We start from the raw sequence: 452,504 nt of genomic DNA, 5'->3' as shown, positions 1-452,504 counted from the left end.
CCGATCAGGCCGTCGTCGATCGCTTTGCGCGCGGTCTGCACGCCGGTGCCCAGGACAGTATCCGGCGCACAGCCGACGACGACGCCAGCGGCACGCGCCGACTCCAGCACCGCCCGCGCTTCAGCAGTGGTGGCCGCCAGCGGCTTTTCCCCGTAGACGCTCTTTCCCGCGGCGATTGCCTTCAGGGCGACGTCCGCGTGGGCAGCCGGAATTGTCAGGTTCAGGACGAGGTCCACGTCGGCGGCAGCCAGGAGGCGGTCCACGCTGAGCGCCCGGACGCCGTCGTAAGTATCTGCCACTGCCTGGGCGCGGGCGGAATCAAGGTCCGCCACAGCCACCAGCCGGACGGCGGCCAGCTTCCGGAAGCTGGCCAGGTACTGGGCGATGATGGCACCGCACCCGATGACCCCGATATTCAGCGGCTGGCCCACAGCAGGCCCCTTTCGATCATGGTGCTGACGTTGGTGTCCTCAAGGACCTTCACGTTATGCCCGGGGGTGCAGACGAAGATCCGGCCCTGGCCCCACTGTCGGGTCCAGACAGCCGGGGAGGTGACCTCGCGGTTCCACGGATCCCACGGGCGCACTTTCTGGGTGGTGGTGGCCAGAACGTCGATGTAGTTGTCCGAGAGCACCCAGTACTGCTCCGTCACGAGGTCAAAGTCACTGATGCCGCGCGTGATGGGATGTTCTGCCGCGGCGGGAAGCATATTGACCGTGTACGGCACGTAGTTGTCCGACTGCCCTCCGGCGCACTCGTCCGGATGCTTGCCCGGGTGGCACGCGAACTGGCCGCCGATCAGGTGCAGGTAGTCCGAGGTGTTGCGGTAGGAATCGGCGATTCCGCCGTGCCAGCCAGCCAGCCCCGTGCCGTTTTCGACGGCGGTGCGCAACCCCTCGAATTCGTCCCGCTCGATGGTGGACATGGTCATGCACTGCATGATCAGGTCCACGCCCGTCATATAGTCGGCGTCGGCGTAGATCTTGGGGGACTCCTCCACCCGGACGCCGTAGCCGTTGTCCTTGAGGAAGGGGATGAAACGGTCAGTAGCCTCCACCGGCTGGTGCCCGTCCCACCCGCCGCGGACCACCAGGGCGGTTTTCCTGCCTGTCATGAAATTCCTCTGTTGGGTTGTTATGCGTTCAAACTTCTTGCCAGCGGCTGGCGGAGGCGGCGCTCGCCTCCACCGCGGCCAGCACACGCTGGACCTGGAGAGCATCGGCGAACGACGGCTCCGGCTGGCGCCGTTCCGCGACGGCGTTCACCAGGTCCACCACCTGGTGAGTGAAGCCGTGTTCGTAGCCGAGGCCGTGGCCGGTGGGCCACCAACTGCCCACGTACGGGTGCTCGGGCTCGGTGACCATGATCCGCCGGAAGCCGGCGTCGGGACCCTCGGCGGCGTCGTAGAAGGAGAGGACGTTCATGTCTTCGAAGTCGAAGGCCAGCGAGCCCTTGGTGCCGTTGACCTCCAGCCGCATCGCGTTCTTCCGGCCCAGGGCGTACCGGGTGGCTTCGAACACGCCGATCGGACTGGAGGAGTTGGCGCCGGCGGAAGCAGTACCGCTGTCGAACCTTGCGGTGAAGATGGCCGCGTCGTCCACGGTGACCGCTGCCCGAGGGGCGTTACCGGTAGCGTCTCCGTGGCCGCCGAGGCCCACGAGGTCGCCTGCAAGGGGCCGCTCAGGGACGAAGGTCTCGAGCAGGGCGGAGACGCCGCTGATCTTCCTGCCGGTGACCCATTGGGCGGCGTCGATGCTGTGGGCGCCGATGTCACCGAGGGATCCGGATCCGGACTTTGACTTGTCCAGGCGCCAGGTCATGGGGGCGTTTTCGTCGCTGAGCCAGTCCTGCAGGTACTGCGCGCGGACGTGCCGGATGCTGCCCAGGCGGCCCTGCTCCACCATCCGTTTGGCCAGCGACAGCGCCGGCGTGCGGCGGTAGGTGAAGCCGCACATCGAGAACACGCCGTTCTTGGCTGCTGCGTCAGCTGCCTCCGTCATGCGCTCGGCCTCGGACACGGAGTTGGCCAGGGGCTTCTCGCAGAGTACGTGCTTGCCGGCATCCAAAGCGGCGATTGCGATCTCCGCATGGGTGTCGCCAGGGGTGCAAATGTCGATCAGGTCGATGTCGTCGCGTTCAATCAGCCGCCGCCAGTCCGTCTCCGACGACGCCCAGCCCAGCTTGCGGGCCGCCGCCTGGACACCGCTGGCGTTGCGGCCTGCCACTGCAGTGAGCTGGGGCTCCAGCGGCAGGTCGAAGAACCGCGGAGCCGTGCGCCAGGCATGGGAGTGTGCGGCACCCATAAATGCGTAGCCGATCATGCCGATACGCAGCGGTTGGGGGGTGGTCATTGTTTATCCTCTTGATGCCAGGATTTCTCGAAATATTTCGGGCATAGCTTCCGCCAGTGGGATAAAATCTAATGTGGCAACCGCAACCGGTCAAGGGCTTCAGCCAAACGCATCGGAACGAAATATTTCGAAGAACAAGGAGCCGGCATGACGGTCAAAGACCAAGCCAGGCTGACGTTGGCCGCCGTCGCCCGGGAGGCCGGAGTGTCCGCACCGACCGTTTCCAAAGTCATCAACGGCCGCAGGGACGTCTCGGCGGAGACCCGGGCCAGGGTGCTGGCCGTGCTGGCGCGCACAGGCTACAAATCTCCGCTTCAGCAGCGCCGGACCCTGGCGGAAAAGCCTTCAGTGGAGGTGGTCCTGGATTCCCTCAACTCCGCCTACAGCGTTGAGGTGCTCAACGGCATCCTGGAGTGCGCGGAACTCTCCGGCGTCGAAGTCCTGCTTTATGTCTCTGGAATCCGGGGCGCCTCACCGCTGAATCCGGAGCAGCGCGCCCAGCGGATCGTGGACGAGGGCCGCTGCGGCATGATCGTTGTGACGTCGGCCTTTGGTGACGCCTCCCTTGACGCCTTCCACCGCCGGGGCATTCCGGTGGTGGTCATCGATCCCCTCAACCCGCCGTCGGAAGAGGTGGTAAGCATCGGAGCCACGGACTGGGCCGGAGGAAAGGACGCCACGGCGCACCTCCTGGAGCTGGGGCACCGAAGGATCGCGTACCTGGGCGGCCCTGACACCGTTGAGTGCAACCAGGCGCGGCTGCACGGCTACCTCGCCGCCCTCCGGTCACACGGAGTCCCGGTGGAGGACCAGTACATCCTCGCAGGTGCATTCCAGGCGGACCACGGTGCCCGCGGCCTGAACGCCCTGTTCCAACTCGACGCGCGGCCGACGGCAATATTCGCGGCGAATGACAGCATCGCCCTTGGCGTGCTGGCCGAGGCCCGGCGGCAGAATATCCGAATTCCGCAGGACCTGAGCGTGGTGGGCTTCGACGGGACCAGCCTGGCCGCAGAGGCGGTGCCCGCCCTCACGTCGGTAGCGCAGCCACTCCGGGAGATCGGCCGGGCTGCCCTGCGGATCGTGCTGCGGCAGCTGCGCGGCGAGGTTCCGGATTCCCGCCGGGTGGAGCTTGCCACCCACCTGGTGGTCCGGGAATCGACGGCCCCTCCCCTCTGACGTGGGATCAGTTGAGCTTGCCCGCCAGGCGCTCGCGCATCTGGATGCTGGCTGAGTTCAGCCCGATCAGCTCCACTGCCCGTCCGTGCCGGCGATACTTCTCCGTGACGGCGTCCAGGACAGCGATGGTGGAGGCGTCCCACAGGTGCGAGGCATGCAGGTCCACCACTACGTGGCTGATGTCCGGCTCGGCGTCAAGGGCGTATTCGAACTGCGTGTAGAGGTCGTTGGAGGAGGCGAAGAACAGCTCGCCGTCCACGGTGTAGGTGGCCACGTTCTGGCCGTTGAGCTCCACCACGGTGCGCTCCACGGTGACAAAGTGGGCCACCCGCCGCGCGAACATGGCCATCGCGGCCAGGACTCCCGCGCCCACGCCGATGGCCAGGTTGTGCGTGGCCGACACCACGCCCACCGTGATCAGCATGACGGCGGTCTCTGACCTGGGCATCCGACGCAGGGTCCGGGGAGCAATGGAGTGCCAGTCGAAGGTGATGGCGGAGACGAAGATCATCACTGCCACCAGGGCTGCCATGGGGATGAGGCCCACGACGTCGCCCAGCACCACAACGAGCACCAGCAGGAAGACGCCGGCCAGGAAGGTGGACACGCGGCTCCGCGCGCCGGACCCCTTGACGTTGATCATCGTCTGGCCGATCACCGCGCAGCCGCCCATGCCCCCAAAGAAACCGGTGACGATATTCGCCACGCCCTGGCCCCAGGATTCGCGGGTCTTGTTGGAGCGGGTGTCCGTAATGTCGTCCACCAGCTTGGCTGTCATGAGCGATTCCAGCAGCCCCACCAACGCCATCGACAGCGAGAACGGCGCCAGGACCTGGAAGGTCTCCCAGGTCAGCGGCACGTTGGGGAAAAACAGTGACGGAAGGCTTTCCGGCAGCTGGCCCTTGTCCTGGACCGTGGGCACGTCCACCCCGGCCAGCACGGCAAAAAGGGTGAGCACCACAATGGCCACCAGCGGTGAGGGAACCGCCGTGGTAAGCCTGGGCAGGAGCACCACAATGACCAGGCCAATGGCCACGAGCGGATAGACCATCCACGGCACGCCGATCAGCTCGGGAATCTGTGCCATGAACACCAGGATGGCCAGGGCATTAACGAAGCCCACCATCACCGAGCGGGGAATGAAGCGCATCAGCCTGGTGACACCCAGGACGGCCAGGAGGATCTGGAAGACCCCTGCCAGGATCACGGCCGCGATCAGGTGGTCCAGGCCGTGGCTCCGCATCAGCGGGGCGATGACCAGCGCCACGGCGCCCGTCGCCGCGGAGATCATGGCGGGCCGGCCGCCCACAAAGGAGATTGTGACGGCCATGGTGAAGGAGGCAAAGAGTCCGATCCGCGGATCAACGCCGGCAATCACCGAGAAGGCGATGGCCTCCGGAATCAGCGCCAGTGCAACCACCAGTCCTGCAAGGGCTTCAGTTTTGAGCCGGCGGGGTGAGCGGAGGGTGGCCCGGACGGACTGGAGCTGCAGGGGCTGCATGGAACCTATTTCTTGGTCTGGCGGTAGCGCTCGATCTGTTTCAGCCGCCGGAGGAGGCTGTCGCGCCGCGGATGCGGAACGGCGTCGGGCGCCTCGGCGGTGAGGTCAATGTGTTTGGGGCCGTACTGCCACAGCAGGAGGTCGTCCAGCAGGCGGTCCGGGCCGGGGGAGTAGCGGTGGTCCAGCGCCTTGCGGACCTCGGTAATCCGGTTGGCACTGAGCAGGCCGGCCAGCTGGACGGTCTGGTTGAGGCCGTGCGCCGCCATGAGCTCGGCGGCCCAGCCCCAGTCATCATCCACTTTACGGTCCACGTGCGGAAGCAGCGTACGCCAGACGTCGCGGATCCGGTTGGGGGTCAGCTGTGCCGCGCCCTCCCCGTCCATGTCCCAGTAGCTGCGGACTTCCTCGTAGCGTTCGTGCAGGTCCGCGAAGGCACCTTCCACGGTCTCCAGCATGGCGGCCGTAGCGGTGAACTGCCGGTCGAAGTGTGGTGTCCAGGCGCGCGGGTCCTCGGCCTTGAACCGGATATCGTGCTCAATCTCGCTCCACGCGTGGGCGAACACCGTGCGGATCTGGCATTCGAAAAAGTAGCTGCCGTTGGGCTGGACGTCCGGATTGAAGACCCGCTGGTACTCCTTGACCGCCTCGTTCTGAATGGTGCGCAGGATGAGGTGCCGGCTCGAGTAGCCGTACGTGCCGGATTCGATGGAGCCAATGTCCTTCTCCCGGTCCCCGCGGCAGTCAAAGACCTGGCGCTGGCGCTTGATCAGGTTGGCCACGGACGCGTTCTCTGCGGGCAGCTTGGTGATGACGCGCACGCCCACCATGTCATTGAGGGTGCGGAAGGGGTCCGGGAATTTCAGCGCGGGCGGTCCGCCCGGCTCCAGCGGATCCTCGATGCGGGAAATCTTCTCCCGGAACGACTCCACGGACTTGGTGCGGCCCGTGACAAACAGCGGAGTGACCTCGGTGTCCTTCAGCATGTCGCGGAGGATATAGAGAACGTCCTTGGTGACCAGCTTCAGGGCAGGTCGGACGCGCTCGTAGAGCTCCACGTTCTCCTGTACGGATTCCCGGAGGCTGGCGTCCAGGCTGTCCCAGTTACTCGGCATGGCTCCAGCTTACGGTGGGGCTCTGACAGCGGCGGGTAACACCAGTGCGGGGTAAGCAGGAGAAGGCCAGCGCCGCCGCTAAAGTCACCGCCCCTTCAACAGTTCAACGGACAGGAGGTCTCCGGTCCGGAGGCCCGGCAGCGCATGGACGGAGAATTCGAGCTGGCCGCCGTCGGAGCTGCGCATCCCGTCAGTAACCGGAAACTCGTGTACCTCGGCTCCGGCGGTGTGCAATTCGGTCGGCTCCACGAGCTCAGTTCCGTTGACGCGCAGGATGTGACCCCGGCCCGATGCCGGACGGAAACGGACCCGCAGCAGGGTTCCTTCGCGGGCAGGATCCTTGAGGACATACGAGAACCAGCCGGTCGCGCTGCGCCAATGCAGACCGTCCGCACCGTCCGCGCGTGTCCCGTCCCCGGCGAAGAAATGGTCGGATTCGGGCTGCTGTTCACCCGCCGTCACCTCGTCGATAACCAGCTCTGCGCCCTCCGATTCCGCGTCCAGTGCCGCCAGTTCGGCGCGCCTCTGCTCTGCCGACGCCCCGCTGGGCCAGTAGACGGTGTAGCGCTCGTTGTGGATGCCAGAGAAGGGCTCCAGGGGGATGCTGAGCTGTTCGCCCTCCAGCCGGGCAGCCAGTTCGGCGGTGAGCGCCTTCCGGTCAAGAAGTACGACGGCGTCCGCCGGGTTGGGTGCCGTCACCACCGGAGTGGAGGCCAAGGGAAGGGTGGGACCCGAGGCGACGTGCCCCATGCGTTCGTCCGGCGCTTCGAATGAGGGAACGCCGTAGCGGCCTCCGCGGGACGCAAGGACTACCGGGCCGTAGAGGAACGAGACCCACGGCGAGCCGTCCGGCAAAGTTTCGGCCCGGACCGCGGCCGCCAGGCGCACAGTGACCACAGTGGTGCCCTCCCAGCTGCGGTGGATGGCCATGTCCTTGCCCGCGCCGGAAGGTGACGCTGTGTCCGCAGGCTGCCCGTCGACGTCGGCCTCCATGCCCGTGGCCCAGCCGGGACGGCGGAGCCGGAGCGTGAACTCGGTGGGCGTGGCCGCAGTGATGTGCAGGGTGGCGGTGTCCGAGCGGGGGAAGTCTGTTTCCAGCCGGACCCGCACACCCCGCTCGTCCCAGTCCAGTTCGGAGGCGATGTAGAGGTTGACCAGAAGGTCGTCCGGGGTGTGGCTGTAGATGAGTTCGCCGTAGCGGGCGTGGTTCTCCAGGCCGGAGCCCACGCAGCACCACATGGATTCCTGCGCCTTGGAGTAGACGCGGTAGTGGCCGGGGCGCATGGGGGTGAAGTAGACAAAGCCGCAGCGCCCCGGGTGCTGGGAGGACAGGATGTGGTTGTAGGTGGCCCGCTCGTAGAAGTCCACCGCGGCCGGGTCCGAGGTCCGTTCGAAGCGGAGCTTGGCGAGTTTGAGCATGTTGTAGGTGTTGCAGGTTTCCGGGCCCTGGGCGTCTTCGATCATGGGGGTGAAGTCGTTGGCGGGGTGGAAGTGTTCGCGGACGCTGTTCCCGCCGATCGACACAGTCCGACGGGTCAGGACCGTCTCCCAGAAGAAGTCCGAAGCCCGGGTGTACTGTTCTTCGCCGGTGGCGGCGGCACACCGCTCGTAGCCCACGACCTTGGGGATCTGGGTGTTGGCGTGCAGCCCGTCCAGTTCATCCCGCTTGCCGGCCAGGGGGTCCAGGATGGCGCGGTGGGAGAAGCGGCGGGCCTCGCGGAGATACTCAGCCCGGCCGGTGAGCTGCGCCAGCGCGGCGAAGGTGTCGTTCAGGCCGCCGAACTCGGTGTGCAGGATCGCCTCGAAAACCTCGTCCGTCAGCCTGGCGGAGATGCCCAGCCACCAGTCGGCCAAGGATGTCAGCATGGGAAGCGCGTGCCCGGCGCCGGCGTAGGCATAGGCGTCGAGCAGCCCGGCGAAGGTCTTGTGCAGGTTGTACAGGGGCACCCAGCGGCCGTTGAGGGTGAACAGGTCGGCGTCCACCGTGCCTGCGGCGAGTTCCTCGCCGAGCCGGCGGCCGCCGGGAACTCCGCCCAGATAGCCCGTGCCGGCTGCGGCCTGGCATTCCGCCAGGATCCCCAGCGCGTAATCCAGGCATGTGCCCAGGCGCGGGTCGCCCGTGGCGGCGAAAAGCTGCGCGCAGGCAGAAAGATAGTGGCCGCCGATGTGGCCATCCAGGCCGTCGGTTTCCCAGCCGCCGTAGCCAGGGGCCGGCGTCGGAAGTCCCGCTTCCCGGCGGAACGGCGCGAACAGCCGGTCAGCGTCCAGGCTGAGAACGTACCGGACGTCGGCGTCCTGGGCATTCTTGAAATCGCTGTCCAGCAGCCGGACGCTGGACAGGGAAAAGGACGACGGCGGTGTGGTTGCCTCGGCCGTGGAGGTTGTGTTCACCATGGGGCTTTCTGTTTGTATGGGGGGCGGTGCTGTGGTTTCGGGCCTTGGCCCTCAGCCCGCCGCCGCGGGACTGGAGATGGATCCGTGGCCTTCCGGAGCATGTGCGGCCGGGACCATCCTGATCCTAGCCGGGGGCGTCGGGGGACCGGAGATGCCGACGTCGGCGGACAGTATCAGGCCGTCACAGTCCCCCGGAGTGGGGAGGCCGATGCTTGCCGTCGTAACCACCAGCGTGGACATGGTGTCGCCGGCAAAACAGATACTCGTGGGCTGTTCCGCGGGAACGTGGAGAATCCGTTCAAGGCTGCCGTCGGGGCGGTACCGGTGGATCCGTCCGGCGCCCCAGATCGCAACCCACAGGTGATCTTCGGTGTCGACGGTCATGCCGTCCGGACTTCCTTTGGAGACGGTGGCGAAAGCGTGTTGTGGTCCCAGCGTCCCGTCAGCAGGCTCAACAGCAAAGCGGGTGATGGTGCCTGCCGCGCTGTCGGCCAGGTACATCACGGATCCGTCAAAGGTGAAGGCAGGGCCGTTCGGGATGGTCAGGCCGGTCAGTACGGTGCTGATGCTTCCGTCAATGTTGACGCGGTGCAGGGTGCCCGCCCCAGGAGACGCGTCCAGAGCCATCGTTCCGGCCCAGAACCTGCCCGCCGGATCGCAGACAGCATCGTTCATCCGGACGGCAGTCCCGGACGGGTCGGCTGAAGAGAGCGCGCTGTTGCCTTCCGGCCGGGCCAGCCAGGTGACCGTTCCGCCGTCGAGCACTGCGATACCATCACCGGCAGCCGCAAGCAGGGCGGTTTCGGATCCCGAAATCGGTGCGACAGCGCCGAGCGGAACGGGAAGTTGCTGTAGAAGTACAGTCTGTCCCGGGGACGCCAGATCAACCTGCCAGAGCTGTCCGCGCAGGATGTCGACGGCAACGACGCGTCCGTCCGGCAGCATCCGCGGCCCTTCGCCGAGTTCCAGGGGCGTGCGGTTGCATGCTTTCCACTGCGGGTGGTGGTGTGTCTGGTGGTCTTCAGGTGTGGGCGTCATGGGCTCCTGCTTCATTATCGGAGTGCCGTGCCGTTTCCGGCATTCAGCAATGCCAGTTCTGACAGTGTGGGGAGGCCTTCCCAATCGCCCTTCGAGGCGACCGCGAAGGCACCCATGGTGTTGGCCAGGTGCAGCCGTTCATCCGCGGTGCGGCCCGTCAGCAGCCCGGAAATGTAACCGGCCGTGAACGCGTCGCCTGCGCCCACACTGTCGACGGCGGTGACCTCCCGGGCGGGTGAGTGGACCGTCCCGCCTGCGTCATGGAGCCGGGCACCGTCCGCGCCGAGCTTGATCACCACTTCACGTACTCCGTGGCCGATGAGCGCCTTGGCTGCGGCTGAAGAGCCGGGCTGTTCGTCCGTGAGGAGGGTCAGTTCGTCTTCGGAGCCGATGACGACGTCGACGAAGGGGATGAGCGCGCGGAGGGTCGCTGCGGCTTCATCCCGGCTCCACAGTTTGGCGCGGTAGTTCACATCGAAAGTGACTGTTGCACCCGCCGCATGCGCGGCGGCTGCGGCCTGCAGCACCGTGTCCGCCGCGCCCGCGCCCAGGGCGGGGGTGATTCCGGTGATGTGCAGGATGCGCGGGCTCCCGGACAGGGCCGCGGAAAAGTCATTGATGCCCAGCGCGGAGCCCGCCGAGTTCTGACGGAAGTAGCCGACGCGGGTCAGGTCCGGCAGTCGCTCCTCAAAAATCAGGATCCCGGTTGGCCGGTGGGGGTCGGTGGTCACATAGTACTGCCCGACTGACTCTGCCCGCAGCGTGCGGCGGATCAGCTCGCCTCCGGTGTCATCACCCACCCGCCCGGCCCACTGGACATCGTGGCCAAGACGCGCCAGCCCTATGGCAACGTTGGATTCCGCTCCGGCAATGGTGGCGCTGATGTTCGGATTCAGGGCCAGCGGGCGGTCAGCCCTCAGCGCGATCATGGTCTCGCCGAAAGTCAGGACATCCACTGGCGCGCACCTCCTGCGCGGTGGCCTTCTGCCGAGCCATCCTGTGCGAGCCTGACGAACTTCCGGGCACGGTCACCGAGTTCGGACAGGCTGCCGCCGCGGGGTGCGTCACCTGTCAGCGGGCTGCCCGCCCCAACGGCGAGGGCCCCGGCCTGCAGGTAATCCGTCACAGATTCAGCGCTCACACCTCCGACCGGGATGAAGCCGATGTCAGGGAACGGGTCCCTCAGGGCCTTCAGGTAGGCGGGGCCGCCGACGCTTGCCGGGAACAGTTTCACCGCGGTGGCCCCTTCGCGCGCCGCAGCGTAAACCTCGGCCGGGGTGAGGGCGCCCACCAGCACGGGAAGTCCAAGGTTGAAGGCGGCGTCGGTGCTGGGTGCCAGGCACGGCGTCACGATGAACTGCGCGCCGGCCTCCTGGGCCTCACGCACCTGCCCGGGAGTGAGGACGGTGCCGGCACCGATGACCGCCCGGCCCCGGGACGCCTCGGCGACCCGCCTGATCACGGTGAGCGCGCCCTGCGTGGTGAGGGAGACCTCAAGAATGGTGATGCCGGCCCCGATCAGCGTCATGGCAGTGTCGAAGCAGGCGTCCGGGTTGTTCCCTCGGATGATGGCCAGCAGCCGGTTCGCCCGCAGGTTGGTCAGGAGGTCAGAACTCGCGTCTTCCAATGGCTAATCCTCTGTACGGTCAGTCGGGGGCGGCAGGGTTGCCGGGTTGAACATCAGGCAGTGTGTAGCGGGCCGTCCCTCCCCGGCATCCGGCAGCGGTTCCGGGTCCGGTGCGGTGTCGCTGGAGTTGAAGCCAAGGTCCCTGATCGTTTCGGTCAGGTCCCACCTGTCTGCGGCTCCCGCGGACATTCCCAGGTACGCCCCGTAGTGGACCGGAACCGTCAGCGCCGCCTGGAGCAGCTGGGCGAAGTCCCTTGGGCCGAGCCACTGGGAAGCGAGGTCCGCCGTGGCAGGGGGGAAGCCCACCAGGCCAAGCCGCAGGCAGACAACGGAGATGGGCGTCCGTTCGGTCAGGATTTCCAGCAGGTTCTCCGAGAAAACCTTGGCCGCGCCGTATTCGCAACACGGGCGCGGAGCCCACTGCCGGCTGATGGGGTAATGCCCGTGCCTGTGGTGCAGGCCCATGGTGTGGATGGAGCTCGCGAACACGATCCTCTTGAGGTCCGAGCCGGCGGCCGCCGCCGCCAGATGTGCGGTGAGCATGGCCCCGCCCTCGAAGGCGGTCTTTGCATCGATTTCCGGATGGGCGTTTCCGGCCAAATGGACGACGGCGTGGGCGGACTCGATCGCTTTGTCCCAGGCGCTGCTGTGACTGAGATCCAGTGCCAGGCGCTCGGGCCCGTCCTCCGCCTCCCGCAGTTCTTCGGCAGGCCACTCCCGATCGACCAGTCTGAGCCTGTAGCGCCCTGAGAGGGCTTGGGAGGTGAGCCTCCCGACTCTCCCGGCGGCGCCGGTGACAACAACCAGCGGACGCGGTGTTTTTTCGCCTGAGCGTGAGTCCATGCCTGATCTTTTCACCAGTTGGTGAAGGATCCGTCGAGGCGGCGCAACTGGGGCATGGGAGGCGGTTCCATCTGGTGGGCCCGGGCGGCCTCAAGGTCCACCTCCAGTCCCAGGCCCGGCGCCTCGGGGCGGCGCATCCATTCCCCGTCCATGGTGGCCTGGACCGGGAACACGTCATTGGCCTGAGTGCCTGGAAGCTGGTACTGCTCCTGGATTCCAAACGTGGGCAGAGTCATGTTCAAGTGCAGGGACGCCGCGGTGGCGATGGGGCCCAGCGGGTTGTGGGTGGCAGTGCGGATATGGTGGGACTCGCACCAGCCGGCTATCTTCTTGGCCTCGGTGAACCCGCCGACGATGCAGATGTCGAAGCGTGCATAGTCGATCAGGTCCTGTTCGATCAGGGGCCGGATTTCCCATTTGGATGCGGCCTGCTCACCTGCGGCCAACGGCACGGAGGTGCGCTGGCGCAGTGTGCGGTAGATGTCCGGATTCTCCCAGCGCAGCGGATCTTCGATGAAATACATGTTGGCCCCCTCCAGTTCGCGGCACAGCGTTGTTGCTTCCGGAAGCTCCAACCGTGTGTGAACGTCCAGTATCAGCTCGAATTCACTGCCGAGCTCATCCCGGACCGCAGCCACTTCCGCCAGGGCATGGCGGGTCGCGGCGCGGGGTTCCAGCAGGTCCCCTTCGGACGGCACCGAGAGGCGCCCTACGGTCCACCCCTCTTCAAGGGCCCGTCGCGCGTTGTCTACGAGCTCGGCGTGGTCTGCACCCCCGATGTGCCGGTAGCACTTAACCCGGTCGCGGACCGCCCCGCCGAGCAGCTCGTACACCGGGACGTCCAGCGCCTTGCCCTTCAGATCCCACAGGGCAATGTCCACTGCTGAGATGGCCGAGGCGAGTACCCGGTCCGCGGGGTAGAAGCCGGACCGGGACATGACCTGCCACAGATGTTCGGTGCGGAAGGGGTCGTTGCCGACGAGGAGGGGCCTGAAGTGTTCCAGGGCTCCCCGGACGGCCAGCTGGCGCGAGCGGAGCCCCACTTCGCCAACGCCGAAGATCCCTTCGTCGGTGTGCACAACAACCATCATCAGTGCGCCGCCGTCGTTGATGGTGAGGATTTCGAGGTCCGTAATTTTCAAGAGTCAGCCTTTCAGGCATGAGACACCGTCTATTTCATGCCTGAGGTGGCAAACCCGCGGACGTAGGACCGCTGGACGAAAAAGAACATGATGAGCACGGGGACGACGTAGAGTACGGCGCCGGCCGCCAGGAGATTGTTTACCGGGAACCCGGCGCTGTTGACGTAGCCGGTGGTGATGGCCACCGCCAAGGTGGTGTTGTCCTGGTTCAGCAGGAGCTGCGGGGCAATGAAGTCGCCCCACACCCCGTTGAAAGAGAGGACGAAGGCTGTGATGATGACGGGCTTGGAGAGCGGCAGGAAGATTTGCACAAAGATGCGCAGCCGTCCGCAGCCGTCGAGGATGGCGGCCTCCTCAAGTTCCCGGGGCAGTTGGGCGAAGAACTGGCGGTAGAGGAAAATGAGGTAGGGGGCACCTGCCATGCCCCAGAGCACCCACGGCCAGTACGTTCCGACCAGTCCGACCTTCGCGAACAGCAGGTAGGTGGGGATAAGGGTGATGATGGGGGGCGTCATCATCATGGCTATAAGAATCCCGAAGAGAACCTTCTTTCCTTTGCCATTGAGGCGGGCGAACCCGTAGCCAACAACGGCCGAACTGATGGTTGTCAGCAGACCACAGACGGTGGAAAGGAACAGCGAGTTGGCGGCATATGCCCAGAACGGCAGGGCTGTTGTGGCACTGATGAAGTTCTGCACTTGGGGCGGGATGGGAATCCAGGTGATGGGGTCGGAACCCATCTGCTGCGGAGACTTCAGCGCCGTCAATAAGAGCCAAAGGACCGGCAGGAAGAGAATGGCGCAGACAACCAGCAGGATCACGAACGCCACCCGGTTCTTGCGCTCCGGGATGTGGCGGATGGGGATTTCGGGCGGGGCGTCCGAATCCGTTCCCTTCCGGTGAGCGATGAGAGTCATTTCTGCTTCCCTTCTTCGGAGAGGTCGACGGCGTAGAACACTGTTCGCCCGCCGATCTTGAACGTGATGATGGTGACCACCAGGATGGCCAGGAAGAAGAGCCAAAGCATCGCGGAGGCGTACCCGTACCTGGAGTATGCGAAGTACTGCGCGTAGACGTCCACCATGAAGATCCGGTTAGCTTCAGGTACCGCGGTGATGGCCGCCGGTCCGTTGGCCGGTGAGAGCAGCAGCGCCGGGACAAACGTCTGCAGGACGCCGATGGTCGTGGTGATCACTTGGAAAAGAAGTACCGGCGAGATGCTCGGCAGGGTGACGTGCCAGAACGCCGAGAAGGCGTTGGCCCCGTCCAGCCGTGCGGCTTCATGGAGCTCTGCAGGAACATCCTGCAGGGCGGCGAGGTTGATCAGCACGCCAGCGCCGATGCCCCACAGCATGACCACCATCAGGACAATGAACACCGTGTTTCCGGACATCCAGCTCACTGCATCGGCGCCGAAGATCGCAAGGAAACCATTGATTGCCCCGCTGTCGCGGTCGAACAGCAGCTTCCAGGTCAGCGTTGCTGCGACGGGCGGAACGATGGCCGGCAGGTAGACGAGCATGCGTAAGCCCGATCGCCAATGGACCTTTTCGTTCAGCAGTAGCGCGAGCCCCAGCCCTCCGCAGATGGTCACGGGCACGATAACGATGGCCAGCAGGCCAGTGCGTTGCAGGCTGGCCCACATTTGCGGTTCAGCCAAGGCATCGGTGTAGTTCTCCAATCCGATCCAGTTCTGGCTGGGGGAAATTCCGTCCCAGTTGGTGAAGCTGATCCACAGGGCGTAGCCCAAAGGGAAAAGCGTGAGGAGTACCGTTCCTATCAGCCACGGTGAAATAAAGGCGTAGAAAGCCCCCGAACCGCCGTTAACTCCTCGCCGGCGCTTGCGGCGAGCATCCCCAACCAGAGCCTGTGTCCCCGCCTGTGCACTCACCCTGATCAGCCTTTCTTGCCGGCAAGTTCCATGCCCTGCTTGAGAAGTTCGTTGACGGCTGTGGTGGCCTGGTCTGCGAACTGCGCTGTGGACAGGCTCCCGTCCACAGCGCGCGGGAAGAGGTTCGCAACTGCTGCGCTGACCGCGGTGGCCTGCGCGTAGGGGCTGAACGACATGATCTGGAGGTACTGCTCTTCATTCTTCTGGACGGCCAAAGCCTCAGCCTGGTAGGGCTGGCTCTGCGGAAGTTCCGAGGTCAAGGAGGTGACTGCGGGGAGTCCCCAGCCGGACTGTGCCCTCGTCTTTGCCTGATCGCCTGCGACGTACCATTCCAGGAACGCAAATGCTTCGTCCTTCATGTTCGATTTGGCTGAGATCCAGTGGCCGGTGGCCGAAGTTGAGGGGCTGACACGCTCGGTGCCCATCATCGGTGCAGGCGCAAGGCGGGCAAATTCAGCGGTCTTGGGGTTCCCGGCGACGGCGCCACCGAACCAGTAGCCGGCAGCCGCCATGGCAATCCTCTTGGCATCAAACGGCGGCCAGTCCCAGCCATCCGGATTGGGATCCGCGAGCGTGTAACCCACCTTGGCCTTGGCCACATCGACATGCCACTGCAGCGCCCGCATGGCCTCCGGGCTGGTGAAGTCGACTTTGGTCAGATCGTCATTGAACGCACGCGCGCCGCTGGTGGCCAGCATGGATGAGATCGCCTCGATAGTGGGCGCCGTGGTGAACAATCCGTACTGATCGACCTTGCCTGCGCTTCGCTTGGTCATTAGGGCCGCGTATTCGAGCAACTGGTCGTAGGTGAACGGCTTGTCCGCGGTGGGGAGGGGAACACCGGCCGCGGCGAAGGCCTCAGTGTTGTACCAGAACATGGCGTCCTGGGACCAGTCCTTGACGAGGCCGAAGCGGGCTCCCTCGCCCTGCCGGGTTCCGTCCCAGCGCCAGACATCGTTGATCTTGGCCAGTTCGCCGTCCTTCAGGACGGTGGACTTCGAGACGTACGGGTCCAGGTCCAGCGCGAGTCCGCGGCTGGCGATATTGGCTGTGCTGGTGGCCCCCAGACTGCGGACCACGTCCGGCGGAGTTCCTGCCGCGAGCATCGCATTGAGCCGGGTTGGATCATCCTCGATCAGGGTGATGGGCACATCGGGGTGCTCCGCGACCCACGCATCGATGACCTCCTTTTTGATTTCCCCGCCTTTGCTCATGATCGTCAGGCCGCCCGACTTCTGAGCCGCCCCTCCTGATCCGCTCGCCGAGCATCCGGTCAGACCGGCCGCCGCGAAACCTGCAAGCAAGGCGGCGCCGCCCAGAACGCTCCGGCGGGAAATGTGTTTGTGTGTGTTCATTTGACGTACCTTCATCGCTACGGCCCTCAAAGGGCAAGGTGTGTAATGTCATGGACGAATCTCCGACTTATTGTGAGCGGTCTCACGAGAGTGTGTCAAGACTCTTTACGCAAACTCTTTCCTTACCCTGCACTGTCAGACATAATGAGGGAGTGAATTCCCCTCGAACCGGTGGATCCCTCCGCCATCTGCGACAATCCAACTCCCTCCATGTCTTGGACCTGCTGGCCAGCCAAGGTCCCATGCACCGGGCGGAGATGGCCAGGCGTGCCAATATTTCGCGCACTACCGTCACCACAATCACGCGCGACCTGATGGAGCGCGGCGTCCTGGTGGAACTGTCCGAGCGGGCCGACGGCGGCCACGAAGTGGACGGCCGGGCAGGAGACCAGCTCGCCTTCAATCCGGATGCGGGATGGATCGCAGGCATGAGCCAGGTGCTCGACAGGATCTGTGTCCGGATAACAGACCTGATGGGTCAGGAAGTGGGGTCAGCCGATGGGCCCGTCGGGGCCAAGGATGACTGGACCGTCCGCGCAGCGGCGGCGGTGGAACTGCTGGACCGTGCGCTCAGCAATGCCGGCGGAGAGCGAAGCGATCTGCTCGGCGTTGGCATCGGCCTGCCCGGGCAGATCAACCCGGTGGACGGCATTGTGCATGGCGCGTTGGCGGATCAGCCGTGGCATGGCATTAATGCACGGGAGGAAATGGGGCGCCGCCTCGGCGTTCCTGTTTTCATCGAGAACAATGTGCGTCTCGAAACGATAGCTGAAGCGAAATGGGGTGCCGGGCGGGGGATCAGGGACCTCATGTATGTCAACATGTCCAGCGGTATCGCTACGGGGTTTCTCTTTGGAGGTGAACTCTACCGGGGGTCCGTCGGTGGGGCCGGGGAGCTGGGCCATGTCTCCATTGACGTCAATGGCCCCGCCTGCCGGTGCGGCAACCGGGGATGCCTGGTTCTGGTCGCGGGGGCGCCGGCCATCCTGAGCCGGCTTGTGCCTACGTTGGGTCCATCGGCCACCATGAACGACGTTCTCGCTGCAAACGCCGCCGGAGACAGGCCTGCACAGAACGTCCTGGCCGAGGCCGGAACCATGGTGGGGCGCCTTCTGGCCAGCATGTGCAACCTGCTCAACCCGCAGCGCATTGTGGTGGGTGGCCAGACGTCATTGGCCGGGGCTGTGGTCCTGGACCCTCTCCGCGAGAGCATCACACGCTACGCCCTCACCCCCTCCGCCGCACTGGAAGTCGTGGCCTCGGACCTTGGCGGCGGCCCCGAGGCCGGCGCTGCCGGCGGCACCGCCCTGGCGCTGTCCAAGCTGACCACCTCACCCGAAATGCTGAGCCGTCTCCTCGGGGGACCGGCCGCCGCGCCAAGATCCGGCCGCCGCCCGGCACCAGTCGCGAACTAGGGGACCTGCCGCCGTCGCCCGACCTTCGCACTGTAGGCTCGGCACATGGCTGATGTACGGCGTCGGACGTTTACGTCCCGGAGGATGCAGTGAAGCGGCACAGGTACCACTACGGCGAGGATGCCAGTCAGTGGGGCGAGCTTTTCCTGCCGGAGCTGCCCGCGCTCCCCGCTGGAGGGATGCACCGTGGCGTGGTGGTGGTGATCCACGGGGGCTACTGGCGCTCGCAGTACGGCGCGGAGCTGGGGGAACCGATCGCCAGGGACCTGGCCGCGCACGGGATGGCCGCTTGGAACCTGGAGTACCGCCGGGCGGGCAATGGCGGCGGCTGGCCGCACACCTTTGAGGACGTGCTGGCAGGAATCGACAAGCTGGCGGACATCGCCGCCAGCCATGCCTTGGAACTCGGTCCAGTGGTGGCGCTGGGCCACTCAGCCGGCGGTCACCTGGCGGCCTGGGCCGCAGGCCGAAGCAAACTGGCACAGCTGGGACTGCCGGACGCGGACCGCCAGATCCGGCGGAAGGCAGACGCCGATGCTGTCCACCTGACCGGCGTGGTAAGCCAGTCAGGGCTGCTCAACCTTGCTGAGGCGGAGAAGCTGGACCTCAGCAGTGGTGCGGTCAGCAACCTGCTGGGCGGATCGTCGTCGAAATATCCCCTGCGCCACAAGTACGCGGACCCGAGATCCACCATCCCGCTGCATCTTCCCGTCTACGCCGTCCATGCCGTGGCGGACGGGGATGTTCCGTTGAGCCAGTCGGAGGCGTATGTGGCCGCCGGGAGGAAGGCGCAATCGCCCCCACAGCTGGTCAAGGTCCCGGGTGACCACTACTCGCTCATTGATCCCAAATCGGTTGCGTACAAGAAATGCCGCGAGCTGGTGCAGGTGATGATGGGGCAGCCCACGCGTGTGTCCCCCGCCCGCTTCTCTGGCAGAGTATGACCCATGCTTTCCGTTATCGGTGAGGGCCTGGTTGACGTTGTCCAGCGCGCCTCCGGAATCGAAGCCCACGTGGGCGGCAGCCCTCTCAATGTTGCGGTGGGGCTGGCCCGCCTTGACCATCCGGTGCAGTTCATCGGCCGCTATGGCCGCGACGCTTACGGGGATTCGGTGGCGGCCCACCTGCGCGCCAGTTCCGTGATGCTGCCGCTGGGTCCGGACGAGCTGCCAACCAGCATTGCCACCGCCCTGATCGACGACGACGGCGCCGCCAACTACACGTTCGACCTCACCTGGGAACTTCCCGGCCTGGCGGAGCGGCTGGCCTTTATGCTGCAGGGAACCACCCTGCTGCACACCGGTTCCATCGCCACCATGCTGGCTCCGGGCGCCGTGGACGTCCTGGCCGCCGTCGAGTACGCCCACCCCTCCTCCACCATCAGTTTCGACCCCAACTGCCGGCCCAGCATCATCCCCGATGTGGACTACGCGCGCCGCCAGGCGGAAAAGTTCGTCACCCTGGCGGATGTGGTCAAGGCCTCCGATGAAGACCTCGAATGGCTTTACCCCGGCAAGGACGTGCTGGATTCGGCCCGCCGCTGGCTGACCCTGGGGGGCTCACAAGGACCGGCCATGGTGGTGGTCACACGCGGTGCTGCCGGCCCCTGGGGTGCCACTGCCGCCGGTGAGGCCGAGTGTGCCGCGCCCCGGGTGGACGTGGCGGACACGGTGGGAGCCGGCGATTCCTTCATGGCCGCGCTGCTGTCCGGGATAGTGGACCGCGGCCTGGACGGTGCGCAGAACCGGAAGGACCTCCGGGAATTACCTGCCGAAGGATTGGCAGAACTCCTGGCCCACGCGTCCCGGGCCGCGGCGGTCACCGTCTCCCGGCCAGGCGCCAACCCGCCCACCCGCGCGGAACTGAACGCCGTCCCAGGCGAGTGAACGGGGCCGGGCGGTGGCCTTAGTCCGCCGCTACCTTCTGGCCGTGTCCCGGCTGGGAAACGGCGCCGCAGCCCGCTGCTGGTCCGGATAGTACTTGTTGTCGAAGCGGTCGCGGGCGATGCGTCCCAACCTTTCGACGGTGTGCCAGCTGATGACTGCCAGCAGCAGGGTCAGCAGGATTGCCGACACAGCCACCAGCGGCGGCAGGTCGGCTGTGGATCCGTCATTGAGCCAGAGAATGACGATGTAGTTCCAGAGGTACGCGGCGTAGGAAACCGTGCCCAGTGCCTGCAACGCGCGCGTCCACGTTGGCATCACACTGCTGCGGGACGCGGCCAGCATCACCAGGACGCCCGCGGCAGCCATGGCCAGCGGGCCTCCAACGAAGAAGAAAGCCGGTGTTTCATTGGCCTTGGGGAAGAAGACCAGCGCTGCCAGGACAACGGTCGAGCCGAGCCCGGCCGCCAGCCTGAGCCGGTGGCCGGAGAACCAGCTGGTCACGTGGACCCTGTACAGGCACAGCGCTGAACCGACGATCAGCCCGAGACCCCACGTCGTCGGCAGCGCATAGACCAGGGAGTGGAGCTCCGGAGCAAGGATCAGCATCGCCAGCACACTCGCCGTCATGAGGGAAAGGACGACGGCGGCAGACCAGCCAACCAGCCGGCCCTGACGGTTGCTGCGCAGGGCGAACACCAACAGTGCCGGCCAGATCAGATAGAACTGTTCTTCCACCGCGAGGGTCCAGAGCGGTCCGATGGCGAGGCTGACATCAAAAGGCAGGGGTAAGTCTTTGAGGTAGCCGAAACCGGCGAGGAGGGTGTAACCGATGATTCCCTTGGACCGGTCACCGAGGACGTCCGCCGTCAATTCAACGATGGCGTACACGCCAAGGAAGGCGCTGAGCGCCGGCAGCAGCCGGAAGGCCCGATGCGCATAAAAACGGCCGTAGCGGATCTTGCGATGCCGTTCGACGTCCCTGAGCAGCACGCCTGTGATCAGGTAACCGCTCAACACAAAGAAGACGATGACACCGACGATGCCGGCACCTTGGAAGATCCCGGGCCAGGAATGTCCCAGCAGAACGGCACCTACGGCAGCACCGCGAAGAACGTCCAGGCCGTCCAGCCTTGGGCGCACTTTTGTTTGCCGGGCGGCCGTCCTGACCGGTCCACCAACTAGCAACGTCACATAACCTCCGGAGCCTCTGTCTGGTATCTGGCCGGTTCCACCTTCAGCTGACTCAAGGCAGAACCCATCCTTGCCTGTTGACGTGGATGTGGTTGCAGGCGTCAATCCGTGCCTTGTCCAAGTATCCCCGACCCGGCTGGACGAAACCTGAACCCGGCCAGTCCGGTGCGGCCAGGTCCGGGCTACTCGTTGCCCAAGCCGGCAGCTGAGGTCTTCTTCCCGGTTACCTCATTGAGGGCAGTCAGGTCAAAGATGCCGTTGATGTCTGCCTGCTTGGTGGTTCCGGCGTCCACGCCGTCCTGCAGGAGCTTCTTGTAGGTTCCGGCCAGCGGATCCACGGTGAACACGATGTTCTTCAGCGACCTTTCGATCACGTCAGGCTTGAGCTCGGCACCAGCTGCATCTTTGAGGGCGGCATTGATGGCGCTGGTCTTTTCGTCTGCCGGGGCGGTGTTCAACCAGTCCACAGACTTGGCGTTGCCTTTGATGAGCGCCTTCACGGTGTCCGGGTGGTCGGCGGCGAATTTCTTGTTCACGATCAGGATGGTAGTGGGGAACTCGCCCGGTTTGCCGGAGAGCGAGCCGTCCCACAGGTCCTTCTCGTCCACCAGGACCTTGGCTCCGGCCTGGAGCACCAGGCGGGATGCCCACGGCTCGGGCAACCACGCGCCGTCGAGCTTTCCGTCCTGGAACAGCTTCAGGGTCTGGGCGTTTTCAGTCGGGTTGATGGCAACGTCGCCGCTGCCGTCCACCTTGGTCTTGTACCCCTGCGTGCTGAGCCAGGCGCGCAGCGCGACGTCCTGGGTGCCGCCGAGCTGCGGGGAGGCGAGCGTCTTGCCCTTGAGGTCAGCCGCGGAGGTGATGTCCGGCCGGACCACCAGCTGCGCACCGCCCGCAGCAGCACCGGCGATGACGCTGACCGATTCGCCCTGGCTCTTGACGAAGGAATTGATGGCGGGGTTGGGGCCGATGTACGTGGCGTCGATGGCGCCGGCGTTCAGGGCCTCGATCGCGGCGGGTCCGGCATTGAAGACCTGCGTGCTGAGCTTGGTGCTGCCCAGTTCGTCGGCGATGAAGCCCTTGCTGACTCCGACCAGGGCGGGAGCATGGGTGACATTGCCGAAGTAGCCGAGCTTCAGCTCTGCGGCGGGGTTGCCGGCGGGTGCGGCTGCTTCGGCGGAGGTGCCTGCACTCGGGGAGTTGGCGGAGACGGCCGACGCCACGACGATGCCGCCGCCGGCCAGGGCCAGGATGCCAGCCACGAAGCCGACCTTCAGGCCAAGCGGACGCTTGGGCGTGGCGGACTGGCCGGCCACGATGCGGGTGGAGCCTTGCGGGTTCTGCGGACCGTTGTCCTGCGGTGTTGCCATGGGATTCCTTTGTTGGGGCGGATACTGGAGACGAGATTACGGAGGGCCCCCAGCGGCCACAACGGCGAAGGACACGCACGTTCACCGGACGTCGCGGACGCTCAACAGAAGGTAGCCCGGCGTCAAAAAACGTTGCGGGACGTCTTTTTTCGTTGAGATGCGCCGTACCGGCTTTCCCCATAGTCTGGCCAAGTGGATACAAGCACCGTGAAGTCAGGCGAACAGGGCGAACAGGTTGACAGGCAGTCGCGCATCCTCGAAGCGGCACTGGGCCTGCTGTCGCGCCATGGCATCTCGGGTGTCAATATGCGCGCGGTGGCACGCGAGGCCGGCGTGGCACTCGGGCTGGTGAACTATTACTACGAAGACAAGTCGAGCTTGATCCGTGCGGCCTTGAATCGAATTGACGAGAGCGACCTGAGGCTGGTCGCGCCCGACCCGGGGTTGCCGGCGGACGAACAGCTCCAACAGGCCCTCCGGCGGGTTGCTGGTCCGGAATTCCTGACCACACAATACCTGTCCCTGCGTCTCCATCTTTGGGCGCTCGCGCAAGCCCATGAAGACTTTGCCTTGATTAATGCGGCAGCGTTTGAGCGGTATCTCGACGGGCTCGCGACGCTGATAGGGAATGCCAAACCCGGGCTTTCCACGGATGAATGCAGGGAGCGGGCAGCTGACATTGTGGTCGTGCAAAACGGAATGTGGCTAACGGCGCTCCTTGGCGTAGACAAGGCATCCATCCAGAGGAGCATCGCCCGCACTGAGCAGATCGCCTTCGCCGCCTAGCGGGAAACGGGCAGCAAGCCGTAAAAGTGCGCCCCGTTGCCGTAAAGGGCGAGACTCGCGTCCTCGGCAAGAATATCCGCGACGACTTCCACGTCACCTGGATGGAATGGCACTCGGGCTCTCGTGCTGGGAAGATCGGTTCCGAACATTAGAGCTTCGGGATTCTCTCTGTGGAGCTCCCGGATAGTGGAAGCGACGTCGAGTTGGACACGACCGAACCCCGTGGCCTTCACCCGTACGCCACGGGACACGAGGCGGAGCAGGACGTCGCGATGCACCGAAGTCATGCCCAAGTGGTCGATGCTCACCTTCGGAAGTGCTGCAATGACCGGTTCCAACTCGACTAGGTCATTCGCGTCGAGATAGAACTCGACGTGCATTCCGGCGACATCCCATGCGCGCCGCCCCAGTGACGAAATACTGTCTATTTGCTCGGAGCCACCCCGGTAGAGATTGAATCGAACGCCGCGGACTCCCGCTTCGGCAAGACGAAGGAGTTCGTCGTTGCTTGTGGTCTCTGCAATATTGGCAACGCCAACGAACATCGGGCCAAGCGTTGCCAACGCGTCGAGCAGATAGCTCTGATCGAAGGCCTGGAATGACCCCGAAACCACAGCTCCGCCCGCAACTCCCAGATCTGAAACGCTGCGAAGGTAATCCGTCGCCGTGAACTCGGGCGGCAGGTATCCGTTGTTCGGCACGAGCGGGAACCGGGAATCGATGATGTGGAAATGGCTGTCGAAGATCCGTCGAGTCATGGCTGTTTCCCTCGTGGAGTGGGTGCGTGCTTATCGCGGTTGGCCTATCGAATCGCCGGATGTGAAACAGTCTGCCCCCGATTGTCCAAGGGCTTGGAGGCTGATGGCCTCGATAGGTTACCAATCTTCCCGGTGCAAAAGCATGTCGAAGATGCCCCAGTCCGCTTAGGCTGCGGCACACCGTCATTAATCTTTGAACAAATGTCCAGTCTAGGTCTTGAACACTTGTTCAACCTAGGCTAATCTCCAACATATGACCCACACCACACACAACAGGGTTCCGCGGAAATGAGGCGGCTTCATTGCCAGTCTCCGGTGCCGGGTTAGCGGGCACATCGCCGCGGCCTTGGGCCGAAAACCGAGGAATACCTTCGCGGGGAGCACGCACGCGAGTGAATGCGCCCCACATAAATGAGTGAAGACCGACATATTCCCTGGTAGCGCTGTGCGCCAAGCAGTTCCGGGGCCCATGATTTACCGCCCGCTTCCGGAAGAGGGATGACTGCCCTCGCCGGCTGGTCGGCACCAGGTAAAAGGAGAGTTTGCAGCATGACAAAAACCCACTACGACTACGTCGTCGTCGGCGGCGGAAGCGCAGGTTCCGTGCTCGCCAACCGGCTGAGCGAAGGAGGCCAGAGCAGCGTCCTGGTTCTCGAGGCTGGACGGAGCGACTACCCCTGGGACCTTTTCATCCAGATGCCCGCCGCGCTGACTTTCCCCAGCGGCAACCCGCTGTACGACTGGCGCTACCAGTCCGATCCCGAACCGCACATGGGCGGCCGCCGCGTGGCCCACGCACGCGGCAAAGTACTTGGCGGATCGAGCTCCATCAACGGGATGATCTTCCAGCGCGGAAACCCGCTCGACTACGAGCGCTGGGGCGCCGACGCCGGGATGGAAAGCTGGGACTTCGCCCACTGCCTCCCGTACTTCCGGCGCATGGAGAACACCCTCGCCGCGGACCCCGACGACGAGTTCCGCGGACACGACGGCCCGCTGGTCCTGGAGCGCGGTCCTGCCACCAATCCCCTGTTCCAGTCCTTCTTCCAGGCGGCCCGGCAGGCCGGTTTCCCGCTGACGGACGACGTCAACGGCTACCGCCAGGAAGGCTTCGCCGCCTTCGACCGCAACGTCCACAAGGGCCAGCGCCTCTCCGCATCGCGTGCCTACCTCCGCCCCAACTTCAACCGGCCGAACCTTACGGTCCTCACCCGGGCCCTGGTCACGAAGGTCAACTTCGAAGGCAATGTGGCCACCGGCGTCACCTACCGCCGCAACGGCAAGCTCCACACAGTCAATGCCGGCGAGGTCGTCCTGTCCGGCGGCGCCATCAATACCCCGCAGTTGCTGCAGCTCTCCGGCGTCGGCGATGCCCAGCTCCTGTTGTCCCTCGGTATCAAGCCCGTGGTCAACCTGCCCGGTGTGGGCGAAAACCTGCAGGACCACCTCGAGGTGTACATCCAGCACGCCTGCACCCAGCCGGTTTCCATGCAGCCGAACCTGGACCTGTGGCGCTACCCGTTCATTGGCCTGGAATGGCTCTTTGGCCGCAAGGGACCTGCCTCCACCAACCACTTCGAAGGCGGCGGATTCGTCCGCTCCAACGAGGACGTGGCGTACCCCAACCTGATGTTCCACTTCCTGCCGGTCGCCGTCCGCTACGACGGCCAGAAGGCCGAAGCAAAGCACGGCTACCAGGTGCACATCGGCCCGATGTACTCGGACGCCCGGGGAAGCCTCAAGATCAAGTCCACCGATCCCGCAGTGCATCCGTCCATGGTCTTCAACTACCTCTCCACCGAGCAGGACCGCCGGGAATGGGTGGAAGCCGTCCGGATCTCCCGCGATATCCTGGGCCAGTCCGCCATGGCCCCGTTCAACGGCGGCGAGATCTCCCCCGGCCGGAGTGTCCAGACGGACCAGGAAATCCTCGACTGGGTGGCCGCGGACGCCGAGACCGCCCTGCACCCCTCCTGCACTGCCAAGATGGGCCCGGAATCCGATCCGATGGCCGTGGTCAACCCGCTGGACATGTCCGTTCACGGCACCAAGGGCCTGCGCGTCGCCGACGCCTCCGCGATGCCTTATGTGACGAACGGCAATATCTACGCCCCGGTGATGATGCTGGCGGAACGGGCCTCCGACCTGATCCTGGGCAACGCGCCCCTGGCCGCGCAGCACACGGAGTTCTACCGCCATGGGATCTCTCCCCTTGAAAAGGACGGCACAGAGCGTAACGGCGCCGGTACTGCAGCTGCCCCGGCGGCTGGGGCCTAGGCATGATTGATGGACTGGAGAAGGAGAAATAATGACCGCCACCGTTGAACAAATGCACCACGCCGGGAAAGGGCAGGACGCCATCAAGGGCCTGTACATTGACGGCGCCTGGCACCAGGCATCCGACGGCGGGACAACAGTTGTGCGCTGCCCGGCGGATGGGCGCGAGGTGGCAGTTGTCGCCTCGTCGACCATAGAGGACGCGGAGCAGGCGATCGGCAGTGCCCGGGCAGCGTTCGACGGCGGCGCGTGGCGCCGGCTCACGAACATCGAACGCGGCGAGGTCCTGCTTCGGGTAGCCGGGCTGCTTGAGCGGGACAAGGCGGCTTATGCCCGGGCCGAGGCGCTGGATACAGGCAAGCGCCTCGTTGAGGCTGAATACGACATTGACGACATTGCCGCGTGCTTCCGCTATTACGGCAAAGTAGCGGGCCTCGATGCCGGCAGGGTCATCGATACGGGCCGGGCGAATGCCATCAGCCGAGTGATCTACGAACCGCTCGGCGTCTGTGCCCTCATCGCACCATGGAACTATCCGCTCCTCCAGGCGGCCTGGAAAGTGGCACCGGCACTCGTCGCGGGAAACTCCTTCGTGCTCAAGCCCAGCGAGCTCACGCCGTCCACCTCCATCCTGCTCATGGAAACGCTGGCAGAGGCCGGGGTTCCCGCCGGCGTCGCAAACCTGGTCACGGGAAGCGGATCGAGGGTAGGTCCTCCGCTGAGTTCGGACCCGCGCGTGGATCTCGTGTCCCTGACCGGAAGCCTGGCCACGGGCCAAACGATCATGGCGGCCGCCGCGGAGACCGTGAAGCGGGTCGCCTTCGAGCTCGGCGGAAAGAACCCCAACGTCGTCTTCGCGGACGCTGACTGGGACGCCGCCGTCGACAATGCCCTGACAGCTGTTTTCCTGCACTCCGGCCAGGTGTGCTCGGCAGGGGCCCGGCTCGTCGTCGAGGAGACGATTGCGGACCGCTTCGTGGCCGAGGTGGTGGAACGTGCGAAAAGGATCCGGATGGGTGGGCCTTTTGATCCGGACGCAGAAACGGGCCCGCTCATTTCCGCCAGGCACCGTGAACAGGTCCACGCATACGTCCAGGCCGGCATCGCGGAGGGCGCCGAGCTTTTGTGCGGCGGCTACATCCCCGACGACGGGACGCTCGCGGACGGCTTCTTCTACCCGCCCACCGTGCTCGGTAACTGCCGCTCCGGTATGAGCGTGCTGCGGGAGGAGTCATTCGGCCCGGTGCTGACCATCGAAACGTTCCGGACCGAAACCGAGGCCGTTGCCATAGCCAACGACACGGAGTACGGCCTGGCGGGGGCGGTCTGGACTTCGGACGCATCGAAAGCGCAGCGCGTTGCGGGCGCCCTCCGGCACGGAACAGTTTGGATCAATGACTACCACCCGTACGTCCCGCAGGCGGAGTGGGGCGGTTTCGGCAAGTCCGGCATTGGCCGTGAACTTGGCAGCGCGGGCCTCAACGAATACCGCGAGGCAAAACATATCTGGCAGAACATCCAGCCCGCACCCAGCGGCTGGTTCGGCTCATCTCCGGACGGAACGGGGGCGGGTCCGGCCGAATAGGCAACGGCAATGGGGGAACGGCCGGGCGCTGCCCAGCGCGGTGCCCGGCCCTGATATAAACCCGCATCCAATGGCGGCCGCGGGTCATCACCATCGTGCTTTTCTCACTTAGGAGCTCAGATGTTAGAACCCACAAAACGTGCCGACGCAAGCGGCATGGACGAATTCGGCTATGCCCAGACTCTGGACCGCAGCATCGGCAAATTCGCCAGCTTCGCGGCGGGAGTCAGCTACATCTCCATCCTCACCGGCGTATTTCAACTTTTCTACTTTGGCTTTTCGATGGCCGGCCCCGCCTACGCGTGGTCCTGGCCCCTCGTGTTCGCCGGCCAGCTGATGGTGGCACTCTGCTTTGCCGAGCTGGCAGGCCGCTACCCGGTAGCCGGCTCGGTGTACAACTGGGCCAAGCGCCTCTCGTCAGGGACGTTCGCCTGGCTGGCCGGCTGGCTGCTGCTCATCTCCTCGATCGTGGCGCTCGGAGCCGTTGCCCTTGCACTGCAGCTCACCCTGCCCCAGATCTGGTCCGGTTTCCAGATCATCGGCGACGGCACCGGCACCTATGATTTCGCCCTCAACGGCGTGCTGCTCGCCAGCATCATGATCTCCATCTCCACCATGATCAACGCCTTCGGTGTGAAGCTGATGACCAAAATCAACAGCATCGGCGTTTTCGTGGAGCTCGCTGCCGCCGTGCTCCTCATCCTGGCCCTTGCTTGGCATGTGGTGCGGGGGCCGGAAGTCCTTTTCAGCACCGCAGGCTACGGCATGGACCACGACCTTGGCTTCTTCGGGGTGTTCCTCATCGGCGCCATGGCCTCCGGTTACGTAATGTATGGCTTTGACACCGCCAGTTCCCTCGGCGAGGAGACGAAGGACCCGAAAAAGACAGCCCCCAAGGCCATCCTCCGTGCAATCACGGCGTCCTTCATCCTCGGCGGCCTGATTCTCCTTGGCGGACTCCTGGCCGCACCCGACCTCAACGACCCCAAGCTGGGCGCTGCCGACGGTGGCCTGCAGTACATCGTGCTCTCCGTGCTGGGAGGCCCCTTCGGCAAGGCGTTCCTGGTGTGCATCGTCGTGGCCGTGACCGTCTGTACCCTGGCCGTTCATGCCGCTGCCATCCGCATGATGTTCGCCATGGCCCGGGACAACAACCTGCCCTTCAGCCGCCAGCTCAGCAAGGTGCATCCCGAGCGGAAGACGCCCACGGTGGCGGCCATCGTCATCGGAATCATCGCCATCATTCCACTGATCGTCAACGTCTCCCAGCCCGCGATCTTCACTATCCTTTCCAGCATCAGCATCGTCCTGATCTACCTGTCCTACCTGCTGGTCACCATTCCGCTGCTCCGCAAGCGGTTCCAGAAGAAATGGCCGCTGGCCGACGATGACACCGAACCGGGTTTCAGCCTGGGCAAATGGGGGCTGCCCGTGAACATTGTGGCGGTGTTGTGGGGCGGCGCCATGACCCTGAACCTGATCTGGCCCCGCCCGGAAATCTACAACTCGGTGCCCCCGTTTGAGTGGTACCTGCAATGGGGCGGCGTCCTGTTTGTCGGCGCCGTCACCGGAGGCGGCGCGCTCCTCTACCGGTTGAAGATCAGGCACCAGACGGGTGTGCTGGCCGCCCACGCGGCGCCCGTCCCAGAACATCCGTCGCGGGGCTCCGCCCAAACGGAACCTCCGGCTGCCACCGAACTGGTATCGGTTCCTGACTGAGCACCACGGTCGGGCAGCGCTGGCGGCCCTGGACGGGCATCCCTTCGCCAAGGTCCACCGGCGAAGGGATGCCCGCCGGCTACCGGGCTTCAAAGATGCGTCGAGTGGTCCACGCAATCCACGTAGACTGGCACGATGCGGTTGGTAGCAAGCGATATTGACGGAACGATACTTGGGCACGATGGAAAAATCAGTGACCGCACCGTCCGCGCCTTCCGCGCCTGCCGCGATGCCGGCGTCGAACTTGTCTTTGTTACCGGCCGGCCGCCGCGCTGGCTGCACCCGCTGGAAGAGCAGCTGGGGCACACGGGCACGGTGATCTGCTCCAACGGCGCCGTGGTCTGGGACCTTGAGGAAGACCGGCTGGTGTCCGCCCGAACGCTGAGCAAGGATGCGGTGCTGGAGATCCGGCGGATCATCAAGGAACTGCGCCCTGCCGCGCTCTTCGCGGCGGAAACCCTGACCGGTTTCTACCTGGAACCTGGCTTCATCGAGAACGGCTCCAGCGAACTCCTGGCCGAGTTCACGCCTGCACCGCTGGCCCGGACGCTGGCCGCGGATGATGCAGTGGTGAAGTTCCTGACGATTGTCCGTGAGGGCACGCCGGACGAATTCCTGGCGGAGGTGGGCCCCGCCGTCGGGCATCTGGCCGCCTCCACCCACTCCTCACCCGGCGTAGCCATGCTGGAGCTGTCCCTGCCGGGCGTCAACAAGGCCGTCACCCTCGCCGAATACGCCACGTCGCTGGGGATCGACGCCGCGGACGTTGTGGCCTTCGGTGACATGCCCAACGACATCGAGATGCTGCGGTGGGCGGGCCATGGTTACGCCATGGCCAGCGGCCATCCGGAGGCGATCCGGGCTGCCGGCCAGCAAGCGCCCCATTTCGACGACGACGGCGTGGCCCAGGTCCTCGAAGCCAGGCTCGCTGCCTTGGGCGTCAAGCTTCCCTGAGGCCGTAGCCAGGGTGTGATTTACAGCTGGCGCTCACCTGGCGTTCACCTTCGCGTCCTACCGTGGGCGGTGGACAGTGATCCGCGGCTTGAGGGGAAATCATGGCAATGTACGTCAACCACGAAGAGGCCGAGGCAGCGCTGCGCCCGGCGGAGCCGGCTGCGCACTGGAAAAACCTGAAGCAGGGCGATCGCGTGCGCGTCCGCCTGACCCCCGGCTTCGAAACCGGCGGGGAGGTGGATGCCATCACCTGGGACCACACTGCGGTCTGGGTGGACCTCGACGGCGGCCGCGGCCGCATCCTGCTGCACTGCAGTGACGGCGTGGAGATCGTGCCGCAAGAGGAATGAGGGCCCACGGCTCCGGTACGCTCACAACGTGACTGGACCGTTTTTCGAAGCTTCAGGTGGTGCGGCGGGTCCTCGATGTCCCGTGGCAATGGCTCATCGAGGATTTTCGCGTGAGGGACTGGAAAACTCCATGGCCGCGTTCCGCGCCGCCGTCGAACTTGGATGCCGGTACCTCGAAACGGACGTCCACACCACGTCAGATGGTGTCCTGCTCCTATTCCATGATGACACGCTGGAGCGGGTGACCGACGGCCGGGGCCGGATTTCCGAACTCACAGCGGCCGAGGTGGCTGCCGTGCGGATCGGAGGCCTGGAGCCGGTGCCGCTGTTTGACGAACTGATGACGTCCTTCCCTGAGGTCAGGGTGAACCTGGACGTCAAGGACTGGACCTCGGTAAAGAGCCTGGCCGCGGGAATCGAACGGCACCAGGCCCACCACCGGGTGCTGGTGGCCAGCTTTTCAGACCGGCGGCGCCGGGCCGTCCTGAAGCTGCTCAGCAGCCCGGTGGCGTCCTCCGCAGGGATCATGACGAATTCCCTGTTTGTGGTGCTGGGGCCGCTGCTGCCTGCCCCTTGGCTGCGCCGCGTGCTCCGCCGCGCCCTGCGGGATGTGCACGCCCTGCAGGTTCCCGTCAGGTACGGCGCCGTCCGGGTGGTCACCGCAGGCTATGTCAGGCGTGCTCATAGCCTGGGCCTGGTGGTGCACGTGTGGACCATCAACGATCCTGCGGAGATGCGGCGATTGCTGGAGCTCGGCGTGGACGGCATCGTGACCGACCGGGCCGATCTGCTCAAGCAGGTCATGCAGGAACGCGGCGAGTGGCCTGGCAGCCGATAGTCCGGACCACTCCAGGCCAGTGTTTCAAGGGTTCCGTCAGCTGCGTCCCAGGCCGGTGGACGGGTCCTCATCACCCTCGCCAGGATCTGCCCGCAGTGCATCCGGGTCGCCTTCCGGCAGCCCTGCCGACCCCGGAACATCGCGGGGAACGTCCGGGGCGCCTATGGGTGAGTCGGGTTCCGGAGGTGCGTCAGCGTCCGGGCCGGAGGAACCGGTGGAAGCTGCTGGGTCGTTGCCGGTACTGGCCGGGTTGGAAGACACGGGCCCCGTGGCTGAGCCGGTCTTCAAGCCCGGGGCCTTTTCCTTTTCGGCTTCCATGGCATTGGAACCTTCGCTGATGGACGAATGTACTTCAACGTCGCTGTTGGGGTCCGTCGGTTCCGGGACGTTGGCGTTTTCACTGGGCTTGGATGTGCCCGCCAGGTCCTCCATGGCGTTTTCTGCGGCCTTGCCTATGCTGTCGCCAATACCCATTTGACTGTTCCTTCCAGACGCTGTGAACCGGCTGGCCGCGTGCGGGACCTGCCGGGACTTGACCCTTCCAGAATTATCAGCATGCTTACAATTAGTCCAGAGCTGAGGAAGAACCGCAGCCCATCCGAGGAAGGAACCAGCACCATGAGCAGCTACCATCCGGAGAACGACCCCGCGAATCCCGATCAGCCGGGAAAGGGAACGGACGAGTCAGGGCAGGACGCGAGAGGGCGGGACTCGGCAGGCTCCGCCAATCCCGATCCGTTGGATGGCAACATCACGGGCCTTGAGCCGGGCGGGGGAGTGCCGCCAGGCGAGACTCCACCGGCCGAGGACCAGATGAGCGGGGACCAGGGACACAGCGAGTAGTTGTTGGGCTCAACTGCCCGATCATTCGAATCACGCAGGCGGGCCTCAGTGCTTGTCGCTTGCGCCTGAATCGTGCGCCAAGCGGCCTGCTCCGGTGACGTGCCGCCCGAGCCCGTCCGGATCGAGGGGGGTGTTCCAGGCCGCCCACTCCTTGGGCTGCACCGACGGGCGGCCCAGCAGGTAACCTTGGCCCGCGCTGATGCCCAGCTCGGTGAGGACCCTGAGCTCATTAGGGGTTTCAATCCCTTCGGCAACCAGTACAGTGCCGATCTGGTCCGCGAAGTCCACCATGCAGGCCGCCAAGGCGTATTGCGAGGCGTCGCTGTCCACTTGGCTGATGATGTTCCTGCCCAGCTTGATGAAGTCGGGGCGCAGATGCAGCATCCGGCTCAGTGCTCCGGTGCCGGAGTGTGAATCGTCTATCGCAATCCGGAGCCCGCGTTCACGCAGCGGCGTAATTGCGGAAACGAAATGCAGGTATTCCTCGTCCGGAATTCCTCCGGTCAATTCCAGGACAATACGGCTGATGGACAGCCCGATATGGTCGAACAATTCGGGCAGCCGTGGATCAATGCAGGACATGGGGGAGATGTTGAGGGCGACATAAAGGTGAGGCGGAAGATTGGCGGCTGCAGTGGCGGCCGAGCCGAGCGCTGAGAACTCCAGATTGGCGCCCAGTCCCACCGCGGCGGCTTCGGCGAACCACAGTTCCGCTCCGGCGCCGTCATCACTGACGAACCGGGACAAAGCCTCAACGCCCACAACGCTCTGGGATGCCAGGCCGTAAATCGGCTGGAATGCGGTCATCAGCATTTGGTTCTGAAGCAATGCGCTGATCCGTGACAGGCTCCGCAGTGTGTCCAGCTGTTCAACCAGCGCCGGCGGCATGCCGTCTACGGGCACTGCCGTGCGGGCGGCATCCGGCGTGCCCTGCTTGAGGGCATCCTGTTGTCGGGTTTCAAGAAGGTGTTCAAGGAGTGCCCGTTCGGGGACCCCGGGGTTTTCGTCCAAGCGGTCACTGAGACGCTGACGCGTTGCTGCGCCGGCAGGATCGGAATCCGCCAACACGGTCGCAATAATTCCCCATGCTTGTATCCGAACCGACATTAGCTACGCCCCCAGTTGACGAAGTAATGGCCCGTTGGCCCCTTTATTGTTCAATTTCCAGACGCCTTCGGAATACGCTACTTCTTGATTAAGTCCGGTTCCCTTTGGCACTGAAAATCGGACGCCACATCATGATCGTATATCGGGACAGGGAAAAGCGCACCAGATATGCCATTACTGTCTGGTGTTCCCTGCGGAGGACTGGGCGGCCACCAGGGCGGGAATCTGCTCGGCCGGCAGCGGCCGGCTGAAAAAGTACCCCTGGGCGCTGAGGCACCCCAGGTTCCTCAGGTGGTCGGCCTGCACCGCTGTTTCCACACCTTCCCAAACCGCTTCCAGCCCACAGGCCCGGACAAGCTGGAGAACGGCAGCCACCAGGGCAGGCTGCGTGGGATCCGTGCCCAGTCCAACGATCAGTGAGCGGTCCACCTTAACCCGGTCCACGGGCAGCTTTCGGAGGTAGCTGATGGATGAATAGCCGGTCCCGAAGTCGTCGATCTCGATGCCGACGCCCAACCCACGCAAGCCGCCCAGAGAATAGCGGTCCAGGTCGTTGCCCTTCACGATGGCCATTTCCGTCAGTTCCAGGACAACCTGCTCCGGCCGCACGCCAGTTTCCGTGAGCACGGCCCGGACGTCCTCAATGAACTGGAGGCTCTGAAGGTCTGTGGGCGAAATATTGATCCGGACAGAGAACCTGCTGTCCACTACGGAGTCGGAGATCCAGTCCCGGAGCTGTCCCACGGCGGTATTGAGCACCCAGAACCCCAGTTCGGAAATCAGCCCCGCCTCTTCCGCCAAGGGGATGAATTCGTCCGGCATGATGAGGCCGCGGCTGGGATGGTTCCAACGGATCAGCGCCTCTACACCTTCGATCCGTCCTGTGGCCAGCTCCACCACCGGCTGATAGTGGAGGACCAGGCCCTGGCCCTTGATGGCTGCGCGGAGATCGTCCACCAGCTGGCTGCGGAGCCGGCGGACCAGCAGGAGCCCGGGCTCGAAGATATGGAGCCTGTTCTGTCCCTCGGCCTTGGAGGCGTACATGGCTACATCGGCCTGCATCAGCATGTCCTCCGGCCCTTGCCCCGCGTCCCCGACGCTGAGCCCGAGGCTCGCCCCGCAGCGGATGCTCCGGTCAGGCAACTCGATTGGTTGCTGCAGGGCAGCCAGGATACGTTGCCCCACAATGGAGGCCTGGTCCGGGCCGGTGGCCGGCATGACGACGGCGAATTCGTCGCCGCCAAGCCGGGCAACGACGTCCGTTTCCCGTACGGCGCCCCGGATGCGTTCACCCACGGTGATCAGGACCTGATCGCCGACGGTGTGGCCCAGGGTGTCATTGATGGTTTTGAAGGCATCAAGGTCCAGCAGCAGGATGACCGGCGCTTCACCGTCCCGTGCCCCGTTGCCCTGCGCCGACTTCAGGGCAGCAAGGAGGGCGGAGCGGTTGGCAAGGCCGGTGAGGGGGTCCTGCATGGCCATTTCCTGCATTTCCAGATGGGCTTCGCGGAGCAGCTGGGTCCGGACTTCGACGCGTTGCTCAAGTTCCTGATAGATGATCTGCAGGTCCTCGGCAAGCATGTTGGTCCCCATGATGATGGCATCGAGCTCGTCCCGGGCCGGGGAGACTTCGATGCGCGACTGGAGGTCTCCGGAGGCAAGCCGGACAATGCCATCCAGCAGCCGGGAGAGCCTGGGATCGTTGTCAGCGAACATCTGGATTCCCCCTTCCCGGGATCAGTTGGCCTGGTTCCCGCCGGAGTCCAGGGGGAGGCTGACGGTGACCGTTGTTCCTGTACCCAGTTCCGAGGCTACGTGGATGCGGCCACCGTGGCGATTCACGATGTCCTGGGTTATGGCCAGTCCAAGGCCGGTGCCCGGGACTGCCCCGGCCATGGCATTGGAAGCGCGGTAGAAGCGGGTGAACACGTGGGAGAGCTCGTCGCTGGATATGCCGATCCCTGTGTCAGCCACGCTGACGGTGGCCCACCGGGTCCCGTCAGCGGCCGCCTGCGAAACGCTGCCCACCTGGATCTTTCCGCCGCTTGGCGTGAATTTGATGGCGTTTGAGACCAGGTTGGTAAAGACCTGTTGCAGTTGCACTTCATCGCCCATGATCTCAGGATCCTCCTGGGCGGGTTCGAGCGCTATTGTCACGTTCTGGAGCTTTGCCAGCGGCCTCAGCGCGCCGGCGACGATATCCAGGGTCCGCCCAAGCCGCACAGGGGTTAGATGCAGCGGACTGTCCGTGTGCCCGTCGCGGGAAACGCTCAGCATGTCTTCGATCAGCAGCCTCAGCCGCTCGGTGTTCCGGACCACGATGTCCAGCATCTGGTGGACCTCAGTGGAGACCGGATCGGCAGTGCTTTCCTGGATCATGTCAAGGTAGGCCATGATCGACGTGAGCGGGGTACGCAATTCATGGTTGACGGTGGCAAGGAAGTCGGTCTTGGCCTTGTCCAACTGCTGAAGCTGCTTGACCACCTGCTGCTGGCTGCTGATGAGGTGGCTTTGGATCAGCCCGTGGGCGGCGTTGCCCGCCACGTGTTGGATCAGCCCGAGCTCGGCCCGGGACCAGCCCCGCGGTTTGTCCAACAGGGCAATCCAGATGAGGCCCAGGGATGAGTAGCCTTCCCCCATGGGGACCAGGACGGACGCAGTGGCGTGCAAGGCCCTCAACGATCCGGGCAGCAAGCCGCCCAGGGCGGCATTGGAGCCCTCCGATCCATCCGACGTCAGGGCTTCTGCCCTTGACCAGAGGAGATCCGCCGTCCGAAGCGCCCATTCCTCGTCTGTGAGCAGGCCATCAGGCAGCGGGTCCAGGCCAGGCCGGTTCCACTGGGCTGTAATGCGGGGGACCCTTTCGTCTTCGAAGGTGGTCAGCCAGACGTGGTCGGCCCCGAGAGTTTCACCGAATCCCGCCACGACGTAGTCGGCGATCTCTTGGGGATCGTTGGTTCCGCGGACGGCCGCCGAAACCTGCCGAAGCTGTTCGCGCAATGCTTCCGCCTCGTGGCGGGCCTCAGTGCGCCGGGCGACGAGGTTGATGAGGGCGGTGGTGCGGTGGACGAGTTCCCTGGCGTCCGGAGGTTTTGAGATGGAGTCCCTGATGCCGGAACGTTCCATTGCTGCGGCTTCGGCCTGGTTGTCCAGGTCCACGAGAACCAGGACGGGAACATGGGTCTCCACGGCGGACAGCGAGCTGTCAACCACCAGGACTGACAGATCATCGCGGTGGAGCAGCGCGGAAAGCGTGGTGTCGTCCCCGGCAGTATGGACCGTGTAGCCGGCGGCACGGAGTGCCGCAGCAGTGAAGTCCCGGCGGCCGTCGTCGGGGTCCGCCACGACGGCGGCGCGCAGCACAGTTGCCACATTTGGTGTGTCCGCTGGCACCCTGCCCCCTTTTGGCTCCTGGTTGAATACATTCTAGGGGGATGCGGGGCGGCTGGTCCCTTATCGATGTGTTGGCTCTCGGCGGAACCGGCTGCAACGGGCTGACGCATACAGCCCGGCGGGCGGTCGGGACATATATTTGGACAGTGTCCTCCTCAGCAAGATTGTTGCTTTCTGCCTTGCAGAAGTACCTGATCATCCCAAAGCTCCTCCGGCTGTCCCGGTCCGCGCCCAAGAACAGGCCCGTGGCCTGGGACCGGTACTGGGCGGGAATTGCCAGGACAGGTGTCCAGGGAGAAGTGCTCTGGGACTCCGGGAACGATCACGAGCTGCTTGGCTACCGGGACGTCCTTCAGCGGCACCTGGATCCTGGACTTCCCGTGGTGGACATCGGCTGCGGCCACGGCAGCTTTACCCGTGCCCTGTCGTCCTACTTCCCGCAGGTCCTGGGCGTGGATGTGTCCTCCCATGCAGTGGCCCGGGCCAGGAGCGAATCCGCGGGGATGGAAAACGTCAGCTACGTGGTGCGGGACATGACGGCGCCGGGGGCCGGGGCCGGGCTGGTTGGTCCTACTGACGCCAATGTCTTTATCCGCGGGGTGCTTCATGTGCTGGATCAGGCCGACCAGGCAGCGCTGGTGGACAACCTGAGGGAGCTCGTGGGAAGCCGGGGCACGGTTTTCCTCGCGGAAACGAACTTCCAGGGGAACCCCGTGGATTATATTGCGCACCTTGGTGCAACAACGCGGAACATTCCCGAGCCGTTGGAACGGGCGATCCGCGAACTGCCCATGCCGGGCCACTTCGGGCCCGCCGAACGCAGCAGGGTGATGCCCACGGATATCTGGGAGCTGGTGGAGGACGGCCCCGCGACCATCGAAACGAATCCGATGACGGGCGTGGCCGGTGCCAGCGCCGTTCCGGGCTATTTCGCAGTGCTCAGGGCGCGGCGGTAGGCGGTCAGGTCCGCATCCCGGCGCGGGCAAGCGCTTTCCACCCGGATGCTGGCATGATGGACGGCATGCGCATTCTCATCGCTCCGGACAAGTTCAAGGGCTCGCTTACCGCTGCGGAAGCCGCCGCCGCCATCGCTGAAGGTGCGCTCCGCGTCTACCCCGACGCGGTGGCCAACCAGTTCCCGATCGCCGACGGCGGCGAGGGGACCCTGGAGGCAGCGGTCTCAGCGGGGTATGAAGAGCGACTCAACGCCGTGGTAGGCCCCATCCTTGCTCCCGTCGGGGCTGCCTGGGCTTTCCGCAAGAACGGCTCCGGGGGCGCTACCGCTGTCATCGAAACGGCGCAGGCGTCAGGCCTGGCGCTGATGGAGCCCACTCCGGCGAACGCCCTCCGGGCCCACAGCTATGGCTGCGGCCAGCTGATCGCTGCCGCCCTTGATGCCGGGACCACGGAAGTTGTGTTGGGCCTTGGCGGGTCGGCCATGACCGACGGCGGCAGCGGCGCCCTGCGTGCGCTTGGCCTCAAACCGCTCGACTCCGCGGGAAACGTGGTGCCGCTCGGCGGGGGATCGCTCGCCGACGTGGTGGCCCTGGATACTTCAGGGCTGGATCCACGGCTGTCCGCCGTCTCCTTCAGGATCGCCGTGGACGTGCAGAACCCGCTGTTTGGAACCACGGGCGCCGCCCACGTCTTCGGCCCGCAGAAGGGGGCCGATGAGGAGGCCGTTGAACTGCTCGACGCCGGGCTACGCAACTGGGCGTCCATCCTCCGGGAGGCGACGGGCCGGGACGTCAACATTGGCGGGGCGGGCGCAGCAGGCGGCCTCCCGGCGTCGTTCCTTGCCTTCACAAACGCCCAGCTGGAAGGCGGGTTCGCGCTGGTTGCCGGACTCACAGGGCTGGCGGAGCAGTTGGCGGACGCGGACCTGGTGATCACCGGCGAAGGATCCATGGACTCCCAGTCCCTGACCGGCAAGGCGCCCATCGCGCTCGCCGATGCCGCCCGTTCACGGGGCATCCCAGTCATCGTGGTGGCGGGCCGAATTCTGGTCACGCCTGAGGCCCTTGCCGAGCACGGCGTCGTGGCTACCGCCCAACTCCTGGACGTTGCCGCCAGCCCGGCAGACGCCATAGCAAATGCGGCAAAGTACCTGGCGTGGGCCACAGTGCAGGTCCTGGAAGGGGCGTAGCCGGTCAAAGCCGGAGGCCGGCTCCGGCAGGGCCGCTACACGATGGTGGTGTTTCGGCGGCGGCGCCAGATCAGGATCACCACCAAGGTGATCAAGGCGACTGCGCCGATCACCAGCGGAGCGTAGTCGAGCCGCGTCGCTTCAGCCCCGCCGGTTTCGCCCGTTCCAGGGTTGGCGGGACCCGTGGAGGCCGGATCTGTGGGCGACGGATTGGTAGTGGAGGCGGCCGCGGCGGCATGCACGGCCAGCGCGGCACGTACCTCCGGCGCCTGCACCTGGGGAACTTGGACAGCTGACGCAGAGGCTGCAGGAGCGGCCTGCGCAGCAGGGCCTAATGCCGGCACCGCAACGAACAGCGCCAGCGCCACAATGAGGGTCTTCAGGATGTTCCGCATCGCATTTCTCCTGCTCGGTTCAGGCGGCCGGTGGGGCGGCTGCTCCGGACGGCGGGGGTCCATGGAACTCACGCGCCGGTTTCGTAGTGTGGCTCGGCTACAGGTTTGGACTCCGGGGACCCCTTTTCCCGGAGATAGACCGAGGCGCCCACCAGGACCGCGACGGCAAGGAATTCACTTTGCCAGTTCTGGAAGGATTCGAACCAGAAGCGGCTTGTGGCCAGGTAGCCAAGCAGCGTGACAGTGGGCTGGCCGTGGCTCTGTTGCTCCTGGTTGTATTCCTCCGTGCCGCCCAGTGCATGGAGGCTGAAGGAAGCAAGGAACAGCACCAGGAGGAGCGCGGACAGCGAATGTTCATATAGCTTCAGGACCACGCCGCCGCGTTTCACCGGCCACGGCGTGCTGTGCTTGATTCTGGCATCGCGCGGATCCTGGTCCTGCGGGGCCGTCCTGCCCATCGGCTTGGACTCGGAAGACCCCTTCTGGAACAGGAAAACCGTCAGGATGACGTACATGGCCATCTGGAGGAATTCGGATTCCCAGTTTTCAAACGTGGCTTCCACAAACTGGCCGGTAGCCAGGTACCCCAGTATGGAAACGGCCGGCTCTCCGTGGGCGGTTTGGTCCTCGCTGTACGCGGCTGCCCCGGAGATGATCATTCCACCGAAAAACATCAGGAACAGGGCTAGATTCGCGAGCAGCAGCCCATGTTCCTTGGCCCATTTACCCATCTTTTCCTCCCGTTGATTGGCTTTGCTGGTGTGGCAGGACGTCAGCTTCTCGCTGTGGCACGTCTGTTGAGGTGCAGCGGGATGTAGATCAACAGCACAAGGAGGATGGCCAGCAGCACGCCCCCGGCGGTCAGGCCGGCCGTGCGGCCGGCTGTCACGTCAAACACAAGGGCCGCAGTTCCCACGCTCAGGATCGCAACCCCCGCCAGGGCTATCTTGGTGATCGAGTCGGCGCTTGACACCAGGGTTTCCTTGAGGCGCTGGCGGAACAGCCGCCGGTGCACGCTGACCGGTAGCAGTATGAAGGCCGTCGTCAGGGTGGCGACCACAACGTTGGACAGGTAGAGGCCAACCTGGAAATCATCCAGGTCCTCGAAGCGCTGCTGGAAGGGCAGGGTCAGCAGGAAGCCGGCAAGAATCTGGACGCCGGTCTGCAGCACCCTGAGTTCCTGCAACAGTTCAGCCCAGTTCCGGTCCAGCCGCTCTTCCCGGGTTTCGTTCCGTCCCGTACTGCCGGTGAAGTCCTCCACATCCGACATTGCTTCTCCTCACCGCGCTGGCCGGCCTGGCCCGACGGGAGGCCACGTTCTCCCAAGTTAGGCCGAAGTTGCGCCAAGATCAACATTTGATAAGTTTACTGATTATTCGCCCCGAACGGTGGACTTTGCTCCGCCCATGGGGATAGTTTCAAAGGGCCGGTGCATGCCGGAGCCCATCGGAAACCGACCAAGTGAGTAGGCGGACTGTGAGCGACAAGAAGAAGCAGACGGACCAGCCCACGGACCCCCGGGGCGGCTATCACTCGGGCCCGTTTCCTGAGCAGGAACAAAAGCAGCCCGGCCTCACGGCGCCCATGGACCCCAAACCGGACCACGGTGAACTCAGCTACGAAGGGCACGGTGCGCTGCAGGGAAAAGCTGCGCTGATCACGGGCGGCGACTCGGGGATCGGCAAGGCGGCAGCCATCGCCTTCGCCCGAGAGGGGGCCGACGTCGCGATCTCCTACCTCCCGGAGGAGGAAGAGGATGCCCAGGACACAGCCGACTGGATCCGGAAGGCCGGCCAGCGTGCCCTCCTGCTTCCGGGTGACGGGCGCGAGGAGGAGTTCAGCACCCGGATCGTGGAAGACGCTGTGGCCGAGTTCGGCGGCCTGGATGTGGTGGTGCTCAACGCGGCGTACCAAAAAAACCGGGAGAGCTTCGAATCCCTCCCCACGGAGGAATTCGACCGGGTCTTCAGGACCAATCTCTACTCCCTCATCTGGACTGCCCGGGCGGCAGTGCCGCACCTGTCGGCTGGCTCCTCGATCATCACCACGGCATCCATCCAGGCCTTTCATCCGTCCCCGGGCCTGATCGACTACGCCATGACCAAAGCCGCCCAGGTTGCCTTCACCAAGGCCCTGGCGCAGGAGTTGGGGCCGAAGGGTATCCGCGTTAATGCTGTTGCTCCCGGTCCCGTCTGGACACCGCTGATCCCCGCCACGGAGTGGCCGAAGAAGCTTCCCACGTTCGGCCAGGACACTCCGCTCCAGCGGGCCGGGCAACCCGCAGAGCTCGCCGCTGCCTACGTGCTGCTGGCGTCCGAACAGGGATCCTACATTTCAGGGGCCGTGCTGCCCGTGACCGGCGGCAAGGGACTCTGAGCAGTTCATAGGTCAGATTCATCCACATCCAAAACAGGAGGAACCATGAGCCAGGACAACCAGCACGCTGAGCCGGAAGAGGAAGTGGGCGGCTACGGCACGCCGACGGCGGAGCAGGAGATGGGCGGTGCAGACAGCAAGCAATTCGCCCAGCCCCGCGAGGAAGAGGATTTTGACGAAGCCGGCCTCAACCAGGACAGCCCCGCCGGTGAGACGTTCGCCACCGGCTCCCCCAACCTCGGCCATTTCAACGAGGAGGACCAGGACAGCGCGGGCGAGCCCGGAGCGGGCCGCTTCGGCGGCACGGACGAGCAGTTCCACGCCGAAAGTGACACCAACGACCCCGGGTTTGAACCGGGGGAGCCGCCGATCCCGCGCGATGCCGATGTGCCCTCCGCCGAGGCCGAGATCAACGAATCCAACGCTGATAAACAGGGTTCCGAGCCGTTCTCGTCGGAACCGGGGCAGGAAGCCGCAGGGCTCCCCGACGGCAGCGGCAACGACCTGCCCCAGGAGAAGTCCCCCAAGGACGACGACGAGGAAAGTTTCGACGCCGGGTAGCCGGTTGGAGGTCGGGATTCCCGAAGCACCGCAAAGCCTCGGCCAGGGCGAGGCGGCGCGTGTCGGACGCCAGCCCCAGGTGATAGACGTGCAGCTCCCGTAGCCCGCGTCGCGGAGCTGGCACCAATCCTGGGGCCCATTGCCCGGCAGACACGTTCCTTGGGCGGCAGGGTGACGACGTACGCCCCGTACTTTCCGGCGCCTGCGGCCGTTTCGCGCCGGCTCCGGACGTATCCTTAGAACAAGGCTTTGCAGTGGGCCTGCGCGTTTCGAACCTAGGCGTGGAACATGGCCGTGGACACCTCGGGGGACGCCGGCTGGGAGCAGCAGCTCCCCGCCTCCCAGGACGTGGTCTTCGAAAGCAATGACGTCGAGATTTTCCTCGGCGAGGTTACCCATGAATTTATGCAGGACATCCAAGGTGTCCGGCGGGAAATTGGCTGGGCGGCCACATTGTTCCGTCGCGAGGAAGCCCACACCATAGCGGCAGGCAACGCTCAGGCCCGGGCAGCGGACCAGGAGCAGTGCTCCTTCGGTGATGGACCGGTGCTGCTGGCCCTCCGCACAGGTGACTTTGTGCACGTGGCCGACCTGGCCCGGGACCGGCGGTGGCCCGGATATGCAATCGTCGCCACAGGCCATGGCGTCCGGTCGCTGCTGTCCACGCCCATTGTGTCCGTGGCCGGCTCCAGCGCCGCCATCAACCTGTATGCGGCCGCGCCGCACGCCTTCACGAGTGAAGACATCGTCAGGACGCGCCGCTACGCGCGGGAGGTTGCCCGGGCGCTCCGCGTGGTGCTGCGGGTGGCGGAGCATGCCCAGGCAGCCGCGGAACTGGCGGTTGCCCAGACCTCCTTGGCCCTGATGGATCTGGCCGTGCGGACACTGATGAGCGAGTATGGCCTCAGCCATGAGGGCGCCTTCCAATATTTGAGGGCCGTCGCTAGGCATAACAACCTGGGGCTGCGCGAGGCCGCCCTGAGCGTAGTTGCGTCCGGTTCACCACAAGAACCGGCAGGACATATCCAGGACAACACGGATCTCCGCGGCCTGATCGCGGTTGAATCTCCGCCTCCGGATGTGTCACCGCACGGCACAGGGAGCAGGACATGAACGCGCAGAAGCCGGACCACATGAAGTCTGCCTGGACCAGCCCGGACCCGACGCGCGGATCCCACCCGTGGCACCGCTTCGTAGCGCTGGGTGACTCCTTCACTGAGGGAATAGGGGATCCCGAGCCCGGCAGTGAAGGAGGCGTGCGCGGCTGGGCGGACCGCGCTGCGGAGGAACTCAGTGCGGGCCAGCCAGAGTTCGCTTACGCCAACCTCGCGGTCCGGGGGCTGCTCCTGCAGCAGATTCTGGATCAGCAGCTTGGGCCTGCGCTCGCATTGAAGCCCGATCTGGTGACGCTGTCCGCGGGCGGTAATGACATTGTGTTCAGGCGCAGCGATCCCGACAGGATGGCGGAGAAAATGGACGATGCCGTGGCGACGCTGACCGCCACCGGCGCCACGGTGGTGCTGTTCGCCGGCCCCGACTGGGGAGCCATCCCCGTCTTTAGCCAGATCCGTGGCAAGGTGGCCATCTTCAACGAGAATCTCCACACTGTGGCTGCCCATCACGACGCGGTGATGGTTGACATGTGGTCCTTACGCGAACTGACTGACCCTGGCATGTGGGACCCCGACCGGCTGCACTTCTCCCCGCTGGGGCACCACACCATCGCCGCGGCGATGCTGAACGCCTTGGGTGTCTCCCACAGCCTGAGGCCCCTGGAGCCCAAGCAGCTGCCCCCTCCGAGCTGGAAGGAGGCCCGGGCGGAGGACCTCGTCTGGGCCCGGGAGTACCTGGTCCCTTGGGTGGTCCGCCGCCTTCGGCAACGGTCCCCAGAGGAGGGGCTGACGGCCAAACGTCCTCAAGCGGGGCCCGTGTTTGGGATCGGCCGACCCCCCGGGCCGTTGGCCGGAGGGTCGGCGGCCTGAAGCGGAGCCCTGCCTAGCGCTTCTTCGGCGCGCGTTTCGCGGCCGCGTTAATGGCGGCCTTCGCCGCAGGCGGCAAGCCTGCCTGTTCGCTTTCCGGTTCGGCTACCGAGCCCCGTGCCCGGGCAATGGCCTTCATGCCGTGGTAGATCACAAGCGCGGCGGCCGAGCCCAAGGCGATGCCGGTGAACGTCAGGTCGCCGATGGTCCACGTGTAGTCAGCAATGCCGATGATCAGAGCGACGGCGGCCGTGGTCAGGTTCACCGGGTTGGCGAAGTTCACCTTGTTCTGCACCCAGATCTTCACGCCCAGGACGCCGATCATGCCGTACAGCATGGTGGCGGCACCGCCCAGCACTCCGGGCGGAACGGTGGCAATCAGTTCGCCGAACTTCGGTGAGAAGCTCAGCACGATCGCGAAAATGCCGGCCACCCAGTACGCCGCCGTCGAATACACCTTGGTGGCGGCCATCACGCCGATGTTTTCCGCATAGGTGGTGGTTCCGGAGCCGCCACCGACGCCGGCGAGGACAGTGGCTGCGCCGTCGGCCATCAGCGCGCGGCCGGAGACGCCGTCGAGGTTCTGGCCCGTCATGGCGGCCACCGACTTCACGTGCCCGATGTTCTCGGCAACCAGCACCAGCACCACGGGCACAAAGAGGCCCAGGACGCCCACGTGGAATTCCGGCGTCTGGAACTGCGGCAGGCCGATCCACGCAGCCGCGTCCATTTTGGCGTAGTTCACTTCGCCGCGCAGCATGGCCACGAGGTAACCGACCACCACGCCCACCAGGATGCTGAGCCGGCCAACCATCCCGCGGAACAAGACGCTGACCAGGATGATGGCGGCCAGGGTGATGACGGCGGTGACCGGGGCGGCGTCGAAATTGTTCTTGGCCGCGGGCGCGAGGTTCAGGCCGATCAGTGCCACTATGGCGCCGGTGACGATGGGCGGCATGAGCCGGTTGATCCAGTCCGCGCCGAACTTCTGCACAACCGCCCCGATGAGGGCAAGTACGACGCCGGCAAGCACCACCCCGCCCAGCGCACCGGGCACGCCGAACTGCTGCTGCGAGGCCATGATGGGCGCGATGAACGCGAAGCTGGAGCCGAGGTAGCTGGGCACCCGGCCCTGCGTGATCACCAGGAACAGCAGCGTGCCGATGCCGGAGAAGAACAGCGTGGTGGCGGGCGGCATTCCCGTGATGATGGGGACCAGGAACGTGGCGCCGAACATGGCCACCACGTGCTGCATGCCTACGCCGATGGTCAACGGCCAGGCCAGCCGCTCATCCGGGGCAACCACGTGTCCTGGCCGGATCGATTTGCCAGTGCCGTGCAGCTTCCATTTGGTTCCGAGCATGCTCATGGGCGGAGGCCTTTCAAGGGGGTTGCCGCGGGGGCTGGGATCTTCCGGTGCAAGAATACCGCGCAGCCTGCCTTTCCTGAGCTTGTCCGCGATTCCGAACCTTCAAGGCCGGGAGCCGCGGACAAGGGCCGGTTCAAGCATCCTGTGCCCAACGTCACCTGCCGTCACGGGAAGAAGACAGAAACACTTGAAGTTGCAACTATGGAATGCGAAAGCGCCGGCAGCCATCAGGTGTGCGGGCCCCAGCGAAAGGTAAGCCAATGACTATTGCCCACGAAGAAGCGGCCATCGATTCGGCCGCCGTCGACGCCATTTTTGCCGAAGCCCGCACGGCCAACTCCTTCACCGGAGAGGTGACCGAGGACCAGGCCCGCGCCATCTACGAACTCACCAAGTTCGGCCCCACCGCATTCAACTCCCAGCCGCTCCGCGTGACCTACGTCCGCTCCGATGCGGCCCGCACCAAGCTGGTTGACGCCCTCATGGCCGGAAACCGCGCCAAGACGGCCTCCGCCCCGCTGGTCGCCATCCTCAGCTACGACACGGACTGGGCCGGGCAGTGGGACAACTTCCTTCCCGGCTACAACGCTCCCAAGGCGATGTACGACGCCTCGCCGGAGCTGGCTGCCACCACCGGCAACAACAATGCCCACCTCCAGGCTGGCTACTTTATCCTGGCCGTCCGCTCGCTTGGCTTCGCCGCTGGCCCCATGACCGGCGCTGACTTCACTGCCATCGACTCGGAGTTCTTCCCTGATGGAGACCAGAAAAGCTTCCTCGTAGTCAACATCGGCCAGCCCGGCGAAGCCGCCTGGGGCGAAGCGAAGCCCAAGTTCAGCTATGAGGATGTTGTCCGCACCGTCTAGCTACAATCCGGCGCGGTCTAGTTACAGCCCCCCGCCGGCGGTGGCAGACTGGCTGCATGCGGAACCTCATCTTCGTGGCGTTTGTGGAGCCCGTCTTTGAGGGCCAGGTCTTCCCGCGGGCAGACTGGCCGCTGCACATCACCCTGTTGAGGTTCGACGTCGAAAGTCCGGCCGGTGCCGATGTTCCAGCCGGACATTCTGACGATGTTGGGGGCCTGGTGGCCGAACTTGCCGGGCCGCCCGCGCAGGCGGCCTTGGGCGCCACGCTGACGGTGGGACAGGACGCCGGCTTCGGCCGCCTGGTCTCCGTCCCGGTCAGCCTGCTGGAACCGTCCCCGCAACTGGATGCCCTGCACAGGGAGCTCTTCCAGGTGGTGGCCGCAGTCGGCGGCACGGTGTCCACGCCGGACTACGTCCTGGACCGCTACCGGCCCCACATCTCACACCACGAAGGCAAACGCCCCAAGCCGGGCGACGCCGTGGTGCTTGGCCAGATAGCGCTGGTGGACATGGCGCCCGAGGGCAACCACGCCATCCGGCGCATCCTGCAGCTGTGGACTTTGGCCGAGCAGGCTGGCGGCCGGACTGGGGCGAACCGCTTAGGCGATCACACCGTCCACCAGGGCCTTGGCCTCGGCCTGGACCTGCTTGAGGTGGTCCTCGCCCTTGAAGGACTCCGCGTAGATCTTGTAGACGTCCTCGGTGCCGGACGGGCGGGCTGCAAACCAGGCGTTCTCGGTGACTACCTTGAGCCCGCCGATGGACGCTCCGTTGCCGGGGGCCTCGGTCAGTTTGGCGGTGATGGTTTCGCCTGCCAGTTCTGTAGCGGTGACGTCCGACGGCGACAGCTTTCCGAGAGCCGACTTCTGCTCCCGCGTGGCCGCGGCATCAATCCGGGCGTAGACCGGGGCGCCGAACTGGTCCGTCAGGCCCTTGTACAGCTGCGACGGGGACTTGCCCGTGACCGCGGTGATCTCCGAGGCGAGCAGCGCCAGCAGGATGCCGTCCTTGTCGGTGGTCCAGACGCTGCCGTCCTTTTTGTTGAACGAGGCGCCGGCCGATTCCTCGCCGCCGAACGCGCCTTCGCCGGAAAGCAGCCCGGGCACAAACCACTTGAAGCCCACGGGGACCTCCACAAGCTTGCGGCCCAGGCTCTCGGCCACCCGGTCGATGATGGAGGAGGAGACCAGCGTCTTGCCCACCACGGAGTCAGGGTTCCAGCCGCTGCGGTTGCGGTAGAGGTAGTCGATGGCGACGGCCAGGTAGTGGTTCGGGTTCATCAGCCCGCCGTCAGGGGTAACGATGCCGTGGCGGTCGGCGTCGGCATCGTTGCCCGTGGCGATGTCAAAGGCGCCGCCAGACGCAGAACCAGTCCCGCCGTCGGACATTCTCTGGATGAGTGAAGCCATCGCGGACGGTGAGGAGCAGTCCATCCGGATCTTTTCATCCCAGTCCAGGGTCATGAAGGCCCACTGCGGGTCCACGGTGGGGTTAACCACGGTGAGGTTCAGGTGGTGGCGTTCGCCGATCTCGCCCCAGTAATCCACGGCGGCGCCGCCCATGGGGTCCGCGCCGATGCGGACACCGGCGTCGCGGATGGCATCGAGGTTCAGCACCGACGGCAGGTCGTCAACGTAGCTGCTGAGGAAGTCGAACTTGCCCGTGGTATCCGCGCCCATCGCATCCGCGAGGGGAATGCGCTTGACGCCGCGGAGATCGTTTTCCAGCAGCTCGTTGGCGCGGTTGGCGATCCAGCCGGTGGCGTCCGAGTCCGCGGGGCCGCCGTGCGGCGGGTTGTACTTGAAGCCGCCGTCCGCCGGCGGGTTGTGGCTGGGAGTGACCACAATTCCGTCGGCCTGCGGCGCGCCGGCCGGGGCGTTGTTGTTGTACGTGAGGATGGCGTGGCTCAGGGCCGGGGTGGGGGTGTAGCCGTGGCGGGCGTCAATCAGCACCTGGACGCCGTTGGCAGCCAGTACCTCAAGGGCCGAGTTCTGCGCCGGTTCACTGAGCGCGTGCGTGTCCTTGGCAAGGAACAGCGGGCCCGTGATGCCCTGCCCTGCGCGGTACTCGACGATTGCCTGCGTGATGGCAACGATGTGCTTTTCGTTGAACGACGCCTTGAGGCTGGAACCCCGGTGCCCGGACGTGCCAAAAGCCACACGCTGTCCGGGATCACCCAGATCCGGCGTGATGTCGTAGTACGCGTCAAGGAGCGCAGTGATGTCAACAAGGTCCTGGGGTTGGGCAACTGTGCCCGCGCGGCTAGCCATGGCACCAGCATGCCAGACGTGAGCCAGAGGCAAAACGCACTGTCCATAATCGGGCTCCTGTGACGCGGAAAGTCATGCACGGGCAGCTAAAGCAGGTACTCGAACTGAGTACTCGGCCCAAAAGTACCTATATACCGCCCGCCTGCGGCGCTGTTACGTTCGAGAAAACTCCGGCAAAACCACCGGAAAGGACGACGGCGGGATCCCCGCCGTCGCGGAAGGCAGGAAAGCGGGGGACCGGTCATGGGGGCAGGGGACAGGGCGGCCGAGCAGTCCAGGCTGGCTGCCGAGCGGGTGGCGCGGCTTAAGCGCAGGCTCGACCAGGCCGAGCGTGACACAAAGCCGTGGGACTCCGCCGCGGTGGGCGAGAGGGAGGTGGCGGACAGGCTCAGCCAGCTCATTCCGCATGGCTGGTACCTGCTGCACGACGTCCACTGGCCGGGACGGCCAAAGGCCAACCTTGACCACGTGCTGGTGGGCCCCGGCGGCGTGGTGGTGGTGGATGCCAAGAACTGGACCGGAGAAGTCCGCGTTTCCTCCGGCGTGCTGTGGCAGGGCCGCTACTCGAGGACACAGTCCGTGGAGGGCGCGCTGGCCCAGTGCGCCGCCGTGACCTCAGTGCTCGCACCGCCTCACCGTCGGTTCGCCCGTCCCCTGATCTGCATGGCAACGCAGCCGGACCTCTTTGGAATCACCAGCTCGGATGTGGCTGTGGCAGGCACGGACCGCGTTGTTGATGTGGTCCTGGCACTGCCCGAGGTCCTTGATCAGCAGACAGTGGTGGGGCTATATGCCCAGCTGGGCGAGCAGCTGACCCAGGAACAGGACGACCGCATGCCCGTGGCCAGGCCGGCGGTGGTCAAGCCGGCCGTTGGGCGGCCGGATAAGCGGGTGCCGGTGCAGGGGGCGCCGGGCGTTAAGTCGCCTGCCGCTAGATCGGGGCGGCCTGCGGCCGTCCGGGCCGGTTCCCGCCAGCTCGCCGCAGGGACCGGCGGCACTGGGACGTCAAAGGCACAGGATGCGGCAGGCGGGCTGGCAAGGCTCCTGTTCCTGGCGGCCTTTGTCACCTTTGCCGTCTACGTGTTGCCCTACTGGGGAGGGTAGGCCTGCCGCTGGAGCCGGCGGTAGGCTAGGGAGCAAAGACTTCCTAGGGGGAAAACCATGACTGACCAGCCGAACAAACGCCCTGACCCGCAGGATTCCGGCCAGCAGAATTCTGGCGAACAGGGTGCCGGCGGGCAGGATTCTGGCGGGCAGGGTTCTGGGAACTCGCCTGCGGGTTACCAGCCTCCGCAATTTGTTCCGCCGCAGGGATCCGACATCCCGGCTCCACCGTCCCGCGATCAAAGCCAGCCCGGGCAGCAGCCCGCTGGCGAGAGCCAATACGGCCAACCGGGCGAGCAGTATGGCCCGCCCTACGGCCAGCCCAGCAGCCCCTATGGACAACCTGCCGGAGGGTACGCCCAGCCTCCCAGCCCCTACGGACAGGCTCCGGGTCCCTACGGTCAGCCGTACTACGGCATGCCGGCAGAGCCCAAAGGCCTGAGCATCGCCAGCATGGTGTGCGGCATCGCTTCCGTGATACTCGGATGGTTCCTCCTCCCGCAGGTCGCCGCGATTGTCACCGGCCATCTGGCCTTGCGGCGGGAACCGTCGGGCAAGGGCATGTCCATCACCGGCCTGGTATTGGGTTACCTTTGCCTGCTCGGCTACGGTGCCTTTTGGGTTTTTGTGATCGTCGCAGCAGCAATGTACGGAACCGGCTCCGGTTACTCGTACTAGGGCGCACGTCAGCTGGCGGCCACCGGCAGTTGACCGGAGTTTCAGAAGATGGACAGCCCGGTCCTGGTGGTGAATTCGTCCAGTGCAGCAACGCCTGCCACGGAATTTCCGGATTTTCCCAGGCCGGGGCTCCAGACGGAGACGGTGCAGTTGTTGGGTACCACGGCGATGATTCCCCCGCCCACTCCGCTCTTGCCGGGCAGGCCCACTCTGTAGGCGAATTCTCCTGCGGCGTCATAGGTGCCGCAGGTCAGCATGACGGCGTTGATCCGCTTTGTCTGCGGTGAGGAGAGCAGGGCCGTGCCGTCAACCCGCACGCCGTTGCTGGCAAGGAAGCGGCTGGCCACGGCAAGGTCCGTGCAGCTCATTTCCAACGAGCACTGCAGGATGTAGTTGTCCAGCACGTCCTGCACTGGATTCTCCAGGTTGCCGCAACTGGCCAGGAAGTGCGCAAGGGCGGCATTCCGGTTGCTGTTCCGCGCTTCGGATTCGGCCACGACGGCGTCAATCCCGATCCCGCTGTTGCCGCTTTCTTGGCGGAGCAGGTTAAGGACTGCTCCGCAGGCATCGCCGGTAATGCTTAGGAGCCTGTCGGTGACCACTAAGGCGCCCGCATTGATGAAGGGATTCCGAGGAATACCGTCCTCAAGTTCCAGCTGGACCAGGGAGTTGAACGGGTTGCCGGAGGGCTCGCGGAAGACACGCTTCCAAATGCCATCTCCGTCCCCGGCCAGGACCAGGGCCAGCGCGAACACCTTGGAGATGCTCTGGATGGAGAAAGGAACGGCGGCGTCGCCGGCGGCGTAGACCTCACCGTCCCCGGTGGCAACGGAAATGCCGAACTGGCCGGCATCCACTGCCCCCAACTGGGGGATGTAACTGGCCACTTCGCCTTGCCCCAGACGGGGTCTGATGGATCCGACGATGTCGTCGAGGAGGTTCTGGATGTCCATGGGGCGTCTGTTCTGTTCTGTTGGGTTCGTCGAAAAGTCTGGGTGGTCAGTTTTTGCCGGACCTGGTCCACAGCCGGATCTGCAGGTGCGCCAACAGCCGTTGTCCCGGATCCTGAAGGTCGATCCCTGCTACCTCGCAGGATCTGCGCAGACGGTAGTGCACGGTGTTGCGGTGGATCACCAGGTCCTCGGCGCACCGGTTGACGTCACCGAACGACTCCAGGTAGGCCAGCAGCGTTGTGGCGAATTCCGGGTGCCGCTCGCAGAGCTCCGTGATGCCCTTGTGGCGGAGCTCCTGACGGGATCCCACCAGATCGAGCAGTTCAGTGACCAGCACCGTGGTCTCCACGTCACTGAACGAGGCCACGCGCCGCTGCGGGTCCGTGCTGAGTACTGTCAGCACGTTTCTCACGTGTTCCAGCGACGTATGGAGCTTATCTAAACGGTCCACCACCGGTCCGATGGCGGCCTGCACCTGCAGGTCCAGGTGCGCTCCGGCGTCGCGGACAATGACGTTCACCAGCCTGCTGATGGCGGCCGGGGACTTCACCGGATCCAGGTCCGGCAGGATGATGGCTGTCTCCAGGCCGAGAGACCCGACTACCGCGCCGGGCCGGTAGGCGGCGGCATGGATGGACACCAGGTTGGCCAGCTCGCCGCGCTGGAGCTGGAGGCCCGGCGCGGACTGGTGCACGCTGCCGGAGGAGACCAGCACCAGCGCGGCCGGCCTGGAAGGATCCAGTCCGGCGGACTGCGCCTGGGAATGGATCTGGGCCGTGCCGCTGAGCAGGCTCGAAACCCGGTCCCGGCGCATGGACTGCGACTGTTCGTTGCGGTGGCGCACCAGTTCGATGGCTGCATGCCGCGCAGAACCAACCATGATCCTGTCCGTGTTGGCTGCAAGGCCTTGCGTCCCCTCCTGTAGCCAGATGTAACCAAGGATCCTGCGGCCGGCGAAGATGGCGATGGCCACCCGCTCGCGGAGCCCTTCCTCCGGGTTGGCCGGGATATGGATGGGAACCTCACCAGCCTGCAGGTGCTTGTACACGCCGGATTCCTTGAGCAGTTTCTGGTAGCGCTCCGGCCCCCGACGCGCCAGAATTGACAACCGGCGCAGCTCGTCGACGTCGTTGGACGCAGGGGAGTACGCCAGCACCCTGTTGGCTGTATCCTCGATCACCACATGGCCGTGGGTGAGGGTGGCGGTGGTCTGGGCGATGCCAAAAAGGTCACGCTGCATCAGCGTGGACGTATCGCCGGAGGGGAGCGATTCACGGAGGCGATCTACCGCGATCCCTTCGAGCTGGTCCCACCGCACGCCCCCGGCAACGGCAATGAGCCCGGTCCCGGTGCCGTTCATGACCTCACGGACGGCCGCCAGCTCCAGCTCCGAACCTTTGATGGCAATGGCCACGGGTTGGCCGGCCAGCAAGGTCCGGACTTTGGGCAGTGCCGCCCGGCCACGCGCCCCCACCAGGAATACCAAGGACCCGGGCTCCACGGCGGCGCCGTCCTCCGGGTCAACGATCACCGTTTCGCGGACATGTTCGTTCTCCGGCCCCGGAGCCATCAGCAGCCTGGCATTGTCGACGCCGATGTCCTCCAGGATGTCGCTGAGCGTGACACGGACGGCGTCGCCGGCTTGCTCTTCAGGCCTCACGTCTTTGTTCAGACCCCTTCTGGTGCTTATCAAGTTTGATGGCTCCCGCGGAGCCTGCGGCGATTGCCACAGCCATGTACCTTACTCGCGTTCCCCCTGATCAAAATTGGCTCCCGGCACAATTGCGCCTGGCTGAATTTGGTGGCCGCCCCAAAATAAAGCTAGCCCCGGATCCCTAGAGTTGGATACCGGCCTCCCCGGCAAAGATGCCCGGGGGCCGCAGAACGCACTGATAGTACGTCGCCTAGGCGGCACAGGAGTCAAAGGAGACCCCACAAATGACCTGCTTCACAAGCGCCGGTAAACTGCAGTGAAAGCCGTCCCCGCCAGGACCCAATCAGGACCGGACAACCAGCTCCGGGCAGATCCCATGGACACTGCAGATGTCCTGGAAAACGGCCGGGAGCTGCTGGGCGACAGGGCTGCGGCCGCGCAGGATTTCTCCAGCGAAGAAGCCGGATACCACAAGACCCTCACACCCCGGCAGATCCAGATGATCGCGATCGGCGGAGCGATTGGCACTGGCCTGTTCATGGGCGCCGGCGGCCGGCTGAACGGGTCCGGCCCTGCCTTGGTGCTGGTGTACGCCGTCTGTGGCTTTTTCGCCTTCCTCATTCTGCGCGCCCTTGGAGAGCTGGTGCTTTATCGCCCGTCATCGGGCTCCTTTGTGTCCTACGCCAGGGAGTTCTACGGCGAAAAGCTGGCGCATACAGCCGGCTGGCTCTATTTCCTCAACTGGGCCATGACCTCCATCGTGGACGTCACCGCCGTCGCTCTTTACGTGAAATTCTGGGCGCGGCACTGGGAGCTGGTGCGGGACCTGCCGCAGTGGACCATCGCGCTGATGGCACTGGTGGTGGTGCTGGGACTGAACCTTGTCTCCGTGAAGGTGTTCGGCGAGATGGAATACTGGTTCGCCCTGACCAAGGTGACGGCGCTGATCGTGTTCCTCATTGTGGGCGTGAGCTTCATCGTCCTGGGTGGCAAAACGGATTTAGGAACACCAGGAATCGGCGTCCTGGTGGACAACGGCGGCGCGTTTCCCACCGGCGCCGTGGCGCCGCTGCTTGCCATCAGCGGGGTGGTGTTTGCCTACGCCGCAATCGAGCTGGTGGGCACCGCCGCCGGTGAAACCGCCAATCCGGAGAAAGTCATGCCCAAGGCAGTGAACACCGTTGTGGCCCGCATTGCCATTTTCTACATCGGCTCGGTGTTGCTGCTGTCGCTGCTCCTTCCCTTCACGGCCTACAAGGCCGGCGAATCCCCGTTCGTCACCTTTTTCTCGTACCTGGGCTCGCCCGAATCAGCAGCCGTCTCGGCGTCCGTGATGAACTTCGTGGTGCTCACGGCCGCGCTGTCCAGCCTGAACGCCGGGCTCTACTCCACCGGGCGCATCCTCCGGTCCATGGCCGTCAACGGCTCTGCGCCGGCTTTCACTGCCCGGATCAGCCGGAGCGGGGTGCCGTACGGCGGGATCCTGCTCACCGCCGTCGTCACCCTGCTGGGGGTTGGACTCAATGCCCTGGCGCCCTCCCGAGTGTTCGAAATCGTATTGGAGATCTCCGCCGTGGGCATCATCGGCGGATGGGCCACCATCATGCTCTGCCACATTAAACTGCAGATGTGGGTCCGGCAGGGCCGGGCGGCCCGCCCGTCGTTCAGGCTTTTCGGCGCGCCGTTCACGTCCTACCTGACTCTGGCATTCCTCGCCTTCGTCCTGATCACCATGGCGTTTTCCGAAACAGGGCGCTGGGTGCTGCTGTCCTCGCTGGCCCTCGTTCCACTGCTCGGCCTGGGCTGGTACGGCACACGCGGCCGCCGCGCTGAGGCAGCACGGGCGGCTGGGAAAGCATGAGAACCGACCCAGTGCCGAAAAACGGTAACGGTACAGAGAACGACGCCGGGTCCCCGGTCGTGCGGGCACCGTCGGTGGCGATCACGCCACCATCAACGCTGACGCCTCCGGATGCCCGCTATTTGCCGGCAGCCCCGGCCTCGCCGGGGGCACCGGCCTCGCCGGCAGCCCCGCCCTCGCCTGCAGCCCCGCCTTCGCCTGCAGCCCCGGAGATCGGAACCCCAAGCCGGGCCTGGCGGATCCGCGCGGATTCTTGGGAATTCCTGGGTTATGGGCTGAAGCAACTGTCCACCGGACCCACGGGCCCTACAGGCACACGGCAGTCCGGGTTGTCGGGGCAGGTCAACAGGGCGCTGGCACTTCTCGAATCCGTAGAGCTCTATTGGGCCTTCCCAGGGCTTTCCATCCTGGGGCGCCTGCGCGGTCTCATCCGGGAGGCGCAGTACCAGGAAGCACTGGAGCTGGTGGACGGAATCAGGGCCCGGATGTGCCGCGCAAAGTCCGTTCCTGAACTGCCCGGACCGGGCTTTTCGGATTCCGCCGACGCCGCGGTCCAAGAAGCATTCCAAATCACCTCGGACCGGCCCCGTTTTGAAGTCCTGGTGGTTGACGACATTCCCGAACAGGATGCGGAGGCGCTCAAAAGCGACATGCTGGCCCAGCGGCGTCCCGCTGATGCGTTCAGCTATTGCGTAAACGCGGTTCCTTCCTATGAGGATGCACTAGTGGCACTGCTGCTAAATCCGGACATCCAGGCCTGTGTCCTGCGGCCCGGATTCGCAATCAGGGCTTCCCGGCCGCTGGGCTCGGACCTGAAAAGGGTGGTGTCCCGGCACGTGGAGGGCGGCCTGGAGCGGCTGCGTCCCATCGACCGGATCCTGAGGCTGGCCGAACGGATCGCAGAACTCCGGCCGGAGCTGGACGTGTACCTCGTGGCGGACGTTGCCATTGAAGGACTCGCTGGTTCACTGACCCGCAGGTTTGCCCGGATCTTCCGCCGCGAGGATCGGCTGGACCTGCATCTGTCCCTGCTCGCCGGCGTGGCGGCCCGCTACGAAACGCCTTTCTTCACGGCACTGCAGGAATACAGCCGGAGGCCGGCCAGCGTCTTCCACGCACTGCCGATTTCCCGCGGCGGTTCTGTGGGGAACTCTCCGTGGATCCGGGACATGGCTGATTTCTACGGCCAGAACCTGCTGCTCGCGGAGACCTCAGCAACGTCAGGCGGGCTGGATTCCCTGCTTGATCCGCACGGCTCCATCAAGAAGGCACAGACCCTCGCGGCGCGGGCGTTCGGGGCGGACAAGACGTTCTTCGTCACCAACGGCACGTCAACGGCCAACAAGGTGGTGCACCAGTCGATTGTGGCTCCAGGCGACATCGTGCTGGTGGACCGGAACTGCCACAAGTCCCACCACTATGCGCTGATGCTGTCTGGTGCGCAGGTGGCCTACCTGGACGCCTACCCACTGGACCAGTACTCCTTCTACGGCGCCGTGCCACTGGAGAGCATCAAGAAAATGCTGCTGGACTACCGGCGGGCCGGCCGGCTGGACGACGTCAAGATGATCACGCTGACTAACTGCACGTTCGATGGCATCGTCTATGACCCCGAACGGGTCATGGAGGAATGCCTGGCGATCAAGCCGGACCTCGTCTTCCTCTGGGATGAGGCCTGGTTCGCTTTCGCCGCGTTCCATCCGGTGTACCGGCGGCGGACGGCCATGGCGGCGGCCGCCAAGCTCGAGGCGCAGTTGCGGGATCCTGATTTCATCCTTCGCCACGAAAGACAGGCCCGGGAGCTGTGGGACCGGGAAACCGGTGAACCGGCGGCCGACGATGCCTGGCTGCGGACCAGGCTCATTCCGGATCCGGCCAAGGTCCGGCTGCGGGTCTATGCCACGCAGTCAACCCATAAAACACTGACGTCGCTGCGTCAGGGGTCCATGATCCACGTGTTCGACCAGGACTTCGAGCAGCTCAACGGTGAGGCCTTCCGCGAGGCCTACATGACCCATACCTCCACGTCGCCGAACTACCAGATCCTCGCCTCCCTGGACATCGGCCGGCGGCAGGCGGAGCTGGAAGGTTTTGCATTGGTGCAGAAGCAGGCAGATTTGGCCGTCAGTATTGGCCAGGCGGTGGCACGCAACCCGCTGCTGAAGAAGTATTTCCGGATCCTGGGCGCCAGGCAGCTTGTGCCGGAGCAATTCAGGGAAACAGACTGCTCCATGCCGCTTAGCCAAGGGCTGTCTGCTTTTGACGAGGTCTGGCGGCGGGACGAGTTTGTGGTTGATCCGAGCCGGCTCACGCTGGACATCGGCCTCACCGGAATTGACGGTGACACCTTCAAGCACGACCACCTCATGGACAAGTACGGCATCCAGGTCAACAAGACGTCGCGGAACAGCGTCCTGTTCATGACCAACATCGGCACGTCCCGCAGCGCGGTGGCGTACCTGGTTGAGGTGCTGGTGAAACTGGCTGAATCGTTTGAGACGGAGAAGCGGACGCTGGGACCGCGTGGGCTCAGGGCGCTTGAGGCCCGGATCGCAATCCTGAGCACTGCCCCGCCGGCCCTTCCCGACTTTAGCCGTTTCGCCCGCCGCTTCCGCGGTGGCACCACCCCCGATGGCCACCTCCGGGCAGCCTACTTCGAGACGTACAAGGAGGGCGCCACCGAGTATGTGGAACCCGCCGAGCTTGCCGCGCGGGTGGAATCAGGCCAAGAGGTTGTTTCGGCGGGCTTCGTGACGCCGTACCCGCCGGGATTTCCCATCCTGGTGCCGGGTCAAGTGATCACGGGCAATGCGCTGGCCTTTATGGCTGCCCTGGACACCAGGGAGGTCCATGGCTTCGACCCCGGCCTGGGCTACCGGGTGTTTACCACAGACTGGCTCTCGTCAGACTCCTAACGCCGGGGTTTCCCTAGCCGCGACCGGTGGGCATTCGCCCGGAGCTGCAGGATCCGGGCCGCACCGGCGATGGCTACCAGGACGCCGCCGGTGACGCTGGCGATAAACAGAGCCATGCCCAGCGGAACGGTTCCCTCCAGACCCAGGTACCTGATGGCCACATCGTCCTGGTTCTGCATGATGAAGATGATGAGCAGGATGAGGAGTACCAAAGCGGCCACGACGGCGGCCCACACCATCCCGGCGCGGGTCACCCGTCGCGGGGCTGCCGTCGGCGTTACTGCGGCCGGGGCAGGCCCGGCGCTCATGGGGCCTTTGGGCGGCTGTGCCATTGGGGGCGGCGTCACTGACGGAGGCACTACGCGGGGCTGCTCCTGGGGCTGCCTCTCTGCACCATCTGCAGGCATCGACTGGCCTGTGCTCATCTTGCCACCCTCTTTACTAAGCATGCTTACATTTCCACCCTAATGGCAGCGCGGTGATGATGTATACCCGCAGGGCGTACCCCAGCCACCCGCGGTCGCCTCTGGTGCGTGGCGGGAGGGCAAATCGCGCCGTGTCCCAGCTCCGGCCGGGCGCATCGCGGCCGCAGTCCTTCGGCGCAACAGAAGGGCCCCCCGGAGGAGGCCCTTCTGTTGCTGCGTCAGGCCGACCGGTCACACCCTCTCGGGTGCGCGGTCCGTTGCCGGCTCCTGGACGGCTGGCGTCTTACGGCGGAGCGGGAAGGCCCAGAACTTGTAGTCCTGTGCCGTCACATGCGGCTCCGGATCGACCCGTGGATTATCCTGCTTTGTCTCGGGTTCCCGATCGGCTTCCTTCCGGATGCCCCACCCGAAATCCTTGCTCGATGAATAGCACATCACAGACCTCCTCTTAATGACTGCCCTTTAATCGTCCTCCCTGTGAGCCTCCGAGTCGACACCCGGTTCTTAACAGCCGGTAGTACTGGGACAAAAAGATCACCGTGAATGACCGGCTGTTCCCTAGAAACCGAGCTGTGCTGCCACTTGAAGCAGGAGCAACTCCGATCCCAGGGGTCCCACCAGCTGGATGCCCATCGGCAGCCCTTCACCCGGCCGCCCGCCGGTCCAGTGCACCGGGATGGTGATGGCTGGCAGTCCGCAGACGTTCACCATCGAGGACCAGGGTGCGTACTCACATTGTTTGCGGTAGTCGCCGTCCGCATCCCCTGCCCACTCTGACGCCGGCCAGCGGTCATCGCCGTGGGCGGCGCCGGTAAACCAGCCCACCGGGCGCGGGAGCTGCGCCAGTGCTGGCATCAGCATCAGGTCCCACTGCCCGTACTGGGTGACGGTATCGCGCTCGAACTGCCGCAGGAACGCCAGCGATTCGTTGAGTTTTGCGGCGCTGCGCTGCTGTGCCCGGCGTCTGAAGGCCCGGGTGAGGGGTGCCAGCAGCGCTTCCCGGTGCGGACTGATCCTGGCAGTTCCGACGGCGGCAGTCCAGGCCGTGGTGAAGGCGTCCGGGTAGCGGTTGTCGTAGCGGACGGCCGCCTCCGTGACGATGTGTCCGGCGTGCTCCAGGAGTGCTGATCCTGCCAGCAATGCATCCAGCGCCTCCTTCTCCGGCGTGAACGGAAAGGTGGTGGACAACGGGCTGTCCAGGGTCAGGCCGATCCGCAGCCGGTCCGGCTCGTGTCTGACCGCCTCGCGGTAATTGGCGCCCGGCGGTGGCGCCAGTGCGTCCATCATGAGGGCCGCATCCTCGGCGCTCCGGGCCAGGGGTCCTGCGACCACCAGCCGCGCGGGATCTCCCGAGCTCTCGCCGGACGGCACCAGCCCCCGGCCCGGCTTCAGGCCAACCAGCCCGCAAGCCGCTGCCGGGATGCGTACCGAACCGCCGCCGTCGGTCCCTGGCGCGAAAGGCAGCATTCCCGCGGCCACCGCGGCAGCGCTGCCTCCTGAGGAACCTCCGGAACTCCGGCTGGGGGCATGCGGATTGCGCGACGGCGGGGCGATGCGGTTTTCGCTGTAGGCCGTCAGCCCGAACTCCGGAACCTGGGTTTTGCCGAGCGAGATAACGCCCGCGGACTTCAGGACAGCCACTAGCCCGCCGTCCATGAGTGCGGGTTTGTGGTCCAGGGCCGCACTGCCGTGCGTGGTCACCACGCCGGCCACGTCCGCCAGGTCCTTGAAGCCCAATGGCATTCCATGGAGCACGGCCAGGCCTTCGGCGTTTTGCTTGCCGGGAGATACCTCCGGGAACCCCTTCCGGAGCCGGGCAAAACGCTCATCGGCCAAGCGGGCGTCTGCCATGGCCTGGTCCGCCGTGAGTGTGACAAAGGCGCCCAGCAGGCGGTTTTTCGACTCAATCCTTGCCAGGAAATGCGCCGCGGCCTCCCTTGCCGAGAGCTCTCCCGTCTGCAGTGCATCCCGCAACCTGACCGCGGAAAGCTCATGGATCTCAGCCAAGGAAGCGCGGCTCCAGGCGCAGTTCGGAAGCGGCAGCGCCGCCGTCGTCCGCGTTCTGCGCCGTGACGATGTAAGCGCCCTTGCCGCGGACTTCCGCCACCGCCTCCACCAGGTCGGTGCCGTGATACACCAGCCCCACGCCGTCGTCGGTGCAGTGGGTTTCACCCAGGGATCCGTCGGCCACGAGCTGATGCACCAGGGGGCGCCGGCGCTCCTCAGAATCGTAATGCACCCCATTCGCGTACGGCAGGAAACCCAGGCCGTTGGTGACCGCGCGCAGTTCCGGTCCGAAAGAATCCGTGGTGCCGCCCTGGAACCAGCAGATGGAACCGGCCGAGACGCCTGCCAGGACGACGCCGCGCTGCCACGCCCGGTGGAGGATCCCGTCAAGGCCGTGCGCACGCCACACCGCCAGCAGGTTCACCACTGAGCCCCCGTTCACCCATACAACGTCCTGCTCCAGGAGATGGGCCTCCGGGTCCGCATGGTTGGGCATCGTGAAGAGGTTCAGGTGGCTGAAGTCGAAGCCGGCCAGGCGGGCAGCCTGGTCCATCTCGGCATTGAACCAGCGCTGGTCACCGGAAGCTGTGCCCACGTGCGTCACGCGCGGTGCCCTGCCGCTGACGCCGGAAAGGTCGACGGCGTGATGCGCCAGCCGGTCAAACTCCAGCCGGGTTCGGAGGCCGGGCTTGTAGCCTCCGGAGGTTGCCAGGATGGTGGGCTGTTCAGCGGGCAAAGGTCCTCCTAGTAGTCATCTAGAAGCGTAACTTGCCCAGAGTTTCCGGAGCGCGGTGACCGGCTGGCGCTAGGCTGGGTAAAGACCATGATTTTCCGAAAGAGGACTCCCATGAGCGATTTCGATACCGTGCCAGTCAACGACGTTCCTGCCGACGCCCTGATCCTGGACGTCCGGGAAGACTACGAGTGGGTGGCGGGGCACGCAGAGGGCGCCGTCCACATCCCGCTGGACCAGCTTCCGGCCCGGCTGGACGATCTGGACCCGGACCAGGACCTGTATGTCATCTGCCGGACAGGCGGACGCTCCTTCCGGGCAGTCCAGTGGCTCACGGGCCAGGGCTACGCAGCCATCAATGTGTCCGGCGGCATGGATCAGTGGCTCGAGGCCGGTAGGCCGCTTGTCTCCGACAACGGACTCAAGCCTTTGGTCCTTTAGCCACTCCCAGCCCTTCCATTTATAACCACAAAGGAATATTCGATGCCGGCGTCCCCCGTTACGTACACCTTCCTTGGGCCAGAGGGCACCTTCACCGAGGCGGCACTGATGCAGGTTCCGGACGCAGCGGAAGCAACGCGCATCCCCGCTTCCACGGTGAATGCGGCGCTGGACAAGGTCCGTGACGGTTCCGCAGACGCGGCCATGGTCCCCATCGAGAACTCGGTAGAGGGCGGCGTGACGGCCACCCTTGACGCCATAGCCAGCGGGCAGGAACTCCGTATCATCCGCGAGGTCCTGGTGCCCATCAGTTTTGTTTTGGTTGCCCGCCCCGGAGTGGCAGTCTCCGATATCCGCCGGATCTCCACGCACGGGCATGCTTGGGCACAATGCCGGCTGTGGGTGGACAGGAACATCCCCGGCGCGGAGTATGTGCCGGGGTCATCAACCGCGGCGTCTGCGATGGGGCTGCTGGCAGGCGACGCGCATTACGACGCCGCGATCTGCGCACCCATCGTGGCCCAGGAACAGCCGGAACTGTCGGTGCTCGCCGGGGACATCGGCGACAATCCTGGTGCCGTGACCCGGTTCGTCCTGGTCAGCCGGCCAGGGGCGGTGCCGGAGCGGACCGGGGCAGACAAAACCACCGTGGTGGTTCCGCTGCCGGAAGACCACCCCGGTGCCCTGATGGAAATCCTGGACCAGTTCGCCAGCCGTGGCGTAAACCTCAGCAGGATCGAGTCCCGGCCCACCGGACAGTACCTGGGCCATTACTTCTTCAGCATCGACGCCGACGGGCACGTGGGTGATGCCAGGGTGGCTGATGCCCTTGCAGGGTTGCACCGCATCAGCCCGGCCACCCGCTTCCTCGGTTCGTACGGGCGCGCAGATGCGCAGAGCGCCTACGTTGCCCCGCACACCTCGGACGAGGCATTCCGGGCGGCCCATGAATGGGTGGAAGCAATTCTGCAGGGGGAACCCATCGCGTCCGAAACCGTTTCCGGGGCTTCGCCCACAGCGTAGGTAAATGCCGCCCCGGGTACTTCCGCCTGTCTGGCACTGTGCGTATGCTTACTTGATCCACCTTGGTGGATGGCCCCTAACGAAGGGAGCGGGTCATGACTACCAGCAGCACTGACAATGACGGCCAGGGAATGATCGTTAATCCCAAGCCGACTGCCGATAACCAGGATTGGGACGGCGACGAAGCAGACCGCGCTGACCGCCTGCGCTTCGAAGAGGAACAGGCCATGATCCGCGAGCAGTCCGAGGCCCGGGCCGCCGCCAAAGCCGCAGCTGAAGCCGCCAAGAAGGCCAGCGCCTGACGCCTGGCGTTCCGTGATCCCGATGCGCCGGCCGGTCAGGCCTGCAGCTGTCCCTTTACCCGGATCAGCAGGGACCGCGGCTCCACGCGGACAGTGACTTTGGTGGCCTCCCCGGAGGTGTCGCCATCCAGTTGCGTGGGCATCGGCTCCGGGCATTTGATGACCACCTTCCCCGACCGGTACATGGTCATGATGGGCAGGTTCCCCTTGTGTTTGAAGAGGATTTTCCCGTACATGGCCACCCAGCCGATGGCGCTGCGCGGACTCATCACCACCACATCCAGCATCCCGTCGTCGATCATGGCCTGCGGAATGAAATCGATGCCTCCCGGAACCAGCCCGCAGTTGGCGAAAAGCACGCTGCGGATGTTCCGGACCTGCTCGGCGCCGCCATCCAGGGAGATGGAGACCTTCTTCCGCCGGCCTGGCAGATGCCGCATTCCCGCCTCGGTGTACGCGAGCCACCCCACGGCTTTCTTGAGGCCGTCATTCGTGTCCGCCAGCACCTCGGCGTCCATGCCGATTCCCGCGATCACCAGGAAGGCGTGTTCGGAGGAGTGGCCCGTGCGGGAGTTCTCGATGCCCATCCTTGCGGTGTCGATATACCGCTGCTGGCCGAACAGGGCCGTCTGGACGTTCGAATGGAGGTCATAGACGTCCAGGTCCACATTGCGGGCCAGCAGGTTCCCGGTCCCCAGCGGAACGAGGCCCATGGCCACACCCGTATGCGCCAGGGACTCAGCCACCACCCGCACGGTACCGTCTCCGCCGCCCACCAGGACGACGTCGGGATCGCAGCTCAGCGCTGACTGGACCTGCGAGAATCCGGGGTCCGCGGCCGTCGTCTCGAAGAAAAGCGGGGCCTCCCATCCTGCCGTGAGGCAAGCGCGCTGAATGGCGGCTTTAGCCTCGGCAGAGCGTGCCTTGACGGGGTTCAGGATTACCGCTACCCGCTGCTGGCCGAGACCTGTCTCGTGCGCATCCTCACCGACTGCACTCCGGACATGAAGGGCCTTGAGCCTGCGCACGCCCCACCAGCTGGACATGGCGAAAGCCAGTGCCGCGGCACTCAGGAGGAAAAGAAGCCAGTCGCTCATGGTGCTTCAACAGTATCCCGGCCCGGGCGCCCGTGTTCCCGCCTCCTGCTGGCCGCCCCGCCCCCGCCGGATTAGTTACTCTTATCTGGTGATCGACGTAAAAGACCTCAGCGAAAACCCGGACAAGTTCCGTGCCAGCCAGCGCGCCCGTGGCGCAGACGAATCAGTGGTGGACACGATCATCGCAGGCGACTCCGCCCGCCGTGCAGCCCTGATCCGGTACGAGAACCTCCGGGCTGAGCAGAACGTCTTTGGCAAGAAGGTGGCCCAGGCCAAAGGTGATGAGAAGAAGGCTCTGCTGGCCGAGGTCAAGGAACTCGCCAATACGGTGAAGGCCGCATCGGCGGAGGCAGACGCTGCCCAGGCCAAGCAGGACGAGCTGCTGCGCACCATCCCCAACCTCATTGAGGACGGCGTCCCCGAAGGCGGCGAGGACGACTACATTGTGGTCAAGACGGTGGGCATGCCCCGTGAATTCCCGGATTTCGAGCCGAGGGACCACCTGGAGATCGGCGAACTGATCGGCGCGATCGACATGGAGCGCGGGGCCAAGGTGTCCGGCTCACGCTTCTACTTCCTGCGCGGTGTAGGTGCACGGCTGGAGATGGCACTGCTGCAGATGGCCATGGACCAGGCCATTGAGGCCGGCTTTGTCCCCATGATCACGCCTACGCTGGTGCGCCCCGAGACCATGCAGGGCACGGGCTTTGATGTAAAGCACGACGCCGAGATTTACCGTCTCGCCGAGGACGACCTTTACCTTGTGGGCACTTCGGAAGTGGCACTGGCCGGCTACCACGCTGACGAGATCCTGGACCTCTCCGCAGGCCCCATCCGGTTTGCCGGGCAGAGCTCCTGCTACCGCCGCGAAGCCGGATCACATGGCAAGGACACCCGCGGCATCATCCGTGTGCATCAGTTCAACAAGGTGGAGATGTTCATCTACACCACGGTTGAAGAGGCCGCCGCGGAACATCTGCGGCTCCTCGCCTGGGAAGAGGAGATGCTGGGCAAATGCGAGATCCCGTACCGCGTGATCGACACCGCCGCTGGCGATCTGGGCATGTCCGCAGCCCGTAAGTTCGACTGCGAAGCCTGGGTTCCCACGCAGGGGGCCTACCGCGAGCTCACCTCCACCTCCAACTGCACCACGTTCCAGGCCCGCCGCCTGAACATCCGTGAGCGTGTGGTCAATGACGATGGCGTGGCCAAGGGAACCCGCGCCGTTGCCACCTTGAACGGAACACTTGCCACCACGCGCTGGATCGTGGCCATCCTGGAGCACCACCAAAATGCGGATGGCTCCGTCAACGTCCCGGCCGCACTGCAGAAGTATCTGGGTGGCCTGGAAGTCCTCCCGGTCCTTTAGCCTCTGCAGGTTATCCCCGTCATGTGGTCAATTCCCCCGGTAATGCCGCGGGGAATTGACCACGCCGCGGGGATTTCTGCGCTGTTATCCCCGCCGCTGCGAGTTTCTGGCCCAGCAACTGCGGGTTGGTCACGGCCCTCCAGTCCCAGCGGACCACTGTGTAGCCCAACGACCTGAGCCTGTCCTCACGCTTTTTCTCAGCCAGGATGGCTGCCCGGGTGCTTTTGCCGCCCAGCAGCGCGTCGTCGAGATACTTGGCGTCGCCGTCGAACTCGCCGATTACACCCAATTCGCGCCAGAAGAAATCCGCCCTGGCGACGAACCCTTCGGCGTCGTGAAACGTGTGCTGCAGGGCAGGTGCCGGAAGCCCCAACACGTGGATGAGTGCCCGGCTCCGCGATTCTCCGACAGACTCCGCGGTCTCGTCGGCCAACGCAAGCACTTCAAGGATGCGACTCCGCTTGGCCGCAGAAGTAATCAGCGCCGCCGCCCGCGTCAACTCATCCCTGGTCAGCCGCTCGCCTTCCGGTCGTTGGACGCTCAGCACCTGGTCGACGACGGCGACGGCCTCAGGAAGCTCCATGCGGACGATGGAGTCGGTTAACGTCTGGACTAGGGAGGTGACCGTCGTTCCCCGGCGCGGCACGACGTCGGCCGTCCAGTGGTGCCGCGCGATTCCATAGCCACGGACGTTCTCAAGCCCCGTGAGGCCTGTCTTCGGGTCCTTCGCGGCATGGGTGGTGGGTGGCAGACATCCGGCTTTGTGCGGTGAAGCTGTAAGGATGTGGATGTGCTCAGGTACGCCCGGGACAGGCAGTCTCCAAACACGCAGCGCTGTCAGGTAGCAAAACACGGTGCGAGGGTCTGCGCAAGCCACAGCGGCCGTAGTCACGGAATAACGCTCCCAGGCCTTGAGCGAAGTCCATGCCGGCTTGCTGTAGTAGATACCGTGCCGGACGCGGACCAAGGCACCCTTGGCGTAGGCGCGGCTCAAGTCACGGCTGGTACCGCGAAGGGCGCGCCTGTGGCGGGCAAGAATGAGGGCAGGCGGGTCGGATTCCATGTCCCCATGCTGGGCCCGGCCACCGGCTGCAGCCAGAGCAAGCAGGCTGCATGTGGATAAGCCCCACAGATTCCCCCTCTGATGGTCATTTCCCCCGAGAGCGCCGCGGGGAAATGACCATCAGAGGGGGATTTCAGGGCGAGGCGGTGCGGAGGAAGCCCCGGAGGTTAACACTCACAACGGGGATAACCCTGTGAGTATTTACCGGGTGTTCATAGAGCCTGTGGTCTGCGTCCTAGCCTGAGTCGGGGGTGTCTGCTCTACTAGATGAATGACTACATTGACTGAAACCTCAGTCGCTGGCAACGATGACCGGCGAGAGAACGAAAACACAAAGACAAGCAACAAGCTCATGGTCGCACTGGACGTTGACGGCACCCTGGTGGACCACGACGGCCACATGTCGGCCCCTGTCCGTGAGGCTACCCAGGCAGTAGTAGCGGCCGGCCATACGGTCATGATCGCCACGGGCCGCTCGCTCAACGCAACCCTGCCCATCATTGAGCAGATCGGCATCGAACGGGGCTATGCCGTTTGCTGCAACGGCGGCGTGACGCTCCGGCTGGATCCGGAGCTGACCGATGGCTATGAGGTCATCCGCAAGGAAACTTTCGACCCCGCCCCCGCCCTGCGGGCCCTCCGCGAGCGGCTCCCGTCCGCCAAGTACGCCCTTGAGGACGAGAACGGCAACTTCCTGTCTACGGAGCGCTTCCAGGACGCCAGCTTCGGGGTGGAGGCCATCGGCGTCGACTTCCACACCATGCTGGAAGCCACAGCCGTGCGGGTGGTGGTGTTCAGCACCGAGAACACGCCGGAAGAATTCAAGCAGGCCATCAAGCACGTCGGCCTTGCAGGAGTCACCTACTCCGTGGGCTGGACTGCGTGGCTGGACATCGCCGCGGCCGGGGTGACCAAGGCCAGCGCGCTGGAGCACCTCCGAGACCAGCTGGAGATCGAATCGCACCGGACGGTGGCGATCGGTGACGGCCGGAACGATATCGAGATGCTCACCTGGGCCGGCCGTGGAGTGGCCATGGGCCAGGCGCCTGAGGAAGTCATCGCCGCCGCGGACGAAGTCACGCACTCCGTGTTCGAGGATGGCGCCGCCCACGTGCTTCGCAGCCTCCTCTAGGGCGGGAAAGGCCGAACCTGGACCGGAGCGGTGCTCTACGGGAGTGCCCGGCACCGCCGGCCGAAGGCCCGTTACGAGAAAATCCTCCCCGGCTTCGGTGCCTTGCAATAACTGTGCCGTTCAGCGCACCTCAAGGATCAGCGCCAGCAGCCGGGCGGCGGCCGGGCGGGCAGCGTGTTCCTCGTTCCACTGGGCCCTGGCCACCGCTTTGCTGACGGCCTGGGTGGTTATCCCCAATTCCTGGGCCACGGCTTTCTGCTGGCCGCGGACGCCTGGAGTCATGAGGTCCAGTACTCGCCATTCGGCGCCGGACCTGCCGCGGACAATGTGCCCCATCAGCCGGAGCACGGCCTCGGCCTCGTGGGCCAGGTCAGCGAGCGGGCCTTCCACGGCCACCGGCACCCGGTCCTTGCCGTTCCGGAGGCGGTCCACAGCACGCCTGGCGTAGATGAGGCCGTGCCCGGATGCGTCCTTGATCTGGTTGGGCAGCGGTTCATTGACGGGCCCCACACCGATCCCCACGTACCAGGAACCGCACCGCAGGGCGATCAGCGCAGCCTCCACCGCCTGGTGCGGGCAGTCCACAATGCCCTGTACCTCGTCCTCCACCGACCGGTCGAAGTCAAGGCGCGCCGGAATGTGCCGCAGGTCCTTCAACAGCTGAGGGACGCGGTCGCCGTCGCGCCGGCTATCCGTTTGGTTGATGGTCAACGTGAACATTGTGGATCAAAGAATACCCGTAGGTAGTCTCGGGGCAAGGGCGGATGGCGGCCCCAGGCAAACGCAGCCCGGGAGGATCATCACAACGCGGTTCGGGGGCAAAGGACACAACACGGCCCGTCCAAGGGTTGTGCCCGCGCGCTGCAGATGTTGCGATGGAGGATCGGCTGCTGGATGCGGCAGGAGCAACGTGAGGATGGTTATGGCCGGCAGCATGGGGCAGGACGAACTGGAACACGTGGACCGTTGGTGGCGGGCAGCAAACTACCTTTCCGTAGGGCAGATATACCTGCGCTCCAACGCGCTGCTGCGGAAACCGCTGACCGCCGAGGACACCAAATCCCGCCTCCTGGGGCATTGGGGCACCACCCCCGGGCTGAACTTTGTTTACGCCCACCTGAACCGGCTGATCCGCAGGGACTCCCACGAAATGCTCTTTGTCGCGGGGCCCGGCCACGGCGGACCCGCGGTGGTGGCCAACGCCTGGCTGGAGGGGACCTACTCCGAAATCTACGGCCACGTACGCAATGATGAGGCCGGGATGGCTGAACTGTTCCGGCAGTTTTCGTACCCGGGCGGCATCCCCAGCCATGCTGCGCCGGAGACCCCTGGATCCATCAGCGAAGGCGGCGAGCTGGGCTACGCGCTGGCACACGCGTACGGTTCGGTGTTCGACAATCCCCAGCTGATCACAGCCGTCGTGATCGGAGACGGTGAAGCGGAAACCGGACCGCTGGCGGCGAGCTGGCATTCGCATAACTTCGTGGACCCCGCAGCGGACGGCGCCGTGCTGCCCATCCTGCACCTGAACGGCTACAAGATCGCCAACCCCACCATCCTGGCGCGCATGCCGGAGGAGCAGCTGGAGCAGCTCCTGCGCGGCTACGGACACGAACCCTACTTTGTGACGGTCTCGGATCCGGACGACACTGCCCACGCGCACCGCGACTTTGCCGCGGCGCTCGAAGACTGCGTGGCCGGAATCCGCGCCATCCAGGACTCACGCCGCGCTCCCGGCAAGGAAGACGGCCACGAAGCGGACGGCGCACCGCGGTGGCCCATGATTGTGCTGCGCTCACCCAAGGGCTGGACAGGCCCGCGAACGGTGGACGGACAGCAGGTGGAGGGCACGTGGCGGAGCCACCAGGTTCCGCTGGCCGAAGTCCGCACCAACACTGAGCACCTGCAGCAGTTGGAGGAGTGGCTGCTGTCGTACCGGCCGGAGGAATTGTTCGACGGCGACGGCCGGCTCCGGCCTGACATCGCGGAGACCGCACCCACCGGGAACTTCCGCATGAGCGCCACGCCGCACGCCAACGGCGGGCTGCTGCGCCGTGCGCTGGAGCTGCCGGCCTACGCCGAACACGCGGTGGACGTGGCGGAGCCAGGAACCGAGCGGGTCAGCCCCATGATCACGCTGGGCTCCTGGATGCGCGACGTCATCTCGCTGAACATGGAGACGTTCCGCCTCTTCGGCCCCGACGAAACGGCATCCAACCGGCTCCAGAACGTCTACGAGGTCACCGACAAGGTGTGGCAGTATCGGATCGACGACGCCGACGAGCACCTTGCCCGCTCCGGCCGGGTCCTGGAGGTGCTTAGCGAGCACCTGTGCCAAGGCTGGCTGGAGGGCTACCTCCTGACGGGCCGGCATGGCGTGTTCAGCTGCTACGAGGCCTTCATCCACATCGTTGACTCGATGTTCAACCAACACGCAAAGTGGCTGAAGGTCCATCGGAAACTCCACTGGCGCCAGCCCGTGGCCTCCCTGAACTACCTGCTGTCCTCCCACGTCTGGCAGCAGGACCACAACGGCTTTTCGCATCAGGATCCGGGCTTCATCGACCACGCGATCAACAAGAAGGCCGAGGTCATCCGGGTATACCTGCCGCCGGACGTGAACACCCTGCTTTCCGTCATGGAACACTGCCTGGCATCAACGGACTACGTGAACATCGTGGTCAGCGGCAAACAGCCCTCGCCTACCTGGCTTGGACCTGCAGACGCGGCGCACCACTGCCGGCGAGGTCTGGGCATCTGGGAGTTCGCGGGTTCGGAGGTGCCGGGGGAGGAGCCAGACGTTGTGCTGGCCTGCGCCGGCGATGTCCCCACCGTGGAGACGGTGGCAGCGGCCGAACTGCTCAGGGAGGGGGCTCCGGGCCTGAAGATCCGGGTGGTCAACGTGGTGGACCTGATGCGGCTCCAGGATTCGAGTGAGCATCCGCATGGACTCCCGAAGCGGGACTTTGACGGGATATTCACCGCGGACAAGCCGATCATTTTCGCGTACCACGGCTATCCGGCGCTGATCCACCGGCTGGCTTACCGCCGTACCAACCAGGAGGGACTGCACGTACGCGGCTACAAGGAGGAGGGGACCACCACCACGCCGTTCGACATGGCCATGCTCAATGGCATCGACCGCTTCCAGCTGGCCATCGATGCCATTGACCGGGTGCCGGGCCTGGCCGAAAAGCACTCGCTGCTGCGCCAAGCCCTGCAGGACCGGCAAATTCTAGCCCGCGAACACACCCGGACCCACGGCGAGGATCCGGAGGAAATCCGGAACTGGTCGCTCGGCGCCTACGCCGAGCGGTAGTGAAACGCGCGGGGGATGCCGCCGCTATCGCCCAGGCCGTTCCCGCGGGCAAAAGATGCCCACAGCCCACGCAGCGCCCGTCCGACGTCGTTGATCTCTTCCCAGGTGGCGCCGTCGAGAAGCCCGGCAGCTGCCCAGGTCTTCTGGTTTCCAAACAGCAGCGGCAGGTCCACGGTGTGGGCGGCGCCGTAGTAGTTGCCGGGTGCTCCCCAGGAGAGTACGTAGCTGTGGGCCTTGCCGCCGGCGCGGGCGTGGCGGCGTGCGAACTTCCGGGCTGCCCTGCCATACACCGCTTCCGTCACCACCCAGCTGATCATCCTGACGGCCGCACTGCCGAGAACCGGGACTTTGCCCAGCAGGCTGACCAGGGGGCTGCGTGGCAGGAACAGGCGTGCCTCTTCAGACGTGTGCCCGATCAGCACCTCGATGTCAGGAGCTGTTGTGTTCCATGCCGACTCAACCCCGGTTTCCGGCGGCAACGGGGCGTGCCCGTATTGGGTACCGAACGGCATGGCCGCCATTAGCCCGTATTTCCGCGCCACCTGGGAAACGCGGTCCTCAATAGCCACGACGTCCATAGCAGGGGTGTTCTCCGTGACGGCCTCCGCCGCGATCCCCATGGCGCGGCTCATTCGCTCCCGGCCGCGGGTGATGCCCAGCGGTGCGCTCTGGATGATGGCCCGCTGGAACAAGGTGGGCGCTTCCGGAGTCGCCATGAGGTGGGCTACCGCGTCGCCTCCTGCGGACTGCCCGAAAGCGGTGACGCGTTCCGGGTCGCCCCCGAAGGCGGCGATATTGCGCTGCACCCAACGGAACGCTTCGAGCTGGTCCAGGAGACCGAGGTTCGCGGGACGGCCCGTGCCTGTTGCCAAATATCCGAACAAGCCCAGGCGGTACGTTACGGAGACGACGATGACCCGGTTCTCGGCAACAAGGGCCTTGGGGTCAAAGATCGCCAGGTCCCCGGAACCCGAAGTATACGAACCGCCGTGCAGCCACACCATCACCGGGACCAGCTCGCCGTCGGTAAGGTCGCCCGGCACAGTGATCGAAAGGCACTGGCAGTCCTCACTTCCGGGGAGCTCGCCGTACCGGGTGCCCAGGATGTCGTCCAGGAAGGGCACCGGGCCCTGTGGACAGGCCGGGGAGGGTGATGTCGCGGCAAAAACCGAGGTCCAGGCCGGTGCACTCACCGGGGGTTGGAAGCGGCCGGCAGTGGCATACGGGATTCCCGTTGCGCGCACCACGTCACCGTCCCGCCAGCCGGTGACCGGACCGCAGGGCGGTTCAAACGAAGGTTCGGAACTCACGGGGCAACGACTCCACAGTTTCCTTCGGAGTCTTTGTCCAGGTTATCGGACTTTAGTGCTGCGGAAAGCCCGATATCTGGACAAAAACTCGCAGATGACGACGGCGGTTGGCGCGGTCGAAGGGACCGTACCAACCGCCGTCGATGGTTAGTTGTTAGTGCGCTGCCGGGACGTAACGCTTGATGGACGCTTCCAGCTCGGCCTCGGCGGCGGCGCGGTCGCCCCAGCCTTCGGCCTTGACCCACTTGCCCGGCTCCAGGTCCTTGTAGCGGGTGAAGAAGTGCTCGATTTCCTTAATCAGGAATTCGCTGACATCGGTGACTTCCTGGATGTGGTCAAAGCGGGCGTCAACCGGGACGCAGAGGACCTTGGCGTCTCCGCCGCCGTCGTCGGTCATGTTGAAGACGCCGATGGGGCGGGACTCCACAATGACGCCGGGGTGCAGATCGAAGTCCTGCAGGAGCACCAGTGCATCCAGCGGGTCGCCGTCTTCGCCCAGCGTGTTCTCGAAAAATCCGTAGTGTGTGGGGTACTGCATGGAGGTGAAGAGGACGCGGTCCAGGCGGACGCGGCCGGTCTCGTGGTCGACTTCGTACTTGACGCGGGACCCCTTGGGGATCTCGATGGTGACGTCATGCTTCATGGAATGCTCCTCGGCAATTGCAGGGGGTTCGCGGCACAGGTGACGTTCAACAAATGGAGTGTCGGTGCCGCCGACTACTATTGAGGATATAGCGAGAGGCCCAAGTTTCAGGAACTGTGGGGAATTTCAGGACTTGAGGACCAGCACCACATGAACGAAACATCCGGCCCGGGGGCTGTCCCGAAAGCGCTCCGGCGCCTGGTCAGTCGCCTGCGGCAGGCATGGCCAGTGGCTCTGCTGCTGGTGCTGATCGTGGCCCTCGCCATCCCAGCGGCCCTGGTGGTCGCGCCGGCCTTCATGGGCCCGGAACAGCCTGCCGCCACCCCCGGCCCTCCCTCGTGGCAGCAGGTCCCTGCGACTCTTTCCCCCCGGCAGGGCTTGCCCCCGCTGCAGGATTCAGCGCCAGTTCCGCTCGCGTCCGCCGTCACGGCGCAGGTGGAGCCACTGTTAAAGGCCGACGGCGGCGGCAACTTTACGGGGCTGGTCCAGGACGCGCTCACCGGCCAGGTCCTGTTTGACCGCGGCGGTTCTGACAACAGAATCCCGGCCTCCAACATGAAGCTGCTCACCGCCGTCGCCGCCTTGCGGGCCATCGGGCCAGAGCGGCGGTTCAGCACCAAGGTCGTGGCCGGTCCCTCGGCCGGGCAGGTGGTGCTCACGGGCGGCGGCGACGTCCTTCTGCGTGCCGGTGAGTCGGCGGTGGACCAGGTGATGGGCCACGCGGGACTCGCTACGCTGGCCGCATCCACCGTGGCCGCACTGAAGCAGAACGGAACCGCCGGGGAGGTGACGGTCCTGGTGGACGATTCGCTCTTCAGCGGACCGGCCCTGAACCCGGCCTGGGCGCAAGGGGATGTGGAAGCCGGGGAAATGGCACCGCTGTATCCGCTCGCACTGAACTCTGCCCGCTTTGACCCCGCCGTAACCACCGGTCCCCGCCCGCAGGATTCCGCGGTTTCCGCCGCAGAGGCCTTTGCGGTCCAGCTCAAGACGGCGGGTGCCGCCGCGGGCCTGACGGTAAAAGCCGGCGTCGAACGTTTCACCGCGTCCAGGGCTGCAGATTCAGGGCCTCCAGAAGCGGTTGCCGCCCGGCCTGTAGTCCTGGCCGAAGTGCAGTCCGCGACGGTGAGCCAACAGGTTGACCTGATGCTGCAGACTTCGGACAACTACCTGGCCGAGGTCTTGGGACGGATGGCTGCCGCGGCCACGGGTCAGCCGGCCACCAACGATGCCGCCACCGCCACGGTGCGTGCCCAGCTCACAGAGCTGGGCATTCCCACGGACACCATGAGGCTCGCGGATGTGTGCGGGCTGGCGCTGGACAACCAGGTCTCGGCACGGCAGTTCGCGGAAGTGGTGCGCGCCATCACCTCAGGCACGGACACCCGGCTCCGCGCTGCTCTGGCCGGCTTTCCGGTGGCTGGCCTCACCGGAACCCTGGACACGCGGTACGGGGACGATTCAACGTCTGGCGGTGCCGGTCTGGTGCGGGCCAAGACAGGGACTCTGAACTCGGTGATCGCGCTCAGCGGCTACGTGGTGGACGCGGACGGCCGCCTGCTGGTCTTCTCCTTCATCGGCAACGGCCTCAGGCCCGGAGCAGACGGCAACAAGGAGGCCCTGGACCGAGCCGCCACCGCGCTCGCGGCCTGCGGCTGCAGCTAGGAAACGGCGGGATCCCGGTCGGCACCCTTGGCCGCCGGATCTTCGGCAGTGGTGGACGAAGCGGCCGCCGCGGGGGTCCCAGCCTCCGCAGCGACAGCGGCGGTGGCCGTCGTTCCCAGCAGGGCTGCCATGACGACGGCGGCGAGCACCGACTTCCAACCCTTCCCGGGTCCAACGGTCAGCGGCGCAACGGGACGGTAGGGAATCATCGGGTCCTCCTCAGGGTGGCTTGTGAAGCAGGTGCCTCTTAACACCACGGTGCCCGCCTGGTTTAGGTCCCTGCTTTCGGCATCCTGTGCTCCGGCTGTGGGTCTGTCCCCTTTCGCCGCATTCGTCGGACGGCAACCATGGACCACGCGCCCAACAGCACGCCAATCACCACGGCGACTACCCCGGCAGCAAACCATCCGCCCTGCCCGAAAATCATCATCACGACGCCGGCCAGGCACAGACCCTTCGAAGCGACGTCCAGATACAAAGGACCTCTCAGGTAATCCATTTATCCACGGTAAACCCGGATCCTGCCCACCGCACGTGGCCGTCTGAAGACCTTTTCCTGTGCTCATGGGGCTCGAAACTACCCGCTAAGGAGCGCATCAAGGGTCTATTCCCGAGCTTCGGCCGGTTGGCCGGCACTCTTGCCTCGCGCCGGCGACTCCACTGATTTTCGCGGCCAGATGCTGAAGCTGGCTGCCCAGATTAACTCGATCGCCACAATGATGCCGAGAACGCCGTACCAGCCGGTGAGCGCTTCGGTGCGGGCGGAGTTACCTATCCACCATGTGATTGCCGCGATGATTCCGGCAGCAATGATCGCGGCGACCATGGTCCGAATAACATCGGTCCAGCACTGCTTCGTATACTGCGCTCCGGTTGGCTTCACCGGCAGCGATCCGCCGGCGAAGCGACGCGAGAAACGGTCGTCTGCCCAAGCAATCATGCGGTGGCCGTAGGTCACGGAGAATCCTATATAGAGGGCAGCCAGCCCGTGGTGCCACGAGGCCGTGGCCCCAGTTGCCAAGTGAGCGGTGACCGCACCCAAGAGCACAACGTCAATGAGCGGAGCGCAAACCAAGAGGGCTGTGCCGACGTGCCGGGAACCAAGAAGATACCGGGCCGCCAGTCCGCCCAGGACAGCAACCCAAAAGCCGATCTCGCAAGCAATGATTACAGCCAGGACCACCGTTAGCTCCGTTCGATTGGCACCAAAACTGCGATCGAGATCAGGGGTTCCCAGCGCCGGATGACAGAAGCCGAACCCTAGGTTTTGCCGCAGGCACCACCCTACCCGGGCAACTCCCCGCCGTCGGCTCCAGGGAGGGACCGCAAGTTCCTACTCGGGCTGAACGGGCTAGACGGCAGGCCGCTTGCCCGGCCACCACCAGCCGGGGCCTGAGAGGGCACGCCAAATCCGTTGACAAATCCGGCCAGCACACCGAAGGTGACCTTTGCCGCGGCCGTTCCGGCGAAGGATAACCAGACGAACACTGCTCTAAGCTGGTCACATCGAGCCCGGCAACGCCGATGGAAACCGCGAAGGCCGGCCCGCCTAACGGATGGAGAAACGATGAGCACTGCCACGAGGACGGACACGCAGTCGCCTGCGCTGCACGTTGCCGACAGCCACGATGTGATCCGCGTGCAGGGCGCGCGTGAGAACAACCTCAAGGACATCAGCGTCGATCTGCCGAAGCGCCGGCTGACCGTGTTCACCGGCGTCTCTGGTTCGGGCAAGAGTTCGTTGGTGTTCAGCACCATCGCTGCAGAGTCGCAGCGGATGATCAACGAAACCTACAGCGCATTCGTACAGGGCTTCATGCCCAACCTGGCGCGGCCCGAGGTCGACCACCTTGAGGGGCTGACGACGGCGATCATCGTTGACCAGGAGCGGATGGGCGCGAACCCCCGCTCCACAGTGGGCACTGCCACCGATGCCAATGCCATGCTCCGAATCCTCTTCAGCCGGCTGGGCGCCCCCTACGTCGGCCCGCCCACGGCATTCTCGTTCAACGTCCCGACGCGGAAGGCCAGCGGGGTGATGAGCACCGAGAAGAGCGGAAGGGTCGAGAAGAGCGTCGTCCAAAACGCGGTCTATCTGGGCGGCATGTGTCCGCGCTGCGAGGGCATGGGCTCGGTCTCCGACTTCGACCTCTCTGCGCTGTACGACGACAGCAAGTCGCTCGGCGAAGGCGCCCTGACAGTCCCCGGCTACAGCATGGACGGCTGGTACGGCCGCATCTTCAGCGGCGCCGGCTTCAACATGGACAAGCCGATCGCGAAGTTTACCAAGAAGGAACTGCACGACCTTCTCTACAAGGAACCGACCAAAATCAAGGTCGAGGGCATCAACCTCACCTACGAGGGCCTGATCCCGAAAATCCAGAAATCGATGCTCTCCAAGGACGTCGAGGCGATGCAGCCCCACATCCGGGCCTTCGTGGAGCGCGCCATCACGTTTCAGGCCTGCCCCGAATGCGACGGCACAAGGCTCAGCGCGGAGGCCAGATCCTCGAAGATCCAGGGCAAGAACATCGCCGACCTCTGCGAGATGCAGATCAGCGATCTTGCCGCGTGGGTCCGCGAGCTGAAGGCGCCTTCGGTCGCGCCGCTCCTGAAAGGTTTGCAGCACCTGCTCGACTCGTTCGCCGAAATCGGGCTGGGTTACCTGTCGCTGGAGCGGCCGGCGGGCACGCTGTCCGGGGGAGAGGCCCAGCGTACCAAGATGATCCGGCACCTGGGCTCGTCCCTCACGGACGTCACCTACGTCTTTGACGAGCCGACGATCGGTCTGCACCCGCATGACATCGAGCGGATGAACCAGTTGCTGCTGCAGCTGCGCGACAAAGGCAACACCGTGCTGGTTGTCGAGCACAAGCCGGAGACCATCGCCATCGCTGACCACGTGGTTGACCTCGGCCCAGGGGCAGGCACCGACGGCGGCAGCGTCTGCTTCGAAGGAAGCGTGGAGGGGCTGCGGGAAAGCGACACCGTCACCGGCCGCCACCTCGACGACCGGGCCAGGGTCAGGGAATCGGTGCGTACACCGGCCGGCACGCTCAAGGTGCGTGGTGCCTCGACGCACAATCTCAAGGACGTAGACGTCGACATTCCGCTTGGCGTGCTGTGCGTGGTCACAGGTGTTGCGGGTTCGGGCAAGAGCTCCCTGATCCACGGCTCGGTGGCCGACCGCGACGGTGTTGTGGTGATTGACCAGGGCGCCATCAAGGGATCGCGGCGGAGCAACCCCGCGACGTACACGGGCCTCCTCGAACCGATCCGCAAGGCATTCGGGAAGGCCAACGGCGTGAAGCCGGCACTGTTCAGCTCCAACTCAGAAGGTGCATGTCCCACATGCAACGGCGCCGGCGTCATCTTCACCGAGCTGGGCGTTATGGCCACCGTCGAGTCCACCTGCGAGGTCTGCGAGGGCAAGAGGTTCCAGGCGTCAGTATTGGAATATAAGCTGGGCGGCCGCAACATCGCCGAAGTGCTGGCAATGTCGATGACCGAGGCCGAGGTGTTCTTTGGCGACGGTGAGGCCCGGACGCCGGCGGCCCACAAGATCCTCGACCGGCTCGTGGACGTCGGACTCGGCTATCTCACCCTCGGCCAGCCCCTCACAACGCTGTCTGGCGGCGAGCGGCAGCGCGTCAAGCTGGCCACCCAGATGGCAGAGAGGGGCGACGTCTACGTCCTCGACGAGCCCACCACCGGCCTGCACCTCGCCGATGTCCAGAACCTGCTGGGCCTCCTCGACCGCCTGGTGGAGTCCGGCAAATCAGTCATCGTCATCGAACACCACCAGGCGGTCATGGCGCATGCTGACTGGATCATCGACCTGGGTCCCGGCGCGGGGCACGACGGCGGCCGGATCATCTTCGAGGGCACACCCGCAGACCTTGTCGCCGAGCGCCCCACTCTTACCGGCAAGCACCTCGCGGCCTACGTCGGCACCTGACCCCAGGTCGCCTTCCAGGCTGCTGGGGCGTTCGCCGGTGAGCGAACTTAAGGACGATCCGCCGTCCGCTGTGTTCTGATGGGACTTATGGAGTCCACTGCACGTGATTCGTCAGCGCCCGCGTCGTCCACCCCGGCACAGTCCCTGATCAACTGGGACCTCGCCGCCTCCACCGCGGCGCGCCTCGCGTCCGCCGGCCCTGTGTTGAGTTCGGCGGAGATCGGCGACGCCGTGGACAGCCTGCGCCACCTGGCGGATGCTTCTGTCCCGCACGTGCACGAAATCACGGGCTTGGAGGCCGCCCGGGACCTCCGTGACTCAAACGTCCTGGTAGTGGACCGCGCCAACTGGGCCAAGGCCAACACCCAAAGCTTCGCGGTGATGCTCAGGCCCGCTATTGAAAAGATGCTGGAGAGCCGCCGTGGCACGGTCAGCCCTGCGGCCGCCAGCGTCAGCGGCGCCATCACCGGCAGCCAGTTGGGCGCCGTCCTGGCCTTCCTGTCCAGCAAGGTCCTGGGCCAGTACGATCCGTTCGCTGCCTTGGCCGAGGGTTCCAACGCACCGGCTGGCGGACGGCTGCTGCTTGTGGTTCCCAACATCGTCGCCGTGGAGCGCGAGCTCAACGTCACGCCGGAGGATTTCAGGCTGTGGGTCTGCCTGCACGAGCAGACGCACCGGGTGCAGTTCGCTGCGGCGCCGTGGCTCAGGCACCACATGCTGGCGGAGATCGACAACCTCAGCGCGCATCTGTTGGGAAACGTGGACTCCCTGATGGAACGCGCCTCTGCCGCCGCACGCTCCCTCAAGGACCGCGCCGCTACGGGCGACACCCCGGGTCGCGGTGCCATCCTGGACCTCCTGCAGAACCCGGAAGAGAAGGCATCCCTGTCCCACCTGACAGCGGTGATGAGCCTGCTGGAGGGCCACGCTAACGTGGTGATGGACGCCGTGGATGAAAACATTGTGCCGTCCGTAAAGACCATCCGGCAGCGCTTCAATGACCGCGGGAAGGACCGCGGTGTGATCGAAAAGTTCATCCGCAGTCTGCTGGGGCTGGACGCCAAGATGCGCCAGTACTCCGACGGCGCCAAGTTCGTCCGCGGGGTGGTTGACGTGGCCGGGATGGAGGGGTTCAACAGGGTCTGGGAATCCGCGGATCATCTGCCCACCGAACCCGAAATCCACGACGCCAAGCTGTGGCTGGACCGGATGGGCCTCTAATTGCCGGAGGTCCCAAGCGGACGACGGCGGCCCGGCAGGCTGGCGCCCGTCGTCGGCAAGGCGCGCAAAATGGTTCGGGACGCCCTCGCCCAGGCCGGCTACCCTGCACACGTGCTGGTGGCCTGCAGCGGCGGACCGGATTCGCTGGCCCTGGCCTCAGTGGCTGCCTACTTCGCCCGCCGCGGCCACGTTGACGGGCACCCCGTGACGGTCGGGGCGGTGGTGGTGGATCATCAGCTGCAGGACGGTTCGCCCCAGGTCGCCGCGCAGACTGCGGATGCCCTCAAGGAGCTCGGGCTCTCCCCGGTGGATGTCCTCACCGTGACTGTAGCGAGCACCGGGATGGGTCCGGAGGCAGCCGCAAGGGATGCCCGCCATTCCGCGCTGGAGTCCGCCGCTGCCCAACAGGGAGCAGCTGCCATCCTGCTGGGGCACACCCTGGACGACCAGGCCGAACAGGTCCTGCTGGGCCTTGCACGCGGCTCCGGCACCAGGTCCCTGGCCGGGATGAGGCCTGCCCGTGGGATCCTGCTCCGGCCTTTTCTGGGGCTCCGCCGCGCGGACACCCTGGAGATCTGTGACGTTGAAGAGCTGCAGCCCTGGCATGACCCCAGCAACGCTGATCCGGCATTTGCCCGTTCGCGGACCCGGGTGGAAGTTCTGCCGCTGCTTGAGGAAAAGCTGGGGCCCGGCGTTGCCGAGTCACTGGCACGCACGGCATCCATCCTGCAGCTCGATGCCGACTATCTTGAGGACGTGGCGGAAAGCACCTTTGCCGCCCTGGCAGAGCGTTCCGGACCGGAACTAAGCCTTCCGGAGGAAGCGCTGGCAGACCTGGCGCCGGCCATCAGGTTCCGGGTCATCGCCAAGGCCGCGGCCGTCGTCGGGGGCCAACAGCCCAGCTACCAGCGCCTGCTGGCGGCGGAAGCACTGCTGCGGCGGCAGGGATCCGCCGGTCCAGTTGAGCTCCCCGGCGGCGTGAGCGTCTACCGGCTGTCACTGGCCGAGTTGGACGCCGCTGGCCGGCGCGCTGCACGCGGTGTCCAGCCCGACGGCGGTGCCACCGTTCCCCGTGAAGGCGCCCGCTGTGGGAAGCTAGTATTCCGGCCTCAAAAACCGCCCCAAAAATAGTCGCACCCCCGCATCTACACAGGAGCCATTGGTGGATTCAAACGACGTCCAGGCAGACCTTAAGCACGTTCTCTACACCAAGGAACAGATCCAGCAGCGGATCACCGAGCTCGCTGCCCAGATTGACAAAGACTACGAAGGTCGCGAACTCCTTATCGTTGGCGTGCTCAAGGGCGCAGTGATGGTTATGGCCGACCTCGCCCGCGCGCTCCACAGCCACGTATCCATGGACTGGATGGCAGTTTCGTCTTACGGTTCGGGCACCCAGTCATCGGGCGTGGTCCGGATCCTCAAGGACCTGGACACGGACCTGATGGGCAAGGACGTCCTGATTGTGGAGGACATCATCGACTCCGGCCTTACGCTGTCCTGGCTGAAGACCAACCTCGAATCCCGGGGGACCGCTTCGGTGGAAGTCTGCACGGCGTTCCGCAAGCCCACGGCCGCCAAGGTCCAGATCGACGTCAAGTACGTGGGCTACGACATCCCCAACGAGTTCGTGGTGGGCTACGGCCTGGACTACGCCGAGAAGTACCGCAACCTGGACTTCGTGGGCACGCTGGCGCCGCACGTTTACGAGTGATCTCCACCTGAGACGCGCCGAGTTGGCGTTCGCGGCAACCGAACCGCGGATTGCCATCCTCTGCCAACTCGACGCGAGCCCGGTCCGGCCTAGGGTGTCGGCCTGAACGAGTGCGGGCTGCCGTGGGTCTGGAACTCAGCGGACGTTCCACAATCGAGGACCTTCGTGCCGGAGGTGGCGCCGTCAAGGACTACTGTCCGCACGGGCACTGAGGCCAACGTGTTGTTCGTGGCGGTGAAGTTGTTGCTGCCCGAGGCCACCAGCACGATGGTGGGCGGCTGGGTTGGCGGGTTCACAGAAACCGCCGGGACGTCATAGCAGAAATGGTTGTTGGTCACCGTGTTGTTGCTGCCGGCGACGTGGACCAGGCCGAAGAGATCATCCAATCCGTTGCTGTAGGGCTTGAGCGGATCGAACGGCTCAATCTGGCGCAGGAAGTGGTTGGCCGCCCCAAGGTTCTCCGTGCAGTTGCCTTCGAAATGATGGTTGACCGCGTGCAGTTCTTCAAATGGACGCTGCTCCGGCCCCGCGGAGGGTGCCGTATAAGGCCCGCCCCTTCACCGGACGGGTCTTACGGGAGGGTGTTTTGCGAGCGCAGCAACGATATGAATTGCAGCGATAAATGGCGGTCTTTTCGCAGCGCTAAATGTCACCCTCGTTGCTCTCAGCTGATCCTCTAATGGTGAAGAGCGCGGCCCGCACGGGCAGACATATCAGCTGTCTGCTCATGCCGGCTGTCTTGAAACTTAGCGATTCGAGACAGGAAGATTTTGAGACACCGAGTTGGAGGGGGAACCCTCCCTGCTGGTTAATTTGAGGCCGTCACCGCTGGATTGCCCTCTTCCTCATGGCATTTGGCCACTTTGTACCGGATACGCTGGCTAACATGTCTCTCGTTCTGATCACCGGCATGTCAGGGACGGGGAAGACAACGGTACTCATTGAGTTGTCTCGTCGGGGTTACCGAACACTCGATACCGACTACGACGGCTGGGTGCTCCCCGATGGCACGTGGGATGAATCACGCATGTCAGATCTCCTCTCATCCGAACCATCTCTAGTCATCTCTGGAACGGTCGAAAATCAAGGACGCTTCTACGACCGTTTCACTGCTGTTGCTTTGCTCAGTGCGCCGATAGAAGTCCTAATAGAGCGCGTGTCAGGCCGCACGAACAACCCCTACGGCACCTCGAACACAGATCAGTGCAGCATCCGCCAGTACGTCCTTGAAATTGAACCGCTGCTTCGAGCTGGGGCAACTGTCGAACTTGACGGCCGCCGAACGGTCGCAGAATTAGCGGACGCGATTGGCCGTCTCATGACAGCGTCGGATCAGACCTAACGTCACTGAGGGATCCCTAACGTGCTCTCGGGCGGTCAACCTCCCCATCTTTTCGAGACCGGTGGGACCGGCCTAAAGCGGTGGTGGTTTTCTGGCGTAGCTCTTACTCTTAGCCCCTCTGCACCGGATAATGGGGCGATGACGACCTATTTCGGCACGAAGGAGTTCGAAGGCGCGACCTTCGTTAAGGCGAGTTTCAAGGGCGCCACCCTGCGATTCTCCGATGTCAGCGGTGTATCGATGCGAGGCGTCGACGTTGACGGGCTCGACATCGACAGCCACGACCTGTTTTTCGGCAGCCTCTTCGTCAACGGGGTCGACGTGGTGCCGCTCGTGGACGCCGAGCTCAACCGGCAGTTCCCGGGCCGCGAGCTGCAGAAGGCGCAGACGCCTGAAGGCCTTCGTGAGGGGTGGAACGCTGTGCAGTCCGCGTGGCAGGAGACGGTGACGGGTACGCCGCTGGACCTAGTGGACGCGCACGTAGAGGACGAGTGGTCTTTGTCTCAGACCCTGCGGCACCTCATCCTGGCGACCGATGCCTGGCTTCGCGGCGGGATCCTGCGGAAGGAGCAACCGTTCCACGAGATCGGGCAGATTTTCACCGGTGCCGGCGAGATGGGCTTTGACATGTCGATCTTCCGCGTGGACCCGCCGGCGTACGAGGAGATCCTCGCGGTTCGGGCAGAGCGACAACGACAGGTAACGGATTTCCTGGCCACGGTGACGGCGGATTTACTCGCGGAGGAACGCGAGAACCCGTGGGGTGGCGGTGACTGGCGTCCTAGCGTCGGCGACTGCATTCGCGTGATCCTGGAGGAGGAGTGGGCGCACCTGCGATACATCCGACGGGATCTCGCTCGTATTCGTCAGAGCTAGAGGCAGCCAGCCACGCGGCGTGATGAGATTCTTGGCGCGTCACGGTGTCGGCCGTCCACAGCGCCGCTGCATCCGTCGCCGACGGGGGATCCACAAACGAACGCTGATGTGACGACAGCTTCCGTTTTGATTGGAAGGGGTTGTTGCACTGGGTACACGTTTTGCTTGTAGGCCAGTGTTCCACGGGGAGCGGATGCCTTACCTGGTGACGGTTGCGGAAGCCTTTCCGAGGAGGCCTGTGTCGTACAGAACGCGGTGGCCGTCGCTGAGGACGCGACGCGTTCCTTCGTCTAAGGGGGTGTCAGCCCAGCTCGAGGGAGCGATGCCCAATTCCACGATGACAGGAGCGCCCTGAAGCAGTGTTGAGGAAACGCCAGATTTGAGGCAGCTTTTCACCGCCCGGGTCTAACTAGCCGAGAGATCTGGCGGTAGCCTACGTCTCGTAACCCTAGGGATAAGAGGCGCAGAGGTTTCGAGACACCGAAGCGGATTGGATGGAGGGGGCGCCCGCGGGCGGGATCGCCTATCGCATCAGCTGGTCACTTGTCGGACCTGAACACGATCGAGTCGAAGATGGCGCGCGCCTCTTCAATCAGCGCCGGATCGATCGAGGGGTCGGATTGGCCCAGCTCGATCACGGCGCGTTCGCCGTTCAGGTCGACCGCTAGGTAGGTTGCGCGCTCGCCCCTAGTTGTGTACTGGCGTCCGTTGCAGTCCTGCGCGGAATCCGAGATGACGCATAACTTGCCGCCGTCGCAGGCGGGGAAGTCGACGTCGCTCTCGGCGGCGTGGTCGAACTCGAAGCCGGAGTAGTCGCCCACCACGACCTTGACGGGAGGGGTGGTTACCGTTGACGCCTGCGCCGTCATCGCATCGACGAACGCCTCAGCCGTCGGATCGATCTCGACGAGCGTGCCCTGCCACGCGCATGCGTCCGTCGGGACATTGTGGGGGGGCCAAAAAGACAGGAAGACATTCCATTCATCCGGGTAATCCGGGTCGTCCCTGCCCAGTTCCGCGCCGTTGTAGGTCCTCCAGCCGTCTGGGACGGTCATCTCGAAGGGCACCGGGTAGCCGGTCACGAGGTATGTGCCGGCGTCGAGGACGCCGCTGTCCGGGAACGGTGCGACCGTGTCGGCCTCCGTGGTCGATGCGGGGGAGGGGAGGGAGACGCCGTCGGGCTTATTCTCGCACCCGCCGAGACATCCAATCAGTGCGATAGCCACCAAGGGCAAGAGATGGCGCGACCGGTGAGCGGCCTTTTCGAGGGGTGTCATGGAGCTCATCGATCCACCAAGCCGCTACAGGGTACTGTGAGGCCCCGCAGCCGGGTGGCCCCGCGGGCGGCCCGAGATGGGATGCCGTCGACTCAAGTCTCCTCCGGCACGGAACCCGTGACAATGAAGAGTTGTACGGAGATCAGTTTCGACTCATGCAATCCCCCGAAATGACACGAGCGCCCTGAAGCAGTGTGGAGGAAACGCTAAATTTGAGGCAGCTTTTCACGGTGACTGTTAACGTCGTTTGGCGGTTATTTCGCAGCCTAAAGTGGCGGTTCTCCGGCAGTTGATGCGCTGGCCGGACGTCATACCTTGGTGCCATTCTCCTCCGTTGTCCTGTAAGTGCGCTCCGACCAGCGGATCAGCACATGTCGCGGAGGGTGATTTGCGCGATATCCACGATTTCCGCGTCCAACGGGTTTTCTCCGCCTTCGACATACGGGGCGGGCGGATAGGTGATGGCTATACTCACTTGGCGGTTGCCGTCGGCGCTGGTCATGGAGGCGGTGCCGTATCCGAGGATGTCGCCCGGGTGGCCGAAGGCGAAGCCGTTCGTGCAGGCGTCGTTCCAGCGCCACAGGCCCATTCCGTAGAAGGAAGCGTCGGCTCCTTTCATCTCGTCAACGGTGGCTGGCTTCAGGAGTTCGCCCTGCATTAGTGCCCTGTAGAACGTGTTCAGGTCCGAAACGGTGGAAACGATACCGCCCGACGGTGAGCCAATTTGGTACGCGGGGTATGTAACATCCACTTGCTTGGCGTCTATGAGTAGGTAACCGTGGACCATGTTCGGGGGTGGCGGTCCAGCCACTTCATGGACGTCCCCTTCAATCCCAGTGGCTCAATGATATCCGTCTTTATGACGTCGCCGATGGGTCGCCCCCGAAGCTTTTCCACCAGCATTCCCAGCGCAACGTAGTTCGAGTGCGAGTAATCGGTCTCCGGGACAGGGCCAGTCGTCCACGGCGTCTTGGCCGACCAGGAAAGCCGTTCAGTGAGGCTTAGCGTCGTGCCAAGTACCTCGTTCAGGGGCTTGGATGCGAACAAGTCCCGGGTGAACTCCGGCATCCCTGATGTGTGGTTCAGGAGTTCGCGGATGGTGATGGGCCCGGGAGGACGCATGAGGCCATCGAAGTCGGCCAAATGTTTGCCGACCGGGTCATCTAGTTTGATTTTGCCTTCCTCAGCAAGTTTCTGGCGAAGCCTGCCAAACCTTGCCAAAGCCGCCAAAATGTGCCAAAACGATTGGTCGGCGACCGAGGCTCACTGTAGGCGCCCGGCCAACTCGGGGTCAAGGGTGGAAATTTGTACACATGTGACCCTTGACACTCTGACGGACCACCTTCTAATGTGTTGCCAAGTCGTTTTGGCAAAACGATTTTTCATCCCACCAGTTCATCTCGCCATTCCGTTCGAGAGAAAGTGAGTCGACAGCGATGTCCACTCGAAAAACCATCAACAGGTTCGCCACTATTGGCGGCCTCTGCACCGCCGTCGCGCTTGCGGCCACTGGGTGCGGCGCCGGGGGCCCGTCCTCGTCCGGTAGCGCCGCCAGCACCGTTAACGTCCTAGTGGAGGCCGGCGGCCACGCCGAGCTGACTGGCGTGGCCGAGCAGTGCAAGAAGGACGCCGGAATCGACGTCAACTTTGTCGAGCTGCCCTACGACGGCATGTTCAACAGGCTTTCCAGCGAATTCTCCTCCGGCAACGTCTCCTTCGACGTCGCGGCATTGGACTCCGTGTGGCTGCCTAGCTTCAAGGACGCAGTCCAGCCCATCGACGAACTCTTCACCGACGAGGCCAAGAAGGACATCTTCCCCGCGCTCGTGAAGGAAGCGAACGTGGACGGCCACTTCATCGGCATGCCCGCCTGGACCAACGCTGAGATCATCCTCTACCGCAAGGATCTCTTCGAGGACCCCCAGAACAAGGCCGATTTCCAATCCAAGTACGGCTACGAATTGGCCGCGCCCACCACGTGGAAGCAGTACCAGGACATCTCCGAGTTCTTCACAAAGGACGGGATGTACGGCACAGACGTGAAGGGCGGAGTGGAGACCGAATGGCTGGCCCACGTCCTCCAGGCCGGTTCCCCGATGGTGCTGGATGAAAACAACAACGTGGTCATCGACAACGCGGCCCACAAGGAGGCGCTGGACTTCTACACCAGCCTGACACCGTCCGCCCCTCCCGGGGCTGCGCAGGTTGACTGGGCAGCGGCTCAGAACCTGTTCAACCAGGGCAAGACCGCTATGACCCGGTTCTGGGCACACGCCTACCGCCAGATTCCCAAGGACTCCCCGGTGGCCGGCAAGGTCGGCGCGGCTCCGATGATCGGGGGCAGCGCGGGAGTGGCAGGTGTTCCCGGCCCGTGGTACCTGACGGTTCCCAAGGGCACCAAAAACACGGACAACGCCAAGAAGTTCATCAAATGCGCGTACGACCACAACAGCCTGGGCATCGAGTCCAGCCTGGGCCTCGCCTCACGCATCTCCGCCTTCGAGAAGTACCAGGACCAGCCCGGTTATGAAAGCTTCGGCCCGCTGATCGAAACCCTCAACGGGAACGCCACCGCTACCCGCCCGGCAACCGAAAAGTGGCAGCAGATTGTGGACACCGTCCTGGTGCCGCTCCTGCAGAAAGCTGTGGCCGGCGGCGACTCCACTACCCTCCTGGCCGACGCGAAGAAGCAGATCCAGGACCTCCTCAAGTAAGACTCCGCGGCCGGCATCTGACCGTACGGCACCAGCCACATCGGTGCCGGCCGCGGCCCCAACAAGCAGAACCCCAACAAGCGGAAGAGAAAACCGTGCGCATCTCCGATCGCCGCTTCGCAATGTTCCTGATGACCCCGGCGGCCTTGTTCCTCGCCATATTTGTGGCCTACCCACTGCTCCGCCTGGTCACTGACAGCTTCTTCAAGATCTCGCCCATGGCCGGCGGTCCCCGTGACTTCGTGGGCATGGACAACTATCTCCGGGCCTTCGCTTCGGAAGCCTTTATGGGAGCCGGCTGGCGCACGCTGGCCTACACCCTGGTGGTGGTCACCCTCGAGTTCGCGCTCGGGCTCGGGATGGCCTTGCTGTTCACCATGCTGGGCCGCAACTCCCAGATCTGGCGGACCGTGTTCCTGTATCCGCTCATGATCGCGCCCATCGTGGCAGGCCTGCTGTGGAAGTTCCTGATGATCGACAACTTCGGCCTGATCGGAACCCTCATGCACCAAGCCGGACTGCTGGCCAACCCCAACCAGATCGGCTGGCTGTCCGACCCCAACATCGTGCTGTTCTCGGTGGCGATTCCGGACATCTGGCTCACCACGTCGTTTATGTGCCTGGTGCTGTTTGCCGGCCTGCAGAACATCCCGGGCGACCTCATCGAGGCTGCCAAGCTGGACGGGGCACGCGCCCCCGCACTGCTCTTCCGCATCATCCTTCCATTGCTCCGGCCCGTCATCGCCGTGGCACTGGTAGTGCGCGGCATCGACGCCGCCCGTGCCTTCGACACGATCCTGATCCAGACCAACGGCGGCCCGCAGTCCGCCTCGGAAACCATGAGCCTGCTGATCTACCGCACCATGATCCGCTTCGGCGATCCTGGGCTGGCAAGCGCCATGGGCACCATCTACCTGCTGGCCATGCTCGGCGTCGCCTTCTTCGCCGTCGCCACCATCTGGCGGCCAGGAAAGGACAACTGATGAGCCTCGCAGACCACCGCCTTGGCGGCACAAAGTCAACTGAAACCACCCTGCCGGCCGCAGCGGCGGGTTCCCGGAAGGGCACAAAGACCCACACGGACACTGGGGGAGGCCGCAGGCGCCGTCCCCGTCATCACGCGGAGGGCCTTGAGGCAGGCAAGCGCAGCACCAGGACGCTGCTCTGGATCCTCCTCGCGGCGGCCATGATCCTCTACGGCTTCCCGTTCCTCTACCTGCTCTTCACGTCCTTCAAGACGCCGATCGACACCATCGCCGTTCCGCCCACCATCCTCCCCAGGGAATGGACCTTGGAGAACTACACCAACGCGCTGGGCCGCAGCGGGGTGCTGGCCTCCTTCATCAACAGCACCCAGACGGCCATCATCAGCACGGTTCTGTCCCTGGTGCTGGCGGTACCGGCTGCCTACGGGATCACCCGGTACAAGACCCCCAGCGGCCGGGTGTTCATCATGGCGGCACTCGTCACACGGATGGTCCCGCCGGTGGCCATCGGCATCCCGCTCGCATCGATGATGTCGGCAGCGGGACTCGCCGACACACCGATCGCCCTGTCCATCGCCCACACCACCATCTCGCTGCCCCTCTCGATCTGGCTCATGTCCAGCTTCTTCGAAGCCGTTCCGCAGGACTTGGAGGAAGCGGCCACCGTGGACGGCTGCAGCAGGCTGGGCGCCCTGTGGCGCGTGGTCATCCCTGTAGTGTCCGGCGGCATTGCGGTAACGGCCATCTTCGCCTTCCTCGCTTCCTGGAACGAATTTCTGTTCGCCCTCCTGATGACCGCCGTCAGGTCCCAGACCACCCCCGTGGTCATCGCAAACTTCCAGACGCAGTTCGGACTGGACTGGGGATCCATGACGGCACTCGCCGCCGTCTACTCGATCCCCGTTATCGTCCTCACGCTTCTCTTGCAGCGCAAGATCGTCGCGGGCATGACGCTCGGCGCCGTCAAGGGCTGAGAAACCACCACACAAAGGGAAGAACTTATGTCAAGCAACAACTGCTACGACGTGACTACATGGCCCGTCGGTAATCCGTCGGAGGACGTCGGCGAAGTAATCAACAGCATCATCGCTGACATCAAGGACCGGCAGACGGTCACCGATGAGAACAATGGAGGAAAGCCAGGCGCGGTGATCTACATTCCGCCCGGGGACTACCACCTCCGCACGCAGGTGGTGATCGATGTCAGCTTCCTCAGGATCCATGGCTCCGGACACGGCTTTACGTCGTCGAGCATCCGGTTCAACGTTCCCGAAGACGAATGGCCCGACTTGCATGAGCTGTGGCCCGGAGGGAGTCGCGTTCTGGTTGACATTCCCCTCGCCGGAGACGGTGAGGAATCCGAGGGAGCCGCGTTCTACGTTGAGCGGAGCGGGAGCCCGCGGATCAGCTCGGTGGAGTTCTCCAACTTCTGCATCGACGGGTTGCACTTCACCCCGGATGGCTCGGGGATGCATCCGGAGAACACCTACGCCAACGGCAAGACCGGGATCTACGTCGCGGACGCCAATGACTCATTCCGCGTGAATGGCATGGGGTTCGTCTACCTTGAGAACGCTCTCACCATCTACAAGGCGGACGCGCTTTCCATTCACGACAACTTCATAGCCGAATGCGGAAGCTGCATCGAGCTGCGCGGGTGGGGACAGGCATCAACGATCACCGACAACCTGGTCGGAGCAGGCCCTAAGGGCCACTCGATCTACGCCGAGAACCATGGCGGGCTCCTGATAACCGCGAACAACGTGTTCCCCCGTGGTGCGAGCAGCGTCCATCTCAAGGGCGTCACGAGGTCAAGCGTCACGAACAACCGTTTGCATTCGTTCTACCCTGGCATGCTGATTCTCGCAGCGAATAGTACGGAGAACCTCGTGGCCACGAATCACTTCTTGCGTGACCATGAGCCCTGGACGCCCTTCGTGGGAGTCGACAACGGACTGAACGACCTCCACGGGCTTCTCTGTGTGAGCGGCAGCAACAACTCTGTCGTCGCCAACCACTTCTCCCAGATCATCGACTCAGAGAGCATCCGGCCGGCAGGTGCGACGCCTGTCATCATCCGGCTGATGGCGGGGGTTGGCAACTTCGTCTCCAGCAACCACGTGGTGGCTATGGACGTTCAATCCAAGTCAAGTGACTCTTGCTTCTCGGCTCAGGTGGACGCTCTGTTGGCGACCGAGGCTTCGGACGGCCTCGCCGTTACGGCCGTCATGGTCGATTCCGAATCAGCCAGGAATACGATCCTTGATTCCGGAAGTGATGCCCAAGTTATCGCGGATAGGGCTGTTAACGCCTTGAGGGCCACACCCACGGTCGGTTTCCCGCCATCGAACACGGCAACGCCGGCAACCCGGGAAACGATTACCCGTCTGTAGCCTAAAAGCCAGGCCTGACCAGCACTGAAACCAAACCAAAAGGACGTGGAGACCGTTGAGCAACAAGAACATTGGCATCAAGGACGTAGCAGTCGCCGCCGGGGTGTCTGTGACCACGGTTTCCCACGTCCTGAACGACGTGTCCTACGCACGGATCAGCCCGGATACCAGGGACAAGGTGAAGTCGGCCGCCGAGCAGCTGGGTTACGGTCCTAACCGCCTGGCCCAGGCACTCCGGACCCAGCGGACCGGCATGCTGGGGTTGGTCAGCGAGGACATCGCCACCACGCCCCATGCCGGGCGGATCATCCTCGGCGCAGACGAGGCCGCGCGCGCACGCGGCTACAACCTCATGATCATCAACACGTCCGGCTCGGCCAGTGCCGAATCCCGGGAGGCCGACGTCGAGGCCCTCCTGGAGCGCCGGGTGGACGGTATCCTCTACGCCACCATGTACCACCGGGACGTGCAGGTCCCGGCGAACCTGGGTAACGTACCCACCGTCCTGGTGGACGCTGTCAGCACGGGCCGAAGCCTCACCGCCGTAGTGCCGGACGAGGAAGGCGGCGCCCGGGCCGCCGTCGCAAGTTTATTGGCAGCGGGCCATACCCGTATCGGTTTCCTTAACAACACCGACGACGTTCCGGCCACCCGCGACCGCCTCCGCGGCTTCCGGGCCACCTTGACGGAAGCAGGGCTCGACGGCGAGACGGCACCTGTTGAATCCGAGCTGTCAGAAGTGCCGGGAGGCTACGAGGCAGCACGCCGGATGCTGGACAGGCCGGACCGGCCCACCGGGCTGTTCTGTTACAACGACCGGATGGCCATGGGCGCCTACCGTGCCGCGGCAGAGCTGGGACTGGCCATCCCGGACGACCTGTCAGTGGTGGGTTTCGATGACCAGCAACTCATCGCCGCCAACCTGCACCCGGGCCTTACCACCGTTGCCCTCCCGCACTACGAAATGGGCGCGTGGGCTACCGACAGCCTGATTGACGCCATCGAAGGAAAAACTGACCTGGCCCTCATGGCCCTCCACCCGACCATTCTGGACTGCCCCCTGGTGACACGGGAATCCGTGGCGGCACCCGCGCCGCCGCGCTGATCACTGACCGCCGTTCACCGTCCTGACAGACCCGGCACTCCTACCTACCAGACCAAGGATCAACACCATCATGTCCAGTCGCCTCGATGACGCACGCCCGCAGCCACCCCAGCTGCCGCTGGCACAGCTGCAGCCAATTGCCGTGAAAGCGCAGGCGGATACGCCCCATTACCGCCCGGCAATTCACTACACGGCGAGGGACACCTGGCTTAACGACCCCAACGGCCTGGTCTACTACGGCGGCACGTACCACCTGTACTACCAGAACAATCCGCACGCGAATGTATGGGGCAACATGTCCTGGGGCCACGCCACGTCCACTGACTTGGTGCACTGGACGGAGCAGCCGGTCGCCATCGCCTGCGATGCCACTGAGGACGTCTATTCCGGAAGCATCGTGGCGGACCAGGCCAACACCTCCGGATTTGGCACTGCCGCCAACCCTCCGCTGGTAGCCATCTACACCAGCGCCTTTAAGGACGGGACACCGCATGCCGGCACGCAGGCCCAATCCCTCGCGTACAGCAACGACGCCGGCATGACGTGGACCAAGTTCAGCGGGAACCCCGTCCTGACACGGGCTTCGGCCAACTTCCGCGATCCCAAGGTCTTCAGCTATCCCGGCCCGGACGGTCCGGAGTGGGTGATGGCCGCCGTCGAGGCCGGGGAGCAGAAGGTGGTCTTCTACCGTTCGGCCAACCTGCGGGAATGGGCGCTTGCCAGCGAATTCGGGCCGGCCAACGCAGTCGGGGGAGAGTGGGAATGCCCTGACCTCTTCCCGCTGCCTGTGGATGGGGATCCAGTCCACGCCAAATGGGTGCTGGTGGTGAACCTCAATCCGGGCGCCGTGGCCGGCGGGTCCGGCGGCCAGTACTTCGTGGGAGATTTCGATGGCGCCACCTTCACCCCGGATCCTTCTTCCCTGCTGGAATCCCCGGTGGACGGGACCGATCCCGCCAACGCCGCCAGGCTCCGTGAATGCCGCTGGCTGGACTGGGGCCGCGACTACTACGCAGCAGTGTCCTTCAGCAACGCCCCCGACAACCGGCGCATCATGATCGGCTGGTTGAACAACTGGGACTACGCCAACTCGCTGCCCACTTTCCCCTGGCGGTCCGGCATGTCCCTGGCCCGGGAAGTCACCCTGGAAATGGTGGACGGCCGGCCCTGCCTGGTCCAGAAACCCGTCCTCCCGGGCCGTCGGAACATACAGTCCATCAGCGGCATGGATCTCTGCGACCGTGTACTCAGGCTCCCGGACGTCGTACCCGGCACGGCGCAGCTCATCGAGGCGGAGATCCTTCCGGGCGCAGCGCAGAAGGTCGGCTTCCGGTTGTGGGCAGATTCCGACGGCGGCGCTGCGGCTGTCTTGGCCTACGACCCAACCGCCGGGCTGCTGAGTCTGGACCGCCGCAACGCGGGGGACACCGGGTTCCACCCAAGCTTTCCTTCGGCTGAGTCCTCCCCGCTGGCCTTGGACGGCGGCGTGCTCACGCTGCGCATCGTCGTCGACCATTGCTCGGTGGAGGTGTTCGCCCAAGGCGGGAAGGTGGTCCTGACCGACCTGGTGTTTCCCTACGCCGGACAATCGGGCACATCGGTGTTCGCCGACGGCGGGCCCGCCACCATCAGGAAGCTGGACGTATCGGCTCTCAGCTAGTACGGCCGGCGGGAACCGGCCTCCGTGCGCGGCCCCTCCTCCTCTTGCTACGCCCAGAGGGAACTTTTGAGCGATTCCGTGCGTGATTTACTCCGAACGGTGTATAGCTAGAAGCTGAAGCAGCACCACACACGCGCGCAAACCACTCGCCGTGCGGCACTACCAGGAGGGACGGGGCCAGCCCCGAACAGATGAAAGCTAAGAATTTCTTCAAGGGCCCGGGCATCTGGATCGTTGTTGTGATCGGCATGCTCCTTGTGGCCTTTGCAACGCTGGCTCCCGGCGGCGCGGCGCGGATCGACACAGATAAGGGCCTTGCGCTCCTTGCCGACAGCGGCAAAGTTGAGCAGGCGAAGATCTTCGACGGTGAAAACCGCGTGGACCTGGTGCTGAAAGACAACCTGCAGGTCGACGGTCAGGACAAGGGCAAGAGCGTCCAGTTCTTCTTCGTGGACGCCCGTGCCCAGGACGTGGTCAAGGCCGTCACGGACGCCAAGCCCGCCAGCGGCTACACGGACCAGCCCATCGAAAGCAACTGGTTCTCCGGCCTGCTCTCCCTCTTGATCCCAGTTATCCTGCTGGGCGCGCTGTTCTGGTTCCTGATGACCCGGATGCAGGGTGGCGGCTCCAAGATCATGCAGTTCGGCAAGTCCAAGGCCAAGATGGTCAACAAGGACATGCCGCAGGTGACGTTCGTGGACGTTGCCGGTGCGGACGAAGCCGTTGAGGAGCTCCAGGAAATCAAGGAGTTCCTGCAGGAACCGGCCAAGTTCCAGGCGGTGGGGGCCAAGATCCCCAAAGGCGTGCTGCTCTATGGCGCTCCGGGAACCGGCAAGACCCTCCTGGCCCGTGCTGTTGCCGGCGAGGCCGGCGTGCCGTTCTTCTCCATCTCCGGCTCGGACTTTGTTGAAATGTTCGTCGGCGTCGGTGCCTCCCGCGTCCGCGACCTCTTCGAGCAGGCCAAGGCCAACTCGCCCGCCATCATCTTTGTGGACGAGATCGACGCCGTCGGCCGTCACCGCGGTGCCGGCATCGGCGGCGGCAACGACGAACGCGAGCAGACCCTCAACCAGCTCCTGGTTGAGATGGACGGTTTCGACGTCAAGACCAACGTCATCCTGATCGCCGCCACGAACCGTCCCGATGTCCTGGACCCCGCGCTGTTGCGTCCGGGCCGTTTTGACCGCCAGATTTCCGTGGACGCACCGGACCTCATCGGACGTGACCAGATCCTGCAGGTGCACGCCAAGGGCAAGCCGATGGCCCCGGGCGTTGACCTCAAGGCGGTGGCGAAGAAGACTCCCGGTTACACCGGCGCCGATCTGGCCAACGTGTTGAACGAGGCCGCACTGCTCACGGCGCGCTCCAACGCCAACCTCATTGACGACCGTGCCCTGGACGAGGCCATCGACCGCGTTATGGCCGGCCCGCAGAAGCGCAGCCGCGTCATGAAGGAGCACGAGCGCAAGATCACTGCCTACCACGAGGGTGGACACGCCCTGGTAGCTGCCGCGCTGCGGAACTCCGCCCCGGTCACCAAGATCACCATCCTGCCCCGCGGCCGTGCCCTGGGCTACACCATGGTGGTGCCGGACAACGACAAGTACTCCATCACCCGCAACGAGCTGCTGGACCAGATGGCCTACGCCATGGGCGGCCGCGTCGCCGAGGAGATCGTCTTCCACGATCCCTCCACGGGAGCCTCCAACGACATCGAAAAGGCCACCTCCACGGCCCGGAAGATGGTCACTGAGTTCGGCATGAGCGAACGCGTGGGTGCTGTGCGCCTGGGCCAGGGCGGCGGCGAGCCGTTCCTGGGCCGCGACGCCGGGCACGAGCGCAACTACTCGGACCAGATCGCCTACGTGGTGGATGAGGAAGTACGGCGCCTGATCGACCAGGCGCACGACGAGGCCTACGCCATCCTCACCGAGAACCGTGACGTCCTGGACCAGCTGGCCCTTGAGCTCCTGGAGCGGGAAACCCTGAACCAAGCCGAGATCGCGCACATCTTCTCGGAGATCCGCAAGCGTGACTTCCGTGAGGTCTGGCTTTCCAAGGAAACCCGGCCGGTCCAGCAGGCCGGCCCGGTGGAGTCCCGTCAGGAGAAGGCCGAACGCGAGGCACAGGAGGAAGCCAAGGAAGCGCGACTTGAGGAACCGCTGGACGCGCAGCCCCCGCACCCGCAGGGTGTCCCGGAGGATGCCCCGTTCCAGAGCGGAGTCACCGACTCGGGCCCAGACGGCCTCCACGGCTAAGCTTCTTCTGTGACTCACTTCGACGACGACGACGCTCCCGCCTCCGCCGGACTCCCGGCGGAGGACGGATCCCACCCCAAAAAGCACCACAAGGTGGACCGGCCCCGGATCGAGGCGGCCGTGCGGGAAATCCTGATCGCCATCGGAGAGGACCCGGACCGCGGCGGCCTTCAGGACACGCCAAAACGTGTGGCCAAGGCCTACTCCGAGGTCTTCGCCGGGCTGCACCACGATCCGGCGGAGATCCTCTCCACAAAGTTCGATCTTGACCATGAGGAACTGGTCCTGGTCAAGGACATCCCGTTCTACTCCACGTGTGAGCACCACCTGGTCCCGTTCCACGGGGTCGCACATGTGGGCTACATCCCGTCCCACGACGGAAAAGTGACGGGGCTAAGCAAGCTGGCACGCCTCGTGGACATCTTCGCGCTGCGTCCGCAGGTGCAGGAACGGCTCACCACGCAGATCGTCGAAGCACTGGTCAGCCACCTCAAGCCCCGCGGCGCGATTGTCGTCGTTGAATGCGAACACATGTGCATGTCCATGCGCGGTGTCCGCAAGCCCGGAGCGAAGACCGTCACCAGCGCGGTCCGCGGGCAGCTTCATGACCCGGCCACCCGTGCCGAAGCCATGAGCCTCATACTCGGAAGGTAATTATCAGACCATGGACTCACTAGCTGCAGCCCCAGGAACCGGGCCCGCTACATCCCCGCTGCCCATCCTGCGCAAACCCCGCGCGGCCGCGAAATTTGAAGACCTGCCCACCGACCGCACCCTGGTGATGGGCATCCTGAACGTCACCCCGGATTCCTTCAGCGACGGCGGCAAGCACCCGACGCCGGACACCGCCATCGCGGCCGGCCTGCGGATGTTCTACGCAGGAGCGGACATCATCGACGTCGGAGGAGAATCAACGCGTCCCGGAGCGGACGATGTCAGCCCGGAAGAAGAACAGCGGCGCGTGGTCCCCGTCATCCAGGCGCTGGTGAAAGCCGGCGCGCTGGTCAGCATCGACACCACCCACGCCGCCACGGCAGCGGCCGCGCTGGAAGCCGGTGCAGCCATCATCAACGACGTCTCGGGCCTCAGCATCGAGCCGGAGATGGCCGAGCTGGCGGCCACGTCAGGGGTGCCCTACATCCTCACGCACCGGCGCGGGGATGCGCGCACCATGAATTCCCTCGCCGAGTACAGCGACGTTGCCGCCGAAGTGGTGGCTGAACTGGCCGGCGTCCGGGACAAGCTCTACGCTGCCGGCGTCAGCCCGGAACAGATCATCGTGGACCCCGGCCTGGGGTTCGCCAAGAACGACGCCCAGAACTGGGAACTCCTGCAGAACCTGGACCAGCTGAACAGCCTGGGACACAGGGTCATGGTGGGCGCCTCGCGCAAACGCTTCCTGGGCACGCTCCTCACAGTGGCGGGAAAGTCTGCCGCCCCCGAGGAGCGGGACGCCGCCACCGCGGCGGTAACGGCCATCAGTGCCGTCCGCGGTGCCTGGGCTGTCCGGGTGCACGACGTCGGTCCCAGCCTTGACGCCGTCAAGGTCGCCTCGCGCATGGCTGCCGCCCGCACCACCCAGTAGGCGGCGGACCCATGGACAGGATCACGCTGAGCGGCGTCACCGCCGTCGGCCATCATGGCGTGTTGGATTTTGAGCGCCGCGAGGGCCAGCCGTTTGTTGTGGATGCCGTGCTGCACCTGGATTTTGCCAAGGCTGCGGAATCCGACGACGTGCGGGACACGGCGCACTACGGTGAGGTGGCTGACCGCATCAAGGGCTGGATCACGGGCGAACCGTTGAACCTGATCGAGGCGCTGGCCGTCCGGATCGCCGATGACCTGCTCAGCGAATTCCCGATCCAGGCCGTGGACATCACAGTGCACAAGCCCAAGGCCCCTATTGAGGTGCCGTTCGGCGACGTGGCGGTCAGCGTTTTCCGCTCCCGCCAGGACGGGCAGAGGCCATGACCGCTGGTTACGTCAAGGCCGTGCTGGCACTCGGCAGCAACCTTGGTGAACGGAACGACACCCTCTCCGAGGCCGTCGCCGACCTCGTGGATCCACCCGAGGTACGGCTGCTGGCTGTTTCCCCGGTGGTGCAGACCAAGGCGGTGGGCGGTCCGGCCGGCCAGCCGGACTTCCTGAACATGGTCATCACCGTGGAGACATCCCTCCCGCCGCTTGAACTGCTGGAGCACTGCCAGGCCGTGGAGAACAAGCACCACCGTGTCCGTGAGGTGCACTGGGGGCCGCGGACGCTCGACGTCGACATCATTCTGTACGGGGACCTCACCAGCGTGGACCCCGTGCTGACGCTGCCGCACCCACGTGCCGCCAGCCGCGCCTTTGTGCTGTATCCGTGGTCCCTGATAGAGCCCGGTGCCACGCTGAACGGTGAGCGCATCAGCGCCCTGGCTTCCCGCGCCGCGGATTTTGGCGACCTCGCGCTGTTCGACGGCTTCGGCGACTTTGATGGCGTCCCGACGGCAGGGGCGGTTGACTAGGCCATGAAACCAATCAACCCTTTGCGCCTGCTGCTGATCGGCCTCATCCTGTCCGTAGCAGGATGGGCCGCCACCGTCCTGACCAACCGCTACAGCATGGCCACTCCGGTTCTGCCCCTCACGGCCCTGGCCACCATGGGCGTCATCGTGGCCATCACGCTGACCCTTGGCATCCGTGTCCTGAGGTGGCGCAACAGCAACCGCGACAGCACCAAGAAGAAGACTGTCCTCGACCCGATCCTCGCGGCACGCACCCTGGTGCTTGCCCAGGCCTGCGCGTACGCGGGCACGGTCCTGCTGGGTTGGCACACTGGCATTTTCCTGGACCAGCTGCGGGTCTGGAGCCTCCGCAGCGATCAGGGCATCACCTGGATGGCACTGGCCATGGCCGGCGGAGGCCTGGCGATGATCGTAGTGGGCCTGTTGGTTGAACGGTTCTGCAAGATTCCGCCGGAGGACGGCGAAACGCCCGGCGAAGGCAAACAAGGCCGCGGCGCACGCGGCGAGGCCGCAGGGGAAGGCGAATATGCATACCGAGGCGATTGATCCGCCGGGCATCACCTGGCAGCGGGTTTCGCCCAAATACATCACAGTGCGCCTGGTGCAATGGGCCGTCGGAAACCTGGTCACGGTGCTGGTCCTGAGCTTGCCACTGATCTTTGTCCTCCTGGACTGGTGGGTGTGGCCTCCGCTGTGGCTCGCCATCCTGGTGCCGGCAGTGATGTTGGTCCTCGCCGTGTGGCGGCTGGTCCTGATTCCGCGCCAGGTGCGCGCCATCGGATATGCCGAACGCGACGACGACCTTCTCATCCGCACCGGCATCTTCTTCCAGCGGACCATGGCCGTTCCCTACGGCCGCATGCAGTATGTGGACATCGGGGTGGGACCCGTGGAACGCGGGCTGGGGCTGTGCACGCTCAAGCTGCACACCGCATCTCCCGGCACAAACGCGCAGATACCAGGCCTGCCCGCCGCCGAAGGGGCGCGCCTGCGCGAGCAGCTCACCGCCCGCGGCGAAGCCAGGCTGGCAGGGCTGTGAGCGCTGACGGCCTTACTCCTGAACCGGCACAGCAACCGGCACAGCAACCGGCACAGCAACCGGCACGGCCCGTTGTTGCCGAACCCGGGGGTGCCGACGGCGAGTGGTTACGCGTGCATCCGGCGTCGCCCTTTGTGCGAGGCTGGGTGGCATTGGCCGCCATCGGTTTTTTCTTCGGACGGGATATCTTCGAACGGGTGCTTCAGGGCAGGCCGGTCCTGGAGGACGGCTTCGCCGGCCGGGTGCCATGGTTGATCGCGGCCGGCGGGGCGATGCTGCTGATTGCTGTGCTCGGGTTTTTCCTGACCTGGTACTTCACCAAATACCAGGTATCGGAGGGCTACGTCAGGGTCAACACCGGGTTCCTGTTCCGGCAACAGCGGCAGGCGAGGCTGGACCGGGTCCAGGCCATCGACATCGTGCAGCCCCTGCTGGCCAGGATCTTTGGCCTGGCGGAACTCAAGTTCGAAGTGGCTGACGCCGGCGAGTCAGCCGTACGCCTCGCCTACCTGCGGATGGATGAGGCCCGCCAGTTGCGGGCAACCATCCTTGCCCGGGCCGCCGGTGTGGTGCAGGATCCCCAGCGTCCACGGGAGGATGCACCCGAGGCGCCGGAATACCCGGTGCTGTCCGTGCCGCCGTCGCGCCTTATCGGTTCGCTGCTGCTGAGCGAGCAGAGCTTCTTTGTGGTTGTGGGCGGTGTGGCGTCGGTGATCCTGTCTGCGGTGACCGAGAACCGCGGCTTCTATTTCTACCTGATTCCGGCGGCGCTGGGCCTCGCCGCGACCTACTGGGGGTCCTTCAACAAGGGTTACAATTTCACGGCCGCAATTTCGCCGGACGGGATCCGCCTCCGGTACGGGCTGCTGGATACGCAGGCACAGACGCTGCCGCCGGGCCGGATCCAGGCGCTGAAAGTGGCGCAGCCGCCGCTGTGGCGGATCTTTGGCTGGTACCGCATCCAGGTCAACGTGGCTGGCTATGGCGTTGCGGGGAGCAGCGGCGAGGGAGCCTCGCGCACCACGCTGCTGCCGGTGGGCAGGCTACCCGACGTGATGAGCATGCTGTCGCTGGTGCTGCCGGATCCCGGAACCCGGGAGCCGGATAAGGTTTTCGGGGCAGGGCTGACCGGCTCGGATTCCGACGGCGGTTTTATCACCACACCTCTCCGGGGCCGGCTTCTGGCGCCTCTGGGATGGCGCCGGAACGGTTTTACCGCCACGGACACGGCGCTGTTGATCCGCTCGGGCCGCTGGTGGCGGGAACTTGTGGTGGTGCCGCACCAGCGCACGCAGTCCATGGCCCTGCACCAAGGTCCGCTGGCACGGCGGTTCCGGCTGGTGGACCTGGTTCTCCACACCACCGCCGGTCCCGTCTCGCCCCGCCTGATCCAGGCAGACGTGGACGAAGCCCGGGTGTTGTTTGACGAACAATCAGCCCGCGCCCGCCTGGCCCGCAGGCGCCAGACCAGCGAACAATGGCTGGCCCAGGTGACTCCCCAGGGCCACCCGAGCCTGGCCGAGCAGGCCGCGGAGAGTCCGGCCACCACTACTGAAACCCCGATCCAGGGAGGCCAACAGCATGGCTAAGCCAGGGCGCCTTGGCGTAGGAATTATCGGTGCCGGCAAGGTAGGCGCTGTCCTCGGCGCGGCACTGCGGGCAGCCGAGCACGCCGTCGTCGGGGTTTCCGCAGTGTCCGACGCAAGCCGCGAACGTGCCGATGCCCTGCTTCCCGGTGTTCCGGTCCTGGAGATCCAGGAGATCGTGGAGCGTTCGGAGCTGGTGCTCCTGGCGGTTCCGGATGATGCCCTGGCAGGGTTGGTGAACGGCCTCGCCAAACTTGGTGCCTGGCAGCCCGGGCAGCTCGTGGCCCATACTTCCGGGCGGTTCGGCGTGGGGGTGCTGCACCCGGTGCGGGCGGCCGGATCCGTCCCGCTGGCCCTGCACCCCGCGATGACGTTTACGGGCATGAGCCTGGACCTGACAAGGCTGCTCGATTGCACGTTCGGTGTCACCGCTGATGCTGCGATGCTGCCGATTGCCCAGGCCTTGGTGGTGGAGATGGGTGCCGAGCCCGTGGCCATCGCCGAGGGCGACCGTACCCTCTACCATGCAGCCTTGGCCCATGGCTCAAACCACCTGGTCACCCTGGTGGCGCAGGCGTCGCAACTGCTGCGTGACGTAGGCGTGGACGCACCGGAACGGATGCTGGGACCGCTGCTTCGTGCCACGCTGGAGAACGCGCTGGCCTCGGGCGAATCGGCACTGACCGGTCCGGTGGCCCGCGGCGATGTGGGGACCGTGGCGGCCCACGCTGAAGCGTTGCGCGAGTACGACGCCGGCTCGCAGGGCGATGTCCTTGAGGCATACCTCGCCATGGCGCGCGCAACCGCCCGGCGGGCCGAAAGCCGCGGGCTGCTGAAGGCGGATCAACTTGAAGCGATCCGCGCGACGCTGGAGCCTGGCGGGACCGACAGCAGCGGGCCTGAGGGCAGCGGTACTGACAACGGCCCTGACAGCTGGCCTGGCAGCAGCGGGCCGCGATCCCCGGAAGGACCGTGACATGGCCATCAAACTGGTGACAACGGCGGCGGAACTGAAAGCTGAAAGCGCGCGGCTCCTGACACAGAAGCAGGGCGTGTCGCAAGGCCTGGTGCCCACCATGGGAGCGCTCCACGAGGGCCATGCGCGGCTGGCGCGCACCGCCGTCGAACAGAACGACGTAGTAGTGGCGTCCATCTTTGTGAACCCGCTGCAGTTCGGCGATGCCGTGGACCTGGACCGCTACCCGCGGACCTTGGAGGCCGACCTGGCGTTGCTGGAGGAGCAGGGAGTGGACCTGGCGTTTGCGCCGTCGGTGGAGGAGGTCTACCCCGGTGGCGAGCCGCTTGTGCGCGTAACTGCCGGTCCTCTGGGCGAGAAATGGGAGGGCGCTGCCCGGCCCGGGCATTTCGACGGCGCCCTCACCGTGGTGGCCAAACTGCTGCACTACGGCATCCCCGGGGCAGGACTGCCGGCCACCGGTGCATTTGTCTCAGGCAGCGGCGGGGGACTGCCGGCCTACCGGGCCTACTTCGGCCAGAAGGATGCCCAGCAGCTGGCCTTGGTCCGTCGGATGGCGGCGGACCTGAACTTCCCCGTGGAGATCGTTGCCGTGCCGACCGTGCGTTCGGACGAGGGCCTGGCGTTGTCCAGCCGGAACCGCTTCCTGTCCGAGGAGCAGCGCGAAGCGGCTCTGGTACTGTCCCGTGCGCTGCGACTTCTTGAGGAGCGGGCCAACGCCCACGAGCCGCTGGACCTCGAATCAGCCCAGGCCTTGGTGGCATCCCAGCCGCTGGTGGAAACGGACTACTTCGACGTGGTGGACCCGTTCACGCTGGAGCCCCTGGCCGAGAACTGCAGGGAGACGCCGTTCCGCGGCGAAGGACTGGCCATCATTGCGGCCAGGGTGGGGCCGGTCCGGCTGATCGACAATGTGCCGCTGAGTTCGTGACACGCTTGCTTTCAGCTGACGGAATTGCCTTTGTACGTAGGCGCTGACCGTTATGCTCTGTGTGTTGCCCGCCAGGGCAGCACGCCGTTGGCGGGTAACCGTCCGACCGTTTCCGAAGCCAGCTTCGAGGCTCAGTTTTCCGGGCGCAGCCGTGCGCCGGCCTCCCCGATGCCTATCACCAGGAGCAACACCTATGATCAGCACTGTAGAGGACGGGCTGTCCAGCGCCGTCGAGTTCCACGACGTTCTTGACCAAATGCCCACCCAGCCGGTCACGCCCATAGGGCTGCAGGCACAGGAGATCATCGACTCCATCCTGGACGACCCGGCTCCGGGCCTGGCGGAAGTTCAGTACCGCTTGCGTGAATACGTTGCGGCGTATCCGGGCTTCCCCGAGCGGGCCCTGCTGGCCCACCTGATGGAAACTTCGGAGGACACAAACTCGGAGGCCGATGAGGGGCCTGCATACTGAGGCCGCGGCACATCGGCGCCTGACCCTTTAGTACCGGACCGCCAGGCTGAGCAGCTCCACGCCATGCATCGCGTCAGCTGCCCGCACCAGAGCCAAATGGGAAAATGCCTGCGGGAAATTGCCTACCATCCGATTCTCCCCCGGTGCGAATTCTTCGCTGAGCAGGCCAAGCTCATTGGAGAACCCCACCAGCCTGTCCATGAGTGCCTTGGCTTCTGCCTGCCGATTGGTGTGGGCGTATTGCTCAACCAGCCAAAAGGAGCAGGCAAGAAAAGGATGCTCGCCTGGTTCAAGCCCATCGACACCGGTTTCGGTCCGGTAGCGCAGCAAGAGGCCATGCTCAGTCAGCAACTCCCTTTCCAGCTGAGCGACTGTGCCAAGCATGTAAGGATCGTCGTAGGCGAGGAAGCCAACCTGCGGCATGGCCAACAGCGAGGCGTCCGTTTGGCGGCCGCCGTATGTCTGCGTAAAGGAGTTGAGCTCCGGGTTGAAACCCCTGTCCATGATTTCCGACCGCAAACGCCGCCGCAGTTCCTCCCAGTGCTCCGCAGGGCCCGGGAGATTATGGTCCCGGACCGCCCGGACACCACAGTCGAAGGCCGCCCACATCATGACCCGGGAATGCGTGAAGTACTGGGCTGAGCCCCGCATCTCCCACAAGCCGAAGTCCTTGTCGTCGAAGTGTTTCTCGACAAATCCCAGCAGGGCCCGCTGAAGCGCCCAGGAGAACGGGTCTTCCTTGCCGCCAGCCATGCGCAGCCTCTCAAGCGCCACCATTACCTCACCCACAACGTCCGCCTGGTACTGGGAGACGGCAGCGTTGCCGATCCGCACCGGGCTGGCGTCCTGGTACCCCGGGAGGTGACCCAGCACCTTCTCTGGCAGGTCGCGTTCACCAGCTACGCCGTACATGATCTGAACGTCTTCGGGGTCGCCGGCAAGCGCTCGAAGCAGCCAGTTGCGCCACTTGAGGGCCTCCGATGCATACCCATGGGTCAACATGGACTCCAGCGTCAACGCGGCATCGCGAAGCCAGCAATAGCGGTAGTCCCAGTTGCGCGAACCGCCGAAATCCTCGGGCAAGGAGGTGGTTGGAGCGGCGACGATACCTCCGGTCTCGTAATGTGTCAGGGCGCGCAGCACCAGCAGTGAACGCTTGACCGCGGCCCCGTAGATTCCGTCCTGGCGGCAGTTTCCACCCCAACGGGTCCAATAACTCGCTGTCTCGCCTAGAGCTGCGTCAAAATCAAGCTGGGGCGGGACCCCACGGTATGAAGGGAACCAGGTCAACTCGAAGTCGACGGTCTCTCCGGCTGAAACCACGAAATTCCCAAGATGCTCACGGCCATGCGCCTCCGGCAAACGGCGGCTTTGTAAGGCCCAGGCATCAGGCCCGGCCATGGCCAGCAGCGCGTCCCCGCTTCCTGGGACGTTGTTCTTGCGAACGCGGCTCATCCACGGCATCAGTACCCCATACTGGGGGCGGATGCTTAGTTCCTGACGCACCAGGACAGTTCCGCTGAGGCCTGCCACGCGGCGCAAAAGGGAGGACCGGCCTTGTCCGGGAGGCATCAGGTCCGTCACACGGATCTGGCCGCTCGAGGCCTGCCACGTCGTCTCCAGGATGAAGGTTGACTCCAGATACTGACGGTTTACGACGACGGCATCGGGCTCAGCGGGTGCCAGTAACCACCGCCCGTGGTCCTCGTTGCCCAGGAGTGCCCCGAAGACGGACGGCGAGTCAAAGCGGGGGAAGCAAAGCCAATCCACACTCCCGCGACGGGAGATCAGCGGCCCGGTGGCCAGGTCTGACAGGAGAGCATAATCCTCTATGGGTGCCGCCATGCTTCTACCTAAGCACAACAGCCTGCTCAAAGGCAGGGGCTGATGCATCCTCCAAGGCCCGGCGTGAGACCGGGTCGCGGACCGTGCCGAATTTTTTCTGCCTGACCTCTTGACGGCTCTTGTGTTAGCGCTCACACTTAAATCAGCGTTAGCGCTAACAATTCAAGTCCCCTTCAACCCATCTCCGAAAATCAAGAAAGGCAGCGAATGACCCGCGAAGAAGCATACTCCCGTTGCCCGGCGGACTCGTACGTCGAGTACTACGGGAACCAGTGGCTGATCATCCCGTTTGCGCCGGTAGAACAGCCCAGCTTCTTCGTCTGCCAGCCAGGAGAACAGCTCGTCTTCGCCTGAGCGATCAGGCAGGCTGAGTCATTTTGCGGTGAGCCATTTGCATGGTGCCGCCCAGCATGCGTGCCCGAACCAACATTTGAGGCCCGGATCCGTCCGGGCCTCAAATGTTCGTCCGCACTGAATCGCGGCGGCAATCCCTTGTTCCGGGTTACACCGAAACACCGCATCGCGTGGACGTCCTGGGAGCATGCAGTCCCGGGACGCGCACAGTTACGCTGCCGGGCGCACTTGCCGGACCACCCTCGGATCTAGGCTGACTGCCACACATGCCAGTCCGGCAGGGATCTTCGAGGGACTCCAGCGGCCAGGCCTCATCCGGCAGGAGATCTTCGGGCGCGTCCGACTCCAAGCCCGGCTCTAGAGCAGCGTCGAGTTGCAGGTCCTCGAGTGCCTCAGGCCAGGGTGTGGGTTCCCAGTCTTGTTGTTCGCTTTGGTAGTGGCGTCCGGTGGGGGAGGTCCAGCCGGGTGGTTCGTTGGGTCCGGCTCCGGTGGGTGTCCAGCTTGTTGTGTGTTTCAGGCGGTGATGCTTGCGGCAGGGTTGGCCGAGGTTGGTGATGCCGGTGGTTCCGCCGTCGTTCCAGGCGAGGAGGTGGTCTGCTTCGTTGTCGAGGGAGTGGTTGCTGCAGCCGGGGAACGGGCATTTGCCGTCGCGCAGGCGCAGCCATTGGCGCATCGCCTTCGGTACCCGGTAGCTGGTCCGTCCGATCTCCAACGGGGCTCCGGTGCGGGGGTCGGTCAGGACCCGGTGGAAGGAATCGGCGCCGTCGGCGATCAGCCGGCAGGCCATGGTTGCCGGGATGGGTCCGTAGCCGTCCAGCACTGCCGGTTCGTCGGTGAGGCCCAGCAGCGAGAACACCGGAACCGTTATGAGGACCTGCGCGGCCGGTGACGGCACCCCGCCAGTGCCGACCCCGCCAGTACCGACCCCGCCAATGGTGCTGTTCTCCGCCGTTGGGTGAGCCGTGCTTAGGCCGGAAGCGGATTCGCCGCCGGCGCGGAGGAGCCAGGTCGCGGCGGTGTCGGCGCGGAGCTGGGTGAGGGTCCGCGGCTCGGTGGGTCCCTGCAACGCTCGTGCGGCGGCGGTGGCCCGGGTTCCAGATGCCGGCTGCCTGGTCGGCGGGCAGGTAGGCGCTGAGCCAGGCCATGCCGTCGCGGTCCGGGGCGTACTCGAGCCTCCGGTCCTGGGCGCTTTTGGTGTGGCGGGTTTCGATGCTGTCCGGGTGGTGGCGTTCCCGCCAGGTCCTGGCCTTGTGCCGGAACCGGGACGGGACGAGTTCTCCTGCGGGGCCGCCGCGGGCGGCGTTAGGGGCGTCGGGGTCCAGGAAGTGGGCTTCCAGCGCCTGGGCGCCGGCGGGTCGAGGGTGCTCGTTTCATCCACCATTGCCCGGGCGTGCTGCCACGAAATCGACCCTGCCTGCAACGCGGCGAGAGTCAGGGGCAGCGAGGCTGTCAGTTCGTGGGCTTCGGCCAGGAGTGCCCCCGCGGTGCGTTCGCTGACGGTCATAACGCAGGCGACCTCGGGGGGGGTGTCAGATTGTTTTGTGTAGGAGGGCTGTAGTCGCTGGATGATTGGAGAATCATTGTGGCTATGACGAAACCGCGTGAAGAGCTGGTAGAGCAGTTGGCCCGCAAGGCCGCGGCGGCTGGCAGCATGGATGCGTTGAAGGCTTCGGGTGCGTTCGATGAGCTGATGAACCAGATCGATTCCGGGCAGTTGGAACTCGACGGCAAAGACGGTTTCATTCAGCAGCTGATCAAGGCCTCGCTGGAACGCGGGCTGCAGGCCGAGCTCTCCGGGCATCTGGGCTATGACAAGGGCGATCCGATCGGGCGTTTCCTGCCCAACTCCCGCAACGGGTCGTATCCGAAGACACTTGGAACCTCTGCCGGGGACGTGGATCTGGCCGTGCCTCGGGACCGCGAAGGGTCCTTCACCCCGCATCTGGTGCCGAAGGGTGCCCGCCGGACGGGTGGTCTGGATGACATGATTATCAGCCTCTACGCCGGCGGGATGACAGTCCGGGACATCGCCCACCATCTGGAATCCACGCTCGGCACGGAGCTGTCCCACGAGACGATTTCCAAGATCACCGACGAGGTCCTGGACGAGGTCCTCGAATGGCAGAAGCGACCCTTGGAGCCGCTTTATCCGATCCTGTATCTGGACGCGATCATTATCAAGGTCCGCGACGGACACCAGGTGCAGAACCGTGCCGCGCACATTGCCGTGGGCGTGGACATGGACGGCATCAAGCACGTTCTGGGGATCTGGGTCGAAGCCACCGAGGGCGCGAAGTTCTGGGCAGGGGTCTGCGCGGAACTCGCCAACCGCGGTGTGAAGGACGTCCTGATCGTCTGCTGCGACGGGCTTACTGGCTTCCCTGAGGCGATCGGCGCGACGTGGCCGGCCGCGACCGTCCAGACCTGTGTCGTTCACTTGATCCGTGCCTCGATGCGTTTCATCGGCTACCAGGACCGGAAGAAGGTCGCCTCCGCCCTGCGGCCGGTTTACACCGCCCCGACGGCCGATGCAGCGCAGGAGGCACTCGACGCGTTCGAGGCCTCCGATCTGGGACGGAAGTATCCCGCGACTGTACGAACCTGGCGGAACGGTTGGGAGAAATTCACCCCCTTCCTGGCGTTCCCGCCGCCGGTGCGTCGGATCATCTACACCACCAACGCGATTGAGTCGCTGAACTACCAGCTGCGCAAGATCATCAAGAACCGCGGGCATTTCCCCAACGACCAGGCCGCCGTGAAACTGCTCTGGCTGGCGATCTGCAACATCGAGGACAAACGCGCCAGCGACCGGGCCAAACTTGAGGGCCGAGCCCGGGAGAACCGTGCCAAGACGGTCAACAAACTCATAGAGGGAACCTTCACGCAAGGATGGAGCGAAGCCCTTGGCGTCCTCGTTCTGAACTATCCCGACAGACTCGGACCCTACCTAAACCGATGAGGCTCCACCTCTCTTACACAAATAACTTGACAGGCTCGACCTCCTCGGCGACGATGGCCATCTCCTGCGCGGTGCGCTCCTGCGGCAACGCCTCCGGCGCTGCCATGGCCCGTGTGGTGTCGGCGAACCCGGCTGCGGCGTGCACCATCAGGGCTGCCGACTTTGCCTGCAGTCGGGCACCCTCCGCCAGGACCTCCAGCCAGTCATCAGCCTGTTGCCGCAGTAGATCAACACCAGACCCGCCCCCGGGCCCCTTCCGGCGCACAAGCACACCCACAGCAGCAACGGAAGCCTCGATGGCCTCCTGCACCTCTACTGCTGCCGTGTTTTCCATACCCACAGCATCCCAGCAGCCTCCGACAATAACGGCGCAGCAGATGGCTTATGTGGATAACCTGCGACCAACCGAGTCGCCAGCGCAGCGACCTTCGCTTTCACCCGGACGACCTCGGCGAGCCCGGCCAAGGACACGGCCCTTCCAGGGTCTGGCGCAGGCCCTCAAGCATCCGCTCACGCCTCGGGCGTGGGCCCTCAGGTGTCGGTTCACCGGGTGAGCGTTCGACTACAGCCACCTAGATCACGCACAGCAGTATCCAGCGCCACGGCGCAAAAGACCGCCGAGTTCACGGGGAGTGGCGGGACCCTGACAGGAGCCCGTGCTCGTCGAGGAGTGCGCACGACGGCAAACCAGTTAGTCAGCTTGCTTATGACTTTCAGCTTTCCTAGGCTGGATGCTGTCAGGCAAACAACTCTCCAAGCGGGCACGCACGCGTGCCAAAAGCGCGCCGGGCCCCACCTCAAACGACTCAAACGAGGAGGAACAATGTCAGATCACAACATCGCAGGCAAGAAGGTCGCATTCCTGCTGACCGACGGCGTGGAGCAGGTCGAGCTCACCAGTCCATGGCAGGCCGTGAAAGAAGCAGGCGGCGAGCCCACCCTGGTGGCACCGGCCGGCGGACGCGTGCAAGGCTACAACGGCACGGAAAAGGGCGACGCGTTCAACGTGGACCTCACCGTAGCGGAAGCCGATGCTTCCGACTTCGATGCCCTGGTGCTCCCGGGCGGCGTGGTGAACGCGGACCACCTCCGAGTGGACAAGGACGCCCAGAACTTCACGCGCAGTTTCTTCGAACAGCACAAGCCGGTGGCATCCATCTGCCACGGGCCGTGGCTGCTGATCGACGCCGGCGTCATCCGTGGGCGCAACGTGACCTCCTATCACACGCTCCAGACCGACCTGAAGAACGCAGGTGCCAACTGGAGCGACCAGGAGGTGGTGGTGGACCAAGGCCTGGTGACCAGCCGCAGCCCGAAGGACCTCACCGCCTTCAACAGCAAACTCGTTGAGGAGATCTCGGAAGGCCAGCACGCCGGCCAGACCGCCTAGGCATATTTGTTCCCCCAGGGTTAAGAAAAAACCAGTGCGGAGGAATTACTCCAACGGGTAGAGTGTTGGAATCTGCAGCGACATCGCTCGCGCACCACCTATCTCAAAACTCCCCGGGGGAACATCCATGTCTACAGAACTATCTCCGAACGCACACGGTGAACCCGTGCAGGCTGCCGAAGGGAAGCTGACCGCGCCGGAGAAGATGTCCCGCGAATCGGTGACCATCATCGCCACGCTGCTGGTGGCAACTTTTGTGGTGATCCTCAACGAGACCATCATGAACGTCGCCCTGCAGCGGCTCATGGTGGACCTCCGGGTGGACGCGCCCACCGTGCAGTGGCTCTCCACCGGCTTTATGCTCACCATGGCCGTGGTCATCCCTACCACCGGCTTCATCCTGCAGAGCCTGTCCACCCGGGCGGTTTTTATGCTTGCCATGGGACTATTCGCGGGCGGCACCGCTCTTGCCGCTGCGGCTCCTGGGTTTGAAATCCTGCTGCTGGCGCGGATCATTCAAGCCGGCGGCACGGCCATCATGCTTCCGCTGCTGATGACCACCATCCTCACCCTGGTTCCCTTGGCCAAGCGCGGGGCCGTAATGGGCAACGTGAGCATCGCCATCTCGGTGGCTCCCGCGATGGGACCTACGGTTTCAGGGCTGATCCTTGAACACTTCACCTGGCGCTTTATGTTTGTGTTTGTCTTGCCTGTGGCCCTCGCGGCCTTCGCCATCGGGGCCAAGTACCTGACCAACGTTGGCGAAACAGAGAAGACCAAGCTCGACTTCCTCTCCGTCGCCCTCACCATCCCGGCCTTCGGCGGACTGGTGTACGGCCTCAGCCAGATCGGCGGCGGGCACGGCGGCCAGGCCGGACCCAGCACAGCGGCCATCGCCGCGCTGGTCATCGGCATCGCCAGCCTGGCGGTGTTTGTGCTCCGCCAGCTCCGGCTGCAGAAAGCCGAAGCCCCGCTGCTGGACCTCCGCGCGTTCAACTTCCGCATGTTCACGGTCTCCGTGCTGCTGATGGTGGTGGCAATGATGGCGCTCTTCGGCGGCGTTATCCTGCTTCCGCTCTACCTGCAGGAGATCCGCGGCCTCGGTTCCCTTGAGACAGGGCTCGCGCTGCTTCCGGGCGGCCTGGCCATGGGCCTGCTGGGCCCGGTCATCGGACGGATCTTCGACAAGGTGGGCCCGCTGCCGCTCACCGTGTCCGGTTCGGTCCTGATGGTGCTGGCGCTGTGGCAGTTCTCAATGCTCGACGCCGGCACTCCCGTCTGGTGGATCGTCACCCTTCACGTCGGGCTGAGTTTTGGCCTGGCGCTGCTGTTCACGCCAGCGTTCACCACCGGCCTGAACCCGCTGCCGCCGCACCTCTACTCGCATGGTTCGGCCATCATGAGCACCACGCAGCAGGTTGCCGGTGCTGCCGGCACGGCCCTGCTCGTCTCTATCTTCGCCGTGGTAACTGCGGCGTCTGGCCTGGTTGCCGGGATGAGTGCCGCATTCCTGACGGCTACCGTAATAGCCCTTGCCGCCGTCGTGCTTTCCGCGATGATGCGCAAGACGCAAGGCGCAGCTCCAGGCCACTAACCCAAGTGACTCGCAGTTAACGCACTCAAAACCGCGTTTGACAGCGTTTTTTGCCAGTCAGTTGGGGGCTAGCCGGCGTAGAAGTCCCTAAGCTCGGTTATGAGCTTGTCCGGCGCGCGGAGGACGCCGTCGTGGCCCATCCCCGGCAGGATGGTGTAGCTGGATCCTGACAGGACGTCGTGGATCTGGCCGCAGGCAACGCCAAAATATGCCGGGCTCTTCTCGCCCACAATGATCAGGGTTTCCAGCGGCAGTTCCAGGAACGGCTCGGCGGGCATGTCTGCGGCGATGATCGCCTTGATTTCCCGCACGCCGGTGCGCATGAGTTCGCGCATCTGCCTGCCGACGGGCGTGCCGGCGGTGAGCTTGTTGGCGATGGTGAGCATGGACAGCGGCATCCGCGAGAAGGCGCCAGCCTCCAGTCCTTTGGTCATGACGGCGAGGGCGCGGTCATCGTCCCCGGCCGCGGTGGCGCGCTCATATTCTGCGGTCCAGTCAGCCTTGACGCTGTGGTTTACGGACACCGCGGGATCGTAGACGGCGAGCCGTTCCACTGGCAGGGTGCGGGCTGCGTGCAGGGCAATGGCACCACCGAAGCTGTGCCCGAAGACATCCGTGCTGGAGGTGTACTTCATGACAGCGTCGAGGTCCCGGATGTCCACATCCAGCGTGTAGTCCTCCGGCTGCGGGGACGAGGAGCCCCGGCCGCGCCGGTTGAACGTGTGGACAGGGCGGCCCAGGGCTGCACTGAGTTTCTGCGCAAACTTGGTGTAGTCAGCCGCGGTAACCATGGAGGGCGGCACAACCACCACGCCGGAGCCGGCCGAGGCCAGCTCGGAGCCCGTGGAGAAAAGCTCCAGCGTGCCGCCGTCGGGTGTCCTGATGTTCTCGCGCGTCATGTTCCGAGCCTATCCGAGGTACCTGCGTACTGGCAGCACGAATGGCTAACTCTGGCTGAAGGTCAGCCCTTGAAGTACTCCGAGATGTCCGTGACCAGTTCCTTGACGGCGGCCGGAATGGAGCCGTGGAAACCCTTGGGGGAGAGCTCGTAGGTGCTTCCGGGGACGGCCGCGTGCAGCCGCTGGGCTGTGACCTTGTAGTAGCTGGGGCTCTTGCCGCCCACCATGAAATGTGTGTTGGCGGGCAGGACCGCGAAGTCCCGCAAATGCTCGGCTTCATCGTAAGCGGCCCTTAGTTCGCCCACCCCGCTGGGCATCAGCTCCCGAAACATCCTGTTGACCTTGGTGCGCGAGACCAATGCCATCAGCCCCGCCAGGACAGGCTCCGGAATCTTGGACAGCGCAGACGCTGGCTGCATGCCCTTCTTGAGCCGGGCAAGGGCGTGCCCCACGTTGCCGGCGTTGACCGCTTCTTCAAAATCGTCCATCCACGAAGTGTCGATGCTGCCGTCGATGTTCACCGCGGCGTCGTACACAGCCAGCTTGTCCGGTTCGTGGGCGGTTCCCGCGAACTCCTGCACAGCATTCAGGGCCACGGATCCGCCCAGGCTGTGGCCCAGGATGTTGCGGGCACCGGTGGCGTCCAAGACGGTGCGGACGTCTGCGATTTCGGTGCGCATTGAGTAGTCAGCCGGCTGTTCGCTGGACTTGCCCCGGCCACGACGGTCGTAGACGTCCACCGCCCAGCCGTCGCCCAGGCCATTGGCCAGCGCAACTGAGAACGGGCGGTAGATCAGGGCGGTCAGGAACGCGCCGCCGATGACCACTACACGACGCTCTCCCGGGGCATCCTCGGTGCCGTAGCTGTACACTGCCAGCCGGCCGCCGTCGTGCGTGGGAAATACCTGCTCTTTCACGCTCCCATCCTAGGGCGGTGGCCCAGAAGCGCTTAGGCGAACCCTTCAGACGGCCCCCTTGCGCCGCCGCCCCAGCCTCTGGGCCTGGACGCCAGTGCCGTTCAGGAACCGCGCCATCCTCACCGCCAGCCCCTTGCCGGGGCGGATGGGGCCCTCGTGCAGCTGGCCGGGCACCACCGCGAACTCGATTGACGGTACAGCGGCGGCGAGCTGGCGGCCCGTCTCGGCGAAGTAAGCCGGGCTCCAGCTGCCGCTGAGCATCAGGACGGGTGTGGTGAGGCCGGTGAAGTCGTCCAGTTCGGCGTCGGCATCCAGCACGGCCCGCATCTCTGCGACGGCGGTGGGCAGCAGCTGCCTCATCTCCGCGCCCAGATTTGTCCGGGCGGAGAGGATGCTCAGCATCCGCAGCGCACCCAAGGGCAGGTAGGACAGGGGCCCGGCGGTCGCGAGGCCTTGCACCAGGTGGGCCCAGGCGTGGTTCAGCTGCCCGGCCGTGACGGCGTCCTCCAGCTCCGGCCGCCAGCGCTGGCTGAGGTTTCCGGAAAGCGAAATCGCAGCGTCATATGTCACCAGCCGTCCGATCGGCAGCGTCCGGGCGGCCTGAAGTGCCACAAACCCGCCGTAGCTGTGCGCCACCACATCCGTGGATCCGGTTTCCCGCATGACTTTTGCCAGGTCGCTGATCTCGGTGGCAGCGGAGTAGCTGTCCGGCTGCGGCGCGGAACCTGCCCGGCCGCGCCGGTTGTAGCAATGCACCGGCCTGCCCAGCAGGACGCTCAGCTTCCGGGCGAACGGCCGGTAGAGGGCGTCGGTCACCAGGGTGCCGTGAATGAGTACGACGCCGGCAGGCCCCGCCGTGGCCGGCTCCCCACCCGTTGGACTGCTCGTCGCAAAGCTGCTGGCCGGTGAGAGGAAGGAGTGCACCTCCAGCCGGCCGCCGTCGTTCGTTTCAACTGTCCAGGTCTCCACAGCCCGAGTCTAAGCCCATAGCCACCTGAGTTTTTGTCCAGATCATGCCTCCAAATGGCCGCGAAACGTGGATTATCTGGACAATAACTGGGGCGTGGGAGGTGCGCCGACGGACGGAAGCCGGGCGCCCGAACTCCCGGTAAACTTGGGGATTGTGACTTCCCAAAACACCCCCGCCCCCAAGAATGCCCCAGAGCCGCTCGACGCCAGCGAACAGATGCGCATCCGCATGGAAAAGCGCGCCAAGCTGATTGAGCGCGGAACCGAGGCATACCCGGTGGGTGTGGAGCGCACGCACTCCCTCTCCGAGATCCGCGAAAAGTATGCGCATCTTGAGGCTGACGACACCACCGGCGACGTTGTGGGCGTCACCGGACGCGTGGTGTTTGTGCGCAACACCGGCAAGCTCTGCTTTGCCACGCTGCAGGAAGGCGGTGCGGACGGCAAGGGAACCCGGCTGCAGGCCATGCTTAGCCTCGCCAATGTGGGCGAGGAAACGCTCGCTGACTGGAAGGCGCTGGTTGACCTGGGCGACCACGTGTTCATCAAGGGCGAGGTCATCTCCTCCCGCCGAGGCGAACTCTCCGTTATGGCCGAGTCCTGGTCCATGGCCTCCAAGGCTCTGCGCCCGCTTCCTGTGTTGCACGCGGAACTGAACGAGGAGACCCGCGTCCGTCAGCGCTATGTGGACCTCATGGTGCGCGATGAAGCCCGCGAAATGGTCTACACCCGCGCAGCCATCACCCGCTCCATCCGTGAGAGCCTGCACCGCCACAACTATGTCGAGGTGGAAACCCCCATCCTCCAGTTGGTCCACGGCGGCGCCCTGGCCCGCCCGTTCGAGACACACATGAACGCGTTCGACCAGAAGATGACCCTCCGCATCGCCACCGAGCTTTACCTCAAGCGCGCCGTGGTGGGCGGGATCGACCGTGTGTACGACATGGGCCGCGTCTTCCGCAATGAAGGCGTGGACTCCACCCACAGCCCTGAATTCACCACGCTTGAGTGCTACGAAGCCTGGGCGGACCAGTTTGTCATGGCCGACCGCATCAAGGAGATCATCCTGGACGCCGCCGATGCAGTGGGTGCCGGACGCACCCTGCAGACGGACGCCGGGGAGATTAACCTCGACGGCGACTGGGCCTGGCTGTCCGTCTACCCCGGACTTTCCGACGCCGTCGGCCAGGAGGTAACACCGGACACTTCCGTTGAGGTGCTGCGCGGAATCGCCGAAAAGCACGAGGTCAAAATGGATCCCAAATGGGATGCCGAAAAGCTGGCCGTGGAACTGTTCGGAGAGATCGTTGAACCCACGCTGCTGAACCCCACATTCGTGTACGACTACCCGCCGTCCGCCCAGCCCCTGGCCCGCCCGCACCGTGAGGACGGCCGCCTGATCGAGGCCTGGGACCTCATTATCGGCGGTATGGAACGCGGCACGGCCTTCTCCGAGCTGATCGACCCCGTCATCCAGCGGGAACGGCTCACGGAGCAGTCCAGGCACGCGGCCGCAGGCGATGTCGAAGCCATGCAGCTGGACGAGGACTTCCTGCGCGCCCTCGAATACGGCGCCCCTCCCATGGGTGGCATCGGACTGGGTATCGACAGGCTGGTCATGCTGTTCACCGGCGCCGGCATCCGGGAAACCATCCTCTTCCCGCTCCTCAAGCCTGAGGGGCACTGACCATGGAATACATAGCCGTACTCCTGCCGTCGCTGGTGGTGGGCCTGCTTTTCTGGTTCGCCATGAAATCCATTTTTAATGCCGATAAGGCGGAACGACAGGCCGAGGCACGTGCCCAGGCCGAAGCGGATGCACTCAACGCGACGCCATTGAACGGTACGGATACGGATACCGATAAATAAATCGAAAGAACTTTCTCCGAATATCCCCAGGAACCATTCGGCGCTTTGACGCGTTGCCATAGCGAGGGTCATACTTTTTACAGGAACATCCTGCTTTTCTGAAAACCCGAACCTTTCCAAGAGGAAGACAATTAAATGGCACAGAAAGTAAACATCATCCTCGTAGATGATCTGGATGGGGGATCCGCGGACGAGAATGTCCGTTTTGGCCTCGATGGGGTCAGCTACGAAATTGATCTGTCGGCGGCTAACGCGGCTGAGCTGCGATCGGCCCTGGAGCGTTTTATTGGCGCAGGCCGTAAGACGTCGGCAGGCCGCGCCACCCGAACCAAGGCGACTGCAGGGGGGCGCAGCAACGACTCCGCGCAAATCCGTCAATGGGCGCGGGAAAACGGCTACACCGTTAACAGCCGCGGCCGAATTCAGGCCGAAATCCAGGAAGCCTACCAAAAGGCAAATTCCTAGCAACAGGCTTCCAAGGGTCCCTTTAAGCCCTGCCTTCCTCTGCCGGGGAAGGCAGGGTTTTGTGGCTCGAATGGTTTATCCGAACTGCGGCTGCGGCCGCACGGAAAACCCTTGTTGATTCGCGGCATCCAAGCGTATAGTAGGTATTCATCGTCGGCTGATTTCCTCGGGATCGGCCGACGATCCGCTTTAACCTTCCGGTTTGGTCCGCCCGCTCGAATTCGCCTACTCGGCCTCGCCTGTCTATGCCATGTTTTCCCGCCACGCCGATGCTAATGGATCGGCGGCGCCTCCCCACACGGAGCTGGGGTTGAGTGACGGGGGCGCTTGGATTGGGTGACGGGAAGGTGCATACGGCGACGTTCGACTACCGGAAGTAGCACCAAACGGATGGTGATGGAGGTTATTCCCGGTTCTGTCCCGGTTTCCCCTGTGGCGAACACGCTCCACAATGCCGGGTCTGCCACGTAGCATCAAAGTACGTCGTAGCTAGGAGTGTGGCGAAATGTTTGAGCGATTTACGGACCGTGCCCGTCGCGTAGTTGTGCTTGCCCAAGAAGAGGCACGCATGCTGAACCACAATTACATTGGTACCGAACACATCCTGTTGGGTCTGATCCACGAGGGTGAGGGCGTTGCCGCCAAAGCTCTTGAGTCCTTGAGCATTTCGCTCGACGGCGTCCGCGAGCAGGTGCAGGAGATCATCGGTCAGGGCCAGCAGGCCCCGTCCGGCCACATCCCCTTCACGCCCCGCGCCAAGAAGGTGCTGGAGCTTTCGCTCCGTGAGGCACTGCAGCTGGGCCACAACTACATCGGCACGGAGCACATCCTGCTGGGTCTCATCCGTGAGGGTGAGGGTGTTGCCGCCCAGGTGCTGGTGAAGCTCGGCGCCGACCTCAACAGGGTCCGCCAGCAGGTTATCCAGCTCCTCTCCGGCTACCAGGGCAAGGAAACCACCGGCGCAGGCGTCGGTTCCAGCCAGCCCGAAGGCACGCCCGCCGGTTCCGTGGTCCTGGATCAGTTCGGCCGTAACCTGACGCAGGCTGCGCGCGAGAACAAGCTGGACCCTGTGATCGGACGCGAGTCCGAAATGGAACGCGTTATGCAGGTCCTTTCGCGACGCACCAAGAACAACCCGGTGCTGATCGGCGAGCCTGGCGTCGGCAAGACGGCCGTCGTCGAGGGCCTGGCCCAGGCGATCGTCCGCGGTGACGTTCCGGAGACCATCAAGGACAAGCAGCTGTACACCCTGGACCTCGGTTCCCTGGTGGCCGGCTCACGGTACCGCGGTGACTTCGAGGAGCGGCTGAAGAAGGTCCTCAAGGAAATCCGCACCCGCGGGGACATCATCCTCTTTATTGACGAGATCCACACGCTCGTTGGTGCCGGCGCCGCCGAAGGTGCCATCGATGCCGCGTCCATCCTGAAGCCCATGCTGGCCCGCGGTGAACTGCAGACCATCGGTGCCACCACGCTGGATGAGTACCGCAAGCACATCGAGAAGGATGCCGCACTGGAGCGTCGCTTCCAGCCGATCCAGGTCAAGGAGCCCTCGGTTGCGCACGCGATCGAGATCCTCAAGGGCCTGCGTGACCGGTATGAGGCACACCACCGCGTCACCATCACCGACGGCGCCCTCGCCTCGGCTGCGAACCTCTCCGAACGCTACATCTCGGACCGTTTCCTGCCGGACAAGGCCATCGACCTGATCGATGAGGCCGGTGCGCGGCTACGCATCCGCCGGATGACTGCCCCGCCGGAGCTGAAGGCCATGGACGAGCGGATTGCGCAGCTCAAGATGGAGAAGGAATCCGCCATCGACGCGCAGGACTTCGAAGGTGCCGCTTCGCTCCGCGACAAGGAACAGAAGCTCATCACCGAGCGCTCGGAGAAGGAACGCCACTGGAAGTCCGGCGGCATGGACGATATTTCCGAGGTGGATGAGGATCTCATCGCCGAGGTACTGGCCAACTCCACGGGCATCCCGGTGTTCAAGCTGACCGAGGAAGAGTCCTCGCGCCTGCTGAAGATGGAAGACGAACTGCACAAGCGCGTGGTGGGCCAGAACGAGGCCATCAGGTCCCTGTCGCAGGCAATCCGCCGCACCCGTGCCGGCCTGAAGGACCCCAAGCGTCCGGGCGGTTCGTTCATCTTCGCCGGCCCCACCGGCGTCGGCAAGACCGAGCTGGCCAAGGCCCTGGCCGAGTTCCTGTTCGGTGAAGAGGACGCCCTGATCACGCTGGACATGTCCGAGTACTCCGAGAAGCACACGGTGTCACGGCTCTTCGGTGCGCCTCCGGGCTATGTCGGGTACGAGGAAGGCGGGCAGCTGACCGAAAAGGTCCGCCGCCGTCCGTTCTCCGTGGTCCTGTTCGACGAAGTGGAGAAGGCCCACGCGGACCTCTTCAACTCGCTTCTGCAGATCCTTGAAGACGGCCGCCTGACCGACTCCCAGGGCCGCGTGGTGGACTTCAAGAACACCGTGATCATCATGACCACCAACCTGGGCACCCGGGACATCTCCAAGAGCGTTGCCACCGGCTTCCAGTCCGGCACGGACACCCAGACCGGCTACAACCGGATGCGTGCCCGTGTGACGGAGGAGCTCAAGCAGCACTTCCGCCCGGAGTTCCTGAACCGTGTTGATGACGTTGTGGTGTTCCCGCAGCTCACCCAGGACGAGATCATCGAGATCGTGGACATGTTCGTCGGACGCCTGGAGAAGCGCCTGAAGGACAAGGACATGGGCATCGAGCTCACCACCGCGGCCAAGGTTCTGCTGGCAACACGCGGCTACGATCCCGCCATGGGTGCCCGGCCGCTGCGCCGCACCATCCAGCGCGAGATCGAGGACCAGCTCTCTGAGAAGATCCTGTTCGGCGAGATCCACGCTGGCGACATTGTTGTAGTGGATGTGGACGGCGACGGTGACGAAGCCAAGTTCACCTTCGCCGGCAACGCCAAGCCGCGCATCCCGGAAATCGCTCCGAGCGCCTAGCTACAAACGCCAAGGCCCCGCCCGCTCCCGAAAGGGAGCAGGCGGGGCCTTCGCTTTAACCACGCTGGTTCGGTGGCCGGGCGCCGCGGCACCGGTGCCTTTTGCGCCGGCCGCCTCGGTACCGATGTACGGAGGGCTTTGTCCCTAGCGGCATCTGCGGCGTTCTATCTCGGCCGCTCCTCCGCCTGGTTGCTGTTCCAATTGGGGAACCTGCACTGGGACGACCCTCTGACCGCGTTCGACCTCAGGTTCGGTCTACTCAGCTGCTCCACGGTTGTGGGTATGACCGAACCCGGGTCGTCAGCCCACGCGGATGCCATTGTCAGCGAGGAACTCGCGGGAACGGCCCATCTGGCGGTCGGTGGAGAAGGCGTACCACTGTTCGCCAAGGTTCTCGCCGTGGACGACGTCGCGGAACCGGAAGAAGGCACCTTTGCCCTCGATCGCCCGCTCCAGTCGCTCCCGGAGGGCCTCATCGTGCTGCCGCTCGGCGAAGGCCGCCATGTCCCGCCAGCCGTTCCGCGAACCGATGGGGCGGAGCCGAAGCCAACGGTCTGGCCCCTCCTCCTCCACATCGATGGCGGCGTCCTCCCCGACTATCATCGGGTCAGTGGCGCTGCCGTCGTACACTTGCCCGGTGTGCAGGTCGAGGTAGCCACCGGTCGACAGGTCGGGATCCCCTTCCAACACGGTGCTGAGCATGTCTAGGTCTACTGGCACCACCCTGCCTGTCAGCGGCACACGGCGCAGACCGGCCAACAGGTCCTCGGCCAACAGCCGGTCACCAGCGCCGCCGCGCCACGTCAGCCGGTTGATGACCGACAGTGCCATCGACTCGGCCTCCTGGCGTCTCTGCTCCAGCGCCATCGGTATGCCGGCCCCCACCTGTTGTAGAGCGTCATCGATGTCGCGTCCCGTCACCGCAGCGAGGAAGCGAGCCGCGTCTGCCGCCGCGATGGCTTCACGCAACTCGGACAGGTCGAGCCCAGGCACCTGCACCTGCGCGGGCCACGCATGCAGCAGCATCGGGTGCGGCCGGCTCGGTTTCCCCTGTGCCCGGCTCTCCCCGTCGTCGGTTGCCCACCGGCGCCCGTACTGGTCCGGGATGCTGCCCCAGCCCCAGTACGGCAGGGGGGCATCAGGGCGGATACCCAATACCTCAAGCGGGTCGACCTTCTCCTCCCCAACCACGCATCGGTGCGTCCAGGCGTCACCGAGGTCGAACGTGAACTGAAACTCAGCCCCCGGCTCCAGCGTCCGGGCGACCTTGGCAGCAGCGATGTCGATGGGCGCGATGATCGGCCCGCCGATCGATCCGGCCATCTCGGCTCCCGTCTCTTCGTCGGTGATTACCCGGCCGTCGGCCAGGGTGAACATTGACAGGTGTGAGCGGTCCCATCGGGCGAAGGCATCGTTGATGGCGTTGGCGAGATCCATGAAGGTGTGCGACGGTCCGACCGCGAAGACGCGCCCGGGCCACGGCCACAGCTCCTCGCCACGACCGCCGAGCAGTTCCACAGTCAGCGATAACCAAGTTCGTGCCATACCCCAAGGATGGCACGTGCCTTGCGTTGACGTAGGCCAGCAGGCCGATGGGAACGACTGCTCCCGTAGGACGGTAGATCACCGCGCCCTTGGTGTGCGTTAGCCGAACCCTCTGCGGCACGGTCCCCTAAGGGATCGGTCAGCGGGCGCTGTCTTCGAGGGACTGGAACCACGCGACCTCGCGTTCGAGCTGACCAGATTGCACGAAAAGTCGCACTTGATGTGTGTTCGGCAGCGCCGCCGCAAGCTCATCTCGATCTGCACCGGTGAACCCGAGCTTCTGCCAGAACGGACCCGAACGGCGAGAAAACAGCCAGGCGCGAGATGCGCCGGCGGCACGCGCCTCCTGTAGGGCGTAGCGCGCGAGCCTCGAGCCGGCCCCCACGACGCGGTGGCTCGGCGCTACCGCCACGCTCCTGATGAGCGCATGACCGCTGTCTTCGCTGAGTTCGAATCCTGTGCTCCCGATGATCTCGCCGCCGTCCCCGCGTTCGATCCATAACCGCACGGTCGGCTCGTCAATGCCCGCCAGGGTCAGATCGACCTCGTGAAGGAATGAACGTACCTCGTAGACGTCCGCAGGGGACACACGCTCCAAGTTCATGCCTCTATTCTCGCCCACCAGCCCCAAAACCGGGTTCGTCTGTACACCCGATAGCCGGTGGTCGGCCGGGACGCTTCCCTCGTTCCTTAGGGGAACCCTGACTGCAACAGATCCGGCACACCTCGAACCCCTAATCGATCGACGTTGCGGTTCCCGGATCGTTGGCCAGGGAGGCTCGGTAGTCGGCCTGATCCTGGAGAACACAAAAGAGGTTGCCGCCTGGGTCGGCCATGACGACCCATCCCTCGTTGCCGGCCTGCCCGATGTCCGCACGAGTGGCCCCGAGCTTGAGGGCTTGATCCACACAGGCCGCCTGATCCTCCGGCCGGAGATCCAGGTGGATCGCCCCCTGTTCGATCGGGTTATCCGACGGTTGGATAAGCAGGGCCGGCCCGTCGTCTCCGATCAGCTTTACCGAGTTGCTGTGGTTGGGCGCGATTCGGTAGCCAAGTAATTCACGCCAGAACCGAGCGACTTCTCTGGGGCTGTTGGTCTTCATTGTGACAGTGGCGATTCTCGCGGCAGACTTGGGCCAAATCTTCCGCTACGTTCCGCATTTGCGCCAGCTGTGCCTGAACGGCGGGTGTCGATGGCCATTGACATTCGCGCCTCGTGCATGGAGCATTGCGCAGGGCTGATTCCGATTCAGCCAATCTGTGCGGCGATGCAGGGGTGGTTTGCCCGTTAGGGCACTCTTCTGATGGATCCTGCCGGTGACCAGTCGAAGTGTCCAGACCCGATGTTTCTGGCGATTGACTCACCCCGGCCGCCGAAATAGGACTCTGTGGAGTGCCAATCATTGATGATCGATCAGATCAACCATTTTCTGGGAAATTACGGGGCGTTCAGAGATACCAAGACGTGCTTCAGGTCGAAGGTGCAGCGAAGTTCTTCTTCGCTGCAGGAGTTGGTCGGCTTGGTATTTCCATGACTGGGCTGGGGATCCTCTGGCTCGTCCAGCATTACACCGGGTCATTCGCCTCGGCTGGGGTGGTCACCGGCGCTTTCGCCATAAGCGAGGCGCTCATGGGACCGCAGGTCGCCCGGCACATCGATCACCGCGGACAGACTCGGATGCTGCCACTGCTGCTCTTTGTGCATGGCGGTGCTGCTGCCGCATTGGTTGCTTCTGTGGTTCTGGATGTGTCATTTGTCGGTACTTGTCTGGCTGCCGTCGCTGCCGGGGCCTCTGTCCCGCAGCTGGGCGCGCTGTCAGCGGCTCGATGGAGCCATCTCCTGGACAGGTCGCGGCTGGCGGCGGCCTTCTCCTTGGAGACGGTAGCAAATGATGTCGCTTTCCTTGCCGGACCTGCTTTGGTGGGTTTGATAGCCGCCTTTGTCCATCCCCTCGCCGGATCGGTCTGTGCAGCTGCACTGATAGTCCTCGGCGGGCTCACTCTTGCGGCCCAACGAACGACTGCACCGCCGTTTGGCACGCATCCTCTGGCGAAGGTCCTCGACGGAGGAATCATGATGCCCGCCTTTTTCACCCTGTTGGCGGTGAATATCGGCTTGGGACTGTTCTTCGGCTCCATGCAGCTGGCGGTGACCGCATTCACCGTCGAGCATGGAACCCCCCAGCTTGGGGGCGTGCTCTACGGTGTGATGAGCGTGGCCAGCCTGCTCGGCGGCCTCATCTACGGCACCCGACAATGGAAGTGTCCACCCGGGCGCCTCCTGTTAGGAATCGCGGTCTACTTCTCAGCCGCAACGGCCATCCTCATGGTGGCGGACAGCATCTGGTCTCTGGCCGGGCTCCTGGTCCTGGTCGGTATCGCGGTCGCTCCCATGATGGTCCTGTCCTCAGCCCTCACCGAACGGAATATGGAACCGCGGATGTTGACCCAAGCCTTCACATGGATGAACTCCGCCAGTGCGGCCGGCATCGCCGCCGCCGCTGCACTCTCTGGAACAGCCATCGACTCCTGGGGATCAGCAGCAGGCTTCACCTGCGTAGTGATTGTCGCGCTCATCATCGCAACGACAACGGCCCTCGGCCAAAGATCCCTGAAATAGTCACCTGTGCCTTCCCACTTCCGGCAAAGAGGCGGCTGATCACGCAAGCCAAAGTCTCCTTCCTTTGGAAGCGGACGGTCCTCCCTCGGCCATTCCCCGCGAGTGGGTGTGTCCCGTTTGGGAACCCTCAGCGGGACGAATGCTGGGATTGGTCCACTTAGGGGACCGTGTCGGCTTTCAACGCGAGCCCAAGTGAAGTGCACACTTTGTCGTCCCCTGGGATGACAGCGGCCCGGCCATCACTGAGCACGCATACTGTCAATGGATCGGGAATCGGATAAGAGAAGCTCCGGTCATGAAGGGATGGATGCGCGCTACCGTTCGGGGTATTGGGGTCCAGGACGTGTTGTGCCCATATGTCCCGGCAGGCGACCAGTGCGTCCTCGATAGGGATTGGGTTGCGTTGTGTCGATGGCTCACCGACCCGTGTTCCTTCCCCCAAGGTAACTGTGGTGCCGGGGAACTGGTTGCCGTTCAGTTCTGCTCGGGCGAAGCAAAGTATCGAGCTTTTGTCCGTGACAGGCAGTTGCATGACGACGGCACCTCCGGTTGCCACAAGGGCGACGGCGACACCGGAAAGCAGAATCCGCTTGCCTTTGGTGTTCTGGAAGTGCCGGTTTTCCGGGGTTCCGTCCTGCGCGACGTTGGCCAGGAGTGCCTCGATGGCTGCGCTGCGTTCCGCGCTGAAGCGCTGTGAACGCGGAATCTCATTCATGGTGTTTCCTCTTCGGGCTTGAGTGGACGCGGTGCCGGCAGGAACCCGGCTTGTGGGTTCATCAGCTGTGACAGTTTCTGTTTGGCGCGTGAGAGCCGGGACTTCACGGTGCCCGATGGAATGCCCAGCAGCTCGCTCACCTCAGCTGTGCTCATGTCCTCCAAAACGCAGAGCGCAATAACTTCCTGGTCCCGCCGGCCCAGCGAACGATAGGCCTGGTGCAGGAGTTCAGACCGCCGATCCTGGTCAACGGTGTCAGCCACGGAGTCGCTGTGATCCGGCACCGTCTGGTCCTGCGGAAGTTTCCGCAGGAGGCGTTCATAGCGCAGTGTGGACCTGATCTTGTTCCTTGCCACGTTCGTGGCTGTAATCAGCAGCCAACCAAGTATCGAATCGTTGACCAGCCGGATTCTGGATCTGCAGCGCCAGGCCTCAAGGAACACCATGGCCGTGACGTCTTCAGCCTCAAAAGGTGTTTTCACCAGCCGGAGACTGTGGACGAAGACCCGGTCCCGGTGCCGTAAAAAGAGGGAAGCAAAAGCGCCACCGTCACCATCCATGACGCACAGCCAAAGCTCACCGTCCGTGGATTCCCTCCCTGTGTCCCCCATACCTATAAGTGTCCGGCAACCCCATAGTGGTTCCATCACGAATCACAGAAGTCGACAAATCGCGGCCAGCAGTCTCTACGATCCCACTTGGGGAACCTTCACCGGGACATTTGGGCCCGAAACTCAATCCCATTTACAGGCACCCCAGTGTGGTTCATAGTCGGGGTATGAGAGTGGCTGGAATTCTCCCCGCAGACGCTCCCGACCCCCGTGGGGAATGGGCCGAGAGCCTGAAACTCATGCCCATTCCGGTGATGGGGCTCATGCCCCAACCGTCATTGGAGGATACGGACAGCGTCGGTTTGAGCTACGGCCTAGATGATCGTGGGTACAGCGAAATGACGGCGAGCATCACCTATACGCTCTGGCGAAACCCGGATGACCGCTCAGACCCGGTAAACCTCGCAGACCTCGACGAGAAGACACGCAGATCGATCGAGGAAGTTCCGCCATGGCCGCGGCCCCTTTGGCTGATCGAGCAGGTGGAGCGACTGCGCTACCCGCAACTGTGTGAGGCCGTGCGAACCACATGGCACCGCGCTCCATCCGAGCGCTCTTCGGTTCGAAGCCTACTGGCTGACCATGTCAACCACATCCTCATGAACCTATACCGGCAAGAGCTCTGGCCGGGCAGCAACCCGTGGGACCAACACGCACCCACAGTCACCGGCCGGATGGTCAACAGCCAGGCCAGGACCGTCATCAACGGAGTCGACATGCCCGGTGCAGAGGTCGATACGGACCCGTTCGTCTACGGTATCGGAGCCCAACTGGCAGGCGGCGGCGTGGTGACCGCTGTGCTTCCACACACTGAGCTCAAGCACATCCAAGTCCAATTCACGCCCCGGAGCTAACAGCTCCATCCAAACACAGCAACGCTAAGTTTGACGTCGCCCCTAGGGGAAACCCTGACCGGGACACGTCGCGCCAAGCCGGCGTTGAGACTGCACGTTCCTATGGATTAGTGAGTCATCTATCGGCGAGCCGTAGGTTATCCCGGGCGGCCCGCCGCCCAATTGCGAACCACAAGACAGGACCAAGTACCGGAACAGCAGGAACAATAAGAGCCCATACGACAGTCCGTGCGGAGGTGTAAGTCCTGTTCCTGGCGATACTTATCAGGGCGCTGATGAACAGGATCCCGTTCACAATAAGGAGAAAGCCCAGAATGCCGAAGGGTGGCTGCATCACCGGCTCTGTGACTTGGGCTGCAATCTGCGTCAGTATCATGATCTCCCCCAGAAGCCAGCGGTTGCGGATGCCCTAACCCTAGCTCCAACGGGCCTTTCCGGGACAGAGAAAGCCGTCTTTGGCCCGATCCGTTCTTTGGCCAGCTGCCAGTCCAGTTTGATTCGTATATCAGCGAAACTGCAGCGGAAATCGTTGAACATGGATCGCAGCGATAAATGGCGGTCTTTTCGCAGCGCTATTTGTCACTTCTCAGCCCGCAAGAGGATCCCTCACCGGGCGCTCCACACGGGGCCTGCTGGATCTTATGGGGCTTTGTTGCCAAGGTGCCTTGACGAGGTGCCGTCGTAAGGACACGCTAACGTTATGGCTAGATACAGCGGCGGCCCAACCGTCCATAGGGCAATGAAGGGGCCTCGCTCGACGGGATCGTCCAATTCGAGCCCCCAGAGCTGGAAGGCAGAGGTAACCGCCACTCTGAGGGCTATCCAGCAGGTCCGCCAGACGTGCGACCACACCGAACTCACGACCGTGAAGTACGCACGGAAGGCGGGCCTCTCCTGGACAGAGATCGCCACCGCTCTCGGGGTCACGCGCCAAGCGGCATGGGAGCGGTGGCATGAAATCGACGAGACCCTGCCCAAGAGCGACGCGTGGGGCCCTTTCTCACTGAACGAGACGGTGCCCGAGCGCTTTCGCAGCCCAGGGTAAAGCACCGTAGTCAGTTCCAGGCCCTGGCCTGTTGGGGGAATCCTCTACGGGACATGCGCGCTGCATTTGCACGTTCGACTGCGGACTTCGGGGCTTTGCCCACTATCTATGTACTCAAAGGAGGGGTCAACAGATGAACAAGCTGAAAGTGTCTTTCATGGTCGCGGCCATGCTGCTACTTTCCGGGGTTTCTTCTTGCGCATCCGACGCCCGCCAGCCTGTCGATCATGCGTCAAATCAGCAGGTGAAACAGACTGAAACAGGGAGTTCTAATGATGCGTATGCCAGCATCCCAAGTGACGAAATTCAGCACGGCCAAACCGAGGTTGAGTTTCTTTGGGACGCGAAAGACCCGTACTACGGATACAACAATCTTCCCGTCGCGGCCCGTGTTCACATCGACTCCATCGACGGTGGACGGACTTTCAGCCCAATCACGAATCAATACGTAATCGCGCAGACTATCGGGAAGATGACGGTCCGCGAAGTCTACAAGGGTGACGTAAAGCCTGGTGATCAGCTGAACTATTCTCGGGGCGGTGGAATCGTAACCTTCGATGAGTACTGGAGCAGCCTCAATCAGCAACAGAAAGATAAGGCCGTCAGTCAGAACAACGGCCGGAGGCCGACTCCTGAGAAGAAGTACGTCGAAAAGAAGTTCATCGACGATATCGACATCGAAGTCGGCAAAGAGTATGTTGTCTTCCTCTTGCCGCAGTCCTCCAAAGACGGAAAACTCCACGAATATTTAATGGATGGGTTTCAGTTCGGGCTCAGAGAGGTGAAAGGCTCCGGTGCTGAGACGACCGTTCTAAACAATGAGACCAAAGAGTGGGAGAGTCTTGGGAGCGTTGTAAAGCTACCTTAGCCTCGGTCTTCTTATGAGGGTGGCAACTTGCATCTACGAGATGCCCTCTTCTCGGTGTGCTTCGCAGGGTCGACATGGGGCGTCACCGGTCTCACCGAGGTGCGCCTTTGAGGAACCCTCTGCGGACAGGGGGTGGCAGGTGAACGAGGATTAGCCTGCTGGATCTACTGTCGGGTTTTGTGATGGCATCGGCGATCTGGCCGGTTGCGTGGGTATTCCGCCGCCCGATCCTGCTGCAAGGAAGATTCCGACTTTTGTTTCGCCGTCGCTGAGAAATACCGGGATTTCCCGTGGCGGGCGTGGGGTGTTGAAGTTCTTTACTGCGTCCTCCGGGCTAGTGGGCATTGGCCCGCCGTATAAGTCCTTCGCGTAGGCGTAGCCGGATGCTCCGTTGGTTGCCATGACGGCAATCAGATCTGGGACTCCGTTTTCTGGGCTTTCCATGCCGTAGGTTTCGCCTTTGGCGTTGACGCCCAGCTCGGTCCGTTCCTGTTTCACGTATTTTGCGGTGAGCTGCCACCGGTTACCCGGTTCCGTCTTGACCGTCACACTACGCTGCCCGGGAAGCAGGCTGGAGGTGCCAAATGACCGGTTTCCGGTGCCGGCGGCATCGGCAGCGGAGCAAATGGTGCTGCCACCACCGTCGGAGAACTCAAAGCGACCAGCTGTGAGGCAGAAAAATTCAGTTTCAATACCGGTAGTTCCCTCCGGAGGTTCCCCGAGCTCCACGGTGGCTGTTCCCGTGTGGATCTGCGTAACGGGCGAAGCCAGGGGAGTTACTTCCTGCCCGCCAGGGATCTGGAACAATCCGGCCGCCGCTGCGCCGATACCGCCCAGCAGGCAGACGCCGGCCAGCGCCCCGGTCCCGAGCCACAGGCGAGGGTTCTTGCGGACACCGGCTGGGGAAACCTGCTGAACCTGAGAGACAAGTTCTGCTCGAAGTGCGTTGCTGAACCGGTCATCGACCTGAAACTGGTTCATGACCGTTCTCCTTCCAAGACCGAAGTTGCGTAGCTGCGCGCAGCAGGAGCGCCCGCGCCGGTTTCGCCAGTGAGGGCAGCTCTCATCCGTTGCCTCGCCCGGTGCATGCGCGTTTTAGCCGCTCCGGGAGTCAGATTCAAAACTGCCGCTGCAGCAGCAAGAGGGTAATCCTCGAACACGACCAGACTCACCAGATGCAGGTCCTCAGCGCTCAGCGTTCCGAGAGCCCTGGCGAAGTCCTTGTCCATATTCTCTTGGGGACTGGCGAAAAGGTCAGCGTCCAGGGGTTCTGAGGACTCCTCGGTGCGCGGTAGTGAGTCCAGCAGCTTCCGGTAACGGAGGGCTGCCCGCCCGTTATTGCGGGCCATGTGTGTTGTCGTGACGAGCAGCCAGGGAAGGATCGAACCTTCCACTACACGCACTTTGGCGCGACGCCGCCAGAGTTCAAGGAACGCCGCCGCCATAACGTCCTCGGCGTCGTGGTGGTTTCCTGCGAGCCTGTAAGCGTGGCGAAATACCCGGTCACGATGCCTGTCGTACAGCAAACCGAACGCCTCGCCGTCACCACTTAGGCTGCGGGACCAAAGGCGGTCCTCGTCATTCTCAAGGTTCCCCATGCCCTGTATTGTCCGGGACAACCGAAAAGGTTACACAAAACCTAAAAATACGCGAAAAATGTTTTGGCAGTGCGTGCCGTTTGGGGAACGTCAACCGTGCGTAGGCGCCTAACGGCCTCTCGCGGAGGCTAGGCTCTATGCCATGATGACCAATCAGCGACTTGAGCCCCTGCTCGAGCAGTACGACTGGGCGACGGAACGACTCCTCACTCGCCTTGCCGGGCCCACGAGCAACTCGGGTGATGGCAGCGACGTCGACGTACCGGTACTGACGGACGCCGAGTACTTCTGGGAACCGGTCGACGCGTGCTGGTCGGTGCGGAGGCGCGCCGATGGGCCCGGACCGGGCGCCATCAAGCTCATCGGCGCGGGTGAGTGGGGGCGAGACGGCGCCCCCGAAAGTCCGTGGCCTCCGCCCGTCACGACGATTGCCTGGCGGCTTGACCACATCTCCGAGACGCTGTTGGGCCGAGCGAACCACCTCGGGGGCGACCGAACGTTCGATAGAGCGACGTACGAATCACGACCAGATGCAGCCGGCGCCATCGAGAGGTTCCGTCACGCCGCAGCCGGCTGGCGCCAGGTACTACTCAGTGTCGATGAGGCCGACTATGACCGGACCGGGCTCAGCAGCTACCCGTACGGCAGCGATGCCGAGGAGACCTTTTCGACGATCGTGTGGTGGGAGAACCAGGAGATCCTGCACCACGGAGCCGAGATCGCGCTGCTCCGCGACCTCTACGTTCACCACGCTCAGTAGCGACGAGCACGCACCGCAGACAGCTCAGCCGACGGATTCTCTACGACGTCGAGTGGATACAGAGGATTACGTCCGCGTCGGTGCATAGGCGCCCGAAAGACGGTCGATCACCGTACCCATGGTGCCCGCTAGCCGAACCCCCAGCGCGACACCTGAGGGACAGCCAACTCCGCAACTGAATGAGGGGCGCACATCAAAGCTCGGGATGTTTAGGGTCTTTGCCGCGTTCGAGCCAGTAATCGTCGCGCTGCTTCCGCACGAACCATACGAGGTAAACCACCATGGCCACCGTGATAAGGCCTTGGAGGACGATGATGATCCACTCCCATTGGTCGCGTAACTCCGCTGGTAGCAATGCTGGAATCAGGAATACCGTAACTAACACGACGGCGATCAGGGAAGGGAGGGCGATGCGCCTCCGTTGCGGAGAACTCATGGCTCACCCTATCGATTCGGAACCGAAAAAACGACCGACTCACTTTCCCCTCAACCTGGCCGATTGGCGAAGCTTCTGCGCGTTTGAGGAACCCTCATCGTACGGTGGCGTTTTGCCCTTCTTCCGCATGGCCGGTGTCCGCCGGAGTTACTTGAAAGTCCACGACGTCGACGAATGCGTCGACTGGCATAAGGGGGTAGTGGCTTCGAAGACCTTCGAGGTAGCCCTCGACTGTTCCACCGTTTGAAAGGCGAAGCCGTTCGGGAGTTAAGTCATCGATCCGATACCGCTGGACGTCAAGGATCTCCCCACGCAGCGGTGGACACTCGGCATCATCTTCGAAGTAGAAAATCGCAGGACCAACTGCAATCCGCTCGTCCCATCGAACCGAGGATGTTTTCCGGCAGGATGCGACCGCGTCATAGTAGCGCCGGTTGAAGCGGAACACTCGCTCGGCCTTCGCATCTGGAAAGAAGTATGTGTCCGAGAGAAGCTTGGCGATGGGGCGCATCTGGGGGCCAGTAACGGTTGGGACCGCGACGAGAATATCGGGGTGCAGATCAAGCATCACCTGCCGACAGCGGCCACACGGCGAGATCAGACCACGTCCTCCATCGCCGGCGGCCGCCATCGCGACCAATGGACCAGCGTCAGCGGTTGCGGCTACCCCCAGGGCGACCAGCTCGGCGCAGGGACCACCGGTGAAGTGATGAACATTCACAGCTGTGTGTATCCGGCCGTTGGTGTCCAAGGCGGCGGCTGCCACGGTGTGGTTTGGGTCGTTACCGAGAGATCGAGCCAGCACCTCTGCTGCCTCAATGACGCGCCGTTCCATGCCCAGGGGTTCCATGAGTACCAGCATCCCACGAGCCGTGCGGGTCTCAAGGCGCCCGATAGTCGATCCCTCAGCGTGCATGAGGGAGGCGTCCCTCAAAAGTCTTCAGGCAGCACGGTATCCGTTTCTCGGATGAGGTATGCGTCCAGTTCTGGATCGGCAAGGATTTTCCCGGCCGTGGCGCCATCACACCCGATGATGAGGCTTCGAGCGTATATATCTTGGCCGATACACCAGTGCAGATCATCCGGCCACCAGTACATGGGAACGCGTCCGCTGTCGGTGATCGGAACGATAGCAGTTCCCTTTTCATCAACCAGCTTGCCCGAGTACAGGACCATTCCCCGGTGGGCTGGGGAGAACTCGATCACCGATTTTCCGACCTCTTCGGCATAACCTTCCCACGTTGCGAAGTTGTAGCGACTGGAGTCGAGGTCGAGCACGCGTATCAGAGCTTTGGCGAGGCTCGGGTGTGGGTTGCCCATGTCGGGTTGGCAATTGTTGGCGGGCATGGCTTCGGGGCTGACCGTCACCTCATCCCATTGCATCCATGGGCTCGTCTCCAGGCCACCACGTTTTACGACGTCAGACCACATGATCACCAAGCCGGGTGCAATCTCGATCGGATTGAGAATGCGAACGTACCGCTCGTAGCCAGGCGGTACGAACGCTGTTACTTGTTGGCCGTCGCGGTCGAGGGACGTCGCTAGTGACTCGGCAAGCTGATGATCCGATTCATGACGCAGAGAACACATTCTGCCCCCCTCCTTCGACGTCACACTACCCTTAGCTCCGCCCGTTAGGCGGTGGATCACCGCGCCTTTGGTGTGCGTTAGCCGAACCCTCAACGGGACACTCTCAAGCGTTTGCGGAGGCCCCACCTATGACTTTCAGCGATAAATGGCGGTTTTTTCGCATCGCTATTTGGCACGCGGTGCAGCCCGCAAGGGGATCCTTACCGGGCGCCGCACTGTTGCACCACCTTGGTGTCTGACTAGGTTTCTGGACGGGTCGAAGTCGGTAGAGTGCGATCCTTGACATTGGGGGATGCCAGACCGAGCGTGATCCGCCAACCGTGGGTGTTCGCCGCGGTGTGCGTAATGGTCCTCGCCCTGACCCTCCTGCTCTTCGGATGGCGCCCGTTTTCGTTGATTCAACTGTTGCCCGGGTACATAGCCGCCTACCTTCTGATCGGGGCATGCATTTTCGCCCCGTTAGGGAAGCTCCCGTCGGTGCGGCAGGCTGTGGCGTTCCTGCTTCCCGGCGCTGTGTGCGGTTCCATTCCGGGGGCGGGCGGAGGTCAGGGCCCGGGTTTGTTGATGGGCTTGTCCAGCGCCACGCTGATGGTCTGCCCCGGCGCCAGTTCGCCGGTGGGCAGGTCTGCGAAGTCATACCAAGCCCCGGCCGTGCCCGTGCTCGGACGATTGGCCGAGCGCAGGTCACTCACGCCGAAGCGGAACGAAACTTGCCGCTCGATGTCCCCTGGGGCGGTGGTGTAGGTCAGCGGAATACCCTGGGCATCGGTGGTGACCGTTCCCTGCGCGCCCTCGATTTTCAGCTCGCCGGGTATCAGCCGAACCTTCGTACCGGCAGGGATGGGCTGATCCGCCGACAACGAGGGGTTGTACAGCAGGATCTGTGCCGTGGTTGACCGGAACTTGTAGCCAAGGCTGTCGAACGAGTCGCCATCCACCGTGGTGTAGTAGACCGTCTGGCCGAATGAGTTGTTGACCGAGGCGCCCGAGCCGGACCTGCTGTCTACCGGCTTCTTCTGCAGCTGGATGACCTTGCCGGCCTGGATGAAGAAGACGTTTCCCTTTTCGTAGGTGAACGGGACCTTGTTCGCTTCCGCCAACTGCTCAGAGGTCAGGTTGAACCGGTAGGTGATGCCGGCCAGGCTGTCATCGGGCTCTACTGTGTAACCCGTTGGAATGCCGTTTGCGTCAACCGTGGCAGCGCCCTTGGCGCCCGGCATGGGACCGGTCGGAATCAGCCGGAGCCCTGTGCCCGGAGTGAGGGGAGTTCCGGGCTGGAGTCCGTTGAACCCGGCGACCTTCGCCTCGGATAGCTTGTACGCCGACGCCACGGCCTGGAGGGTGTCTCCCGGAACGGTGGTGTAGAAGTCCGCGTTGCCAAACGAGTCCCGCACGGTTTCTCCACTCAGGGCAGGCTTCGCGGCGGAAGACGCAATTGCAGCGGGGGTGGTCTGGGCGGCGGCGGGTTCCGCCTGGGTTGGAGCACCCGCGTAAGTGCACCCTGCCAGTCCCAGCGACAGCACAACAAGCAGCGCTGGCCGAACCAGGGGCAGGCCAGTCGCCGTCTTTGATGTACTGCCAGTTCCCACCATGGATATGCCCCCCAATAAGTCCGGCGTAGCCGAGTCAAGGCCCACAACGGACCAAAAGCAAGCGTAGTGGATGAACCTTTAGCCCGCAGTAGCGGCCGTCCCTCTGCCAGCCGTAGGCGGGGCTGCACCATCGAGCGCCAGGATGGGCAACAAATGCGCGATGGTGACGTGGTGCTTTCCCAAAGCCACAGCGAGGGTGCCTTCTCGGACGCGAATGCCACTGACGTGGCGACCGCCAACGAGGGGGAAATCCCATATCGAAGACCTCGAAAGCCGTAATAGGCCACCAAAGCGGTGCAAAAATCTGTTGCCCTCTGCCCATGGTGGAAGCTGTGCAGCCGACCGAACTCAAAGTCGACGACATCCATCTGCCTTGGAACCCGACAGCCAAAATCGAGGCAGCCGATGCCCGCGCGGTAATGGCCGCCGTGAACACCATTGCGGACGGGGCCGAATACCCCATGCTGGTCGACATGACGTCTGCGGCGTCCCTGAGCCGGCAGGCACGCTCGGTTTTCGGGATCCATTGCGCGGCTTCCCGCATCGCGCTGCTTGGCACCAGCCCCGTGGACCGGATACTCGTAAACTGGTCCATGGGCATGCAAAATCTTCCGTGCCCAGCCCACAGCCCCTGCCTGATCCGCCTCTTGACGGTACCTGGCGGAAAGCCAGTAGTGCCCGCTGAGGGATCGCCTTCCGGACTGGGTGGAAGATGGCCCAGCGGCCGGGCTTGAATCAGCTTTCGCGGCCCAAGAGCTTCCGGACGAAGACGAGAAGCTCCGCGGTGGTTTGCTCGCGACGTTGCGGCATTTCGTCCCAGACGTCCATGAGGTTCACGAGCTCGTTCAGCTCCGCCGGCTGTCCCAGTGGGAACCAACCTGCCCGGTACATGAGCCTCGACCCGGCGAGGACGTCAATCCGCCCTTCGACAGTCTCCTGAGCCCAGTACTTGAGGAGAAACCTCGCCGCTTTCTCTTCGTCTTCGTGCCGGACGCTGAGTTCATCGCGGACTGCATTCCACATGTCTGCCGAGTCGGCCCGGTCTCCTGTCGGGAGGCCTGCCAGTTCGCGAAGTGAAGGGCTGTCGTACCCCAGGACGAGAAGTTCAGTGGCAAATTCAGGCAGCTCGTGTGCCGGGATCAGCCCCGTCTGCTCGCAGAGGAAGATTGCTCGCGCCCTCACTGTGGTCTGACTATCCATGATGGAAATATATCCCGGCGCGGCAGACCGTCCTCAGTGCACCCGGTGAGGGATGGGTTTCCGGGCGTTCCTAGCGACTGCGGGTTAGCGGAGATCCTGAAAGTACCGTGCCACATCGTAGTTGCCGATTAATCTGGCCAGTCCCACAGGCGTCTGCCCGGTCAGGTTTGAATGCAGCGGATCTGCACCGCGTGAGCGTAGCAGATCGATCATCTCGGGCCGCCCGTGTGAGTTGAAGACCGCAACGAAGAGCGGTGTATTGCCGAAGGAGTTGGTGGGGTCGACCGTCGCGCCAAGGTTGAGCAGCGCGGCCGCCGCGGCCAGGGCGTGTTCCTGCGATGCAAGATGGAGCGGCGTGAATCCCTGGCTGTCGGACGAATCGGGCGCCTCGCCGGCGGCGATCAGTCGTGTCACCTCCGCGGCATCATCGGTGAGTGCTGCGTAATGGAGCGGGGACCTACCGGCGGGATCCATGGACACCTCGAATCTTGGTAATAGGGGACACTGCACCATAACCGATGGCCTATCGGAGTGAACTGAGCCCGGTGAAGCATCCCTCAGTGCGACACGATCGAGTCAGTCAAACAGCGGCAACGGTCACTTCTCGGCCGACGATCATAGCTAAGAGGTCATCCAGAGTTCCGTGGCACTTCTCCAACTCAGGTAGGTGGTAGAACGTGCTGGTGGTCTCAAGGTTGTTGATGACTTCGTCCGGCGAATGCAGGATTGTCCTTCTGCCTTGAGCGATCGCGATGCCAAGCTCAACATGCGTGCCCTTCCCGCCTGGAAGCAGGATCACGACGACGTCGGCACCTATCACTGCATCTCTCTCATGCTGCCCGATGGAGCGCAGATCACCGAGGGTGACTGTACCCGCATCGCGCGCCGACGCGTTCTGGGTCCAGTCGTACGTGTTGACGTAGCCCTTGCTTTCCAAGGTTTGCGCGACGTACCGGACGTTGACGATATTCCTGAAGCTCGACGCAACATAGAACCTTTTCAAAGCTTCTGCCTCCTGATTGGAACTGCGACCATTGTTCCTTACGGAGCCGGCCCGGTGCGTCACGTACGCCCCCCCTAGAGGCATCCTTCACTGGTACATTTCGCGAGGTCTTTGGATGCCGCTACGCGCGGCACGCCCCGAAAAAGTTCCTGCCGTGGGTGAGGATTGAGCCATGGCAAAGCGCATCCCCGGCCTACCCGCCGTGATCTACAAGCAGACTGGATCCGTTCCGTTGATCCAAAGTTCATCCTCATGAAGCAGATGAGGCTCCGGTACGCCGGAGCGTGTCGGCTATGCGGTGCCCCTCTTCCGGCCGGAACAGAAGCGATCTATGAGAGCGAGACGAAGACCATCCGCTGCTTGGAGTGTGCCACTGAGGCCACGGAAACCATGCACCCCGACCTGGAACCACCTTGTGATGAGTCGTTGTCCACTGAGTCCGGAGTAGCAGGATCGTCCGCCCGACGCGAATATGAGCGCCGCAAGGCGAAGGACGAGGAAAAGCTCCGCGAGAAGTGGGGTCACTTCGGTGGCCTCGCAGTCGCCCTCTCTGACGAGCGACAGCACACCAAGTCCTGGGATCGAGGCGCGATCGGTGAGGAACGCCTCGGCGCTCGGCTAAATGCCCTGGCCGCCGCTGGTTTGGCTGTCCTCCACGACCGACGCATCCCCGGCTCGAAGGCCAACATCGACCACATTGCCATCACTCCCGGTGGAATCTGGGTGATCGATGCCAAGCGGTACAAGGGACGGCCTGAACTGAAGATCGAGGGTGGCATCCTTCGCCCACGCGTCGAGAAGCTCCTCGTTGGCCGGCGTGATTGCACAAAACTGGTCGATGGGGTGCTCAAACAGGTCGACGTCGTGCGCGACCTCGTCGGGGATGTTCCGGTTACCGGGGTGCTGTGCTTCGTCGAAGCAGACTGGCCCCTGATTGGGGGCGCGTTCTCGACTCGTGGCGTTCAAGTGCTCTGGCCGAAACGGTTAGCCAAGGTGCTTATGGAGCAGACAACCGGTGACGTTGATGTGGCGAGGATGCATGAGTCGGTAGCCTCGCGGTTCAAGTCTGCGTGACGTCAGGGGTCGACGTTTGAAGCTGTTCGGAAGCACCCTGAGGGATCGTTTACCGGGCGTTTACTGTACGGACCATGCGAATGTCTCGTACGTCGTTTTCGATCTTCACTGCCCCGTCCGCGACAAAGCCGTTCTTTCGGTAGAAGGCTTGTGCGCGGGGATTAGGGTCGGCGACCCAGAGCGCAGCAGGCGTAGTGGGGTCGATGACTGCATTGAGGAGCGCCGTACCCACTCCCGAACTGTGGAACGCGGCATAGGCGTAGAGGAGGTACAACTGTTGCGGCTCGTCGGCGCCCTCAAGGGAGGGGCCTGACATTGCAATGCCGATCAACGTGCCTTCATGCGAGGCGACGGCGACAGTGTTCTGCTCATATCTTGGGTCCGTTAGGGCCGCATTCCAGAATCTCTCGCGCCAGTCCAAGAGCGCGGGATCGTCCAGCACGGCATCGCTCATCAACCCTCGGTAAGTCTCGCGCCAGGTGTCCACGTGAACTCTCGCCATGCTTGGCGCATCTGCAGGCTCAGCGCGACGCACCTCAAAGTTGATCGTCATTCCTAAACGGTACATGCGGCCGCCTTCCTACCTGGCGGACATGTTTGGGGTCGCGGAAAACGTGGGCCAGCACCGCCCGTAAGCCGGTCCCTCATCGCGACGAGTGCCCTCTGAACTGCGCTTTTGCAGGATCGCCGTTCAGGGTGTCGCGTATACCCCGCCCGTAAAAATGCCCGGTGAAGGTACCCTATGTGCAACAGCCTCCGGCGGCCTCCGACATTATCCGAATCACCACGGACACGACCGTCCGGGTTATCAAGGCTGGGGCGTTCGTGCAACTCGAGATCCGTCGTAAACGAGACTTCAGCCGCAGCTCTTGGGTACCCGGCCTGGTGGGCTCACCCCAAGCGAAGCGAAGGTGCGCTGGCATTTGTGTAGCTTGCGTTCCGAGCGATGAAGGAGCGGCAAGCGACAAATGGCCCCGGGGCGCAGCGGGCAAGCCGAGCCCCCAGCCGAATTCCCCGACGACGCCAAGCAAACCACAAGCGCCGCAACCCAGGATCTGAAGTATTCATTCACTCTGAGTGAACTTGCTGTGATCCGCGGCACAGGAGGTGTTGAATCGGGGCATGGCAACTGACACCCCAGCGATCCTGGGCGAGCAACCTGAGACCCCCTTCCACGATCTTGACCACTACCTGGCTATCCCCAGGGTCAGCGGACTGGCCCTGAGCCCGGACGGCCGAAGGCTGGTCACCACGGTGTCCACGCTCAACGGCAAGGGCACCGAATTCGCCACGGCCCTCTGGGAGCTTGATCCGGCCGGAGAGAAGCACGCCCGGCGCATCACCCGCAGCGCAAAGGGGGAAGCAGGGGCTGCGTTCGCGGCCAACGGCGACGTCTATTTCACGTCCGCCCGCCCGGACCCGGAGAGCCCCGACGGCGATCCGGTCAATGCGCTCTGGCTCCTCCCTGCGGACGGCGGGGAGGCCCGCGTTGTCCTCTCGCGCCCTGGCGGCGTAGGCGCCGTTATGGCCGCCCGGAATGTAGCGGCAACCTTTGTCACGGCGGAGGTCCTGGCCGGCTCCTCGGACGAGGATGACGACGCCGAACGCCGAAAGTCCCGCAAGGACAACAAGGTGGCGGCCATCCTGCACAGCGAATACCCCGTGCGCTACTGGGACGCGGACCTCGGCCCCGGACAGCCGCGCATCTTCGCCGTTGAGCCAGGTGACGAGAAGGAGCCGGGCAAGCCTGCAACAGTGGACGCGGCCGCGCCGCTGATCCTCCGCAACCTGACGCCCGACGCCGGTCCGCGGCTGCGCGAAGCGGAAACGGTGGTCAGTTCGGACGGCAGGACCATCTACGCGAGCTACACCAAACCGCTTGCCAAGGCGGACAGCCGCTCCGTCCTGGTGGCCGTGGACGTGGTATCCGCCAGCCAGAAGGTGCTCCTGGACCGGGAGGGGATGAGCTACTTCCCCGGCCCGGTCAGCCCGGACGGCAGGACGCTGGTGGTGGTCAGCGAGAGCGATACCACTCCGCACCAGGCGCCCGAGGTCAAGCTGCATCTTCTGGATGTTTCCGGGGAGTCAGGCGCCGGCGCGTCTGGCACTGACGACGCCGGCACCTCCGGGCTCACCCCGCTGGTTCACGACTGGGACCGCTGGGCCAAGCCCGTCGCGTGGCTGCCGGACGGTTCAGCCCTCCTGGTCACAGCGGACGACGACGGCGCGTCGCCGGTTTTCCGGATCAGCGTTCCGGGCTCTGCCGCTGAAGTGAGCGTCACCCGGGTGACACAGGACTCTGCGGCGTACACCGACGTCGTGGTTTCACCGGAAGGGCGCAGTGCCTATGCGCTGCGCAGTTCCTACGAATTCCCGCCCGAGGCCGTCCGGATCGACCTGGAAACCGGAGAGACAACGCGGCTTCCGGCGCCGGCAGAGAGGCCAAAGTACCCGGGCAGACTGGATCGGCTGGCTGCGACGGCGGCGGACGGCACCCGCGTGCCTGCCTATCTGGCACTGCCGGCTGGAGCGTCCGCGGACTCGCCAGCGCCCTTGCTGCTGTGGATCCACGGCGGCCCGCTGGCTTCGTGGAATGCCTGGACCTGGCGGTGGAATCCCTGGCTGCTCACCGCCAAGGGCTACGCCGTGCTGCTGCCGGACCCGGCGCTGTCCACCGGGTACGGACAGGCGCATATCCAGCGCGGCTGGGGCGAATGGGGCAAAGCTCCCTTCACGGATCTGATGGCGGTCACCGATGCCGCTGTGGAGCGCCCGGATATCGATGGGACGCGGACAGCCGCCATGGGCGGATCGTTCGGCGGCTACATGGCCAACTGGGTGGCCGGCCAGACGGACCGCTTCAAGGCCATCGTGACGCATGCCAGCCTGTGGGCCCTGGACCAGTTCGGCCCCACCACGGACGCCTCGCAATACTGGCTCAAGGAAATGACTCAAGAAATGGCGCTGGAGAACTCGCCGCACCTTCACGTCGAGAAGATCAGTGCGCCCATGCTGGTGATCCACGGGGACAAGGACTACCGCGTGCCCATCGGCGAGGGCCTGCGGCTCTGGTACGAACTGCTGTCCAAGTCCCAACTGGCGGCGGACCAGGACGGCCAGACGCCGCACCGCTTCCTGTACTTCCCGGACGAGAACCACTGGATCCTGCAGCCGCAGCACGCCAAGGTCTGGTACGGGGTGGTGGAGAGCTTCCTGGCGAAGAACGTGCTGGGCGAGGATGTGCCGGTGCCAGCCGAACTGGGGCTGTAGTCACCTCCGACTCTAGTCACCTCCGGCTCGGAGGCTGGGACATTTCCCGCTTGCTGCTCGTACCTCGCTTTGACGCAAGCTACATAAATGTCCCAGCCTCCTTCGCCTCGTGCCTGGCGTCGCCCAGTTCGCACGCTACATAATTGCTTGACCGCCGCCTGCTTACGGCGCACCTCGGGCGAAGCGAGGGTGCCGGGGTCATTTGTGTAGCTTGCGTCAGAGCGACGAAGGAGCAGCAAGCGGCAAATGGCGCCGGTACCGGAGCGCCCCAAGCAGCGCCCAGTCCCGCGTGCAGTCGTCGCGACTCGTAGGATTGACCCTGTGACTGACTCCTTCCATATCCGTCCTGCCCGCACCGGTGACGTGGCCGCAATCAAGAGACTGGTGGCGCCGCTGGCGGAACAGCGGATCCTGATGGCCAAGGAGACCGTCGCTTACTACGAAAGCCTGCAGGAGTTCCGGATCGCCGAATCTGAGGACGGCGAAGTCATCGGCTGCGGCGCTTTGCACGTGATGTGGGAAGACCTGGCCGAAGTGCGCACCCTTGCCGCGTCGGACGCTTGGCGGGGCAGGGGGGTTGGCCATGTATTAGTGGAAAGTCTCTTGGCGGAAGCCCGTGAACTGGGTGTGGCGCGCGTCTTCTGCCTCACGTTCGAGGTGGACTTCTTCAAGCGCCACGGGTTTGACGTCATGGCAGACCAGACAGCGGTGGACCCGGAGGTCTATTCCGAGCTGCTGCGCTCGCATGACGAAGGCGTGGCCGAGTTCCTGGACCTGGCACGGGTCAAGCCCAACACCCTGGGCAATACCCGCATGATCAAGTTCCTCTGAGCCGGATTCACTAGGCTTCGTTCCCCGCCAAGGGCGCTGCCCTATGAGCCCTATTTGTGTGCCCGATTATGGATGATTTTAAGGTCTTTTCATTGATCGATTCGATGGATAAACTATTGGAGGCTTGCTGGGGAGCAATCCGACTAATGAAAGCACCTCATGCACATCCTCTCTTCCCACACGGAAAAAACGGAGCTTCAGCTTCTTGTCCGCGGGCTGGTGTATGCCCCGGGCGACGCATCCTTCGCAGCAGAAATCGCAGCTTTTAACCTGGCCACCCGCCACGCCCCGGAGCTGGTACTGAGCGCAGTCGACGCCGACGACGTCGTGGCCGCAGTACGGTGGGCAGCCGCCCGCGACATGTCCATTTCGGTCCAATCCACCGGCCACGGTGCGGCCAACGCCATCAACGGCGGCCTCCTCATCAGCACCCGGCTCATGCTGGAACTCTCCATCGATCCCGAAGAGCAAACTGCCAGGGTGGGCGCCGGCGTCCGGTGGCGCGACGTCCTCAAAGCAGCCGCCCGTTACGGGCTGATGGGGCTCCACGGCTCCACCACCGACGTCGGGGTTGTTGGCTACACCCTGGGCGGCGGATTGCCGCTTCTTGGCCGGAAATACGGCTTCGCGTCCGATCATGTCCTCGCGTTCGATCTCGTGACCCCTGACGGCGTGCTGCGCCGCGTGGATGCAGGCAGCGACCCCCGGCTGTTCGCCCTGCTCCGCGGCGGCAAGGGGAACTTCGGCATTGTCACGGCCATGGAGTTCTCGCTGTTCGCGGCCGACGAACTCTACGCGGGCGGAATCTTCTACGACGGCACCCATGCCCGGGAAGTGCTGGCAGGGTTCCGCGCGTGGATTGCCCATCTTCCCGCCGAAGCGTCGGCCTCGCTGGCATTCCTCCGACTGCCGGACATGGAGGACGTGCCGGGGTTCCTCCGTGGCAAGTTCGTGATGCACCTCCGGTTCGCCTGGCAGGGGAGTTCGGATGAAGGGGCTCGACTGCTGGCACCCATGCGGGCAGCGGCCCCGATGCTGGTGGATGGGGTGGGCCCTCTTCCCTTCTCGCGGGTGGATGAGATTCATGCGGACCCGGAGCACCCGGTACCGGTCCATGAGGGCGGCATGCTCCTGAAGGACTTGGACGCCGGCCTGGAAGAGGCGCTCCTGCGGTTGGCGGGACCGGAAAGCATGGCACCGCTCCTGCTGGCCGAAATCCGATTGATGGGCGGTGCGCTGGCCGTTCCGCTCAAGGGTCTGGAACCTGAGGCAGACTGCGTCGGTGGCCGCGAGGCTGCGCTGTCCTTCTTTGCCGTGGGAATCATGGCGCCGCAGATCGCGCACCTGGTACCGGCCGCCATCGAAGCGGCCCGAAGTGCGCTGAAACCGTTCGGGACGGGCGGTACCATGCTGAACCTGCATGGGCATCTCACCTCGCCGGAGCTGGCTGCCAGCGCCTGGCCGGAGGCTGCGCATGTACGGCTCAGCGAAGCCAAGGCGGAGCTGGATCCGAAGAACCTGTTCCGCCATGGGCACGCCATCCTGCCGCAGGCTGTTTCGGGCCACACCGCCGTGGCTTAGACGCCTCCAGGGCCGCCCGGAGTATTGGCTTTAGTCGAATTGATGGATAAACTAATCCGGGCTCGATTTTCGGCGCCCGTCCGGAAGGGACAGTCATTGGGGGCTGTCCCTTCCGTCGTTCCGTCGGCTCAGCGGCCGTAGCTATCGCCGACCCCATGCGGGTAGTAGGGTCAAAGTGACATCCTCCAGGAAGACGGCCTAGGAGCTCCGCCATGAAAAAACTCATCAACGATCCCCGTTCTGTAGTGGACGAATCCGTGGAAGGCTTCGGGCTGGCCCACGCAGATCTCGTGACCGTCAGCGCGGATCCCAAGTTCATCACCCGCAAAGACGCGCCGGTGCAAGGGAAAGTGGGGCTGGTTTCCGGAGGCGGCAGCGGCCATGAACCGCTCCACGCCGGTTTTGTTGGACAGGGGATGCTCGACGCCGCCGTGCCGGGGGCGGTGTTCACCTCACCCACGCCGGACCAGATCCTTCCGGCGACGCTCGCAGTTAACTCAGGCGCCGGCGTCGTACATATTGTGAAGAACTACACCGGCGACGTCCTGAACTTTGAGACCGCGGCCGAGCTGGCGCAGGCGGAAGGGGTGGAAGTCCGCACCGTCCTGGTGAACGACGACGTCGCCGTGGAGGACTCGCTGTACACTGCCGGCCGCCGCGGGGTGGGCGGAACCGTGCTGGTTGAGAAAATCGCGGGTGCGTCGGCCGAACGCGGAGATGGTCTTGATGCTGTTGCCGCGATCGGTGACCGCGTAAACAGCAACGTCCGCACGATGGGTGTCGCGCTCTCCGCCTGCACCGTGCCCCACGCAGGTTCGCCCAGCTTCGACCTGGAGGACAACGAGATCGAAATCGGCATCGGCATCCATGGCGAGCCGGGCCGGCACCGGATCCCCATGGAGAACGCTGACGGAATCACCGACCGCCTTTTGGAGCCGGTCCTCGGTGATCTGGGCATTGAATCAGGCGACAAGGTGCTGCTGTTCGTCAACGGGATGGGAGGTACGCCGCTGAGCGAGCTTTACATCGTCTACCGGCGGGCGGCCCAGGTGATCTCGGACAGGGGAGCCACCGTGGAGCGCTCCCTGGTGGGGAACTACATCACCGCCCTGGAAATGCAGGGCTGCTCCATCTCCGTGCTGCGGCTGGACGACGAACTCACGCAGCTGTGGGATGCACCTGTCCACACGGCCGCCCTGCGCTGGGGAGTGTAGCCATGATGCTGGACGTGAACTGGGCCATTAGGTGGCTGACCCTCTGCGCAGAGGCCATGGCGGAAAACCGGGTCTGGCTCATTGAACTGGACCGCGCCATCGGGGACTCGGACCACGGCGAGAACATGGACCGCGGCTTCCAGGCGGTGCTGGACAAACTTGCGGAGGCGCCGCCGGAGACTCCCGGCGCGGCGTTCAAACTGACAGCCATGACCCTGATGTCCAAGGTGGGCGGCGCGGCGGGCCCCCTATACGGCACGGCCTTCCTCCGCGCGTCCACTTTCCTGGGTGACGCCGCGGAGGTGGATCCGGCCGCACTGGCCGGCGCGCTGGTGGCCGCCCGCGACGGCATCGTAGCCAGGGGCAAGGCCGAGTCGGGCGACAAAACCATGGTGGATGCCTGGACGCCGGCCGCCGAGGCCGCGCAGGCTGCTGCCGCCGTCGGGACGGGCAACGTCCTTGAGGTTTTGGTGGCGGCCGCAGAGGCCGCTGAGGCGGGTGCCATGGCCACGGACCCGCTGGTGGCCCGCAAGGGCCGGGCCAGCTACCTGGGGGAGCGCAGCGCCGGCCACCGTGACCCCGGCGCCGCCTCCAGCGCGCTGATTCTCCGCGCTGCGGTTGGGGCCGCGGCGTGACGGTTCGGATTGTGGTGGTGTCCCATAGCGAAAAGATCGCCGACGGCGCTGTGGAGCTGGCTGCCCAGATGGCGCCCGACGTCGTGATCCTGGCAGCCGGGGGCACGCCGGACGGTCGTATCGGCACCAGCCTGGAGAAGGTCATGTCGGCACTGGATAAGGCTGCTGGCGGGGACGGCGTGGTGGTCCTGACGGACCTGGGATCGGCTGTGATGACAGCGGAATCGGCGCTTGAACTCGCAGACGATCCGGCCGGGGTGCTGCTGGCAGACGCACCCTTGGTGGAGGGGGCCGTGGCCGCGGCCGTCGCAGCGCAGGGCGGTGCCGATGCCCAGGCCGTCAAGCGTGCCGCGGAAGCCGCGTACGGGTCAGCCCTAAGCGCCGGCGCCGCTCCGGTGCCTTCCGAGAGTACGGTTTCCGAGGGGTCGGTGACAGGAGCCGGGCCGGATTTCACCGGCGACTTCGAGCTCATCAACCAGGCCGGCATGCACGCCCGCCCGGCGGCCAAGATCGCAGGCGGGATCTCGGCGCTGGACGCGGAGGTAAAGGTCAACGGGGTGGACGGAGCCTCGATGACGGGCCTGATGACATTGGCGGCCGGCAAGGGATCAGTGCTGCATGTGGAGGCCTGGGGCGCGGACGCCGAGAGGGCCGTGAACTATGTGGGCGGCCTGGTGCAGGCGGGCTTCGGCGAGCCGTAGGTGTGACTGCCGTTTGCCAAGCACACGACGTTGGACTTCGACTGAAACGAGGCCATATGATGACTACCCGAGCTGAAGGAGTCGGCTTCCGTTCTGAACGGGGCCCCGTCCTCATCGCGCTGATGCTGTCCACCGGCCTCGTTGCCATTGACTCGACGATCGTCGCCACGGCGGTGCCCTCGATAGTGCGCGACGTCGGGGGGTTCTCTTCGTTCCCGTGGCTCTTCTCCGCCTACATGCTTGCGCAGGCCGTCTCCGTGCCCATTTACGCGAAACTCTCCGACATGGCAGGCCGCAAACCCATTATCCTCACCGGCATTGGTCTGTTCCTGCTCGGCTCCATTCTCTGCGGGTTGGCGTGGAGCATGCCGGCGCTCATCGCGTTCCGTGTGGTGCAAGGCCTGGGCGCCGGAGCAGTCCTTCCCGTCTCCATCACCATCGCCGGTGACATCTATTCCGTCGCCGAGCGCGCGAAGGTGCAGGGTTACCTTGCCAGTGTGTGGGCGGTCTCGTCCGTCGTCGGCCCCACACTCGGCGGGGTGTTCTCCTCGCTTGGCATCTGGCGTGGAATCTTCCTCGTCAACGTGCCGCTATGCCTCCTGGCCGGGTGGATGCTGGTCCGGGCGTTCCATGAGGACATCGAGCGCACCAAGCATCGCGTGGACTACCTGGGAGCGGGGCTTCTGACCTTCTCCTTAAGCCTGATCCTCCTCGGAGCCCTCGAAGGCGGGCAGGGGTGGGCCTGGGACTCACCCACCAGCATCGCGGTGTTCGCCGTCGGAGCGGTTGGGCTGGCCATATTCCTCTTGGTCGAGCGGCGGGCTGCCGAGCCTGTCCTGCCGCCGTGGGTCCTGTCGCGCCGGCTGCTCGCCACCACGACGTTCATTTCCTTTGGTGTCGGAGCAGTCATACTTGGCCTCACCTCCTACGTTCCGACTTTCCTCCAAGGAGCACTGGCCACCTCCCCGGTTATCGCCGGGCTTTCACTCGCGGCCCTGACGATCGGATGGCCGATCAGTGCTTCCCAGTCGGGACGCCTCTATCTTCGGATCGGGTTCAGGGCCACCGCGATGATCGGAATCCTGGTCACGGTCATCGGTTCCGTGGTCCTCGCCCTCACCGCTTACACACCCAATCCAGTGTTGGTCGCTGCCAGCTGCTTCATCGTCGGGCTCGGCCTCGGGCTCGTCGCAACTCCCACCCTCATCGCCGCCCAGTCAAGCGTTGAATGGAATGAACGCGGCGTGGTTACGGGCACCAACCTCTTCGCACGGTCCATCGGCAGCGCCCTGGGCGTAGCCGTTTTCGGCGCAGTAGCAAACGCCATCTACGCCGGCAGTCCCAACAGCCACACAGATCCCCAGACCGTCGTGACAGCCTCCGCCGCCGTCTTCCTGGCTGTATTGTTCGCTGCCGTACTCACCGTTGCAGCGGTGCTCGCCATGCCATCCGCGGTCCGCGGGCCCGCCCCCGACAAGGCTGACGCACACGCCCCTGGCCGGTCAGCTCCTCCGGCTGAACCCTAAGGGCCGGGCGCGCCGATGGCCGGCAGGGGGACCCGATCGCGGTTGCATACGAGGTTCCCGTCTTCCACGTCAAGCCGTGCCACCTGGATGGACGAACGCCGGCTGCGTTCGGTCGGGTGGTCCTTCCCGGTCCTCTCCGGATGGGTGAAGTAGAAGATCCACGCCTCGTCGCCGTCAACAACCACGTCAGCATGGAGGCCGGGCCCCTCATCATCGGTCCTGGCGTGTTCGTCGCCAACTGACCCGGCCAGTATCTTTCCAGCGGGTTCCCAGTGGTCCAGATCGAGCGAGTGGAAGGCCAACTGGCCGCTCCAGCTGTCCACGATCAGCCAGTAGAAACCCTGAAGGAAGAAGACGTTCGGTCCCTCATGGCCGCCCGGCGTCGACAGCACCCGGCCCCGGACCGTCCAGTCGTAAAGGTTGTCGCTGTCCGCGGCCCAGGTCTCGGAATCATGGACATGGTCCTTGTACCACATCCTGAATCCGCCCTCAGGGAGCTGGATGATGCACGCGTCGATGACGTTGTTGGAGCTCAGGGCAATGGGGCCGTGGTGGTCCCAGGCGATGAGGTCCTTGCTGGTGTAGTGGTGGATGAGCATCTCGTCGTTTGCGCAGCCCAAGGGGATGCCCCGGATGTAGCTGACATACATGTGGAAAATTCCGTTGTGCTCGAAGATCTCGGGAGCCCAGAAAGTGTTGTGCCCCCACTCAAAATCGAGTCCTTCGAGGGTGCCGCGGTAACGCCACGTGGCGCATCCGTCCGTGGACGATGCGACTCCCAGCCTGGAGCCGAAAAGCCAGCTGATCCCTTCGGCATGCCGGACCGTTGTGGGCCTGTTGGTGTAGATCATCCACCATGCCTGCTCGTGGGGGTTGTAGACCAGCACGGGGTCCGCCGCGCCGTCCTCCAGTGGGTCGCGGTACAAGGGGGCAGGTGCGGACTTCAGCTCAGTGGCGATCAAGGCATTCTCCGGATGCTGGGATGTTGTTCCAGCCAATATACATCGATGTAAATCCATCCGCTGCGCTGCGACGGCGGGTGTCTGGCGTTCCTAGGACTCGGAGGGCCACGCGCTGGAGCTGGTCTTCGCTCTACTGTGGATTGATGACCTCCGGCCCGATGAGGCTCGCCAAGATGCGCCCTGGTCAGGGCAACCGGTCGGAACCGCGGAACCAAAGGATTTGAGGGAGTAATCATGAGAGTTGCAGTGACAGGTGGAAGCGGAAAGCTCGGGCGGCACGTAGTCCGAAGGCTCACCGGGGACGGGCATCAGGTGTTGAACCTGGACCGTGCGGGGGACAGGAATCCGGACCTGGCCGTCGTGGACCTGCGCAACTACGGCCAGGTTCTGGATGTGTTCCTGGGCCTGGAGGACCGGCACAGCGGCTTCGATGCCGTGGTGCACCTGGGTGCCATTCCCGCACCGGGCATCATCCCTGACGCGGCCACGTTCGAGAACAACATGCTCTCCACCTACAACGTGTTCCAGGCTGCCCGCCGGGCCGGCATCAAAAAGATCGTCTATGCCTCCAGCGAGACGGTGCTGGGACTGCCGTTCGACGTCGAGCCTCCCTACATCCCGGTGGACGAGGAGTATCCGGCCCGGCCGGAAAGCACGTATTCGCTGGTGAAGCATCTGGAAGAGCAGATGGCTGTCGAGCTGACGCGCTGGGACCCGGAGCTGAGCATTGTGGGGCTTCGGTTCTCCAACGTCATGGATCCGGAGGATTACGAACGGTTCCCGTCGTTCGACGCCGACGCCATGCTGCGCAAATGGAACCTGTGGGGGTACATCGACGGCCGGGACGGCGCGCAGGCCGTCGTCCGGGCCCTGGAAAACGGCCAGCCGGGGTTCCAGGCGTTCATCATTGCGAACGCGGACACCGTCATGGGCCGTTCCAGCGCCAGCCTGGCCGCGGAAGTCTTCCCCAACGTGAAGGTCACCAAGGAATTGGGCGAACACGAGACCATGCTGTCCATCGACAAGGCCAGGCGGCTGCTGGGCTTCGAGCCCGAGCACACCTGGCGCACCTACCACTCCAACCGCACCACCCCCACCGAAGACTGAGGAGCATGATGCAATACCGCACATTAGGCAACAGCGGCGCAGTGGTTTCCAATTACGCGCTGGGCACCATGACGTTCGGGGCGGAGGCCACCGAGGAAATGTCCTACGCCATCCTTGACAGCTACGTTGCCGCCGGCGGCAACTTTATCGACACTGCCGACGTTTACAGTGCCGGTGCGTCGGAGGAGATTATTGGCCGCTGGCTGGCCCAGCGGTCCGACGCGCAGGACAGGGTGGTCCTGGCCACCAAGGGACGCTTCCCCATGGGCGGGGCTCCGAACGACGTCGGAACATCCCGACGCCACCTCGCCCGCGCGCTGGACGATTCGCTGCGCCGCCTGGGAGTGGAGCAGATTGACCTCTACCAGATGCATGCGTGGGACCCCATCACACCGCTGGAGGAGACGCTGCGCTTCCTGCACGACGCCGTCAGCAGTGGCAAGATCGCCTACTACGGGTTCTCCAATTTCCTGGGGTGGCAGCTGACCAAGGCCGTCCACCTGGCCAAGGCCCATGGCTGGAGCGCCCCGGTAACCCTGCAGCCGCAGTACAGCCTGTTGGTCCGCGAGATCGAGTCGGAGATTGTTCCGGCCTCGCTGGATGCGGGCATCGGCCTGCTGCCGTGGTCGCCCCTGGGCGGCGGCTGGCTGTCCGGTAAGTACAAGCGCGACGAGCCGCCGGCCGGTGCCACGAGGCTGGGGGAGAACCCCACGCGCGGCATGGAAGCCTGGCAGGCCCGCAACGACGACCCCCGCACCTGGGACGTCATCGGAACGGTGGAAAAAATCGCCGCGGATCATGGTGTGAGCGCCTCGCAGGTTGCCCTGGCATGGCTGGCGGACCAGGTTGCGGTGACCTCGGTGATCCTCGGCGCCCGCACCACGGAGCAACTGGCGGACAACCTTGCGGCGGCTGACGTGAAGCTGTCCGACGAGGAAACCCGGCGGCTCACAGAAATCAGCCAGCCACGCGTGGGTGTGTACCCGTACGGGCCGATGGCACAGGAGCAGCGCAGCCGAAAGATCGAAGGCGGCCGGTAGCGCCGCCCCGCGGCCTTAGCTGCAGAACTTGGTGTACGTGCTGCCAGCCTCTTGGGAGCCGGCCTCCAGTGCACTGAGCTTTTCAGCGTCCGGGGTCTCTTTCGCGGACTCGTCCGCGTATTCAATGATGGACTGCAGCGCTGATTTCAGGTCATCCGAGGCCACAGCCTGGATCGGCCGGATCCGGTTGGCGAGGCGGGTCATCCCTGTCTTGCCAATGCTGTCTGTCTGGCTCGACACAACGGTCTTGACCCGGTCGCAGGTCTCTGCGGTGGTCAGTTTCGTGGGTGCGGTGCAAGCCGAAGCGGAGAGGAGGAGGCCGGTGGCGAGCAGGGCGGTGGTGAGTTTCTTCATGGTTCCCTCGGTAGTTGATCAACGGTTTCATCCTACTTTGCCGGAACCGAGGCAAATTAGGGCTTTTCGCGCAAACCCTTGGCGTCGAGCACAACCGACGCTGACACGAACCTGCCGCACTGCTCGCCGTACGGGTAGGCGCCGCGTGGCCGGAAATCCAGGGTGCGCACCGGCAGGGCGGCGCCGTCCGGCGCTGTTCCGGTGGCCGTCAGCGCCATGGGCGCTTCCGTAAGGGAGTCCAGCATCAGCATCCCCATCATGGTCCCGTCCGGCGAGGCAGTCGCGGAGCAGACACCGTCCGGTGCGCAGCCCTGGTCCACCGAGGCCGTGCCGGGGAACAGTTCCAGGTCCGCTTCCTTGCAGGTGCCGTCCTGGCAGGCCATCAGGTGCAGCGTCTTCACCTCGGGAACGTAGTCGCGTGCCACCGTGACGGACACCACCGATGCCTGGGCGATCATCGGGCACGGTGTCGCATACGGCCAGCAAGCAGTGGTGAGTATCGACGTCGTGATCAGTGCCAGCAGTACCCCTGACTTGCCCATACTTCAGGGTAGGACGGGCGGCCACAGGGCCCAACGGCTACCAGATAAGTGATGCAAACATCGTTATGGCCCCGGCGCCGAAGATAGCCAGAATGAGACCTGTCGCAAACCGGCCCTTGGCGATGAGGAAGCCGGGGCGGGTCGATTCGGCGGGGTTGGCCGGGTTGTAGAGCACCGGTATGGCGGTGCCGATGATCTCCTGGTCCGCCCCGTAGATGTCAGACTGGCCCAGCCAGCGCTGGCCGCTGGCATCCTTGAATTCGTACGACGGGGCGAAACGCTGGCTGCCGTTGCTGGCGGGCCCGTCCTTCCCGTGGAGGTTTCCCGTGACCGTGGCGGAGGTCTCCACCCAGCCGCGCAGCGAACCGCGCCGGCGGAACGACGCACCCAGGGAGAGACCCACCAGCACCAGGCCCAGGACAAGAATCAACCCTGGGAGCACCACAAACAGAACCTTCACGGACTCCACGGGTCAGCCCACCGGAAAGGCGCCGATGAAGAAGAACAGGGCCACTGAAAACACCGCGAAGAAGGGTATCAGACAGCCCAGCACGGCCTTGGACTGGGACGAAATCTGGAACGACTGGTTGGGAGCGGCCGGGTTGTACGCCACCTCCACCAGCGAACCGGGCACAGGTTGGCTGGCAAACGATACTTCCGATTCGCCGGCAAACAGCGTGCCGTGCGGATCTGTGAACTGGTAGGTGGGGTAGAACCGCCGGTTGCGGCTGGAGCCGCCGGCGCCGCTGGTCCAACCGGCCACGCTGCCGGTCACGGTGGCCTGTACTCTTGGCCAGCCGGCGGTCAGCTCTTCCTGGCGTTTGGCTTTCCGCATCACACGGACAATCGAAAAAACAGCGCCCGCAACAAACAGCGCCCAGATGATGTACAGCACGATCTTCATGTGTTCCCCCGGGTTGAGTCACCAGAAAGTATGCCATCCCGCTGGGACAGGATGCGGCACCCGGCCGACAAGGGGGGCTCAGGCAGGAAGCCGGTAGCCGCCCTGGTGCAACTCCGCCAGGCCGTCGGTGAGGAGCCCGGCCAGCGCCCGCTCCAACTGTTCGGGCGCCGAATTCAGCCCGTGCAGGGCGGACAGCGGAACGCCGATCCCGTCCTCCTCGAAGCCCAGGTCGGCCGGCTCCTGCTGGAACATCTCCGGCGGCACCGGGGTGTCCGCAAGCCTCAACACTGCCATCACGGCTCCGCGGACCTGGCGGTCGGTGCCGTGCCAGGACTGCCCCTTTGGGGTGTACGACGGCGGCGGCTCACCGGCCGCGAGCCAGGCGCAGGAGTCACGGACCGGGCACACGGCGCACTTCGGCGCCCGGGCCGTACAGACCAGCGCTCCCAGTTCCATCACCGCGGCGTTCCAGCGGACAGAGGTCCCGTCGTCGTGCGGCAGCAGTTCCGCCGCCAGCCGCATCTCCGAGGCGGTCAGCGACGGGGATGGAAGCGCGACGCCGGAAATGAGGCGCGCGTGCACGCGCCGGATGTTGGTGTCCACCACTGTTTCACGGCGACCGAAGGCAAAGGCGGCCACGGCAGCAGCGGTATAGCTGCCCACCCCGGGCAGGGCCAGCAGTTCCGTGTAGTTGCCGGGGACCCCGCCGCCGTGCTCGCGCACGATGGCAAGCGCCGCTGCATGGAGCCGGAGGGCTCTGCGCGGGTAGCCCAGCCTGCCCCACGAACGGACGGCTTCCCCGGCGGGCTCTCCCGCGAGGGCAGCGGGGGTGGGCCAGCGGGTGAGCCATTCCTGCCAGACCGGCAGTACCCGCACCACGGGAGTCTGCTGCAGCATGATTTCGCTGACCAGCACACCCCAGGGCGAGCAGCCGGCGTCGCGCCAGGGAAGGTCCCGGGCGGTCTCCGTGAACCAGCCGGTGATCCGGTGGTGGAGTGCGCCCGGATCGGATCCGGGGCTGGGGGCGCCGGCAGGCAAGGCTGGGGAATGGATTTTAGTTTCGATCCCAACACTGTAATGGATGCGCCCTAACGGATGGGATCCGGCAGCCCGAAAACAAACCGTGACCATAGCGTTGGCGGGGAGTCCGGCGTGGTGGGACAGCAGAGTCCAGCCGGTTCTCTAGCCTAGAAGGATGGGCAGGCAAGGCAATTCATCACCACGCAAGACGGCGTCCGCTTCCGGGACGCGGGCAGGTTCCCGGACAGGTTCCCACAGCGGGCGGAAGCCGAGCCCCGCCGTCGTCTACCGCCGCCGTCGGCTGTTTGTGGGAGCGGCGCTGATGATGGTGGTGGCCATGGTGTTCGCCGGCTTCGCGGCCGCCGGCGCCTTCCGCGGAAACGCCGAGCAGGTTTCCTCCACAGACGGTGCAACCGACGCTGCCGCGGCCCCCGGGGCGTCGCCGTCGGCAACGCCCAGCGGCGCGGGCACGCCCACTCCGGCACCTACCCCCACTTGTGATCAGAACCTGGTGACGGTCTCGGCGTCGACGGACAAGCCCGCGTACGGTCCGGAGGAGAACCCGCTGCTCACCCTGAAGGTGACCAACGGCGGTAAGGTGCCGTGCGAGGTGAACATTGGCACGTCGCAGATGGAGTTCCTGGTGACCAGCGGCGCTGACAGGATCTTCTCGTCCCGGGACTGCCAGGCCAAGAGCGATGACCTGGTCAAGACCATCGAACCGGGCGCCAGCGAGTCCGCCAATTTCCCGTGGCCGCGCAACCGCAGCGTGGAAGGTTGCCAGCCCATCGAGGCCAAGCCCGGAGCCGGCGGGGCGTATTACATCTTCACTGCCAAACTCGGCTCGAAGGCGAGCCCGAAGGCCGTGTTCCAGCTCAACTGACGGTGCCCAACGGATTTGGGTTAGAGGAAGCGGTCCAGCAGGCTGGCTTCGGCCATGCGGCTGAGGCCTTCGCGCACGGTGCGGGCGCGCTGGTCGCCGATCCCGTCAACGGTCATCAGATCGTCGATGGTGGCCGCCATCAGGAACTGCAGTCCGCCGAAGTGGTCCACCAGGCGGTCCGCGACGGCCTTGGGAACGGCCTTGAGCCCGGAGAGCAGGCGGTATCCGCGGGGCTGCACCACGGCGTCGAGCGTGTCCACACCGCCGGCAAAGCCGATGATCCCGGAGATCTTGCCGAGGTCGATCAGCTCGGTGGGGCCCAGGTTCACCAGCGCACTCACCGCCTTGTCGATGTCCTCGGGCGAGGCGTCAGGCCCCGCGTAGTCGCGGATGATGATGTCGCTGCCCGGACCGCGGCCCACCGTGAGCTCATCCAGCTGGAGCGACAGCAGGCGTCCGTCCTCGCCGAGTTCCAGGACGTACTGCGAGATCTCCTCAGAGATCCGGCGGACCATTTCCTGGCGCTGCAGGGTGACGGCCACATCCCTGACGGTCACCATGGCCTCGATCTCCAGGGCGGACAGCGAACTGGTGACCTGATCCAGGCGTGAGCGGTAGCGCTCCAGGGTGGCAAGTGCCTGGTTGGCGCGGGCCAGGACCTTCTCGGATCCCTCCAGCACGTGGCGCAGCCCGTTTACGTACAGCGCGATGATCTGCATGGACTGGCTAACGGAAATGACAGGCACGCCGGTCTGGATGGCAACGCGTTCGGCGGTTCGGTGCCGGGTACCCGATTCCTGCGTTTCGATGCTTGAGTCCGGCACCAGCTGCACGGCGGCACGGAGGATGTTCCCGGCGTCCTTGTCGCAGATGATGGCGCCGTCCATCTTGGCCAGTTCGCGCAGGCGGGTGGGTGAGAAGTCGATGCCGATGTCGAAGCCGCCGGAACAGATGGATTCGATGGTCCGGTCCGAACCCAGCACGATCAGCGCCCCGGTGCGTCCACGGAGGATCCGTTCCAGGCCATCGCGCAGCGGCGTGCCTGGAGCCACTCTGCCCAGAGTCGCCTTGAGCGATTCTTCGGGGCTCCGAGCCATAGGTGTTCCCTTCAAAGGTGCGGACTGCTGCCCGCAAGTATGCCGGTTTTCCACTGTCCGCCGGCAGTATCAAAAGTACTCAGTTTCCCGCAAGCTCAATGATAGAGGTAAAGAACGGCAACAACCGCACGGACAAGGCTCAAAGTGCCCCATTGGAGTGTCCCAGGAAACGGTTCTGGAACGCGTCCGACGGCGGTTGGCTGGCGGCCCTTTTCGGGCTAAGACTGGACGGAGTTACGCGGCCGCCTTCGGCGGCAGGCGTCCGCTGCGATAAACTTGGAACTTGGCTGTCTGCCAGTCCCTTTCCCCGTCAAGCGCCAGGGGTTATCCCCAACGCAGCGAAAGTAGCACCGTGTCCCAAGATGTCCTCAGCCCCGCCCGGGTCCACGAGATTCACAAACAGGCTGCCCGGCGTCGGACCTTTGCTGTTATCTCGCATCCTGACGCCGGCAAGTCCACGCTCACCGAGGCGCTGGCCCTGCATGCCAAGGTGATCGGCACCGCAGGTGCTTCCAGCGGCAAGGCCAACCGCAAGGAAACAGTCTCGGACTGGATGCAGATGGAAAAGGACCGCGGCATCTCCATCAGCTCCGCCGCGCTCCAGTTCTCCTACCGCGACACTGTGATCAACCTGCTGGACACCCCGGGCCACGCCGACTTCTCCGAGGACACCTACCGCGTCCTGGCCGCGGTGGACTGTGCAGTGATGCTGGTGGACGCCGCCAAGGGCCTGGAAACGCAGACCATGAAGCTGTTTGAAGTCTGCAAGCAGCGCAACCTGCCCATCATCACCGTGATCAACAAATGGGACCGCCCCGGCCTGGACGCATTGGCACTTATGGACGAGCTCACTGAGCGGACCGGCCTCCAGCCCATGCCGCTGACCTGGGCCGTAGGCATCTCGGGCGATTTCCGCGGTGTCTGGGACCTGCGCAACGACCGCTTCGCCCAGTTCAAACGCAACAACTCGGGGGCCAGCATTGCGCTGACCGAATACTTTACGCCGGAAGAGGCCGCGGAGAGCCAGGGCAGCAACTGGTCCGACGCCGTGGACGAAGCCGGGCTGGTTATCGAGTCCAACCTGGAGTTCGACGTCGAGAGCTTCCACGCGGGCAAGGCCACCCCTATCCTCTTCAGCTCCGCGGCCCTGAATTTCGGCGTCAAGGAACTCCTCGACGCCCTGGTGGACTTCGCGCCGCCTGCGGCACCGCGGCCGGACGTTGATGGCAGCCCGCGTGCAGTTGAGTCGCCGTTCTCCGGCTTTGTTTTCAAGGTCCAGGCAGGCATGAACAAGGCCCACCGGGACCATGTCGCCTTCATCCGCGTCTGCTCCGGGGTCTTTGAGCGCGGCATGGTGGTTACCCAGACCCGCACCGGCAAGTCCTTCGCCACGAAGTACGCGCAGCAGGTGTTCGGCCGTGAACGCGAGGTCATTGACGAGGCCTACCCTGGCGACGTGGTGGGCCTGGTCAACGCTTCCTCCCTGCGCGTGGGTGACAGCCTCTTCCTGGAGGATCCGGTGGAGTTCCCGGCCATCCCGCTGTTCGCACCCGAGCACTTCCAGGTGGCCAGGTCCAAGGACCCCAGCCGCTTCAAACAGTTCCGCCGCGGCATCGAGCAGCTCGAGCACGAGGGCGTGATCCAGGTGCTCCGCTCCGACGTCCGCGGGGACCAGGCGCCCGTGCTGGCCGCCGTCGGCCCCATGCAGTTCGAAGTGGTGGAGGACCGGATGGCGCACGACTTCAGCGCCCCCATGCGGCTGGAACGCCTTCCCTATTCCATTGCCAGGATTTCGACGGCGGACGCCATGCCCGCGCTGGCCAACGTACCCGGCGCCGAGGTGCTGCTGCGGTCCGACGGCGAATACCTCGCCTTGTTCAACGACGTCTGGGCACTGCGCCGCATTGAGAAGAACCACCCTGGCCTGACCTTGGTGCCCATCGGGACACACAACCCCGCAAAGTAGCCATACGGCTGCCAGAAAGCCAGGTATTGCAATGTCTGCAATTCAACCACGCGCCGTGGTGACCGGAACGGGGACACTCAACCCCCTCGGGTCCACGGTCGCCGAGACCTGGTCCGCGCTGCTGGCCGGACGCTCCGGCATCACCGCGATTGAAGACGACTGGGCCGCGCCGCTGCCTGTGCGCATCGCCGGCCGGGTGACTGCCGACCTCCCGGCACTCCTTAGCACCCGCGAGGTGAAGCGCATGGACCGCTGCGGGCAGCTTGCGCTCGCGGCCGCCAGGGAGGCCTGGGTCCAGGCAGGAACCCCCGACGTCGATCCTGACCGGTTCGCCGTGGTGATCGGCTCCGGCTACGGCGGGCTGGATACGACGCTGGCCCAGACCCGGGAGCTGGACAACGGCGGGCCGCGCCGCGTCTCGCCGCACACCCTGACCCGGATCATGGTCAACGGCCCGTCGGCTTGGGTGTCCATAGATCTCGGCGCCCGCGGCGGGGCGCGCACCCCGGTCAGTGCCTGCGCGTCCGGTGCCGAAGCGATTGCCCAAGGTGCCGAGATGATCAGGTCCGGAGCGGCCGACGTCGTCATTGCCGGCGGGGTTGATTCGTGCATCAATGACCTCATCATCAGCGGGTTTTCGCAGATCCGCGCTTTGTCCACGCGTAACGGTGATCCGGAGGGTTCCTCGCGTCCTTTCGACCGCGACCGGGACGGGTTTGTCCTGGCGGAGGGTGCCGGGATCCTGGTTTTGGAGAGCGAGGACCACGCCCGTGCCCGCGGCGCCACCATCCTGGGGGCGGTGGCCGGCGCGGCCGTGACGTCCGATGCGAGTGACATTGTGGCGGCGGACCCGGCCATGCAGCGGCGGGTGATGGAAAAGGCGCTGGCCTCGGCTGGCCTCAGCGGCGCGGATATCGGGTTTGTGCATGCGCACGCCACGTCCACCCCGGTGGGTGACCGGCTGGAGGCCCAGGCCGTCAAGGCTGTTCTGGGCTCCGCCGTTCCGGTGACCTCCACGAAGTCGCTCACCGGTCACCTCCTCGGCGGCGCCGGCGCGCTGGGTGCCATTGTTGTGCTGGAGGCGCTCCGGACCGGGGACCTGCCGGGCACTTACAACCTGGGCAGCCTGGACCCGGACGTGGAGCTTAACATCATTACCGGGACTGTGCGCCGCGGGGTTCCGGACAGCAACGTTCAGGCGGGCATAGTCAACGCGTTCGGCTTCGGCGGGCACAGCGCTGCGCTGGTGCTTACCGGGGCCTAGCCGGCTGGCTCCATCGACAACGCGTTACTGCGCCTGGAGGGCGGGGTCGAGGGGCAGGTCCTGGCGTGCCGCCACGGTATTCCCCTACTCCGCCAGTGTCCTGCCGGCTGCCACGGCCCTGTTGCGCAGCGTTCCGATCCCTTCGATGCTGGTCTCCAGGACCTGGCCATCACCGAGGTAACGCTGGGGCTGCCGTGCGTGGCCCACTCCGCCGGGAGTGCCCGTGATGATGACGTCTCCGGGGTGGAGCGTGATCATGGTGGAGATGTAGGAGACCAGGAATTCCGGTCCGTGGACAAGGTCACCCGTGGAGGCTTCCTGCATGAGTTCGCCGTCCACGCGGGTGGTGATGGTGCTCCCGGGCGTCCATTCGTCCGTGGTGACCAGTACGGGGCCCAGGGGCGTGCTGTTTTCCCAGTTCTTGCCTTGCAGCCACTCCTTGGTCCTGAACTGCCAGGTGCGCATGGAGACGTCGTTGCAGACGGAGTATCCGGCAATGTGGTCCGCCGCATCCCGTTCCGTGATGTGGCGGCCGCTCTTGCCGATGATGACGGCGAGTTCGGCTTCCCAGTCGATCGCGTTATCCTGCTCCGGAAGCTCGATGTCGTCGGTGGGGCCGATCAGCGTCTCGGCGTATTTTGAAAACAGCGTGGGGTACTCGGGCAGTTCACGGCCCATTTCCTGGATGTGTTTGCGGTAGTTCAGGCCAACGCAGATGATCTTGCCCGGCTTTGTGATCACGGAGCCGAGGCTGGCGCCGTCGAAGGGTGGGCCGCCGCTCGCGGACGCGGCGATGGTTTTCCAGTCCGGATTGGCCAGCAGTTCCCCAACGTCCGCGTAGCCGTCGATAACTGGTTTTTCCCGGGCAGAACCACTTTGCCCACGTCACGGATCCGGCCGGCGTGGCTGAGGCCATCAGGACCTTCCTGAACGGGTAGCAGTGGCCTCGGGCACCTTGATGTTCTGGGAGTATCCGGTTCCGGTGCTGCGCCAGGAGATGGAAGCGGTTCCGTACGGGGTCTCGTGCCGCGGGGAGGCGGACGTCAGGCCGCCTCCTCAACCGAGTGCGTAACGGTTGAAGGAGGCATGCTCTGTCAATGCAATCGCTGTTCTTTTCGCCTCGGCGCTTGGAGGCTCCTCGGCGGGCTGTACGCTAGCCAGCCGAAGGGCCTCAGCCTCGAGCAAGGAGTTTGAGTTCCCTCGAAACTGCTTCCAGCCGGTCGGCCCGCGTAGCCGGCCCTTTCTTCTTCAGGCGTTTCGGTTTGGGAGAACCATGCAGGGGCGTCATCGGGACGCCGGAGCGGACTGGCTCCTGCTCAGGCTCTGGAGTATGGAGGGGGTCATGGAAAATCAATTCCGCTCCTTGGGGCCGGGGAACTCCGGCAGGCGCCTGTTTGGGGCTGTTCCGGAGGGGATCCATGGAGATACTGCGTGCTGCCCCGATCACCGGAACGAGCCCAGTTGGACATGAACGGCAACGAGGATGGAACCCAGGGCAAGGATTCCGGCACTGAGCTGAACGAGGCCCTGATTTTTGAATCTCCTCCGGAGCTTTGCACCTGCACCTGCACGTGCACCTGCGTCTGCAGCGGACTGTGGAACGTACGCGGCTGCGCTAGCGCTGGTCAGCAGCGCCGCGGCGATGAGCACGATCAGGCTGACCATGACGCTCCCAGGGTGAAGGGTCCGACGATGCGCCTCAAGCCAGCCACTCCATGAGACCTTTTAGCTCGCATGGACATTTTCAGAAACCTGCAAGTCGCAGTCGTCCTCGATATGAAAAAGACGACGATCACCGATTTTGTCTATCACCCAAATCGTTTGTCCATCTTCAGTCCGCTCATCAACAAAACCCTTGTGGCACTCCACGCCTCGCTGGCTAAGAGTGACGGCGTCACCCCGCTGAAGGGACGCCCACATGGATACCCGATTTCTTTGCAGCATTCTCTTTGCTCCTGTTCTTCTGGTCCGCATTCGGGACGTCTTCGGCCCGTACGTCAAGGCAAAATTCACACTTCAAAGTCTATCGTCGATTGTTGACAATTGCTAGGACGAAATTGTGTCCGTCCAATGAAGGCAGAAACGTACAAGGTGCAGCTCGAGACCTCGGTTACGGCCGGGCAGACCGAGGTGTCCCCTGCGACTTTGGGCACGGGAAGGCCTCAAGACACCCCGGGTCGGCTGCTGGAGAATACTAGGCGGTGCTTTCGTTCTCTTCCGTGGGCGGCGCGGTGAGATCCTCAACGGCCTTGTGCATGTGCTGTTTGATGGCTTTGTGGAGTTCTTTTCTGTTGCCTGCCTCGAGCAGATCGAGGAGGTTCTGATGTTCCTGCACCAAGACGTCGACGCGGGGGTAGGCGACGGCCAGGTTGAGAATGCACATCCTCGATTCAGAGGCGAGGGTCTCGTAGATCCGGATCAGGCGTGTGTTGCCCGCCCCGGCCACGAAGGAGGTGTGGAATTGCATATCGAGCCGCGCAATCGCCTGCCAGTCCGACACGGCAACCTGCTTCGCCATGTCACTGATGATGGCCTTCAAGGCCTGGCAGGTGTCCTTGACCTGCTCCTGGCCAGCATCCAGCAGCGCGTCTGCTGCGGTTGATTCCACAGCCAGGCGGACCGCATATATCTCCCTGACGTCGTCGTCTGAAAGCTCCAGGACGAATACTCCGCGGTTGCGATGGCTGACCAGGATTCCCTCCTGGGACAGCCGCTGCAACGCCTCACGGACCGGGCCCCTGGATGTGCTTAGCTGGCTTGCCAGGACAGACTCATTGATCTGCTCTCCCGGACGGAAGATCCCCTGGACGATTTGTTCCCGCAGCTGATCGGCGATCAGCTGCGCCGTGGGTCTTCCCTCCAGTGTAAATAGTCCTTTGGTTGCCGCCATTGCTATTCCCTCACTTCACTCTTGGGCCTACTGCATTTCATAGACACTATTGGACTCGTGAACCCTTGGAGACCATATCGGTCACGAGGCTTTGTCGAAGTCGCCTTTCCTGGGATGGTCGCATTAAATGCTCTTGTAGCGTTGGGGCCGCACGAAATCGAGGCCGTCGAAGGACCGCTTGCCTAAGGCTTCGCTTGCGGCGATTTCGCCGTAGCCTGGTGCCATTTTGAAGCCTCCGCCGGAGAACCCGGTGGCGCAGTAGATTCTGCTCTGGTCGTTCAGCGGGCCGAGTAATGCATGCCCGTCCTTCGTGTAGAGGTCCGGGAAGGCGTCCGAGCGGACGATATTGGGGAAGAGGCCTGGGAAGAACTCGGTGACTGTCTCCATGGTTTCCGAGATTTCCGCGGATGTCAGGTCCCGCGGGACTGGATCCGCCTGCGGTGTTGGTGCTCCGCGGCCATCAAGGGTTGCCTTGACCGTCACACCATCCACGCTCGGCGCTCCGTACATGGAGCGTTCTCCGGAAATCCTGATGAAGATGGGGAACCGTTCCGGCGAAAACTCTGCTGGATCCCGGGCCACGAACCAGGTGAGATAGATCCGGTACGGCTCCGTGGACTTCTGCAGGAAGTCCGGCATCAGCCGTTGGGACCAGCCGCCCGAGGAGACGATGACGTTCTCGAACGTCCAGGACTTGTCGCCGGAGGTGACGGTGACGCCGTCGTCCGTTTCCTGGATTCCATCAGTCGGGGTGTTGGTGTGGAATGTTGCGCCGTTGGCCTGGGCTGCCGCAACTGCCGCCGTGACCGCACGGTCGGTGCGCAGGGCGCCGGCGTGCGGGTCGTAGACGGCGACGTCGTCCGGGCGGAGGTTGTGCTGCGGGTAGCGTTCGGCCATCTCTTCGCGGCTGAGGATTTCGTGATCCGCGCCGTTGATCCTGGTGGTTTCCAGGAGCTTGGGAATGTAGGGCCCACCGGTGGTTCCGATAGACAGTCCGCCGCAGCGGATGAAGATGTTCTGCCCCGTTTCGGCTTCGAGCTCGGCCCAGAGGCTGCGGGATCGTTGAAGGATGGGGTAGTAGCTTTGTGTTCCCCGGTAGAGCATCCTGAACAGCCGGGTGTCACCGCCCACGGCACTGCGGGCATGGCCAGGAGAAGCTGCTTCGAACCCGACCACCGAATCGGACAGGCGGGAAGCCTGCCACAAGGCCATGCTTCCGATGCTGCCGAGGCCGATGACGGCGAGCTTTCCATCCACGGTTAGAGCACCTTCTCCAGGAATGACTGTGTGCGGGGTTCCTTGGGGTTGGACAGGACTTCCCGGGCGTCGCCGCGTTCGACGATGTAGCCGTCGTCCATAAAGATCAGGGAGTCGGCCACTTCGCGGGCGAAGCCCATTTCGTGCGTGACCACCACCATGGTCATGCCCTTCTTCGCGAGGTCCCGCATGACGGCCAGCACTTCGCCGACTTTTTCGGGGTCCAGTGCTGAGGTCGGTTCATCGAAGAGCATGATCAGGGGATCCATCGCCAGGGACCGGGCGATGGCCACTCGTTGTTGCTGCCCGCCCGACAATTGGGCGGGGTAGTAGTCCCCGAACCCGCTCAAGCCCACGCTGGTCAGCAGTTGGTGGGCCTCCTTACCGGCTACTTGCTTGTCAGCATGTTTCACCAATACGGGGCCGGACATGATGTTCTCGTGTGCCGTCATGTTGGGAAAGAGGTTGAACTGCTGGAACACCATGCCAACCCTGGTGCGCTGCGCGGCAAGCCTCTTCGGGCTCACCGCGTGATAGGCGTGCTCTGTTTCGTAGTAGCCGAAGTCCTCGCCGTTGACTTTCAGGACCCCCGAATCGACGGTCTCCAGGCCGTTGATGCAGCGCAGGACAGTGGACTTTCCGGAGCCGCTGGGGCCGATGATGCAGCAGATCTCTCCGCTGGCGATCTCCAGGTTGATGTCTTTGAGGACTGTTTTGGGTCCGAAGGACTTGCGGATTTTCTGGGCAAGAATGGTGCCGTCAGTACTCATCGCGCGATACCTTCCGGGTCAGTCAGCACGACGGGTTTCGCCTTCCGGGGAAGCCGGGAAGTTGAACGGGAGTATTTCTGCTCGAGCTTGGACTGCGGGTAGCTCAGCAACAGGGTCATCACGAGGTACCAGAGGCTGGCAACGATGAGCAGCGGGATGGTCTCGTACGTGCGGGCGTAGATCAGCTGGGCGCTTTGGAGCAGTTCGGCGACGCCCAGCACGCTGACGAGGGAGGTTTCCTTGAACATGCCGATGACCTGGTTTCCGGTCGCGGGGATGATCGAGGGCATCGCCTGGGGGATGATGACCTTGCGCATTTTCGTGGCGGCGCTCATGCCCAGGGAGTCGGCGGCTTCGATCTGGCCCGTGCCGACCGACGAGAATCCGCCTCGGATGATTTCGGCCATGTACGCGGCTTCGTTGAGGGTCAAGCCGATCAAGGCTGCCGTGATGGGTGCCATCAGGGCGTTCACGTCGATGGCGGTGCTGATGTCCGTGAACGGAATTCCGATGGACAGGTTCGGGTACAGCGCCGCGACATTGAACCAAAAGATCAGCTGCACCAGGACCGGGGTGCCGCGGAACAGGGTGATGTAGACGCCCGCGGTGGCTGCAATCGGTTTGATCCTTGAGGCCCTCATGATCGCGAGCACGAGCCCCAGGAGCGTTCCAAGGGCCATGCTGGCAAAGGTCAGGAAAATCGTGAGCATCAGACCACGAAGAATCGTTTCGTGGGTGAAGTACCTTGCAACCACACCCCATTTGAAGTTGGGATTGGTTGATACGGAGATCAGGATGCCCAAGGCCAAAAGGCTGCACACAACCCAAGCGACGTACTCAAAGGCACTTCGCCGCCGAAGCCTTGGCTTGAGCGCCGGGTCAATTGCACTCACTGTGGCGTCACTCCTTTGACGAATGAATTTCTGCACGGCGTCTCTCTAGTTGAGCTTGGCCTCGGTGATGGCGCCTGCTTCGAGTCCCCACGTCTCAAGGGACTTCTTGTATTCCGGGCTCTCAAGGACGGACTGAACGGCTGCCTGCAGTGCCGGCGTCAGCGGCGATCCTTTTTTCAGCGCCATGGCTACCACGTGGTCGGACCGTGTATCCACCTGCGGAGTCAGAATCGTGAAGGTGTTCGGCTGCTGCTCGTCGGCCCATACGAGTGAAACGGTGTCGTAGAAGACGCCGTCGACTCGCTTGGAGGAGAGTTGCGTCAGCGCTTCCTGGATATTGGGAAGCGTGACGCCGTTGATGGCTGGCTTGCCCTGGGACGTGCAGGTCCACTCCGAGACGTTCGGCAGGTGCTTCAGCTGGGCATTCGAGCCCTTCGTCACCGCAATGTTCTTGCCGCACATGGCATCGTTGCTGATGTTCAGGGGATTGCCTGCGCTCACGGCAACGGAAACTCCTCCATTGAAATAATCGATCATGTCCAGCACCTTGAGCCGCTCTGCCGTGGGGGACATGGTGGTTGCGGTGAAGTCGTAGCGGCCCCCGTCGATACCGGGAATGATCGTGTCGAACGCAGTGTTCTCGAACTTCAGCTTGAGCCCAAGCTTCTTCGCCACCAGCCGCGCCATATCCGGGTTCAGGCCAATGGGGGTTGTATTGTCATCCGCCAGGAAGGTGGTCGGGGGATAATGCAGGTCCATCGCGACCGTCAGCTCGCCCTTGTCCTTGTAAGACTGTGGCAACAAGGCAACCGCTGCCTGGTCTGGCTGAACGCCTTCGGAGATGTCAGCCGTATTCGATGTTTTGGAGCCTTCCTGCGCCGAATCACTACCACCTGGCCCGCACGCGGTTAGCGCCAGAAAAACTGCCAATCCTGCAACGGCAGCCTGGACCTTGATTCTCATCTTCGTCGCAGTCTCCTTGAAAACGTTACGGCCATGTGTCCGTACCTACAATGCAACCACTCTCGTGGCGGATTGTCGACAATTTACAGGGATTATCTTTGGTGTGGCAAAAGAGAAGGCCAGATCCAAACGGATCTGGCCTTCTCTTTCTGAATGGCGGATGAGAGTTTCAGACGGTGACGTCCGTCTCTTCCCTTGTGGCGGTGAGATCCTCAACGGCCTTTTCCATGTGGCGTTTGATGGCTTTGTGAAGTTCTTCCCTGTCGCCCGCCTCGAGCAGATCCAGTAGGTTCTGGTGTTCCTGCACCAGGACGTCGATGCGGGGGTAGGCGACGGCCAGGTTGAGTATGCACATCCTGGATTCGGCTGCGAGGGTCTCGTAGATCCGGATCAGGCGTGTGTTGCCTGCGCCGGCCACGAAGGAGGTGTGGAATTGCATATCGAGCCGCGCAATCGCCTGCCAGTCCGACACGGCAACCTGCTTCGCCATGTCACTGATGGTGGCCTCCAAGGCCTGGCAGGTGTCCTTGACCTGTTCCTGGCCGGCATCCAGCAGCGCGTCTGCAGCGGTCGATTCCACAGCCTCACGCACGGCATAAATCTCTCGGATGTCATCGGTGGCCAACTCCAGGACGAAGACACCCCGATTCCGCCGGCTGATAAGTATCCCTTCCTGGCACAGCCGCTGCAACGCTTCACGGACAGGCCCCCTGGATGTGCTTAGCTGGCTTGCCAGGACAGACTCATTGATCTGCTCTCCGGGCCGGAACATCCCCTGGACGATTTGTTCCCGCAACTGATCGGCGATCAGCTGCGCCGTGGGTCTTCCCTCCAGTGCAAACAGCGCTCCTGGTGCCGCCATTGACATCCCCCTCATCTCACTCTTCGGCATACTGCATATTTTTCTAGATTGCTATTGCGGTGTACTTATACTCAAGAAACTCTTCAATGCCGATCTTGCCGCCTTCGCGCCCGAGCCCGGACTGCTTGACGCCGCCGAAGGGTGCTATCGGGTTGGAAACGAGGCCAGTGTTGATGCCGACCATTCCCACTTCGAGTTCTGCGGAGAAACGCAGGGCCTTGTTCGTGCTTTCAGTGAACACGTAGCCAACCAGGCCCCATTCGGTGTCGTTGGCCACGCGCAACACGTCATCCTCGCTGTCGAAGGGAGTGATGGCTGCGACGGGTCCGAAGATTTCGGTGCTCATCAGGTCGGCATTCAGGGGCACGTCGGTCAGGACGGTGGGCGTGTAGAAGTAGCCAGGGCCTTCGGGGCGGCTTCCGCCGGTCAGGACGCGTGCACCCTTGTTGACCGCGTCAGCCACGAGGTTTTCGACCTTGTCCAGGCCCTTCTGTTCGATCAGGGGACCCACCTCGGTTCCCTCCAGGGTGCCGTTGCCTACCTGCAGTTCGGACATTTTCTTGGCGAACTTCTCGCTGAACTCCTGCACTACTGAGCGGTGCACGAAGAAGCGGTTGGCTGCGGTGCACGCTTCACCCATGTTGCGCATCTTGGCCTTCATGGCTCCGTCGACGGCCTTCTCGATGTCTGCGTCAGCCAGGACGATGAAGGGGGCGTTTCCGCCCAGTTCCATTGAGGAGCGCATGACGTTCTCGGCTGCCTGGCGCAGCAGGATCTTGCCGACGCCGGTGGAGCCGGTGAAGCTGATCTTGCGTGCGATGCCGCTGCTGGTCCAGTTCTCCACCACGGGGGCGGCGCTGGCGGTGGTGACGACGTTCAGTACACCGTCAGGGAGGCCCGCCTGCTTGAAGATCTCCACCAGGGCCAGGGAGGTCAGCGGTGTCAGTTCCGCGGGCTTGAACACCATGGTGCAGCCGGCGGCGACGGCCGGGGCGATCTTGCGGGCGCCCATGGCCAGCGGGAAGTTCCACGGGGTCACCAGCACGGAGGGGCCAACGGGTTCCTTGGTGATCAGGATCCGGGTGTTGCCGTCCACCGAGGTGGTGCTGTCGCCGCCGATGCGGACGGCCTCTTCGGAGAACCAGCGGAGCATTTCGGCGCCGTAGGCTACCTCGCCCTTGGCTTCGGCCAGCGGCTTGCCCATTTCGGCGGTCATGATCGCGGCCAGTCTGTCGGTGTTGGCAATCACCAGCTCAAAGGCGCGGCGCAGGATGTCGGCCCGTTCCCTGGGAGTGGATTTGCCCCACTCTGCCTGGGCGCGGCCGGCAGCCTGAATGGCCAGGGCTGCATCTTCAGGCCCGCCATCGGCCACGTGGGCGATGACTTCGTTCGTTGCCGGGTTTTCGACGGCGAAAGTGGCTTCGCCAGTAGCCTTCCGCCACTCACCGTCGATGAACAAGTCAGTATGAAGAGTGGTGGGATCAAATGAGAGACTCATGTCACGCTTTCAGTGTCGTAGGGAAGGGATTTCGCCGGGGCGGTGTGTTGGTTCCGCCCCGGCGAAATCCGAGCCTTGGGTTGTATTAGGAGGTGGCCGTCTTCAGCGCCTGGGTGAACCTGGTCAGCCCAGCCTGGATCTCGTCGCTGCTGACGTTGAGCGCGGGGATGATGCGGACGACATTTCCGTGCGGACCGCAGGTGAGGAGGAGCAGTTCTTCGTTGATTGCTGCTTGCTGGACAGCCAAGGCTGTGGCAGCATCAGGCGTGTTGTCCGCAGCGGTGAACTCGACGCCCTGCATGAGGCCGCGGCCGCGGACATTTCCGATGCCGGCGAATTCTGTCTTGAGCTTGTCAAGTCCTGCGCGCAGTTCATCGCCCCGAAGCAGGGCATTCTCTACCAGGTTCTCGCGCTCGATGACGCCCAGGGTTGCGACGCCTGCTGCAGCTGCTACGGCGTTTCCGCCGTAGGTGCCGCCCTGTGAGCCCGCCCAGGCCTTGCCCATCAGTTCGGTCGAGGCGGCGATGGCTGAGATCGGGAAGCCGCTGGCGAGGCCCTTCGCGGTGATAACCACGTCGGGAGTGATACCTGCCCAATCGTGGCCCCAGAACTTTCCCGTCCGTCCTACGCCAGCCTGGACCTCATCGAGGATGAGTACGATTCCGTGGCGGTCAGCGCGTTCCCGCAGTCCCTGCAGGAAGGCAGGGGGAGTGGGGATGTAGCCGCCGTCGCCCAGGACGGGTTCAATGATGAAGCCCGCTGTGTCTGCGGGGCTGCTGATGCTCAGGAGGAGGTGGTCCAGTTCTTTCAGGGCGAAGTTGACTGCAGTTTCCTCATCCCAGCCGTAGCGGTAGGAGTGCGGGAAGGGTGCGATGTGCACTCCGCCCATGAGGGGGGAGAAGCCTGAACGGAACTTCGTGCCCGCCGTGGTGAGCGAAGCAGCTCCCACCGTCCGGCCGTGGAAGCCACCGTGGAAGGAGATGATGTTCGGACGCCCGGTGGCCATGCGTGCCAGGCGTACTGAAGCTTCCACTGCCTCGGAGCCGGACGTGGCATAGAAAACGCTGTCCAGCCCCGTGGGCAGGAATTCCCCCAGTTTTTCGGTCAGCTCAAGCAAGGGCTTGTGCATCACGGTGGTGTACTGGGCATGGACAATCTTGCCCACCTGCTCGCGTGCTGCCGCTACGACGTCGGGGTGGCAGTGACCTGTGCTGGTGACACCGATTCCAGTGGTGAAATCGAGGTACTTTTTGCCGTCGGTCGCGTGGATCCAGCTGCCGAGGGCATGGTCCACGACGACTGGAGTAGCTTGCTTGAGGAGGGGACTGAGAGTTGCCATGGCTTCATACTTTCGTAGGGGTTGTAGATTGTCAACAATGTGCGGAGTGATCCGCATCAAGTGCTTGTTGGCGAGCTAGCTCGTCTTGAAACGTTCGGGCCTGACGAAATCCAGGCCCTCAAAGGTCCGCTTGCTCAAGGCTTCGGTTGCGGCGATCTCTCCGTAACCCGTAGCCATTTTGAAGCCCCCGCCGGAAAAGCCCGTGGCGAGGTAGATTTTGCTCTGGTCGTTCAGGTGTCCGATCAGAGGCTTCCCATCCGAGGTGAAGAGGTCCGGAAAGGCATCCGAGCGAACAATGTTGGGGAACAGCCCGGGGAAGAATTCAGTGACCGTGTCCATGGTTTCCGAGATTTCCGCGGGTGTTAGGTCCCGGGGGACCGAATCCGCCTGCGGTGTTGGTGCTCCCCTGCCATCAAGGGTTGCCTTGACGGTCGCCCCATCGACGGCGGGAGCGCCGTACATGGAGCGGTCCCCGGAGATCCGGATGAAAATGGGAAACTTCTCCGGCGTGAACTCCGCTGCGTCCCGGGCGACAAACCAGGACAGGTAGCACCGTTTGATCTCCGTTGCCGCCTTCAGGTAGTCGGGCATCAGGCGCTGGGACCAGCCGCCTGAGGAGACGATGACGTTTTCGAAGGTCCAGGTTTTCCCGCCGGAGGTGATGACCACGCCATCGCCGGTTTCCATGATGCTGTCGATCGGTGTGTTGGTGTGGATCGTTGCGCCGTTCGACTGGGCGGCTGCAACCGCCGCCGTGACCGCACGGTCGGTGCGCAGGGCGCCGCCGTGGGGGTCGTAGACGGCGACGTCGTCCGGGCGGAGGTTGTGCTGCGGGTAGCGTTGGGCCATCTCCTCGCGGCTGAGGATTTCGTGTTCGGCGCCGTTGGTCCTGGTGGTTTCCAGGAGCGGGGGGATGTAGGGCCCATCTTTGGTGCCGATGGAGAGTCCGCCGCAGCGGGTCAGGATGTTCTGGCCGGTTTCGGCTTCGAGTTCGGCCCAGAGATCCCGTGAACGCTCCAGGATGGGGTAGAAGTCAGGCACTCCGCGGTAGAGCATGCGGAAGAGCCGGGTGTCCCCGCCCACGGCACTGCGGGCATGGGCGGGTGCCTGGGCCTCGAAGCCGGTGACGGAATCGGACAGGCGGGAGGCCTGCCAGAGGGCCATGGATCCGATGCTGCCCAGGCCGATGACGGCGAGCTTTCCGTCCATGGTTAGAGCACCTGTTCCAGGAAGGCCTGGGTGCGGGCTTCCTGCGGGTTGGAAAGAACCTCGCGGGCATCTCCGCGTTCAACGACGTAGCCGTCGTCCATGAAGATCAGCGAGTCGGCCACTTCGCGGGCGAAGCCCATTTCGTGGGTGACGACGACCATGGTCATGCCCTTTTTGGCGAGCTGCTTCATGACCGCCAGGACTTCGCCGACTTTTTCGGGGTCCAGTGCTGAGGTCGGTTCATCGAAGAGCATGATCTCCGGGTCCATGGCCAGGGACCGTGCGATCGCCACGCGCTGCTGCTGCCCGCCGGAGAGCTGGGCGGGGTAGTAGTCCCCGAACCCGGCCAGTCCGACGCTGGCGAGCAGTTCGTGCGCCCGCTTGCCGGCCTGTTTCTTGTCCTGGCCTTTGACCAGGACGGGTCCGGACATGATGTTTTCCTGGGCGGTCATGTTGGGGAAGAGGTTGAAGGACTGGAACACCATGCCGACCCTGGTGCGCTGCTCAGCGAGTTTTTTGGGTGGCAGGGCGTGGTAGGCGGTGTCGGTTTCGTAGTAGCCGAAGTCTTCGCCGTTGACTTTCAGGACTCCTGAGTCCACGGTTTCCAGGCCGTTGATGCAGCGCAGGATGGTGGATTTGCCGGAGCCGCTGGGGCCGATGATGCAGCAGATCTCTCCGCTGGCGATCTCCAGGTTGATGTCTTTGAGGACTGTTTTGGGTCCGAAGGACTTTCGGATTTTCTGGGCAAGAATGGTGCCGTCGTTGCTCATCGGGCAGCGCCTTCCGGGTCAGTCAGCACAACGGGTTTCGCTTTCCGGGGAAGCCGGGAGGCTGAACGGGAGTATTTCTGCTCGAGCTTGGACTGCGGGTAACTCAGCAGCAGGGTCATCACGAGGTACCAGAGGCTGGCAACCAACAGCAGCGGGATGGTCTCGTAGGTGCGGGCATAAATGAGCTGCGCGCTTTGGAGCAGCTCGGCCACACCGAGGACGCTGACCAGGGAGGTTCCCTTGAACATGCCGATGACCTGGTTACCGGTCGCGGGGATGATGGAAGGCATCGCCTGGGGGATGATGACCTTGCGCATCCTCATGCCGGCGCTCATCCCCAGGGAGTCGGCGGCCTCGAGCTGGCCCTTGCCCACTGAGGAGAACCCGCCGCGGATGATCTCGGCCATGTAGGCGGCCTCATTGAGGGTCAGGCCCACCAAGGCCGCGGTGATCGGCCCCATGATCGCATTCATGTCCACGGCGGTGCCGATGTCCGTGAACGGGATGCCGATGAACAGGTCCGGGTAGAGGGCGGAGATGTTGAACCAGAAGATCAGCTGCACCAGGACCGGGGTGCCGCGGAACAGCGTGATGTAGAGTCCCGCGGCGATGGAAACCGGCTTCACCTTGGAGGAACGCATGATCGCCAGGCCCAGCCCCAGCAGCGTTCCCAAAGTCATGCTCGCAACCGTGAGGAAAATGGTGAGCATCAGACCACGAAGAATGGATTCATGCGTGAAGTACTGGGCCACCACACCCCACTTGAAGTTCGGGTTGGTCAGGACGGAGGTGAGGATCCCGATGCCGAGGAGAATGCTGAGGACCCATCCCGCGTACTCGGAGCGGGTCCGAAGCCGAAGCCGTGGCTTGAGGGCTGGATCAATGCTGCTCACCGTTGTTCTACTTTCTCTGTTGGTAGCTGTGACCATAATGGCGCCCCGCTAGTTCAGCTTGGCGTCGGTGATGGCCCCGGAGTCCAGACCCCAGGTCTCCAGGGACTCCTTGTACTCCGGGGTCCCAAGGACGGACTGGAGCGCTGTCTGGAAGGCCGGGGTCAGCGGCGAGCCCTTCTTCAGTCCGACGGCGGTCACGTCGCTGTTGCCGACGTTGACCTGGCCGATGATGGTGAAGGAGCCCGGCTGCTGCTTCTCTGCCCACGCGAGCGAGGTCGTGTCATAGAGGACGCCGTCGATCCGCTTGGAGTGCAGCTGGGTCAGGGCCTCCTGGACGTTGGGCAGCGTCACGGCATTGATCGCCGGCTGTCCCTTGGAGGTGCAGGTCTGCTCGTTCAGGGCCGGGAGGCGCTTGAGCTGGCCGGTCGAACCCTGGGTGACGGCGATGTTCTTCCCGCACAGTGTCTCCACGGTGAGGTTCAGCGGGTTCCCCGCGGCCGCAGCCACAGAGGTGCCGGCCTTGAAGTAGTCGATCATGTCCAGGACCTTGAGCCGCTCCTCGGTCTTGGACATGGTCGTGGCGGTGAAATCGTATCGGCCACCGTCGAGTCCGGGGACGATCGTGTCGAACTTCGTGTCCACGAACTTCAGCTTCAGGTCAAGCTTCTTCGCTACCAAGCGGGCGATGTCCGGGTTGAGCCCGATCGGGGTCTGGTTGTCCTCCGCAAGGAACGTCGTCGGCGGGTAGTGCAGGTCCATCGCGACCGTCAACTCGCCCTTGTCCTTGAAGGACTGCGGCAGCAGTGCCACGGCAGCCGCATCCGGCTGAACACCCTCCGAGACGTCGGTGGTGTTGTTGGTGAGTGACTTAGTTTCCTCAGATCCCGGAGTGCCGGTGGCCGCGCCGCCACAGGCGCTCAAGGCGAAAACGACGGCGAGCCCTGCGGCTGCGGTCTGAACTTTGTTGATGGTCTTCATGGTGCTTCCCTTCGAATGGTTTCAGCTGTTGTTGATTTGCTGAGATTGGGGGCAGTCTTTGGGTATTGCTTCCATGCGGTTGTGATCAGGATCTCGTTCCGCATCTAAAGCAATGCAACAGTCAAGATCGCTGATTGTCAACAATTGACGATAAATAAATTGACTATTTTTCATCTGCTCACTAGTTGCGAAAGAATCTCACTAAGAACTGTTGACAATCTACAATCATCGGATCTAGAGTCGAGAAGAGCCGGCAAAGAAGCCCTGATGAACCCCAGGAACCCGCTGGCGCAGACCACAGGAAAGCGGCAGGCCATACATCCGGGCCTCCCGTTCAAGACCGAATGAAACGGACGAATCATGGCAGACACGAACCTCCGGCCGAAGTACATCTCTTTTGATATCTACGGCACTCTCATCAACTTCGACATTGATCCGACCACGCGTCGCCTGCTCGATGGCCGCATCTCAGAAGAGCAGTGGCCTGCCTTCAAGAAGCAGTTCCGCGGGTACCGGTTCGACGAGGTCTGCGGCGACTACAAGCCCTACGAGGCGATCCTCCAGGATTCCTTTGACCGGGTGTGCAAGCGCTGGGGCATTGGGCCGACCGAAGGCGCCGGCGCAGCGTTCGCTGAGGCTGTGCGCGGCTGGGTTGCCCACGAGGACGTGCCGGCACCGCTGAAGCTCATGGGCGATAACTACCAGCTGGTGGCTCTGTCCAACGCCGACACCAGCTTCCTGGACATCAGCATTCCCAAGCTCGGCGCGGACTTCCACGCCGTGTTCACCGCTGAGCAGGCCCAGGCCTACAAGCCGCGCTACCAGGCGTTCGAGTACATGCTGGACACCCTGAACGCCAAGCCGGAGGACTTCCTGCACATCTCGTCGCACACACGCTATGACATGCATCCGATGCACGACATGGGTTTCCGGAACCTCTGGATGCTGGACCGTGGCTATGACCCCATCGGCCCGGGCTATGACCTCAACACTGCTAAATCCCTGGACGAGATCAACAAGCACCTCGGTCTCTAAACCGACTCCGAGGCGAAAGGTCAAACCGTGAAACTCATTCCTTACTGGCTGGACACAGCCGAAGCATCCGGAGACTACCGGCAGACTCCGGTACCGGAGAATGTCGATGTGGCAATCATCGGCGCCGGATTTACCGGGCTGTCCGCGGCCATTGAATTTGCCAAGCAGGGCGCGAGCGTTGCCGTTTTCGAACGCCACACTGTTGGGTGGGGCGCATCGGGACGTAATGGGGGAATGGCGACGACCGGGTTGGCTATCAGCTTCAGCACCGCGGTCAAGCGGTACGGCGCCACCCGCGCCGTGGAGATGTTCCAGGAATACAACGACGCCATCGACACCATCGAGAAGCTCGTGCATGACAATGGCATCGACTGCGATTACAACCGCTTTGGAAAGCTCTCGCTCGCCTTCCACAAGTCCCACTACGAGGGCTTCCTGAAGTCGCAGGAAAAGCTGGCCAAACTGGCAGATCACCATGTCACAGTTATCCCGAAATCCGAGATCCACAGCGAAATCGGCACGGACTTCTACCAGGGAGCGATGGTTGACCCGCTCGGGGCGGGTCTGCACGTGGGGAAGTTCGTGCATGGCCTGGCCGGGGCGGCTGTTGCCGCCGGGGCGGATATCTGCGAGAACTCGGCAGTAACCGAGCTGAAAAAGGTTTCCGGCACCGTGCACGACGTGCACACCACCCGGGGCATCACCAGGGCCAAACAGGTTTTGGTGGCTACCAGCGGCTACACCGGCAACATCACCCCGTGGCTGCAGCGCCGCGTCATTCCGGTGGGAAGCTTCATCATTGTCACTGACCCGCTGCCCGAAGACGTGGTCCACCGTATCCTGCCAAACCGCCGCCAGGCCTCGGACAGCAAGATGCTGACCTACTATTTCCGGATCACCCCGGATAACAGGCTGCTCTTCGGCGGCCGGGCCCGTTTCGCGCTGTCCAGCCCGGACTCGGACGTCAAGAGCGCCGAGATTCTCCGCAAGGCCATGCTCGAACTCTTCCCATACCTCTCCAACGCCAAGGTGGACTACATCTGGGGCGGCCTGGTGGACCTCTCCATGGACCAGATGGTTCATGCGGGCCAGCATGACGGCCTCTTCTACTCCCTCTGCTACAGCGGACACGGCGTACAGATGGCCGCCCACATGGGGAAGCGGATGGCCCACTACATGGCCGGTGACAAGAGCGCCAACGTGTGGGAAGACCTGAAGAATCCTCCCGTGCCGGGCCACTTCGGCCCGCCGTGGTTCCTGCCCTTCATCGGCGCAGCGGCAAAAATTATCGACCGAGTCAAGTAGACGTTTCTCACCAACAGGCAAGATAAGGGTCCCCATGTCATCATCAACGGTCGCTGAAGCGCGCCCAAAAACAGAGGAAACTGCATACAGGCGCGCACGATTTGCCAACCTTCCCGGGGGAGCTTTTATCGAAGGGAAATGGCAGAGCGCCGAGCTGACCTTGGAGGTGCGGGATCCTGAAGACGGTGTCCTGCTCGGACGGGTGTGCACCTCCACGTCGCAGGACGTGGAGCGTGCCATCGCCCACATCGATCGCCATCTCCAGGCGGACGAGTGGCCGTTGCGCGCCCGCCGGCAGGCACTTGAAACGGCAGTGCTGCTTTTGGGGGAGCAGGCTGAGCGGTTCGCCAACATCATCGCTGCCGAGAGCAGTAAGACCATCAATGAGGCGGAGCGCGAAGTGCGCCGCTGCATTGAAACCCTGCGGCTCTCCGCCGCGGCCTCCGAGGAGCTCACGGGGGAGACCCTGGGTTTTGAGGACAGCATGGCCGGTGCTGGCAAGATCGGCTGGTACAGCCGCAAGCCGGTGGGGATCGTTGCGGCGATCACGCCGTTCAATGATCCGCTGAACCTGGTGGCGCACAAGCTGGGCCCGGCAATCATCGGGGGCAACGGCGTCGTGCTGAAGCCTTCCACGCGCACCCCGCTGACCGGGCTGGCCTTTGTCCAACTGCTGCTCGAGGCGGGCGTCCCGTCGGGCCGCATCGCCGCGATCGTCACCGGTCCCGGCGTTTCCGAAGCGCTGGTGACCAACGAGCGCGTGGACCTGATTTCCTTCACCGGAGGCCCTGCCACGGCAGAACGCATCGCCGCCGCGGCCGGGGCGAAGAAGATCCTGTCGGAGCTCGGCGGGAATAACGCCACGGTTGTCTGCGCCGACGCCGACGCAGAAGCCGCCGCCGACGCGATCGTGGCCGGAGCCTTCGGGGTCGCAGGTCAGAACTGCCTTTCCGTGCAGCGCGTCTACGTGCACATTTCGCTGTTTGACCAGGTCCTGGAGCGGGTCACCACCGGTACCAAGGCGCTCAAGACCGGGCCGAAGCTTGACCGGGGCACCGACGTCGGGCCGCTGATTTCCGAGGCCGAGGCCAAGCGTGTGGAGCTATGGGTGGAAGAAGCCAAGGCGGCCGGCGCCACCGTGCACGCCGGCGGGCAGCGCCGGAACGCGTACTACGAGCCGACTGTCCTGACCGATGTGCCCTCGGAATGCCGGGTGATCCGGGAGGAAGTCTTCGGACCGGTGGTCAGCATCCTGCCGTTCATCGAGGTCCAGGACGCCGTGTATGCGGCCAACAACACCGAGTACGGCCTCCAGGCCGGGGTCTTCACGCAGTCCATCGACCTCGCCCTGGCCATCGCGGAGAAATTGCACGTCGGCGCCGTAGTCATCAACGAGACCAGCGACGTCCGGATCGACTCCATGCCGTTCGGCGGCTTCAAGAAATCCGGTGTGGGCCGGGAAGGCGTCCGGCACGCGGTCCGCGAGATGACCGAACCCAAAAACACCATCATCAACCTCACAGGGGCGGGGTCACGCTGGCAGCAGCTGGGCGGGCTACCGGGGCGGACCACACCTTGAGCACGCACAGCATCGCAGTGATCGCCGGGGATGGCATCGGCAAAGAAGTCGTCCCCGCGGCCATCACATGCCTCGAGCGGATCGCCGGTATTCACGGGCTGAACCTGGCGTTCACCTATTTCGACTGGGGATCGGACTACTACGGCCGGAACGGGCGCATGATGCCCGCCGACGGGCTGGACCAGCTCGCCAGGCACGACGCTATTTTCCTGGGCGCCGTGGGCTCCCCGGAGGTTCCGGACACGGAATCGCTGTGGGGTCTGCTGATCCCGATCCGCCGGGAGTTCCAGCAGTACATCAACCTCCGCCCGGTCAGAACGCTCGACGGCGTGACCTCGCCTCTCGCGTCTGACAAGCCGATCGACATCCTGATCGTCCGCGAAAACAACGAAGGCGAGTACTCCGAGGTCGGCGGGCGGATGTATCGCGGCCTGCCGCACGAGACTGCCGTGCAGGAAACCATCTTCACCCGCCTGGGAGTCTCGCGTGCCGCCCACTTCGCCGCGTCTCTTGCTGCTTCCCGCCAGGGCAGGCTGACGTCCGCCACGAAGAGCAACGGCATTATCCACACCATGCCCTTCTGGGACGAAGTGATCGAGGAAACCGCCAGGCAATATCCGGGGGTGACCGTGACCCACGAGTTGGTGGATGCCCTGGCGGCGCACCTGGTCCTGAAGCCCTGGACGCTGGATGTCATTGTGGCCTCCAACCTTCTCGGTGACATCCTCTCGGACCTCGGCAGTGCCGTAACCGGCTCCATCGGCGTCGCGCCCAGCGCCAACCTGAACCCGGAGGGTGATTTCCCGTCCCTGTTCGAACCGGTCCACGGTTCGGCCCCGGACATTGCCGGGAAGGGCCTGGCCAACCCGGTGGGCCAGATCTGGTCCGGAGCGATGATGCTGGAGCACCTCGGCCACCCCGACGCGGCCGCGCACCTTCAGTCAGCATTCGAGTCCGCCCTGCGCGATGGTCACAGCACCCGCGACGTCGGCGGGACCTCGTCGACGTCGGAATTCACCGCGGCCGTCCTGACCGCGATCGACGCCCACGCCCCGGTGACGGCATAATGACCGGCGCTACAGGACCCAAGCGGCCCGTCGTCGCCGCCCTTTACCGAGAAGCGCTCCCGCCACGCCTGGCCGAAGTCGAGGAACTGGCAGAGGTCCGGCTGACCAAGGCTGACGGTCTCGCAGAGGCAATGGATGGCGCGGATGTGCTGTACCAGTGGCACTCCTTCTCGCCCGCACTCCGCGAGAACTGGGGCGCGGCCTCGTCCCTGCAGTGGATCCATGTCACGGCGGCCGGCGTCAGCCAGCTGATGTTTGATGAGTTGGTTGCAAGTGATGTGACCTACACGAACTCCCGCGGGGTCCTCAGCACCGCGATCGCCGAGTTCGCCCTCGGCTTCGTCCTCGACATGGCCAAGGACTCCCAAGGTTCCTTCAGGCTCCAGCAGGAACAACGCTGGCAGCACAGGACCACGCGAAAGATCCAGGGCCAACGCGCCCTGGTGGTGGGCACCGGGTCCATCGGCCGGGAAATCGCCCGGCTCTTCCGCGCCGTCGGCATGGAGGTCAGCGGTGCGGGCCGGACAGCCCGGCCCGGGGACGCTGATTTTGGCCAGATCCACTCCTCCCGGGAGCTTGCCGGGATCGTTGGTGACTACGACTACCTGGTACTCGCAGCCCCGTTGACCGCCGACACCAAAGGGCTGGTGGGTGCAGACGTGCTGGCCGCAATGAAGCCGTCCGCCCGGCTGATCAACGTAGGGCGCGGTGAGCTGGTGGATACGCCCGCGCTGACTGAGGCGCTGACCTCGGGTTCCATCGCCGGCGCAGCCCTGGACGTTGTGCACCCGGAACCACTCCCGGCCGGACACCCGCTATGGGGTCTGGAGAACGTCATCATCACTCCGCACATGAGCGGCGACACCGAAGGCTACCTCGACGACCTCGGCAAGCTCTTTGTGGACAACCTCAAGCGTTATTGCAACGGCGAACCACTGGGAAACGTCGTGGACAAGGCCTTGGGATTCGTCTCAACTCCTGAGCCCTCGCTCACTTTTTAAGGAACTCTGCCATGACCACGTCAACGACGACACTCACCCAGATCAGCCATTTCATCAGCGGCGCCGAAACCCCGGGCGACGGCGACCGCACCCGCCCGGTCTACAACCCGGCTACCGGCCGGGTCAGTGCTGAGCTGCGGCTGGCGAACCGGGCAGATCTGGATGCCACGGTGGCCGCTGCCCGGGCGGCCGCGGATTCCTGGGGTGATATTTCCCTGGCGAAGCGGACTGCGGTGCTGTTCAAGTTCCGCGAACTTGTTGCCTCCCACGTGGATGAGCTCGCGGCGCTGATCACGGCCGAGCACGGCAAGGTTCTCTCGGATGCGAAGGGCGAGATCGGCCGCGGCCTGGAGGTGGTGGAGTTCGCCTGCGGCATTCCGCAGCTGCTTAAGGGCGATTATTCCGACCAGGTCTCCACCGGCATCGATGTCTTCTCCTTCCGCGAACCCCTGGGCGTGGTGGCCGGGATCACGCCGTTCAACTTCCCGGTGATGGTGCCGTTGTGGATGGCGCCGATGGCGATCGCGACCGGGAACGCGTTCATCCTCAAGCCCTCCGAACGCGACCCCTCCGCCTCGATGCTGCTCGCCAAACTCTGGAAGGACGCAGGCCTGCCCGACGGGGTCTTCCAAGTCCTGCACGGGGATAAGGAAACCGTGGACGGGCTCCTGACCCACCCGGACGTGGACGGGATCTCGTTCGTTGGCTCCACCCCGATCGCCCAGTACGTCCACGAGACCGCCACGAAGCATGGCAAGCGGGTCCAGGCGCTGGGCGGGGCGAAGAACCACGCGATCATCATGCCGGACGCGGACCTGGACAACGCCGCGGACCACCTCGCCGCGGCCGCTTTCGGTTCCGCGGGCGAACGCTGCATGGCCATCTCGGTCGCCGTGGCTGTCGGCGATGCGGCGGACCTGCTGGTGAAGAAGGTCGAAGAGCGCGCCCTGGCCGTCAAGGTCAACAACGGCACCGTCCCCGGCGCCGAGATGGGCCCGGTCATCACGACGGCCTCCAAGGACAGGATCGTCCGGATCGTCACCGAAGCCGAAACCGCGGGAGCGGCGATGGTGGTGGACGGCCGTGACCTGGTGGTCCCGGGCCACGAGGACGGCTTCTGGGTGGGCCCCACCGTTCTGGACCACGTGAAGACCGGGATGACCGCCTACACTGAGGAAATCTTCGGACCCGTCCTCGTCGTCGTCCGCGTCGCTGACCTGGAGGAAGGCATCAGGCTGATCAACGCCAACCCGTACGGGAACGGCACCGCCATCTTCACCTCCTCCGGCGCCAACGCCCGCACGTTCCAGCGCTCCGTGACCGTGGGCATGATCGGCATCAACGTACCCCTGCCCGTCCCGGTCGCCTACCACTCCTTCGGCGGCTGGAAGGCCTCGCTCTTCGGCGACAAGCACATCTACGGCCCCGAAGGCGTCTCCTTCTACACCCGCGGCAAAGTCGTCACCTCCCGCTGGCCCGAACCCACCCACGCCTCCGGCGCCTCCTACAACTTCCCCTCCAACTAACACCCCATTACAAACCCATCGATTGCTCCACAACCGCCTTTTTGAGCCCAAAAGGGCACCTATGGAGCACTCGATGAGAAGGATTCACATGGCAGAGAACACTGCATCCTCCCCTCTCCTGACCGAATGCAGCCGGAAGGAGCAGGACTTCATGGGGTCCCGGGAGATCCCGGCCGGCGCCTACTGGGGCATCCAGACCTTGCGCGCTGTCGAAAACTTCCCGATAACGGGCACGGCGATCTCCGCCTATCCGGGGCTGGTCAGCGCACTTGCCCAGGTGAAGCACGCGGCGGTGCTGGCGAACTTCGATCTGGGCCTGATTGATGCGGTGAAGAAGGATGCAATCGAGCAGGCTTGCCAGGACATCGAGCAGGGCCAGCTGCTGGACCAGTTCGTGGTGGATGTCATCCAGGGCGGAGCCGGAACCTCAACGAACATGAATGCCAACGAAGTGATCGCCAACCGTGCGCTTGAACATCTGGGGCAGGCCAAGGGCGAGTACTCCGTGATTCACCCCAACGGGGACGTGAACATGGGTCAATCGACCAACGACGTGTACCCCACGGCGATCAAGATCGCTACCATCCAGGGCACGTACGCTCTGTTGTCAGCCATGGCACATCTCCGCGAAGCACTGGCTCGCAAAGCCGTCGAGTTCGACGACGTAGTGAAAGTGGGCAGGACCCAGCTGCAGGACGCCGTTCCCATGACCCTGGGCCAGGAGTTCAGCACCTATGCGGTGATGGTGGACGAGGACGAACGGCGGATCCGTGAGGCCTTGGTTCACCTGCACGAGATCAACCTCGGCGCGACCGCCATCGGCACAGGCATTAACACTCATCCTCGGTACGCTGCCGAAGCGTGCTCACATCTTCAGCGCCTCACCGGCCTGCCGCTGGTGACAGCAGGCAACCTTGTGGAAGCAACCCAGGACTGCGGGGCATTCGTACTGTTCTCCGGGACGCTGAAACGCGTCGCCGTGAAGCTGTCAAAGATCTGCAATGACCTGCGGCTGCTGTCCTCCGGACCCAGGGCAGGTTTCGCCGAGATCAACCTGCCCCCGCGCCAGGCAGGATCAAGCATCATGCCCGGCAAGGTCAACCCGGTCATTCCGGAAGTCGTCAACCAGGTAGCCTTCGAGGTCATCGGCAATGACCTCACCATCACCATGGCGGCCGAGGCAGGACAGCTGCAGCTGAACGCGTTTGAACCGATCATCGCCCGCTCCCTGTTCGCCAGCCTGACCCACCTCACCGCAGCGTGCACCACCCTGGCCGATCACTGCATCGACGGGATCACAGCCAACAAGGAATACCTGCGTTCCCAGGTCGAGGCGAGCATCGGCGTCGTCACCATCCTCAACCCGCTCATCGGCTACGACGCGGCAACCTCCATCGCCCGGGAGGCGCTGGCAACCGGCCGCAGCGTCACCTCCCTGGTTCTCGAGCAGGGGCTGCTGACCGACGTCGAACTGGACGAGATTCTGCGACCGGAGCACCTGGCAAACCCGCAAGCCCGCACTCCGGACCCGCTGCCGCTGTAGCCAAGGCCGGCCATGAAGCTAAGGAGCCACAATATGCCCACCCTTGCAAAGGCCTATGTCGCCACTTCGGCCACGTCCCCACTGCAACCCGGCGTTGTTGAACGACGCGAACCCGGCGAATCCGAGGTCAGAATCGCCATTAAATTCACTGGAATATGTCACTCAGACATCCACACCGCGCGGGGTGACTGGGCTGGAGTCAAATATCCGGTGGTGGTGGGCCATGAGATTGCCGGTGTAGTCGAAGCCGTGGGAGCCAAGGTGACGCGCTATGCAGTGGGCGATCGTGTGGGCGTGGGCTGTTTTGTGGACTCCTGCCGTGAATGCGCCAACTGCCTGGCCGGCGAGGAGCAGTACTGCCTGGCTGGATCAATAAGCACCTACAACTCGGTGGGCCGGGATGGCCTGCCAACCGCAGGCGGCTACAGCACGGGCATCGTGGTGGACGAGAACTATGTAGTGCGGATTCCGGACGGCGTTTCGCTCGAAGCTGCCGCACCGCTGCTGTGCGCCGGGATCACGATGTACTCGCCGCTGCGGAACTGGGGCGCCGGGCCGGGGAAACGAGTGGCCATTATCGGCATGGGCGGGCTCGGTCACATGGGCGTCAAGATCGCAGCAGCCCTGGGCGCCGAGGTCACGGTGCTCAGCCAGTCGCTCAAGAAGCAGGAGGACGCGCTCCGGCTCGGGGCGGAGGGCTACTACGCAACGTCGGATCCTGCCACCTTCGAGGTCCTGAGAGATTATTTTGACCTGGTCATCAACACGGTCTCCGCCGATATCGACGTCGACCAGTACCTTTCCCTGCTTGCGGTGGACGGCACCATGGTTCTCGTGGGGCTGCCTTCGAAGCCGCTGACGCAACGTGCCTGGTCACTGATCGGGTCCCGGCGCAGCCTGGCCGGGTCCAAGATGGGCGGCATCCGTCAGACGCAGGAAATGCTCAACTTCTGCGCTGCCCACGGGTTCGGCGCCGAGGTGGAGGTCATACCGGCCAGCAAAATCAACGACGCCTATGAACGGGTCATGGCCAGCGATGTGCGGTACCGCTTCGTGATTGACGCAGCCACGTTCTGAGCGAGCGTCACGATGACCGGGCTCAGAAACTGTAGGGGCCAAAGCGGGCGATGGCGACACCGGCGGCGAGGATACCAAGGACGATGTTGATGATGGCGTTGGGAGTCTCTCCGCGTCGGGCGTGCGTGATGGCCGCCCCGGTCATCAGCAGGAAGACCCCGGTCGCGGCGGTGGGGACCAGGATGGTGGCTACATTCAGCACCGCGGGCAGGGTTTATGACGGTTTTGGCCGAATGACTTTGCCGGCATCCGGCCAGCAAAGGGCTGGCCAGTGCGCTGTCTGCAGGTTGGCCGACGGTGCCGGTCATGCGACTACAGACCCTTGCCGGTCGTGGTCGGCGAGTATCTCGCGCACCATCGGAACGACCTTGCTGCCATAGAGTTCGACCGCCCTCAGGCGTGCGCTGATGGGCTGGGCTCCGGAGCTGAAGATCAGGTCGAACCTGCCTACCCCCATCGAGGACACGGTGCGCGCGATCCTTTTCGCAACGGTTTCAGCCGAGCCGATGTACATCGAGCCGTGCTGGGTCTCCGCCTCGAACTCCTCACGACGGACGGCTGGCCAGCCGCGGAGGGCACCGATGCGGTCCCGCACCACCTTGTAGTGGGGCCAGAAAATCTCCTTGGCTTGCTCGTCCGTGTCGGCGATGAATCCCGGCGAGTGCATTCCTACCGGCCACGCTGTCGTGTCGAACTGACCTGCCGCCTGCTTGTAAAGGTCGATATAGGGCACGAACCGCTCCGGCTGACCACCGATGATGGCGAGCATGAGGGGGAACCCGTACTTCGCCGTGCGGACCACGGACTGGGGAGATCCTCCCACCCCCACCCACGTGCTGAGGCCGCCCTCGGTCTTGGGGTACACATCGGCGTCGACCAGGGGAGCGCGGACGGTGCCGCTCCACGAGACCGGCTTTTCCTTGAGGAGCCGGGCGAAGAGCTCAATTTTCTCCTCGAAGAGCACATCGTAGTCGCTGAGGTCGTAGCCGAAGAGGGGGAACGACTCGGTGAAGGAGCCCCGGCCGAGTATGACCTCAGCACGACCGTTCGAGAGGGCATCCAGGGTGGCGAACCGCTGGAAGACCCGCACTGGGTCATCGGAGCTGAGCACCGTCACCCCCGATCCGAGACGGATACGGGACGTGCGGGTGGCCATGCCAGCCAGCACGGTTTCGGGGGCGGACACCGAGTACTCAGGACGGTGGTGCTCGCCTACCGTAAAGACATCGACGCCCAGCTGGTCTGCCATCACCGCCTCGTCCACCAGCTGCCTGATTGCACGGGCGTGGCTGACGGGCGCCCCGGCGTCGTCCGTGGGGACGTCACCGAAGGTGTCCAGCCCGAAGATGACTTCGCTCATGGAGACTCCTCTAATTGACATGTCAATGATGTAATTGACGCGTCAATCATTGCGCCGTATGGTTGACTTGTCAAGCGAAGGGCATGGGTTGATGAATCACAGCAGGAATGGCGCCAGGCGGAGCCCTAATCCCGCCGAACTGGCGGCGTGGCGCGAGTATGTCGAGACGGCTGAGGCCATACGGCAGGCCTTGGCCTCAGGGCTGCAGTCAACGTCCGGAGTGTCACCCGGTGACTATGCCGTGCTCCTGGCCCTGAGCGAGGCTGACGAACGCCGGCTTCGGTCCTCGGTACTCGCGGAGAAAATCGGCTGGGAGCGCAGCCGGTTGTCGCACCACCTAGGTCGCATGGAAACCCGCGCGCTCATCCGCCGGCACCGCTCGGGTACTGACAGCAGAGGAGCAGAGGTTGAGCTTACCGACGAGGGAGCCCGGACGTTCCGCAGTTCATCAACATCACACCTGCGCCTTGTCCACCGGCTCTTCGTTGAGGCACTGACGCCCGAGGAACTCGAAGCAGCCCAAGGGGTCGCGACCAGCCTGCGCCGCCACCTGCAGCAGATCTCCTCGACCCAAGACGGAGGCCAGGTCCATGAGTAACCTCGAGAGCGTACCCCAAGAGATCATCTGCGCCGAGGGCGATATGGCCGCCCCGGTTGAGCTGCTGGCACCGCGGGAGGTTCCGCTGGGCGGTCCACGCGCCATGCCCGTGCGCCGAACCCTTCCCCAGAAACAGCGCAGCCTCATCGGCGCCTGGTGTTTCCTGGACCACTACGGTCCGGACCCCGTTCCCGAGCACGGAGGCATGCGGGTCCCGCGCCATCCCCACACCGGGCTTGCCACGGTGAGTTGGCTGTTCAGCGGCAACGTCGCCCACCTCGACTCTGCCGGCCACGAGGCAATTGTCCGGCCCGGCGAGGTCAACCTCATGGTGGCAGGACGGGGGATCTCGCACCAGGAGTTCTCCACACCCGATACCCGAGTGGTGCACGGTGTGCAGCTGTGGTTGGCCCTTCCCGAAGCAACCAGGAACATGCCCCCGACGTTTGAGCACTACGCCCCGGAGCCGGTGCGGGGAGAGGGCAGCGAATTGCGGGTTTTCCTTGGCTCGCTGGCCGGCTCCTCGTCTCCTGTGGCCAGCTACACCCCGCCGCTGGTGGGCGCCGAGGCCGTGCTCCGCGCTGGTGCTCGGCTGGAACTGGAGCTGGATCCTTCATTCGAACATGGAATCCTGCTCGACACCGGCGACATGTTTCTGAACGGGACGCCGATGGCCGTTGACCATCTGCATTACCTGCGCCCCGGACGCGGCAGTGTCATCCTTGAAGCGGGGCAAAGACCGGGAAGGGCAATGATCCTCGGCGGGGAACCCCTGCAAGAGCAGATCGTCATGTGGTGGAATTTCGTGGGCCGCTCCCATGATGAGATTGTGGCTTACCGGACAGCCTGGCAGACCGAGATCGGGGCCGAGCCCGCGCCCACTCCAGCCGGCGGAACCTACTCTGACGGCGCCCCGAATCCCCGCTTCGGGCCGTTCCCGGAGGGAAATCCGGCACCGCTGCCCGCCCCCGTCCTGCCCAATGCCCAGCTGCGTCCCAGAGGCTGACAGGCTAGTCCGAAAGTTCATTGGAGTCGAACAGCCCGCTGATGAGGTCGCTCAGATGAGACCAGTGTTCACCGGACAAAGTGGCCGCCGCTTGGGCATCTCCCAGTTCACAGGTCAGGATGAGTTCTTTGTGGTGCTTGATGGTTTCCTCGCCGCCGAGGAGTCCGGAGAACTTGCGGTAGAGGATACGGTGCACCTGGGGATGCAACTGTTCGACAACGCGGGCGATGACGGGATTGCCGGCCGCCTCAATGATCACGTGATGGAAGGCATCATCTGCAGCTAAAGCCTTGGAGACGTCCTGCCTGTCCACCGCCGCGGCGAAGTTCCTGTTCGCCTGACGCATGGTGCGGAAGTCCCGCTCAGTCAGTCGAGGCACGGCCGTCTCCACGGCCAGAGAGTCCAGGGCTTTGAGAACAGCAAGGGTTGCTGCGATGTCATGGTGATTAAGTGTCGAGACTCGGGTGTACACGCCGGGTTTGGACTCCACCAGTCCGCTTTCCACCAGCCGCGTGAGCGCTTCCCGAACAGGCGTTCTGCTGAGTCCGAGCATTTCGGCGAGTTCGGCATCCTTGATCTTTTCGCCAGGAACCAGGTCGCCGCGGACGATTGCATCGCGCAGCCGCTCGTAGGCTGCCTCACTCATTTTGGGTCGGTCAACGGTGCTTTGGCGGACTAGCGGCATATTGCATACTGTACGCTGCATCACGCAGTGCGAGCCCTCTTTGCACCACTGATTCAGCGAGAATGCGGGCAGGATCGACGAAGGGCACGGCGATGTCAGCCGCTGCCAAACCCACGGGAACCTCAGTGCAGCCGCCGATAATTGCCTGCGCCCCGGCATCCATAAGCTCTTGAGCGGCACGGACCAGTTGCGACTTGACCGCGAGGCCGCTCTGCCCTCCCTTGATGCCGCGAATGGACGCCATGACCAGATTCGCTTGGGACTGAGGGCCGGGCGAGAGAACCTGGATGCCCTTCTTTGCCAGCGAGGCCTGATAGAGGCCGGCCTTCTGCGTGCCCGTAGTGGAGAGCAGACCCACACGCTGAATGGTGGGCTGTAGCAGATGGATGCGGTTGGCCGTTTCCTCGATCATGTGGACGATCGGGAGATCCACTTCTACCTCTACCTTGGCGAGGAAGGCGTGTGCGGTATTGCAGGGAATGGCGAGCATCTCTGCGCCTGCCTCCTGCAGTAACTTGGCGCCGGCGATCAGCGCCGGCGTTGGATCCGCTCCTTGCGCGAGGAGGGCCTCCGTCCGATCAGGGATGGTCGGATCCGACCATATGAGCACTTGGAGGTGTTCCTGGTCAATGGTGGCCGGCGTTGCCTGAACCAGCTTGAGGTAAAAGTCCGCGGTGGCGGCAGGTCCCATGCCCCCGAGGATGCCAACCACCCTGCGGCGTCCCGCAGGGCGTCGCATGCGAACTCCACGTGGTGGAGGGGCTTTGATGCTGGCTTGGCTTGGAGCCTGTCTCAAGGTGTCAATCGGCGTGGTCATGATGGTTCTCTTCATCGAGCAAGGCGGCGGAACATGTCCCCTCCAATATATTGCACACTGCGTATTGCGTACAGCTCTGAGGGAAGATACTTGCCGTACTGGCCTTCTGTGGCCTCGTCAGGCCTTTCGGCGCCGACCCGCTTGCTCTACGAGTTCGGCCAGCCACGGGCGGTGCCCCTGATGGAACACCATCCCTTCGGGCAGCCCCTGGACAGATGGGACGGAATCGGCGATATCGATGGTGATCCTGCCGCCGGCCATGGGCGCGTTAGTGATGTGGAGGTTGCCGAAGGACTCCGGGAGTACGGGTTCCATCCAAACGCCACCGCGGGAAACATGCGCGTCGTACCTCATCAGGCTCGTCACCAGCTGGATTGGTGTGGTCGCAGCCCAGGCCTGTGGCGAGCACGCCGTCGGATAGGGCACCGGCTCGGCGAACTGCTCCCGGTTGAAGCCGCAGAACAGCTCGGGCAGGCGGCCGCCAGAGTACTCGGCCGCCTCCAGCAGCGCCGTGGTGATCCTCTGTGCCTCCGCCACGAAACCGTAGCGCAGCAAGCCGGCCTGGATGATCGCGTTGTCATGTGGCCAGACCGATCCGTTGTGGTAACTGGCGGGGTTATAGGCGCCCATATCGCTGGCCAGCGTACGCACGCCCCAACCGCTGAACATCTCCGGGGACATCAGCCGCTCGGCCACGAGCGGCGCCTTGTCCGCGTCCACCAGGCCGTGCCATAGGCAGTGGCCCATGTTGGACGCGCAAGCGTCGACCTGCCGCTTCTTTCCGTCCAGCGCGACGGCGTAGTAGCCGCGCTCCGGCATCCAGAACTGCTCGTTGAACCGTTTCTTGAACTGTGCCGCTTGATCCGCAAGTTCGTCGCCCAAAGCCGTCTCACCGGCGTCGTACGCCATCCACGCGCGAGCCATATACGCGTCGTAGACATAGGCCTGCACCTCGCAGAGGGCGATGGGCCCCTCAGCCAGACGGCCGTCGGCGAAGTTGATGCCATCCCAGGAGTCCTTCCAGCCCTGGTTGATGAGACCTTGGGGGTTGAGGCGCTCATACTCAACGAACCCGTCGCCGTCCTTGTCGCCGTAATCACGTATCCACTCCAGCGCACGGTCCGCGTGAGGCAACAGGGCTGAGATGGTGTCCGCGGCGAATCCCCAACGGCTGACTGCTCCAAGGACAATCACAAACAGGGGTGTCGCGTCCACACTGCCGTAGTAGGAGGACTTTCCGCCCAGGGACAATCCGCTGGAGACGTCCAGCCTGACTTCATGAAGGATCTTGCCCGGCTCCTCCTCGCTCATCTCATCCACCACGCTGCCTTGACGGTCCGCCAGGGTCTGCAGCGTGCCCAAGGCCAGAGACGGATCCACCGGCATCGCCATGATGGAGGCCCACAGCGAGTCCCGTCCGAACAGGGTCATAAACCAGGGCGCGCCAGCGGCCACCACCACCCGGTCCGGATGGTTTGGATCCTCGATCCGAAGGGCGCCCAGGTCGTCATAGCTGCGCCGCAGAGTCCGCTCGATGGAGCGGTTTCCCATGTGCAGCACTGGAATCTTGGCAACCCATTCCCGTCGCCGCAGGTCCCGGGGGGACAATTCGTTGCCCTCAGGATGGACGAATGACGGCGGCGGAGGACTCGCTGCCTCGGTGCTGGGCACTGCGGTGAGCACCGTGCTCCACTGGCTGTGCGGCGCGACGGACACACGGTACGTCAAGGCATCCTTCGTGACATCGGCCCCGGGAGCCTGGACAAGAAGGCCCTTCCGGATGTCCTGCCAGGCAGCCGAGATGGTCAACGAATCACCGTCCACGTCCCGGGTTTCTTTCCAGCGCCGCTGGATCCGCGCGTCCTTCACCTCGAACAGATCCGCGAAATCCGCCTCAACCCGAAGTGAGATCAGGCATTCGGCCGGCTCCAGGGAGTAATTGCGCACGGTGACCTGCTCCTGGATGCCGGCTCCCACTTCGCGCAGCCTCTCCACGATCAGCGGGCTGTCGGCATATCCATCCGAGCGGGGCACGCGGCCGGCAAACAGGGCGCGGTACGGTTCCTTCGTCTCCGCGGCCAGCGGCTCAAGTGGCTGGCCGTTAATGGTGAGGATCCAGCCGGACAGGATGCGGGTGTCGAGGTAGAAAACACCATGTGGATGTTCGGAATGGATATCGCCGTTCTGCAAGGAAATGCAGAAAGACGATCCCTCGACCAGAGTAACTGTTCCCGCCCCCAATGGCCCGGCCGCGGTGTCAGCGTTCCATCCAGCCATCGCGGGCCCCCTCAAGAAACCGACGCCATCGTGCCTTGGCCCTGTTGGTCAGGCGTTTGTGCCGCCGCCGCCAATTCTCCAATTGACGCTACGCTTGCTTACTCCCCGACGCCAGACCCCCTCACGACGGCATTCGACGGCACTGGCGTTGATCCAGGAGCCGGTCCAAAGGCTGGCTGAAACCCTACCCGATCAACAAACTCAGCGCCTCGGTCAGGTGTTCCACTTCCCGCACGGAGAAGCCGGCCGGGATGGGGCCGGGACCGTTGTGGCTGGCCGGGACCACGGCGTGCGTGAAGCCCAGCCGGTGGGCTTCCTGGATGCGCTGGTTAATGCCGGGCACCGGCCGGACTTCCCCGGCCAGGCCTACTTCGCCGAACGCGATCAGGCGGACGGGCAGGGGTTTCCGGGCCTTGGCCGAGGCCACGGCCAAGGCAACTGCCAGGTCCGTGGCGGGTTCGCTGAGTTTCACGCCGCCCACCGTGGCCACGTAGGAATCGTCCTTGTGCAGCAGGCAGCCTGCGCGCTGCTGCAGCACGGCCAGCAGCATGGACACGCGTGAACTGTCCAGGCCGCTGGTGGCCCGGCGGGGCTGCGAGTTGGGGCTTTCAGCAAGCAGGGACTGCACCTCGGCCAGCAGCGGCCGGCGGCCTTCCATGGTCACGGTGATGCAGGTGCCGGAGACCGGCTCCTTGGTCCGGCTGACAAACAGCCCGCTGGGGTCAGCCAGGCCCACGATGCCGTCCTCGTTCAGGTCGAAGCAGCCCACATCGTCGGTGGGCCCATAGCGGTTCTTGACCGCACGCAGCAGCCGGAGCCTGGAGTGCCGCTCGCCTTCGAACTGGCACACCACATCCACCAGGTGCTCAAGCAGCCGCGGTCCCGCAATGGAGCCGTCCTTGGTCACGTGGCCTACCAGCAGCGTAGTCATGTTGCGCCTCTTGGCCGACGCGATAATGGACGCGGCCACCTCGCGGACCTGTGAAACACCGCCGGCGCTGCCGTCCACGTCAGCGCTGCTGAGGGTCTGGACCGAGTCCACGATGAGCAGCCGCGGTTCGATTTTCTCCACCTGGCCCAGGGCCTGCCCCAGGTCCGTCTCCGCGGACAGATAGAGGGAATCCGCGACGGCGTCGATCCGCTCGGCGCGCAGCTTCACCTGCGCTGCCGACTCCTCACCTGTCACGTATAAGACGTCCTGTGCGGTGCGGGCGAATTTGGCGGCAACGTCCAGCAGCAGGGTGGACTTGCCCACGCCAGGCTCGCCGGCCAGCAGGATAACGGCACCCGGCACCAGGCCTCCGCCCAGCACGCGGTCCAACTCATCAACCCCGGTAGGCAGGAAGGCTGCTGTGGTGGCGTCCACTTCGGCGATCCGGCGGGCGGGCTCCAGAACCGTTGTTGCCGCCGTCGTGCGCGCGACGGCGGCGCCGGTTTCCTCCACCGTGCCCCAGGCCTGGCACTCGCCGCAGCGGCCCACCCACTTGACCGTGGTCCAGCCGCATTCGGCGCACTTGTAGGCGGGCGCCTTGGAGGCCCGGGAAGTCTTTGTTGCCATGGGTTCCACCCTAGCGGCGGGGGCGGACATTCAAGCGCGCGCCGGCACCGCCGCCCGGACGCGAAAGCCAGCTACAGCGCGGGAAGCACGTCCCGTGCCTCGCGCGAATCCATTCCGGTGGCTTCCAGCAGGTCCACCATGAGCGGCCGGAACAGCATCACTACGGTCTCGCCCTCCAGCCGCTGGACCTCCAGGAGCTTGGGGTGCAGCCGCAGCGCGATTTCGCTCAGGTCCTGCCGGGCCGTCCGCAGGTGGGCGCGGCGGACGCCGTCGTGCGTCTCGGCAAGGCCGAGCGAGAGCTCGTCGATGGCGGCAGCGGTCTCCTCCAGCACCTCGGCGATGTTCCCATTGGCCTCATCGGACAGCGCAGCATGGTTGATGGCGCTGGTCAGCCGGCGCGCAAAAACGCGGCTGTTACGGAGGGCCAGGTCGATGAAATCCAGCGACTGATCCAGCCGGTCCAGCTCATCCCGGTGCCTCCGATAGGCCGGTGCCAGGGTGGCCACCTCACCGGAGGCACGCAGCGACTGGCGCATGCCATCCACCAGCGGCTGGCAGTTCCTGCCCCGGATCAGCGCATGCCATGCCTGGGTGGAGTCGCTGTCGGTCAAGGCGCTTGCGCATTCCCGCAGCACCTCGGCGAGTTCATGCAGCAGGTTCTGGACGTCCTTGCGCGGCTCCCGGCGGGGATCCTTGGGGATCAGGATGGTGACCAACAGGGCGCACAGCCCGCCCACAACTGCGTCAAGGCTGCGGGTGAAAGGCCCGCCGTCGGGCGCTGGCAGCAGCACCACCAGCAGCGACTGCAGCCCCAGCTGCGTGGTGAAGAGGGTGCCGCTGTCCAGGAACCGGGCGAGCAGGATGGAGAACAGAAGAACGACGGCGGCCTGCCAGATTCCGGCGCCCAGCCAGTGGAGGAGCAAATCACCGACCGCTATGCCGATGGTGCAGCCAAGGCCCACCTCCACTACCCGGCGCAGGCGCGGATCGCGGGAAAACCCCAGCGCGAGCAGGGACGACGTGGCGGCAAAAAGCGGACCGGAGTGTCCCAGCACGTACTCGGCGAAGGCATAGGCCCCCACCGCGCAGACTGTCATCTGGATGGCCGGAAGAAGTGAATTGCGGCTTCGGATCAGGCCGGTGCGGATGCGGCCGCGAAGGAAGCGTCGGCTTGCTGAGAGTCCTGCTGCGGCGGCCATGCGTTCCAGTCTATTCACCGGCGGCGCACTACGGCCGGACATGTGATGTACGCAATGGTGACGCTGCAGATGTAAGCCAATATCCCGCCGTCGTTAATTTTCCGTTCACTTTGGGCCGCCCGTCCCGTTACCTGCGGCCCATAAATTCGTAGGAGGTACACAACGTACGCATCGCGCTGTAGGGCTTCTCCGGCCCTGCCCGCAACTGAATAACCCTGGAAGGGGTACATCTAGTGAAGGCACTCCGCTTCGGCCGCCACGCGGCTATCGCTGTTATCGCAGCCGGCGCACTCGCGCTCTCCGCCTGCGGCTCAGACAACGTCACGGGCGCGCCGCCTGCAGGCAACCAGACTTCAGCCGGCCCCAAGGTCACCGGCACGCTGACCGGCATCGGCTCCTCCGCACAGGGTGCGGCCATGGATGCCTGGAAGACCAGCTTCGCATCCGCCAACCAGGGCGCAACCGTCCAGTACTCGCCCGATGGCTCCGGTGCAGGCCGAAAGGCACTCCTGGACGGTTCGGCACAGTTCGGCGGCTCGGACGCCTACCTGAAGGATGACGAATACGCATCCTCCCAGACCGTCTGCGGCCCTGACGGCGCACTCAACATTCCGGTCTACATCTCCCCGATCGCTGTTGCGTTCAACCTCCCGGGCATCACCGAGCTGAAGCTTGACGCCCCCACCGTGGCCAAAATCTTCCGCGGCGAAATCGCCACCTGGAATGACCCGGCCATCGCTGCCCTCAACCCGGGCGTAACCCTTCCGGACACCAAGGTCACCCCGGTGAACCGCTCCGATGACTCCGGAACCACCACCAACTTCACCGACTACCTTGCGGCCGCGGCCCCCGAGGTCTGGACGGACACGTCCTCAGGCATCTGGCCGGCAACCCTGCAGGGTGAGAACGCCAAGGGGACCTCAGGTGTGGTCAAGACCGTCACCGACACCCCGGGCGCCGTGACCTACGCTGATGACTCTGCCGTCAGCGGCAAGCTCGGTGTCGCGCAGATCAAGGTAGGCGAGTCCTTCACCAAAATCTCGGCCGATGCAGCAGCCAAGGCCGTTGACGCCGGCAAGCCCGTTGAAGGCCGTACTGCCAACGACCTGTCCATCAAGCTGGACCGCAAGACCAGCATTGAGGGCGCCTACCCAATCGTCCTGGTTTCCTTCCACGTTGTCTGCTCCGCCTACGACAAGCAGGAAACTGTTGACCTGGTGAAGGCCTTCGAGAACTATGTTGTTTCGGAGGAAGGCCAGCAGGCGGCCGCTGACTCCGCCAAGTCCGCACCGCTCTCCGCCGCACTGGCCGAGAAGGCCAAAAAGGCCATTGATACCATCAAGGTCAAGTCCTAGTACCTGATCCTGAACCGAGTTCCCTGCCCTGCCGCAAGGCGGGGCGGGGAACTTGGCTTTGCCAGCAGTAGCCGCCAGTTTTCAGCACCATAACAACCGAAGGGCCGCCGAATGTCCGCCACCTCCCTGAGACCTTCCCAGGGCGCAGGCCGCGCCGGAGACAAAGTCTTTTCCGGAGCAACCCTGGCAGCAGGGTGCCTGATTCTTGCCGTCCTGTTCGGCGTTGCCCTGTTCCTTGTGATCCAGGCCATCCCTGCGTTGACTGCGCCAGCCGCCGAGATCCAGGGTGGTGCGGGCTTTTTCGCCTACATCTGGCCCATTGTCATCGGCACGCTCATCGCCGCAGTCATCGCGCTGGTGATCGCAACTCCGATCGCCATCGGAGTTGCGCTGTTCATCTCCCATTTCGCTCCGCGGCAGCTCGCGTCCGGCCTGGGCTACGTGATCGATCTCCTGGCCGCCATTCCCTCCGTGATCTATGGGGCCTGGGGCGCGGCATTCCTGGCCCATGAGATCTCGCCGGCCTATAACTGGCTGGCCGCAAACATGGGCTGGCTGCCCATCTTCCAGGGTCCGGCCTCCGCCACCGGCAAGACCATCCTCACCGCAGGCATTGTGCTCTCGGTGATGGTCCTGCCCATCATCACGTCCCTGAGCCGGGAAATCTTCCTGCAGACCCCCAAACTGCATGAGGAGGCTGCCCTTGCACTGGGTGCCACCCGCTGGGAAATGATCAAGATGGCTGTCCTGCCGTTCGCCCGCCCGGGCATCATCAGTGCCGTGATGCTGGGACTGGGCCGCGCGCTGGGCGAAACCATGGCCGTTGCCCTGGTGCTCTCCTCCGGAGCCCTGACGGCCAGCCTGATCCAGTCCGGCAACCAGACCATCGCGGCCGAAATCGCCCTCAACTTCCCGGAAGCCAGCGGGCTGAAGGTCAGCACCCTCATTGCCGCCGGCCTGATCCTGTTTGTGATCACCCTGGCCGTCAACATGGTTGCCCGCTGGATCATTACCCGGCACAAAGAATTCTCGGGAGCAAACTAAATGACCTCCACCGTCACCCCCGTGCGCAGCAAGCGCTCGGCCCTCACCAAGGGCCAGCTGCCCAAATACGCGCCGTACGTTGTGCTGGCCGCCGCCCTGATCGCCGGCGCAGCAGTCCTGGCCCTGATCGGCTTCAACGCCTTCGGCTGGGGCATCCTTTCCGCCATTCTCTTTGCCGTCGGCCTCGTCAGCTGGAGCGCCGCCGTCGAAGGCTCCCGCAAAGCGAAGGACAAGCTGGCCACCTGCCTGGTGGTTGGCTCGTTCCTGGTCGCGCTGCTCCCGCTCATCTCGGTGATCTGGACCGTGCTGGTCAACGGCATCCCCGGCCTGATCAACCCGGGTTTCCTCACAAGTTCCATGAACGGCGTCACCGGCGTCTTCGACAACCGCGCTGTTGAGGAGGGCGCCCCTGTGCTGGGCGGGATCTACCACGCCCTGATCGGGACCGTCCAGATCACGCTGCTGGCCACCATCATCTCCGTCCCTGTTGGCCTGCTGACCGCCATTTACCTGGTGGAATACGGCCACGACGGCCGGCTGGCCCGTGCCATCACCTTCTTTGTTGATGTGATGACCGGTATCCCGTCCATCGTGGCGGGACTGTTCTCAGCCGCCTTCTTCTTTGCTGTGGTGGGACCCGGCACCAAGACCGGCGCCGTGGCCGCCGTCGCGCTTTCCGTCCTGATGATCCCAGTGGTGGTCCGTTCCAGCGAGGAAATGCTGAAGATCGTGCCCAACGAGCTGCGCGAAGCCGCCTACGCCCTGGGCGTGCGCAAGTGGCGCACCATCCTCAAAGTGGTGATCCCGACGGCGATCTCCGGCATCGCGTCAGGCGTCACCCTGGCCATCGCGCGCGTCATCGGCGAGACGGCCCCCATCCTGGTCACCGCAGGGTTTGCCACGAGCATCAACAGCAACGTGTTCGGCGGCTGGATGGCGTCCCTGCCTACCTACATCTACACGCAGATCCTGAACCCCACCTCGCCGGCGAACCCGGACCCGTCCTCGCAGCGGGCCTGGGGCGCGGCCTTGGTGCTGATCATCCTGGTGATGGTCCTGAATCTTGGCTCCCGTCTGATCGCCAGAGGCTTTGCCCCCAAAACGGGGCGATGACCCCCGGCACGGCGGGGCATTCCGGTCAGCCCGGCCAGCGCATAAACTTCAGTCCATACCCCCAGCAAGTGAAGGAACATCATGTCTAAGCGGATCGACGTCAAGGACCTGAATGTCTACTACGGCAATTTCCTGGCCGTGGAGGACGTTACCATCAACATCGAGGCCAAGTCCGTGACGGCATTCATCGGCCCCTCCGGCTGCGGAAAGTCCACTTTCCTGCGGACCCTGAACCGCATGCACGAAGTACTGCCTGGTGCCCGTGTGGAAGGCGAAGTGCTGCTGGACGGGGACAACCTGTACGGACCAGGCGTGGACCCGGTCACCGTGCGATCGCAGATCGGCATGGTGTTCCAGCGGCCCAACCCGTTCCCCACCATGTCCATCCGTGACAACGTGCTGGCCGGCGTGAGGCTGAACAACCAGAAGATCTCCAAGGGCGAGGCCGATGCCCTGGTAGAGCGCTCCCTGCAGGGCGCCAACCTCTGGAACGAGGTCAAGGACCGGCTGGAGAAGCCGGGCTCAGGCCTCTCGGGCGGCCAGCAGCAGCGCCTGTGCATCGCCCGGGCCATCGCCGTGGAGCCGCAGGTGATCCTCATGGACGAGCCGTGTTCGGCGCTGGACCCGATTTCCACCCTGGCCATTGAGGACCTCATCAACGAGCTCAAGGACCAGTACACCGTGGTGATCGTGACCCACAACATGCAGCAGGCTGCACGTGTTTCGGAGAAGACCGCGTTCTTCAACATCGCCGGCACCGGCAAGCCCGGCAAGCTGATCGAATACGGCAACACCCACACCATGTTCAGCAACCCCACCCAGAAGGCCACGGAAGACTACGTCTCCGGCCGCTTCGGGTAACCCCTAACCCCCTGTGCATCGATTGCTCCGTAACCGCCTTTCTGGCCGCCCAAAAGGGCGTTCTTGGAGCAACGATGGGGGTTAGGCGCCGCCCAGCGGTGAAAGGGCCAGCCCCAGCACAAACGCGCCTGCCGCCGTTGCAGCCGGCGTGAGGATCCAGAGCTTCACGATCAGGATCACCAGCTTCCGGTTTGTCACCGAGAAACTCTGGTTCTCTCCGGCGCCCAGTACGGCGGACGTGACTGTGTGCGTGGTGGACACGGGCCAGTGCAGCCCGATGGCGCCGACGAACAGAATCACCGCGCTGAAGATCTGGGCCACCGAGCCCCGCAGCGGGTCGATCCGGGTGACCTTATAGCCGATCGTGTGCGAGATCCGCCAGCCACCAAAAAGAGTTCCGGCGGTGATCATCACGGCGGAGAGCAGGGCCACCCACACGGGGATGGTGCCGCCGTCGGCGTACCCTGCTGCCAGCAGGGCCAGCAGTAGCACGGCACTGACCCGCTGGCCGTCCTGGAGGCCGTGCCCGAAAGCCACCGCGCCGGCGGCGATGGACTGGCTGCGGCGGAAGCGCTGGTTGATGACATTGGTCTGGTCATAGCGTGCCGCCCACGTGACAGGGAAAACCAGCAGGAACGCGCCGCTGTAGGCCACCAAGGGCGACAGCAGCAGCGGCAGGACAACCTGCAACAGCAGGGACTCGTCCACTCCGCCCACACCGGTGCCGCCCAGAGCCGCGCTGGCGAGGCCGGCGCCCGCCAGTCCTCCCACCAGGGCATGGGTGGAGGACGCCGGGATGCCGCGCCACCACAGCAGGACGCCCCACGCGAAGGCGCTCGCCAGGCCTGCGACCAGAATGCTGAGGCCGTTCACACCGCTTGGCAGGGTGATCCAGTGTTGGCTGACGGCAACGGCCAGGCTGGCGCTGAGCAGAGCTCCGAGGAAGTTGAAGAACGCCGCAAGCAGCACAGCCACGCTTGGCGTGAGTGCCCGGGTGCGGACCGCCAGGGCAACGGACGTGGAGACGTCCCTGAACCCGTTCAGGAAACCAAACGCCGCGGTCAGCAGGACCACGGTGGCGAAGATGATTGCGGTCACCTCAGGATTCCTTGACGATGATGCTGCCCACCTGGGTAGCAACCCTCCGCATGTCCTTGGTGACTTCCACCAGCTGATTGGCGATGTCCCGGTTGCGGGAATACTGCGCCCATTTCATGTCCTTGATCATGTCCGCCACCCACACCCGGTGCGACCGTTCGGCCCGCTTAGCCAGCCGCAGGATCTCAATCCAGTAGTCCTCAAGGTCGTCGAGGTTGTTCAGCCGGCGCATCGCATCCACGGTGAGCTCAGCCTGCCTGCTGATGACCTCCAACTGGTCAGCCGCCCGCTTTGGCAGCCGCTCCAGCTTGTACAGGGCAACCAGTTCGGCCGCGGCATCCAGTTTCTCGATGGCCTCGTTAAGGTAGCGGGACAGGGCGTACATGTCTTCCCGAGGGAGCGGGTTCACGAAGCTGGTGCGCATGTGGGTCAGCAGGGCGAAGTGCAGTTCGGCGGACTTGGCCTCGTGGTTGTGCATGTCCTCCACGAGCTTGCTGTGTTCAGCGGCGGGGACACCCAGGAGCTCTGCCATGGTTGCGCTGGCAAGCACGATCTGACGTGCCATCTCGGAAAGGAGGTTCAGCCCGGCGGGCTCCTGGGGGAAAAGGCGCAGCTTCACGTGGGATACCGGTCTCCGGAGGATGTACTGGGGCGGGAGCCGCCGGCCTTCTGACTTGACTGCGGCCCGCAACTGACCATTACTCTACCGGCCGTGAACAGACCCTAAGAAAATCGGCACAAAAAATGGTGCCGAACCGGATACGCCTCTCGGCGGTAGGCCGCTCTAGGCGGCTAATTGTTGAAGCCCGGGGGTTTCGCGGCTCGACACCAGTTTCAGTGTTCTACGTTGGCTGGCCCAAGTCAACATTGACAGATCGGGCCAGTTGGGTCAGTCCAGCTCGCCCAGGCGCCAGGCGTTGGCCGCGTGCTCAAGGTCCTCCGCTGTCTTCACCAGCTGGTGCGAGTTGCGTGTCAGCTTGCTTGCGTGGGCCTCGTTGGAGTGCTCGGCACCGTCCGCGATGGTCGCCTGGCCGAGTGCCACCACCCGGCAGAACGCAGCGGAACGTTCCAGCGCGACGTCGAACTCGCCGTCGAAAGCCCCGGACAGGATGGCGTCAGCCATGGCAGTCATTTCATCGGCGCCCGGCGGCTCGGCGGCACCCGCGACTACGTTGGAGACCTGCGCGGTGTCCTTGCCTGCACGGAAGTACACAGAAATCCGCTCCGGATCCTGGACTGTAGCCGCCCGCAGGGCGTAAAGCCGCCACAGGGCACCGGGCAGGGACCGCGCCGGACTTTCGGCCCACATCTCAGCGATGGCCTCGAGCCCTTGCTCGTCGGCCAGCTTGACCAGCCGCTCGGTGATGACAGGGTCGTCACTGTCGCGGCCGTGGCGCACCAATGCCTGGGCAGCCAGGTGCGCAGCCTCCGAGACGCGGGCGGGATCCGCACCACCCGCAAACGGCTCGAAGTCGATGGGGGCGAAATGCTTCGGCTTGTGATGCCGATTGGCTCCGCCGTAGTGGCTGGGTCCTGCTTGCTCGCTCATGCCCCCACGCTACTCCTGTGCCGCAGGGGAAATCGAGCATACGATGCTTCAGTTGGCAGGGGGTGGCCTTGGTATTGGCGGGGCAGCATGGCAAGGCTCGGACATACGACGGCGGTGTGCGCCCTCAGTGCCGGAGCTGCCCCGGGTGTGGGGTACAGTATTAACGTCCAGAAATGGACTGGGCTGATCGGTGTTTTTCGCCGTCGGCTGGGGCCTTTAGCTCAGTTGGTAGAGCATCGGACTTTTAATCCGTGGGTCGTGGGTTCGATCCCCACAGGGCCCACTCTTTTAGCGAAGAGTGGAAAACCCCGGTTTCCTGTCACAGGAGGCCGGGGTTTTTTGTGTCCGGCCCAATGTGATGGCGGGCACCCCCTTTACGTATAATGAACTGATTCCGCGGCCTTCCGGTCTACGTCGTGTCGGGACCTGTGGGGAAGTGCTGGCCGGGCCCTCATCCGGCAGGCAGGAAATCCCCAGCAGACAGGTGCCACATTCATGACAGCTCGCCGAGCCGCCCGCCGCGCACGTCACAGCACGTCGCCCAGCCGATCCCCTTTCTGGCGCCGTTTTGGCATGGTTGCCGGAACTTTCGTTGCCGTCGCGATGGCTGCCGGCGCCGTTTTATGGTTCCTGGGGATGCGCACGCCGGCGGAAGCCTCAGCATGCCGGAATCCCGACGAAGTGAGCGTCGGAGTGGACGCCGCCATGGCCCCGGTGCTCGAGCAGGCAGCGACGCGGATTCCGCCAGAGGCGTGCGTGAACTTTACGTTCCAGATCTTGAGCCAGCAGGAGCTGGCGGCCAAGGTATCAGCTGACAAGGACGCACCGGACGTGTGGGTGGCGGATTCTGCCGTCCGTGTCCAAAGAGTCGTCACTGCTACCCCTCCTGAAGTCATCGTTCCGTCTCTGGCCTCGACACCCGGTGTCATCGTGGGACGCACCGGTGAGGTCCCGGTTTTCGCCACGTGGCTCAGCGTCCTGGAGGCTCCTGATGTCCAGTTCAGCGATCCCCTGGCGAGCGGGAGCGGCGAAGTTGCGTTGCTGGGAGCAGTATCCGAGGTCCAGGCCGGCCTGACGGAAGCCAAAGCGTTGCAGGCTGCAACGGCACGGCTCGCCCAAAAGGAAGGCCAGCGTTCGGGTGCGAAACTCTCGGACACGCAACAGCTTGAGTCGGTGGCTGCCGGCGGTGGGTTCGCCATCGTGACTGAAGAAGCATGGCTGACCTTCTCCAGAACCACATCAGGAGCTCGCCTGTCGGCGTCGGTCCCGAAGAGTGGGGCGGTGTCATTGAACTACCCCATGGTGGTCACCGCCGGAAACGGATCCCGGGCCGAGACTGTGGCGGAGGCGGCACGGGTTCTGGCGGGACAGGTGGCTACTGAAGACGGCAAGACGAACCTTGCGGGGCAGGGACTGCGCCCGGCGGACAGCAGCAACCTCCCGGATCAGAAGGGGATTGGCCCGGTTGTTGCGCTCGCGCCGGCGTCCGCCCAGGCTGTTGGTCAGGCCTTGAGCGCCTGGGCCGTGCAGGCCATTCCTTTCCGGTCCCTGGTGGTCATGGATGTCTCGGGTTCCATGGAATTTCCCGCCGGTGATAAGACCCGGATGGAGCTGACGCAGCAGGCAGCGACGACGGGCAGCAAACTGTTTCCGAACACCGCCGCCCTCGGGTTGTGGGCGTTCTCGATTGGCTTGGGCGGCGGCAGCCAGGACTACCTGGAGCTTGAGCCCATCCGGAAAATGGACCAGGTGGTTGACGGGGTAACCCAACGTGAACGGCTCGTGGCAGGGATTGCAGGCCTGTCGGAGCGCACAGGCGGTGCAACAGGCCTCTACGACTCCACCCTTGCCGCCTACAGGACGGTCCAGGCCTCCTACGACTCCCGCGCCATCAACAGTGTCATTCTGCTCACGGACGGTGCCAACGAGGATCCTGAGTCCCTGGACCTGGAGCAGCTGCTGGAAACCCTGCAGCGGGAACGTGATCCGGCCAAGCCGGTGGTCATCGTCGCTATCGGCATTACCGAGGACGCGGACGCAGAAACATTGAAGAAGATTTCCGCGGCGACGGGCGGCACCAGCTATGTTGCCCGGGCGCCGGAGGACATCCCCAGCGTTTTTGCGGACGCACTGCTGGCCCGAACCAGATAGGCACCCCGCAACCGCCGCGGGGCCATAGTATATGGAGCAACACCTCCCAGTGGAAAGGCCCTATTTGTGGCGAACATCAACGGCCGCAGGCTTCCGCGACTCAACGACGTAGCCGCACTCGCCGGCGTGTCCCATCAGACCGTCTCCAGGGTGGTTAATAGCCACCCCAACGTCAGCAAGGCAACCCGGGAACGCGTGGAAGCAGCCATTTCGGAGCTGGGGTACCGCCGCAACACCGCTGCCCGCAGCCTGGTGACCCGGCGTTCCCAGACCGTTGGCGTACTGGGCAGTGAGCTCTCCCAATACGGTCCGGCCAATACCATCCTGGGCGTGGAGCAGGCAGCACGGAACGCGGGCTACTTCGTCAGCATCGCGGCGCTGAAAACCGTCAACCGGGACACCATCTCCGATGCCCTGCGGCACTTTCAGGACCAGTCAGTGGACGGGGTGGTGGTGGTGGTTCCGCACTCCGAAACGCTCAGTGCGCTGGACGAGATGGACTTGGACGTGCCGGTTGTGACCGTCGGCTCGCTGGGCAACGAGAAGATCAGCGGTGCCATGGTGGACCAGACGCGCGGTGCGGAGCTCGCAGTCAGGCATCTCATTGACCAGGGTCACACCAGGATTGCCCATATCTCCGGCCCCCTTGACTGGATCGACGGTGCCGCAAGGGCTGAAGGGTGGCGGCAGACGCTGCGCGCCGCCGGGCTGGAAGATGACTTACTCGTCCACGGCGACTGGAGTGCGGGCAGCGGCTACCAAATCGGACGCCAGCTGGCTGCGGAACGGTCGTCCACGGCAATCTTCGTCGGGAACGACCAGATGGCGCTCGGCTTGTTGCGGGCATTCAGTGAGGCAGGTATCAGCGTTCCGGGCGATATCTCGGTGGTCGGGTTCGATGACACGCCCGAGGCGGCCTACTTCGTTCCGCCGCTGACCACCATCCGCCAGGACTTCGAGGAGCTCGGCAGGCGCTGCGTGGATGCCATGGTGGGGGAAATCGAACAGGGGGCGCCGGTCAGCGGAATCGTGGTCACTCCGGAATTGGTGGTCCGGGGAAGCACAGCGGCTATCTGACCTGCGCGAACTGGCAGCAGATTCCCTCAAAATTGCGGTTTGGGGTCATTAGCTGCCAGTTCGCGCTGGGAAAGTCAGGACGCCAGTATGAAGGTGGCGGCGGCTTTTTGGCCTGCCGCGACCTTGGACACAGTCAGGATTCCCTGGTTCAGGCACAGGTACGAGCCGGGGACGTCGACGGATTCGAAAGAGGCCGCCGCGGAATCCGACAAGCCCTTCCGCTGAAGGAAGGCCGAAGAGGCCCCCGCGGTGGAGGCAATGACAAGGGCGTTGCCATCGATTCTGAAGTAGTGGCCCTTCGTCAGGATTGGTTCGATCAGGACGGAGTTCTTCTTGGCGTAGCCGGGCAGAATACGGAACTGCGAGGCGGCCAGGGCAGGTGCGGCCGAAGCCGTCACGGTGGTCCCGTCGTGGGTCAAGAAGACCGCAGGAGTTTCGGCTGATTGCCAGCGGTAAGGCAACGGACCGTCGCCCACCGGAACGCCGAACTGGGGCGTGCCATCCGGATTCCAGTACAACCGCTGGACACGGGCATGCCGGTTGGGGTCATACAAAGGATCACCCGTGATGTTCCGGTAGGACCTCGCGTGGTAGACAAGCACGTCGTTGCCTGCCTCATCCACCGTAAAGGAGTTGTGGCCCGGCCCGTACTGCTTGCTTCCCTCTGACGTGATGAAAACCGGAGTGGGTGTCTTGGTCCAGGATGCTGCATCGAGCAGGTCCGCATCCGCGTTGGCCGTCAGCAGGCCCATGCAATAGTTTGCGTCGGTGGCGCTCGCCGAGAAGGTCAGGAAGATGCGGCCGCTTCGTTTGATGACCGCCGGCCCCTCGTTGACGCGGAAGCCCCTGGTCTCCCAATCCAGCGTGGGCACCGCGATGCGGACCGGGGTGCTGGACAGCGTGGAGGGTGTAGCCATGGAGGCGATAAATAGGCTGGAATTCACGCCCGCGTCGCTCTGGGCCCACACCAGATAGCGGGTGCCGTTGTGCTCAAACGTGGTGGCGTCCAGGGAAAAGGTGTCTTCGTGCGTGAATACCCGCACGGGAGCTTCCCAGACAGCCGTAGCCGGGTCCGCGGAGGCGGTGGAAATCATGTAAATACGCACTCGAAAAACGTCATTGCTGTCGCCTGCCGCGAAGTAAATGTGCCACTTGCCGTCGAAGTGATGCAGTTCGGGTGCCCAGATATGACCTCCCATGGTGCCGGAGGCCGGCCGCTTCCACACGACACTCTCCGCCGCGCTGCCGAGTCCGGAAATGGTTGACGCCGACCGCACGATAATGCGGTCGTATTCCGGAACTGACCCGGTGAAGTAATACTGGTTGTCGGTATGTTTCATGAGCCACGGGTCAGCGCGCTGGCTGACGATGGGGTTGAGGGCGGGCTTTGGGCCCGTGGCGGCCGTGGCGGGGGAGGCACCAAACAGGCTTCCCGCCGTCGCGCCGCCTGCCACGAGCACAGCGGCAGCGGAGCCCGCGCCCAGGAAGGAACGGCGGGAGAAGGAGGGCTGGGGCAAAGAAGTCATTGCGGAAGTGTCCTTTCGTTGGTGCCTTGGCATGACCAGGGCCCTGCGGAAAGCAGGGCCCTGGTCATGCGTGGGTTCTGGAGCTGTTGTGGTCCAGATTTCGGCCAGGTGAAGTCCGCTGAACCTAGCTGGTCCGTCTCGTGAAAAGCCGCTGCAGCAAGATGAAGACCAGCAGCAGGCCGCCGATGACGATCTTGGTCCACCAGGAGCTAAGCGTTCCGTCGTAGGCAATGAAGGTCTGGACGATCCCCAGCACGAGGACACCCACCACCGAACCCAGCACGTAGCCAACCCCGCCCGTCAGCAGCGTTCCGCCGATCACAACGGCGGCAATGGCATCCAGTTCCATGCCCTGGGCTGCCAGGCTGTACCCCGAAAGGCTATAGAAGGAAAACAGGATCCCGGCGATGGCTGAGCAAAGCCCGCTGACGGAGTAGACAAGGACTTTGGTGCTCTTGACCGCAAGTCCCATGAGCATGGCGGAGTGCTCGTTGCCGCCGATGGCGTAAACCGTCCGGCCAAAGCGGGTGTGGTGAAGGATGAAGAACGCCGCGCCGACGACGATGAGCGCGATCAGGACGCCGGGGGAGATGAACAGCTCCTCCGAGAGGGGGATCCTCGCCTGTGCCATACCCGTGAAGAAAGGGTCGGTAACAGGAATCGATTCGAGGCTGATCACGTAGCAAAGGCCACGGGCCAGGAACATGCCGGCAAGGGTCACGATGAAGGGCTGGATGTCGAAATATTGGATGATCAGCCCCATGAGCAGGCCGAGTCCTCCGCCGATCACCAGCACCGAGAGGATGACGATGGCAGGGTTCCAGCCGTTTTGAAGCATGGTTGCTGTGACCATCATGGAGAGGGCGACGACGGCTCCCACCGAAAGGTCGATTCCGCCCGTGAGGATGACGAAGGTCATGCCGACGGCCAGCACGATCAGGAAGGTGTTGTCGATGAAGAGGTTCAGCAGAACTTGACCCGAGAGGAAGCTCGGGTACATGCCGGCACCAACAATGAACATCAGGATGAAGAGGGCCAGCGTGGCGAGCGTCGGCGCGTAGCGCGTACCCGTGCGAAGGCGGTGCCGGACGGCCGAGGCCTTTTTGGGCGTGGGCGGGGCCACTGTGGAGAGGGGAGACATTAGACTGCGACCTTTTCCTTAGTGCGAAGCGGGCTTGCGGGCTTGAGGTTCCTCAGGAGGTTCCGGGCCTTGGGAGCCTGCAGCAGGCAAACAGTGAGAACCACCAGCGCTTTGAACACCAGCGTGACCTCCGGGGGGATGCCCAGGGTATAAACGGTGGTTGTCAGGGTCTGGATGATAAAGGCGCCCACCACCGTGCCCACTAGGCTGTAGCGTCCGCCGGCGAGGGATGTTCCACCGATGACAACGGCGAGGATGGCGTCCATTTCGATGTAGAGGCCGGCGTTGTTGGCATCCGCTGCGGTGACATTGGAGCTGATCATCAGTCCGGCGATCGCTGCACAGAACGCGCTGAAGATGTACACGATCCAGATGATGTTCCGTGCCCGCAGCCCTGCCAGCCGGCTCGCGACCGGGTTGATGCCGACCGCCTCGATCAGTGTTCCCAGCGCGGTCCGGCGCGTCAGGACCGCTGCCAGGATGAACACGACGGCGGTGATCAGGATCGAGACAGGGAGGGTGAAGAGGTAGCCAGCGCCGATTGCCTTGTAGCTGTCATTGGTGACGGACACGATCTGGCCGTCCGTGATGAGTTGGGCGATGCCGCGTCCGGCTGTCATCAGCACCAGCGTGGCGATGATGGGCTGGACGCCGATAGTGGAAACCAGGAAGCCGTTCCAGACCCCCAGCACCAGGCCGGCCACAACAGCGATGACCACTGCAACAGCGGCTGTTGCCGGCGAAGCGGGTTCAGGAGAAGCCGCAATGTAGGCACAGGATGCGGCGCCCGCAATGGCGACCACGGCACCAACGGAAAGGTCGATGCCCCGGGAGGCAATGACCAGTGTCATGCCGAGTGCGATCAGGATGGTGGGCGCACCATTGCGCATGATGTCGATGATGCTGCCGTACAGGTGGCCGTCCTGCATCCGCAGGCTGAGGAAATCCCCGCGGAAGATCTGGTTGACCGCCAGCAGTGCGACGAGGGCCAGGACCGGCCAGGCCAGCCGGTTTTTCAGAAGGGATTTCACTGAGCGCCTCCGGCGATGACTGTCAGGACGTCTTCGACTGAAACGTCGTCGTTACTAATATCGGCAACCATGGCCCGGTCCTTGATGATGGCTATGCGGTCGCTGAGGCGGAGCACTTCCTCCAGCTCGGAGGAGATGAAGAGGATGGACATACCCTCGGACGCCAGACGGTTCACCAATTTCTGAATCTGGGTCTTGGCGCCGATATCGATGCCCCGTGTTGGTTCATCCAGAATCAGCAGGTCCGGGGACGTCACCATCCAGCGGGCAAGGAGCACTTTCTGCTGGTTGCCACCGCTGAGGTTGCGGATGAGGGCCTCAGGGTTTGCCGGCCGGATGTCGAGGGTCTTGATGAACTCGGCAACAAGTTCATCCTGCACACGCCGAGGGATCCGCCGGGCCCAGCCTTTGGTCGCCTGCATGGCCAGCACCAGGTTGTCCCGGACGGTGAGGTCGGCGATGAGGCCTTCCTCTTTGCGGTCCTCCGAGCAGAAGCCGATGCCATGGTCGATGGCGGTGCGGGGCGACCGCATTTTGAGCGACTGCCCCTTGATCTTGAGGGAGCCTTCATCTGACTTGTCCGCACCGAAGAGCAGCCGCGCAGTTTCGGTGCGCCCTGCTCCGAGCAGCCCGGCAAGACCCACAACCTCGCCGGGGTAGATGGACAGGTTGACGTTGGAGACGGATCCCTTTCGCCCCAGTCCTTCTGTTTCCATAAAGGGCTGTGCATTGGACGCGAGCCTTGCCTGGGAGCGGGCGGATGCCTGGTCCAGTTCTTCGAGTACCTCAAGGTCCTTGCCGATCATCTTGGAGATGAGGTTCATGCGGGAAAGGTCGCGGGTCATGTACTCGCCCACGAGTTTGCCGTTGCGGAGCACCGTCATTCGGTCCGACAGCTCGTAGACCTGCTCCAGGAAGTGCGAAACGAACAGGATGGCCACACCCCTGTCACGCAGGTCCCGGATGACCCGGAAAAGCTGGTTGACCTCGTCTGCGTCAAGGCTTGAGGTGGGTTCGTCCAAGATCAAAACCTTTGCATTGACTTCGACGGAACGTGCAATGGCAATCAGCTGCTGGACTGCGATGGAGTGTTCGGAGAGCAAGGAACCGGGGTCCACGTGTTCCAGGTGAAGCTGGGCCAGGACCTCGCGGGTTCGTACGCGTACACCGCGCCAGTCGATGGAGCCGCGCCGCCGCGGTTCCCGCCCCAACATCACATTCTCTTCGACGGTGAGGTTGGTGCATAGATTCACTTCCTGATAGACCGTGCTGATGCCGGCGGCCTGGGATTCTGCAGGCGTGGAAAAGTTCTTGTGCTCACCGAGGACCGTGATCCGGCCCGAATCGATGGTGTAGACGCCGGTCAGGGCTTTGATTAGCGTGGATTTGCCCGCTCCGTTTTCACCCATGAGTGCATGCACTTCGCCCGGGAAAAGGCGGAAGCTGACGTCGTCAAGGGCCTTGACCCCTGGAAATCCGATGGCGATGTCGGTCATTTCGACGACCGGAACGAGCTCGTTCATCCTCTGTGTCTTTTCTGTGTTGATCCGTGCGGTGGCAGTGCCAGGCACTGCCACCGCACGGGCGGTCAGGTGAGTGTTGGCTCAGTACTGACGGGTGGGCAGGGCTTTGGTGGCCTGTTCCTGGGTGAAGGTTGTTTCTTCGGTGACGACGCGTTCGGGCACTGTTTCGCCGGCGAGGACTTTCTTGGCCAGGTCCATGAGCTGGGTGCCCAGCAGCGGGCTGCACTCGACGATGTAGTTGATCTTGCCTGCGCTCAGGGCGGTCATGCCGTCCTTGACGGCGTCGATGGTGATGATCTTGATGTCCTTGCCCGGTACCTTGCCGGCGGCTTCGATGGCTTCGATGGCGCCGAGGCCTTCGTCATCGTTGTGGGCGAAGACGACGTCGATGTCGGCGTTGTTCTTCAGGAAGGCTTCCATGACCTGCTTGCCGCCGCTGCGGGTGAAGTCGCCGCTCTGGGAGGCGATGATCTTCAGCTTCGGATCGGCCTTGATGGCCTCTTCGAAGCCCTGCTTGCGGTCGTTGGCCGGGGCGGAGCCGGTGGTGCCCTGGATTTCGACGATGTTCACGGTGTCGGTGGCTGACTTGGACTCGGCCACGAGCCATTCGCCTGCCTTCTTGCCTTCGAGGACGAAGTCGGAGCCGAGGAAGGTCTTGTAGAGGGACTTGTCGGCCGAGTCCACGGCGCGGTCGGTCAGGATGACGGGGATCTTGGCGTCCTTGGCTTCCTTCAGGACCGTGTCCCAGCCGGATTCAACGACCGGGGAGAAGGCGATGACGTCCACCTTCTGCTGGATGTAGGACCGGATCGCCTTGATCTGGTTTTCCTGCTTCTGCTGGGCGTCGGAGAACTTCAGGTCGATCCCGGCTGTCTTGGCGGATTCCTGGACGGACTTGGTGTTGGCGGTCCGCCAGCCGCTTTCGGCGCCGACCTGGGCAAAGCCCATCACGATTTTCTTGTCTGCGCCGCCGCTGGGGGCGGCCTGGGTTCCGCCGCCGCAGGCGGTCAGGGCGAGAGCTGATGCGGCCATGACCGCAATTAGAGATTTCTTGAACACAACGGTCCTCCCGGAAGCGTGAATTGCAGACAGGCGGGAGTTACTGACACCGCCGTTGCTGCAAGCGAGCTGCTGCTCTGCCAGCAAGTGTGAACGCTAACAATCGGCCGCGTCAAGTGTGGCGGGTCACAATTTGGACACCGAGCCTATTCGCCTTGCGCCGCCGCCTGATTCCCGTGGGAAGCGCTTTACTTTCCCCTGAGCACTCGTCAATACTTTCTAAAGCCAGATCCTTGTTAGCGTTCACAAGCGCGTCCACTGGCGGACCTTCAATGGAGAAAGGCCTTCACCTTCCATGCAAAGTACAGTTCGTCCGAGTCCCGCTCACAGTCCCGCGAAGCGAATGTGCACAATGGCACTGGCCGGGTCGCTCGCGGTAACGGCCCTTACCCTCGCCCCGGCACTTGGTGCCCATGCTGACACCTCAAACCGCACCATCACCGTCAACGCAGACCAGGCGGGCCCCGATATCGCTTCGACGATGTATGGGGCCTTTTATGAGGACATCAACCAAGGCGCCGACGGCGGGATCTATGCCGAGCTCGTCCAGAACAGGTCCTTTGAGTTCAATTCCGCCGACAACCGTGCCTTCACTCCGCTTTCCACTTGGGAAGTCCTCCAGCGGGGAAGTGCGGGCACTGCCTCGGTCCGCGACGACGGGAACCGCCTCAACGAGATGAACCGGAACTACCTGCAGGTGGATGCCACAACGGCCGGCGCCGGCACCGCTGCAGGCGTCGGCGTCCGCAACACGGGCTGGAACGGCGGACACCGCCTTGAGGCCCGGAAAAAGTACGACTACTCGGTCTGGGCCCGCACATCGAATCCGGCAGGCTCCACCCTGGCCGTCGCCCTGGAAACTCCCGAAGGTGCCCGGCTGGCCCTTGCCAGCATCAAGGTCAAGGGTGATGCCTGGGCCAAATACAACGTCACCCTGTCACCCAAGTCGTCAACGGCGTCGGGACGGCTGTCCACGGTGGTGCAGGGAACCGGAACCGTGCGCCTTGACATGATTTCGCTGATTCCCCAGGACACCTGGAATGGCCATGGATTGCGTAAGGACCTGGCCGAAAAGATTGCCGAATTGAACCCGGGGTTCCTCCGCTTTCCCGGCGGCTGCATCGTCAACACGGGCAGCTATGACTCCTACTCAGCCCCGAACTACACACGCTCCCGCACCTATCAATGGAAGGAAACCATCGGCCCAGTTGAGCAGCGACCTGCCAACAGGAACTTCTGGGGCTACAACCAGACGTACGGGCTGGGCTACATGGAGTACTTCCAGTGGGCGGAAGACCTCAAGGCCGTCCCGGTTCCGGTGGTTCCGGTCGGCGTGACGGGATGCGGCGACAACCGCGCCGTGCCGGACCAGGCAACCCTGGACAAATACATCCAGGACACCCTTGACCTGATCGAGTTCGCCAATGGCGACGCAAGCACGCTATGGGGTGCCAAGCGCATCGCTTACGGCCATCCGGCCCCCTACAACCTTGACCGCATCAGCTTGGGCAATGAGGAATACAAGCCGGAGTTCAAGGCGTACTTCACCCAGTTCCAGGACGCAGTGGAGGCCGCCTACCCGGACATCATGGTGATTGGCAACACCGGTCCCGACGATCAGGGGGCCAATTTCGATGACCTCTCCAAGTTCAACGCGGACCGCAACGTGGACTTCGTCGACGAGCACTACTACAACTCACCCGATTGGTTCCTGAGCAATAACCATCGCTACGACTCCTACGACCGGGACAGCTACAAAGTCTTCCTCGGGGAATTTGCGTCCCTGGCGAACAAACCGGAGAACGCCTTGGCCGAAGCGTCGTTCATGACAGGGCTGGAGCGCAACGCGGATGTGGTCAAAATGGCCTCCTACGCCCCGTTGATTGCCAATGAAGCCAACGTCCAGTGGAGCCCGGACCTGATGTTCTTCAACGGAACCTCGATCCGGACCACGCCCAACTTCGAAGTCCAGAAGCTCTTCATGAACAATGTGGGAACCCAGGTAGTCCCCAGTTCCCAGAACAACCCTGTCAGCCTGGCGAAACCGATCACCGGTCAGATCGGCCTGTCCACCTGGGCTACGGCCGCCAAGTACGACGACGTCAAGGTCACCGGGGCGGACGGTGCCCAGCTGTTTGCCGACGACTTCTCGGGTACGGCCTCGGCCTGGACCGGCAACGGCGTCGGAACCTGGTCCGTGCAGGACGGCGCTTACATCCAGTCGAGCACATCAGCACTCAACACCATGGTCACTGCCGGAAATACCTCGTGGAGCAATTACACGCTGAGTGCCAAGGCCACCAAGACTGCAGGAGCCGAAGGGTTCCTGATCGCCTTCGGGGTCAAGGACACCGGAAACTACTACTGGTGGAACCTCGGCGGCTGGAATAACAGCAAGTCCGTGGTGGAGAAGGCTGTCAACGGAGCAAAGAGCACACTGATCGAGCACAACACCACCATCCAGACCGGCCGGCAGTACGATGTCCGGATCGAAGTGACAGGGCCGATCGCCAAGCTCTACCTCGACAACGTCCTCTGGGGGACCATCGACGAGACCCCGGTGGATCCCATCTACTCCGTAGTCACTAAGGACTCGGCAACCGGGGAAACCATCGTGAAGGTGGTCAACACGTCTGACCAGGAAGCTGCTGTGGACATCAAGGTTGCCGGAACCGCAAGCCTCGGATCCAACGCTTCGGTCACCACCTTGACCCCAACCAGCGACGGCCAGAACCTGGCTCCGGCGTCGAGCGTGTTTACGGGGGCAGGAAGCAACTTCACTTACACCTTCAAACCGAAGTCGGTGACCTTCATCAGGCTTTCCCCAGCGAATTGACCAAAGTGAAGTAACACAAGTCGGCAGGTGTCCGGCCGCGTCACTGCGCTGCCGGACGCCTGCCTGCCCGGCAGCTTGCCGGTGGCTTGACGCTGCTGGTGTTAGCGTTCACAATTAGTACTAGTCCTTTTCTTTCCAACGAAGGCAAAGAGGTCCTCGCCTCTTCCCTTGGAGGCATTTCATGCAAAGCAATACACCCCAATTCTTCAGTGAGCCTGGCACCGAAAACTACGTCATCGGCGTGGACTACGGCACCCTGTCCGGCCGTGCCCTCGTGGTGCGCGTGCGGGACGGCAAGGAACTCGGAAGCGGCGTTTACGATTACCCGCACGCCGTGGTCACGGACGTGCTGCCCGAAGACGTGGCAGGCGACGGCGCCGCGCGGCTTCCCGGGGAATGGGCCCTCCAGGTGCCCAACGATTACCGGGATGTACTCCGCTACGCCGTACCGGCCGCCATTGCGGACGCCGGGATCGACCCCTCTCTGGTCGTCGGAATCGCCACCGACTTCACCGCTTGCACCATGGTGCCGGTCAAGTCCGACGGCACGCCCCTGAACGAGCTGGACGGCTTCTCCAACCGGCCGCACGCTTACGTGAAACTGTGGCGCCACCACGCCGCGCAGCCGCAGGCGGACCGGATCAACGAGCTGGCCGCAGAGCGCGGCGAGGACTGGCTCCCCCGCTATGGCGGGCTGATCTCCTCGGAATGGGAGTTCGCCAAGGGCCTCCAGCTGCTGGAGGAGGACCCCGACGCCTACGCAGAGATGGACCACTGGGTGGAGGCCGCCGACTGGATCGTCTGGCAGCTGTGCGGCAAGTACGTCCGCAACGCCTGCACCGCCGGTTACAAGGGCATCTACCAGGATGGCCGCTACCCTTCCGAGGAGTTCCTGGCAGCGCTCAACCCGCAGTTCGCGGACTTTGTCAGCACCAAACTGGAACACACCATCGGCCGCCTCGGCGATGCCGCCGGCTACCTCACTGCCGAAGCGGCCCAGTGGACCGGACTGCCCGAAGGCATTGCCGTTGCAGTGGGCAACGTGGACGCCCACGTCACTGCACCTGCCGCCAGGGCCGTGGATCCCGGCCAGCTGGTGGCCATCATGGGTACCTCCACCTGCCACGTCATGAACGGCACCGAACTGCACGAAGTCCCCGGCATGTGCGGAGTGGTGGACGGCGGGATCGTTGACGGCCTCTGGGGCTATGAAGCCGGGCAGTCCGGCGTTGGCGACATCTTTGGCTGGTTCACCAAGAACGGCGTCCCGCCGGAGTACCACCAGGCAGCCGAAGCAGCGGGCCTGGGTATCCACGAGTACCTCACCGAGCTGGCCTCCGAGCAGGCAATCGGGGAGCACGGCCTGATCGCCCTGGACTGGCACTCCGGCAACCGCTCGGTGCTGGTGGACCACGAACTCTCCGGAGTGGTGGTGGGCCAGACCCTGGCCACCCGCCCGGAGGACACCTACCGCGCCCTGCTCGAAGCCACTGCCTTTGGTACCCGGACCATCGTGGACGCCTTCCGGGATTCCGGAGTCCCCGTCAAGGAATTCATCGTGGCCGGCGGGCTGCTGAAGAACAAGCTCCTGATGCAGATCTACGCGGACATTACCGGGCTCCAGCTCTCCACCATCGGATCCACCCAGGGACCAGCCCTCGGCTCCGCGATCCACGCCGCCGTCGCTGCAGGAAAGTATGCGGATATCCGGGAAGCGGCCGCGGCCATGGGCTCCGAGCCTGGCGATGTGTATATTCCCATTCTGGAAAATGTTGCGGCCTACGAGGAGTTGTTCCAGGAATACCGCACGCTGCACGACTACTTCGGGCGCGGCAGCAACGATGTGATGCACCGGCTCAAGACCATTCAGCGCAACGCCAGCCGCTCGTCGTTTCCTTCACCCGAGGCCGCCGGGGTGTCCGCATGAGCCTCGTCGAAACCATCGCCCGCATCCGCGGCGAGGTCTGCGCACTGCATGCTGAACTGACCAGGTACGAACTGGTGGTGTGGACTGCAGGCAATGTTTCGGCCCGCGTTCCCGGCCAGGAACTGATGGTCATCAAGCCATCCGGTGTTTCCTACAACGACCTGACGCCAGAGCAGATGGTGGTCACGGACCTCCATGGTCAGCCTGTGAATGGTGACGCAACAGGTGAGTGGGGCAACCCGCCGCTGTCGCCGTCGTCGGACACAGCCGCGCATGCATACGTCTACCGGCATATGCCGGACGTAGGTGGAGTGGTGCACACCCACTCCACCTACGCCACCGCCTGGGCTGCCCGCGGCGAGTCCATACCGTGCGTGCTGACCATGATGGGCGACGAATTCGGCGGCTCCATCCCGGTGGGCCCCTTCGCACTGATCGGCGACGACTCGATCGGGCAGGGCATCGTGGAGACGCTGAAGAACTCCAGCTCGCCCGCGGTGCTGATGCAGAACCACGGCCCGTTCACCATCGGCAAGGACGCCCGGTCCGCCGTCAAGGCGGCCGTGATGTGCGAGGAAGTGGCCCGCACCGTCCACATTTCCCGCCAGCTGGGCGAGCCGATCCCCATCGACCAGGGCCACATCGACTCGCTCTACGCGCGCTACCAGAACGTCTACGGCCAATAGCTCATCGCCGTCAGCCCGCACACCTACTTCCAGGAGAATTATGAACACCGCAGCAAACACCTCCCTTGACGGCTACGAGGTCTGGTTCCTCACCGGCAGCCAGCACCTCTACGGCGAGGACGTCCTCAAGCAGGTGGCCGCGCAGTCACAGGAGATAGCCAGCCAGCTCAACGCCTCCTCCAGCGTCCCCGTCAAGATCGTCTGGAAGCCCGTGCTGACGGATTCCGACGCCATCCGCCGGACCGCACTGGAAGCCAATTCCGACGATTCCGTCATCGGCGTCACCGCCTGGATGCACACCTTTTCACCGGCCAAGATGTGGATCCAGGGCCTGGACCTGCTGCGGAAGCCGCTCCTGCATCTTCACACGCAGGCCAACGTGGAGCTGCCCTGGGCGGACATCGATTTCGACTTCATGAACCTCAACCAGGCAGCCCACGGCGACCGCGAGTTCGGGTACATCCAGTCCCGCCTGGGCATCGCCCGCAAAACTGTAGTTGGCCACGTCTCCAACCCTGAGGTGGCCCGCCAGGTGGGCGTCTGGCAGCGGGCCGCCGCTGGCTGGGCGGCCGTCAGGACTCTGAAACTGACCCGCTTCGGCGACAACATGCGCAACGTCGCGGTCACCGAAGGCGACAAGACCGAGGCCGAGCTCCGGTTCGGCGTTGCGGTCAACACCTGGTCCGTCAATGAGCTCGCCGACGCCGTGCACGGCGCCGCAGACGCCGACGTCGACGCCCTGGTGGCGGAGTACGAGGAACTTTATGACGTGGTTCCGGAACTCCGCGCCGGCGCCGCACGGTACGCTTCGCTGCGCTACGGGGCACGGATCGAACTGGGACTGCGCAGCTTCCTGGAAGCCAACGGCTCGGCCGCGTTCACTACCTCTTTTGAGGACCTGGGCGCTCTCCGCCAGCTGCCGGGCCTCGCCGTCCAGCGCCTCATGGCCGACGGCTACGGCTTCGGCGCCGAAGGTGACTGGAAGACCGCAATCCTGGTCCGCGCCGCCAAGGTGATGGGATCCGGGCTGCCCGGCGGAGCCTCCCTCATGGAGGACTACACCTACCACCTGGAACCCGGCGCGGAGAAGATCCTGGGCGCACACATGCTGGAGGTCTGCCCGTCCCTGACGGCCGGAAAACCGCGCCTGGAAATCCATCCCCTGGGCATCGGCGGCAAGGATGATCCGGTGCGCCTGGTGTTCGACGCCGATGCCTCCCCGGGTGTTGTGGTGGCGCTTTCGGACATGCGGGACCGCTTCCGCCTGGTCGCCAACGCCGTGACCGTGGTCCCGCTGGACCAGCCCCTTCCGAACCTCCCGGTGGCGCGCGCGCTGTGGGAGCCGAAGCCTGACTTTGCTACCTCCGCTGCCGCCTGGCTCACCGCCGGCGCAGCCCACCACACCGTCTTGTCCACGGCCGTTGGCATGGATGTGTTCGAGGACTTTGCGGAGATCGCCAAGACCGAGCTGCTCACCATCGACGAGGGCACCACCATCCGCCAGTTCAAGAAGGACCTGAACTGGAACGCGGCCTACTACAAGCTCGCTGGAGGGCTCTAGCCCCGGGTTCTGACCCCCGCATCCGGGCGGCGCCGCAGTGCTAAATATGCCTGCGACGCCGCCCAACGCGTTTAAGTGAAGCGGAATAGCTCCTAGTGATCGAAATGGGTGCGGGGAGCACCACCCGGAAGGTTGCCCAGGATGCCCTCCGCAACTTTGCGGAGCTTGATGTTCCGGTGGTTTGAAGCCTGGGAGATGATGCCAATTGCTTCACGGTAGGAGCACCTGTTCTGCGCCATGATCACGCCGCAGGCGATGTCGATGGGGGTCCGGCTTTCCAGGGCTGACCGCAGGTCAGACACCGCGGAGCTGGCCGCCGTCAGCTTCAGGACCAGGTTGAGGCTCCGCGAGCCGAGGTCCGCAAGGGAGCGGGCCTCGGCGATGGCCTGAAGCGGAAAGGCCTGGGCCTCCTGGGCGAAGAACGCGAGGGCGGACTGAGCGCCGTCGTCGAGGCGGAGCCGGACGCTGACCACGCTGCGGAAACCGGTGGGCCGGAGCTGCCGAAGGTACTGTGCCCAGCGGAAGTCATTGTGTTCATGGTTCATAGCGACGGGGTGCCCTCCAACCATGGCATCCGTCAGGGGGCCCTGCCCGATTTCCTGCTCCAGCCGGACCAGATGCAGGGCCTGCTGGCCTGTCGCGGCCACGGCGTCAGGCCGCTTGCTCTGCTGCAGAAACAGGCCGCTCTCGATCTGGGCGCCCGTGGCTGCGCTCATTGCTGCTGCCAGCATCCGCACGAGAGTGTCCAGTGAGTCAGTGATGCTGTTTGCGCCGGTCACCAGATCCAGCACTATCCCGCCCTGCCGCACGCCGGACCGCGCTGCCCCGGTCATCGATTGCGCGAACGGACACTTGAGGGCCGCTGGGCGTTGCCTGTGCAGGCGAGGACGAAACTGCCGGGGAGGACGAAACTGCAGGGGAGGACGAAACGTTCATCGACAGCTCAGCATTCCAGGCCGGATGGCGGGTGGGCGGTTCCCAGCGGCAAGAGGGCCGGCGACGGCTGGGGGAGAGGCCTTGGTCTCAAAGGCCTCCTCGTCGCCGGCCCCGCTGAATGCCCGGGTCCGTAGTCCCGGGAAGTCGCGGAAGGTGAGTTCTGAACGCATTGCCGCCTCACACCCCCCTAGTGAGCCATACACTGTTTGTCCTTTAGATGAACCTAGTTCTGACGCGGTCAGAGCGAACGCGTAATCGGTACTCGTTTTTCAGATTAGGTAGTACTTGGATTTGCCTTTGACTACTCAGGTTGCGGCCGCCGCGCGGGGCCGTCCGGCCCGTTGAACGATCCGACTTCCGAATACCCCTTGACTCACGCCTTGGCAGCGCTAACAATTGATTTCTATAACGTTGTACAAAATAGAAACGAGGACATATTCGTGGGCACATCAGAGTCTGCCGCAGCTAAGATCACTATCGATCCGGCCTTCACGGTAGGACCAGTCCGGCGCCGGACTTTCGGCGCGTTCGTGGAACACCTGGGCCGATGCGTGTACACCGGGATCTTCGAGCCGGAGCACCCCAAGGCAGACGAGGACGGCTTCCGCGCGGATGTCCTGGAACTGACACGCGAACTGGGCGTTTCCACGGTCCGCTACCCCGGCGGCAACTTTGTCTCCGGCTACCGCTGGGAAGACGGCGTGGGCCCGGTGGAACAGCGCCCGGCGCGGCTCGATCTGGCCTGGCATTCCACGGATCCCAACCTGGTGGGCGTGGACGAATTTGCCAAGTGGTCTGTCAAGGCGGGTGTGGAGCCCATGATGGCAGTCAACCTGGGAACGCGCGGGACGCAGGAGGCGCTGGACCTGCTGGAATACTGCAACATCGACGGCGGCACCGCCTTCTCCGACCAGCGCAAGTCCAACGGTTCAGAGAACGGCTACGGCATCAAGATGTGGTGCCTCGGGAACGAGATGGACGGCCCGTGGCAGATCGGCCACAAGAACGCGCTGGAGTACGGCCGGCTTGCCGCCGACACCGCCCGCGGCATGCGCATGATTGATCCGGACCTGGAGCTGGTAGTGTGCGGCAGTTCCTCGCCCGGCATGGACACCTTTGGCGAGTGGGAACGCGTGGTCCTCACGGAGACCTACGAACTGGTGGACCTGATCTCCGCCCACCAGTACTTCGAGGATTTCGGCGACCTGCAGGAACACCTGGCAGCTGGCTACAAGATGGAGTCCTTTATCGCGGACATCGTGAGCCACATCGACCACGTGAAGTCGGTGAAGAAGTCCGCCAAGCAGGTCAACATCTCCTTCGATGAGTGGAACGTCTGGCACGGGAGCCGCGCGGAGTCCAAGGCGCCCGGCGGCAAGGACTGGCCGGTGGCCCCCGTCCTACTGGAGGACCGCTACACCGTGGCGGACGCCGTCGTCGTCGGTGATCTCCTGATCACCCTGCTTCGCAACACGGACCGGGTCCACTCGGCCAGCCTGGCGCAGCTGGTCAACGTCATCGCCCCCATCATGACCGAGCCGGGCGGCCGCGCCTGGAAGCAGACCACTTTCCACCCGTTCGCGCTCACGTCCCGTCACGCCGCCGGCACTGTGCTGCAACTCGCCGTCGAGTCCCCACTGGTCAGCGGCGGGAAGACGGCCGACTTCGCCGCACTGTCCGCTGTGGCAACGTTCGACGCCGAGGCCGGCGAGGCCGTGGTGTTCGCCGCGAACCGCTCGGCAACCGATGCGCTGACGCTCGATGCCGCCGTGGCCGGGCTGGGCAATGTCCGGGTCATCGAGGCAGTTACGTACGCCAACAAGGACCCGTACTGGCAGGCCACTGCCGATGACTCCACCTCCGTCCTGCCCGCAGACAACGTCACGGTCAAGGCCGACGGCGGCCGGCTCACCGCAGAGCTCCCCGCGGTGTCCTGGTCCATGATCCGGCTGGCCGTGGAGTCCTAGAGAAGCGCAGCAGCGCCTCCAACCCCGCGGGTTTATGTCCAGATAATGCGCCTGTAAGCGACTTTTGGGTGCATTATCCGGACATAAACTTCGGGTTCGATACCTGCCCATGACGACGGCGGCGGCAGGTGGAAGGATGGAGGACATGGAACTGCATATCACCGGGGACCCCGCTGCTGACAAACTGCTGAGCGACGATGCCTTTGCGCTCCTGACGGGGATGCTGCTGGACCAACAGGTCACCATGGAGTCGGCGTTTGCCGGCCCGGAGAAGATCCGGGCACGCATCGGGTCCATCGCCCCGTCGGCCGTCGCCACCCATGATCCCCAGGCTTTCATCGAGGTCTTCAAGGAGCGGCCGGCCGTGCACCGTTTTCCCGGATCCATGGCAGCGCGCGTCCAGGCGCTCGCCGAGACTGTGGAGCGCGACTGGGACGGAAACGCAACGACGATCTGGACCAAGGGGGACCCCGACGGCGTGGAAGTTTTGCGGCGCCTGCAGGATCTGCCGGGATTCGGGGAACAGAAGGCGAAGATCTTCCTGGCCCTGCTCGGCAAGCAGTGCGGACTCCAGGCGCCCGGTTGGCGGGAGGCCGCCGGCCATTATGGCCAGTCTGGGGCATTCCTCTCGGTTGCGGACATTGTGGATCCTGAGTCGCTCGGCAAGGTCCGTGCCAGCAAGCAGGCGGCAAAGGCAGCAGCCAAAGCTGCCAAGAGCTGACGCCGGCCTGGCGTGCGCGCCCGGAGGCCTTCATGACGCCTGGTTGTTCCGGATGCACCATCATCTGCAACGATGTAGGTAACGTGTTGCCGGGAAGGGGAACCACCTGTGGCTGTGACCATGAACGATGTTGCGCGCGCCGCCGGCGTCTCGCTGAAGACGGTATCCAATGTGCTCAATGACTATGAGTTCATCCGCCCGTCCACCAAGCAGCGCGTCCATGACGCCATCGCGGAGCTGGGATATGAGGCGAACCTGACCGCGCGGAGCCTGCGTTCGGGGAAGACGCGCATGCTGGGTCTGGTCCTGTCCGATCTCTCCGCGCCGTACTACGCTGAACTGGCGTCCAGGCTCATGACGGTGGCCTCCCGTCGGGGCTACAGAGTGCTGGTGGAACAGTCGGGAGGCGCTGCCGACAACGAGTTGACTGCCCTGCAGGGTCCCTTCCGGCAGCTGACCGACGGGCTGCTGTTCACCCCGCTGGCCATGGACGCCGACGCCGTTGCCGCCCGCCGGGGCAGCAAGCCGGTGGTGCTGCTCGGGGAGCACATCCTGGATCCCCGGTTTGACGTGGTCACCATGAAAAACGAAGAAGCCGCAGAGGCGGTCACGGCGCACCTTCTGGCGGGGGGCCGCCGTCGTATTGCGGTAATGGGCGCCCACGCCGAGGAATCGGCAGGCAGCCCCGGACTCCGCCTCAAGGGGTACCGCAAGGCACTGGACGAGGCCGGAATCGTTTTCGATCCGGCACTCGTGGCCCCCTGCGGGTGGCGGCGTGATGGCGGGGCAAGCGCCGTCGCTGGCCTGTTGGACAGCGGCGTTCCGTTTGATGCGGTGTTTGGGCTGAATGACACACTGGCTCTGGGGGCCATGCATGAACTCCTGATCCGGGGCGTCAGCGTGCCGCAAGACGTTGCGGTGGCCGGGTTTGACGATATCGCGGAGGCGCGGTTCGCCTCTCCGTCGCTCACCACTGTTTCGCCCGGCATGGATGAGATCGCCGAGCGCTCAGTCGGGTTGCTGATCGACAGGATCGAGGGATTGAAGCCGGAGGACGACGGCGTGCACGTCGAGGCCGGGTTTGTCCTGACGGTCCGTGAATCGGCGCCGTAGGGACAGCGGCTGGAGTTACTCTTGCTGCACGGGTTCAAGGCTGAAAGGGTGGTCACATGATTGCGCTGCTGGTCATTGACATGCAGAACGCCTACTTTGAGGATCCGGCGCTCGCGGCCAAAAAGGAAAGGCTGGTGGGCTCCTGCAATGAGCTGCTGGAAGCTTTCGCCTCCAACAGCCACAGGGCCCTGCTGATCGGAACCCAGCACGAGCGGGACAAGTCCACTTGGTCCTTGAACATGCTCGATGACGATCAGGGGTTTATTTTCCGCGGCAGCACCCAGGCCGGGTTCGTTCCGGGGCTGGCCGTTGACGGGCTGCCACAGCTGTTCAAGACAAGGGACAGCGCCTTTGTGGGCACGGACCTCCTTGCCCGGCTCCGGAACTGGGACGTGGACGAGGTGGTCCTGGCGGGTGTGTCCACGCACAACTGCATCGCGCAGACCGCAGCTGACGCGTTTGCCCACAACATCAGGGTCACCTACGCCGAGGATGCCGTGGCGGCAGAGGATACACAGGCCGCCGCGGATATGCTGCGGATCCTCTCGGCCGAATACCGTCAGCCGGTCCAGTCCACGGCGGAGATTCTGCGGCGCCTGAGCTCCGAAGGATAGGTGGCAGCGCCTGGCTATTCGATGCAGCGGAGGCAGCGGTCGTTGGGATCAATGGCGCCCATGATGCGTTTGCCAATCTGGGCCTCGGTTTCACGATTCCAGCGTTCTGACGGGCCGAACTCCAGGGCCTTCCCCGCGGGGTTCCCCGGTGGGACGATGCAATTATGAGCGAGAAAAAGAAGGAGCCAAGCCAATCGGCGTCGTCCGTGGATACCCCTCAGGAACAGCGCCTGGAAGGATACAGCGGGTCGCCCACCACGCAACAGATGCGCACCGTGGGCCAGCGCCGCCGGGACGCAGAAGAAAAGCTGGAGCACCATCTGGAGGAAGCCCGCCACAAGGATGATTCCCCGGATGCGGCCGACGGAAAGCCGTCCGGCGTCGAGCCGGAGGAAAAAGGCTGACTCCAGTAATCGGTAACAACGGCCAGCGGTGACAGCACAGAATACGTTGACTGACGGAATGTAGCCGGTCGTGGCCTGTCCTGCCATGCTCAGACATGCGCCGATGCAGAGCCCATTTGAAGCCGGCGCGTGATTGGATAGGTCCACAGCTCTGGCCACAGGGTCCTGGTGAATTGGTTCCTTCCCTGGCGGGGTTTGATCGCCGTCGAACTCCGGAAATCTCACGGAAACCTGACCGGCCTACTGTGGTCACACGCCATTTCCAACGGCCGTTGAAGGGATTTGCATGCATCTGATGCCCCGTGAGCAGGAGAAGCTCATGATTGTGGTGGCCGCCGATCTTGCCCGGCGCCGGCAGGCGAGAGGCCTGAAGCTGAATTTCCCCGAGGCTGTGGCCATCATCAGTTACGAACTGATCGAGGGCGCCCGGGACGGGCGCACCGTGGCGGAGTTGATGAGCTACGGCACCACTCTTCTCACCCGGGAGGATGTCATGGAGGGAGTCCCGGAAATGATCCACGACGTACAGATCGAGGCAACGTTCCCTGACGGCACCAAGCTTGTCACCGTCCACGATCCGATCCGATAGGGGCAGGCCATGATTCCGGGAGAGTACATCCTCAGGTCCGAGCCGGTGACGGTGAATGCCGGGCGCGAGGCAATCGACGTCGACGTGGTAAATACCGGCGACCGGCCCGTGCAGGTCGGTTCGCATTTCCACTTCGCCGAGGCGAATCCTGCGCTGACTTTCGACCGGAACGCCGCCTACGGCAGGCGGCTGGACATCCCCGCGGGCACCGCGGCGCGGTTCGAACCCGGCGACAGCAAAACGGTCCGGCTGATCGAACTGGCCGGCAGCCGGGAGGTATACGGCCTCAGCAACGCCGTCAACGGCCCGCTTGCCGCGGCGGAGGGTGGTACCAAATGAGCTTCGAACTTCCCCGCAGGCAATACGCGGACCTGTACGGCCCGACGACGGGTGACGCCATCCGCCTGGCGGACACCGAGCTTTTCCTCGAGATCGAAAAGGACCTCACCGTCTATGGCGAGGAAGTGGTGTTCGGCGGCGGCAAGGTGATCCGTGACGGCATGGGCCAGAACGGCCAGGCCACCCGCAACGGTGTCGGTTCCGGCGGCACTGGTTCCGGCGGCGGAGTGCCGGACACCGTGATCACCAATGTGATCGTGCTGGACTACACCGGTATTTACAAGGCGGACGTTGCGCTCAGGGACGGCCACATCTTCAAGATCGGCAAAGCCGGCAACCCGCAGATCACCGACGGCGTGGACATCGTCATCGGCGCTTCCACCGAAATCATCGCGGGCGAACGCAAGATCCTCACCGCCGGCGGAGTGGACAGCCACATCCACTTCATCTCCCCGGACCAGGTGCCCACCGCGCTCGCCAGCGGCGTGACCACCATGGTGGGCGGTGGCACGGGCCCGGCCGAAGGCACCAAAGCAACTACTGTCACTCCCGGCAAATGGCACATCCAGCGGATGCTGCAGGCTGCCGAAGGGCTTCCCATCAACATCGGGCTGCTCGGCAAAGGGCATGCGTCCGCCGTCGAACCTCTGGCTGAGCAGATCCGCGCCGGCGCCATCGGCCTCAAGGTCCACGAGGACTGGGGTTCCACCACCTCCTCGATCGACACTTCGCTGAAGGTGGCCGACGAATACGACGTCCAGGTCGCCATCCACACAGACACCCTTAACGAGTGCGGCTTCGTGGAGGACACCATCCGGGCCATCGACGGCCGTGTCATCCACACATTCCACACCGAAGGTGCCGGCGGCGGCCATGCCCCGGACATCATCAAAATCGCCGGACTGCCGAACGTGCTGCCCGCGTCCACCAACCCCACGCTGCCCTACACGCGCAACACCATCGAAGAGCACCTGGACATGCTGATGGTCTGCCACCACCTCAACCCGGACATCCCCGAGGACGTGGCGTTCGCGGATTCCCGCATCCGGGCCGAGACCATCGCGGCCGAGGACGTGCTGCAGGACCTGGGCATCTTTGCCATCACGTCCTCCGACTCCCAGGCCATGGGCCGCGTAGGCGAGGTGATCACCCGCACGTGGCAGGTGGCGGACAAGATGAAGAAGCAACGGGGTGTACTTTCAGATCCCGACGGCGGGACTCACGGTTCCGCCGTCGGCTCCGGGTCGGACAGCGACAACTTCCGCCTCAAGCGCTACGTGGCCAAGTACACCATCAACCCGGCCATCGCGCAGGGCATGGCGGACTCCATCGGCTCAGTGGAATCGGGCAAGTTCGCGGACCTGGTGCTCTGGGACCCGGCGTTCTTCGGCGTCAAGCCGGAGCTGGTGCTCAAGGGCGGGCAGATCGCCTATGCGCTGATGGGCGACGCGAACGCCTCCATCCCCACGCCGCAGCCGCGCACCATGCGGCCGATGTTCGCAACGTTCGGCAAGGCGCTGCAGCAGTCGTCCATCACCTTCCTGTCGCAGGCCGCCATCGACGCCGGCGTGCCGGCGGAACTGGGGCTGGAAAAGGTCATCCGTCCTGTGTCCGGCATCCGCTCGCTGACCAAGGCCGACCTGAAGTACAACGGCGCCACCCCGGACATCCAGGTGGACCCGGAGACGTACAGGGTAGCGGTCGACGGCGAGGACGTCACCTGCGAGCCGTCCGACGTGCTGCCCATGGCCCAGCGCTACTTCCTTTTCTGATCCCCGACCACCGGAGCCTGACGTGATCATCGAGAAAATCCTGGGCAATCTGCACGAACTGCCCACCGCAGATCTGGACGCCTACACCGGCCTGCACCGTGAGAAGGTGGTGCTCCCCAGCGCCCAGCTGGTCAAGCGCATCCAGCGGGTCACCACCGACCACGGAAAGGAAATCGGCATCCGGCTGCCATCCGGCTCCGGGGACCTGCGCGACGGCGACATCCTGCACGTGGCCGAAACCAACATGATCGTGGTGTCTGTGCTGCCCACCGACGTCCTGGTAATCGCACCAAGGTCCGTTTACGAGATGGGCGTCGTGGCGCACTCCCTGGGCAACCGGCACCTCCAGGCACAGTTCTTTGACGCAGCCTCCGAGTACGGCGCCGAAGTCATGGTGTGCGCCTACGACCACACCGTCGAGGACTATCTCAAACACGCCGCAGTGCCCTACACCCGCCAGGAACGCGTCATGCCAGTGCCTTTCCGCCATGCTGAGCACAGTCACTAACTCGGCCCCCGCCGCGCTGCGCGCTCCAACGGGTGTGTCGGCCGGGGGCGCCGCCCCGAATATGGGGCCGTGCCCGCTTCGCGGTGCCCTCCACACCGCGGCCCCATATCCGTGGCGTCGCTTTGCTTTCTCACCTTGGGCGGCAGTTCAGTGAGCAGCTATCAGCTTGCACTTCAGCAGTTGACTGACTCTGCGCTTCCCACCGGGGCGTTTGCGCACTCTCTTGGGTTCGAAAGCTATGTCGCTTCCGGGGTGGTGCGTGATGAGGCTTCTTTTGGGGTTTGGCTGGGGGCGTTTGTTTCACAGCAGCTTTCCTACTCTGATGGCTTGGCTGTCCGATTTGTGTATGAGGGTGTTGATCTCGGGGAACTGGATGCCCTGTTATCTGCTTCGCTGTTGCCTCGGCAGGTTCGGGAGGCGAGCTTGAAGATGGGCTTGCGGCTGCTCGAGATCGGGGCTGAGGTCTTTCCTTCCGCGGAGCTGGAACTGTACCGGGACCTGGTCCGCCGCGGCCTTGCCGACGGGCATCAGCCGCTGGCGTTCGCCGTCGTCGCGCGTTCACTGGATATTCCGCTGGCCGAAGCGCTCGCCGCTTACCTTTTTACGGCCGTCACCTCATTGACCCAGAACGCGGTCCGCGCCATCCCGCTGGGGCAGAACGCCGGCCAGCGGCTGCTGCGGAAAGCGGCCGACGACGTCGCTGCCGCCGTCGAGCGGATAAGTCACCTCACGCCGGACGACTTCGGGGCGGTCAGCCCCGGACTGGAAATTTCGCAAATGCGGCACGAGCGCCAGCGTGCCCGGATGTTCATGAGCTAGCAGAAGGAGAACAAAGTGTCTGAACCCATCAAGATCGGCATCGGCGGCCCGGTCGGCGCCGGCAAAACCCAGCTCGTGGAACGACTCACCCGCCACATGAGCCGTGAAATCTCCATGGCCGCCATCACCAACGACATCTACACCATCGAGGACGCCAAAATCCTTGCGGCCAACGGCATCCTCCCTGAGGACCGGATCATCGGCGTGGAAACCGGCGGCTGCCCCCACACCGCCATCCGGGAAGACACCTCCATGAACACCGCCGCCATCCACGAACTCAAGGCGCGGCATCCGGACCTGCAGGTGATCTTCGTGGAATCCGGCGGCGACAACCTCTCCGCCACCTTCAGCCCCGAACTGGTGGACTTCTCCATCTACATCATCGACGTGGCCCAGGGCGAGAAAATCCCGCGAAAAGCTGGCCAGGGCATGATCAAGTCCGACCTCTTCATCATCAACAAAACCGACCTCGCGCCCCACGTCGGCGCCGACCTCAATGTCATGGAACGGGACTCCAAGGAATTCCGCGGAGACAAGCCTTTCTGCTTTACGAACCTGAAGACCGACGAAGGGCTAGATGCCGTCATCTCCTGGCTGCGGCGCGATGTCCTGATGCTTGACCTCGCCTAATGAGCCAAAGCAGTTCCGCCGTCATCTCACCTTGGGCGGCGCCCGCGGGTGATAGGGGCCGTGCCCGTCCCCAGCCGCTCCCAACTCTCGCAAGCTCGAGTCGGGGCCCTCGCGACAGTGGGCCCCCCACGAGGCCCACCACGCCGCGGCCCCTATCACCCGCGTCCGCTGATCGCCCAGTCAGAGGGCGCTTGGAGCTGGGCATCAAGGTCCGGGACGGTAGGTCCATCGCTTCCACGCAGTTTCATGAAGGCGCTCTTCGGGTTCTTCGGCCGCATTATCTCGATGATTCTGGGCAGGTTTGCTACGTCGTTGTGAATCCTGGTGGGGCGTATCTCGGGGCGGATCTCTTTGTCTTAGATGTTGAAGTCGAAGCCGGGGCTGACCTGCTTTTGACTACGCAGTCGGCGACGAAGGTTTATCGGACTCCGGGGTCCTACGCTGAGCAGCGGATGACTGTGCGGTTGGGGGAGGGGGCGCGGCTGGAACTGGTACCCGACCAGCTCATTGCCTACCGGGAGGCCAGCTACCGGCAGAACACGCAAATCACGGTGCGGCCGTCGTCGAGCCTTGTCATGGCGGAGGTGGTGACGCCCGGCTGGTCGCCGGATGGTGCATCGTTCAAGTACGAGGAGCTGCGGCTGCGGAACGAAATCCGGGTGGCCGCGCCGGAAGGATCCCCGGACAATGCGGAGCTGCTGGCGCTGGACAACCTCCTGATCCGGCCGCCCGCCGGGGACGTCTCCGGCATGGGCTTTATGGAGGGATTCAGCCACCTGGGCTCGCTGGTGGTAGTCGATGCGCGGGTTGACCAGCCGCTCGCCGATGAACTCCACGGGCTCACCGCCGGCCACGATGCCTACACCGGGATCTCCCTGACCCGCACCGTGGCCGGAACCACCGGGCTGGTCCTGCGCTCGCTATCCGACGGCACGGCAAAGCTCAACAGCCTGCTGGGCGCATGCACGGCCCTGCTCCGGGAGCGCTGGCATGGGCAGGCGCCCCTGAACCTGAGGAAGTACTGATGACTGCGCTGACCCAATTCGCAGTGATGTACCGCGAGCGGGACACCCTGCCGCTCCGGACCCGGCTGTTCTTCACCTTCGGTGCGGTGGCCGCCCTGCATCTTGCCGCCGTCGGCCTTCTGTTCGGCGGTGCCGCCGGGGCCGGACAGCCGCTGGCATGGGGGCTGGTGCTGACCGCCTATCTTGCCGGAGTCAAGCACAGCTACGACTGGGACCATCTGGCCGCGATCGACAACTCCACCCGTAAGTTCGTGGCCCAGCGGCAGGACCCGGCCAGCGTGGGCTTCGCGTTCAGCCTGGGACACAGCTCGGTGGTGATTCTGGCCGGAGTCCTGGTGGTCTGCGGCGCCACCATGGTGGGGCAGTTCATGGAGGACGGCTCGGCCGGCAACCTGGTGCTGGGCCTGATCGGGAGCGGCGTTTCCGGACTGTTCCTGCTGATGATGGGAATCTTCAACGGTTCCGCTTTCGTGCGGGCCGCGCAGGCGTACCGGAACGCCCGCGCCGGCGGCAGCATCGACGTCGCAGACCTTCAAGCGAAAGGCTTCGTGGCGCGGCTCCTCGCCGGGCCACTGTCCAGGGTGCGCCGGCCCCGCAACATCTACGTGGTCGGCTTCCTGTTCGGGCTGGGCTTTGACACCGCCACCACCATCGGCCTGCTGGTGATGACGACGGCGGCATCGCTCGCCGGGGTTTCGCCGCTGGCCCTGCTCGCGCTGCCTTTTGCCTTCACAGCCGCCATGACACTCTGCGATTCGCTCAATGGCGTGGCGATGATGCGGATGTACCGCTCGGCACTGGATGATCCGCGGCGCAAACTCGGCTTCAATGCGGCGGTCACCGGGATCTCCGCGCTCTCCGCCCTGTTCATCGCGGTGATCACCCTGGGCGGCTTCTTCAACGCCGCTTTCGGGCTGCAGGATCCGCTCACCAGCTGGCTGGTGGGGATAGACCTCGGCGGCGCCGGGCTGCTGCTCATCGCGCTGCTGCTGGCCGTTTGGGGTGCGGCGGCGCTGCGCGGGCGCCGGAGGGCGGTGGCTTCCTAAGGCATTGGTCTGAGTTTGAGACCCGGTAGTGAAATCCGATCCCGTCTTCGGCGGCCCAGACTTCGTAGAACTCGGCTTTTTCGTAGAGTCTTCTGTTGTCTCCTGGAGGAGGGATCCAAAGGATCCTGCCGTCGTCGGTCACGGCATCCACCATGCCGCTGCAGATGAGAGCCTCCTGCTGGCGGATCGGACGGGTCGAGGACAAGTTGGTTGATTGAGGTGATCCACGCCCGGCCGGAAATGCTCGGGATGACCGCCTCGTAGGACCCCACGGTGGTGGTGGCCCGCATGCGGCTAAACCGCATTGTCAGTCCTTTCGTGTCCGACGCCGGCCCTTAGCGGACGTAGTCTGCGCCGGTGATGTCGACGGTTGCGCCGGTGCTGTGGCGCGACCGGCCGGAGGCCAGGAACGTGATCACCTCGGCGACGTCTTCCGGTGGCGTGACTTCGCCCAGCGGGAGGCTGCTCAGCGAAGAATTGCCGGGGGAGACGTGGGCTGCGATGTCTGTGGCCACCCAGCCGGGGGCGACGGCGTAGGCGAGGATGTTGTCCTTGCCATACCCTCGGGCGATGCCCTTCGTGAGGGCCAACAGTCCGCCCTTCGCGGCGCCGTAGGCGAGGTGGCCGGTGTCGTCCCCACGGTGGGCCGAGCGGCTGGTGACATTGACGATGATGCCGCCGCCCCGTGCCCGGAAGCTGAGGATGGCCTCACGGCAGAGGTCCGCGGGAGCGAGCAGGTTCAGCTCGAGGTTCGCCTCCCAGCCTTGTTGCCACGTTTCGGCGTCGTCGATATCCGACGCAAGCCACGCCCCCGCGTTGTTCACGAGAACGTCGACGCCGTCACGCCAGTCAGTCGCTTCCACCCAGACCCTGCGCCGTTCGGCCGAATCCCGGAGGTCGCCTTGAACCAGCCTGACGCGATCGCCGAGCCGGTCCGCCGTCGCTTGGGCAGAGTCCTTGTCGTTTCCGTAGTGCAGCACCACATTTGCGCCCTCGCGGTGGAGCGCCAGCGCCGTCGCGCGGCCAATGCCGCGCGACGCGCCGGTGACCAGAACTGTCCGTCCGGACAGCATTCCACCGCCGTTCATGCCACGGCCTGCGCGCCGGTGATTTCGACGACGGAGCCGCAGATGTACGGTGCCTCGTCCGAGGCGAGGAACGCCACGAGCGCGGCAACCTCCTCGGGCTTGCCGATCCGGCCGAAGGGCACGAGTGCGTCGAGGTCCGCCACCGTGCGTCCGTTGCGGGCCAAACCGGATTCGAGCATGGGTGTGTGGACCTCACCAGGGGCGACGGCGTTGACCCGGATGTTGTGCGGGGCGTAGTCGCGGGCCAGGTTCTTGGTGAACGCGACGACGGCAGCCTTGGACACGTTGTACGCGATGTGTCCGGGGGCCGGGTTGAGGCCCCACTGCGATGCCGTATTCACGATGGAGCCGCCGCCGGCGTCGACCATGTGCGGAAGTACCGCCCGGCAGAGGTGGAACAGCGAGTGCACGTTGACGGCGAACGATAGGTCCCAGTCGGCCTGGGTGAGGGACAGCAGGTCACCACGCCGGTTGATGCCCGCGTTGTTGACTAGGACGTCGAGTCGACCGCCGGCTTCAACGATCTGCTGCACTGCCGCCGCGGAAGCCGCCGGGTCGAGGAGGTCAAAGACCAGCGGTTCGGCGGAACAGCCGTCGCCAACGAGGGCATCGGCAACTTCCTTGGCAGCTGCTTCATTGGTATCGGCCACAAACACGTGCGCACCCTCCCCGGCCAGCCGGCGGCTGATGGCGGAGCCAATGCCGCCACCGGCCCCGGTGACCAGAGCGGTGTGCCCGGCGAAACGGCCGCTGACTGCCGCCGTCATCATTCCTAGTCCTCCAGGGCGAAGATGGTCCGGTGCCAGGCCTTGGCCTTCTCCCCCGTGAGGTCGAACATAACGTGCTTGACCACGGTGTATTCGTCGAAGGAGTACGTGGACATGTCCTTGCCGAAGCCGGACTGCTTCACGCCGCCGTGGGGCATTTCGCTGATGATGGGGATGTGGTCGTTGACCCAGACGCAGCCGGAGCGGATCTCACGGGTGGCGCGCAGCGCGCGGTAGACGTCCTTGGTCCAGGCCGAGGCGGCGAGGCCGTAGGGGGTGTCATTGGCGAGTTCGATGGCTTCGTCGTCGGTGTCGAACGGGGTGACTGCCAGCACGGGTCCGAAGACCTCGTCGCGGAAGATCTCGCTGTCTGGAGTCGCGTCCGCCACCAGCGTGGGCCGGAAGAACGAGCCGTTGGCGAGCTCGCCTTCCGGGATCCCTCCGCCGATGACGCGCGCGTAGGCGCGGGCGCGGTCCACCATTTCGGCCACCTTGTCCCGGCGGGCCTGCGAGACGAGCGGGCCAAGATCGGTGGCGGGGTCCTGCGTGGGGCCCAGCCGGACCTTTGAGTAGAGGTCTGCCACACCGGTGATGAAGTCCTCGTAGACGGATCGGTGGACGATGGCGCGGGTGGCCGCGGTGCAGTCCTGGCCGGTGTTGATCAGGCTGCCTGCCACGGCGCCGTGGATGGCGGCTTCAAGGTCGGCGTCGTCGAACACGACGAACGGTGCCTTGCCGCCGAGTTCGAGGTGGACGCGCTTTGCGGTGGTGGCGGCGGCTTCCAGGACGGTGCGTCCGACGCCGGTGGAGCCGGTGAAGGAGAGCATGTCCACGTCGGGGTGGCGCAGCAGTTCAGCGCCAACGGTGGAGCCGCGTCCGGTGATGACGTTGATGACACCGTCGGGGACGCCGGCTTCGGTGGCGACCTGGGCGAACAGCAGCGTGGTCAGGGGCGTGATCTCGGCGGGCTTGAGGACGATGGTGTTGCCGGCCGCGATGGCGGGCAGGATCTTCCAGGCTGCCATCTGCAGCGGGTAGTTCCACGGCGAGATGGAGCCGATCACGCCGATGGCTTCGCGGCGGATCGAGGAGGTGTGGTCGGCCGAGTATTCGCCGGTCGCCTTGCCTTCGAGGTTGCGTGCCGCGCCGGCGAAGAAGGAGATGTTGTCGATGGTGCCCGGAACGTCGAACTCGCGGGTGAGGCGGATGGGCTTGCCTGCCTGGCGGCTTTCCAGCTGCGCGAACTCCTCGGCGCGTTCCTCCATCAACGCGGCGAATTTGGTCAGTACGGCGGAACGCTCGGCCGGGGTGGCCCCGGACCAGGCGGGGAACGCGTCCCGTGCCGCCTGCACGGCGAGCTTGACGTCGTCGCTGCTGGCGAGGGTGATGGTGTCCACGACGGTTCCGTTGGACGGGTCGATGACATCCACGGTTTCACCGGTGGTGCCGTCGATGAGCTTGCCATTAATGAACTGGCTCACAACTCCTGCTTTCAGTTGTTTGGATAAGTGGTCATGGCGGCATCGGGTGCCCGGGGGAGACCGGGCAACCTTCCGCGTGAGACGTGAGGGCCTTAGGCGCCCGGCGCCCAGATGTCGCCCACGGTGTACCCGGAGGGGAACGGGTCGGCGGGGTCCAGGACCCATTGGCTGTGTCCCGTGACCCAGGCCCGGCCCGTGATGGTCGGCAGGACAGCCGGCGTGCCGCCGACCGTCGTCGTACCTGTCAGGCGGCCGATGAACTCGCTGTCGATGATGCTGTGGTGCGAGAAATCCTCACCGACAGCAAGCTGGCCGCGGGCGTGCAGCGCCGCCATGCGGGCGCTGGTTCCCGTGCCGCAGGGGGAGCGATCCAGTGCGCCGGTCCATGTGGACGGGTCGCTTGGAATGAGCTTGCCGTTGGACAGCACCACGGTGTTGCGGTCCTGCCGGCCAGGCACACGATCTCCGGTGTGGAGCATGACCAGGTTGACGCCGGAAATGTGCGTGTTATCCGGGTGGCTGACCCGGATCTGCTCCAGCGCGGCCATCTTGATGAGCGCGCCGGCCCGTGCAAGCTCCCGGCCGTTGTCCGGGTGCAGTTCCAGGCCGACGTCGGCCACTTTGGCCTGGGCGAAGAACTGGCCACCGAACACGACGTCGACCGGAACCGTGCCGAGCTCCGGCACCTCCAGCGGAAAGTCGAGTTCGACGACGAATGCCGGGACGTTCACGACGGTGACGGACAGGACCTTGCCCTCGTGAACTTTGGCAACCGCTGTTACAACACCAACCGCGGTGTCGATGGTCACAGTGGTTTCAGGCCCCCGGACCGGCACGATGCCGGCCTCGAGCACCGCGGTTACGGCGCAGATCGTGTTGGATCCGGACATGGGTGTGAATCCTCCCTGCTCCAGGACGACGATGCCGAAATCGGAGCCTTCGTTCACTGGAGGCAGGAGAATCACCGAGCAGAGTCCCGGGTAGCCGCGCGGCTCGTGGAGCATGAGCCGGCGCAGCCCATCCAGGTTCTCCTTGCAGTACTGCAGGCGCTCCGCCATCGTCTCGCCTTGGACGAGCCCGGCGGCGGAGGTCAGGATCCGCCCCGGCTCGCCCTCTGCATGCACCTCAATGGCGTCGAGGGCGAGCCTGATGGAGGAGCGCGAGGTCATGCTGCTACTGCCGGGAGCACTCCGGCGTTCCGCAGGATACCCGCGAAGCGTTCACGATCTTCGGCGGGAAGGGGCAGGATGGGCAGCCGCGCCGGACCAACCGGTTCTCCGATGAGTTCCAGGCCTGCCTTGATGCCGGCCACGTAGTTGACCGACTCCAGGAAGTCGCTGATGGTCCAGAGGTGCTTCCACAGCTCGCGGGCGCGGTCCAGGTCCTTCTTCTCGGCCAGCGCTTCCCAGAACTCCACGGCAAGCTCCGGCACCACGCCGGCGGTGCCCCACACGGAAGCTTCGGCGCCGCTGGCGATGCCGAAGAACGTCAGGGTGTCCCAGCCGTTGAACGCCTTGATGCGGTCCGTGCGGGAAGCCAGCAGGTCCGCCAGGGTGACGGCGTCGCCCGAGGTGTCCTTGAGATAGTCGATGCCGTCGATGTCACCGAGTTCGGCGATTTCTTCCGCACCGAGCTTGACGCCGGTTGCACCCGGAACGTTGTAGTAGACGATCGGGATGGAGATGGAACCGGCCACGGCGGACAGGAACGACTTGAGGGTGGTGAAGTCCAGGGGGTCGTAGAACGGCGGGACCAGCATCACGGCGTCGGCGCCGACGGTCTCGGCGTGCTGGGAGAGCTCAATCGCGCCCTGCGTGGACAGCGCACCGATGCCGGCGACCACCGGGATGCGGCCGTCGGCGCCCTTGACGTAGAGCTCGATGACGCGGCGGTATTCCGCTGCCGAAAGTGTGGTGAATTCGCCCGTGGTGCCCGTAGGGACGAGTCCGTGGACGCCGGCCGAGACCAGGCGTTCCACCTGGCGCTGCAGGGCGGCCTCGTCTACTGCGCTGCCGTCCTCGGTGAACGGGGTGGTGACGGCGACGAGGATGCCTCGGAGGTCTTTCTTGGTACGTGATGACATTCTGTAAGTCCTTTCGATGAGGAAAGCTTCAGGCCGCGTGGTTGCGGCGAAGGAAACGGGCTGAGGTGAAGGGCAGCAGGGCCGGGCTCTTCCTGCCTGTCAGGATGAGGTCGGTCAGGGCTGCCGCGCTGCCCGGTGCCAGGGTGACGCCGAGCATGCCGTGGCCTGTGGATACATAGGTGTTGCTGAGGCTGCCCAGGGAACCGATCACGGGCATGCCGTCGGGCGTCATGGGGCGTATGCCAGCCCTTGGCGTCACCGCCTCGGTTGGCGGTTGCCAGCCGCGGAAGTACGTGCGGGGCGCCCGCAGGATGGCGTCGATCCGGACCTGGTTGATCTTCTCGTCCAGGCCGCCGAATTCCATGGTTCCCGCAAGGCGGAGCCGGGCGTTGAACGGAGTCACGGCCACCTTGGCGTCGGAGAGGTTCACCGCGCCGCGCAGCCCGTAGGCAGGAACTTCGACGCTGTAGCCCTTGCCGGGCCGGACCGGGAGCGGTTCCTTGAAGAGCTTGGACAGGGGGCCGGTCCACGCGCCTGAGGCGAGTACAAACCGGTCGCCAGAGAACGTCTGCTCACCGCTGTGCACGGCCGTGACGGTGTTGCCGTTCCTTGAGACGCGGTCAATGGGAGAATTTTCGACGATCTGCACGCCCAGTTCGACAAGCCGCTTGTGGAGCGCCGTCACCATGGCCCCGGGATCCACGTGCCGCTCCAGCGGGAAGTAGATGCCGCCGTAAACCGCATCCGTGAGCAGCGGCTCGTGGTTCCGGACGTCGTCGCCCACCAGGACCTGCGGGTCCAGGCCAAACGCCTTGGGAAGATCCAGGTTGTCCAGGTGGTGCTCCAGGTTCTCCTTCTGCGTGAAGGCCATGAGCAGGCCTTCGCTGTGCATTTCGAAGTCCATGCCATCGGCGCGGTACTCGTCGAAGGTCTCGATGGTGTGCTGGGCCAGGCGCAGGTGTCCCTCGAAGCCGGCCCGCTGGTCCTGGAAATTGGACCGGCGCCACATCCCGAACATGAATTTCAGGAAGTCCGGCTGTAGGGAGGGGCGGATATAGAGCGGGCTGTCCGGCCGCAGCATCCACTTAAGGGACTGGAGAACGACGCCGGGTCCCGGCACGGGTGCCGCCTCCGCCGGGACGATCCACCCGGCGTTGACTTCGGAGGCACCCAGGCCGGTGGCCCTGGCATCGATGACGGTGACGGTCTCGCCTTCGCGGGCGAGGTGGTAGGCCTGAGTCAGGCCGATGACGCCGCCGCCAATTACAACGGTGTGCACTGTACTTCCTTTCATTGTCCGTCCCGGGCCTAGAACCGGACGGCGTCTACAAACTTCTTCAGGTCCTGGTTGTCGCTGTTATTGAACGCCGCTGCCGGTGTGGCGTTGACGGCGATTTCGCCGTCGTGGAAGAAGACCACGCGGTCGGCGGCCTTGGAAGCGAAAGCCATGTCGTGGGTAACCAGAGCCACTGCGATGCCGTCCTCCTCCTTCAAACGGCGGAGGACGTCGAGGACCTCGGCTGCGACGGGTGGGTCGAGGGCCGACGTGATCTCATCGCACAGCAGGAGTTTGGGCTTCATCATCAGGGCTCGGGCGATTGCCACACGCTGCCGTTCACCGCCGGAGAGCTGTGTGGGCCTGCTGAGGATGTGCTCGGCCATGCCAACTTCGGCAAGGGCCGCTTCGGCACGTTCCCGGGACTCCGAGGCGTTGGCGCCGCGGACCTTGCGCGGCGCCAGAACCAGGTTGTCCAGAACGTTCATGTGCGGCCAGAGGGTGTAGGTCTGGAAGACCATGCCCACTTCCGACCGGACACCATCCCATAGTTTGGTGCGCTGCTTATCGGCGAAAACTGTCTGTCCGTCAACGACGATCTCGCCGTCGTCGGGGTCCGTGAGTCCGGCGAGTGCCCGCAACAGCGTTGACTTGCCGGAGCCGCTCTTGCCGATGATGACCGTGATGTCGCCCTTGTTCATCTGGAAGTCCACATTCCGGAGGATCTTCCTGGCTCCAAAGCTCTTCTGGAGGCCGCGGGCTTCCACCAGGACCTGGCCGTTTCCGGCCTTGCCCGCGGTGTGCTCCGGCGCTGTCAACCGGATGCCCTTCTGTTCACTCACTTCATTGTCCTTCTGCTGGAAGTTGGTGGGAAGCTGCGGACTGACTGCGGCGTTGCTCATCGTGTCACCGCCACACGGGAGCCGGGCATCATGCGGGCCAGGAGCCCGGTCCGGGACGCGCCGCCCATTGCGGCGTTGTTCTGCATGCGCCGCTCGATGGAACTGGTGATCAGTGAGACGGGGAAAGCGATGGCGAAGTAGATCAGCGCCGCGAGGGTGAAGATCTCCAAGGCGCGGTAATTCTGGGCGGAGATGGTGTTCGAGATGAACATCAGGTCAGCAACGGCGATCGTGGAAACCAGTGCCGTGTCTTTGAACAGGGAGATGTTCAGGGACAGGATCACGGGTAGCTGCTGGCGCATGGCCTGCGGGACGATGATGTAGCGGAGCTGCTGGAAGCGGCTCAGTTGAAGCATCCTGCCTGCTTCGACCTGCTCAACCGGAACGGACTGGAAGCCGCTTCGGTAGGTCTCGGCCATGAACGCGGTGAGGTTGGCCGTCAGCGCGATGACCGCCGAGGCGTAACCCGGGAGGGTCACTCCGGTCAGGGCCGGCAGCGCGTAGAAGATCCAGAAAAGTTGGACCAGGAGCGGCGTGCAGCGGAAGATCTCGATGTATCCCTGGGCGGCCCAGCGGATGACCTCGATCTTTGACATACGGCCCACCGCCACAGGGACGGCGAGCACCATGCTGATGACGATGGTGATGAGTGTGATCTGGAGGGTGATGCCCAGGCCCTGCATCATTGCAGGCAATGCCCGGGCAACCACGTCCCAGTCGAAGTTATAGTTCATGACGTCCTAGCTCCTTGGCAGGGTCTCTTGGCAGGTCACTTTTTTACTCGTCACTTCTTGAGGAGGTCCCCGAGGTTGTCCACCTCGAAGTAGTTGACCTTGGCGTAGGCCTGAGCCAGCGTGCCGCTCTTCTGTGCACGCTCAATGGCGATGTTCACAATCTGCAGCGAACGGCTGTCGATGGTGGCAGGAACGCCGTAGGCGGCCGTGCCTGAGTAGATTTCGGGCTCCGACACAACGATTTTCAGCGACTTGTCCGCCTGCGCCTGGGACTCCGCCGTGGGCAGATCAGCGAACTCTGCAACGGCCCGGTCCGACTGGATGGCCGAGATCGCATTCGAGTAGGAATCCATGGCCATGATGTTGGAGGTGAGGCCCTTCAACGTCGCTTCAGGGGCTGAACCCTGGGCGGTTGCGATCTGGCCGCCGCTCTGGATGATCTGTTCGGAAGTGGAGTGGGGCGAATTTGCCTTCACAATGAACACGCCGGGGTACTCGTAGACGGGGTTCGTGAAGGAGATCGCGAGCGAACGCTCCACGGTGTAATCCAGGTTTGCTGCGAAGTCATAGCGGTTGGCCTGTAGGCCGGCCACGATGTTCTTCCATTCGGCCGGAACGGGAACCAGCTTCACGCCGAGCTGCTTGGCGAGTTCCTCCAGGGGGATCAGGTTGGGGCCTCCCAGCGTGCCGTCGGGCTGCTGGACCGTCATGGGGGGAGCGATTGCGACGCCGACACGGAGCTCTCCGCGCTTTTTGATTTCCTCGATGAACGTGCCCTGCGCCGAACCGGACGACGAGGCGGATGCGTTGTTGCCGCGGAAGCCGCTGCCGAAAAAGCCTGCGGCAACGGACAGCACAGCAATGGCGAGAACTGCCAGGACGATCTTGCTTGTTTTGGTCATGGTTAAACCCTCTTTACGGGAAACGGGTTGCCGGCCCGCGGCGGCTTCTGATTTATACCTGGGCCGCCAGCTGAATGAATACCCGTCGGCCCAAGAGGCGCTTTGCGCCGTAGGTCTTCGGGGAAGGGGGCCACAGTGGTGGCCGCCAGTGGTGGTTTGGTTGTTTGTTTGTCAAACAATCTGTGTGTAAACACTAACCCTGTGAGCCGCACCACGTCCAGTACTTTTTTTGAAAAAGGGCAAAAAAGAGGGCTGGCCGCCAATGTTGGCGGCCAGCCCCCGGGGGGTTGCGGGTGGGGATGAAGCTAGTCCAGGGCGTAGATCTGCCCTGTCTGAATGCCTTCCACGGACTTCACGTAGGCCCGGCCGACTGTCTCTGCCGGTACCTGGGAGAAGCCGGGGAAGAACTCGTGGTACCCGGTGGCCTCGGCCAGGACTGTGGGGCTGACTGCGTTGATGCGGATGCGTCGGGGCAACTCCGCAGCGGCGGCCATGACGAAAGACTCCAGGGCGCCGTTGGCCAGCGATGCTGCTGCGCCGGTCAGGATTGGCTCGCGGGCCAGGACGCCGCTGGTCAGGGTGAAGGAGCCGCCATCAGAGACGTGGTCCGCTCCGATCTGGACCAGGTTGACCTGGCCCAGGACTTTGTCATCGATGCCCGACCTGAAATCCTTTTCCGTGAGATCGGCCAGTGGTTTGAAGGGGACAGCTCCTGTACATGAGATCACGGCATCCACGGTGCCGACTTCTTCAAACATCCGCCGAATGGAGTCAGGCTCGGCGAGATCCACGGTTATGTCGCTGGACCGGGAGGCTTCGATGACCTGGTGGCGTTCTTTGAGCGCGGTGGCCGCAGCGGAACCGAGCAGGCCGTTGGCGCCAACAATGAGAACCTTCATTTGCTGTTATTTCTCCTTACTCAGTGTGGGGCCCAAGAGCGCGATGAGTTCCTCCGCGCTGTCGATCGTGTGTTCCGTGAAGGCCTTTTTGATGACGTCCATATCCTTGGTCCGGATGGCCTCCACCAGCTTCTCGTGCACTCGGTGCGCACGCGCAGGGTCGGCGCGGGTCGCCTGGTCCTGCGCGAGGATGATGGTGACGTGGGCCTCCGTGACCGGCCAGAGGCGCAGCAACAAGGCGTTCTCCGATGCCGCCCAGATCTTTCGGTGGAAGGCAACGTGGTTTTCGTGCTGCACCACCGGGTCCGGGTCCATGGCCAGCCGGCTGTACTCGCGCCAACCGTCCTCAACCATGCGCATTCGGCGCCCGGACTCGTCGTCGACGATGGCGGCGGCCGCGAGCATGTCCAGGGCCATCCTGGTGTTTGCCAGATCCATGATGGCGGCGGCGTCCAGGGTGGCTACCCGGAGCCCGCGGTAGGGCTCCTGGACCAACAGCCCTTCCTGTGCCATCTGGTTGAGGGCCTCGCGGACCGTGGGCCGGCTGACGCTGAGCCACTCCGAGAGTTGCACTTCCGTCAGCTTTTCGCCCGGCTTGATCGACCCGAGGACCACGGCACGTCGGATTTCATTAATCACGCCGTCCCTGCGGGATACCGAGGCGACCGGCGCAACCCTTCCTGGAAGGGTTGCAGGCTCTGGTGACAGCTGCGTTTCCGCCATGGCTTCCCCAATTGCTAGATGTTCGATCACTGCGAAAATTGCAGATTGTCAGACAAACTCTACACCTTACGTGCGCGCGCGTAAATGGTCGGGGCAAGGCGTGACTGGAAAGTGGGTGGCCGGAGTGCCGGTGCCCAATCAGCTGCGAGTGGGCAGCCAGAGAGAGGGTGAGCCCCCAACGGCCGGCAAGACGCTTCCCTGGCCAACAAACCTTGACGTCGCCATGGGAAGGCCCGCCCGCCGGGCTTGGACCGGATACCACCAGCCGCTCTCAGGGCAATGCTCACCCGTGCGAACGGCGAGGGTGCTTGCCTGGGCATGATCGAGGACGGCGGGGCAGCGTCTTTTCATGTGGACTCCTGAAATAGGGCTTCTAATGGGCAACACCGTATTTCCCTTTGTCCTCCGTTGCGTCATATACATATGTCGAGTACGGCGACTGGAACGTGACAAATGTCAGGCGTCCGCCGTAAGCGTCACCGGGCTAGGGTGGCTAACAAGCCGCTCCTGGCGTCCCCGACCGACAACCTGAAAGCGAGAAGAAGCGTGTCAGTCAATCAAGAACTTCCCGTGCTGTCCCATTGGATCGGGGGAGAAGAAGCATCTTCCTCAGGTGACCGAACGGCCCCGGTCTTCGACCCCGCCCGTGGCATCGAAACCAAGCATGTGGCATTGGCCAACGCCGGTGACATCGAATCCGCCATCTCCTCGGCACAAAAAGCTTTCCCGGCGTGGCGTGACCTCTCCATCACCAAGCGCCAACAGATTATTTTCCGCTTCCGTGAACTGCTGAACGAGCGCAAGGGTGAACTGGCGCAGATCATCACCGCCGAGCACGGCAAAGTGGTTTCGGACGCGCTGGGTGAAATCACCCGCGGCCAGGAAGTTGTCGAACTCGCTACGGGTTTCCCGCACCTGATCAAGGGCGAGCACTCGGAGAACGTCTCCAGCGGCGTGGACGTGTACTCCACCAAGTCACCTCTCGGTGTCGTCGGTATCATCAGCCCGTTCAACTTCCCTGCGATGGTGCCGCTCTGGTTCCTCCCCATCGCCATCGCCGCCGGCAACACCGTGGTCCTGAAGCCGAGCGAAAAGGACCCGACGGCGGCCAACTGGCTCGCAGCACTGTTCAGCGAGGCGGGGCTGCCGGACGGCGTCTTCAACGTTCTCCACGGCGACAAGGAAGCTGTCGACGGGCTTTTGGGGCACCCCGACGTGAAGGCAATTTCCTTTGTTGGTTCCACCCCGATCGCCCAGTACATCTACGAGACCGCGGCACGGAACGGTAAACGGGTCCAGGCCCTTGGCGGTGCCAAGAACCATATGCTGGTCCTGCCCGACGCCGACCTTGAGCTGGCTGCCGACGCCGCCATCAACGCCGGCTTCGGTTCCGCTGGCGAGCGCTGCATGGCCATCAGTGTTGTGGTCGCCGTCGAACCCGTCGCTGACGAGCTCATTGAAAAGATCACCTCCCGGATGGCAACGCTGCGGATCGGCGACGGCCGGCGCAACTGCGACATGGGGCCGCTCGTCACCCGCGAGCACCGTGACAAGGTGGCCTCCTACATCGACGTCGCCATCGCCGATGGAGCCAACGTGGTGGTGGATGGCCGTGGCATTGCAGTGGACGGCGACGACAACGGGTTCTGGCTCGGCCCGACGCTTATTGACGACGTCCCGGTCGCCTCCCGTGCCTACAAGGAAGAGATTTTCGGGCCTGTGCTGTCTGTTGTGCGTGTCCGCAGTTACGAGGAGGGCCTGGACCTCATCAACTCCGGCGCCTACGGCAACGGCACAGCGATCTTCACGAACGACGGCGGTGCGGCCCGCCGCTTCCAGAACGAGGTTGAAGTGGGCATGGTGGGCATCAACGTGCCCATCCCGGTCCCTGTGGCCTACTACTCCTTCGGCGGATTCAAGGACTCCATCTTCGGCAGCTCCAAGGCGTACGGACTGCAGGGCTTCCAGTTCTTCACCCGCGAAAAGGCCATCACCTCCCGCTGGCTGGACCCGAGCCACGGCGGCATCAACCTGGGCTTCCCGCAGAACTAGGGCAAAAACCAGCCAGGAGAGCCTCCGGCAGCAACGCAAATGCCGGGGGCTCTCCTGTTGTTCAGACCCTCTCGCAGATATCGCCCCTAAAGCGGCTATCCCTCCTCCAGGAACTGCACCGCGGCGAACAGCTCCAAGCGGTCGCGCATGCCGTCCAGGTTCAGGCCCAGGATCCTCCCGGCCGCGTCGATTCGATTGCGCAGCGTATGGCGGTGAACGCCCAGCCGCCTTGCCGTCTTGTCCCAGACGCAGTTGTTCGCGAACCATTCGCGGACCGTGGCCAGCAGCTCTGTCTCTTCAGCTTCGTCGTGGGCGATCAGCGGCTGCAGCAAGCCCCGGGCCACGGGACCTGCTTTCGCCTCCCGGAGCAGCCCCAGCATTCCGCTCTCGGACAACTCCGAAAACTCAACCATCGGCCGGCCAAGTTCCGCTGCCCGCCGCAGTGCCCGGCCCGCCTCTTCCACGGCACCCGGCAGTCCTTCCATCGTTGCCTCGGCGGAAATACCGCACGGAGCGCCGTGGCGCTGGAGCAGTTCAAGGACCTTGTCCTGGTGGGCCCGCCCCGCGAGGACCACCAGCATCTCGCCCCGCAGGGCGTAGAACACAGCACCACGGTAGTCATCGGCCAGCAGCTCCAGTGCCTCCAGCAGGTTCGGTGTCGGATTCTCCTGCCGCGACGCCGTTACCAGCAACGGTTCGCGGGGCAGTTGGCCCCACACCTGCCGGGCCGTTTTCAGCGCGACGTCGGTGCTGCCCGCCAGCAATTGTTCAAACACGCCCGCACGCAGATGCCGCCGCGCGGTGTCCAGCGTGCGGGCCTGTTCGAGGGCAAGGCTGGCCAGGCCGATCACACTGTTGACGATGTCGGTCCGGGCCGGGTCCAGCGGCTCGATGGCACCCAGGACAAGGGCTCCGCGGAGGCCGCCCTTGCGGCCCAAGGTCTGGAGTGTCACGGATTGGCCTTCGATTTCCAGATGCGAGGCAGAGCGCGTGCCCAGGTCCAGTGCATTCCGGACTTCCGTATTCACCTCGCTGGCTATGCCTGAAGGAACGGGTCGGTTCCTTGGCATCCGGACGTAGTTTCCCGCGGCGTCGTACAGTGCCACCCAGCTGTGGAGCTGGCGTTCGAGTTCGCCGAGGATCGAGGTCAGTCCGTCAGGGCGGAGCGCAGCGCGGGAAATGGCCCGCTGCGCCTGCAGCGACCATTCCGCCCGGGCGTGCTCTTCCTTGGCCAGGTAATCGGCCACCATGCGGATGATCGCGATGAACGGGGTGCGGTCCGGAACTTCCAACAGCGGCAAACCCTGTTTCCGGCACGCTTCCTCCAGTCCTGGCGGCAGCGCCCCGTGGATCACCTGCGTTGCGAAGCCAAGCCCCCTGATTTCATGCTCCACCAGCCGGCGCACATACTCGTCGTAGCCCTTGCCGTTCGGCGCTGGAGGGAGCGGGCTCCCGGCGGCCGGGTCCGCCGTCGTCGTATTTTGAGGGAACTGCGTGCCGTCCGTAAGAAGCAGCTGTCCGGGGTCCAGGAACGGGGTGGGATCCTCAAGATCGGAGCTGTGCACCCACATGATGGGCTCATCCAGCAGGGACGACCCAGGTTCGGGCGCCACGAGCCGGAGTTTGAGCGTTCGGCTGCGGAGAAGCTCGTTCAGACTTGGCGGCATAACGGACCTCATGGATGTGAAAACGTCGAATGGGAATGGACTGATTGTACAAACGTATAGCGCATCAGGGGAGAGGTGAACCGGATGATGAAGGAACTCCAACAATCCTTCCCCCGAGAGGAACCGTCATGGTCGCCAGCCAACCAGTCCTGGACCAAGCAGCCGCCAAGGCAGCGGTCACCAATGCAGAGGCCGTCGCCCTGGACCGGGCGAACGTGTTCCATTCATGGTCCGCGCAGAAGTCCCTCAACCCCCTGGTCATCGCCGGTGGATCGGGCAGCACCGTCTGGGACCACGACGGCAACACGTACCTTGACTTCTCCAGCCAGTTGGTCAACACCAACATCGGCCACCAGCACCCCAAGGTCATCGCGGCAATTGCCCAGCAGGCAACTACGCTCGCCACCCTGGCGCCGTCTCATGCCAGCCACATCCGCGGGATTGCCGCAGCCAAGGTCCTGTCCCACGCGCCGGCCAACATGGACAAGGTGTTCTTCACCAACGGCGGCGCAGACGCGAACGAGAACGCCATTCGTATGGCCCGCCTGCACACCGGACGCGACAAGGTCATTTCCCGCTACCGCTCCTACCACGGCAACACCGGCGCCGCGATTGTTGCCACCGGCGACTGGCGACGTATCCCCAACGAATACGCCCGCGGCCACGTGCACGTCTTCGGCCCGTACCTCTACCGCTCCGAGTTCTGGGCCCAGACCCCGGAGCAGGAAACCGAACGCGCACTGCACCACCTGCGCCGCGTTATCCAGGCCGAAGGCCCCCAGTCGATCGCGGCGATCCTGCTGGAGACCGTCCCCGGCACCGCAGGCGTCCTGGTCCCGACGCCCGGTTACCTTGAAGGCGTACGTGCGCTGTGCGACGAATACGGCATCGTGATGATCCTCGACGAGGTCATGGCCGGCTTTGGCCGCACCGGCGACTGGTTCGCCTTGGACGCCCACAACGTAACCCCGGACCTCATTACCTTTGCCAAGGGCGTCAACTCCGGGTACGTCCCCGTCGGCGGCGTCATCATCTCCGGCGACATTGCCGCCACCTTCGACGACCGGGTCTTCCCGGGCGGCCTCACCTACTCCGGCCACCCCCTCGCTGCAGCCTCCGTAGTCGCTTCCATCGAAGCCTTCGAAGAGGAAGACATCATCGGCAACGCCGCCCGGATCGGCCGCCAGCACCTCGAGCCGGGCCTGACTTCGCTGGCTGAAAAGCACGACGTAATCGGCGAGGTCCGCGGCAGGGGTGTCTTCTGGGCACTCGAACTCGTCCAGGACCGGACCACCCGCACTCCCGTCACTGCCGAATACATGGGCCGTCTCAAGGCAGAACTGCTCCGTCTTGGACTGTTGCCCTTCATCGCTGACAACCGCATCCACGTGGTCCCGCCCGCCGTTGTGACGGCCGAGGAAGTAGCTGTGGCCCTGGCCATCTACGATCAGGGCCTCACCGCCGCTGGTCCTGCCGGCAGGTAGCCTAGGCAGCATGCAACTCGATTCCGCTGGGACTGCACAGCTACTGGGCGGGCTGGGGCGCCGTCATCCGAGGATTGCCGTTGCCACCGTGGTGAGGGGCGAAACAACCACCGCAAGCAGCGGAGTTCCAGCGGACGCAGACTTTGAAATCGGATCCATTTCGAAGGCGATCACCGGGCTCCTGTATGCCGACGCCTGCGACCGCGGAGAAGTCCGTCCGTCCACGGCGTTGGGGGAGATGTTGCCTCTGGCCGACTGCCCGGCAGCACACCTGACCCTCGCCGCCGTGAGCACACATGCATCGGGGTTGCCACGGCTGCCTCAGGCCGGTGATACCTGGAAGCGCACGTACGGACTATGGCGGCACGGCCGGAACCCGTACGGGGAGACGCTGGCGGAGTTGCTGCTCCAGGCCCGGACGGTCCGGCTTAAATCACCGCGCCCACGGTATTCGAACCTCGGGTTCGAACTCCTTGGCCACGCGGTGGCGGCCGGGGCGGGGCTGGGCTTCCAAGGACTGCTGGCCGACCGCCTCCGCAATCCCCTGGGCCTGACCTCCATGTACGTTCCCGCCGCCGCCGGCGAACTCGGCCCCCACGCCCTCAGTGGCACCAGCCGACGGGGCAGCGCCCTGCAACCCTGGGTAGGTGAAGCGCTGGGACCGGCAGGCGGCATCCTCGCCACCATTGGCGACCTGGCCGCCCTTGCCCGCGCCCTCCTCGACGGTTCCGCGCCGGGAACTTCGGCCCTGGACCCGGTGGCCAACTTCGCCGGCCCGGCGGCACGCATCGGGGCTGGCTGGATGACGTTGGAGGCCAAGGGCCGGACCATTACTTGGCACAACGGAGCCACCGGCGGGTTCTGTTCGTGGATGGGCCTGGACAGGGACGCAGGCACCGGCGTTGTGCTGTTATCCGCAGTGTCCGGATCCCTGGACCGTCACGCGTTCAGGATCCTGACCGGGCTCACGTCACAGGGCTAAGCCACCGGTACGGAGGATTGGGGAGACTGCAGCTCCGGCTTTATGCAGCCAGTCCGTGATGCGGCCTTCGGGGCGGACGCTTCTCTGCCGAGGCCCGGCGCCGCGGTTTTGAGTCCGCCGTGACGTGTCCGCCGTCGGGCACGGTGGTATCCGCATGCAGATGCGTCCCATGGTCGATGAGGGCGCCGGCTCCGATGCGCGAATGGCTGCCGATGTGGACCCGGTTACCGATGAGGGTTCCCGGACCCAGATACACGCCGTCGCCGATGACCGTCCGGGCGCCAACCTGCGCCCCACGGTCGATCCAGCTTCCATGCCCCACCCGGGAGCCGGAACCGATGCGCGCGCCGGGCTCCACATAGGTCATCGAACCGACGCGTGCACTGTCAGCGACGTGGGCCCCTGCGCCGATCAGTCCCCCTCCGTTGGCGTGCCGCACGTAGCGGGTGACCTTGCCGGCGTCGTCTTCTACTGATTCAATCTTCCTGCTCAATTCCGTTCCTTATCCAAGGCGGGAGTAATACCCCGGATTACCCTCGCATAAGGGTTAACGGTGCGGGAGCCGGACGGATTCCCGTCGGACCAGGGATGATTCCCCGGCGGCGCCCGCTATTCTGCCGTGAATTCTCCGGGGGGTAAGCTGTATTAACCGTCTTTGCAGTAGGCGGCAAAGCGTGACTGGTTCTTGGTTTTCGGTCACGCCATGTGTTCAGGGGGGACCGTGGTAGCTGCCGACGTATCGAATCATGAAGTTTTTACAGATGTTGCCCAGCACCTTCAGGACCTGGTGCTGGACAGCCCTGAAGTGGGGCAGTTCCTGGACGAGCTGGCTGTGTACTCCGCTGCCCGCCTCAGCAGTCCTGGACGCGAGGTGTCCTGCGGGATTTCCGTCATCAGGCACAAAAAGGCCACTACAGTGGCCAGCAGCAGTCCATGTGCCCACGCCATGGACCAGCTGCAACACAAGTACGGGGACGGGCCATGCCTGACGGCCATGCGCGGCATGGTGACAGTGCTGGTCCCGGACCTGAGGCTGGAAGGGCGCTGGCCCGCCTATGTCCAGGCGGTCAAAGGACTGGGGATACTGTCTGTCATTGGCGTTCCGCTGCAGTTGGAGGGCCCCAGCCGGGCAGTGCTGACCCTTTACAGCGAGCTGCCTCACGCCTTCAGCGGGCAGTCCATTGCTAGCACGGAGGCCTTCGCCGAGCAGGCGTCCAAGGGCCTGCAGCTGGCGCTACGGCTGGGCCAGCTGCAGGACACCCGGGACGACATGAGTGCCGCAATGAAATCCCGGACGGTAATTGATCTGGCCACCGGGGCCATCATGGCGCAGAACGGTTGCAGCCAGAACGAGGCGTTCAAGGTCCTGCTGCATGCCTCCAACACCCGGAACATCAAGCTCTCCGAAGTGGCGGCCCGCGTCCTCTCCTCCATCTCAGGCGATGCCACCACGGTCACATACTTCGACGAATAGCTGGCCGCTCACTAACGGCGGAGGACCCTGGAAGGGACCCGGAACGCCGGAAACGTCCGACGGCGGCTCCCGCGGATGGGTTCCCTCCAGAAGACTACGTTTTCGACCAGCACCCGGTCGCGGCGGCACCGGGCTGGGCGAGGAGCCTGAACTTGCCGCTGCCGTTACGGGATCGCTTCAGGCGGGGCCCGTTGCTCGTAATTGACACTTGCCAGTTAATTTACAGCTGTATAGTATCTCGGTATGGAGATAGACCCTGCAGCCACCGTCCCCACTCAGGACCGCCGGATCCGGCGTTCGCGCTCTGCGCTGATGCAGGCCACCATCGCCTTGGTGGCTGAGCGGGGCACGGCTGATGTTCCCCTCTCGGATATCGCCGAAGCCGCGAATGTCAGCCGACCTGTGGTGTACCAGCATTTCGGCGATCGCGACAGGCTGCTGCTGGAATCTGCCCTCGACCTAGCCACACGGGAACTGCTGCCACGCCTTGCAGATGCCGGCACTTCGCCGTCCAGACGGGACGGGGCGCTCGCCTTGGTAGAACACTTCGCGCACCATCGGGCGTTCTATCGGGCGGTGCTGACCAGCTCCTGCGCGTATGCGCTGAACAAATCACTAACCGGCCTGCTCTTCCCGATCAACAGGCAACTTGTCCAGGAGATGTTTGGCGGGACCCTCGAGCCGCAGGGGGCAGACGACCTTGCCACGTTCATCACCGGCGGCGGCGCCGCCCTCGTCAATACCTGGGTGGTCGAGGGTGCGGAACCGCTGGACCCTGAAGAGTTCACGGACAGGCTGGTGCGGCTGATGCCAGCTGCCACCGACACGCTGCCGCCGCACCCGATGCCAGCCCGCTAGATGCCAGCCCGCCCGGTGCCGGCCCACGACAAGGAGCCAGACCAATGAACCTGATGAGCCATATTCTTCAGCGCAAGCTCGAACTGCCGCCGCCCCTGACCCGCGACGTCGTCGTGCAAAAGGACCTGTGTGTGCCCATGCCAGACGGCGTGGAACTGCTGGCCAACAGATGGGCGCCGCGGGGCGGGGGCGAAGGATTGCCCACCGCCCTGCTGCGCTCCCCGTATGGCCGGGCCGGCATCCTTGGAGCTGCAATGGCCAGGCCACTGGCCGAGCGCGGATTCCAGGTGCTGATCCAGAGCGTCCGCGGCGGATTCGGCTCGGGCGGGACCATGGACCCGATGCGGCAGGAGCGCGAGGATGGCATGGCCACCCTTGAGTGGGTCGTGAAACAGCCCTGGTTCGGCGACTCGATGGTGCTGGTGGGCACGAGCTACCTGGGATTTGTCCAGTGGGCGGTGGCCGACCAATTGCCGCCGCAGGTCAAGGCCATGATCCCGCACGTGACCGAGTCCGCGCTGACCCTTGAGTTCCTTCGCGAGGACGGGATGTCGCTTGAGCTTCCGTTCGAATGGGGCGTCCTGACTGCCGTCCAGGAGCGGCCCTGGGCGATGCTGAGGAACCGTAGCCAGGCGAAGAAAACGGCTCGCGCGATTCACACGCTGCCACTGAACCGGGCCGATGTCGCGGCTATCGGCCACAGCTCCAAATACATTCAGGACATCCTGGCGTACGACGCAAAACACGAGTACTGGGCCGACGTCGACCACTCCCACCGGGTGGCCGGGGTGAAGGTGCCGGTGAGCTCAATCGGCGGCTGGTACGACATCTTCCTCCCCGGTCAGCTCCGGGACTTCCAGGCACTACAGGAAGCCGGGCGGCCGGCACGGTTGACCGTCGGACCTTGGACGCATTCGGAGTTCAACAACGTCCCGGTTCTGGAGGCCCTTGAGTTCGGCCTCCCGCACGCACGCGGCGAGCAGCCTCAGGAACGGGCCGAGGTGCGGCTGTTCGTGATGGGTGAGGATGCCTGGCGGGACTTCGATTCCTGGCCGCCAAAGGGCTACGAGCCGCGGCCGTTCCACCTCCAACCCGACCGTGCGCTGTCCACCGAGCCTGCGGCGGAATCGGCGGCCGACACGTATCGCTACGACCCGGCGCACCCAACGCCGGCGGCCGGAGGCATCAGCATCAGCAATGGCGGACGTGTCGATAACACGGCCCTTGAGGCCCGTGCGGACGTGCTCACCTACACCACGGCCGTGCTCGACGAGGACGTCGAGATCGTCGGGGAGGTCAGCGCGGATATCTGGTTCCGTTCGGCCCTCGCCAACGCCGATGTCTTCGTCCGGCTCTGTGATGTCGGCCCCGACGGCCGCTCGCATAACATCTGTGACGGGCTGACCAGCCTGTCCGGCGCGGATGAGCTCTCCTGCGCCGCTGTCCGACTCTGGCCCACCGCCTATCGCTTCAAGCGTGGCCACCGCATCAGGGTCCAGGTCTCCAGCGGCTCGTTCCCGCGCTATGCCCGCAATCCCGGTACCGGTGAACCCCGCGCCACCGCCACCACGCTCCTGGCGGCGGACCAGGCGGTCTACTATGGCCCGGAGCATCCCTCGGCGGTCATCCTCCCGGTCCGGAGCACGGCCGGATCCGGGAACCCGTAGCCGCCCCGCCTCCAGCGGCTCAGCAGACCACCGGTCCCGGTGGAGTGCGGATTCCCTCACAGTCGGCGTTTGTCGTCATGGGCATCGGCGCGGCGGCAGCCCTTGCGGCCCTCGCCGTCGCAGCGTTCCGGCCGGCCTACCGTGTGCCGGCGTCACTCCGTCGTGGCGTTAGAGGTTGAGGTGGAGCTGTTCATTGTCAGCTGGCGACGGCGGGAGCCGCCACCTCTGCCGCCGGAAGGTCTGCCATCAGCTCCGCGGATGTGGGCGGGTTCGCGCCCGGCCGGCGGACGGTGATCGCAGCAGCCTTCGACGCCGTGCGGCCGAGGCTTTCCAGGACTTCAAGTCCCAGGCCTTCCGTGCCGCGCGTCAGGAGCCCGTAGATCAGCGCAGCCATGTAGGAATCGCCTGCGCCGATGGTGTCCGCCACCACGGACCGGATGGAAGGAATGTGCAGACTGGTGGCAGGGGTTGCCAGCAGCGAGCCCTCACCGCCGCGCGTCACCACGGCCAGCCCTGCGCCAAGCCCGAGAATCCGGGCCGCAGCGTCCTCCAGGCTGAGGTGTGGGTAGAGCCACACAGCATCCTCATCGCTGAGCTTGACCACGTCCGTCAGCGGGACCAGGTCCTCAAAGATGGACCGGGCTTCGGCCTGGCTTCCCAAGAGATCCGGCCGGATGTTGGGATCGTAGGTAACCATGCACTCCCGGTGGGACTGCTCCAACAGGGCTTTGACCGCGGCGGCACCGGGTGCCAGGAAGGTGGCGATGGATCCGGTGTGCACCACTCTGGGCAGGTAAGCGGGGGCCACCGGTGCAAGCTCCCAGCTGATGTCGAATTCATAGCTGGCGGAGCCGTCAGGAGCGAGCGTGGCGGTGGCGGAGGCGGTACGGCCTGCGGACTTTGAGCCGGGCAGGAGCTCGACGCCGGCGCCCCGGAGGTGGGCTTCGATCGCCGCACCCCGGGCGTCGTCCCCGAGTGACGTCAGCAAGGCAGTGGTGATACCCAGACGGCCCAGGCCGTACGCAACGTTCATGGGTGATCCGCCCGGATGCTCGACGGTCCCCTGTGGGGAGGTGACAACGTCTACCAGTGCCTCGCCGATAACAACGACGTCGGGCGTGGTGGGGGTGGCTGGTTTGGTCCCGTTGGGAGAGGTCGTGAGCACGGAGCGCCTTTCATGGAGCCGTCCGCGGGCCTAGGCAGGCCCGCGGACGGAGTTGGGGATGGAGCTGGTTTGTTGATGGAACCGGTTGTTGATGACCTTGGTTCTGCAGGGGTCAGGCTGTGGCGGCACCCGTCATGATCGCCACTGCATCGGTCATGGTGTGTGATTGCGGCGTGATGGTGGCCGCGCACTTTCCGAGGCGCTGGATGTGGATCCGGTCCGCCACATCAAACACGTGCGGCATGTTGTGGCTGATCAGGATGACGGGCAGTCCCCGGTCGCGGAGGTCCCTGACCAGTTGGAGAACCTGGTTTGATTCCCGGACGCCAAGCGCTGCCGTCGGCTCGTCCAGGACCACCACCTTGGAGCCAAACGCTGCGGCGCGGGCCACGGCGACAGCCTGGCGCTGGCCGCCGGAGAGGTTTTCCACCGGCACCGTCACGTCCTGGAGGGTGGAGATGCCAAGCCTGGTCAGCTCTTCCTTGGCTTTGCGGCGCATCCCTTTGGTATCCAGGACGCGGAAGATCTTGCCCAACGGGCCGGGGAGCCGTTCTTCCCTGCCCAGGAAGAGGTTGGAGGCAACATCCAAGGCCGGCGAGACGGCCAGGTTCTGGTAGACCGTTTCGATGCCGTGGACCCGGGCATCCTGCGGGCGTTTGAAGTGCACCGGCTGGCCGGACACCAGCAGCTCGCCCGAGTCCGGGATTTCGGCACCGGTGAGGCACTTGATCAGGGTGGACTTTCCGGCGCCGTTGTCCCCGATGATCGCCAGGACTTCGCCGGGGTAGAGGTCCAGGCTGACACCGTCCAGCCCCACAACGCGGCCGAAGGTCTTGACGAGGTTCCTGGCCTGCAGGATGGGCTGGCGGACGCCGGTTCCGGCTGGCTCCACGTGAGTGGCGGTCATGATTTCACCTTTCGGATCCACTGGTCGATGGACACAGCGAGGATGATGAGGACGCCAACGGCGAGGGTCTGGTAGAGCACGTCCAGCCCGGCGAGGGAGAGTCCGTTGCGGAACACGCCCACGATCAGCGCGCCCAGGAGCGAGCCCCACACGGAGCCGCGCCCACCGAAGAGGCTGGTTCCGCCGATCACGACGGCGGTGATGGAGTCCAGGTTCAGGTCCACCCCGGCGTTGGGGCTGGCTGCGTTCGTCCGGCCCATCTGGATCCATGCGCCGATGGCCAGCACCGCTCCCGCCGCGAGGTACACGCTCATAAGGACGCGGTTGACCGGGATGCCGGCTAGGCGGGCCGCTTCCTTGTCATCGCCTACCGCGTAGACGTGCCTGCCCCAGGCGGTCTTGCCGAGGATGAATGCCATCGCGATGTACAGCAGGAGCATCATCACCACACCGGTGGAGATCCGGACCGGGCCAACAGGGAAGGTGCTCCCCATCCAGGTCAGCAGCCCCGGCATGCTGGAGCCGCGGACGGTGGAACCGCCCGAATACAGCAACGTGAGGGCGATAAAGATGTTGAGGGTTCCGAGCGTGACGATGAACGGTGGCAGCCGGAATCTGGTGACCAGGAACCCGTTCAGCGCACCTGCGCCAAGCCCCACTACCAGTCCCACTACGAGCGCAAGCGGGCCAGGGATGCCGTTGCTGACGGACAGTTGCGCCACCACCATGGAGGCGAGGATCATCACCGCGCCAACGGACAGATCGATGCCCGCTGTAAGGATGATGAGGGTTTGCGCGATTGCCAGGGTACCCACGACGGACACCTGTTGGGTGATGAGTGACAGGTTCTCAACCCGGAGGAACCTGTCATTGAGGAGTCCAAACACCACCACTGCGACGAGCAGCACAATGGCGGGGCTCAGCGCGGGGTATCGGTGGAGGACGTTGCGGATGCGGCTAAGCGGTGTCCGGCGGTCGAGGAATTCCTCGGCCGGGTCGGCCTGCCCTGCGGCGGGCGGGCCTGCGGTCTGTTGCTGGGTCACGGTTTACTCCTGGGATTCTCTGTTGGCCGCTTACTTGCCCCAGCAGATCTGGCTGGCGTCGGAGGTGGTGATGCTCTTCAGGCCTTCGGCAGGAGTGTCGGTAACAAGCTCTACGCCGGTGTTGAAGAAGTCCAGGCCTTCGGAGTTGGCGGGCTTCTTGCCGGTCTTGGCCAGTTCGACAATGGCCTTGACGCCCATTTCGGCCATCTTGACGGGGTACTGCTGGGCGGTGGCGCCGATGACGCCGGACTTCACGTTGTTGACGCCGGCGCAGCCGCCGTCGACCGAAACGATCAGAACGTCCTTTTCCTTGCCTGCGGACTTCAGTGCCTCATAGGCGCCGGCGGCTGCGGGCTCGTTGATGGTGTAGACAACGTTGATGTTCGGGTTCTTGGCCAGCAGTGTCTCCATGCCCGTGCGGCCGCCGTCCTCGTTGCCCTGGGAGGCCTGGCTGCCGACGATCTCGTACTCGCCGCCCTTGCCGCCGGTGTACTTACCGGTCTTGGCCTCGTCACCGTTCTTCTTGGCGTCCGCGGTGTCGATGCCGAGCCCGGTAAGGAAGCCCTGGTCCCGCTTGTAGTCAACGGAGACGATCTTGTCGTCAAAGAGGTCCAGCAGGGCGATGGTGGCCTTCTTGCCGCCAAGCTGCACGGCGGTCCACTTGCCGATCAGTTCACCGGCGGCGAAGTTGTCGGTTGCGAAGGTGATGTCCGCGGCGTCGGCAGGGTCCGGCGGGGTGTCCAGGGCAATGACGAAGAGGCCGGCGTCCTTGGCCTTCTTGAGGGCATCCACCACGGAAGGGCCATTCGGGGTGATCAGGATACCTTTGTCGCCCTTGGAGATGGCGTTTTCGATGGCCTGGATCTGGGTGTCCTCGTCGCCGTCGGCCTTGCCGGCCGCGAGCTTCAGGTCCACGCCCTCGGCGTCGGCGGCCTTCTTGGCGCCGTCCTGCATGGAAACGAAGAACGGGTTGCTGGTGGTCTTGACGATCAGGGATACGCCTACCTTCTCGCCGGAGCCGCTGCCGGAAGTGGCTGGGGAATTTCCGCCGCAGGCGGTGAGGCTTAGCGTGCCGAGGGTCAGGACGGCGCCGACGGCGAACAGTCGGTGGGCGATGGTGCGCGGGGCTTTGGAAGTCAACATTGAATCTCCTGTTTATCTGTGGCACGTCCCGTGCCTGACAACGATGTCATGCATCATGTAACCAGCGTCACAGGGTAGAGTCAAGACAAATTCGATGGTGAAGGACAAAGTAATGACAACGATGTCTAATCGTTACCAAGCGGAGGCCGGGAAAAATCGGCCCACCATGCGGCATGTAGCCGCCCTTGCGGGGGTGGGCATTAAGACCGTCTCACGGGTGATGAACGATGAACCCGGCGTCTCCGATGCCACGCGGCAGCGCGTGCTGGGAGCCTCGCAGCAGCTCAATTACCAGCTGGACATGGCGGCGGGAAGTCTCAGGCGCACAGGCCGCCAGACCCTTTCGATCGGTCTCCTGCTGCCCAGCGTGGCCAATCCGTTCAGCAGCGAGATCCACCGGGCCTTGGAAGACGCCCTGGCGGCGCGCGGGATCGCCGTGTTCGCCGCGAGCCTCGACGACGATCCCGAACGGGAGAAGTCCTTGGTGGCCGCATTCCTGGGCCGACGCGTCGACGGCATGGTCCTGACGCCCATCGCCCGCAACCAGTCCTACGTCATCCCGGAGCATTCCCGGGACCTGCCCATGGTGTTCATCGACCGTGAGCCCGTAGGTATCGAAGCAGACGCTGTGGTGACGGACAACGCCGTCGGAGCCGCCAGGGCGGCCGCCCATCTTATGGCGCAGGGGCACACCAGGGTTGCCTATCTGGGCGACCGCACTGACATCCAGACGGCACGGGAACGCCGGCGCGGCTTCATTGAGGAACTCGGCAGGGCTGGCATCGCCACCTCCACGGTTCCTGTGCGCGAAGGCCTCCATAACGAGGATTCGGCCCGGCGGGCAGCGCTCGATCTTCTGACGGCCGAGGAGCCGCCCACCGCCATCTTCTCCAGCCAGAACCTCATCACCTTCGGCGCCATGCGCGCGCTGAAGGAGCTTGGAGCAAGCCGGCGTACTGCGCTGGTAGGGTTCGACGACTTTACGCTGGCGGACATGATGGATCCTGGAATTACCGTCATTGCCCAGCACCCCGAGAGGATCGGGAAGCTCGCCGCCGAGCGGCTGCTTGCCAGGATCGACGGCGACAGCAGTCCGGCCCAGACGTACGTCGTCCCATCCGAACTTATCCAGCGCGGCTCTGGCGAGCTCCCGCCGGTTTCTTGAGCCGGATTTTCAAAACCCAGCCACATCCAACCCAGCCAATCCACAACGAGGGGAAAACCATGACTAAAACGCTCTATGCAGAATTCACCGTCAAGCCCGGCAGCGAAGCCCGGGTGGCGGAGATGATGCAGGAACTGACCGAGCACGTGCGCCGCGAACCGGGCAACCAGCTGTTCCTGCCCTACACGCGGGAAACGAATCCCCGTGAATACTTCGTCTTCGAGGTCTATGAGGATGACGCCGCGTTCGAGAAGCACATCAGCGCGGACTATGGCGCGCGGTTCAACGGCGAGCTCGCGGGCCACATTGAGCAGGACGGCTCGGTCCTGACCTGGCTCCAGCCGGTGGGCTGACGCCAAGACGCCCAGTCCCGGGCTTGTCCGCGATTCCTCACCTTCAAGGCGGGGAGCCGCGGACAAGCCCAGGACTGGCCATGGGTTGAAGCTATGGGCGGTCCTTCACCGGCTTTGCTTGCGTGCTGAACATTGAGTCGGCCAGCGGTGTGACCGTGATCGACTTCAATGTTGCCGTGCCGCCGTCGGCAAAGAGAGCCACCTGGCTGGCTCCCGCTTCGGGGAAGACCTGATCCGTGATGGTACGGAGTCCGTCCTGCGCGAAGACCTCCACCGATGACCTGTCCACGTAGATGCGCAGGGTCACGTTGCCGCTGGCGTCAGGAGTGACCGGAGCCGAATCCACCGAGGCGAAGAGCGGATGGAAACTGGTATCTCCGGAGTTGCTCCGGTCCACGTACAGCTCACCGGCTGCCTGGTCGTACCCGATGACAGTGGAAGTGCTGCCGTTCCCCAGCACGGTGATTCCTGCCTTCGCTGCCGTGCCCGGTGCAAACGTGACATCGATCCTCTGCACCTGGCCCGAGGCCGCCGCCGGAAGGGGAGTGGTGCCGGGTGCAATGTCCCGTGCCCGATTCTCGGTGTAACCCGTCTTTGCCGCCAGGCTGTCCACCTGCTTGACGGCGCGCTGGGTCAAGCGGGGTCCTGCTGCCGTCTGGGTCAGTCCAACTTCCCGGGGCAGGGACATGGCGCTGCGCCAGGGCGACGTGGGAATGCTGTTGGCGTAGTCCCAGTTGTTCATCCAGCCCAGCATGATCCGTTTGTCCTGCGGCATGTTGGCGAAGGAGACGGACGCGTAATAGTCCCGGCCGTAGTCCAGCCAGTCATAGGTCTCCAGCCGGGGTGTCGCGGGCTGGGGCGATGCCACAAACTCGTCGGCGAGGATGTGGCCCCAGCCGAAGCGGTTGTTGTCCACCACCTTAATGCTCGCCTGACGCCCTTTGAACTCCGCGACGTTCCAGGAGGCCCAGTCAAGAACCTCGCTGTTGGCCCCGGTTGCAGAGCGGACCACCTGCCCGTCCACCACCAGGTTCACCGTGGTTTCGTCGGACCGGGGCACGGCAGCCTGGTCGGTGAGCATCACGTGGTCCAGCGTGAGGTGGCCCCAGCCCCCGCCGGCCTGGTCCACGATCCGCAGCTGCGCGGCCTGCCCGGCGAACTCGGAGACATCCCAGCCCTTCCAGTTCAGCGCGCCGGCGTCGTCACCTGCCAGGCTGCGCATCACGCTGCCATCCACCAGCAGCTGGATTTCCAGGAGCTGCCCGGAGCCCGCTGCCCGGTGGCCGCCGCCCACCAGCATGCTCATGAAGTTCCGGGAGACCGTGAACGACGGCGAGGTCATGGTTCCCTGCCTGTCATCGCCCGGAGCGCCCCCGGTTTCGAAAGTGTTGATCCGCTTGGCGCCGATGTAGTAGTCGCCGCCGGAGGTGGCGGGCTGGAAGGCCGGTGCCAGATCGCCGGTACCGGTCCAGCCGGCGTCGGCCATGGACGTTCCGTCAGGAACCTCAAAGCCGTTGAACAAGAGGTCGCCGGCCGGAGGGGTGTTGTCGAGCTTGTCCGAGACGCGGGGGTGTTGGCCGCCGCCCACCAGGAAGTTGAGGTAGTCGCTGCTGACGGTGAACTGCGGTGATTCCGCGGTCCCCACGGGCCAGTCGCCGTCGTTGAAGGAATTAATCAGCCCGGCGCCGGAAAATCCCGTGACGGTGTTCTGCCCTGGTAGCGATCCTGCCGCCGGCACATCTCCGAACGGCCCGTTTTTCCAGTTGCCCGGTTCGTTGTTCACCATCCAGCCGTTGTACGTGCCGTCATTAAAGCCGGCCAACGGAGTCCCGGCGGGCAGGGTATCGCTGCCTTTGGTGGTCTCGGAGGTAAACGTGGTGCCGTCGAAATCGCCAACAAAGTACTGCCCGGCCGATCCTCCGGCCACCCCGCCGGGGTTGATGTTGACCACCATGACCCACTTAATTTTGGCGGGATCGCCGTCCACAGCCAAGGGGAAGAGATCCGGGCATTCCCAGAGCCCGCCCGTGGCATTGGCCGGGCCGAACTCGCTGAGCAGTGACCAGTCCAACAGGTTCCCGGACTTGTACAGCAGCACCTTGTGGTCAGTGGCCTCGACGGCGGCCATCACCCAGTAGCCTCCACCGCCGGGGGAGCTGTACCAGAAGACCTTCGGGTCGCGGAAGTTGGCCGAGTTCCGGTTCAGGACCGGGTTGGCACCGTATTTTGTCCAGGTCTGTCCGTCGTCCAGGCTGTAGGCGAGTGACTGTGCCTGCAACCCCTTGTACGGTGATGCGTCCTTGTAGGCGCTGGTGAAGACCGCGACCATGGGCGGGTTGTCTGCTGTGCCGAAACCCGAGGTGTTGTCCTTGTCCACCACCACGCTGCCGGAGAAGATGTCCTGCTGATCATCGGTGGGGATGGCCAGCGGCTGCTCCTTCCAGTGCGTCAGGTCCGTGGATGTGGCATGGCCCCAGGACATGTTTCCCCACGTGTTGCCGGATGGATTGTGCTGGTAGTACAAGTGGTAAACGCCCTTATGGAAGACCATCCCGTTGGGATCGTTCATCCAGTTCTCTTTCGGCGTGTAGTGGAATCCCGGCCGGTATTGCTCTTCGCCGGACGTAAACTCCCCAAGAGTCATGCCGGTGCCCACGCCCACCGCAGCCGACGCCGGACCTGCGCCGGCCAGCGCCGCGGCGAGGCTGAGCCCTGCCAGGGTTAGCGCGGAACACGCCCGGATAGTTTGAGATTTGTGCCTGTGCATTTGCTGAGTCGCCCTTCATCGCGCGTGCCTAGTTTCGATAGACAACGTTGTCAGTGACAGGAACGGTAAGTTATGTCCGCAAGACAAGTCAACGGGTTGGACCTGCCCCTCCGTTGCCCTGCAATAATCGGAAGCAGCAGTTTGCGCGGGGGTGGCAAGCCCCCGGTGCAAGAGGCCGCAGTGTACATTCGGGTCCATCACACCAGGCGAGGCGGACATCCATGAAGGCTCCAGACCAGCAGCAGGCGCACATTTCCGGGACACCAGTGGATTCTCCCGGCGACAGTGCTGCGGCAGGTCATGAGCCCGTTGATCAGCACCTGCTCCAACGGCTTGCCGATGCGCACGGGGTAGGCACAACCTTCCAGGGCTGGGACGGCCTGCCGTACAGCGTTGCCGAGGAGACGCTGATCAAGGTGCTGGCCGCCCTGGGCGTGCAGGCCCACACGAATCCACTCATCGAGGCAGCCCTGGCCGAGGCGGAAGTGGCGCCATGGCGGCGGATGCTGCCGCCCGCCGTCGTGGTTCAACAGGGTGAATCGGCGCAAGTTCCGGTGCACGTCCGTGACGGTGCCACGGCCCGGCTGAGCATTGAGCTTGAGGCCGTAACAGGTGCGGACCAGCCGGTTGAGGCGATCCAGCAGGATATCTGGGTCCCGCCGCGGGACGTGGACGGTGTGCCCACCGGCCGGGCAACGTTCGGGCTGCCCCAGGGGCTGCCGCTTGGTTGGCATACCCTGCACGCCGAGTCGGAGGGGGTCACGGCGCAAGGCACGCTGGTGGTGGTGCCTTCGCGGCTGACCACGGCCGAAGCCCTCAAGCAGCGCCGGGGCTGGGGCCTGGCCACCCAGCTCTATTCGGTAAGGTCCAAGCGGTCCTGGGGAATCGGCGACTTCGCGGACCTCGCGGACCTCGCCACGCTGAGCGGTGCACGCGGCGCGGACTACGTGCTGGTCAACCCCCTGCACGCGGCCGAGCCCGTTCCTCCCGTCCAGCCCTCGCCGTATTCGCCGTCCACCCGGCGCTTCTTCCATCCCCTCTACATCCGGGTGGAAGACATCCCGGAGCTGGCGTACCTGAAGCCCCGCAAGCGCGCCAGTGTGGACAGTCTGCTGGAGCAGGTCCAGAGCCTGAACAGGAACGGGGAAAGGTTGGACCGGGACTCCGTTTACGCCGCGAAACTCCAGGCCTTGGAGCTCCTGTTCCACGCCCGGCGTTCGCCCACCCGGCAGGCGGCGTTCGAGGAATTCTGCCGGATCTCAGGTTCCGGACTGGACGATTTTGCCCTGTGGTCCGCCATTCGGGAGGACATCCCGCCGGAGGACCCGCTTTGGACGGACCCGGGCTGCGCCCTGGGATCAGCCGAAGCCGAGTCCTTGCGGGAGAAGCTCGCGGACCGGATCGGCTTCCACCGTTGGCTGCAGTGGATCTGCGACGAACAGCTCGAGAACGCCCAGCAGGCGGCCCGCCGGGCGGGCATGCGCCTGGGCGTAGTGCACGATCTCGCCGTGGGTGTCGACCTGAGCAGCGCCGACGCCTGGACCCTCCGTAGCGTCCTGGCGCCGGGAATCAGTGTGGGTGCCCCGCCGGACATGTACAACCAGCTGGGCCAGGACTGGAACCAGCCGCCCTGGCACCCGGGCCGGCTGGCCGACGCCGGCTACGCTCCGTTTCGGAACATGCTTTCCACCGTGCTGCGGCATGCCGGCGGCATCCGGGTGGACCACATCCTGGGCCTGTTCCGGCTGTGGTGGGTGCCGGCGGGCAATTCCCCGCGCGACGGCGCCTACGTGCGCTACGACCATGAAGCCCTGATAGGCATTCTGGCGCTCGAGGCCCAGCGGGCCGGCGCCGTGGTGATCGGCGAGGACCTGGGCACGTTCGAACCGTGGGTGCGGGACTACCTTGCCGCGCGCGGCATCCTGGGGACGTCCATCCTCTGGTTCGAGAACGACGGCGATTCACCGCTTCCGCCAGAGAGATACCGCACGCAGGCGCTCGCCAGCGTTAATACCCACGATCTGCCTCCCACCGCGGGCTATCTTGCGGGCGACCACGTGGCGCTGCGCAGCCGCCTGGGCCTCCTGGAGCGGTCCGAGGAGCAGGAGCGGGCAGAACATACGGCAACGCTGGAAAAGATGATGGGACTGCTGAGGGAGCGCGGGCTCCTGCCGGAGGGCGGAGAAAGTGCTGCGGCAGCCGGTCCGCTGGCCAGCGAGGAGCAGACGATAGAGGCACTCCACCGGCTGCTGGCCCAGTCGCCGTCCGTCCTGCTGGGGGTTGCCCTGGTTGATGCGGTGGGTGAGCGCAGGGTGCAGAACCAGCCGGGAACCACCGAGGCGCTGTATCCAAACTGGCAGGTCCCGCTGGGCGATCCGGAAGGCCGGCCAGTCCTTATCGACGACCTTCCCGGCAATGCGCGCTTCAACTCCCTGCTGGCCGCTGTGTCTGAGGCCCTCAACTCCTGACTCAGCAGCAACGCGGGGCCTGAGTGACCCCGCGTTGATATTGACTCGGCGTTGCCCTTAGTTGGCCGTGATCAGGTGCGTGAAGTGGTCATACCGGAACGTGACCGGGCCGCCGTCGTGAGTGAAGGCAACATTGGCGCCGTTCGGCACGCCGCCGGCCCCGTAGTTCTCCTTCCAGGAGCGGTTCAGCGCTGCCTTGAACTCATACGGACCAGGAGCCAGTTTGGCGACTGACAGCTTCCACACCAGGTCCGCCGGATCCAGCGTCAGCTGCGCCTTCTCACATTCGGGCAGCCAGTTGTCCGCGCAGCCCAGGGCCAGACCCACGCTGCCCGCAACCGACACCGCCTGCGGCTGCTGGGATGAGTAGAGGGCGCTGAGCAGGTGCGTGCTGTTGTCGTAGCGGAACGTGACCGGTCCACCGGGATGGTCCAAGGTGATGTCGGCCCCGCCGCGCACTCCACCGGCGCCGTAGTCCTCATCCCACCCGCCGTTCAGGGCGGCCTTGTAGGAGTATTGGCCGGCGGGCAGGTCCACGGTGAGCCGCCAGATCTTGTCCGCGGGATCCAGCGTCATCATGGCCTGGGCACAGGCCGGATCCCACTCCGCGCATCCCATCTGCACGTTCAGCGATCCGGCAACGGTCACCGAATCAGGCTGCGGCGCCTCGCCCACTCTCACTGTCCTGGGCTCGCTGACCACACTGAAACCGGGGCCGGTCATAATTCCGCGGTACTGGACCGGGGTGTCGTCCGCCAGTTCCAGAGCGGCCAGATCGTCGACCACCGAGTACACCGGAGAGGAGTCATCGGAGCCCACTGCTGTCCACTCGCCGCCGGCCACGCTGCGTTCGAAGGTCACCACATGGCTGGCCTTTTCCGGATCCGCGATGGCGCTGAGCTCAACTGACCCCTGCACGCTGCTGCCCTCCTCGGGCTTTTGCATGGTGAGGACCGGCGCCGGAACCACCGCTCGCCGGGACTGGCTGGTGGCAGTGTGGCCGCCGTTGTCCAGCACGGTGGCGCGGTATTCCAGCGCGGTACCGGCCTCCAGGGCGGCCACGTCATCGAACACCTGGTACGGCGCGGTGTCATCGGTGCCGATCGGGGCCCAGCCGCCGTCGGCCGTCTTTGCCTCAAAGGTGACTTCGTAGAACGAAGTACCGCCGACGTCGGCCGTCACCTTGATGCGCCCGTTGTCGGCGGGCGCCGGGACAGGTTCCTGCAGTACGACGGCGGGCGCCTCCTTGGAGTGCGGAATCCGGCCTGAGGACTGGTACACCACGGCAGACAGCGGAGGCACGGTGACGGTCAGTTTGCCGTCCGCGGAGGTTTTGGCTTCCTCGGGGGCCTCGCCATAAAGACGCGTGTAGCTGCGCTTGGCGATATAGGTGGGAACCTCCGCAGTCTGCGCCTGTCCGCTGTTGTTGAGGGCGACGACGTACTCGCGCTGGTCCTTGGAGTCGGTCCGGGAGAAGGCGTAGATCCCGGGTCCGTCCGATGCATACCGGTGCTGGTGGGCGCCGTCGCGCAGTGCCGGGTGCTCCTTGGTCAGGGCAGCGAGCTGGCTGATCTTGGAGTACAGCGGATGGCCTGGGTTGAAGTTGTCCGTGGCGTGCGTGGCGTCCGTACCCAGCAGGTCGTCGTTGAGATACTCCGGCACCTGGCTGGCGAAGAGTGTCTGGCGGGCGTCCTGGTCGCCGCCGGGGCCGGTGAAGCCCTGCTCGTCTCCGTAATAGATCACCGGGTTTCCGCGCGAGAAGTACATGAGTTCGTGGGCCAGCTGGTCCCGGGCCAACTGCTCGGCGTCGCTTGCCCCGGGATTGTCTTCGGCAATGAAGCTGCCGATGCGGCCCATGTCGTGGTTCCCCAGGAAGGTGGGCAGTTGGTAGACGTTGGAATCGGCGTCGGTGTACCAGTCGTCTCCGGCGAAGAAGGTCTCCAGGGTGCGGGTGTCCTTGCTCTTGGAGGCGAAGTTGCGGGCGGCGTCCTGGAAAGGGAAGTCCAGCACGGCCTGCATCTGGTTGCGGGTGGTGAACTGCGAGGTGAAGCTCTTGGTGGTGTCGAACACCTCACCGAACATGAAGAACTCGTCCTTGCCCTGTTCCTTGGCGTACCTGAGGACCTCCGGGCCGAACTCCTGCCAGAACTCGTTGTCCACGTGTTTCATGGTGTCGATCCGGAAGCCGTCCACCCCGAATTCGCCAATCCATGATTTGTAGATCTCCTCCATACCGTCCACCACGGTGGGGTGCTCGGTGAAGAGGTCGTCCAGGCCGAAGAAGTCGCCGTAGTAGGAATCTTCTCCCACGAAGGTGGTGTTGCCGCGGTTGTGGTAGAGCGCGGGATCGTTCAGCCAGGAGGGGACCTTCAGGTCCGCTTCACCTGGATCCAGGACCGGGGTGTAGGGAAAGGACGTGGCGGGATCGAGCGCGGGGAAGTCTTTGGAGCGGGCGTAGTCGCGGTCATCGAATTCCTCGCCCGCAGCGGTCTTGTACGGTTCTGCGTCCTTGGAGACGTAGGCCTTGCGGGCGCCTTCCTCGTAGCCGATGACGTCCGCGGTGTGGTTGGTGATGATGTCGAAGTACACTTTCATGCCGCGCGAATGTGCCTCGTCGATGAGGGCCTTGAGCTCATCGTTGGTACCCAGATGCGGATCGATCTGGGTGAAGTCCGTGACCCAGTAGCCGTGGTAGCCGGCCGACTTGTCCTCCGTCTGGACTGCCTTGTTCTTGAAGCTCGGCGTGAGCCAGATGGAGGTTGTACCCAGACCCTGGATGTAGTCAATCTTGTCCAGCAGCCCGGACAGGTCGCCGCCGTTATAGAAGCCCTTATTCGTGGGGTCGTAGCCGGACACCATGGGGTCCGGGCCCAGGCCGCCGTCGTCGTTTCCGACGTTCCCGTTGCTGAAGCGGTCGGCCATCACAAAGTAGAAGTTTTCGTCCGTCACCGGGGATCGGAGCGAGTGAAAGGCCGACGACGACCCGGGGCTTTTGGGGTCAGGCACGGCTTGGGCAGGGAGCACTGCCGCTGAGACGGCTGCAGCCGCAGCCAACAGGCCGGCTGCAGTGCGGAAGAGCGCGGTAGGAGCTGGGGAATTGGGAGGCAGGGACTTTCTTTTGAGCCGATGACTGGCGCTTTGAGGGGTGCGGTAGTTCACGTCAGGAGAGACCTTCCTGGTAGCGGCGCTGCTGGGCAGATGGTGGCCCAGCAGCAGCCTCAAAAGAGCGCAGCTGTGAACCAAATCACAACTGTAAGCGCTTGCACCCAGTTTTTCCAGTCTTTTTAGAAAACCATGGGCGGACTAACTCGCCGGCACCAGTGCCGTGGGGGAAGGGGTCCTGAGAGTGTTCACCAGCGGCCCCGGGAAGCCCGAGACGGGGTCCAAAGCGAACGTGGCGATGTCATCTGAACGCTCATGCGCCACGTGGAGCCACTGACCCCGAACGAGATGGTGACGGGGCCAATCGCCGCGGCTCGGGAAGTCGGCCAGCGGCGCCACCTCAGCGCCGTCGGCCTTTACCAGCAGGACACTGATCAGGTTGGAGCCACGCACCCCGACGTAGGCGTTGTCCCCGTTCTCGCTGAGGCAGATCTCGGCGGCAGAATCACCCGGGAGGCTTCCGCCGGAGGTTGCAGGACCGCGGTTAATCAGCTCAAAGGTCCCCGCGTCTGCCCTGAGAACGAAAACCTCGATCGAATACTCGGAGACCACAAAAACGCTCCCGCTGGCGTGCTGTACCAAGTGGCGTGGTCCGCTGCCGAAAGGGAGGGCCACCTCGTGGTCGGCCCTTAGCCCGCTCCCGGGTTCATATGTCCAGATGCGCAGGGTGTCATGTCCCAGGTCCGTGGTCATGACGCGTCCGTCGGCGAGCATCAGGCTGGCGTGGGCCCTGCTGGGCCGTGGCTCGCCGGGGGTCTGGCTACCGTGGGGATCCACCGATGGCGGCGTGGTAAGCGGCCCCGTAATGCTGCCGTCGCGAGTAAGTTCGTAAAGCAGGACTTGCCCGTCTCCCCAACAGGTAACGGTGATGAAGCGAGCCAGCGGATCGACGGCAACGTGGCACGCGGCCTCGCCGGCGGGCTGTTGGTCCCCGAAGGCTTCCAGCTTGAACTCCCCGGACCGGCGGTAGGCCTGGACGGTCCCGGCCTGCTCGGCTACAGCGTAGATCACGGGGAGGGTGGGGTGGACCGCAAGGAACGACGGCGAATTGGCCTTAACCGCCGTGCCAAGCCATTCGAGAGTCCCGTCCGCGCCAGCGGAGACAGCGCCGATTCCGGCTGCTCGGCCGCCTCCGTCCGGGGTGTAGGTTCCCGTCCAGATGATTGAAGGCTGTGCAGGGGATGTCATGGCTCCATCCTGCCAACAATTGCGCTCCTGCGGGTGGACGGCGGCTTCAGTTAGCATGGAGTTTCCAGCCATGGCAGAGGAGGTGAGTCCCATTAACGCTCCAGCAGTTTCGGGTACTCCCGCATCCTGCCGTCCGGACCGCCAGGCCTAGATGACTCGGAGTGCCCATCGGCTTACCGAAAGGCGTTCCCATGTCAGCTCCTGAACTTTCTTCCTCTCCGTCCGCTTCCTCTCTGTCCGATTTCTCCGGGACCCTTTTCTCCGAGACCCTCGCCCGGCTCCGGGCGGCGGGCTGTGTGTTCGCGGAGGAGGAAGCGCAGCTCCTTTTGGCCGCTGCATCCGAGCCTGCAGAACTCGCCACGGCCGTGGAACGGCGGATCGCCGGCTATCCCCTTGAGTACATTCTTGGCTGGGCCCAGTTCTGCGGGCTCCGAATCGCCGTTGATCCGGGGGTTTTTGTTCCGCGCCGTCGCACCGAGCTGCTTGTCAACGTGGCGGTGGCGCTTCTGCAGGGTGGCGCCCTTGGCGGTAGCCGCGTCCACCCGGACGGTGGCGGCGCAGCGCCCGCCATTGTGCTGGATCTTTGCTGCGGGTCCGGCGCAGTCGGTGTCGCCGTTGCCAGCCGTGTTGCGGGGATCGAACTGCATGCCGGGGACATTGATCCCGATGCGGTGAAGTGCGCCCGGCGGAACGTTGGTCCGATGGGAGGGCATGTTCACCATGGTGATCTGTACGAGGCACTTCCTCACGGGCTCAGGGGAGGGGTAAGGCTCCTGGCGGTCAATGCCCCGTATGTGCCAACGGACGCGATCGGTACCATGCCGCACGAAGCCCGAGAGCACGAACCCCGCATCTCGCTCGACGGCGGTGTTGACGGCCTTGACATCCACCGGCGGGTGGCGGCCGAAGCTCTTGAGTGGCTGGCTCCTGGCGGTTATCTGCTCATTGAAACCAGTGAACGGCAAGCTGCCCGCACCTCCGGGATCATGGTTGGCGTCGGATTCGATGTGAGGATTGTCCACTCTGATGACTTGGACGGCACAGTGGTCATTGGACAGGCGGGAACCGCCTAAAACCCCAGGCCCCCAGCAGCCCCAACAGCTGCGAGCCGAGGCGCTGTCTAGGTGAAGGTTGAAGAGCCACACCACAAGGTTCGGATGCTGGACCGTCTCACGTCGCTGCTGGGGTTGCCCGTCGGGCGAGGCGTAGTTGCATCCCTCCGTTGCTTGATTCCGTCTCACTCGGGGGCTGCGGTAGCGCCCGCGTAGGGCCCTCAGTTCGGGATGGACGAAATCATCGAGGCCATCGTTGCCGACATTTTGATGGTCGACACGACGATGCTGAGGACGATTACGCCGATCAGCACCCAGACGGGCACGAGACCGCGGTCCGGTGCGACCTTCCGGACGATCACCGAGCGGCCGACGACGTACACCGTCCCGCTAAGGAAGCTCCACGCCCAATGGAACGGCCTGACCACCCCATCGCGCTTGAGCCGTTCGCTGTCGAAATAGGCCAGCAACACCGAAACGGCGTACGTGGCGAAGCCGGAGAAGACGAGGAGGAAATACGCGGGCGTGAAGATCGACGCCGGATCGATGGTGGTTCTGTTCCGGCTGCCGATGGTGATGAGGCGGAACTCGGGATTCCACAGCAACAGGAGGACAACTGACAGCAGCGGGAGCAGTGTGATGATCCAAATCATCGGATTGTAGACAGGCGTTTCGCTGCTGATCCGTGGGCGCTCGGGCGTGTAGGAAGCAGGCGCATACGGCCCGGGTCCCTGCTGGCCGGGCGCGTACGCAGGTGCGTAAGGCGCACTGAATTGGTCCGTCCAAACCGCGCCGTCCCACCAGCGAAGCCGACCTGTACCCGCCGGGTCGGGGTACCAGCCCGGAGATGGTGTTGGTCCGTTACTTGAATTGCTCATCTGTACTCCCCCATACCTTGGCCGCCCCTGGTCCGGGTTAGCCCCCTAGGATTCCTGATAGTCATCACAGCATGCATCCACTGCTTTGGCGAGTGCTGCAGAGCTAGCGCCCCCTTGCCGGCAGGCTGGCGTCGGCGGATACGGCTGCCGAACCCGACGGGGCCGTCCGAAGTGTGCTCGAGCTCGTTATGCTGTCGGGTGGACGCGCCGGAGGATGAGCGCCTCCGAGGCATCGAGCGCGATGGGGAGTCCGCTTGCCTGCGGACAACGTTCGTAACTTGTAATTTCTGCCCATTGCCCCCAATAACAACGGCGCGGACGATGATTCCATGAGCGGAATCAGCAGCCCATCTCGTCTCCGCCAGCAAGCGAGGCGCTAGATGTTTACCATGGAGACCGGTCGTCGCAGACGATTCTTGACCATCGCGGCGGGCGTGGTCGCCGTCGTCGGACTTGTCATTGGACTTGTGGTGTTCAAACCCTGGCTTCTGTTCGTCGATGTGCGCGTAGACGAAAAGCTTCCGATCGTTGCCACATCGACCGAGCAAGCAGAACCATCTCCGTCCGCCCCGTCGACTGTCCCCTTCACACCGGCGGCCACATCGGCGGCTCCTGCAGGGCCCGTTCAGTTGGCTGCAGGTACTTTGATCAGTCACGAACACGCGACCACTGGAACGGTTCGGATCATTCAGCAGCCGGACGGCCGTAGGTTCCTGACCCTGGAGAACCTGGACACCTCAAACGGGCCTGACGTGCACGTCTGGCTGAGTGCTGCACACGTGGTGGAGGGAACAGCTGGTTGGTACACCGCGGGCTCCGCTGATCACTATGACTTGGGCCTGATCAAGGGAAACCAAGGCAATCAGGTCTACGAAGTCCCAGCTGACGTTGACCTGTCAAAGTACAAGTCCGTTGATTTGTGGTGCGTTCAATTCAGCGTGTCATTCGGTGCGGCCGAGCTGGCCGCCTGACACAGGCCACGAGACACGGTGATCGTCTACCGTGAAACTCCTAGCGAGCAGAGGCCCGAAACGCCGCTGGCCGCCACGACCCCAAGGGTCGCGGCGGCCAGCACAGTTTCAGTTGGAGAGGGCCGGCTCAGGCCAGGAACGGAGTGTCAGTCCCGCTTTGGATCCACGTTCGTGGCAGCACCGGCGGGAGTTGCGCCGCCTTCATCGGACCAGTCCTGGCCCTGGGCGTCGTTCAAAGCCGGGTCCGATTCGACGTCGGAGGTTCCCAGATTGACGGTTTCCGGGTGTGTGCTGTGGGCGGGAATGTGGTCGCCCGCTGGGGAAGAATAAGAGGCGGAACCAGCAGCGCCAACCGGCGCGCCGGCGTCGGACGTTTTGGCCTTGAGATCGCCGGAAGCGGTGTCGTGGTGCATGGCGGAGCCGATCACGGTACCCGCCCGGCGGGCGGCCTCACCCAACTGGTCCGCTACCTCGGGGGCTTTTTCCTTGATGGCCTCCGTGGCTGCTGTGACCTTGTCCTGGACAGGCTTGCTGTCCCAGATACCCGCTGCCCTGGCCTTGAGTTTGTCGTACGCTGCCCGGCCGGACCGCGATCCCAGGACGTAGCCTGCCGCGATGCCAACGCCCAAAAGAAGTTTCGATTTCATGATGAACTCCTGCTCCGTGAGAAGGTTTCAACCCCGACCCGGTGGCCGGGAGAAAAGAAAACCGGCCCAAGGATGTTGTCCCGGGGCCGGTTTCCTGGCCGAGTGCCGCAGCTAGCTGCGGACGCTCCGCTTGGTGATCATGCCGTAAACGAGCAGCACGATGATGGCACCGCCGATTGCCAGCAGCCAGGTCTGCAGGGAGAAGAACTCCTGCAGGCCTTCGCCGAAGATCAATCCGCCGATCCAGCCGCCAAGGAATGCTCCTACAACGCCCAGCAGCAGGGTGACGAAAATGCCGCCACCCTGCTTGCCCGGGAGGATCGCCTTAGCGATCGCGCCAGCAATAAGGCCCAGAATCAGAAATGCAAAAAAACCCATTTTGTCGTTCCCTCTTCTTTCATAAAGGAGGTACCCGGATCCCGGGTACGCTTCGTCCTTCCGCCTCAATAGTAATCATGCTTACTATCCAAATGCCAACCCCATCCGATTCAAAAGGGCTGCCGCAGGGGCGGCTCAGTGCCCGGTCACGTCCGAATCGTTCCCGGCGTCCGGGCCTTCGTCCAGGATGGCCATTTCCGCTAGATCCTGCGGGTCAAGGGCGAAATCGAAGATGTCCAGGTTCTCCGCCATCCGCTCCGGATTACCCGACTTTGGAATGGTCACAAGCCCCTGCTGAATATGCCACCGCAGCACCAGTTGCCCGGGCGTTTTGCCGTACTTTTCGCCAAGCTGGGCGAGCACCGGGGCGGTCAGGAGGTCGGCTCCGGTGCCGCCCAGCGGGCTATAGGATTCCGTGACGATGCCGTGCTTTGCGTGGAACTCGCGTTCGGCCACCCGTGTGATCGCCGGGCTGAGCTGGATCTGGTTCACCGCCGGTACCACCTCGCATTCGGACATCAGCCGCTCAAGGTGGGCCGGTTTGAAGTTGGAGACGCCGATCGACCTGGCTTTTCCCTCCGCCTGGAGTCGCTCGAAGGTCTTCCAGGTGGAAACAAACTCGCCGCGCCGGGGGAGCGGCCAATGGATCAGCAGCAGATCCACGTATTTCAGCCCCATCCGCTTCAGCGATGCCTCCAGCCCGTCCACGGCTCGGTCCCTGCCCTGGAACTGGCCGTCCAGTTTGGTGGTGACAAAGATTTCGCTGCGCTCGACGCCGCTCGCCTGGATCCCGTGGCCCACACCCACCTCATTGCCGTATTTCACGGCAGTATCGATGTGCCGGTACCCGGCTTCCATGGCATGTACGACGGCGGTAGCCACCTGATCGTCGTCCAGCGGCCAGGTGCCAAGCCCCACCTGCGGGATGCTGTGGCCGTCATTGAGCTTGATGAGCGGTGAAAGTGTCATTTCAACAGTGTCTCCCGAATCCGACCGTGCTGGCCCTCGGAGGACCGCAGAATGTTTCCTTTCCGGCGTTGCAGCCAAGCACCGTGCGGACAGTATTGGACACGCCGTCGGGGTTGACCAGACTCGCCTAGCGTCCGTTCCAGGTGCGGTCGTTGATGAACTCTCCGGGCCGGAAGTTGACGAACTCCGAGGCACCAAGGCCAAGGGATTCGGCTGCAGTATCAAGGTTTTCGGCCTTGGCCGCATCTTCCCATCGGCCGGTGTCCAGGCGGCGCTCAATGGCGTGGATTGAGGCAACGTTCTCCGCCATGGAAAAGTTGCAGTGTCCATCCCTGTCCACGAAGGCCTGGCGGATCAACGCTCCCGCACCGGCTTTGCGAATGGTTTCGGCGTACTCTTCCTGGTATTCCACCGGCGCGAGCAGGTCCACAAGGGTGTGGGTGCTCAGAACGGGCATCTGCAGCTCACCGCTGGGTACCGAGGTGGCCAGCATCCATTCCAGTCCTGCCGTACTTGGTTCAATATCGGCGTTGGTGGTCAATGTTCCGAGATCCTCCTTCAGGTCCAAACCGGCCATGCGGTACAGCTCCCTCACCTGCTGGGCCTGCGGGGATGCCATCAGCATCGCGTTGTAGTCCACTCCGGCCGTCCAGCCGCTGTCGCCGTCGGCGGCGTTGACAATGTCGGAGCGTCGGGAGATGACGGTGGGCAGGGTTTCAAGGACGAGGCGGGCCTGTGCCTCCTGCATGGCCAGGGAGTCGTTTCGGTCCACACCGTCCAGTTCCGTCGGTGTGTTCAGCAGGGCAGCCACCAAGGCGATCCGCGCCCTTCCCTCCGCGGTCTTCTGCCCCTCGGCCAGCGCCTCGGAAATGGCTGCCGTGAGGGCAGCGGATTCAGCCGGGGAAGTAAAGCCCGTGAGCCGGTGGTTCTGCCCTGGCAGCAGCAGCTCGGACGCGGCGTAGGCAGCGTCCAGCTGGTAATTGTTCAAAGCGGCGCCGCCGCCCACCAGGCCGCACGTGCTGACGGCCGCGTCCACCCCGGAACCTGGAACTTCAGCGATCAGGCTGGTCACCAGGCCGCCCATGGACCGGCCGAACGCAATGGTGCGCTGCGGCTGGGCGAAGCCGCGGCCAAAGGCCTGGAAGGTTTGGAGCTGGTCCTGGACCGCAGTCCCGAGGGCCCACCCCGTGGTGGCATAGGAGGATGCTGCAACCGCGTAACCCTGGCGGGCCAGTTCGTCGAAAGTGGGATCCATCCTGCTGTCCCAGGCGGGGTTCTGACCCGGCCCACGGAAACCGTGACCGTAGAGTACCAGCGTGCCGTTCCATGCCTCCGGGACACGGGCCTCCCAAGTGGCTCCGGACGCCAGGGAACCGGTGAGGACTGTAGTGCCCTGTTCATCGGTCGTGCGGACGGCGCCCGGCACCGCAGCTTCAGCCGGTATCAGGGGAGGAGCGGCCACTGACGCGGTGGCGAGGAGTCCCAGGCTGGTGGTGGCTGCCAGCGTGACGGAGGCAAGCGACAGGCGGCACGTAGTGCGGTGCGTAAAGGGGGAGTGGTGGGCGAACTTCATTGTCAGCCTTTCCGTCAGGACGACCAGGGTGGCCATTCGGCGATCATGGATGATTTCAACTATTGTCATGGGAAATCATTGGCTTCATCATGAATCTGTAGGGAATGACTGTCAAGCTTTTTTGCGCAGGAGCGGAAAGGCTGGTCACCCTGGATGACGATTTGTCTCCCGAACCCGCAAGCTACTGTGGGTTGATGGATGTCTGCGCCCACTTGATCAGCCGGTTACTCAAGTCCATGAACTGCTGGTCCACTACCTGCAGCTCAGGGTGGTTGTCATACCAGTCCACGATCTCCCTGGCTCCGTCCGCGAACGGAACGGTTGCGGCGTAGTCCGGGACCAGGGACTTGATCTTGGTGTTGTCGAACACGACGGAGTGGGACCTGTCGCCCAGCAGGTTGGGCCCCAGTTCGGCGCTGTGCGCGGCGATGGTTTCGGAGGCCACGTGGACCAATTCAGGCTCGGGAGCACCGGCCGCCCTGGCGAACAGACGGTAAATCTGGTTCCACGGCAGGTATTCGTCCGATGTGATGGTGTAGCTCTCGCCGACGGCCTGCGGCCGGCCCAGCAGCCCAACGAACGCCTTGGCAAAGTCACGGCTGTGCGTCAGGGTCCACAGCGAGGTGCCGTCACCGTGCACCATAACCGGCAGCCCGGCCCGCATCCGGTGGATGTCCGTCCAGCCGCCAACCAAGGCGATTTTGGTGCGGTCGTAAGTGTGGGAAGGACGCACCACGGTGAGCGGAAAATCATCCGACCGGTAGGCCTCAAACAGCAGGTCCTCGCAGGCGATCTTGTCCCGTGAATACTGCCAGAACGGGTTCTTCAAGGGAGTGGATTCCAGGATGGGCAACCGCGTGGGTGGTTTCTGGTAAGCCGAAGCCGAACTGATGAAAACGTACTGCCCTGTCCGTCCCCGGAACAGCTCCATGCTGGAACGGGCATGGTCCGGGGTGAAGGCGATAAAGTCCGCTACGGCGTCGAACTCCCGCCCGCCAAGCACCGCCTGCACCGCCGACGTGTCACGCACGTCCGCCTGCAGGACTTCGGCTCCCTCCGGCGCCGGCCTGTCCGCCGACTGGCCCCGGTTCAGGATGGTCAGCCGGTGACCCAGCGCGACGGCGCGATCCGACGCCGCCGCGCTGATGACCCCCGTGCCGCCGATGAAAAGGATGTTCCTCGGCGCCACGGTGTCGGATTCAGCAGCGAGTGGGTTTACCACGCGTAGTCTTCCGGCGCCGTGCGGTGGCCCGGAAAGATGTCGTCGAGACGCTTGAGCGCGTCGGCGTCGAGGGTGACGTCCAAAGCCCGGATGGCGGCGTCGAGCTGTTCCTGCGTGCGCGGCCCCACGATGGGTGCAGTGACTGCCGGCTGGTGGAGCAGCCAGGCGAGGGCGATGTCGCCCGGTTCGTGGCCAAGATCGTCGGCGAAGTCCTCATACTGGCGGATCTGTTCCTGGTGCTTCTTGAGGGTCTCCAGTGCGCGGCCCTCGGTGCGGCGGACGCCTTCGCGTTCTTTCTTCAGCACGCCGCCCAGGAGGCCACCCTGGAGCGGCGACCACGGTATGAGGCCCAGGCCGTACTGCTGCGCTGCGGGGATGACCTCGAGTTCAACCTGCCGCATGAACAGGTTGTAGATGGACTGCTCACTGACCAGGCCCGTGTAATGCCGCCTCCGCGCGGCCTCCTGGGCCTGCGCGATGTGCCAGCCGGCAAAGTTGCTGCTGCCTGAGTAGAGGACCTTGCCCTGCTGTACGGCCACTTCGATCGCCTGCCAGATTTCGTCCCACGGGGTATCGCGGTCGACGTGATGGAACTGGTAGATGTCGATGTAGTCCGTCTGAAGGCGCTTGAGGCTGGCGTCCAGGGCCCTGCGGATATTCAGCGCCGAGAGCTTGGATTCGTTGGGCCGGTCCGTCATGGTTCCGTAGAGCTTGGTGGCCAGGACTGTCCGCTCACGCCGCTCGCCGCCCTGCGCGAACCAGCGGCCGATGATCTCTTCAGTCCAGCCGCGGTGCCCGGTGCCGCCATACACGTTGGCGGTATCGAAGAAGTTGATTCCGGAGTCCAGGGCGGCGTCCATGATGGAGCGGGCATCCGCCTCCTCGGTCTGCGGGCCAAAGTTCATGGTGCCCAGGCAGAGGCGGGAAACCTTGAGGCCGGAGCGGCCAAGGTGGGTGTACTGCATTGATTCGGTCCTTTGGTTGTGGCTGGCTAAAGCTGGGTGAAGGATGCGACGGCGGGATCGGAGCCGATACGGGCTCCGGACTCGAGTGATGTGATGGACGCGAGTTCAGCGTCGGTGAGGGTCAGGGTGGCCGCAGCGAAGTTCTCCCGCAACCGGGACGGATCGGCTGACTTGGGGATGACGATGGTCCCTGCGGCCAGATGCCAGGCAAGCACCACCTGTGCGGCGGTTGCGTTGTGTTCCGCCGCAATGGCGGTGACGGCGTCGCCGTCGAGGTCTCCGCCTTGGCCCAGCGGACTGTAGGCTTCCACGGCGATGCCCAGCGAGCGGCACTTGGCAGCCAATTCCGCCTGCTGGTAGCTGGGGTGAAGTTCGACCTGGTTCACCGCGGGAACAACTTCGGCAGATTCCAGCAGGGTGTCCAGATGCTCGGAGAGGAAGTTGGAGACTCCGATGGCGCGGATCTGGTTGTTGGCATAGAGGCGTTCCATCTCCTTCCAGGCCTGGACATACAGTCCTTGCGAAGGCACCGGCCAGTGGATGAGGTAGAGATCCACGAAGTCCAAACCCAGTGCTTTGCGGCTGTTCTGGAATGCTTCCTGGGCCCGGCCCTGCTCGCCGTTGCGGAGCTTGGTGGTGACAAAGATTTCCTCGCGCGGAATCCCCGAGGCCGCGATGGCGGCGCCCACCCCGGCTTCGTTCCGGTAAGCCGCCGCCGTATCGATGTGGCGGTAGCCGGCCGCCAGGGCATCCTCAACAATCCGTTGGGTGTCCTCCTGCGGGACCTGGAAAACACCCAGGCCCAGTTGAGGGACCGTGACGCCGTTGTTCAGTGTCAGCTCTGCCATGGTGTTGCTCCTTGCTGATGAGACGAACTGGTGATGAGAAAACGCTTTCGGAAGGCTCTGTTCTGAGCCTATGCACTTTTTGCCTCCCAGTCAGCAACTGAGCCTGTCCCTGTTTTTCCTAGGACTGCCAGTCCTACCTTCGTTGTCGAAAGTGGCCAGATGGACGGGCACAATAGGGAGCATGGGTCAGAGCGCTGAGTTTGGAAAATTCCTGAAAGCCATGCGGTCACGGTTGAATCCGGAGGACGCGGGCGCGGAAGGCACCTCTGGCGCGCGCCGGGTTCCGGGGCTCCGGCGCGAGGAGGTGGCGCGGCTGGCCGGCGTCAGCACGGACTACTACATCCGCCTGGAGCAGGGCAGGAACATCCACCCCTCGCGGGCCGTCCTGGATTCCGTATCCCGCGCGCTCCGGCTGGACAGCGGAGAGCACGCGCACATGATGGACCTGCTGGAAAACTGTGCCGGCAGCACGCGCGCTTCAGCACCTGCACAGGGTGTGCGTCCGGCCCTCCGCCAGTTCCTGGAGGCAGTGGGGGACGTCCCGGCGCTGGTGCTGGGCCGCCGCACCGACGTCCTGGCAGGGAACCGGATGGCTTTCCTGCTGTTCACCGATTTCCCGGCCCTTCCCGCCCATGAGCGCAACCTGACCCGCTGGCTAATCCTGGATTCCCAGGCCAAGGAGCTCTTTCGGGACTGGAAGACGGTGGCGGCGGAAGCAGCGGGTGCACTCAGGGTGGACGTGGGCAGGCACCCCAACGATGCCCAGGCCAACCAGCTGGTGGGCGAGCTCGCCGTCCACAGCGAGCAGTTCCGCCAGTGGTGGGCAGGGCACAGGGTGGCCACGCGCTCCGCAGGCAGCGTCCGGCTCCATCACCCCGCCGTCGGCGATCTGGAACTGAATTTTGAGAACCTTGTCCTCCCGGACGATCAGGACCAGATGCTCAGGGTGTATTCCGCCAAGCCGGGGTCGCCGTCGGCCGATGCCCTGGCGCTGCTGGGCAGCCTGGGTGCCGATGCGCGCGGTGCCGATACCGGGCCGGAGCCACAGCAGCGGTTCACCGCAGAAGCCTTTCCTCCCGCCGCTTCCGAAAACTGACCATGGCGGACGACGCAGGGGGACTCAGAGCGCGGTAGTGGCGGGCTCGTCGAGCAGCCACTTCATGGCTTCGACCCTGGAATTGAAAAAGCGGGTGGGGCAGGGAGGGGTGTGCATACTGAGGAAAAAGTTCGCGAGGACCCGGTCAACAGGGCTGGATCCCAGGAGGGCAATCCGGGAGGCCGCACATGGGATGGAGAACACGGCGCGGGCCTGACGGCTCACGGACTCCGTGGTGGCCATGTCAACCAACATCGGATATTCGGACCCATCTCCGGCCACGTTTACTGCTGCCATTGCTGCGTGGGCGTCCACAGCTTCGATTCTGACGCTGGGCTTCCAAACTAGGTGGATAACCTTGCCCGCCTCGAGTTCCACCGTGCCCTTGCCGCCCTCAACCGTGATCGGCTCCATTGCTCGTCCCCTAAAGACTCGTCTGTGCATAGCGTATCCCTTCGTCAGTTCCCGCCTGTGGGCGTTTTCACCCGCGGCAGTCTCTTGGTCGGCCTGGAGCGCGCAGCGGTAAAGCCCTTGTAGAGGGCGGCCCGGATGATCACGCTGAGGATCAGGAGATCAAAGATGACCCAAGCGACGTTGACCAGGGTTCCGGCCGGCGCCCCGAGGCCTGTGAACATCCGGATCAGCCCCGTCACGGCGGCAACTACCAGGGCCGCGATGGCAATCATCTGCGGCCGGATCAGGGACCACGGCGGGCCTCCGTCCTGACGGGTTTTCGGTGTGACGGCGAAGCCGAGGTCACGGCCAAACAGCACGTTGGCCGCCGCCGTCGTGCAGGCCTTGATCCAGATGGGAAAGAGGGCCAGGCTGTATTGTTGCCCGCGCCAGGTTTTCCTGCCCCTCGCGGCAACGAAAAAGAGGACCTGGTTCACCGCCAGGAACGGAATCAGCCTCGCGAAGAAATCGATGCTGAACGCATCGACCGGCATTACGCCGAAGCACAGGAAAATGATGGGCGCCACCAGGTACACGACGGCGGCGAAGCCGGAGAGGTAGCTCCACATCGTGGAGAAGTACATCAGGCGCTGCCCCGCGGTGAGGCCCTTCTGGACGAGGGGATTTTCGCGCAGGAAAACCTGCATGGTGCCCTGCGCCCACCGGAGCCGCTGGGTCAGCATGGTCCGCAGGTCATCGGGCGCCAGGCCCTTGGCGAGGATCTCGTGGTGGTATACGCTCTCCCACCCGTGGGTGTGCAGCCGCATGCAGGTGGCCATGTCCTCGGTCACGGAGATCGTGGCCATCGGCATGACGGGGAGGGCTTCGTCGGAACGGTCCACGTCCAGGGCCTGGACGATACTGCGGACCGAAGTGATGGCTCCGATGGGTGACCAGTCGCGCCGGGCGAGGCGGTCAATGGCGTCGTCGTCGATGAATCCGCCGTAGGGGCCACGGCATGACAGCCGTTCGATCTCGTCCAGATCGGCCTGCAGGGAGGCGACATCCACGGTGACGACGCTCCGGGCGGCGGCATCAACCTTTCGCTGGAAGTCATAGGTGACATTCGCGACCGGACGGTCTTGGGCCAGCTCCTGGCGGGCGCTGCAGACCGCAGAGCCGACGTCCTCCAGGGCCCGACGACATGCAGGCCGGTCATGGCGTGGTCGGTACGCGCCTTGGCCACAACTTTGTCGGCAGCTTTCAGCGCCTGCTGGACCGTGGCCCTGACCCCTTTGACGTAGCCGGTGATGCCGATCTGCATGAGCGCCTCGCGCCGGACGATGGCATTGGAGCCGCAGAAGAACGCGGCGTTCCAGCCGTCCTTGCCCTGCTGGATGGGACCGTAGAAAAGCGGTGCCTGGCTTCCGAGGATGTCGTCGTCGGTAACGTTGGAGAACCACTGGGGCGTCTGGACCAGGGCGACTTTGCCGTTGTTGAAGTGGCCCAGCATGCGATGCAGGATCTCCGGTTCCGGGATCTGGTCCGCGTCCAGGATCAGCAGGAATTCCCCCTGGGTTGCGCTAAGGGCGTTGTTGAGGTTGCCGGCTTTGGCGTGCCGGGGGAGGTTCTTCCAGTCAGGGGATCGGGTGATGTAGCCGATTCCGGCTGCCTGGGCTGCACGCTTCATGGCCGGACGGGCCCCGTCGTCGAGGATCCAGGTCTTGTGCGGGTAGCTGATGCGCCGGGCCGCGACCGCTGTGGTCATGACCAGGTCAATGGGCTCGTTGTAGGTGGTGAGAAAGACATCAACGGTCAGGCCCTCTGGCGGTGAAGGAGGGTCGCCGCGTTCGCGCAGCCGCCACATGGTGGCTCCAAAGAGGAATGCATCTATCAGGCTGTAGGTTTCGACTATGGCCAGCGGCACGCTGATCCACGCCGCGGACCAGTTCACTGAGAACAGCCACCGCCACACGATATAGTTCACGCCCAGGATCATGGTCACGGTGGTGAGGATCCTGACAACGAGCTGGTGGTTCAAGGGGGCCTTTCAAGCCTGGATCTGTTCCGTCCCGCCGCACCCGTCCCGGTGTCCCGGGACGGGTGCGGCCCGACGGCAAGGATCATCAGTTCCTGGCGGCCAATGCAGCGGCGAGGGCGTTCGCCGAGGCGGTGGAGCTGTTGATCCGCCAGTCGACTTCCTTGTTGTGGTGGAACCAGACCAGGGCGGTGACATCGGACTGCCCGGCGAGATAGGACACCAACGCGGTGTTCCAGTCAGCTTTTGACCCGCCCGCTTCGGCGGATGCGGTTTCGGAGATCATGATCGGCTTGCCCGGTGCGAGGCCGCGGAGCGCGGTCAGGCCGTCACCGAAGAGTGCCGACGGCGAGGTCCAGGAGCTCCACGACGCGGCAGTTCCCCAGTTGTAGCCATCGAGGGAGACGACGTCGACATAGCCGGCGCCGGGGTACAGCCCGGAGAGAGCTGTTGAACCCCAGTACGGAACGTTGGGGCTCCAGACCCACTGCACGTTGGCCGCACCGGTTGCGGCCACGACGTCATGCACGTGCCGCCATGCGGCCACATAGTCCCCTGCCTGGTTTCCGTTGGCGGATTCGGCCCAGGGATACCAGTTGCCGTTCATCTCATGGGCGAACCTGAGCATGACGGGTTTCCCCCAGGATGCCAGGGCCGCGCCCCACTGCTGGATGTACGTATCGAAGTCGCCGGCGGTGATGCGGTCCAAGGCGTAGGCCGGCTGGTTGGCGCCGTTTCCGCTCCAGAGCCACGGCTCCCAGGTAATAAGGCTGGTGGCGCCGCGCGCGTCGACGGCATTCAGGTCCCCGATGGGTGTGGCCTGGCTGAAGTCCTTGTAGGACATGACGATCGACGGGTTCTCGTTGACCAGGGTGGCGACGGCGTCGAGCTCGCCGGCAGCCAGCGGACCACCCGGCGTCGAGACGCCGAACCGAAGCGCGTCCGAACTCATGGGGGGAAGGGACGTCGTCGTCCCCGTCTTTGTCTGGGCGGCCATCGTCACCGGCTCTCCTCCCGCCGTCGCGCTGTCACGGCCCGCGGCTGTGGAAACGGGGCTGTAAGTGACGGTGTACGGTGCGGACACGGAGCGGGGTCCCGCCTTGGCAGTCACCACTACGGTCGCAGCTGTGGTGGGAGGAACTGTCACCGCTGCGGTGAACAACCCGCTGGCGTTGGTGGTGAAGGGAACACTGGCCGATCCGGCCGTCAGGGTGCCGGACGCGTGGCGGGCGAAGCCGGCGCCCATCACTGTGATGGAGGATCCGGCAGGGCCGGCGGAAGCGCTCAGCGTGATCTCCGCCCGGCTGGCCGCCTCGGCGGGCGTGACGATGCCAAACAGCACGGCCAGCGATAGGACGATACCTGCCACGACACATTGAAAACTATGGTTCTTAGCCACAAACACTCCCCAGCATCGTGAAAATAACGGCCCGCTTCAGAGCCAGCCTCGGCTGCACGGTGCCGTCGAGGCTGGCGCCGGCCAGAGCATTGCGCTCAAGGACCCTTTGGCGGCACCCGCGTGATGTTTCCCGTTCCCGGACAGCGCCGGACGCGTGGAACAAGTACTCCAAAACAATGAGTACCAGACGCCAGTGGGAACAAATAGCCTCCTTAGAGGATCCTTGGGGAGCCCTGCGCAGTTCCTGCGACAACGAACGGGAATTCCTGCGATTAGGGACTTTCGAAGCTGCGGGCCGGGCACAGCCGGTCGGCGAGGTTCCTCAGTTCGCGGGCGCGGAACGGCTTGATCAGATACGCGGACGCACCCGCAGACAGTCCGTCCATTTCGTCGCTGAGCCGGGCCCGGGCAGTGAGCATAAGGATCGGGGCGGCTGTTATTTCCCTAAGGCCGTGCGCGACGTGGAGGCCGTCGATATCGGGAAGCCCCAGGTCGAGAGTGACAAGGGCAGGATGCAGTGCCGCTGCGGCAGCCAGTCCCGCCGCGCCGGAGGCGGCCACATGCACCTCGAAACCGTCCCTGGACAGCACAAACGAAACAAGATTCGCAATATCCTCGTCATCCTCGATGACGAGACAGATACCTCTGGACACCGGTCCCCCCGATATTCGCTGCTTGTCACAGTCTAGCTGCGCCCAAGAGGATGCGTCCGGAACATGACGCCACCTGCCAGCGCTGTGCGATTGGCCAGCCGTTGGCGACGATTCTGTCCACCGGCCCATTGGGCGCGGCCCCCCGCTTTCCTACGCTGGAGGTACACACTTTTCTCCACCAAGGATGGTCTCAAAGATGAAACGCATCGCCCTGCTTAAGGAACGGCACGCCTCTGCCGCCGGCACCGGTCCGGCCACCACTACCGGCTCGCACTGCCCGGCTTCGGGGCTCTGGAGCCCTGATTCCGATCCGCACGCAGTTCAGTCCTTTTTCGAGGGGCACGTGTTCCCTGCCTTCGACGGCGTTCCCGCCGTTTGGCGCCGGCGCACCGCGGGCGTTGCCTCGTCCAACTGAATACAGCCTCGTCCAACTGAATACAGCACAGGCTGAACGCAGTGATGGCCGCGCCAGGGCGCGGCCATCACTGCCTGTTGGTCGGGCGGGGTCAGCGTTCCAAGCGGAAACCAAGCTTGATGGTGACCTGCCAGTCGGCGATCTGGCCGTTTTCGAGGTGGCCCCGGATTTCCTTCACCTCAAACCAGTCAAGGTTGCGGAGGGTCTTGGCGGCCTCGGCGACCCCGTTGCGGACTGCCGCGTCCACGCCTTCTTCGGAAGTACCGACAATTTCAGAAATGCTGTACGTATGGTTGGACAACTTCGCTCCTCGTGATCGCCTTCGTCTCCCGGTTGCGGGCCGTTCTTGAAGACTAGTAGGACTTCCGTGGAGTGGCCAGACCTCTGCCGGTGAGTCTCACCCCCGCTGATTGCCGAGGCGGGCTGCAGCCTCCCCTCATCCTGACGTGCCGTTAAGCACCACCACGTTCGTGTAGCTCACGTTGCGGCCGGTGGTTTTGAGCACGTCGCCGTCCTGCGCGGCGTCTGATGTGACCGTGAGGTCCCGCACCGCAGAACCATCAGCTGCAACCAGCAGGGAGACGCCTTCGCCGTTGGTCAGCACCACGTCCGAGGCAATCCCAGTTGCCCCGGCCAAGGTGACGTTCCGCCTGTCGCCCCAGATCACGGCGGGCTCGTGGTATGTGCCCGGCTGGACCAGGACCGTGACGGGACCCGGGTTGTTCGAACGGATCGCCCCCACGGCCGCCCTGATGCTGGCGAAATCGCCGGTTCCGTCCAGCGCCACGGTGATGACGCTCCGGGCTTCGGGTTCGGTTCCGCCCAAGGGACCGGCAAATGCCCGGACTATCCCCGGAACAGCCGCCGTTGGCGTCAGCTGGTAGGAGTACGCCGGGTCAAAGGCCGTTCCGCGCTGCTGTCCGGTGTTGCCCGTGCACTGCTCGAAGGTATTGTCGCGGGCCACCAGCTCGCCTCCCGGGCCTTGATGGTGCAGGGGATTCCTCACATCCCGGAAGTAGTTGCCCTCCACCACCAGCAGGGCCGAGTTCCGCCCCAGCATCCCGTAGCTGGAGATGTCCTCCAGGTAGTTGTTGTAGACGTGGGAGGTGGCTGTGTTGTCCAGGCTGGCGTTCCGCTGATGGGTGTTCCTGATCCAGTTGTGGTGCAGGGTCAGCCGCGTGACCACATTCTGGGTCCAGCCCTCGCCCAGCGCTTTGTTGTGGTCGGAGAAGACGTTCCAGGACAGGGTTACGTTGTCGCAGTCCTTGCGGATGTCCACCAGGCCGTCACCCAGCCGGGTGAAGTGCATGTGGTCCACCCAGATGTGCGTGCAGGTGTCCATTTGGATCCCGTCCCTGTCGTTGTCCGGCCTCTTGCCGGCAAAGTCTCCAGGGATGTAGGAGTCCCGGACCGTAAAGTTCCGGAAGATCACGTTGGATACATTGATGAGTTTGAAGCCGGCGTTCACCACGGTGGTGCCCTCGCCGGCCCCCAGGAAGGATTTGTTGGCGGTCACGGTCAGCTTCTCGTACTGGGGGAACGTCAGCAAACCGTGCAGGATCACTACCAGCGGTGCGGGGCTTTTGGCGAAGGCCCTGAGCTGGTCCGGCGTGCTGGCATGGACCAGCTGGCCACCTGCCCCACCGCTGGTGCCGGCACGACCGTGGTCCGCGACGCCCGCGAATCCCTCCGGCGCGTCCGTCCAGGCCCCGCCGGCAAGTGCACGGTTGATGGGCAAACCGGCTTCCGCGAAGCCGTTTGGGCCGACGGCGGCATCCTGGCCATGGTGATCCGCCGCCGTCGCTGCCGGGCTGAGCAGGCCGGATGTCACCAGGCTGCCCGCCGTCAGGCCGACGGCGAGCAGGGTCCGCCGTCGGATGTTCGCTTCATGTGCCTGTGCCATTTCAACCACGTCCAGCCGGGGTCCAGTCGCCAAGGAACTTCTCCTTGGTGAACTTGAGGGCATCCTCCGGCGTGAGCTGGGGATGGAATTCGTTGACATAGGCCCCGGGTCCGTTGTTGTTGAATTCAGCGAACCGTCCCTCGGTCCAGTGGTGACCGCTCATGTCGGACCAGCCTCGGACCGCGATGTGGCTGCCAAGGGTCGAGTCGCGGATGACGGCCATCGGATGTGCGTCGGGGTCGCTGCTGGCAAACCACGGCCGTCCCAGGCTGACCGTTCCGGGAGCGGCGTCCGAGGTGAGGTTGCTGTCCACGATCAGGAAGCCGTAGGGGTTGGAGTTCTTGGTGCTGGGGGCCACGATGTAGCCGTTGTTGGTGGCGCTTCCGCGGTCCAGGGAGTGGATGGTGCAGCCGTCAAAGACTGCCGTGCCGCGGCCGTAAATAAAGTCAACGTCGCCCTCGATATAGCAGTCCTTGAGGTAGGTGCGGGCAGTGGCGTCCCGGCCGGTGGTGTCCGCCAGGTAGGTGTCCTGGTTGCCCAAGAAGCGGGTGCCATCGAAGGTCACCCGGTCTGCCACGGACCGGACCGCGAGAGCCTGGCTGGAACCGTTGGCGGCCTCGTCATAGGCGTTCTCAACGGTCAGGTTCCCTACCGTAGTGCCCTCAGCCAGGACGTTCAGGGTGGCACTGCCGCCCGCGCCCCAGGTCCCGCCGAAGAACTTCACGCCGTTTGCCGGGAGATCGTAGGTGATCACGACGTCGGCCGGGCTGGCGGTGGCTCCCTGGACCGTGAGGTTGGGGCGGTCTGCCCAGATGTTCACTGATTCCCGGTAGATGCCGGGCTTGACCGTGATTGTGCGTGGCAGGGTGCTGCCGCTGGGGATGGAACCGATGGCCGCCTGGATGCTGGCGAAGTCGCCGGTTCCATCCAGGGCCACCGTGATTTCCGTTGCAGAGTTGGGTGAGCTGTCCTCCCGGGGCCCTGCCCCGGCTGCCACGATCTCCGGGACCCGGACGGCGTCGTCCTTCTGGTAGGCGTAGAACTGCGCAGGGTCAAAAGCTGCCCCAACGTTGTCCTTGCGGCCGCGGGTTCCGTTGAAGATGTTGTCCCGGTTCACTATTTCTGTGGCGGGATCCTTGGCGACAATGGGGTCCTGGACGGCGGTGAAATTGTTGGCCTCAACCACAACCTTGGCTGCGTTGCGCCCCATCATTCCGTATTGGCCGATGTCCTGCAGGAAGTTGTTGTAGACGTGGGCCGCCGCGGTGTTGTCCAGGCTGAAGTTGCGCTGGGTGGTGTTGCGGATCCAGTTGTGGTGGATGGTCATCCGGGTCACGGCGTTGGGTGTCCAGCCGACCCCGAGGGCCTTGTTGTTGTCCGCGAAGACGTTCCAGGAGTAGGTGATGAAATCGGAGTCCTTGCGGGTGTCGATGAGGCCGTCGCCCATACGTTCGAACTTCATATGGTCCACCCACACGTGGTGGGTGGTGTCCAGCTGGATCCCGTCCCTGTCATTATCGGGGCGCTTGCCGTCCCAATCTCCGGGGATGTAGGAGTCCCGGACGATGAAGTTGCGGAAGATCACGTTGGAGACGTTGATGAGCTTGAAGCCGGCGTTGACCACTTCGGCGCCGGCGCCCACTCCGATGAAGCTTTTGTTGGCCGCAACCGGGATCTTGACGTAGTCCGTGGCCTCGAGAGTGCCGCGGATGAAGATCACCATCGGCTCGCTGGAGGCTGCATGGTCCTTCAGCTCCTGGATGGTGGAGGCGGTGACGATCCGGCCGGACTGGCCGCCTGTAGTTCCGTCCACGCCGTACCCGGGCAGTGACGCGAACCCGTCAGGGGACTGTTTCCACATGGCTTCCGGGGTCTCTGCCAATCCGGATACAGCCGGGACGAAGCGTGGCAGGGCTGGTGCCGCGTGGGCTGGGACGGCAGTCAAGCTCCCCAGCAGCACGACGGCGGTTGCCGCACCCAATAGACGTCGCAAACTCATGCAAAACTCCTTTGTTTTGTGTCCGGGCAGCCTCCAGCCAGGACTCCTTCTGGAAGGGATGTTCAGTGAAGGGATGTTCAGTCGGTGATGCGTGCGGAGAAGAGTGGGGGAGCTACTTTAGCCCGGTGGTGGCGATGCCGTTGATGAGGTACTTCTGGCCGGCGATGAAGAAGCCGATGATGGGGGCGATGGACACTACGGACATGGCGAACATGGGGCCCCACATGCTCTGGCCTTCCGAATCCATGAAGGCACGCAGTGCTAGGGGAACCGTGTAGAGGTCCTGGTTCTGGATGTAGAGCAGCGGACCGAAGAACTCGTTCCAGGTTGAGATGAACGTGAAAATGGCCGTGGTGGCCATGGCCGGAATACACAAGGGCATGATCACGCGCAGGAACGTCCGGAAGGGTCCGCAGCCATCGATCTGGGCGGCGTCGTCGAGCTCCTTGGGCAGCGCCTTCATGAATTGGACCATCAGGAAGATGAAGAACGCGTTGGTGGCCATGAAGTTCGGCACGATCAGCGGCAGGTACGTATCCAGCCAGCCCAGCTGGGAAAAGATGATGTACTGCGGCACCAGGAGGACGTGGCCGGGAAGCATCAGGGTTCCCAGCATCAGGGCAAAGAACAGCTTCCGCCCGGTGAACTCCATCCGTGCGAAGGCGTACGCCGCCAGGGCACAGGAGAAGATGTTTCCTACGATGGAGAACACCACCACGATCAGGGAGTTGATCAGGTAGACGTGGAAGGGCTGGTCCAAGGCCGTCCAGCCCTGTTCGTAGTTGCTGAAGTCCCAGTTTTCCGGCCACAGCCCCAGCTGCCGGAAGATGTCGTTGCTGGGTTTGAACGAGCTGGAGATCAGCCACAGTAACGGATAGAGCATGACCAGGCCCACCAGGCACAGGATCAGGTGGCGCGAGAAGCGGGTGCCGGAAGTGCCGGTCAAGGCATCTTCGGGTGCCACGTCCTTTTTTTGCTTGTTTTTGGTGGGTAATTCGAGGAGAGCCATTGCGGTTGCCTTAATTGTCGTAGAAGACCCAGAACTTGGACGCGATGAAGTTGATGGCGGTGAAAATCGCAATGATCATCAACAGCAGCCACGCCATGGCGGAGGCATACCCCATCTCGAATTCGGTGAAGCCCTTCTGGTAGAGGTACAGGTTGTAGAACAGGGTTGAATCAGCCGGCCCGCCCGTGCCACCGCTCATCACATAGCCCTGCGTGAAGGTCCGGAAGGACCCGATGAGCTGCATGATGAGGTTGAAGAAGATGATGGGGCTGATCAGCGGCAGCGTGATGTTGCAGAATTGCCGCCACCTGGAGGCACCGTCAATGGAGGCAGCCTCGTAGTACATCGACGGCACCTGCCGCAGGCCGGCCAGGAAGATCACCATCGGTGAGCCGAAAGTCCACACATTAAGGACGATCAGGGTGCTCAAGGCGAACTCAGGATCCGTGACCCAGGCCGGACCCTGGACGCCGAACAGTCCCAGGAAGCCGTTGACGATGCCGTTGTTGCCGAAGATGTAACGCCACAGCATCACGATCGCGACGCTTCCGCCCAGCAGCGACGGCAGGTAGTACACGGACCGGTAGATCGGAAGGCCGCTGAGCCCCCGGTTCAGGATCAGGGCAATCAGCAGGGCAACGGCCAGCGAGATCGGCACGGAGACAAAGGTGTAGATGAACGTCACCTTCAGCGACTGCAGGAGCCGCGGGTCTTCGAACATGGCCTGGAAGTTGGCAAAGCCCACGAAATTTGGCTCCGTGAAGAGGTTGTAGTCCGTGAAGGCCAAGTAAAGCGAAGCGAAGAACGGGATGATCGTAAACAGCATGCCGATGAACCACGGCAGCAGGAAGAGGTAGCCCGACCGCTGGTTGGTGCGTCGCGAGTGGCCGCGCCGGCCCTGGCCGCCTGGCTGGGCGGCCAGGGCGGCAGCCGCGCCGGGGGCTTGCTTGGTCAGCACTGACATAAGTCAGGCTCCTATCTGAGTGTTTGAACGTTGGCGGCTACTTGTTGATCGCTGCATTGCTCTTCTCCAGGAATGTCTTCGCGGCATCAGCAGGGGTGACGCGTCCAAATTCGACTTCCGTGGCGAGCTGCTTGAGGGTGTCAGCAACCACGCTGGCGCCCTTCGGGTAGACGTAGGCCGGCGCCAGTTCGTCCTCCTGAATGGCAGCCATCATGTCCACAAAGGTCTTGTCGTCCGCGCTCAGCTTGGACGTGATGGACTCGGCAACCTCGGGGTTGACCGGGACGCCGCGCTGCGTGAGGGTGTGGGCGGCTCCGTCGGCGTCGTTGGTCAGGAAGTCCAGGAGCTTGGCGGCTTCCTTGGGGTGCTTGGACTTGGCGGCAATGGACCACAGCATTGTGGGGTCTGCCGAATAGCCCCTGCGCTTTTCGGTGGTTTCACCGGGTATCCGCAGCAGGACCACGTCCCCCTCCACGGCCTCGTTGTAGCCGCGGAAGTTGTTAATGGGGATGATCTGCGAAGCGACCGTTCCCTTGGCGAGGTAGGACTGCGCGGGGGAGCCGCCGATCTGCTCGAAGAATCCGGCCGGCGGGTAGCCCCCGGCCTTGCGCAGGTCCACGCTGTACTGGAACCAGTCCCGGATGGTTTCCTCGCTCACGCCGAGTTTGTTGTCCTCTGTGTAGAAGTCTTCGCCGCGTTGCCGGGCGAGCAGGATGGGCCCGGTCTCGGTGGCAACGTCGTAGCCCGCTCCGTACACCTTTCCGCCGGTCTTCTGCGTCACCTCGGTGGCGAACTTGGCGTAGTCCTCCCAGCTCCAGGTCTTGTCATCCGGAATGGCGACGCCGGCCTGGTCTGTGATGGTCTTGTTGACCACCATGCCGATGCTGGTCACGCCGGTTGCCAGGCCGTAGAGCTTTCCGTCGACTTCGCCGCGGCTCTGCACCGTCGCGGGCACTTTGTCGAGGTTGAGCTCAGGCATGCTCTTCAAATCCGCGAGGGTACCGCGCTGGGCGTATTCGAGGAGGCTGCGGTTGGCCATTGCCAGCACGTCCGGGGGATTGCCGCCGGCGAAGCGTGTGGCCAGCTTGTCCGCGTAGGGTCCGCTGTCCTGGTACTCCGTCTTGACGGTGATGCCTGGGTTCTTTTTTTCGAAGACGCGAAGGGCTTCCTCGGTCACCTTCGCCCGGTTGGCGTCGCCCCAGAAGACGAAATTGAGTTCGACGTTGCCTCCGCCTGCAGGTGCTGCACCCCCTCCGCAGCCGCTCAGGGCAACGCCCGCCGCAGTAAGTGCCGCTCCCAGGATGATCCTGCGCGGGATGCTAATACTCGTTGTCTTCTTCATTGAATGACGCCTCTCTAGCGCGTATGGCGGGTTGGTCCCGTCCACGTGGTTCAAGTCTCTGTAGCGAGGAAACTTTCTGGTTCGAATCCGGCTATTGGACCCCTCCTGTGAAGATCAGAGGGCCACAACTGCTGAATAACATTCGAGTAAACGATTTCTAGCAAGAAAGTGCTGTGACTGTCAACACAATTTTGAAACCATGCTGGATGCCCGCATCGGAAACTTTCTGTACTACTTGCCTTACATTTCTGCTGTGGTTATGCTGATCCCCACACCCCGGACCCGCTACCCACAGGAGGTTTGCTTGGCCATCCACACCTCGTCCGCCGCGGCCGCGCCGGGCTTTTCCGTCCAAGGCCAGCCGCTGGCCACCCACTGCACAGGACTGCGGCAGCCCGCCACCAGCGCACCCAGGCCCTACCTTCACCCGGTGGGGTCCCTCGCAGGCGCCATCGTCACGGAAGCCGGGCCCGCCGATCACCCGCATCACCTGGGCCTGTCCATTGCCTTCTCCGACGTCAACGGAACCAATTTCTGGGGCGGCTCCACCTTCACGGCCGCCAGCGGGTCAAAGCTCCTGGCCAACCATGGAACCCAAGTGCAGCAAGGCTGGCAGTCCTCCGCAGTTGGGGACACCGGCGAGGAATCCGGCGGCGTCTCCTGGCAGTCGGATTCAGGTGACGAGCTCGCCGTCGAGCACCGCCGCATCCAGTACTTTCCCCACCCGGAGCCCGGCACGTGGAGCCTGTCACTGTCCTCGGTGATCCGTCCTGGAGCGGGCGTGGAGCGGTTGGTCGTGTCGTCGTCGGCCGTGAAGGGCAGGGCAGGCGCCGGATACGGCGGGATCTTCTGGCGGTTTCCCCACGGCAGCGACCACCCGTCTATCCTGTCCGACGACGGCTCCGGCGCCAACGCAGCGCATGGTTCGCTCTCACCTTGGCTGTCGGTCACCATCCGGCTGGGCGGTGAACCCGTCACCGTTGTGCTTGCCCAGGTCCCCGAACACCTGCTCCCGTGGTTTATCCGGGCGGAAGGCTATCTGGGAGCCGGTCCTGCCGTCGCCTGGTCCGAACCCGCGCATGTGGACCCGACCGCTCCGCTTAGGTTGGCCCTGCACGCCGTGATCCACGACGGGCCCGTGCCCACCGCCGCCCGTGCCCGTGAACTCCTCCAGCAGCATCCCCGAATCAGCCGCCCCAGCTCTCCCGACAGGACATCATGACAACCCGGATCACCCCCCTCTACAGCAACCCCATCCTCAATGGTGATTGGCCGGACCCCGACGCCGTGCAGGTGGACGGGACCTATTACCTCATCGCCTCGAGCTTCAACCGGGTGCCCGGGCTGCCGGTCCTTCGGTCCCGGAACCTTGTGGACTGGGAGCATGCCGGCCACGCGCTCGCCGAACTGCCGCAAGGCAGCCACTATTCCCTGGTCCGTCACGGCAGCGGGGTGTGGGCGCCGGCTTTGCGTTATCACGATGGGCGGTTCTGGATTTTCTACCCCGATCCGGACCACGGCATCTTTGTGCTGAGCGCGGAAAAGGCCGAGGGCCCCTGGAGCGCCCCGCACCTGCTCTATGCCGGGCGCGGTCTCATTGACCCGTGTCCGCTGTGGGACGACGACGGCAAGGCCTACCTGGTGCACGGCTGGGCCCAAAGCAGGATCGGAGTCAAGAACCGGCTGACCGTGCATCGGATGAGCCCGGACGCAGGCAGGCTGTTGGACCATGGCACCCATGTCATCAACGGCGGCGACCTGCCCGGCTACACCACCCTGGAAGGTCCGAAGTTCTACAAGCGCGACGGCTGGTATTGGATCTTCGCACCCGCAGGCGGCGTGGCAACAGGATGGCAGTCCGTGTTCCGCTCCCGCTCCCCGTTCGGCCCGTACGAAGAACGGCGCGTGCTGGAGCAGGGCAGGACTGACGTCAACGGGCCGCACCAGGGAGCATGGGTGACCACCCCGGAGGGACAGGACTGGTTCCTGCACTTCCAGGACCGCGGCCCGTACGGCCGAGTAGTCCATCTCCAACCCATGGGCTGGGGCGCCGACGGCTGGCCGTGGATGGGGGAATCCGGCGACGACGGCGGCCCGGGAGTTCCAGTGGCCAGTCACCGGTACCCGGTGGGCACCTTTCCGGAGGATGTGGCTCCGCCCACAAGCGACAGCTTCACCGCACCGGGCCTCGGGACGCAGTGGCACTGGCAGGCAAATCCCTGCGAGTCATGGTCATTCCAGGGCGGGGGAGGGCAGCTGGTTCTCCGCCCGCAGGCCAATGATCCCGTGAACCTGAGGGAACTGCCCAACGTGCTGGGCCAGATCCTGCCGGGCACGCCTTCCACTTTCACCACCACGCTGGAACTGGACAATGTTCCGGTGGGGACGCGGGCCGGCGTCGTCGTCCTGGGGCAGAAGTACGCCTGGCTGGGTATTGTCCGGACGGGCGAAGGCTACGTGCTGGGCAGCGGGACCGGCGGCGAGGGCCCGCATGAACAGCCGCTGGGACGCCGGGTGGCCCTGGACGGCCCAAGGATCGAACTGCAGATACGCACCGACGGCACCCCGCGGTCAACGTTTGCCTGGCGGGCCCGGCCGGGCGAACCCTGGGAAGTCCAGGGCTGGAATTTCGATGTTGTGGAAGGGAAATGGATCGGCGCGGAACTGGGCCTGTTCGCGACGTCTCCGCTCGGCTCGGAGGAAAGCGGCAGTGTTATCGTTGGACCCGTGCGGGTGGATATTGCACCGGTCCGCCGGGCAGCTGCCCCGCATTTTGCCGCAACCTCTTCTTCATGATCGCAAGGACCGCCCCGTTGACCGCCACTCCGCGCCCCAAGATCGCAGATGTGGCCGCGGCGGCAGGCGTTTCCGTGCCCACCGTGTCCAAGGTCCTCAACGGCCGCTCGCATGTTTCCGAAGCCACGCGGGCCCGGGTACGAAAGGCGCTGGAAGACCTCGAGTACACCAAGCGCAACGTCCCTGCAGCCCAGCCCGGGCTGCTCCAGCTGGTGGTCAACAACTTCGACTCGCCCTGGATTCTGGAGACCATGGAAGGCGTAGAGGCCGCAGCCTCCCGGCTGGGCTTCGCCATCGCGTACACAAGGGCGGATCACGCCACTGCCGAAAGCTGGCGGAAGCTCCGCGAATCTTCCGCCAACCGCCTGGCGGGCGTGGTGCTGCTGGCTCCACGGAGTGGCTCGCGGCTGGTCACCACGCTGCGGAGCCTTAATATCCCGGCAGTCGCCATAGACCCCGAGGTGAGTGAAGGGCTGGCCATCCCGAGCGTCAGCCCGGCGTCGTTCTCCGGAGCTCTCGCCGCGGTGGGGCACCTGCTGGGGCTGGGCCACCGCCGGATTGGCATCATCACAGGCCGGGGGCACAGTCCTGGGCACGGCTTGGCCCGCTACGCAGCGTACATCGCCGCCCTGCATGAAGCCGGGCTACCCGTCCTGCCCGAGCTGGTGCGCGACGGCGACTTCAGCATCGAATCGGGCCTCCGCCTGGGCGGTGACCTCCTGGATCTGCCCGAGCCTCCCACCGCGATCGTTACGGGAAGCGACCTTCAGGCGCTGGGGGTCATGAACGCGGCGGCCCAGCGATCACTGAAGATTCCCGCTGACCTCAGCATTGTCGGCTTTGACGATATCGCCCAGGCTGCCCTGATGTCGCCGCCGCTCACCACCGTCCGGCAGCCACTGGCCCAGCTGGCGTCCATGGCCGTTAACATCCTGACCGAGCAGCAGGGCCCTGCGGTTCCCGCGGCACTGGAACTCGCCACGGAACTGGTGATCCGGGGGACTACCGCCCCGCCTTCACGCTAGATCGCCCCCGCCTGGAGTTTTTGTCCACTTACGGCGCCTTAGTTGCCGCCATTTTGGGAGCCGTATCTGGACCGAAACTCCGGGTGCGGAGGGCCGAGGGCGAAGCCCTAACTTACGCCGAGCACCAGGTTCTTGAGGTCGTCCAGGGTCTGCTGCATGTGGGCGTCCATGGCTTCGCGGGAACGGGAGGGATCCCGGGATTCCAGGGCCTCTGCGATGTTCTGGTGGTGCGCGATGGCGTGAACCTGGATCTCCGGCACCGCCGACGTTTCGGCCCGGCGCTTCTCCAGCACCCGGTGCAGCGGTTCGAACAGGACGGCTACAAAAACGTTCTCAGACGCGTGCAGGATCAGGTCGTGGAAGGCCAGGTCCGCTTCCACAAACGCGGGGAGGTCGTTGACTTGGTTGGCTGCACGCATGGCTGCCACACATCCGTAGAGCGCCTGGATGTCAGCATCGCCGATCCGGCCGGCCGCGAGCTCACAGGCTCCGGTTTCCAGCATTCTGCGGAGCTCAATGAGCTGGATGGAGGCGGCGCCTTCGTTCTTGCCCTCGGAGGCGGCGCGCAACACTGCCTCCAGTGAGGCCCAGCGGTTCAGCGGGTTCACAAAAGTACCGCGGCCGCGCTCCACGCTGAGGATCCGCTGTGCCTCAAGGGTTTTCATGGCCTCGCGCACGGTCATCCGGCTGACTTCATGTTTGGCGCTGAGCTCAAGCTCCCCGGGCACGCTGGATCCCGGCAGGAATTCTCCTGCAATGATCCGGTCCAGAAGCTCGTCGGCTACTACATCCACCAGTGATTTCCGTGCCATGTTTTCCCCTGATCGCCCGTGGCAAATATGTCTGACAAGTCTACTTGCGCGTTTCAATGTGGTGTGCCACACTATTCTAAATGTTAGATGTCAGACATCTTACAGCTATCTAATCACCACCGATTCGACCCACAACGGAGTGAACAGTGACCCTTGAAGCAGACATTCTGGCCGCCTTTCCGGCCGAGGTCCGGATCCCTGCCCGGCTGGTAGCCGACGCCGTCGCGGCGTCCAGTGCCGAGTCTGCCCACATGCTGGTGGTTCTCGACGACGACCCCACGGGAACGCAGTCCGTCGCGGACCTGCCTGTGCTCACCCGCTGGGACGTGGAGGACTTCACCTGGGCCTTTGGCCAGGCCAAGCCCGCCGTTTACGTGCTGACCAATACCCGCAGCCTGGATCCCGCCGAGGCAGCTGCCCGGAACGGCGAAATAGTGCGCAACGCGCTGGCCGCCGCAGCAGATGACGGCCTCCGGCTCCGCTTTGTCAGCCGCAGCGATTCCACCCTCCGCGGCCACTACCCGCTCGAACCCGACGTCATCGCCGCCACTGTTGCTGAAGTCAGCGGTGAAGATACCGACGGTGTGGTGCTGGTCCCTGCTTTTCCCGACGCCGGCCGCGTGACCATCGGCGGCGTGCACTACATGCGCGGAACCGGGGAAGACGCCGGCCACCTGACGCCGGTGTCGGACACTGAATTCGCCAAGGATGCAACATTCGGCTTCACCAACTCGGAGATGGCCAAGTATGTGGAGGAGAAGTCCCAAGGCCGCTTCGCCGCCGAGTCTGTGATTGTCCTGGACCTCAACATCATCCGCGCGGGCGCAGCGAGGGCCGGCGCGGCAGAAAACCCCGACGGCGATCCTGCCGTTTCCGCCAAGGCGATCGCCGATGCCTTGGAACCTGCCACGCACTCCACGCCCGTTGTGGCCGACATCGTCACCGAGAATGACCTCCGCGCCCTGTCCCTGGGCCTGCAGGAAGCCGAACGGCGCGGCAAAAAGCTTCTCTACCGCGTGGGCCCGCCCTTTGTGCGCGCCCGCATCGGCCAGGAGATCCGCACCGAACTCAGCGGTGCCGAAGCCTACGCGGGCAACACCCCCTCGATGGCGGGCGGCCTGATTGTGGTGGGTTCGCACGTTGGAGTCACCACGCGCCAACTCAAAGCACTCACTGATCAGCACAGCGCCGCGCGCATCGTGGAAATCGACGCCGAAAGACTACTTGCCGCCGAAACCGAAACAGGCAGCGCGGATGCCTACCTCGACCAAACGGTGGACACTGTGGTGGACGCGCTCCGCGGCGGCGATGCCATCGTCCATACCAGCCGCCTGCTCATCAAGACCGAAGACCCGGCCGAAAGCCTGCGGATCGCACGCACGGTGTCCGCCGCCGTCGTCGCCGTGGTGAACCGGACCCTCAAGACCTTCCCCCCGCGTTTTGTTATTGCCAAGGGCGGCATCACGTCCTCGGACGTGGCCGCACACGGGCTGGAAATCCGGCACGCGATTGTCCGTGGCCCCATGCTGCCGGGCATCGTCTCCCTCTGGGAACCGGTGGACGGCCCTGCCAAGGGCATTCCCTACATTGTGTTCGCCGGCAACGTAGGCGACGACGACTCTCTCGCCCAGGTCACCCGCAAGCTCAGCAACACCTTCTAGTCCTCCCCACCTGCCCCCTAGCCTCGCAAGCTCGGCCAGGGAACCCGGCAGGCGTGGGCCCAACCATCTGCCAAATTCAACGGAGAAAACAATGTCTGCAAGCTACAAAGTCACAGTCCTGGGCCTTGGCGCCATGGGCCTGCCAATGGCCACGCGCCTGGCCAGCCAGCTCACGGTCCACGGCTTTGACATCGCCGAGTCGCGCCTGGCGCTCGCAGCGGAAGCCGGAATCCACACCTTCAGCTCCGCCCGGGAAGCGTCGAAAGGCGCCGACGCCCTGCTCCTGGCCGTCCGTAACGGCGAACAGCTCAACGACGTCCTCTTCGGGGAGTACGGGGTGGCTTCCGTGCTTGAGCCGGGCGCCGTGGTGATCCTGGGCAGCACCGTGGGCACCGAGGCAATTCCGGCAACCGTGGCCCGGCTCGCGGAATACGGCGTGGAACTCGTTGACGCTCCGCTGTCAGGCGGCCCCAAGCGTGCCGGCGAAGGCGACCTGCTGATCGTGGTGGGCGCGTCACCCGAGGCCCAGGAAAAGGCCCTCCCCGTCCTGGAACTTCTTGCCTCCACGCTCACCATCGTGGGCGACAAGCCCGGCGACGGCCAGGCGCTCAAGACCGTCAACCAGCTCCTGTGCGGCATCCACATCGCTGCTGCAGCCGAGGCCATGGCCCTTGCTGACGCCCTGGGCCTTGACCAGGCCAAGACCCTGGCCGCGCTGGAAGCCGGCGCGGCCGGGTCCTTTATGCTCTCCAACCGCGGCCCCCGCATCCTGGAGGCCTACACGGAGGACGGCGCCGAAGTCCTCAGCCGTCTGGACATCTTCGTCAAGGACATGGGCATCGTGGGGAAGGCCACCCGCGCCGCCGGGCTGGCAGCCCCCGTTGCCGCCGCCGCCGAACAGCTCTACCTGCTGGGCCAGGCCCAGGGCCTTGCAGCCCAGGACGACTCAGCCGTCATCAAGGTTGTAGCGCCCACGAAGCGCACCGCCGCCTAAATACCCGCCCCTCCAATCCCCGGAGGTGCGACGACGGCGATCCCCCCTCCGCCGTCGCCGTACCTCCGGAATCCCCCAGGAAAAATCCCCCAAAGAAAAAGCCAGCGCCAGGTAGCCCCACCTTCTGGGAGACTGGTTAGTCAAAGGAGACACCCCCAATGAACCACCTGATGAACCCACTGATAGTGCGGGCGGCTGATGCGCCAGCCATCAAACCCGCCGTTGAGCTGGGTACTCCACTGCTGCTCACCATCGCCGCGATCGGCATCGCCGTCCTGCTCGTGATGATCATCCGCTTCAAGATCCAGGCCTTCGTGGCACTCCTGACCGTGAGCATCATGGTGGCTGTGGCCGCCCAGATCCCGCTCAAGGACGTCTTCACGGTTGTGGCCACCGGCGTCGGCGGAACCATGGGCAAGGTGGCCCTCCTCATCGCCCTCGGCGCGGTCCTCGGCCGGATGATCGAGGTCTCCGGCGGAGTCCAGTCCCTGGCTTCGCACTTCACCGAGAAGCTTGGCGCCAAGCGCGTGGCCGTGGCCCTGACCGCAGTCGGCTTCCTCGTCGCCATCCCGGTCTTCTTCGAGGTGGGCATCATCGTGCTGGTTCCCATCGTTTACGCCTTCGCAAAGATCGCCAACGTGCACCCGGTCAAGTTCGGCCTGCCCATGGCCGGCATTATGCTCGCCATCCACGTCGCCGTCCCGCCGCACCCGGGCATCGTCGCCGGCGCCGGTGTATTCGGTGCCGACATCGGCCTGATCACCCTCATCTCGCTGATGATCTGCATCCCGCTCGGGTTCCTGTCCTACTGGGTTGCCAGCATCATGAACCGCAAGGACTACGAACTCCTCCCCTCCGTCAAGGCGCAGGTGGACGAGTTCGGCTCCGACTCGCTGGTGAAGGTGGGCCACGACGGCCCCGGCGCCGCCGCCATTGCTCCGCCCCGCCCTGCGCTGATCATCTTCCTCATCGCGGCCCCGATCGTACAGATCCTCATCGGCACCCTGGGCACCCTCACCATCCCCAAGGACAACGGCCTGTACGGGCTGGCTGCCTTCATCGGCAACCCGTTCTTCGCCCTCCTCGTGGCTGTTGGCCTCTCCTTCTTCCTGCTGGCCGTCCGCCGCAACTGGTCGCTCAAGGAAACCGGCGAAATTTTCGAAGGCGCATTGCCTCCCATCGCCTCCATCCTGCTGGTGGTCGCCGCAGGCGGTGTGTTCGGCGAGGTGCTCCGTACCTCCGGAATCGGTGCCGCCCTCTCTGAAACCCTGGACCACCTTGGCCTGCCCGTCATCGTCCTGGGCTTCGTGATCTCCCTGGCCCTGCGTGCCGCCCAGGGTTCGGCCACCGTCGCGATCGTCACCACCACCGGCCTGCTCACTTCGGCCGTGATGGAAGGCGGCTACTCGCCGGCCCAGATTGCCGTGATCGTCATCGCCATCGGTTTCGGTTCGCTGGGCCTGTCCCACGTGACCGACGCCGGATTCTGGACCGTGGTGCGCTACTACGGGCTCACCGTCTCCGACGGCCTCAAGACCTGGACGGTCCTCACCACCATCCTGGGTTTCGGCGGTTTCATCCTGACGTTCCTGGTCTGGATCCTGGTGGGAGGCCTGGGCGTCTGATGCGCACCCGACTCGACCGCCTGGTCACCTCGGCCCTGCAGCAGGGTTCGGCAGTTCCCGCCTTCACCTGCTACGACTTCACCACCGCGCTGGCCGTGGTGGGCGCAGCGGAGGCAGCGGACCGGGGCGTGGTCCTGCTGGTGGCCCCCAAGACGGCCGCCACGGCCAACGGCCTGCGCCTGATCGCCGCGCTCCGCGGCCTGGCAGATGTCGCGTCCGTCCCGGTGGCAGTCCAGCTGGACCACGCCTCGGACCTTAAAGTGATGGCCGACGCCGTCGCCGCGGGGGCGGATTCCGTCCTCGCGGACGGCTCGTCCCTTCCGTATGAGGACAACATCGCCCTGGTCCGGGCGGCGCGCTCGCTGCTGCAGGCAAAGGGCTGCACCGGCGTCGTTCTTGAAGCGGAACTTGGTGGGCTGGCAGGGGACGAGGACCGCGCGTTTGAGGCGGACCAGACCGGCGTAGCTGTGGCCGGCCTGACCGACTCCGCCCAGGTGGAGGACTTCTTGGCCCGGACCGGCGCGGAGCTCCTGGCCGTGGCCGTGGGCAACGTGCACGGCAGGTACAAGGGCGAGCCGCAGCTCCGTTGGGACGTGCTCCAGGACATCGCCGTGCGGACACATATCCCGCTGGTGCTCCATGGCGCGTCCGGCATTCCGTCGGGCGAGCTGGTCAAGGCCGCCGCCATGAACGTGGGCAAGGTGAACTTCAACACCGAACTCCGCACGGGGGTCCTGTCCACGTTGCAGGAACAGCTTCCGGCGCACCGGTCCGACGGCGAGAACCTCCAGGGCCTGCTGGGTCACTGGAACACTTCGGCCAGGGAATTCGCAACCGGCGCGCTGGGCATGCTCACACGCTGACGAGCATCGAGTTTTTGTCCAGATAGTGCGTCTTCCAGGCCTCCTAAAGTCGCCAGGTCTGGACAAAAACTCCGGGGAAGGGAGGCTAGGATCAAGCCATGATCCTGGCCTCCCTTCTTTTTGCGTTCATCGCCGCTGCCCTCCACGTGTACATCTTCACTATGGAATCCGTGACCTGGACGAGGCCGGCCACCTGGAAGCGCTTCAGCGTGGCTTCCCAGGCCGACGCCGAAATTACCAGGCCGTTGGCGTACAACCAAGGTTTCTATAACCTGTTCCTGGCTATCGGGGCATTTATCGGCATTGGCTGTGTGGCCCTTGCCTCCGAAGGATCGGCCCAGGCCGTGGTGGGCTGGACCTTGGTCTTCAGCTGCTGCGGCTCCATGCTTCTCGCCGCCCTGGTGCTGGCCCTGAGCGGTAAAAAGTACCTCCGGGCCGCCGCCACCCAGGGCGCAACGCCGCTGCTCGCCGTCGTGCTCGGAGTTCTGGCGCAAGCGCTCTAGGGACACGCCTACGTCAGCCACCTGCACGTTTCTGGCTGCCGCCGCGTGACGGGCGGAGAATGGAGATAACAGCAACATCCAGCGTTTCGTAGGGATCATACGTGAATGGCGTGAAGGAGCAGGGCGCCGCCCCGGAGCACGGGCCAGCAGAGCGTGACCTGGCCATTGACCTGGTCCGGTTCTTCTGCCTGGCGCTGGTGGTGGTGGGCCATTGCATGATGGTGAGCCCGGTTCTGCACCGCGACGGCACCGTGACCACTGAAAACACCCTCGGGGACCAGCCCTGGTTTGTGCCTGTCATCTGGATCTTTATGGTGATGCCGCTGTTCTTTGTCACGGGCGGGACCACCGGGCTGCAGTCCTGGCGGCGGCTCAAGTCCCGTGGCGGCACCGGCTTCGAGTTCGCGCAGGCCCGGCTACTGCGCCTGCTCCGTCCGGCGGCGGCGCTCCTGGCGGTGATGTTCCTGGGACTCTGGGCCGCACTGCTTCTGGGCGTGGACCCCCAGGTGGTCCAGCTCATGGCCACCGGCGCCGGAATGCCGCTGTGGTTCCTGGCGGCCTACCTCGCCGCGCAGCTGAACGTCCCGCTGCTGGCCCGCTTCCATGCCCGTGCTCCGTGGCTCACCGTTGCGGTCCTGGCGGCCCTGGTGGTGGGGGTGGACTGCCTGCGCGGAGCCCTGCCCCTGCTCGCCTATGCGAACCTGGTGTTCGTGTGGAGCACCGTGCAGCAACTGGGATTCCTGATGGCGGACGGCCACTTTGCCCGGCTCTCCCACTCCGGGCTGGTGGGACTGATCGTGGCGGCCAACCTGCTGCTGGGTGTGGTCACGGGGCTGGGCCTCTACTCCGGGAATATGCTGGTCAACCTCAACCCGCCCAACCTGTGCCTGCTGCTCCTCGGCGTGTCCCAGGCCGCGGTCCTTCAGCTGTTCCGGCCGGGGCTCGGCTGGGTTTCGGGGGTGCGCTGGGTCCGCGCCGTGGTGACGGTTGCCGGGCGTCACTCCATGACCGTTTACCTGTGGCACCTTCCCTTGCTGGTGGCGATGTCCGGGCTGCTGCTCCTCACCGACTTCCCCAAACCTGCCGCCGGCACCGCCGGATGGTGGTGGGCGCGGCCACTGGTGCTGCTGGGCGTGGTGGGCCTCCTGCTCCCCGTCCTGGCCGTCTTCGGCCGCCTTGAGGAACGTCCCACGGCGTCTGTCCACACCCGCAGCCGGCCCGCCGCCGCGGTGGTGACGGCCGCCGTCGTCGTCTTCATTCCTGTGGCGGACGCCGCCTTCAATGGCCTGACCTTGGGGTTGCTGGGAGGCGGCGCGGCATGCTTCGCACTCGCCGTGCTGCTCCTGGGCCGGTTGCCGGAACGTGTGCCGGAACGACTGATTCCGGCCCGGCGCCAGTCGGACGGCGGGGAGACGGACGGGACCGCCGGCGGGACGACGGGCGGGGCATTGCCAGCGGGGCCAAGTAGTGCCAGTGTCGAACCATGACTGAGAACATGATTTCCACAGAGGACAAATTCAGCCCTGACGTCACACTGGCCAGGAATGATGCGGACCACTGTTACGAGCTGCGGGTGGGCGGGAAGATCGCAGTTCAGTGCTTTTTCCTGGACAAACCCGGGCACGTGGATTTCACCAGCACGGAGACGGCGGAGGGATTCAAGGGCCAGGGCTTGGGCAAGGTGCTGGTCCACTTTGCCTTGGATGACGTGGTGGCGGCCGGGAAACGGATCATTCCCACTGACCCGTTTGTTGCCCCCTACGTGCGGCGGCATGAGGGCTACAAACAGTATGTCGACTGGCCTGAGGTCTGACCGTTAGCTGGGGTCTGCCCGTTACGCCGGCGTCCGGCCGTCCTTCCCGGTCCCTAGTCCTTCCCGGTCCCTAGTCGAAGTGCGTTACGGGACGGCTGTCGGACGAGACTGAGGCTACGAGATGTTCTGCGACGGTCCGGAGTTTCTGGTTCCTGGAGCTTGATGCCTTGACCAGGATCCCCATGGCGTCCTCCTGCGAGCACCGGTTCTGGCCCATGATGATTCCTGCGGCCAGGTCGATGGCGGTCCGGGACTCCATAGCCGCCCTGAGATCGGCTGCCAGCTGCTGCCCCGTGGCAACGCGCACTGCCAGGCGGAGGGCGCATTGCGCGTTCGCTGCGAACATTTCGGCGCTTTCCAGGGCGTCTGAATCAAACGCGTTCACGGCCGGCGCAAAGATATTCAGCGCTGCCTTGGCGTCCTCATCGAGGGTGAGGGGGACCGCCAGCACGCTCAGCTGGCCCAGCTGTGCAATGGCGACGCCGTATTCCGGCCAACGAGCGTCCGTCCGTGTGTCGGGGACCAGCACGGTTGTGCCGGTGTTCATCGCGTGCAGGCAAGGCCCGGCGCCGTAATTCTGCTGGATCTCGTCCATGATGCGCGCTTCAGGGTCACTCCAGGCAGCTGTGGTGGTCCGCCTGCGCCGGCTCAACGTGACGGCGCACACCACCGGGAGTTCCATGGACCCGGAAATGGCACGGGCAGCAAGGTCACAGAGTTCGTGCAGGAACTCATTGACGTCACTGCTGTCGACCACGAGGTTCTGCAGCTGCTCTGTCACAGCCGGGGATAGGACTGAGCTGTCAACCGCTGACGTATCCATATCTCAGTCTAGGTCCGCTGGGAGCCAAAGGCGCGGCCTTGAAGTGGTTATCTCAGGGCGGAATGTCAACACGACGCGCCGTAACAAGGGGCCCGGGGTTGTGACCTGGGCGACATTTTCGTAAGGTCGTTAGTGGGCCATGCAGCCGGACCCTCAAGATCTTTTTCGTGGAGATTCCATTGAGCCACAAACTTTCCCATCACAAGCTGCGCCTTATTGTCCACGTGGATCTGGACCCGGGACACATCACCGTAGATGTGGGCGGATGCCTGACGCAGTCCAACTTTCCGGCCTTGCTGCACTTGCTCCTCCGCGCGCAGCGCCTGGTATCAGGACCCGAAATAGCGCTCAATCTGCAGCGTGCCATTCACCTTGATGCGGGAGTTCTGGCCCACCTGCGCCACATCGCCAGCCCGGGATCCCACCGCGCGGGCCAGCATACGGCCATCCATCACGAAATGGGGCGGGCGGCCGCCGCGGCCCTCGAGGAAGCGGACGACTTTCATCTGACCATCGTTGAGCCTGTATACCTGCCTGTATGCCCCATCCACTCCGCGAAGGAGCTGGCAGCGGCGCGCCTGGATGTGGCCGAGGCCGCGATTGTTGAGCACCCCAACCAGCCGACAGATACGGCCAATCCCGTGCGGCCGTCCCGTGCTGCCTCCGCCAAGCGCACCACGCGCCAGCGGACACTTAAGGCCCACAAAGTACACCTCTGAAATGCAGGGTGTCATCTGCCCGTTCGCGCCGGGGTGCATTTCCTTAACGCGCGGCGCGCTGCCATTGCACTGCGTGCCAGAACAGCAGGCACATGATTGCCAATGTGCCGCTAAGCGCTGCAAAGGGCGCGAAGGTAACAAGGACAAAGCTTAGCGGTACGGCGCCGGAACTGGATGTGGAACCAGAGAAAGCATTGGTGAATCCCCAGATTCCCCCGAATACCAGTCCGGCCGCAAGGATCCACAGGATGGCGATAAACGGGTTGAACCATCTCCAGCCGGCACCCTTGGTTCCGTCTGCGTTGTGATCGCCGCTTGTCGCCCCCGGATTTGCGGGTTTCCCGTCCTGGTCCACCTCATGGAATCCGACTTTGTTCGCCTCGGCCTGCTCCACGTTTCCCCCTGTTTGATTCGTGTGGCTCACGTTTGCTGATACAAGAGCCTAGTTGCTATCGGCATCACCCTGGCTGGCCTCCGCGGGGTATTCTGCACGGGTTTGCTGATGCGGGCCAGTCAATGACGCAGTTGGCTTCCGAAAATCCGCATAGTTCCGGGCCTTGAGATAAATACATCACAAAAGTTTGACGAAAAGGTTGTCCTAAGTAAGGCTTGCCTTGCTAGACCCCCGACGTCGAACGAAGGATGACCATCGTGCCGCTGCTGCCCCGCGTTGAAGAGATGAGAGCGGTCGTAACCCGTGAAGGCGAAGACTTACCCGGGAGGGATTTCGGCTCCCGGGTGGAGCTTGCCTTCGCTGCCACCAACCATCTGTTCAACGCCCGGAACTCCACCCGATACGTGGCGCAGGTGCTGCAGGGGGTCAACGCCGTTGCCACCAAACTGGACCGCACCACCCAGCCGTTCACCGGCGTCGGACCTGCCGAACTGAAGACGCGCATCGGCGCCGTGGATCTGGACCGGCCGCTCCCGGACACCGCCGCGGCCCTGGAGGAGCTTGAATCCGTCTACCTGCGCGACGCCGTCTACTTCCACGATGCCAAGTACGCCGCCCACCTCAATTGCCCCGTGGTGATCCCTGCACTGGTGGGGGAAGCCATCCTGTCGGCGGTGAACTCGTCGATGGACACCTGGGACCAAAGTGCCGGCGCCACCATGATCGAGCGTCGGCTCATTGAGTGGACTGCCGACCGGCTGCAGCTGGGGGATACAGCCGACGGCGTTTTCACTTCCGGCGGCAGCCAGTCCAACCTCCAGGCCCTGTTGATTGCCCGCAACCATGCGGTGGCCGGTCTCCGGCAGCAACCGGGCAACTCAGGCCTCCGGCTGCCGGCCCTGCTGGAGAAGCTGCGTATCTTCACCTCAGCGGACGGCCACTTCAGCGTCCAGAAGTCCGCGTCCATGCTGGGGCTGGGGTTCGACGCCGTCATCTCCATCCGCTGCGCAGCCGACCGCCGGATGGACCCCGCCGCGCTCGCTGAGGCCATGGCGGAAGCGTACGACGGCGGACTGGTGCCGATGGCGGTGGTGGCCACCGCCGGGACCACAGACTTCGGAGCGGTGGACCCGCTCGCAGAACTTTCCGCCCTGGCCCGCGCCTACGGTGCCTGGTTCCACGTGGACGCAGCGTATGGCGGCGGGCTGATGGTTTCAGGCCGCTACCGCCACCTGCTGGACGGCACGCGGCTGGCTGATTCCGTCACCGTGGATTTCCATAAAACGTTCTTCCAGCCTGTCAGCTCCAGCGCCCTGCTGGTCCGCGATCGCGCCATGCTCAGGCACATCACCTATTACGCGGACTACCTGAATCCGGAAAGCGCCGCACTGGCAGAGATTCCCAACCAAGTGGACAAGAGCATCCAGACCACACGCCGCTTCGACGCCCTCAAACTCTGGCTCACCCTGCGCATCATGGGTGCGGACGCCATCGGCGCCCTCTTTGACGAGGCGATTGATTTGGCCGCCCGCGTGGGGTCGCTGCTGGCGGCAGACGACGATTTCGAGCTCGCCGCCGAGCCCCGGCTCAGCACGTTGGTGTTCCGTTACCGGCCACGCGTGGACGGTCCGGACGGTGGTGAAAGGCTTTCGGAGGACGCCGCGGATGGGCTCAATCCAGCCATCCGAGCGGCCGTTTTCGCCTCGGGCAAGGCCGTGGTGGCCGGCACGAAGGTGGAGGGCCGGCACTACCTGAAGTTCACGCTCCTCAACGCCGAAGCAACCTTGGAGGACATCGGCGAGATCATCAGCGTCCTGCGCAGCACAGGGGCCGGGTTGCTCCAGGACGAGCTGCAGCAGAGCGAGGCGTCCGCATGAGCCGCGTTTACGACTTCGCCGGCATCGGCGTCGGTCCCTTCAATCTGGGGCTCGCGGCGCTCAGCGAACCCGTGGATGGCCTGGACGGTGTGTTCCTGGAGCGTCGGGACTCCTTCGACTGGCACCCCGGCATGATGCTGGAACCGGCCCACCTGCAGGTGCCCTTCATGGCGGATCTGGTAACGCTCGCGGACCCCACTTCGCCGTATTCGTTCCTGAACTTCCTCAAGCAGACCGGCCGGCTCTACCGCTTCTATATCCGCGAGAACTTCTATCCGCTGCGGGCAGAGTTCAACCAGTACTGCCAGTGGGTGGCCGGGCAGCTGCCTTCAGTGCGTTTTAGCACGGATGTGCTGGATGTGGCGTACGACGCCGGTGTGTACCGTCTTTCCGTGAAAGGTCCGGGCGGGCCGGAGGTGCTGTTGGCCCGGCGGCTGGTGCTGGGCACCGGAACCTCGCCGTATCTGCCGGCGGCCTGTGAAGGGATAGTGGAGGCTGCCGCCAACGGCGGTCAAGGAGTGGTCCTCCACAACTCGGAGTATATGTCCAGGAAAAGTGAGCTGCAGCGGCAACGCAGCATCACGATTGTGGGCGGCGGCCAGAGTGCCGCGGAGGTCTATTACGAGCTGCTGCAGGAAATCGACGTCCATGGCTACCAACTGAACTGGGTCACCCGTTCCGGGCGCTTCTTCCCGCTCGAATACACCAAGCTGACGCTGGAGATGACCTCGCCCGAGTATGTGGATTACTTCCATGGACTGCCGCAGGACCAGCGCGACGGCCTCATCAAGAGCCAAAAGAACCTCTACAAAGGAATCAATTCCGAGCTGATCGACGCCATCTACGACCTGCTCTACACCAAGAGCCTCTCCGGCATGGTGGACACCCAGTTGCTGACGCACTCGTCGCTGACCGGGGCCCAGTGGGACCCGACCACCGGCACCCATACCCTGCAGCTGAGGCATGAAGAACAGGAGGCCGCGTACACCCTGGACAGCGAAGCCGTGGTTCTGGCCACCGGCTACGCCTACCGGGAGCCTGGCTTCCTGGCTGGCGTTCAGGACAGGATCGCACGGGACTCCGCCGGAAGGTTCGCCGTGAACCGGAACTACAGCACCGGCGTCGAACCCGGCGAGATCTTTGTGCAGAACGCCGAGCTGCATACGCACGGCTTTGTCACACCTGACCTGGGCATGGGCGCCTACCGCAACTCCTGCATCCTGCGGGAGATCACCGGCCGTGAGGTGTACCCGGTGGAGCGCAGCATCGCCTTCCAGTACTTCGGGGCGCCCGGCCCCGCGCCAGACCGTGACGGCGCCAGGCTCACCAGCGCTGGCGTGCCAGAGGCCAGCGGGACGGCGGTCCCGGCATGAGGTTCACGTTCCGGTGCCTGGACGCCAAGGCCGACGCCCCCCTCCTCCACACCTGGGTGACCCAGCCCTACGCATCCTTCTGGGGCATGTTGTCCTCTACAGTCGACGAAGTTGTAGAGGAATACTCCAAGATCCAGGCCAGCGGGCATCACCACGCGCTGTTGGGACTCGACGGCGGTGTTCCCGCCTTCCTGACGGAAGAGTACCTGCCGGCTGCCTCTCCGCTGGCGGGTGCCTACGCGGTGCAGCCGGGGGACCTGGGCATGCATCTGCTGGTGGCGCCGCCGTCGGGAGGGCCCAAGCCCGGGTACACCGCCGCTGTGATGGACGCAGTGCTGGAGCGGCTTTTCCAGAAGCCCGGCGTGGAACGGGTGGTGGTGGAGCCCGATGTACGGAACACCAAAATCCACGCCCTCAACGAACGGCTGGGCTTCCAGCCGGCCGGGGTGGTGGAGCTGCCGGATAAACAGGCACTGCTGAGCTGCTGCACCCGCACCGAGTACCTGGCCGCCCGGGCGGCCCTCCAACAGCCTGTAAACCTTTCAACGACGACCCACCAGGGAGCATGACTGTGACCACCATCGACTTCGATCCCGCCCTCATTGCGGGGCACACCGGAAACAGGGCAAACACGGCCCCCCATCTCACCCCGGAGCGCTGGGCCAAAGCCAACCGCCACCTGGTCCGCAAGGAGCTGGCCGAATTCTCGCACGAACGCATCCTCATGCCCGAGCGCCTGGACCCCACGGACACAACGGCAGGCGCGCCGGAGCACGCGTCACCGGCGCAGTACCGGGTCCGGAGCGACGATGCCTCTGCGGAATACTCCTTCACTGCCCGGCAGCTGGCGATGGATCACTGGTCCATCGATGCCGACTCCATCCGCTGCTCCAGGAACGGCAGGGATGCCGCCCCGGACGCACTGCGCTTCATCACCGACTTCCGGGACACCTTGGCGATTCGCGAGGAGATGCTGCCGGTCTACCTCGAGGAGATCAGCAGCACACTCGCCAGCCATGCCTACAAGCAATGGCTGGGCCAGCCACCGTCCAAGGAGCTCGTGGCCGGGGTCACCCGGGGCAGCAACCCCGCTGCCGACTTCCAGGCCATCGAACGCAGCATGACAGAGGGCCATCCCTGCTTTGTGGCCAACAACGGACGGCTGGGTTTCGGGATCAGCGACTACAAGGCGTTTGCCCCGGAGGCGGGTGCCCCGGTGCAGCTGGAATGGATCGCGGTCCACCGCAGCCAGGCGGCCTTCACCTCCAGCGCAGGCCTGGACTACCGCGCGCACCTGGACGCCGAGCTGGGTGGGGCGGCCCTGGCATCCTTTGATGCGGAACTCAGCGCGCCGGACCTGGACCCTGCCCAGTATTTCCTGATGCCGGTGCATCCCTGGCAGTGGGAAAACAAGCTTACTGTCACTTTCGCGGCCGAGATCGCCCGGCAGCACATCGTGCACCTTGGGACCGGGGCGGACAGCTACCAGGCGCAGCAGTCCATCCGCACCTTCTTCAACACCAGCGCACCGGCCAAGTGCTACGTCAAGACTGCGATGTCCGTGCTGAACATGGGCTTTATGCGCGGCCTGTCGCCGCAGTACATGAAGGCTACACCGGCCATCAATGACTGGCTCCGGAACCTGATCAGCTCCGATCAAGCACTCCAGCGGCGCGGCCTGGCCATGATCAGCGAGATCGCGGCCATCGGCTACCACAACAGTTATTACGAAGCCGCGTCCGCCAGCGGTTCACCGTATCGGAAGATGCTGTCCGCGCTGTGGCGGGAGAGTCCGCTGCCGCTGCTCGAGGACGGCCAGCAGTTGGCAACCATGGCGTCGCTCCTGCACGTTGATTCGGAGGGCACCCCAATGGTTTCGGCCCTGATGGAGCGTTCCGGGTTGGGACCCGTTGAGTGGCTGCGCCGGTACTTCGAGGCCTACCTCATTCCCTTAGTGCACTGCCTGTACCGTTACGAGCTGGCCTTTATGCCTCACGGCGAGAACGTGATCCTGGTGCTGGACAACGGCGTGCCGGTCCGCGCGATCATGAAGGACATCGCCGAGGAGATCGTGGTGATGGGGGACAGGCTGGATCTTCCCGAAGAAGTGGCCCGGATCCGCGCCGACATTCCGGACGGCGAAAAGGTCCTGGCCATCTTCACGGATGTTTTCGACTGCATCTTCCGCTTCCTCGGCGCACTGCTGGTGGAGGACGGCAAACTCAGCCAGGACGACTTCTGGGGCACCGCGGCCAAGGCCATCCAGGATTACCAGGCAGAGCACCCTGAACTTGCGGACCAGTTCGCCCACCATGACCTTTTTGCCGCGGACTTTGAGCTGTCCTGCCTGAACCGCCTCCAGCTCCGGAACAACCAGCAGATGCTGGACCTCACGGATCCGTCCGGGGGGCTGCAAATGGCGGGCCGGCTGGCGAATCCGCTGGCTGGGTTCACCTCAGCGCGTGGATGAGGTGACTAGGCTGGGGCCATGACGCCACACAGCGGAAAACCTACGGCCCTCATCACCGGTGCCAGCGCAGGCCTGGGCGTGGAATTTTCCCGCCAGCTCGCAGAGCAGGGCCATAACCTGGTGCTTGTGGCCCGGGACAGGGAGCGGCTGGAGGCCGCGGCGCACGAACTGGAAAACAACTACAGCATCACTGCTGAGGTGCTCGCCGCCGACTTGACCGACGACGCCGGCGTGGCTGCCGTCGTCGAACGCCTTTCCGATGAGGCGCGCCCGGTGGAGATCCTGGTCAACAACGCCGGTTTCGGGCTGCTGCGGTCCTTTGAAGAGAATGATATCGAGGATGAAAAAGCGCATCTGAAGCTTCTCGTGGAAACTCCCATGGTGCTGAGTCATGCCGCGCTGAAGGGGATGCTGTCGCGCCGTTCCGGGAAGATCATCAACGTGGCGAGCGTGGCGGCGTTTCTGCCGCGGGGAACGTACTCGGCGGCGAAGGGGTGGCTGGTGGCTTTCAGCCGCTGGGCCAACCTGGCGTACTCCCCACAGGGCGTCACCGTCACGGCAGTGTGCCCTGGGCTGACGCACACCGAGTTCCACGACCGCATGGAGATGGACAAGTCGGCGGCCCCGCCGTGGATGTGGCTGAAGCCGGACCGTGTGGTCCGTGAGGGCTTGGCCGCCAGTCAGCACGGCAAGGCAGTTTGGGTCCCCTCCAAAAGGTACAGAATCATGATGGCCGCTGCGCAAGTGCTGCCGGCCCGTCTGACAACGGGCCCCCCCGAAGGGCGAGGTAGCGGCGACGCCACGCAGTCCGGCTCCAGGCGATCGCAACCAGCCGTTGGGGTCAAGCAGCCTCCCCGGATCGTCAGCGGCACTCCTTGACACTTCTTGTGGCGCTGAGGAACATCGAAGGTGCCGGAGCAGCTGGCGGTCTCTAAGGAGTCCAGCTGCGGACCGGACCCTTGAAGGGCCACGAAATGCTGTCAGCCTTTACCCGGGTCGTTTGGCTCCGCCTTGCAGCGCTGGCCATCGCAACCATGGTGGGATCTTCCCTTGGAGCCTGCACTGGAGCGCCGGATCCGCCCGACCAGCAGTCGCCGACGGCGAAGGCCTTCGTCCCCGTGCTGGAGCGGTACAGCGAGGATGTGCTCGAAGCCGGGGCCCCGGCCGTCTTTATCCAGATGAAGTCGCGGGTGGGGGAATGGTCCAAAGCCGCCGGTGTCCGAAGCCTTGAGAACCAGGAGCCGGTCCAGCTGACGGACCAGGTCCACGTAGGCGACATCACTTCCACCATGGTGGCAGTCTCGGTCATGAAGCTCGTGGAGGAAGGGAAGGTCCGGCTGGATGACCCGATCACCCAGTATCTGCCGGAACTCGAGAATGTGATCCGCCCTTCCTGGCCGGTCACTGTCCGCAGTTTGCTCAACCACCGGTCCGGAATGCCTAATTATCTGGAAGCCGTTGATGGATCCGAGCCCTTGAGTCATGAAAACCGCCTGGCTCTGGCCGGGACCCTCCCCTGGAAACACAATGGCTCGATCAGCGTCTACATATACTCGCGATCAGACTATGCGGCGTTGGCGCTCCTCGTCGAAAAGTTGCGCGGCCGGGCGCTTGAAGAGGTCCTTCACGTGGACATCGCGGAACCCCTGGGGCTGCAGGACACTCTCATGACGGGCAGCCAACCTGGTCCGCAAAAGATGGTTCACGGTTACATCCTCTTGGATGGCGGCGGTCGGGAGGATACGACGCTGCCTGCAATCCTCATCGGGTCCGCCGACAGCGGGATGATCTCCACCGTCGTGGACCTCAACACTTTTACCGCCGCACTCATCCACGGGAAGCTCCTGAAGCCCAGCACTGTGCTGGAAATGCTGGCACCAAACCAGCATGAGTACGGTTTGGGGCTCATGAAACGGCGCGATGCCTGCTCCAATAACTCCTACGTGGGCCATTTCGGGCAAGTACAGGGGTACGTGTCAGTTGCCCTGACCAGCGCCGATGGTTCTAGGCAACTGGCGATGGCTCTTGCGTACCCACCCGAAACGTGGTTCGCGGCGCTCAGCCCGTCATCGTCAACGGAGGACTTCAATCGCCATGCCGAGAAGATGTTGGAGGTCGCCGTGGAGGCGCTCAACCTGGCTTGTTAGCGGCACAGCCGAGGCCCGCACTGCGTCATTCCCCCAAGGAAATCACGCAGGACGGGCCTCATGAGCGCGGGCTACAAGGCGTACCCGGACAGGCTGGTTACACCGGGGCCGGAACCTTTTCGGCCGGAGCTTCATCGGCCGAGGCGTTGGCGTCGATGACGTCCTGGGATTCGAACGGCATTTCGTCCAGGTCGATCAGCGGGTTCTCGTCCTGGGTGGCAACAAGTTCGCGGGCCTCTGCCTGGGTGTCCACGCTGGGCATGGAACCGGGCAGCGGACGCTGGGCCGATTCCTTAAGGAAGTAAATCGCGACGGCGCCAATCAGGGAGGTGCCCATGAGGTAGTAGGCGGGCATCATGTCATCGCCGGTCGCCGTGATCAGCGCTGCGACGATGAACGGCGTGGTGCCGCCGAAGATGGCCACGGCGAAGTTGTAGGCAATACCCATGGCGCCGTACCTGCTGGCAGTCGGGAACTGCGCGGGCAACGCCGAGGCGAGGTTCGCTATATAGAACGCCACCGGGAACGCAATCATTGACAGGCCTGCCAGTGTGGACCAGACATCCCCAATGCCGATCAGCAGGAACGCCGGGATCGCGAACACCACTGTGCTGACGGCGCCGATCCACAAAACGGGACGGCGGCCGATCCGATCAGACAGCTTCCCTGTGAGGGGAATGCAGAGGGCCATGATCACCAGCACGGGGATGGTCAGCAGCGTGCCATGGACAGGGTCGTAGCCCTTGGACTCCGTGAGGTACGTCGGCATGTAGGACGTCAGCGCATAACCAACAGTGTTGGCCGCGGCGACAAGGATCATGGCCACGAGGAGCGAGCGCCAATAGGCCTTTACGATTCCGAGCGGGCCCTTGGCTGCGTCCACATCGGCTGCAGCCGCGTCCTGCCCGACGGATTCCTGGGCATCCATGGTGGCCTGGAACTGTGGGGATTCCTCGATCTTGTTCCGGAAGTAGATGGCGATGAGGCCCAGCGGACCAGCAATCAGGAACGGAATGCGCCAGCCCCATTCCTCCATGGCGGTCTGGCCAAGGGTCAACTGCAGGACCGAGACCAGCGCCGCGCCCAGGGCGAAGCCAAGGTAGCTGCCCATGTCCAGGAAGCTTGCAAAGAAGCCACGGCGCTTGTCCGGGGCGTATTCGCTCACGAACGTGGTGGCGCCGGCGTATTCACCGCCGGTGGAGAAGCCCTGCACGAGCTTCAACAGCACCAGGAGGGCCGCGGCCCAGATGCCGATCTGCGCATAGCCTGGCAGCAGCCCGACGGCGAACGTGCTCGCCGCCATGATCATCAGCGTTGCGGCGAGTACCTTTTGCCGCCCCACCTTGTCGCCAAGCCAGCCGAACACGACGCCGCCGAGTGGACGGGCGATAAAGGTGGCGGCGAACGTTCCCAACAGGAACAGCGTCTGGACGGACTTGTCGGCCTCGGGAAGGAAGACGGGTCCCATGGTGGTAATCAAGTAGCCGAATACGCCGACGTCGAACCATTCCATGGTGTTGCCCACGATGGTTCCGCCGAGGGCTTTCTTCAGCATGGGTTGATTAACGACGTTCACGTCGGACTCTTTGAGCCGGCGCCTTGCAAGTATCTTTGGTTTCCTCACACTTTGTGGTGTGACAATTCCTGGGTCTTTGTTGGTTCCGCTGGCGTTGTTCACGCCTGCTGAAGAGTCGGTCATGCTTCGGTCTGTGGGCATTTCTGCAGCTCCTGTGGAGGTGATTTGCTTGCGACTTGTAGCTGCCCCGCTCTGGGCAGGCCTTCAATTTTACGCGAATTCCGGGCCAATACAGAGCCGGATGGCGTAGGATCACTTGTTTCAGGGCCTTTTATGCCGCTCTTATCTGATTTGTTTTGGCCGCTCTCGCCCCGCCATCACTGGCATCCCGCCTGTCGCAACCCATCGTTATCGGAATGTTTTCACCCCCGCCCCTATTTGCGGGCTTTTCGGCGACCGGCCGGCGCTAAAAGTGACGGCGGCCACGGACCTTTCAGCCGACCGACGGATCGCCCATGGGCTCAAAATGGGGGTTCACAAGCCACCGGCTTGCTGCCTATTGTTGTGCCATGGGAACACTGATTTTTGAGTAGGCGGACGCCTGCGGCCTGGCTTCGGCCCGCCCCGTCCCTGCTGATCTCGTCAGACAAGCTGATCCTCCTCAGAAAGGTTCCATTCAATGACTGAACACGACTCTCCCGGCCAGCCCGCGGCGGGGGATGGCCAGGAAGCCTCCCGTGAGCCGGACAAACCAGCGTCCAGCGGCATCAGATCCCGGCTGACGGAAGCCCAGAAGGCCATGCTTGAGAGCAAATCCCGGGGCGGCGACGCTGGCCTGCGGAGTGTGGGCAAAAGCCACAAACCGACCCATGCGAGCGGCAAACAGGGGCCTGCCGAGAAGAAGGTCCGCTGGTAACTCCGGCGACAAGAAGGTAGTGCAGTCCTGTAGCTGGTGAACACTTCATTTCATTGCGGAAAGGAAGAAAAATGGCTGAACAACATGTAGGAGCAAAGATTGAACCGGAGGTTGCGAGTCACATCGCAGCAGCTATGGACAAGCCGTTAATGCCGGGGGTGGCCACCACCGCCGTGACCACGGCCATGGCCGGGGAGCGGCAGTGGCCGGACGGCAACGGCAAGCGGCGGCACCCCAAGGAACGCGGTACTGGCCAGGGGCGGATGGGGCATGAGGCAGCGGTGACGGCCGTGCATCGGACCAGCCGCCCGCAGCTGCCGCACTCCTCCTGAGGACGCGCATTTGACCTGACGACAAGGAAAAGGCCTGGCGACACCCATATTCGCGTGTCGCCAGGCCTTTTCCGTGTCCTCTGAGAATTTGCGCGTCGCCAGCGAGGCGGCGCCCTGCGTCCCTGACCAGTAGCGTTACGCCTCGGCCACCACCTCGTCGGCGTCCTTGTCCAGCCGCCACCCCCGCCAGACCGGATGTCTGAGCTTCCCGCTGCCTGTCCATTGGCCGAAAGTCACCTCACCGACCAGTCGCGGTGTCACCCAGTGGGCGTCCGAGGCGTCCTCGCGGGGCACATCGTCGAAAGGTGAAGTTTTCCGCGCCAGATCGTCCACCTTCTGCCGGAGTTCCTCAAGTTCACGCAGACTGAAACCGCTGCCCACCCGGCCCACATACCGCAGTTTATTGCCGTCGGGGATGCCCACGAGAAGCGAACCCACCGAGCTCTGCCGCCCGCCTTTGCCCGGCCGCCAGCCGCCCACCACCACTTCCTGGGTCTGCTCCAGCTTGATCTTGATCCAGGTCCGGGTCCGGTGCCCGCTGACGTACCGGCTGTCCGTCCGCTTGGCCATCACCCCCTCAAGCCCCAGCTCCTGTGCGCTCGCCAGGATGTGGTCGATCCGGTCGTCCAGGACGGGGGACAGCTCCACGGGGCACGCCGACGGGTGGTGGAACTCCTCGAGCCGCTGCCGCCGCTTGTCGAGCGGAAGACGGCGGAGGTCCTTCCCGCCGTCGGACAGGAGGTCAAAAAGCATCAGCCGGACCGGAATAGCGGCGCGGGCTTTTGCGACGTCGGCGGGCCGGGTCAGCTTCATGCGTCCCTGGAGCACTCCGAAGTCGGGTTTGCCGGAAGGCCCGACGGCGATGATCTCACCGTCGGCGACGAACGGCCGGTCCGGCCAGCAAGTCCGGTCGGTCAGCTCGGGGTAGGTTGCGGTGACGTCATTACCGTTGCGGCTGAAGATGCGGACCTTCTTCTCGTCTGCGACGATCACGGCACGGACGCCATCCCATTTGAGTTCATAACGCCAGTCGCTGCCCTGAAGGTCGGCGGCGGTACCGGCGGTTGCCATCATGGGACTGAAATCTTCGGCGCGGGCCGCCACTGCCGGCCCCTCGGCTTCCCGCCTTTCGGTTCTGTCGTCGGGCTCATCGTCATCCGCCGGAGCCTTCCGCGGATGGAATGTGTGGTGTTCCTTGTCCATCAGATGGATGAGCCACTGCCCTTCGGCATCCTTGCCCTGGCCCCGTCCAGTGTTGATCAGGGCGAACTTCTTGGTTCCACCCAGTCCCCCGTTTTCGGAGCCCGTCAGCGTGACGATGACCTCCCGGCCGTTAATCCACTTCTCAAGTTCATACGTGCCGTGGTCCCAGATAGTGACTTCCCCGGCGCCGTACTGGCCCTTCGGAATGGTGCCTTCGAAAGTGGCGTAGTCCAGGGGGTGGTCCTCGGTCTGGACCGCCAGATGGTTCTTGCCGCCGGATTCGGGAACGCCCTTGGGGAGGGCCCAGGACACCAGAACGCCTTCATGCTCCAGCCTGAAGTCGAAGTGCAGCCGGCTGGCGTGGTGCTCCTGGATCACGAACGTATCCCCGGCGCCCTCGGAGCCGGTAAACGGCTCCGGCGTCGCATTCGGATCGCGCATGGAACGATACTTCTCCAGGCGTGGATGAGCGCCGCCGTCGTCGTGCTCTTTGGCAGGGTGCCCTGAACCGCTTGCGACGGCGGCAAAAGGGTCCTTGCCCGCCTTGACCCGGCGCATCACGGCTTTGTAGTCGAGATGCTGCAGGTTGGAGGAGCTGAGCTCGCGCCAGGTCCGCGGCGCAGCAACCATAGGGGTTGGCCTGCCGCGCAGGGAGTAGGGAACGATGGTGGTTTTGGCCGCGCTGTTCTGGCTCCAGTCCACCAGGACCTTGCCCTTGCGCAGTGTCTTCTTCATGTCGCTGACGGCGAGGTCCTTGTGGTCGGACTCCAGGGCCCGGGCCAATTCATGGGCAAACTCCGAGATCTGATCCGAGGTCTGGGTTCCGTCCAGGCCGGCATAGAGGTGGATGCCCTTGCTGCCGCTGGTCACGGGGACAGGGTTAAGGCCTACGTCCTGCAGGATGGCCCGCGCCAGGAACGCTACTTCAACGCATTCCTCCAGTCCGGCGCCTTCGCCGGGATCCAGGTCCAGCACCAGCCGGTCCGGATTCAGCTGCCTGCCGTGTGAGTCAACCTGCCACTGGGGGACATGGATTTCCAGCGAATTGATCTGGCCGAACCACGTCAGGGTGGCTTGATCGTTGACCATGGGGTAGTAAATGGTGCGTTCCTTGTGCGTGATCGCGGCGCGCGGGAGCCAACCCGGCGCAGAGTCCTCCAGGTTCTTCTGGAAGAACACTTCGGCGGGCTTCTCCCCGGTGCCCACGCCATTGACCCATCGTTTGCGGGTGGCGGGACGCTTGGCAGCGGCCGGGATCAGGACATGTGCCACGGCGGCGTAGTAGGCCAGCACGTCGGCCTTGGTGGTGCCGGTCTCCGGGTAGATGATTTTGTCCAGGTTGGTGAGGGTCAGTTCCCGCCCGGCCACCCGGACGCGCTCCTTATGGCCGGCCATGGGTCTTCACCTCCGGCCAAGTCTGATGTTCACTTGAGGGATGAGAGCCATCTGGAAAGGTGCCATCGCGTTCGGCCTGGTCAACGTGCCTGTGAAGGTCTACAGCGCCACCGAGGACCACGACATCAGCCTCCATCAGGTCCACAACGCCGACGGCGGCCGGATCCGGTACCAGCGCCGCTGCGAGGTCTGCAGCAAAGTCATCGACTATTCGGACATCGAGAAGGCCTACGAGGACGAAGGCAAGACCGTGGTGCTCTCCAAGGAGGAGCTCAAGGCGATCCCGGCCGAAAACAGCCACGAGATCGAGGTGGTGCAGTTTGTGCCGTCCGAGCAGCTGGAGCCCATGATGTTCGAGAAGAGCTACTATCTGGAGCCGGACTCCAAATCTCCCAAGGCTTACGTCCTGTTGCGCCGTGCGCTTGAAGACACGGACAGAGTGGCCATTGTGCAGTTCGCCCTGCGGGACAAGACGAGGCTCGGTGCCCTGCGCATCAAGGATGACGTGCTGGTACTGCAGTCCCTCCTGTGGCCTGATGAGGTTCGGGAAGCCAACTTCCCGTCCCTGGACACGTCCATCCGGATCTCCGCGCAGGAGCGTGAGATGTCCGCAGCCCTGGTGGAGTCCATGGCCGCAGACTTTGAGCCCGACGCCTTCACCGACGATTACCAGGTGCAGCTCCGCCAGCTTATCGAGGCGAAGCTGGAGAAGGGCGATTCCCTGGACACTGAGGAGACGTTCGGGGTTGAGGCAGGGGAGGCAGGCAAGGGTGAAGTGATCGACCTGATGGAGGCGCTCAAGCGCAGCCTGGACCGGAAACGTGGAGGTGGTTCGGCCGCGTCCTCCGTTGACGAAGACAGCGAAGAGTCGGCGGACGAGGCCCCTGCCAAATCGGGCACCAGGTCCGGGACGCGGACTGCCTCCAAGGCCCCTTCCAAGACTGCTGCCACCAAGACTGGTGCCACCAAAGGTGCGGCATCCAAGAGTTCGGCTTCCAAGAGTGCAGAGCCTAAGACGGCCGGGGCCAAGACGACTGCCAAAGCCACCACAGCCAAAGCCACATCCCGAAAACCCGCAGCCAAGTCTGAACCCGCTGCGTCCGCCAAGTCCTCCCCCGCCCGCGCGCGCAAGGGTGCGTGACGCTGCCTGCGGTCTCGCAGCTGGTCCGGGGATGGCCGCCGCCTAGGAGTTCCGGAGGGCGGAGATAAGTTCGCTCTTCTTCTTGGCGGAATAGCCGGTCAGGCCTATTTCCTTGGCCTTCGCCTTGAGCTGGGGGACAGTCCAGTCATCGTAGTCGCCGGACTTGCCGCCTTTGCGTCCCACCGCGGACCGTCCCTTCTTGGCGGCCGCATTGGAGGCGCGGGCCGCCTTTTGCTTGGACGCTCCGTCGTCGCGGAGTTCCTCGTATAGTTTAGGATCCTTCACGCTCGGGTTCTTCTTGCCGGGCATGTCATCCTCCTTCAACCGGGTCTGGCCTTCGGGGCTTTGTCCGACCGCATGGGGTCAGGCTTCCACGCTAATTCCGGCACACAGTAAAAACAAGGACGTACTAAGGCTGCTTGCCTTTTGGGGAGCGCAGATCAGTCACTCTCGGGCGTGCCCGTGTTCAGTACTTGGAAATCGGCTCCGAGTTCGACTTCGACTTGGGACCCGTCGTCGCGGACGATCTCCACTTCAAAGGCGGTGGCGCCTTCATTCTCGCGTTCCACTTCGCCAACCCGGCCTTGGCCAACGCTGGCCAAAGCGGCTTGGCCTGCTTTGTCCCGGTCGGCGGCGCTCAGCGGTGGCCCGGAACCGGCCCCGTCGTCGTCCTGGCCTTGTCCCTCCACCCCGACCACCTCGAACGAACCGTTGAGGCTCACTTCGACGCTGTCGCCGTTGTCGAGCCGAACGTCGACTTCGTAAGACGAGTTGGCCTCGTTCTCCGTTTCCGCGCCTACCACGGTGCCTGGACCTGTTCGTGCGATGGCCGCGTCGCCGGCCTGCTGCAGGGCGGTTCCGCTCAAAGGTTGATCATCGCCGGGCGTGGTGCTGGCTGCGGCAACCGCGGCTCCGCCAAGGGCGACTGCTGCCGCAGCAGCGCCGGCGATCCAAAGGGTTTTCTTGCGCATCGCAGTCTCCTCTTTAGTCTCCCCAGCCTTTTCCAGTTGTGTCTTCCCAGTCTGCTCTCAAACCTCTTCACCTACAACGGGTACTGGTCACTTACGATGCAGCCACCACTGTGTCGATTTGGACCTTGGCGCCCAGGGGGAGGGCGGCCACCTGAATGGTGGACCGCACTGGATACGGTTCGGAGAGACGGCTCGCATAAACGGCGTTGATGGCCTCGAAGTCCCGGTAGTCCGTGAGGTAAACAGTGGTGCGCAGGAGGTCCTTCAGCGTCAGCCCCTGTTCGTCGAGGAGGATCTGAAGATTAGTCAGCATCGCATCACACTGCTGGGCCGCATCGGTGGAGACCAGTTCGCCCGTATCACTGTGCTGGCCGATGATACCGGCGGTGTATCCGGTATTTCCGTGCTGGACATAATGTGAAAACGGGGCCGCTGACTGGTGGAGGCGAGGACTGAAATGATGGCGGGGCATGCTTTCCCTTCGGCCGGCTGCAACAGACGCATGGATCTTTTGCCACAACGTGGCAGTGCCTAACGTACAGCTCGCCGGGGCCCTTGAACCAGTCCTGTGTCGCAGGAACGGTCACTGTTTTCCTCGGCTTGATCCGGCACTTCGCAGGAATACCGCGACCAAGACCGCTGTGCCGAGACAGAGCCCCATGTTGGCTCCAACGGCGGGCAGGATGCTGCCCAGGACCTGTGCAGCGGAATGGTCGCCGGAGATGTGGGGGAGTGACGCAGCCATGACGGTGCTCATGATGGGGATGCCGAGCGTGATGCCGATTTGCTGGCTCACGGTGGTCAGGCCGGTGGCGAGGCCTTGTTCGGTGTGGGGAAGCCCTGTGGTGGCGGTGACCATGAAGCCGACGATCGCCGCGAGGTTGGCCACACCGCCGATGAAGGTCGCGATCAGCACGAGGGTGAGCGAGCCCTGGTCCGCGTTGATGAAGAGCAGGGATCCTGTGGCCGCTCCCTGGACGGTGAGCCCGCTGACGATGGTGGCTTTGTAGCCGAGCCTGCCGATCAGTTTCGGGGCGATGACACCACCTATGACGGTGCCGAGGCCGAGCACGGCGAAGGACAGCCCGGCAGCAATCGGGGTGTAACCGAGGACTTGCTGAAGGTAGAGGGTGAGGATGAAGACGAGTGAGGTTTCGGTGGCGAAGGCCAGGATCCCTGCAATGTTGCCCCAGGCGATATTGTTCCGCCGCAGAATGGTTACGGGGATGAGGGCGTCCGTGGTGTTCTTCTCGATAAGGAAGAACACGGTGAACATGACGGCGCTGGCGGCCAACGGTCCCCACACGAGAGGGTCTGCCCAGCCTTTTCCCCTGCGGTGGTCATGCCGAAGACGAGCATCAGCAGGCCGAGGGTGACGGTGACGGCGCCTGGAACATCAAGCCTCTTCCGCTCTCCGCGGGACGATTCAGTCAGGAGTCGGGGTGCGAGGATGAGGACGAACGCCGCGATGGGGATGTTGATGAAGAATGCCCACCGCCAGCTGAGCAGGTCCGTCAGGACCCCGCCGAGGATGGCGCCCGTGGTGAAGCCGGCGGCCATCAGGGAACCGTTCAGGCCCAGGGCCTTATCCCGCAGCGGGCCTTCAGGGAAGGAAGTGGTGAGCAGTGACAGGGCGGCAGGGGTGACGGCGGCCGTGGCGATGCCCTGGGCCACGCGGGCCGCCAGCAGCAGTCCCGGTTCCGAGGCGAGTCCGCCGACGAGGGAGCCGATGCCCAGCAGTGCCATCCCTGCGATGAAGAGCCGCTTACGTCCAAACAGGTCAGCGACCCGGCCGAAAAACAAAGTGAAGCCTGCCGCACAGAGGGCGAACGACGTCGCGATCCACTGCAGGTGCTCGAGGGAGAAACCGACGTCGGCCCCAATCCTGGGGAGGGCAACATTCAGGATAGAGAAGTCCACGGCCAAGGTGAAGCTCGCGGTCAGCAGCAGGACCATCGTCAGGCGCTGCCGGCTGGACATCCCGGCCTTCTGAGCCGATGAGGCCGGCGCGGGCGGTGCGGTGTCGTGGGTTGTCATGCAGGGCTTCCTATCGTTGAGTGCGGGTTCGTGTTCCTTTCAACCGTGCCGGGTGGGGTGATGAACAGCCACGCCGGGTTGTGGGTAGCACTGGCAGTGCTACCCACGTTCGGCATTGTTCAGGAATACTCGGGGTATGAATGAACCGGCGGCCATGGGTGCCTTCCTGCGCAAACGGCGTGCTGCCTTGAATCCGGCTGACGTCGGCCTGATGGATTACGGGACGCGGAGGGTTCCTGGGCTGCGGCGGGAGGAAGTGGCGATGATGGCCGGGATGAGCGTGACCTACTACGCCCGCCTGGAGCAGGGCCAGCACGTGAATGCTTCCGACTCTGTTATCAATTCGCTTGCCCAGGCATTGGCCTTGACCGACGTGGAGAGAAAACACCTGGCGGATCTGTCCGGCATCCGACGGCGGAACACTAAATCCTCCCGGAGCAGGCCCGACCACGTCAGGCCGGGAACCAAGCGCCTGATCGATGCGATGGGCTTGTCCGCCGTGGTGCTGGGCAAGCGCACCGAAGTCCTGGCCTGGAACGTGTCCGGCCATCGACTGGTCGCCTCGCACATGGACTTCGACTCCCCGGAGCTTCCTTCCCGACGCCCGAACATGACCCGGATGCTTTTCCTTGACGTGCCCACCCGAAGCCTGTACCCGTACTGGCGGTCCGAGGCCGGCCGGGCTGTTGCCTCCCTGCGGCTGCTCTGCGGCAGGTTCGCCGATGACGCCGACCTCGCGGCACTCGTGGGTGAGTTGACGCTGAAAAGCCCTGAGTTTGCGGTGATGTGGGCGGAGCATCCTGTGGAAAACTGCATGTCAGGTCAGAAGACCCTGAACCACCCGGAACTTGGGCCTTTGGAGCTGGGGTTTGAGGTCCTGACCGTGCCGGATGATTCCGGCCACCGGATCCTGACCTACACGGCCGCGCCGGGAAGCAGTTCCGCGGCTGCTCTGGCCGGATTCCCTCATGAACAGGCATCGGCGTCCGCCCTGTCGCCACATTCGCCCCAGGAGTAGTCTCGGTGCCGGGCGGACCTCCCGCTCCAACAGCCAGGAAGGGGAACGCCGTGGCAGGCAACCATGTGGCAACGTCCACCGTCACCATTGATGCTCCGCCGAGCCGTGTCTGGGACGTCATAACGGACCCGGCGGCCGTCAAGGAATTCATGTTCGGGACCGAGCTTGTGACTGACTGGACGGTGGGCGGCCCCATCGTGTGGCGGGGAGAGTGGGAGGGCAAGGATTACGAGGACAAAGGGTACATTCTCGAATTTGAACCGGGGCAGCGCCTGGTCCACACCCATTTCAGCGCCTTGAGCGGCGACGAAGACGCCCCGGAGAACTATCACACGCTCACCTGGACGCTCGAGGACCAGGACGGCAAAACGCGGTTCACGCTGTCGCAGGACAACAATGCCAGTGAAGAGGCTGCCCAACACTCGAAGGGCATGTGGGACCTGCTCGTCGCCGAAGTCAAGGACATCGCGGAGCGGGCCTAGGCAGCGGCGTGGAGGGCCTTAAACGTCAACGGCCGCCGCCGCGCCAGTCCCCAACAGGGGAGAGGCGCGACGGCGGCCGTTGACGTGAAGCCGCTACTCGGCGTCGTGATCCGTTTCCAGGATCTGGACCAGGCGGTCAAGGGCGTCGTCTGCGCCGCTGCCTTCTGCACGGAGCACAACAACGTCGCCGTGGGACGCGCCGAGGCTCATCAGGGACAGGATGCTCGCGGCGTCCATTGCTTCGTCAGCCGGCTCGCCTTGGCGGGCGATGGTGATGTCCAGGTCGAACTCGCCGGCGGCCTCGGCAAAGATGGCGGCGGGGCGGGCGTGAAGGCCTACACGGCTGGCGACGGTTGCGGTGCGTTCTGACATTTTTTCTCCTTTTGACTTTCGGCTGGCTGTTGGTCAGCGCCGTGGATAGGTAGTGAGTGGGGCCGGATCAGACCGTTGCGGGAACGGACTCCACGCTAGCAGCGGGCTCGCGGACGGCCCAGCGCTTGAGCGCGATGACTGCCAGCGCGCTGACAATGGTTCCGGCAACGATCGAAACCACGAACATCAGCAGGTTGCCGATGGCGAAGAACACGAAGATACCGCCGTGGGGCGCCTGCGACGTGACGCCGGTGGCCATGCAGAGGGCACCGGTAAGTGCACCGCCCACCATGCTGGCGGGGATGACGCGGAGCGGATCGGCTGCAGCGAACGGAATGGCACCTTCAGAGATGAAGGATGCGCCCAGCAGCCAGGCTGCCTTGCCGTTCTCTCGCTCGGCCAGGCTGAAGAGCCTCTTGTCCAGGACGGTGGCCAGGGCCATCGCCAGCGGCGGGACCATGCCGGCAGCCATCACGGTTGCCATGATCTGCCACGGTGCCTGGTTGGTTGCGCTGCCGGCGCTCAGGCCTGCAACAGCGAAGGCATAGGCAACCTTGTTGACCGGGCCGCCGAGGTCGAAGCACATCATGAGGCCAAGGATGATTCCGAGGATGATCGCGGACGCACCTGACATGCCCGAGAGCCAACCGTTAAGGGCGGTGGTGAGGCCGGCGATGGGACCGCCGAGAATCAGGAACATCAGGCCGGAGGCAACGATGGAGGCCAGCAGGGGAATGATGACAACGGGCATCAGGCCGCGGAGCCAGCGCGGTACCTGCCAGGTGCCGATCACGTGCGCGATGTAGCCGGCCAGCAGGCCGCCGACGATGCCGCCGAGGAAGCCTGCACCCATAAATCCGGCTACGGCACCGGCAACGAAGCCCGGGGCGATGCCTGGCCGATCAGCGATCGCGTAGGCGATGTAGCCAGCCAGTGCGGGCACCAGGAAGCCCATGGACAAAGCGCCGATCTTGAAGGCGACCGTGCCCAGATACAAGGCGAGATTGCCATCGGGAAGATTGAACAGCGTGTTGGCTGCCAGGATGTCGTTGGCTTTGGTTCCCAGGGCGATGTCGAAACCAGCCAGAAGGAAGCCCAGGGCGATCAGCAGGCCGCCACCGGCGACAAACGGGATCATGTAGCTGACGCCGGTGAGCAGGGCCTTCTTCAGCTTCTGGCCGATGTGCTCGCCCTTTTCCATCTCCGCGTTCTGAGCCTGCTCCTCGGCACCGAAATGCGGAACGCGGCGTGCGTTGGGGTTGTCCGCGGCGGCGAGAGCCTCCTGGACCATCTTGGCGGGCTCGTCGATGCCGCGCTTGACGGGCGCGTTGATGACGGGCTTGCCGGCAAAGCGTTCCTTGCCGCGCACATCCACGTCCACCGCGAAAATCACGGCGTCAGCGGCGGCAATGACTGCCGGGTCCAGGGGCTTGGCGCCCGAGGAGCCCTGGGTCTCCACCTGCAGGTCCACGCCCACTTCCTGGGCAGCGGCGACCAGTGAATCGGCGGCCATGTACGTGTGGGCGATGCCGGTGGGGCACGCTGTCACAGCCACCAGGCGCTTCGGCCGGCCAGCAGCGCCGGCGCCGGCAGCAGCAGCACCGGCGGGTGCAGAATCAGATGCAGAATCAGATGCAGGAGCGGCGTGGGCGGCCGGCTTGTCTGCCAGCGCACCCTCCACCAGCTCGACGATTTCCTCGCGCGAAGAGGCAGCCCGCAGCGCTCCGGTGAAGTCCTTCTTGATCAGCGACCGGGCCAGCTTGGACAGGAGCTTGAGGTGCTCCTGGTCCGCGCCTTCAGGAGCGGCAATGAAGAAGATGAGGTCCGCCGGGCCGTCCTTGGCGCCGAAGTCAACGGGCTGGGAGAGCCGGGCCATGGCCAGAGTGGGCACGGTGACGGCGGTGGAGCGGCAGTGCGGGATGGCAATGCCGCCCGGAACGCCCGTGGCCGTCTTCTGTTCACGGGCGAAGGCGTCCGTGAAGAGGCCTTCCGCCTCGGTGGCGCGGCCGCTGGCAGCTACTTTGCTGGCCAGGTGCCGGATCACGTCCTCGGGCGAGCTGCCCAGGTTCTGGTCGAGCTCGACCAGGTCGGTGGTGATGAGCTGAGTCACTGTCAATCCTTTCGAAGGGCCGTGATGGTTACGGCATCCGGGGTGGTTTGGTGGACTGCCGGGACAGTGGAACCCGGCAGCGAAGCGGCGGCGGCACCGTGTGCCACAGCCTGACGGAGGCAATCGGCCGGGGCGGCGCCCTGGCCGTGGGCGAGCAGGTAGCCGGCCAGCGAGGAATCGCCCGCACCGACAGTACTGACCGCGGCGACCGGCTGATGCGTGGCCAGCCACGCGCCGTCGGCCGTTACCAGAACAGCTCCCTTGGATCCGAGAGTTGCCAGTACAGCACCCACACCAGAACGCACTACGGCGGCGGCCGCTGCTGCTGCAGCCGCCGGATCCGCTTCAAGTTCGTCAGCGGTGGACGCCGTGGCGAAGCCGGCTGCTGCAGCCAGTTCCGCCAGTTCTTCGGCGTTGGGTTTGAGGAGGTCCGGTTTCCCGGACACGCCGTCCAGCGAGCTGCCGGAGACGGCGCCGGCGAGTGGTTCGCCGGAGGAGTCGACGGCGATGCGCACTCCGCTCAGCATTTTGCCGTCACCGGCGGCGGTACGCAGCCGCCGGGTCACGGTGGCGTAGAAGTCGGCCGGGAAGCCCGGCGGCAGCGAACCGGCCAGGACCACCCAGCTGGCGCCGCGCGAGCGTTCCAGCAGCAGCGCGATCAGCGCTTCCTGCTGGTCTGTGCTCAGGAGTGGTCCCGGTTCGTTGATTTTGGTGGTGACGCCACCCGGCTCGGTGAGGGCGACATTGGTGCGCAGCGGCTCGCCAATGGGGAGGGCGGCGAACGGAACGCCGCCGTCGTGCAGTCCGGCCAAGACAGGATCGCTGGCTGCTCCGGGGAGCACGGCGAGGGTTTCCAGGCCGGAGGCCACCAAGGCACGGGACACGTTGACGCCCTTGCCGCCTGATTCCTGGCTGACGGAGACGGCGCGCTGCACCTCGCCGCGTTCCAGCGGTCCAGGCAGGGCCACGGTGCGGTCCAGGCTGGGGTTGGCAGTGAGCGTGACGATCATGCGATCACCACGTCAACGCCGGCCTCCGCGAGGGCGGCGGAAAGTTCGGGGCTGGGTTCGCTGTCTGTAATCAAGGTATCCAGATCTTTCAGGGAGGCGAACTGGACCAGGGTTTCCGCGTCCAGCTTGGTGGAATCGGCCAGCACCACGATGCGGCGGGCCGAATGGACGAAGGCTGCCTTGACGGCGGCTTCTTCAGGATCGGGAGTGCTGAGGCCGAAGCTCGCGTGGATGCCGTTGGTACCGATGAATGCGATGTCCGGGCGGATCCGCTGGGCGGCCTCCACAGTTGCCTGCCCTACGGCTGCCTGGGTCAGCCCGCGCACCCGGCCGCCCAGGATCTGCAGGGCGATTCCCGGGGTGCTGGAGAGCTTTGCGGCAATCGGGACCGCATGGGTGATCACCACAAGTTCAGCCCCGGGTTCCGTTGCCCCTGAAGGTTCGACGGCGGTGCGGCGGGACAGCAGGTCGGCCAGGACCTCGGTGGTGGTGCCGCCGTCGATCAGGACGCTGCCCGGGGAGTTCTGCGGGATGAGGTCAAGGGCTGCCTGGGCGATGCGCATTTTCTGGTCCGGACGCTGGACGGCCCGTTCGTTGATGCTTTCTTCGGTGGTGCTGAAGCGGTCGGCTGCCACGGCGCCGCCGTGGACGCGGCGGACAGTGCCGGCGGTCTCCAGTGTGGCAAGGTCCCGGCGGACGGTTTCGGTAGTGATGCGGAAGCGCTCCGCGAGCAGGGTCACGCTGACCCGGCCGCTGCCGGCTACAAGCTCGGCAATCTTCTGCTGGCGCTCCTCGGCGAACACATACCCTCCGTTGCGTAAAGTCCTGGGAAATCCGTCAGTGACTGGCATCACATGATGTTGAATTCATTGACTTTATCTGTGTTCGTGTGGGTTTGTCAATGGAAAACCACACGAACGCAGATACGCTTTGGAGTTTTGTCCACTTATCGCGCCTAAAGGGCCGGGCAACAGTCGCGGTAAGTGGACAAAAACTCGCCTGACAGGGCAGAAGCCGGGCCTGACCACTGTGGTCTGACCCGGCTTCCGGATTCACGGCGGGGCGCTTCAGGGCCTCGGCTAGAATTGGCCGTCGCGGCTGTCGTTCCGGGTGATGCGCTCGCCCGTGTTGGGGTCAACCACGGAGCGGGTTTCACTGACCCGGCGGCTCCGTCCAGGAGACGCGAGGATGAGTGACGCGATAAGGCCGATCACGCCGACGGCCATTAGGATGTAGCCGATCAACGTCTGGTCCACGTAGGGAATGAGGCCCGGGGTGACCGCCCAGGCGAGGATGGCGCCGATGGCAATGAGGAAAATAGAGGAACCGATTCTCATGACTTGCTCCTTGTTGTCCGCTGATCTTGTAGGGCGGTACTGTGTGCGGCCGTGCCTTGTTCGCCGTACTTGCTAAGCATGCTTCCCAATGTCAGGCTACATCACGTGTCCCGGCGGTGGGCAGAACCCGGGCCTCAATTCCCGAGCCGCGCCGCCCCCGGCTCCCGGTCGATGTGGTGCCGATAGACCCAGTCGAAGTCCTCTGCCGCCTTCCTGGAGAGCGAGCGGAATACGGCCTTCAGGATCAGGTCCTAAAAAATCCGTTTGAACTGCCCGCGGACCTTTGGTGCCGCGTTGCGCCGGCCCCACTCCACTACTGCCTCCGCGCGTTCGCGGCGCTCGCCTTCATAACGTGTGAACGCGGCCTCGATGGCACCGGCCCTGACCGGCACCGCAGCGGCCCTGACTGCCGCCGCAGTTTCCCCATTCCCGTCGGATTCGATGCCCTGGAGGGCACGGCCAAGCGTCACCGCGTCCTCGATGGCCATCGAGGCGCCCTGCCCGGACGACGGCGAGGCGGCATGGGCGGCGTCGCCCACCAGGACCATCGGGCCCCGGTGCCAGCGCGGAATGCTCGGAAAATCGAACGTGGAGTACGGCCTGATGATGTCAAGGGTGGCCCCGATGACGGCCGCCATGGGTGTCCTGTCGCCCGTGACGAGCCCTGTCAACCAGTCCTTCAGTTCCTCGGGAGCCAGGCGCGACGGATCCTCCGATGTTCGCTGCAGGGGATTGGCAAACCACCAGATCCGGCCCTCAGGGTCCTGCATGTAGCAGTAAAAGCAGCGCTTGCCGAAGATCATTTTCATCTGTCCTGGCTGTGTGTCGGCGGTACCTGCCGGGAGTGTGCCGGCCGGAACGATGCCGCCCGTGTTGAGCAGCGGAATGCTGCGGGGCGCGGGGGTGTCAGGTTCGATCAGCGCCCTGACGGTGGAGCGGAGGCCGTCCGCGCCGACCAACAGGTCACCTGGGGCCGTGGTTCCATCGTCGAAAACTGCGGCCACGCCGTCGGGGGTTTCCGTTACGGAGCTGAGCCTCTTTCCGTATTCGATCCGGATCCCCCGCCTGGCCGCCTCCGTCCGGAGCAGGCCGTAGAGGTCGGAGCGGGTCAGGGTGCGGGCGGTGGTCCCGTCGGGAAGGGCGCCGCCGTAGTCGAAGTCGATCAGGTGCCGTCCCGTGCTGCCCAGGTACATGGACATCCGCGGGGTGCTGAATCCCAGTTCCGCTGCGGTCTGCTTCAGTCCCAGCGTGTCCAGGGCGTCGAAGCCGTTGACGGCGAGGGTAAGGAAGCCCCCTACGCCGTCCGACGGGCCGCCGTACGCTTCGAAGACAACGGGGGTGTGACCTGCTTTTTGCACTGAAAGGGCCGTGGCCAGGCCTGACACTCCGGACCCGATGATGAGGCATTTCAGCACGGCGGTTCTCCTTGAATAATATTTCGTTCGATTAAAAGAAATATAATCCTAGAGAGCCACTCCGGAAAGCCTTTCGGCAGAGCGAAATAATTTGCTAGCCTCGGGGAATGCGGACACAGCGTCAGGACCTGCTTGAGGCGGTCTACCACTCGGGACGGGAACTGTCGACGGCGGCAGTCATGTTCCACACGAAGCTCTCCGAACTGCGGGGACTGTCGGCCACCGAAGGCAAGGCGATCGATATCCTGCTGCGTTTCGGGCCACTCACGGCTGGGGAGTTCGGCGAGCACTCCGGCCTTGCGCCGGCGTCGGTGACCGGCCTGATGCAGCGACTGGAGGCTAAGGGTGTGGCCCGGCGCGTCCGGCACGTCGAGGACAAGCGCAAGGTGCTGATCGAACTGGTGGGGGACCAGGCCGCCGCCGCGGCGCCCTACTTCGAGGATTTCATGGCGGGACTGGCGGCTCTCCTGGAGGGCTACAGTGACGAGCAGTTGCGGACCATCGCGGATTTCTCCTCCAAAGCCGCTGCAGTGCAGCAGGAAGCGGCCGGACGGCTGGGGTCTGGCTAGGCTGATCCGATGGAAACAGTTGTGTGGTCGAAGCCGGAAGGCGAAAGGGCCGGTACGCCGCTGCTGGTCATGATGCATGGCTACGGCACCGACGAATCCCGGATGGTCCGGCTGTTTGAGCACCTGCCGCCCGAATTTACCTGCGCGGCACTACGGGCACCCATGGACATCGGGGATCATTACGGATGGTTCCTGCTGGACTACTTCCTGGCCAACGATTTCGCGGACGTTATCACTGCCACCAATGCCGTGCAGGCCTGGATCAGCTCGGTCAAGGGGCAGCACAGCAGCGTGAGCCTGATGGGGTACTCGCAGGGGATGGCCATGGCCAGCACGCTCCTGCGGCTGCACCCCAAGGACTACACGGCCACCGTGGGGCTGTCCGGCTTTGTGCTGAACAACGATCTGCTGTCGCTGAGCGAGTCTTTTGAGTCCCCGCCGCCGTTCTTCTGGGGGAGGGACAAGGGGGACCTGGTGATTAACGAGGACGCCACGGCTTACACCGAGGAATGGCTCAATGCGAACACCCGGCTCACAGCCAGGACCTACCCCGGAATGGGGCACGCCATGTGTAAGGCGGAAATGGTGGATGTCAGCGCCTTCCTCCGCCACTACGTCCTCAGCTGAGCAGTATTAGCGGGTCCTTCACTGGTCCCGCGCGTGGTGAGAATTCCGTCACACTCCCGTTTGTTCAAAAAACAGTTGCGCGGCAAATTTGTAAGCGCTTACACTCAACCTCGGCCGCTCCATCGGCCCTTGAACTGGGCCGGAAGGGAGGCTGGGAATGTGCATCGTTTCAGTGCTGCCCTGCGCTGCCGTCCGCGGCTGCAGTCCCCCCGGGTTGTCAGGCCACCGCAAAGGCGCCCATGATGGATAAAGACATTTCATCAGCAGCCCTCCGGCCGCCGTGGCATTCCCCATCCACGCCCTACCTGCCGCGCTGCTGATCCTGCGGACACCGACGCCGCCACATCCCATGCATCCTGGCCTCCGAGGCTGCCCGCCGTCTGAAAGGACACCGCACCGAGCATGACTGATCTCCTGAAAACCAACAGCCCTTCCTGGACCAGCGCCTCTGCCATTCTTTTTGACCTGGACGGCGTGCTGACACCCACGGCAACGGTCCACGAGCGGGCCTGGCAGGAGCTCTTTGAGGGCTACCTTGCATCGCAGCCTGGCGTGACCGGATACCGCGAAAGCGACTACTTCGACCACATCGACGGCAAGCCAAGGTTCGACGGCGTCCGGGACTTCCTGGCGTCCCGCAACATTGTGCTTGCCGAGGGCCCCACCGATGACGATCCCGCCAACACCACGGTGCAGGGGCTCGGTAACCGGAAGAACCGGATCTTCAATGACATCGTCAGTTCGGGTGTGGAGCCTTTCGAGGGCTCGGTGCGCTTCCTCGAAGCCGCGCTGGAGCGGGGACTGAAGATCGCAGTCGTCTCCTCATCCCGGAACGCGCCGGCGGTGCTCAAGGCCGCCGGCCTGAACGGGCATTTCCCCGTTGTGGTGGACGGAGTGGTAGCGGCGGCCGAAGGCCTGCCCGGCAAACCCAGCCCGGCCACCTACGACTACGCGGCGCAGTTACTGGACCTTCCCACCGAGGAATGCGTCGTCGTCGAGGACGCTGTGTCCGGGGTCCAGGCCGGACATTCCGGGCAGTTCCACTCCGTGATCGGCGTGGACCGCGGCGCCGGCAGGCAGACGCTGCTGGATGCCGGAGCCACCATGGTGGTCAACGACCTCGAGGAACTCCTCTAGCGCCAGCTCCCCGGCTGTTCGCTTCATCCGCTCCACACTCCGCTCCATCAGTCCGACTCCGCGCAGCACCCCCAACCGCGCGTCCCAAAAACGCACAGGCCCTAGCTGCCCAAGACCCCAGCGGCTCATCCCCCAGCTGCACAGTACAAACGCCAAAGGACCCCAACACCATGGCTCTTATCACAGCGGACCGCGAACGGTTCCCCAACAACCCTTGGCAACTCGTGGAGACGCGCCATGAGCCGGGCAATGCGGGCACACTGGAAACCCTTTTTGCTCTGGGCAACGGGCACCTGGGCATCCGCGGCGCGCACTGGGCAGCCGCGGACGCTGACCTGCCGGGCAGCTTCATCAATGGCCTGCATGAGATCTGGGACATCAAGCACGCTGAGAACGCATTCGGTTTCGCCCGGACCGGCCAGCGGATCATCTATATCCCGGATGCGAACAACTTCACGGTGATCATCGACGGCGAGACCCTCAGCCTGGCGGAATCCGGAGTGCTCGACTACCGCCGCTCCGTTGATTTCTCCACCGGAATCTACGAATGCCGAATCACCTGGCAGTGCCGCTCCGGCGCCACAGTGACCACCACCGAGCGGCGTGCCGTCGGATTCGCCTCCCGGGGCAGCGTGGGCGTGTCTTTGGAAGTGTCCGCTGACCAGGATGTGTCCGCCGACGTCACGTCGTCCATCATCAACCGCCAGGACCAGCCCGTTGAGGACCACTCTGCGCACGACCCCCGCCGCGCCGGCCGCCACGCGGGCCGCGTCCTGCTGCCCTTACGGCTCGACGGCGGCGACGGCTCACTCCGGCTTTCCTGGGAGGCGGCGGAATCCAGGCAGCGGGTGGGAATTGCCGTGGACCACTGGACTTCCGCCGGGCACCAGCCGTTCGACACCCTGGTGGACCAGGATGACAGCAGCGTCCGCTATGTTCTGGCCGTTGGCGCGGACCAGCCCTTCCGGCTGGAAAAAAGCGTCAGCTACGCCGCTGGCCGTGGCGTCCAGGACTCCGGCCAGGATGCGGCGGAAGCCGCCGAGGCCGGACTCCGTTCCGTCCAGGACATCTTTGCCGAGAGTGAGGCGCACTACCGGGACTACTGGGCCACGTCGGACATCGTGGTGGGCGGCCAGCCGGAACTCCAGCAGGCCATCCGCTGGAACCTGTTCCAGCTTGCCCAGGCGACAGCGCGCGCAGACGTTGCCGGCATTCCTGCCAAGGGCGTGACTGGCTCAGGCTATGAAGGCCACTATTTCTGGGACCAGGAGGTCTATCTCCTGCCATACCTGACGTACACCAACCCCGACGGCGCCCGCCAGGTCCTGGAGTTCCGGCACGAGATGCTCCCCGCGGCCAAGATACGCGCCAAGGATCTCAGTGTGGACGGCGCGCTCTTCCCCTGGCGGACCATCAACGGCCTCGAATCGAGTGCCTACTACGCTGCCGGCACCGCGCAGTTCCACATCGCCGCCGCTATCGCCTTCGCCACCAACCGGTACCTGTGGGCAACAGGCGATGAAGAATTCAGCGAGGGCATGGGCGCGGAGCTCCTGATCGAAACAGCCCGCATGTGGGTCTCGCTGGGGTTCTTCGGCAAGGACGGACTCTTCCATATCCATGGCGTCACGGGCCCCGACGAGTACACGGCAGTAGTCAATGACAACCTCTACACCAACGTCATGGCCCGCTTTAACCTGCGCGCGGCCGCTGCCCTGGACCACGCCGAAATCAGCGACGACGAGCGCCAGCTGTGGGAAGCCGCTGCATGCCGCATGCAGCTGCCCTTTGATGACCGCATGCAGGTGCACTCCCAGGACAACGACTTCATGACGCTGGAACCCTGGGACTGGACCACACCCCGGTCCAAGTACCCGTTGCTGCTGCACTTCCACCCGCTGGTGATCTACCGCCACCAGGTGCTGAAGCAGGCCGACACCGTGCTGGCCATGTTCCTGCAGTGGCAGGACTTCACGGCTGAAGAGAAGCGCCGGGCCTTTGATTTCTACGATCCCATCACCACCGGCGACTCCACCCTGTCCGCCTGCGTGCAGGGGATCATGGCCGCAGAGGTGGGGTACCCCAAGGCGGCACTGGAGCACTTCACCAACGCCGTGTTCATCGACCTTGATGACACCCACGGGAACACCATCGACGGCGTGCACATCGCCTCCACGGGTGGTGTGTGGAGCTCGCTGGTCTGCGGCTTTGCCGGGCTCCGCGACCAGGGCCCCGTGCCGTTTTTCGATCCGCGGCTTCCCTCCGAGTGGGAAGCGCTCTCCTTCCACCTCAAGATCCAGGGCCGGCTGCTGATGGTGGAACTCGACGCCGGCTCCATCACCCTCACTGTCAGCAAAGGCGAGCCGCTGGATGTGGACGTCCGCGGGCAGGTGTTCAGCGTGGACCGGGACCCGGTCCGGGTGGCCCTGGAGCCGGTGCAGGTTCCGGAGCCTACGGTCTTCCCCAGCGGGCTGCCGACAGCGAGCATTCCCGTGGTGCGCGCCCGCGCCTAAGCGTGTTCGGCGGCCTGCCCGCTGGTGCCGATGTGGGTTACTGGTCGGAGATAGGTCGAGAGGAAAATCGTGAAGTTCGTAGTCATATTTGGGCCGCCTGCCGTAGGGAAAATGAGCGTTGGGCATGAGCTTTCGAAACTTACGGGCTTCAGGCTTTTCCATAACCACATGACGATTGAGTTGGTGCTGAATTTCTTCGATTTCGGAGAGCCTCAGTTCCAGACCCTGGTCGCCGAGTTTCGCCAACGCGTGTTCGAAGAGGTTGCAGCGAGCGATCTACCTGGACTTATTTTCACGTACGTTTGGGCGCTCGACCACGAATCCGACCGGAAATTCGTAGAGCGGAGTTGCGACGTATTCAGGGATCAGGGCGCGGACGTGTACTTCGTTGAGCTGGAAGCCGATTTGGAGGAGCGGCTGAGGCGGAACGAGACGGAATTCAGGTTGTCACACAAGGCGTCCAAGCGAAACATCAAGGGTTCCCGGGCGCTCTTGTTGGAGCACGATGAGCAATACAAGCTGAATTCGGACGGTGATTCTTTTCTTCAGGATAACTTCCTGAAGATCGACAACACGGATTTGCCAGCCGAAAAAGCTGCCCGGATGATTGTCGACGAATTCGGGTTTTGCATGTGAAAGAACCGCGCGGGCGGCCACCACTGCTGCGGCCTGGCCGTCCGGCTGCGGCCTTAACCGTTCGTCGGCAAGGTAGCGCCGTTCGTCCTGCGGCGCGTGGCTCGGGCGAACTCCGGGCAGGGGCCTGACGCTACTCACGCGCAGGAGGCACGCGTCGAGCGTCAGTCTCCGGCCGGCCGGTGCACGCAGAAGCCTTGGCCGCTTTGACCGGAGTGCAAACTGTGTCCGGTCGATCCGGCAGCTATGGTTTCAGCGCAGCATTGATCAGGATTTCGGCGGCGGCCCGGGCTTGAACGGCGGGCTCGGCGCTGCCTGAGATTGCGGCCGTGGTCTGGGCTCCTTCAGCAAGGATGGAGAGCTGTGGCGCAAGGGTGGGCGGGGCTCCGGCTTCTGAAACCAGATTGGCAACATAGCCCTGGAAGTCTTTCTTGTGGCTGCGTACGATTTCGGCCACGCGCGGGGAAAATCCTCCGAGTTCTCCGAACGAATTAATAAACGCGCAACCGCGGAATCCGTCCTCCGCGAACCAGTCAGCAAGAAAATCGTAAATGGCCAGCAGGCGTTCGCGGGGCTCTTCCTCGCCGGCCACGGCCGCGGCCACCCCCTCAGTCCACACCCTGTGCCGGTTCAGAAGGACCTGCTCCACGATCGCATCTTTCGACGGAAACAACCGGTAGAGCCGCTTGAGCGAAATGCCCGATGCCCCGCGGAGCTCATCCATCCCCACAGCCTGGATTCCTCGGGCGTAAAACAGCCGGTCCGCAGCATTCAGGGCCACGTCGCGCAGGGCTTCATCGTCTGCGGGCTTCGAAACCTTCCTCGAAGCACGCGCCGTATCAGGTGCCACCGCTGTCATCACTTCTTTCCGCAGAACACTTGCAACGGATAACGTTCGTTCTCTATAGTAGTCCATGTAGCTGAGAACGACCGTTCTCACCAGATCCGAAGGGCGCCCTCCATGGCTTTCATCACTGTAGGAACAGAAAACAGCACGGATATCGAGCTTTACTACGAGGACCACGGCAGCGGCCAGCCGGTTGTCCTCATTCATGGCTACCCGCTGGACGGCCATTCCTGGGAAAAGCAGAGCGCGGCGTTGCTCAAGGCCGGCTACCGTGTCATCACCTATGACCGGCGCGGCTTCGGCCGCTCCAGCCAGCCGACCACCGGGTATGACTACGACACCTTTGCGGCTGACCTGAAGGTGATTCTCGATACCCTGGACCTTCGCGAGGCTGTCCTCGTCGGGTTCTCCATGGGCACCGGCGAAGTGGCACGGTACCTGGGCACCCACGGATCCGAGCGTGTTGCGAAGGCGGCGTTCCTCGCTTCCCTGGAACCGTTCCTGCTGGAGACTGAGGATAACCCCACCGGTGTCCCGCAGCAGGTCTTCGATGACATCCAGGCTGCTGTCACGACGGACAGGTACGCGTACTTCTCGGATTTCTACCGCAACTTCTACAACACCGAAGACACCCTCGGCACCCGCCTGTCGGAAGAGGCACTTCGAAATAGTTGGAACGTGGCCGCAGGCGCATCCTGGTTCGCCTCCAGCGCGGCAGTGCCGACTTGGACCACCGACTTCCGTGCCGACATTCCCAAGATCGATGTACCGGCGCTCATCCTGCATGGAACTGCTGACAACATCCTTCCGATTGATGCAACCGGGCGGCCTTTCTACGAGGCCCTGCCCACAGCCGATTATGTCGAGATTGATGGGGCTCCTCACGGGCTGCTGTGGACTCACGCCGAGGAGGTCAACCAGGCACTGCTGGGCTTCCTGGCCAAATAGGGGTGGGCAGTCCGGGGTTCCCGCAGCTCCATTCGCGATGAGTCCGTCCGGCGCTGTCAGCTCCGGATTTCATACTGTCCGCCCTAGGCTCGAAGCATGGACAGTATTCCTGCCGCCTCGTGGCGGCGCAGCCTGGCCTTTGTGGGGTCGAATCCGGGCCTCGCGCTGCATCCAGTGGATGCCCGCGGGGTCCAGATTCCCGGCGAGGCAGCCAGCTGCTTCGCATCGTTCTGGATGGCCGATTGGTCGCGCTGGGGCAGTGGAAATGCGCTGCTTGTGGCCACCCTGCAGGGCTGGCGGAGTTACGGAACCAACGAATACTTCGCGTCAACTCTCGCCGCCGAACTGGCCCGCTATTTCCCGGAGGCAGCCAGGTTTCCGCTCAACGGGATCACGCATACCCAGGACGAATTCGACGTCGAACTGGACCTGGAGCGCGGATTCCGCGCCATCGGCCGCAAAGCTGAGCTTGAGCTCTCGGGCATCCTGGACCGCCGCCCATTTTCCTCACCGGACTTCCAACTGGGACCCAACTCCGCCGGGCTCAACAATGTGTACCTGCCGTGCAGCAGCGGCCGGCTCGCCGAATTCGGAGTGGAGTGGCCCGGCGCCGCAAGTGTCTATCCGGGACCGCGGGGGCCGTCGTCGTCGGGTTATATTGCCGTGGCCGAATCCTGGGTGATGTAGGGGCCAGCCCCGGCGTGGCCTAGTGTTAGGCACCCTTAGTGTTAAGGCAGGGCCGCAGCCGAGACCGCCAGCGGACAGAAGCAGGACAGAAGCAGAGGTGACCATGGCCAAGCGCCGCAATCCCGCAGTACGAATCGCTCAGGAAACCGCTCACAACGCGGTGTTCGACGCCGAAGGCAAGCCGAAACCCGGAGTCCACAACATGCTGCTCCGGGCGGTGGAGATCCAACGCCCGCTGGTGCTGGCGTACATCCGCCGTCTGCAGCGCAGACAACCCCGGGCGTCGGCGGCGCAGCTCGCAGTCAGGATGGAGCGCGACTACCTCGCGGCCGTGACCGGCGGCGGGGCGATAGTGGGTGCCACAGCGGTGGTGCCCGGGGTGGGGACCGTCGCCTCCTTAGGGCTGTCCGCCGCAGCCACCGTGGGCTTCCTTGAGGCCACCGCCCTGTATGCGACGTCGCTCGCCGAACTCCATGGCATCCGCCTGACGAACCCGGAAAAGGCAAGCACTATGGTTATGGCCATCATGCTGGGCGAGGAAGGAACAGCGCTGCTGGGGACACTGAGCGGCCAGGCCATGGGCAAGGGAGCGAGTGCACCCCAGGCCTGGGGAAATGTGCTCTCCAAGTCCATGCCCGTCTCGGGCTTCGGTGTGGTCCGGAACAAAATACAGAAGGCCTTCCTCAAGAACCTGCTGAAGCGCCAAGGGACTGCCCTGTTCGGCCGGGCGCTTCCGTTCGGCATCGGCGCGGTGGTTGGCGGTGCCGGCAACCTCATGATGGGCAGGGCGGTGGTGGCCAACGCCAAGGAAGCTTTCGGCCCCATGCCGGACACCATCCCCGGGGAGCTCACGGCCACCGCCGCGGCACCGGAGAACCTCACGCTGGAAGGCAAGAATCTTGGATCTTAACGCTGATCTCGGCGAATCATTCGGCTCCTGGAACATGGGAGACGACGCCGCGATGTTCCGGCTGGTCACCAGTGCCAACGTGGCCTGCGGCTTCCATGCCGGAGATCCCGTCACCATGCTGGACAGCTGCCGCGCCGCCTTCGAACTCGACGTCACCGTCGGCGCGCACGTGGGCTACCGCGACCTGGCCGGTTTCGGCAGACGCTCCCTGGACATGTCCTTCGACGAGCTCTTCGGCGACGTCCTGTACCAGCTCGGCGCCCTCGACGGCGTCGCCCATGCCGTGGGCGCATCTGTGGACTACGTCAAGCCGCACGGCGCCCTCTACAACCGCGTGTTCCACGACTCCGAGCAGGCCTCCGCCGTGGTGGCTGCCATCCAGGCCTACGACCCCGGCCTCCCGATTCTTGGCCTCCCCGGCTCGGAGCTCCTGATCCAGGCAAAGGAAGCCGGCCACCCGGTGTTCATCGAGGCCTTTGTGGACCGCGCCTACCTTGCCGACGGCACGCTGGTGCCGCGCTCGCAGGAAGGTGCCGTACTGCACGACGTCGACTCGATCGTTGAGCGGGCAGTGCGCCTTGCGACGAAGGGCGAGGTCGTGGCCGTGGATGGAACGGTAGTGGAGGTCAGCCCGGATTCGCTGTGCATCCACGGAGACACGCCGGGGGCCGTGGAGATGGCCGCCGGCGTCCGGGCAGGCCTGGAAGCCGCGGGCGTGGAGCTGGAGTCCTTCGCCTAGACGGCTTGGAATTCCGCCCATTCCGGCCAAGGCTCGTCGAGGCTCTCCCATGGCCAGACGTCATCCGGCAAGGGATCTTCGGGCATGGCCAGGCCACACCCCGGACCATGATCCAGGTCGGGTTCGGAGCCCAATGGAGGGCCGGGTTCCCAGTCCGGATAAGGGTCCGGTCCGCGGGCTGGGCCGAGTTCCCCATCCGGATCCGGGTCCCAGTCCGGATCCGGAGATTCGGGATGTTCCGGTTCGTCCGGCGGCCGCGTGACAGGACCAAAGAACTGGGCCGGCCAGCGGGGTGGTTCCCAGTCCTGTTGTTCGCTGGCGTAGTGGCGGCCGGTGGGTGAGGTCCAGCCGGGTGGTTTGTTGGGTCCGGCTCCGGAGGGTGTCCAGCTTGTTGTGTGTTTCAGGCGGTGATGCTTGCGGCAGGGTTGGCCGAGGTTGGTGATGCCGGTGGTTCCGCCGTCTGCCCAGGCGAGGACGTGGTCTGCCTCGTTGTCGAGGGAGTGGTTGTTGCAGCCTGGGAACGGGCATTTGCCGTCTCTGAGCCTGAGCCATTGGCGCATGGTTTTGGGGATGCGGTAGCTGGTCCGGCCGATTTCCAGGGGCGCACCATCCCGCGGATCGGTCAGCACCCGGTGGAAGGAATCGGCCCCGTCGGCAACGAGCCGGCGGGCCATGGAGGCCGGGATAGGCCCGTACCCGTCCAGGGTGGCCGGTCCATCGGTGGCACCGAGGAGGGACAGGACGGGAACAATGATGAGCACCTGCGCCGCCGGGGACGGGACACTATCTCCCGCGCCGGTGCCGCCTTCAGTTCCGCCACCGGCCATGTCGCCGGCCGTGTTGTTAGTCAGGAGCCAGGTGGCGGCCAGGTCGGCTCTGAGCTGCGTCACGGTCCTGGCCTCGTGCGGGCCCTGCAGGGCGCGGGCCGCGGTGGTGGTCCGTGCCCAGATGCCTGCTGCCTGATCTGCTGGGAGGTACGCGGAGAGCCAGGCCATCCCGTCCCTGTCCGGAGCATAGTCCAGTCGCCGGTCCTGGGCGCTTTTGGCGTGGCGGGTTTCGATGCTGACCCGGTGGTGGCGTTCCCGCCATGTCCTTGCCTTGTGCCGGAACCGGGACGGCAGGAGCTCCCCGGCCGGGCAGCCACCTGCCGGGTTCGGCGTTACCGGGTCCAGGAAATGGGCCTCCAACGCCTGGGCACCGGCGGGGTCCAGGCCCGCGGTTTCGTCGACCATCGCCCTGGCGTGCTGCCACGAAATCGACCCGGCCTCCAGAGCGGCGAGCGTCAGCGGCAGGGCGCTAGTCAGTTCGTGGGACTGGGTCAGCAGGGCCCCCGCGGCGCGTTCGCTGACCGTGAGGACGCACGCGACCTCCGCGACCACCGCCATCTCCTGGGCGGTGTGCTCCTGAGGCGAGGCAGCCGGGGTGGCCAAGGCTGTGGCTTTGTCGGCGTATCCGGCGGTGAGGTGCACTCGCAGGGCGGCCAGCATCGCGTCCACACGGGCCGATTCTGCGAGCCCGTCCAGGCACGCATCCGCCTGGTCACGGAGGGGATCGGGACCGCTCGAACCCGGGATGCCTGTCCCACGGCGCACCAGGGCAACGAGCGCAGCAGCTGAAGCCTCAAAGGCCTCCAACGTCTCGTCTGCTGCCGTCTTTTCCATACCTAAATCATCTTGCGAGGGTCTGACAATCACGGCGCAGCGGGTGGCCTATGTGGATATCCTGCGACCAACCGGGTCTTCACCGCAGCGATCTTGACCTCCACCCGGGCCGGCCCCCAAGTGTTCGTTCGCGCTGTTGGAAGCCCCGCGCGTGTTGAAACCCGAGCTAGCCGAACACCAGGTGCGCCACGGTGAAGATGGCCAGACCGGCAAGGGACCCCACAACGGTGCCGTTGATCCGGATGAACTGCAGGTCCTTTCCCACTTGGAGTTCGATCTTCCGCGAGGTTTCCTCGGCATCCCAACGGGCCACTGTTTCCGTGATCACGCCCGCGATGTCCGAGCGATAGGTCCGCACCAGGTAGCCGGCGGCGTCGCCGATCCAGGCGTTCACCTTCCCGGCCAGCTCGGCGTCGTTGACAAGACGTGAGCCGGAATCGCGAAAGGCCGCCTTGAACTTCACCGTCAATTCGCTGTCCGGATCGTCCACGGCGCTGAGCAGGGCGTTCTTCACCGTGCCCCACGTGCGGGAGGCGAGTTCGCGGACCTCCGGGTCGCCCAGGACCTGCGCCTTGATGTCCTCCGCGCGGGCAATCATCGCGGGATCGTGCTGCAGGTCCTGCGCGAGGTCGTTGAGGTACTTGTCGATCGACTGCCGCACCTGGTGATTGGGATCGGACTGCACGGCGCGGGTGAACTTGAGGATCTCCACGTACACCTTGTCGCCCACCAGCCCGTCCACGAACTGCGGCACCCAGGTGGGGGAGCGGTCCGAGACCAGCCGGCTGACGGTCTCATGGTTGTCGCTGACCCAGTCCGCTGCCCGGTCCACCAGCAGGTCCACCAGCTTGTGATGGTGCCCGTCGGCAAAAATCCGCTCCGCCATCCTGCCCACCGGCGGTCCCCACGGCGGAGCCAGCAGATGCTTGCGGACCATGCCCTCGATCACTGCCTGGACGTCGTCGTCGTTCAATACCTTGAACGCGCCGCGGATGACGGCGGCACCCTCCTTGGCCACGCGTTCAGCGCCGCCCGGACCGGCAAGCCATTCGCCGGCTTTCCGCGCGATGTTCACACTCGCGAGCTTGTCCTGGACCACCTGCTCAGACAGGAAGTTTGTCTCCACGAACTCACCGAGGGACGCCCCGATCTGGTCCTTGCGGTTCGGAATGATGGCGGTGTGCGGGATCTTAATGCCCATGGGGTACTTGAACAGCGCGGTGACAGCGAACCAGTCGGCCAGCGCGCCCACCATGCCGCCCTCCGCTGCCGCCCGTACGTACTGCAGCCAGGGGTATTCTTTCTGCAGCGCGAAGGCGAACACAAAAACGACGGCCATGGCGATGAGCAGCCCCAGCGCCACCAGCTTCATTTTCCGTAGCGCTGCCGCCTTTTCGGCGTCACCCGGACTGACTTGATGTTCGACGACGGCCCCCCTTGGGGCAGGACTGGAGGTCCGGTCCGGGGCGGGCCTGGTAGTTGTCTCAGAGTTCACCTGCATGTGCCCAGCCTAGTCCCGCACTCCACCAGCAGGGTGGGCTAGCGTGTCCTCATGACAACTGTCGAGTCTGTGCCGAAGAGGCCCCTGGTCTTTGCCCACAGGGGCTCCAGTGCGGCATTCGCCGAACACACCCGCGCCGCGTACCTCCAGGCCCTTGCCGATGGCGCGGACGGTGTGGAGTGCGATGTCCACCTCACCCGGGACCAGCACGCGGTGCTGCTCCATGACGCCAACCTGGACCGCACGTCCGACGGAACCGGGCCTGTTGCCGAACGTACCCTTGAGGAGCTGCGGCTTCTGGATTTCTCGTCCTGGAAGGGTGCCCGGATCCCGGAAATGTATGGTGCACGCTCCGAGCAGTTCCTCACCCTTCCCGAACTCCTGGACATCCTGCGCGCGGCCGGGCGGCCCGTCGGCCTGGCCATCGAGCTCAAGCATCCCAGCCCTTACCAGCTCAAGTTGGAGGACCGTGTGCTGGAGGTGCTCCGGAGCGAAGGCTGGGACCCTGGCACCTCGTCCCTGGACAACATCACGGTGACGTTCATGAGCTTCAGCCCGGATGCCGTCAGGCACCTGCTGCGGACGGTGCCCGCCGAGTTCATCTGCCAGCTGGTGGACGACATCGACGTTGACGAAATCCGCGAGGAGCTGGGCCTGGGCCCGTTGACAGGCGGCGCAATAGCCAACGTGATGAAGGCCGCGCAGCTGGAAGGCGAACGGATCCTTGATGAGTGCCAGGTGCGGCTGGCAGGACCGGGCATGAAGTACGTCCGCGAACACGCCCGCACCGTGCAGCGCTGGCTGGATTCCGGCCGTCGCTTCCGCGTATGGACCGTGGACAGCGAGCGCGACGTTGCGTTGTGCCAGGGCCTGGGCATCCACGAGATCACCACCAACATTCCGGCGAAGGTGCTGGCGCAGCTCCAGCCCGCCGGCTTGCAGCTCCAGCTCCCGGATTAGCTGCCTCATCAGCTGCTCATAGCGGCAGGCCCGCCGCTGTGATTGACCGTGGCTGTGATTGAGTTGATCCATGGCTTTTTACTGGTCACCCCGGACCACCCAATCTTTCTCCGCGGCAGCCGTGGGCGGCACGCAGTTGGCCAGCGCAGGGCGTGGGGTATGAAGCTCCTTGCTTCGCCCGCGGTGCGCGTGGGTCTTTCCATCAGCATCGCAACGGGTCTTTACGGGGTTTCCTTCGGCGCGCTCTCCGTCACCTCGGGACTCAACTTCTGGCAGACCATGGCGCTGAGCCTGCTGCTCTTCAGCGGAGGCTCGCAGTTTGCGTTCATCGGGGTGGTGGCCGGCGGCGGCTCCGGCGTTGCCGCCATGAGTGCAGCCACCTTGCTGGGCATGCGCAACGGTATCTACGGGATGCAGCTGAATGCACTCCTCCACCCAACGGGCTGGCGCAGATACGTGGCGGCACAACTCACCATCGACGAATCGACGGCCACGAGCACCGGCCAGGCCGATCCTGCCGAACAGCGACGCGGCTTCTGGGCGGCCGGCATCGGCATCTACGTCCTCTGGAATCTCTTCACTGCAGTGGGGGCGCTGGCGGGAGGCGGACTGGGCGACCCGAAACAGTGGGGACTGGATGGCGCCGCGGTTGCAGCCTTCCTGGCCCTCCTCTGGCCCAGGCTCAAGGGACGGGAACCAGTGGCCATCGCGGTGGTGTGCGCCCTGGCGACGGTGATCGCCGTGCCGTTCGTTCCCGCGGGCGTGCCAATCCTGATCGCCGCGGTGGTGGCTGCGCTGATCGGTTGGTTCAGCCATGGCCGCAGCGATGAAGGGCTGGAGCCGGATGTTGATCCGTACGCGGAACACCATCACGGCCACCACGGCACCGGGCAGGCAGGTACATGAACCTCTGGATCTGGCTGCTGCTGGCGTGCGCCCTTGCCTACGCATGGAAGCTGGTGGGCTATTTCGTTCCGGCCAGATTCCTGAAGGATCCGCGGATGTCACGGGTGGCCGGCACAATGACCATCGGCCTGCTGGCGTCCCTCACCATAGTCAATACGGTGGCGTCCGGCCAGTCCCTCGCGGCAGACGCGCGGCTGGGCGCCCTTGCCGTCGCCGCCATCGCCCTGGCACTCCGCGCACCTTTCCTGCTGGTGGTCGTTGCCGGTGCCAGCACGGCTGCATTGCTGCGGCTCATCGGATGGAACTGACCAATCTCTGGTGGCCTGGATCACAGACGCTGTACTATGAAGCTGGCTATGCAGCTGGCCGTGGACCTTCAGTTTGAGCCGAAACCATGGAAAAGCGAATGCACGCAGCCAGTGACAGATCCAGGATGCGCCGCACCTTTACTTCTGCCAGACGGCGCGCCGGAATGCCGGTCAAACGGTTCTTTACCCGGTTCCGTTCCCTCTCTGATGTTCCCGATGCGGACCTGGATTTCCTCTCGGAGGGCATCAGACTCACCATGGTCATCGGCCCGGGGTCGGCCACCGCACACCTCTACTGCCGTGCGCAAGGAAATACGCAGCAGGGAGTCCGCACTTAACGAATGAGCTGCTTCAGGACTGATCTGTGGTCCACTGGAGATAGACCGCAGCCCGGGATTGTGGTCAAAGGGAGGAATCGTGATGAACGAACGACTAGAGCCTGAAGCTGAGCAGGCAGGTGCGGGGCAGGGGGGCCAGACCCGTGTCCCCGCGTCCGAGACCCCTGCGAAGACACGGACTGCGTATCTGGATCCAAACGGATCCGAATCCACCAGGGAACTGCGTGACACGGCGCGCCGCCGGCGGGATGCCGAAGAAAAGCTGCAGCAGCACCTGATGGAAGCCAAGGAGCACGCCCAGGAGCACGATGTTGATCACCCTGGTCACGAACACCCCAAGGAGCGGCGCCACGACGGCAGTGTTCCAGGCAGCTCCAGCTAGCTGCGCGCAGAGTTTGGCTAGGCTACGCCGTGAATAGCGCCCCCGGGTAAAACAGCCCGGCGGGCGCTTTCCTCGACGGCCAGCTCGTACCAGACCTGTGCGCCGAATTCCGGCTCAGGGGTGTCAAGGTTCTGGTAGAGAGCATCCAAGAGATTGGCCAGCTCTTCCGCCGGGAGTGTGGGAAGGACCTCTTCAGGCCCGCGGGGATCACTGATGAACCGGGAGAGTTGTGAACTCCTCATTGCCAGTCGACCTGGTTCATTTGACGACGCAGAACGTGCTTCATGGGACGCTCCATCTGGGAAATTCAGAGGCTGGCTGCGTAACCTCCCTTGAGTGTATTCCAACGCGTAGACCCTCACAATGGCCCTGCGTGCGTTCGCTCCCCAGGCCAGCGCTAGCGGTGCCGTGAGTCTGCGGGCTGCGGACCCTGAATCTGGGCTGCAGGCAAGGGGACATGGGCGGGCAGCGGTCGGTGTGGCCGTTCGGTGCGGATGGCGTCCTCGATGAGCGCTACGGGACGTCGCCAGGCATCCGAACCCGGCTCCATGGTGTCCACGACGCCGATCAGCATGGCCAGCAGCCGGAACATATCCGTCATGGAGATGTCCGCCCGCAACGTGCCCTGGCCCTGCGCCCGGCCCAGCAGGACACCGATCGAATCGATCAGGGAGCCGGTGATCCCGGTCAGCAGTTCACGCCGCCCGGCCACAGCCCCCAGCAGGTTCGCGTCCGCGCTGGCTGCCGCCATGATCGCTTCGATGACCCGAAACAGCCCGGCGGCCGCGTCGATGTCGGCAAGGGCGTCGTCGATGACAGGGTCCACCGTCAGCCTGAGCTGGCGGTTGAGCGCGGCCAGGACCAGCTCCTCCTTGTCGGCAAAATTACGGAAAAGAGTGGCAGGGCCCACGCCCGCTGTGGTTGCGATGGTCTGCAGCGGCACGTCGGGACCGAAGTCGCGGAAGCACTGGCGGGCCGACGTGATGATCTTGTCGACATTGCGCGCTGCATCTGCACGGAGCGGTTTGCGGGCAACTGCGAGGTTCATTCGATCAGGTTAGCAACGCAGCCCGGGGCAATCACGGTTACTGAAGGGTAGGCGGTTATGTGACACGAGTGGTGTCCGCCGCCGGCCCGCGTGCCTGACCGCTGCCGTGGCAGACTGGCTGTATGTTGCTTGCATTTTCAGTCGCCCCGTCAGGCACTCCCTCCGGGGTTTCCCGGCCCTCCGACGCTTCAGTGCACGACGCCGTCGCCGCCGCTGTGAAAATCGTCAGGGAGTCAGGACTGCCCAACCGGACGGATTCGATGTTCACCACTATCGAGGGTGAATGGGATGAAGTGTTTGACGTGGTGAAGCGGGCCACTGAAGCCGTGGGCCAGTTCGGCAGCCGCGTCTCGCTGGTCATCAAGGCAGACATCCGGCCCGGATACACCGGGGAGCTCACCGCAAAGGTGGACCGCCTCGAAACGGCACTCTCAGACGGTTCCTGATCCCGTCGGTCCCACCCCTTGAGCTTTTGTCCAGATAATGGGCCCTAAATCGACCTTTGCGCCCATTATCTGGACACAAACTCCGAAGCCGGGAGGCGGGAATGGGTGGACCCGCGCCACGGCCCATGCCAGACTGTGGCCATGTTTGAGCATAAAACCCAGCCCGGTTGGGTGGCAGTGGAAGAATTCCTGACGGACTCCGTAGTACATCCTGATGGCGCCCTGCAGCGGGCAGTGCAGTCAGCCGTGGACGCCGGCATGCCGCCCATAGAAGTGGCGCCGAACGCTGGCAAACTCCTTAAGCTTCTGGTCCAACTCTCCGGTGCGCGCCGTGTCCTGGAGGTCGGCACGCTGGCGGGCTTCAGTACCATCTGGATGGCGCAAGGGCTTCCCGACGACGGCAGGCTGGTGACCTGCGAATACCTCACCAAACACGCTGACGTCGCCAGGGCCAACGTCGAAGCGGCAGGGCTGGGGCACAAAGTGGAGATCCGCGTCGGCGCGGCCCTTGACTCATTGGCGGCCCTGCAGGCAGAGGGCCAGGAGCCCTTCGATTTTGTCTTCATCGACGCGGACAAGGAAAACAACACCGGCTACTTGGAATGGGCCGTCCGACTAGGGAGGCCCGGCACCACGGTGGTGCTGGACAACGCCGTGTGGGAGGGTGCCGTGCTGGACCCGTCCCTGGACCAAGTCAACGCGCCGGGGATCATCAGTGCGCTGCAGCTGATGGGCGAGCATCCGCAACTGGATGCCACGGTGATCCAGACCGTGGGTTCCAAGGGATGGGATGGGTTCGCGCTGGCCCTGGTCCGCTGACGGGCGTCCTGGCATCCTCCGGCGCTGCAGCGGCGCCAGCCGGGCACCGTCGTCCAGATCCTAGTGCTGGACAGCTGCATGTCCTCGCCGAGGGTTTCCACGGCAGCGCTCGCACGAGGACCGGACACTTGTGGAGCGGCTGCGCCGGCGCGGGTTTTCGATTACATCCACGGACAGCATCCGTGTGCTGACCTCAGGCCCGACCCAAGCCCGGGCTCCGCAGGGATTCGGTGCGTATCTCCTTGCGCTCGGCAGGGAACCCGCGGTGGCCTTGGAGGGCTGACCAGCGGGAACCGTGAAAACTGCGTGCCCGGACTCGTGGGCCAGAGGCTGGTGTGCTCAGTCCTTCTTGAAGGCGTCCTTGACCTTTTCGCCGGCCTGCTTTAGGTCGGCCTTGGCCTGGTCCATCTTCCCTTCGTTCTTCAGGCTCTCATCATCGGTTGCCTCACCGGCGGCCTCTTTGGCCTTTCCGCCGAACTTCTCGCCGGTGTTTTCCATCTTGTCGTCCAAACCCATGGCATTTTCTCCCTGCGGCTTGATGCCGGCCAACGGAATGCCGGCCGGTCATGCTTAAATGCTAGCCAGCTTTCCCGGTTGCAGACAGGGCCAAAAAGGGGCTGACGCGGGAACTGGAAACGGACCGGCACATGGTGGGGTTCGAGGGGGCCGACGACGACTGGGGGGACTGGCCTCGATCTCAGACGAGGCCATCTCGCCGCCGACCCCGCCTGACACCCGGGCCTGCGATGACCCGGGAAATCTGGACAGAACCTGATTGTCAACATAATTTTCTCTCGTGTTGGAGGCCCTGCCTAGCCCCTTCCGCTGCGGTCGGTCCCGCTGCCGGTGTCCGAGGGGTTCTCCTGTCCGGCATCACGGCTGTGCCGCTCGCGGAGCTCGCGCCCGTGCCTGATGTCCTCCTCTTCCTGTTCCTGCAGTTTCTCGCTCTTCTTCGTGTCCCGCGGCGGCAGCTGGATGGTTTCCTCTGCTTCGATGCCGGCCTGGAGTTGGCGTCCGCGTTCCATCTCGGCGTCGAACTCCGCACCGAACAGCAGGGACATGTTAAGGATCCAGAGCCACAACAGCATCACAATCACGCCGCCCAGCGCGCCGTAGGTCTTGTTGTAGTTGCTGAAATTCGCAACGTAGAATGCGAAGCCCAGCGAGGCCAAGAGGAAAATCACCAGGGCGATGAACGAGCCGATGCTCATCCACCGGAACTTGGGCTGCTTGACGTTAGGCGTGGCGTAGTAGAGGACGGCGATGATCATGATGACCAGCGCCACGATCACGGGCCACTTGGCAATGTTCCATACGGTGAGGATGGTCCCGCTGAGACCGATGGCACCACCCACGGCTTCCGAGACCGGACCGCTGAGCACCAGCATGCCGGCGAGCAGGGCGACAATGACGACGGCGAGCAGGGTGACCGCCAGCATGGTTCCGCGGAGCTTCACAAAGGGGCGGCCCTCGTCCACTTCATAGACACGGTTCATTGCGCGGCCAAACGCGCCTACGTAGCCGGAAGCGGACCAGAGAGCGGTCGCCAGGCCCACGATGAGGGCAAACCCTGCAGCCGGGGACCCAGCAAGTTCCTCAATGGGGCCGCGGACGGTATCCACCGTTGATCCGGGGGCGATGCCCCGAACGATTTCCAGCAGAGCCGCCGTCGTTCTTTCCGCATCGCCGAAGATGCCCACGAGCGAAACGATCGCCAGCAGCGCCGGGAACAGCGACAGCACGGCGTAGTAGGTAAGTGCGGCCGCCAGATCGGGGCACTGGTCCTGGCTGAACTCCCTGAGTGTCTTTTTGGCTATGTACTTCCAGGACGGCTTGGTGACGTCGGTTGGGCTGTCGGGCTTCCGGGAGTCATCGGGGGCTGGAGCGCTGCCCGCCTTGGAGGTGCTCGTTTCGTATGAGTCCTGACTGGCCATGGAGCGTCCTCTCAATGGTGGTGAATAAACGGACAGGCCGGCTCCGCCGGAGGGAGGCTGGAGCCGGCCTGTCTGGTCTGCTGGCGTCAGGCGTTCTGGACGTGGTCCTTGGCATCGGTGGCCCGGTCCTTGACGTCCGCGGCGGCGCCTTGGCCCTCGGCCTTGACGTGCTCGGCGGCGTCCGCTGCGGTTGCCTTGACGTTTTCCATTGCTTCCTGGGCGGGTTCCTTCATACCCTGGGCCATGTCCTTTGCGGCCTCGGTCAGTTCGGTGGTGACTGGTTCTGCCGCGGTTTTGAGCGCGTCCGCTGCTTCGCGTTCCTTCTCGCTGGCAGGAATCAGCGAAGACAGCAGCAGCCCCGCCCCGAAGGCAATGAGGCCTGCGGCCAAGGGATTGCCCTGGGTCTTCGCCTTGACCTGGTGCGGGGCGTCGCCAATGGCGGCGCCCGCCTCGGTAAGCGGGTTGCCAGCGCTATCGGTACGGGCATGCATACCGGTGTGCATGCGTGCCGCAGCGTCATCTGCTGTGCCCATGATTTTCTCTTTCACTCCGAAGACGGCGTCTTTCACTTTGTCCGTCTGGCGGTGGACGATGTGGGACGGGGTGACTTTGTCCGCCACCGCGTCCACGTTGGTGCCTAGGCGTTCGCGGGTTGCTTCTATGTCGGCGCGGATGGCGTCCGGATTTTCACTCATCGTTTTACCTCACCGGGTTTTAGGGTTGGGGGGATTTCCTGGAGTGTTTCGGTGGTCTGGGGCATGCCTTTGACCGATTTGAGTTCCTTGCGCCCGATGGACGCCAGGACCGCGGCGATGATGCCCCAGATCAGGGCCACCACGACGGCGGACCAGCCCAGTCCCATCAGCTGGCCCAGGGCGTACCAGAGTGCGACTGAGAGGAACAGCAGGACGAAGTGTCCGGCCACTCCGGCGCCGGCGAGCATGCCGCCGCCTTTGCCCGCCCTGGACGCGGTCTGCTTCAGTTCGACCTTGGCAAGTTCCAGTTCCTGGCGCATGAGCGTGGACAAGTCGCGGGTGACCTCGCCCAGTAGATCGCCCAAGGAATTGTTGTCTGCCTTCGCGTGGGCTGCTTCCCCTGGAGTCTCCGGCATCTGGCTGCTCATCACGGCCTGCCAGTCTGGCCGTCCGCGGAGCGGTCCCGAGTGAGGGGGTCTTTGCCCATGGGATCATCGGCAAGCTCCCTCTCCTGGAGGGGATCGTCTGCCGTCCTGTTGCCGGACCAGGGTTCCTCTACCAGCTGGGGGCTGTCCAGCGGGCTCGCAGCGGTGGGGCTGTCGGCGTAGCTGCTTCCGGGAGCGCCGCCGTCGAACCCTGCCGTGGTGGTTGCCGGGCCGGGGAGCTGGACCGGCGGGGGCGGGACTGCGCCGCCTCCGGACGGCGTGAAGCCGCCGGGGATGCCCTGGTCCGTGCCGTACTGGTCACCGGTGTACCGGTCACCCGTGGACTGGCCGGTGTATCCGGCTGCGGAGCGCGGGGTGGACTCCGGTGCGCCGGCGCTCAGGCTGCGGCCGAGCCTTCCCGCCAGGACGCCGGCACCGGCTGCAAGGAGCAGGAAAGTACCGGGACGTTGCCGGGCAAAGCTCTTGACTTCATCCAGGAGTGATCCCGGGTCCCGCCCATCCAGCCATGCGGCCACTGAAGAGGAACGCTCTGCGGCCTGGCGGACGAGGTCTGAGGCGACTCCGGGCTGGTCCGAGGCCCGGGCCATGGCGTGCAGTTCATCCGAAACGGACCGTAGCCCGTCAGCTACCTTCTGCTGCTGCGCGCCAGCCTGCTGGGTGAGGTCAGTGCGGGCCTGGTGGAGGAGGTCCTTGGTGTTGGCTTTGACCTCTGTCGCGACGTTTGCCGCTTCAGCCTTGGCCGTTTCAGCCACGCCTTGGGCCGATTCCGCTGCAGTGCGGGCAACATCACCGGCCTCTTCCCTCACCGCATCCTTGCGGGAGGTCCCATAGGCGTCGCCTGTCTGGGGAGCCGCAGTGGCCGGCATAGTGCTGGCACTCTGCTCTCCGGTGGTTCCTGGGGTGGCCGGCGAAACCCGGAAGGCGGGGTCGTCGGACCATTGGTTCTCTGTCATCTTTGCTCTCTCTTTCCAAGAAGGCCAGCTGTTGATCAAGAACCAGCGATACTGGCCTAAAAATAGTAAGCATGATTACTAACAGAAGGTAAGTACCCTTGCTAAATTAGTTTTAACCGGACCTGAATGCCTGTCGCGCAGACATCGCCAGGGGTCGGTCACAACGAAGTGGGAAGAGGTGGGTAGCTTTGGAGACAGCACTGTGGATTTGGGTGGTTGTTGGCATTGTTGTGGTGGTGCTTATCGTTCTGTTCCTGGTGACAGGGCAGCGCCGTAAGGCGATGCAGCAGAAGCGCGACGAATCGCACCGCGAAAAAGCAGCTGAAATCCGCCGCAAGGCCGAGAATATCGAGTTGGATGCCCGCGAAAATGAGGCCAAGGCAACCCGCGCACGCGCCGACGCCGAGCAAGCAGAAGTTGAGGCCGCCCGGCTGAAGCAGGAAGCCGAGCAGCGCGCAGCTGATGCCGGATCCCTTCGCGAGGATATGGCCAAGCAGAGCCAGAAGGCCGACGCCGTTGACCCGGACAAGAATCCGGACCGGGATGTCCGGACTGGCCGTGGGGACCGGAGCGGGCCGGAGGCGGGTGCGGACGAGGGGATGCGCACGGACAAAGGCATGCGCACGGACGGGGATCCGCATGGTGACCGGGATGCCCGAACTGACCGGGATAATCCACGTTCAGCCGTCTAGGGCATATCCGGAACTTCCGGTTAAGGCTTCGGCGATGTCCGCCGCGGTTTCAGGGCGGGGGAGGGAGACACTCCTTCCCCCGCCCCTATGCCGTCCAGGACCTGGGCGATGGCATCGATGGAGGACATCCGCGGCTCCCAGTCCAGCAGTTGGCGGGCGCGGCTGGTATCCATAACCGGGGCTTCGGCGGCCATGTCCACCCATCCGGAGTCCGTGGGCTGGAGCCGGAGCTTCCATGTAAGTCCGGCTAACGCATGCAACAGGGCCATTGGGATGGGCAGGATTCGTCTGGCCCGCAGGAGCCGGCCCAGTTCCTGCGGCGTGACAACTGGCTCCGCCGCAATGTTGAAGGCGCCGGACTCGCGGCGGTCCAGGACCTGCCAGTACGCCTCGGCAACATCGTCGGCATGGACCGCCTGGAAGATCAGGCCGTCCGGCGCGGGCAGCATGGGTATCCAAGGCCGTCGCGGCAGGAGCCGGGGTATCAGTGGTCCCAGGAAGTACCGTCCGATTTCACTCCCGGCGCTGCGTTGGAAGGTCAGACCAGGCCTGAGCCTTGCCACCCTCACGCCTGGCTGTTCCTCTTGGAAGCGGTCCAGCAGGCCTTCCTGTTCCGCCTTGTGCCTGCTGTAATGTGACCCAGCCATCCCGCCGGCGGGCCAGGATTCGTCGGTCCTTTGATCCTTCGGGGCTTTGCTGTAGGCGCCGACCGATGAAGCGCACACGATATGCGCCGCGCCTGCTTGCCTGGCCGCTTCCAGGACATTGCTGGTACCCGTGACGTTGGTCCGGTGCAGGGCCGCCAGATCCCGGTTCGGCTGGACCTGCCAGGCCAGATGGACCACGGCGTCCACGCCGGCCAGGGCCGAGCGGAGGAGTGGAAAGTCGGCATCCCGGCCCACGTCCAACGTGTGCCATTCCACCCCGGCGTACGGCGGCAGGGTGGCGTCCGGGCGCCTCCGGCTGATGCCCACGAGCTCTAGGTTTCCGGGCCGTTTAGTCGATTGGGTTTGAAGGTTGCGGAGAAGCGCTGTGCCAACGTTCCCGCTGGCTCCGGTGATAGCGATGCGCATGCCGAGGTCTCCTTCGCGTGGGATGGGCGGTTCCGCCCTGCACACCGAGCCTATATCCAGCAAGCATTGTCTTATAAGTAGCCTTATGATTTCCTACTGCTAAGTCTTGCCGCAGGCTTTCCGACTCCGAACCGGAAGGAACCGTCGACATGCCTGAGTTTCTTGGCGCGCTTGCTTTGGAGAATACTCCACTCGAGTCGCTGGATCTTCCGCCACAAAAATTCGCTCCCAAGGGCGGACGGCTGCGCGAGACCTTCGAAAACGAGCTGGTACTGTCCCACCTGGACCTGGCTGAAGCGCTGGCCGCTCGATTTGAGGCCCGCGGCCGGGAGAGGGACGACCTTAACCAAGTGGCCTATCTGGGCCTGGTGAAGGCTGCCCGCGGCTTCGACCAGTCCAAAGGCGACAGTTTTCCGGCCTACGCTGCGCCCACTATTAACGGGGAATTGAAGAGGTACCTCCGGGACCGGAGCTGGGTGATCAGGCCGCCACGGCACATCCAGGATCTTCGCTCCCGTCTCTTCCGCGTGGAGCCGGAGCTGGCCCAGGTGATGGGCCGGAGCCCGAGCGTTGAAGAGCTGGCCCAGGAACTCGGAGTGAAAGCCGCCGAGGTGCAGGAGGCTATTTGCGCTTCCAGCAGCCTGCATCCGGATTCGATCGATGCCGTGAGTCCGCACAATGACGCCCCTCCGATTGCGGAGGTGCTCGCGTCTCCCGAAGCGCCCCTTGAGCGGCTTGACGAGCTGGCTTGCCTGCGTGAGGCCATGGAGGAACTTGCCCCTGGAGACCGGGAACTGCTGTACCGCCGTTACTTCTGCGAAGAGACGCAGGTGCAACTGGGCCAGCGGCTGGGAATGACGCAGATGCAGGTTTCGCGCCGCCTGGCCCGTGTGCTCGTGGAACTCCAGCACAGACTCGTGGAAGGAAGCTATGGTGCGGATTCCAGCTCTGCCACTGCCTCCAGCACATCCCCTGCCGTCACCCCAAGAATGGCCGGGTCCGGGCTGTCCGCGAACGGGTCGCCGCGCCGCAGCCGTCCCCGCGTCAACACCAGGTGAGGCCCGGGCGGCGGCCCCCAGCGTTCCGGGGCCACTGGCCCGAAGAGGACAATGGAAGGCCGGGCATAAGCCGATGCCAGGTGCGCTGCCCCGGTGTCCGCTGAGATCACCAACCGCGCACCTGCGATGCAGGCGGCAAAGGCCTGCAGTTCCAGCTCGCCCGCAAGAACCGAGACTTCGGGCAGCCCGGCCAGGCGGCAGACTTCCACTGCCCTGCCGCGCTCCTGGGCGCTTCCGGTGAACACCACCTGATGGCCGCGGGAAGACAGTTGTCTGGCCACGCGCGCAAACCGCTCGGCTGGCCACAGCCTGCTGGGAAAGGCGGCGCCCACATGGACCACCGTGGCGCCGGGAAACTTTGTTGGGGTGGACGGAGTGCGCAGTGCGCAATCCCGCGGGTCGGCGTTGATGCCGTGCCAATGCAGCAGACGCGTCCAGCGCTCACGCTCGTGCAGGTCTTCCACCCACGCTGGCCCGTCGCCGTCGCCGTCGCCGTCGCCGTCGCTGGTGCAGTGCTGCAAAATTCTCCGGGCGCCGATGGCTTCGAGCCGTTCACTGCTCTGGGGGCCTTTGCCGTGCAGGTTGACGGCGACATCCACCTCTCCGGGGCGCACCGGGATGGGGGCTTCAAGCCCGGACAGCGGCACCAGTTCGTAACCGCCCACCAGCTCCAGCGCACCGGCCAGCCACCCGGGCGCAGCATAGCGCAGGCGATAGCCCGGGAATGCTCTCCGCAAGGCGCGCAGGGCGGGAACAGCCACGAGCAGATCGCCGAGGCCCAGGGCCCGGAGCACCAACAGTTGGGGCCGGACGTCAGCTGGCCCTTCATCCGAGATATCCATGGTCCCGCCTTTCCTTCCAGCTCTGGGTCTCTCTTCTACGCAGCCGTGTCAGAGGAGTCTAGTCCGGAAGAAAATGCCAGCCACTCTGTTTAGGAGCTGCGGCGCGGGGAACTAGGTGGGTATGGGAAGCTCCGCAACTCCGCAGCTCCGGGCTGTCCTGTTCGACCGGGACGGAACGCTGGTGGTTGACGTGCCCTACAACGGAGACCCCGGCCTGGTCCAGCCCATGCCGGGTGCTAAGGACGTGCTGGATTTACTCCGCCGCCAGGGACTGGCGACGGGAGTGCTTAGCAACCAGTCCGGCGTCGCCCGGGGCATCCTCACCACCGAAGACGTGGCAAGCGTCAACGCCCGGGTTGATGAGCTCCTGGGGCCTTTTGACGTGTGGGAGGTCTGCCCGCACTCGGAGGAGGACGGCTGCGGCTGCCGGAAGCCCGCTCCGGGCATGCTGCACAGCGCCTGCCGGAAACTGGGCATAAGAACCTCGGAGGCCGCGCTGATCGGGGACATCGGCAGTGACGTTCGGGCAGCCGAGGCCGCAGGGGCGAGAGGCGTCCTGGTACCCACGCCGGTGACCCGAGCCGAGGAAGTCAGCGAGTCACGGCTTGTGGCACAGACCCTGGCGCTGGCCGTGGACCTTCTGATGGGGGACGCGTAATGGGACGCCTCCTCGTGGCACGGCTGGACAGCATGGGTGACGTCCTTCTGGCAGGACCGGCAGTGCGCGCCGTGGCCAACGGCCGGCAGCCGGAGGGGAGCCAGCCCAACCATGTGGTGATGGTGTGCGGGCGCCAAGGGGAGGGGGCGGCGTCCATGCTCCCCGGAGTCGCGGAGGTGTACAGCTGGGACTGCCCGTGGATCATGAACCCTGGCCCCAGAATGACCGGGCCGCACGCGGACAGGCTGATCGACTACGTGAGGAACTCCAGGATCACCGAGGCGGTGATCCTGACGTCTTTCCACCAGTCCCCGCTGCCGCTGGCACTGCTGCTGAGGCTGGCAGGAGTGGAACGGATCAGCGGCGCCTCCACTGACTACGCGGGCTCCTTGCTGGACATCAGGCTCAAGCCCGGGGAGGACTTCCCGGAAGACCAGCCAGAGGCAGAGCGCGCGCTGGGGATTGCCCGGGCAGCCGGTTTCAGGCTGCCGGCAGGCGACGACGGCAAGCTCCGGGTGGGCCATGTTCCGGACGTGCAGGAGCTGGTGGGCGACGGCCCGTATGTGGTGGTCCACCCCGGAACTGCCGTCCCGGCCAGGGCCTGGCCGCCGCTCCACCACGCCGCCGCCGTCGAACTCCTCGAGGGCGCCGGTCACCGGGTGGTGGTAACCGGCGGGCCGGACGAGATCCCGCTGACGGCCACTGTGGCAGGCCCGTCGGCCCTTGACCTGGGCGGACGCACGGACCTGGCCACCCTGGCCGGGGTCCTGGCCCGGGCGGACGCGGTGGTCACCGGAAACACCGGGCCGGCCCACTTGGCCGCGGCCGTGGGAACCCCTGTTGCCTGCCTCTTCTCCCCGGTGGTCCCGGCCGTGCGCTGGGCCCCCTACGGCGTGCCCCTGGAACTCCTCGGCGACCAGAACGCCCCGTGCCGGCTTACCAGGGCCCGCGTCTGTCCCGTACCGGGGCACCCCTGCCTGGACACCGTCTCACCGGAGGAGGTTGTACAGGCTGTGGAGCGGCTGATCGGCGGGGTCTCGTCCTTGAGTACCCACGTCAGTACCAGGAGAAAGGCCCGGGACCGATGAGAATCCTGCTGTGGCACGTGCACGGGTCCTGGACGGACGCTTTTGTCCGGGGCCGTCATGAGTACCTGCTTCCCGTCCTGCCGGAGGCGGGCCCCTGGGGCCTCGGCCGCGCCGGCAGGGATTGGCCGGACTCAGCGCGGGAGGTGACCCTGGCGGACCTCGACGCCGATCACGTCGACGCCGTCGTACTCCAGCGTCCGGAGGAAATCGCCGTAGCCGCCAGGGCATTGGGACGGCAGCCTGGCGCGGACCTGCCGGCGCTGTACGTGGAACACAACACGCCGAAGGGCGACTTCCCCTTCAGCCGGCACCCGCTTGCGGACCGGTCGGACATCCCCGTGGTGCACGTAACGCATTTCAACAGGCTCGCCTGGGACTGTGGTTCCGCCCCCACGTTAGTTATCGAGCATGGGATCCCGGACCCCGGGCAGCTCTATTCGGGAGAGCTTCCCGAACTCGGTGTGGTCATCAACGAACCCGTGCGGCGGGGACGGGTGACCGGAACGGACCTCCTGCCCGTTTTCGCCTCCGTTGCGCCGCTGCAGGTCTTTGGCATGAAAACCGAGGGGCTGGCCGCCGTCGCGGGGATAGAGAAGTCCCGGCTCACCGCCCGCGGTGACCTGCAGACGCGCGAACTGCACCGCGAACTGGCCCGTTGCCGGGTCTACCTGCACCCCATGCGCTGGACGTCCCTGGGCCTGTCGCTCCTGGAGGCCATGCACCTCGGAATGCCCGTGGTTGCCTTGGCCACCACTGAAGCGCCGCGGGCGGTGCCCCCGGAAGCCGGCGCCGTCTCGGCCGACGTCGACGAGCTGCTCCGCTGCGCCCGGCGCCTGGTCGCCAACCCGGAAGAAGCACGACGGCGGGGCGCCGCCGCCCGGGAGGCGGCACTGGCACGATATGGGCTGGGCAGATTCCTGGACCGCTGGGACGAAATCCTCTGGGACTTGCACACCACACCCCGGCACACCGGAACCGAACGTCTGGAAGAGAAGATCCTTATTCCGCGGCGAGAGAGGAATACTCCATGAAGATCTCCATGATTTCAGAACACGCCAGCCCGCTGGCGGCCCTGGGCGGGGTGGACGCCGGCGGGCAGAACGTGCATGTTGCCGCATTGTCCGAGGCGCTGGCCAAGAGGGGCCACAGGGTCACTGTCTACACCCGAAGGGACGCAACGGAGCTTCCGTCCAGGGTGAAAGTGGGGCGGCGGCTTGAAGTGGTGCACGTGGAGGCGGGACCGGCCTGCCACATTCCCAAGGATGAGCTGCTTCCGTTCATAGGGGAGCTGGCCGACGGCATCGCCCGGGACTGGGGCGCGCGGCCGCCGGACGTGGTGCACGGCCACTTCTGGATGTCCGGGCTGGCGGCACTGGACGCGGCGCGAAGGGAAGACGCAGGCTACTGCGTCCCCGTCGTCCAAACCTTCCACGCCCTCGGCACCGTCAAGCGCAGGCACCAGGGCCTTGAAGACACCAGCCCGCCGGAACGCCGCTGGCTTGAGCCCGGTGTGGCCCGCTCCGCAGACCGGATCATCGCCACCTGCTCCGATGAGGTCTTCGAACTGAAATCCATGGGCATCAAGACTGGCAAAGTCTCGATTGCACCGTGCGGCGTGGATCTCGGCCTCTTTTCCGCCGAAGGATCCGCGGATCCAAAGCCGCGCAGCTACCGTATCCTCTCGGTTGGCAGGCTGGTTCCGCGCAAGGGGGTGGACCTGGTGATCCGGGCCCTTCCGCTCCTCAGCGACGCGGGGTTCGGCGACGTCGAACTCCTGATTGTGGGCGGCGGCGGCGACTCGCGTGCCCTCCACACCGACCCGGAAGTGCGCCGCCTCCTGGACCTCGCCGCTGAGTTGGGCGTTTCGGACCGGATTTCGCTTCAGGGGCAGGTGCCACGGGCGGCAATGCCCGGGATCTTCCGGAGCGCGGACGCCGTGGTCTGCGCGCCCTGGTACGAGCCTTTCGGCATTGTCCCGCTGGAGGCGATGGCGTGCGGGGTGCCGGTGGTGGCGGCCGCCGTGGGTGGGCTCCGTGACACGGTGGTGGACCACAACACGGGGCTGCACGTGCCACCCCGGGACCCGGAAGCGATCGCGTCCGCGCTCGCCCTCCTGCTGGGCGACTCCGCCCTGCGGGCAGAACTTGGGGCCGCAGGGCAGCAGCGTGCGGGCTCACGGTATTCGTGGGACCGGGTGGCTGCCGAAACTGAAAAGGCGTATCAGCTGGCAGCTGCAGGAATGTCGGCCGACAGGGTATCGATGGAAGGAGCGGCGCTATGACTGCCGAATGGTCCCTCCGGGAGGCCGACCTCCCGGACCTCGCGCTTCCTTCCGCACGGGTGTCCGCACTGCCTTCCATACAAGACAGCCCAGGCTCCGTGGATGCCGGGTCCGTGGACGCCGTGCGGGTGCATCTGGACAACGTCCTTCCTGCACTGGAATCCCTCCGCAGCCAGTCCGGCCGCCTCGCCGCCTGGGGCGTGGAGCTGGCGCAGCGGCTGCTCCGGGGGCAACGGCTCCTGGCCGCCGGCAACGGCGGGTCAGCGGCCGAGGCCCAGCACCTGACCGCTGAACTGGTGGGGCGGTTCGACGGCGAGCGTATCCCGTTTTCCGCCATCTCGCTGCACGCAGAGACCTCGGCGGTGACGGCCATTGCCAATGACTACGGCTACGACGAGCTGTTCGCCCGGCAGGTCCGTGCCCACGGCCGGTCCGGTGACGTGCTGGTCCTGTTGTCCACGAGCGGCAAGAGCCCCAACCTGCTGCGCGCAGTGGAAGCAGCCTCCCGGCTCAACGTCACCACGTGGGCGTTGACGGGTCCGGGACCCAACCCCCTGGCCACGGCCTGTGACGAGGCGGTGATGATCGACGCCGTCAATGCCAACGCGCAGGAAGGCCACCTGATCGCGCTGCACGCCGTTTGCCGGGCCTTCGACCTGGAGGTCAGCCGGCGCAGTGCCGGCATGCCTGCAAGTGAATGGGATGGCAGGCCATGAGGATCGTGGTGGTGGGGGACGTGATCCTGGATGTTGACCTGTCCGGAGAGGCCACCCGACTGACCCCCGATGCGCCGGTTCCTGTTGTTGACGTTTCCGGCATCAGGCGCCGCGCCGGCGGCGCCGGACTGGTGGCCCGGATGCTGGCCGAAGACGGCTGGCCGGTCACCCTGGTGACGGTGCTGGCAGACGACGACGCCGGGCGGCAGCTGGAGGCGGCGCTCGCGGGAGTGCGGCTCGTGGCCGGTCCCAGCAGCTTCCCGTCGCCGGTCAAGACCCGCGTCCGGGCCGGATCGCACCCCGTGGTCCGTTTTGACCAGGGCTGCGGCAGGACGCCGGTCCCGGACGTCACCCCCGCGATGCTGAGGGCGGTGGAGAAAGCCGAAGCCATCATTGTGGCCGACTATGGACGCGGCCTGGCAGCCAACCCACAGCTCCGGGAACTGTTGGCAAGACTGGCGGATGAGGTGCCCATTGTGTGGGACCCGCATCCCTCGGGAGCTCCTCCCGTTCCCGGGGTTGCCGTGGTGACACCGAATCTTTCGGAGGCGCACCAGGCCGCCAGGAGCCCCGCCGGGTCCCTGGAGCAGGCTTCTTCTGACGGGGCAGGTGAGGTTGCAGGCATCCTGCTGGACCAGTGGCGAAGCCGGGCCGTCCTGGTGACCACGGGGGAGCGCGGAGCCGTTCTGCTGCGTCGGCGCGACCGGGCGCCGCGGCAGGTTCCGGCACCCCGGGTTGAGGTGGCCGATCCCTGCGGGGCAGGTGACAGGCTCGCGGCCAGCCTGGCCGTCCACCTGGCGGACGGCCGTGACCTTGAGGACGCTGCCGTGCTTGCCGTCCATGAGGCGGCGGATTTCCTGGCCGCCGGAGGAGTGGCATCGCTGCCGGAGCCGGCCCCGGGCAAAGCCAGGCACCGCACCACTGAGCCGCTGCTGCTGGCCCGCGGCATCCGTGAGAACGGCGGCATGGTGGTTGCCACAGGAGGCTGCTTCGACCTGCTGCACGCTGGCCACGTCAGGTCCCTTGCCGCCGCCCGCGAACTGGGCGACTGCCTGATTGTCTGCCTTAACTCCGACGCTTCGGTGCACCGGCTAAAGGGCGATCAGCGCCCCATTATGAACCAGCAGGACCGGGCTGAACTCTTGCTGGCGCTGGAGTGCGTGGATGCCGTCATGATCTTCGATGAAGACACCCCGGAGGCCGCCCTGGACCGCCTGCGCCCTGACATCTGGGTGAAGGGCGGCGACTACAAAGGCGCCCGTCTGCCCGAGGCCGAGCTGGTGGAGAGCTGGGGAGGCCGCTGCGTCACCGTCCCGTACCATCCGGCCCGCTCCACAACAGGCCTGGCGGACGCCCTCGCCAAGGTCAGCTGAAACCCAGCGTCAGCTGAACCGCTTTCCGCACCTATCCCTGAGCGAAAGGAACACCATGAACACCGAGACATCCTGGCCTGGCCGGGTCCTGGTTACCGGAGGCGCCTCCGGACTGGGGGCCGCCGTCGTCGAAGCCGTCCTGAGGGCTGGCGGCACACCGGTGGTGCTGGACCGCGACATCACCAGCGTTGCGGCGGTGAAGGCGTTCGAGGTTGACGTTTCGGACCGCCTCGCGGTGGAACGGACCGTCCAGGAGGCCGCAGAGTCCCTGGGCGGGCTGGATGCTGTGGTCACTGCAGCGGGAATCGACCGCTGCGGCAAGCTGGCGGACGTTGCGGCCGATGAATGGGAGAAGGTCATCGGCGTGAACCTGCTGGGCACGGTTTCCGTGGTCCGGGCCGCGCTGCCCTACCTCAAGGCCTCGCGGGGCCGGGTGGTGACGGTGGCCTCCACCCTGGGGAAGCGCGCGGTGGCGGATGCCACGGCGTACTGCGCCTCCAAGTTCGGCGTGGTGGGCTTCAGCCATGCCTTGGCGGCCGAGACCGCTGGGCTGATCGGCGTGACCACTTTGATCCCCGGCGGCATGAAAACCCACTTCTTTGATGACCGGACCGAGCAGTACAAGCCCCAGGATGATTCGCGGCTCAACAGCCCGGGCAACGTGGCTCAGGCCATCCTGTTTGTGCTTTCGCAGCCCACCGGGTGCGAGGTGCGGGAGATGTTGATCTGCCATGCGGAGGAGGGGTCCTGGCCCTAAGGGATGCTGGGAACCGGGGCCGGACTACCGCCCCAGCAGGCTCCGGACATCGTCGTAGACATTCTCGGGCCGAATGCCTGCCACCAGGCTTTCTTCATGCGGGCAACGCGGCGCGGTCCACCCCACTTGGGTGACGTCCGCGCCGCATGACGGGCAATGGGTCGTCCACGAGAGGTGCAGCCGGTGGCGGCCACGGCCAAGCGGCGCTGAGGTCAGGGCATTGCCGACCCAGTAGATCCCCACGGTCCGTGCACCCACTGCCTGCGCGAGGTGCCGTGGCCCGCTGTCGTTGGCCAGGACAACGTCGGCGCGGGCAAGCAGCGCCGCCAGGTCACCCATCCGCAGCCGCCCGGCCAAGGAGGCCACCCTCTTCTCGGACTTACTGTCACTCTTCCCGGCGGAGAGTCCGACGGCGGCAGCCACCACCGTGTCCGCCAGCCCGGTCTCGCTCCGGTCACCGACCACCAGGACCTGGCAGCCGCCGTCGGCCGCTGCCCGGGCGACGGCCGCGAAACTGGCCGCCGGCCAGCGGCGGCGGGGATCACTGGCCCCTGGATGGATCACCAGGAGGGGAGCGCCGTTTGGCGGCAGCACCGACCCCAATGTGGCGGGCAACCCGGCCATGAATCTGTCCTGCGGGCGCAGCCTCGCCTCCAGAGCCACGGGCGGAGCGCCGGCCAGGCCGGCCACCTCCAAGGCGCGCATGGGTTCGTGCTGGTAGAGCGTGTACGGGAGCGTCCGCTCCAACGGGGCGGCGTCCGGGGTGGCGGATCCGGCAGTATGCCGCGCGCCCAGCCGCAGCAGGAAGGGGTTGGAGTAGCGGCCGCCGCCATGGAGCTGGACAGCCAGGTCAAAGTGGCGTTCGTTCGCGGCGCTAAGGAACTGCCCGGTGGCCGCGGGGTCTTCCTCTCCCGGCCGCACGCCTTCCGCAAAGGGCAGCACCATCACGTCGTCCACGGGGCTCCGCGTCTCAGATACCAGGGCCTGGTGGACGGGGGTCCCCAGCAGGGTCAGCGTGGCTCCAGGGTAGGCGGCCTTCAGGGCGGTCACGGCGGGGAGCGCGAACATCAGGTCGCCCAGCCCTCCACCGCGGAGCAGTGCGATCCGGGAGATGTCCGGGAAGGTATCAAGCACCGGTCCGATGCCGCTCTCGCCAGGTTCCATCCGCCCGCTCCTCCCGTCTGCCTGCTGCCACCCTACGGACGCGCGGCGTCCCTGGCCAGCACTGGATTCCCGTTTGCCCGCCACCGTGTAAACGCCGGCTCCCGGGGTACGGGACTGCAAGGAGAAGTACGTACGGGAGGAGTTCCATGCATATGGCTGCCACGCAAACGACGGCTGCGCCACCAACCGCTTCCGAAGCCCGCCCCAAAGGTTCCCGGGTCACCATCAGGGATCCCCGCACCGGCGAAATCCTTTGGTCCGTCCCGGAGGCCGAGCCGCCTGCCATAACCCACGCCGTAGAGGTGGCCAGGAGTGCGGCGGGCCAGTGGGCCGTTGTGGCTCCGGCTGAGAGGGGCTCCTGCCTGCGGGCCGCGGCGCGCGCGCTCCAGGCTGCCGCCTCGGAACTCGCCGGGCTCAACAGCAGTGAAACCGGACGCCCTGTGGAGGAAGCACTGGCCGGGATCGCGGCCGGGGCTTCCACCTTGGAGCAATACGCCGAACTTGGACCAGTCCACCGCGGACACAGCCTTCGAGGCAACCAGCTCGCCTCTGACTACACCGTGGCCGAGCCCCGTGGCGTGGCTGTTCTCCTGACACCGTGGAACGATCCCGTGGCGGTGGCCTGCGGACTGATCGGCGCCGCCCTGGTCACGGGCAACACCGTGGTGCACAAACCGAGCGAACGCTGCCCCCGCCTGGGCGAAGCCCTGGGGGAGGTGCTGGCCCCGGCCTTCCCGCCCGGCGTGCTGCAAACCGTTTCCGGCGGTGCCCGCGTGGGTGAACTCCTGACCACGGCCGGGGTGGATGTCATCGCACACGTGGGTTCAAGCGCTTCCGGAGCACGGATTGCCAGCGCGGCGGTCAGCACCGGCGCACACTCCATCCGGGAGAACGGCGGGAACGATCCGCTCCTGGTGGACGGGGACGTGGACCCTGCCTGGGCTGCCGGGCAGGCTGCCATCGGTGCCTTCAGCAACAGCGGCCAGATCTGCACCTCGGTGGAACGGATCTACGTCCATGAAGCCATTGCGGCTGAATTCTGCGCCGCGCTGGAAGCCGAGGCCGCGCTCCGCAACAGCAACGGCACGGTAGCGCCGCTGGTGGATACCCGGCTGCGGGAGTCCGTTCACGCGCAGGTGGCCCAGGCCGTGGAGCTCGGTGCGCATGCGGTGGAAGGCGGAGCTGTTCCCGAGGGCCAGGGCGCCTTCTATCCCGCAACCGTGCTGCTGGGCTGCACGGACACCATGCAGGTGATGACGGAGGAAACCTTCGGTCCCGTGGCGCCGGTTCAGGTAGTGCCGAGTTTCGATGCTGGCCTGCGGCAGGCCTGCAGCGGCCGCTATGGCCTGGCCGCCACCGTGCTCACGGGGAACATTGCCCATGTCCAGCACGCCATCGCTGCCCTACCGGTAGGAACGGTGAAGGTCAACGAGGTGTTCGGCGGCGCACCGGGCGGGTCGGCCCAACCCCGAGGGGAGAGCGGGCAGGGCTTCGGCTATGGCCCGGAGCTCCTGGATGAGTTCACCCGCGTGAAGGTAGTGCACGTGGCTGCGCCGCCGCCTTTCGCCCTGCAGTTGCCGGGCGAGCAGCTTGCGGACATGGAGCGTTCTGATTTGGACCAGCCGTGAGCCCGCAGGAACCATCCGGCCGGGGCGGACTCTCCGGCCAGCGGGCATTGTCCGAGTGGCTGCCCAGGCGCCTGGCCGCTGAGAGCCCTGCCATCACGGTGATCGGCGATGTGATGCTGGATGGCTGGTGGAACGGAAACATCGAACGGCTGTGCCGCGAGGCGCCCGCACCGGTGGTGGACGTGACCACGCGGGAATTCGCCCCGGGTGGCGCTGCCAATACCGCCATGAACCTGGCCGCCTTGGGTGCACGCGTGTCCGTGGCGGGCATCATCGGAACCGACGACGCCGGTGTGACGCTGCGGAAGAAACTGATGGAGGCGGGTATCGACGTCCGGAACCTGTACGACCATCCGTCCATGGTCACCACCACCAAGATCCGGATCAGCAGCGGCGGCCAGGTGATGCTGCGGATTGATGATTCGGCCAGTGCAGTCCCGGAGGAGGCGCTGGCCGCGCTGGCCGCTTCAGTCCGCGCCGCCGTCGAACTTCAGGAAGCGGTGCTGGTGTGTGACTACGGAACCGGAGTCCTGGTCGATCCGGTCCGCAGTAGCCTCATTGCGGCGCTTGCGGTGCGGGGAGCCGACGGGGCGGAAGGCGCAACAGCCCGCCCGCTGACCGTGATTGACGCCCATGACCCGCGTCCGTGGGCCGGGCTTCAGCCAGACCTGGTCACCCCCAACGCCCAGGAAGCCGCCCGGATGCTTGACCTTCGCCTGCCAGACGGAGCGGGGAGGGTCGACGCCGTGGCCCGGCACCGGGAGGCGCTGCTGGCGGCCACGGGCGCCCGGGCCGTGGTGGTTACCCTGGACCGGGACGGGACCGTGCTCTTCTCGGCGGACGGAGGCTCGCACCGGACCTGGGCGCGGCCAGCCGCTGAAAAACAGGCGTCCGGTGCCGGTGACACCTTTGTTGCTGCGCTGACACTGGCCCATTCTGCTGGCCTTCCATTGACGGCCAGCCTGGACCTGGCGCAGGCAGCCGCGGACGTGGTGGTGCACCAGCCAGGGACGTCCGTCTGCAGCACGGCCCAGCTGAGCCGCCACCTGGCGAGTTTTGCGGACACGGCGCTCAGTGCGGAGGAACTGATACGGCAGCTGGAAGTGCACCGGTCCCAAGGCCAGCGGATCGTGCTGACCAACGGCTGCTTCGACGTGCTGCACAGCGGCCACACACGGTACCTCAACCAGGCCAAGCAGCTCGGCGATGTGCTGGTGGTTGCCCTCAACAGCGACGAATCAGTGCGCAGGCTCAAAGGTCCCGGCCGGCCCATCAACGCCGTGGCTGACCGGGCCGCGGTGATCGCCGCACTCAGCTGCGTGGATTACGTGACAGTTTTTGATACCCCTACGGCCATTCCATTGATCGAGCAGCTCAGGCCCGAGGTCTATGCCAAGGGCGGGGACTACACCCCTGAGATGCTGGAGGAGACGAAATCCGTGGAAGACTACGGCGGGCGGGTGGCCATCTTGGACTACGTTGCGGAGCGTTCCACCACCGCCGTGGTGAAGCGGATCAGGGACGGCAAAGAGGCATCGCCGGCCAACTAGCGTCAACTAGTGTTGGACCATGACTGATGCGGGACACTGGTAATGGCGAAACGCGGCAAGTCAGGCGGCCGGAACGGTGAACGTTCGATGGCGGGCGTGGTGGAAGTACCCAAGGGAACCCGGCCGGATGGCCCGGTTGAGGGCGTCTACTACATCGATACGGGCGACTGCGAACTGATTGCGGACCAGGACAATTCCAACGGCTGGCTCCTGAAGATCAACGGTGTGATGAGTTCCCATATCGACCTCGCTGATCCGCTTTTCCTGGATTTTGAGTACATGCGCTGGATGGCGGCACTTATCGAATCGCGCTGGCCGCCGAAGCCCAAAACGGGCCCGGCGGCACGGCTGCGCGGCCTGCACCTTGGCGGCGGGGCCTGTTCCCTGGCCCGCTACTTCCACGGGGCCTACCCCGATGCGCGCCAGGTGGTGGTGGAGCTCGACGGAAAGCTGGCGGAGTACGTCCGCGGCTGGTTCGATCTTCCCAAGGCGCCGCTGCTTCGCCTACGGGTGGGGGAGGCCCGCGAGGTCACCGAAACGCTCACGGCCGACACCCGCGACTTCATCATCCGGGACGTTTTTGCCGGTGCGCTGACACCCAGGCCGCTCACCACCAGGGAGTTCAATGAGCACGTCCGGCGGGTCCTTGCGCCCGGCGGCATGTACGTGGTGAATTCCGGCGACGCCCCGGACTTGAAGAATGCGCGCGAGGACGCCGCCACCATCGCGGCGTCTTTCGAGCACACCGTCATCATCGCCGATCCCGCGATGCTCAAGGGCCGCCGCTACGGCAACATGGTGATGGCCGGCAGCGATATACCGTTCGACGGCGACCCCCAGCTGGCCCGCCGCCTGCTGGGCGGAGCGGTCCCGGCCCATATTTGGAACGATGCCCAGGTGCGCGCCTTCGCCGCGGGATCCCCCGTGCGCCACGACCCTCCCACCCCGTCGATTGCTCCGTAACCGCCCTTTTTTCAGGAGGGCGGTTTGGGCCCGCGCCGGCGGGGTTCCCTGGCCGAACTTGTGAGGTTAGGGGGCCGGTGGGGAGCAATCGATGAGGTTCCGGCCCGGCCCAGGAGCGCCTCGCGGTGCGCCGCCGTCTGGTCCCGCAGCGCCTGCACAACGGCGGCCACCGCAGGGCGGCGCATCGAGTCCGGCCGCAGCACCATCCAGTAGGGGAGCAGCTCGGCGAAGTCAGCAGGGAGGAGCCGGACCAGGTCGCCGTGCAGATCGCCCATAAAACAGGGCAGGAATCCGATGCCTGCACCGGCCCGGGTGGCTTCCACGTGGACGAAGACGTTGGTGGAGGTCAGCCCTTCCCGCATCGCCGGCACCAGCCGCCGGGGTGCATCAAGATCGTCAACCTGCAGCATGGAATCCACGAAGTAAACCAGCGGGTGCTCGGACAGCTCCGCGACGCTGGCTGGCTTCCCGTTCTCTGCCAGGTACGAACGCGAGGCGTACATTCCCAACATGTATTCGCCCAGCCGGATCGCTTCGGCCCGGTGGACCTGCGGTTCCCCCACCACCACTTCGATGTCCAGGCCGGAGCGCTGCTGGAGCGCCCGCCGAGTCATGGTCACCACCTCGACGCTGAGCCCGGGATGGTCCCGGCGCAGCCGTGCCACGGCCGGGGCGGCGATGTATGCACTGAATCCGTCAGTTGCGGTCATGCGCACGACGCCGGTAATCGGGTCGGGTGCCTTGCCGGCAGGTCCCAGCGCACTCACCGCCGCTTCCACCTGCTCTGCCACCCGGACGGCTTGGGTGCCGAGATCTGTCAGCTCCCAGCCTCCCGTTGCGCGGGCCAGGACGCGGCCGCCCAATGCCTTTTCCAGGGCCGCTATCCGCCGTGAAACGGTGGTGTGGTTCAATCCCAAGGCTTGCGCCGCCGTCGTAAATTTAGCTGAGCGGGATACCGCAAGCAGTACCAGCAGATCATCCGGATTGGCATTCATATCTGCAATTGTGCACATGAGAGGTGCTGTTTTGGTTATTGAGTGCACATGTCTGTGCAGCAATACTCAGTGGAGCCATTGGTGCTGTGGATCACAGCGCGTGTCAATGTGGACACTAAGGAGAAACTCATGAGCGTAGAGCAGCGCTCGGCAAACAATGCCGCCGGATCCTCACCCAAGGGATCCGGACTGAAGAAGATCGTGGCTGCCTCCATGGTGGGCACAGTGGTGGAATGGTACGAATTCTTCCTCTACGCCACCGCCGCAACCCTGGTGTTCGGCAAATACTTCTTCCCCGCCAGCGGCAACGAGCTGGACGGGATCATCCAGGCGTTCCTCACCTATGCCGTGGGCTTCGTGGCACGTCCCCTCGGCGGGATCGTGTTCGGCCAGATCGGCGACAAGCTGGGGCGCAAGCCCACCTTGCAGCTGACCATCGTCATCGTAGGGGTGGCCACCTTCCTGATGGGCTGCCTCCCGGGCTTTGCCGACATCGGCTACCTGGCCCCCGCACTGCTGGTGGCCCTCCGGTTCATCCAGGGCTTCGCGCTCGGCGGTGAATGGGGCGGCGCGGTGCTGCTGGTCGCCGAACACAGCCCCAACGCATCGCGCGGTTTCTGGTCCAGCTGGCCGCAGGCTGCAGTACCGGTGGGCAACCTCCTAGCCACGCTGGTGCTGTTCATCATGTCTACGGCCCTCAGCCCTGAGGCGTTCCTGGGCTGGGGCTGGCGCGTGGCGTTCTGGCTCTCCGCAGTGATCGTGTTCGTGGGCTATTACATCCGCACCCATGTCACCGAGGCACCCATCTTCCTGGAGGCCAAGGCCCTGGTCGAGAAGGAACAGGCTGTCAGTTACGGCGTCTTCGAGGTGGTGCGCAAGTACCCCAAGGGCATCCTGCAGGCCATGGGACTGCGCTTCGCCGAGAACATCATGTACTACCTCGTGGTCAGCTTCGCCATTGTCTACCTCAAGAGCGTGCACAAGTACGACACGTCTTCGCTGCTGCTGGCGCTCCTGATCGCGCACGTGATCCACTTCCTGGTGATCCCGCAAGTGGGCCGGCTCGTGGATTCGCTGGGACGGAAGCCTGTCTACCTGTTCGGTGCCATCGCCGGCGCCGCCTGGCCGTTCTTCGCCTTCCCCATGTTCGACACCCGCAACGCCGTGGTGATCGTGGCCGCCGTGACCATCGGCCTGTGCCTGCATGCCTTTATGTATGCAGGACAGCCCGCCATCATGGCCGAGTTGTTCCCCACCCGGATGCGCTACTCGGGCGTTTCCCTGGGTTCACAGGTGACGTCCATTTTCGCCGGTTCGCTGGCTCCGCTCCTGGCAACCCAATGGCTCAAGGACACCGGATCCTGGGTTCCAACCGCCATCTACCTCGTCGTTGCCTGCGCCATCACCACCGCGGCAGTGCTGAGCCTGAAGGAAACCAAGGGCATCGCGCTCGAGGAAGTGGACAAGGCCGACGCCGTCCGCGAGGGACTGCTCCCCGCCGGCTCACGCTGAGCTGCCTGAGCTGTTGACCGGTCTGATGAATGTGCACACGACGAGAGCCGGGATTGCCATGGAAAACAGTTTGAACGGCCGCAAGGCCCTAGTGACCGGCGGAGCCAGCGGAATCGGCGCAGCATGCGTCCGGGAATTGGCGTCCCGCGGCGCGAAGGTGGTGGTGGCCGACGTCGACTCCGCCGGCGCCGCCGCCCTCGCCGACGAAGTGGGCGGCACCTCCTGGGCCGTTGACCTGCTGGACGTGGACACGCTCGCCACCCTGAGCCTGGACTGCGACATCCTGGTGAACAACGCCGGGATCCAGCGGATCAGTCCCATTGAGGAGTTTGATCCGGCGGAGTTCCGCCGGATCATCGCCCTCATGCTGGAGGCGCCGTTCCTGCTGATCCGCGCCGCCCTGCCGCACATGTATGACAACGGGTTCGGCCGCATCATCAACGTGTCCTCCGTGCACGGGATCCGTGCCTCCCCGTTCAAGAGCGCGTACGTTTCCGCCAAGCATGGCCTGGAGGGCCTGAGCAAGGTGACGGCGCTTGAGGGCGGGAAGCACGGAGTCACCTCCAACTGCATCAACCCCGGCTATGTCCGCACCGCGCTGGTGGAGAAGCAGATCGCGGACCAGGCGCAGGTGCACGGCATCCCCGAGTCCGAGGTGCTGACCAAGGTGATGCTCACCGAGTCCGCCATCAAGCGGCTGGTGGAGCCGGAAGAGGTGGCGTCCCTGGTGGCCTGGCTTGCCTCGGATCACGCAGGCATGGTCACCGGGGCCAGCTACACCATGGACGGTGGCTGGTCCGCGCGCTAGCTTCACTCAATCCAGCCGTTTTAGCTGCCGGTGGTCGTAAAAGAACACCCCTGCCGCGGTTCCCAGTTCCACCGACGAGCCGCGGCTGGACATCACGACCCCTTCATGCCGGCCGTTGAATGGATCGTCTCCCACCACGGCATCTCCCACCCGGTAAGGGCACTTCGGGCCGAGAGTCGTCCGGACCTGGTCCCAGGCGGTGAGGATGAGGTTGGAAAGTGTGATGGGCCTTCCCATGCTGGCCAGGTCCTGTACATGTGCTTTCACCATGCAAACCACTCCTTGAAAGCGGCGTGCAGCCGCTCAGCGAGGTGCGGTTGCCGGAACGCTCCCAGCGTGAGGATGGTCCTCCAATTCCTGGCTGGCACCTTACGGATACTCTAGGCGCTATTCACACCAGTCACACCAATAACATGTACTCGTTTTGGCGGAGGCCCACTACTTGGGTGACCAGTCAGCCTGGCCGCTGGTTCACGGCCGGCCATTGAGGATGTCATCGGCGTTGTTGTAGGCCCAGGTGACCAGGGGAACCAGGAGGGCGGTCAATTCATAGCCGCGGTCCGTCAGGCTGTAGTCCACATGGGGTGGAATCACCGGCTGCGGCTTCCGCAGCACCAGGCCATCGCGTTCCAGGGTCTTGAGCGTCTGCGCCAGCATTTTCTCGCTGATGCCGTCGGCCCGGCGCCGGAGTTCGCTCCAGCGGTGCTCGCCTTCCGAGAGTGCCACCAGGATGAGCACGCCCCATTTGCTGGTGATATGGTCCAGGACCGTCCGGCTGGGGCACCCGGCCGCGAACACGCCGTCGGCAAGGTCCGTCTTTAGATGAGCCGGCAATACATTCGCTTCCATGGTCATATCTTACCAAAAGGTCAGTACCTTACTTAAAAGTGCGTACTCTCTTTCAGGAAGTAATCCGACAGACGGCTGGTTGTGCACGGTGACCCCTTACAAATGGTGAAAGGAAACAACCATGAGCATCGTCATCACCGGAGCAACCGGACAGCTTGGCCGACACGTTGTGGAGGCCCTGCTGCAGCGCAACGTACCCGCCGGCGAGATCGTGGCCGCTGGCCGCTCGATCGAGAAGCTGGCCGACTTCGCAGCCCGCGGCGTGCAGGTCAAGCCGATGGACTACACGGACCCCGCGTCGGTGGCGCAGGCGCTGCAGGGCGCCAGCAAAGTCCTCCTGATCTCCAGCAGCGAAGTGGGCCAGCGGCTGGACCAGCACCGCACGGTGATTGAGGCAGCCAAAGCCGAGGGCGTCGAGCTGGTTGCGTACACCAGCATCGCCAACGCTGACACCACAGGCATGAAGCTGGCGGCTGAGCACCAGGCAACCGAGGCCATCCTCAAGGATTCCGGCGTCCCGTTCGCTATCCTCCGCAACAGCTGGTACCTGGAAAACTACACCGACCAGCTTCCGGGCACACTGGCCCAGGGTGCCATCGCCGGAAGTGCCGGCGAGGGCAAGGTCAGCGCCGCGCCCCGTGCGGACTACGCCGAGGCGGCCGCGGCCGTCCTTGTCGCCGAGAACCAGGCCGGCAAGGTCTATGAACTGGGCGGGGACCACGCCTTCACACTCGCCGAGCTCGCGCAGGAAATCAGCGCCGCCGCCGGCAAGCCAGTGACATACCAGGACCTCCCCGCCGAGGACTATGCCGGGCTGCTGACCGGATTCGGGGTTCCGCAACCCTTCGCCGACATTCTGGCGGACTCGGACCTCGGCATCGCCCGCGGCGACCTCCTGGTCAGCGGCTCTGATCTCCGCGAACTGATCGGCCGGCCTTCGACGCCGATGCCCGCCGCCGTCCGTTTGGCCGTCGCCTCAGCCTGACCGGCACAAATAATCTGAGCGACGCAGTGCGGTAAGTCCTGGTTGCCTGCTTGGCCGGGCAACTAGGACTTGCTGCCAGTCAGGGCCAAGGTCCCGCCGAGACCGATCATCAGGGCCCCGCCTGTTGCCTCCACCGCTGAAATCCGGCGCGGAGACCGGGCAAACCATTGGCGGGCTGACCCTGCTGCGATGGCCCAGAGGCTGTCCGAAACTATGGCGATCAGCAGGAACACCGCACCCAGCAGCGCCAGCTGGAACGGTATGGACCCGGACGGGTAGTCCACAAACTGCGGCAGCACGGCAACGAAGAACACCACTGACTTGGGGTTGGTGGCGCCTACAACCAGACCCTCGCCCATCAGTCGTCGAGGCGAGGAGGCCACCGGCTGACGCCCGGCGGATACGTGGTGACGCCGGTGCCGGATGGCTTTGATGCCGAGATAGACGAGATAGCCAGCGCCCGCCAGCTTCACCACACTGAAGAGGACCATCGACTGTGCCACGATGATGCCTACTCCGAGCGCGACGCCGGCCACTTGCACCAGTTGCCCGGCCGCATTGCCCAGAACGGTAAGGACACCGCCCTTCCAGCCGAGCGCCAGGGAACGGCCGATCACAAACAGGACGCTGGGGCCCGGCACGGCTATCAGCACCACGGACGCAAGCGCAAAGGCCAGCAGGTTGGAGAGCGGAACCATGCCTGATATTAGCTCCGGCAGGGGCAGGACGGCACTGCTTGTGGATGAACTGTCTCTGTTTGAAGTGCTTGTGGTTGAAGCACTGCGCTACTGGCGGCGGCGTGCTGCGGCGACTACTGGCAGCGGTGACGTCTCGTCCACAACTTCGGCCCGGCGTCGTCCGTTTCCTTTGGCCCACAACCGATAGGTAAGGACCCAGCATTCCCAGCCACACGGCCCACACATGCAGTGTGGGAATCGCATGGTCTTGACAGCATGTCTAGTTTTCTTTACTTTGAGGATGTCAGGTTTGTTTTACATCCTTTGGAATGGCGGGAATGGCAATGTCCTTCGAAGAGAAGAGCGCGTGGATCATGGGGGTGGTGGCCGCGGGCTCCTATGCCGTGTACCTGGCCATCGTGCTGGGCCTGGCCGGCACCGTGTCCCTTGCCGAGATTCCGTACGTTGCTCCGCTGCTGTGGACCATCGGGGCTTCCATCGGAGTGTCCATCGCGCTGCACGCCCTGATCGGCATCTTCTCGCCCAGGGAGGCGGGGAGGAAAGACCAACGGGACAGGGAGATTACCGCTTCGGAGAGTACATCGGCCAGTCGTTTGTGGTCATCGGGGGAGTGGCCGCGCTGCTGATGGCGATGGCCGAAGTGGACCATTTCTGGATCGCGAACGTCATCTACCTGACCTTCGTCCTGTCGGCGATCCTGGGCTCCGTGGCCAAGATCGTCGCCTACCGCCGCGGGTTCCAGCCGTGGTGAAACCTACTCGGGTGACCAATTCCATCCGGCGCCTGAGGTTCGAGAGGGGCGAGATGACCCAGGCGGAACTGGCGGAACGCGTGGGCGTGACCCGCCAGACAGTCATCGCCATCGAGCAGGGCCGGTACTCGCCCTCCCTGGAGATGGCTTTCCAGATCGCTCATGTGCTCAACGTTCCGCTTGAGGACGTATTTCAATACCCGAACCATGAAGGAGACGCATCATGAAGGCTATCGTGCAGGACGCATACGGGTCCGCGGACGTGCTCCAGCTTCGCGACATCGAGAAACCGGTACCCGGTGACGGCGAGGTGCTCATCCGGGTCCGCGCCGCCGGCGTGGACCAAGGGGTGTGGCACCTCATGACCGGGATGCCCTATCTGCTCCGGATCTTCGGCTACGGGCTGAAAAAGCCCAAGGTGCCGGTGCGGGGCCGGGAGGTTGCCGGCGTTGTGGAGACAGTGGGCAACGGTGTGACCCGCTTCCAGCCCGGCGATGAGGTGTACGGCACCTGCGAGGGGTCGTTTGCTGAGTACGTCTGCGCCAAGGAGGAGAGGCTGGCTTTGAAGCCGGCAAGCCTCACATTCGAGCAGGCTGCGGCGGTGCCCATCTCCGCGGTCACAGCGCTCCAGGCGGTCCGGGACAGCGGGCAGGTGGCACCGGGCCAGAAGGTGCTGATCATCGGGGCGGGCGGGGGAGTGGGGTCCTTCGCCGCCCAGTTGGCCAAGGCTTACGGCGCGGAGGTTACCGGAGTATGCAGCACCGCCAAGGTGGAGCTCGTCCGGACTCTCGGCGCTGACTATGTCATCGACTACACGCAGGACGACTTTGCGAGTGCGGGAAAGCATTATGACGTCATTCTGGATACCGCAGGCAACAGGCCGCTATCAGTTTTGCGGCGTGCGCTCACCCCACAGGGGACACTCGTGATTGTGGGCGGGGAAGGCGGCGGAAAGTTGACCGGCGGCTTTGAACGCTCACTCGGGGCCCCGGTGCTGTCACTGTTCGGCAGCCAGAAGCTCAAGGGGCTCGTTTCGGGGGAGAACCACCCTGATCTGGAGTACCTGACATCGTTGATCGAGGCAGGCAGCGTGAAGCCGGCCGTCGACAAGGTCTATCCCCTTGTGGAAGCTCCGGCCGCCATTACTTACATGCACGAAGCGCGGGCCCGGGGCAAGGTCGTCGTCAGCGTCTGACTCCTATGGGCTAGGCTCGTTTGCGGCTGCTTCCCGTGCGGCCGCTTCAAGACGTGCGCGGTACGCTGCCCACTCGTCGGGGCTGCGCGGTGACAGGTTGGGATCGCCCGGCCGCTGACCGGCGGTCCCGTCGAGGAGTTCGCGGAGGATGTCCGCGTGGCCCAGATGATGGGCTCTTTCCACGCACATGTGGACCAGGATCTGGTGCAGCGTCACATGGCGTCGCTCCTCCGGCCACCACGGAACCTCTCCTGGTGCGTCCAGTGGCAGGTCTTCGATGGTGGCGTCTCTGTGCGCGGCCGCAAACCTGTGCAGCTCAATGACGTCTTCCCGGGTCTCCCCAGCGGTGGCCCACATGTCCGCATCGGGGCTGGCGCCGTCGTCGTACCAGGGCAGGTGCCGGCCGCTGGGACGGCCAAAGACCTCCGTGAAGTATCCCAACTCCACGCTCGCCACGTGCTTGACCAGCCCCAGCAGGTTGGTGCCGGTGGGTGTGAGTGGCCGACGGGCGTCGTACTCGCTCAAGCCGTCCAGCTTGCCCAGGAGGTCGTCACTCTTGGTACGCAGATACCGCTGCAGAGTTGCTTTATCGTCCATAGGGCGATTCCCCGATCCATGTTCGATGCCGATTGTGCACGGTACCTGATTTATGTCGCTTGGGATAGGGAGGGGAACGACGCCCCAAGTCAGACGAGATCTGGCTGGCAAAAACTTCGGCTCGAGTAGCCTGCCAGGAGGCTCTGGAGTCCCGGAGGATCAGCTGCCGCGAACCCCAACGAATACCTCTGGCCTCTCGCAGACGCCCTGGACCTGCCTACCTCACAACGCAGGTTGTTTCGATTGCGTCCGGTAGTCGTGAGCCGCATAAACCCCCAGGATTCTCACCTCAGAAGTAAAGAATTCCAGCTCATTTAGAGCCAGGCTCAAAGGGGTGTCCTGCGGGTGCCCTTCGACATCGGCCAGGAACATCGTGGCGGCAAACTCGGCCCCAACCATGTAACTTTCCAGCCGAGTCATGTTGACTCCGTTGGTGGCAAATCCGCCCAGTGCCTTGTATAGGGCCGAGGGTACGTTCCGAACGCGAAAAACCAGGCTGGTGATGACAGATTCCGGCAACTCCTGGCGCATTGGTAGGGGACGCTGGTCGCCAAGAACGACGAATCGGGTGGTGTTGGTGGGATCGTCTTCGACGTCGGACGCCAGGACATCGAGCCCGTACATCCCGGCTGCCAACGGTGGTGCCAGAGAAACTTTGGAGGGATCGTTCCAGTCCCGCACCTCCCGCGCCGACCCGGCGGTATCCCCTGCAATAACGGGCTTCAATCCCAGGGAACGGATCAGTTTTCGGCACTGGCCGAGGGCATGCAAGTGGCTGTGTACTTCCTTGGCCTGTTCGATCGTGCTGCCCGGTATACCCATCAGGTCGAAGCGGATCCGGAGGAAATGCTCGCCCACGATCTGCAGGTTGGAGTCCGGGAGCAGAGCATGGATGTCGGCGACGCGTCCGGCGATCGAGTTTTCGATCGGAATCATGGCCAGATCTGCGTCACCTGCCGTGACGAGCCCAAAGGCGTCCTCGAAGCTGGGACAGGGGACCGCAACGCTATCGGGATACATTTCCAGGCATGCAATGTTGGAGTTGGACCCGGGTTCACCCTGGTATGCGATTTTACGAACCATAGAACAAATGCTGCCATGCTCTGCGCAATGCACCGGAACCTTGGGTCATGGAGCTGCGGTGATCCTCGGTTTTGGCGGCGACAGCATGGCCGGATTTGGGTGGATCAGTCCCTTCGCGGCTCCGGGGTTGGAATGCGGTGCCAGTGCAGCGCACGGCGGCCGCTATCCGGCAAGCCGTTCCCGCAGCCAGCGGATGACAGCTTCACCTTGCTGCCGCTGGAACGCGCGGACAGTGGGGAGGCCCGGCGGGGGAGGCTGTCTGGCGGCGTCCGTGAAGTAGGCAGCCAAGCCGGAAAGGACGCGGTTAACGCTGTCCTCGGTGCTTGACGCAAAAGCCTCGTGGGACTGCAGTCTGGCATCCACATCGGAGGAGGGATCGAACAGCCTTACATTGACCAGAAGGGTGAGGGCGTCCATCCAGGACGAGCCAATGGATGCCCAGGGCCAGTCAACCAGGACGGCGCCGTTGTCGGCGGTAATCATGACGTTGTCCGCCCGGATGTCAGTGTGCACCAGCGATTCGCCTGCGAGATCCTTCAGCCCTGACTCGGCCAATTGCTCCAGGATGTCCAGATTCCCGAGAACCCAAGGATCGCAGTCCTTGGGCGGTGCGGACCTGATGCGGCTCCATCCTTGGAACGCATCACTGAGACCGTCCTCAAGCCGGGACAGGTCCTTAAGCTCCGGGGGAACCGGTGTTTGAGCAATTTTCAACAGGGCATCAAGGACAAGGGACACCTCGCCGGTGTGCCATGGAAGACGGGGGTGCCGGCCGTCCACATCGCTGAGGACCAGGGCAACCCAGTCACCGTCGTCAAAGGTCCCGATCAGCGACGGAGCAGGCACAGTGTCCGGCAGGGCGGCTGAAATCGCCCCTTCCTTCCGGTGGATGGCCGGCGAGTGCTCGTTCAACTGTTTGCTGACTGCTTTGACGAAAGCCCGGCGGCCGGTGGCTGTTCGCACCCTGTCTGCCGTGCCGGGTGAGAACCCGCCCTGCTGGCCCGTTGCCTCAACCACTTGTGCGCCCAGAATTTCCTCGACCCCTGCCTGCACGTGGCCGGGCAGGTCATTCCAGCTGATGCGGGGACTCCATTCAGGTTGCATGGGAACATTATTCCTTCGCGGCTGAATCGGGCCTATTCAACGAGGCTGCCGCGGTCCGGAGATCGGCAGTGGTAGGCGGCTATCTCGCGGAATAGCATGCGCCGAACGATATTGACGTGGTTTGAGGAAAGCAGCCACCTTCCCCACCTCGAGGAACTGGAGCGCTACCTGCAGGTCCTGCGTGACTTCCTGCATCGTTTCGACCGGTCAGCGTCAGAAGAAAGGCCCTGACCACCGTGCGGCGTCCTACTCAGCATTGATAACCGGCCCGCGCCGGGCGTCTGGCATTCCGGACAGCGATGTGCTGTGATGGCCGAGAAGGTGGTAGATCCCGGCGCAAGGTTAAGTACGGTATCCCGGACATCTGCCGGAAGCCCTTGAGACAAATACTGGAGGACAGAGTGGCAGGGCCTGAAACCCATGGCTGAATCAAAGGTGACATCCAAAGTCCCCGCTGCCGAAAACACCTTGCGAATCCTCAAACTGCTGGCCTCCAAGCGGGGGCCGATGGCGGCGTCGAGCATTGCCACGTCCCTGGGCCTCCCGCGCTCAAGCGTGTACCACCTTCTCGGGGTGATGGAGTCGAATGGGTTTGTGCTCCATCTCCATGAGGAGCAGCGCTACGGGCTGGGGATCAGTGCCTTTGAGCTGAGTTCGGCGTACTCGCGGCAGGAGCCGTTGTCCCGGCTGGGCCGGCCGTTGCTGGCATCCCTGGTGGATGTGATCGGGGAGAGCGCGCATCTGGCGGTGCTCCACGGCCGCGACGTGCTGTACATCGTGGAGGAGCGGGCGAAAAACCGCCCGTCCCTCGTGACCGACGTCGGCGTCCGGCTGCCCAGCCATCTCACCGCGAGCGGCCGGGCCATCCTCGCAGCGCTTCCGAAGTCGCAGGTCCGGGCGCTGTATCCGAACGCTGCGGCCTTCACTGCCCGGCACGAGGTTGAGGGTGCCATCATGAAGTACTCGGCCCTGTCCTCGCACCTGGACCAGGTCCGGCAGCGCGGCTATGCGACGGAACACGGTGAGGTGACGCCCGGCTTCGGCTCCATCGCCGCCGCAGTCACGGACCATGTGGGATGGCCGACGGCGGCAGTCGCCGTGACGTTCCTGGAGGACAAACTGCCGGCTGACCAATGGCCCGCGCTCGCAGCGCGGGTGCAGAAGGTCGCCGACGAGCTTTCGGTCCGGATCCACGGCCGCCCCGCCAAGTAGCCCCACCTGACCCTTCCCCATCTGACCCTTCCCCACCTGCCCCTTTTCCACGCCGGTCCACCCCGCAGCCCCACCCAAGTAACTCGCACATAACGTCGCTAAACGGGCGTTTGGCGACGTTAAGTGCGAGTCAGTTGGGGGAGGAGGGGCGCGTCTGGAATCCCGGACAGCACCCTTCTGAAAGCCCTGTCGGCCCTGTCCTGGACGGGCTTTAGTTGATACAGAACGTGAATCCGATTTCCCCTGAGATGAAAAGGAGCCACCATGGCACCCGCCGATTTCACTACCGGTGCCCGTCCGGTCAAAGCTGCCCGTGGCACTGTGCTGTCTGCCAAGTCCTGGCAGACGGAGGCGCCGTTGCGGATGTTGATGAACAATCTGGATCCGGAGGTTGCTGAGCGTCCTGATGATCTGGTGGTTTATGGGGGCACGGGCCGGGCGGTGCGGTCGTGGGCGGCGTTTGATGCGATCACCCGGACCCTGGAATCCATGGAGGCGGACGAGACGCTGCTGGTCCAGTCGGGCAAGCCGGTGGGGGTGTTCCGGACCAACGAGTGGGCCCCGCGGGTGTTGCTGGCGAACTCGAACCTGGTGGGTGATTGGGCGAACTGGCCCGAGTTCCGCCGGCTGGAGGCCGAGGGCCTGATGATGTATGGGCAGATGACTGCGGGGTCCTGGATTTATATCGGCACCCAGGGCATCCTGCAGGGGACCTTCGAGACGTTCGCCGCGATCGCCCGGAAGCTGACCGGGGACCAGGACGGCACCCTCGCCGGGACCCTGACCCTGACCGGCGGGTGCGGGGGGATGGGCGGGGCGCAGCCGCTCGCGGTGACCCTGAACGGGGGCGCCTGCCTGATTGTCGACGTCGATGAGACCCGGCTGCGCCGCCGGGCGGGCAAACGCTACCTGGACGAGGTCGAAACAGACCTGGACACCGCGATCGCCAAGGTCCTGGCGGCCAAACAGGAGCGCCGCGGCTTCTCCGTGGGCTATGTGGGAAACGCCGCCGAGGTCTTCCCCGAGATCCTGCGCAGGCACATCGCGGGCGAGCTCACCGTGGACATCGTCACGGACCAGACCAGTGCGCACGATCCGCTGTCCTACCTGCCCGAAGGCATCAGCGTGGCCGAATGGCACACCGAGGCCGAGGCGGACCCGGAAGGGTTCACCAAGAAGGCCCAGGCCTCGATGGCCAGGCAGGTCCAGGCGATGGTCGAGTTCCAGGACGCCGGCGCCGAAGTCTTTGACTACGGCAACTCGATCCGGGACGAAGCCCGCACCGGCGGCTACGCCCGGGCGTTCGAGTTTCCCGGTTTCGTCCCGGCCTACATCCGGCCGCTGTTCTGCGAGGGGATGGGCCCGTTCCGCTGGGTCGCGCTCTCCGGGGACCCGGAGGACATCGCCGTGACCGATGCCGCGATCAAGGAACTCTTCCCGGAGAACAAGCACCTGCACCGCTGGATCGACGCCGCGGCCGAACGGGTCGAGTTCGAAGGCCTGCCCGCCCGGATCTGTTGGCTCGGGTACGGGGACCGCGCGAAAGCCGGGCTGCTGTTCAACCGGCTCGTCAAGGACGGCAAGGTCAAAGCCCCCATCGTGATCGGCCGGGACCACCTGGACTCCGGCTCCGTGGCCTCCCCGTACCGGGAGACCGAGGCGATGGCCGACGGCTCCGACGCGGTCGCGGACTGGCCGCTGCTGAACGCCCTGCTCAACACCGCCTCCGGGGCCACCTGGGTCTCGATCCACCACGGCGGCGGCGTGGGCATCGGCCGCTCCATCCACGCCGGCCAGGTCTCCGTGGCCGACGGCACCGACCTCGCCGCCCAAAAACTCGAACGCCTCCTCACCAACGACCCCGGCATGGGCGTCATCCGCCACGCCGACGCCGGCTACCCCCGCGCCCACGACGTCGCCAAAGAACGCGGCGTCCGCATCCCCATGAACGAAACGGCCCCACAAACAAACTAACCAGCCCATCGGCTGCTCCGTAACCGCCGTTCTGAACCACCAAAAGGCACCTACAGAGCAACCGATGAGAACGAAAGCAAGTAGGAACACCATGACCATCACTACGCAAGAATCGCTGACCGTCACCCTCGGCTCCAGCGGCGTCACGCCGGAGGAAGTAGTCGCCGTCGCGCGCCACAACGCAAAGGTGACCATCTCCCAGGAAGTCCTGGACACGGTGGCAAAGGTCCGCGCCCACATCGATGACCTCGCCCACAGCGTGGTCCCTGCCTATGGCGTCTCCACGGGTTTCGGCGCGCTGGCGAACCGGCACATTCCCAACGAGCTGCGCACCCAGCTGCAGAAGTCCCTGATCCGCAGCCACGCTGCCGGGATGGGTCCGGCCGTGGAGCGCGAGGTGGTCCGCGGCATCATGTTCCTCCGCGCCAAGACCCTGGCCTCGGGCCGCACCGGCGTTCGCCCCGTGGTGCTGCAGACCATGGTGGATGTACTCAACGCCGGAATCACCCCGGTGGTCCGGGAATTCGGCTCACTGGGCTGCTCCGGGGACCTCGCCCCGCTGTCCCACTGCGCCCTGGTGCTGATGGGCGAGGGCGAAGCGACAGGCCCCGACGGCGTGCCGTACGGCGGCCGCGGTGAGTCACCCGTGGCGGAACTGCTTGCCGCACACGGTATTGAGCCGGTTACCCTCGCGGAGAAGGAGGGTCTGGCACTGGTCAACGGCACCGAGGGAATGCTGGGCATGCTCCTGATGGCCATCGCGGACATCCGGCAACTTCTGACGACGGCGGATATCACCGCCGCGATGAGCGTTGAGGCGCTGCTGGGGACGGACCAGGTGTTCCTGCCCGAGCTCCACGCGGCGCTCCGTCCGCATCCGGGACAGGCTGCGAGCGCAGACAACATGCTGCGGGTGCTCTCCAACTCGCCCCTCGTGGCATCGCACCGGGTGGGCGACTCGAAAGTCCAGGACGCCTACTCGTTGCGCTGTGCCCCACAGGTGGCGGGTGCGGTCCGCGACACCGTGGACCACGCCGCTCTGGTGGCCTCCCGTGAGCTGGCCGCCGCCATCGACAACCCGGTGGTCCTGCCGGACGGCCGGGTGAGCTCCAACGGCAACTTCCATGGTGCACCCGTGGGCTACGTGCTGGATTTCCTGGCCATCGCCGTGGCGGACCTGAGCTCCATTGCAGAGCGCAGGACGGACCGCATGCTGGATCCGGCGCGCTCCCACGGCCTCCCCGCTTTCCTGGCCGCGGACCCCGGTGTGGATTCCGGGATGATGATCGCGCAGTACACGCAGGCGGGCCTGGTCTCCGACAACAAACGGCTGGCTGTTCCGGCGTCGGTTGATTCGATTCCCAGTTCCGCCATGCAGGAGGACCACGTGTCCATGGGCTGGCACGCTGCCCGGAAGCTGCGCAAGGCGGTGGAGAACCTGCGCCGCGTCCTGGCCATCGAACTGGTGACCTCCGCCCGCGCCATCGACATCCGGACGCAACTGTCCGGCGGACAGCTCAGGCCGGGACCGGCGGGTGCAGCCGTCATCGGTGCGCTCCGCGCCGTCGTCGAAGGACCGGGGACTGACCGGTTCCTGTCGCCGGAACTGGAGACCGCCGATCGGCTGGTTGCCTCAGGCGAGGTGCGGGCAGCAGCCGAATCCGCCGTCGGGATCCTGGCCTGAGGAGGAATATTGTTCAGCGGCCTTTGGCATTTTCATTCGGCACCGAAATATGTGGCGACACGAACAATTCGGGCCGGCAAAGTGTAGTAGAACTGAAGGTGTAGTGAAAGTCACATCAAAGAGGCTGTGGCGCAGGACGTATACAAAGGGGTAGAAGTTCAAATGAAAGCACGTGGGGCAGTCCTGTCGAGGCGAAATTCCCATTCGGCCATCCTTTCGGACTGGGGATCACTCCAGGCTGGGGAACGGGTGGAGATTATCAAGCACGCGCACGTCATTGCGGCAGGTGTTGTGGAAGAAGTGTCGCAGAGCGGGAACGTGCTGTGGCTGGTGCCGGCCGGTCCATCCGAAAAGCAGCTCTTTCTGAAATCCGACGGTGTGCAGGTGCGTAGGAGCTAGCCCCTGAGTTAATTCGGAATCGAAGAAGTCCCCGCAGTCCGGGCTTTCCCTCCAGGAGGGGAAGCCCAGAGTGCGGGGACTTCTGCGTGCGCCAGTGTTCTCAGCCGGCGGGTAGTGGAGGAGTCTACGCTGCGATGTTCTCGTAGGTCTCGCCGAAAGGCACTGATTCGTCAAGGGCCACGGTGTAGCGCCCTGGGTGCAGGCGGGTGACAAGAATGCCGCAGGCGGCTTCTTTGGCGGCTGTCTCGATCAGCGTGGCAACAGCGTTGTCGAGGCCTTCGTGCATCTCGTCTGCGTTGGAAAACTGCAGGTCGATGGTGTGGGGTTCTGCGGCTTCCTCGGTGGGCGAAGCGGCCGGTAGGCGTTCCAATGTTGCTGTATTCATGTGCTGGACTTTCTGTGGTTCCTGCCAGAGGGCCTGACCAGTCTACGGGTTGGCTGGGCGTCATATGACTTTTGTTGGTTGTCCGGGTGTGGTAAGTCCCAGCATGGGACCAGATTCGTTCAACTATTTCAGGCTGCCCATGGCGACGCCGGACCGCCAGTAGCGCTGCATGGCAACCATCAGGACCACCATGGGAATGGTGGCCACCAGGGACCCCGTGATCACCAAGCCGGTGAGGTCAACGGTTGAGTCAGTGCCGCGCTGAAGCCATGAGTAGAGGCCGAGCATGACCGGCCATTTGTCATCTCCACGCAGGAAGACCATGGGCCCGAAGAAGGCGTTCCAGGAGCCCACGAAGTGCAGCAGGAAGATGGTGGCGCCGGCTGTGGTCATGAGCCGGGAGGCAATCTGGAAGAAGATCCGATATTCGCCTGCACCGTCGATCCGGGCGGCTTCCAGCAGCTCACTGGGCACTGCCCCCTCGGCGTAAATCTTGGCAAGATACACCGCAAACGGGCTGAAGAACGCGGGGATGATCATGGCCCAGATGGTGTCGTAGAGGCCCATCTGCACGAAGAGCAGGTAGGACGGGATGGTCAGCAACGCGCCGGGAATGAGGAACGAGCCGATGATAAAGCCCATCGTGGTCCCCTTGCCTCGGAACGAGTACATGGCAAGTCCGTAGCCCGCCGCCAGGGATACCAAGGTGTGGCCAATGGAACCCGCAAAGGCGTAGAGCGTGGAGTTCCACAGCCAGACTCCGAAGATGCCGTCCTGATACGTGAAAAGGGAGGCCAGGTTGTCGAAGAGGCTGAAGTTGGCGAACCACATGGCGTCGGTGGTATAGAGATCTTCCTTGGTCTTGGTCGACGAAACCACCAACCACCAGGCGGGACCTATGGAGTAGAGGGCGAACAACACCAACCCGATGATGACTACGATCCGCGAGCCTCCACGCTTACCGCTCAGTTCCGAGGAGTCATCGCCATCCCGGAACTTCTTTGGACGGTTTCGACGGCGGGGCTTGAGGGCGGATTTCTGCACCTCTTCTTCGGTTCGAGGCGAATCGGCAGTGAGCGAAGTGAGGGTCATGAGTCGACCTTTTTTGTCAGTCGGTAGATAATCACCGAAGCTACCCCCACCACTGCGGCGAGGATGATGGATTGGGCTGCGGCATAGTTAAGGTTTCCCACCTGGAATGCCTGGTTGAAGATCACCATGCTGGGGGTGAAGTCCTTGGTAATTGTTTCGGGGGAGATGGAGCGGAACAGCGTCGGCTCGGCAAAGATCTGCAGGGTGCCAATGATGGACAAGAGCCCGGTCAGTACGAGGGACGTCTGGACGTACGGCACCTTGATGGACATGGCAATGCGGAACTCCGAAGCGCCGTCCACCCGGGCCGCATCAAAGATTTCGCGGGGGACAGCCTGCAAAGCCCCGTAGAGGATCAGCATGTTGAAACCGATGGCACCCCACAGCGCCAAGTTTCCAATGGAAACCCAGATCATGCTGCCGCTGAAGAAATTAACGTCCAGGCCAAAGAAGTTCAGAATGGGTGTCAAGGGTCCCACGACCGGGCTATAGAGGTAGATCCAAATCATGGTGGCCACAATCCCCGGAATCATGTAGGGAACCAGCAGGATTAGACGGAACTTGTTGGCCACCCGCCGCTGAACAGCATCAATGAGGAGTGCCAGCAGGAGGCTGACCACCTGCGTCACCGGGACGATCACCACGGCATAGATGCTGACCCTTAGCATCGAGTCCCAAAAGACGGGGTCCGACAGGCCACGGGCAAAGTTGTCAAAGCCGGAGAAGCTGACGGTTGCGGCACCAAATCCGAGCCCCGTGGTCTTTGAGGTGTACAGGCTTTGGGCCAGCCCCACCACCACGGGAAGAAGGGTGAAGACGGCGAAGCCAATCATAAACGGCCATGTGAACGAGGCCCCCTTGATGCGCTGTATGCTCCGCCAGGACAAGAGGGGAGACGCTGGACTCCCTTTCGTCCGTGGCTGCCTGGCTGGCCCATGGTTGTGGCCGCCGGGGCTTTCACGAACTTGAGTTGTGGAAGACATCAGCGTCTCCTCTCTGTTGCGGATCTCCGAAGAGAACCGGGTGGGTTACTTGCTGACCTCGTACTTGATGCCCTTGGTGTCCAGGTCCTTCGTGATGAACGTCTGGACGTTGGCCATGGCTTCCTTGAGCGTGATCTGCTTGGCCATGACCTTGCCCCACTGGTCCTGCATCTCCGGGAACCAGGCGTCGTAGTTCGGGCCGCGCTCAAACTTGCCGACGGCCGCATTTTGCGCCTTGGCGATGACCTTGCCGACCTCGGCGGCGGGCTGGGCACCGAAGATCTTGTCCGGAACCACATCCTCCGTGTAGGTGGAAACGTCAGCCAGGTGAGTGGGAACTCCGATTGCCCCGGTCTTCTTGTTTCTGCCGGCTTCAATGGCTTCCTTGGAGGTGGCTACCCAATGGACGTATTCGACGGCAGCGGCGGGGTTTTCGCAGCCGACCGGAACGAAGCCGGGATCTGCCATGCCGGAGCTCACAAACTCCTTGGCGCCCTTGAACTGAGGAACGTCGACTGCTTCCCACTGACCGAGGGAGGTTTTGAAGTTGGTCTGGTATCCGGCCATGGACCACCAGGCGAGGGGAACAGTGGCCAGCTGGCCACTGTCAAAGTAGGAGTACAGTGCGGGCCTGTCCTGATACGTCTGGTGGGACACCAGGTCCTGGTCCACCATCTGCTGGATGATGTTGACGGCCTTCATGGTGGCGTCGTCCTGCAGGTTGACTTTCCACTTGTCCCCATCGATTTCGAACCAGTTGGCACCGGCCTGCTGGGACATCTGCAGGAGTGTTGAGGGATCTTCTCCGGCGAGGTTCATTACGGTGACGCCGTGGGTCTTCAGTTCCTTGCCTGTGGTGACAAACTCCTCCCAGGTCTTGGGAACGGCCAGCCCGTACTTGTCATATACAGCCTTGTTCGCCATCATGAACGTTGCCGAAGGTCCCGCCGGGAAGCCGAAGAACTTACCCTCAACCTGCGCGGCCGCCTGCGCGCCCTTGCTGTAAACGTCCTTGATCGGCTCTACGTACTGGGTGATGTCCTGGGCCCAGCCGTTGACAAGCGTGGTGGCGATGGGTCCGATGCCCGGCAAGTAGCAGGGGATGTCCTTCTTCGACTCCATAACGTTCCTGAAGTTCGTCTGAGTGGCCTTGAGACTGGCCTGAAGAACGTAGTTGACCGTGATTTTGTCCTGGCTTGCGTTGAACGCGGCAACGACGTTAGGGGTGGACTCGGCGTCCCAGCCCCAGACGTCGATGGTCACCGGGCCTGCAGCTGTAGGAGCGGCGGCCGGCGTCGGGGCGCTGCCGCAGCCGGCAAGGAGGCCGATTGCTGCGGCCGCGGCCGATATCGACAGCGCTTTCCGCTTGGTGGTTTTCAGGCTCATCTGTTCACTTCCTTGTGGTATTTCTTGCTGGTGGAGACTGTTGCGGGATGTGCCGTCCGGCAACTGGCCTGCCGCCCCGGTGCTCCAAGTTCGGGCTTCGGGGAAAACGTTATCCTCGCTGCTGATAATGTCACGTGATGGGCCCCACATTCAAGACCTTACGCAGAGTTTTCTTTCCTGATGCAGACATTCGCCTCGCCGTTAGGAAAACGTTATCCTTGTAGGTCCCGGGCAGCGGCCGTCTCCGCGGAAATTTCGTCCCTCCACCTAAATCCTTCCCCTCTTGATCCACTTCCGTCCTCCGCGCACCATCAATGGAGAACGGTTCACGTCAAAAGAAAAGGGTGGGGCCCGGGGATGAGCGAGCTGCAGGGCCTGGTGGCCATCGTGACAGGAGGTTCCTCCGGCATTGGCGATGCAATAGTCCGGAGGCTTCAGGCCCTTGGCGCAGAGGTGGCAGCTTTGGACCGCCACACAGGCCGATCGGCGCCGGGCGCCTTCCATGCCATTTGTGACGTGAGCGATGACGCCTCCGTCCGTGCCGCCGTCGGCGCTGTCCTTGCGCAGTTTGGCCGGCTGGACATTGTGGTGAACAACGCCGGCATTGGCGCGCAGGGCACAGTGGAGGACAACAACGACGACGAGTGGCACCGGGTGTGGGACGTTAATGTGGTGGGCATGGCCCGAGTCAGCAGGGCTGCGCTGCCTGCGTTGCGGGAGTCTCCGTGTGCCGCCGTCGTAAACGTCTGTTCAGTTGCCGCTACTGCCGGCCTCCAGCGGCGGGCCTTGTACTCGGCCACCAAGGGTGCCGTGCTGTCCCTGACCCGGGCCATGGCCGCGGATCACCTCCGTGAGGGTATCAGGGTGAACTGCGTCAATCCCGGGACGGCGGATACGCCTTGGATCTCCCGCCTGCTGGACACTGCCGCGGATCCGGCTGCTGAGCGCGCGGCCCTTGCGGCCCGCCAGCCCCACGGCCGGCTGGTTACCGCGGATGAGGTGGCCGGTGCCGTGGCCTACCTCGTGAGCCCCCTCTCGGGCTCCACCACGGGTACCTCCATAGCCGTCGACGGCGGCCAGCAGGCGGTGCGACTGCGTCCGCTTCAGGGGTGAGGATGTTCCCGGAAACGAAAAATCCAAGGCTTGTCCGCAGGACCCCGCCTGGAAGGCGGGGATTTGCGGACAAGCCCCGGATCATTCGGAGCCGGCGGTCTAACCAGCCTTGACCGCCAATACCGGGCAGTCCGCCTCCAGCAAAATGCGCTGGGACGTGCTGCCCATGATCAGCTTGCCCACCGGCGTACGGCGGCGCAGGCCGATCACAATCAGGTCGGCATTGTGCTCCTCCGCGGCATCGAGAACCTCCGCTGCCGCGTCATGCCCACGGACCGGCTGCTTGATCACGTGGTCTATTCCCTGGGTCGCCAAGCGGTCCTCAATGCTCTGGATCTCCGGCTCCTGGGCGTATCTGTTGTCCACCAGGGCATCGCCCCTGGACGAGTTGATGACCAGCAGGGTGGTGCTGTTCTTCCGGGCCTCCAGAATGGCCTGGGTCAGCGCCGCTTCTCCTTCTGGTGTGGGGACGTATCCCACCACGATCGTCATGGTTGCTCCTTCTTATCTAAGTGATCTGTGGTCAGTTCAGTCCCGCTAGTCACCGTCGCCCCGTCGCCTTCATGGCCGCCGTCGCCCTTTCGGTCGGCCCGGTGACTGCCATGGCTGACAGTGCCGCGCGCCTCTGTCGGTTCGGACCCACCCGGGGAGTTTGCGGTCAGGAGGCTGGCGGGACGGTTGCGGCGGATCAGCTTGAACAGCAACGGCCACATGAGGATGATCGCCAGAATGATATAGATGACGACGGCGATCGGCTCGCTCAGGAGACCGGCGGGGTCACCCGCGCTGAGCTGCAGGCTCTTGCGCAGCTGGCCTTCGATCCGCGGGCCAAGGATCACTCCGAGGATGAGCGGCAGCACGGGGAGCCCGAAGCGACGCATCATGAAGCCCAGCGCGCCGAGGGCCAACAGGAGCACAAGGTCGAAGGCCTGGAGGTTCACCGAATACGCGCCCAGGGTGGCGAAGAACAGGATGCCTGCGTACAGGTACGGACGTGGGAGCTGCAGGATTTTTGCCCACATCGGAGCCAAGGGCAGGTTGATGAGCAGGAGCAGGAAGTTGCCGATGAAGAGGCTCGCGATCAGGGCCCAAACCAGAGGTCCCTCGTTGGCGAACAACAGGGGTCCCGGCTGAATGCCGAACTGGACAAACGCTGCGAGCATCACGGCGGCGGTGGCGTTGGTAGGCAGGCCGAGGGCAAGCAGTGGCGTCATGGTTCCGGCGGCTGCCGCATTGTTGGCAGCTTCCGGCCCGGCGACACCTTCGATGGCGCCCTTGCCGAATTCCTCGGGATGCTTGCTGAGGCGCTTCTCCGTCACGTAGGAGAGGAACGTGGGGATCTCGGCCCCACCGGCCGGAAGTGCACCGAAGGGGAAACCAAACGCCGTTCCGCGGAGCCAGGGCTTCCAGGACCGTTTCCAGTCCTGTTTTCCCATCCAGGGACGGCCTACCGGGATGACATACAACGGCGTGCGGCGCATATGGGCAGCAACCCAAAGTGCTTCGCCCACCGCGAAGATAGCCACTGCCACCACCACGATGTCCAGGCCATCGGCCAGCAGGGGCTGGCCGAAGGTGAGGCGGCGCTGGCCGGTGACGGAGTCCATGCCCACCAGGCCGATTGCCAGACCGAGGCCCAGTGAGGCAAAGCCCCTGAGGCGAGATGATCCAAGGACGGCGGTCACTGCCAGGAGTGCAAGCACCATGATGGCAAAGTAGCTCGGCGAGCCCAGGCTGACGGCGAACTCCACAACGATCGGTGCGAAGACTGCCAGCAGGGCGGTGCCGATGGTGCCGGCCACGAACGAGCCGATGGCTGCCGTCGCAAGGGCCTGGGCGGCCCTGCCGGCTTTCGCCATCCTGTTGCCCTCGATGGCAGTGACAACAGAAGACGATTCCCCTGGTGTGTTCAGCAGGATGGAAGTGGTGGAGCCGCCGTACATGCCGCCGTAGTAGATGCCGGCGAACATGATGAAGGCGCTGGTGGGTTCCAGGACGTAGGTGACCGGGAGCAGCAAGGCAATGGTCATGGCCGGGCCCAAGCCCGGGAGCACGCCGACGGCGGAACCCAGGATCACGCCAATGACGGCGTAGAGGAGGTTCATGGGGGTCAGGGCGGTGGCAAAGCCGTCCATGAGGGAGGAGAAGACATCCATCAGAGGATCCCTTTCAGGAGACCGGCCGGCAGGTTGATGCCGAGGCCCAGATAGAAGCCGTAAAAGGTGAGGACGGAAAGGGCCAGGGAGATCAGGCCGTCACGGACATAGTGCCGGCTGCCCAGGGCCCATGCGCTGCCCCAGAACAGGATGGTTCCCGAGATCACCCAACCGGCCCAGTCGATCAGCAGGATGTTGGCCACGAAGGCTCCCACCAGCGGCAGGACGGTCTTCCAGTCGGCGGGGTGTGAGAGATCCACGTCCTCGCCGCCTTCGGCTTCGCCCTGTCCGCCGCGCAGCACGTTGACGGCCAGCAGGACGGCGCAGACGATGAGCAGGCCGGCCACGATGTACGGCAAGGTTTTCGGCCCCACCGGATCTGACTGGGAGTAGGGGGTGACCAGGGCAATGGCGTCCAGGAGGACGAGGACGCCCACCGCCCCGAGCAGGAGGGCTACCCCCAGCTCGGAGCGGCCTTTGAGCCTGGAGGCTAAAGTTGGTGAATTGCTCACGCCAGGCCAAGCTTCGTGAGGACGTCCGCCACCCGCTTGTCCTGCTCGCTCAGGAAGGTTGCGAATTCATCGCCCGTGAGGAAAGCGTCGGACCAGCTGTTGGCTTTAAGGGCTTCCTTCCAGGCATCAGTACCGTGCATCTTTTCGAGGGCGGCAATCAGCTTGGCCTTGTCGTCGTCAGTGATTCCCGGAGGAGCCACGATGCCGCGCCAGTTGGTGAACACCAGGTCGATGTTGGATTCCTTCAGGGTCGGCGCATCCACACCGTCCAGCCGCTTTTCGCCGCTGGTAGCCAGGACGCGGACCTCGCCGGACTGAATCTGCTGGAGGAACTCGCCGGCGCCGGAGGCCGCGAACCCCACCTTGTTGCCGAGGATGGCCGGGAGGAGGTCACCGCCGCCGTCGTAGGACACGAAGTTCACCTTGGTGGCATCAATTCCGAGGGCTCCGGCCAACTGCATGGGCAGGAGGTGGTCGGGGCCTCCGGGGGAGGAGCCGCCGCCAACGCTGATGGAGCCGGGGTCTGCCTTCCATGCGGTGACCAGGTCATCGATGGTCTTGTACGGCGAATCCTTGTTGACCATGATGGCGCCGGGTTCTTCGATGAGCTTGGCCAGCGGAGTGGTGGCCGTCAGCTTGGACTCTGACTTGTTGGTGTAGCTCGCGCCCACCACGCCCAGGCCCATGAGCATGGTGAGGTCGCCGTTGCCCTTTTCGTTGACGATGCGGGCCAGGCCCACCGTGCCGCCGGCACCGGCCAGATTGAAGACTTCGGGGTTCGTGGCGATTTTCTCGTCTTCGAGGACTTTGGCCGCCACGCGGGCGGTGGTGTCGTAGCCGCCACCTGCAGTGTTAGGGACCATGATCTGGAGCTTGGTCAGCGGGCCGGCAGCAGCGCCGGGGCTGGAGGTATTCGTGGAGCTTCCGCCGGTGGCACCACAGCCGGTGGCCATCAGGGCGATGCCGGCGGCGACGGCGGCAATTCGCAATGCGCGATTCTGGCGCATGGTGTTCCTCTTCTCGCTAAAAATGAGCAAAACTGACTGGTGATCTGATGCTAGGCCCCATAGTGACGGGCATCACTCTTGTGTACGCAGAGAAAGTTAAGTTCATTGCGTTCACGTTTCCGGCGTACCACCGGACCAAGCCAAGCGCCCGCCGGGCCGCAGGGGGCATCGGTGTGCTGGGGTATAGTTCCGGTACCCTGACCACCAGAGGCCAGACCACCAGAGGAAAGAACCACAGTGACTCGACGAAGAGGAATGTCCCTCGCGGGGCAGTACCTGGTTCTGCAGTTGCTGATCGTCCTCGCGGTCCTCGTGGCAGTGGTGGCCATTTCGCTGGCGCAGTCGGCCGCGGCGTTCGAACGCACCGAGGGCCGTCGGGCGCTGTCCGCCGCGGAGGCCCTTGGCAACAACCCCACGGTCCGCGAACTTCTTCCCAACGCAGAGCCGCGGGTGGGGGCGGCCCTCCCGGCCGTGGCAGAGACGGTCCGGACCGTATCCGGCTCGTCCCATGTGGCCCTGGCCAAACTGGAGGGGACCATCGTGGCGGCATCCGATCCCCAACTGCTGGGGACGCCAATGGAGCTTGGCCCCAGCCGCGTGATGGAAGGCCGTTCATGGACAGGCGTGGTGAACGGAGGGGGCTCCGCCTTGCTGTCCGCCCACGTACCCGTTCTTGACGACGCCGGAAAGATGATCGGCATCGCGTCCATCAGCCGGAACTACCCTTCCACGCTGGAGCGACTGGGCGATGCCGTGCCGAACCTCCTCACCTACCTCGGAGTGGCCAGCGTGCTGGGCGTTGCAGGCTCCCTCCTGTTGGCCCGACGGGTGAAACGGCAGACCCTGGGCATGGAGCCCAGCGAAATTACCGGGTTGGTGGAAAACCGCGAGGCCATGCTGCACGGACTCAAGGAGGGCGTGGTGGCACTCGATCCGCACGAACGCATCACCGTGGCCAATGACAGCGCGCGCGAACTGCTGGGGCTGCCGGCCGATTGCGTAGGCAAGAAGATCGCGGCGCTCGCGGTGGACCCCGCACTGAAGGCCGTCCTTACCCGCGATCAGCCAGGCCCGGACCAACTGGTGCTGGTGGGCGAGCGGCTGGTGGTACTGAACCGTGTTCCCATCCGTTCGCGCGGCCGGGACATCGGCTCCGTCACCACGCTGCGCGACCGCACAGAACTGTCCTCCCTGGAGCGCGAACTGGGAGCCACCCGGACGGCAACCGACACCCTGCGCGCCCAGGCCCATGAATTCGCCAACCAACTGCATGTGATCTCAGGGCTGATCCAGATCGGTGAGTACGATTCCGTGGTGCAGTTCGTTAATGGAGCCACTGTAGACAGGACCAGGCTCAACGATGACGTCACCAGCCGGATCCAGGACCCCGCGCTGGCTGCCCTCCTGATTGCCAAGTCGAGCCTTGCAGCCGAGCGCGGCGTGACCCTCCAGCTTGACCCGGACTCGGCCCTGGGCCGGGTTGACGAGGCACTTTCCCGCGACCTCACTACCGTGGTGGGAAACCTGGTGGACAACGCGTTCGACGCCGTCTCCGGACTTGCGGAGGCATCCGTCCGGGTTCTGGTCGGGGAGGACGGGGACAGTGTCATGGCAACAGTCCGGGACACCGGCCCCGGCGTCGCCGGGAGCCATGCGGAGGAGATCTTCCGGCAGGGCTTCACCACCAAGCGGCCAGGGCCCGGGGGCGGCCGCGGCTTTGGGCTGGCGCTCTCGCGGGTGGTCTGCCGGCGAAGCGGCGGCGACCTGACGGTTGCCAATGACAACGGAGCAGTCTTCACCGCACGGCTGAAAAGAGGGAGACCACAGCCATGATCAAAGTCCTGATCATTGATGACGACTTTATGGTGGCCAAGGTCCACGCGGGGTTCATCCAGCGCACTCCCGGGTTCACCGTCGTCGGAGCGGCCCACACGGGTGCGCAGGCGGTCACGGAAACCGCCCGCCTCCAGCCGGACCTGGTGCTGCTTGATATCCATCTGCCGGATATCAACGGCCTTGACCTGATGCAGAAACTGCGCGAAGTTGCCCCGGAACTGGATGTCCTGGTGATCAGTGCGGCACGCGAGGTGGAAACCGTGCGGAAGGCGTTGCGGGGCGGGATTGTGCATTACCTGATCAAGCCCTTCTCGCAGACGGACCTCCAGGAACGGCTGGAGCACTACCGCAGCGCCTACCAGAGCCTGGCGTCCTCCAAGGAGGTGGCGGAGCAGTCAGACGTCAACCGGGTTTTCGGGCTGGACCGCACGGAGCGGCCGCTGCCCAAGGGCTGCAGCGTCGAAACACTCAAGCAGGTGGAAACGGCACTGCAAGCGGCCGACGGCGACCTCTCCGCTGCCGAAGTGGCCGTCCAGGTGGGAACGTCCCGCGTGAGCGCCCGCAGGTACCTCGAATACCTGCATGACGAGGGAGTGCTGGAGGTGCGGCTCAAGTACGGTGCGGGACGGCCCGAGCGGCGCTATGTGTTAAAAACCGCCTGAGCGGCCAGCTCAGCGTTCCCCGCCGGACGTGGGTCCGGGCAGGAATTCGGACGGCAGCTCCGCCACCGGGACCAGGACCATGTCCTGGATCTTCCAGTCCATCCCGATGCAGGCCTCGCGGGCAGCCTCGAGCTGCTCCAGCCTGGGCATCCGTCCACCGGCGGGGACCACAAACGATTCCACATGGAACACGTGCCCTTCGTCGCGGATCCTGGACTGCGCCTCCTGGGTCCAGTCCAGGCCGCGGAGGTACTCGTCCAGCCGGTGTCCGATCGGGTGCGGCTCGGCGTCGTCGTACGTCCGGGCACGTTTGTCCATCAGCGCTGAGATGGCGGCGCGGGTGTTCCGGACGCCGTCGTGCAGGATGCTGGCGGAGATGAGGAGGGCCGCCGCGTAGTCGGCCCACCACACGCCGAAGCCGATGCCGGCCACGCCCACCGCGGCGGCAAGGGCCGTCATCCAGTCCGCTTTGTTCATGTCGGCGTCGGCGTACAGGACTTTGTCATGGAGCTTTTCGGCAAGCTTCATCTTGACCCGGCCCAGGTAGATGGGCGGGACGGCGGTGAGGATCATCGCGCCGATCATCATCCAGCCCAGCCAGATGGTCTGGCCAAAGAAGTCAAAACCGCCGATGGCAGGGTGCTCGTTGCCCAGCAGCCCGATGCCCGAATCCACGATGAGGTACGCGCCCATCACCGTCAGGGCCACTGCCGCAACCACATGGGCGATGCCCACGGCGCGGTGGTAGCCGTAGGGATGTTCCTCGCTGGGACGCTTGCGGATAACGCGGGCAGCCAGCAGGAAGGACAATGGCGGAAGGAATGACAGGACGTCCTCCACCCAGGCGGCCTTCATTGCCTGGGAGTTGCCCAAAACCGCGAAGACCAGGACCGTGGACGCGGCCAGGAAGCCGATGGTGATCCATTCGATCTTCACCGCACCGCGGAGGGCCTCCTGCTGTTCGTCCGGGAGTTCGGTGTGGCCGAAGCGGGCAACCCCGCCATTCCTCACAGCCGTCATCGTGATTCCTTCGCATCCATCAGGAACCGGTCCAGCTCGAGAAGGAACGCGTTCTCGCCCATGGGAACCAGCATCACGTGCCTGTGCAGGGAGCCGTGGCCATCACGGGACTCCGCGTAGGCGCGGCTCAGTCCGGCATGCGTTGCCCACGGCGTCTTGTCGTCAAGGCCGCCGACCACCAGGTCCAGGTTCCCGCGCTTGAGGTCCTCGGCCAGTACGTATTCCGTGCCGGAAACCCATTCGATCCCGGCTCCCAGCTTCGAAGCGAAGCGCCGTACCAGTTCGGCCTCGCTGCCCTGGACGTCTTCGTCCCGGAGCCCTCTGCCGTTCCCGGAAGAAATCCTCACCCAGTCACCGTTTGCGCTGGCCCCTACCCGCAGCGTGCCCTCCGTGACCCGCTCGAGGGTTCCGGAGGGATCGGCGGGAAAGGGTGTGCCGCAGCCCGCAAGGGCCAATGACGATGCCAGCAACAGTGCCGCAGTAATTCGTAGGTATCTCATGCCGGCCAGTTGCTCCGCTGGTAGCTGTCCATGAACTCTATTAGACAGCCTGCTTAGCTTTTTCGCCGCGTTGTTGGAACCGAACCTGCCCGGACCTAGCGCAACACCGTGTTCACCAGCCGCGCCGCAACCGTGGCGGTCCGGCCGTCGACGTCGAACGCCGGATTCAGCTCGGCCACGTCCACGTGCAACAGCTTTCCGCTTTCCGCCACCTGCCGGCACACCGCGCTGATGACCGGGAGCGGGACGCCGTAGGCTGCGGGCGCGCTAACCCCGGGAGCCACCGATGCCGGCAGGACGTCAAGATCGATGGTCAGGTACAGCACATCCACGCCGGCGATGAAGTCATCCACAAAGGCCCGGGTGCGCTCCGCAGTGCAGTCCTCATCCCGCAGATACCTCACGCCCAGCCGTTCCGCCGTGCTGAACAGTGCTCCGGTGTTGTTGGGCTCGGAAATCCCGACGACGGCGTACCGGAGTCCGCGCCCGGCGGCGGCTTCCGCGGCCGCCATCTGGAGGAACGGTGTGCCTGAACTGGGCACGGGTTCATCGCGGAGGTCAAAGTGCGCGTCCAGGTTCAGGACGCCCAGCCGTTTGCCAGCGCGGATCGCTTCGGATCCGGCGAGTCCCAGATAACTGGCAAAAGCTGTTTCGTGGCCGCCGCCGAGCACCACGGTGAGCTGGCCGGCGTCGAGCATTGCTGTGATGGCCAGCCCGGCACGGGCCTGCCCTGCTTCCAGGGCACCGCCGGCCACCACAACATCCCCGGCATCGGACACCGTCCGGTCCAGGTGGAACGCCAACGGCCCCAGGGCGGCGCGGAGGGCAGTCGGGGCCAGGGCGGCGCCGGGACGGCCCCTGTTCCGGCGGACGCCTTCGTCGCTGGCAAACCCCAAAAGAACAGCCGGGCGGGATGCCGGAAGGGCTGAAAGACCTGCTGGGGCGGAGGACGCAGTGCTGCCGGGCGCATAGCGCGACACCGCCTGCCACCAGCGGCGGTGCTCCCGGCCATCGCCGTCGAACCTGCCCGTCCAAGGCTGCGGTGGGACATCGACGGTGAGCGCGGGTAGGGCCATGGTCCAAGCTCACCGCGTGGCCGCAGCGAAAACCAGCAGCGCCGTCGTCGTCCTGTCTGGAATTCCGGAACTTGGAATTGACCTCAGCGCATGTCGGTGGACGGCCGCACCGGGCTATGGTGGATCAAATGTTTGAAGCCCCCAGCATCCTGTTTACCGCAGCGGGTGCCGCAGTGTTTGTGGCCGCCATCCTGCCGAAACTCCTGCGCAACGCCCCGTTTTCCATGCCTATGGTGTTCCTGGGGGCCGGCATGGCGGCCTTTTCGCTGGTCCCCACACTGCCTGATCCGGATCCGATCGCCCACGGCGATCTTGCCCTCCGACTGTCAGAAGTCTGCGTCATCATTTCCCTGATGGGCGCCGGACTGGCCCTTGACCGGCCGGTGGGCCGCAAGCGCTGGGCCACCACCTGGCGGCTCCTGGGGATTGCCATGCCCCTGTGCATCGTAGCCCCGACGCTGCTGGGACTCTGGTTCCTTGGCCTTGGATTGGGTGCTGCCCTGCTGGTGGCGTCCATCCTGGCGCCCACGGATCCGGTCTTGGCATCCGAGGTGCAGGTGGGCGAACCGGCGGATCGGGACGATGAGGCCGACAAAGAGGATGAGGTCCGGTTTGGCCTGACGTCCGAGGCCGGCCTGAACGACGGCCTGGCCTTCCCTTTTGTGTACTTGGCCATGGCCGTCAGCGTTGCGGGGGCGTCGCCGTCGGAGTGGTTTCCGGAGTGGTTCGGGATCGATGTGTTGTGGCGGCTGGGGGTGGGCTTGCTGCTGGGGTTCGGCACGGGCAAGGTGCTGGCGCGGCTGTTCTTCTCTACGCGGAAGGAAAGCATGCGGCTGTCCAACCATTCGGAGGGATTCGTTGCCCTGGCCGCGACATTCCTGGCCTACGGCCTCACCGAAATGATCGAGGGCTATGGGTTCATTGCCGTGTTTGTGTGTGCGGTAACCATCAGGGCCGCGGAGCACACGCACGGCTACCACCGGGTGCTGCACTCCTACGTGGAGCAGCTCGAGCGGCTGATGACCGTGGTGATCCTGGTCCTGCTGGGAGGAGCCATTGCCCGCGGCCTGCTCGCCGATATTGGCTGGCCTGAGCTGCTCGTGGGGCTGGCGTTCCTGCTGCTGGTGCGGCCACTGGCAGGCTGGGTGGGCCTGCTGGGCGGCAAGACGGGCCCGCGGGAACGCGTTGCGCTCTCGTTCTTCGGGATCCGCGGAATCGGCTCCCTCTACTACCTTTCCTATGCGCTGGGAAAAGGCCAGTTCGCCGGGCAGGCTGACTGGCTCTGGGCCTTCGTGGGACTGGTGGTGGCACTGTCCATCGTGATCCATGGTGCCACCACTTCGCCGCTCATGAACCGGCTGGACCGGCTCCGCAAGCGGCGGGCACTGGCGGAATCGGGTGACGAGGGGCTGGCCCCCAATACGCCCGTGTAGCGAAGCTACATTCCCAGCGCGGCCTCGATTGGTCCCACCGCGAAGAAAAGCAGGAACGCGGCGGCCACGGCCCACATGAGGGGGTGGATATCGCGGATCCGGCCCTGGACCGTACGGATCAGGACGTACGCGATGAAGCCGGCGCCCAGGCCGTTGGCGATCGAGTAGGTGAACGGCATCAACGTGAAAGTCAGGAACGCCGGTATCGCTATTCCCCAGTCCTGCCAGTCGATCTTGCCCACCTGGGACACCATCATGAAGCCCACCACCACCAGGGCGGGCGCCACCGCTTCGAACGGGACCAGGTTGATGAGCGGGGTGAAGAACATGGCCACCAGGAACAGCAGGCCGGTGACAATCGACGCCACACCGGTACGCGCACCCTCGCCGATTCCGGCTCCGGCTTCCACGTAGATCTGGTTGGAGGATACGGAGGCCCCGCCGCCCACGATGGCGCCCAGGGCATCCACCTGCAGCACGCGGTCAACGTCCGGGATGTTGCCTTCCTTGTCCACGGTGCCGGCCTCGTTGGCCAGGCCCACCATCGTGCCCATCGCGTCAAAAAAGATGCTCAGCAGGATCACAAAAGCCAGCAGCGTGGCGGCCACGAAGCCCAGGTGTTCAAAGGCGCCGAACGGGTTGGCCTTGCCGATCAGGGAAAGGTCCGGGGCGGCCCATCCGGTGAATGTAGGGGCCACCAGCGACCAGCCCTGGGGGTTTGAGGTCTTGCCATCGAAGCTGGGACCGATGTGCAGGGTCATTTCCAGGATCACGGCGATGACGGTGGAGGTGATGATGCCGATCAGGATGGCTCCCCTGACCTTCCGGACCACCAGGGCGATGGTCAGTACCAGGCCGAACACAAACACCGCCGTGGGCCAGCCCAGGAGCTTGCCGTCAAAGCCCAGGCCCACAGGCACGGTGGTGCCGGCAGCATCGGGGATGCGGCGGACAAAACCCGCGTTCACCAGTCCGATCAGGGCGATGAACAGGCCGATGCCCACCACGATCGCGGTCTTGAGGCCGTCCGGGACGGCCCTGAAGACCGCTGTCCGGAAGCCGGTGAGGACAAGGATCAGCATGGTGACTCCGGAGATAACAACCAGGCCCATCATGTCCGGCCAGGTGAGGCCCGGGTTGGTGGCCACGGTCACGGCTACAAAGGCGTTGACGCCCAGGCCGGTCGCCAGTGCAAAGGGGTGCCTGGCCCAGGCCCCCATCAGGATGGTCAGGATGGCCGCAACCAACGCGGTCACGGCGGCCACGGCTGGAAAGCCGAGCGTGGTGCCGTTGGAGTCTGCGCCGGAGAGAATGAGGGGGTTCAGCACCACGATGTAACTCATCGCAAAGAAAGTGGCGAACCCGCCGCGGATCTCGCGGGACAGGTTGGACCCCCGTTCAGTGATCATGAAGTACCGGTCCAGGGCAGAGCCTTGCTTAAGCATTAGTCCTCCGGGGAGTCTTTGGGGTACCTGAATCCTATGCGGCGTCCGGGCGGCGGCCGTGGAAATTCGCCTAGTCTGTAAGGAAGCCAACACGAGGGAGCAGTCCACGCATGCGTTCCATCCGCCACCAGTTGCTGAGCGTAGTGCTCGGAATATTCGTCGCAGCCGCCGCCTTGCTGGGGGTGACGGCTCCGGCTTCTGCGCACGATGCCGCCGAATCCAGCAGCCCCGCCCAGGGAGCCACGGTGGCCACGCCGCCGGAGAAGGTCTCCGTCACGTTCAACAGGAATCCGCTGGGCATCGGCGCGCAGTTCTTGGTGAAGGACGCCGCCGGCGCGGAGTGGGCTGACGGCGCCGTCGAAATTGTGGACAATGTGGCCTCCCAAAAACTCAAGGCCGGCGCGCCCGCGGGAGAGTACACGGTCACCTGGCGTGTGGCCAGCTCGGATTCCCACCCCATTGAGGGTACCTTCGGTTTCACGGCAACCGCCGCCGCGGGGTCAGCACCCTCCGGGTCGGCACCTGCCGGTTCGGCACCGTCCGGTTCGACGGCGGCCGGTGCCGTTCCCAACATGGGCACGGCTCAGCCCGGAGTCACCCCGCCCCCGGCTCCGGTGGTCGATGCGTCCCAGCCGTTTCCTTGGAGCCTGGTGGTCTTTGCCGCCGTGGCAATGGGGTTGCTGGTGGCCATCGCGATCATGACCAAGCGGCGCCTCACGGCAGGCAGCGAAGAAGAGGGCGTTGAAGAGCCCCAGCAAAAGTAGCCAGCTTGCTGATCCAGCCTCTGGTGATCTAGCCAGGGACTACGGCGAAGCTTCCGGTAAGGATGGTGGGTGCACTCTCCGGATTGACCTTGGAGGAGATCGCCTGGCCCACTGTTTTCGCCTGGCGCAGCACTTCCTTGGGGGACGGCGTGATGAGCTCGCCTACCCCCACCAGGTAGATGCCGATGGCCCGCATCGCGGCCACTAGGTTGTGTCCTACCGTGATGCCGAAGTCGCTGAGCATGCGCCTCAGCTGGCTGTGCGCGCAGCGGGTCAGCACGATATGGTCGGCCAGCAGGACGCCGTTGGGGGTATGGACTTCCCATTGGCGGGCGCAGGGGCCTTCCGCCGCGCGGGCGTCGGAGGCGCCGCCCGCCATGGTCAGCTGGACGGCCCGTGTGGTGTTGCGGACGTCCATGCCGTGGCTTGCTGCGTAGTTGCGCAGATGGCGGAGGATTTCGTTGCGCTCCCGGAGGGAGTCGGAGTCTGCTGCATCGCAGCGTTGCAGTGAAGCCGTGTTGGCCGGTTGTCCGGCGCCCAGGATGTCGAGTCCGTCCACCACAATGGAATCCACGCCGTGTCTGCGCAGCTCTGCTGCCACGGCCAGGCCGGACAGGCCCGTGCCAATGATCACCGTGGTGGTCTGTTCGGTCCCGCCATTCAGAGGCATGCTTGACACTACAGTTTTCCTCCTTTGAAGCTTTCGGCTAGTGCAGGCATCCTTGCCCTGCAAGCGTTCCGTTACCCCCAAAGACCGGCCGCAGTACCTGGCCGGGACGTGTCTTGACGCAGACATGCCCGACCAGCGATGCCTCGAAGACTACAGAACATTTTGTGGCAGGGATAGCCCAAACTTGAATATTCTTCCCCGGCGATGTTTGCGCTCTCATTCCTAGCGCCGCGCGGGCTGTGGATAACTGCTTGCTAAGTCTCGGCGGACCGAGAATAGTGAGAAGTGGAGGCGGGCTTTCCTGCTCGGGTGTGTGGTTGCCAGGCGGGTGCACGGGGAAAGGGTCCACTTCTGGCAGAATAGCCGCAACATCAGGCAGTATGGCGAGGAGGCGGCCCAATGGGCGCACATGAGATGCATCCGGACCCGGACGGGGATGGCGGGGGCAGTTCCGCCGGTCCCCAGGGCATCGTTGTTGGCGTGGACGGTTCGGACCACGGCCAGTGCGCTCTTGTCTGGGCGGCCCGTGAGGCCGAGCGCCGCCGCCGCCCCCTGCATATCGTCACGGCATACTCCGTTCCGATCTTTGCCGCATCTGGCTTGGACGGCGGCTATGCCACCGTGGATGACTCAGTGATCCGCGAGGGCGCTGAAGCGATCATCAAGCAGGCGATGGACAAGGTGTCCGGCTACAACATCGACGTCGATGCCTCCGTTGAGAACGGCGACGCCTCCGGGGTGCTGCTGGAGATGTCAGAGACAGCCGAGCTGCTGGTCTTCGGCACGCGTGGCAGGGGCGGCTTTGTCGGCCGCCTGCTGGGCTCCGTGAGCAGCGCACTGCCTGCCCACGCAAAATGCCCCACAGTGACTGTCCCGCTGATCTGTTCGGACAGGCTGGGGGAAACCACCGAGGACAAGCGGATCAAGGCCGAGCAGGCCAAGTCCGGGCACCAGCGCGTCGAGAACGTGGTGGTGGTGGGCGTGGACGGCTCCGAACAGGCGCGGATCGCAGTCCTGGAAGCCGCAGCCCAGGCCGAGCGCCTTGGTGCAACCCTGCGCGTGATCTGCGCGGTGCCGCAGTACAGCGGTTCGTTGGCATGGGTTCCCGCGCCCATGGACCGAAAGGCACTGTTCGCGGACATCCAGCTACAGCTGGATGCCGGAATGGCCTGGCTCAAGAGCCACTATCCAAATCTTCCGATGGAGTCAGAGCTGAAGGATGGCTCCCCCGTGGAGGTGCTGGTGGAAGCCAGCAGGCATGTTGAACTGGTGGTGGTGGGAACCCGCGGCCGCGGCGGATTCACCGGCATGCTCTTGGGCTCCACCTCGGATGGTGTACTCCACCACGCGAAGGGGCCGGTCCTGGTGGTTCCGGACAAGGAGGACCCGCGGCTGGCGGACAGGGCCAGCTTCGGCCCTATCCTCGGCGCGGCCTGACCGTCCCCTCATCGTCAGGAGGCGTGCAGGTGGCGGATTCCGCAGAGGCAGGACCTGACGAGTTCCCCGGCGCACCGGGAGAAGCACCACTGGAGTCTGGAGGCCAAGCCCCGGAGTCGGTTCTGGTTCTGGCTCTGGAGCAGATTGATTCCGCCATGGTTCCGCTGGTTGGCGGCAAGGCCGCCAACCTTGGCGAGCTGGTGACCGCCGGATTGCCCGTGCCTGGCGGCTTTTGCGTGACCACGGACGCCTATCGCCTGGCAACCCAATCAGACTCCCGCTCAGTGGCTGAAAGCCTCGGCACGGTGCACCTTGCGCTGAAGGCCACCGCCGTCGATCAGCTGCCCGAGCTGGCAGCGCTGGCCGGCAGGGCACGGGACATCATCCGCGCGGCGGACATCCCGCCGGAAATCGCAGCAGCGGTGACGGAAGCCTGCGTTGGGCTGGGGCAGGATGTCCCGGTGGCCGTGAGATCCTCGGCAACCGCCGAGGATCTTCCCTTCGCCAGCTTCGCCGGGCAGCAGGACACCTATCTCAACGTGGTGGGCACGGCCGCTGTCCTGGAGGCCATGAGGAACTGCTGGGCGTCCCTCTGGACTGACCGGGCGGTAAGTTACCGGGCAAGCCGGGGGATCGACCCCGGAACCGTGGCGCTCGCCGTCGTGGTCCAACGGATGGTGGACGCCGCCGTGGCCGGCGTCATGTTCACCGCCAATCCAGTCACCGGCCGCAGGCAAGAGGCTGTCATCGACGCCAGTCCGGGGCTGGGTGAGGCAGTGGTTTCCGGTGCCGTCAATCCGGATCACTTTGAGGTGGACCTTGTCACAGGACGGATCCGGGAGCGGCGGCTCGGGGACAAACGGGTGACGGTCCGGCCGCTGCCCGGAGGCGGAACCGAAAGTGTGGCAATGCCCGACGCCGGAGCCACCGCCTGCCTGACAGATGGCCAGGCCGCTGAACTGGCTGCCCTTGGCCGGCTTGTCGAGCGGCATTTCGGTTCGCCACAGGACACGGAATGGGCCATCGACCGCGACGGCCGGCTGTGGCTGACGCAGTCACGCCCCATCACTACCCTGTACCCCGTGCCGGAGCGGGCTTCCACAGGATCCGGTCCGCGGGTGTATCTGTGCTTCAGCCTCGCCCAGGGCCTCACCCGCCCCATGACACCGATGGGCCTGGCAGCCTTCCGGCTCATTGCCTCCTCCGTGGCCAAGGCAGCCGGTTTCGACGTCCCGGAGCCACGCCACGGGCCGCCACCCTATGCCGAGGCAGGCCAACGCATCTACTTCGATCTGACCACCGTGGCCCGCAGCACCATCGGTCGGCGGATCGTCCCCCGCGTTTTTGACGTGATGGAAGCCCGCTCGGCCGCGGTGCTGCGCCGGGTCTTCGAGGACCCCAGATTCTCCGTGACCCGCAGGACGCCGTTTGGCCTGCTGCGGCACGTGGTTCCCGCGGCGGTCCATGCCCGTGCTCCGGAAACACTGATCCGTGCCCTGTTCAGGCCGGAGGCGGCGCTGCGCCGGCTGAACCGCTTCACCCGGGAGTTCGGCAACGCCCTCGAACTGCCCTCAGGCGCGGCCCCGGCGGAACGCCTCGATCACGCTGAGCGTATCCTGGGCGGCCGCCTCTTTTCGATTGTGCCTGCCATCCTGCCCATCCCGGCATTGGGATTCGCCACCCTGGCGCTGGCGGGAAAACTGCTGGGCGGCAGCCACAGCCGCTGGGGCGACCTTCAGCAGGTGCTCCGCGGGCTGCCCAACAACGTGACCACCGAGATGGACCTGGAACTGTGGCGGCTGGCCACAGTGATCAAGGACGACGGTGAATCTTCCAGGGCGGTGAAAGACCAGGAGCCCGCCGCCCTGGCGGCGCAGTTCAGCGCCGGGCAGCTTCCCGCAGTGCTTCAGGCCGGGCTGACACGGTTCATGGACAGGTACGGGCACCGGGCGGTGGCAGAGATCGATGTGGGCATGCCCCGCTGGTCCGATGATCCCACCCACATCCTCGGCGTCCTGGCCAACTACCTCCGGCTGGAGGACCCCACGCTGGCTCCGGACGTGCAGTTCGGCAACGCCGCAGTGGAAGCGGAAGCCCAGGTGGCGCGCCTCGTGGCGGAGGCGCGGAGCCGCGGCCGCCTCCGCGGTGCCTTGGTGCGGGCGGCATTGCGGCGGTGCCGGCTCTTTGCCGGGCTGCGGGAACTGCCCAAATACCAGCTTGTGGTGGGGCTCGCCGAGGTGCGGAAACAGGTGCGCCAGGTGGGGGCGGCGCTGGCCGGCGCGGGCACCATTGATCACGAGGACGACGTCTTCTTCCTGGATTTCGGGGAAGCCAGGCAAGGGCTTGGCCAAGGATCCGGCGGCACCGCAAGAGGCAGCACCGCGGCTGGCCGCAATGACCTGCGGAACCTCGTGAAGCAGCGGCGGGAAGCCTACGCCCTGGAGCTTGAACGGCGCCATGTGCCCCGACTGCTGCTTTCCGACGGCACCGAACCGGAGGCGCTGCAATCCACCAGCGGAACGGCGACGGCGACGGCGGCAGCACCGGGAGCGCTTGCCGGCAGCCCGGCGTCCGCCGGTACCGTGACGGCGCCCGCCCGCGTCATCCTGGATCCGGTGGATGCCCGTCTGGAACCGGGCGAGATCCTGGTGGCGCCTTCCACGGATCCCGGCTGGACTCCGCTTTTCCTCACAGCCGGTGGCTTGGTGATGGAAATGGGAGGCCCGAATTCCCACGGGGCGGTAGTGGCCCGGGAGTATGGCATCCCTGCGGTGGTGGGCGTCCCCGACGCTACCTTGCGGCTTTCCACGGGCCAGAGAATCACGGTCGACGGCGGTGCCGGAACCGTAGTGCCCGGGTAACCACTGTGCCCTCCCATAGAGGGGTGTGGACGGCCGCCGGCAGGCGTAATCTGAATCTATGGTCGCCAACGACGGAGTGGGGCTGGCATGAGCCGTGCCTGGCTGCGGTGGATACCCGCAGCAGCTGTACCTGCTGTGATTGCCGCCGGTGTGCTGGCGGGGTCCATACCGGTGTGGGCCGGTGATCCCCTTCCTGAAAAGACTCCTGCGCAGGTCCTCTCTTTTTGGACCGAGCACAGGACACAGTCGTTCTCCGGAACCCTGGAACAGACCTCAGAACTTGGCCTGCCTGAACTCCCGGCCACAGGACCCACATCCGGACCGGCATCCGCGGGAGGGGCCGCCTCTATCGCCGAACTCCTGACCGGCCAGCACACTGCCCGCGTGTTCATGGACGGGGCGGCTAAGGTGCGCATCCAGCTGGTGGACCGCCTGGCTGAACGTGACGTCATCCGGCGGGACAGCGACCTCTGGTTCTATTCGTCCAAGGACAACACCGCCGCCCACCTCACGCTGCCGGCGATCGCCCGCGACCTGCCACTTTCCCAGCCGGTAACGCCGGCGCACCCCACTCCGGAAGCTCTTGCCAGCCGGCTGCTGGCCGCGATGGACAGCTCCACTCACGTGATGGTGGGGCCGGACGTTGAAGTGGCCGGGCGGACGGCCTACAACCTGGTGCTGGAACCTCGGACACAGGGGACACTCGTGGGACGCGTAGCTATCGCGGTGGACGGCCAGACGGGCCTGCCGCTCCGGGTGGGCGTGACAGCCAGGGGCCAGGCAGAACCAGCCTTCCAGGTGGGTTTCACCAGTCTGTCCCTTGAGGCGCCGGACGACTCGCTGTTCAGCTTCTTTCCCCCGCCGGGCGCCACCGTCAAAGAACTGCAGGTGCCCCCGGTCCCGCATCAGCCTGTCATACCAGGATCCCCAGGGATGATCACCCCCGACCAGTTCCCAGGCGACTCGTACCAGGACCGGCCAGCCGTGCCCCAGCCAACCACCAAGAAGCCATCGGTGACAGGCACAGGCTGGGAAACGGTCATCGGTATCCCGGCAGCGGCCGGGCAGGGAACCCGGTTGAGTGATTCCATGTTGAGGGATCCGCTCCTGGGCCAGGCCGCCGTCGTCGTTCCCGGTGGGCGTCTGCTGTCCACCGCGCTGGTCAACGTCCTGTTTACCGACGACGGACGCATCTACCTGGGGATGGTTCCGGCGGAGCGGCTGCAGGCCGCCGCCAGCGCAGTGGCCCCGTGAGCGCGCCTGGCCGGGAGGCTGCTTCGGCTGCGGTTCGAATGGCTGCTGCTGGAACCGGCGTATCCGGAAACGGGACGTCCAGGCTGACCATTGAGACGAACGGCCTGAGCAAACGGTTTGGCCATCAGCTGGCCGTGGACGGCATAGACCTGGCCGTGCCGCAGGGTTCAGTCTTCGGGTTCCTGGGCCCCAATGGCTCCGGAAAGACCACCACAATCCGTATGTTGCTGGGCCTCGCCGCGGCCTCCGCCGGCACAGTCAACGTCCTGGGGCTGGAGATGCCGCAGCGGCTGGATGAGGTCCTGCCCCGGGTGGGGGCACTCGTGGAGGGTCCGGCGTTTTATCCGTTCCTCTCGGGCGCAGCCAACCTGCACAGGCTGGATGCCGCCAGCCGGCATGCGGCGCCTGCTACCCGCAAGGCGCGGGTTAAGAGTGCCCTGGAGCGGGTTGGCCTGGCGCATGCTGCCGGTAAACGGGTCCACGCATATTCGTTGGGCATGAAGCAGCGGCTGGGGATCGCCAATGCCCTGCTCTCGCCGCGCGAGCTGCTGGTGCTGGATGAGCCCACCAACGGGCTTGATCCGCAGGGCACCCGGGAGGTGCGGAGTCTGGTCCGTTCGCTGGCCGCCGACGGCGCCACGGTGTTCGTCTCCAGCCATTTGCTGGCCGAAGTGGAGCAGATCTGCACACACGCGGCCATCATGAGTGTTGGCCGCCTGGTTGCGCAAGGCACCCTGTCGGAACTGCGCCAGGCCGGCCAAGCGCGGATCCGCCTGTTAACCCCCGACGCCGGGACGGCCTTCGACGTCCTGGTGCAGTTGGGCATGACTCCGGTGGCCGGCACCCCGGCTCCGGCAGGTGACGTGGTGACCGCCGTCGCAGCCGGTCCCAAGGAGGCCGCCGCGCCGGAGGAAATTGTGGCCCGGCTGGTGGAGGCAGGGGTCCGGGTTCGCGGCTTTTCGGTTGAGCGGGAGAGCCTCGAGGACCGCTTTGTAGCCTTGACGGGGGAGGGGTTCGACGTTGCCCAGTAGCGTGCCACACAGCAGCGTGCCTGTCAGTGTCCCCGGCCGCCGCCGCAACGGTGCGGTGGCGCAGACTGTCGTAGCATCGAGCCGATCCCTTCTGGCGTCCGAACTGAAGGTCCTGTTCCAGCGTCGACGGACGTGGGCCATGCTGCTGGCACTGGCCGCGATACCGGTGCTGATCGCCGTCGCCGTCCGTCTTTCGTCGACTGTCCAGCCAGGAAGGGGACCTGCCTTCCTGGACCGGATCACGCAGAACGGACTTTTCGTAGCGTTCACGGCAATGCTGGTTTCCGTTCCGTTGTTCCTGCCTCTCACCATCGGAGTGGTTGCCGGTGACACGATTGCGGGCGAGGCGAGCCTGGGTACCCTGCGGTATCTGCTGGTCGCTCCGGCCGGGCGGGTGCGGCTGCTGCTGGTCAAATACGCCGGTGCCCTTGCTTTCTGTGTGGCGGCGCCAGTCACGGTGGCGCTCGCCGGGACAGCTATCGGAGCGTTGCTGTTTCCCATCGGACCGGTGACGCTGCTGTCCGGGGATGTGGTCCAGCCGCCTGAAGCAGCGGTCCGGCTGGCCCTGATCGCAGGTTACCTCTCGGTATCGCTTGCGGGGCTCTCAGCGATTGGCCTTTTCCTGTCCACGTTGACTGTGGTGCCGGTGGGAGCAATGGCGGCCACGGTGGTGGTGTCCGTGGTTTCGCAGGTCCTGGACCAGTTGCCGCAGCTGGAGTGGCTGCACCCCTGGCTGTTCAGCCACTACTGGTTGGGCTTTGGGGACATCCTGCGCCAGCCAATGCTGTGGGATTCCTTTGCCGACAACGCTCTGCTGCAGGCAGGCTACGTAGCAGTGTTCGGCGCGCTCGCATACGGAAGGTTCGTGACCAAGGACGTCCTGTCCTGAGTGCGGCCTGCTGCTAGTAGCGGGCAGCGTAGGGGTACAGCTGCATTCCGGCCATCCGGCTCAGCTGGGTTACCGCGATTCCTTCATCCGGGTTTAGCGACTGGACCACCTGGCCGTTCCCCAGGTAGATCGCCACATGGTAGAAGTTCGGGGCCGAGCCCCACACAAGCAGGTCGCCCCGTTGTGCCTGTGAGAGGGGCACGTGTACGGGGGCGGAGGCATACTGCTGCGCAGCCGTACGCGCCAGGCGTTTGCCCGCGGCGGCGAACGCGGTCTGCACGAGTCCGGAGCAGTCAAAACCGTACTGGCCGGTGCCGCCCCACTGGTAGAAGTACGGCGCCCCCACCTTGGCCATGGCCACGGAGATGGCGGTCTCGTTGGATCCTCGCGGCGAAGGGCGCGGCGAAGGGCCCGGCGAAGGCACCGGTGCAACCGGGGCGGGGGCAGGCGCCGGCGCGACTGGTGCCGGAGCAACGGGGCCAGGCGCCGGGGCGGCCGGAGCCGGAGCGGCCGGAGCCGCCGGTGCGGGAGCCGCCGGTGCCGGAGCAGCGGGTGCCGGTGCAGCGGGTGCCGGTGCCGGAGCCGGGGTGAGGGCTGCCGGATTTCCCGCGGCGGGATCGGCCGTCTGTCCAACTGCAGCCCGTCCAGCCGCAGCCGGTTGTGCCGCGGGGACCTGGTCTGCAGCTGCCATCAGGGCAGTCAGCCTGGCCTCCTCGCGCTGCCGGTCCAGGGCCTCAACACGCGCTGATTCCAGGGCGACCGTGGTGTTCCTCAGCTGAGCCAACTGGTCCACCAGGACGGTCCTTTGCGCCTTGGCATCGGCCACGGCCTTGACCTGGGCCGCATTGGCCTGTTCGGCCTCCTCCTGGCGGGCTTCGGCGTTCCTTGCCGCATCATCTGCGGCCCGGTTGGCGTCCTGGGCCGCAGCTGTCAGCGACTGGGCGGCGGCAGCGGCTGTCCCGGCCGATTCGAAAGCGCGGCTGCGGCTGGCTGAAATGGCTTCCAGGGTGGCAGCCTGCTGGAGGACTTCGCCGCCACTGACGAATGTGCTCAGTGCCGGGTTCATTCCGCCGTTGCGGTACAGATCGCCGGCCAGCTGGCCGATCTGCTTGCGGGTCTTGTCCTGCTCCTGCTCGGCCGCCTTCGCTTTCGCCGTGGCAGTTTCAGCGGTCGCCTGCCGCTCCTGCAGCTCAACCAGGGCGTCGCCGTAGGAGTTGTTCGCCTGGAGCGCCAGCGCAAATGTGGCCTGCTGGGCGGTGGAAGCATCCGCCAGGATGCGTTCGATGGCGGTGACCTGGTCCGCCGTCGCGCTCTCACTGGTTTTCGCGGAGGCGATGTCCTCGGGAGACGGAATTTCCGGCGAGGCCGGGCGCTGGATGCTGGGCGCCTGGGGTATTGGGGCCGCGTGGGCGGGCAGTGCAAGTGTTCCGAAGAGTACGACGGCGGTGCACAGTACGGCGGCCTTCCGGCCTGATCCGGTCAAACCCATTCGCAGAACCTCGCAGCTTACTAAGGCTGGGGAGCGAGGTTTGCGACACGAAGATGCCCCTCTGCTGATCACCCAGCAGTCCGAGGCTACGTGACCCCCTGCGCTTTGGCAACACTGGTCACATCAATAACATAAACAACAGAAGAGTGGTTGTGGCTCATTGGCCCCGGCGTGTCGGCAAATGGCAGTGACAGACCTGACTGCCCGCGACTAGGCGTGCTGGTGCGACTCGTGCTCCGAGTGACTGGCAGGCTCCAGCTGGAACGTGCAGTGCTCGGTGTCGAAGTGTGAACCAAGGCAGGCGCCGAGCTTGTCCAGGACCTGGTCCGCCCCCCGAGCGTTAAGCACCCCGTCCTCCACCACCACATGCGCGGAAAAGACCGGCACCCCGGAGGTAATGGTCCAGATGTGGATGTCGTGCACGTCCACCACGCCGTCAACGGAGAGGATGTGCTCGCGGATCATCTGCACCTCCACCCCCTTGGGGCTTGCCTCAAGCAGGACATCCACCACATCGCGCAGCAGGCTCCACGCCCGCGGCAGGATCATCAGGGCAATCAGCACGGAGGCGATGGTATCCGCAGCCTGGTATCCCGTGGTGATGATGACCACGGCCGCCACGATGACCGCGAGCGAGCCCAGCAGGTCTCCCAGCACCTCAAGGTAGGCGCCGCGGACGTTCAGACTGTCCTGGTGTGCGCCCCGGAGGATCAGCAGGGACACCAGGTTGGCCACCGCACCCAGGATGGCAGCAAACAGCATGATGTCCGTGTGAACCTCTGGGGCGGAACCGATGCGCCGGATGGCTTCCGTGAAGATGACCACCGAGATCACGATGAGGATCAGCGCATTGGCCAGCGTAGCGAGGACCTCTGCGCGTTGGTACCCATAGGTCCGCTGGTCGCTCGCCGGCCGGCCCGCGATCCACGCCGCCAGGAGCGCTATGGTCACGCCCGCGGCGTCGGAGAGCATGTGGCCCGCGTCGGCAAGCAGGGCCAGCGAACCTGAGAGAGCTGCACCCACAACCTGGACAAGGACCACGGCCAGGGTGATGGCCAGGACGGCGATGAGCCGCTTGCGGTGCCGGCCTGTTGCCGTGATTCCATGCGTGTGGCTGTGGTCGTGTCCCATGCCTACAAGGCTAGTCCCCGGGCAGGCCAATCACCGGGCAGCTAGTCCCAGCCGAGCTCGTGCAGCCGTTCGTCGTCAATGCCGAAGTGGTGGGCGACCTCGTGGATGACGGTCACGGCCACCTCCTGGATGACGTCCTCGCGGGAATCGCAGATCTCGAGGATGGGCTGGCGGAAGATGGTGATGCGGTCCGGAAGCGATCCTGCGTCCCACCAGGAATCCCGTTCGGTCAGCGGTACGCCCTCGTAGAGTCCCAGCAGGACGGTGTCCGGGTCGTCTCCGGGCCTGGGCACATAGTCGTCTTCGATGAATACCGCCACGTTGTCCATGGCGCTGGCAATCTTGGCGGGAATCGTGTTCAGGGCGTCGCTGACGGCCGTTTCGAACTCGTCATCGGACATCTCAAACGGCGGCGGCCCCTGTGGGCCATCCGGGATGATGGGAAGTCCGGGCGGCAGGTTGGCGGGCATATCCCGACTCTATCGGGAAGCACACGCCTATGACCCCCGGGCCACGCGGGATCTCCGACGGGTCAGGCCCACGCCCACCAGGCAGACTGCGCCTCCTATGAGCCCCAAGACCGTGGGAATCTCGCTCAGGATGAGCCAGGAGATCAGGATGGTGGTGCCGGGCACCAGATAGGTGGTGGCGGCCAGCTTGCCGGCATCGATCAGGGACAACGCGTAGGCCCACGTTGTGAAGGCGACGGCCGTGGGGAAGACTCCCAAGTACAAGAGACCCAGCGTGGCCGGCAACGGGGCGGACTGCAGTTCGGACACGAGTTGCCCCGTGAACGGCAGGCAGCAGACGGCGCCTACCATGATCCCGAACCATGTGGCCTGGCCTGCCGGGAATTTCCGCAGCACCGGCTTCTGGATGATGACGCTGACGGCGGCGAGCACGGCGGCGAGGAGGCAGAGCAGCACGCCCGCAGCATCCGCCGTCGGACTTTCCCCGGAACCCGAAGCGGATCCGACGGCGATCAGCGCCACCCCGCCGAAGGCCACAAGGCTGCCGATGATAAGCCAGCGAGGGAAGCCCTCTTTGAGGAAGAGGCCGGCCATAACGGCGATGAGGATGGGGGAGACATTGATCAGCATGGCGCTGGTTCCGGCGTCCAGCAGGTGCTCCGCGGCGTTTAGTGCCACGTTATAGCCGCCGAACCACATCACGCCGTACGCCAGGATGGGCCACCATTCCCGCCCTTGCGGCAACGTCCTGCTTTTCTGCAGTTGCGGCAGCACCACAGCACCCAGTACGACGGCGGCAACCGCCAGCCTGCCGAGCGTCAGGGAGCCGGGGGAGAACGTGGGGCCGATGGCCCGGATCCCCACAAACGCGGACGCCCAGAGCACCACAGTGACCACAACGGCAGCAATGCCGAGTGCATTGATGGGCTTGGGATCCTGCGTGCGTCCAGGGATGTGGACAGCAGATCCTGCAGGGCGGCTGTTGGTGGTTGCCATGCTGCCAATCTAGCGCCACCCCCCTGATGATGGCTGGCGGAAATCGGCCACGTCTAGTCGAGTTTCTGCCAAAGACAGCAGAAGTGCAGCTGGAACCGACGGCGCGGCCCGGTCAGCTTCCGGCCGACCACTCCAAAAGCTTCTCCAGGGGCCAGGTGGTGATGATGCGCTCGGTGGGAACGTGGTTCAGGGCTGCCCGTTCCGCCCCGTAGTGGAGGAAGTCCAGCTGACCCGGCGCGTGGGCGTCGCTGTCGATCGAGAACACGCAGCCGGCGTCGAGGGCCAGTTGGATCAGGTCGTCGGGCGGGTCCTGCCGCTCCGGGCGTGAGTTGATTTCCACCGCCACATTGTGTTCGGCGCAGGCGGCAAACACCTCCTTGGCATCGAATTCCGACGGCGGACGGGTGCCACGCGATCCCTCCACCAGGCGGCCTGTGCAGTGGCCCAGTACATTGGTGTGGGGATCCCGGATGCCCTTGAGCATGCGCTCGGTCATGGTGGTCCGGTCCGAGCGCAGCTTGGAATGGACGCTTGCCACCACGATGTCCAGCCGGGCCAGCAGTTCCGGCTCCTGGTCGAGCTCCCCGGACTCCAGGATGTCCACTTCAATCCCGCTCAGGAGCCGGAAGCCGTTGCCGTTCGTCTTGCCGCCCCCGCGTGGACTCTCCGCGTTGAAGGCCGCCACAACGTCAAGCTGTTCAGCCAGTCGCTCCGCGCTCAGCCCGTTGGCGATTTTCAGGTTGGGCGAATGGTCTGTCAACGCCAGGTACTCGCGGCCCAGCAGCCGTGCAGCGTCGGCCATCAGCGGGATGGGGGAGCCGCCGTCGGACCAATCGCTGTGGCTGTGAAGGTCGCCGCGGAGTGCGGCATGGAGCTCTCCGCCGGCGCCGCCGGCGAGTGGTTCGGCATTGCGCTGGCGCAGGTCCTCAAGGTATTCGGGCACCGCGCCTTCCACCGCCTGGCGGATCACCTGGTAGGTCCTGTCCCCGATGCCCTTCATGCTTTTGAGCCTGCCGTCCCGGGCCCGCGCCTCAACTTCGCCAGGTTCCAGGCGTCCGATAATTTCAGCAGCTTTCCTGAACGCCTGCACCTTGAAGGTGGCGGCGCGGCCGCGTTCCAGCCAGAAAGCAATCTCATTGAGCGCGTCAACGGCATCCATCTGTCCATTTTCGTCGCTTCTGTGCACCTTGGTCCTGCGTACGGGGCCGATTTTGGATAATTCCTGCAGAGGCCCTATAGTTTTAGAGTCCAGTTCGGAGGAACAGCAAAGGACAAAGACTGAAGGCGTCGGCCCGAAGCCTTTTCTTTTGTTCCGAACGGGTTCTGGCCCCCATCGTCTAGCGGCCTAGGACACCGCCCTTTCACGGCGGCGGCACGGGTTCGAATCCCGTTGGGGGTACGCAAGGAGCTGGTCAGGCCGGATGGAAAAGTCTGGTAGGCTGGAAGCCTTGAAAAAAAGCGGTAGCGATACTGCGGAAGCAATAAAAGCAAGGCCCTGTAGCGCAGTTGGTTAGCGCGCCGCCCTGTCACGGCGGAGGTCGCGGGTTCAAGTCCCGTCAGGGTCGCTCTGATTGCCAGAAGAAATTCCGGCTGTCATGGTGACTAGTCACCTAGGCTCTGTAGCTCAGTTGGTAGAGCGTTCGACTGAAAATCGAAAGGTCACCGGATCGACGCCGGTCGGAGCCACCACTGGGAAGCATCAGTTCTTCGGAACTGGTGCTTTTCTTCTTTAACCACCGACCCCTTGTTTACATTGCCCCGTGACAGGCCGATCTGTTCGCCACAGCGGTGCCGCCCAAGCCTGACGTTCGCTGTCGACGCGCAAACGGTCCCGCGACACGCGAATACCTCCACGACGTGCGAATTCGGGTGTCGCCAGGCCATTTCCGTGTCCGCGGGAAATCTGCGCGTCCTCAAGTAGTCCGCGCGGGCGCTTGCCACAAGGGGAGCACTGAGGCCCGTGGAAAGTTTTTCAAATTGCCCGTTGACACGGCAGAGGTAACGCGCGTAACCTAAATCACAGGCAAAAGTAACGCGCGTTACTAACTACTACCACTGGCCCTTTCGGTCAGCAGGGCGAGGAATTCGGAGCATTCAATGGCGAACACCCCATCGGCGGCCGCGGCCCCGGCACAGCGCGGCGTGACCATGGCCGATGTGGCCAAGCATGCGGGAGTCTCACGCACCGCCGTCTCGTTCGTGCTGAGCAACCGCGAAAACGCCAGCATTTCTGAGGAAACGCGCACCCGCATCAACGACGCCGTGAAGGCATTGGGTTACCGCCCGAACGCCGGGGCACGCGCACTGGCTTCCCAGCGCAGTGATTGGTACGGACTCGTCACCGAGATCGTGACGGCCCCGTTCGCGGTGGACATCATCAAGGGCGCCCAGGACCAGGCCTGGCTGGACCGAAGGTTTCTGCTCATCGCCCCCTCAGACCAGGCCGATGCCGTGGGGCCGAACCAGGGTTTGGAAGATGCCGCCGTTGAAAAGCTGCTGGAACAAAGAGTGGAGGGGCTTCTCTACGCGGCTACCTTCCACCGCGGCGTGCACGTTCCGAAAAGCGCCAATGAGGTGCCCACTGTTCTGATCAACTGCTTCGACGCGGACGGGAAGCTGCCCTCGATTGTCCCTGACGAGCGCTCCGGCGGCCGGGTCGCCGTCGAGCGCTTGCTCCAGGCAGGCCACTCCAGAATCGGAGTCATCAATCTGGACCCCAACATCCCCGCAGCCGTCGGGCGTTTGGAGGGTGCACGCGAAGCACTCGCGAACGTCGGGCTGGAACTGGATCCGGATTTGGTGGTGTCCGGATATGCGACGGCGGATGGGGGCTACGAGGCAGCCTGCGAAATCCTGGACCGTTATCCGAAAGATCAAAGGCCAACTGCCCTGTTCTGCCTCAACGACCGGATGGCTATGGGCGCGTATGACGCCATCAAGGAGCGCGGACTCGCCATCCCCCAAGACATCGCCGTGATCGGCTTCGACAACCAGGAACTCATTGCGGCCTACCTCAGGCCAAAACTGACCACGGTTGCGTTGCCCTTCGAGGAGATGGGTGCGCTGGGTGTCCAGACACTCGCAAGCCTTACAGCAGGACAGCCGATCACCGCACATCAGCAAATGGTCGACTGTCCGCTGCTAGAACGCTCTTCGGTCTGACCGCGAAATCAAGTTCCGAAGAGCTAACCCTTACCCACCCCTTCACCTTGCTGATGAAGATAGGAAAGAGATACCCATCATGACACAACTCCGATACCTGAGGTCTGCCCGCATTGCAGCGGCCGGACTGGCTGTGGGCGCAATGCTGCTGACTGGCTGCGCCGCCACCGTCAACAAGTCCGCCGGCACCGACGCCGGAGCGAACGCGAACGCCTTCCTGACCATTCCGCGTGAGGACATGGGTACGTTCGTGCAGAACTTCAACCCGTTCGCGCCCAATGTGAACCCGATGGTCCAGCAGTCGATCTATGAATCCCTGCTGATCTTCAACCCGGCCAAGGGAGACACCGTGCCGTGGCTCGCCACGGAGTGGAAGGCCGCCGAAGACGGCAAGTCCGTCACCTTCACCTTGCGCGACGGCGTGAAGTGGTCCGATGGTCAGCCGCTGGTGGCCGACGACGTGGCCTACACCTTCGAACTGCAGAAGAAGATTAAGGGCGGTTTCGAGTACCTGGAGACGGTGACCGCCGAAGGAAACAAGGTCACGTTCAACTTCAACAAGCCATGGTCGCCGGCCCTTTACGAGGTCGGACAGCTCAGCATCCTGCCGAAGCACATTTGGTCCGCGCTTGCCGACCCGGAGAAGGACGCCAATGCGAAGCCGGTCGGTACCGGCCCGTACACCGAGGTGGACAGCTTCCAGGCCCAGTCCTACGTGCTGAAGAAGAACCCCAACTACTGGCAGCCGGAAAAGCAGAAGATCCCCGGTATCAAGATGCTGGCCTTTGCGGGGAACGATGGCGCCAACCTCGCCGCCGCTAACGGCGACGTGGACTGGGCTCCGCAGTACATTCCGAACATTGAAAAGACGTTCGTCTCAAAGGACAAGGAACACCGTCAGTACTGGTTCCCGGCCACGGGTTCCATGATCAACTGGCAGCTCAACACCACCAAGGCCCCCTTCAACGACGTCGACGTCCGCAAGGCGCTGAGCATGGCTGTTGACCGTGATCAGGTGACCAAGATCGGCATGAGCGGCTACGCCAAGCCCGCCGACTGCACGGGACTCTCCGGCAACTACGAAACCTGGAAGAACAACGAGGTCAAGGACAGCTGCACCTGGACCAAGCTTGATGTGCAGGCGGCAAACGACCTCCTGGACAAGGCCGGCTACCCCAAGGGTACTGACGGCAAGCGCACGCTCAAGGACGGCAAGCCGTTTGAGTTCAGGATCTCCGTGGGCGCGACGTCGTCCGACTGGCTCTCCGTTGCCAACGTGATCTCGCAGAACCTCGCCGAAGTTGGCGTGACGGTCAAGGTGGACTCACCGGACTGGGCTGCCGTGGTGGCTGGCTATGGGACCGGCGACTTTGACTCCGGCATTGTGTGGAGTGCCAACGACCCCAGCCCCTATAAGTACTTCAGCACGTCCATGGGCACAGCGACCGTGAAGCCGGTGGGCACCAAGACGTTCGACAACTACCACCGCTTCGGAGACACCAAGGCTGACGCGTTGCTGGCCGAGTTCGCGGCCGAGTCCGACGAGTCCAAGCAGAAGGACATCGCCAACAAGCTGCAGGAAGAGTACAACGACGCCGCTCCGCTGGTCCCGCTTTTCTCCAGCCCGGAATGGGGTGCCTACAACGACACCCGCTTCACCGGCTGGCCCACCCAGGACAACCCGTACGCAACCCTCTCGGTCCGTGCACCCACCACCGTCCTGGTGCTGACCACGCTGGAACCGCGCAAGTAGCCGCCCCCAGTGGGCTGGTCGCCGGCATCCCCGGCGACCAGCCCTGAACTGCACGCCCGGCGGCGCCTCGCCTCATCGAGGGACAACCCTGCCGGGCGTGCCCCCAAACGTTCCACAATTCCCGAAATGGAGGGAAACCGTGCACTTCATCCTTCGCCGCCTGGGCTTCTACCTCATCGCCTTCTGGGCATCCATCACCCTGAACTTCCTGCTCCCGCGCTTCATGCCCGGGGACCCCGTCTCCCGCATGCTCGCCCGCTCCCAGGACAGAATGCAGCCCGAGCAGATCGAGGCGCTGCGCAAGCTGCTCGGCGTGGATGACCGGCCCCTCTGGGAGCAATACATCGGCTACATGCACAACGTCCTCACGGGCCAGATGGGCATCTCGATCTCCCGTTTCCCCACGCCGGTCACCGAGGTCATCTCGTCCCAGATCGGCTGGACTCTCCTGCTGGGCGGGACCGCGCTGGTGATTGCCGCCGTCGTGGGCAACCTGCTCGGCATCCTGGCAGCCTGGCGACGCGGCGGAGCCATTGATTCGGCGCTGCCGCCGGTGCTGGTGTTCATCGGTTCCTTCCCGTACTTCTGGCTCGCGATGGGTGCGCTGTACCTGTTCGGAGTAGTGCTGGGCTGGTTCCCCATCCGCCACGCGTTCACCGACGGCCTGGAGCCCGCGTTCACGTGGGAGTTCATCGGCGACGTCGGCGCGCACCTTGTATTGCCGGCGTTGACGATTGTGCTGGTATCCATTGGCGGCTGGATGTTGGGCATGCGGAACACCATGATCGCCACGAACTCGGAGGATTACATCACCATGGCCGAGGCCAAGGGTCTCCGGCCGGGCCGCATCATGCTCCGCTATGCGGCAAGGAACGCCATGCTCCCGTCGGTCACGAGCTTCGGCATGGGGCTGGGCTTCGTGGTGGGTGGTGCGCTGCTCACCGAGGTGGTGTTCGCGTACCCCGGCGTCGGCTACCAACTCCTCAACGCCGTCCAAGGCCTCGACTACCCGCTTATGCAGGGCCTGTTCCTGACCATCACCGGCGCCGTGCTGCTGGCGAACTTCCTGGTGGACATCCTCTACGTCCGCCTCGACCCGCGCGTGCGCAGCAACTGAGGGACCCATCATGACAACCGCAATTCTGAAGCAGCCCACTGAGCCCACTGAGCCCACAGCTGCGCGCAAACCCAACCGCAGTTTCGTCCACGGACTTATCACCAACAAGAAGGCCCTGGTGGGCATGATCGTGATGCTTATGTTCATCGCGCTTGCGTTGCTGGCCCCCGTGCTGTTCCCCGGAGACCCGTCGCGGATCACCGCGATGGCCTCGCTGGAACCGTCTCCCGAGCACTGGCTCGGCACCACGGCCAAAGGTCAGGACGTGCTTGCCCTGACTGTCCACGGCTCCCGCAGTTCCCTGTTCGTCGGGTTGACTGTGGGCTTCGCATCCACCTTCATCGGCATTTTGGTGGGCCTGGCCTCGGCGTACTTTGGCAAGTTCATTGACGAAGCACTGTCCCTGGTGACCAACGTCTTCCTGCTCCTGCCGGGACTGCCGCTCCTTGTCATCCTGGCAGCGTTCCTGCCGCCGGGTTTGGGAACCGTGATCCTGGTCCTCGTGGTCACCGGCTGGGCCGGGTCGGCACGTGTATTGCGCTCTCAGGCGCTGTCCATCCGCTCAAAGGACTTTGTGGCCGCGGCCGTGGTGTCCGGCGAACGGGCGGGCCGGATCATGTTCCGGGAGATCCTGCCCAACATGGCCTCGATCGTCATGGGTACCCTGCTGGCCTGCGTGATCTACGGCATCGGCGCCCAGGCAGGCCTGGAGTTCCTTGGCCTGGGTGACGTCAGCACCGTCTCCTGGGGCAACAACCTCTTCTGGGCCGGCAACGAGGGGGCCCTACTGACCGGCAGTTGGTGGGTCTTTGTTCCCTCGGGTGTCTGCATCGCGCTGGTCGCGTTCGCACTGGCGCTCATCAACTACGCCGTGGACGAGGTCACTAATCCGCGGCTGCGGAAGATCAAAACCCCAAAAATTACCGAAAGGAGCGCCGCCAAGTGACAGTCTCCCAAGTTTCCTTCGGCTCCCACGAGCCCGTCCTGGAGGTCAAGAACCTCACCGTCAAGTACATCGGCGACACCCGCTCGACCACCGCCGTCGACCGTGTTTCCTTCAGCATCGGCACCGGTGAGGTGTTCGGGCTGGCGGGCGAGTCCGGCTGTGGGAAGTCCACCATCGCCAACTCGATCATGCGGCTCCTGAAGGATCCCGCGAAGATCGCCGGCGGCAGCATCTCCTTCGGCGGCAAGGACGTCCTGGCCATGAGCCCGGAGGAGCTGCGGCGCTTCCGCTGGCAGGACGTGGCCATGGTGTTCCAGTCGGCCATGAACTCGCTCAACCCGGTGCTGACCATCGGCGAGCAGATCGTGGATATTTTCACCACGCATGCGGGCTACTCGCGCAAGGAATCGCTGCGGCGTGCCGGTGAGTTGCTTGAATTGGTGAGGATCGGCCCCGCGCGTCTCAAGTCCTACCCGCACCAGCTCTCGGGCGGCATGCGGCAGCGCGCCGTGATCGCGATGGCCGTGGCGCTCAAGCCGTCCCTGTTGATCCTGGACGAGCCCACCACCGCGCTGGACGTGGTGGTGCAGCAGGAAATCATGGCCCAAATCAAGGAACTCCAACGCGAACTGGGGTTCTCCGTCCTCTTCATCACCCACGACATGTCGCTCATGGTGGAGCTCTCGCACCGCATGGCCGTGATGTACGGCGGCCGGATCGTGGAGACCGCGAAAGCCCATGACGTCTACGCCAACCCCCGCCACCCATACACTCAGGCGCTGATGGGCGCGTTCCCGCCGCTCACCGGTCCGCGGGTTCCGCTGACGGGACTGCCCGACGGCGTGAAGTTCCGGAACATCCCGGACCTCACCGAAGCAGCACCGGGCCATTTCGTGGCACCTGTCAGTGCCGACGCTTCAGCGGCTGACACCGCGATCATGGAAGGAGCCGCACGATGAGCCACGCTGTACTGTCATCCCAGCGACCCTCCGCCGACACCGAAGCTCCAGCCCTCGAGGTCCGCGGACTAGGAAAGTCTTTCCCTATAGGTGGTTTGTTCTCCCGGGACTCCGTCCGGGCCCTGCACGGCGTGGACCTGACCATTGGCCGCGGCGAAATCGTGGCCCTCGTGGGAGAGTCTGGGTCGGGTAAGAGCACTCTGGCCCGCTGCGTTGCCCGGCTGGAAAAGCCGAGCTCCGGCGAGATCCTGATCGACGGCGTCGACGTCCTCAAGCGCGACCGCTTCCAGGCATCGCGAGCCTTCCGCTCCCAACTGCAGATGGTCTTCCAAGATCCCTTCGGCTCGCTGAATCCTGCCCACAGAGTGGAGCACTTCCTGCGGAGGTCGCTAGCGATCCACCGGAAGGGCGGCAGCTCCGAGACAGAGACGCAGCAGCGACTCGAGGAGCTCATGACCACCGTGGGCCTGCAGGCCGACATGCTGAACTCCTACCCGCACGAGCTCTCCGGCGGGCAGCGCCAGCGAGTCGCGATTGCCCGGGCCCTTGCCGTGGAACCACGGGTCATCCTCGCCGACGAACCCACCTCCATGCTGGATGTTTCGGTCCGGATCGGCGTGCTGAACCTGATGCGCAAACTCCGCGATGAGCAGGGAATCTCCATGCTCTACATCACACACGACCTCGCCTCGGCCCGATACCTGGCGGACCGGACTGCGGTCATGTTCGCGGGAGAGCTCGTTGAAGAGGGCGAGTCCTTGGATCTCCTGGCCAACCCGGCCCACCCGTACACGCAGCTGCTGGTCTCGGCCGTCCCGGATCCGGCCCGGGCGGGCTCCTACGATCCCGTCCGCCGGGCCGAGCTGCGCCAGGCTGTGATGGCTTCGACCACCTGCACTTACGATGGCGACCCAAACCAGGCCTGCTCGGCCGAGGAACCCGTTCGCCACCACGTGGGCGACCCCGAAAACCGCCACTGGGTGCGCTGCCACCTCTACCGCCCGCAGGCTGGCGCCGGCGGCCACGCCTTGGCAACTGAACCAACCGACAACGAGGCCTCCGCATGACTGAATCGACGCACCCGCTCGCCACCGTACCCCAGGACGAACTGATTGCCCGCGCCGCTGCGGACCCCCTGCGGCCGCGCTTCCATTTCGTCTCCCCGGCCGGTTGGCTGAACGACCCCAACGGCGTGAGCCAATGGAACGGCACCTACCACCTCTTCTACCAGTACAACCCCGAAGGCGCCTTCCACCACCGCATCCAGTGGGGCCACGCCACCAGCACCGACCTCGTCCACTGGACGGACCAGCCGGTGGCGCTGGAACCGTCCGCAGGCCCCGACGCCGACGGCTGCTGGTCGGGGGTGTTGGTGAACGACGCCGGCACGCCCACCTTGGTGTACTCGGGACGGCTAGGCGAGCAGGAGTTGCCCTGCGTGGCCGTGGGATCCGCAGACCTGCTGAGCTGGAGCAAATTGCCTCAGAACCCGGTGATCGCAGCCCCGCCGGCAGGGGTGGACATCACGGCGTATCGCGACCACTGCGTGTGGCGTGAGGGTTCCATCTGGCGGCAGTTGGTGGGTTCGGGCATCCGTGGGCGCGGCGGCACGGCGTTCCTGTACGAGTCGGAGGATCTGCGCTCCTGGGAATACGTCGGGCCGCTGTTCATCGGCGACGCCTCACAGGGTGATCCTGCCGACACCGACTGGACGGGGACCATGTGGGAATGCGTGGACCTGTTCCGGGCGGGCGAGGGATCGTTGGGTACGGTTCCTACTTCTGGGCACGCGACCGATGTGCTGGTCTTTTCCGCATGGGACGACGGCGACACCCGCCACCCGCTGTACTGGACCGGCCGCTACTCGGGAGACTCCTTCGAGCCCGCCGGGCTGCATCGGCTCGACTACGGTGGACGGTTCTTCTACGCGCCGCAGTCATTCCAGGATGAGGCCGGCCGACGCATCATGTTTGGCTGGCTTCAGGAGGGCCGCAGCGACGCCGCGATGGTGGAGGCCGGGTGGGCCGGCGTCATGAGTTTGCCCCGCGTCACCACCCTGGCCGACGACGGAACCCTCCGTTTCGCACCCGTGCCCGAAATCGAGAAGCTGCGCCGGGACCATGTGGGCCTGCCCGGACAGGAGCTGGTGGCTACCGGGGCACCTGTGGCTACCGGGGTGTCTGGCAGCCAACTGGACCTCGAACTGGATGTGCAGCTCGAGCCTGGTGCTGTGCTGCGACTGGGATTGCTGGGATCGGCTGACGGCGTCTCCAACAAATCCAAGGAGGAAACAGTCATCGAGCTGCGCCGGACCACTGAAGGCGACGGCCAAGGCACACTCCGCCTCGACCGGACTCAGAGCAGCCTCGATCCAACCGTTGATGTCGACGACAAGTCCGGACCGCTCCCGATGCCCGACGGCCGGGTGCACTTGCGCGTCCTGGTGGACCGATCCGCCGTCGAAATTTTCGCCAACGGTAAGCCGCTCACCGCCCGTGTTTACCCGACTCTGGCCGGTGAGAACGTGAGCCTTGCCGCCGAGGGTACCGTGAGGCTGCTCTCCTTCGATGCCTGGACCATGGCTGAGATCTTTGGAGGAGCTCGGAACCTCTTCCCCTAAATTCTCAACCGATGGAGTTGTAGGGCCCGACATGAGGCCCTCCCACGCCAGCCAATCAATCAGTCTGAACAGGGAAGGTGGTCGTCGTGCGCCCATATCCTCGACGGGCGGCAGAGACAACCGTCACCATGAAGGACGTCGCGTTGGCAGCCGGAGTCTCGACAGCAACAGTGTCACGGGCTCTGCGGCAACCTTCCAGTGCCGCGCCTGCTACCAGAATCAGGGTCTCCGCAATCGCTGCCGCTATGGATTACACCATTTCGCCCTCGGCGGCGGCACTGGCGACGGGGAGATCCCGCACCGTCGCTGTCGTCACACCGACGGTGCGGCACTGGTTCTACTCCAAGGCACTCGAAGGTGCCACGCGTGCCCTGACATCCCGGAACTACAGCCTTAGCGTTGTCCTCACAAATCCGAACGATGAGGACTCCGCGTTGGGGTCAAGCTCCAACCACGTGGATGCCGTCATCACCCTCGGGAATACCACTGAACAAGGCAGAGCGGCCGCCCAGCTAAGGATCATCCCTTCCCCGCGTCGCGATCGGCGGACGCGTTCCCCACGGGAACAGCGTGCGGGTGGATGAACAACAACTCCTCCCAGCGGCAGCTCGACACCTTCGCCAGATGGGGCACGAACGGACAGCCTTACTCATCGGGGACAGCTACACATGAATTGACAAGGGAGTCAGCTGCCCGGAGATTCTTGAGACGCCTCGTAAGGGCCCAGTGCAATCGAGCGATGTGGTTGCCTTTAAATCGAGCGTGTTGCGACGTTGGTGAGAAACCGCCCAGCTTTGAGCTGTGCGGAGGGCTCCACCTGCCCGCCAGTAGCCCTTCGAGGAGATGGGTGCGCTGGGTGTCCAGACACTCGCAAGCCTTACAGCAGGACATCCGATCACTGCACACCAGCAAATTGACCGGAAGGGCACAGCGCCGCAGAATATCGCATCTTCCGTTCCGCTTTTGTCAGTTCCTGTGCAGTGTGGAGAATTTTTCCCGACTTTGTGAAACTCTGAGGGCTGCCGGTCCAGGAACCTGCAGTCTCCCTGTGCCGCCCCCGTCGGCCGTGGCCGTGGACGTGGACGTGTACGTGCCTGGGCTTGGTGGTCCGTCGCGGTTCTGAAGAAGCTGTCGTGGGCGCCGCACCTGTGGGGTTGCCAGGAGCCTGTTGAGTGGCGTTGACAATCGATCCGCCGTCGCAGCCGGTGAGCACGAGGAGCATCGCCGATCCTGCCACGGCAAGTCGAGCTTTCACTGATCTGCGGTTCCGATAGGCCCAGGCGGACAGGGCCAATAATTGCTGACAGCTGACCGTCAGATACAAACAGTCCAGGACCCGGCGATGGAAGCGACACCTGGATATTTTGAGAGCGGGAGAATATCCGGGCCGGGGGACAGTTGTGAGGGGTAAATGGGACGTGAATCTGCTCACAAAGTCACATTCGCACGCAACATTTGACTGCGCTAAACCGTTATGTCACGCGCGCGCCCTGAGATGATGTAAGCGCTTGCATCAAATGTCAGACAGGTTGAATTTTGGTTGTGAAACACGGTTTGTGGTGCTGTCGCCTGCCTGCCTAGCGTAGAAGAGGGCCAGGTATTCACGATTCACCTGCGCCGCCATACGGGGGTTACCGAGCCCCTTACCCCTCGACACGACGGCGTCCTCGATGACTCCTGTGGTGTCGTCGCGTTCGCCCGGAGTTTCGAGGCATAGGGCATACGCCCGTCTTCCACGAACAGTTACAACTCCGCGAGAAGAGCAAACATGCACAAGCACCCCCAATCACCCCGGATGCTGCGGTGGCGCCCCGCCGCCGCAGCACTGGCGGCAGCGGTTGTGGCCTCGGCCTTCCTGGCCGTCCCCTCGGCCCAGGCGAACGAACCGTCGGACCCGCCGGCCAGCCAGCAGATGCCGGAACCCACTCCCGGGTTCCCCCTCCCCTCCGAGCACACTCAGGAGGCGCACGACCCGGCGTCGGACTTCACCTCGAAGTGGACCCGCGCGGACGCCAAGCAGATCATGGCGCAAAGCGATTCCACTGTGGCTCCCGGTGAGAATTCCATGAGTCCGGACGTCACCATGCCGGAAATCCCTGAGGATTTCCCCACCATGAACGAGGACGTCTGGGTGTGGGACACCTGGTCGCTGACGGATGAGAACGCCAACCAGATCAGCTACAAGGGCTGGGACGTCGTCTTCTCCCTTGTTGCCGACCGGAACGCCGGCTACGGCTTCGACCAGCGGCACTGGAACGCCCGGATCGGGTACTTCTTCCGGAAGACCAACGCTGATCCGGCCAAGGACAAGTGGAACTACGGCGGACATATTTTTGCTGACGGCGCTTCCATCGGCAACACCGAATGGTCAGGCTCCACCCGCCTGATGCAGGGCAACCACGTCAACGTGTTCTACACCGCCACTACCTTCGACGATGTGGCCGAGCGGAACGCGGGCCGGGGAGGGACGCCGCCGGACGCTGCCATTGCGAAGGCGCTGGGCAACATCCACGCGGACCAGAACGGCGTGACCTTCGACGGCTTCGAGCACACGAAACTGCTCGAACCTGACGGGAAGATGTACCAGAACAAGGACCAGAACCCCGGCTTCGCCTTCCGTGACCCCTACACCTTCGAGGACCCGGCCCATCCCGGAAAAACCTACATGGTCTTCGAAGGCAACACCGGCGGCACGCGCGGAGACTACGAGTGCAAGGAAGAGGACCTGGGTTACCAGCCCGGCGACCCGAATGCTGAGAACCTGGACGAGGTCAACAGCTCAGGCGCCAACCTCCAGACGGCAAATGTGGGCCTGGCCGTGGCGGACAACAAGGACCTGACCAAGTGGTCTTTCCTGCCTCCCCTCCTGTCGGCCAACTGCGTCAATGACCAGACTGAGCGTCCGCAGATCTTCATCCAGAACGAGGGCGGCAAGAACAAGTACTACCTGTTCACCATCAGCCACCAGTTCACCTACGCCGCCGGTATGCGCGGGCCCGACGGTGTGTACGGCTTCGTTGGCGACGGCGTCCGTTCCGACTACCAGCCGATGAACAACAGCGGCCTGGCCTTGGGGTCCCCGACGGACCTGAACCTTCCGTCCGAGTCCCCGGAAAAACCCACCGCCAACCAGAACGGCCGCCAGTTCCAGGCCTACTCGCACTACGTGCAGCCGGGCGGCCTGGTGCAGTCCTTCATCGACAACGTGAACGGCGTTCGCGGCGGTTCCCTGTCACCCACCGTGAAGATCAACTTCCGCAACGGAATCTCGGCAGTTGACCGCAGCTTCGGCCAGAACGGCCTCGGCCCGTTCGGCTACCTGCCCACCAACGTCCGCGTCGGCGGCGAAGGCCACTACAAGTGACCCCTAGCCTCACGTAGGCACGCGGCTCCCTTACCGGAGCGGCAAACCAATAAGCGGGGACGTCCGTGCAACCCACGGACGTTCCCGCCTTCAAGTTAAGGATCTCCATGTTCTCCTCCACCGCTTCCCGGGCGCTCCCGTGCAGCCCGGACAGGCGCAGGTCTGGCAGGCAGGCGCTGGCCGCCGTCGTCGCACTGCTCCTGGCGGTGATCGCCGCCGGCTGCACCCCTCCCGGCGACGGTCAGGAGCGGAGCAGGCGGGACGGTGCGTCACCGTCGGCCGCTGAACCATGGCGCCCGGCCGCGCATCTGACGCCGTCCAAGAACTGGATGAACGACCCCAACGGCCTGGTCAATGAAAACGGCACCTACCACGCCTTCTACCAGTACAACCCGAAGGGCAACGACTGGGGCAACATGTCCTGGGGCCACTCCACCAGCACGGACCTGGTGCACTGGACGGAAGAGTCCGTGGCCATGGAGGCCACGGATACAGAGGAGATCTTCTCCGGTTCAATCGTGGTGGATGCGGACAACACGTCGGGGCTCGGCAGCAAGGATGAGCCCGCCATGGTTGCCCTCTACACCAGTGCCTACAAGGACAACGCCCCGCTGCCCAAAGGCTCCCAGGCCCAGTCTGTGGCCTACAGCCTGGACCACGGGCGCACCTGGAAGAAGCACCGGGACAACCCCGTCCTGAACCTTGAGCCCGCGTCGCCGAACTTCCGCGACCCCAAGGTCACCTGGTACGAGCCTGGCCAATATTGGGTCATGACTACGGTGGTGGCCGACGACCACGTGGTGAAGTTGTATAAATCCACAGACCTGCTGCACTGGGACTTTCTCAGCGACTTTTCCGGTGTGGGCGCCCAGGGCGGGCTGTGGGAGATGCCCGAGCTCCTGGAAGTCCCGGTGGAAGGCAGCACTGAACGGCGCTGGGTGATGCTGGTCAGCATCAATCCCGGCGGTATCGCGGGTGGCTCCGGGATGCAGTACTTCACCGGCGATTTCGACGGCGTGACGTTCCGGTCGGAAGGGGCCGCTCCTCCGGACGCTCCGCTGCAGGACCACCAATGGGTCGATTACGGCGCGGACTTCTACGCGGCGACCACCATCTCCGCCGCCCCCGGCGGCAAACCCGTCCTGTTCGGCTGGATGGGCAACTGGGACTACGCCCAGAAAATGCCCACCACACCCTGGCGTGGTGCCATGGCGATTCCCCGCGAACTCACGCTGTCAACCGACGACGGCGGTAAGCCGGCCTTGCGCTCGTCCATCGCCTCCGTTCCGGCTGCAGTGCTGTCCAGCGAGCCCGCCTCGGAGCGGCGCCTGGAAGTCGACGATGGCAGCCAGCCGTTGGGGGAAGCCTTCTCGTCCAGATCCCAACTCCTGGATGTTGAACTCAAACCGGACGGTGCGGCCGAAGCAGGAATCGTACTTCGGGGTTCAGCAGCAGGTTCAGCACCCGGCGGTTCAACGGAAGGCCAGGATGGGCTGAGGATCAGTTACCAGCCGCACTCCGGCAACCTGAGAATCGACCGGTCCGCGGCAGGGACTGCCAATTTCTCGGCCAAATTCAGTCCCTACCACGGGGCCAAGGTGCCCTTGGTGGACGGAAAACTGAAGTTGCGGATCCTGTTGGATTCGTCCTCGGTGGAGGTGTTCGCTCCCGACCAGGGCGTGGTCATCACGGACCTGTTCCTGCCGAAGTGGGCCGACACGGACGCATCGGTGTTCAGCGATGGCGGAAATGCAGGATTTACCCTGACCGGGCGGAACCTGCCGGCCTGACTTGCTGCGCATTCCAGCATGTTGTCCCAGGCAGGGGATAGGGTTGGGACCAACAGAAGGGGGAGTGCCTGATGGAATACCAGAACCCACAACCCGATGCGGGCGTCCATAATCACGTTGCCGGCGGCCAGGTACAGCACCCTGTCCCAGGACACGGCCGCACCGTCATCTCTGAAACTGCCGTAGCCAAGGTTGCCGGCATCGCCGCCCGTGCAGTGCCCGGTGTCTATTCCCTGGGTTCCGGGTCCTCCCGTGCGCTCGGTGCCATCCGGGACGCCGTGGGCAGCTCAGACCATGCGGCGGGGGTTCATGCCGAGGTCGGCGAAACCCAGGTGGCCGTCGACATCAATCTGGTGGCCACGTACGGCACGCCGCTGCATTCCCTTGCTGACCAGGTCAGAGCCGCCGTTTACCGGGCCGTCGAGGAACTTGTTGGCCTCCAGGTCATCGAAGTGAATGTCGAAATCACCGATGTCTACGTGGTTCCGCCGGTGAAATCCGCCGCGCCCGGCATCTCAGAGAGGGAGGCACTGCTGTGAACCTGACCGTAGTGGGAATCGCCGTCGGTGCCTTTGTGGCGTTTATGTCCTTCCAGTTTGGGCTGTGGGGCTTCCTGGTTTCACTGCTTTTTATGGCCATCGGAGCCCTGCTGGGCCGTGCTGCGGAAGGGAAACTGGATCTGCGCGGCGTCCTGGATGCCATTATCGGCCGGCGTTCCTCCTCATGAGCTCGCCCGCACCGGCTCTGCGGGGGCAGGTACTCAGCGGCCATAACCGCATCAGCACCCAGGCCCTGACCAGCCTCGCCAGAGCGGCGGCGGCGGAGGCGCTGGGTGTGGAAGCCCAGGATGTACGGGCTGCCTGGTCCGACGACGACGGCATGCTGGCCCTGTCCCTCGTCGCACCGATCAGAATTCCGCCGCTGAAGGCCGTTGTCCGTGACGCCGGCCGCGTGGCGGCCTTCGGGGGGTCCATCTGGGAACGGACAATCACCGCGAAAGCCCAGATCCTGGCTACTGTCACGGCACTCAGTGGCGCCCGCCTGAGCAGGGTGGATATCCGGATCAGCGGCGCCCGCGTCAGTGAAGGAGGCCGCGTCCGATGAGCCGGGGGCCAGAGAATAAGGTGCCAGGGGACCAGGGACCAGACATGCGCAGGATCCTGTACCGGGAAACACATTCGTCACGGGCAGCGGTCGCAACCGTGGCAGCCGTCCTCGTGATGGCGCTGGCTGCCTACGGACTCCTCGAGGCGGCAGTACACGCGATTGGCCAGCCGGCGTGGCTGATCGAGCCCCAGCTGGCGGCAGAGCGCATCGTGGCGCTGCCCGCCGGCATCCCGCCATTGCTTCTTGGCGTCATCGGTGCGGTGGTGGCCATGGCAGGGCTGGTCTTTGTCCTCAACGCGGTCCTGCCGGGCAGGCGTGCCAGGCACCTGTTGGACAGCCGTGCATATGCACTTGCTGCCGGAGGAAGTCCGGATTCAGACAACGGCCAGGCGGACAACGGGTCAGCGGAAATCGGGTCGGCGGAAAACGGCCAGGCAGCAGGGGGTGGAAACATCCCTTCGGTAGTGGTGGATGACGAGGTCATCGCGTCCGCGCTGGCGCGCAGCGCCCGGCTCGCCGCGAATGTCACGCCTGAACAGGTCATGGTGGTGGTTTCCCAGCGGCAGGTCACGGTGAGCGTCCGTCCAACATCAGGGGTGCCGGTTGAGGAAAGCTCAGTACTTGCCGCGGTCCAGGAAGAGCTCCGTGAAATGGCACTGGTTCCGCTGCCGGAAGTCCGAGTAAATGTGTCAACGTCGGGGGTGATTGGCGCATGAACAGCACTCCGGCGCTACTTAACCGGGTCCTGATCGGCATCCTCGGCATCAAGCTGCTGGCTGTGGGACTGCTGCTGATTCTGTTGGCCACGGTTCCCGCCGTCGCCTCCTGGTGGCATTCCTGGTCCGGTTCAGTCTGGACAGGAATCAACCAGGCCTTCAACAGCACCAGATTCCCAGGCCGCCCGGAAAGCTGGCTATGGATTGTGATAGCCCTTGCTCTTCTGGTGCTGATCGGGCTGATGGTGGCCTGGATTGCCCAGCAGGGAAAAGGCCGCAGCAACCTGCTGGTGGTGGAATATGACCCTGGCACTGTGGCAGGGGACGTACGGATCGGTGGGGGTGTAGCAGAGCAGGCCCTGAAGCACGCCCTTGCCGAACGCCCCGACCTGGCTGCCGCCACCGTGGCTACCTATGAAGTCCGCGGCGCCCCCGCGTTGAAGGTCAGGCTCCAGCCGCGCCAGGGGGTTGCGCCGCACCTCCTGGCGGCTGAAGTTGCCGCGTTGGTGGATGCCTTGGACACAGTGGTTGGTAAACGGACCCCCGTGCTGATCCATATTGGGGCCGGTGCCCGGACACGGTTCAGTCGGGCCGAGCGCGTCCGCTAGGGCAATTGCTCACCGGAGCCTTCTCCTTCGAGCGCATTACCGCGAGCCCGCCGCTGCTGTCATGTCAATGTGCCTCCGTGACTCGCGGCCGGCCAAGGTGTTGCGCACAGTGGGGCCTGTGGGAATAGTGTGATGCGGGGGACAACTGATCTTCCTGATGCAGACGGACATCGTCTGTTACCGGGGCACCCACCATCCGGATGGAATTGCCGGGAAACCAAGGAGAACAGCATGAGCGAAGAAGTAAATGGCAGCGGAGCGGCCAAAGACGGAATCGAAGGCGCGGCCGGGAAGGCCAAGGAGTTCGCCGGCGAGGCTACGGGGAAAGCCAAGGAATTTGCTGGCGAGGCCACGGGGAACGTCAAGGAGTTTTTTAGCGGAGACGTGGCCGGGAACGCCAAGGAACTGGCCGGCGACGTCACTGAAAACGCCAAGGAACTGGCCGGCGAAGTCACCGAAGGCGTGAAGGGCCTGGGCGCCAAGATCGCCGGGCTGTTCAAGAGCGGCAAGTAGCCCCCGGGCTCCAGCGCCTGCTATGGAAGGACGCCCCGCTACCTCGGCAGCGCGGCGTCCTTTCTTGTCCGTGCGGAGGATCCACAAGTCGCCGGGGATTAGTCCACCAACTGGTCGCCGGACGGCGGCGGAGGTCCGGATGGCGTTCGCGGCTAAGGTCTCGTTTTGGACACGCCTGTGCGCCACGGCGTGTAAGCGCTTGCATTTCCCGAGAGGTTCTTATTAGTGTGATGCCGACCACATCAAACGCACCTGTTGTTATTTTCTGTAACTCAGCGAGGAGTCATCAGCATGAAAAACCGCAAATACCTGCTTCCGGTAGCTGCTACCGGGGCCTTGGCACTATCCCTCACGGCATGCGGCCCCAGCGGAGGCGGAGGAGGTCAGGCGACGGGCGTTGATTGCGCTGCTTACGAAAGCTACGGCAAGCTCGACGGGAAAACCGTATCCGTCTATGCCAGCATCGTCGACACCGAAGCCACGAGCCTGGAAACCACCTTTGCACCGTTTGAAGAGTGCACTGGAGCAACAATCAAATACGAGGGAAGCAAGGAGTTCGAGACCCAGATCGGCGTCCGGGCTAAAGCAGGAAACGCGCCGGACATCGCCATCTTCCCGCAGCCCGGCCTGCTGACTGATCAGGCTACGGCAGGCAACCTGAAGCCGGCCCCCAAGGCTGTATCTGATCTGGTTGACAAGAACTGGTCCGCGGACTGGAAGAAGTACGGCACTGTCGACGGTACTTTCTACGCCGCGCCCATGCTGGCAAACGTCAAGGGATATATCTGGTACGCGCCGAAGACCTTCAAGGACAACGGCTGGGAGGTCCCCAAGACGTGGGACGAGATGATGACCCTGACGAAGAAGATCGCCGATGACGGCGCCATGAAGCCGTGGTGCGCCGGCTTCGAAGCGGGGGAGGCCACGGGCTGGCCGGGCACTGACTGGGTGGAGGACGTGGTCCTCCGCGCCCAGGGACCCGAGGTTTATGACCAGTGGGTCAGCCACCAGATTCCCTTCAACGACCCCAAGATCGTGGACGCAATGAATAAGACCGGGGAAATCCTGCTGAACCCCAAGTACGTCAACGGCGGCTTCGGCGACGTCCGTTCCATCCTGACCACCGGATACGCGCAGGCAGGCCAGCCGGTCCTTGATGGGCAGTGCGCTATGCATCACCAGGCGAGCTTCCAGGCGGCCAACTGGCCTGAAGGAACCGTGGTTGCCCCGGAAGGTGACGTCTGGGCGTTCATGGCCCCGCCGATTGACGCCAGCAAGGGCAAGGCAATCAACGGTGGCGGCGAGATGGTAGGCGCCTACAAGGACACCCCCGAGGTCCAGGCGGTCCTGGCATATATGGCGAGCGCTGATTTCGCCAACACCCGGGTCAAGCTTGGCGGTGCCGTCAGTGCAAACAAGGGCCTGGACCCGGCGAACGCCCAGTCGGAGCTGGATAAGCAGTCGATCGCCCTGTTGCAGGATCCGGACACCGTCTTCCGCTTCGATGGGTCTGACCTGATGCCCGGCGCAGTAGGCTCGAACTCCTTCTGGAAGGGCATCGTTGCCTGGGTCAACGGAACTCCGGCCAAGCAGGTTGCCGACAGCGTTGAGAACAGCTGGCCGAAGAGCTGACCTCCTTCGCGTTGCGCCCCTGAGACATAAGTCCCGGGGGCGCAGCGTCAACCCCAAACGTACTGATCCACGCACACCACGGAGGTTGGGCTATGGAATTTATCGGAGGAAAGTTTCTCCAAGTCGTGATTGCCTTGGCGGCATTTGCCGCAATTATTGGCCTGATCATGCTGCTTGTGGACAGAGCCCCCAAATCAGCCAAGGACAAGGTAACAATCGTCGGGTTTCTGGCACCGGCGGCAATTCTGATGCTGGTGGGGCTGGTTTATCCGGCACTCCAGACGTCCCTTCTTGCATTCACGGACGCGAAGGGCCAGCCCAACGGAGTAGATAACTTCGTCTGGATGTTCACGCAGCCGGAGGCGCTCGCCACTCTGCGCAACACCGTCATCTGGACAGTGCTGGTGCCGCTGCTGGCCACAGGCTTCGGTCTGGCTTACGCGGTCTTCATTGACAAAGCCAGGGGCGAGCGGGTCCTTAAGGCCTTGGTCTTTATGCCAATGGCTATCTCATTCGTTGGCGCCGGCATTATCTGGAAGCTCGTTTATGACTACCGCGGCCCCGGCATCGAACAGACTGGTGTCATCAATTACCTGCGGGTCGCCCTGGGGATGGACCCTAAACAATTCCTTCTGGACGCCCCGGAAAACACCATCTTCCTCATCATTGTTATGGTCTGGATCCAGACCGGGTTCGCCATGGTGATCCTCTCTGCCGCGATCAAGGGAGTTCCGGTGGAACTCGTTGAGGCAGCCCGCCTGGATGGAGCCAATCCCTGGCAACAGTTCCGCAACGTTACAGTCCCGGGCATCCGCGGAGCCCTGGTGGTGGTGCTCACAACCATCACCATCGCCACCTTGAAAGTCTTCGACATCGTCCGCACCATGACTGCTGGCAACTATGACACGTCAGTGGTGGCAAATGAGATGTACACCCAGGCCTTCCGCGCGGGCGAACCGGGAAGGGGTGCGGCCCTTGCCCTTATCCTCTTCCTTCTCGTCCTGCCCATTGTGGTGTACAACGCCCGTGTCCTTCGTCAGCAAAGGGAAATCCGATGACCGTCATGCCAGCGCCGGATGAGGCTGCCAACGCCTCGAGCACCAAGACCCGCGGTGGCCTGCCGCCGAACGGTTCGCCTGAGGATTCCGAGCCGATCATGCGCAGGGTCAAGTCCAAACTGACCTCACGCTGGGCAACAGCCGCCGCCGTCATTATCGCCACGGTCTGGACCATCCCGACGTTCGGCCTCCTTGTGTCGTCCTTCCGCCCGGCAGCCAAGCAGGTGGGTCCGCGTTCCGATGGCTGGTGGAACTTCTTTGGCGACTGGCAGTTCACGTTCAAGAACTACGTTGACGTGACCGCGGCGGCCGGCTCGCAGTCGGCCAACCTTTCCCAGTACTTCGCGAATTCCATAGCGATCGTGATCCCGGTCACTGTCTTTGTGCTGGTGCTGGCATCCATGGCGGCCTATATCTTCGCGTGGGGCAATTTCAAGGGCCGTGAGGCCGCGTTCATCTTTGTCTTCGCACTGCAGATCATCCCGCTCCAGATGGCCCTCATCCCGCTGCTGACGCTGTTCACCCAGGTGCTTCAGATTCCGCCGGGGTCATACGCCCAGCTCTGGATCGCCCACACGATGTTCGGGCTTCCCCTGGGCATCTTCCTGCTGCACAACTTCATCTCGGAGATCCCGGGCGAAGTGATCGAAGCTGCCAAGGTGGATGGGGCAGGCCACACGACAATTTTCTGGCGGATTATCCTGCCGTTGTCCGTGCCCGCTCTGGCGTCGCTCGCGATCTTCCAGTTCCTATGGGTGTGGAACGACCTGCTCGTGGCACTGGTCTTCTCCGGTGGGACGGCAGACGTAGCTCCCATTACACAACGCCTGGCAGAGATCTCCGGAACACGAGGGGCAAGGGACTACCTGAACCCAGCGGCAGCGTTTGTTTCCATCATTGTTCCGCTGGCTGTCTTCTTCGGGCTGCAGCGCTACTTTGTCAGGGGCCTTCTTTCGGGCGGACTCAAGGGCTGATCCTCAACTGCCGATAGCCGGCACAGAGGTAACACTGCGAAGCAGGAGGACGCGCAAAATACTATGGCCTGGGGGTATCGCAGGGCATAGCGGACGCCTGCATGGAGTCGACAAAGGGGACACCGTGGCACGGACATCGGACAGGGCACAGCGGGGCGGCCACAGCGGCGTCAGCATAGAGGACGTAGCTGCAGCTGCGGGGGTATCCACCGCCACCGTGTCCAGGGCCGTGCGGGGACTGCCCAGGGTTTCGCCGGCCACCCGGGAGAAAATTCTTGAGGTGGCCGGCGCTTTGGGCTACGTGGCTTCTTCATCCGCTTCCGGACTGGCCACGGGACGCACCAAAACCATCGGAGTGCTGGCCCCCTTCGTGAGCCGCTGGTTCTTTTCCAAGGCCATCGAGGGTGCGGACAGGGAACTGCACGCACGCCACTACAACCTCTCGCTGTTCAATCTGGGCGGGCACGGCAGCAACCGCGAACGGCTTTTCAGCAAGACCATGGTCTACAAGCAGATCGATGCGCTGCTGGTTCTTTGTATGGCTCTCACGCACGATGAGCTTGAACACCTCCAGAAGATCGACATCCCGTTGGTGGTGGTGGGCGGCCACGTCGAGGAATGTGCCTACATCGGCATCGACGACTACGCCGCCGCGTCAACAGCTGTGCGGCACCTGATTGATCTGGGGCACCGCGACATCGCTCTCCTGCATGGCGACGACGAAACCGACCTTAACTTCGACGTTCCCCGCGTGCGGATCCTGGCATTCAAGGATGTGATGACCGCAGCTGGCCTGCCTACCAGGCCCGAATGGGATGAGTGGGGCGATTTCACGGTCCAGAGCGGCCAGGAGGCCTTCCGGCGGCTCTGGGCCAATCCCGGCCCTAAACCCACAGCCATCTTCTGTGCCAGTGACGAAATGGCCATGGGGGTCATCTTCGAAGCCACCCGGATTGGCGTGCGCGTGCCGGAGGAACTTTCCGTCGTGGGCATCGACAACCACGACTTCGCTGACGCCATGGGTCTGACCACCGTGGGCCAGCGGCCTGACGAACAGGCCGAGCTGGCCACCAAGATGCTTCTTGACGAACTGAACGGTGCTGCCGGAGCGGTGCGGTCCGCCGTCGCACCCCACGAGCTCATCGTCAGACGCACGACGGCGGCGCCGCCCGCCTAGCAGGCACCTTTTAGAAAGCGGAGGTTAGGAAGCGCGGGCCAGTTGCCGGATGGGGATCCAGCGGGACGCCAGCCGGCGATAGGCTGCCGCGGCTCCGGTCATGTCGCCTTCCGCCAGGCACTCGATGCCCAGCCTGATGTCCATCGGTGACTCGTCCGGGTACACCTTGTCCGCTACCGCCCCGTAATCGAGTTCCACCATGGAAGCGACGTGGAACTGCTCCAGCCACTCGGTCAGCTGGGCGAGATCGTCCAGCATGTCCAGGTCCGGTGCCGCCAGGGCCAGGTTCGCTACAGCGTAGCGGGCGCGCTCCATGGCCTCGGTGATGGACGCCCACACCCTGACGGTGAGGATCCGGCCGCCGGATTCCACCACATCCTTGCGGTCGTTCTCCATAAACAGGGAGAACCAGCTGAAAGGGATTCCCCAGGTGGAGGCGCGGGTGTGCACCCGGATGGCACCATCCCGGGCCTTGACCAAGTCGATCCGCTCCTGGTGCTTGTCCCTTTGTTCCTCCGGAATCAGCATTTCGGCAAGCGGGCCGTGGATCCCTTCCATCAGCGCATTGGCCGCCAGTCCGGCGCGCAGCACCAGCTGGCTGGGGCAGTACAGCAGGACGGGCTCTAAGCCTGAACCAGCGCCCGCCTCAGATCCAGAACGAGAGCCAGCGCCGCCGTCGGGCGCTTCCGCTGCTGGGGCACCGTCTGGTGGGGCATGGGGTGCGGTGGTTACCCGGACCAGATCCGTGCGCCCGGTGGGAAAGGGGTCCCCTCCGGGTCTGGTGATCCGGCCGAGGGACGCCAGCAGCTCGGCGTTTTCCACGGCTGCGCGGGAGGCGGTGCGTGCGCCGGCGGCCTGGATGGCTTCGCGCTGGTCCTCCGGGAAGGCGTCCAGCGGTTCGTAGACCCGGAGCGTTGAGGAGAACGGCAGGCCGGCCTGGCCCCGGTAGAGGTTTCCAGTCATTGCGGCCTCCTTTCAGTGGCCCGGGACGCTTTCATCAATCGGCCAGTTCCACCACAACGGGGGCATGGTCGGAGGCGCCTTTGCCCTTGCGTTCCTCGCGGTCGATCGAGGCGCCGGTCACGCGGGAGGCCAACGCAGGAGAGGCCAGCACGAAGTCGATCCGCATGCCCTCCTTCTTCGGGAATCGGAGCTGGGTGTAGTCCCAGTACGTGTAGACGCCCGGGCCGGGGGTGTGGGGACGCACCACGTCCGTGAAGCCCGCCGCCTCAATGGCCCGGAAGGCGGCGCGCTCCGGCTCGCTCACGTGCGTGTAACCCTGGGTAAGGAAAAGGTTGATGTCCCAGACATCCTCGTCCAGGGGCGCAATGTTCCAGTCGCCCATGAGCGCGATCTGGGCCTCCGGGTTTTCGGTTACCAACCCCTGTGCGTGGGTCTTCAGGCTTTCCAGCCACTTGAGCTTGTAGGGCATGTGCTCATCATCCAGGGATCGGCCATTGGGAATGTAGAGGCTCCAGACCCGGACGCCGCCGCACGTGGCAGCCATGGCGCGGGCTTCCTGGACGGGGTCCTTGCCGGCCTTTCCAAACGCGGGCTGGTCCAGGAAGGTGCGCTCGACATCCTCCAGGCCTACCCGGGAGGCAATGGCGACGCCGTTCCACTGGTCCACGCCGTAATGGGCAACCTCATAGCCCATGCGTTCGAAGAGTTCCCAGGGAAAGTTGTCGTCCTTACATTTGGTTTCCTGGATGGCCAGGACGTCGCAGTCACTGCGCCGCAGCCACGCCTCCACGCGGTCGGCGCGGGCACGGAGCGAGTTCACATTCCAGGTAGCAATCTTCACAGTCCCTAACTTACCTTGGCAGTGCAGCGGCGGGAAAAGCCCGCGCCAGAGGGATTCGGCGCTCATCTCCGGCGCTCTGGAATTTAGTAGGAAGTCCGAGTATATTCGCTTGCAGAGATGACCTGGATCACATGTGAAGGAGCATTCAGCCATGGTGCGCGAACTATCCCACTACGTAGGTGGCCAACGGGTGAGCGGGACCTCCGGCCGGTACAGCGATGTCTTTGACCCCTGCACGGGCCAGGTCCAGGCAAGGTTGCCCCTGGCCAGCCGGGAGGAAGTCCAGAACGTGGTTGCCGCCGCGGAGAAGGCCCAGCAGGAATGGGGCGCCATGAACCCGCAGCGCCGCGGCCGGATCCTGCTCAGGTTCGTGGACCTTGTCAACCAGAACATGGACGAGCTGGCTGCGCTGCTGTCCTCCGAACATGGCAAGACGTTTCCCGATTCCAAGGGGGACATCCAGCGCGGCATCGAGGTAGTGGAGTTCGCGGCCGGCGCCCCCCACTTGCTCAAGGGAGAGTTTTCCGACGACGCCGGCGCCGGGATCGACGTCCACTCCCTGCGCCAGCCGCTGGGCGTGGTGGCGGGCATCACGCCGTTCAACTTCCCGGCCATGATTCCGCTCTGGAAGTCCGGCCCGGCCCTCGCCGCGGGCAACGCCTTCATCCTCAAGCCTTCGGAACGGGATCCGTCGGTGCCGTTGCGGCTGGCTGAGCTGTACTCGGAAGCCGGGGTTCCGGACGGCGTCTTCAACGTGGTCAACGGGGACAAGGAAGCGGTGGACGCGCTACTCGAAGACCCGCGGGTCAAAGCGATCGGCTTTGTAGGCTCTACCCCCATAGCCCAGTACATCTACGCCACTGCGGCGGCCCACGGCAAGCGCGCGCAGTGCTTCGGCGGGGCCAAGAACCACATGGTGGTCATGCCGGATGCGGATCTGGAAATGGCGGCGGACGCCCTGATCGGTGCCGGATATGGTTCGGCCGGAGAGCGCTGCATGGCCATCTCCGTGGCCGTACCGGTAGGCGACGAAACCGCCAACAGGCTGGTGGCCAAACTCCAGGACCGGATCAAAGATCTCAAGGTAGGGCACAGCCTGGACAAGGACTCGGACTTCGGACCCGTGGTTGCTGCCAGTGCCAAGGAACGGATCGAGGGCTACATCCAGTCTGGTCTAGACGAAGGTGCCACCCTGCTGGCCGACGGTCGTGGCCTGACGGTGGAGGGATACAACGGCGGCTTCTGGGTGGGTCCCACGCTCTTTGACCATGTCACCAAGGAGATGAAGATCTACAAGGAGGAGATCTTCGGTCCGGTCCTCAGCGTGCTCCGGGCCTCCGATTACGACGAGGCGCTCCGGCTGTGCAGCGACCACGAATTCGGCAACGGCGTGGCCATCTTCACGCGCGACGGCGACGCCGCAAGGGATTTCGCCAGCCGCGTGGAAGTGGGCATGGTGGGCATCAATGTGCCCATCCCGGTCCCCATCGCCTACTACACCTTCGGCGGCTGGAAGGCCTCGGGGTTCGGCGACCTCAACCAGCACGGCGCCGATGCCTTCCGCTTCTACACCAAGACCAAGACGGTCACCACACGTTGGCCCTCCGGTGTCCGACAGGGCTCCAGCTTTGTGATGCCGGAAGGCAGCTGATGGCGGATCTTCCGAAGGAAGCACCCAACACAGCGCCGGGCGGGGAGGCGCAGGCGGAGGTGCTGTTCGAGCGGCGTGGGCGCCTGGGAGTCATCACCCTCAACAGGCCCAAGGCCGTCAATGCGCTCACCGCCGGGATGGTGGCCGCCATGCTGGAGCAGCTCATCTCCTGGGCAGACGACGACGGCGTGGCCACGGTCCTGGTCCGGGGCGCCGGAGAGCGGGGCTTGTGTGCAGGCGGGGACATCGTGGCCATCTACCAGGACATACTCGCCGGAGGGGATAATACGGCGAACTTCTGGCAGTCGGAGTACCGGCTGAATTCGCTGATCTCCGGATATCCCAAACCCTACGTGGCGTTCATGGACGGGCTGGTGCTGGGCGGCGGCGTGGGGATCTCGGCGCACGGGTCGGTCCGCGTGGTCACCGAGCGGACCCGGATGGGACTGCCGGAGACCACCATCGGATTTGTGCCCGACGTCGGAGGCACATGGCTGCTTGCGAAGTCGCCCGGTGAGGCCGGGACGCATGCAGCCCTGACAGGCGCCCATTTGAGCGGGGCGGATGCGCTGTTCCTGGGCCTTGCGGACCACTACGTCCCGTCAGAAAGCCTCGTGGAGCTGGCCGTGGCACTCGAAAGCGAAACTGCGGAAGCCGCCGTCGTACGTTTCACAAAAAGTCCGCCGGCATCCACACTGGAGGCACGGAGGGACTGGATTGACGCTTGCTACGCCTCCTCCGACGCCGAGGACATCCTCCGCCGGCTGCGGGAAACCGGGGGAGAGGCCGAAGAAGCCGCCCGGGCCATCGAAGAGAAATCGCCCACCGCCGTGAAGGTGGCGCTGGAGTCCGTGCGGCGCGTGAAGGGCCTGACGCTGGACGAAGCGCTGGCGCAGGAATACCGGGTAGGGCTCCGGTTCCTGGCTGCCCCGGACTTCCGCGAAGGGATCCGGGCGCAGGTGGTGCACAAGGACCGCACGCCCCACTGGAAGCCTGCCACCCTGCGCGAGGTGCACGCGGCGGACGTGGAACGGTATTTCGCGCCGCTGGGCAACCGAGAGCTGAACCTTAGGTCAAAGGAGAAGGACAATGTCTGACAAGACCACCATCGCGTTCCTGGGCCTTGGCCACATGGGCGGGCCAATGGCCGTCAACCTGGTCAAGGCGGGCTATAACGTTGTGGGCTTCGACGTGGTGCCCGTTGCTTTGGAGACTGCGAAATCCCACGGGGTACCCATTGCGGCAAACTCCGGGGACGCGGTGTCAGGAGCCGGAGTGGTGCTGACCATGTTCCCCAGCGGCCAGCACGTGCTGGATGCCTACCGCGGCACGGACGGGCAGCCCGGCCTGCTGGCCGCAGCAGCCCCCGGAACGATGTTCCTGGACTGCTCCACCATCAACGTGGACGAGGCCCGTGAGGCTTCCGCTCTTGCCATCGACGCCGGGCACCGTGCCGTGGACGCTCCGGTTTCCGGTGGCGTGGTGGGCGCGGAGGCCGGCACCCTCACCTTTATGGTGGGAGGCGAGCCGGAGGACTTCGAGGCTGTCCGGCCAGTGCTGGACGTGATGGGCAAGCGCGTGGTCCACTGCGGCGGACACGGCGGAGGCCAGGCAGCCAAGATCTGCAACAACCTGATCCTGGGAGTCTCCATGATCGCCGTGAGCGAGGCCTTCGTGCTGGGCGAGAAGCTGGGGCTGACCCACCAGGCACTGTTCGACGTCGCCTCCGCCGCCTCGGGACAGTGCTGGGCGCTGACTACCAACTGCCCCGTTCCAGGGCCTGTCCCCACGAGCCCTGCAAACCGCGACTACCAGCCGGGCTTCGCCGGCGCGCTCATGGCCAAGGATCTCAAACTTGCCCTTAATGCCCTGCAGGGCACGGGGGTGGCGGCCCGCCTGGGGCCACTCGCGTCCGAGATTTACGATACGTTTGCGGCGGAAGGCGGTGCCGGCCGCGACTTCTCGGGAATTATCACTGATATCCGGGATAAGTCGCAGCCTGCCGGCACGGTGAAGCGGGCGCAACAGGACGGGAGTCAGGCATGACGGAGTATGCGAACATCCTCGTGGAACGGCGCGGCCGGGTGGGCTTGGTGACGCTGAACAGGCCCGAGGCACTGAACGCCCTGAACAAGGCCACCATGGAGGAACTGGTTGCAGCGGTTTCGGCCATGGACGCCGACGCTGCCGTGGGGGCCGTGGTGATCACCGGCTCCTCCAAGGCATTCGCCGCAGGGGCCGACATCAAGGAGATGGCCGCCCAGGGATACATGGACATGTACGCCGCTGACTGGTTCCGCGGCTGGGAGGACTTCACCCGGCTGCGTATCCCCACCATCGCTGCCGTATCCGGCTTCGCCCTGGGTGGAGGCTGCGAGCTAGCCATGATGTGCGACCTCCTCATTGCGGGCGACAACGCGAAGTTCGGCCAGCCGGAGATCAACCTGGGAGTGCTGCCGGGCATGGGCGGTTCCCAGCGCCTCACCCGCGCCGTGGGCAAGGCCAAGGCCATGGACATGATCCTCACCGGAAGATTCGTAGGCGCAGAGGAGGCCGAGCGATCCGGTCTGGTCTCGCGTGTGGTGCCGGCGGAGGACGTCGTGGAGGAGGCACTCAAGGTTGCCGAAGTCATCGCGTCCAAGTCCAAGCCGGTGGCCATGGTGGCGAAGGAAGCCGTGAACGCCGCCTTTGAAACCGGCCTCGCCCAAGGGGTCCTGTTCGAGCGTCGAATCTTTCACTCCCTCTTCGCCACCGAAGACCAGAAAGAAGGAATGGCCGCCTTCATGGAGAAGCGTGAACCGGCTTTCCGGCAGCGCTGACGCCCGCCGATTGCTCCATAAACGCCCCTTTCGCGGCCCATAAGGGCGGTTACGGAGCAATCGATAGGGATTCCCGGTATGCGGCCACATCCCGGTTGAGTTCCTCCGCCATGAGATCGTTGTTGATCACGACGGCGGTCCAGGCGCCTGCCGCCGCCGAGGCCAGCACCTGCGCACGGATGTCGGTCACGTTCCCGGCTGCCCAGACCCCGGGGACAGCCGTGGCTCCGTCCGGGTCTGTTTCAAGGTAGTCGCCGACGCCCATTGGATGCGGTGAAGCTTTTAGGCCGAGTCCTGTGAAGGCATCCAGCCGGACCCGGACCTGCGGTCCCACCACCACCGCGTCCACAGCGACTTCCGCTCCGCCGGCCAGGGCCACGCCGCGCAGCGTGTCCTGTTCCACCCGGAGCGATTCCACGGCGCCCTCCACCACCTTGATGCCGCGGGCAGCGAGCTGCTCCAGTTCGACGTCGGCGGGCCGGGTTTTGTTGTTGAGGAAAAGGGTGAGGTTGCTGCTCCACTGACGGAAAAGCAGGGCCTGGTGCACGGACCACGGCCCGTTGCCCAGGATGCCGATGGCCTGGTCCTGCACCTCCCAGCCATGGCAGAACGGGCAGTGGAGCACGTCCTTGCCCCAGCGCTCGCGGAGCCCCGCAACGTCCGGCAGCTCATCCACCAGGCCGGTGGTGACGAGCAGGCGCCGGCCGCGGACCAGGCGGCCGTCCGCCAGCGTAAGTGAGAAGCCTTCGGTGACGCCGCCTTCCGCAGCCACTACCTCGCCCTGAACCATCCGGACACCATAGTGCTCGGCTTCAGCGCGGCCGATATTAAGGAGCTCAGCGGGGCTTAGTCCGTCGCGGGTCAGGAATCCGTGGACCCCTTCGGCAGGGGCATTGCGGGGTTCCCCGCCGTCGACCACCACCACTGAACGCCGCGAGCGGCCCAGCATTTGTGCGGCGCTCAGGCCGGCGGCGCCGCCGCCGATAATCAGGACGTCGCTGGTGTTGTGAGTATTTTCAGTCATGTCTTCATGATGTTCCGACCGATTGAGGACTGGCAAAGTTCCTTGCCGGAATGGCAAAGTAGGGGGATGGATGAACAGATAGACAACGTTCTGGCGAGGGTCGGCCCGCGGCTCAGGGCCTTGCGGTTGAGCACAAACACCACTCTTACGTCGCTCTCCGAAGCCACCGGTATTTCGGTCAGCACACTGTCCCGGCTGGAATCGGGGCAGCGTCGGCCCAACCTTGAGCTGCTTCTGCCGCTCGCGAAGGCTCACCAGGTTCCGCTCGACGAACTGGTGGGTGCGCCGGACACCGGGGATCCGCGCGTCCACCTCCGCCCCATTATGCGCAACCGCATGACCATCATTCCGCTGACGAAACGTCCCGGCGGAATCCAGGCGTACAAGCACATCCTGCCGGCCGGCAAGCTGGAGGAGCCTGATCCCCAGGTGCATGAAGGCTACGAGTGGCTATATGTGCTCAACGGCAAGCTCAGGATGGTCCTGGGCGGGCAGGACTTTGCCCTGGGCCCGGGGGAGGCCGCGGAGTTTGATACGCGCGTCCCGCACTGGTTCTGCCGGGCGGACGCCAACGCCGTGGAGTTCCTGAGTCTGTTCGGAACCCAGGGCGAACGGATGCACGTGCGGGCAAAGCCGGCCAGGCGGGCAATGGACTCCTAGCTTCTGTGCAGGTTCCTGGGGTATACACGGCAGGGGACACAGAACACGGAACATGGCTACGTAGTGGAAATGGGGAGACTGCATGCGGGGAACATCCGTGGCCGCAGCAAGTACGGCGGAGAACCTTGGCGGTCTGGTGGGGTTGGCCGCCCAGGCCATCGACAACCTGGGCGAATGGGGAGTGGGACTCTTCACCCTTGCCGAGACGGTCCTGCCGCCCATTCCCAGCGAGGTGATCCTTCCGCTGGCCGGTTTCCTGGCCAAGCAGGGAGACCTGAACCTGGTCCTCATTTTTGTCACCAGCACGCTGGGTGCATATGTGGGCGCCCTCCTGCTGTACTGGCTGGGCGCCAAGCTTGGCCTCGAGCGGTCTATCCGAGGCCTCTCCAAGCTGCCCCTGGTGGACAGGGAGGACTTTGACAAGGCCGCAGGCTGGTTCTGCCGTCACGGCAGGTCCTCAATCTTCTTCGGCCGCCTGCTCCCCGGCGTCCGGAGCCTCATTTCGCTTCCAGCCGGCGCCTCCAACATGCACCTGGGGACCTTCAGCTTTTTCACCCTTGCCGGAAGCGGACTCTGGAACGGCACACTCATTGGCCTGGGTTTCCTGCTGGGCACCCAGTACCGGCTGATCGAGCAGTATTCGCGATTCCTCAATTACGCCGTCTACGGAGCTTTGGGCCTCATGGTGGCGTGGCTTGTGGTCAGGGGTATTCGCCGCAGCAGGTCAGATCGCTAGGATCTTCACGTTCAGCTGGCTGTCCCTATCTGCTGCCCACTGGCCAACTCTGTGAAGGACCAGCCCTGGGCCGGCTCACCCTCCCGTAAAGTCGCCGGCGTTCCGACGGAAGTTGCCGAGGATACGGATCAGCTGGTCGACGTCTTCATCCGCGAACCCCGACTTGCCGAAAACCTCGGTATTGAGCACCGCCGTCGCACTTTTGGCCAGGGTGCGGCCCTCGGCGGTGAGCTCAATCAGCGTGGTGCGGCCGTCGGTGGGGTGCGGTGAGCGGGTCACGAGGCCGGCGCTTTCGAGCCGGTCGACGGCGTTGGTCACCGAGGTGGGATGCACCTGGAGCAGGGCGCTCGCCTTGTTCATGGGTAGCGCGCCGCTGCGGGCGAAGCTCAGCAGTGCGAGCAGCTCATAGCGTGCGAACGTCAGGCCGAAGGGTTTCAGGACGCCTTCGATCCGGGCCAGCAGGATCTGCTGGGTGCGCATGATCGCCGTGATGGCGGCCATGGGTGCTGCGACAACGGCCCAGCCGTGTTCTTCCCAGTTGCTCTGGGCGTCGGCGATGGGGTCGCGGGGGAGTGGTGTGGCCATGGCTCAACCTTTCAACCCCGGAAAGTCGGTCTCGGAGTATTCAATCCCAAGCCCTTGGTGAAGTGCTTCCCCGCCGTGCCTCACTTCTTCGCTGTGCCGCAGCTCCACGCGGCGGATTTTGCCCGAGATGGTCTTGGGCAGGATACCGAATTCCAGCCGCCTGATGCGTTTGAACGGGGCAAGGTGCTCGCGGCAATACCGCAGGATGTCCTCTGCCAGCTCCGGGCCCGGTTCATGCCCGGCAGCGAGCACCACGTAGGCCTTGGGAACCGACAGTTTGAGGGCATCGGGCGACGGCACGACGGCTGCCTCGGCCACCGCAGGATGCTGGATCAGTACGCTCTCCAGCTCAAACGGCGAGAGCCGGTAATCAGAGGACTTGAAGACATCATCGTCCCGGCCAACATAGGTGATGATCCCATGCTCATCCCGGCTTGCCATGTCGCCTGTGTGGTAGTAGCCGCCACGGAACGCCTCGGCTGTCCTTTCGGGGTCACCGTAGTACGACTTCATCAGGCCCACGGGCCGCGGCTCCAGGCGCAGGCACAGCTCGCCGTCGTCGGCCTCCTGTCCGGTATTCGGATCCACCAGCACCACGTCGTACCCGGGAAGCGGCTGACCCATCGCGCCGATCTTGACCGGCTGGCCGGGCGTGTTGGCCACCTGGACGGTGGTTTCAGTCTGGCCAAAGCCATCGCGGATGGTCTGGCCCCAGGCGCGCTGCACCTGGTCAATCACTTCGGCGTTCAGCGGTTCGCCCGCGGAGACCACCTTGGTGGGTGGATTCTCCAGGAGCGTCAGGTCCGCCTGGATGAGCATGCGCCATACGGTGGGCGGGGCGCAGAAGCTGGTGACGCCCTCGCTGTCCATCTGCTCCATCAGGGCGCGGGCATCGAAACGCTCGTAGTTGTAGATGAAGACGCAGGCCTCCGCGATCCAGGGCGTAAATACGTTGGACCACGCATGCTTGGCCCAGCCGGGTGAGGCGACGTTCAGGTGCACATCGCCCGGCTCAATTCCGATCCAGAACATCGTGGACAGGTGCCCCACCGGGTAGGACGTGTGGGTGTGCTCCACCAGCTTCGCCTTGGAAGTGGTGCCCGAGGTGAAATACAGCAGCAGCGTCTCGTCGGCCGCGGTGGGGGCGTCTGGAGAGAAGGTTTGTGCCGCCGTCGACGACTCCGCGTACTGAAGGGCTTCAGGGGCCGCGACAGGAACGCCGTCGCCGATTTCAATGAGGCGGTAGTTCCCGCGGACAGCGGCAAATTTGCCGATGTTGGAACTTCCGACGGCGGCCCAGCCCGCCTCGCCACGCTCCACCCGGTCTGCCAGGTCCGCCGGACCCATGAGCGTGGTGGTGGGGATCAGGACAATGCCGAGCTTGATGCCTGCCAGCATCAACTCCCACAGTTCCACCTGGTTGCCCAGCATGATGATCATCCGGTCGCCGCGGCGAACGCCGTGGCCGCGGAGCCAGTTGGCCACTTGGTTGGAGCGTGCGGCCAGGTCGGCGAAGCTGCGGCGGGTGGCCGAGCCGTCCTGCTCAACAATCACCAGCGCCGGGTTGTGTCCCTTCGAAGGGTCTGCCGCGATCTGGTCAAACCAGTCGAGGGCGAAATTGAACTCTTCAAAGTGCGGCCACTGGAACTCGTGCCTGGCCTGTGCGTAATCGGCACGCAGGGCCAGCAGGCGGTCGCGTGCTGCACGGAAGTCTTCGGTGACTGACATGGGGCCCCCTTTCGTCACGTGATGCGCATCACTAAACATCCAACTCTGTGAATATACTAGGACATCCAAGGGTTTGGAAGAGCGAAGGGATGAAGGCCCGTGCAGCCACAAGGACGTGAGGAGGCGGCTTCATCCATCGCGCCGAAGGCTGCGCAGGTGGCTCCCGCGGAGCCCGTGCCGGAGGGGCCGCCCTTTCCGGATGCAGACCTGATGTACATCGTGGACCTGTTGCCGGAACCCGAGCGGGAGCGCTACCTGGCCATCCGGAGCTTCCTCCAGTCTTCGGTGCGGCAGCCGTCCATTGATTACTGGAACCGTGAAGAGTTCCCGTTCGGGCTCTTGGCGGGGATGGGCCAGCTCGGCCTGGGCGGACTTCAGACGGACGGCAGTTCCAAACTCTTCAAGGGCCTGATGTACGTGGAGGTGGCCCGGGCTGACGTTTCCCTCTCCGCCCTGGTCGGGATTCATAATGAACTGATCGTGGGCATGATCGACGAGCTCGGCTCGGAAGAACAGAAGCATCGCTGGCTGCCGGGCCTGACGGGTTTTACCCAGCTGGGAGCGTTTGCGCTGACGGAACCGGACCATGGTTCGGACATCGCCGGCGGTCTTGAAACGTCTGCCCGGCTGGAGCGCGGCGAGTGGGTGATCAACGGAGCCAAACGCTGGATCGGCGCCGGGACCATCGCCGACTTTGCACTGGTCTGGGCCAGGGACGAGGCGGACCAGCAGATCAAGGGCTTCATCGTGGAGACAGACCGCCCCGGCTACAGGGCCACCAAGATCTGCAACAAGATCGGCCTGCGGATCATGCAGAATGCCGATATCGTGCTGGATAACGTCCGCATTCCTGAGTCCAACCTGCTGCCGGGAGCCACGGACTTCTCCAGGGCCAACCGCCTCCTGAGGGATTCACGCGCTTGGGTGGGCTGGCAAGGTGCCGGTATCCAGCTTGCCGCGTTCGACGTCGCCCGTTCCTACTCTCTGGAACGCCGGCAGTTCGGTAAGGAACTGGCGCGGTTCCAGCTCATCCAGCAGCAGCTGGCCGAAATCCTGGGGAACGCCTCGGCCTCGCTCGCACTGATGGCGCAACTCGCCAGGATCCAGGAGGACGGAAAGCTGGAAATGGCGCAGGCCGCGATGGCCAAGGCCACGTGTACCAGGCTGGCGAGGGCTTCCGTGGCGATGGGCAGGTCAATCCTGGGCGGCAACGGGATCAGCGCCGACTATGAAATGGGCAAGCTCTTTGGCGACGCGGAGGTCCTCTACACCTACGAGGGCAGCTACGAAATCAACTCATTGATAGTGGGGCGTGCCGTGACAGGGAAGTCGGCCTTCGTGTAGGCGGCCCGACGACCGCAGCTGTCAGCTCGGGTCTGCCTCGTCGGTCAGGTCCACAACGGCCCCGCTGGCCGCGCTTTCCCTGACCGCCCTGATTCCTGCCTTCACGGCTGTGATGCTCCCGAGCTGTGGGGAAACTGCCACGACTGCACCGTCGCTTCCCCGCAGGAGGAATCTGAACGGCAGCGGTCCGTCATTGTCCTGGATAACTTCAAAAACGCCCGCCACTGCAGTCCTTGCTCTAGGTCGCTGTTTATCCGGCGGAGATGTCCCTTCCGACGGTAATACTGCTGCTAACAACAATAAACCATGCGACCGGTATGTTTATCATGAGGTTGCCTGTGAATCGCGGCGTCCTCCATCGGTTAACAATCCATCCGGTCGGTATGCTTTTTCCACCAGTCAGTTGTGGAAGGGGGAACCATGCGCTTTGATCGCCGGAAGTTCGACGCCGGCCGATCGCAATGGGCCGACCGGAGGCACTCGTTCAGCAGCACGGTCCCCCGTGAACTGGTGCATCGCCGGGCCATTTCCGAGGTTTTTATGACCGATATCCGCAGGATCGGTGAGGGCCGGTACCTGGCCACTGCACAGTGGCCTCGGCTGCACCCCTTCTTTTGTTCCAGGCCTGGAGCGTACGACACAGCACTGATCGCTGAATCCCTGCGGCAAGCTACCATCCTGGTTGCCCACGCAATGGAGGGCGTGCCCTTGGGGCAGGTCTTCCTGATGCCGGACATGTCCGTCCAGGCTCTCGGCGGCCACGCCGGCGATCCGGGCACTCCGACAGAAGTCAACATGCTCCTCGACGTGAATGTCTCACAACGGAACTCACGCGGACCGGTCGTTTTTCGGGTCGAGGCACGCTTCGACGTCGGCGGTCATCCCATCGCCACGGGGGCCGCCGGAGCGCGGCTCGTGGACCCCGCCAGCTATGCCCGGCTGCGGCTGAGGTCCGCCACCGATGGCCAGCCACCGCAGACCGTGCCTTTGCCGCCGGAACAGGTGGGGCACCGGTTTTCCCACAACGTCGCCATTGGCGCAGGTGGTCCCGCAGATACCTGGCCCCTGCACGTTGACGGGACAAACCCCACGTTCTTTGACCATCCGCTGGACCACGTTCCGGGTCTTCTCATGGTGGAAGGAATCCGGCAGGCCCTTCGGGTCCGGATGACGGCTCCCGACCTGGATTTTCAGGCCTTCGAAGCCTCATTCTTGAAAATCGTCGAACTCGACGATGATGCGTCTGTCTCTTTGCGGACCGTCGTCATTGAAGATCAGGTAAAGGGGTGGGCTACTGCTGCCATCAGCGTGGACGGAGCCGTCTGCGTCGAGCTCAGCTGCCGGTTCACACTGAATGCCCCGAACGGCCCTCGGCAGGATCTGCCTCATGAACGCCCAGGCGGGCAAGATCCAGGAACTCAGCCAGTTTGGTCTCGGGAACCATCGCCGGCAAGAGGATCGACCACATGTCCTCGATCCGCTCCAGCACATCAGCACGATGCGTGAGGACGCCGGACACCATCTGCACGCCGGTAAACGACGCAACGAGGTATCGGGCGAAGGCAGCGGTATCCAACGCCTCGTCGATTTCACCCTCGGACTGGCCCTGGCGGGTCAGGAACTCCATGGTTCGGATCCAGTCCTCATAGGGAGCGGTCACCGAGTGCCCGAAGGCGGATGCCTCAAGCGTCAGCCGGACGCCGGCACGGACCACCGGCTCCTGAACCAGCAGCCGCCCGAAACTGGCGCACGTCAAAATGATGGTGGACAGGGCACTGCGGCCCAGCCCGGCGATCCGCTCGCCTTCTTGGGTGGCCAGGGCATGCTGGGCTTCGATCACCGCCAGCGCGAGGTCCTCTTTGGATTTGAAATGAAAATACAGGGCGCCCTTGGTCACACCTGCCCGCTCGGCGACGCTGCTAAGGCTTGCGTTGCCGTAGCCGATCTCTTCGAACACCGCGGCCGCGCCTTCCACAATGGACGCCTTTGTAGCCCTGGCGCGTTCCTGCAGAGGCATAACAGCGACCTTTCATTAGATGTGTGTACCCGCGGTACCCCTAGCCCGGACCGTCCGGACATGGCAGAAGTTGGTCCCCCAAGTGAGTCCGAACTATGAAGGGGAGTGTCCCACGGCCGACCGTCCTGCTGGTCGGAGCGTCCGGTTTCATCGGCCAGGGCGTTCTTCAAGCTGCCGCTGCCAGGGGAGAAATCAACCTTCGCGTCCTGACAAGGCGGACGACCGTCCTCATAAAGAACAGTGAAGCCAGCATATACGCAGGCGACATCACCGACCGTGCGACGCTTGAGACAGCGATGCGCGGGGCGGACCTCGTGGTCAACGCTGCCTCCTACACTGGATCCGACGCTTCGAAGGCAGCCCTGGTTAACCATGAAGGGACGCGGAACCTGCTCGAAGCCGCCGCCAGCTGCACCGTCCCGGGGTTCGTCCAGCTCAGTACCACCTCCGTCTACGGGACAGGACCACACCGTGGCGAGACGGAGACCTCACTTCCGTGCCGGCCTGAATCGGCAGTGAGCCGCAGCCGGGCATCCGCCGATCAACTCGTCCTGGAGGCTGGCGGTACTGTCGTCCGCACCGGCTTGATCTACGGCCCTGGGGACAGGTGGTTTATCCCGTCCCTGATCCGCATGGCGAGCATCCTGGGCGGTCCTGTAGGCGACGGAGATTCCAAACTCTCCGTCATCAGTGTTGAACACCTGGGCCGCCTGATCGCCGGGCTGCTCACAACGGGGACACGAACGAGCGGGACTTTCCACGCCGCTGAACCGATACCGGTGACCGTGGGGCAGATCCTGCGCCACATAGAAGAGCGCATCACCGGTCCCCAATGGTCAGCCCGGACCGACTCAGCGAGCTCCGTCGCGCTCCTGCTCAAGAGCGGTTTCACCGCCCATCAGGTGGCGCTGCTGTCGCAGGACCACTGGTATCAGTCCGACAGACTCTGGACGCTGACGGGCGCCCGGCCGGGACGCTTCGGTTTTTCGGCGGAAGCGGTGGAATGGTATCGCCGGTATGGAGGCACCTGAGTGCCATCCGGGGTTTAACCAGGGATGCAGAAGCTCCCCCGCAGCTGCCCTGTAGGCACACCGGCGGGGGAGCTTCTCAGCCGTTACAGCGGACGAATGTTCTCTGCCTGCGGGCCCTTGGGGCCCTGGGTCACATCGAATTCGACTTTCTGGTTCTCGTCCAGCGAGCGGTACCCGCTGCTGGCAATTGCCGAGTAGTGCGCGAAAACATCTGCGGATCCGTCATCCGGAGCGATGAAGCCGAAGCCCTTTTCAGCGTTGAACCATTTAACTGTGCCTGTTGCCATTGCTAACTTCCTTTGTAACCCATTTTTCTGGCCCTGCTCCGACGGCAGGCAGATGCGGAGACTGTCTTCCGCTGTCTCAAACCTAGGGGTCGAGCCTTGACGGTGCAATAGCTGCGGTCATCAACTGTCACTCCTGTAACGGCGGGACCGCACGCCTACGGCGTCAGCAGCACCTTAATAGCCCGCCGTTCGTCCATGGCCTTGTAGGCTTCGGCCACTTCTTCCAACGGCATATCGATGTCGAAGACGCGGCCGGGATTAATGGTGCCGGCGAGCACATCGGCGAGCAGTTCCGGAATGTACGTCCGGGCGGGTGCCATGCCTCCCGCCACAGTGATGTTCTTGTCGAACAGGTAGCGCAGCGGGATCTCTGCGCCTCCGGTCGGGACGCCCACAAAACCCAGCGCGCCGCCGGGCCGGACGCAGTGCAGTGCCTGCTCCATGGACTCTTTGGTACCTACGCACTCGAGCACGGAGTCGGCCAATACGCCGCCGAGCAGCTCGCGGACCTTGGCAACGCCGTCGTCCCCGCGTTCTTCCACAACGTCCGTGGCGCCGAATTCCCGGGCGATTGCCTGCCTGTCGGCGTGCCGGGACATCGCAATAATCCGCTCGGCTCCAAGCCGCCTGGCTGCCAGCACACTGCAGAGTCCCACGGCCCCGTCGCCCACCACCACCACCGTCCGGTTCGGGGTTACCTGGGCGCTGAGGGCCGCGTGGTGGCCAGTGGCCATTACATCGGACAAAGTAAGCAGGCTCCTCCGGAGCGCTTGGTCCGCCTTGTCGACGCCGGGCACCTTGACGAGGGTGGATTCGGCCAGCGGGACGCGCACGACCTGGCCCTGGCCGCCGTCGATCCTGACCCCTGAATCGTCCTTCCCGCCCCAGCCGGCGAGCCGGTCACACGCAACCGTGACGCCGTTCAGGCACTGCGGACACTTCCCACAGCTGACCACAAACGGCGCGATCACGAAGTCGCCTTCCCTGAGCCCGGTGACTTCGGCTCCGGTGCTCTCCACCACGCCGATGAATTCATGGCCGATTGCGGACGGCCTGTGGGTCGGTTTCACGCCGCGGTAGGGCCAGAGGTCCGAGCCGCAGACACAGGATGCAGTCACTCTGACGACAACATCCGTGGCGAGCTGGACAACGGGATAGTCGCGGTCCTCGACTCGGATATCACCGGGGCCGTGGATGATGGTGGCACGCATGGCTCTCCTTGGACGGGATTTGAAGGTGCCAAGAAGTCTAGCCGCACCCGGTCAACGTCCCGCTCCTCGGCGGGCGGCTATACCGCTTCGAGGACACTGACGTAGTTGGCAATGCCCACGCCGCCCATGTTCTGCACCGCGGCCCGGCGGGGGCCGTTCAGCTGCATGTCGCCGGCGGTGCCGGTGAGCTGCATGGCGGCGACGACGTGCTGCGACACGCCCGTGGCGCCCACCGGGTGGCCCTTGGCCTTCAAACCGCCGGAGACGTTGATGGGCAGTTTACCGTCCTTGAACACCCAGCCCTCTTGGATGGCCCGGGCGCCCTGCCCCGGATCGGTGAGCCCCATGGCTTCGTACATGATCAGTTCGGCGATGGTGAAGCAGTCATGGACTTCCGCGAAGTCGAGGGCTTCAAGCCCGACGCCGGCCATCGCCAATGCGCGCTGCCACGACGCCCGGGTGGCCGCGAAGGCGGTGGGGTCGCGCCGTGCGGCGGGGAAGAAGTCGTTCGCGTGGCCGAAGCCGGCGAGCCGTACCGGCGCAGTGGCTCCGCGGGTAGGCGAGGTGCTGAGGATAATTGCGGCGGCGCCGTCGGACACGGGGGAGCAGTCGGTGCGGCGCAGGGGGTCGGCCACGATGGGGTTCCTGTCCGAAACGGTGCGGCAGAACTCCTCGCCCAGATCCTTGCGGAGCTGGGCATAGGGGTTGTCCACGCCGTTGCGGTGATTTTTCGCAGCGATGGTGCCGAGGACATCGGACACGGAGCCGTAGCGTTTCTCGTAGTGCTTGGCGATGTCGGCGAACAGGCCGGTGAACCCCGTGGTGGACGCCTGGCCCGCCATGTCGTAGTCCGCGCCCAGCAGCGCAGCGCCCACCGCTTCGGCGCCCGCGTGGGTCATCTTTTCCGCGCCGATCACCAGGACTGTTTTCGCGGTGCCTGCAAGCAGCGACTTGGTGCCCTGCTGGAAGGCAGCCGAACCCGACGCGCAGGCGTTCTCCACCCGCGTCGCCGGGACGTTGGCCAACTGGTCCGATACCTGCAGGGCAAGCGAGGACGGGAAGGCCAGCGGCATCATGCCGGAGTTGAACTGACCGAGGTAGATCTCGTCGATCTGTGCGGGCTCGATGCCGGCGGTGGAGATGGCTTCAGTGGCGACCTGGACGATCAGCGACTCGAGGGTCTCCTCGGTGAGCTTGCCGAAACGGCTGTGGCCCCAGCCCGTGAGCAGGACATCCTTGCCGAACTGTTCTTTCAGGCTCATGCCCGTGTTCCCTCCAAAATCGCTGCTCCTCCAAGAGCGGGCGTAGGTGTTTTAAAGGCGATGGTGAACTCCGCCTCGGTCTTTTCGCGGAGCTCCTCCACGGTGACACCCGGCGCGAGGCGGGTGAGCGTGAGCTGCCGCCCGGCTGCTTCGTGTTCGTTCCTCACGTCGGTCCTGACGAGGTCAAACACGGCGAGGTCGCTGATGATCCGGTCCACCACCCGAAGGCCGGTGAGGGGCAGTGTGCATTCCTTCACAATCTTGGCGGTGCCGTCCTTGGCAATGTGCTCCGTGAGGACCACGACGCGCGGGGTCCCGGCCACGAGGTCCATGGCGCCGCCCATGCCCTTGACCATCTTGCCGGGGATGGTCCAGTTGGCGAGGTCGCCGTGGGCGGAGACCTGCATGGCGCCGAGGATAGCGACCTTGACGTGGCCGCCGCGAATCATGCCGAACGAGGTGGCGGAGTCGAAGATGCTGCCGCCGGGCAGGATAGTGACTGTCTGCTTGCCGGCGTTGATGAGATCGGCGTCTTCCTCGCCTTCGTAGGGGAAGGGGCCCATGCCGAGCAGTCCGTTTTCGCTCTGCAGGACAACACGGACGCCGTCAGGCAAATTGTTGGCCACGAGCGTGGGGATGCCGATGCCCAGGTTGACGTAGTCGCCGTCGTTCAGTTCTTCGGCTGCGATGGCAGCCATTTCATCCCTGGTCCAGGCCATGGGGGTCTCCTCAGATGGTTTCGGGGCTGTTGATTTGGTGTGTTTCCGGACTAGTTCGGTATCACCGGCGGCACGAATTCGAAGGTCATGCCCAGCAGCCAGACCAGCAGCAACACAACCGGCAGGTGGAACAGGAATTGCAGGAAAGTGAAGCCCACCAGATCCCGGGCGCGCAGCTTCAGCACCGCCAGCAGCGGCAGCATAAAGAATGGATTGACCAGGTTGGGCAGCGCCTCTGCGATGTTGTATATCTGCACCGTCCAGCCAAGGTTCATGTTTACATCCGTGGCGGACTGCATCACGTAGGGCGCCTCGACCAGCCACTTTCCTCCGCCGGAGGGCACAAACATGCC

General features: G+C 64.5%; 431 protein-coding genes, 4 tRNA genes and 5 pseudogenes (2 of these 440 cut by a window edge). 229 read left to right on the top strand and 211 right to left on the bottom strand.

Annotation, left to right across the window (positions count from 1 at the left end):
* The 3 genes in view from QFZ30_RS20095 to QFZ30_RS20085 are tightly spaced (at most 28 nt apart) and all read right to left on the bottom strand, a layout consistent with a single transcriptional unit that may run on beyond the window.
* On the bottom strand, positions 1-431 hold the 5' end (the start) of the coding sequence (locus QFZ30_RS20095) for a Gfo/Idh/MocA family protein (RefSeq protein ID WP_307079286.1). It extends 682 nt beyond the left edge of the window; only the first 431 of its 1,113 coding nucleotides appear in the window; the start codon lies at positions 429-431; its stop codon lies off the left edge, out of view.
* A complete protein-coding gene (locus QFZ30_RS20090; protein WP_307079285.1) occupies positions 416-1,114 on the bottom strand; it encodes a ThuA domain-containing protein in 699 nt (232 codons plus the stop codon). The genes QFZ30_RS20095 and QFZ30_RS20090 overlap by 16 nt, the downstream gene beginning before the upstream one ends.
* Before the next feature lie 28 nt (positions 1,115-1,142).
* Positions 1,143-2,351: a Gfo/Idh/MocA family protein gene (locus QFZ30_RS20085; protein ID WP_307079284.1), complete on the bottom strand. Its 1,209-nt coding sequence runs from the start codon at positions 2,349-2,351 to the stop codon at positions 1,143-1,145.
* 147 nt (positions 2,352-2,498) lie between these two features.
* Here QFZ30_RS20085 and QFZ30_RS20080 point away from each other — a divergent pair, with 147 nt between their 5' ends.
* Positions 2,499-3,530, top strand: a complete 1,032-nt coding sequence (locus tag QFZ30_RS20080) for a LacI family DNA-binding transcriptional regulator (RefSeq protein WP_307079282.1) — start codon at positions 2,499-2,501, stop codon at positions 3,528-3,530.
* 7 nt (positions 3,531-3,537) lie between these two features.
* Here the strand turns inward: QFZ30_RS20080 and QFZ30_RS20075 are convergent, their stop codons facing one another.
* From QFZ30_RS20075 to QFZ30_RS20025, 11 genes are all read right to left on the bottom strand, one after another.
* Positions 3,538-5,031 (bottom strand): SulP family inorganic anion transporter, encoded by a 1,494-nt coding sequence (locus QFZ30_RS20075; protein WP_307079280.1) that lies wholly within the window; start codon positions 5,029-5,031, stop codon positions 3,538-3,540.
* A gap of 5 nt (positions 5,032-5,036) precedes the next feature.
* Positions 5,037-6,143, bottom strand: a complete 1,107-nt coding sequence (locus QFZ30_RS20070; RefSeq protein WP_307079278.1) for a GTP pyrophosphokinase — start codon at positions 6,141-6,143, stop codon at positions 5,037-5,039.
* Positions 6,144-6,227: 84 nt separating this feature from the next.
* Positions 6,228-8,537 (bottom strand): beta-L-arabinofuranosidase domain-containing protein, encoded by a 2,310-nt coding sequence (locus tag QFZ30_RS20065; protein ID WP_307079276.1) that lies wholly within the window; start codon positions 8,535-8,537, stop codon positions 6,228-6,230.
* A 51-nt stretch (positions 8,538-8,588) separates the two neighbouring features.
* Entirely contained in the window at positions 8,589-9,575 is a 987-nt protein-coding gene (locus tag QFZ30_RS20060; protein ID WP_307079274.1) for an SMP-30/gluconolactonase/LRE family protein, read from the bottom strand.
* Positions 9,576-9,589: 14 nt separating this feature from the next.
* Positions 9,590-10,531, bottom strand: coding sequence for a sugar kinase (locus QFZ30_RS20055; protein WP_307079272.1), 942 nt, complete (start codon positions 10,529-10,531; stop codon positions 9,590-9,592).
* Positions 10,519-11,202 (bottom strand): bifunctional 4-hydroxy-2-oxoglutarate aldolase/2-dehydro-3-deoxy-phosphogluconate aldolase, encoded by a 684-nt coding sequence (locus tag QFZ30_RS20050; protein WP_307079270.1) that lies wholly within the window; start codon positions 11,200-11,202, stop codon positions 10,519-10,521. The genes QFZ30_RS20055 and QFZ30_RS20050 overlap by 13 nt, the downstream gene beginning before the upstream one ends.
* A 3-nt stretch (positions 11,203-11,205) precedes the next feature.
* Positions 11,206-12,045, bottom strand: a complete 840-nt coding sequence (locus QFZ30_RS20045; protein ID WP_307079267.1) for an NAD-dependent epimerase/dehydratase family protein — start codon at positions 12,043-12,045, stop codon at positions 11,206-11,208.
* 11 nt (positions 12,046-12,056) lie between these two features.
* The gene (locus tag QFZ30_RS20040; RefSeq protein ID WP_307079265.1) at positions 12,057-13,187 is read right to left on the bottom strand and encodes a mandelate racemase/muconate lactonizing enzyme family protein; all 1,131 of its coding nucleotides are present in this window, start codon (positions 13,185-13,187) and stop codon (positions 12,057-12,059) included.
* A gap of 29 nt (positions 13,188-13,216) precedes the next feature.
* A complete protein-coding gene (locus tag QFZ30_RS20035) occupies positions 13,217-14,104 on the bottom strand; it encodes a carbohydrate ABC transporter permease (RefSeq protein WP_307079263.1) in 888 nt (295 codons plus the stop codon).
* Positions 14,101-15,078: a carbohydrate ABC transporter permease gene (locus QFZ30_RS20030; RefSeq protein ID WP_307079261.1), complete on the bottom strand. Its 978-nt coding sequence runs from the start codon at positions 15,076-15,078 to the stop codon at positions 14,101-14,103. The genes QFZ30_RS20035 and QFZ30_RS20030 overlap by 4 nt, the downstream gene beginning before the upstream one ends.
* Positions 15,079-15,083: 5 nt before the next feature.
* Positions 15,084-16,433 (bottom strand): extracellular solute-binding protein, encoded by a 1,350-nt coding sequence (locus QFZ30_RS20025; RefSeq protein WP_307079259.1) that lies wholly within the window; start codon positions 16,431-16,433, stop codon positions 15,084-15,086.
* 152 nt (positions 16,434-16,585) lie between these two features.
* On the opposite strand from QFZ30_RS20025, the gene QFZ30_RS20020 reads away from it, so the two are divergent.
* The 3 genes from QFZ30_RS20020 (at position 16,586) to QFZ30_RS20010 (ending at position 19,734) form a co-directional block, all read left to right on the top strand.
* Complete coding sequence (locus tag QFZ30_RS20020) at positions 16,586-17,848, top strand: ROK family transcriptional regulator (RefSeq protein WP_307079257.1); 1,263 nt, start codon at positions 16,586-16,588, stop codon at positions 17,846-17,848.
* A gap of 89 nt (positions 17,849-17,937) precedes the next feature.
* The gene (locus QFZ30_RS20015; RefSeq protein WP_307079255.1) at positions 17,938-18,792 is read left to right on the top strand and encodes an alpha/beta hydrolase; all 855 of its coding nucleotides are present in this window, start codon (positions 17,938-17,940) and stop codon (positions 18,790-18,792) included.
* Positions 18,793-18,795: 3 nt separating this feature from the next.
* Entirely contained in the window at positions 18,796-19,734 is a 939-nt protein-coding gene (locus QFZ30_RS20010; RefSeq protein WP_307079254.1) for a carbohydrate kinase family protein, read from the top strand.
* A gap of 30 nt (positions 19,735-19,764) precedes the next feature.
* Here the strand turns inward: QFZ30_RS20010 and QFZ30_RS20005 are convergent, their stop codons facing one another.
* Entirely contained in the window at positions 19,765-20,925 is a 1,161-nt protein-coding gene (locus QFZ30_RS20005) for an acyltransferase family protein (protein WP_307079252.1), read from the bottom strand.
* Between the two features lie 182 nt (positions 20,926-21,107).
* On the bottom strand, positions 21,108-22,295 hold the full coding sequence (locus QFZ30_RS20000) for an ABC transporter substrate-binding protein (RefSeq protein ID WP_307079250.1): 1,188 nt from the start codon (positions 22,293-22,295) through the stop codon (positions 21,108-21,110).
* 192 nt (positions 22,296-22,487) lie between these two features.
* Here QFZ30_RS20000 and QFZ30_RS19995 point away from each other — a divergent pair, with 192 nt between their 5' ends.
* Positions 22,488-23,081: a TetR/AcrR family transcriptional regulator gene (locus QFZ30_RS19995; protein ID WP_307079248.1), complete on the top strand. Its 594-nt coding sequence runs from the start codon at positions 22,488-22,490 to the stop codon at positions 23,079-23,081.
* Here the strand turns inward: QFZ30_RS19995 and QFZ30_RS19990 are convergent.
* Positions 23,078-23,839, bottom strand: coding sequence for an amidohydrolase family protein (locus tag QFZ30_RS19990; protein ID WP_307079247.1), 762 nt, complete (start codon positions 23,837-23,839; stop codon positions 23,078-23,080). The genes QFZ30_RS19995 and QFZ30_RS19990 overlap by 4 nt on opposite strands.
* 549 nt (positions 23,840-24,388) lie before the next feature.
* Between QFZ30_RS19990 and betA the strand changes: the two genes are divergently transcribed.
* From betA to QFZ30_RS19960, 6 genes are all read left to right on the top strand, one after another.
* Positions 24,389-26,116: a choline dehydrogenase gene (gene betA / locus QFZ30_RS19985; protein WP_307079245.1), complete on the top strand. Its 1,728-nt coding sequence runs from the start codon at positions 24,389-24,391 to the stop codon at positions 26,114-26,116.
* A gap of 31 nt (positions 26,117-26,147) precedes the next feature.
* The gene (locus tag QFZ30_RS19980; RefSeq protein WP_307079242.1) at positions 26,148-27,701 is read left to right on the top strand and encodes an aldehyde dehydrogenase family protein; all 1,554 of its coding nucleotides are present in this window, start codon (positions 26,148-26,150) and stop codon (positions 27,699-27,701) included.
* 120 nt (positions 27,702-27,821) lie between these two features.
* Positions 27,822-29,420 (top strand): APC family permease, encoded by a 1,599-nt coding sequence (locus tag QFZ30_RS19975; RefSeq protein ID WP_307079241.1) that lies wholly within the window; start codon positions 27,822-27,824, stop codon positions 29,418-29,420.
* Between the two features lie 135 nt (positions 29,421-29,555).
* Entirely contained in the window at positions 29,556-30,374 is an 819-nt protein-coding gene (locus QFZ30_RS19970) for an HAD family hydrolase (RefSeq protein WP_307079239.1), read from the top strand.
* Between the two features lie 101 nt (positions 30,375-30,475).
* A complete protein-coding gene (locus QFZ30_RS19965; protein WP_307079237.1) occupies positions 30,476-30,724 on the top strand; it encodes a hypothetical protein in 249 nt (82 codons plus the stop codon).
* 28 nt (positions 30,725-30,752) lie between these two features.
* Complete coding sequence (locus tag QFZ30_RS19960; RefSeq protein ID WP_373462868.1) at positions 30,753-31,562, top strand: glycerophosphodiester phosphodiesterase; 810 nt, start codon at positions 30,753-30,755, stop codon at positions 31,560-31,562.
* Between the two features lie 36 nt (positions 31,563-31,598).
* Here QFZ30_RS19960 and QFZ30_RS19955 read toward each other — a convergent pair whose 3' ends face one another.
* Positions 31,599-32,036 (bottom strand): hypothetical protein, encoded by a 438-nt coding sequence (locus tag QFZ30_RS19955; RefSeq protein ID WP_307079235.1) that lies wholly within the window; start codon positions 32,034-32,036, stop codon positions 31,599-31,601.
* Between the two features lie 144 nt (positions 32,037-32,180).
* Between QFZ30_RS19955 and QFZ30_RS19950 the strand changes: the two genes are divergently transcribed.
* On the top strand, positions 32,181-32,405 hold the full coding sequence (locus QFZ30_RS19950; protein WP_307079233.1) for a DUF6480 family protein: 225 nt from the start codon (positions 32,181-32,183) through the stop codon (positions 32,403-32,405).
* Between the two features lie 45 nt (positions 32,406-32,450).
* Here QFZ30_RS19950 and QFZ30_RS19945 read toward each other — a convergent pair whose 3' ends face one another.
* The 3 genes from QFZ30_RS19945 to QFZ30_RS19935 form a co-directional block, all read right to left on the bottom strand.
* Positions 32,451-33,473, bottom strand: coding sequence for an EAL domain-containing protein (locus QFZ30_RS19945; protein ID WP_307079231.1), 1,023 nt, complete (start codon positions 33,471-33,473; stop codon positions 32,451-32,453).
* A gap of 213 nt (positions 33,474-33,686) precedes the next feature.
* Complete coding sequence (locus tag QFZ30_RS19940; protein ID WP_307079229.1) at positions 33,687-35,228, bottom strand: putative bifunctional diguanylate cyclase/phosphodiesterase; 1,542 nt, start codon at positions 35,226-35,228, stop codon at positions 33,687-33,689.
* 21 nt (positions 35,229-35,249) lie between these two features.
* Positions 35,250-36,884 carry a sensor histidine kinase gene (locus QFZ30_RS19935; RefSeq protein WP_307079227.1) on the bottom strand — a complete coding sequence of 545 codons (1,635 nt, stop codon included), beginning with the start codon at positions 36,882-36,884 and terminating at the stop codon, positions 35,250-35,252.
* A gap of 188 nt (positions 36,885-37,072) precedes the next feature.
* Between QFZ30_RS19935 and QFZ30_RS19930 the strand changes: the two genes are divergently transcribed.
* Together QFZ30_RS19930 and QFZ30_RS19925 are read left to right on the top strand one after the other, a co-directional pair.
* A complete protein-coding gene (locus tag QFZ30_RS19930; protein WP_307080390.1) occupies positions 37,073-37,861 on the top strand; it encodes a class I SAM-dependent methyltransferase in 789 nt (262 codons plus the stop codon).
* A gap of 65 nt (positions 37,862-37,926) precedes the next feature.
* Positions 37,927-39,051, top strand: coding sequence for a glycerate kinase (locus QFZ30_RS19925; RefSeq protein ID WP_307079226.1), 1,125 nt, complete (start codon positions 37,927-37,929; stop codon positions 39,049-39,051).
* A gap of 35 nt (positions 39,052-39,086) precedes the next feature.
* On the opposite strand, the gene QFZ30_RS19920 is transcribed toward QFZ30_RS19925, so the two are convergent.
* From QFZ30_RS19920 to QFZ30_RS19910, 3 genes are all read right to left on the bottom strand, one after another.
* On the bottom strand, positions 39,087-39,446 hold the full coding sequence (locus QFZ30_RS19920; protein ID WP_307079224.1) for a LuxR family transcriptional regulator: 360 nt from the start codon (positions 39,444-39,446) through the stop codon (positions 39,087-39,089).
* Between the two features lie 68 nt (positions 39,447-39,514).
* Entirely contained in the window at positions 39,515-40,177 is a 663-nt protein-coding gene (locus tag QFZ30_RS19915; protein ID WP_307079221.1) for a DUF6766 family protein, read from the bottom strand.
* Between the two features lie 41 nt (positions 40,178-40,218).
* Positions 40,219-40,716, bottom strand: coding sequence for a DUF6328 family protein (locus QFZ30_RS19910; RefSeq protein ID WP_307079219.1), 498 nt, complete (start codon positions 40,714-40,716; stop codon positions 40,219-40,221).
* Positions 40,717-40,922: 206 nt separating this feature from the next.
* On the opposite strand from QFZ30_RS19910, the gene QFZ30_RS19905 reads away from it, so the two are divergent.
* From QFZ30_RS19905 to QFZ30_RS19890, 4 genes are all read left to right on the top strand, one after another.
* On the top strand, positions 40,923-41,822 hold the full coding sequence (locus QFZ30_RS19905; protein WP_307079217.1) for an SDR family oxidoreductase: 900 nt from the start codon (positions 40,923-40,925) through the stop codon (positions 41,820-41,822).
* Between the two features lie 45 nt (positions 41,823-41,867).
* A complete protein-coding gene (locus QFZ30_RS19900; RefSeq protein ID WP_307079214.1) occupies positions 41,868-42,383 on the top strand; it encodes a hypothetical protein in 516 nt (171 codons plus the stop codon).
* Positions 42,384-42,671: 288 nt separating this feature from the next.
* Positions 42,672-43,496 (top strand): GAF and ANTAR domain-containing protein, encoded by an 825-nt coding sequence (locus QFZ30_RS19895; protein ID WP_307079213.1) that lies wholly within the window; start codon positions 42,672-42,674, stop codon positions 43,494-43,496.
* Positions 43,493-44,365, top strand: a complete 873-nt coding sequence (locus QFZ30_RS19890) for an SGNH/GDSL hydrolase family protein (protein WP_373462867.1) — start codon at positions 43,493-43,495, stop codon at positions 44,363-44,365. Before QFZ30_RS19895 ends, QFZ30_RS19890 begins: the two co-directional genes overlap by 4 nt.
* Positions 44,366-44,378: 13 nt before the next feature.
* On the opposite strand, the gene QFZ30_RS19885 is transcribed toward QFZ30_RS19890, so the two are convergent.
* Positions 44,379-45,731: a uracil-xanthine permease family protein gene (locus tag QFZ30_RS19885; RefSeq protein ID WP_307079211.1), complete on the bottom strand. Its 1,353-nt coding sequence runs from the start codon at positions 45,729-45,731 to the stop codon at positions 44,379-44,381.
* 260 nt (positions 45,732-45,991) lie between these two features.
* Here QFZ30_RS19885 and QFZ30_RS19880 point away from each other — a divergent pair, with 260 nt between their 5' ends.
* On the top strand, positions 45,992-46,597 hold the full coding sequence (locus QFZ30_RS19880; protein ID WP_307079209.1) for a malonic semialdehyde reductase: 606 nt from the start codon (positions 45,992-45,994) through the stop codon (positions 46,595-46,597).
* Between the two features lie 17 nt (positions 46,598-46,614).
* Here the strand turns inward: QFZ30_RS19880 and QFZ30_RS19875 are convergent, their stop codons facing one another.
* Complete coding sequence (locus QFZ30_RS19875; RefSeq protein WP_307079207.1) at positions 46,615-47,034, bottom strand: hypothetical protein; 420 nt, start codon at positions 47,032-47,034, stop codon at positions 46,615-46,617.
* Positions 47,035-47,196: 162 nt separating this feature from the next.
* Complete coding sequence (pgm, locus tag QFZ30_RS19870; protein WP_307079205.1) at positions 47,197-48,867, bottom strand: phosphoglucomutase (alpha-D-glucose-1,6-bisphosphate-dependent); 1,671 nt, start codon at positions 48,865-48,867, stop codon at positions 47,197-47,199.
* A gap of 243 nt (positions 48,868-49,110) precedes the next feature.
* Between pgm and QFZ30_RS19865 the strand changes: the two genes are divergently transcribed.
* Together QFZ30_RS19865 and QFZ30_RS19860 are read left to right on the top strand one after the other, a co-directional pair.
* Positions 49,111-49,971, top strand: a complete 861-nt coding sequence (locus tag QFZ30_RS19865) for a nuclease-related domain-containing protein (RefSeq protein ID WP_307079203.1) — start codon at positions 49,111-49,113, stop codon at positions 49,969-49,971.
* 57 nt (positions 49,972-50,028) lie between these two features.
* Complete coding sequence (locus QFZ30_RS19860) at positions 50,029-50,649, top strand: DUF4190 domain-containing protein (RefSeq protein WP_307079202.1); 621 nt, start codon at positions 50,029-50,031, stop codon at positions 50,647-50,649.
* Positions 50,650-50,690: 41 nt separating this feature from the next.
* Here the strand turns inward: QFZ30_RS19860 and QFZ30_RS19855 are convergent, their stop codons facing one another.
* Positions 50,691-51,602: a glutaminase gene (locus QFZ30_RS19855; protein ID WP_307079200.1), complete on the bottom strand. Its 912-nt coding sequence runs from the start codon at positions 51,600-51,602 to the stop codon at positions 50,691-50,693.
* A gap of 46 nt (positions 51,603-51,648) precedes the next feature.
* A complete protein-coding gene (locus tag QFZ30_RS19850; protein ID WP_307079198.1) occupies positions 51,649-53,262 on the bottom strand; it encodes a PucR family transcriptional regulator in 1,614 nt (537 codons plus the stop codon).
* A gap of 370 nt (positions 53,263-53,632) precedes the next feature.
* Here QFZ30_RS19850 and QFZ30_RS19845 point away from each other — a divergent pair, with 370 nt between their 5' ends.
* Together QFZ30_RS19845 and QFZ30_RS19840 are read left to right on the top strand one after the other, a co-directional pair.
* The gene (locus QFZ30_RS19845) at positions 53,633-55,117 is read left to right on the top strand and encodes an amino acid permease (RefSeq protein ID WP_307080385.1); all 1,485 of its coding nucleotides are present in this window, start codon (positions 53,633-53,635) and stop codon (positions 55,115-55,117) included.
* Positions 55,114-58,032 (top strand): aminotransferase class I/II-fold pyridoxal phosphate-dependent enzyme, encoded by a 2,919-nt coding sequence (locus tag QFZ30_RS19840; protein ID WP_307079196.1) that lies wholly within the window; start codon positions 55,114-55,116, stop codon positions 58,030-58,032. Before QFZ30_RS19845 ends, QFZ30_RS19840 begins: the two co-directional genes overlap by 4 nt.
* Here QFZ30_RS19840 and QFZ30_RS19835 read toward each other — a convergent pair.
* The 4 genes from QFZ30_RS19835 to QFZ30_RS19820 form a co-directional block, all read right to left on the bottom strand.
* Positions 58,029-58,457 (bottom strand): LapA family protein, encoded by a 429-nt coding sequence (locus tag QFZ30_RS19835; protein ID WP_307079194.1) that lies wholly within the window; start codon positions 58,455-58,457, stop codon positions 58,029-58,031. The genes QFZ30_RS19840 and QFZ30_RS19835 overlap by 4 nt on opposite strands.
* Positions 58,458-58,688: 231 nt before the next feature.
* Positions 58,689-58,892, bottom strand: coding sequence for a hypothetical protein (locus QFZ30_RS19830; RefSeq protein ID WP_307079192.1), 204 nt, complete (start codon positions 58,890-58,892; stop codon positions 58,689-58,691).
* A 123-nt stretch (positions 58,893-59,015) separates the two neighbouring features.
* Positions 59,016-60,464 (bottom strand): amidase, encoded by a 1,449-nt coding sequence (locus QFZ30_RS19825; RefSeq protein WP_307079190.1) that lies wholly within the window; start codon positions 60,462-60,464, stop codon positions 59,016-59,018.
* The gene (locus QFZ30_RS19820) at positions 60,457-61,200 is read right to left on the bottom strand and encodes a Type 1 glutamine amidotransferase-like domain-containing protein (RefSeq protein ID WP_307079188.1); all 744 of its coding nucleotides are present in this window, start codon (positions 61,198-61,200) and stop codon (positions 60,457-60,459) included. The genes QFZ30_RS19825 and QFZ30_RS19820 overlap by 8 nt, the downstream gene beginning before the upstream one ends.
* A 111-nt stretch (positions 61,201-61,311) precedes the next feature.
* Between QFZ30_RS19820 and QFZ30_RS19815 the strand changes: the two genes are divergently transcribed.
* From QFZ30_RS19815 to QFZ30_RS19805, 3 genes are all read left to right on the top strand, one after another.
* Complete coding sequence (locus QFZ30_RS19815; protein ID WP_307079186.1) at positions 61,312-61,638, top strand: rhodanese-like domain-containing protein; 327 nt, start codon at positions 61,312-61,314, stop codon at positions 61,636-61,638.
* A gap of 42 nt (positions 61,639-61,680) precedes the next feature.
* Positions 61,681-62,661, top strand: coding sequence for a prephenate dehydratase (gene pheA / locus QFZ30_RS19810; RefSeq protein ID WP_307079184.1), 981 nt, complete (start codon positions 61,681-61,683; stop codon positions 62,659-62,661).
* A gap of 95 nt (positions 62,662-62,756) precedes the next feature.
* Positions 62,757-62,963, top strand: coding sequence for a hypothetical protein (locus tag QFZ30_RS19805; protein ID WP_307079182.1), 207 nt, complete (start codon positions 62,757-62,759; stop codon positions 62,961-62,963).
* Positions 62,964-62,998: 35 nt separating this feature from the next.
* On the opposite strand, the gene QFZ30_RS19800 is transcribed toward QFZ30_RS19805, so the two are convergent.
* Positions 62,999-64,060, bottom strand: a complete 1,062-nt coding sequence (locus QFZ30_RS19800) for a diacylglycerol/lipid kinase family protein (RefSeq protein WP_307079179.1) — start codon at positions 64,058-64,060, stop codon at positions 62,999-63,001.
* Positions 64,061-64,148: 88 nt separating this feature from the next.
* Between QFZ30_RS19800 and serS the strand changes: the two genes are divergently transcribed.
* Positions 64,149-65,429, top strand: a complete 1,281-nt coding sequence (serS, locus tag QFZ30_RS19795; RefSeq protein WP_307079177.1) for a serine--tRNA ligase — start codon at positions 64,149-64,151, stop codon at positions 65,427-65,429.
* A 19-nt stretch (positions 65,430-65,448) separates the two neighbouring features.
* On the opposite strand, the gene QFZ30_RS19790 is transcribed toward serS, so the two are convergent.
* Entirely contained in the window at positions 65,449-66,492 is a 1,044-nt protein-coding gene (locus QFZ30_RS19790; RefSeq protein WP_307079176.1) for a hypothetical protein, read from the bottom strand.
* A 271-nt stretch (positions 66,493-66,763) separates the two neighbouring features.
* Between QFZ30_RS19790 and QFZ30_RS19785 the strand changes: the two genes are divergently transcribed.
* A complete protein-coding gene (locus QFZ30_RS19785) occupies positions 66,764-67,624 on the top strand; it encodes an HAD family hydrolase (RefSeq protein ID WP_307079174.1) in 861 nt (286 codons plus the stop codon).
* Positions 67,625-67,744: 120 nt separating this feature from the next.
* Here QFZ30_RS19785 and QFZ30_RS19780 read toward each other — a convergent pair whose 3' ends face one another.
* Entirely contained in the window at positions 67,745-68,344 is a 600-nt protein-coding gene (locus QFZ30_RS19780; protein ID WP_307079172.1) for a hypothetical protein, read from the bottom strand.
* Between the two features lie 202 nt (positions 68,345-68,546).
* Between QFZ30_RS19780 and QFZ30_RS19775 the strand changes: the two genes are divergently transcribed.
* Positions 68,547-70,943, top strand: a complete 2,397-nt coding sequence (locus tag QFZ30_RS19775; RefSeq protein ID WP_307079170.1) for a phosphoketolase family protein — start codon at positions 68,547-68,549, stop codon at positions 70,941-70,943.
* On the opposite strand, the gene QFZ30_RS19770 is transcribed toward QFZ30_RS19775, so the two are convergent.
* Both QFZ30_RS19770 and QFZ30_RS19765 read right to left on the bottom strand, forming a co-directional pair.
* Positions 70,928-72,253: a carboxylesterase family protein gene (locus tag QFZ30_RS19770; RefSeq protein WP_307079168.1), complete on the bottom strand. Its 1,326-nt coding sequence runs from the start codon at positions 72,251-72,253 to the stop codon at positions 70,928-70,930. The two genes, QFZ30_RS19775 and QFZ30_RS19770, sit on opposite strands and share 16 nt — an antisense overlap.
* Positions 72,254-72,407: 154 nt before the next feature.
* On the bottom strand, positions 72,408-72,896 hold the full coding sequence (locus tag QFZ30_RS19765) for an inorganic diphosphatase (protein ID WP_307079166.1): 489 nt from the start codon (positions 72,894-72,896) through the stop codon (positions 72,408-72,410).
* 150 nt (positions 72,897-73,046) lie between these two features.
* Here QFZ30_RS19765 and dacB point away from each other — a divergent pair, with 150 nt between their 5' ends.
* A complete protein-coding gene (gene dacB, locus QFZ30_RS19760; protein WP_307079164.1) occupies positions 73,047-74,561 on the top strand; it encodes a D-alanyl-D-alanine carboxypeptidase/D-alanyl-D-alanine endopeptidase in 1,515 nt (504 codons plus the stop codon).
* On the opposite strand, the gene QFZ30_RS19755 is transcribed toward dacB, so the two are convergent.
* The 3 genes from QFZ30_RS19755 to QFZ30_RS19745 all read right to left on the bottom strand — a co-directional run bounded on the left by QFZ30_RS19755 (position 74,558) and on the right by QFZ30_RS19745 (position 75,519).
* Complete coding sequence (locus QFZ30_RS19755) at positions 74,558-74,770, bottom strand: hypothetical protein (RefSeq protein WP_307079162.1); 213 nt, start codon at positions 74,768-74,770, stop codon at positions 74,558-74,560. The two genes, dacB and QFZ30_RS19755, sit on opposite strands and share 4 nt — an antisense overlap.
* 62 nt (positions 74,771-74,832) lie before the next feature.
* The gene (locus tag QFZ30_RS19750) at positions 74,833-75,060 is read right to left on the bottom strand and encodes a hypothetical protein (RefSeq protein WP_307079161.1); all 228 of its coding nucleotides are present in this window, start codon (positions 75,058-75,060) and stop codon (positions 74,833-74,835) included.
* A gap of 105 nt (positions 75,061-75,165) precedes the next feature.
* A complete protein-coding gene (locus tag QFZ30_RS19745; protein ID WP_307079159.1) occupies positions 75,166-75,519 on the bottom strand; it encodes a hypothetical protein in 354 nt (117 codons plus the stop codon).
* Between the two features lie 609 nt (positions 75,520-76,128).
* Here QFZ30_RS19745 and QFZ30_RS19740 point away from each other — a divergent pair.
* From QFZ30_RS19740 to hpt, 4 genes are all read left to right on the top strand, one after another.
* The gene (locus tag QFZ30_RS19740) at positions 76,129-78,519 is read left to right on the top strand and encodes an excinuclease ABC subunit UvrA (protein ID WP_307079157.1); all 2,391 of its coding nucleotides are present in this window, start codon (positions 76,129-76,131) and stop codon (positions 78,517-78,519) included.
* Positions 78,520-78,606: 87 nt separating this feature from the next.
* A complete protein-coding gene (locus QFZ30_RS19735; RefSeq protein ID WP_307079155.1) occupies positions 78,607-79,740 on the top strand; it encodes a zinc-dependent metalloprotease in 1,134 nt (377 codons plus the stop codon).
* A gap of 69 nt (positions 79,741-79,809) precedes the next feature.
* Positions 79,810-80,871 (top strand): tRNA lysidine(34) synthetase TilS, encoded by a 1,062-nt coding sequence (gene tilS / locus QFZ30_RS19730; RefSeq protein WP_307079153.1) that lies wholly within the window; start codon positions 79,810-79,812, stop codon positions 80,869-80,871.
* A gap of 31 nt (positions 80,872-80,902) precedes the next feature.
* Positions 80,903-81,454 (top strand): hypoxanthine phosphoribosyltransferase, encoded by a 552-nt coding sequence (gene hpt, locus QFZ30_RS19725; RefSeq protein WP_307079151.1) that lies wholly within the window; start codon positions 80,903-80,905, stop codon positions 81,452-81,454.
* An 89-nt stretch (positions 81,455-81,543) separates the two neighbouring features.
* Here hpt and QFZ30_RS19720 read toward each other — a convergent pair whose 3' ends face one another.
* A complete protein-coding gene (locus QFZ30_RS19720) occupies positions 81,544-81,840 on the bottom strand; it encodes a hypothetical protein (RefSeq protein WP_307079150.1) in 297 nt (98 codons plus the stop codon).
* A gap of 500 nt (positions 81,841-82,340) precedes the next feature.
* Between QFZ30_RS19720 and QFZ30_RS19715 the strand changes: the two genes are divergently transcribed.
* Both QFZ30_RS19715 and QFZ30_RS19710 read left to right on the top strand, forming a co-directional pair.
* Positions 82,341-82,796, top strand: a complete 456-nt coding sequence (locus QFZ30_RS19715; RefSeq protein WP_307079148.1) for an AAA family ATPase — start codon at positions 82,341-82,343, stop codon at positions 82,794-82,796.
* A gap of 138 nt (positions 82,797-82,934) precedes the next feature.
* Positions 82,935-83,672 (top strand): DinB family protein, encoded by a 738-nt coding sequence (locus QFZ30_RS19710; RefSeq protein WP_307079146.1) that lies wholly within the window; start codon positions 82,935-82,937, stop codon positions 83,670-83,672.
* 539 nt (positions 83,673-84,211) lie between these two features.
* On the opposite strand, the gene QFZ30_RS19705 is transcribed toward QFZ30_RS19710, so the two are convergent.
* The 3 genes from QFZ30_RS19705 to QFZ30_RS19695 form a co-directional block, all read right to left on the bottom strand.
* A complete protein-coding gene (locus tag QFZ30_RS19705) occupies positions 84,212-84,949 on the bottom strand; it encodes a hypothetical protein (RefSeq protein WP_307079143.1) in 738 nt (245 codons plus the stop codon).
* 364 nt (positions 84,950-85,313) lie between these two features.
* Complete coding sequence (locus QFZ30_RS19700; protein ID WP_307079141.1) at positions 85,314-85,700, bottom strand: serine hydrolase; 387 nt, start codon at positions 85,698-85,700, stop codon at positions 85,314-85,316.
* Between the two features lie 11 nt (positions 85,701-85,711).
* Positions 85,712-86,170 (bottom strand): serine hydrolase domain-containing protein, encoded by a 459-nt coding sequence (locus tag QFZ30_RS19695; protein ID WP_373462866.1) that lies wholly within the window; start codon positions 86,168-86,170, stop codon positions 85,712-85,714.
* 215 nt (positions 86,171-86,385) lie between these two features.
* Between QFZ30_RS19695 and QFZ30_RS19690 the strand changes: the two genes are divergently transcribed.
* The 17 genes from QFZ30_RS19690 (at position 86,386) to QFZ30_RS19610 (ending at position 103,576) form a co-directional block, all read left to right on the top strand.
* A complete protein-coding gene (locus tag QFZ30_RS19690) occupies positions 86,386-87,663 on the top strand; it encodes an ABC transporter substrate-binding protein (protein WP_307079139.1) in 1,278 nt (425 codons plus the stop codon).
* A 95-nt stretch (positions 87,664-87,758) separates the two neighbouring features.
* On the top strand, positions 87,759-88,646 hold the full coding sequence (locus tag QFZ30_RS19685; RefSeq protein WP_307079137.1) for a carbohydrate ABC transporter permease: 888 nt from the start codon (positions 87,759-87,761) through the stop codon (positions 88,644-88,646).
* The gene (locus tag QFZ30_RS19680) at positions 88,646-89,623 is read left to right on the top strand and encodes a carbohydrate ABC transporter permease (protein ID WP_307079135.1); all 978 of its coding nucleotides are present in this window, start codon (positions 88,646-88,648) and stop codon (positions 89,621-89,623) included. Before QFZ30_RS19685 ends, QFZ30_RS19680 begins: the two co-directional genes overlap by 1 nt.
* A 27-nt stretch (positions 89,624-89,650) precedes the next feature.
* Positions 89,651-91,042, top strand: a complete 1,392-nt coding sequence (locus QFZ30_RS19675) for a NosD domain-containing protein (RefSeq protein WP_307079133.1) — start codon at positions 89,651-89,653, stop codon at positions 91,040-91,042.
* A 55-nt stretch (positions 91,043-91,097) separates the two neighbouring features.
* Entirely contained in the window at positions 91,098-92,147 is a 1,050-nt protein-coding gene (locus tag QFZ30_RS19670; protein ID WP_307079131.1) for a LacI family DNA-binding transcriptional regulator, read from the top strand.
* Between the two features lie 70 nt (positions 92,148-92,217).
* Entirely contained in the window at positions 92,218-93,807 is a 1,590-nt protein-coding gene (locus QFZ30_RS19665) for a glycoside hydrolase family 32 protein (RefSeq protein ID WP_307079129.1), read from the top strand.
* Between the two features lie 191 nt (positions 93,808-93,998).
* Positions 93,999-96,065, top strand: coding sequence for an ATP-dependent zinc metalloprotease FtsH (gene ftsH / locus QFZ30_RS19660; RefSeq protein WP_307079128.1), 2,067 nt, complete (start codon positions 93,999-94,001; stop codon positions 96,063-96,065).
* Positions 96,066-96,074: 9 nt separating this feature from the next.
* Entirely contained in the window at positions 96,075-96,719 is a 645-nt protein-coding gene (folE, locus tag QFZ30_RS19655) for a GTP cyclohydrolase I FolE (RefSeq protein ID WP_307079126.1), read from the top strand.
* Between the two features lie 10 nt (positions 96,720-96,729).
* Positions 96,730-97,650 carry a dihydropteroate synthase gene (gene folP, locus QFZ30_RS19650; protein WP_307079124.1) on the top strand — a complete coding sequence of 307 codons (921 nt, stop codon included), beginning with the start codon at positions 96,730-96,732 and terminating at the stop codon, positions 97,648-97,650.
* A gap of 11 nt (positions 97,651-97,661) precedes the next feature.
* Positions 97,662-98,036: a dihydroneopterin aldolase gene (gene folB, locus QFZ30_RS19645; protein ID WP_307079122.1), complete on the top strand. Its 375-nt coding sequence runs from the start codon at positions 97,662-97,664 to the stop codon at positions 98,034-98,036.
* Positions 98,033-98,572 carry a 2-amino-4-hydroxy-6-hydroxymethyldihydropteridine diphosphokinase gene (folK, locus tag QFZ30_RS19640; RefSeq protein ID WP_307079120.1) on the top strand — a complete coding sequence of 180 codons (540 nt, stop codon included), beginning with the start codon at positions 98,033-98,035 and terminating at the stop codon, positions 98,570-98,572. The genes folB and folK overlap by 4 nt, the downstream gene beginning before the upstream one ends.
* A 3-nt stretch (positions 98,573-98,575) precedes the next feature.
* On the top strand, positions 98,576-99,118 hold the full coding sequence (locus QFZ30_RS19635) for a DUF3180 domain-containing protein (protein WP_307079119.1): 543 nt from the start codon (positions 98,576-98,578) through the stop codon (positions 99,116-99,118).
* A complete protein-coding gene (locus QFZ30_RS19630; protein WP_307079118.1) occupies positions 99,099-99,611 on the top strand; it encodes a PH domain-containing protein in 513 nt (170 codons plus the stop codon). The genes QFZ30_RS19635 and QFZ30_RS19630 overlap by 20 nt, the downstream gene beginning before the upstream one ends.
* Positions 99,608-101,200, top strand: a complete 1,593-nt coding sequence (locus tag QFZ30_RS19625; protein WP_373462865.1) for a PH domain-containing protein — start codon at positions 99,608-99,610, stop codon at positions 101,198-101,200. The genes QFZ30_RS19630 and QFZ30_RS19625 overlap by 4 nt, the downstream gene beginning before the upstream one ends.
* A complete protein-coding gene (locus QFZ30_RS19620; RefSeq protein WP_307079115.1) occupies positions 101,193-102,173 on the top strand; it encodes a Rossmann-like and DUF2520 domain-containing protein in 981 nt (326 codons plus the stop codon). The genes QFZ30_RS19625 and QFZ30_RS19620 overlap by 8 nt, the downstream gene beginning before the upstream one ends.
* A gap of 1 nt (position 102,174) precedes the next feature.
* Complete coding sequence (locus QFZ30_RS19615) at positions 102,175-103,104, top strand: 4-phosphopantoate--beta-alanine ligase (protein WP_307079113.1); 930 nt, start codon at positions 102,175-102,177, stop codon at positions 103,102-103,104.
* A 193-nt stretch (positions 103,105-103,297) separates the two neighbouring features.
* Complete coding sequence (locus QFZ30_RS19610) at positions 103,298-103,576, top strand: hypothetical protein (RefSeq protein ID WP_307079111.1); 279 nt, start codon at positions 103,298-103,300, stop codon at positions 103,574-103,576.
* 27 nt (positions 103,577-103,603) lie between these two features.
* Here the strand turns inward: QFZ30_RS19610 and QFZ30_RS19605 are convergent, their stop codons facing one another.
* On the bottom strand, positions 103,604-105,421 hold the full coding sequence (locus QFZ30_RS19605) for a glycoside hydrolase family 15 protein (protein WP_307079109.1): 1,818 nt from the start codon (positions 105,419-105,421) through the stop codon (positions 103,604-103,606).
* Between the two features lie 207 nt (positions 105,422-105,628).
* On the opposite strand from QFZ30_RS19605, the gene QFZ30_RS19600 reads away from it, so the two are divergent.
* Positions 105,629-105,775 (top strand): hypothetical protein, encoded by a 147-nt coding sequence (locus QFZ30_RS19600; protein ID WP_307079107.1) that lies wholly within the window; start codon positions 105,629-105,631, stop codon positions 105,773-105,775.
* Between the two features lie 148 nt (positions 105,776-105,923).
* Here QFZ30_RS19600 and QFZ30_RS19595 read toward each other — a convergent pair.
* Positions 105,924-107,294 (bottom strand): annotated as a pseudogene (locus QFZ30_RS19595) (DUF222 domain-containing protein); the annotation flags it as partial.
* Positions 107,295-107,426: 132 nt separating this feature from the next.
* On the opposite strand from QFZ30_RS19595, the gene QFZ30_RS19590 reads away from it, so the two are divergent.
* The gene (locus tag QFZ30_RS19590) at positions 107,427-108,734 is read left to right on the top strand and encodes an IS256 family transposase (RefSeq protein WP_307079105.1); all 1,308 of its coding nucleotides are present in this window, start codon (positions 107,427-107,429) and stop codon (positions 108,732-108,734) included.
* 13 nt (positions 108,735-108,747) lie between these two features.
* On the opposite strand, the gene QFZ30_RS19585 is transcribed toward QFZ30_RS19590, so the two are convergent.
* The gene (locus QFZ30_RS19585) at positions 108,748-109,068 is read right to left on the bottom strand and encodes a hypothetical protein (RefSeq protein WP_307079103.1); all 321 of its coding nucleotides are present in this window, start codon (positions 109,066-109,068) and stop codon (positions 108,748-108,750) included.
* Positions 109,069-109,557: 489 nt separating this feature from the next.
* Here QFZ30_RS19585 and QFZ30_RS19580 point away from each other — a divergent pair, with 489 nt between their 5' ends.
* A complete protein-coding gene (locus QFZ30_RS19580) occupies positions 109,558-110,124 on the top strand; it encodes a type 1 glutamine amidotransferase domain-containing protein (RefSeq protein WP_307079101.1) in 567 nt (188 codons plus the stop codon).
* 127 nt (positions 110,125-110,251) lie between these two features.
* On the top strand, positions 110,252-111,718 hold the full coding sequence (locus QFZ30_RS19575; RefSeq protein ID WP_307079099.1) for a DHA2 family efflux MFS transporter permease subunit: 1,467 nt from the start codon (positions 110,252-110,254) through the stop codon (positions 111,716-111,718).
* A 68-nt stretch (positions 111,719-111,786) separates the two neighbouring features.
* Here the strand turns inward: QFZ30_RS19575 and QFZ30_RS19570 are convergent, their stop codons facing one another.
* The 3 genes from QFZ30_RS19570 to QFZ30_RS19560 form a co-directional block, all read right to left on the bottom strand.
* Positions 111,787-112,617, bottom strand: coding sequence for an alpha/beta fold hydrolase (locus QFZ30_RS19570; protein WP_307079097.1), 831 nt, complete (start codon positions 112,615-112,617; stop codon positions 111,787-111,789).
* 62 nt (positions 112,618-112,679) lie between these two features.
* Positions 112,680-113,534, bottom strand: coding sequence for an alpha/beta fold hydrolase (locus QFZ30_RS19565; protein ID WP_307079095.1), 855 nt, complete (start codon positions 113,532-113,534; stop codon positions 112,680-112,682).
* Positions 113,535-113,579: 45 nt separating this feature from the next.
* Positions 113,580-114,503 (bottom strand): alpha/beta fold hydrolase, encoded by a 924-nt coding sequence (locus tag QFZ30_RS19560; RefSeq protein WP_307079093.1) that lies wholly within the window; start codon positions 114,501-114,503, stop codon positions 113,580-113,582.
* Positions 114,504-114,657: 154 nt separating this feature from the next.
* Here QFZ30_RS19560 and lysS point away from each other — a divergent pair, with 154 nt between their 5' ends.
* The 4 genes from lysS to QFZ30_RS19540 all read left to right on the top strand — a co-directional run bounded on the left by lysS (position 114,658) and on the right by QFZ30_RS19540 (position 119,835).
* On the top strand, positions 114,658-116,190 hold the full coding sequence (lysS, locus tag QFZ30_RS19555) for a lysine--tRNA ligase (RefSeq protein WP_307079091.1): 1,533 nt from the start codon (positions 114,658-114,660) through the stop codon (positions 116,188-116,190).
* A gap of 2 nt (positions 116,191-116,192) precedes the next feature.
* Entirely contained in the window at positions 116,193-116,372 is a 180-nt protein-coding gene (locus QFZ30_RS19550) for a hypothetical protein (protein WP_307079090.1), read from the top strand.
* 135 nt (positions 116,373-116,507) lie between these two features.
* Positions 116,508-116,837 carry a histone-like nucleoid-structuring protein Lsr2 gene (locus QFZ30_RS19545; protein WP_307079088.1) on the top strand — a complete coding sequence of 110 codons (330 nt, stop codon included), beginning with the start codon at positions 116,508-116,510 and terminating at the stop codon, positions 116,835-116,837.
* A gap of 505 nt (positions 116,838-117,342) precedes the next feature.
* Positions 117,343-119,835 (top strand): ATP-dependent Clp protease ATP-binding subunit, encoded by a 2,493-nt coding sequence (locus QFZ30_RS19540; protein ID WP_307079086.1) that lies wholly within the window; start codon positions 117,343-117,345, stop codon positions 119,833-119,835.
* Between the two features lie 300 nt (positions 119,836-120,135).
* On the opposite strand, the gene QFZ30_RS19535 is transcribed toward QFZ30_RS19540, so the two are convergent.
* The 3 genes from QFZ30_RS19535 to QFZ30_RS19525 form a co-directional block, all read right to left on the bottom strand.
* The gene (locus QFZ30_RS19535; RefSeq protein ID WP_307079084.1) at positions 120,136-121,380 is read right to left on the bottom strand and encodes a UPF0158 family protein; all 1,245 of its coding nucleotides are present in this window, start codon (positions 121,378-121,380) and stop codon (positions 120,136-120,138) included.
* 139 nt (positions 121,381-121,519) lie between these two features.
* Positions 121,520-121,984: a GNAT family N-acetyltransferase gene (locus tag QFZ30_RS19530; RefSeq protein WP_307079082.1), complete on the bottom strand. Its 465-nt coding sequence runs from the start codon at positions 121,982-121,984 to the stop codon at positions 121,520-121,522.
* A gap of 130 nt (positions 121,985-122,114) precedes the next feature.
* Positions 122,115-122,483: a VOC family protein gene (locus QFZ30_RS19525; protein WP_307079080.1), complete on the bottom strand. Its 369-nt coding sequence runs from the start codon at positions 122,481-122,483 to the stop codon at positions 122,115-122,117.
* 428 nt (positions 122,484-122,911) lie between these two features.
* Between QFZ30_RS19525 and QFZ30_RS19520 the strand changes: the two genes are divergently transcribed.
* Positions 122,912-124,000, top strand: a complete 1,089-nt coding sequence (locus QFZ30_RS19520) for an MFS transporter (protein WP_307079078.1) — start codon at positions 122,912-122,914, stop codon at positions 123,998-124,000.
* A gap of 157 nt (positions 124,001-124,157) precedes the next feature.
* Here QFZ30_RS19520 and QFZ30_RS19515 read toward each other — a convergent pair whose 3' ends face one another.
* Both QFZ30_RS19515 and QFZ30_RS19510 read right to left on the bottom strand, forming a co-directional pair.
* On the bottom strand, positions 124,158-124,715 hold the full coding sequence (locus tag QFZ30_RS19515; RefSeq protein WP_307079076.1) for a hypothetical protein: 558 nt from the start codon (positions 124,713-124,715) through the stop codon (positions 124,158-124,160).
* Positions 124,712-125,275: an RNA polymerase sigma factor gene (locus QFZ30_RS19510; RefSeq protein WP_307080378.1), complete on the bottom strand. Its 564-nt coding sequence runs from the start codon at positions 125,273-125,275 to the stop codon at positions 124,712-124,714. Before QFZ30_RS19510 ends, QFZ30_RS19515 begins: the two co-directional genes overlap by 4 nt.
* A 218-nt stretch (positions 125,276-125,493) precedes the next feature.
* Between QFZ30_RS19510 and QFZ30_RS19505 the strand changes: the two genes are divergently transcribed.
* Positions 125,494-126,180 (top strand): hypothetical protein, encoded by a 687-nt coding sequence (locus QFZ30_RS19505; protein ID WP_307079074.1) that lies wholly within the window; start codon positions 125,494-125,496, stop codon positions 126,178-126,180.
* Between the two features lie 115 nt (positions 126,181-126,295).
* On the opposite strand, the gene QFZ30_RS22095 is transcribed toward QFZ30_RS19505, so the two are convergent.
* Positions 126,296-126,514, bottom strand: a complete 219-nt coding sequence (locus QFZ30_RS22095) for a PLDc N-terminal domain-containing protein (RefSeq protein ID WP_373462902.1) — start codon at positions 126,512-126,514, stop codon at positions 126,296-126,298.
* Between the two features lie 844 nt (positions 126,515-127,358).
* Between QFZ30_RS22095 and QFZ30_RS19500 the strand changes: the two genes are divergently transcribed.
* Positions 127,359-128,093 carry a hypothetical protein gene (locus QFZ30_RS19500; RefSeq protein ID WP_307079072.1) on the top strand — a complete coding sequence of 245 codons (735 nt, stop codon included), beginning with the start codon at positions 127,359-127,361 and terminating at the stop codon, positions 128,091-128,093.
* A 150-nt stretch (positions 128,094-128,243) separates the two neighbouring features.
* On the opposite strand, the gene QFZ30_RS19495 is transcribed toward QFZ30_RS19500, so the two are convergent.
* Both QFZ30_RS19495 and QFZ30_RS19490 read right to left on the bottom strand, forming a co-directional pair.
* A complete protein-coding gene (locus QFZ30_RS19495) occupies positions 128,244-129,074 on the bottom strand; it encodes a peptidase M56 family protein (protein WP_307079071.1) in 831 nt (276 codons plus the stop codon).
* On the bottom strand, positions 129,071-129,691 hold the full coding sequence (locus tag QFZ30_RS19490; protein WP_307079068.1) for an RNA polymerase sigma factor: 621 nt from the start codon (positions 129,689-129,691) through the stop codon (positions 129,071-129,073). Before QFZ30_RS19490 ends, QFZ30_RS19495 begins: the two co-directional genes overlap by 4 nt.
* Before the next feature lie 145 nt (positions 129,692-129,836).
* Here QFZ30_RS19490 and QFZ30_RS19485 point away from each other — a divergent pair, with 145 nt between their 5' ends.
* Positions 129,837-130,451, top strand: a complete 615-nt coding sequence (locus QFZ30_RS19485; RefSeq protein WP_307079066.1) for a DinB family protein — start codon at positions 129,837-129,839, stop codon at positions 130,449-130,451.
* Between the two features lie 193 nt (positions 130,452-130,644).
* Here the strand turns inward: QFZ30_RS19485 and QFZ30_RS19480 are convergent, their stop codons facing one another.
* From QFZ30_RS19480 to QFZ30_RS19465, 4 genes are all read right to left on the bottom strand, one after another.
* Positions 130,645-130,887 carry a hypothetical protein gene (locus tag QFZ30_RS19480; RefSeq protein ID WP_307079064.1) on the bottom strand — a complete coding sequence of 81 codons (243 nt, stop codon included), beginning with the start codon at positions 130,885-130,887 and terminating at the stop codon, positions 130,645-130,647.
* Positions 130,888-130,981: 94 nt separating this feature from the next.
* A complete protein-coding gene (locus tag QFZ30_RS19475; protein WP_307079062.1) occupies positions 130,982-131,722 on the bottom strand; it encodes a hypothetical protein in 741 nt (246 codons plus the stop codon).
* A gap of 95 nt (positions 131,723-131,817) precedes the next feature.
* On the bottom strand, positions 131,818-132,477 hold the full coding sequence (locus QFZ30_RS19470; RefSeq protein ID WP_307079060.1) for a hypothetical protein: 660 nt from the start codon (positions 132,475-132,477) through the stop codon (positions 131,818-131,820).
* Between the two features lie 545 nt (positions 132,478-133,022).
* Entirely contained in the window at positions 133,023-133,871 is an 849-nt protein-coding gene (locus QFZ30_RS19465; RefSeq protein WP_307079058.1) for a LysM peptidoglycan-binding domain-containing protein, read from the bottom strand.
* A gap of 530 nt (positions 133,872-134,401) precedes the next feature.
* Here QFZ30_RS19465 and QFZ30_RS19460 point away from each other — a divergent pair.
* The gene (locus QFZ30_RS19460) at positions 134,402-134,803 is read left to right on the top strand and encodes a DUF7793 family protein (protein ID WP_307079056.1); all 402 of its coding nucleotides are present in this window, start codon (positions 134,402-134,404) and stop codon (positions 134,801-134,803) included.
* A gap of 1 nt (position 134,804) precedes the next feature.
* On the opposite strand, the gene QFZ30_RS19455 is transcribed toward QFZ30_RS19460, so the two are convergent.
* The 3 genes from QFZ30_RS19455 to QFZ30_RS19445 all read right to left on the bottom strand — a co-directional run bounded on the left by QFZ30_RS19455 (position 134,805) and on the right by QFZ30_RS19445 (position 136,272).
* A complete protein-coding gene (locus tag QFZ30_RS19455; protein WP_307079054.1) occupies positions 134,805-135,269 on the bottom strand; it encodes a hypothetical protein in 465 nt (154 codons plus the stop codon).
* An 84-nt stretch (positions 135,270-135,353) separates the two neighbouring features.
* Positions 135,354-135,743, bottom strand: a complete 390-nt coding sequence (locus tag QFZ30_RS19450) for an ankyrin repeat domain-containing protein (RefSeq protein WP_307080376.1) — start codon at positions 135,741-135,743, stop codon at positions 135,354-135,356.
* 106 nt (positions 135,744-135,849) lie between these two features.
* Positions 135,850-136,272: a hypothetical protein gene (locus QFZ30_RS19445; RefSeq protein WP_307079052.1), complete on the bottom strand. Its 423-nt coding sequence runs from the start codon at positions 136,270-136,272 to the stop codon at positions 135,850-135,852.
* A 252-nt stretch (positions 136,273-136,524) separates the two neighbouring features.
* On the opposite strand from QFZ30_RS19445, the gene QFZ30_RS19440 reads away from it, so the two are divergent.
* On the top strand, positions 136,525-137,346 hold the full coding sequence (locus QFZ30_RS19440; RefSeq protein ID WP_307079051.1) for a nuclease-related domain-containing protein: 822 nt from the start codon (positions 136,525-136,527) through the stop codon (positions 137,344-137,346).
* Positions 137,347-137,395: 49 nt separating this feature from the next.
* Here the strand turns inward: QFZ30_RS19440 and QFZ30_RS19435 are convergent, their stop codons facing one another.
* Entirely contained in the window at positions 137,396-137,899 is a 504-nt protein-coding gene (locus QFZ30_RS19435; protein WP_307079049.1) for a GNAT family N-acetyltransferase, read from the bottom strand.
* Positions 137,900-138,468: 569 nt separating this feature from the next.
* Here QFZ30_RS19435 and QFZ30_RS19430 point away from each other — a divergent pair.
* From QFZ30_RS19430 to QFZ30_RS19400, 7 genes are all read left to right on the top strand, one after another.
* Positions 138,469-140,616 (top strand): S9 family peptidase, encoded by a 2,148-nt coding sequence (locus QFZ30_RS19430; protein ID WP_307079047.1) that lies wholly within the window; start codon positions 138,469-138,471, stop codon positions 140,614-140,616.
* Positions 140,617-140,937: 321 nt separating this feature from the next.
* Positions 140,938-141,447, top strand: coding sequence for an amino-acid N-acetyltransferase (locus QFZ30_RS19425; protein WP_307079045.1), 510 nt, complete (start codon positions 140,938-140,940; stop codon positions 141,445-141,447).
* A 159-nt stretch (positions 141,448-141,606) separates the two neighbouring features.
* Positions 141,607-143,028 carry an FAD-binding oxidoreductase gene (locus QFZ30_RS19420; protein ID WP_307079043.1) on the top strand — a complete coding sequence of 474 codons (1,422 nt, stop codon included), beginning with the start codon at positions 141,607-141,609 and terminating at the stop codon, positions 143,026-143,028.
* 212 nt (positions 143,029-143,240) lie between these two features.
* Positions 143,241-144,242 carry a dihydroxyacetone kinase subunit DhaK gene (gene dhaK, locus QFZ30_RS19415; protein WP_307079041.1) on the top strand — a complete coding sequence of 334 codons (1,002 nt, stop codon included), beginning with the start codon at positions 143,241-143,243 and terminating at the stop codon, positions 144,240-144,242.
* Positions 144,243-144,244: 2 nt separating this feature from the next.
* Positions 144,245-144,877, top strand: coding sequence for a dihydroxyacetone kinase subunit DhaL (dhaL, locus tag QFZ30_RS19410; protein ID WP_307079039.1), 633 nt, complete (start codon positions 144,245-144,247; stop codon positions 144,875-144,877).
* A complete protein-coding gene (gene dhaM, locus QFZ30_RS19405) occupies positions 144,874-145,578 on the top strand; it encodes a dihydroxyacetone kinase phosphoryl donor subunit DhaM (protein WP_307079037.1) in 705 nt (234 codons plus the stop codon). Before dhaL ends, dhaM begins: the two co-directional genes overlap by 4 nt.
* Before the next feature lie 56 nt (positions 145,579-145,634).
* Positions 145,635-147,104 carry an MDR family MFS transporter gene (locus tag QFZ30_RS19400; protein ID WP_307079035.1) on the top strand — a complete coding sequence of 490 codons (1,470 nt, stop codon included), beginning with the start codon at positions 145,635-145,637 and terminating at the stop codon, positions 147,102-147,104.
* On the opposite strand, the gene QFZ30_RS19395 is transcribed toward QFZ30_RS19400, so the two are convergent.
* Complete coding sequence (locus tag QFZ30_RS19395; RefSeq protein ID WP_307079033.1) at positions 147,101-148,102, bottom strand: hypothetical protein; 1,002 nt, start codon at positions 148,100-148,102, stop codon at positions 147,101-147,103. The genes QFZ30_RS19400 and QFZ30_RS19395 overlap by 4 nt on opposite strands.
* A gap of 198 nt (positions 148,103-148,300) precedes the next feature.
* On the opposite strand from QFZ30_RS19395, the gene QFZ30_RS19390 reads away from it, so the two are divergent.
* Both QFZ30_RS19390 and QFZ30_RS19385 read left to right on the top strand, forming a co-directional pair.
* Positions 148,301-149,173, top strand: a complete 873-nt coding sequence (locus QFZ30_RS19390) for an NAD-dependent epimerase/dehydratase family protein (RefSeq protein WP_307079031.1) — start codon at positions 148,301-148,303, stop codon at positions 149,171-149,173.
* Between the two features lie 8 nt (positions 149,174-149,181).
* Complete coding sequence (locus QFZ30_RS19385; RefSeq protein WP_307080374.1) at positions 149,182-150,213, top strand: aldo/keto reductase; 1,032 nt, start codon at positions 149,182-149,184, stop codon at positions 150,211-150,213.
* 15 nt (positions 150,214-150,228) lie between these two features.
* Here the strand turns inward: QFZ30_RS19385 and QFZ30_RS19380 are convergent, their stop codons facing one another.
* The 5 genes from QFZ30_RS19380 to QFZ30_RS19360 form a co-directional block, all read right to left on the bottom strand.
* Positions 150,229-150,567 (bottom strand): hypothetical protein, encoded by a 339-nt coding sequence (locus QFZ30_RS19380; RefSeq protein WP_307079029.1) that lies wholly within the window; start codon positions 150,565-150,567, stop codon positions 150,229-150,231.
* A gap of 56 nt (positions 150,568-150,623) precedes the next feature.
* A complete protein-coding gene (locus QFZ30_RS19375; protein WP_307079027.1) occupies positions 150,624-151,109 on the bottom strand; it encodes a hypothetical protein in 486 nt (161 codons plus the stop codon).
* Positions 151,110-151,146: 37 nt separating this feature from the next.
* Positions 151,147-151,569: a DUF3592 domain-containing protein gene (locus tag QFZ30_RS19370; RefSeq protein WP_307079024.1), complete on the bottom strand. Its 423-nt coding sequence runs from the start codon at positions 151,567-151,569 to the stop codon at positions 151,147-151,149.
* 12 nt (positions 151,570-151,581) lie between these two features.
* Positions 151,582-152,013, bottom strand: a complete 432-nt coding sequence (locus tag QFZ30_RS19365) for a DUF3592 domain-containing protein (RefSeq protein WP_307079022.1) — start codon at positions 152,011-152,013, stop codon at positions 151,582-151,584.
* 78 nt (positions 152,014-152,091) lie between these two features.
* A complete protein-coding gene (locus QFZ30_RS19360; protein ID WP_373462864.1) occupies positions 152,092-153,051 on the bottom strand; it encodes an A/G-specific adenine glycosylase in 960 nt (319 codons plus the stop codon).
* Between the two features lie 157 nt (positions 153,052-153,208).
* Between QFZ30_RS19360 and QFZ30_RS19355 the strand changes: the two genes are divergently transcribed.
* The gene (locus QFZ30_RS19355; protein WP_307079020.1) at positions 153,209-153,916 is read left to right on the top strand and encodes a hypothetical protein; all 708 of its coding nucleotides are present in this window, start codon (positions 153,209-153,211) and stop codon (positions 153,914-153,916) included.
* Between the two features lie 20 nt (positions 153,917-153,936).
* Here the strand turns inward: QFZ30_RS19355 and disA are convergent, their stop codons facing one another.
* The gene (disA, locus tag QFZ30_RS19350; protein ID WP_307079018.1) at positions 153,937-155,013 is read right to left on the bottom strand and encodes a DNA integrity scanning diadenylate cyclase DisA; all 1,077 of its coding nucleotides are present in this window, start codon (positions 155,011-155,013) and stop codon (positions 153,937-153,939) included.
* Positions 155,014-155,365: 352 nt separating this feature from the next.
* Here disA and QFZ30_RS19345 point away from each other — a divergent pair, with 352 nt between their 5' ends.
* Both QFZ30_RS19345 and QFZ30_RS19340 read left to right on the top strand, forming a co-directional pair.
* A complete protein-coding gene (locus QFZ30_RS19345) occupies positions 155,366-156,979 on the top strand; it encodes a peptide chain release factor 3 (protein WP_307079017.1) in 1,614 nt (537 codons plus the stop codon).
* A 31-nt stretch (positions 156,980-157,010) separates the two neighbouring features.
* Positions 157,011-158,243: a beta-ketoacyl-[acyl-carrier-protein] synthase family protein gene (locus QFZ30_RS19340; protein WP_307079016.1), complete on the top strand. Its 1,233-nt coding sequence runs from the start codon at positions 157,011-157,013 to the stop codon at positions 158,241-158,243.
* 84 nt (positions 158,244-158,327) lie between these two features.
* Here QFZ30_RS19340 and QFZ30_RS19335 read toward each other — a convergent pair whose 3' ends face one another.
* From QFZ30_RS19335 to QFZ30_RS19265, 15 genes are all read right to left on the bottom strand, one after another.
* Positions 158,328-158,984, bottom strand: a complete 657-nt coding sequence (locus tag QFZ30_RS19335; protein WP_307079014.1) for a fumarylacetoacetate hydrolase family protein — start codon at positions 158,982-158,984, stop codon at positions 158,328-158,330.
* A gap of 174 nt (positions 158,985-159,158) precedes the next feature.
* The gene (locus QFZ30_RS19330) at positions 159,159-159,290 is read right to left on the bottom strand and encodes an alpha-L-rhamnosidase C-terminal domain-containing protein (RefSeq protein WP_307080370.1); all 132 of its coding nucleotides are present in this window, start codon (positions 159,288-159,290) and stop codon (positions 159,159-159,161) included.
* Positions 159,291-159,686: 396 nt separating this feature from the next.
* Positions 159,687-159,908: a hypothetical protein gene (locus QFZ30_RS19325; protein WP_307079012.1), complete on the bottom strand. Its 222-nt coding sequence runs from the start codon at positions 159,906-159,908 to the stop codon at positions 159,687-159,689.
* A gap of 529 nt (positions 159,909-160,437) precedes the next feature.
* Positions 160,438-161,133, bottom strand: coding sequence for a GntR family transcriptional regulator (locus tag QFZ30_RS19320; protein WP_307079010.1), 696 nt, complete (start codon positions 161,131-161,133; stop codon positions 160,438-160,440).
* A gap of 123 nt (positions 161,134-161,256) precedes the next feature.
* On the bottom strand, positions 161,257-162,390 hold the full coding sequence (gene solA, locus QFZ30_RS19315) for an N-methyl-L-tryptophan oxidase (RefSeq protein ID WP_307079008.1): 1,134 nt from the start codon (positions 162,388-162,390) through the stop codon (positions 161,257-161,259).
* 2 nt (positions 162,391-162,392) lie between these two features.
* Complete coding sequence (locus QFZ30_RS19310) at positions 162,393-163,160, bottom strand: amino acid ABC transporter ATP-binding protein (protein WP_307079006.1); 768 nt, start codon at positions 163,158-163,160, stop codon at positions 162,393-162,395.
* Positions 163,157-164,053 carry an amino acid ABC transporter permease gene (locus QFZ30_RS19305; RefSeq protein WP_307079004.1) on the bottom strand — a complete coding sequence of 299 codons (897 nt, stop codon included), beginning with the start codon at positions 164,051-164,053 and terminating at the stop codon, positions 163,157-163,159. The genes QFZ30_RS19310 and QFZ30_RS19305 overlap by 4 nt, the downstream gene beginning before the upstream one ends.
* 45 nt (positions 164,054-164,098) lie before the next feature.
* Positions 164,099-165,016, bottom strand: coding sequence for an ABC transporter substrate-binding protein (locus QFZ30_RS19300; protein ID WP_307079002.1), 918 nt, complete (start codon positions 165,014-165,016; stop codon positions 164,099-164,101).
* A gap of 169 nt (positions 165,017-165,185) precedes the next feature.
* The gene (locus QFZ30_RS19295) at positions 165,186-165,878 is read right to left on the bottom strand and encodes a GntR family transcriptional regulator (protein ID WP_307079001.1); all 693 of its coding nucleotides are present in this window, start codon (positions 165,876-165,878) and stop codon (positions 165,186-165,188) included.
* Between the two features lie 43 nt (positions 165,879-165,921).
* Complete coding sequence (locus tag QFZ30_RS19290) at positions 165,922-167,376, bottom strand: NAD-dependent succinate-semialdehyde dehydrogenase (RefSeq protein ID WP_307078999.1); 1,455 nt, start codon at positions 167,374-167,376, stop codon at positions 165,922-165,924.
* Positions 167,377-167,461: 85 nt separating this feature from the next.
* Entirely contained in the window at positions 167,462-168,715 is a 1,254-nt protein-coding gene (locus QFZ30_RS19285) for an aspartate aminotransferase family protein (RefSeq protein WP_307078997.1), read from the bottom strand.
* A gap of 75 nt (positions 168,716-168,790) precedes the next feature.
* Entirely contained in the window at positions 168,791-169,924 is a 1,134-nt protein-coding gene (gene solA, locus QFZ30_RS19280) for an N-methyl-L-tryptophan oxidase (RefSeq protein ID WP_307078994.1), read from the bottom strand.
* Positions 169,925-169,926: 2 nt separating this feature from the next.
* Positions 169,927-170,694, bottom strand: a complete 768-nt coding sequence (locus tag QFZ30_RS19275) for an amino acid ABC transporter ATP-binding protein (RefSeq protein WP_307078992.1) — start codon at positions 170,692-170,694, stop codon at positions 169,927-169,929.
* Entirely contained in the window at positions 170,691-171,587 is an 897-nt protein-coding gene (locus QFZ30_RS19270; protein WP_307078990.1) for an amino acid ABC transporter permease, read from the bottom strand. Before QFZ30_RS19270 ends, QFZ30_RS19275 begins: the two co-directional genes overlap by 4 nt.
* A gap of 48 nt (positions 171,588-171,635) precedes the next feature.
* Positions 171,636-172,565 carry an ABC transporter substrate-binding protein gene (locus tag QFZ30_RS19265; RefSeq protein WP_307078988.1) on the bottom strand — a complete coding sequence of 310 codons (930 nt, stop codon included), beginning with the start codon at positions 172,563-172,565 and terminating at the stop codon, positions 171,636-171,638.
* A gap of 360 nt (positions 172,566-172,925) precedes the next feature.
* Here QFZ30_RS19265 and QFZ30_RS19260 point away from each other — a divergent pair, with 360 nt between their 5' ends.
* The 8 genes from QFZ30_RS19260 (at position 172,926) to QFZ30_RS19225 (ending at position 182,698) form a co-directional block, all read left to right on the top strand.
* Positions 172,926-173,600 carry a haloacid dehalogenase type II gene (locus QFZ30_RS19260; protein ID WP_307078986.1) on the top strand — a complete coding sequence of 225 codons (675 nt, stop codon included), beginning with the start codon at positions 172,926-172,928 and terminating at the stop codon, positions 173,598-173,600.
* 27 nt (positions 173,601-173,627) lie between these two features.
* Complete coding sequence (locus QFZ30_RS19255; protein ID WP_307078984.1) at positions 173,628-174,905, top strand: NAD(P)/FAD-dependent oxidoreductase; 1,278 nt, start codon at positions 173,628-173,630, stop codon at positions 174,903-174,905.
* A gap of 34 nt (positions 174,906-174,939) precedes the next feature.
* Positions 174,940-176,484 (top strand): aldehyde dehydrogenase family protein, encoded by a 1,545-nt coding sequence (locus tag QFZ30_RS19250; protein ID WP_307078983.1) that lies wholly within the window; start codon positions 174,940-174,942, stop codon positions 176,482-176,484.
* Positions 176,481-177,551, top strand: a complete 1,071-nt coding sequence (locus QFZ30_RS19245) for a tartrate dehydrogenase (RefSeq protein ID WP_307078981.1) — start codon at positions 176,481-176,483, stop codon at positions 177,549-177,551. Before QFZ30_RS19250 ends, QFZ30_RS19245 begins: the two co-directional genes overlap by 4 nt.
* Positions 177,551-178,552 (top strand): D-2-hydroxyacid dehydrogenase, encoded by a 1,002-nt coding sequence (locus QFZ30_RS19240; RefSeq protein ID WP_307078979.1) that lies wholly within the window; start codon positions 177,551-177,553, stop codon positions 178,550-178,552. Before QFZ30_RS19245 ends, QFZ30_RS19240 begins: the two co-directional genes overlap by 1 nt.
* Positions 178,553-178,563: 11 nt before the next feature.
* A complete protein-coding gene (locus tag QFZ30_RS19235; RefSeq protein WP_307078977.1) occupies positions 178,564-180,078 on the top strand; it encodes a CoA-acylating methylmalonate-semialdehyde dehydrogenase in 1,515 nt (504 codons plus the stop codon).
* 88 nt (positions 180,079-180,166) lie between these two features.
* The gene (gene aspA, locus QFZ30_RS19230; protein WP_307078975.1) at positions 180,167-181,621 is read left to right on the top strand and encodes an aspartate ammonia-lyase; all 1,455 of its coding nucleotides are present in this window, start codon (positions 180,167-180,169) and stop codon (positions 181,619-181,621) included.
* Between the two features lie 33 nt (positions 181,622-181,654).
* Positions 181,655-182,698, top strand: a complete 1,044-nt coding sequence (locus QFZ30_RS19225; protein ID WP_307078974.1) for an NAD(P)-dependent alcohol dehydrogenase — start codon at positions 181,655-181,657, stop codon at positions 182,696-182,698.
* Between the two features lie 22 nt (positions 182,699-182,720).
* On the opposite strand, the gene QFZ30_RS19220 is transcribed toward QFZ30_RS19225, so the two are convergent.
* Complete coding sequence (locus tag QFZ30_RS19220; RefSeq protein WP_307078972.1) at positions 182,721-182,900, bottom strand: DoxX family protein; 180 nt, start codon at positions 182,898-182,900, stop codon at positions 182,721-182,723.
* Between the two features lie 102 nt (positions 182,901-183,002).
* The gene (locus QFZ30_RS19215; RefSeq protein ID WP_307078970.1) at positions 183,003-184,058 is read right to left on the bottom strand and encodes an LLM class flavin-dependent oxidoreductase; all 1,056 of its coding nucleotides are present in this window, start codon (positions 184,056-184,058) and stop codon (positions 183,003-183,005) included.
* 91 nt (positions 184,059-184,149) lie between these two features.
* Here QFZ30_RS19215 and QFZ30_RS19210 point away from each other — a divergent pair, with 91 nt between their 5' ends.
* Both QFZ30_RS19210 and QFZ30_RS19205 read left to right on the top strand, forming a co-directional pair.
* Positions 184,150-184,656, top strand: a complete 507-nt coding sequence (locus tag QFZ30_RS19210) for a MarR family winged helix-turn-helix transcriptional regulator (protein ID WP_307078968.1) — start codon at positions 184,150-184,152, stop codon at positions 184,654-184,656.
* Positions 184,649-185,662 (top strand): pirin family protein, encoded by a 1,014-nt coding sequence (locus tag QFZ30_RS19205; protein ID WP_307078966.1) that lies wholly within the window; start codon positions 184,649-184,651, stop codon positions 185,660-185,662. Before QFZ30_RS19210 ends, QFZ30_RS19205 begins: the two co-directional genes overlap by 8 nt.
* Positions 185,663-185,666: 4 nt before the next feature.
* On the opposite strand, the gene QFZ30_RS19200 is transcribed toward QFZ30_RS19205, so the two are convergent.
* From QFZ30_RS19200 to QFZ30_RS19180, 5 genes are all read right to left on the bottom strand, one after another.
* Positions 185,667-186,308, bottom strand: coding sequence for a GntR family transcriptional regulator (locus QFZ30_RS19200; RefSeq protein ID WP_307078964.1), 642 nt, complete (start codon positions 186,306-186,308; stop codon positions 185,667-185,669).
* A 10-nt stretch (positions 186,309-186,318) separates the two neighbouring features.
* Entirely contained in the window at positions 186,319-187,086 is a 768-nt protein-coding gene (locus QFZ30_RS19195) for an aspartate/glutamate racemase family protein (protein WP_307078962.1), read from the bottom strand.
* 195 nt (positions 187,087-187,281) lie between these two features.
* Positions 187,282-189,441: an amylo-alpha-1,6-glucosidase gene (locus tag QFZ30_RS19190; protein WP_307078960.1), complete on the bottom strand. Its 2,160-nt coding sequence runs from the start codon at positions 189,439-189,441 to the stop codon at positions 187,282-187,284.
* A 184-nt stretch (positions 189,442-189,625) separates the two neighbouring features.
* Positions 189,626-190,999, bottom strand: coding sequence for a DNA repair protein RadA (gene radA, locus QFZ30_RS19185; protein ID WP_307078958.1), 1,374 nt, complete (start codon positions 190,997-190,999; stop codon positions 189,626-189,628).
* Positions 191,000-191,070: 71 nt separating this feature from the next.
* Positions 191,071-192,198, bottom strand: coding sequence for an FUSC family protein (locus QFZ30_RS19180; protein WP_307078957.1), 1,128 nt, complete (start codon positions 192,196-192,198; stop codon positions 191,071-191,073).
* A gap of 233 nt (positions 192,199-192,431) precedes the next feature.
* On the opposite strand from QFZ30_RS19180, the gene pstS reads away from it, so the two are divergent.
* The 4 genes from pstS to pstB all read left to right on the top strand — a co-directional run bounded on the left by pstS (position 192,432) and on the right by pstB (position 196,571).
* Positions 192,432-193,553: a phosphate ABC transporter substrate-binding protein PstS gene (gene pstS / locus QFZ30_RS19175; protein WP_307078955.1), complete on the top strand. Its 1,122-nt coding sequence runs from the start codon at positions 192,432-192,434 to the stop codon at positions 193,551-193,553.
* 111 nt (positions 193,554-193,664) lie between these two features.
* Positions 193,665-194,597, top strand: a complete 933-nt coding sequence (gene pstC / locus QFZ30_RS19170; RefSeq protein ID WP_307078953.1) for a phosphate ABC transporter permease subunit PstC — start codon at positions 193,665-193,667, stop codon at positions 194,595-194,597.
* Entirely contained in the window at positions 194,598-195,710 is a 1,113-nt protein-coding gene (gene pstA, locus QFZ30_RS19165) for a phosphate ABC transporter permease PstA (RefSeq protein ID WP_307078951.1), read from the top strand.
* Positions 195,711-195,791: 81 nt separating this feature from the next.
* Entirely contained in the window at positions 195,792-196,571 is a 780-nt protein-coding gene (pstB, locus tag QFZ30_RS19160) for a phosphate ABC transporter ATP-binding protein PstB (RefSeq protein ID WP_307078950.1), read from the top strand.
* 81 nt (positions 196,572-196,652) lie between these two features.
* Here pstB and QFZ30_RS19155 read toward each other — a convergent pair whose 3' ends face one another.
* The 3 genes from QFZ30_RS19155 to QFZ30_RS19145 form a co-directional block, all read right to left on the bottom strand.
* Entirely contained in the window at positions 196,653-197,669 is a 1,017-nt protein-coding gene (locus QFZ30_RS19155; protein ID WP_307078948.1) for an inorganic phosphate transporter, read from the bottom strand.
* 1 nt (position 197,670) lies between these two features.
* Positions 197,671-198,288, bottom strand: a complete 618-nt coding sequence (locus tag QFZ30_RS19150; RefSeq protein WP_307078945.1) for a DUF47 domain-containing protein — start codon at positions 198,286-198,288, stop codon at positions 197,671-197,673.
* Positions 198,289-198,558: 270 nt separating this feature from the next.
* The gene (locus tag QFZ30_RS19145) at positions 198,559-199,218 is read right to left on the bottom strand and encodes a hypothetical protein (protein ID WP_307078943.1); all 660 of its coding nucleotides are present in this window, start codon (positions 199,216-199,218) and stop codon (positions 198,559-198,561) included.
* Positions 199,219-199,428: 210 nt separating this feature from the next.
* Between QFZ30_RS19145 and QFZ30_RS19140 the strand changes: the two genes are divergently transcribed.
* From QFZ30_RS19140 to QFZ30_RS19130, 3 genes are all read left to right on the top strand, one after another.
* Positions 199,429-199,501, top strand: a tRNA-Lys gene (locus QFZ30_RS19140).
* A 212-nt stretch (positions 199,502-199,713) separates the two neighbouring features.
* A complete protein-coding gene (locus QFZ30_RS19135; protein WP_307078941.1) occupies positions 199,714-201,369 on the top strand; it encodes a VWA domain-containing protein in 1,656 nt (551 codons plus the stop codon).
* Positions 201,370-201,435: 66 nt separating this feature from the next.
* A complete protein-coding gene (locus tag QFZ30_RS19130) occupies positions 201,436-202,446 on the top strand; it encodes a LacI family DNA-binding transcriptional regulator (protein ID WP_307078939.1) in 1,011 nt (336 codons plus the stop codon).
* 74 nt (positions 202,447-202,520) lie between these two features.
* On the opposite strand, the gene QFZ30_RS19125 is transcribed toward QFZ30_RS19130, so the two are convergent.
* The 5 genes from QFZ30_RS19125 to QFZ30_RS19105 form a co-directional block, all read right to left on the bottom strand.
* Positions 202,521-203,972: a family 43 glycosylhydrolase gene (locus QFZ30_RS19125; RefSeq protein ID WP_307078937.1), complete on the bottom strand. Its 1,452-nt coding sequence runs from the start codon at positions 203,970-203,972 to the stop codon at positions 202,521-202,523.
* Between the two features lie 124 nt (positions 203,973-204,096).
* A complete protein-coding gene (yjfF, locus tag QFZ30_RS19120; RefSeq protein WP_307078935.1) occupies positions 204,097-205,113 on the bottom strand; it encodes a galactofuranose ABC transporter, permease protein YjfF in 1,017 nt (338 codons plus the stop codon).
* A complete protein-coding gene (locus tag QFZ30_RS19115; protein WP_307078933.1) occupies positions 205,113-206,144 on the bottom strand; it encodes an ABC transporter permease in 1,032 nt (343 codons plus the stop codon). The genes yjfF and QFZ30_RS19115 overlap by 1 nt, the downstream gene beginning before the upstream one ends.
* Positions 206,141-207,667, bottom strand: a complete 1,527-nt coding sequence (locus QFZ30_RS19110) for a sugar ABC transporter ATP-binding protein (protein WP_307078931.1) — start codon at positions 207,665-207,667, stop codon at positions 206,141-206,143. The genes QFZ30_RS19115 and QFZ30_RS19110 overlap by 4 nt, the downstream gene beginning before the upstream one ends.
* Before the next feature lie 81 nt (positions 207,668-207,748).
* Positions 207,749-208,699, bottom strand: a complete 951-nt coding sequence (locus tag QFZ30_RS19105; protein WP_307078930.1) for an ABC transporter substrate-binding protein — start codon at positions 208,697-208,699, stop codon at positions 207,749-207,751.
* A gap of 379 nt (positions 208,700-209,078) precedes the next feature.
* Between QFZ30_RS19105 and QFZ30_RS19100 the strand changes: the two genes are divergently transcribed.
* From QFZ30_RS19100 to araA, 4 genes are all read left to right on the top strand, one after another.
* Complete coding sequence (locus QFZ30_RS19100) at positions 209,079-211,562, top strand: alpha-L-arabinofuranosidase C-terminal domain-containing protein (protein ID WP_307078928.1); 2,484 nt, start codon at positions 209,079-209,081, stop codon at positions 211,560-211,562.
* 181 nt (positions 211,563-211,743) lie between these two features.
* Entirely contained in the window at positions 211,744-213,489 is a 1,746-nt protein-coding gene (araB, locus tag QFZ30_RS19095; RefSeq protein WP_307078926.1) for a ribulokinase, read from the top strand.
* Entirely contained in the window at positions 213,486-214,175 is a 690-nt protein-coding gene (locus tag QFZ30_RS19090) for an L-ribulose-5-phosphate 4-epimerase (protein WP_307078924.1), read from the top strand. The genes araB and QFZ30_RS19090 overlap by 4 nt, the downstream gene beginning before the upstream one ends.
* Before the next feature lie 40 nt (positions 214,176-214,215).
* The gene (gene araA, locus QFZ30_RS19085) at positions 214,216-215,736 is read left to right on the top strand and encodes an L-arabinose isomerase (RefSeq protein ID WP_307078923.1); all 1,521 of its coding nucleotides are present in this window, start codon (positions 214,216-214,218) and stop codon (positions 215,734-215,736) included.
* 92 nt (positions 215,737-215,828) lie between these two features.
* On the opposite strand, the gene QFZ30_RS19080 is transcribed toward araA, so the two are convergent.
* Positions 215,829-216,569, bottom strand: coding sequence for an ANTAR domain-containing protein (locus QFZ30_RS19080; RefSeq protein WP_307078921.1), 741 nt, complete (start codon positions 216,567-216,569; stop codon positions 215,829-215,831).
* Between the two features lie 543 nt (positions 216,570-217,112).
* Here QFZ30_RS19080 and arfA point away from each other — a divergent pair.
* From arfA to QFZ30_RS19015, 13 genes are all read left to right on the top strand, one after another.
* Complete coding sequence (arfA, locus tag QFZ30_RS19075; RefSeq protein ID WP_307078919.1) at positions 217,113-218,639, top strand: arabinosylfuranosidase ArfA; 1,527 nt, start codon at positions 217,113-217,115, stop codon at positions 218,637-218,639.
* A gap of 136 nt (positions 218,640-218,775) precedes the next feature.
* On the top strand, positions 218,776-219,360 hold the full coding sequence (locus QFZ30_RS19070) for an HhH-GPD-type base excision DNA repair protein (protein WP_307078917.1): 585 nt from the start codon (positions 218,776-218,778) through the stop codon (positions 219,358-219,360).
* A 108-nt stretch (positions 219,361-219,468) separates the two neighbouring features.
* Positions 219,469-220,473: a LacI family DNA-binding transcriptional regulator gene (locus QFZ30_RS19065; RefSeq protein ID WP_307078915.1), complete on the top strand. Its 1,005-nt coding sequence runs from the start codon at positions 219,469-219,471 to the stop codon at positions 220,471-220,473.
* Positions 220,474-220,529: 56 nt separating this feature from the next.
* The gene (locus tag QFZ30_RS19060; RefSeq protein ID WP_307078913.1) at positions 220,530-221,087 is read left to right on the top strand and encodes a cysteine hydrolase family protein; all 558 of its coding nucleotides are present in this window, start codon (positions 220,530-220,532) and stop codon (positions 221,085-221,087) included.
* A gap of 164 nt (positions 221,088-221,251) precedes the next feature.
* On the top strand, positions 221,252-221,491 hold the full coding sequence (locus tag QFZ30_RS19055) for a hypothetical protein (protein ID WP_307078911.1): 240 nt from the start codon (positions 221,252-221,254) through the stop codon (positions 221,489-221,491).
* Between the two features lie 286 nt (positions 221,492-221,777).
* Entirely contained in the window at positions 221,778-222,080 is a 303-nt protein-coding gene (locus QFZ30_RS19050; RefSeq protein WP_306906115.1) for an urease subunit gamma, read from the top strand.
* A gap of 9 nt (positions 222,081-222,089) precedes the next feature.
* Positions 222,090-222,419, top strand: coding sequence for an urease subunit beta (locus tag QFZ30_RS19045; RefSeq protein ID WP_307078909.1), 330 nt, complete (start codon positions 222,090-222,092; stop codon positions 222,417-222,419).
* Positions 222,416-224,191, top strand: coding sequence for an urease subunit alpha (gene ureC / locus QFZ30_RS19040; protein WP_307078907.1), 1,776 nt, complete (start codon positions 222,416-222,418; stop codon positions 224,189-224,191). The genes QFZ30_RS19045 and ureC overlap by 4 nt, the downstream gene beginning before the upstream one ends.
* Before the next feature lie 22 nt (positions 224,192-224,213).
* Entirely contained in the window at positions 224,214-224,699 is a 486-nt protein-coding gene (gene ureE / locus QFZ30_RS19035; protein WP_307078905.1) for an urease accessory protein UreE, read from the top strand.
* Positions 224,700-224,849: 150 nt separating this feature from the next.
* Complete coding sequence (locus QFZ30_RS19030; protein WP_307078902.1) at positions 224,850-225,518, top strand: urease accessory protein UreF; 669 nt, start codon at positions 224,850-224,852, stop codon at positions 225,516-225,518.
* Between the two features lie 15 nt (positions 225,519-225,533).
* Positions 225,534-226,148 (top strand): urease accessory protein UreG, encoded by a 615-nt coding sequence (gene ureG / locus QFZ30_RS19025; protein WP_307078901.1) that lies wholly within the window; start codon positions 225,534-225,536, stop codon positions 226,146-226,148.
* On the top strand, positions 226,148-227,173 hold the full coding sequence (locus QFZ30_RS19020) for an urease accessory protein UreD (RefSeq protein ID WP_307078899.1): 1,026 nt from the start codon (positions 226,148-226,150) through the stop codon (positions 227,171-227,173). Before ureG ends, QFZ30_RS19020 begins: the two co-directional genes overlap by 1 nt.
* The gene (locus QFZ30_RS19015) at positions 227,173-228,219 is read left to right on the top strand and encodes a HoxN/HupN/NixA family nickel/cobalt transporter (RefSeq protein WP_307078897.1); all 1,047 of its coding nucleotides are present in this window, start codon (positions 227,173-227,175) and stop codon (positions 228,217-228,219) included. The genes QFZ30_RS19020 and QFZ30_RS19015 overlap by 1 nt, the downstream gene beginning before the upstream one ends.
* On the opposite strand, the gene QFZ30_RS19010 is transcribed toward QFZ30_RS19015, so the two are convergent.
* The 12 genes from QFZ30_RS19010 to QFZ30_RS18955 all read right to left on the bottom strand — a co-directional run bounded on the left by QFZ30_RS19010 (position 228,216) and on the right by QFZ30_RS18955 (position 238,990).
* Complete coding sequence (locus tag QFZ30_RS19010) at positions 228,216-228,509, bottom strand: proline racemase family protein (RefSeq protein WP_307080368.1); 294 nt, start codon at positions 228,507-228,509, stop codon at positions 228,216-228,218. The genes QFZ30_RS19015 and QFZ30_RS19010 overlap by 4 nt on opposite strands.
* A gap of 45 nt (positions 228,510-228,554) precedes the next feature.
* Positions 228,555-229,307 (bottom strand): SDR family NAD(P)-dependent oxidoreductase, encoded by a 753-nt coding sequence (locus QFZ30_RS19005; protein ID WP_307078895.1) that lies wholly within the window; start codon positions 229,305-229,307, stop codon positions 228,555-228,557.
* Entirely contained in the window at positions 229,304-230,077 is a 774-nt protein-coding gene (locus tag QFZ30_RS19000) for an SDR family NAD(P)-dependent oxidoreductase (protein WP_307078893.1), read from the bottom strand. The genes QFZ30_RS19005 and QFZ30_RS19000 overlap by 4 nt, the downstream gene beginning before the upstream one ends.
* Positions 230,078-230,079: 2 nt before the next feature.
* Positions 230,080-231,555, bottom strand: a complete 1,476-nt coding sequence (locus tag QFZ30_RS18995) for a gamma-aminobutyraldehyde dehydrogenase (RefSeq protein ID WP_307078891.1) — start codon at positions 231,553-231,555, stop codon at positions 230,080-230,082.
* A gap of 92 nt (positions 231,556-231,647) precedes the next feature.
* A complete protein-coding gene (locus QFZ30_RS18990; protein ID WP_307078889.1) occupies positions 231,648-232,724 on the bottom strand; it encodes a proline racemase family protein in 1,077 nt (358 codons plus the stop codon).
* Positions 232,721-233,638, bottom strand: coding sequence for a dihydrodipicolinate synthase family protein (locus QFZ30_RS18985; RefSeq protein WP_307078888.1), 918 nt, complete (start codon positions 233,636-233,638; stop codon positions 232,721-232,723). The genes QFZ30_RS18990 and QFZ30_RS18985 overlap by 4 nt, the downstream gene beginning before the upstream one ends.
* Positions 233,639-233,666: 28 nt before the next feature.
* Entirely contained in the window at positions 233,667-234,917 is a 1,251-nt protein-coding gene (locus QFZ30_RS18980) for an NAD(P)/FAD-dependent oxidoreductase (protein ID WP_307078885.1), read from the bottom strand.
* A gap of 29 nt (positions 234,918-234,946) precedes the next feature.
* Positions 234,947-235,816 (bottom strand): amino acid ABC transporter ATP-binding protein, encoded by an 870-nt coding sequence (locus QFZ30_RS18975; RefSeq protein WP_307078883.1) that lies wholly within the window; start codon positions 235,814-235,816, stop codon positions 234,947-234,949.
* A complete protein-coding gene (locus tag QFZ30_RS18970) occupies positions 235,813-236,550 on the bottom strand; it encodes an amino acid ABC transporter permease (RefSeq protein WP_307078881.1) in 738 nt (245 codons plus the stop codon). The genes QFZ30_RS18975 and QFZ30_RS18970 overlap by 4 nt, the downstream gene beginning before the upstream one ends.
* Before the next feature lie 50 nt (positions 236,551-236,600).
* Positions 236,601-237,452, bottom strand: a complete 852-nt coding sequence (locus QFZ30_RS18965; RefSeq protein ID WP_307078879.1) for a substrate-binding periplasmic protein — start codon at positions 237,450-237,452, stop codon at positions 236,601-236,603.
* A 305-nt stretch (positions 237,453-237,757) separates the two neighbouring features.
* Positions 237,758-238,351, bottom strand: coding sequence for a short chain dehydrogenase (locus tag QFZ30_RS18960; protein ID WP_307078877.1), 594 nt, complete (start codon positions 238,349-238,351; stop codon positions 237,758-237,760).
* A 6-nt stretch (positions 238,352-238,357) separates the two neighbouring features.
* Complete coding sequence (locus QFZ30_RS18955) at positions 238,358-238,990, bottom strand: GntR family transcriptional regulator (RefSeq protein ID WP_307078875.1); 633 nt, start codon at positions 238,988-238,990, stop codon at positions 238,358-238,360.
* Between the two features lie 537 nt (positions 238,991-239,527).
* On the opposite strand from QFZ30_RS18955, the gene QFZ30_RS18950 reads away from it, so the two are divergent.
* The gene (locus tag QFZ30_RS18950) at positions 239,528-241,126 is read left to right on the top strand and encodes a CoA-acylating methylmalonate-semialdehyde dehydrogenase (RefSeq protein WP_373462863.1); all 1,599 of its coding nucleotides are present in this window, start codon (positions 239,528-239,530) and stop codon (positions 241,124-241,126) included.
* A gap of 95 nt (positions 241,127-241,221) precedes the next feature.
* On the opposite strand, the gene QFZ30_RS18945 is transcribed toward QFZ30_RS18950, so the two are convergent.
* Positions 241,222-242,739: a PucR family transcriptional regulator gene (locus tag QFZ30_RS18945; RefSeq protein WP_373462862.1), complete on the bottom strand. Its 1,518-nt coding sequence runs from the start codon at positions 242,737-242,739 to the stop codon at positions 241,222-241,224.
* 182 nt (positions 242,740-242,921) lie between these two features.
* On the opposite strand from QFZ30_RS18945, the gene QFZ30_RS18940 reads away from it, so the two are divergent.
* A complete protein-coding gene (locus QFZ30_RS18940; protein ID WP_307078870.1) occupies positions 242,922-244,277 on the top strand; it encodes an aspartate aminotransferase family protein in 1,356 nt (451 codons plus the stop codon).
* A gap of 10 nt (positions 244,278-244,287) precedes the next feature.
* Positions 244,288-245,259, top strand: a complete 972-nt coding sequence (locus QFZ30_RS18935) for a serine hydrolase domain-containing protein (RefSeq protein WP_307078868.1) — start codon at positions 244,288-244,290, stop codon at positions 245,257-245,259.
* A gap of 40 nt (positions 245,260-245,299) precedes the next feature.
* On the opposite strand, the gene QFZ30_RS18930 is transcribed toward QFZ30_RS18935, so the two are convergent.
* Positions 245,300-245,752: a DapH/DapD/GlmU-related protein gene (locus tag QFZ30_RS18930; RefSeq protein ID WP_307078866.1), complete on the bottom strand. Its 453-nt coding sequence runs from the start codon at positions 245,750-245,752 to the stop codon at positions 245,300-245,302.
* 228 nt (positions 245,753-245,980) lie between these two features.
* Here QFZ30_RS18930 and QFZ30_RS18925 point away from each other — a divergent pair, with 228 nt between their 5' ends.
* The 3 genes from QFZ30_RS18925 (at position 245,981) to QFZ30_RS18915 (ending at position 249,258) form a co-directional block, all read left to right on the top strand.
* Positions 245,981-246,733 (top strand): GAF and ANTAR domain-containing protein, encoded by a 753-nt coding sequence (locus QFZ30_RS18925; RefSeq protein WP_307078863.1) that lies wholly within the window; start codon positions 245,981-245,983, stop codon positions 246,731-246,733.
* Between the two features lie 243 nt (positions 246,734-246,976).
* Complete coding sequence (locus QFZ30_RS18920) at positions 246,977-247,591, top strand: TetR/AcrR family transcriptional regulator (RefSeq protein WP_307078861.1); 615 nt, start codon at positions 246,977-246,979, stop codon at positions 247,589-247,591.
* Between the two features lie 44 nt (positions 247,592-247,635).
* Positions 247,636-249,258 carry a CocE/NonD family hydrolase gene (locus QFZ30_RS18915; RefSeq protein ID WP_307078859.1) on the top strand — a complete coding sequence of 541 codons (1,623 nt, stop codon included), beginning with the start codon at positions 247,636-247,638 and terminating at the stop codon, positions 249,256-249,258.
* A 196-nt stretch (positions 249,259-249,454) separates the two neighbouring features.
* Here QFZ30_RS18915 and QFZ30_RS18910 read toward each other — a convergent pair whose 3' ends face one another.
* The 4 genes from QFZ30_RS18910 to QFZ30_RS18895 all read right to left on the bottom strand — a co-directional run bounded on the left by QFZ30_RS18910 (position 249,455) and on the right by QFZ30_RS18895 (position 253,516).
* Complete coding sequence (locus QFZ30_RS18910; protein ID WP_307078858.1) at positions 249,455-250,423, bottom strand: carbohydrate kinase family protein; 969 nt, start codon at positions 250,421-250,423, stop codon at positions 249,455-249,457.
* Between the two features lie 112 nt (positions 250,424-250,535).
* Positions 250,536-251,330: an ATP-binding cassette domain-containing protein gene (locus QFZ30_RS18905; RefSeq protein WP_307078856.1), complete on the bottom strand. Its 795-nt coding sequence runs from the start codon at positions 251,328-251,330 to the stop codon at positions 250,536-250,538.
* Complete coding sequence (locus QFZ30_RS18900; protein WP_307078854.1) at positions 251,327-252,373, bottom strand: ABC transporter permease; 1,047 nt, start codon at positions 252,371-252,373, stop codon at positions 251,327-251,329. Before QFZ30_RS18900 ends, QFZ30_RS18905 begins: the two co-directional genes overlap by 4 nt.
* A 30-nt stretch (positions 252,374-252,403) precedes the next feature.
* Entirely contained in the window at positions 252,404-253,516 is a 1,113-nt protein-coding gene (locus tag QFZ30_RS18895; protein ID WP_307078852.1) for a substrate-binding domain-containing protein, read from the bottom strand.
* Between the two features lie 166 nt (positions 253,517-253,682).
* Between QFZ30_RS18895 and QFZ30_RS18890 the strand changes: the two genes are divergently transcribed.
* Together QFZ30_RS18890 and QFZ30_RS18885 are read left to right on the top strand one after the other, a co-directional pair.
* Positions 253,683-254,681: a LacI family DNA-binding transcriptional regulator gene (locus QFZ30_RS18890; protein ID WP_307080365.1), complete on the top strand. Its 999-nt coding sequence runs from the start codon at positions 253,683-253,685 to the stop codon at positions 254,679-254,681.
* A gap of 59 nt (positions 254,682-254,740) precedes the next feature.
* Positions 254,741-255,034 carry a putative quinol monooxygenase gene (locus tag QFZ30_RS18885; RefSeq protein WP_307078848.1) on the top strand — a complete coding sequence of 98 codons (294 nt, stop codon included), beginning with the start codon at positions 254,741-254,743 and terminating at the stop codon, positions 255,032-255,034.
* Positions 255,035-255,125: 91 nt separating this feature from the next.
* Here the strand turns inward: QFZ30_RS18885 and QFZ30_RS18880 are convergent, their stop codons facing one another.
* Complete coding sequence (locus QFZ30_RS18880; protein ID WP_307078846.1) at positions 255,126-257,801, bottom strand: GH32 C-terminal domain-containing protein; 2,676 nt, start codon at positions 257,799-257,801, stop codon at positions 255,126-255,128.
* 221 nt (positions 257,802-258,022) lie between these two features.
* Between QFZ30_RS18880 and malQ the strand changes: the two genes are divergently transcribed.
* The gene (malQ, locus tag QFZ30_RS18875; RefSeq protein WP_307078844.1) at positions 258,023-260,269 is read left to right on the top strand and encodes a 4-alpha-glucanotransferase; all 2,247 of its coding nucleotides are present in this window, start codon (positions 258,023-258,025) and stop codon (positions 260,267-260,269) included.
* A gap of 57 nt (positions 260,270-260,326) precedes the next feature.
* On the opposite strand, the gene QFZ30_RS18870 is transcribed toward malQ, so the two are convergent.
* Together QFZ30_RS18870 and QFZ30_RS18865 are read right to left on the bottom strand one after the other, a co-directional pair.
* Positions 260,327-263,191 carry an alpha-amylase family glycosyl hydrolase gene (locus QFZ30_RS18870; RefSeq protein ID WP_373462901.1) on the bottom strand — a complete coding sequence of 955 codons (2,865 nt, stop codon included), beginning with the start codon at positions 263,189-263,191 and terminating at the stop codon, positions 260,327-260,329.
* A 381-nt stretch (positions 263,192-263,572) separates the two neighbouring features.
* Complete coding sequence (locus QFZ30_RS18865; protein WP_307078843.1) at positions 263,573-264,619, bottom strand: lactonase family protein; 1,047 nt, start codon at positions 264,617-264,619, stop codon at positions 263,573-263,575.
* A gap of 191 nt (positions 264,620-264,810) precedes the next feature.
* On the opposite strand from QFZ30_RS18865, the gene QFZ30_RS18860 reads away from it, so the two are divergent.
* Positions 264,811-265,692: a putative protein N(5)-glutamine methyltransferase gene (locus tag QFZ30_RS18860; RefSeq protein WP_307078841.1), complete on the top strand. Its 882-nt coding sequence runs from the start codon at positions 264,811-264,813 to the stop codon at positions 265,690-265,692.
* A 200-nt stretch (positions 265,693-265,892) separates the two neighbouring features.
* On the opposite strand, the gene QFZ30_RS18855 is transcribed toward QFZ30_RS18860, so the two are convergent.
* Together QFZ30_RS18855 and QFZ30_RS18850 are read right to left on the bottom strand one after the other, a co-directional pair.
* On the bottom strand, positions 265,893-266,324 hold the full coding sequence (locus QFZ30_RS18855) for a DUF2510 domain-containing protein (RefSeq protein ID WP_307080434.1): 432 nt from the start codon (positions 266,322-266,324) through the stop codon (positions 265,893-265,895).
* Positions 266,325-266,465: 141 nt separating this feature from the next.
* A pseudogene (locus QFZ30_RS18850) lies at positions 266,466-266,549 on the bottom strand (DUF2510 domain-containing protein); the annotation flags it as partial.
* A 380-nt stretch (positions 266,550-266,929) separates the two neighbouring features.
* On the opposite strand from QFZ30_RS18850, the gene QFZ30_RS18845 reads away from it, so the two are divergent.
* Positions 266,930-267,520, top strand: coding sequence for a DM13 domain-containing protein (locus QFZ30_RS18845; RefSeq protein ID WP_307078839.1), 591 nt, complete (start codon positions 266,930-266,932; stop codon positions 267,518-267,520).
* A 146-nt stretch (positions 267,521-267,666) separates the two neighbouring features.
* Here QFZ30_RS18845 and QFZ30_RS18840 read toward each other — a convergent pair whose 3' ends face one another.
* The 7 genes from QFZ30_RS18840 to QFZ30_RS18810 form a co-directional block, all read right to left on the bottom strand.
* Entirely contained in the window at positions 267,667-268,167 is a 501-nt protein-coding gene (locus QFZ30_RS18840) for a hypothetical protein (RefSeq protein ID WP_307078837.1), read from the bottom strand.
* Between the two features lie 111 nt (positions 268,168-268,278).
* Positions 268,279-268,545, bottom strand: coding sequence for a GlsB/YeaQ/YmgE family stress response membrane protein (locus QFZ30_RS18835; protein ID WP_307078835.1), 267 nt, complete (start codon positions 268,543-268,545; stop codon positions 268,279-268,281).
* Positions 268,546-268,680: 135 nt separating this feature from the next.
* A complete protein-coding gene (locus tag QFZ30_RS18830) occupies positions 268,681-269,514 on the bottom strand; it encodes an aldo/keto reductase (protein WP_307078833.1) in 834 nt (277 codons plus the stop codon).
* A 127-nt stretch (positions 269,515-269,641) separates the two neighbouring features.
* Positions 269,642-271,156, bottom strand: coding sequence for an alpha/beta hydrolase family protein (locus QFZ30_RS18825; RefSeq protein WP_307078831.1), 1,515 nt, complete (start codon positions 271,154-271,156; stop codon positions 269,642-269,644).
* Positions 271,157-271,268: 112 nt separating this feature from the next.
* Positions 271,269-272,309, bottom strand: a complete 1,041-nt coding sequence (locus QFZ30_RS18820; protein WP_307078829.1) for an SDR family oxidoreductase — start codon at positions 272,307-272,309, stop codon at positions 271,269-271,271.
* Positions 272,303-273,274 (bottom strand): aldo/keto reductase, encoded by a 972-nt coding sequence (locus tag QFZ30_RS18815; RefSeq protein ID WP_307078827.1) that lies wholly within the window; start codon positions 273,272-273,274, stop codon positions 272,303-272,305. Before QFZ30_RS18815 ends, QFZ30_RS18820 begins: the two co-directional genes overlap by 7 nt.
* Before the next feature lie 26 nt (positions 273,275-273,300).
* Complete coding sequence (locus QFZ30_RS18810) at positions 273,301-274,122, bottom strand: aldo/keto reductase (protein ID WP_307078826.1); 822 nt, start codon at positions 274,120-274,122, stop codon at positions 273,301-273,303.
* Between the two features lie 181 nt (positions 274,123-274,303).
* Here QFZ30_RS18810 and QFZ30_RS18805 point away from each other — a divergent pair, with 181 nt between their 5' ends.
* Positions 274,304-275,218: a helix-turn-helix domain-containing protein gene (locus QFZ30_RS18805; RefSeq protein WP_307078824.1), complete on the top strand. Its 915-nt coding sequence runs from the start codon at positions 274,304-274,306 to the stop codon at positions 275,216-275,218.
* 24 nt (positions 275,219-275,242) lie between these two features.
* Here the strand turns inward: QFZ30_RS18805 and QFZ30_RS18800 are convergent, their stop codons facing one another.
* The 4 genes and pseudogenes from QFZ30_RS18800 to QFZ30_RS18785 form a co-directional block, all read right to left on the bottom strand.
* Positions 275,243-275,632: a DUF7793 family protein gene (locus tag QFZ30_RS18800; protein WP_307078822.1), complete on the bottom strand. Its 390-nt coding sequence runs from the start codon at positions 275,630-275,632 to the stop codon at positions 275,243-275,245.
* Positions 275,633-275,676: 44 nt separating this feature from the next.
* Positions 275,677-277,610 (bottom strand): annotated as a pseudogene (locus QFZ30_RS18795) (glycosyltransferase family 2 protein).
* 127 nt (positions 277,611-277,737) lie between these two features.
* Positions 277,738-279,018 carry a glycoside hydrolase family 26 protein gene (locus QFZ30_RS18790; protein WP_307078820.1) on the bottom strand — a complete coding sequence of 427 codons (1,281 nt, stop codon included), beginning with the start codon at positions 279,016-279,018 and terminating at the stop codon, positions 277,738-277,740.
* A 302-nt stretch (positions 279,019-279,320) separates the two neighbouring features.
* Positions 279,321-279,701 (bottom strand): response regulator transcription factor, encoded by a 381-nt coding sequence (locus QFZ30_RS18785; protein WP_307078817.1) that lies wholly within the window; start codon positions 279,699-279,701, stop codon positions 279,321-279,323.
* 196 nt (positions 279,702-279,897) lie between these two features.
* On the opposite strand from QFZ30_RS18785, the gene QFZ30_RS18780 reads away from it, so the two are divergent.
* Positions 279,898-280,116 (top strand): hypothetical protein, encoded by a 219-nt coding sequence (locus QFZ30_RS18780; RefSeq protein ID WP_307078815.1) that lies wholly within the window; start codon positions 279,898-279,900, stop codon positions 280,114-280,116.
* Positions 280,117-280,207: 91 nt separating this feature from the next.
* On the opposite strand, the gene QFZ30_RS18775 is transcribed toward QFZ30_RS18780, so the two are convergent.
* The 6 genes from QFZ30_RS18775 to QFZ30_RS18750 form a co-directional block, all read right to left on the bottom strand.
* Positions 280,208-280,417, bottom strand: coding sequence for a dodecin (locus QFZ30_RS18775; protein ID WP_307078814.1), 210 nt, complete (start codon positions 280,415-280,417; stop codon positions 280,208-280,210).
* Between the two features lie 135 nt (positions 280,418-280,552).
* Positions 280,553-282,052 carry a pectate lyase family protein gene (locus QFZ30_RS18770; RefSeq protein ID WP_307078812.1) on the bottom strand — a complete coding sequence of 500 codons (1,500 nt, stop codon included), beginning with the start codon at positions 282,050-282,052 and terminating at the stop codon, positions 280,553-280,555.
* Entirely contained in the window at positions 282,021-284,018 is a 1,998-nt protein-coding gene (locus QFZ30_RS18765; RefSeq protein ID WP_307078810.1) for a pectinesterase family protein, read from the bottom strand. The genes QFZ30_RS18770 and QFZ30_RS18765 overlap by 32 nt, the downstream gene beginning before the upstream one ends.
* Before the next feature lie 112 nt (positions 284,019-284,130).
* Positions 284,131-285,027 (bottom strand): carbohydrate ABC transporter permease, encoded by an 897-nt coding sequence (locus tag QFZ30_RS18760; RefSeq protein ID WP_307078808.1) that lies wholly within the window; start codon positions 285,025-285,027, stop codon positions 284,131-284,133.
* A 10-nt stretch (positions 285,028-285,037) separates the two neighbouring features.
* The gene (locus QFZ30_RS18755; RefSeq protein WP_307078806.1) at positions 285,038-285,991 is read right to left on the bottom strand and encodes a carbohydrate ABC transporter permease; all 954 of its coding nucleotides are present in this window, start codon (positions 285,989-285,991) and stop codon (positions 285,038-285,040) included.
* A 37-nt stretch (positions 285,992-286,028) separates the two neighbouring features.
* Positions 286,029-287,333, bottom strand: a complete 1,305-nt coding sequence (locus QFZ30_RS18750) for an ABC transporter substrate-binding protein (protein WP_307078804.1) — start codon at positions 287,331-287,333, stop codon at positions 286,029-286,031.
* 304 nt (positions 287,334-287,637) lie between these two features.
* On the opposite strand from QFZ30_RS18750, the gene QFZ30_RS18745 reads away from it, so the two are divergent.
* The 3 genes from QFZ30_RS18745 to QFZ30_RS18735 are packed head-to-tail and all read left to right on the top strand — an operon-like array spanning position 287,638 to position 291,154.
* Positions 287,638-288,555: a DUF6807 domain-containing protein gene (locus tag QFZ30_RS18745; RefSeq protein WP_307078802.1), complete on the top strand. Its 918-nt coding sequence runs from the start codon at positions 287,638-287,640 to the stop codon at positions 288,553-288,555.
* Complete coding sequence (locus tag QFZ30_RS18740) at positions 288,552-290,129, top strand: glycoside hydrolase family 43 protein (protein WP_307078800.1); 1,578 nt, start codon at positions 288,552-288,554, stop codon at positions 290,127-290,129. The genes QFZ30_RS18745 and QFZ30_RS18740 overlap by 4 nt, the downstream gene beginning before the upstream one ends.
* Complete coding sequence (locus tag QFZ30_RS18735) at positions 290,126-291,154, top strand: LacI family DNA-binding transcriptional regulator (RefSeq protein ID WP_307078798.1); 1,029 nt, start codon at positions 290,126-290,128, stop codon at positions 291,152-291,154. The genes QFZ30_RS18740 and QFZ30_RS18735 overlap by 4 nt, the downstream gene beginning before the upstream one ends.
* Positions 291,155-291,261: 107 nt before the next feature.
* On the opposite strand, the gene QFZ30_RS18730 is transcribed toward QFZ30_RS18735, so the two are convergent.
* Positions 291,262-291,966, bottom strand: a complete 705-nt coding sequence (locus QFZ30_RS18730) for a FadR/GntR family transcriptional regulator (RefSeq protein WP_307078796.1) — start codon at positions 291,964-291,966, stop codon at positions 291,262-291,264.
* Positions 291,967-292,112: 146 nt separating this feature from the next.
* Between QFZ30_RS18730 and QFZ30_RS18725 the strand changes: the two genes are divergently transcribed.
* The 7 genes from QFZ30_RS18725 to QFZ30_RS18695 all read left to right on the top strand — a co-directional run bounded on the left by QFZ30_RS18725 (position 292,113) and on the right by QFZ30_RS18695 (position 299,425).
* Complete coding sequence (locus tag QFZ30_RS18725; protein ID WP_307078794.1) at positions 292,113-293,627, top strand: four-carbon acid sugar kinase family protein; 1,515 nt, start codon at positions 292,113-292,115, stop codon at positions 293,625-293,627.
* Positions 293,628-293,718: 91 nt separating this feature from the next.
* Complete coding sequence (locus QFZ30_RS18720) at positions 293,719-294,621, top strand: NAD(P)-dependent oxidoreductase (protein WP_307078792.1); 903 nt, start codon at positions 293,719-293,721, stop codon at positions 294,619-294,621.
* A gap of 158 nt (positions 294,622-294,779) precedes the next feature.
* Complete coding sequence (locus QFZ30_RS18715) at positions 294,780-296,246, top strand: GntP family transporter (protein WP_307078790.1); 1,467 nt, start codon at positions 294,780-294,782, stop codon at positions 296,244-296,246.
* Complete coding sequence (locus QFZ30_RS18710; RefSeq protein WP_307078788.1) at positions 296,246-297,109, top strand: class II fructose-bisphosphate aldolase; 864 nt, start codon at positions 296,246-296,248, stop codon at positions 297,107-297,109. Before QFZ30_RS18715 ends, QFZ30_RS18710 begins: the two co-directional genes overlap by 1 nt.
* A gap of 98 nt (positions 297,110-297,207) precedes the next feature.
* Positions 297,208-297,612, top strand: coding sequence for a DUF1304 domain-containing protein (locus tag QFZ30_RS18705; RefSeq protein ID WP_307078786.1), 405 nt, complete (start codon positions 297,208-297,210; stop codon positions 297,610-297,612).
* Positions 297,613-297,713: 101 nt separating this feature from the next.
* On the top strand, positions 297,714-299,099 hold the full coding sequence (locus QFZ30_RS18700; protein ID WP_307078784.1) for an acyltransferase family protein: 1,386 nt from the start codon (positions 297,714-297,716) through the stop codon (positions 299,097-299,099).
* Positions 299,096-299,425: a GNAT family N-acetyltransferase gene (locus tag QFZ30_RS18695; RefSeq protein ID WP_307078782.1), complete on the top strand. Its 330-nt coding sequence runs from the start codon at positions 299,096-299,098 to the stop codon at positions 299,423-299,425. The genes QFZ30_RS18700 and QFZ30_RS18695 overlap by 4 nt, the downstream gene beginning before the upstream one ends.
* A gap of 70 nt (positions 299,426-299,495) precedes the next feature.
* On the opposite strand, the gene QFZ30_RS18690 is transcribed toward QFZ30_RS18695, so the two are convergent.
* Positions 299,496-300,248 (bottom strand): GAF and ANTAR domain-containing protein, encoded by a 753-nt coding sequence (locus QFZ30_RS18690; RefSeq protein ID WP_307078780.1) that lies wholly within the window; start codon positions 300,246-300,248, stop codon positions 299,496-299,498.
* Positions 300,249-300,427: 179 nt separating this feature from the next.
* Between QFZ30_RS18690 and QFZ30_RS18685 the strand changes: the two genes are divergently transcribed.
* Positions 300,428-300,967 (top strand): hypothetical protein, encoded by a 540-nt coding sequence (locus QFZ30_RS18685; protein WP_307078778.1) that lies wholly within the window; start codon positions 300,428-300,430, stop codon positions 300,965-300,967.
* 43 nt (positions 300,968-301,010) lie between these two features.
* On the opposite strand, the gene QFZ30_RS18680 is transcribed toward QFZ30_RS18685, so the two are convergent.
* Positions 301,011-301,391 carry a hypothetical protein gene (locus QFZ30_RS18680; protein ID WP_307078776.1) on the bottom strand — a complete coding sequence of 127 codons (381 nt, stop codon included), beginning with the start codon at positions 301,389-301,391 and terminating at the stop codon, positions 301,011-301,013.
* 254 nt (positions 301,392-301,645) lie between these two features.
* Between QFZ30_RS18680 and QFZ30_RS18675 the strand changes: the two genes are divergently transcribed.
* From QFZ30_RS18675 to QFZ30_RS18650, 6 genes are all read left to right on the top strand, one after another.
* Positions 301,646-303,238 carry a pyridoxal phosphate-dependent decarboxylase family protein gene (locus QFZ30_RS18675; RefSeq protein WP_307080360.1) on the top strand — a complete coding sequence of 531 codons (1,593 nt, stop codon included), beginning with the start codon at positions 301,646-301,648 and terminating at the stop codon, positions 303,236-303,238.
* Positions 303,235-304,611 carry a lysine N(6)-hydroxylase/L-ornithine N(5)-oxygenase family protein gene (locus tag QFZ30_RS18670; protein ID WP_307078774.1) on the top strand — a complete coding sequence of 459 codons (1,377 nt, stop codon included), beginning with the start codon at positions 303,235-303,237 and terminating at the stop codon, positions 304,609-304,611. Before QFZ30_RS18675 ends, QFZ30_RS18670 begins: the two co-directional genes overlap by 4 nt.
* Positions 304,608-305,180 (top strand): GNAT family N-acetyltransferase, encoded by a 573-nt coding sequence (locus QFZ30_RS18665; protein WP_307078773.1) that lies wholly within the window; start codon positions 304,608-304,610, stop codon positions 305,178-305,180. The genes QFZ30_RS18670 and QFZ30_RS18665 overlap by 4 nt, the downstream gene beginning before the upstream one ends.
* On the top strand, positions 305,177-307,081 hold the full coding sequence (locus QFZ30_RS18660; RefSeq protein ID WP_307078770.1) for an IucA/IucC family protein: 1,905 nt from the start codon (positions 305,177-305,179) through the stop codon (positions 307,079-307,081). Before QFZ30_RS18665 ends, QFZ30_RS18660 begins: the two co-directional genes overlap by 4 nt.
* 18 nt (positions 307,082-307,099) lie before the next feature.
* Positions 307,100-307,960, top strand: a complete 861-nt coding sequence (locus QFZ30_RS18655; protein WP_307078769.1) for an SDR family NAD(P)-dependent oxidoreductase — start codon at positions 307,100-307,102, stop codon at positions 307,958-307,960.
* Positions 307,961-308,055: 95 nt separating this feature from the next.
* Positions 308,056-309,228: a serine hydrolase domain-containing protein gene (locus tag QFZ30_RS18650; protein WP_307078767.1), complete on the top strand. Its 1,173-nt coding sequence runs from the start codon at positions 308,056-308,058 to the stop codon at positions 309,226-309,228.
* A gap of 97 nt (positions 309,229-309,325) precedes the next feature.
* Here the strand turns inward: QFZ30_RS18650 and QFZ30_RS18645 are convergent, their stop codons facing one another.
* Positions 309,326-310,945, bottom strand: coding sequence for an MFS transporter (locus QFZ30_RS18645; RefSeq protein WP_307078765.1), 1,620 nt, complete (start codon positions 310,943-310,945; stop codon positions 309,326-309,328).
* Positions 310,946-311,423: 478 nt separating this feature from the next.
* Here QFZ30_RS18645 and QFZ30_RS18640 point away from each other — a divergent pair, with 478 nt between their 5' ends.
* Both QFZ30_RS18640 and QFZ30_RS18635 read left to right on the top strand, forming a co-directional pair.
* Positions 311,424-311,660, top strand: a complete 237-nt coding sequence (locus QFZ30_RS18640) for a hypothetical protein (RefSeq protein ID WP_307078763.1) — start codon at positions 311,424-311,426, stop codon at positions 311,658-311,660.
* A 71-nt stretch (positions 311,661-311,731) separates the two neighbouring features.
* Entirely contained in the window at positions 311,732-311,992 is a 261-nt protein-coding gene (locus tag QFZ30_RS18635) for a hypothetical protein (protein ID WP_307078762.1), read from the top strand.
* 135 nt (positions 311,993-312,127) lie between these two features.
* Here the strand turns inward: QFZ30_RS18635 and QFZ30_RS18630 are convergent, their stop codons facing one another.
* The gene (locus QFZ30_RS18630) at positions 312,128-314,590 is read right to left on the bottom strand and encodes an ATP-dependent DNA ligase (protein WP_307078759.1); all 2,463 of its coding nucleotides are present in this window, start codon (positions 314,588-314,590) and stop codon (positions 312,128-312,130) included.
* Positions 314,591-314,630: 40 nt separating this feature from the next.
* Here QFZ30_RS18630 and ku point away from each other — a divergent pair, with 40 nt between their 5' ends.
* Positions 314,631-315,731: a non-homologous end joining protein Ku gene (gene ku / locus QFZ30_RS18625; protein WP_307078757.1), complete on the top strand. Its 1,101-nt coding sequence runs from the start codon at positions 314,631-314,633 to the stop codon at positions 315,729-315,731.
* Between the two features lie 42 nt (positions 315,732-315,773).
* On the opposite strand, the gene QFZ30_RS18620 is transcribed toward ku, so the two are convergent.
* The 5 genes from QFZ30_RS18620 to QFZ30_RS18600 all read right to left on the bottom strand — a co-directional run bounded on the left by QFZ30_RS18620 (position 315,774) and on the right by QFZ30_RS18600 (position 318,739).
* A complete protein-coding gene (locus QFZ30_RS18620; RefSeq protein WP_307078755.1) occupies positions 315,774-316,040 on the bottom strand; it encodes a DUF7218 family protein in 267 nt (88 codons plus the stop codon).
* 131 nt (positions 316,041-316,171) lie between these two features.
* Positions 316,172-316,702 carry a PepSY domain-containing protein gene (locus tag QFZ30_RS18615; RefSeq protein WP_307078753.1) on the bottom strand — a complete coding sequence of 177 codons (531 nt, stop codon included), beginning with the start codon at positions 316,700-316,702 and terminating at the stop codon, positions 316,172-316,174.
* 91 nt (positions 316,703-316,793) lie between these two features.
* Positions 316,794-317,174 carry a RidA family protein gene (locus tag QFZ30_RS18610; RefSeq protein ID WP_307078751.1) on the bottom strand — a complete coding sequence of 127 codons (381 nt, stop codon included), beginning with the start codon at positions 317,172-317,174 and terminating at the stop codon, positions 316,794-316,796.
* A gap of 111 nt (positions 317,175-317,285) precedes the next feature.
* Positions 317,286-317,978 carry an MFS transporter gene (locus QFZ30_RS18605; RefSeq protein ID WP_373462861.1) on the bottom strand — a complete coding sequence of 231 codons (693 nt, stop codon included), beginning with the start codon at positions 317,976-317,978 and terminating at the stop codon, positions 317,286-317,288.
* Positions 317,921-318,739, bottom strand: a complete 819-nt coding sequence (locus QFZ30_RS18600) for an MFS transporter (protein WP_307078747.1) — start codon at positions 318,737-318,739, stop codon at positions 317,921-317,923. Before QFZ30_RS18600 ends, QFZ30_RS18605 begins: the two co-directional genes overlap by 58 nt.
* Positions 318,740-318,875: 136 nt before the next feature.
* Here QFZ30_RS18600 and QFZ30_RS18595 point away from each other — a divergent pair, with 136 nt between their 5' ends.
* Positions 318,876-319,757, top strand: coding sequence for a helix-turn-helix transcriptional regulator (locus QFZ30_RS18595; protein ID WP_307078746.1), 882 nt, complete (start codon positions 318,876-318,878; stop codon positions 319,755-319,757).
* A gap of 50 nt (positions 319,758-319,807) precedes the next feature.
* Positions 319,808-320,239 carry an SRPBCC family protein gene (locus QFZ30_RS18590; RefSeq protein WP_307078744.1) on the top strand — a complete coding sequence of 144 codons (432 nt, stop codon included), beginning with the start codon at positions 319,808-319,810 and terminating at the stop codon, positions 320,237-320,239.
* Positions 320,240-320,332: 93 nt separating this feature from the next.
* Here the strand turns inward: QFZ30_RS18590 and QFZ30_RS18585 are convergent, their stop codons facing one another.
* From QFZ30_RS18585 to QFZ30_RS18560, 6 genes are all read right to left on the bottom strand, one after another.
* A complete protein-coding gene (locus QFZ30_RS18585) occupies positions 320,333-320,611 on the bottom strand; it encodes an HPr family phosphocarrier protein (RefSeq protein WP_307078742.1) in 279 nt (92 codons plus the stop codon).
* Between the two features lie 67 nt (positions 320,612-320,678).
* Positions 320,679-322,721: a PTS fructose transporter subunit IIABC gene (locus QFZ30_RS18580; RefSeq protein WP_307078741.1), complete on the bottom strand. Its 2,043-nt coding sequence runs from the start codon at positions 322,719-322,721 to the stop codon at positions 320,679-320,681.
* Positions 322,722-322,723: 2 nt separating this feature from the next.
* Entirely contained in the window at positions 322,724-323,731 is a 1,008-nt protein-coding gene (locus tag QFZ30_RS18575; protein WP_307078739.1) for a 1-phosphofructokinase family hexose kinase, read from the bottom strand.
* The gene (locus QFZ30_RS18570) at positions 323,728-324,534 is read right to left on the bottom strand and encodes a DeoR/GlpR family DNA-binding transcription regulator (RefSeq protein ID WP_307080358.1); all 807 of its coding nucleotides are present in this window, start codon (positions 324,532-324,534) and stop codon (positions 323,728-323,730) included. Before QFZ30_RS18570 ends, QFZ30_RS18575 begins: the two co-directional genes overlap by 4 nt.
* Before the next feature lie 276 nt (positions 324,535-324,810).
* Positions 324,811-325,068 carry a DUF6458 family protein gene (locus QFZ30_RS18565; protein ID WP_307078737.1) on the bottom strand — a complete coding sequence of 86 codons (258 nt, stop codon included), beginning with the start codon at positions 325,066-325,068 and terminating at the stop codon, positions 324,811-324,813.
* Positions 325,069-325,319: 251 nt separating this feature from the next.
* Positions 325,320-326,483, bottom strand: coding sequence for an FAD-dependent oxidoreductase (locus tag QFZ30_RS18560; RefSeq protein ID WP_307078736.1), 1,164 nt, complete (start codon positions 326,481-326,483; stop codon positions 325,320-325,322).
* Positions 326,484-326,590: 107 nt separating this feature from the next.
* Between QFZ30_RS18560 and QFZ30_RS18555 the strand changes: the two genes are divergently transcribed.
* From QFZ30_RS18555 to QFZ30_RS18535, 5 genes are all read left to right on the top strand, one after another.
* On the top strand, positions 326,591-327,052 hold the full coding sequence (locus tag QFZ30_RS18555) for a MarR family winged helix-turn-helix transcriptional regulator (protein ID WP_307078734.1): 462 nt from the start codon (positions 326,591-326,593) through the stop codon (positions 327,050-327,052).
* Positions 327,053-327,061: 9 nt separating this feature from the next.
* Positions 327,062-327,679, top strand: a complete 618-nt coding sequence (locus QFZ30_RS18550) for an alpha/beta hydrolase (RefSeq protein WP_307078732.1) — start codon at positions 327,062-327,064, stop codon at positions 327,677-327,679.
* Between the two features lie 402 nt (positions 327,680-328,081).
* Entirely contained in the window at positions 328,082-328,816 is a 735-nt protein-coding gene (locus QFZ30_RS18545) for an HAD family hydrolase (protein ID WP_307078730.1), read from the top strand.
* 170 nt (positions 328,817-328,986) lie between these two features.
* Entirely contained in the window at positions 328,987-331,329 is a 2,343-nt protein-coding gene (locus tag QFZ30_RS18540; protein WP_307078728.1) for a glycoside hydrolase family 65 protein, read from the top strand.
* 69 nt (positions 331,330-331,398) lie between these two features.
* A complete protein-coding gene (locus tag QFZ30_RS18535) occupies positions 331,399-331,965 on the top strand; it encodes an AAA family ATPase (RefSeq protein WP_307078726.1) in 567 nt (188 codons plus the stop codon).
* A gap of 241 nt (positions 331,966-332,206) precedes the next feature.
* Here QFZ30_RS18535 and QFZ30_RS18530 read toward each other — a convergent pair whose 3' ends face one another.
* On the bottom strand, positions 332,207-332,821 hold the full coding sequence (locus tag QFZ30_RS18530) for a TetR/AcrR family transcriptional regulator (RefSeq protein WP_307078724.1): 615 nt from the start codon (positions 332,819-332,821) through the stop codon (positions 332,207-332,209).
* 102 nt (positions 332,822-332,923) lie between these two features.
* Here QFZ30_RS18530 and QFZ30_RS18525 point away from each other — a divergent pair, with 102 nt between their 5' ends.
* From QFZ30_RS18525 to QFZ30_RS18510, 4 genes are all read left to right on the top strand, one after another.
* A complete protein-coding gene (locus QFZ30_RS18525; RefSeq protein WP_307078722.1) occupies positions 332,924-333,757 on the top strand; it encodes an alpha/beta fold hydrolase in 834 nt (277 codons plus the stop codon).
* Positions 333,758-333,853: 96 nt separating this feature from the next.
* The gene (locus tag QFZ30_RS18520) at positions 333,854-334,444 is read left to right on the top strand and encodes a hypothetical protein (RefSeq protein WP_307078720.1); all 591 of its coding nucleotides are present in this window, start codon (positions 333,854-333,856) and stop codon (positions 334,442-334,444) included.
* Between the two features lie 103 nt (positions 334,445-334,547).
* The gene (locus QFZ30_RS18515) at positions 334,548-335,354 is read left to right on the top strand and encodes a hypothetical protein (protein ID WP_307078719.1); all 807 of its coding nucleotides are present in this window, start codon (positions 334,548-334,550) and stop codon (positions 335,352-335,354) included.
* Entirely contained in the window at positions 335,344-336,093 is a 750-nt protein-coding gene (locus tag QFZ30_RS18510; protein WP_307078718.1) for a LamB/YcsF family protein, read from the top strand. Before QFZ30_RS18515 ends, QFZ30_RS18510 begins: the two co-directional genes overlap by 11 nt.
* Here QFZ30_RS18510 and QFZ30_RS18505 read toward each other — a convergent pair.
* Complete coding sequence (locus QFZ30_RS18505) at positions 336,090-337,754, bottom strand: HNH endonuclease signature motif containing protein (RefSeq protein ID WP_307078716.1); 1,665 nt, start codon at positions 337,752-337,754, stop codon at positions 336,090-336,092. The two genes, QFZ30_RS18510 and QFZ30_RS18505, sit on opposite strands and share 4 nt — an antisense overlap.
* A gap of 166 nt (positions 337,755-337,920) precedes the next feature.
* Positions 337,921-339,255, bottom strand: coding sequence for a DUF445 domain-containing protein (locus QFZ30_RS18500; protein ID WP_307078714.1), 1,335 nt, complete (start codon positions 339,253-339,255; stop codon positions 337,921-337,923).
* 51 nt (positions 339,256-339,306) lie between these two features.
* On the opposite strand from QFZ30_RS18500, the gene QFZ30_RS18495 reads away from it, so the two are divergent.
* From QFZ30_RS18495 to QFZ30_RS18475, 5 genes are all read left to right on the top strand, one after another.
* A complete protein-coding gene (locus QFZ30_RS18495) occupies positions 339,307-340,215 on the top strand; it encodes a glycerophosphodiester phosphodiesterase (protein WP_307078712.1) in 909 nt (302 codons plus the stop codon).
* Positions 340,216-340,374: 159 nt separating this feature from the next.
* Positions 340,375-341,121, top strand: coding sequence for an AzlC family ABC transporter permease (locus QFZ30_RS18490; protein WP_307078710.1), 747 nt, complete (start codon positions 340,375-340,377; stop codon positions 341,119-341,121).
* Entirely contained in the window at positions 341,118-341,429 is a 312-nt protein-coding gene (locus QFZ30_RS18485; protein WP_307078708.1) for an AzlD domain-containing protein, read from the top strand. Before QFZ30_RS18490 ends, QFZ30_RS18485 begins: the two co-directional genes overlap by 4 nt.
* Before the next feature lie 98 nt (positions 341,430-341,527).
* Positions 341,528-341,767 (top strand): hypothetical protein, encoded by a 240-nt coding sequence (locus tag QFZ30_RS18480; protein ID WP_307078706.1) that lies wholly within the window; start codon positions 341,528-341,530, stop codon positions 341,765-341,767.
* Positions 341,768-341,849: 82 nt separating this feature from the next.
* Complete coding sequence (locus QFZ30_RS18475) at positions 341,850-342,149, top strand: hypothetical protein (RefSeq protein ID WP_307078704.1); 300 nt, start codon at positions 341,850-341,852, stop codon at positions 342,147-342,149.
* Between the two features lie 17 nt (positions 342,150-342,166).
* On the opposite strand, the gene QFZ30_RS18470 is transcribed toward QFZ30_RS18475, so the two are convergent.
* Together QFZ30_RS18470 and QFZ30_RS18465 are read right to left on the bottom strand one after the other, a co-directional pair.
* The gene (locus tag QFZ30_RS18470; RefSeq protein ID WP_307078702.1) at positions 342,167-342,391 is read right to left on the bottom strand and encodes a hypothetical protein; all 225 of its coding nucleotides are present in this window, start codon (positions 342,389-342,391) and stop codon (positions 342,167-342,169) included.
* A gap of 155 nt (positions 342,392-342,546) precedes the next feature.
* Complete coding sequence (locus QFZ30_RS18465) at positions 342,547-343,197, bottom strand: TetR/AcrR family transcriptional regulator (RefSeq protein WP_307078699.1); 651 nt, start codon at positions 343,195-343,197, stop codon at positions 342,547-342,549.
* A gap of 122 nt (positions 343,198-343,319) precedes the next feature.
* On the opposite strand from QFZ30_RS18465, the gene QFZ30_RS18460 reads away from it, so the two are divergent.
* Positions 343,320-343,643, top strand: a complete 324-nt coding sequence (locus QFZ30_RS18460) for a thiamine-binding protein (protein ID WP_307078698.1) — start codon at positions 343,320-343,322, stop codon at positions 343,641-343,643.
* Between the two features lie 141 nt (positions 343,644-343,784).
* A complete protein-coding gene (locus QFZ30_RS18455) occupies positions 343,785-344,462 on the top strand; it encodes an O-methyltransferase (protein ID WP_307078695.1) in 678 nt (225 codons plus the stop codon).
* 339 nt (positions 344,463-344,801) lie between these two features.
* Here QFZ30_RS18455 and QFZ30_RS18450 read toward each other — a convergent pair whose 3' ends face one another.
* The 5 genes from QFZ30_RS18450 to QFZ30_RS18430 form a co-directional block, all read right to left on the bottom strand.
* Positions 344,802-344,978 (bottom strand): CsbD family protein, encoded by a 177-nt coding sequence (locus tag QFZ30_RS18450; protein WP_307078694.1) that lies wholly within the window; start codon positions 344,976-344,978, stop codon positions 344,802-344,804.
* 296 nt (positions 344,979-345,274) lie between these two features.
* Positions 345,275-346,396, bottom strand: a complete 1,122-nt coding sequence (locus QFZ30_RS18445; RefSeq protein WP_307078692.1) for a YihY/virulence factor BrkB family protein — start codon at positions 346,394-346,396, stop codon at positions 345,275-345,277.
* An 86-nt stretch (positions 346,397-346,482) separates the two neighbouring features.
* The gene (locus QFZ30_RS18440) at positions 346,483-347,091 is read right to left on the bottom strand and encodes a DUF3618 domain-containing protein (protein ID WP_307078690.1); all 609 of its coding nucleotides are present in this window, start codon (positions 347,089-347,091) and stop codon (positions 346,483-346,485) included.
* A complete protein-coding gene (locus QFZ30_RS18435; protein ID WP_307078689.1) occupies positions 347,088-347,519 on the bottom strand; it encodes a phage holin family protein in 432 nt (143 codons plus the stop codon). Before QFZ30_RS18435 ends, QFZ30_RS18440 begins: the two co-directional genes overlap by 4 nt.
* Positions 347,519-348,490 carry a hypothetical protein gene (locus tag QFZ30_RS18430; RefSeq protein ID WP_307078687.1) on the bottom strand — a complete coding sequence of 324 codons (972 nt, stop codon included), beginning with the start codon at positions 348,488-348,490 and terminating at the stop codon, positions 347,519-347,521. The genes QFZ30_RS18435 and QFZ30_RS18430 overlap by 1 nt, the downstream gene beginning before the upstream one ends.
* Positions 348,491-348,678: 188 nt before the next feature.
* Here QFZ30_RS18430 and QFZ30_RS18425 point away from each other — a divergent pair, with 188 nt between their 5' ends.
* Positions 348,679-349,182 carry a hypothetical protein gene (locus QFZ30_RS18425; RefSeq protein WP_307078685.1) on the top strand — a complete coding sequence of 168 codons (504 nt, stop codon included), beginning with the start codon at positions 348,679-348,681 and terminating at the stop codon, positions 349,180-349,182.
* A gap of 20 nt (positions 349,183-349,202) precedes the next feature.
* Here QFZ30_RS18425 and QFZ30_RS18420 read toward each other — a convergent pair whose 3' ends face one another.
* Positions 349,203-350,255 (bottom strand): NAD-dependent epimerase/dehydratase family protein, encoded by a 1,053-nt coding sequence (locus QFZ30_RS18420; protein WP_307078683.1) that lies wholly within the window; start codon positions 350,253-350,255, stop codon positions 349,203-349,205.
* Positions 350,256-350,404: 149 nt separating this feature from the next.
* On the opposite strand from QFZ30_RS18420, the pseudogene QFZ30_RS18415 reads away from it, so the two are divergent.
* Positions 350,405-351,160, top strand: a pseudogene (locus tag QFZ30_RS18415) (sigma-70 family RNA polymerase sigma factor); the annotation flags it as partial.
* 23 nt (positions 351,161-351,183) lie between these two features.
* On the opposite strand, the gene QFZ30_RS18410 reads toward QFZ30_RS18415, so the two are convergent.
* Positions 351,184-352,155 (bottom strand): glycosyltransferase family 9 protein, encoded by a 972-nt coding sequence (locus tag QFZ30_RS18410; RefSeq protein WP_373462860.1) that lies wholly within the window; start codon positions 352,153-352,155, stop codon positions 351,184-351,186.
* A 121-nt stretch (positions 352,156-352,276) separates the two neighbouring features.
* On the opposite strand from QFZ30_RS18410, the gene QFZ30_RS18405 reads away from it, so the two are divergent.
* Genes QFZ30_RS18405 through QFZ30_RS18375 form a run of 7 tightly spaced genes read left to right on the top strand, consistent with a single transcriptional unit; the run spans position 352,277 to position 359,028 of the window.
* A complete protein-coding gene (locus QFZ30_RS18405; RefSeq protein WP_307078680.1) occupies positions 352,277-352,813 on the top strand; it encodes a D-glycero-alpha-D-manno-heptose-1,7-bisphosphate 7-phosphatase in 537 nt (178 codons plus the stop codon).
* On the top strand, positions 352,813-353,901 hold the full coding sequence (locus QFZ30_RS18400) for a glycosyltransferase family 9 protein (RefSeq protein WP_307078678.1): 1,089 nt from the start codon (positions 352,813-352,815) through the stop codon (positions 353,899-353,901). Before QFZ30_RS18405 ends, QFZ30_RS18400 begins: the two co-directional genes overlap by 1 nt.
* Positions 353,898-354,932: a glycosyltransferase gene (locus QFZ30_RS18395; protein ID WP_307078676.1), complete on the top strand. Its 1,035-nt coding sequence runs from the start codon at positions 353,898-353,900 to the stop codon at positions 354,930-354,932. Before QFZ30_RS18400 ends, QFZ30_RS18395 begins: the two co-directional genes overlap by 4 nt.
* Entirely contained in the window at positions 354,929-356,182 is a 1,254-nt protein-coding gene (locus QFZ30_RS18390) for a glycosyltransferase (RefSeq protein ID WP_307078674.1), read from the top strand. Before QFZ30_RS18395 ends, QFZ30_RS18390 begins: the two co-directional genes overlap by 4 nt.
* Positions 356,179-356,898, top strand: coding sequence for a D-sedoheptulose-7-phosphate isomerase (locus tag QFZ30_RS18385; protein WP_307078672.1), 720 nt, complete (start codon positions 356,179-356,181; stop codon positions 356,896-356,898). Before QFZ30_RS18390 ends, QFZ30_RS18385 begins: the two co-directional genes overlap by 4 nt.
* Positions 356,895-358,271: a D-glycero-beta-D-manno-heptose 1-phosphate adenylyltransferase gene (gene rfaE2 / locus QFZ30_RS18380; protein WP_307078670.1), complete on the top strand. Its 1,377-nt coding sequence runs from the start codon at positions 356,895-356,897 to the stop codon at positions 358,269-358,271. The genes QFZ30_RS18385 and rfaE2 (QFZ30_RS18380) overlap by 4 nt, the downstream gene beginning before the upstream one ends.
* 55 nt (positions 358,272-358,326) lie before the next feature.
* Positions 358,327-359,028 (top strand): SDR family oxidoreductase, encoded by a 702-nt coding sequence (locus QFZ30_RS18375; RefSeq protein ID WP_307078669.1) that lies wholly within the window; start codon positions 358,327-358,329, stop codon positions 359,026-359,028.
* A 24-nt stretch (positions 359,029-359,052) separates the two neighbouring features.
* Here the strand turns inward: QFZ30_RS18375 and QFZ30_RS18370 are convergent, their stop codons facing one another.
* Complete coding sequence (locus QFZ30_RS18370) at positions 359,053-360,192, bottom strand: glycosyltransferase family 9 protein (RefSeq protein ID WP_307078667.1); 1,140 nt, start codon at positions 360,190-360,192, stop codon at positions 359,053-359,055.
* A gap of 152 nt (positions 360,193-360,344) precedes the next feature.
* Here QFZ30_RS18370 and QFZ30_RS18365 point away from each other — a divergent pair, with 152 nt between their 5' ends.
* The 3 genes from QFZ30_RS18365 to QFZ30_RS18355 are packed head-to-tail and all read left to right on the top strand — an operon-like array spanning position 360,345 to position 364,333.
* Positions 360,345-361,820: an aldehyde dehydrogenase family protein gene (locus QFZ30_RS18365; RefSeq protein ID WP_307078665.1), complete on the top strand. Its 1,476-nt coding sequence runs from the start codon at positions 360,345-360,347 to the stop codon at positions 361,818-361,820.
* Complete coding sequence (rfaE2, locus tag QFZ30_RS18360; protein WP_307078663.1) at positions 361,817-363,370, top strand: D-glycero-beta-D-manno-heptose 1-phosphate adenylyltransferase; 1,554 nt, start codon at positions 361,817-361,819, stop codon at positions 363,368-363,370. The genes QFZ30_RS18365 and rfaE2 (QFZ30_RS18360) overlap by 4 nt, the downstream gene beginning before the upstream one ends.
* A 42-nt stretch (positions 363,371-363,412) precedes the next feature.
* Positions 363,413-364,333, top strand: a complete 921-nt coding sequence (locus tag QFZ30_RS18355; RefSeq protein ID WP_307078661.1) for a spermidine synthase — start codon at positions 363,413-363,415, stop codon at positions 364,331-364,333.
* Positions 364,334-364,344: 11 nt separating this feature from the next.
* On the opposite strand, the gene QFZ30_RS18350 is transcribed toward QFZ30_RS18355, so the two are convergent.
* Positions 364,345-365,328 (bottom strand): LysR family transcriptional regulator, encoded by a 984-nt coding sequence (locus QFZ30_RS18350; protein ID WP_307078660.1) that lies wholly within the window; start codon positions 365,326-365,328, stop codon positions 364,345-364,347.
* 129 nt (positions 365,329-365,457) lie between these two features.
* Between QFZ30_RS18350 and QFZ30_RS18345 the strand changes: the two genes are divergently transcribed.
* Both QFZ30_RS18345 and QFZ30_RS18340 read left to right on the top strand, forming a co-directional pair.
* Positions 365,458-366,840 carry an MFS transporter gene (locus tag QFZ30_RS18345; RefSeq protein WP_307078658.1) on the top strand — a complete coding sequence of 461 codons (1,383 nt, stop codon included), beginning with the start codon at positions 365,458-365,460 and terminating at the stop codon, positions 366,838-366,840.
* 58 nt (positions 366,841-366,898) lie between these two features.
* Complete coding sequence (locus QFZ30_RS18340) at positions 366,899-367,648, top strand: 3-hydroxybutyrate dehydrogenase (RefSeq protein ID WP_307078656.1); 750 nt, start codon at positions 366,899-366,901, stop codon at positions 367,646-367,648.
* Between the two features lie 6 nt (positions 367,649-367,654).
* On the opposite strand, the gene QFZ30_RS18335 is transcribed toward QFZ30_RS18340, so the two are convergent.
* Both QFZ30_RS18335 and QFZ30_RS18330 read right to left on the bottom strand, forming a co-directional pair.
* The gene (locus QFZ30_RS18335) at positions 367,655-367,918 is read right to left on the bottom strand and encodes a hypothetical protein (RefSeq protein ID WP_307078654.1); all 264 of its coding nucleotides are present in this window, start codon (positions 367,916-367,918) and stop codon (positions 367,655-367,657) included.
* 201 nt (positions 367,919-368,119) lie between these two features.
* Positions 368,120-368,497, bottom strand: a complete 378-nt coding sequence (locus QFZ30_RS18330) for a winged helix-turn-helix transcriptional regulator (protein ID WP_307078652.1) — start codon at positions 368,495-368,497, stop codon at positions 368,120-368,122.
* 121 nt (positions 368,498-368,618) lie between these two features.
* Here QFZ30_RS18330 and QFZ30_RS18325 point away from each other — a divergent pair, with 121 nt between their 5' ends.
* Positions 368,619-369,482: an SDR family oxidoreductase gene (locus tag QFZ30_RS18325; RefSeq protein ID WP_307078651.1), complete on the top strand. Its 864-nt coding sequence runs from the start codon at positions 368,619-368,621 to the stop codon at positions 369,480-369,482.
* Between the two features lie 62 nt (positions 369,483-369,544).
* Here QFZ30_RS18325 and QFZ30_RS18320 read toward each other — a convergent pair whose 3' ends face one another.
* Positions 369,545-370,180: a LysE family translocator gene (locus QFZ30_RS18320; RefSeq protein ID WP_307078650.1), complete on the bottom strand. Its 636-nt coding sequence runs from the start codon at positions 370,178-370,180 to the stop codon at positions 369,545-369,547.
* Between the two features lie 317 nt (positions 370,181-370,497).
* Between QFZ30_RS18320 and QFZ30_RS18315 the strand changes: the two genes are divergently transcribed.
* Genes QFZ30_RS18315 through QFZ30_RS18300 form a run of 4 tightly spaced genes read left to right on the top strand, consistent with a single transcriptional unit; the run spans position 370,498 to position 372,126 of the window.
* Positions 370,498-370,806 carry a hypothetical protein gene (locus QFZ30_RS18315; protein ID WP_307078648.1) on the top strand — a complete coding sequence of 103 codons (309 nt, stop codon included), beginning with the start codon at positions 370,498-370,500 and terminating at the stop codon, positions 370,804-370,806.
* Positions 370,791-370,931: a hypothetical protein gene (locus QFZ30_RS18310; protein ID WP_307078646.1), complete on the top strand. Its 141-nt coding sequence runs from the start codon at positions 370,791-370,793 to the stop codon at positions 370,929-370,931. The genes QFZ30_RS18315 and QFZ30_RS18310 overlap by 16 nt, the downstream gene beginning before the upstream one ends.
* On the top strand, positions 370,925-371,158 hold the full coding sequence (locus QFZ30_RS18305) for a helix-turn-helix transcriptional regulator (protein ID WP_307078644.1): 234 nt from the start codon (positions 370,925-370,927) through the stop codon (positions 371,156-371,158). Before QFZ30_RS18310 ends, QFZ30_RS18305 begins: the two co-directional genes overlap by 7 nt.
* Positions 371,155-372,126 (top strand): NAD(P)-dependent alcohol dehydrogenase, encoded by a 972-nt coding sequence (locus QFZ30_RS18300; RefSeq protein WP_307078642.1) that lies wholly within the window; start codon positions 371,155-371,157, stop codon positions 372,124-372,126. The genes QFZ30_RS18305 and QFZ30_RS18300 overlap by 4 nt, the downstream gene beginning before the upstream one ends.
* Positions 372,127-372,129: 3 nt before the next feature.
* Here the strand turns inward: QFZ30_RS18300 and QFZ30_RS18295 are convergent, their stop codons facing one another.
* From QFZ30_RS18295 to QFZ30_RS18285, 3 genes are all read right to left on the bottom strand, one after another.
* Positions 372,130-372,723: a DinB family protein gene (locus QFZ30_RS18295; RefSeq protein WP_307078640.1), complete on the bottom strand. Its 594-nt coding sequence runs from the start codon at positions 372,721-372,723 to the stop codon at positions 372,130-372,132.
* Between the two features lie 222 nt (positions 372,724-372,945).
* Positions 372,946-373,806: a prephenate dehydratase gene (locus QFZ30_RS18290; RefSeq protein ID WP_307078638.1), complete on the bottom strand. Its 861-nt coding sequence runs from the start codon at positions 373,804-373,806 to the stop codon at positions 372,946-372,948.
* A gap of 162 nt (positions 373,807-373,968) precedes the next feature.
* A complete protein-coding gene (locus QFZ30_RS18285) occupies positions 373,969-374,910 on the bottom strand; it encodes a phosphotransferase (RefSeq protein WP_307078636.1) in 942 nt (313 codons plus the stop codon).
* Between the two features lie 420 nt (positions 374,911-375,330).
* On the opposite strand from QFZ30_RS18285, the gene QFZ30_RS18280 reads away from it, so the two are divergent.
* From QFZ30_RS18280 to QFZ30_RS18265, 4 genes are all read left to right on the top strand, one after another.
* Positions 375,331-376,122 (top strand): IclR family transcriptional regulator, encoded by a 792-nt coding sequence (locus QFZ30_RS18280; RefSeq protein WP_307078635.1) that lies wholly within the window; start codon positions 375,331-375,333, stop codon positions 376,120-376,122.
* Positions 376,123-376,386: 264 nt separating this feature from the next.
* The gene (locus QFZ30_RS18275; RefSeq protein WP_307078634.1) at positions 376,387-378,096 is read left to right on the top strand and encodes a urocanate hydratase; all 1,710 of its coding nucleotides are present in this window, start codon (positions 376,387-376,389) and stop codon (positions 378,094-378,096) included.
* A 91-nt stretch (positions 378,097-378,187) separates the two neighbouring features.
* The gene (gene hutH, locus QFZ30_RS18270; protein ID WP_307078632.1) at positions 378,188-379,780 is read left to right on the top strand and encodes a histidine ammonia-lyase; all 1,593 of its coding nucleotides are present in this window, start codon (positions 378,188-378,190) and stop codon (positions 379,778-379,780) included.
* 162 nt (positions 379,781-379,942) lie between these two features.
* Positions 379,943-380,179, top strand: coding sequence for a hypothetical protein (locus tag QFZ30_RS18265; protein WP_307078631.1), 237 nt, complete (start codon positions 379,943-379,945; stop codon positions 380,177-380,179).
* Between the two features lie 124 nt (positions 380,180-380,303).
* Here QFZ30_RS18265 and QFZ30_RS18260 read toward each other — a convergent pair whose 3' ends face one another.
* The 4 genes from QFZ30_RS18260 to QFZ30_RS18245 form a co-directional block, all read right to left on the bottom strand.
* Entirely contained in the window at positions 380,304-380,564 is a 261-nt protein-coding gene (locus tag QFZ30_RS18260) for a hypothetical protein (RefSeq protein ID WP_307078629.1), read from the bottom strand.
* A 123-nt stretch (positions 380,565-380,687) separates the two neighbouring features.
* Positions 380,688-381,656 carry a carbohydrate ABC transporter permease gene (locus QFZ30_RS18255; protein WP_307078626.1) on the bottom strand — a complete coding sequence of 323 codons (969 nt, stop codon included), beginning with the start codon at positions 381,654-381,656 and terminating at the stop codon, positions 380,688-380,690.
* A complete protein-coding gene (locus QFZ30_RS18250; RefSeq protein WP_307078624.1) occupies positions 381,653-382,489 on the bottom strand; it encodes a carbohydrate ABC transporter permease in 837 nt (278 codons plus the stop codon). The genes QFZ30_RS18255 and QFZ30_RS18250 overlap by 4 nt, the downstream gene beginning before the upstream one ends.
* A gap of 195 nt (positions 382,490-382,684) precedes the next feature.
* Positions 382,685-384,025: an ABC transporter substrate-binding protein gene (locus tag QFZ30_RS18245; RefSeq protein ID WP_307078622.1), complete on the bottom strand. Its 1,341-nt coding sequence runs from the start codon at positions 384,023-384,025 to the stop codon at positions 382,685-382,687.
* Between the two features lie 357 nt (positions 384,026-384,382).
* On the opposite strand from QFZ30_RS18245, the gene QFZ30_RS18240 reads away from it, so the two are divergent.
* Complete coding sequence (locus QFZ30_RS18240) at positions 384,383-385,138, top strand: SDR family NAD(P)-dependent oxidoreductase (protein ID WP_307078620.1); 756 nt, start codon at positions 384,383-384,385, stop codon at positions 385,136-385,138.
* Between the two features lie 99 nt (positions 385,139-385,237).
* Here the strand turns inward: QFZ30_RS18240 and QFZ30_RS18235 are convergent, their stop codons facing one another.
* Genes QFZ30_RS18235 through QFZ30_RS18220 form a run of 4 tightly spaced genes read right to left on the bottom strand, consistent with a single transcriptional unit; the run spans position 385,238 to position 388,813 of the window.
* The gene (locus QFZ30_RS18235) at positions 385,238-385,630 is read right to left on the bottom strand and encodes a universal stress protein (protein WP_307078618.1); all 393 of its coding nucleotides are present in this window, start codon (positions 385,628-385,630) and stop codon (positions 385,238-385,240) included.
* Positions 385,627-387,294 (bottom strand): tripartite tricarboxylate transporter permease, encoded by a 1,668-nt coding sequence (locus QFZ30_RS18230; protein ID WP_307078616.1) that lies wholly within the window; start codon positions 387,292-387,294, stop codon positions 385,627-385,629. Before QFZ30_RS18230 ends, QFZ30_RS18235 begins: the two co-directional genes overlap by 4 nt.
* Positions 387,294-387,806, bottom strand: coding sequence for a tripartite tricarboxylate transporter TctB family protein (locus QFZ30_RS18225; RefSeq protein WP_307078615.1), 513 nt, complete (start codon positions 387,804-387,806; stop codon positions 387,294-387,296). The genes QFZ30_RS18230 and QFZ30_RS18225 overlap by 1 nt, the downstream gene beginning before the upstream one ends.
* On the bottom strand, positions 387,803-388,813 hold the full coding sequence (locus QFZ30_RS18220; RefSeq protein ID WP_307078613.1) for a Bug family tripartite tricarboxylate transporter substrate binding protein: 1,011 nt from the start codon (positions 388,811-388,813) through the stop codon (positions 387,803-387,805). The genes QFZ30_RS18225 and QFZ30_RS18220 overlap by 4 nt, the downstream gene beginning before the upstream one ends.
* A 255-nt stretch (positions 388,814-389,068) precedes the next feature.
* Here QFZ30_RS18220 and QFZ30_RS18215 point away from each other — a divergent pair, with 255 nt between their 5' ends.
* On the top strand, positions 389,069-390,646 hold the full coding sequence (locus tag QFZ30_RS18215; protein WP_307080356.1) for a sensor histidine kinase: 1,578 nt from the start codon (positions 389,069-389,071) through the stop codon (positions 390,644-390,646).
* Complete coding sequence (locus QFZ30_RS18210) at positions 390,643-391,311, top strand: response regulator (RefSeq protein ID WP_307078612.1); 669 nt, start codon at positions 390,643-390,645, stop codon at positions 391,309-391,311. The genes QFZ30_RS18215 and QFZ30_RS18210 overlap by 4 nt, the downstream gene beginning before the upstream one ends.
* Before the next feature lie 9 nt (positions 391,312-391,320).
* On the opposite strand, the gene QFZ30_RS18205 is transcribed toward QFZ30_RS18210, so the two are convergent.
* From QFZ30_RS18205 to hutG, 3 genes are all read right to left on the bottom strand, one after another.
* Entirely contained in the window at positions 391,321-392,331 is a 1,011-nt protein-coding gene (locus tag QFZ30_RS18205; protein ID WP_307078610.1) for a cation transporter, read from the bottom strand.
* The gene (locus QFZ30_RS18200; RefSeq protein WP_307078608.1) at positions 392,328-392,831 is read right to left on the bottom strand and encodes an ABC transporter substrate-binding protein; all 504 of its coding nucleotides are present in this window, start codon (positions 392,829-392,831) and stop codon (positions 392,328-392,330) included. Before QFZ30_RS18200 ends, QFZ30_RS18205 begins: the two co-directional genes overlap by 4 nt.
* 95 nt (positions 392,832-392,926) lie before the next feature.
* On the bottom strand, positions 392,927-393,907 hold the full coding sequence (hutG, locus tag QFZ30_RS18195) for a formimidoylglutamase (RefSeq protein WP_307078606.1): 981 nt from the start codon (positions 393,905-393,907) through the stop codon (positions 392,927-392,929).
* 128 nt (positions 393,908-394,035) lie between these two features.
* Between hutG and QFZ30_RS18190 the strand changes: the two genes are divergently transcribed.
* Positions 394,036-395,340, top strand: a complete 1,305-nt coding sequence (locus tag QFZ30_RS18190; RefSeq protein ID WP_307078603.1) for a cation:proton antiporter — start codon at positions 394,036-394,038, stop codon at positions 395,338-395,340.
* Between the two features lie 5 nt (positions 395,341-395,345).
* On the opposite strand, the gene QFZ30_RS18185 is transcribed toward QFZ30_RS18190, so the two are convergent.
* A complete protein-coding gene (locus QFZ30_RS18185) occupies positions 395,346-396,785 on the bottom strand; it encodes an NCS2 family permease (RefSeq protein WP_307078601.1) in 1,440 nt (479 codons plus the stop codon).
* Between the two features lie 110 nt (positions 396,786-396,895).
* Between QFZ30_RS18185 and QFZ30_RS18180 the strand changes: the two genes are divergently transcribed.
* Positions 396,896-397,549 carry a copper resistance CopC family protein gene (locus QFZ30_RS18180; RefSeq protein WP_307078599.1) on the top strand — a complete coding sequence of 218 codons (654 nt, stop codon included), beginning with the start codon at positions 396,896-396,898 and terminating at the stop codon, positions 397,547-397,549.
* Between the two features lie 28 nt (positions 397,550-397,577).
* Here the strand turns inward: QFZ30_RS18180 and QFZ30_RS18175 are convergent, their stop codons facing one another.
* Complete coding sequence (locus tag QFZ30_RS18175) at positions 397,578-398,219, bottom strand: FAD-dependent monooxygenase (RefSeq protein ID WP_307080354.1); 642 nt, start codon at positions 398,217-398,219, stop codon at positions 397,578-397,580.
* Positions 398,220-398,618: 399 nt separating this feature from the next.
* Here QFZ30_RS18175 and QFZ30_RS18170 point away from each other — a divergent pair, with 399 nt between their 5' ends.
* From QFZ30_RS18170 to QFZ30_RS18150, 5 genes are all read left to right on the top strand, one after another.
* Complete coding sequence (locus tag QFZ30_RS18170; protein ID WP_307078598.1) at positions 398,619-399,656, top strand: universal stress protein; 1,038 nt, start codon at positions 398,619-398,621, stop codon at positions 399,654-399,656.
* A gap of 155 nt (positions 399,657-399,811) precedes the next feature.
* On the top strand, positions 399,812-402,517 hold the full coding sequence (locus tag QFZ30_RS18165; protein WP_307080352.1) for a PEP/pyruvate-binding domain-containing protein: 2,706 nt from the start codon (positions 399,812-399,814) through the stop codon (positions 402,515-402,517).
* Positions 402,518-402,604: 87 nt separating this feature from the next.
* Entirely contained in the window at positions 402,605-403,771 is a 1,167-nt protein-coding gene (locus tag QFZ30_RS18160; RefSeq protein ID WP_307078596.1) for a LolA family protein, read from the top strand.
* A gap of 38 nt (positions 403,772-403,809) precedes the next feature.
* On the top strand, positions 403,810-404,802 hold the full coding sequence (locus QFZ30_RS18155; RefSeq protein ID WP_307078593.1) for an ABC transporter ATP-binding protein: 993 nt from the start codon (positions 403,810-403,812) through the stop codon (positions 404,800-404,802).
* Between the two features lie 55 nt (positions 404,803-404,857).
* Positions 404,858-405,691, top strand: coding sequence for an ABC transporter permease (locus tag QFZ30_RS18150; protein ID WP_307080350.1), 834 nt, complete (start codon positions 404,858-404,860; stop codon positions 405,689-405,691).
* A gap of 13 nt (positions 405,692-405,704) precedes the next feature.
* Here the strand turns inward: QFZ30_RS18150 and QFZ30_RS18145 are convergent, their stop codons facing one another.
* From QFZ30_RS18145 to QFZ30_RS18125, 5 genes are all read right to left on the bottom strand, one after another.
* Positions 405,705-407,180 (bottom strand): C40 family peptidase, encoded by a 1,476-nt coding sequence (locus QFZ30_RS18145; RefSeq protein WP_307078591.1) that lies wholly within the window; start codon positions 407,178-407,180, stop codon positions 405,705-405,707.
* 210 nt (positions 407,181-407,390) lie between these two features.
* Complete coding sequence (locus tag QFZ30_RS18140; RefSeq protein WP_307078589.1) at positions 407,391-408,311, bottom strand: cation diffusion facilitator family transporter; 921 nt, start codon at positions 408,309-408,311, stop codon at positions 407,391-407,393.
* A 41-nt stretch (positions 408,312-408,352) separates the two neighbouring features.
* Positions 408,353-408,781: a metallopeptidase family protein gene (locus tag QFZ30_RS18135; RefSeq protein WP_307078588.1), complete on the bottom strand. Its 429-nt coding sequence runs from the start codon at positions 408,779-408,781 to the stop codon at positions 408,353-408,355.
* Positions 408,782-408,808: 27 nt separating this feature from the next.
* The gene (locus QFZ30_RS18130; protein WP_307078586.1) at positions 408,809-409,777 is read right to left on the bottom strand and encodes a DMT family transporter; all 969 of its coding nucleotides are present in this window, start codon (positions 409,775-409,777) and stop codon (positions 408,809-408,811) included.
* Between the two features lie 112 nt (positions 409,778-409,889).
* Entirely contained in the window at positions 409,890-410,936 is a 1,047-nt protein-coding gene (locus QFZ30_RS18125; RefSeq protein ID WP_307078584.1) for a PHP domain-containing protein, read from the bottom strand.
* Between the two features lie 167 nt (positions 410,937-411,103).
* On the opposite strand from QFZ30_RS18125, the gene QFZ30_RS18120 reads away from it, so the two are divergent.
* The 23 genes from QFZ30_RS18120 (at position 411,104) to QFZ30_RS18010 (ending at position 433,273) form a co-directional block, all read left to right on the top strand.
* Positions 411,104-411,176: transfer RNA gene (locus QFZ30_RS18120), tRNA-Glu, on the top strand.
* Positions 411,177-411,268: 92 nt separating this feature from the next.
* Positions 411,269-411,342: transfer RNA gene (locus QFZ30_RS18115), tRNA-Asp, on the top strand.
* 48 nt (positions 411,343-411,390) lie between these two features.
* Positions 411,391-411,466: transfer RNA gene (locus QFZ30_RS18110), tRNA-Phe, on the top strand.
* Between the two features lie 408 nt (positions 411,467-411,874).
* Positions 411,875-412,939, top strand: coding sequence for a LacI family DNA-binding transcriptional regulator (locus tag QFZ30_RS18105; protein ID WP_307078582.1), 1,065 nt, complete (start codon positions 411,875-411,877; stop codon positions 412,937-412,939).
* Positions 412,940-413,018: 79 nt separating this feature from the next.
* Positions 413,019-414,692, top strand: a complete 1,674-nt coding sequence (locus QFZ30_RS18100) for an ABC transporter substrate-binding protein (RefSeq protein ID WP_307078581.1) — start codon at positions 413,019-413,021, stop codon at positions 414,690-414,692.
* A 139-nt stretch (positions 414,693-414,831) separates the two neighbouring features.
* Entirely contained in the window at positions 414,832-415,809 is a 978-nt protein-coding gene (locus QFZ30_RS18095; protein ID WP_307078579.1) for an ABC transporter permease, read from the top strand.
* A gap of 10 nt (positions 415,810-415,819) precedes the next feature.
* Positions 415,820-416,755 carry an ABC transporter permease gene (locus QFZ30_RS18090; protein ID WP_307078577.1) on the top strand — a complete coding sequence of 312 codons (936 nt, stop codon included), beginning with the start codon at positions 415,820-415,822 and terminating at the stop codon, positions 416,753-416,755.
* Positions 416,752-417,714 carry an ABC transporter ATP-binding protein gene (locus QFZ30_RS18085; protein ID WP_307078575.1) on the top strand — a complete coding sequence of 321 codons (963 nt, stop codon included), beginning with the start codon at positions 416,752-416,754 and terminating at the stop codon, positions 417,712-417,714. Before QFZ30_RS18090 ends, QFZ30_RS18085 begins: the two co-directional genes overlap by 4 nt.
* Positions 417,711-418,781: an ATP-binding cassette domain-containing protein gene (locus tag QFZ30_RS18080; protein ID WP_307078572.1), complete on the top strand. Its 1,071-nt coding sequence runs from the start codon at positions 417,711-417,713 to the stop codon at positions 418,779-418,781. Before QFZ30_RS18085 ends, QFZ30_RS18080 begins: the two co-directional genes overlap by 4 nt.
* Complete coding sequence (locus QFZ30_RS18075; protein ID WP_307078571.1) at positions 418,778-420,334, top strand: glycoside hydrolase family 32 protein; 1,557 nt, start codon at positions 418,778-418,780, stop codon at positions 420,332-420,334. The genes QFZ30_RS18080 and QFZ30_RS18075 overlap by 4 nt, the downstream gene beginning before the upstream one ends.
* A gap of 86 nt (positions 420,335-420,420) precedes the next feature.
* Entirely contained in the window at positions 420,421-420,918 is a 498-nt protein-coding gene (locus tag QFZ30_RS18070) for a LacI family DNA-binding transcriptional regulator (protein ID WP_307078570.1), read from the top strand.
* A gap of 1,184 nt (positions 420,919-422,102) precedes the next feature.
* Positions 422,103-423,698 carry a glycoside hydrolase family 68 protein gene (locus tag QFZ30_RS18065; RefSeq protein ID WP_307078568.1) on the top strand — a complete coding sequence of 532 codons (1,596 nt, stop codon included), beginning with the start codon at positions 422,103-422,105 and terminating at the stop codon, positions 423,696-423,698.
* Between the two features lie 107 nt (positions 423,699-423,805).
* Positions 423,806-425,488, top strand: coding sequence for a glycoside hydrolase family 32 protein (locus QFZ30_RS18060; RefSeq protein WP_307078565.1), 1,683 nt, complete (start codon positions 423,806-423,808; stop codon positions 425,486-425,488).
* A 71-nt stretch (positions 425,489-425,559) separates the two neighbouring features.
* Complete coding sequence (locus QFZ30_RS18055) at positions 425,560-426,027, top strand: Asp23/Gls24 family envelope stress response protein (protein WP_307078563.1); 468 nt, start codon at positions 425,560-425,562, stop codon at positions 426,025-426,027.
* On the top strand, positions 426,024-426,215 hold the full coding sequence (locus tag QFZ30_RS18050; RefSeq protein ID WP_131133405.1) for a hypothetical protein: 192 nt from the start codon (positions 426,024-426,026) through the stop codon (positions 426,213-426,215). The genes QFZ30_RS18055 and QFZ30_RS18050 overlap by 4 nt, the downstream gene beginning before the upstream one ends.
* Complete coding sequence (locus QFZ30_RS18045) at positions 426,212-426,592, top strand: hypothetical protein (protein WP_307078561.1); 381 nt, start codon at positions 426,212-426,214, stop codon at positions 426,590-426,592. Before QFZ30_RS18050 ends, QFZ30_RS18045 begins: the two co-directional genes overlap by 4 nt.
* The gene (locus tag QFZ30_RS18040; protein ID WP_307078559.1) at positions 426,589-427,311 is read left to right on the top strand and encodes a hypothetical protein; all 723 of its coding nucleotides are present in this window, start codon (positions 426,589-426,591) and stop codon (positions 427,309-427,311) included. The genes QFZ30_RS18045 and QFZ30_RS18040 overlap by 4 nt, the downstream gene beginning before the upstream one ends.
* The gene (locus QFZ30_RS18035) at positions 427,308-427,919 is read left to right on the top strand and encodes a hypothetical protein (RefSeq protein WP_307078557.1); all 612 of its coding nucleotides are present in this window, start codon (positions 427,308-427,310) and stop codon (positions 427,917-427,919) included. Before QFZ30_RS18040 ends, QFZ30_RS18035 begins: the two co-directional genes overlap by 4 nt.
* 231 nt (positions 427,920-428,150) lie before the next feature.
* Positions 428,151-428,432, top strand: a complete 282-nt coding sequence (locus QFZ30_RS18030; RefSeq protein WP_307078555.1) for a hypothetical protein — start codon at positions 428,151-428,153, stop codon at positions 428,430-428,432.
* A gap of 291 nt (positions 428,433-428,723) precedes the next feature.
* Complete coding sequence (locus QFZ30_RS18025; RefSeq protein WP_307078553.1) at positions 428,724-430,064, top strand: ABC transporter substrate-binding protein; 1,341 nt, start codon at positions 428,724-428,726, stop codon at positions 430,062-430,064.
* A gap of 92 nt (positions 430,065-430,156) precedes the next feature.
* Complete coding sequence (locus QFZ30_RS18020) at positions 430,157-431,122, top strand: carbohydrate ABC transporter permease (protein ID WP_307078551.1); 966 nt, start codon at positions 430,157-430,159, stop codon at positions 431,120-431,122.
* Positions 431,119-432,096, top strand: a complete 978-nt coding sequence (locus QFZ30_RS18015; RefSeq protein WP_307078549.1) for a carbohydrate ABC transporter permease — start codon at positions 431,119-431,121, stop codon at positions 432,094-432,096. The genes QFZ30_RS18020 and QFZ30_RS18015 overlap by 4 nt, the downstream gene beginning before the upstream one ends.
* Positions 432,097-432,220: 124 nt before the next feature.
* Entirely contained in the window at positions 432,221-433,273 is a 1,053-nt protein-coding gene (locus tag QFZ30_RS18010; protein ID WP_307078547.1) for a LacI family DNA-binding transcriptional regulator, read from the top strand.
* 24 nt (positions 433,274-433,297) lie between these two features.
* Here the strand turns inward: QFZ30_RS18010 and QFZ30_RS18005 are convergent, their stop codons facing one another.
* Entirely contained in the window at positions 433,298-434,236 is a 939-nt protein-coding gene (locus tag QFZ30_RS18005) for a hypothetical protein (protein ID WP_307078545.1), read from the bottom strand.
* Between the two features lie 34 nt (positions 434,237-434,270).
* Entirely contained in the window at positions 434,271-435,077 is an 807-nt protein-coding gene (locus tag QFZ30_RS18000; RefSeq protein ID WP_307078543.1) for an exodeoxyribonuclease III, read from the bottom strand.
* 151 nt (positions 435,078-435,228) lie between these two features.
* Between QFZ30_RS18000 and QFZ30_RS17995 the strand changes: the two genes are divergently transcribed.
* The 4 genes from QFZ30_RS17995 to QFZ30_RS17980 are packed head-to-tail and all read left to right on the top strand — an operon-like array spanning position 435,229 to position 439,547.
* Entirely contained in the window at positions 435,229-436,728 is a 1,500-nt protein-coding gene (locus QFZ30_RS17995) for a CoA-acylating methylmalonate-semialdehyde dehydrogenase (protein ID WP_307078541.1), read from the top strand.
* Positions 436,728-437,825 (top strand): enoyl-CoA hydratase/isomerase family protein, encoded by a 1,098-nt coding sequence (locus tag QFZ30_RS17990; protein ID WP_307078540.1) that lies wholly within the window; start codon positions 436,728-436,730, stop codon positions 437,823-437,825. The genes QFZ30_RS17995 and QFZ30_RS17990 overlap by 1 nt, the downstream gene beginning before the upstream one ends.
* Complete coding sequence (gene mmsB / locus QFZ30_RS17985; protein WP_307078538.1) at positions 437,818-438,774, top strand: 3-hydroxyisobutyrate dehydrogenase; 957 nt, start codon at positions 437,818-437,820, stop codon at positions 438,772-438,774. Before QFZ30_RS17990 ends, mmsB begins: the two co-directional genes overlap by 8 nt.
* Positions 438,771-439,547: an enoyl-CoA hydratase gene (locus QFZ30_RS17980; RefSeq protein WP_307078536.1), complete on the top strand. Its 777-nt coding sequence runs from the start codon at positions 438,771-438,773 to the stop codon at positions 439,545-439,547. Before mmsB ends, QFZ30_RS17980 begins: the two co-directional genes overlap by 4 nt.
* 49 nt (positions 439,548-439,596) lie before the next feature.
* Here the strand turns inward: QFZ30_RS17980 and QFZ30_RS17975 are convergent, their stop codons facing one another.
* A complete protein-coding gene (locus QFZ30_RS17975; protein ID WP_307078534.1) occupies positions 439,597-440,571 on the bottom strand; it encodes an NAD(P)/FAD-dependent oxidoreductase in 975 nt (324 codons plus the stop codon).
* A gap of 66 nt (positions 440,572-440,637) precedes the next feature.
* Between QFZ30_RS17975 and QFZ30_RS17970 the strand changes: the two genes are divergently transcribed.
* Together QFZ30_RS17970 and QFZ30_RS17965 are read left to right on the top strand one after the other, a co-directional pair.
* Positions 440,638-441,231, top strand: a complete 594-nt coding sequence (locus QFZ30_RS17970; RefSeq protein ID WP_307078532.1) for a helix-turn-helix domain-containing protein — start codon at positions 440,638-440,640, stop codon at positions 441,229-441,231.
* Positions 441,232-441,313: 82 nt separating this feature from the next.
* Positions 441,314-441,967, top strand: a complete 654-nt coding sequence (locus QFZ30_RS17965; protein ID WP_307078530.1) for a DedA family protein — start codon at positions 441,314-441,316, stop codon at positions 441,965-441,967.
* Positions 441,968-442,042: 75 nt separating this feature from the next.
* Here the strand turns inward: QFZ30_RS17965 and QFZ30_RS17960 are convergent, their stop codons facing one another.
* Positions 442,043-442,552, bottom strand: coding sequence for a MarR family winged helix-turn-helix transcriptional regulator (locus tag QFZ30_RS17960; RefSeq protein WP_307078528.1), 510 nt, complete (start codon positions 442,550-442,552; stop codon positions 442,043-442,045).
* A 3-nt stretch (positions 442,553-442,555) separates the two neighbouring features.
* On the bottom strand, positions 442,556-444,280 hold the full coding sequence (locus QFZ30_RS17955; RefSeq protein ID WP_307078526.1) for an AMP-binding protein: 1,725 nt from the start codon (positions 444,278-444,280) through the stop codon (positions 442,556-442,558).
* 210 nt (positions 444,281-444,490) lie between these two features.
* On the opposite strand from QFZ30_RS17955, the gene QFZ30_RS17950 reads away from it, so the two are divergent.
* Complete coding sequence (locus QFZ30_RS17950; protein WP_307080348.1) at positions 444,491-445,624, top strand: acyl-CoA dehydrogenase family protein; 1,134 nt, start codon at positions 444,491-444,493, stop codon at positions 445,622-445,624.
* A 21-nt stretch (positions 445,625-445,645) separates the two neighbouring features.
* Here the strand turns inward: QFZ30_RS17950 and QFZ30_RS17945 are convergent, their stop codons facing one another.
* A complete protein-coding gene (locus QFZ30_RS17945; protein WP_307078524.1) occupies positions 445,646-445,849 on the bottom strand; it encodes a YegP family protein in 204 nt (67 codons plus the stop codon).
* A gap of 195 nt (positions 445,850-446,044) precedes the next feature.
* Here QFZ30_RS17945 and QFZ30_RS22090 point away from each other — a divergent pair.
* Positions 446,045-446,935: pseudogene (locus QFZ30_RS22090) on the top strand (ScbA/BarX family gamma-butyrolactone biosynthesis protein); the annotation flags it as partial.
* A 34-nt stretch (positions 446,936-446,969) separates the two neighbouring features.
* On the opposite strand, the gene QFZ30_RS17940 reads toward QFZ30_RS22090, so the two are convergent.
* A complete protein-coding gene (locus tag QFZ30_RS17940) occupies positions 446,970-447,641 on the bottom strand; it encodes a ScbR family autoregulator-binding transcription factor (RefSeq protein WP_307078522.1) in 672 nt (223 codons plus the stop codon).
* A 95-nt stretch (positions 447,642-447,736) separates the two neighbouring features.
* Between QFZ30_RS17940 and QFZ30_RS17935 the strand changes: the two genes are divergently transcribed.
* Positions 447,737-448,672, top strand: coding sequence for an NAD-dependent epimerase/dehydratase family protein (locus QFZ30_RS17935; RefSeq protein ID WP_307078520.1), 936 nt, complete (start codon positions 447,737-447,739; stop codon positions 448,670-448,672).
* An 83-nt stretch (positions 448,673-448,755) separates the two neighbouring features.
* On the opposite strand, the gene QFZ30_RS17930 is transcribed toward QFZ30_RS17935, so the two are convergent.
* From QFZ30_RS17930 to QFZ30_RS17910, 5 genes are all read right to left on the bottom strand, one after another.
* Positions 448,756-448,959 (bottom strand): cold-shock protein, encoded by a 204-nt coding sequence (locus tag QFZ30_RS17930; RefSeq protein ID WP_013599688.1) that lies wholly within the window; start codon positions 448,957-448,959, stop codon positions 448,756-448,758.
* 155 nt (positions 448,960-449,114) lie between these two features.
* The gene (locus QFZ30_RS17925; RefSeq protein WP_307078518.1) at positions 449,115-450,170 is read right to left on the bottom strand and encodes a zinc-dependent alcohol dehydrogenase family protein; all 1,056 of its coding nucleotides are present in this window, start codon (positions 450,168-450,170) and stop codon (positions 449,115-449,117) included.
* A 77-nt stretch (positions 450,171-450,247) separates the two neighbouring features.
* A complete protein-coding gene (locus tag QFZ30_RS17920; protein WP_307078516.1) occupies positions 450,248-451,432 on the bottom strand; it encodes an acetyl-CoA acetyltransferase in 1,185 nt (394 codons plus the stop codon).
* Positions 451,429-452,151, bottom strand: a complete 723-nt coding sequence (locus QFZ30_RS17915) for a CoA transferase subunit B (RefSeq protein ID WP_307078514.1) — start codon at positions 452,149-452,151, stop codon at positions 451,429-451,431. The genes QFZ30_RS17920 and QFZ30_RS17915 overlap by 4 nt, the downstream gene beginning before the upstream one ends.
* A 50-nt stretch (positions 452,152-452,201) precedes the next feature.
* On the bottom strand, positions 452,202-452,504 hold the end of the coding sequence (locus tag QFZ30_RS17910) for a TIGR00366 family protein (RefSeq protein ID WP_307078512.1). The gene runs 1,137 nt beyond the window's last position; only the last 303 of its 1,440 coding nucleotides appear in the window; its start codon lies beyond the right edge, outside the window; it ends in the stop codon at positions 452,202-452,204.

This window comes from Arthrobacter pascens, from assembly GCF_030815585.1.
GTDB lineage: Bacteria > Actinomycetota > Actinomycetes > Actinomycetales > Micrococcaceae > Arthrobacter > Arthrobacter pascens_A.
The sequence above is the reverse complement of the archived record's forward strand: the minus strand, read 5'-3'. Positions and strand labels throughout refer to the sequence as shown.

What these genes read in the sequence shown, in the direction of transcription:
- araB (WP_307078926.1), top strand. Translation starts at nt 211,744, where the DNA reads ATGCAAAGCAATACACCCCAATTCTTCAGTGAGCCTGGCACCGAAAAC.
- QFZ30_RS19590 (WP_307079105.1), top strand. Translation starts at nt 107,427, where the DNA reads ATGGATGCGTTGAAGGCTTCGGGTGCGTTCGATGAGCTGATGAACCAG.
- QFZ30_RS19815 (WP_307079186.1), top strand. Translation starts at nt 61,312, where the DNA reads ATGAGCGATTTCGATACCGTGCCAGTCAACGACGTTCCTGCCGACGCC.
- QFZ30_RS18405 (WP_307078680.1), top strand. Translation starts at nt 352,277, where the DNA reads ATGGGAAGCTCCGCAACTCCGCAGCTCCGGGCTGTCCTGTTCGACCGG.
- QFZ30_RS18950 (WP_373462863.1), top strand. Translation starts at nt 239,528, where the DNA reads ATGTCAGGCGTCCGCCGTAAGCGTCACCGGGCTAGGGTGGCTAACAAG.
- QFZ30_RS19750 (WP_307079161.1), bottom strand. Translation starts at nt 75,060, where the DNA reads ATGGATTACCTGAGAGGTCCTTTGTATCTGGACGTCGCTTCGAAGGGT.
- QFZ30_RS18615 (WP_307078753.1), bottom strand. Translation starts at nt 316,702, where the DNA reads ATGCGCAAGAAAACCCTTTGGATCGCCGGCGCTGCTGCGGCAGCAGTC.
- QFZ30_RS19420 (WP_307079043.1), top strand. Translation starts at nt 141,607, where the DNA reads ATGCACATCCTCTCTTCCCACACGGAAAAAACGGAGCTTCAGCTTCTT.
- QFZ30_RS18420 (WP_307078683.1), bottom strand. Translation starts at nt 350,255, where the DNA reads ATGCGCATCGCTATCACCGGAGCCAGCGGGAACGTTGGCACAGCGCTT.
- radA (WP_307078958.1), bottom strand. Translation starts at nt 190,999, where the DNA reads ATGGCAACAAAGACTTCCCGGGCCTCCAAGGCGCCCGCCTACAAGTGC.
- QFZ30_RS19755 (WP_307079162.1), bottom strand. Translation starts at nt 74,770, where the DNA reads ATGATTCCCTACCGTCCCGTTGCGCCGCTGACCGTTGGACCCGGGAAG.
- QFZ30_RS19495 (WP_307079071.1), bottom strand. Translation starts at nt 129,074, where the DNA reads ATGAACCAGTTTCAGGTCGATGACCGGTTCAGCAACGCACTTCGAGCA.
- dacB (WP_307079164.1), top strand. Translation starts at nt 73,047, where the DNA reads ATGAACGAAACATCCGGCCCGGGGGCTGTCCCGAAAGCGCTCCGGCGC.
- QFZ30_RS18015 (WP_307078549.1), top strand. Translation starts at nt 431,119, where the DNA reads ATGACCGTCATGCCAGCGCCGGATGAGGCTGCCAACGCCTCGAGCACC.
- QFZ30_RS19205 (WP_307078966.1), top strand. Translation starts at nt 184,649, where the DNA reads ATGAGTAACCTCGAGAGCGTACCCCAAGAGATCATCTGCGCCGAGGGC.
- QFZ30_RS19705 (WP_307079143.1), bottom strand. Translation starts at nt 84,949, where the DNA reads ATGACACCCCTCGAAAAGGCCGCTCACCGGTCGCGCCATCTCTTGCCC.
- QFZ30_RS19225 (WP_307078974.1), top strand. Translation starts at nt 181,655, where the DNA reads ATGCCCACCCTTGCAAAGGCCTATGTCGCCACTTCGGCCACGTCCCCA.
- QFZ30_RS19765 (WP_307079166.1), bottom strand. Translation starts at nt 72,896, where the DNA reads ATGAAGCATGACGTCACCATCGAGATCCCCAAGGGGTCCCGCGTCAAG.
- QFZ30_RS18275 (WP_307078634.1), top strand. Translation starts at nt 376,387, where the DNA reads ATGGCACCCGCCGATTTCACTACCGGTGCCCGTCCGGTCAAAGCTGCC.
- QFZ30_RS17970 (WP_307078532.1), top strand. Translation starts at nt 440,638, where the DNA reads ATGGATGAACAGATAGACAACGTTCTGGCGAGGGTCGGCCCGCGGCTC.
- QFZ30_RS19190 (WP_307078960.1), bottom strand. Translation starts at nt 189,441, where the DNA reads ATGGCTGGATGGAACGCTGACACCGCGGCCGGGCCATTGGGGGCGGGA.
- dhaL (WP_307079039.1), top strand. Translation starts at nt 144,245, where the DNA reads ATGATGCTGGACGTGAACTGGGCCATTAGGTGGCTGACCCTCTGCGCA.
- QFZ30_RS18280 (WP_307078635.1), top strand. Translation starts at nt 375,331, where the DNA reads ATGGCTGAATCAAAGGTGACATCCAAAGTCCCCGCTGCCGAAAACACC.
- QFZ30_RS18485 (WP_307078708.1), top strand. Translation starts at nt 341,118, where the DNA reads ATGAACCTCTGGATCTGGCTGCTGCTGGCGTGCGCCCTTGCCTACGCA.
- ku (WP_307078757.1), top strand. Translation starts at nt 314,631, where the DNA reads ATGAGAGCCATCTGGAAAGGTGCCATCGCGTTCGGCCTGGTCAACGTG.
- rfaE2 (WP_307078670.1), top strand. Translation starts at nt 356,895, where the DNA reads ATGAGGATCGTGGTGGTGGGGGACGTGATCCTGGATGTTGACCTGTCC.
- yjfF (WP_307078935.1), bottom strand. Translation starts at nt 205,113, where the DNA reads ATGTCTCCCCTCTCCACAGTGGCCCCGCCCACGCCCAAAAAGGCCTCG.
- dhaK (WP_307079041.1), top strand. Translation starts at nt 143,241, where the DNA reads ATGAAAAAACTCATCAACGATCCCCGTTCTGTAGTGGACGAATCCGTG.
- QFZ30_RS19525 (WP_307079080.1), bottom strand. Translation starts at nt 122,483, where the DNA reads ATGAAGACCAACAGCCCCAGAGAAGTCGCTCGGTTCTGGCGTGAATTA.
- QFZ30_RS18245 (WP_307078622.1), bottom strand. Translation starts at nt 384,025, where the DNA reads ATGAGCCTGAAAACCACCAAGCGGAAAGCGCTGTCGATATCGGCCGCG.
- QFZ30_RS18630 (WP_307078759.1), bottom strand. Translation starts at nt 314,590, where the DNA reads ATGGCCGGCCATAAGGAGCGCGTCCGGGTGGCCGGGCGGGAACTGACC.
- QFZ30_RS20090 (WP_307079285.1), bottom strand. Translation starts at nt 1,114, where the DNA reads ATGACAGGCAGGAAAACCGCCCTGGTGGTCCGCGGCGGGTGGGACGGG.
- QFZ30_RS19515 (WP_307079076.1), bottom strand. Translation starts at nt 124,715, where the DNA reads ATGAATGAGATTCCGCGTTCACAGCGCTTCAGCGCGGAACGCAGCGCA.
- QFZ30_RS18520 (WP_307078720.1), top strand. Translation starts at nt 333,854, where the DNA reads ATGGACAGTATTCCTGCCGCCTCGTGGCGGCGCAGCCTGGCCTTTGTG.
- QFZ30_RS18575 (WP_307078739.1), bottom strand. Translation starts at nt 323,731, where the DNA reads ATGATCGTCACGCTCACTGCCAACCCCAGCCTGGACCGCACCGTGGCC.
- QFZ30_RS18220 (WP_307078613.1), bottom strand. Translation starts at nt 388,813, where the DNA reads ATGCGCCAGAATCGCGCATTGCGAATTGCCGCCGTCGCCGCCGGCATC.
- QFZ30_RS19430 (WP_307079047.1), top strand. Translation starts at nt 138,469, where the DNA reads ATGGCAACTGACACCCCAGCGATCCTGGGCGAGCAACCTGAGACCCCC.
- QFZ30_RS19135 (WP_307078941.1), top strand. Translation starts at nt 199,714, where the DNA reads ATGACAGCTCGCCGAGCCGCCCGCCGCGCACGTCACAGCACGTCGCCC.
- QFZ30_RS18565 (WP_307078737.1), bottom strand. Translation starts at nt 325,068, where the DNA reads ATGAGAATCGGTTCCTCTATTTTCCTCATTGCCATCGGCGCCATCCTC.
- QFZ30_RS18755 (WP_307078806.1), bottom strand. Translation starts at nt 285,991, where the DNA reads ATGTCAGTGCTGACCAAGCAAGCCCCCGGCGCGGCTGCCGCCCTGGCC.
- QFZ30_RS18805 (WP_307078824.1), top strand. Translation starts at nt 274,304, where the DNA reads ATGGGTCAGAGCGCTGAGTTTGGAAAATTCCTGAAAGCCATGCGGTCA.
- QFZ30_RS18135 (WP_307078588.1), bottom strand. Translation starts at nt 408,781, where the DNA reads ATGCCCGCCAACCTGCCGCCCGGACTTCCCATCATCCCGGATGGCCCA.
- QFZ30_RS18290 (WP_307078638.1), bottom strand. Translation starts at nt 373,806, where the DNA reads ATGGTTCGTAAAATCGCATACCAGGGTGAACCCGGGTCCAACTCCAAC.
- QFZ30_RS19785 (WP_307079174.1), top strand. Translation starts at nt 66,764, where the DNA reads ATGACTACATTGACTGAAACCTCAGTCGCTGGCAACGATGACCGGCGA.
- QFZ30_RS18075 (WP_307078571.1), top strand. Translation starts at nt 418,778, where the DNA reads ATGACTGAATCGACGCACCCGCTCGCCACCGTACCCCAGGACGAACTG.
- QFZ30_RS18170 (WP_307078598.1), top strand. Translation starts at nt 398,619, where the DNA reads ATGGGCGCACATGAGATGCATCCGGACCCGGACGGGGATGGCGGGGGC.
- QFZ30_RS18965 (WP_307078879.1), bottom strand. Translation starts at nt 237,452, where the DNA reads ATGACCAAAACAAGCAAGATCGTCCTGGCAGTTCTCGCCATTGCTGTG.
- QFZ30_RS19110 (WP_307078931.1), bottom strand. Translation starts at nt 207,667, where the DNA reads ATGAACGAGCTCGTTCCGGTCGTCGAAATGACCGACATCGCCATCGGA.
- QFZ30_RS19340 (WP_307079016.1), top strand. Translation starts at nt 157,011, where the DNA reads ATGTCTGCAATTCAACCACGCGCCGTGGTGACCGGAACGGGGACACTC.
- QFZ30_RS19840 (WP_307079196.1), top strand. Translation starts at nt 55,114, where the DNA reads ATGAGAACCGACCCAGTGCCGAAAAACGGTAACGGTACAGAGAACGAC.
- QFZ30_RS18125 (WP_307078584.1), bottom strand. Translation starts at nt 410,936, where the DNA reads ATGGATGCCGTTGACGCGCTCAATGAGATTGCTTTCTGGCTGGAACGC.
- QFZ30_RS18235 (WP_307078618.1), bottom strand. Translation starts at nt 385,630, where the DNA reads ATGACGATCGTGGTGGGATACGTCCCCACACCAGAAGGAGAAGCGGCG.
- QFZ30_RS19145 (WP_307078943.1), bottom strand. Translation starts at nt 199,218, where the DNA reads ATGAGCGAGCAAGCAGGACCCAGCCACTACGGCGGAGCCAATCGGCAT.
- QFZ30_RS18350 (WP_307078660.1), bottom strand. Translation starts at nt 365,328, where the DNA reads ATGAATGCCAATCCGGATGATCTGCTGGTACTGCTTGCGGTATCCCGC.
- QFZ30_RS19435 (WP_307079049.1), bottom strand. Translation starts at nt 137,899, where the DNA reads ATGACGATCAACTTTGAGGTGCGTCGCGCTGAGCCTGCAGATGCGCCA.
- QFZ30_RS20085 (WP_307079284.1), bottom strand. Translation starts at nt 2,351, where the DNA reads ATGACCACCCCCCAACCGCTGCGTATCGGCATGATCGGCTACGCATTT.
- QFZ30_RS18055 (WP_307078563.1), top strand. Translation starts at nt 425,560, where the DNA reads ATGGAATACCAGAACCCACAACCCGATGCGGGCGTCCATAATCACGTT.
- QFZ30_RS19600 (WP_307079107.1), top strand. Translation starts at nt 105,629, where the DNA reads ATGACCCGCGAAGAAGCATACTCCCGTTGCCCGGCGGACTCGTACGTC.
- QFZ30_RS18740 (WP_307078800.1), top strand. Translation starts at nt 288,552, where the DNA reads ATGACAACCCGGATCACCCCCCTCTACAGCAACCCCATCCTCAATGGT.
- QFZ30_RS19125 (WP_307078937.1), bottom strand. Translation starts at nt 203,972, where the DNA reads ATGACTTCTTTGCCCCAGCCCTCCTTCTCCCGCCGTTCCTTCCTGGGC.
- QFZ30_RS18895 (WP_307078852.1), bottom strand. Translation starts at nt 253,516, where the DNA reads ATGTTGACTTCCAAAGCCCCGCGCACCATCGCCCACCGACTGTTCGCC.
- QFZ30_RS18395 (WP_307078676.1), top strand. Translation starts at nt 353,898, where the DNA reads ATGAGAATCCTGCTGTGGCACGTGCACGGGTCCTGGACGGACGCTTTT.
- QFZ30_RS17995 (WP_307078541.1), top strand. Translation starts at nt 435,229, where the DNA reads ATGGTGCGCGAACTATCCCACTACGTAGGTGGCCAACGGGTGAGCGGG.
- QFZ30_RS18550 (WP_307078732.1), top strand. Translation starts at nt 327,062, where the DNA reads ATGGAAACAGTTGTGTGGTCGAAGCCGGAAGGCGAAAGGGCCGGTACG.
- QFZ30_RS18840 (WP_307078837.1), bottom strand. Translation starts at nt 268,167, where the DNA reads ATGAAATCGAAACTTCTTTTGGGCGTTGGCATCGCGGCAGGCTACGTC.
- QFZ30_RS18285 (WP_307078636.1), bottom strand. Translation starts at nt 374,910, where the DNA reads ATGCAACCTGAATGGAGTCCCCGCATCAGCTGGAATGACCTGCCCGGC.
- QFZ30_RS19455 (WP_307079054.1), bottom strand. Translation starts at nt 135,269, where the DNA reads ATGGATAGTCAGACCACAGTGAGGGCGCGAGCAATCTTCCTCTGCGAG.
- QFZ30_RS18410 (WP_373462860.1), bottom strand. Translation starts at nt 352,155, where the DNA reads ATGGATATCTCGGATGAAGGGCCAGCTGACGTCCGGCCCCAACTGTTG.
- QFZ30_RS18800 (WP_307078822.1), bottom strand. Translation starts at nt 275,632, where the DNA reads ATGGAGCCGATCACGGTTGAGGGCGGCAAGGGCACGGTGGAACTCGAG.
- QFZ30_RS18545 (WP_307078730.1), top strand. Translation starts at nt 328,082, where the DNA reads ATGACTGATCTCCTGAAAACCAACAGCCCTTCCTGGACCAGCGCCTCT.
- QFZ30_RS19570 (WP_307079097.1), bottom strand. Translation starts at nt 112,617, where the DNA reads ATGACGCGCGAGAACATCAGGACACCCGACGGCGGCACGCTGGAGCTT.
- QFZ30_RS19180 (WP_307078957.1), bottom strand. Translation starts at nt 192,198, where the DNA reads ATGGCCGCCGCAGCAGGACTCTCAGCAAGCCGACGCTTCCTTCGCGGC.
- QFZ30_RS18870 (WP_373462901.1), bottom strand. Translation starts at nt 263,191, where the DNA reads ATGGCCGACCGCTTCAGCAACGGGAACGTCGGAAACGACGACGGCGGC.
- QFZ30_RS18540 (WP_307078728.1), top strand. Translation starts at nt 328,987, where the DNA reads ATGGCTCTTATCACAGCGGACCGCGAACGGTTCCCCAACAACCCTTGG.
- QFZ30_RS22095 (WP_373462902.1), bottom strand. Translation starts at nt 126,514, where the DNA reads ATGCAGCCACCCTTCGGCATTCTGGGCTTTCTCCTTATTGTGAACGGG.
- QFZ30_RS18060 (WP_307078565.1), top strand. Translation starts at nt 423,806, where the DNA reads ATGTTCTCCTCCACCGCTTCCCGGGCGCTCCCGTGCAGCCCGGACAGG.
- QFZ30_RS19665 (WP_307079129.1), top strand. Translation starts at nt 92,218, where the DNA reads ATGTCCAGTCGCCTCGATGACGCACGCCCGCAGCCACCCCAGCTGCCG.
- QFZ30_RS19485 (WP_307079066.1), top strand. Translation starts at nt 129,837, where the DNA reads ATGACCAATCAGCGACTTGAGCCCCTGCTCGAGCAGTACGACTGGGCG.
- ftsH (WP_307079128.1), top strand. Translation starts at nt 93,999, where the DNA reads ATGAAAGCTAAGAATTTCTTCAAGGGCCCGGGCATCTGGATCGTTGTT.
- QFZ30_RS18330 (WP_307078652.1), bottom strand. Translation starts at nt 368,497, where the DNA reads ATGGAAGCGAATGTATTGCCGGCTCATCTAAAGACGGACCTTGCCGAC.
- QFZ30_RS19070 (WP_307078917.1), top strand. Translation starts at nt 218,776, where the DNA reads ATGGAGGACATGGAACTGCATATCACCGGGGACCCCGCTGCTGACAAA.
- QFZ30_RS19940 (WP_307079229.1), bottom strand. Translation starts at nt 35,228, where the DNA reads ATGTTCGCTGACAACGATCCCAGGCTCTCCCGGCTGCTGGATGGCATT.
- QFZ30_RS20010 (WP_307079254.1), top strand. Translation starts at nt 18,796, where the DNA reads ATGCTTTCCGTTATCGGTGAGGGCCTGGTTGACGTTGTCCAGCGCGCC.
- QFZ30_RS19835 (WP_307079194.1), bottom strand. Translation starts at nt 58,457, where the DNA reads ATGAGCACAGGCCAGTCGATGCCTGCAGATGGTGCAGAGAGGCAGCCC.
- QFZ30_RS19950 (WP_307079233.1), top strand. Translation starts at nt 32,181, where the DNA reads ATGAGCAGCTACCATCCGGAGAACGACCCCGCGAATCCCGATCAGCCG.
- QFZ30_RS18525 (WP_307078722.1), top strand. Translation starts at nt 332,924, where the DNA reads ATGGCTTTCATCACTGTAGGAACAGAAAACAGCACGGATATCGAGCTT.
- QFZ30_RS17915 (WP_307078514.1), bottom strand. Translation starts at nt 452,151, where the DNA reads ATGGCCTGGACCAGGGATGAAATGGCTGCCATCGCAGCCGAAGAACTG.
- QFZ30_RS18705 (WP_307078786.1), top strand. Translation starts at nt 297,208, where the DNA reads ATGATCCTGGCCTCCCTTCTTTTTGCGTTCATCGCCGCTGCCCTCCAC.
- QFZ30_RS18205 (WP_307078610.1), bottom strand. Translation starts at nt 392,331, where the DNA reads ATGACGGCTGTGAGGAATGGCGGGGTTGCCCGCTTCGGCCACACCGAA.
- QFZ30_RS19675 (WP_307079133.1), top strand. Translation starts at nt 89,651, where the DNA reads ATGTCAAGCAACAACTGCTACGACGTGACTACATGGCCCGTCGGTAAT.
- QFZ30_RS18375 (WP_307078669.1), top strand. Translation starts at nt 358,327, where the DNA reads ATGAACACCGAGACATCCTGGCCTGGCCGGGTCCTGGTTACCGGAGGC.
- solA (WP_307078994.1), bottom strand. Translation starts at nt 169,924, where the DNA reads ATGGACGGAAAGCTCGCCGTCATCGGCCTGGGCAGCATCGGATCCATG.
- folB (WP_307079122.1), top strand. Translation starts at nt 97,662, where the DNA reads ATGGACAGGATCACGCTGAGCGGCGTCACCGCCGTCGGCCATCATGGC.
- QFZ30_RS19635 (WP_307079119.1), top strand. Translation starts at nt 98,576, where the DNA reads ATGAAACCAATCAACCCTTTGCGCCTGCTGCTGATCGGCCTCATCCTG.
- QFZ30_RS19920 (WP_307079224.1), bottom strand. Translation starts at nt 39,446, where the DNA reads ATGCGGAACATCCTGAAGACCCTCATTGTGGCGCTGGCGCTGTTCGTT.
- QFZ30_RS18730 (WP_307078796.1), bottom strand. Translation starts at nt 291,966, where the DNA reads ATGGCACGGAAATCACTGGTGGATGTAGTAGCCGACGAGCTTCTGGAC.
- QFZ30_RS19740 (WP_307079157.1), top strand. Translation starts at nt 76,129, where the DNA reads ATGAGCACTGCCACGAGGACGGACACGCAGTCGCCTGCGCTGCACGTT.
- QFZ30_RS18250 (WP_307078624.1), bottom strand. Translation starts at nt 382,489, where the DNA reads ATGATTGGCTTCGCCGTCTTCACCCTTCTTCCCGTGGTGGTGGGGCTG.
- QFZ30_RS20070 (WP_307079278.1), bottom strand. Translation starts at nt 6,143, where the DNA reads ATGCCGAGTAACTGGGACAGCCTGGACGCCAGCCTCCGGGAATCCGTA.
- QFZ30_RS18495 (WP_307078712.1), top strand. Translation starts at nt 339,307, where the DNA reads ATGACAACTGTCGAGTCTGTGCCGAAGAGGCCCCTGGTCTTTGCCCAC.
- QFZ30_RS19045 (WP_307078909.1), top strand. Translation starts at nt 222,090, where the DNA reads ATGATTCCGGGAGAGTACATCCTCAGGTCCGAGCCGGTGACGGTGAAT.
- QFZ30_RS18655 (WP_307078769.1), top strand. Translation starts at nt 307,100, where the DNA reads ATGACGCCACACAGCGGAAAACCTACGGCCCTCATCACCGGTGCCAGC.
- QFZ30_RS18815 (WP_307078827.1), bottom strand. Translation starts at nt 273,274, where the DNA reads ATGCAGTACACCCACCTTGGCCGCTCCGGCCTCAAGGTTTCCCGCCTC.
- QFZ30_RS19605 (WP_307079109.1), bottom strand. Translation starts at nt 105,421, where the DNA reads ATGGCGGCACCCATAGAGGATTATGCTCTCCTGTCAGACCTGGCCACC.
- QFZ30_RS19380 (WP_307079029.1), bottom strand. Translation starts at nt 150,567, where the DNA reads ATGAAGAAACTCACCACCGCCCTGCTCGCCACCGGCCTCCTCCTCTCC.
- QFZ30_RS19020 (WP_307078899.1), top strand. Translation starts at nt 226,148, where the DNA reads ATGAGCCAAAGCAGTTCCGCCGTCATCTCACCTTGGGCGGCGCCCGCG.
- QFZ30_RS19055 (WP_307078911.1), top strand. Translation starts at nt 221,252, where the DNA reads ATGAGCGAGAAAAAGAAGGAGCCAAGCCAATCGGCGTCGTCCGTGGAT.
- QFZ30_RS18750 (WP_307078804.1), bottom strand. Translation starts at nt 287,333, where the DNA reads ATGAAGAAGACAACGAGTATTAGCATCCCGCGCAGGATCATCCTGGGA.
- QFZ30_RS18365 (WP_307078665.1), top strand. Translation starts at nt 360,345, where the DNA reads ATGGCTGCCACGCAAACGACGGCTGCGCCACCAACCGCTTCCGAAGCC.
- QFZ30_RS19050 (WP_306906115.1), top strand. Translation starts at nt 221,778, where the DNA reads ATGCATCTGATGCCCCGTGAGCAGGAGAAGCTCATGATTGTGGTGGCC.
- QFZ30_RS18370 (WP_307078667.1), bottom strand. Translation starts at nt 360,192, where the DNA reads ATGGAACCTGGCGAGAGCGGCATCGGACCGGTGCTTGATACCTTCCCG.
- QFZ30_RS19520 (WP_307079078.1), top strand. Translation starts at nt 122,912, where the DNA reads ATGACTGGGCTGGGGATCCTCTGGCTCGTCCAGCATTACACCGGGTCA.
- QFZ30_RS19895 (WP_307079213.1), top strand. Translation starts at nt 42,672, where the DNA reads ATGGCCGTGGACACCTCGGGGGACGCCGGCTGGGAGCAGCAGCTCCCC.
- QFZ30_RS18345 (WP_307078658.1), top strand. Translation starts at nt 365,458, where the DNA reads ATGAGCGTAGAGCAGCGCTCGGCAAACAATGCCGCCGGATCCTCACCC.
- QFZ30_RS18130 (WP_307078586.1), bottom strand. Translation starts at nt 409,777, where the DNA reads ATGGCAACCACCAACAGCCGCCCTGCAGGATCTGCTGTCCACATCCCT.
- QFZ30_RS19880 (WP_307079209.1), top strand. Translation starts at nt 45,992, where the DNA reads ATGACTATTGCCCACGAAGAAGCGGCCATCGATTCGGCCGCCGTCGAC.
- QFZ30_RS18860 (WP_307078841.1), top strand. Translation starts at nt 264,811, where the DNA reads ATGTCAGCTCCTGAACTTTCTTCCTCTCCGTCCGCTTCCTCTCTGTCC.
- QFZ30_RS19990 (WP_307079247.1), bottom strand. Translation starts at nt 23,839, where the DNA reads ATGACTCGACGGATCTTCGACAGCCATTTCCACATCATCGATTCCCGG.
- QFZ30_RS18255 (WP_307078626.1), bottom strand. Translation starts at nt 381,656, where the DNA reads ATGACCCTCACTTCGCTCACTGCCGATTCGCCTCGAACCGAAGAAGAG.
- pstA (WP_307078951.1), top strand. Translation starts at nt 194,598, where the DNA reads ATGACCTCCACCGTCACCCCCGTGCGCAGCAAGCGCTCGGCCCTCACC.
- QFZ30_RS17935 (WP_307078520.1), top strand. Translation starts at nt 447,737, where the DNA reads ATGAAGGGGAGTGTCCCACGGCCGACCGTCCTGCTGGTCGGAGCGTCC.
- QFZ30_RS17930 (WP_013599688.1), bottom strand. Translation starts at nt 448,959, where the DNA reads ATGGCAACAGGCACAGTTAAATGGTTCAACGCTGAAAAGGGCTTCGGC.
- QFZ30_RS18445 (WP_307078692.1), bottom strand. Translation starts at nt 346,396, where the DNA reads ATGGCCAGTCAGGACTCATACGAAACGAGCACCTCCAAGGCGGGCAGC.
- QFZ30_RS20080 (WP_307079282.1), top strand. Translation starts at nt 2,499, where the DNA reads ATGACGGTCAAAGACCAAGCCAGGCTGACGTTGGCCGCCGTCGCCCGG.
- QFZ30_RS18845 (WP_307078839.1), top strand. Translation starts at nt 266,930, where the DNA reads ATGTTTACCATGGAGACCGGTCGTCGCAGACGATTCTTGACCATCGCG.
- QFZ30_RS19100 (WP_307078928.1), top strand. Translation starts at nt 209,079, where the DNA reads ATGGCACTGGCCGGGTCGCTCGCGGTAACGGCCCTTACCCTCGCCCCG.
- QFZ30_RS19540 (WP_307079086.1), top strand. Translation starts at nt 117,343, where the DNA reads ATGTTTGAGCGATTTACGGACCGTGCCCGTCGCGTAGTTGTGCTTGCC.
- QFZ30_RS19845 (WP_307080385.1), top strand. Translation starts at nt 53,633, where the DNA reads ATGGACACTGCAGATGTCCTGGAAAACGGCCGGGAGCTGCTGGGCGAC.
- QFZ30_RS19680 (WP_307079135.1), top strand. Translation starts at nt 88,646, where the DNA reads ATGAGCCTCGCAGACCACCGCCTTGGCGGCACAAAGTCAACTGAAACC.
- QFZ30_RS18180 (WP_307078599.1), top strand. Translation starts at nt 396,896, where the DNA reads ATGCGTTCCATCCGCCACCAGTTGCTGAGCGTAGTGCTCGGAATATTC.
- QFZ30_RS19610 (WP_307079111.1), top strand. Translation starts at nt 103,298, where the DNA reads ATGATCAGCACTGTAGAGGACGGGCTGTCCAGCGCCGTCGAGTTCCAC.
- QFZ30_RS18200 (WP_307078608.1), bottom strand. Translation starts at nt 392,831, where the DNA reads ATGAGATACCTACGAATTACTGCGGCACTGTTGCTGGCATCGTCATTG.
- QFZ30_RS18190 (WP_307078603.1), top strand. Translation starts at nt 394,036, where the DNA reads ATGTTTGAAGCCCCCAGCATCCTGTTTACCGCAGCGGGTGCCGCAGTG.
- QFZ30_RS19925 (WP_307079226.1), top strand. Translation starts at nt 37,927, where the DNA reads ATGCGCATTCTCATCGCTCCGGACAAGTTCAAGGGCTCGCTTACCGCT.
- QFZ30_RS18025 (WP_307078553.1), top strand. Translation starts at nt 428,724, where the DNA reads ATGAAAAACCGCAAATACCTGCTTCCGGTAGCTGCTACCGGGGCCTTG.
- QFZ30_RS18030 (WP_307078555.1), top strand. Translation starts at nt 428,151, where the DNA reads ATGAGCGAAGAAGTAAATGGCAGCGGAGCGGCCAAAGACGGAATCGAA.
- QFZ30_RS18100 (WP_307078581.1), top strand. Translation starts at nt 413,019, where the DNA reads ATGACACAACTCCGATACCTGAGGTCTGCCCGCATTGCAGCGGCCGGA.
- QFZ30_RS18300 (WP_307078642.1), top strand. Translation starts at nt 371,155, where the DNA reads ATGAAGGCTATCGTGCAGGACGCATACGGGTCCGCGGACGTGCTCCAG.
- QFZ30_RS18890 (WP_307080365.1), top strand. Translation starts at nt 253,683, where the DNA reads ATGCGGCATGTAGCCGCCCTTGCGGGGGTGGGCATTAAGACCGTCTCA.
- QFZ30_RS18915 (WP_307078859.1), top strand. Translation starts at nt 247,636, where the DNA reads ATGAACCTGATGAGCCATATTCTTCAGCGCAAGCTCGAACTGCCGCCG.
- QFZ30_RS18665 (WP_307078773.1), top strand. Translation starts at nt 304,608, where the DNA reads ATGAGGTTCACGTTCCGGTGCCTGGACGCCAAGGCCGACGCCCCCCTC.
- QFZ30_RS20035 (WP_307079263.1), bottom strand. Translation starts at nt 14,104, where the DNA reads ATGACTCTCATCGCTCACCGGAAGGGAACGGATTCGGACGCCCCGCCC.
- QFZ30_RS19915 (WP_307079221.1), bottom strand. Translation starts at nt 40,177, where the DNA reads ATGGGTAAATGGGCCAAGGAACATGGGCTGCTGCTCGCGAATCTAGCC.
- QFZ30_RS18215 (WP_307080356.1), top strand. Translation starts at nt 389,069, where the DNA reads ATGTCCCTCGCGGGGCAGTACCTGGTTCTGCAGTTGCTGATCGTCCTC.
- QFZ30_RS19900 (WP_307079214.1), top strand. Translation starts at nt 41,868, where the DNA reads ATGAGCCAGGACAACCAGCACGCTGAGCCGGAAGAGGAAGTGGGCGGC.
- QFZ30_RS18810 (WP_307078826.1), bottom strand. Translation starts at nt 274,122, where the DNA reads ATGGCAGAGCTGACACTGAACAACGGCGTCACGGTCCCTCAACTGGGC.
- QFZ30_RS17940 (WP_307078522.1), bottom strand. Translation starts at nt 447,641, where the DNA reads ATGCCTCTGCAGGAACGCGCCAGGGCTACAAAGGCGTCCATTGTGGAA.
- QFZ30_RS19015 (WP_307078897.1), top strand. Translation starts at nt 227,173, where the DNA reads ATGACTGCGCTGACCCAATTCGCAGTGATGTACCGCGAGCGGGACACC.
- folK (WP_307079120.1), top strand. Translation starts at nt 98,033, where the DNA reads ATGACCGCTGGTTACGTCAAGGCCGTGCTGGCACTCGGCAGCAACCTT.
- QFZ30_RS18435 (WP_307078689.1), bottom strand. Translation starts at nt 347,519, where the DNA reads ATGAGCAGCCAGATGCCGGAGACTCCAGGGGAAGCAGCCCACGCGAAG.
- QFZ30_RS19530 (WP_307079082.1), bottom strand. Translation starts at nt 121,984, where the DNA reads ATGAACTTGGAGCGTGTGTCCCCTGCGGACGTCTACGAGGTACGTTCA.
- QFZ30_RS19210 (WP_307078968.1), top strand. Translation starts at nt 184,150, where the DNA reads ATGAATCACAGCAGGAATGGCGCCAGGCGGAGCCCTAATCCCGCCGAA.
- QFZ30_RS18720 (WP_307078792.1), top strand. Translation starts at nt 293,719, where the DNA reads ATGTCTGCAAGCTACAAAGTCACAGTCCTGGGCCTTGGCGCCATGGGC.
- QFZ30_RS18695 (WP_307078782.1), top strand. Translation starts at nt 299,096, where the DNA reads ATGACTGAGAACATGATTTCCACAGAGGACAAATTCAGCCCTGACGTC.
- QFZ30_RS19620 (WP_307079115.1), top strand. Translation starts at nt 101,193, where the DNA reads ATGGCTAAGCCAGGGCGCCTTGGCGTAGGAATTATCGGTGCCGGCAAG.
- QFZ30_RS19545 (WP_307079088.1), top strand. Translation starts at nt 116,508, where the DNA reads ATGGCACAGAAAGTAAACATCATCCTCGTAGATGATCTGGATGGGGGA.
- QFZ30_RS19365 (WP_307079022.1), bottom strand. Translation starts at nt 152,013, where the DNA reads ATGAAGATCGTGCTGTACATCATCTGGGCGCTGTTTGTTGCGGGCGCT.
- QFZ30_RS19010 (WP_307080368.1), bottom strand. Translation starts at nt 228,509, where the DNA reads ATGCGGGCCACCACCACCGTGGGGTCCTACGAGGCGGTCATCCCGAGC.
- QFZ30_RS18265 (WP_307078631.1), top strand. Translation starts at nt 379,943, where the DNA reads ATGAAAGCACGTGGGGCAGTCCTGTCGAGGCGAAATTCCCATTCGGCC.
- QFZ30_RS19580 (WP_307079101.1), top strand. Translation starts at nt 109,558, where the DNA reads ATGTCAGATCACAACATCGCAGGCAAGAAGGTCGCATTCCTGCTGACC.
- QFZ30_RS19235 (WP_307078977.1), top strand. Translation starts at nt 178,564, where the DNA reads ATGACCACGTCAACGACGACACTCACCCAGATCAGCCATTTCATCAGC.
- QFZ30_RS17925 (WP_307078518.1), bottom strand. Translation starts at nt 450,170, where the DNA reads ATGCGTGCCACCATCATCCACGGCCCCGGTGATATCCGAGTCGAGGAC.
- QFZ30_RS18505 (WP_307078716.1), bottom strand. Translation starts at nt 337,754, where the DNA reads ATGGAAAAGACGGCAGCAGACGAGACGTTGGAGGCCTTTGAGGCTTCA.
- QFZ30_RS19975 (WP_307079241.1), top strand. Translation starts at nt 27,822, where the DNA reads ATGTTAGAACCCACAAAACGTGCCGACGCAAGCGGCATGGACGAATTC.
- QFZ30_RS19860 (WP_307079202.1), top strand. Translation starts at nt 50,029, where the DNA reads ATGACTGACCAGCCGAACAAACGCCCTGACCCGCAGGATTCCGGCCAG.
- QFZ30_RS18500 (WP_307078714.1), bottom strand. Translation starts at nt 339,255, where the DNA reads ATGCAGGTGAACTCTGAGACAACTACCAGGCCCGCCCCGGACCGGACC.
- QFZ30_RS19830 (WP_307079192.1), bottom strand. Translation starts at nt 58,892, where the DNA reads ATGTGCTATTCATCGAGCAAGGATTTCGGGTGGGGCATCCGGAAGGAA.
- malQ (WP_307078844.1), top strand. Translation starts at nt 258,023, where the DNA reads ATGAAGGCTCCAGACCAGCAGCAGGCGCACATTTCCGGGACACCAGTG.
- QFZ30_RS19585 (WP_307079103.1), bottom strand. Translation starts at nt 109,068, where the DNA reads ATGGAAAACACGGCAGCAGTAGAGGTGCAGGAGGCCATCGAGGCTTCC.
- QFZ30_RS18595 (WP_307078746.1), top strand. Translation starts at nt 318,876, where the DNA reads ATGAATGAACCGGCGGCCATGGGTGCCTTCCTGCGCAAACGGCGTGCT.
- QFZ30_RS18040 (WP_307078559.1), top strand. Translation starts at nt 426,589, where the DNA reads ATGAGCCGGGGGCCAGAGAATAAGGTGCCAGGGGACCAGGGACCAGAC.
- QFZ30_RS18400 (WP_307078678.1), top strand. Translation starts at nt 352,813, where the DNA reads ATGGGACGCCTCCTCGTGGCACGGCTGGACAGCATGGGTGACGTCCTT.
- QFZ30_RS18490 (WP_307078710.1), top strand. Translation starts at nt 340,375, where the DNA reads ATGAAGCTCCTTGCTTCGCCCGCGGTGCGCGTGGGTCTTTCCATCAGC.
- QFZ30_RS19290 (WP_307078999.1), bottom strand. Translation starts at nt 167,376, where the DNA reads ATGAGTCTCTCATTTGATCCCACCACTCTTCATACTGACTTGTTCATC.
- QFZ30_RS18260 (WP_307078629.1), bottom strand. Translation starts at nt 380,564, where the DNA reads ATGAATACAGCAACATTGGAACGCCTACCGGCCGCTTCGCCCACCGAG.
- QFZ30_RS19715 (WP_307079148.1), top strand. Translation starts at nt 82,341, where the DNA reads ATGTCTCTCGTTCTGATCACCGGCATGTCAGGGACGGGGAAGACAACG.
- QFZ30_RS19980 (WP_307079242.1), top strand. Translation starts at nt 26,148, where the DNA reads ATGACCGCCACCGTTGAACAAATGCACCACGCCGGGAAAGGGCAGGAC.
- QFZ30_RS19385 (WP_307080374.1), top strand. Translation starts at nt 149,182, where the DNA reads ATGCAATACCGCACATTAGGCAACAGCGGCGCAGTGGTTTCCAATTAC.
- QFZ30_RS18920 (WP_307078861.1), top strand. Translation starts at nt 246,977, where the DNA reads ATGGAGATAGACCCTGCAGCCACCGTCCCCACTCAGGACCGCCGGATC.
- QFZ30_RS18650 (WP_307078767.1), top strand. Translation starts at nt 308,056, where the DNA reads ATGCTGTCAGCCTTTACCCGGGTCGTTTGGCTCCGCCTTGCAGCGCTG.
- QFZ30_RS17965 (WP_307078530.1), top strand. Translation starts at nt 441,314, where the DNA reads ATGCGGGGAACATCCGTGGCCGCAGCAAGTACGGCGGAGAACCTTGGC.
- QFZ30_RS18080 (WP_307078572.1), top strand. Translation starts at nt 417,711, where the DNA reads ATGAGCCACGCTGTACTGTCATCCCAGCGACCCTCCGCCGACACCGAA.
- QFZ30_RS20045 (WP_307079267.1), bottom strand. Translation starts at nt 12,045, where the DNA reads ATGGACTCACGCTCAGGCGAAAAAACACCGCGTCCGCTGGTTGTTGTC.
- QFZ30_RS19260 (WP_307078986.1), top strand. Translation starts at nt 172,926, where the DNA reads ATGGCAGACACGAACCTCCGGCCGAAGTACATCTCTTTTGATATCTAC.
- QFZ30_RS17975 (WP_307078534.1), bottom strand. Translation starts at nt 440,571, where the DNA reads ATGACTGAAAATACTCACAACACCAGCGACGTCCTGATTATCGGCGGC.
- QFZ30_RS18140 (WP_307078589.1), bottom strand. Translation starts at nt 408,311, where the DNA reads ATGGGACACGACCACAGCCACACGCATGGAATCACGGCAACAGGCCGG.
- QFZ30_RS19375 (WP_307079027.1), bottom strand. Translation starts at nt 151,109, where the DNA reads ATGGGCAAGTCAGGGGTACTGCTGGCACTGATCACGACGTCGATACTC.
- QFZ30_RS18385 (WP_307078672.1), top strand. Translation starts at nt 356,179, where the DNA reads ATGACTGCCGAATGGTCCCTCCGGGAGGCCGACCTCCCGGACCTCGCG.
- QFZ30_RS18355 (WP_307078661.1), top strand. Translation starts at nt 363,413, where the DNA reads ATGGCGAAACGCGGCAAGTCAGGCGGCCGGAACGGTGAACGTTCGATG.
- QFZ30_RS18975 (WP_307078883.1), bottom strand. Translation starts at nt 235,816, where the DNA reads ATGAGCAACGCCGCAGTCAGTCCGCAGCTTCCCACCAACTTCCAGCAG.
- QFZ30_RS18315 (WP_307078648.1), top strand. Translation starts at nt 370,498, where the DNA reads ATGGCAATGTCCTTCGAAGAGAAGAGCGCGTGGATCATGGGGGTGGTG.
- QFZ30_RS19285 (WP_307078997.1), bottom strand. Translation starts at nt 168,715, where the DNA reads ATGGCAACTCTCAGTCCCCTCCTCAAGCAAGCTACTCCAGTCGTCGTG.
- QFZ30_RS18230 (WP_307078616.1), bottom strand. Translation starts at nt 387,294, where the DNA reads ATGGATGTCTTCTCCTCCCTCATGGACGGCTTTGCCACCGCCCTGACC.
- QFZ30_RS19000 (WP_307078893.1), bottom strand. Translation starts at nt 230,077, where the DNA reads ATGATGACGGCGGCAGTCAGCGGCCGTTTCGCCGGGCACACCGCTCTG.
- QFZ30_RS19250 (WP_307078983.1), top strand. Translation starts at nt 174,940, where the DNA reads ATGTCATCATCAACGGTCGCTGAAGCGCGCCCAAAAACAGAGGAAACT.
- QFZ30_RS18765 (WP_307078810.1), bottom strand. Translation starts at nt 284,018, where the DNA reads ATGAGTTTGCGACGTCTATTGGGTGCGGCAACCGCCGTCGTGCTGCTG.
- ureC (WP_307078907.1), top strand. Translation starts at nt 222,416, where the DNA reads ATGAGCTTCGAACTTCCCCGCAGGCAATACGCGGACCTGTACGGCCCG.
- QFZ30_RS19080 (WP_307078921.1), bottom strand. Translation starts at nt 216,569, where the DNA reads ATGACCGGGGCAGCGCGGTCCGGCGTGCGGCAGGGCGGGATAGTGCTG.
- QFZ30_RS18090 (WP_307078577.1), top strand. Translation starts at nt 415,820, where the DNA reads ATGACAACCGCAATTCTGAAGCAGCCCACTGAGCCCACTGAGCCCACA.
- QFZ30_RS18555 (WP_307078734.1), top strand. Translation starts at nt 326,591, where the DNA reads ATGCGGACACAGCGTCAGGACCTGCTTGAGGCGGTCTACCACTCGGGA.
- QFZ30_RS19690 (WP_307079139.1), top strand. Translation starts at nt 86,386, where the DNA reads ATGTCCACTCGAAAAACCATCAACAGGTTCGCCACTATTGGCGGCCTC.
- QFZ30_RS18440 (WP_307078690.1), bottom strand. Translation starts at nt 347,091, where the DNA reads ATGAGTGAAAATCCGGACGCCATCCGCGCCGACATAGAAGCAACCCGC.
- QFZ30_RS19575 (WP_307079099.1), top strand. Translation starts at nt 110,252, where the DNA reads ATGTCTACAGAACTATCTCCGAACGCACACGGTGAACCCGTGCAGGCT.
- QFZ30_RS18600 (WP_307078747.1), bottom strand. Translation starts at nt 318,739, where the DNA reads ATGACAACCCACGACACCGCACCGCCCGCGCCGGCCTCATCGGCTCAG.
- QFZ30_RS18865 (WP_307078843.1), bottom strand. Translation starts at nt 264,619, where the DNA reads ATGACATCCCCTGCACAGCCTTCAATCATCTGGACGGGAACCTACACC.
- QFZ30_RS17955 (WP_307078526.1), bottom strand. Translation starts at nt 444,280, where the DNA reads ATGTCAGTCACCGAAGACTTCCGTGCAGCACGCGACCGCCTGCTGGCC.
- pheA (WP_307079184.1), top strand. Translation starts at nt 61,681, where the DNA reads ATGCCGGCGTCCCCCGTTACGTACACCTTCCTTGGGCCAGAGGGCACC.
- QFZ30_RS18515 (WP_307078719.1), top strand. Translation starts at nt 334,548, where the DNA reads ATGGCCAAGCGCCGCAATCCCGCAGTACGAATCGCTCAGGAAACCGCT.
- QFZ30_RS19320 (WP_307079010.1), bottom strand. Translation starts at nt 161,133, where the DNA reads ATGGCGGCAACCAAAGGACTATTTACACTGGAGGGAAGACCCACGGCG.
- QFZ30_RS19005 (WP_307078895.1), bottom strand. Translation starts at nt 229,307, where the DNA reads ATGAACGGCGGTGGAATGCTGTCCGGACGGACAGTTCTGGTCACCGGC.
- QFZ30_RS19630 (WP_307079118.1), top strand. Translation starts at nt 99,099, where the DNA reads ATGCATACCGAGGCGATTGATCCGCCGGGCATCACCTGGCAGCGGGTT.
- QFZ30_RS19325 (WP_307079012.1), bottom strand. Translation starts at nt 159,908, where the DNA reads ATGGTCAGCCTGATCGTGCTCATCGCCGCGGCGCTGCTGACCAGCGCT.
- QFZ30_RS18990 (WP_307078889.1), bottom strand. Translation starts at nt 232,724, where the DNA reads ATGACCTCGCGCTCCTCCATCAGGCTCGCCCTCGACGCCATTGAGGTG.
- QFZ30_RS19275 (WP_307078992.1), bottom strand. Translation starts at nt 170,694, where the DNA reads ATGAGCAACGACGGCACCATTCTTGCCCAGAAAATCCGAAAGTCCTTC.
- QFZ30_RS19955 (WP_307079235.1), bottom strand. Translation starts at nt 32,036, where the DNA reads ATGGGTATTGGCGACAGCATAGGCAAGGCCGCAGAAAACGCCATGGAG.
- QFZ30_RS20060 (WP_307079274.1), bottom strand. Translation starts at nt 9,575, where the DNA reads ATGACGCCCACACCTGAAGACCACCAGACACACCACCACCCGCAGTGG.
- QFZ30_RS19855 (WP_307079200.1), bottom strand. Translation starts at nt 51,602, where the DNA reads ATGGACATCCAGAACCTCCTCGACGACATCGTCGGATCCATCAGACCC.
- QFZ30_RS18640 (WP_307078763.1), top strand. Translation starts at nt 311,424, where the DNA reads ATGACTGAACACGACTCTCCCGGCCAGCCCGCGGCGGGGGATGGCCAG.
- QFZ30_RS18885 (WP_307078848.1), top strand. Translation starts at nt 254,741, where the DNA reads ATGACTAAAACGCTCTATGCAGAATTCACCGTCAAGCCCGGCAGCGAA.
- QFZ30_RS18940 (WP_307078870.1), top strand. Translation starts at nt 242,922, where the DNA reads ATGGTCGCCAGCCAACCAGTCCTGGACCAAGCAGCCGCCAAGGCAGCG.
- QFZ30_RS19500 (WP_307079072.1), top strand. Translation starts at nt 127,359, where the DNA reads ATGAACAAGCTGAAAGTGTCTTTCATGGTCGCGGCCATGCTGCTACTT.
- QFZ30_RS19965 (WP_307079237.1), top strand. Translation starts at nt 30,476, where the DNA reads ATGGCAATGTACGTCAACCACGAAGAGGCCGAGGCAGCGCTGCGCCCG.
- QFZ30_RS19910 (WP_307079219.1), bottom strand. Translation starts at nt 40,716, where the DNA reads ATGTCGGATGTGGAGGACTTCACCGGCAGTACGGGACGGAACGAAACC.
- folP (WP_307079124.1), top strand. Translation starts at nt 96,730, where the DNA reads ATGGACTCACTAGCTGCAGCCCCAGGAACCGGGCCCGCTACATCCCCG.
- QFZ30_RS18455 (WP_307078695.1), top strand. Translation starts at nt 343,785, where the DNA reads ATGTTTGAGCATAAAACCCAGCCCGGTTGGGTGGCAGTGGAAGAATTC.
- QFZ30_RS18390 (WP_307078674.1), top strand. Translation starts at nt 354,929, where the DNA reads ATGAAGATCTCCATGATTTCAGAACACGCCAGCCCGCTGGCGGCCCTG.
- QFZ30_RS18710 (WP_307078788.1), top strand. Translation starts at nt 296,246, where the DNA reads ATGCGCACCCGACTCGACCGCCTGGTCACCTCGGCCCTGCAGCAGGGT.
- QFZ30_RS18210 (WP_307078612.1), top strand. Translation starts at nt 390,643, where the DNA reads ATGATCAAAGTCCTGATCATTGATGACGACTTTATGGTGGCCAAGGTC.
- QFZ30_RS18045 (WP_307078561.1), top strand. Translation starts at nt 426,212, where the DNA reads ATGAGCTCGCCCGCACCGGCTCTGCGGGGGCAGGTACTCAGCGGCCAT.
- QFZ30_RS19470 (WP_307079060.1), bottom strand. Translation starts at nt 132,477, where the DNA reads ATGTGTTCTCTGCGTCATGAATCGGATCATCAGCTTGCCGAGTCACTA.
- QFZ30_RS18475 (WP_307078704.1), top strand. Translation starts at nt 341,850, where the DNA reads ATGAACGAACGACTAGAGCCTGAAGCTGAGCAGGCAGGTGCGGGGCAG.
- QFZ30_RS20000 (WP_307079250.1), bottom strand. Translation starts at nt 22,295, where the DNA reads ATGGCAACACCGCAGGACAACGGTCCGCAGAACCCGCAAGGCTCCACC.
- QFZ30_RS18585 (WP_307078742.1), bottom strand. Translation starts at nt 320,611, where the DNA reads ATGTCAGAACGCACCGCAACCGTCGCCAGCCGTGTAGGCCTTCACGCC.
- pstC (WP_307078953.1), top strand. Translation starts at nt 193,665, where the DNA reads ATGTCCGCCACCTCCCTGAGACCTTCCCAGGGCGCAGGCCGCGCCGGA.
- QFZ30_RS18970 (WP_307078881.1), bottom strand. Translation starts at nt 236,550, where the DNA reads ATGAACTATAACTTCGACTGGGACGTGGTTGCCCGGGCATTGCCTGCA.
- QFZ30_RS17920 (WP_307078516.1), bottom strand. Translation starts at nt 451,432, where the DNA reads ATGAGCCTGAAAGAACAGTTCGGCAAGGATGTCCTGCTCACGGGCTGG.
- QFZ30_RS19800 (WP_307079179.1), bottom strand. Translation starts at nt 64,060, where the DNA reads ATGAGCGACTGGCTTCTTTTCCTCCTGAGTGCCGCGGCACTGGCTTTC.
- QFZ30_RS18675 (WP_307080360.1), top strand. Translation starts at nt 301,646, where the DNA reads ATGAGAGCGGTCGTAACCCGTGAAGGCGAAGACTTACCCGGGAGGGAT.
- QFZ30_RS19195 (WP_307078962.1), bottom strand. Translation starts at nt 187,086, where the DNA reads ATGCGACGCCCTGCGGGACGCCGCAGGGTGGTTGGCATCCTCGGGGGC.
- QFZ30_RS18470 (WP_307078702.1), bottom strand. Translation starts at nt 342,391, where the DNA reads ATGAGGAGTTCACAACTCTCCCGGTTCATCAGTGATCCCCGCGGGCCT.
- QFZ30_RS20075 (WP_307079280.1), bottom strand. Translation starts at nt 5,031, where the DNA reads ATGCAGCCCCTGCAGCTCCAGTCCGTCCGGGCCACCCTCCGCTCACCC.
- QFZ30_RS18830 (WP_307078833.1), bottom strand. Translation starts at nt 269,514, where the DNA reads ATGACACTTTCACCGCTCATCAAGCTCAATGACGGCCACAGCATCCCG.
- QFZ30_RS19450 (WP_307080376.1), bottom strand. Translation starts at nt 135,743, where the DNA reads ATGGATCCCGCCGGTAGGTCCCCGCTCCATTACGCAGCACTCACCGAT.
- QFZ30_RS19865 (WP_307079203.1), top strand. Translation starts at nt 49,111, where the DNA reads ATGGGGGCAGGGGACAGGGCGGCCGAGCAGTCCAGGCTGGCTGCCGAG.
- QFZ30_RS19390 (WP_307079031.1), top strand. Translation starts at nt 148,301, where the DNA reads ATGAGAGTTGCAGTGACAGGTGGAAGCGGAAAGCTCGGGCGGCACGTA.
- QFZ30_RS18430 (WP_307078687.1), bottom strand. Translation starts at nt 348,490, where the DNA reads ATGACAGAGAACCAATGGTCCGACGACCCCGCCTTCCGGGTTTCGCCG.
- QFZ30_RS19550 (WP_307079090.1), top strand. Translation starts at nt 116,193, where the DNA reads ATGGAATACATAGCCGTACTCCTGCCGTCGCTGGTGGTGGGCCTGCTT.
- QFZ30_RS19615 (WP_307079113.1), top strand. Translation starts at nt 102,175, where the DNA reads ATGGCCATCAAACTGGTGACAACGGCGGCGGAACTGAAAGCTGAAAGC.
- pgm (WP_307079205.1), bottom strand. Translation starts at nt 48,867, where the DNA reads ATGGCTAGCCGCGCGGGCACAGTTGCCCAACCCCAGGACCTTGTTGAC.
- QFZ30_RS18185 (WP_307078601.1), bottom strand. Translation starts at nt 396,785, where the DNA reads ATGCTTAAGCAAGGCTCTGCCCTGGACCGGTACTTCATGATCACTGAA.
- QFZ30_RS19780 (WP_307079172.1), bottom strand. Translation starts at nt 68,344, where the DNA reads ATGTTCACGTTGACCATCAACCAAACGGATAGCCGGCGCGACGGCGAC.
- QFZ30_RS18645 (WP_307078765.1), bottom strand. Translation starts at nt 310,945, where the DNA reads ATGCCCACAGACCGAAGCATGACCGACTCTTCAGCAGGCGTGAACAAC.
- disA (WP_307079018.1), bottom strand. Translation starts at nt 155,013, where the DNA reads ATGGCTCGGAGCCCCGAAGAATCGCTCAAGGCGACTCTGGGCAGAGTG.
- QFZ30_RS18610 (WP_307078751.1), bottom strand. Translation starts at nt 317,174, where the DNA reads ATGCCCCGCCATCATTTCAGTCCTCGCCTCCACCAGTCAGCGGCCCCG.
- QFZ30_RS19400 (WP_307079035.1), top strand. Translation starts at nt 145,635, where the DNA reads ATGATGACTACCCGAGCTGAAGGAGTCGGCTTCCGTTCTGAACGGGGC.
- QFZ30_RS19535 (WP_307079084.1), bottom strand. Translation starts at nt 121,380, where the DNA reads ATGGCACGAACTTGGTTATCGCTGACTGTGGAACTGCTCGGCGGTCGT.
- QFZ30_RS18240 (WP_307078620.1), top strand. Translation starts at nt 384,383, where the DNA reads ATGAGCGAGCTGCAGGGCCTGGTGGCCATCGTGACAGGAGGTTCCTCC.
- QFZ30_RS18855 (WP_307080434.1), bottom strand. Translation starts at nt 266,324, where the DNA reads ATGATTTGGATCATCACACTGCTCCCGCTGCTGTCAGTTGTCCTCCTG.
- QFZ30_RS18450 (WP_307078694.1), bottom strand. Translation starts at nt 344,978, where the DNA reads ATGGGTTTGGACGACAAGATGGAAAACACCGGCGAGAAGTTCGGCGGA.
- QFZ30_RS18175 (WP_307080354.1), bottom strand. Translation starts at nt 398,219, where the DNA reads ATGCCTCTGAATGGCGGGACCGAACAGACCACCACGGTGATCATTGGC.
- tilS (WP_307079153.1), top strand. Translation starts at nt 79,810, where the DNA reads ATGGTTCGGGACGCCCTCGCCCAGGCCGGCTACCCTGCACACGTGCTG.
- QFZ30_RS18605 (WP_373462861.1), bottom strand. Translation starts at nt 317,978, where the DNA reads ATGTTCACCGTGTTCTTCCTTATCGAGAAGAACACCACGGACGCCCTC.
- QFZ30_RS18985 (WP_307078888.1), bottom strand. Translation starts at nt 233,638, where the DNA reads ATGTCATCACGTACCAAGAAAGACCTCCGAGGCATCCTCGTCGCCGTC.
- QFZ30_RS18320 (WP_307078650.1), bottom strand. Translation starts at nt 370,180, where the DNA reads ATGGTTCCGCTCTCCAACCTGCTGGCCTTTGCGCTTGCGTCCGTGGTG.
- QFZ30_RS18035 (WP_307078557.1), top strand. Translation starts at nt 427,308, where the DNA reads ATGAACAGCACTCCGGCGCTACTTAACCGGGTCCTGATCGGCATCCTC.
- QFZ30_RS18340 (WP_307078656.1), top strand. Translation starts at nt 366,899, where the DNA reads ATGGAAAACAGTTTGAACGGCCGCAAGGCCCTAGTGACCGGCGGAGCC.
- QFZ30_RS19295 (WP_307079001.1), bottom strand. Translation starts at nt 165,878, where the DNA reads ATGGCGGCACCAGGAGCGCTGTTTGCACTGGAGGGAAGACCCACGGCG.
- QFZ30_RS17960 (WP_307078528.1), bottom strand. Translation starts at nt 442,552, where the DNA reads ATGGCCACACCACTCCCCCGCGACCCCATCGCCGACGCCCAGAGCAAC.
- hutG (WP_307078606.1), bottom strand. Translation starts at nt 393,907, where the DNA reads ATGGCCCTACCCGCGCTCACCGTCGATGTCCCACCGCAGCCTTGGACG.
- QFZ30_RS19490 (WP_307079068.1), bottom strand. Translation starts at nt 129,691, where the DNA reads ATGGGGAACCTTGAGAATGACGAGGACCGCCTTTGGTCCCGCAGCCTA.
- QFZ30_RS18335 (WP_307078654.1), bottom strand. Translation starts at nt 367,918, where the DNA reads ATGGTGAAAGCACATGTACAGGACCTGGCCAGCATGGGAAGGCCCATC.
- QFZ30_RS20025 (WP_307079259.1), bottom strand. Translation starts at nt 16,433, where the DNA reads ATGAACACACACAAACACATTTCCCGCCGGAGCGTTCTGGGCGGCGCC.
- QFZ30_RS19440 (WP_307079051.1), top strand. Translation starts at nt 136,525, where the DNA reads ATGAAGCAGATGAGGCTCCGGTACGCCGGAGCGTGTCGGCTATGCGGT.
- QFZ30_RS17990 (WP_307078540.1), top strand. Translation starts at nt 436,728, where the DNA reads ATGGCGGATCTTCCGAAGGAAGCACCCAACACAGCGCCGGGCGGGGAG.
- QFZ30_RS18715 (WP_307078790.1), top strand. Translation starts at nt 294,780, where the DNA reads ATGAACCACCTGATGAACCCACTGATAGTGCGGGCGGCTGATGCGCCA.
- QFZ30_RS18635 (WP_307078762.1), top strand. Translation starts at nt 311,732, where the DNA reads ATGGCTGAACAACATGTAGGAGCAAAGATTGAACCGGAGGTTGCGAGT.
- QFZ30_RS19505 (WP_307079074.1), top strand. Translation starts at nt 125,494, where the DNA reads ATGAGAGTGGCTGGAATTCTCCCCGCAGACGCTCCCGACCCCCGTGGG.
- QFZ30_RS19300 (WP_307079002.1), bottom strand. Translation starts at nt 165,016, where the DNA reads ATGAGAATCAAGGTCCAGGCTGCCGTTGCAGGATTGGCAGTTTTTCTG.
- QFZ30_RS19890 (WP_373462867.1), top strand. Translation starts at nt 43,493, where the DNA reads ATGAACGCGCAGAAGCCGGACCACATGAAGTCTGCCTGGACCAGCCCG.
- QFZ30_RS19885 (WP_307079211.1), bottom strand. Translation starts at nt 45,731, where the DNA reads ATGAGCATGCTCGGAACCAAATGGAAGCTGCACGGCACTGGCAAATCG.
- QFZ30_RS19480 (WP_307079064.1), bottom strand. Translation starts at nt 130,887, where the DNA reads ATGAGTTCTCCGCAACGGAGGCGCATCGCCCTCCCTTCCCTGATCGCC.
- QFZ30_RS18960 (WP_307078877.1), bottom strand. Translation starts at nt 238,351, where the DNA reads ATGAAGGTTCTCATTGTTGGCGCCAACGGCCTGCTCGGTTCCGCTGCG.
- QFZ30_RS18325 (WP_307078651.1), top strand. Translation starts at nt 368,619, where the DNA reads ATGAGCATCGTCATCACCGGAGCAACCGGACAGCTTGGCCGACACGTT.
- QFZ30_RS20065 (WP_307079276.1), bottom strand. Translation starts at nt 8,537, where the DNA reads ATGGTGAACACAACCTCCACGGCCGAGGCAACCACACCGCCGTCGTCC.
- QFZ30_RS18295 (WP_307078640.1), bottom strand. Translation starts at nt 372,723, where the DNA reads ATGGACGATAAAGCAACTCTGCAGCGGTATCTGCGTACCAAGAGTGAC.
- QFZ30_RS19240 (WP_307078979.1), top strand. Translation starts at nt 177,551, where the DNA reads ATGACCGGCGCTACAGGACCCAAGCGGCCCGTCGTCGCCGCCCTTTAC.
- QFZ30_RS19805 (WP_307079182.1), top strand. Translation starts at nt 62,757, where the DNA reads ATGACTACCAGCAGCACTGACAATGACGGCCAGGGAATGATCGTTAAT.
- QFZ30_RS19710 (WP_307079146.1), top strand. Translation starts at nt 82,935, where the DNA reads ATGACGACCTATTTCGGCACGAAGGAGTTCGAAGGCGCGACCTTCGTT.
- QFZ30_RS18660 (WP_307078770.1), top strand. Translation starts at nt 305,177, where the DNA reads ATGACTGTGACCACCATCGACTTCGATCCCGCCCTCATTGCGGGGCAC.
- QFZ30_RS18825 (WP_307078831.1), bottom strand. Translation starts at nt 271,156, where the DNA reads ATGACAATAGTTGAAATCATCCATGATCGCCGAATGGCCACCCTGGTC.
- QFZ30_RS19105 (WP_307078930.1), bottom strand. Translation starts at nt 208,699, where the DNA reads ATGGCCGCATCAGCTCTCGCCCTGACCGCCTGCGGCGGCGGAACCCAG.
- QFZ30_RS19265 (WP_307078988.1), bottom strand. Translation starts at nt 172,565, where the DNA reads ATGAAGACCATCAACAAAGTTCAGACCGCAGCCGCAGGGCTCGCCGTC.
- QFZ30_RS19310 (WP_307079006.1), bottom strand. Translation starts at nt 163,160, where the DNA reads ATGAGTACTGACGGCACCATTCTTGCCCAGAAAATCCGCAAGTCCTTC.
- QFZ30_RS18065 (WP_307078568.1), top strand. Translation starts at nt 422,103, where the DNA reads ATGCACAAGCACCCCCAATCACCCCGGATGCTGCGGTGGCGCCCCGCC.
- pstB (WP_307078950.1), top strand. Translation starts at nt 195,792, where the DNA reads ATGTCTAAGCGGATCGACGTCAAGGACCTGAATGTCTACTACGGCAAT.
- QFZ30_RS18760 (WP_307078808.1), bottom strand. Translation starts at nt 285,027, where the DNA reads ATGGCTCTCCTCGAATTACCCACCAAAAACAAGCAAAAAAAGGACGTG.
- QFZ30_RS18460 (WP_307078698.1), top strand. Translation starts at nt 343,320, where the DNA reads ATGTTGCTTGCATTTTCAGTCGCCCCGTCAGGCACTCCCTCCGGGGTT.
- QFZ30_RS18935 (WP_307078868.1), top strand. Translation starts at nt 244,288, where the DNA reads ATGCAACTCGATTCCGCTGGGACTGCACAGCTACTGGGCGGGCTGGGG.
- QFZ30_RS18465 (WP_307078699.1), bottom strand. Translation starts at nt 343,197, where the DNA reads ATGAACCTCGCAGTTGCCCGCAAACCGCTCCGTGCAGATGCAGCGCGC.
- QFZ30_RS17950 (WP_307080348.1), top strand. Translation starts at nt 444,491, where the DNA reads ATGTACATCGTGGACCTGTTGCCGGAACCCGAGCGGGAGCGCTACCTG.
- QFZ30_RS19060 (WP_307078913.1), top strand. Translation starts at nt 220,530, where the DNA reads ATGATTGCGCTGCTGGTCATTGACATGCAGAACGCCTACTTTGAGGAT.
- QFZ30_RS18165 (WP_307080352.1), top strand. Translation starts at nt 399,812, where the DNA reads ATGGTTCCGCTGGTTGGCGGCAAGGCCGCCAACCTTGGCGAGCTGGTG.
- QFZ30_RS18160 (WP_307078596.1), top strand. Translation starts at nt 402,605, where the DNA reads ATGAGCCGTGCCTGGCTGCGGTGGATACCCGCAGCAGCTGTACCTGCT.
- mmsB (WP_307078538.1), top strand. Translation starts at nt 437,818, where the DNA reads ATGTCTGACAAGACCACCATCGCGTTCCTGGGCCTTGGCCACATGGGC.
- aspA (WP_307078975.1), top strand. Translation starts at nt 180,167, where the DNA reads ATGGCAGAGAACACTGCATCCTCCCCTCTCCTGACCGAATGCAGCCGG.
- QFZ30_RS18155 (WP_307078593.1), top strand. Translation starts at nt 403,810, where the DNA reads ATGGCTGCTGCTGGAACCGGCGTATCCGGAAACGGGACGTCCAGGCTG.
- QFZ30_RS19475 (WP_307079062.1), bottom strand. Translation starts at nt 131,722, where the DNA reads ATGGAACGGCGCGTCATTGAGGCAGCAGAGGTGCTGGCTCGATCTCTC.
- QFZ30_RS18020 (WP_307078551.1), top strand. Translation starts at nt 430,157, where the DNA reads ATGGAATTTATCGGAGGAAAGTTTCTCCAAGTCGTGATTGCCTTGGCG.
- QFZ30_RS18620 (WP_307078755.1), bottom strand. Translation starts at nt 316,040, where the DNA reads ATGCCCGGCAAGAAGAACCCGAGCGTGAAGGATCCTAAACTATACGAG.
- QFZ30_RS18530 (WP_307078724.1), bottom strand. Translation starts at nt 332,821, where the DNA reads ATGACAGCGGTGGCACCTGATACGGCGCGTGCTTCGAGGAAGGTTTCG.
- betA (WP_307079245.1), top strand. Translation starts at nt 24,389, where the DNA reads ATGACAAAAACCCACTACGACTACGTCGTCGTCGGCGGCGGAAGCGCA.
- QFZ30_RS19775 (WP_307079170.1), top strand. Translation starts at nt 68,547, where the DNA reads ATGGCCGGCAGCATGGGGCAGGACGAACTGGAACACGTGGACCGTTGG.
- QFZ30_RS19215 (WP_307078970.1), bottom strand. Translation starts at nt 184,058, where the DNA reads ATGAGCGAAGTCATCTTCGGGCTGGACACCTTCGGTGACGTCCCCACG.
- hutH (WP_307078632.1), top strand. Translation starts at nt 378,188, where the DNA reads ATGACCATCACTACGCAAGAATCGCTGACCGTCACCCTCGGCTCCAGC.
- QFZ30_RS18670 (WP_307078774.1), top strand. Translation starts at nt 303,235, where the DNA reads ATGAGCCGCGTTTACGACTTCGCCGGCATCGGCGTCGGTCCCTTCAAT.
- QFZ30_RS18905 (WP_307078856.1), bottom strand. Translation starts at nt 251,330, where the DNA reads ATGACCGCCACTCACGTGGAGCCAGCCGGAACCGGCGTCCGCCAGCCC.
- QFZ30_RS19790 (WP_307079176.1), bottom strand. Translation starts at nt 66,492, where the DNA reads ATGGAATCCGACCCGCCTGCCCTCATTCTTGCCCGCCACAGGCGCGCC.
- QFZ30_RS19510 (WP_307080378.1), bottom strand. Translation starts at nt 125,275, where the DNA reads ATGGATGGTGACGGTGGCGCTTTTGCTTCCCTCTTTTTACGGCACCGG.
- QFZ30_RS19355 (WP_307079020.1), top strand. Translation starts at nt 153,209, where the DNA reads ATGGGCAGGCAAGGCAATTCATCACCACGCAAGACGGCGTCCGCTTCC.
- QFZ30_RS18105 (WP_307078582.1), top strand. Translation starts at nt 411,875, where the DNA reads ATGGCGAACACCCCATCGGCGGCCGCGGCCCCGGCACAGCGCGGCGTG.
- QFZ30_RS18005 (WP_307078545.1), bottom strand. Translation starts at nt 434,236, where the DNA reads ATGACTGGAAACCTCTACCGGGGCCAGGCCGGCCTGCCGTTCTCCTCA.
- QFZ30_RS18480 (WP_307078706.1), top strand. Translation starts at nt 341,528, where the DNA reads ATGCACGCAGCCAGTGACAGATCCAGGATGCGCCGCACCTTTACTTCT.
- QFZ30_RS18835 (WP_307078835.1), bottom strand. Translation starts at nt 268,545, where the DNA reads ATGGGTTTTTTTGCATTTCTGATTCTGGGCCTTATTGCTGGCGCGATC.
- QFZ30_RS17980 (WP_307078536.1), top strand. Translation starts at nt 438,771, where the DNA reads ATGACGGAGTATGCGAACATCCTCGTGGAACGGCGCGGCCGGGTGGGC.
- QFZ30_RS19970 (WP_307079239.1), top strand. Translation starts at nt 29,556, where the DNA reads ATGCGGTTGGTAGCAAGCGATATTGACGGAACGATACTTGGGCACGAT.
- QFZ30_RS19735 (WP_307079155.1), top strand. Translation starts at nt 78,607, where the DNA reads ATGGAGTCCACTGCACGTGATTCGTCAGCGCCCGCGTCGTCCACCCCG.
- QFZ30_RS18690 (WP_307078780.1), bottom strand. Translation starts at nt 300,248, where the DNA reads ATGGATACGTCAGCGGTTGACAGCTCAGTCCTATCCCCGGCTGTGACA.
- QFZ30_RS18780 (WP_307078815.1), top strand. Translation starts at nt 279,898, where the DNA reads ATGAAACGCATCGCCCTGCTTAAGGAACGGCACGCCTCTGCCGCCGGC.
- QFZ30_RS18145 (WP_307078591.1), bottom strand. Translation starts at nt 407,180, where the DNA reads ATGGGTTTGACCGGATCAGGCCGGAAGGCCGCCGTACTGTGCACCGCC.
- QFZ30_RS18880 (WP_307078846.1), bottom strand. Translation starts at nt 257,801, where the DNA reads ATGCACAGGCACAAATCTCAAACTATCCGGGCGTGTTCCGCGCTAACC.
- QFZ30_RS19090 (WP_307078924.1), top strand. Translation starts at nt 213,486, where the DNA reads ATGAGCCTCGTCGAAACCATCGCCCGCATCCGCGGCGAGGTCTGCGCA.
- araA (WP_307078923.1), top strand. Translation starts at nt 214,216, where the DNA reads ATGAACACCGCAGCAAACACCTCCCTTGACGGCTACGAGGTCTGGTTC.
- QFZ30_RS19200 (WP_307078964.1), bottom strand. Translation starts at nt 186,308, where the DNA reads ATGAGTGAGGCAGCCTACGAGCGGCTGCGCGATGCAATCGTCCGCGGC.
- QFZ30_RS18735 (WP_307078798.1), top strand. Translation starts at nt 290,126, where the DNA reads ATGATCGCAAGGACCGCCCCGTTGACCGCCACTCCGCGCCCCAAGATC.